Source organism: Aneurinibacillus sp. Ricciae_BoGa-3 (assembly GCF_028421645.1).
Classification (GTDB): Bacteria; Bacillota; Bacilli; order Aneurinibacillales; family Aneurinibacillaceae; genus Aneurinibacillus_B.
This window is the reverse complement of the sequence record NZ_CP116887.1, coordinates 2,636,176-3,097,548: the sequence shown is the minus strand read 5'-3', so window position 1 is coordinate 3,097,548 and position 461,373 is coordinate 2,636,176. Positions and strand designations below refer to the sequence as shown.

Genomic DNA, 461,373 nt, shown 5'->3' with positions numbered 1-461,373 from the left:
GTGAAAGCACGAGAAAGTGGAGAGTTCCTTTCCATCGAAGATCTTCAGCAGCGGGCGCGCGTCTCACGCTCTGTGGTTGAACTGCTGCAGCAACAGGGCAGCTTGAATAGCCTGCCAGAGACCAACCAGCTTTCCTTATTTTGAGAATATAAACCATTGATTGCCTACCAGAACAGGCTATGTTATAATATTTTTTGGTAATACTAAGGATAAGCGGAAGCAATTGACCGAAAGAGTGGGGAAACCCACTCTTTCGTTTTACACACATTTTTCCTGAGGAAAAATATTTTACCTCGCGAAATCCGAATTGATACTACAAGCCATTTAGGGGGTTTTTGCAGTTGAGCAATGACGTAATCGCCCTTACCGAACAGCTGGTTACACCTATTCTTGAAGAGGAACATCTTGAGCTTGTCGAAGTGGAATACAATAAGGAAGGCAACAACTGGTTCCTTCGCGTATACATTGACAAGGAAAATGGGGTAGACATCGAAGACTGCGGGCGTGTTAGCGAGAGGCTGAGCAAGAAGCTCGATGAGACGGATCCGATTCCGGGCGCTTATTTTTTGGAAGTGTCTTCGCCAGGTGCGGAGCGCCCTCTTAAAAAAGAAGCAGATTTTGAACGAGCACAGGGTAAACATGTGCATATTACCACATTTGAACCAATAGACGGCGAGAATGTTTTTGAAGGTGAACTTATCAGTTATGACGGTCAGCAGCTTCAGATTAAAGAATCCAGGAAAACTGTTACAGTACCAAGGAGCAATGTATCAACCGCCCGCTTGGCCGTTGTCTTTTAGGAACGAAAGGAGGACCATCAGTTATTATGAATGCAGAGTTTATCGAGGCATTGCAGGCACTGGAGAAAGAGAAAGGGATCAGCAAGGACATCCTGATAGATGCCATAGAGGCAGCTCTTGTCTCGGGTTACAAAAGAAATTTTAATTCCGCCCAGAATGTGCGCGTGGACGTCAACCGCGAACAGGGGAATGTACGCGTTTTTGCCAGAAAGACAATCGTGGAGGACGTTACCGACCCGCGCACCGAAATTTCTGTGGATGAGGCCCATGAGATCGACCCCAATTATCGGGTAGACGATATTATGGACATTGAGGTTACCCCCCGTGATTTTGGACGGATTGCAGCGCAGACCGCTAAGCAGGTCGTAACCCAGCGCATTCGCGAGGCAGAGCGCGGCATTATTTACAGTGAATTCATAGACCGGGAACAGGATATTGTCACAGGCATTGTCCAGCGCCAGGACAGCCGCTTTTACTACATTGATCTTGGGAAAATCGAAGCCTTGATGCCCATTAATGAAAAAATGCCGTCTGAGAATTTCAAACAGGGAGACCGCGTAAAGGCTTATATCACCAAAGTGGAAAAAACGACCAAAGGACCGCAGATATTTGTTTCCCGTACCCATCCCGGCCTGCTTAAACGGTTATTTGAGCTTGAGGTTCCTGAAATTTTTGATGGCGTTGTGGAAATTCGTTCTGTTGCCCGCGAAGCCGGAGATCGTTCTAAAATCGCTGTTTATTCTGCCGATTCGAATGTTGATCCGGTTGGTGCCTGCGTCGGGCCTAAGGGAATGCGTGTGCAGACCATTGTGCAGGAACTGAAAGGTGAAAAAATCGATATTGTAAAATGGTCTGAAGATACAGCGGAATATATCGCCAACGCGCTCAGCCCTTCAAAGGTTGTCCATGTGACCGTGTATGAAGGAGAGAAAGTAACACGCGTGATTGTTCCAGACTATCAGCTGTCGCTGGCAATCGGAAAAAAAGGGCAAAACGCCCGTCTTGCCGCGAAGCTGACTGGCTGGAAAATTGATATCAAAAGTGAAACACAGGCCGAACAGGAAGGGTTCTCCTTTACAGAACCTGTATCCATCGTCCAAAGCGGGGCCCAGGCAGTTGCAGCTAAAGCAGCCGATCCGGTCGAAGTACTCGCCGAGCAAACAAGTGACGCTGACGAAATGTTTGAAGAAAAGGAGTAGGGATTCGTGAAAGCGAAAAAAACTCCCTTGCGAAAATGTGTTGTAACGCAGGAAATGCTGAACAAACGCGAACTCATCCGGGTTGTCCGGACACCTGAAGGAGAAGTAAAGCTTGATCCAACAGGCAAGGCTTCAGGCAGAGGCGCGTATATTTCTCGCACAATGGAAGCTTTTGAAACGGCAAAGAAAAAAAAGCTGTTGAACCGTGCACTAAAAATGGATGTTACCGATGAAATGTATAATTTGCTAGAGGAAGAATTTAAGAGGATTGTGGCACAATGAATCCATCAGAGCAAATGCTAGGGCTTGCAATGCGTGCCCGCAAAATTGTTACGGGCGAAGACATCGTCGTCAAAGCTATCCGTCAGGGCCAGGTGAAGCTTGTTATCCTCTCAAATGATGCCTCTGAGAATACACGTAAAAAAGTCACTGATAAGTGTGCTTATTATAAAGTTCCCTGTATCCAGCATGGCAGCAGGGAAGTTCTGGGTTCGGCTCTCGGTAAAGGAACGCGGGTGGTCGTAGGCATTACAGATAGCGGCTTCGCAAAAAAGATAAGGGAGCTGATCGGCTAAAACTAACGGAGGTGGATGGATGAGTAAAATGCGAGTCTATGAATTTGCTAAAAAGGTAGGATTAAGCAGTAAAGAAATGACCAATCTCCTCGGTAAGTTGGATATATCGGTTAACAATCATATGAGCATGCTGGAAGAGGCGACCATGAACAGAATTGAGTCGCACCTCAGCCAGATAAAAGAACGTGCCAACGGGCAGCAGCGGAATACGGAAAAGAGTGGTAATATGGACGATAAAAAACAAGAACAAAGAAGCCAAAACAATAATGCACGTTCCAACACCCATGGACAGGGCCACACTAACGCAGGCCAGGAACAACGTCAAGGAGGGCAAGGACAGGGAGGTCAAAACCGCAGCCGTCCATCCCGTCCTCAGCAATCTTCTTCCGGGCAGGGCGGACGCGGAGCGGGCCCACAGCATGGTGGCGGAAGGCGCAGCGATACAGCGGGCCCTTCTTCGGCGGGGTCAACGAACCGTGGAGGCTCTAACCGAAACGGCAATCCAGGTCGTCCGAAACCTGCTGCAACAGCGGGCGCACCTGCCGGTAAACCTTCGCGTGATAATACAAGAAAAGATACGCGCGGCAAAGGCAAGCCAAACCAGGGCGGCAAGAAATTTGAAGATAAAGGGATAGATACCTTCAGTAAGTCACAGCCAAGGAAAAAGGCGCCACAGCCTGCACAGCCAAAGCCTGAAGTTAAGGTCGATAAAATTACGGTTTCCGGGCCGATGACCGTTGCTGAGCTTGGAAAGAAAATGAAGAAAGCACCATCCGAAATTATTAAGAAATTGTTCGGTTTGGGTGTAATGGCCACCATTAACCAGGAAGTGGACCTCGATACCATACACCTTATCGCTGCAGAATTCGGTATTGATGTAGAAGAAAAAATTGAGCTTGATTATAACGATTTTGAAAATATCGAAGAAGTAGACGATCCGGTAGATATGACGGAACGTCCGCCAGTGGTTACGATCATGGGGCACGTTGACCATGGTAAAACCACATTGCTGGATGCTATCCGCGAAACGAACGTTACGTCAACAGAGGCGGGCGGCATTACACAGCACATTGGCGCTTATCAGGTTGTCCAGCAGGGTAAGAAGATTACCTTCCTTGATACGCCGGGCCACGCTGCTTTCACTACGATGCGCGCACGCGGCGCGCAGGTAACGGATATCGCCATTATCGTCGTAGCGGCGGATGATGGTGTGATGCCGCAAACGGTGGAAGCGATCAACCATGCTAAAGCTGCCAATGTCCCGATTATTGTCGCGGTTAATAAAATGGATAAGCCAGCCGCAAATGCGGATCGCGTAAAACAGGAATTAACCGAATATGGCCTCGTTCCAGAGGATTGGGGCGGTGACACCATTTTCGTTCATGTGTCCGCATTAAAACGTGAAGGTCTGGATGATATTCTTGAAATGATCCTGTTAGTAGCAGAAGTGCAGGAGCTCAAAGCAAATCCAAACAAGCGGGCGAGAGGTACTGTTATTGAAGCCGAGCTTGACCGTGGACGCGGGCCGGTAGCCACCATTCTAGTGCAGACCGGGACCCTGAAAATCGGGGATCCGATCGTTGTCGGTACTGCGTTTGGCCGCATTCGTGCCATGGTTAATGATAAAGGGCGCCGGGTTAAAGAAGCAGGCCCATCCACCCCAATTGAAATAACCGGCTTGAATGATGTACCGCAGGCCGGGGATCAATTTATGGTATTCGATGATGAGAAGACGGCCAGACAGATTGGGGAATCCCGCTCCAGCAAGCGACGTGAAAGTGAATTGCGCGCCTCGGCACGCGTATCGCTCGATGATCTGTTTAATCAGATCAAAGAAGGCGAAATCAAAGACATTAACGTGGTCATTAAGGCGGACGTACAGGGTTCGGTTGAAGCGCTGCGCGGCTCCCTTGAAAAAATCGATGTGGAAGGCGTACGGGTAAAAATCATACACACAGGTGTAGGCGCAATTACGGAATCAGATGTTATTCTGGCGTCCGCATCCAACGCGATTGTGGTTGGGTTTAACGTCCGCCCGGATCCAAACGCCCGCGCTACGGCGGAAACGGAAAAAGTGGATATCCGTCTGCACCGCATCATTTATAAAGTAATCGAAGAAATTGAATCAGCGATGAAAGGCATGCTTGAGCCGGTTTATGAAGAAAAAGTAATCGGGCAAGCTGAAGTAAGGCAGACTTTTAAAGTTTCTAAAGTCGGCACCATCGCAGGCTGCTATGTAACAGACGGGAAAATTCAGCGGGATGCCGGCATCCGCGTCATCCGCGATGGCATCGTTATTTTCGAAGGCAAAGTCGATGCCTTGAAACGTTTCAAGGATGACACTAAGGAAGTGGCACAGGGCTACGAATGTGGTATTACAATAGAGAAATATAACGATATTAAAGAGGGCGATATCCTCGAAGCCTTTATCATGGAGGAAGTCGCGCAATAATAAAAGGATTAATGGCCGGGATTACACCCGGTCTTTCCAATACATTATTGCCTGCGCCCTGCTGGCCAGCCATGTCTAACAATCGAGGTGAAAGCAATGGGAAATGTACGTACCAACCGGGTTGGGGAACAAATAAAAAAAGAACTCAGCCAGATTATCCAGCGTGAAATAAAGGACCCGCGTGTCGGCTTTGTTACGGTCACGGGTGTTGAAGTGTCAGGAGACCTATCACAGGCTAAGGTGTTTATTAGCATATTCGGCGACGAAGAAAAGCAGGCTGATTCTTTAAAGGCCCTGGAGAAGGCGAAGGGATTCATGCGAACCGAAATTGGCCGCCGGGTACGGCTGCGCCATACTCCGGAGCTTATTTTTAAAGTTGATGAATCAGTGGAGTATGGCCATCGGATCGAAACATTGCTAACCCAGATCAAAAAAGAAGGAGAAGATTGATGAGTCAATTCGCTTCTTCTCTACGGGAAGCTGCCCGCTTTATTCAAGATCATGATCGTTTTCTGGTGGTGAACCATGTGAACCCCGATGGGGATGCGACTGGTTCCCTGCTTGCTATGGGCTGGCTTCTCCGCCAGCTTAGCAAACAGGCAGTCCTTGTGAATGAGGGAATGACACCTGAAAAATTTATGTTCCTCCCAGGGGCTTCGGAAATTCTTAATGCCTCTGAGGCCCTGCCTCAGAAGTATGATGCGGTTATTACGTGTGACTGCGGCGATAAATCACGCGTTGGCCGGGTTGAACATTGGTTTGCCGAGGGCTGCGAGCTGCTCAATATCGATCATCATCCGACCAATGATCATTTTGGCACTTCCAATTTAATTAGGACGGATGCAGCAGCCACATGTGAGATCCTTTACGATTTGGTCTGTTTTATGCAACTGACGGTTTCACCTGAAATGGCTACCTGCTTATACGCAGGACTGTTAACCGATACCGGCGGATTTCGCTATTCCAATACGACTCCCCATTTAATGCAAGCCGCATCTGCGCTTCTCTCCTATGGTGTTCAGCCCGGGATACTTGCGGAACGGCTATTGGAGACGATAACAGCGGGCCATTTGAAGCTGTTGCGAAAAGTGCTTCAAACCATGGAATTCTCGGAAAATAATCGTGTGGTTTCAATGGCGGTAACCCGTTGCGATATGGAAGAAGCGGGCGCGAATGATGAAGACACAGAGGGGCTCGTGAATTACGGGCGCAATGTGGAAGGTGTTGAAGTTGGGGTTCTTTATAAAGAAAAGAACGCCGGTGAGGTAAAAGTCAGCATGCGTTCCCGCTCCATTATCGACGTAGCGGCCATCGCTAAATCTCTTGACGGCGGGGGACATGTGCGGGCCTCAGGATGTACCATAAAAGGTGGCATTGAGGAGGCTCGCCAAATCATAAGTGATAAGCTTCGAGAGGCTTTCCAGGCAGCGGAGGAATCAAGCTATGACTGAGTGGTCCGGTATACTGCCGCTGTTTAAACCTGCTGGAATGACTTCACATGATTGTGTCATGAAAATACGCCGCCTGGCGCAGACAAAGAAAGTGGGCCATACGGGAACGCTTGACCCGGATGTGACAGGTGTGCTGCCGATCTGTATCGGGCAGGCGACCAAGGTGGCGGATTATTTACATGACGAACCCAAACGCTACCGGGCTCAAGTAACATTTGGAGTGTCCACGGATACTGAAGATGCATCAGGTACGCCAGTTGAAAAGGCAGCCATTCATGGTAAGCTGAATGAACAGCAGGTGCGGGATGTGTTTAAACAGTTCACCGGTGAAATTTTGCAGGTGCCGCCTATGTATTCTGCTGTACGAGTCAATGGCAAAAGACTGCATGAGCTGGCAAGAGAGGGAAAAGTGGTAGAGCGCAAGCCCCGATCTGCTATTATTTATTCCATGCAAATTGAAGAAATGAACCTGGACCAGTTAAGGCCGACGGTTCGTTTTACGGTAGACTGTTCAAAAGGAACGTACATACGTACGCTTTGCGTGGACATAGGTAAGGCATTAGGTGTTCCTGCGCATATGTCGTACCTGCAACGAATAAAAAGCGGGCCTTTTACGTTGGATCAATGTTACTTTTTTGATGAAGTTGAGCGCGCTTGTGCGGATCACGCGTTAGACAAACTGCTATTTCCACTTGATCAAGCGCTCCTGCAATATCCGCATGTCGAGGTGCCCGCTGGCCGCGTCCAGGCAATCCGCAACGGGCTGAGCCAACGGCATCTACGGCCTGGACACTGGAACATAGGAGATAAAATACGCATCTATGCACCAGATGGAACATTTCTGGCTTTACATGAGGTTATCGAAACAGATAGAGACATGGGAGTAGAATCAAAACCCGTTAAGGTGTTTTAGCCAAGTTTGCTTTAAAGGGGGAAGGAACATGGAAATTCAGCGCTTATATTATCCTCTGAATAATGATTTCCAGGGGACGTGTTGCGCGCTCGCTATGGGGTATTTTGACGGTGTGCATATTGGCCACAGGCGCGTGATTCAAAAGGCAATAGACATTGCCCGCTCGCTTGGTCTGCGGGCCGCCGTTATGACGTTTGATCCGCATCCGCGTGAGGTTCTGGGTCAGAGCGGCTATACACAGTACCTCACACCGCTGGATGAAAAACTCAAACAGTTTCAATCCATGGGGGTAGACATAACGTACGTCGTTGATTTCGATATTTCATTCGCCTCGGTCTATCCGGAGGACTTCATTGATGAATTTCTCGTGCGTCTTGAACCCAAACACATTATCGTAGGTTTTGATTACACGTTCGGGCACAGAGGTCTGGGCACCGCTTATACACTCCAGGCACATGCGCAGGAAAGATACCAGGTAGACGTTATTTCACCTATTAACCGCTATGGGGAAAAGGTGAGCAGTACGCTTATACGGGAATACTTATACAGCGGTAAAATAAAAGAAGCCACACAGTTTCTGGGGCGCCCGTATATGGTGAGCGGTGCCGTTGTGCATGGGGAGAAGCGAGGCAGAACCATCGGATTTCCTACTGCCAATATTCAACCCGGCGGACCTTATATTATCCCCAAAAATGGCGTATACGGTGTGCGGGTATGGATAGAAGGCGTCCAGTATTACGGCGTAATGAATGTAGGAATTAAACCAACGTTTGAAAATGAGCATAAACAGAAAACACTTGAAGTCCATATCCTCGATTTTAACGGCGATCTCTATGGCAAGCAAGTTTGCGTAGATTTCCTCTTCTTTATTCGCGAGGAGCAGAAGTTTGCCAGTGTGGAAGGGCTAATCGCCCGCATTAAGCAGGATGTGGAGATCGCTTCCGCTGAGTTTGCTGGGCATTCACGCACGTAACATACAAATACATATGCGGCTTTACTCGCGGCTATGTATATGCTATACTAATTTTGTAAGTTTCAAGCAACCACATCTTGGAACGCCGATTCACCAACGGCTTTCTCGGGTGCTGGCGATTATATGAGGAGGTGAACAGGATGGCTTTAACACAAGAACGCAAGAATCAGATCATCGGAGAGTATCGCACGCACGAATCCGATACGGGGTCTCCAGAAGTACAGATTGCTATCCTTACGGAGAAAATCAACTACTTAAACGACCACTTACGCACTCACAAGAAAGACCACCATTCCCGTCGCGGGCTTTTGAAAATGGTTGGTCAGCGTCGTAACCTGCTTGCTTATCTGAAAGATAAAGACGTAGCTCGTTACCGTGAATTAATTAACAAATTAGGCTTACGCCGATAAGAAAAAGCGGGGATTCCCCGCTTTTTTCATGCTTTTTTTCGGAATGCCCATAAATTCTCTTTTATTTCTGCTCTATGCAGGAAATACTAGAAGAATGACGAAATAACTTTTGTTAAGCTACGAGAGGAGGCACCACATTTAATGGATGTCAAAGTATTTGAATTTGAATTTGCCGGGCGTAAAATGTCGATTGAATACGGCAAATTGGCTAAACAGGCGAACGCTGCCGTTATGGTTCGATATGGCGAATCGGCTGTGCTAAGTGCCGTAACCGCATCAAAAAAACCGTCTCCCCTGGATTTTTTTCCGCTTACAGTTAATTATGAAGAAAAATTATATGCTGTAGGCAAAATTCCGGGTGGTTTTATTAAACGCGAAGGCAGGCCAAGTGAAAAGGCAATTCTGGCAAGCCGACTGATTGACCGTCCTATCCGCCCGCTATTTCCAGAAGGATTCCGCAATGAAGTCCAGGTTGTAAACACCGTTATGTCTGTGGATCAGGATTGCTCTACGGAAATTGCGGCTATGATCGGTACGTCTGCTGCACTCAGCATTTCCGATATCCCGTTTAACGGTCCAATTGCAGGCTGCATTGTTGGACGGGTGGATGGCAAAATCGTGGTAAATCCCACAGTCGAACAAATGGAAAAAAGCGATATCCATTTAATTGTTGCAGGTACATACGATGCCATCAACATGGTTGAAGCCGGTGCGAAAGAAGCAACGGAAGAAGCCATGCTCGAAGCGCTGATGGCCGGGCACGATGAAATCCGCAAAGTTGTAAAAGAAATTGAAAAAATTGCCCAGGAAGTGGGCAAAGAGAAAATGGAAGTTGACCTGCATAAAGTCGAAGAGGAAATTGACCGGGCCGTGCGGGATTATGCATTCAATCGTCTGGTTGAAGCCGTCCGCATTGAAGAGAAGCAGGCTCGCTATGATGCCATTGATGAGATCAATGAAGAAACACTCACTCATTTTGCGGAGATCTATCCAGAACAGGCAAGTGCAATTGATGAAGTGCTTCATATGATCGTCAAAGACGAAGTTCGCCGCCTTATCACAGTTGATAAAGTCCGTCCAGATGGGCGTGGCCTCGATGAAATCCGCCCCATCAGCTGTGAAGTTGGCCTATTGCCTCGCACGCATGGCTCCGGCCTTTTTACGCGTGGACAAACTCAGGTACTTAGCATTTGTACACTAGGTGCACTCGGCGACGTACAGATTCTCGACGGGCTTGGCCTTGAAGAATCGAAGCGCTTTATGCATCACTACAACTTTCCGCCGTATAGCGTAGGGGAAGCACGCCCGCTTCGCGCACCTGGACGCCGCGAAATCGGCCACGGGGCACTTGGTGAGCGCGCACTTGAGCCGGTGATTCCGGGTGAAGATGTCTTCCCTTACACAATTCGCCTTGTATCTGAAGTGCTTGAGTCAAACGGTTCGAGTTCACAGGCAAGTATTTGTGGCAGTACTATGGCGCTTATGCAGGCTGGTGTACCAATTAAAGCACCGGTTGCGGGTATCGCCATGGGACTTGTTAAAGAGGGCGATCACTACACCATTCTAACCGATATTCAGGGGATGGAAGATCACCTCGGCGATATGGACTTTAAAGTAGCAGGAACGAGAGAAGGTATTACGGCTCTACAAATGGATATTAAGATTGAAGGGATTAACCGTCAAATTCTCGAAGAAGCGTTGACCCAAGCACGCGCGGGACGCCTGTTTATTCTCGATAAAATGGCGGAAGCGATTGCTGAACCAAACAAAGATCTATCGGAATTTGCACCAAAAATCCTTACCATGCGCATTAATCCTGACAAAATTCGTGATGTGATTGGGCCAAGCGGCCGCATTATCAATAAAATCATTGAAGAAACCGGGGTTAAAATCGATATTGAACAGGATGGGCGCGTTTATATTGCTTCAGTCAGCAGCGAAATGAACCAAAAAGCCAAAAAAATCATCGAAGATCTTATTCGTGAGGTTGAAGTTGGACAAACATACCTGGGCACTGTGAAGCGCATTGAGAAATTCGGTGCTTTCGTTGAACTGTTCCCTGGTAAAGATGGCCTGGTCCACATCTCCCAACTTGCTGAAGAACGCGTTGGCAAAGTAGAAGATGTAGTCAATATCGGTGACCAGCTGATGGTACGCGTTACAGAAATCGACAATCAAGGGCGGGTTAATCTGTCCCACAAAGTCATTCTTAAAGAACAAAAAAAGCAAGAAGAAGCGAAAAGCGAATAAAAACCAACAGATAGCGATTGTTGACGAAAGTCAGTCGCTATTTTTTGTTATCTAAGTAAGAAAAAGGGGACCGATAGTTTCCTTTGTCTTTTGTAATATCGAAGGTTTATGTGCTTCACAGTGTTAAGGTGTCCTGAGTGATTTTTTTAAAGGGACCTCTGGTCCCAAACATCCGAGAAAAACATCGCGAGGCACATGTCCGCACCTTTCTTTCCCCCTGTGGAGCGTGTGGAACAGAGGGCGAAAAAGACCGGCAACTGTCTCCATCATTGGGTTACCCAAAAATTTTGCCGGTCCGACCGTCGTTCCACAAAGCGGCCGTAAAAACTTCTATGAGGGGAAAGGAGAGAGCGGCATGGCCCGCGATGTTTTTCTACATAGATGGAGACAGGCCTGCATAAGCTGATACAAACAGGATCAGGATGTGAGGTGTGGATCAAAGATGAAACGGTTGGGGATCATGCTGGCAGTTTGCATCATTCTTTATTTCGTAACTGTATCTGAACCGGTATCACAATTTATAAATTCACGGAGGCTGGCACCGGTCAGCGCAGGGAATGTAGGGCAATGGCAACAGCTATTGGAAAATGCCAAACGTTCCAGTATAGCTCCAATAAATGCACGCATGGATCCGATATGGAAGGCGATTCCCGGCTACAATGGTTTGACGGTTGATGAGGCTGCAACACTTGCTAATATGCGACAGGCAGGCAAATGGGATCAGAAAAAAATCGTGTACAAGGAGACGCCCCCCTCTATACAGCTTGAACAACTGGATATAGCGCCTGTTTATCGCGGTAATCCTGAAAAACCAATGGTCTCCTTCATGATTAACGTTGCCTGGGGAAATGAGTACCTGCCCAAAATTTTAAGGACGCTTGCGCAGGCGAATGTAAAAGCCACATTTTTTCTTGATGGCAGTTGGACCAAGAAGTATCCGGAGGAAGCGAACAAAATTGTGCAGGCAGGCCACGAAATTGGCAGTCACGCCTACTCGCATCCCAATATGAGCAAGATCTCCAACGCACGAATCGAAGACGAGATCACCCGAACGAACGCGGTGATCCAGGAAGCCACCGGTATAACCCCAACGCTGTTTGCTCCACCGTCAGGTGATTTTGATGATCGGGTGGTAGAAGCAGCTGCACGCTATCAGATGAAAACCATTCTCTGGACTGCGGATACCGTAGACTGGCGAAAACCATCATCTGAACAGTGGTTCCGCACGGTTGCACCAAAGATTGGCAACGGGGTGTTGATTTTAATGCACCCGACGGAATCCACAGCAGATACGCTACCCAGATTAATTGAATACATAAGAGCCAAGAAGCTATCGATTGGAATTGTGAGCGAAACGCTCTCTTCTAAGCGGGTCACTGTTGAGTGAGCCGCTTCTATTTGCTATAATTATTATTTGGTAGACAGGAAAGTAAACTTTCCTATCCACATAAGGGTAACCAAGGTATACAGCCTTTGCCTTCGGCTTGACGTTAACCAAGTTTTTTCATATGATTTTATTTTATGCGGAATATTGGAGGAGGAAGTTTACGTGATTGAAAAATACACCCTTGCTAATGGGGTGCGTGTTATCATTGAAAAAATCCCAACTGTTCGTTCTGTCGCTCTGGGCATCTGGGTTGGAACCGGATCGACGTTTGAAAGCCCCGCAATAAACGGCATATCCCATTTTATTGAACATATGCTTTTTAAGGGTACCGAGACACGTTCTGCCAAGGAAATAGCGGAAGCTTTTGACCAAATTGGCGGCCATGTAAACGCGTTTACATCTAAAGAATATACGTGCTACTATGCGCGTGTGCTGGATGAACATACCCCGGTTGCTCTCGACATACTTGCGGATATGTATTTTCATTCCACTTTCGATGAGCAGGAAATGGCCAAAGAAAAAAATGTGGTCATTGAAGAGATTAAGATGTACGATGACACGCCGGATGATCTGGTTCATGACTTGATTTCATCAGCTTCATATCCTAACCATCCGCTTGGATACAGCATTTTGGGTACAGAAGAAGTTTTAAACAACCTGAAGAGATCTGATCTTGAACGTTACATAGATTCCAGGTATACTCCCGAGAATACGGTTGTAACAGTAGCCGGGAACATCCCCAATGGGCTGCTTGATCAGATTAAACGTTATTTCGGCAGTTATTCGCGTGGAGGTTCAGCAACAGAGGACAAGCAAAGCCCTATTTTTGTTCCTGGAACGCTTAGCAAAACGAAGGAAACTGAGCAGGCCCATTTGTGCCTGTCCTTTCCAGGATACGAAGTTGGTCACCCCGATATTTATTCTTTAATTCTCATGAACAATATCCTGGGCGGAAGCATGAGTTCACGTTTATTTCAAGAAGTAAGGGAAGAAAGAGGACTTGCTTACTCTGTGTTCTCCTACCATTCCGCTTATAAAGACACTGGCACGTTTACCTTGTATACAGGAACAGCCACTAAGCAGCTGGAAGAAGTGTATGAAGTGATGCTAAACACGGTGGCGGCCCTGCGTGACAAAGGGATTTCGGAAGATGAATTAAAAAAGGGAAAAGAGCAGCTTAAAGGCAGCCTGATGCTGAGTCTGGAAAGCACGAGCAGCCGGATGAACAGGCTCGGTAAAAATGAGCTTCTGCTTGGACGGCATCTGGAATTGGATGAAGTGATCAAGCAAGTTGAGGCAGTATCGCTGCATACGGTTCGCCAGGTTGCGGATTATATTTTCCGCAAGCCTATGGCCATGGCTCTAGTCAGTCCGCTTGAAAGCATTCCGACCTATATGAGGAGCGATATACTTGTCTGATATTAACGTATTAATCCGGATTTTACCTGGAAACGAAGACATAGGATTGCCAGTTAAGATGACAGAACTTGCAAGCGGTTTTGATTTGTGCGCCGCCCTCACGGATCCGCTTATTCTTCAACCTGGGGAGAGGGCGCTGATTCCGGCGGGTTTCGCTCTGGCAATGCCTCCAAATCTCGAAGCCCAGGTTCGGCCTAGAAGTGGCCTCGCCTTCAAAAAAGGGATTACCACCCTGAATTCGCCCGGTACCATTGACGCAGATTATAGGGGGGAAGTTGGTGTCATTTTAATCAACCATGGCACTGAATCGTTCGAAGTAAGACGCGGGGACAGAATTGCACAGTTAGTTTTCCAGACTGTGCCACAAATTTCACTTAAGCAAGTGCCTTCACTTGATCACACGGAACGCGGCAGCGGGGGGTTCGGCCATACCGGGTTTTAGGAGGGGTGGACATGAAAGGCAATGAACGTGCGGAAGTTGAGGATAGGATGGAGCACATGCGGCAACGGCTTCATCTTCTCGTAAACAACAATACCTTTTCGTTAGATGAGCCCGAAATACTTTCGTTAAGCACAACGCTTGATTCAATCATTCTTGAATTCATGAATTTCGATAAGAAATGATCGTGGCCCGTCCGGGCGGCGGTCTTTTTTTATTTTACAGGGAATAAAGCTAGTTTATAGAATAAAGGAGGGGATTGTTCATGCGGTTTAGTGAATTTGGTGGAAAAGAAATTATCGACTTAAACAATGGCGAGCGAATTGGGAATGTTGGTCAGACGGATATGGTGATAGATTCTGATTCGGGGGAGATTCAAGCAATTGTTCTGCCTACGGGCAGCCTGCTTGGGCTGGGAAGAAAAAAGGAAGAGGTAATTGTCCCATGGGAGTCCATCCGAAAAATCGGCAGTGAGATGATTATCATTGAAACTACGCAAAAAACCAAGGTCCTGAAATAAACGGATCAAACAGTCAGTCCGCATCAGGCAACTGTCACCATAGGTATATGCAGCGAATACGATGGAGGTAGTAACGCAACGAATTCCGGGAAACAAGTAAAACAACAACCTTTTTAACACTTTAATTGACCACAGATTTGCAGTAAAATGGTTTGAAAGGGGTTATTAAATGCTAACGGGAATTCATGCTGCCTTCATCGGTGGGGATGCCCGCCAGCTCGAAGTCATAAAAAAATTTATTGAGCTTGACGCCAGCATAACGCTCATTGGGTTTGACAATTTAGAGAGTAATTTTACAGGAGCTATTAAACGTCTGCTCTCTTCTGAAGTTCTGCGCGATGTAGATGCGTTGATTTTGCCTGTTGTCGGCTCTGACGACCAGGGTTATGTAGAAAGTATTTTTTGTTCCAAACCGATTAAGCTGGCGGCGGAACATCTGGCGGCTTTACCCCCCACTGCTGTATATACACTGGAATTGCACGCAGTTTCCTGAAAAATATGGCGGCTAATCATCAATTAGGACTCGAAGAGCTGATGAACCGAGATGATGTCGCCATCTACAATTCAATTCCAACGGTGGAAGGCGCGCTGATGATGGCGATCCAGAACACCGAAATTACGATTCATAATTCAAATTGCGTGGTTCTCGGCCTTGGCCGGGTTGGCATGTCAATGGTCAGGGCTTTGTCCTCATTGGGCGCTAAAGTTAGTGCTGGTGCCCGTGCGTCCGCGGATCTGGCCAGGATCTATGAGATGGGCGTTAATCCATTTCCGATTCAGGAGTTGGGCCGCATAATTGTGGATGCGGATATTATCTTTAATACAATACCTGCTCCCGTTCTGACCGCAAACATACTAGCTAATATGAAACATAAAGCCCTTATTATTGATCTGGCTTCTAAACCCGGAGGAACAGATTTCCGTTACGCGGAAAAAAGAGGAATTAAAGCAATACTTGCTCCTAGCTTACCCGGAATCGTTGCGCCGAAAACGGCGGGACAGATTATGGCCAACACACTGTCTCGTCTCGTTTTCGAACAAACGGAAAGCAGGAGGAAACCGAAGTGAACTTAATAGGCAAAACTATTGGGATTGGATTGACGGGGTCGCATTGCACCTTTGCGGAGGTTATGCCCGAAATTAAAAGGCTGGTTGATGCCGGAGCAAATGTCATTCCGATTATAAGCCATACGGTGGCATCCACAGATACACGCTTCGGAAAGTCCGAGGATTGGCAGCAGCAGCTGTTAGACATAACGGGCAACGCTATTATTTCATCAATACCGGAGGCAGAACCACTCGGACCTTCTAAAAAACTGGATGTTATGGTCATTGCGCCTTGCACTGGAACGTCGCTTAGCAAGCTTGCGAATGCGATGACGGACAGCCCGGTTCTGATGGCGGCGAAAGCTACGATGCGAAATCTTCGCCCCGTTGTGCTCGCCATCTCCACGAATGATGGGCTGGGGCTTAACGCGGCCAATATCGCAAAAGTGGCAGCAGCCAAGAATATTTTCCTTGTCCCATATGGGCAGGATGCACCTGAGAAAAAACCGAACTCTCTAGTTGCCCGCATGGAATTGATTCAGGACACATGTGAAGCAGCGCTGGAAGGCAAACAGCTTCAGCCTATGCTGGTAGAAAAATTTCGATACATGCAGTAGACAGTTCTGTATAATAAAATAAAACATAGATTCAACGCAGGTCAATTTCTGCGCCATTGTTGAAGGAGTGTGGGAAAAATGGAGAAAAATACAGGTTACCATGTAGCAGTAGTTGGAGCCACAGGAGCAGTAGGGGAACAAATGCTTAAGATGCTGGAAGATAGGCAATTCCCACTTAAATCGTTGAAAGTTCTGGCATCCGCCCGATCTGCTGGCCAGAAAGTTACCTTCCGCGGTGAAGAATTGACAGTGGAAGAAGCGACGCCCGACGCTTTTGAAGGGGTACAGATAGCTCTCTTTAGTGCGGGCGGAAGCGTTAGTAAAAAACTAGCGCCTGAAGCTGCAAAGCGCGGTGCCGTATGCATTGACAATACAAGTGCTTTCCGGATGGATCCGGAAGTTCCGCTGGTTGTGCCAGAAGTAAACCCGGAAGCCATGAAGCAGCATAAAGGCATTATCGCCAATCCGAACTGTTCTACGATTCAAATGGTTGCAGCCCTGCAGCCCCTGCGTGAAAAATATGGTATGGAGCGGATTATTGTCTCCACCTACCAGGCTGTTTCAGGTGCGGGCGCCAAAGCGATTCAAGAACTGGAAGATCAGACTCGTGCTGTAATCAATGGAGAAGAAGTAAAAAAAGAAATAATGCCAGTTGGCTCGCTTCCTAAACACCACCAGATCGCTTTCAATGCGATTCCCCAAATCGATGTTTTCCTTGAGAACGGGTTCACGAATGAAGAAATGAAGATGACCCGGGAAACAAAGAAGATTTTTGGGGATGAGAACATCGCTGTCTCCGCAACCTGTGTCCGCATACCGGTTGTCAAAGGCCACTCTGAGGCGGTTTATGTTGAATTCCAAAATGATTTTGAGATAGATGAAGTGCGTTCTTTGCTGGAACAGGCGCCGGGAGTTGTCGTGGTCGACAATCCGCAGGAGCAGGAATACCCGCTCGCTCTGGATGCGGCGGATAAAATTGAAGTATTTGTGGGCCGTCTGCGCCGTGACCTAGATCACCCGCGAGGCCTGCATTTGTGGATTGTTTCTGATAACCTGCTTAAAGGTGCTGCATGGAATGCCGTACAAATTGCTGAGGAGCTAGTGAAGAGCGGTCTAATTGAGGAGAAATGAGAAGCAAAAATGAAAATATTAGTGCAAAAATTTGGTGGTTCGTCTTTAACTAACATAGAAAAGCGAGAACAAGCCATCTATCATATTGTACGTGCAATTGAGCAAGGTTATAGCGTCTGTGTCGTTGTATCCGCAATGGGCCGCAAAGGCGACCCTTATGCCACCGATACGCTGCTTGATTTAATAAAAGAGAATGGCAATGCGCTTGCAGCAAGGGAGACAGATATGCTGCTCTCCTGTGGCGAAATTATTTCTGCCGCAACCCTGTCCAGCATGCTCAATGCCCGCGGAATGAAAACGGCTGTGCTAACCGGGGGCCAGGCAGGCATCTTAACAAACGATGATCACATGAATGCCCAGATCGCTACCATTAATCCTAAGCGAATTATACGGGAGCTGGAGCGGGGGAAGATTGTTATCGTCACAGGTTTCCAGGGACGGACGACAGAATGGGATACGACAACGCTTGGCCGGGGGGGAAGCGATACATCTGCCACAGCCCTGGGCGTTGCTTTAAAAGCGGAAATGGTGGATATCTTCACCGATGTCAACGGAATCATGACCGCGGATCCGCGTATAGTGGAAGAGGCGCGTCCGCTATCCGCCATTACGTACTCTGAAATCTGTAACATGGCATACCAGGGCGCGAAGGTGCTTCATCCGCGCGCTGTAGAAATTGCCATGCAAACCAACATTCCGATACGCGTGCGCTCCACCTTCTCAGATGATGAAGGAACGCTCGTAACAAGCGTAACGGAAGCTGGCCGTGTTGCCGGAGAAGTGCATGATAGGCTTATTACTGCGATTGCCCATGTGTCTAACCTGACGCAAATTAAGGTACTGGCAAAAGAGGGGCAGTATGACCTGCAGATGCAGGTGTTTAAAGCGATGGCAGCCAACGGGATCAGTGTGGATTTTATAAACGTAAACCTTCTTGGCGTGGTCTACACCGTGCATGATGAGCTGGCGGATAAAGCTGTGGCGATTCTGCAGGACATGGGCTATAAGCCAATTCTTACTCGGCGCTGTGCCAAGGTTTCCACCATTGGGGCGGGTATGCAGGGTGTACCCGGCGTAATGGCGCGCATAGTAGAGGCTTTAACGAAAGATGACATTCAGATCCTTCAGTCAGCCGACTCGCATACTACAATATGGGTGCTGGTTAAAGAAGAGGATATGGTGCGGGCCGTGCGGGCCCTCCATAGAACGTTTGATCTGGATAAGGTTCAATATTGAGGAGGATAAACGTGGCTAGATTCGGAAGATTATTAACAGCGATGGTTACACCATTGGATGATGAATTAAAAGTGGATAGCGCAAAAACAGAGGCGCTTGTGGAGCATTTAATTTCAACTGGCACTACCGCCCTTGTTGTCGGGGGCACGACTGGGGAATCTCCAACCCTTACATCACAGGAGAAACTTGACCTGTTTAGTCATGTTGTAAACATCGTAAAGGGGCGGATTCCTGTCATTGCCGGAACAGGCAGCAATAATACGCAGGCCTCCATTGAACTCACGAGCAAGGCGGTGAAGACAGGCGTGGACGGTATCATGCTGGTCGTGCCTTACTACAACAAACCTTCACAGGAAGGCCTTTACCAGCATTTTAAAACGATTGCGGAGACCACGGATCTCCCGGTTATGCTGTATAATATTCCTGGACGCTCGGTTATCAACATGACAGCCGACACGGTTGTGCGGCTGGCCCAAGACGTGAAGAACATTGTCGCGATCAAGGAAGCGAGCAGTGACTTAAGCCAGATGTCTTTTATCATCGACCGAACACCGGATGACTTTGTGCTCTATTCAGGTGATGATAAAATGACGTTGCCGTGTATGTCCATCGGTGGAGCAGGTGTGGTGAGTGTGGCCAGCCATGTGATCGGCCGTGAAATGACAGCCATGATTGAAGCGTTTGTAAGCGGGGAAGTGGTGAAGGCAAGTGCACTGCACCGCCAGCTTCTGCCTGTATTCGAGGGGCTGTTTATTGCAGCCAATCCGACACCGGTGAAAGCAGCCCTTGCACTTAAGGGCATTGACACAGGCGGCGTTCGCCTTCCGTTAGTCAAGCTCACTGAAGCGGAGCAAGCATACGTAGAGGCGCTTTTTTAATAAAAAATTTCAGAGTGAAGAGACTTATCCCTAGTTATAATGGGTAAAAGAGTAGTGAGATGATCACTGCTCTTTTTTTTGGATTGCTTGTTGTAACAGGCAGCTATTTAACGAATAAATGGCTAGTGTTTTATACAGATGGGTACATAATGCGCCGAAAAATAGGAAACAGTATGAAGGATGCACTTGTTTTTCCATGAAATTATCATGTATAATACTAACAAGTGACTGGAGCGGTTTAATATAGTTTTGTTTGATGTATTGTAACTACAACTGAATAAACAGGAGGTATAAATTTGTCTAAACTCAACCAGAAAGCTTTGTCAATTTTCGCTCTGGGCGGCGTGGGCGAAATTGGCAAAAACATGTACGTAATTCAATATGCGGATGACATCGTGGTAGTCGATGCAGGGTTAAAGTTTCCGGAAGAGGAAATGCTCGGTATTGATATTGTTATTCCGGATATTACGTACTTAGAAGAGAACAGAGAGAAAGTCCGTGGTATTCTTATTACACACGGACATGAAGATCACATCGGTGGTCTCTCTTACGTACTGCGCAGGCTGAATGTCCCTGTCTACGCCACTAAACTCACGCTAGGCCTTATTGAAGGGAAGCTGAAAGAAGCCGGTATACTAGGCGATTCGAAGCTCAACCTTATCGATAACAAGTCGGAAGTACAATTAGGCTGCTTTACAGCGAGCTTCTTTAAAACCAACCATAGCATTCCGGATACGGTAGGTGTATCCATCGAGACTCCAGAAGGGACTGTGGTACACACCGGAGACTTTAAATTTGACCAGACGCCGGTAAATAACCAGGTAGCTGATTTTGCCAAAATGGCTAAAATCGGGGAAAATGGGGTACTCGCCCTTCTTTCAGATAGCACAAATGCAGAGCGCCCGGGTTATACCGGATCTGAACGCCAGGTCGGCGAAGCGATTGAAGAACGGTTCCACAAGGCTAAAGGCCGCATTATCGTTGCGACATTCGCCTCCAACATCCATCGCATTCAGCAGGTTATAGACGCTGCCGCACTCTATAACCGCAAAGTAACCGTTGTTGGACGGTCAATGGTAAATGTGGTTAACGTGAGCATGGAACTGGGCTATCTAAACGTTCCGGAGGGCATGTTAATTGAACCGGAAGAAATCAATAAACTTCCAGCCGAACGCGTGGTTATTCTTTCAACGGGAAGCCAGGGAGAACCGATGTCTGCTCTTACGCGAATGGCTCGTTCCGCGCACCGTAAAGTAGACATATTGCCTGGGGACACCGTGCTTATCGCTGCGACCGCTATTCCAGGAAATGAAAAGTATGTGGCGCGCACGGTAGATCAGCTGTACCGAATTGGCGCCGAAGTTTTTTATGGCAGCAACATCCACGTATCAGGACACGGAAGTGCAGAAGAATTAAAATTGATGCTGAACTTAATGAAACCGAAGTATTTCATTCCTATCCACGGGGAATTTAGAATGCTTCGCCAGCATGCTATACTCGCTGAACAATGCGGGGTTCAACCCGAAAATATCTTCTTACTTGACAACGGAGATACGGTTGAAATCATGAGTGGTAAAGCCCGTTACGGCCCGAAAGTCCACGCCGGTATTGTCCTCATCGACGGACTCGGTGTTGGCGATGTCGGAAACATTGTGCTGCGTGACCGCAAGCTGCTTTCCCAGGATGGCATTCTCGTAGTTGTAGTTACATTGAGCAAACAAAATGGCTCCATTCTTTCCGGACCGGATATCATATCCCGCGGATTTGTGTATGTACGTGAATCCGAGGCGCTTCTGGAAGAAGCCAACCGCATCGTTACCCAGACACTTAATAAATGCGTTGAGGAAAATGTGAATGAATGGTCTTCTCTCAAAACCAATGTACGCGACGCACTCGGCCGGTTCCTGTATGAACAGACACGCCGCCGCCCAATGATTCTTCCCATTATCATGGAAGTCTAAGTCAAAAGCTGAATACACGAGCCGAAAATCCTTGAGATCTCGAAGGGTTTTCGGCTCTTTTTAGGTAAATGAGTGGGAATCATCCGCATTTCAATGGGGAGATGAATCACCCCTCTTTTTTTCAGACGCAAGAAGGAGCAAAGCTATACCTCCAATGCGGTCAATGGGAATATTCGCTTCCATGGTGATTTTTCTTCGCTTCAGTTGCCCAAGCTCGGTGTAGTCGCATGCAAGGGGTCTATCCATCACCTGCGTCGCATTTTTAAAAAGGGAGCCGTGATCAAAGCCGCTACGGTTCGCAGAAAAGCCGGTCGGTTTTATGCGTCTGTCCGCTTACAGATGGAACCGAGATTCCTAACCCTCGGTATTTGATCACCGCTCAAAGGAATCTGCGCACCCAACAGAAACGGCTGTCCCGTATGAGAAAAGGATCAAACCAGTACGAGCGGCAGAAAAAGAAAATCGCAAGGCTGCATGCCAAAATGGCGAACCAGCGAAAAGACTTCCAGCACAAGTGGTCGAACATAAGACCTTGGAGCTGCGGCACCGTGGGAGTTCTATAGAGAACAAGAGACCACGCCGCTTTTTGGCGGTAAGGCACGCATCGTTGAAGCATGAAAAGTTCTGCTGGTTATCTGTAATCAGGCCATACGGTCTGCCCAGCAGAAGCTCTCCATTTTAATGGAGAGTAGTTCACTGACACCTCACCCGGGAATAGAATACGGTATTAAGTACTTTATAATGCATCTGAAATTGGGGGAAGCGATACCGTTATGCAACGATTAATGTGTAAAGGAAAAATTCACAGAGCGACTGTCACAGAAGCAGATTTAAATTACGTAGGCAGCATTACAATTGATCGGACGCTTATGGAAAAGGCCGACATACTCCCTTTTGAAATGGTGCAGGTGACAAGCCTGCGAAACGCAACCAGGTGGAAAACGTACGCCATTCCCGCTAAACCGAATTCGGGTAAAATTTGTCTGAATGGCCCGCCTGCACACCTTTTCCAGCCTGGTGATCTGGTTATTATTTTAAGCCAGGGGTTGTTTAACGAAGCAGAGGTGCAAACTTTGCGTCATAAAGTTGTTTTTGTTGATGAAAAAAATCAGATTACCTCCGTAGAACAATACTCAATGAAAGATACAGTTATCCATAATTAATGTGCCAACAGAACCATCGATCAATCGATGTTTTTTTTTGTTCTTTTTTCCACAAGCAAACTAATCGGAAATAGGATAAAGTGGTGAAAAAGGCCTATTTCATGATGTATAATGAATAATTAGACGGAATAAAAAAAGGTTAGCGATAAGACAATCGCCAACCCTCAACCAAAATCCAGCCTGCTTGAAAGCAGAACCGTTATACCAAATGTATCAGATTCTTAGGCTTATATATACAGGAAAGTAATGGGCTAACGTCCAGCGTAAGTACTTTCCGTTATTGTTTGTAGTAACCGGCTAAAGGCTGGCAACTTATATCTAAATATTATAAAAAAAATGACGATATAAAACTATATACATAGTATTAATCAATGATTTATTGATAAAAGTAGAATTAGGGGGAGAAATGATGAAGGGGAAAAGAGTTGGGTTTACCATGAGATCACTGCGTACCAAAATGATCATGTTTTGTTTGCTTTTATTGGCTATTCCAAGTCTTGTAATCGGTATCATTGGTTATCAGGAGGCTAAAACCTATCTTGATGAGTCAGGAAAGATCCAATTAAAGAATGATGTGCGTTATGTGATGGCTATGATAGACACATTAAACAAACAGGTACAAGCGGGAAACACTTCATTAGCTGACGCTCAGGAACAGATTAAAGAAGTCATGTTAGGGAAAAAAGATGCAAATGGTAAACGGCCGATTAACGAACGATTTGATCTCGGTAAATATGGTTATATGTTCGTTTATGACCAGAAAGGGGTGGAACTCGCGCATCCTAGCCTTGAAGGAAAGAGCATGATAGATACTGTGTCACCAGATGGAAAACAATTTGTTACCGATTCCTTAAATGCAGCGGCTAACGGTGGCGGATATGTAACATACGAATGGAAACTTCCTGACGATCCGTCAAAAACCGCTCCAAAAATCGTCTATGCAGAACTTGATCCGAATTGGAACTGGGTGGTATGTGCGGGTTCCTACATGTCGGATTTCAATAGCGGCGCAAATTCTGTCCTCTATGTTTTTCTGATCACGCTCGGTCTGTCTTTACTAATCGGTGCCTTTCTTGTGTACTTATTTGCCGCACGTATCTCCAAGCCCATCACCGCGATTGCTGAAGGTGCAAAGCAAATGTCAGGTGGCAATCTGGCTTTCGCGGATATCGATGTAAGAAGCCGCGATGAGGTGGGGGAACTTGCCAACGATTTTAATACAATGAAAAACAGCTTAAAAGAATTAATTGTACAAGTAGGCATAAGCTCCGACCAGGTAGCGGCAGCTGCTGAAGAATTACATGCAAGTGCAGGGGAAACAAGCAAAGCGAGCGAGCATATTACTTCGGTTATTCAGGAACTTGCTGCAGGCGCAGATAAACAGGTTGAGGGAATGGAGTACAGCTCAAATTCAATCTCTGAAATGTCGGCTAGTATTGAGCTCATAGCAAAGAACACCCAGCATGTCTCGGCGAATGCCGAAAAGGCATCAGAGCAAACAGCCGAAGGAAACCAGGCAATAAAGACGACGATGGAGCAAATGCATGCCATAAGTGATACGGTGGATCAATTGACGGAAGTTGTTAAGGGGCTCGGGGAGCGTTCGGTTGAAATAGGGAAAATAACTGAAGTCATTACAAGCATAGCAAGCCAAACCAATCTACTGGCTTTAAATGCGGCCATTGAAGCGGCACGAGCAGGTGAACAGGGGAAAGGGTTTTCTGTTGTTGCGGATGAAGTTCGCAAGCTAGCCGAGCAATCGCAAGATGCGGCCAAACAAATTGTTTCGTTGATTCATCTTATTCAAGAGGAAACAGGACAAGCTGTTCAGTCAACTGAGCTTGCCACCCATGCCGTAAGTGAAGGACTCAGTGTTGCCAGGGCAGCCGGAGAATCTTTTCATGTAATTAAAGAAACGATTGATAACGTGTCTGGCGAGATTCAAGGTGTATCGGCTGCTGCCCAGCAAATTACCATAAGTACAAATCATGTGGTGAACGCGATTGAGCACATGAGGGAGGTTGCTGTAGAGGCTTCTGCAGGAAGTCAAAACGTAAGTGCGGCTACGCAGGAACAGCTAGCTTCAATGGAAGAGATTTCAGCTTCATCTACCACGTTATCTAAAATGGCAGATGAATTGCAAACGGTGATTGGAAATTTTAAAGTGTAGCTTTTTACAAGTTTAAGGATAGAGCCGGTGTTTTCTGTAAAGGGAACCATCGGCTCGTTTTGATCCCGTATAGTAAAACGAGAAACAATGTATAAATATGGAAAAATAAGCAGATAAATGTTATATGGAATAAATCAATCCACCCAGTAGAAGAGCGTAGAGGTAAAACAACGACAGAAAAATCTAACAAAAAGGAAAATGTGACGATGGGGTGTGTCTAGTGAATATTATTGCGGCTTTGTTTTCTATATTAATGCCAGGTACAGGCCAGATGTTTAACAAACAATTTATTAAAGGGGTTACCTTTATGTTTATCGAGCATTGGGATAACGTATCTGGCCATATCAATCAGGCAATATACTTAGATTTAATCGGATTTCATAAAAAATCCTGGGAAGCAATTGATTATACTTATGCCCCCTTTTATCCAGGTTTTTATGTATATGTAGTTTGGGATGCCGCGTATCGCGCCTCATCACAAGGCAGCAAGCTGTCTGCCATTATTTTTGTAATTGCGGGATTTTTGGGAGAATTCGCTACACTTTATGCCGAATTTTTGCCGTTTCCCGCCCTTACAATTGGTTTAATTATGATCATTCCCATGTTAATTGGCCTATTGTTCTCGAGACTTGCTAAGGGCGACATAAAGGAAAAAAGCGTTTAGGCAGCGCACTCTGGGGCTATCCCTATCAACTTATCCCGTTAGCACCCGTTAACTACTCGTTGGAGGCATCGTTGATCCCGGTAACCTATATGCTTGCTTATCAATGGACCGTAAACCATGAAAAAAACACCTACCTGTATTTGACAGGCCTCAGTGTTGTGCTGGCCTTTATCTTCAAACCATTGCTTGCATCCATTGGCTTCTTCCAATTGAACAGAGTAAACTTTCTTCACATTTTCGTGGCATACATGGTAATCATGCTCTTATCAATCTGGATAACCAAAGGATTTCTCTACATGCAAAAAAGCCAAGGAAAATCCACTTCTTCACGTTTCTCGTTAAGTAAGGCAGGCGGTAAAAAAGAAAAAGCAAAATAGCTTAAAATTCATCTTTATTTTTTTTATAAAAAACCCAAATGGCACTGCCAAAAACAACAAAGCATATATGCACAATTAGAGCCATCATCCATCCACTCATTCTACTCACCACATTTCTCCGTAAAATGCTATTTCGATCCTTTCGCTTGTACAACAATTAAGTATACCTAAAAGAAATAAAGATGGTAACACAAAGTACACATATAAGTGCATTAAAACGTAAAAGTTCACTTTTCTTTCAAATATATCATTATCCATCTTTTCTTATAGGGTAGTGTATGGTGCAAGTTGCAGCGGATCCTAGTCGTTTTCAATGAGTTCCATGCGCGGACGCTGGCAGGGCTCCATCGAAAAACCTTCTTAATTAGGAAAGAGAGTACATATGTTTACGGCGATCGGCTGAATCGGTATACTGGAGGGGCACGGCCTAAGCATTTCTTGTTACAACTTCCAAATCATAGAGAGGCAGGTAGAACATGCAAAAGAGAAAATTGGGTAAATCAGATCTTGAAGTGTCAGCTCTGGGACTTGGCTGCATGGGGATGTCGGATTTCTACAGCGGACAGGATGATGAGGAATCCATTCGCACGATTCATTTGGCATTGGAGCTCGGCATCAACTTCCTCGATACTGCCGATATGTATGGAGTAGGCAGGAACGAAGAGTTGGTAGGCAAAGCGATTAAAGATCGCCGGGATCAGGTTATTCTGGCGACGAAGTTTGGCAATGTGCGTGGAGAGGACGGCTCCTTTCTTGGTGTAAATGGCCGGCCTGAATATGTAAAACAGGCTTGTGAGGCAAGCCTGCGAAGACTTGGCACCGATTATATTGATTTGTATTATCAGCATAGGGTCGATCCGAATACGCCGATTGAAGAAACGATTGGCGCCATGGCAGACCTTGTGAAAGAGGGAAAAGTGCGTTATCTCGGCATGTCTGAAGCGGCCCCCGATACGATTCGCCGCGCGTATGCAGTACATCCCATTACTGCCCTGCAGACTGAGTATTCCCTGTGGAGCCGGGATGTAGAGGATGAAATTCTGCCCACGGTGCGAGACCTCGGAATTGGCTTTGTGCCGTACAGCCCGCTTGGCAGAGGATTTCTAACAGGTCAGATTCAGAAATTCGAAGATTTGGCTGAGGATGATTACCGGCGATTCTCACCGCGGTTCCAAGGGGAAAATTTCCAGAAAAATCTCGATTTAGTGAGCCGCATTCGCGATATTGCGGCCGAAAAAGGATGCCAGCCTTCTCAATTAGCTTTGGCCTGGCTGCTGGCGCAAGGCGATGACATCGTACCGATCCCGGGTACAAAAAGAAGAAAATACTTAGAAGAAAACATCGGGGCTACCCGGGTTCAATTGTCTCAGGAGGAGCTTAATCGAATCGATGAGGTAGCTCCCCGGGATGCAGCCGCTGGCGGCCGCTACCCGGAGGCAGGCATGAAAAGCGTTAATCTATAGCCTTTGTAAGAGCATATTTGCGGTCAGGCTTTACGATCCCCACTTTACAAGTGGGGATTTTTCATCGATAAAGAAATTATATGTTACTTTAAAGTGTTAAGTTAATTGTTACATCTTAAATGGGGACCGTATGGTCCCCAAAACGCTAAAGAAAAACATCGCGGGGCAATGCCGGCTCCTTTCTTTCCCCCTGTGGAGCGTCTGGAACAGAGGGCGAAAAAGACTGGCAACCTGTCTCCATCATTGAGATACCCGGATGTTTTGCCGGTCCGCCTGTCGTGACAGAAAGCGGCCGAAAAAACTTCTGCGGGAAAGGACAGAGCGGCATGTCCGCGGTGTTTATTCTTATTATCCGGCACATAACTTCATCCTTTTATAGAAAAAATATTTCTGTTAGTAGTAGCGAAAAAATTTGTTGCGGGAGTGAATCGAGGTATGAAGCGTTTGCCTTATCTTATTGCTTTTATATTGATCGTTGCGTTAGTACCCCTTTATTCAGCAGGAGCCTATCCGAATCAAGCTTTTCACTTTGGCTTTAAGAAGAGTAAAAGCGGGCAGCTCCCATCCATTGATGAAGAGGGCTTTAAAGACATTTTAGCGAAACATGGAGCCATATTTTTAGGCAACACAGCGAAAAAGGAACTGTATTTGACTTTTGATAACGGATATGAGAATGGCTATACAGAAGGAATTCTTAATGTGCTAAAGGAGAAAAAAGTTCCGGCCACCTTTTTTGTTACCGGCCACTACATTGAAGATCAACCGGAACTGTTGAAACGCATGGTAAAGGAAGGCCATATCATTGGCAACCATTCCTGGAGCCACCCGGATATGAGCCAGGTGTCTAGTGAAAAAATTAAAGAGGAACTTGACAAGGTTAAGCAAGGAATTTTCAAAGTAACAGGACAGAAGGAAGTTCGTTTCCTGCGGCCGCCCAGGGGAATATTTAGCGAGCGTATGCTTAATGTAAGCAAGCAGCTGGGGTATACGAATGTATTCTGGTCTCTCGCTTACAAAGACTGGGATACGAAAGCGCAGAGAGGCTGGCAATATGCATACGAAAGCTTTATGTCACAGCTTCACCCGGGAGCGGTGATCCTGCTTCATTCGGTTTCGAAGGATAATGCAGAAGCCCTTGGGAAAATCATTGATGACGCCCGCAAAAAGGGGTATGAGTTTAAAAGCCTGACTCAGATGAGTGCAAAGCAGCCATAAATGCGAATGGATGCAGTGAAAAAGCTTAAAGCTCTGTGTAATATAACAGTTTCACCGTTTTCAACTGACATAAACAGGGTAAGATTAATAAGTATGAATTACACGATAAAAGCTAGGGAGGATAACACAAATGGCAGAAATATCTGACTCACTAAATAAGCAGATCGCCAATTGGACGGTACTGTATGTAAAAATACACAACTACCATTGGTATGTAAAAGGCGACCAGTTTTTCACGCTCCATACAAAATTTGAGGAATTCTATAATGAAGCGTCCCTACATATTGACGAGCTGGCAGAACGTCTGCTTGCTCTTAAAGGGTCGCCTGTTGCGACGATGAAAGGCTGTCTTGAATTGGCATCTATAGAGGAAGCGAACGGCCAGGAAGATGCGCAGCAAATGGTGCAAACCCTTGTTAAAGATTTTGAGAAAATCATTGGGGAAGTCAAAGAGGGGATGCAGCTGGCGAGCCAAAGCAATGATGAAACAACGGCAGATATGCTGTTAGCCATCCACTCTTCGCTTGAGAAACATGTATGGATGCTCACATCATTTCTTGGCTAAAAACTATAGGAAAAGGCAGCTGGTTGCAATAAGCTGCCTTTTTTACGATCCTTCTTACCGTTATTTAAGGTATGGCCTTTTTTGAATAACTAATAAAGCGAAGCACAGGACGGATCCCACGTCGCAGACGGCAATGATAATGCCCATCGGAAGGGCAGTATGGCTGCCGCCTATTCCTACAAGAGGCGCTGCAAGGGAGCCTAAAATAAGCGGCAGCAATCCAAGTAAAGCTGACGCGCTTCCCGCAGAGCGGCTTTGGCTCTGCATCGCTAAGGAGAAACTTGTTGTTCCAACAATACCAATGCAGGAGACGATGCCGAACAGAAAAATCAACAGAGGTACAATGCCAGATTCTGAATAGATGCAAATCAACAGCAGGATACCACACACCGAAGCTACCCCAAGACCACTGGCGAGCAACTTCCTTTCAGGTACCCTTCCCGCCAGCAGCCCCCCAATCTGGCTTGAAATAATAATGCCAAGCCCATTGGTCGCAAAGATCAAGCTGAACGTTTGGGGGGAAACGCCGAAGATGGTCTGCAAAACGAATGGTGATCCCGCTATATACGCAAACATCGCGGCAGTAACCAGCCCCTGTGACCAGGCATAACCCATGAAAGAGCGATCGCTGGCCAGTTTGCGAAACGTGAATAGCGTATCCCTCAAGCCTCCCTGTGAGCGGTTTTCACTGCGCAGCGTTTCTGGCAGGCCAAAGAAAACACTCACCAGCATGAGAAGGCCAACCGCACAAAGAACGATAAAAACACCGTGCCACGATATAACCCGCAGCAGCTGTCCGCCAATAATGGGTGCCAGTATTGGTGCCGCACCATTGATCAGCATCAACAGTGAGAAGAACCTCGTAAGCTCTGAACCTGAATATAAATCCCGCACAATGGCGCGGGATAGCACGATGCCAGCGGATCCTGCCAAACCCTGCAGGAAGCGCAGAATAATCAGCATCCATATCGATGAACTAAAGGCACAGAGGATGGACGAAATAGCATAAACAATTAGAGCGGCAAGCAATGGCTTCCGCCGGCCCCGCGCGTCGCTCAGCGGTCCAACAACTAATTGTCCAAGCGCCAAGCCTAAAAGACAAGCAGTCAGACTTAATTGTGCAAGTGAAGTGCTTGTATGAAGGCCACTTGCAAGTATAGGGAGGGAAGGCAGGTACATATCAATGGATAATGGCCCAAACGCACTTAACGCACCCAGTACAAACGCCATCCACAATCGCCTCGATGGCGTAAGGGCAGTAGAAGAAACTTGGGAGCCGCCCATCGTGATCACCCCTTCTTAAGTTTTCAAATAACAATCTAATTATAAAGAACGAATGTTTAATGTAAATAATAAAAGCTGCTCACAGGAGCAGCTTTTTGCCAAATTCAAAATCATCTGGATAGTTGCAGTACGTACATCTGACATGTGATATGAAGCCCCCGCAGGTCCGTTGCGAAAACCGGGCGCGCTGCAGGTTGGAATTTATCAACAGCTGATTTTGCATTTGTTCATCTAAGGAGTTGTCCAATCTGCCTATCCAATCGTATTTTTGCTTACAACTCGGGCATTTACGGCTTCCAAATATCTGCGGCATGGTGTTTCCGCCCCCTTAGGCAGGAACAAGTCCATTAACCGTCGATAAATAAACATGCGTTTTTTTAAACTATTGACACATATTTATTACGGAAGGATAACCAAAATGTTCCTTTTTTGTTTTTGTTCTCCTTTAATATAACATACCCATACTGGAAAGAGCGCTTTTAAAAGAAAAATTTCCAAAAATTGATACTAAAGTAGGAGTTTATTACATTCTTAGAACAGAGCAAGGATTTCTTTTGCTTTTGTCCGATTTTTGCTGTTGCAGCTAATATTGCGTTGAACTTCAAGGTAAGCTAGTTGAGCAGGTGTGTAAGCTTTGACAGTAAATTCGGTTTCGTGATTGGAGATAAGGACAGGAATGCCTCGCTGTGCTAATTCTTTAGCAAGTGTAGCCAGTAACATTTGCTGCTGCTGGTTAAATCCCCGGCTTTGATATGACGTGAAATTTGCCGTTGAAGACAGAGGAACGTACGGGGGGTCGCAGTAGATAACATCGCCTGGGATGGCTTGACGCATCGAATCCTGAAAATCAGCAATATAAAAACGGGCAGACCATGATTTTTCATAGAAATGGCGCAATTCTCTTAGTGGAAAATATGGCTTTTTGTAACGGCCAAAAGGGGCGTTAAAGAGTCCCTTGTTGTTATATCTGCACAAGCCGTTGTATCCATGTCGATTTAAGTAGAGGAATATCGCAGATTTTAAACGGAGATCCTTCGTCATGTTGAATAAGTTTCTCAGTTCATAAAAGCGCTCCGGCACATTATTCTCATCTGTAAAGAAGGAACGGCAGTAATCAATAAAGGAATGCCCTTCTTGCTGGAGGGTCTGATAAAGGGTAATTAAATCCTTATTGGCATCACAAAGCAAATACTCCTCGTATTGCGTGTTTAAAAAGAGGGCCCCGGAACCGACAAAAGGCTCGATTAATCTTTTGCCAGCGGGCAACAGATTTTTAATAGAAGGTACTAATCTGTATTTACCCCCAGCCCATTTAAGAAAAGGTTTCAAGAATAATCCCCCTTGTCTTTCAAAAAGAAGTGATTTTTCGATAAAGGATACTGTTTATAATAAATGATTTAGGATAAAGGTTCTAGTATAAAAGAGCGACAAATAGTGACAAAAATAGATCAAAAGATATACTTTTGTAGAATAATAGGTTGTGAGGGACAAAGGTGAATAGCCGTGAGACAAACCGGGCATTTTTTTGACATCTTTCTGACACATACAGTATGTATAGTTAAAGCAAGATTTAACCCCTTTTATTCTTATATTGAGAGTTTCGGCGCAGACGGATGTCTGCGTCCTTTTTTTTGAGTATGCAAGAATGTAATCTTGACCGCGGTCCTTGTTTTACCTTATTCAGCAATGAAGCAAATATCCTTTATTTTTCTTTAGGATTGAACCGACAAGTAAGCCGGTTTAAATGCCATATAAATTGGGAAGAGGAAGGGAAAACACGAGGAGGAAACCGTATGGAATATGTGTTTGGCGTAACCTTTTCATTCGTTATAATCGTGTCATTTTTATTAGCCCTTAAGTTCCGTAAGTCACGCCGTATTGCTTCCTTTGGGTTTATGGGAACAGGCTGCCTGGCACTTGCAATATCCGTAGGAACACTTGGCTATGTGGTTACGCACCCTAAACCAACTGGAGATTCTTCCGCCGTAGCAATCCCGTTTCCAACCGTAAACAGTTCATCTGAAGCACAATCCCCCTTAGCGGCTAGGGAACGGCAAGTTCTGTTGATGCCCCTTGAAGTGGATGCAGCAGTGCTCGTGAGCCCAGCAAAAAGTGAAAATAAACCCGTTATGCCGGGGAATGTTTCAACTCCAAACGAGGCAGGTGTGCCATTTGCTGTTCCTGCAGCAAGAAGTGTTAACAATAAACAGTCTATTCCATATACAAATGCGAAAACTATACCGGCAGTCATCGCGCAAAACCAAAGTGGTAAACAAGCTCAACTCAATCAGCAGCCTTCTCCCCATCATATAAAGGCCCCGCAAACAACAAAGCCAGCAAGTCCAGAATCAACTTTTAAACAAACGGAAACGGTTGATCAGACGCAGGCTGCGCAGGTTCAGCAAGGAGTGGATCACGCATCTCTTCAAGAAGCCCAACAAGTACAGCAGTCCGCTTCAACACAGCAGCTAGATGGTGCAAGCCAGCCGGCAGAACAGCAGCAGTCAACCCAAACAGCAAATCAGCCTCTATCAGATACATCAGTGAAAAGTACGAATGGGCCGCAAGGGAATGGTGAGTAACTGACTCATACCGGTTGAGTTAAGGTCACCCGCTTTGGGTGATTTTTCTATTTTTATATTGCTAAATTTGGTATGGATATTTAAAATATTAAAATAGTATAAAAGTATAAAAGTAACCAAAGTAGAGGAGGGTGATTTTTGTGGGGGTCATCGAGAGAATCAGCAATTTTGCCGGAAAAACATTTACCCTGTGGGTGTTGCTGTTTTCCGTCATTGCTTTTTTAGCACCGTCCCATTTTAAATGGATAGGCTCGTATGTGGTGCCTTTATTAGGAATCGTTATGTTTGGTATGGGGCTTACGCTTTCAACAGGAGATTTTAAAGAAGTGTTCCGGCGCCCAAAAGACGTGGCACTGGGTGTAATTGGCCACTTTGTTGTTATGCCGCTTCTGGCCTTCCTATTAGCCACCGGGCTGCATTTGCCCCCGGAAGTTGCGGTAGGCGTTATCCTTGTCGGGTGCTGTCCGAGCGGCACAGCTTCAAATGTGATGGTGTTTCTTGCGAAAGGGGATGTGCCGCTGGCCGTTGCGATTGCTTCTGTGTCTACCATTCTCGCACCAATTGTTACGCCGCTGCTTATTTTACTTCTCGCAAGTAAATGGATAAATATCGGCTTTTGGTCCTTATTTGTTTCAATTATTCAAGTTATCATCGTTCCATTGGTACTTGGCTTTCTTATTAAGAAATTGTTTGGTAAGCAGGTAGAGGCAAGTGTAAAAGCGCTGCCGCTAGTGTCGGTAGCGGCGATAGTTTTGATTGTATCCGGCGTCGTCGCCGGCAGTGCAGCGAAGTTAGCAACTACTGGGCTGATGATCTTTGCCGTTGTTGTTTTACATAATGTTCTTGGCTTCTTACTTGGTTTCATCTTCTCGCGTATATTCGGAATGGATTTAGCCAAACAAAAAGCCGTGGCACTTGAGGTCGGCATGCAGAATTCCGGTTTGGGTGTTGCGATTGCGACTGCGCACTTCTCGCCGCTTGCTGCGGTGCCCAGTGCCATTTTTAGTGTTTGGCACAACATATCAGGTTCCATTCTCGCTTCGATTTTCAGCCGGATGAAAGATCGAAAAGAACAGAAAACTGACGACAATATCGCCGGATAAGGTATAGGGCCTCCTTGTTTCATAGCAAGGAGGCTTTTACACTTTTGGTCAGGACGCTGCTTATTGATTGAAAATCAACTGCTTATTATTCGTAGTTATTCTTACCAGGATGATAGAAGATGTATAGAAGGCAAAGAAATTAGGCCAAAAAAAAGCGGGTGAACACCCGCTCCTGCTGTTTAGTATTTGTCCAGTACCTGCTCGATGCTTATATCTCTGTTAAAGACATTTTTCAATGTATAGATATGAATAAACCATTCTCCCGCCGTTGCTGCAACCGCAACAATTGTATAAACGAAGAAATGAACGTTGGTGCCGAACGCATATTCCAATAACCAGATACCCAGGAATAGCAACAGAAAATCTGCGAGCATGGCAGCTGAATTACCGAACTTAGGTAGGATTGCTAAATCTGCTATAGCATACGTAATAATAGCTAAAATCGCGCTGACTGCTAGGCTGGTGCTAAGCGGCTGATTATAGACAAGTCCGGTAAATCCGTAAATGTTGATCATAAACCAAACGAATTTCGCCACAAGTAGTTTGATATGCTCCATACCGTTTTTCCTCCCTTTTTAGTTATACTATTCTCATTCCCCTTTCTTATGCACTTCACACGTGTTATTCAACTTTTTTAACCTTATTATGTTAAATAAAATCACTACAGCCTATCGGTTAGCACACCCTATCGTATGATCATTCACCATGCCTGTCGCCTGCATAAAGGAATAGCAGATTGTACTGCCCACAAATCGAAAGCCTCTTTTCTTCAATTCTTTACTCATCCGATCCGATTCTTTTGTGGTAACAGGAACGTCTTCTTTCGTTGGCCAATGGTTAATGATGGGCTCTCCGTTCACAAAACTCCATATGTAGCGCTGAAAATCTCCGTATTGTTCCTGGAGGCTAAGAAATGCCTGGGCGTTCGTGACAGCTGAGTTGATTTTTAACCGGTTACGGATAATTCCTTCATTAAGTAGGAGCTGCGCTATTTTCGCAGAATCATACGACGCGATTTTGTGCGCATCAAATCCATCGAAAGCGGTTCGATAATTTTCTCTTTTCTTAAGGACCGTAAGCCAGCTTAGTCCAGCTTGCGCACCTTCCAAAAGCAGCATTTCAAACAGCTTATTATCGTCGAATACCGGCCTGCCCCATTCCTCGTCATGATACTGCATTAATAACGGATCATTTGCTGCCCATGCGCATCTTGTAATCATAACCGACCTCTTTCTTATTTAATTTAGGGGCAGCTAAAACTTGCTGGACCCCGAAAACCTGGTCAAAACCAGGGTTTGAATCACCCTGTACAAAATTTACCATACGGTTTAAATGGTTGGCAAATTCGGCGTCTTTTTCGGCAAAAAATGCTTCCAAATTCTTTTTGGAATAAAAGAAAATAGCCCCCTGTTTTAGGGGGCCATCCTGGCTTTACTCCATTAACTTTGGGAAGCCGAAGCTGGAGCAACGGAAATAGTGTCGCCTGTAGTAGGTGGCTGTTGAGTTGAGTCCACAGCTGGAGTGGTCGAAGGGGCAGGAGTTGGAGCAACCGAAATCGTGTCACTAGTAGTAACCGGTGCTGGCGGCGTCGTACCGGTAGCCGGAAGCGGAGCCGGTGCAGGGACAGATTTAACTGGGACGATACTTTGTTTGATTTTTAATAGATTTTGTTTGGTGTTGACAATCTGCTGCAGGGTTGCAATAGCTTCTCGAAGGGTTGTTTTGGCAACTGAGAAATCCTTAATGGCTGCTGCGCGGCGGAATAACGCCAAATTTTTGTTTTCCTGACTTTCTAATGCGGCTATCGTTTTTAAGTCTTTTACTACTTTTGCATTGTCGGTATTATAGAAAGATGTAACTTGTTTGTACTGCTTGCCTAGTGCGATCAGCTTGTTATTTTCTTGTTTTAACTGGCCCTCAATTTGTACGATGAGTTTTTTGTTGTTTCCTCTTTTGGCCGCATTCAGAAGAGATCCGATTCTTTTAATCTCAGCTCGTACAACGCTTCCTTCTTTAGCGATAAGATTTCGCTTCGATGCAAGGTAGGAATCTTTCTTCCAGGGAATTGAGGCGAGCTGGACATCTAAGGTGTGGTTTTGTTTGCGCAGATCCGTAATCTTTTGAATGAGCTGCTTAATGTCTGCTTGTAGCTGCGCTTTTGTTTCTTTTGCTGTAACGGACTTTGCCGGGTGAATAGGGGTGGCTGCAAACACTGAAACAGATGAAACAACGGTTAAGGTTGCAGCTGCTGCTAGAGCCATAGCTTTCTTTTTCAATTTTACTTCCCTCCGAAAATTTTATGTAAGTAAGGAAAAAGTTCCCTTACATACATGAAGTTTAATTGAACAACATGAATTTTTCATGAGTAAAACCTCATAATGGGATTAAATTTGAATAGTAAAATATGGATTCATTAATCTGTAAAAAAATATTCCATTTTAAAATTGGCAATCACGTAGTTGCGGCATCAAATTATTGTGGTAAATTAAATATTAGGGGAATGTAGCAGTAAAATCTCTCATCAATTTTTTAAGTTTGATGTATACAATAAAGAAGATAATTCTTTCACTGGAGGAATTTATTATGGTAAGAAGAATCCTATCCCTTTTAGTGGCAGGGCTGATGCTTTTGGCGCCAGCTTCTGTATACGCGAAAGGATTCAGCGGAGGACATTCGACTGGAAGCAGCAGTTCATATAGCAGAAGCTATCATGGAAGCCCTTCTGTAACAAAAGGTACGACTTCCGGAAGTACGTATCATTCCGGCTACCGCTCACCATCTCCCAACGTAAGAAGCGGCAGCTCGTATACGAATCCTAACACAGGTGCAAACCGTTCAAGAGGCGGATTTTTATCTCACGCCGCCGCATTTGGCGCGGGAACTCTCCTGGGCAGCATGCTGCATCCATTTGGTGGCGGATACGGCTACGGACCTGGAATGGGTGGCGGGTTTTCGATTTTTGGCATTTTGCTCGACATCCTGATCATCTGGATTGTTTACAAGGTAGTTAAAGGATTGTTTGCTAGACGCCGTTACTAAAATATTATATTATGGTACAAAAATGATCTCCTTCCAGCCTGGCAAGGGGGTCATTTTGTTTGACTAGGTTTAAAAGGGGTGCTTGCATGATTCAATATGATAATAGACAGGGATTCAAGCTGCTTTTCGCGCTTCGCGGGTCGATTACGAGAAGCGTCGCTCCCCAGGTGGCCCTGTGTACACTGCTGGCCTGTCTGGTTGTTGGTTTGAGTACAAAGTATATTAAAATTACGGTGAGTCCGACACCATGGGTAATTGTTGGGGGAGCTCTGGGTCTTCTGCTTGTTTTCCGGACGAATACCGCATATGACAGGTACTGGGAAGGAAGAAAATTGTTTGGTGGGTTGACAAGCGCAACGAGAAGCCTGGCTACAACCTTTCTCTCGAGTTTTCACGACAATGGCAACAACCATCTTGAAATGAAAATCAAGTTTATTCATCTACTGATTGCATTTCCCAAGCTAGCCAAACAGGCTTTACGGGATGAGCGCAATATCCCGGAATTAGATGAACTTCTTTATTATTTGACGGAAAAAGAGAAAGAGGAATTAATCCTGTCGGAGAACCCCTCATTAACTTTAATGCTGATTTTAAAGGGTGTTCTCTATGATTGTGTTCAGCATGGATATATAACGGATTTTCAGGTTGTTTCAATGGAAGAAAAGCTGGACAGCATGCTAATTTCGCTAGGAGGGTGCGAAAGAATTCGCAAAACACCCATTCCCTTTGCTTATGTGGTTCATTTAAAAGGCTTGCTGGGCGTTTTTTGTACGACCCTGCCGCTTGGGCTAATTGAGGGTATGGGCTGGGCATCCGTTTTTGCCACTCTTTTTGTAAGCTTTGCTTTCTTGGGCATAGAAGAGATAGGGGTTGAAATTGAAGATCCGTTTGGCGAGGACCCTAACGATCTGCCGCTTGATGATATATGCAATGGCATTGAACGAAACCTTCTGTATGTACTTGAACAGGCAAACAGGCTGGCATCAGAGGTAGAAGAGACCATTAAAGCGATATAAATAATTGTGCAGAAGGGCCGCTTGTCATAGCCGCCCTTTTTTCTGTGCCTCATTCTGATTGCTGCCGGCATATATGGCCAATTTAACTGTTCGGGTTATAGAAGCCTTCTTTCTAAATCACTCAAAATTTCTTTTCCCTGTTCCGCTGAAATAAGATCTAATCGAACAATGAAATCAATGATACGGGACAAACCATAGATTTGGGTATCTACAACGTCCATATAGACAGGACATTCGGGTAAATTTAAATGGTCTTTTTGAACCTGAATTAATTGTTCGATCTTATCTGACTCTTCTTTTAATAGATAAAGTGCATGTTCTGTACTGGTCATTTTGAAGTTTCTTCCTTTTCATTATAAAGTATTGTACATAATTAAATTACGCTGCTTGGTTATTCCGAAAGAAACTACGTTCAAGATGCAGCTTCAGGATGACTTTCACTATACTTTTATATAGTAACCCGGGCATGGGGATAAATCAAATACTAGATCGGTCCTATGTAATTGTGAAATTTTTGTTAAATAAGCCAAAAAAAGCTGTAGTAGTTAACTCACACATCCATCTAAAACCCAAATTCTGATAAACATATAAAATAGATAGGATTTAGGTTGATTTATGTTTGAGTTGCTTTTTTTGTAGTCAGGAAGGTATAACGATCATTTTCTAGCCACATTAAAGTAAGCTATTTTTTCCTGTTAACGATAGTTAGTAAGCATCTATTTTAGGAAACTGAAGTATATTTATGTTTTATATACAAGAGATTTACATAAGCTTGCTAGGATAAAAGAGAAGAGAAAATCGATTATAGCAATCTATTTTAGACTCGCAAGTTTAAACTCTTGGAGGAGAAACTGAATGAAGAAACGGAGAATCAGTAAAAAGCTAATGATTGCTGCACTGGCAGCTGTTAGTCTTGGATCGGGAACCGCGTATGGTGCATATAATATGACAGCGGGTCCGCAGTCGAATGGGACAGGGGTAACCCCGCATGGTTGGACACTTACACCAGCCGGTAAACAATTGTCCCTGGGTGATTTTCCGATGGGGGGAGCACTCAGTCCGGATCATCGCTTCCTGGTTGTTTCAAATGATGGACAAGGCACTCAATCTTTACAAGTAGTGGATGTAGACAAACAGCAAGTCATACAGACTATTCCTTACCAAAGCAGTGAAGGTTTGTATTTTGGTACAGTTTTTAGCCCGGATGGCAAGAAACTGTATGCATCTGCAGGGGGTAACAATAAAATTCGGGTGTTTGATTTCAATAACGGAACCTTAACCGAGCAATCCCCGATTCTTATGAAGGATCAGAATAAGACGAATTTTACCCCTATGGGAATCTCCGTATCCCCGGATGGAAAATTTCTTTATACGGCTAATAATGCAGCTAATTCTGTTTCAAAAATTGATCTGTCTACCGGGCAAATTATCGCATCGGCTACAGTGGGCAAAGATCCTTATACCGTTTTAATAGGCCATGATGGGCGTTCCTTATATGTGAGTAACTGGGGCGAAAGCAGTGTAACGGTCTTAAATCCAATTGATTTAACGGCCACGAAAACAATTTCCGTAGGATTGCACCCGAACGCCATTGCAGAAAATTCGGCTACAGGTTTGATTTATGTAGCGAATTCGGATAGCGATCAAATTTCGGTTATTGATCCCAAACAGCAACTAGTCGTACAAACGATATCGCTTGCTCCTTATAAAGGTGCAGCAGTTGGAACTCAACCTGTTGCACTCACGGTTAGCGAGGATGGAAAAACGCTGTATGCGGCGAATGCGGGTAATGATGATGTTGCTGTAATCGATCTTGCAGATAGCAAAAATGCCAAGACTAAAGTCAAAGGGCTCATACCCACTGCCTGGTATCCGTCAGGTGTTTACACGGTTGGCAATAAACTTATGGTTCTCAATGCGAAAGGGCTGGGCGCAGGCCCCAACACACAAAACCAATACATAGGAAACATGATGCAAGGAACCATGTCATTCATTGACACACCTGACAACAAGCAGTTAAAGCAATACACGGATCAGGTTAAGAACAATAACCAGCTGAATCAAGCGCAGGACGGAGGCTGGTTCAGTTCTTTAAAAGAAAAAAAGGATTTCCCAATCCCACGCTTCGCCTCTCAGCATTCGCCGATCAAACACGTGATTTATGTTATTAAAGAAAACAGGACCTATGACCAGGTGTTCGGAGATATGGGCAAAGGAAACGGTGATCCAAGTTTGACGCAGTTTGGGAAGAGCATTACACCTAACATTCATAAACTAGCGAACCAGTTTGTCTTGTTTGATAATTTCTATTGTAACGGCGAAGTAAGTGACCCGGGGCATCAATGGACCACCGCCGGCATCTCGAATGATTACTCTGAGAAAACGTGGCTGCCAGATTACTCAAACCGTAAGGCTTATGGAATTGATCAGGATGCGATTCGGCCAAAGAACGGTTACCTGTGGGACAACGCGATCAAGTCTGGCGTATCGTTTCGCGACTATGGCGAATATATCAACTATTGGGAGAGCCCAAAGAACAATCAATGGACACCTGATGATCCCGGTATTGGGAATTATTATGACGCTAACTATCCTGGATGGGATTTGTCCATCTCAGATATGACCCGGTATAACGAATGGGAGAAAGAGTTTAAGCAATTTGACCAAAACCAAAACCTTCCTTCTTTTCAAATGGTTTATCTGCCAAATGACCATACCAGCGGTACAAGCCCATCGTCTCTGACCCCTCAGGCTATGGTCGCACAAAATGACCTGGCGCTTGGGAAATTGGTGGATACCGTCAGCCACTCGAAGTACTGGAAAGACATCGCTATTTTTGTGGTTGAAGATGATCCGCAGGCAGGAACCGATCACGTAGATGCCCACCGGACGGAAGCGTTGGTGATTAGTCCGTATACGCAGAAAGGGACAGTGGATAGCACCATGTATGATCAAGATTCCATGGTTCGAACCATGGAGATGATTTTAGGCCTGAAACCTATGAATCAGTTCGATGCCTCTGCTGTTCCGATGCTTAACTCTTTTACTGATCACCCCAATTTTACACCGTTTGAATCAGAACAAGAATCGTATCCATTGGATTTAAAGAATGGACAGAAGGCTCCGGATGCTGCTGCTTCAGCGCAAATGAATTGGGCGAAACCAGATGCAAACTCGCCTAAGAAACTGAATCAGATAATCTGGAAAGCCACAAAAGGCAATGTGCCGTATCCAGATAAAAAAACGGAAACTACGCAAAAAAACCAGAACTAAGCAAAAAAACCAGTAACTCGGCAACTTAAAAAAGCCCCAACCTAACCATCTCTGGTAAGGTTGGGGCTTTTAATTATTGAGGCGATTTACTCATGAACTTTTATAACTGTAACTAACCCACCCATTTGTCCCATTTTGCTGCCGGCATTCATTGTATGATCGAGAATATGGCAATGGAACATCCACGATCCTACAGCATCCGCAGTAAACGCAATGTCATACGTTTCACCAGGACCGATCAATAACGTATTCATCTTTTGCGGGTTGCTGGATGGATGGCCATCTTTGGCAATGACCTGAAAATCCATACCATGAAGATGCATAGTGTGCGTTTCAGTGGGATCAATGTTGATTAGCCGCAGCCGCACTGTCTCTCCCTTTTTTACAACTAGAGGCTGTGTATAAGGATAGCTTCGGCCATTCATTGTGAAGTAGTCTTCTTCACCTTCCGTCGTATCCTGCATATGAAAGCCGCTTAAGAGCATGGTGTAGTCATGATCATATTTGGTTTCTGTTTTCGGGTCTTTCGGATCGATGATAAAAGCACCCCTAAGGCCCTTTCCAACTTGCTTCATATCATCGAAGTGCGAATGGTACATAAATGTGCCTGGATGACTCGCTGTAAACTCATATGTAAATGATTGTCCTGGCTGCACCGGTTTCTGGGTAATATCCGGCACTCCATCCATTGCATTTGGCAAATGAAGCCCATGCCAGTGGGTTATAGTAGGTTCCGGAAGCTTATTTACAAGTGTAATCCGAACATGATCTCCCTCTGTCACCCGGATTACAGGTCCCGGAACTTGCCCATTATACGTCCAAGCTTGTGTAACAGCACCTTTAACCGGCTCCCAAATGTGGGGTTCTGCCACCAGCGTGAATTCTTTTGTTCCATCGGCAGCAATGTGGGGAGTAAGGCCTGTTCCTTCTAAAACATCTTTAACTTTTGCTTCTTCGCTATTGAATTCATCCACTGCTTGTCTGCTCGTAATGTCCATAAGCTGAGCTTCTTGGTCCCACGATACCTCTGCATTTAAAGCTTCAGCGATTGATCGGGCAGGAGCGATTATCCGGTTCGTTTTCTGGATGGCCGTCCCATTGGTTTTAACCAATTGTCCATTTACGAGCACGGGAAAAGCAGTGTTCGAATGTAGATTGACTGGAAAAGAGGGCGTATTAATCAAAACAGCATGGTGTTTAGCATCCCATTTTACAGTAGCACCAAGCGATTCAGCTACAACCCGGACCGAAGCCATTAATCGATGATGCGAATCGAAATAAGGATGTGCATTGCTAGTGGCATCACTGCCATTTACCATAATAGAAACATTCGTATGATTATCCATTTCGTGAGCGGATGCACTGAGCGGATAAGCAGCAAGTAGACTAGCAGCAAGCCCGCCATAGCAAATTTTTTTTAACTTCATACCATTCTCCCCTTGTATTCCCATAGTCTGATAAAGTAAAAAAAATATGATAATGATTATCATTAATATCAGAATACAATAGTCTATGAAATCCATCAACAAAAATTATTAATGTGAATGAAAATCTTTATCATTGACAATGATTATCAATTTAAGTAACATATGAGTAACGAGGAGAGGAGTGGGGAAAAGAGCATGTTGAAAAAGGGGAAATGGCTTGTTTTAGGTGTTCTCTACATACTGTTTACATGGACAGTGGCCGCTCAGGCGAGTACCGGAACGGACAATATGGCAAGGGCCGAGCAATTTATCAATCAAGCTTTGCAAAACGCAAAGCAAGGAAAACTAGCAGAAGCGCAAAAAAACTTTGAAGCTTTCAATAAGTCATGGCTGCAAATCGAGGACTCTATCAAGGCAGATTCCGGAAAAACGTATGCGGACGTTGAAAGCAAGATGGGGGAAGTATCCTACGCTTTTATCCTAAACAAACCTGCTGATGTTACTCGGGCTCTTGAGCAGCTGAAAACGGTGAACGAGACTTACATACAGGGGCATTTTGAAAAAGGGGAGCTCAAAAAATCAGATGCAACGCTATCGGATTTCATTGGTGCTTTAATAGAAGCAAAACAGGATGTACAGAAGAAAGACCAGAAGGCAGCCCTGGAACAAATATCCAAAGTCAGACAGAACTGGTTGAGTGTTGAGGGAACTGTCGTTGCCCAGTCAGCAAGCATCTACAGCGATTCGGAACGCGATATGGTAACAGTAAATGCCATGCTGGCGCAAAACCCGCCGGATTATCAAGGCGCAGGTGTCTTGCTGGATCGCATGATTAATTATCTAACCCCACTTTCCAGCAAGTCCGGCTATACGATATGGGATGCTGCCATGATTCCCATTCGGGAAGGGCTGGAGGCTTTACTTGTCGTAACGGCTTTGCTTGCCTTTGTTTCCAAATCAAATAATCAAAAGGGAAAAGGTTGGATTTGGTCAGGTGTTTTAGCGGGCTTACTTGTCAGTGTCATCCTGGCGGTCATTGTTAAATTCATCTTTTCATCCGGGGCATTCGGCAATAATAACTTCCTCATTTCCGGATGGACAGGTGTCATAGCGGCAGCGATGCTTCTCTACATGAGTTACTGGCTTCACAGTCAATCCAGCATAAAAGATTGGCAAAAATATATTCGTACGAAGAGTGCGGGAGCTGTAGATACGGGAAAACTCGTTTCACTTGGTGTGCTATCCTTTCTGGCGATTTTTAGAGAAGGTACGGAAACCGTGTTGTTTCTCATCGGAATGGTCAATCAAATTAGCCTGCAGAATCTTCTAATTGGATTGCTCATCGGGCTTGTTATACTAGCCGTTGTAGCTTATCTGATGATTGTTATCGGCCTTAAGATGCCGATTAAACCATTCTTTATGGTATCGAGCGTGATTGTATTTTACTTATGCATTAAATTTACAGGAATGGGTATTCATGGATTACAATTGGGCGGCCTCCTGCCTTCGACAACCGCTTCACAGCTGCCGAGCTTTGATTTCCTTGCCATGTATCCTTCCTGGCTGAGCACTGTTCCGCAGTGGATCCTTATTCTAGCAGCTATTTTAGTGGTGATGTGGAGAAAAACGAAAAAAAATGCTGTCCCAAACAACGCGCAGTATAAATCTGTCTAGTATAAATCTTTCTATTATATAGAATAAATATTGGGGGAAATAACGATGAATAAATTGTATACGTTAGTATCTGCAGGTTTAGCAAGTGCCATTCTTCTGGCCGGATGTGGGTCGGCAAATAATGCTTCTTCCCAGCCGAATCCATCTTCAACATCGAGCACAACGGCTTCATCTGGTTCAGCATCATCGAATACTGCAGCGCAATCGAACAATTCAACTCAGGCTCCTGCCAAGGAACAAAATCCAACAGTTGATATTAAAACAGGCACAGTCAAGTTGTTAGCAGTCGCAGGTGAGTTGAAAAAACAGCTGGCTGCAGGCGAAGCTGACAAAGTGAAAGCAACAGGACCCCAGCTGGAGGAATCCTGGAAGACCTTTGAAGATGGAGTCAAACCAAAATATGCAGACCTGTACGGAAAAATTGAAGAGCATTTGAACCCGGCTGTTACAGCATCCCAGGCAAATCCGATGGACAAGAAAGTACTTGGAACACTGGTCGACCAGCTTTCCCAGGACTTAAAAGAACTTCAGGCGAAAGAAAAATAATTGCGGCAACACGATAAGTTCATCAGTTGCAGCCATATGAGCCACTCGTTTACTGGCTAAATTAAATCCTTCCTGGGGAGAGAAGATCGTAATTAAATTACATTAGAATAAATTTACAATTGATTATCCCTCTCTGAGGGTCTCTTCCAACGGGGTAATGAATAAATCCTTCACTATTTCCTGTTTGTCTTTTGGCGTTAGGATGTATAAATTGTCCCCCTCGTAAACCTCTGTGTCACCATTCGGGGTGAGAAGCTTCTCACCCCGGATAATCCCCGTGACCAGCACGTCAGCCGGAAATTCCAGATGCCCAATCTCTTTATTCGCTGCTTTCGAATGGGGAGGTACTTGTATCTCCAGCATTCCCAAATTGGTCTTACCGATGGAGAGCAGTTCGATACGGTGCGGCGGCTTTACCTTTTCCCCATATGAAAGTTTCAGCACTTTTCCCAGCCAACCAATCGTAGATCCTTGAATTAATGCGGAAGTTAGGACGATAAAAAATACAGTATTAAAAATAAATTGTGCATGTTCAGCCCCTGCCAGCAGCGGATAGGTGGCTAAAACAATCGGAACCGCCCCGCGCAGCCCGGCCCACGATACAAACAGCTTTTCCCGGATTGAAAACTTACTAAAAATAGTGCTTACAAACACACCAATAGGGCGGGCGACAAATATGAGAATAAAGGATAAGGTTAAACCAGTCCAGCTTATTTGGATAAGCTGACTGGGGAACACGAGAAGACCAAGAAGAATAAACATAAAAATCTGCATCATCCAGGCGAAACCCTGATTAAACCGGCTTACCGAAAAATGATACGTAAAATCAAAACTGCCCATGTATACCGCCATTATGTACACGGCCAAGAACCCGCTGCCCTGAAGTATGGAGGTTAAACTGTAGGTTAAGATGGCCAAAGAAAGCGCTAAAACAGGATACAGTCCAGAAGAATCAAGATTTATTTTATTGATCGTTTTAACGGAAATCCATCCCATCAACATCCCCATACATAAGCCAAATCCCATTTCCCAGAAAAATTCTAAAATCATCGGAAGCAGCGCGGCTTCACTGTTCTGTACCAAATGAAGAAAGGAAATCGTAAGAAATACCGCCATAGGATCATTCGTTCCAGATTCGGCCTCAAGGGTTGACGTAAGGCGCCCCTTAATATTTTTATTGCCTAACACAGAAAAAACGGCGGCTGCGTCAGTTGAACCGACGATGGCTCCAAGCAGACAGCTTTCCATCCAGGAAATACCCAGGGTATACTTAGCAAAAAAACCTACGATAAAAGTTGTGCATAGTACACCTACTGTAGCGAGTGAAACAGCGGGTTTTATTCCGGGTTTGATACTTTTCCAGCTCGTTTTCATACCGCCATCAAACAAGATGATGATAAGAGCCAGTATGCCAAATAGCTGGGTGATGAAGGCGTTTGAAAAATAAATAAAATGGTTTAATGCCATCCCTACCGCTATAAAAAGGACAAGCGAAGGAACCCCGAGACGTGATGAGAACTTTGTTGTAATGACTCCGATGATTAGAAGGATCGAAAATAAAAAGATAATATTATCCGAGTTAAAATCCAATGACATCACCTGTGTTGTTTAATATTAAGCTAACTTCCAAATTTACACTATATTAAGTCTTACCTATTTTATTGTTTGTTAAATCGTGATCAATCATCGTTAGATAAGCTTGTAACAAAACATGGTATAATTATCAATAAATATCCAGTGGTTGCTGGAAGGGAAGGATGAAACAAAAATGGAGCAGGGCTAGACCCGAAGAAGGGTATCCCCTTGCTCTGATCCAACTCTTTGAAAATGTGAACCCCAGGAGGAGAAACAAGGTGAATAGGAACAAATACAAAGTAGAGTTGATCACGGCTGAATCAGAAGCTTCGCAAGATAAAAGGCTTGCGACTTAGGCGTGGAAGTTTTCAAAGAGGATTTTAATCCGATGTGCCGAATTGAATTAATAGGAAAAAACAAACCATAATTATTTGGAGGCGGAAGCGATGGATACAGCAGCGCAATATCCAATTGGCAAATTTACAGCACCAGGAGAAATCAACGCTGAGCAAATAAAGGAATGGGGCCGGGTGATAGGACAAATTCCTGCACAGCTTCGTAAGGCCGTTCAGGGGCTTACACAAGAGCAACTTAACACACCATACAGGCACAAGGGATGGACAGTAAGGCAGGTGGTGCACCACATTGCAGACGGGCAGCTCAATGGATATGTCCGCTTCAGGCTTGCCTTGACTGAGGAACAACCCACGATTAAACCATTCCAAGAGGAAAAATGGGCTGAACTGCAGGATGCGCGAACTGCGCCCATTGATATCTCGCTAAACCTTGTGGATGCCATCCACGCTAGGTGGGAACTGCTGATTAATTCGTTAACAATGGAGGATTTTCAGCAAACCTATATTCATCCCGAAAATGGAAGCACCACTCTTTTTGAAGCATTAAGCTTATATGCCTATCATGGGCATCATCATATTGCCCAGATTAAATCATTAAGAGAGCGCATGGGCTGGATTTAATGCGCCTTTTGACATTACATAACTAGCAACTCCTGTCCCTATGATTTTTTTGCCTGTTCTGCGTTTTCACGAATTCGCTCGGCCTGTTCTTTTGTGATGTTTGGATAAGTTGTCGACATTTAATTTTGCTCCTTTTGGGTATAATTAGGGGTTTCCCCTCATAGTATGAGTAAAAAAAACGGATGGTGATCTGTTTGGAAAAACGAACGTTTACCATTGAGCTTACCGATACGGTAGCTGAGAAGTTAGAACTCTTAACCAATTTCACGAACTACATGCTCCGTGATAAATATCCAGAACCCATGACAGTTGAGGAGAACATTGCTGGTGCAGTTGCCTACTATCTGATGATGTATTTTCCGCATGTATCCGGTGAGACTACAAAAGACGTTATGAAGCTATTTCCGCTAGGAACTGATGCACCTTTAAAAAACAGAATCAAGGAGGAATTGGAAAAAAGGAAAGTATCCCAAAATGCAGTTGCAAGGGAATTAAATATTTCAAAAAGTACCTTGTCCGCAATACTAAATAATCGAAATCAACCATCCTTAGATGTGTTTTTGCGCATTTGGACGATGCTCGGCTGCCCATCCTTAGATAGTATTTTGTATCGCGAATCTCCAACAGTCGAGACTGGCCCTACTCCGTAGCGTTCTTTTTTTGCTCATCGTTTCGGATTTCCGAACGGTAAAGCGGATAAATTTTGTGGAACCTAAGACAATTAAGCTAAATATAAGTGATTAAACAATGAATTTTGTTTTATGTTAAGTATGGGCATGTTAGACGCCTTTTATTCAGCAACAACGGGGCATACAACCCATTTAAAGTAATCAACCTCCCAATAGAACTCCTCAAATGGCTATACTCAAACCAGCCATGCTTGGTCACCTACTCTCCACTATATTTTTCGATAACGATTGGGATAAATCCAAGACCCATTTGTTGTTCTTTTTTTCATTAAATTCCTTACAACATTTCTCAACGATTGAAAGAGTTCTTTTATTAAACAAGGGCCAAGAAGTTTGCCAAAAGGTGGTGAGATTCAATGGGCACGCTTACGATACTGCTTACCATCTTGAAAATTGTTGCTTGTATTTTTGGCATAATTCATAGTTGCATAAAAGTTTCAAGTTGGTTCCGGAGAAAAAACCGCAATCAAAAACCCACCAAACTGTAGGTTGGCAGTTTGATCCTTCACCGGAAATGAGAGCGGAGGCGATGCAGAAAATTCCTGAATTTATTGTATAAGACGGACATTTTCTGCGTCTTCCTGAAGCCTTATACAATTTAGATGGGATCGTAAGTACGTATGCTTTTCATCATTTAACGGATCAACAAAAAAATCGGGCCGTTTCTTTTCTAGCCCAAAGGCTTGCTCCAGCAGGAAAAATTATAATTGCGGATACCGCATATAAAGATGAGCATGCGAAAAACAGAGCTTATAAACCGATGACAGAGCAGGGGGCCTGGTCTTTATTACGGGATCTGCAGACAGAGTATTATCCAAGATCGCCACTGTAAAGACGGCTTTTGAAATTGCGGGGCTAAAGTTTTCTTGCCGTCAGTTGAATCGGTATGTATGGCTTATGATCGGGGAAAAACAGAATTTGACGGGTATGCAGGAACAGGTATAAAATACGACTGCACGAATGTTTTTGTGATGGGTTCGTGCAGGGTGGCAGAAGAAAGGAGAGTTGGCGGGTGAATGTGATTGCGCTCGCGGTTGGCGGTTTCGTGGGAACGATCCTGCGCTATGAAATTGGTCAGTGGATTCAGCCTTTATCTCATGTCTTTCCGTTAGCAACGTTGGTGATCAACCTGGCGGGAAGCTTTTTTTTAGGCTGGTTTTTTACAATCATATTGTTACTTTGGGACGTATCCTCAGCAATCCGGCTCGGAGTTGGAACAGGATTTACAGGGGCTTTTACTACTTTTTCGACTTTCAGTTTGGAGTCCGTCCATTTAGTCCAAAGTTATCCTGTCTCAGCAGTTCTTTATATTTTCATTAGTATTGCTGGCGGCATCGCTCTTTCTGGAGCTGGATATCTGATGGCCGGGCTGCAATCAAAAGTTTGTAAGCGGGGTGCTGTATGATATTGACGGGTATAGGCGGGGTTATAGGTACTCTGTGCCGCTATTACCTAGGCAGATGGGTTACTTCCAAGTCTTCTTGTTTTTTCCCTTGGGGAACATTCCTTATAAATATTACGGGTTCATTTTTACTTGGATTTCTTTATTCTTTACATATAGAAGGGCATATGCCGGTACGGTTATGGCTTTTCCTCGGAATCGGTTTTAGCGGCGGGTACACCACTTTTTCCACGTTCAGTTATGAAACGATTCAATTAATACTGAACCACCACCTACGTGCTGCTGTCTTTTATGTATTCTTTACCGCTGTAGCAGGATTATTATTTTGCTGGATAGGTACAACGATATGATTTATTCCGATATAGATACAGTAGGGGTAAAAGAAGAGAGGTGATATGAATGGATATAGCAGCCGTTTCGATGGGATTGAGCAACAACAAACTCCAGACATCCGTGGACATAGCCGTGGAAAAGAAAGCAATGGATGTCTCTAAGTCAAATAATGAATCCATGATTCAGATGATGGAGCAGAGCGTATCGCCTTATCTTGGGCGTAATTTGGATGTTCGAATTTAAGCTATCGACGTGTGACCGGCTGATTTGGCCGGTTTTTCACACTTGTAAAGCCTCCCGCAACGCCTTGATGTCGGTATAAAATTGCCGCTACAAAAGACAATAAACGTAGAAAGGAGGCAGATCATGGCGGAAAAAAACATATTGGCCTATTATAAAAGCCCTGAAGACGCAGAAAAGGCCGAAAAACAGCTGTCTAAGCTTGGCGTGATTGATATGAACACTGGAAGGTTTTCCCGCTTTCCTCAGGGTGGAATCAATCACCTTACTAACACGGCCACAGGTAATATACCGTCCATTTCCAGGTTAACGCTTGACGCCGACCCTAGTTCCAGGGATGCGGGTATCTTACTCGGTGCAGATATCGGGGCAAGCGGGTTAAGCGACGGAGGACAGGATGACATAACGGGGCGCGATATCTCGCTTACTGTAGTGGTAGACGAATCGAAGCATCACCAGGCATTAAAAATTATCGAACAAACAGGTGGCATCACCTAAGTAGCAAAGCTTTCCGGTTTTACATACGGAAAGCTTTTTTAACGCTTACTGTCTTATTTTATGTTAGAATATTGAGATAAATTGTAGAGTGAGGGAGCATCTAGTGGTATAATGAGATAATTTAAATATTTAGGAGGAGTCTTTTTATGCTTCAAGTCAAAATATTCAATCATACACAGCCTGAGAAACTTGAAAAAGAAATCAATCAATTTTTAAAGCGCCTTCCTGAAGAAGATTTTGTTGATATTAAACTTAGCAGCACAGGTGACCCGGAGAACGTAGAGTCGGGGAATGTATTTGACATGGTACTTCTTGTCTACCGCACAGAAGATTAACCGAGAGTGCATATACAAACCGGGTACTGGATAGTTCACTCTTATCACGCTACCTGTTATACTATAGGTAGATTGGAAGGGTCGAGAGGGACAATCGTCTTAAGTTAAGACCAACAGGGATCTGGTGTGTTGATCTTCGCACTGTTATATTTAGAAGAGGATAAGAAAGAGGGGAAGTTCCTTGGCTGATAGAAAGGATAGTCCGAAGCAAGTGGTTCCAGGCTATTCTGTTTCTCCCGAGATTCAGGAATCGATTCCTCAACCTTTACCGCTGCCAATGGGAAATGAGGGACTAAGCGACACAGTCTTTAACCTCCTTTTTAAAGACTTAATTGCATGTGAAAACATTCGTACATATATGGAGAATATCCAAAATGAGGTTTATGGCCAGGGGCTCACGCACGCCACTTTTGAGAGGAGAATGTGTCAGCTGGCAGACCAATACATCTCGGCGGTCGTTACCAGCGATGATAAGGCTGTAATCATTCGGTATATCACCGCATTCGCCAAGATCGAGAATAACGTAAAAGCCAACTTAAGCGCGCTGGCAGTGGCTGCTGAGCTTACAATTCCTGCAGATCTTCACGACCCAAACGGGTTAAACCCTTCACCGGAAATCATTGAAAAATATAAAGCTGTACAAGAAATGATAAATAAGTGGGCTCACGCTTATGGCGTTCGCCATAGCCTTGAGCCAAGTGTCATACACACCCCTAATCTAGACTTGGGAAAATGGGTCACGTATTAAATGAGATGACCAGGTACATAGGTTAACTGCTGTCTTCGTTGCCAGGGCGATGTGCGTTCATCACGTGTGAACGACAGCGCCTTGCTAACCTATATCCGAAGCAGCAGAGTATGGGCTTATTTACTTTTTACTGGTGAACCGAGCTGGGATGTTGATGCGGGTGGATGGGACACTGGATGCTGGGTGGATTTTTTTAAACGGTCACTCTCAGCATGGCCTGTAACCTGCATGTTTTGCTGCGTCTTCACCACTCCGAAGATAAATACAGCAAATAACACAGCGGATAGCAGCAGTGAAATTCCACCATTCTTCAAACTGCCTTTCCGCCTAATAGTAAAGAGAGACAGCAAGGTAAATCCCACTAAAACTAATGTGCAAAACAGTCCAATTAACGCCACAAAACTCCACATACAAACTCCTCCCACTTATTTGCCTAAGCAGAATGATCTTGAAACATTTTTACTATATAAAAAGTTCCGATGTAACTGAAATCTGCCAAATGGCCTTCTTTTTTGGTTTTATCCTAGTTTTATAGTATCACTTTGTACATGAAGAAAGAATGGGATATTATAAAAAATGATGAAAAAAACGAGCCTGTTGATATGAATCAACAGGCTCGTTTTTTTTGGCTTACTATAAAGCGTTTTGTTCTTTTTGATAACCATTTACTACGAGATCCAGCTTTCCGGTTTCCGGGTGGATAACCAGCCCATGAACAGGGATGTCAGCAGGGAGGAGAGGATGACTTTTTATTTGTTCGACGCTTTTCGCTACGCTTTCCTCTACACAGCTAAAACCTGTCAGCCATTCATCGAGATTGATGCCGGCATGTTTAAGCGTAGAAATTTTATCGTCAGAAATCCCTCTTTCTCCTGCCTCATTGAGGATATCTGCAGAATTTAAGCCTGTCATGCCGCAGTCGTGGTGGCCTACGACAAAAACTTCTTTAGCTCCTAATGAATAGATGGCGACGATTATGCTGCGCATAATACTGCCGAATGGATGGGATACCAAGGCACCTGCATTTTTGATAAGTTTTGCGTCGCCATTGCGAATGTTTAAGGCATGTGGCAGCAATTCAGTCAGCCGGGTATCCATGCAGCCCAGTATAACGATTTTTTTAGCCGGGAATTTCGTAGTCTGGAATGCTTCGTAGCTTTTTTGCTCAACAAACCCTTTGTTGAACTCCAGGATCTCAGAAAGAATGGACATATGTAACACCCCTTTTCAATCTAATTATAAAAGAAATTAAACAGGTATGAAACTTTTTATGGGTTGGGATGCTTATATTCAGTAAAAGTAGTGTATAAACAAAGTACAACCGATTCACCCTGTCGTACCGACAACGGAAGGAGTGAGAAGGGTGAAGAAAAGTATTACGCAAACCATTGTATCTTTTTATGATTCTATTTTAACATATGGCCTTGACAAGAATGATTTGGCCAATGTGAAGGAGATGAGCGAGCCTGAGAAGCTTTACATATGGGAGGCGGGCTGCTGGCAGGATATTATTGCTTTCCCTGCTTTTCTCCTCTTTATTGATCCGGTTGGTTTAAAAATAAGCGAGATTCAGAAGCTCTTTGATTTCTGGACGCTTAACAGGGAAGAAGATATCCTGATTGCTTTCACCCGAAAGCCACAGATTCCAGTTCCGCCGGAGATTAAAGAAAAAGTAATGGACTACTCCTTATACATAAGCTAAGCGGCTGTGCATGGTTTCTTCTCCCCTAACTCATACTATGGTTAGCAATGTTAGAGGAGGAAGGAAATTGGCTAATATATATCAATCAAACGAACCGGAATTTACACCGGAAAAACCATTAAACCCTGTTCAGCCTCAACCGCCGGGCCAGGTTCCACAGGGGGCCCCGGTCATGCCGCGCAATCCGGTAACAGAAGCGATTCAGCAGTTTGGCCAACCAAATGTGCCGGGCATGCCTGAGGGAAACAATGTATACTGCCTGCCCATCATTGGGCAAATTGAGGGCCACCTGCAGCTGCCGCCGCAGAATAAAACCACAAAATACGAACACATTATTCCCCAGCTAGTAGCGGCAGAACAAAATTCTGCCATTGAAGGTGTGCTCATTATTTTAAATACAGTAGGCGGGGATGTAGAAGCGGGGCTCGCCATCGCCGAGATGATAGCCTCTGTGTCTAAACCGACCGTAGCCCTCGTTCTGGGCGGCGGGCATTCTATTGGTGTTCCGATTGCTGTTTCAGCGGATTATACTTTCATTACAGAAACCGCAACCATGACGATTCATCCCGTCAGGTTAACGGGGCTGGTTATTGGCGTAGCAGAAAGCTTCGAGTACCTGGAAAAAATGCAAGATCGGGTGGTCAGATTTGTTACAAGTCACTCTAAAATAAGCGAACCAGACTTTCGTAAGCTAATGCTTAAAGTTGGGGAGTTAACCCGCGACGTGGGGACCAATGTGACCGGTGAAAAAGCCGTGGAATATGGCCTCATCGATGCGGTGGGTGGATTAGGTGATGCTATCCGTGAATTGAACAGGCGCATCGAAGAGAAGCGGCCGGAAGCTCAGCAGGTGATTCAATGATTATTTACTCTGCCATGCCGCTGGAGCTCATCTTCCAGAATGAAGATTCCCATTCGTATGACTGCCAGGAAGTACAGATTAATGGACTCACCATGGTGGTTCAGCCTGTTGGTATCAACGAAGCGAAAATCGTACGTCTGATAAGCCCCAACCCTCAGGATTATTTAAATCCTACATACGCGCCAGGACAGAAAATTTATTTTAGGCCTAAATTGGATGGCGGATATTGAAAACAATTGTAAAACGGTATAGATAACAGCCGTTCCTCTGTGAACGGCTTTTTCTGATGGTACGGGAATATGATATTGCTTGTTTTATATAAGGTTGATAAACAGGTAAATTTAATTATTGAATTATAGAAACCGTTATGTTAATATATTAATTTTTGTTAAATTTATTAACATGTGATATAATGAATAGGTTGGATTATTGGAGGTGGATATATTGTTTCAAATTGGTGACCGTATTTTATATCCAATGCATGGTGCTGGGATAATCGAAGCGATAGAAGAAAAAGAAATCCTGGGGGAAAAACAGGATTATTATGTGATAAAGATGCCGATTGGTGACATGCATATCATGGTTCCGATGGGTAAAGAAGATGACTTAGGCATTCGGCTTACGGTAGATATGGAAACACTGAATAAGGCAATGCTTATCTTTCACCGCGAAGATTCAGATTCAGCGCTTCCTTGGAACCAGAGAAATCGAATAAATATGGATAAAATGAAAACCGGCGATATACAGGATGGTGCTGAAGTCGTTCGTGATTTGTTGGGCAGAAGCAAAATAAAAGTGCTGAATACAAGCGAAAGAAGAATGTTGGATATCGCCAAGAAAATACTAGTAAGCGAAGTTGCGTTAGTCAAAGGATTTAGTGAAATTCAAGCAACGGATTTATTGAATAAAGAAGTTAATCATGCAGGATAGCCGTGGTCTATAGGTGTTAGCCATATCCCAGCCGCAAATCTATATATAGAAGAAAAGCCGCTAACATTTTGTTAACAGCCTATGCGACAGCTATATCCGATTGCGGGAAAACAGGCGCCGAAGGGCCTTGTATCCAAGAAACAGGATAACAATCCAAAAGATCGTGCCGAAAAGAGAAAAACCACCGCCATAGCCATACCCCCCGTACCCCCCGCCAAAAGGGTGTAAAATACTTCCAAGCAGCATACCTGCGCCAAACGTTCCAAGGTGAGACCATAATCCTCCACCTATACCGCCTGCTGCAGGCGCCCGATAAGGCGCACCGGCGGGTGGATTTGTAACGTTGGGAGAGGGTGTGCGGTAACCTGAATGATAGGTGCCGCCGATCGCTCCGGACGGGCTTCCGGGCCTGGCAATGGAACCTCCTCGAAAACGGGCTTCTGTGTGTACATTCGTATTGTTCGCGTTCTGTATCTGTGTCTGCCGTGTATCGATCCTGCCTGCATGATTGCTATAGCTGGAACAAGCCGTTAAAGCTAAAACAGTTGACGCAGCGATTGAGAATAAATAGAAGAATAAATTGTTCTTCATGTGTATCAGCTCCTGAGAAGAATCCTTTGCTACATATGTAGTAATCCCTAAATAGGCTTGTATCATGCTTCCTCTGCACCCATTGAATTTCGGCAAAAATGGAGATTTTTACTGGGATTGTTGAGTGGTGCAGGAATTTGTCGGCAATAATTCATTGATTAAAACCTAATAATATCGGTATGATTTTGATAAAAGCAGTAAATGAGGGATGCGTGGATGCTTAGCGAACTTCGCAACAGGGCAAATCTATATTATGGATACGCCACTGGCACCATCTGGGTGGAAGGAGAGACGGCTTACCTGCAAACTAAGGATGAACAAATTCAACTGGACAGCGACGAAAGCATCGAGATTTACCACAATGGTCAATACGAGTCTTATCCTATTTCCGCTGTTCTTAAACGAAAAACCGGGGACGGCTGGTCGTTGTTTACAGGTATGGAAGCCCGGTATAAGAAGATAGCCGCCGAATTTGGAAGCCGGAAATATTTTTATGAATATCTTAGCCAATTTCAGGCAGGAGAAGAGCGGGATGAAATATACACCGCGTCTATTGCAAGGATTGTAAAGGGCAGCGGAAGCGATCGAATCAAAATCCAGCACCTCCGGAACATCATTGATGCATACGAACAGAGCCGGTGATACCTTGAGGCTTCCGCACATGCTTTACCTTTCCTTTGCTCTTCTTGCTTTCCTTGTTTTCCATGCCCATATCATAAATCCGACCAAGAGCGCCGTGCCAATTACGAAAATAAGAACCTCCACTCCGATGCTGAAAGCAAATCTGTTCATTGAAAAGAACCTCCTCTCACTAAAAATTCCCGATAGGTTTATTGTTTGCATTACGAGGATGAGTCATGCTTTATTTTGTAGAGTACTTATGAATACACAATCCATTCCATGACCGCTCGTATGTTCTGTGTTATAATGATGCCCGGTGGTGATTATCGGTGGCAAATGTTAGAAAAGTTAAAAAGGGAAAACAAAAAGGGAAACCAAATACAAACTTGCGGGATACGCTGCGTTATGAGCTATACGGGCTTGTTATGATCGCGATCTCGCTGCTCGTCCTGCTGACTTTTTCAAATGCAACGTGGTTCGGCCGTTACTTTTCCTGGGTGTTTCGCATTGCTGCAGGATCATGGGATTTTCTGATTCCGCTTTTTGGCGTGGCAATTGGCCTTTATGTTATGGTACAGCGTAAGTGGCCTGCTCTGCTGTCCGCCAGGTGGGTTGGTCTTGGTCTATTGTTGTTCTCCATACTTGTATGGGACCATCGCCTTTTGTTTGAACAGCTTACAGTCAATGGAAAGTTCGCTGCCCGTTCGGTTGTATCTGTTTCCTGGGATTTGCTTTTAAAAGAGAAAATGCAGATCAATGCCGGCAAGCCTTCCACGACAGACGTGGGCGGAGGGATGATCGGGGCAATCGGGTACGGTTTCTTTTCGTATCTTGCCGGAAACGCTGGAGCTATGCTAATAGTGATTTTCATGGTGCTCATAGGCATTATGCTGGCCTTCCAACTTTCTTATGTACGCATGCTCTCTTCGATGCGGGTCGGCCTGTCCAAAATCGGTGCTGGAATAGCGGGAATGTCCCAGGACGCACTCGCCCTTCTGAGCGAGAAACGGGAAGAACGGCTGCGGGCGCGTGAAGAACAGAGTCAACAGGAAGCAGAAGCGGATACCGAATCAGATGCTCCATCGGCTGCGCTAGACTCTGCAAATGATACAAACAGTGAAAAGGCCGGATTTCTGAAACGTTTCGCGAAAAACGGCAAAAGAGAGAAAGTTGAGAAACCTATACATAGCGAAGAAAAGATACAGGCAAGCCAACAAGACATGTATCACCCGCATGATGAGGCAGGCCATGGCACAGAACTTATTATTGATGACTTTACAGATAATGATCCGGCGATAGAGGAACATACGGAGGAACCGTTGCCCATGCAAATGACAAGCGATGGCCCGCGCATTAAGGTCACGCTGCAGGAACGCAAGCATACGGAATTGAAGGAACCGCCAGCACCGGTTCCGGAAGTATCACTGCAATTTGAGGAACAGGAAGAGTCCAATTATTTGCTGCCGAGATTAGCGCTTCTGGACCGTCCAAAAATGAATAAACAAAATGCCTCGAACAGAAGCGCACAAAATAACGCGCATAAACTAGAGGCAACGCTGGAAAGTTTCGGTGTACAGGCCCGGGTGCTTCGCGTACAGCGCGGTCCAACTGTAACCCGTTATGAAGTGCAACCGGCCGTAGGAGTTAAGGTAAGCAAAATTGTCAATTTGACAGATGATATAGCGCTGGCACTGGCAGCACGCGGTATCAGGATTGAAGCTCCAATTCCCGGTAAATCCGCCATAGGGATTGAGGTGCCAAACGATGAAATTTCCCTGGTAACGCTTCGTGAGGTATTGGAGAGCGAAGAATATCAGCACGACGATAACCGCCTGAGCATTGCGCTGGGCCGTGACATCTCCGGCCAGCCCATTATCGGCAACCTGGCTAAAATGCCTCACCTTCTGGTTGCAGGTGCGACCGGAAGCGGAAAATCTGTTTGTATAAACGGCATCATCATGAGCATTTTGTTCAAGGCGAAGCCAAGTGAAGTTAAATTAATGATGATTGACCCCAAAATGGTAGAGTTGAATGTGTACAATGGTATTCCACACTTGTTATCGCCAGTGGTGACTGATCCTCGCCGGGCTTCTATCGCTTTGAAAAAAGTGCTGCAGGAGATGGAGCGTCGCTACGAATTGTTTGCCAAATCGGGAACAAGAGACCTGGAACGCTATAACCATATCATGGCCTTGCAGGGGCAGCCTGCTCTGCCTTTGATTGTAGTCATTGTGGACGAGCTTGCCGATCTCATGATGGTAGCCCCGGGTGATGTGGAAGATGCGATTTGCCGCCTGGCCCAGATGGCCCGTGCGGCCGGCATCCATTTAATTATTGCCACGCAGAGGCCGTCGGTAGACGTCATTACCGGCGTCATTAAGGCCAATATCCCTTCACGAATAGCGTTTGGCGTTTCTTCTATGGCAGATTCGCGCACCATTCTGGATATGGGCGGCGCTGAAAAATTATTAGGCCGGGGCGATATGTTATACCTTCCAGTTGGCGCTTCCAAACCAACGCGCGTGCAGGGTGCGTTCATTAGTGATCAGGAAGTAGAAAACATCGTTTCCTATGTAAAAAGCCAGCTCGAAGCGCGATATCATCCGGAAATGATACCGGACGAAGAGGCTGCAGCCGAACCGGATCACCCGGACGACGAATTGTATGACCAGGCTGTGCAGCTCGTTCGTGAGGCACAGACTGCTTCTGTTTCCCTTGTTCAGCGGAGGCTGCGGGTAGGTTACACGCGAGCCGCCCGGCTGATCGATATGATGGAAGCAAGAGGCATCGTTGGCCCTTATGAGGGAAGCAAACCTCGCGAAGTTTTAAGTCCGCGCACGGATACCCATATTTCATAATACAGTTTTACACAGAGGAAGCCGCTACCCCCGGCTTCCTTTTATGCATTCAGGAAGTGTCCGGGGGGGTAAGAATAGATAAAAGATAATGGGACCCTAAGGGAGGTGGCCAAGGGCCATATGAGAGTTGTAAGTGATTTTAAAAAATTTATTAGCAAAGGCAATATTATTGAGCTTGCAGTCGGGGTTGCAATGGGTACGGCATTTAATGCGATTGTTAATTCGCTTGTTAAAGACATTATCATGCCCCCGATAGGAAAGTTGTTAAACGGGGCTGATTTTTCCAGCCTGTATATTAACCTTTCCAGGCATGCTTACCCTTCGCTTGCCGCAGCACAAAGTGCTGGCGCCCCCACGATTAATTACGGGTTGTTTCTCAACAACGTGTTGCATTTTCTAATTATTGCGATTACACTATTTGTTGTCGTTCGAACGTACTCGCGTATAATAAAACTGAGAGCATTAAAAGAAGGGATAAAGGAACCTGCTGACAAAGAATGCCCGTACTGCCTGTCGCAAGTGCCGTATCTGGCTGTACGTTGTCAGTCTTGTACCTCATTCTTTGAACTAGCGGAACAGAAGAAATATGAATCTTTTCATGAAGGGGAAAGTGATCGATTATGACGAAACTGGAGAAGGAAGAGATTCTGGATCATGAAATTAGTGAGTTAATCATCCCATCCCAAAAAGTCGCGATCGTGCAGGAGGGCAACACGCTGGAGCATGCTCTGCTTGTCCTTATTAAATCTGGCTACTCAGCGATTCCCGTTTTGGACCGGGATTACAAACTTAAGGGACTAGTGAGCACGACACTGATTCTGGACAGCATCCTTGGCCTCGAGAAAATAGAATACGATAATTTATCCGCACACAAAGTGGAAGAAGTGATGGATACGAAGGTCGCCCGCATTATGGAGAATGGCATCTTTTTTAAAGCCCTAGAGCTCTCCATCAACCATCCTTTTCTTTGCGTCGTTAACGAAGAGGGAGTTTTTACAGGAATTTTGACACGCAAATCCATTTTGGCTATTATTCACAGGCATCTAAAACATTGACACAAAAAAACAGGGCGTGTGCCCTGTTTAATTCGTCACATAGCATAATTTAACGGATAACTGGCCGTTTTGTAAGCCGAGGTACTCAAGCTTGTTAAAAATAGCCTGCGGATAATGTCTGCCAATATTTTTCATGGTATTCACCATCTCATCAGCATTGCTTACTACAATTTCTACCTTCTTTGCATCTTCATTTAACATCGTGTTGTTCAATGTAATAAGTCACCTCCAGCACGTATTTATTACATGGATTCGTACAAGCCGTTCGTTTTATGGGGGTCTGTGGAAGTGAATCAGGATGTAAGACCGAAGACGATGGTTCTTATTACCACCTTTCGCCCGCAGTTAAACACCCAAATAAAGGCTGCCATCCGAGGATAGCAGCCGTGTTGTTTTTAAAAATGAATTCCAGCTCATAAAACAGGGCTGTGGCTGGAATTGACATAAACCTGAAAATCTAAGATTGAACAGTCGGCTTAAGCCGATTATAAATGGGATAAGCTATGAACGCCTCCACAATTCCCTTAATAATATTAAACGGCAAAACCGCATATAGTACAAGCGTCCAAAGACTGTTGATGCTTGCATTTGCTGTGTGAGACCAGCTTATAATATCTCCGACAGATTGTCCCATTACATAGGCGAAAGCCGGAATAAAGATGTAATAGTTGGCAACCATCATCACAACAGCCATCGCAATGGTGCCGAACGTAAGCCCGACCCAATAACCGGCTTTTTTACCTGCAGATTTGCGGATAAAGTAAGCGGAGCAAATCACAAAAGTGCTCCCGGCAATCAAGTTGGACAGCTCGCCCACACCCATGCCGCCGCGATTCGTAATGAGGAAATGCAACAGATTCTTAATGAGTTCTACGGCTACGCCTGCAGCCGGTCCGAACATAATGGCTCCAATAAGAGCCGGAATTTCACTGACACCAATTTGCAGAAAAGGCGGAATCATGGGCAGCGGAAATTCAACAAACATGAGTAAAAAACCAATTGTAGACAGCAGCGAAATAAAGGCTGTCTTTCTGACGTTGCCTTGCATCACTTACATTCTCCCTTCTCCCATCCAGACTATACTGTCGGTCCCGGACTTGCACCAGGTCCACCGCTTGCTTTTGCTCGCGGGTCACGGACTGAGGATCCAATGATCCATCACCGCCGGTAGGGAATTTCACCCTGCCCCGAAGGATTCAATATGAAATTTGTTTCACAATCCTATTAGAAATATGCCATGAAAAATAAAGTACGTCAATATATTATGAGGAAATAGTATATAATCAGTAGGAAAGCCATCTTGCAAGGAGTGAACCTGTTGCAGTTTTTTATACATAAACAGTGGTGGTTTGGCTTTGCCATTATACTTTTTATCATAATACTTCTTTTTTTTCGCCGTTATATAAAGAAGCTGCTAAAATTCTATCATCGTGATTTGCCGGGGATGCATATCCTGCCCGAAAACGTAATGCGGGCAGTGATATTCGGGGAACAGGCTGCAGAAACGCAGGCGGGCCAGCTGGTGCTGTGGTTAAACCAGTGTAAGCTTGTTGAGAAACTGCCTGTTCATGCGGTTTCTGGCGGCCCCGTGGCAGCGGAAATTTATCTTAAAGATGGGGAGGAAATTTCCCTCCGGCCATATAGAAACGATATCGTGATTGTGCGTGTCAGAAGCGTTTCATTCGAGCCTGAAGCTTATTGGGCGAAGCACGGGGAATTAAGGCGGCTAGTAGACCGGTTTCAAACGGAGTAGACCTTACACGAAAAACCGGGAAAGGCGCCTGTTTGCCCATCCTGGTTTTTTTTACTTATTCTTATCCTCCTTCGACTGCCTAGCTTCTATAGCTTCCTGCCGCACAACCATCAGATGCTTATTCTTCTCAAAATCGGTTTCATCTTCTCCATAGAAAGGAACCTGGTTGATACGCGGCTGCTGAGTGTTCCCACTTCCTTCACGATTTGGCTGCATGCCGCGCCCCTTCGTTTTATTCTCTTTTTCGTGATTCATGTTGTTGCTTTCTTCCTGTGACATTTTTATACCAGCCTCCTTTCCTGTGTGTTACCACTCAACTATGGCTGCTAACCTTCATTTCACCGAACACGGGAAAAGCACCCATGCACATTCCAATTTCAGAAAAGTTATAATATAATGAATGTGACGAGTTTGTCACTTTTAAATAAAGTATCGTATCAACCAATTATAATGCAAAGGAGATACCGTATGAGGCCAGTGAAACCATGGTTATCCCTGTATCCAGACAATATTGGTGAGTTTACAGATGTAGACGACGCATCGCTTCCCGAGATGCTCGAACAAGCAGTTGGCAAATATGGCGATAAAAAAGCGTTAACCTTCTACTGGAAAAGCTGGTCCTATAGGGAACTGGCGGGGGCTGCCGAGCTTCTGGCAGCTTCGCTGCATGCAGCAGGTTTCCAGAAGGGTGACAGAGTCGCACTTATGCTGCCCAATTCTCCCCACTACATCTTTTCATTCTTTGCTGCATTGCGGCTGGGGGGCATTGTGACGCAAGTAAATCCGATGTATGTGGAGCGGGAAATCGAACATATCTTAACGGATTCCGGTGCCCGGTATATGGTTGTGCTTGACATGATGTACGGGCGGGTCAAACAAGTTCAGCCTAAGACCCCGCTTGAGAAAGTCATCGTTGTCCAATTAACCGGACAGGGAATCCCGCTGCAGGATGGAGATATAGATTTCGAAGAATTTATGCGAGCGCATACAGCACCTGCTCCTCAGGTACCCATTGAGCCGCATGAGGATGTCGCTGTTCTCCAGTATACAGGTGGGACAACAGGTGTTTCCAAAGGGGTAATGCTGACCCACCGAAATATCATGGCAAATCTTAAGCAGAATTACGACTTTATATTTAGTCGGGGGGATTTTCCCGAGCATGCAAAAGCGATTAACGTGCTGCCTATGTTTCATATTTATGGTCTTACGTGTTTAACACTGCTGTGCATTTACGCAGGCAATCAACAAATTATCCTCCCCCGTTTTGACGCCCGGGAAGCGCTGGAGACCATTAAGAGCGAGCAGCCGCATATGTTCTCTGCTGTTCCAACCATGTTTATTGCCATGAACAGCCAGCCGGATCTGGAGGATTTTGGACTTGAGAACGTTAAGTATTTTAACAGCGGCGGTGCTGCTATGCCGGTGGAAGCTCTGCATATGTTTGAAAAACGGACAGGAAACAGAGCCCACCTCTATGAAGGATACGGGCTGTCAGAAGCGTCCCCCGTTACCCATATGAATCCGCCTTTCCACGAGCGCAGACCAGGCAGTATTGGGATTCCTCTGCCATCCACCGATGCAAAGGTTGTATGGGTAACGGATAAGGGTTTTGAAGAGGCCCCGATAGGAGAAGCAGGCGAACTGATCATAAAAGGCCCGCAGGTGATGAAGGGCTACTGGGGATTGCCTGAGGAGACGGCCGCCGTTTTAAAGGACGGGTGGCTTTTCACGGGAGATATCGCCCGAATGGAAGCAGATGGTTACTTTTATATTGTAGACCGCAAAAAGGATATGATTATCGCAAGCGGTTACAACGTATATCCGCGGGAGATAGAAGAGGTGCTGTACCAGCATCCAGATATACAGGAAGCTATGGTTCTTGGCGTGCCGGATGAATACCGCGGCGAAACCGTAAAAGCCTTTTTACGGAGGCGCGAAGGTGGTGAGATAACGGCAGAAGAAATTATTGCCTACTGCAAGGCCCAGCTGGCACCGTATAAGGTACCAAAACAGATTGAGTTTCGGGATGAACTGCCTAAGTCGGCTGTCGGTAAATTGCTAAAGCGCACGCTTCGTGACCAAGAAATACAGAAGTTAAAGAAGACGCCTTAACGGCAGGTTATGAATGCGCAAGCAAATGGCCTGTTGGAAAAAAGCAGAATATCAAAAGATTGGGGAGAGCCAGGTATGATGCATATAAACCAGCTATTTGATTTAAAAGGGAAAACAGCCATCGTTACAGGAGGGGGCAGAGGGCTTGGTGAGCAAATCGCCTCCGCCTTATCAGAAGCGGGCGCAAACGTTGTGGTTTGTTCAAGAAAAATTGACGCTTGTGTGGAAGTTAGTGAACGGTTGAAAGAAAACGGTGTGCGAACGATGGCGCTATCACTGGATGTATCCAACCCGGATGATATACAGCGGGTAGTGGACACCACCATGAATGAATTCGGCCGAATTGACATTCTGTTTAACAACAGCGGTACTTCTTGGGGAACGCCTTCCTTTGAAATGCCGCTTGATAAATGGAACATGGTAATGAATGTTAACGCCACAGGGACCTTTCTGATGTGCCAGGCGGTCGGGCGCATTATGAAAGAACAGGGCGGGGGTAAAATTATCAATATCGCTTCAGTAGCCGGACTTGGCGGTGTGGATGAACGTGTGATGGATGCGGTGGGCTATCATGCCAGCAAAGGCGCGGTAATCGCCCTTACCAAAGATCTCGCGGTAAAGTGGGCGAAACACAATATCCATGTAAACGCCATTGCTCCGGGGTTTTTCCCGACAAAGATGACCAAGGGCGTACTGGCAATGGGCCAAAATCATATCCTGGACCAAATCCCAATCGGCCGATACGGTTCCGATTCCGAATTGAAAGGGGCAGCGCTTTTCCTTGCTTCTCCTGCTTCAAATTTCGTAGTCGGCCATGTGCTGGTGGTAGATGGCGGAACAAACGCCATGTAAAGGCCTTATAATTAGGGGAGGATTTTATGAAGGATACCATCGCTGTTCGAACAGGTGAAGAACTGGATGCAACAAGCGTAGAGTTTTTTGTCAAGCAGCATATACCGGAGGCCGGGAATGGCCAGCTGGAAATCGAACAATTTTCCGCGGGAAAATCAAATTTGACTTATCTCTTGCGATGCGGCAACTGGGAAGGAGTGCTGCGCCGCCCGCCGTTCGGGCCGGTTGCCCCTAAAGCTCATGATATGGAGCGGGAATGCCGCATTTTACAGAAAATCCACCCTGTATTTCCGCTTGCACCGCGGCCGTATATCTTTACTGACGATGCCTCGATAATTGGCGCACCCTTTTACATTATGGAGCGGAGGAAAGGGATCGTGCTCGACAGCAGTTTCCCCCCAGGTTTTGACAACTTGGTGGATACGCTGCGGGACATTTCCTATGCGGTAGTCGATACGCTGGTCGATTTGCATGCCATCAATTATAAAGAAGCCGGCCTTGAAGATATAGGGCGGCCGGATGGTTTTATGCAAAGGCAGGTTCAGGGCTGGATACAACGGTATGAAAAGGCGAAAACAGAGGATGTACCGCAGGTTGAGACCCTGCAAAAATGGTTAATGCAAAGATTGCCACAATCGCAGGGCACAACGATTGTCCACAATGATTTTAAACTTAATAACATGATGCTTGCCGAAGAAGACCCGGTAAAAGTAGCCGGCGTTTTCGATTGGGAAATGTCAACCATCGGGGACCCGCTGCTTGACGTTGGAGTAGCCTTAAGCTACTGGTCTGGCAAGGAAGACCCGCCCGCGCTGCGAAATGGTTTTAAATCCGTAACAGAGTACCCTGGTTTCATAACAAAGGGCGAGTTCATCGAGCGTTATGCGGAAAAAAGCGGGCGCGATTTGTCAGAAATTAGGTATTACCAAATTTTTGCTTATTTTAAACTGGCTGTAATCTGCCAGCAAATTTACTATCGATGGAAAAAAGGCCAGACGCAGGATGAGCGATTCGCCCCGCTTGGGCAGGTTGCAGTAAGCTTAATCCGGCACGCAGTCTCGCTTATTTAAGGGCTATGCCTCTACTGCCTGCCCAAGAGGGCTTGTCGCAGCTGGCTTAATCGTACAGCTTATCTAGCTTGCCTTTTACTGTGGACTTCTTATTGAATATTTTATTTTGTACGTATACATGGTACACAAATTCTTCTACAGTGAGGAAGAGGGCAAGTAGAACATAAACAAAAATATGGACATTTACGCCATAAGCAAGCATACCAAGCCATATTCCTAGGGCGATAATAACAAAATCGGCGGCAGTTGCGCTATTAATGCCAAGCGTGGGAAGGAGAATAAGATCCCCGAGTATATAAGAAATGAGCGAAAGGACAAGGCTTAGTTCAAAAACGATGGAAAATGGCTGGTCGTAAACAAGCCCGATAAAAATGTAAATATCGAATAGAAACCGGAGAAATTTTATAATAAAGGCTTTTATGTGTTTCATCTGTACACTCCTTTCACAGTCGATTCTATATGAGAAGTATTGCCATCTTCCATCCGCGGCATGTTTTCCAATTTTCTCCCCTACGCGGTTAGGTTACCTGTTCGGGTTCAGAGACAGGTGAAGCTCTTGTCTGCCATCCGCAGGTGGAGAAGATTTATCCCAGGCTACTTTAGAATCGCTTCCGCCAGGAGTTCATAAGAGCGCTGCCTTGCCTCATAGCTGGGGGTGATCGTTACAATCATAAATTCTTCCGTCTGATATCGTTCTTCCAACACTAAAAGCTTTTCTCTTACCTGCCGGGGATTGCCGATGATCATACGTTCTCTTCTTTGGCGGACCATCGTCTTCTCAGCCGCGGTAAAAGGGTAATTTGCAGCTTCCTCTATTGTAGGGATTGTGCCCCTCCCCTGGCCGGCATCCATCCGAATCGACCAGACATCCTGGCTCACCGCCAGCTGTTCCGCTTGCTCGGATGTCTGCGCGCAGATGACTGACACGGCAATCAGCGATTTAGGGCTGCGCAGGGCGGATGAGGGTGTAAAAGATTGCCGATATTGCTTTATTATTTCAGGTCCGTCGCCATCACTCATAAAATGTCCAAAAGCAAACGCAGCGCCTAATTCTGAAGCGTACCCGGCACTTTTACTGCTCGTGCCAAGCATCCACAGCTCGGGTTGAACCGGTGGAATAGGGTAAGCCGCTGGCGACTCGCCTGCGTGGTCTACAGCCGCAGTATGGAGTAGAAAGTCCTGCAGCTCTTTAACCAATTCAGGCATACGGAAAACGTTCTGCAGATAATTCTCCCGCAGCGCAAGCGATGTGTGTGCGGAACCGCCTGGTGCGCGGCCTATGCCCAAATCAATCCTCCCTGGATAGAGCGTGGCAAGCAGATTGAAATTCTCAGCCACTTTAAGAGGACTATAGTAGGGAAGAAGGACGGCGCCGGCACCAATCCGGATGCTGGTGGTGCGTGCACCGAGGTGGGCAAGCAAAACTTCAGGGGATGAACCGGCCAGCGCATCCAGTTGATGGTGTTCGGACACCCAGAAGCGAGAATAGCCCAGCTCTTCCACGCTTTGCACAAGCTTGGCCGTTTCTTCGAGTGCTTGTCCCGGTGTGAAACCCGTGAGAACGGGAGACTGGTCTAATACACTTAACTTCATACATGCATTCTCCTTCCCTTTTTGCTAATTAGCATATTATCAGGCGCACGCCTGTAGTGCAATGAAGCTGGGTCAATGTTGCAGGAACAATCCTGCCAATAATCACATATCGTATAACTGGATAAGGCGCACCCTGCTTTAGCAAGACGTACGCCTTACATGGATATTTGTCAGGCTGGGGGGCGTACAATGAATGTTCCTTACGTGGGAGTGTTGTTAAATAGATCAATGTTCAAAGGAATACCGACCGGAAAAACCCAAACAGAGAAGCTCGCCTTTTACGATGAAGGAGCGAAGAAGTATGGAGTGAAGCCCTGTTACTTTTGCCTTGAGGATGTCTCTCCCAAGCGTGACAGGGTTAAAGCTTATGTTAAAACTGCACAAAGCTACCAACTAATTGAAATACCGCTTCCTCCTATTATCCATAATCGTGCTCTTTATTTCTCCCGCATTGCAAAGAACAAAATCACTCAGCTGGCGGAACGGGGCATTATCATTTTTAACCGCTGGAACCGCTATGGAAAGCTGTATATTCACTCCCTGCTCGTTGAAGATCCTGCGATTGCTGATCATCTTCCTGAAACGGTCAGTGGTTCTCTGGACAATTTGCGTTATATGATGGGCAAACACCGGGCGCTTTTTCTGAAGCCGGATAGTGGAAGCATTGGCGCGGGGATTATGCGGATTGAGAAAAAGAAAAACAAATGGGTGCTTCCATATCGTGAAATGATCAATAATAAGCGCGTGTGGCTGCGCAAAGAATTCCAGCAGCAAATACCCTTGCGGATTCAACAGGCTTTTGAAAAACGTGCTTATCTTATCCAGGAGGCCCTGCCGCTTGCCGAGTATAAGAAGCGGCCATTTGATTTCCGGGTTTCCGTTCAGAGGAACTTCACCGGCGAATGGTCAATTACCGGGATTGTCGGCAAGGTAGCAAAAGCGGGCCACTACTTGAGCAATGTAGGTCAGGGTGGAAAGGTCTACACCATTCAACAGCTCCTGCAGGAGTATCCAAATTTAAAGGAACGTGAAGTTGTCCAGTCCATCACACAGCTTTCGCTGGCCATTGTCGAGCGCCTGAGCATGGTTTTGCCTGATCTGGCTGATGTCGGACTCGATATTGGTATTTCTAATGAAGGCTTTCCATTCTTCATTGAATGCAACGGACGAGACCAGCGGTATAGTTTTCGTAACGGCGCACTGCTAAAGGAGTGGAAGAATACGTATTCAAATCCGATGGGGTATGCACGATATCTTATGGAGATACAAGGCAGGTTATGAAGCCAGCCTTGCGCATGTAAACTTCCTATTTCTGGTAAAAAAACAAAAAAGGCCGTCCTTCTTAAAAAGGGCGGCCTTTTGCCAATTAGGGTTATTTCATCTGTTTTACCTGTGTTAAATCAAGCGGCTGTGCAGGTGTAGTGGTGTCCACGTGGCCCAGCAGCGATTCAATTTTTTTGCCATCAATTTCAAACATGGTGTCCTTAAATCCAAGCTGGTTCATAATCGTTGCTACTTGTTTAACAAGCAAATCCTCTCCAGTTGAACCCATATTGGCTGCTTTTTTAATGTTGGAAGAAAAGCTAACGACTGCGTTGTCTCCGTCTCTTTTTACAGACTGAATTTCAACGCTCGGTGGAAGCAAGCAGATTAGTTTTTTGTTTTGTGGGCCTTTTTGCCATTCTTTCAGAGCAAGCAGCGGCAGTTCATCAACTGTCTTGTACTGAATGGTGTGCATTTCTTTATATTGGTCCATTAAATTATCGTCCGTATAAATAAATGCCACTTGCTTTTGCTTTAGCGCATCAGGTTTTTTGATAGCGGTCTGGTTATGTTGTGCAGGTGTTGCTTGTTCAGTTGCAGGTTTTTCAGGAGTATTATTCTGTTGGGTCTGACCGCCATTTGCCTGCGAGCCGGTTGGAGCACTCGAGCAGCCTGCGGCCACCAGTATAGTCAGAAGCATCAAAAATAGTATCCTCGGTACACGCATAAGTTGTCCTCCCCTTCACATAATCATTTCCTATTCTTGCACATTACGTTTCCATTATAAACCTTCGGAAGACCTAATCTCCCTCTTAATAAATTAGACGAAAACGAAAGTCCTTTTGTTTAGTAAGAGTAAAATAATTTTTCTTACCCGGCATGTACATGGTATTATAGTAAGTATAGGAGATTTTGTCGAAAAGGGGAGAGGGAGAAGTGGACAAATCATCCGTTCGTGAGATTGTTGAGGCGATCAGTCAGGTTTTTCCGCAGGAGGCTTCGATAGCGATAGCGGACACATCCCGGTTTATTTATTATCAGCCAAGTAAAAGTATCGACCTAAAAATTAAGCCCGGTGATTCTCTCAAAGAAGGCACCGTTAGCCTGAGGGCTGTTCTAAACAGGGCAAAGGTCGCGCAATTGGTAGACGAGAAGCTGTTCGGCATGCCCTATTATGGAATGGGAATGCCTATTTTTAACGGTACAGACGCAGAAGGGTGCATAACAGCCATATTCCCTCCGTTTGGCGGCCCAGACGTGGAGAAGCTTCCCAAACACAATTTCTTAATCGGGAGAACCGAGGACAAGTGGATTCCAATACAGCTTGCTAGAATCAACTTTATTGAATCAGACAAAGGAAAAACGCTGCTGTATACCGAGGATGGCGTATACGTGAATAAATATACCCTGGTTGAGCTCGAAAGGATACTCCCGCGAGATAAATTTATCCGCATTCATCGCGCCTACATTGTAAATGTGAATGCCATCCGTGAAATTCATCCCGATTTTCACTCCACCTTCCTGCTTGTTATAAGGGATGGAAAAAAAAGCAAAGTGCCTGTCAGCCAGAAGTACGCCAGCGTATTTCGCAGGATGATGGGATTCTAAAAGCCGCTCGGTGCATGCTCTGACGGCTATTATTAAATTCGAATGTAAAGGCTTACCTTTATTTTTTTCTATTTTATCGCCATTTTCGCTGCTTTGTCCTATTTTCAAGGCAAGTCAGCATTAGGCGTGCTACTGTATATATTAAGAATATTATACACGATTAGCCGGTTAGGACAGGAGGCGGTTTAAGGATGATAGAAAGTCGTTTGCGTAGTAGTGAATTAATGAATAGAATCGTCACAGCAGAAGAAGCTGCAACATGGATTCATCACGGCATGACGGTCGGCCTCAGTGGGTTTACCCAGGCTGGTGACGCAAAGGTTGTGCCGCGGGCGCTTGTGGACCGCGTTAAGAAGGAAAACTTGCACCCTTTTAAAATTAATGTGTATACAGGCGCATCAATAAATTCGGAAGTAGACGGCATTATGGCGGAAGCCGGGATTATCCATAAAAGGCTTCCTTTCCAATCTGAAAAAAGAATGCGAGCTAAGATAAATGAAGGTGAGGTTCTTTTTGTTGACCAGCATCTGTCCCATACCGCAGAACTAATCCGGTCGGATTTTCTGCCTATTGATATCGCAATTGTGGAAGCGGTTGCAATAACGGAGGAGGGGTATATTGTACCGAGCACTTCGGTAGGCAATTCGTACAGCTTCGTGCAAAAAGCAAAAGAAATTATTGTGGAGTTGAACTTATCACAGCCTGCTGAGCTGGAAGGTGTGCATGACTTATACGAACCAGGTAAGCAAGGCGAGCGCCAGCCAATCCCCCTCATCAATGTGGACCAGCGAATCGGCATTCCTTACCTGCCTGTCCCGCCGGAGAAAATAAAAGGGATTGTATTTACGGACCAGCGCGATATAACATCCAAAATTGTAAAGCCGGATGAAGAAACGGCTGTTATCGCCGACTATCTTATTGGGTTCCTGCGCGAGGAAGTAAAAGCGGGCCGGCTGGGTCCGAACCTGGCACCCATGCAGTCAGGCGTCGGCTCGGTTGCAAATGCGGTGTTCCATGGCTTTCTAAACTCAGAGTTTACGGATCTAGAGGTCTACTCAGAAGTTCTGCAAGATGCGGTGTTTGACTTATTGGATGCAGGGAAAGTGAGGTTTGCTTCCTGCTGCTCGATTACACTGTCGCCGGAGAAAATTGATAAAGTACTGAATAATTTCGGCCATTACAGCGATCGACTTATGCTAAGGCCCCAGGAAATCTCGAACCATCCGGAAATTGTCCGCCGTCTAGGACTTATCGCCATTAATACAGCCCTTGAAGCCGATATCTATGGAAATGTTAACTCTACGCATGTCAACGGGTCAAAAATGATGAACGGCATCGGAGGTTCGGGAGACTTTGCCCGCAATTCTCGGCTAGGCATTTTTGTAACCAAATCAACAGCGAAAAATGGGTTGATTTCGAGCATTGTGCCGTTTGCCTCTCACGTTGACCACACGGAACACGACGTAGATGTGATTGTGACAGAGCAGGGGATTGCAGACCTGCGCGGGCTGGCTCCAAGAGAACGAGCGGTGCGCATCATCGAAAATTGTGCACACCCAACTTACCGCCCCATGCTTATGGCGTACTTTGAAGAGGCGTGCAAGCGGGGCGGACAAACGCCGCATGTGCTTGAGAAGGCACTGTCCTGGCATATCCGCTATGCTGAGACCGGTTCGATGTTGGAGAGCAGCCACTTTGAAGCGGATAAGAATGACCCGGTAAATATATAGACAGAAAGCTAGACAAATAGAGATAAACAAAAAAACAGATAGATAGAAAATATAAACAGAGTGGAGAAACTTCGGATAGATTAGAATGGCCCGCTATATATCACCCTTTACCCTGGGTGGCATTGGCGGGCCTATTCCATGTGATTCAACAAAAGGTATATTTTATTTGATAAGAATGAAAGTTTTTTTCTACTTCTTTCTCTTTTGGATCATTTCCTGTATAGTGGAAGATAGCACTGTATATGGGAGTTTTTTTACATGATAGAGACTACACAATTACTGCAAAGCATGGACCGCATGCCGCCAGGGATTGCGCAAGGCGCTATTCCGCTGGCAGAACTGTCAAGTTCACTTACGTCGGAAGAACTTGTAGGGAATCATGAGGCCGATGCTTTTTTCTTTCGTTCACTGGAAGCAAGCAATATTCGGTTAAATAAGGCGCAAGTAGAAGCTGTCAGGGCTTGCGATGGATCTGTACTCATTAATGCGGGCGCCGGCAGTGGAAAAACAACCGTGCTTACATGCAGGACGGCCTACCTCATGCTTGTACGAAAAGTCCCCCCGCAGAATATTGTGTTAGTTACTTTTACGAGACAAGCAGCAGGCCAAATGAAGGACAGGCTGAAGAGTATTCCAGGCATAACCCCCGGCATGGTAAACAAAATTATCATTGGCACTTTTCATTCTTTGGCGCGTACCATTTATTTTCATAAGCTAACCAATAAACCGCGCATTATGAGTGAGAAGCAGAAAGAATTTCTGGTTGGGCAGATCACCCGCGAGCTTGCGGTGGGAGAGCAGTATGAATCAGAAACGCTGCTTGCTTTGTTTGCCCATATAAAAAACGGGATGTACTGGAGAAATAGGGAACTGAATGAGCAGGCCCAGGAGTTGGTGAAGCAGGATGTACGGGACGTCTTCCGCAGTTACGAATCGTACAAGCTGGAAAATGAACTCCTCGATTTTGAGGACTTAATCACCGGGTGTATTGATGTGCTTGAGCAGCACCAATCATACCTGCAAAGCCTGCGCAAGCGGATGGAATATATCATGGTAGATGAATACCAAGATACAAACTATGCACAATATGAAATGATTAGGCTGTTGGCGGAAGAATCCAATCTCTGTGTGGTTGGAGACCCGGACCAGGCGATTTATGGGTGGAGGGGGGCCGATCCTTCCATTATTCTAAAGTTCCCCGAGGTATATCCAGACTGCAGTCGCGTCACACTTGATATTAATTACCGCTCACCCGGTGGGGTAGTCGGGTTAGGGAATGAGATAATTCGCCACAATACACGGCGATTTGATAAGAAGTTAAAGGTTACACAAAGGGATTCCAGTATGCCGATGTACTGGCAGCCAAAATCAGTGGAGAGAGAAGCCGATGATGTTTTGCAGCTTATTCAACAGCTGGTGAAAGCGGATGGGTATCGCTACCATGACATCGCGGTGTTGTATCGGACCCACAGTACGGCGCGCACATTATATGAACGGCTCCTGATGAGCGGTCTTCCTTTTACCACACACCGGGACGAACCGACTTTCTATGAATTGTCCACCATTAGGCCGGTGCTTGATTTTCTGCGGCTTTCTCTGGACCCATACAATGAGAAAGCGCTCGAAGGAGTCCTCCCGTGCCTGTATATAAGTAAGGCTAAATTTATGAAAGAACTGCAGATTCTTTCTATTCAGAGGGGCATCTCTTACATAGATGCACTCGGCGAACTGGACTTGCCCGCATACCAGAAACGCAGGCTACGGGAAGAGAGAGTTCCATGGATCAAAAGCATTAGCCGCGTTACACCCCTGCAGGCAGTAAAGGAGATTCGCAATGAACCAGGCGGGGGTTACGATAAGTTCCTCGGCAGCCAGGAAGACGGGGCGGTTACGTATCATAAAGAAATCATGCGCGATGATCTCTCAGAGCTCGAAGATGCTGTGAAGGGATTTCAAACGGTGCCTGAATTTCTGTCGTATGTGGACCGTGTTATTCGCGAGAGGGAATCTCGAAAACAACAGAAGGATACGGATACCCGGCAGGGAATCACGCTCCAGACGATTCACAGCGCAAAAGGATTGGAGTACCCGGTTGTCATTCTCATTGGCATGATCGACGGCGTGCTGCCCCACAGTATTGCGGTAAGCCCTGAGGATAAACCAGATATCTGGCTTCAAGCTAAAGAGGGGGAACTGCTGCTGGAAGCAATGGAAGAAGAGCGGCGGCTGGCGTATGTTGCGGTTACAAGGGCGAAGAAAATGCTCTATATAAGCACGCCTGCTTATTTTCGGGGCAAGCCGTCCGCTGTATCTCCTTTTATAAAAGAAGCATTTCAGGCGGGAAAATCAGCAATTGCCGGGACATCACGCTGATCATAAGGAGGATGCAAGAAATATGTTAGAAGCAGGAACCAAAGTAACATTAAAAGTTGAACGTGAAGCGCCATTCGGGTATTTCCTGTCTGACGGAAAGACAGATGTACTCCTGCATGAAAGTGAAATAAAGGAAGAGGATATTGCGATTGGTGATGAAGTCGAAGTCTACCTTTATTATGATAATCAGGACCGCCTGGCAGCAACGCAGCTTACCCCTTTTATTGAGCTTGGTGAATTTGGTTGGCTTGAGGTTGTAGACATTCATCCGAGAATGGGAGCTTTTTTAAATATTGGATTTAAAAAAGACGTGCTTTTACCGGCCGACCAGCTGCCTGAAATGAAAGATAAGTGGCCCCAGGCAGGTGACCGGGTGTATGTACAGTTGGAGCATGATCGCCAGGGCCGGCTGCTCGCTGTACTCGGCAAAGAGGAAGATTTTGTTGAAATTAGCGAGCCGGCTGACCAGAGCCTGTTTAATAAAGATGTCTCCGGTTACATTTATAAAATTATCAAAATCGGGGCTTTCCTCATGACCGAGGGCCAACACCTCGCGTTCCTTCACAGGGATGAAACGAATGAACCGCTGCGGGTCGGACAGAAGATCACCGCCAGAGTTTCCCGCGTGCGGGACGAAGATGGCCGCCTAAACCTGACGATGCGCGAGCGTAAGGAAGTAAGTTACAGCCAGGATGCGGAAAAGATTTATCAGTACATCAAGAATCGTGGCACGCGCATGCCATACACGGATAAAACGGACCCGGAAATTATTAAAGAAAAGTTCGATATCAGCAAGGCCGCGTTTAAGAGAGCGATTGGCAAGCTTATGAAAGAGCGGCGCGTATACCAGGAGAATGGGTGGACCATTCTCAGCGAAGAAAAAAAGGAGTAGAAGGCAGTGAGAAAAACATCGCGGGCCATGCCGCTCTCTCCTTTCCCCACGTAGAAGCTTTTACGGCCGCTTTGTGGAACGAGGTCCCATTTAAAAAATTGCTCAACGCACTTCAATACGTTAAAGCAAAATATACTTTCCTATACGATAAGAAAGCCGGCAGCTGGTCGCTTCCCTGGAAGCAACAACTGCCGGCTTTTATCAGCTAACAGGCCGATGTATTTCCACCGTTTAATTGAAAACCGCCTCCGAAATGTGAGGAGGTATAATCGAGTTCAGCATCCTGAACGGTTGAATGGACCATCGGATCGATTGCAATCCGGATACCATCAATTTCTTCTATTATATCCTGGTCATATGGCTCTTCCAGAGCCATCGTTACTTTCGGGCCTCCTCAGCCATATCCGCCAAAAAATATGCGCAGGCAGCTGATGTTCTCCTCTTCAAAGAGGCGCAAAACTTCAGCTTTTGCCGGTTCGCTAATTCTCATTACTGTGTCATCTCCTTTTTCTGTTTATTATAATACCCTACAATGTGTGGAGATGTAACACTAAAACTGTCTCAAGGTATTGGAGCTGAGTCTGAAGTTACGTAGGCGGAAATAAAAGAGAGCGGAGATAAAAGGCAACAATTGTTGCGGTAGTCAGTACCGCGCTCCATTTAACCAGTCGTGAATGCAACTTCGGGTGAGCACCTGACAAGGGGGTCGAACCGTAAACAAGTAAAAGAATCGAAAACAGGGCTGAAACAGCCAGTAATAAATCTAGCAGGAATCCGGCCAACGGTGTGCCTCCCTTTAAATTTAATGGTTGTCTTTTAAGCATATGAATGTCAGCTCAGCACATGACCTATTAAAAAGGATATAAAAAAAGGGCTGGAAAATCTTGCACAAATATATTACAATAATAATCAGAAGATTACCGCTTAACTTTATTTAATGAATTTATGAATGAGTATTCATTCAAACTAATATGCCGCTGTTTAATCAGGGGTTTTTCATTCGACAACAATTGATTGAATGTTCATTCATTACATACTTGTCTCTGAGGAGGTAGTAAGATGGAGAGGCGTATACAAAAAGCCGCCGTACTCGGCTCGGGTGTTATGGGAGCTGCCATTGCAGCCCATCTGGCCAACGCTGGCATTCAAACACTGCTGTTGGACATCGTTCCTAACAAGCTAACTGAAAAGGAAGAGGCGAAGGGATTAACCCTAGAACATTCCGTTGTTCGAAACCGGATTGCAGCAGAAGCAAAGGAACGTTTGCTTAAAGTAAAGCCGGCACCGCTTTTCGTACAGAAGTACGCCGAACTAATCGCACCCGGTAATCTGGAAGATGATTTATCTCAGCTTAAAGAAGTCGATTGGATTATTGAAGCTATCGTTGAAAATCTTGGAATAAAACAACAGCTGTTTGCGCGGGTTGAGCAGAATTGGAGTGAAGGGACGATTGTTAGTTCCAACACGTCCGGTGTTTCGATCAACAGCATGGTAGAAGGACGAGGTGAAGCCTTCCGCAAGCACTTTCTTGGAACCCACTTCTTCAACCCGCCACGCTACATGAAACTGCTGGAGATTATCCCCGGGAGCGATACCGCTAAAAATGTTATCGCTTACATGAAAAAGTTTGGTGAACGCACGCTTGGCAAGGGTGTTGTACTAGCCAAGGATACCCCTAATTTCATCGGCAACCGGATTGGCGTTTACGGCCTCATGGTTACAGTCGCTGAAATGGTGCGGGGAGGCTGGACGATTGAACAGGTAGATGCAATGACGGGTGCGGCTGTTGGGCATCCCAAAAGCGCTACCTTCCGAACACTTGATATGGTTGGACTGGATACGTTTGTCCACGTGGCCAACAATGTACACAACCTTGTTCAAGACCAGGCGGAAAAACAAATTTTTGTCGTACCTGAAATGCTTACCAAGCTTGTGGAGAATGGCTGGCTTGGTGATAAACGCGGGCAAGGCTTCTACCAGAAGAAGAAAACCGCGAAAGGCAGAGAACTTAACGTTTTAGATTACCATACGTTTGAATATGTACCGGTTAAGAAAGAAAAGCTTGCTGCAGTTGAACAGGCGAAACAGGCCGGGGGGCTAAGAAAGAGAATCGCTGCCCTTGCTTACAGCCATTCAAGGGAAGGTGAGTTTACCTGGAACGTTTTGAAGAAGGTGCTTCTGTATTCTGCCAGTAAGGTACCGGAGATCGCAGATGATATCGTCAATGTCGACCGTGCGATGAAGTGGGGCTTTAACTGGGAACTTGGTCCGTTTGAAACATGGGACGCACTTGGCGTACGCAAATCCGTTGAGCGGATGAAGCAGGAAGGCGAAACAATCCCGCAGTGGGTCGAGGAAATGCTGGCTTCCGGCATGGAGTCCTTTTACGAGGAAGAAGGCGGAAAGAAATATTTCCACGCCCTTACAGGGGAGCGAGCCGAAGAAGAGGCTTCACGCCAGGTTATGAGCCTGAAAGCCTTCAAGAAGAGCGGGACCGTCTTATCGAATTCAGGTGCGAGCTTGATTGACATCGGAGACGGGGTAGCGTGTCTGGAATTTCATTCACCGAACAATGCGATCGGATTCGATATTATTGAGATGCTCTACAAGTCACTGGATGAAGTGGAACGAAACTACCGTGGGCTTGTTATCACGAATGAAGCAAAAAATTTCTGCGTTGGCGCGAATTTAATGATGATACTCATGGAAGCCCAAGATGATAACTGGGATGATATCAATCACCTTGTGAAGCGTTTCCAGCATGCCTCACTGGCTATTAAATATTCGAAAAAGCCTGTAGTTGCTGCTCCATTTGGCATGACGCTTGGCGGAGGCGCGGAGATTTGCCTGCCGGCGGCAAAGATTCAGGCGAATGCGGAGACTTACATGGGTCTTGTTGAAGTTGGGGTAGGCGTGATACCAGGTGGTGCGGGCACGAAAGAGGTTCTTTTACGCACTACACAGGAAGTGGATCGCATCGATAATAAAGCAGATTTAACGCCATTTGTGATTAAAGCATTTGAGAAGATTGCGATGGCGAAAGTATCGACAAGTGCAGAGGAGGCGCGTGAGCTTGGCTTTTTACGCAGAGGAGACCAGGTGACGATGAATCGCGATCACTTGTTATACGACGCCAAGCAGTCGGTGCTCGCACTTGATGCCACTGGTTACCAGCCCCCTCGCAAAGAGCGTGTGCGTGTGGTGGGGCGTGACGGGAAGGCCGTTCTGCAAATCGGCGCTTATACGATGCGCGAGAGTGGGTATATCAGTGAACATGACTTGAAAATTGCCAATAAACTGGCGCATGTTCTTGCAGGTGGCGATGTGAACCGGAATATGTATGTTACAGAGGAATACCTGCTTGATCTGGAGCGCGAAGCGTTCTTAAGCCTTTGCGGCGAGCCAAAAAGCCAGCAAAGAATGCAGTATATGTTAACGAAAGGCAAACCACTGCGCAATTAGGAGGGGATCGATCATGAGGGAAGCTGTCATTGTATCGGCGGTGCGAACCGCCGTTGGAAAAGCGCCTAAGGGTGCTCTGCGAAACACCCGGCCGGAAGACCTTGGCGCAGCTGTATTAAAGGATGTGATTAAGCGTGCTCCGGGTGTGGATCCAGGCATGATAGATGATGTTGTAATCGGCTGTGCGATGCCTGAGGGGGAACAGGGGTTAAACATGGCCCGGATTATCTCTGTGTATGCCGGGTATCCGACCACAGTGCCTGCTTTTACGATTAACCGGTTCTGTTCTTCCGGGCTGCAGTCCATTGCCATTGCTGCGGAAAAAATCATGTGCGGCTTTGCGGATGTCGTTGTCGCCGGCGGTGTAGAAAGCATGAGCCATGTGCCTATGACCGGCTATAAAATGGCGCCACACCCGGACATTGTGGAGCAATATCCTGAAATTTATATCAGCATGGGCCACACGGCAGAGAATGTTGCTGAACGCTTCCATGTTTCGCGTGCAGATATGGATGATTTCGCTACCCGGAGCCATGCAAAGGCAGAGCGCGCGATTCGCGATGGGAAATTTAAAGACGAAATTGTGCCGCTTACGCTGAAAGAGAGGTATTTCGACAGCCAGGGGCGCCTGCAAATAAGCAAAATGGTTTTCGATACGGATGAAGGGGTACGCCCTGGAACTAGTGTGGAATCGCTGGCGAATTTAAAATCACCGTTCCGCGGCGGCGGAAACGTAACAGCAGGCAACGCGTCGCAGATGAGTGACGGCGCAGCTGCAGTGCTCCTCATGTCCCGGGAAAAAGCAGATGAACTTGGCCTTAAGCCGCTTGCCATATTCCGGTCGTTCGCGGTAGGTGGTGTTGATCCTGTAATTATGGGTGTAGGCCCTGTTGTCGCCATCCCAAAGGCGTTGAAACTCGCTGGCATTACCCAGGATCAGGTTGACCTGTTTGAAATTAATGAAGCTTTTGCTTCGCAGGCGCTGCATGTTGTACGCCATCTGGAGATTGATCCGCATAAAGTGAATGTGAACGGCGGCGCAATCGCGCTCGGCCATCCGCTCGGCTGCACGGGCACGAAGTTAACCGTTTCCCTTTCTTATGAGGCAGCCCGCCGCGGCGCCAAGTATGGAGTTGTGTCCATGTGTATCGGCGGCGGTATGGGGGCTGCAGGCGTCTTTGAATTTGTAAATTGAGCATTTTGTTAACATACAAGGAGGAATTCAAATGAGCGAACAAAAAACTTTCCCCAAAGGCGGACAATTCCTGCTGGAAGAAATCGATTTTCAAAATGTATTTACACCGGAGGATTTTACGGAAGAACAAAAGATGATTGCCCGCACAACCCGCGACTTTGTTGCTGGAGAAGTGGAGCCGAAACACGAAGAGATTGAAAAGCTTGATTATGAACTGACCGTGAAACTGCTTCGCCAGGCAGGCGATCTTGGCCTGTTAAGCGCCGATATTCCAGAAGCTTTTGGCGGGCTTGCATTGGATAAGATTAGTTCCAGCCTTATCGGAGAAAATATGACGCGCGGCGGGTCTTTCGCGCTAAGCCATGGTGCCCACATCGGAATTGGTACCTTGCCGATTGTCTTCTTCGGTACAAAAGAACAGAAAGAGAATTATCTGCCGGCACTAGCAACCGGTGAAAAAATCGCGGCTTACTGCTTAACTGAGCCTTCGTCTGGTTCAGACGCACTGGGCGCGAAAACAACCGCTGTTCTAAACGCGGAGGGAACGCATTACATTCTCAACGGTTCCAAGCAGTTTATTACAAATGCTGGATTTGCTGATGTATTTATTGTCTATGCTAAAGTCGATGGAGAGAAATTTACAGCCTTCATTGTTGAGCGTGGATTCAATGGGGTAAGCACAGGACCGGAAGAAAAGAAAATGGGCATTAAAGGATCGTCCACTCGCCCGCTCATCCTTGAAGACGTGGCAGTGCCTGTAGAGAATTTGCTTGGAGAAATTGGTAAAGGCCATCAGATTGCCTTTAACATCCTAAATATTGGGCGTTATAAACTAGGCGTTGGCGGCGTTGGTTCCACTAAACTTGGCGTAGAGCTGGCAGTTAAATACGCGAAGGAGCGCAAGCAGTTCAATACACCTATCGCAAGCTTTCCGCTTATTCAGAATAAGCTTGCAAACATGGCGATTCGCACTTACGTAAACGAAAGCTTAACGTATCGTACCGGAGCCTATCTGGATGAGGCAGTAAAAGATCTTAATCTTGACGAATACGCCGGCAACGAGGCGGCAAAAGCGATTGAAGAGCATGCAGTGGAATATTCCATTTGTAAAGTATTTGGATCGGAGGCGCTTGATTTTGTGGCGGACGAAGCCGTACAAATCCATGGTGGTTACGGCTTCATTCAGGAATACGCAGTGGAACAAATGTACCGCGATTCCCGTATTAACCGTATCTTTGAAGGAACAAATGAAATTAATCGCCTGCTGATCCCGGGCACCATTCTAAAACGCGCGCTGAAAGGCCGCCTTGCTCTCATGCCCGCACTGGAGTCGCTGCAAAAAGAGTTAACAAGCTATGTGCCACCTGTTACACTTGAGGAAACAGGAGAAGTACTCTCAGCGGAAACGAAAATGCTTGAATTAGCCAAGAAAGTATTTTTGATGGCAGGCGGCGTAGCCGTTCAGAAATATATGCAAAACATCGAGCAGCAGCAGGAAATTCTTAGCAACCTGGCTGACCTTGTCATCACCATTTATGCAGCAGAGTCCGCACTTCTGCGGGCTAAGAAAACAGCTACAGCTAAAGGTGAAGAAGCAGCCCGCCTCCAAATTGAAATGACCCGTGCGTATTTCCACGATGTATGGGGCAATATCGAAAAATGGTCGAAAGAAGTCCTGGTTGCCGCAAGTGAAGGCGATATGCAGCGTACCCAGCTTTCTATTCTGAAAAAGCTTCTTCGTGTTCAGCCCATTGATACCATCTCGCTTAAGCGCAGCATTGCAGCTGCTGTTATCGAAGCAGAACAATACGTTACCTCGGCGAAATAATAAGAAGTGGGCAGGGTAACCTGCCTACTTTTCCATCCATAAAGAAATTATATGTTACTTTAAAGTGTTAAAAGTAATTGTTATTTCTTAAATGGGGACCGTATGGTCCCCAAAACGCTAAAGAAAAACACATCGCGAGGCAATGCCGGCTCCTTTCTTTCCCCTTGAGGAGCGTCTGGAACAGAAGGCGAAAAAGACCTTCAACCGTCTCCATCATTGAGATACTCAAATATTTTGCCGGTCCGCCCGTCGTCACAGAAAGCGGCCGAAAAACTTCCGCGGGGGGAAAGGAGAGAGCGGCATGTCCGCGGTGTTTATTCTTTTTCACTTGCTTCTCTGGCACGAAGGCTTTCATAATTAAAGTTGAGGTGAATGATATGGCGACATTAAATGCAAATCTCAAGCGTTCAGCTGCCTCTCATCCTGAGGCGGTTGCGTTTGAATTTTTAAATAAGCGTACAACGTACCGTGAGTTCTTGCAGGCCGCACAAAATGTGGCTGGCAATCTGATTAAAATGTGCATTCAGAAGGGTGACCGAGTGGCGTTGCTATCAGGAAATTCACCGGAATTCATCATTTCGTATTATGGAATTCTTCTAGCCGGAGCTGAGGTTGTGCCGATCAATCCGATTTATACCCCGCATGAAATCCAATTTATTCTGCAAAACAGCCAGGCAAAGTCAGCCATTATAGTTGCTCCGCTGCTGCCTGCTTTTCAAGCCCTAAAAGCAGGGCTGCCGGATTTACAGCAGGTTTTTGTTTTGGGCGAAACGCAAGAAACGGAGTGGATTCGGCCTTTTTCTAAGCTTCTCACACCAACAGATGGAATCGAAGGGGGCAACGTGGAAGTTACAGAGGATGATGTCGCGATCATTTTATATACGTCCGGTACAACAGGAGCGCCAAAAGGGGCGATGCTGACCCACAGGAATTTGACGTCCAACGCCAACAGCATTGCAGAGTATTTGGAGATGGGGCAGCAGGATAAGACGGTTGCTGTGCTTCCCATGTTCCATGTATTCTGTATGACAGTCTGCATGAATGCTCCGATAGCTCTGGCCTCCTGCATTGTCATTATTCCGCGGTTTAGCCTGGGGGACGTGATACGAACGATCCAGCAGACAAAGGCAACGATCTTTGCCGGTGTACCCACGATGTATAACTTTATGATGCTCTATCCTGAGGCAAAGCCAGAAGACCTCGAAACGCTGCGCATTTGTATTTCAGGGGGATCGGCTCTCCCGGTCGCACTTTTGCACAGTTTTGAAGCAAAATTCCATAAAACCATTTCAGAGGGGTACGGGCTCTCAGAAGCTTCGCCTGTTACCGCCTTCAATCCGGTTGACGGCGTTCGCAAGCCAGGATCGATCGGCTGCAGCATTCCTGGCGTGGAGAACCGGGTAGTAGATGAGAATGATAATGAACTTCCACGGGGAGAAGTAGGCGAGCTCGTCGTCCGCGGCCCGAATGTTATGAAAGGGTATCTGAATATGCTCGAAGATACCGCAATTACGCTGCGCAACGGATGGCTACATACCGGTGATATGGCGACAATGGATGAAGACGGCTATATTTATATTGTCGACCGCAAAAAAGATGTCATTATTGTCGGCGGTTACAATGTCTATCCGAGAGAGGTAGAGGAAGTGCTATACCAGCATCCTGAGATTATTGAGGCGGCAGTTATCGGTGTGCCGGATGAAAACTTCGGTGAGGCCGTGCATGCTTATGTAGTGCGCTGCAACAAATCGGTAACAGAGGAGGCACTCATTGAATATTGCCGTACCGAATTAGCCAAGTACAAAGTTCCGCACAAAATCGTTTTCCTGGAGGAGTTGCCAAAGAATACGACAGGCAAAATTCTCCGCCGCTCGCTCAAGAATTTTGTCATGAAAGGATAAGATAATTTCGGGGTAATTTTCATACAACAAATGTAAAACAGCCAATCCTTTGGGTAGGCTGTTTATTTTTATTGTCGATATGGAAAGTTTATGGGCTCCACGGTTTTGAAGTGCCTTGAGCGATTTTTTAAACGGGACCTCCGGTCCCGAAACACCGAAGAAAAACATCGTGAGGCGCATGTCCGCACCTTTCTTTACCCTTGTGGAGCGTGTGGAACAGAGGACGAAAAAGACAGGCAATTGTCTCCATCATTGAGATACCCAGATGTTTTGCCGGTCCGTCCGTCGTTCCACAAAGCGGCCGTAAAAACTTCTATGAGGGGAAAGGAGAGAGCGGCATGGCCTGCGATGTTTTTCTCATCTTATTCTCTCATGTTGACATTCTAATTCGTAATCATTATGATTAGATAGAAAACGTAATGATTACGAAAGTGCGGCATATATTTACATGCGAGATGACAATTTAAACAGGATGAAAAAAGTGCATTATTCGAAATTTTTTACTTATTTAGCAGAAAGGAGTTATTGCCATGGGGGCCATTGAGGTTGAAGATATTGGTATTTCGTTCGGCGGGGAATGGATTATAAGAAACTTATCCTTTTCTGTGAAACCAGGGGAATTTATGGGCATTATTGGTCCAAATGGCGCCGGTAAAACCACATTATTACGAATTTTATTAGGAATCATGCAACCTCAACAGGGGTTTGTGAAGGTGATGGGCAAAACGATTACTTCTACTGGCTCTCCGGCCATAGGATACGTTCCGCAGTCACGCCAAATCGATCCGGAAACGCCGCTCATCGCACGAGATTTTGTTAGTTTTGGACTGCCTCACAGGTTTAGACCGTGGTTAACGAAAAAAGATCGTTCGTTAGTGTCTGAAGCGCTGTCTTTAACTGATTCTGAAAAATATGCGGATAAACCCATTGGAAAACTATCAGGTGGGGAAAGACAAAGGCTTTTTTTAGCTCAGGCGCTACTTCGCAATCCAAAGATATTATTTCTGGATGAACCGACGTCCAACCTTGACCCCGGTGCGCAGGAAAAGATGGCCGCGGTCGTTCAAAAAGTGAATCGTGAGCGTGGAATCAGTGTGGTTTTTGTCAGTCATGATATCGATTTGATTGCCAGGTACGCACATGAAATCTTGTATTTAACCCGTGGAAATTATGTGAAGGGGACAGTAGAGGAAGTGATGCAGCCGGAAGTACTTTCCCAATTATATGGGGCTCCCGTGCAAATTACCAAATCCGGTTCGAAGATGCTGGTAACGTCGCCTAATTTAATCGAGCCAGCCACCCCAATTTGTGTACACCCAGGGGTACAGTAGGAGGTTTAAGATGTTTGAATTTGATTTTATGCAACATGCCTTCCTGGCAGGGACCATGGTTGCGATCATGTGTGGTGTTATTGGTGTTTACGTGATTACCCGCGGGTTATCGTTTATTGCCCACATGTTCTCGGAAATCGGTTTCTCAGGCGCTACTTTTGCGGTATTCATGGGCTGGAATCCGCTATATGGCTTGCTTTGCTTCACGACTATAAGTTCCCTCGCCATCGGCCAATTAGGCGTAAAAGTGTTTCGCAGAGATCTTTCCATAAATGTCATACTAAGTATTTTTCTTGGATTGGGATTATTGTTTTTATCCTTGTCTTCTCGTCAATCGTCCGCAGCGTTTTCTCTTCTCTTCGGCAGTGTGGTAGGAATCAGCGCTGAACAAGTTTGGCAGATTACAGGTTTGTCTATTGGCGTATTAGTCCTTCTATTACTTGGTTATAGAATGCTAACCTTTGATTCTTATGATCCGGTAGGAGCAGAAGCTGCCGGGTTACCTGTGAAATTCATTTCTATGGCATTTTTATTATTACTTTCTATTGCTGTGGTCGGTGCCGTGCAAATCGTAGGCTCCTTACTCGTCTTTACCCTGATGACCACACCGGCGGCCACGGCCCGTCATTTAACGAAATCTATCTCGCGAATGATTCTGTTTTCCGCGATCATAGCTATGCTTGGTGTGTGGGCAGGGTTGGTGCTTGGATACTATACCAATGCCCCTGTTAGCTTCTTTATTACAGCGACTGAAGGCATTTTTTATTTCGCAGCCCTCGGTTGGCGAAATTTCAGAGAAAGAATTCAGCCACAGACAGAAAATCGTTTATCCCTGGCAAAACGCTCCTAGAATCGCAGCCAATACCAAAATATAAAAGGAGAGCAAACAAAAATGAAAAAGGGTGTATGGACAACAACTTTCGCTTTAACCCTCGCTTCTGTATTTGTACTTGCAGGATGCTCAAGTTCACAAAATGCGCCGTCCACTTCAGCTTCATCCGCAAAGGACGAAAAGATAAAAATTGTAGCAGCCGAAAATTTCTATGGTGAAGTAGCTCAAGCTGTCGGTGGAGATCGCGTTGAGGTTACATCCATTCTCACTAATCCGGATACGGATCCGCATGGTTATGAATCGACTCCTGATAATTCGAAATCTGTGTACAGCGCAAATGTTGTGGTATACAATGGCGCAGGCTATGATTCCTGGATGGAAAAGATGATCAATGCCGGTTCTTCCAATGAACAAAAATCTGTCATTAAGGTAGCCGAAGATTTACAAGGAAAGAAAGAAGGAGACAATGAGCACGTGTGGTATGACCCCACTACGATGACGAAACTGGCAAATTCCCTTGCGGATCAATTATCCAAGATTGATGCTAAGCAGACTGATGCCTATCATCAGAGAGCGAAACAATATATTGCTTCCCTGGCTCCTTTAACAGAGAAAGTGCAGAAATTAAAACAAAGTTCACCAACGCCGATCGCTGTATCCGAACCTATTTTTGACTATATGGTACAGCCGTTAAATTTAACGATCGATGATACGAAATTTGCTAAAGCGATCGATGAAGGAACGGATCCTTCTCCAGTAGATGTGGGCACCCTACAAAACGATCTAAAAGGGAAAAAAGTAAAACTTTTTGTACACAACGTACAAAATTCTAGCCCGACCGTCGAAAATATGGTTAAACTTGCGCGCTCAAGCGGTGTTCCTATCGTGCAGGTAACGGAAACAGAGCCAAAGGGTAAAAATTATCTTCAATGGATGACCGACCAATTAGATCAGGTAGGTAAGGCATTAGGTTCAAAATAGGGTGACGAACATTACCATGAAAGGTTCAATGGTTCGTTTGAATTCCTTATTTTTAAACCTTTTCTAAAGGAGATGAAGAAATGGAAATAACGGATGCATTGGATTTGTTAAAAGAGAAGGGATACAAATACACAGGTAAAAGAGAAAAGATGGTTCGCTTGTTTTCGGAAAAGAGGCGATACCTGTCGGCCAAGGAAGTATTGCTCGACATGCAGGAAGAATATCCAAACCTCAGTTTTGATACGATATACCGAAATTTGACTTTATTTGAAGAGCTCGGTCTATTAGAAACAACCGAATTTAAAGGTGAAAAGCAATACCGTTTCAGTTGCGGCAGCACCCACCATCATCACCATCTCATCTGTACGAAATGTAGAAAAACGATTTCCTTTGAAATGTGCCCTATGAATGTGATATTCGGATCGCCAAAAGACTTTATGATTACGGGTCATAAATTCGAAATTTATGGTTACTGTTCAGACTGCATGGAAGCGGGCGTGTGAAAACCCTTGTTATATAAGGGTTTTTTCTTTTTTGAAGGGGTGATCGAATGTTGGAAATGAGCTTTTGACCACATTTTGACCACCTTTAGGATACTAAAGTGACTTTTTCACGTTTTTCATAGCCTCTTGAAATCAGTTTGATTGTCTCCGGCATGTTTTTAATGCCATTTTTGCACATGTTAAGCCCGATTGGTAAGGAACACTATGTAATTGCAACTCCAATTATAACAAAGGGGATAAAAATCACTCCCTATTCGCTAAACGGGCCTTAGAAGCGATTCTAGAAGGCTCGTTTTTTCTTTAATTAATTGCGTTTTCAAAAAAAGTATACTTTTGCAGTGCCCTTCAGTAGCTATCTTTTTTTGTAAATTAACAACAAATTAGTTCTTTCCCCTTAATTTAACTAATAGTATAGTCTTGTGCCAAAATTAACTATTAGGAAGGGGCAGGTTTATGCCAAACGATTTCGGAAAAGTAGGTTAATTTGAATGATTCAGAATGATATCATTGCCGATATCACTGACATTAGTACAATTATGAGAACTAGAAACAGTATCTATACCTCAGATAAATTTCACTTGGATGCTGTGGGTATAGGTCAGAATTACAAAGTAGAGATTCAGTATAAAGCCGGAACAAAACAGACGGTTGCAGTGATCGATGTAAGTAATGAAGCAACAAATGCTGGCGATGTACGGAATGCACTAACCAACAGTTTGAATGATGGACATAAGTGGATAGTGACATAACGAAAAGGCCGGGAGTTACTCTCGGCCTTTTGACCTTTTATCTTTTAGATAGTATCAGTGTTTTTCATTAATTTATGTAAAATCTCTAACTGTTCTTCCTTGCTTAACCCCGACTCGTTCAAAATGCGAAGCATTCTTTGCTTTACATACACAAATAAAAATTTATTCATTTTATGGACAAACGCCCATACACCTTCATAGGCCTCCGCATATGTATATTTTCGTAGGTAAGAAAAACATTGGGGAGGCAAGAGAATGGATAAATTAAGATATCACCTGAAAAAAGCTGAGTTATACGGGTTATTAATGAAAAAATACAAATACGAGAATCCACAATTGCATGATCATTTTTATAGAAAACATTATTATCACACACAATGTGTAGATCGCTTATATATGCAATCAAAACATGGAGGACCCGGTAAGGATCCAGCCTGGGAAAGCTCAGGAAGCGGTTCAGGTTGGTCAGGTGTAGGAACCCCTGGATCTTCCGGCACATCATGGCCAGGCAGCGGTTGGTCCGGAATGGGTACACCAGGTGGCGGTTGGCCAGGTATGAGTGGATCGGGCGGCGGTTGGCCGGGTATGGGATCAGCTGGAACTGGTTGGTCCGGAATGGGTTCGCCAGGAGCAGGTGGTCCAGGGATGGGTTGGTCCGGCGCAAGTAGGGAAGAGTAATCGCATCCCAGTTTGGCCTCTTACCTTATTAGTAGGAGGCTTTTTTTCGGCAAAAATAGAGGGATTTCGTAAAAGGATATGCCATCTTAAGGCAATCGAAATTAAAAACATAGAGGATAATGAATGATTCCGCCGCCAACGGAATTTTTTCTTTATGGACATGCATTTCTTTTTGAGGCGTAGCCATATCTTTTAACATTACATGAGATGACACAGCATCTTATTTCAAGCGGGGAGGCGTCGGAATGGCGGTTAGGAAGAACAAACCGGTAAGTTTCAATTTGGAGAACGAAGAGGACAGCAGAGGTTATTCGAACGCCAGCTGGTGGAAACCCTTGATATAGGGTTTTTCTTTTTTTAAGGGAAAGCCAAATGATGAATTTAGGATGTTGATCATATTTTGACCACATTTTAACATCTGCATAACATGGATTTAACACAAATTGGTTATATTAAAATAGATTACCGTCAGCTACACACCTTCAACTACTTGGCACAGAAAATCATCTGTGTCCTTTTTTTGTTCCATTATAATAGGTGGGAATTCTTTTAAAGTCAAGAAGGTGGCGGGCCCATATAAAGACTGTGGCTGAGAGATGCGGGATGCATAAGGGGATCAAAGATAGCGAGATTTATTATCACAATTGTGTTAAAATATAAAATATTTGGTTTTTAGTTAGCATACACTCACAAAGGGGGAGCAAGAGTATGGCTGAAACTATGAAAGCAGCTCGTTTTTATGGAGTTGGACAACCATTACGAATTGACAATGTGCCTATTCCATCTTTACGGGATGATGAGGTTCTCGTGCAAGTAAAGGCGGTTGGGCTATGCGGCTCAGACATTCATATTGTTTATGAAGGCGTGACACCAACCGCTTTCAAGCCCATTATTTTGGGTCATGAACCGGCCGGGGTCATTGCGAAAGTTGGCAAAGGGGTACAAGGGTGGGAGATAGGGTCCAGAGTTTCGGTTGTGCCGTTTTTGTTCTGTGGTAGCTGCCCAAACTGTATCACCGGACATATGGAAGTGTGTGTGAATCGCAAAGTAGTAGGCATTCAAGAAAACGGGGGTTTAGCGGAATACATAGCAATGCCGGCGAAAAATTTAGTGCGTTTACCGAAAAATGTTCCCTTTACGGTCGGTGCCATTCTTACGGATGCTGTCACTACCCCCTTTCACGCGTTAGTGGACCGGGCAGCCCTAAAACCGGGTGAATCGATTGCGATTTATGGTGCAGGCGGACTCGGATTACATGCGGTCCAAATTGCCAGAATAGCTGGGGCTAAACAAATTTTTGTCGTGGACACACGCGATGACCAATTGGCCCGCGCGAAAAAACTTGGCGCAGATATTACGATAAACCCAGCACAAGAGTCTCCGGTTGAAGCGATCATGCGCTACACGAACGGAGCCGGTGTCGATGCTGCGGCTGAATTTATCGGATTAGCTTCCACCATCTCTCAAGCTGTGGAGTGCTTAAGAATAGGAGGCCGGGCTGTGGTTGTTGGTCTAGGGCCAGAAGTGATCAACACGCTTCCTCCAACCATTTTTGTTCGCAAACAGCTATCGTTGCTGGGTTCCTATGGTGGAACAAAAAGAAATGTAGAGCAACTGATTGAATTGGTTTCAGCGGGTCGCCTTCAACTAGAAGAATCCATCACGCACCGATTTAGCCTGGAGGAAGTCAATACAGCTCTTCATGTACTGCATGAAAAGGTCGATAACCCTATCAGGGTTGTTGTCACGCTTTAAACAACCACACCATGGTTGGCGGCAAGAAAAAACGAGTCTGGTCAAGGACCAGGCTCGTTTTTTAATAACTACAGAGAAAATAAACCAATTCCAATTTTAATCTTTCGCTGTTTTTTTTCTGATTCAATCTCCATAGCTTTGAATCATGTTCGCGATATGGGTATAAGCTCCACCTGCCCGCAGCGCAGCTGCAACTAGAATCGCCTCTGAAAGTTCTTCTTTCGTAGATCCTGCTCTTTGAGCGGATTTGGTATGAACGTCAATGCAGTATGGACATTCTGTGGTATGGGCAACAGCAACAGCGATTAACTCTTTTAGTTTGGCACTCAATTTTCCTTCTTTGGTTGCTGAAGCGCTAAAACGGGTATAGGCACTATAGCCAGTAGGGGCCCATTCTTTCAAATTGGCTACTGTTTTAAGGTTGGAACGCCGATACAGGGTGTCATCTGCTTCTTCATTCAAAGCGTTCTGCATATGCGTGCTGTGCGCAACTGCCCCCCAGCTTCAATAGCAGCTGTTACAAAAGCCGCTTCTACCAGCTCTTCAAGGGATGCCCCCGCTGCTTTAGCTTTGCGGGTATGTACATCGATGCAATAGGGACATTCTGTTGCGTGCGCTACGGCGACTGCAATGATTTCTTTCTCTTTATTCGTAAGCGTACCTGCTGCCATTGCGGTCTCACTAAATGATTGAAAAGCTTGAAGTTGTTCTGGAGCCAATTGTCCCAATTTAGAAAGATGCCGTAAATTTTCCCGTTGATAAAGGCTGTTTTCCATGATTCATCTTCCTTTCTTTAATAAAATTAACGCAGCGTGCTGGCAGTGATAACAATGTAAAGCCCAGAACATTCTCAGTGGCAGCAATGTCCTAGGCTTTTTCTGTTTATATAAGGAAAGTTAGAGGTTATATGGACCTAAAAGTCTCCATAATCTGATTGTATTCCTCATCGCGCCCAATATAGTCCTGGGCCGCGAAATGCTGCCCCGCCCAGTTCATCATTTCGTGGCGGCTGTTGAATATATACGTATCCTCGCCCCATTCAGATGAGATTTCACGGATAATCACGCGTGCCCCGTCCGCTTCCGCTGTCATCATATTCCAGTTATCCCGTTTATAAATAATGTGCTTTTTTGCCATAGTGGTGATATTCAAACCTTTCCTCTAGGTGTTATATTTACCTTGTTTCCTATTAGTGTAGCCATTGACGGCTAAAATCGCAACTGTTACAGTCGATAGTATAACCAAAAAAATGAAGATAACAGGTGAATTCCATTGCTGACCAAAGATCAAATCCGCCGGGTGCTGGATACAATGGCCGAAATGTTTCCGGATGCGCATTGTGAGCTTAACCATAGCAATCCGTTTGAACTAACGATCGCCGTACTGTTGTCCGCACAGTGTACGGACGCCCTCGTAAACAAAGTTACACCCGCTCTTTTTGCTAAATATAAAACGCCTGAGGACTATCTCTCCGTTCCGCTGGAGGAGCTGGAGCAGGATATCCGCAGCATCGGCCTGTTCCGGAATAAAGCGAAAAACATTCAAAAGCTCTGCAGATTGTTAATCGATGAATATCACGGAAACATCCCTGAGGAGCACAGCGAACTGGTTAAGCTGCCCGGAGTGGGCCGAAAAACCGCAAACGTTGTGGTGTCCACCGCTTTTGGCGTGCCGGCCATCGCGGTCGATACGCATGTGGAGCGTGTTTCCAAAAGGCTCGCCATTGCCCGCTGGAAGGATACACCCATCCAGGTAGAGGAAACGCTGATGAAGAAAGTGCCGCGTGATGAATGGTCTATTACTCACCACCGCATGATTTTCTTTGGTCGCTACCACTGCAAAGCACAAAACCCCCAGTGTCCTGTATGCCCGCTGCTGGATATGTGCCGCGAAGGAAAAAAGCGGATGAAACAATAACGCACAACAGCCAAATAGATTAGCCCTGCCAACCTGAGATAGGAGGCAGGGCTTTTTGTATTCATAAAGCGGAGGACAAGCGAATAGAGTGTAATATCGCCAGGGAGCGAAATTACACAGAGGGGAACGATATCATGCCGCTGGTAAACAAAGTAGTCTGGTACCTGTTGACAGCCGTCCTATGTGCTTCGGCAATCCGCTTCGGCCTTTCGGCTGGTCATTCTACAAGCCCTGTGATGAAAGCACCTATTAAGGTGGAAAAAGGCGCTGGAAAAATGCTGTTCCAAATAAATGGACAACCTGTCGTACGTAAGGACAAATTAGAAGCAATGGACGACAGAGACAGCGAGAAAAGAATGATTATCAAACATTTAGCCTTGTTAGCTGAGCAGCAAAAACAGGAAAAGCAGATGGCATATCTGGCTGAGCAGCAAAAACAAAAACGAAAGGCGGCCTGGCAGAACGAGCAAATTAATCTGCTGGCACGAATTATTGAAGCCGAAGCGGGCGATCAATCATACAAGGGGCGTATCGCTGTTGGCAGTGTTGTGATGAACCGGGTCAAGCATCATGAATTTCCCAAGAACATAAAAGCGGTTATTTTTCAGCATCGCGGTGGTTTTTATCAGTTTGAACCCGTTGCAAACGGCCGAATATACAATGTCAGCGTATCGGCGTCCTCCAGAAGCGCAGCGCGGGAAGCATTTTTTGGACAGGATCCCACCAATGGGGCTTTGTATTTTTATGATCCCAAATTGACGGATGATGCCTGGATACGCACTCGCCCCGTTATAACGGTGATAGGCGATCATACTTTTGCACAGTAGCGTTGCAGCAACTGCAGCTTAAAAGAGGAATAAAACCTCACCAAGGCGAATTTTTCTAATGAAAACAGTTACGCTGTCACATAGTAAGGGTATGGAATAGAACCCTATGGCTGGAAGGAGGAAGCGGTGCAACATCAAACCGCACATAAAAACATGGAACATACAAAGCAGAAAACACTCCCGAAAAGAAGTGAAATTCCTGCAGAAATGAAGTGGAAGCTTGAGGAATTGTTTTCAACCGATCAGGCCTGGGAGGAACAATTCCAGCAGGTAAATAAGCTAGTTGATGAGATGAAGGAGTTTCAGGGCCGGTTGGCGCAGTCCCCGGAAGAACTCGCGTCCGCTCTAAAAATATATGAAAAGCTTGGGCTTGCGATGGAACGCGTGTATGTGTATGCCAGAATGCGCAGGGATGAAGATAACGCCAACACGACCTATCAGGCGTTAACCGACCGTGCAGCTTCGCTCAGCGTAGCCTTATCAAGTGCCATATCGTTTCTCGTGCCTGAGATTCTTGGCATGCCGGCGGACAAGCTTAACATTTTCATTAAAAGCGAGGAACTTAAAGATTACACATTTTTCCTGGAAGAAATTAAGCGCCAGAAGGAGCACGTCTTAAGCGCTGAAGAGGAGCGGATTATCGCGCAGGCAGGCGAGCTTGCCCAGGCGCCGCAAAATATATTTGGCATGATTAATAATGCGGATATCTCATTTCCAGTTATTAAGGATGAGAAGGGCGAGGAAGTCCAGATTTCACACGGCCGTTATCTTCAGTTGATGGAAAATCAGGACCGGGATGTTCGCAAAGCTGCATTCGAAGGGCTGTACGACACGTATAAAAAGCAGAAAAATACGCTTGCTGCCACCCTTAATGCCAGCGTTAAAAAGGATGTTTTCTATGCGCGTGTCCGCAAGTATCCTTCAGCTCTGGCTGCGGCTCTGGACAACGACAATATACCTGTAGACGTGTATACCAACTTAATTAAAGCCGTCAGGGATAATCTACCGGCTATGCACCGATATGTCGCGCTGCGCAAGAAACTTCTCGGTGTGGATGAACTCCATATGTATGATCTGTATGTGCCAATGGTGAAAGAAGTTGATTTTACCGTTGAATACAGCAAAGCGATGGAGCTTGTACAGAAAGGCCTCGCTCCCCTCGGCGAAGAATATATTGATGTTTTAAAGGAAGCTTTTGCCTCCGGCTGGATCGATGTGCATGAAAATGAGGGCAAAACAAGCGGGGCGTACTCCTGGGGCGCTTATGGAACACACCCGTACGTTCTGTTGAACTATCATAACAACGTAAACAACCTGTTTACCCTGGCGCATGAGATGGGCCATGCGATGCACAGCTATTACAGCGATAAAAACCAGCCTTACTTGTACGCCCAGTATAAAATTTTTGTGGCGGAAGTAGCGTCTACCTGCAACGAATCGCTGCTTATGGATTACATGCTTAAAGTGACAGAGGATCCCCGTAAAAAAATGTATCTGCTGAACTACTATCTTGAGCAGTTCAGGGGAACCATCTACAGGCAGACGATGTTTGCTGAATTCGAGAAGATCATTCATGAAAAAGTGGAAGCCGGGGAAGCTTTAACACCGGAAACTCTCTGCAGCATCTACCGCGGATTAAATGTGGATTACTATGGGCCAGATATGGTCATTGATCCGGATATTGACATGGAATGGTCCCGCATACCCCATTTCTATAATGAATTCTATGTCTACCAGTATGCAACAGGGTTCTCAGCTGCAACTGCCCTTTCCCAGCAAATACTAAAGGAAGGCCAGCCTGCTGTTGAGCGGTACTTGTCATTCCTGAAAAGCGGCGGATCCGATTATCCGATCGAGCTATTGCGCAAAGCTGGAGTCGATATGGCGAAGCCTGAACCCGTTGTGCAGGCGCTCCAGGTGTTCGCTGGCGTACTCGATGAAATGGAGAAACTGGCGGAACAACTGTAAACAGCATCAATTTAATACGATGACAAACTGCCGGTAAATCCGGCAATTTTTTTGTTTATTGTTTTAGATCTACATGAATGCGTCATTATCTTGCCGTCAATGAGTTTTTTTATCCATTCCAGAAAAATAGTACATATGTCGGGTAACAATTCCAGCACTCATAGCGTCTAATTAATAGTGTGCTTGTCGTCCGTGTACATACGGAAGTTGGTTTCAGAAGGGAGCAGTGGTTTCTGGCAACTTAGAAAAGCAAAAGGGGGCGAGATAATGAAAAGAATAGTTTTACTGCTGTGGCCGCTATTATTTGTGCTGGCATGGATAGGCGGCGGTGTCCAAACCGCCCAGGCTGCATCCACTACTTTGAAGGTAGTAGTGAATGGATCCGATCTGGTTTCAGATGTTCCGCCGCAAATCATCAACAGCCGCACCATGGTTCCGCTTTCCGCACTAGGAAATGCATATGGCGTCACAGTCGCCTGGGATCAAAATACAGGCATTGTTACCGTAACAGGCAGCAACGGAAAAGAGATTAAGCTGCAGAATGCTCAGCATACAGCTAATGTCAACGGACAAGCCCTCTGGATGGATGTAGCTCCAACTATTATTAATAACCGGATGTTTCTTCCTTTTAGACAAATGGGTGATTTTTTAGGGGCAACGGTTGGCTATGAGAACAGTACCCATACCGTTGTGGTCAACAAGCCTGTTCAAATGCAGGTCAATGGATCCAAGCCGAGCGGGGTGAATGTTTATCACCTGCCGGCAGGCAACTTCGCCAGTCTAAATCCACTTGCAAAGGTACTTGGTTATGATGTGAAGACGTGGAATGGGAAAGTTATTCTCCAGCAAGGTACAGAAAAATACACGCTAAGTCCGTGTCAGGGTTCGTATGAATCAACAGGTTTTCGCACTGTGGACGGACAGTTTGTCGTTTCACCAGAATACCTTTCCCAGCTCATTAACGCCAAGGCCACATGGGACCACACCAATACGGTATGTACATTGGACAACCTGCATAACATCACAGATATTGTTAAGACAGACACAGGCATCAGCATTAAGACCGATGGGAAAATGATGGAGCCTGCCAGCTCTACGATGGCGAATCCTTATCGAATTGTGCTGGATTTCAACAACACAAAACTAAACATCCAAAACAACAATGTAACTTCTTCCTTAATCGAGGCGATTCGTTACAGCCAGACATCTGAATCGCGACGTACAAAGCGCGAGTTGTACTGGACTTGTTTTCACCTGCAGCTTATCATGTAACGACACTGGATGGTGAAGTTAAAGTTGATTTAACAACCGCAACGCCGGCACCAGTTCCAACGCCAGCACCTGCTCCTGCGCCGAAGCCTGCTCCGTCAGGACAGGGAAAGTATAAGATTGTTATCGATGCGGGCCATGGGGGATCAGATTCAGGGGCCGTTGGTGCAGCGGGCAATTACGAAAAGACACTAACGCTTTCCGTTGCGTCTAAAGTGGCAGCTGACCTCCGCAATAATCCCAATTTCAATGTGATCATGACGAGAACGGGAGATACACTGCCGAGTCTTCAGGACCGCGTCGATATCGCCAATGGAGCGAAGGCTGATGTGTTCCTGTCCATTCACGCGAATTCCGCTGTGCCAAGTGCGCACGGAACGGAGACGTATTATCGCACGAGCCAGAGCAGTACGTTCGCTGCGATCATCCATAAACACCTGATTTCGGCAACGGGATTTTTCGACCGCGGTGTGAAAACGGCCAACTACTATGTCATTAAAAATACCAGTATGCCGTCGACGCTCGTGGAATTAGGGTTCCTTACGAATTCAGCTGAAAACCAAACCATGTTAACCCCTCAATTCCAGCAGCGTGTCGCCGATGCATTAGCAGCGGGCATTACAGAGTACTACAATAAATACCATTAATCGCATGAGGAAAGGTTCATGAAACGGTGAACCTTTCTTTTTTTTATAGAATGCAATAATATGGTGTAAGTACTTATAAGTGGAAGGGAGCCTAGTCAAGAATGGCTTGGAAAAACGTTCGGCCTTATTTGTTTATTACGATCGGCTGCTTTTTGTACTCCATTGCAGTCAATGCGTTTTTTGTTAACAACCGCCTGGCTCAAGGCGGTGTAACCGGGATTTCACTGCTGCTGCATTACATGTTCAATACCCCGGTGGGCCTGCTTATAATCGTGATGAACATCCCAATATTTATTCTTGGTTATCTGGTGCTCGGAAGAGGATTCCTCATTCTAAGCGCGTACGGGATGCTTATGACATCCATACTCATCGATGCCACGTCGTCCTGGCACGTTCCGCCGTTGCACAATGTGATTCTTGCGCCTATCTATGGGGGGATAATCGCGGGAGCTGGCATTGGCCTCATATTCCGGGTTGGCGGCACTACAGGCGGGGGGGATATTATTGCCCGGGTGCTCCAGCATAAATACCGCAATATCGAACTGGGGAAGTTTCTTTTCTTGATCGATTTTATCATTATCTCGCTTTCCTCGGCCATTATCGGCCTGGAAAAAGCGATGCTTACCATTGTTGCTGTATTTGTCAGCGCGCGAGTAGTGGATATGCTGCTGTCAGGCCAGACGAAACAGCGGGGTGCGATGATTATTTCTAGTAAATCAGACGATATCGCACAAAGTATTCAAACACGGTTGATTCGCGGTGTTACAATGCTCCATTCGATGGGCGGTTACTCGAAACAGGAAGGCAATATGCTGTTTGTTGTGGTCGCCGTGCATGAACTGGATAAGCTCAGACGCATTATCAAAGAAGTGGACGAACGGGCCTTTATTGTCATTTTTGACGCCAAAGAAGTATTAGGTGAAGGGTTCAGCATTCCTTCGGCTGTTCGAAAGCACCTTGAAAGCCAATAGTATAAGCGAACAACAAAACATAAAAACCCGCACACCTTGATTTCCCTAGGGGAATCGGTCTGCGGGCGTTTGTTTATCGTATAAGAAACCATATATTGCTTTAATTCGTTAAAGTTGTTTTGGATGGGGACCAATAGGTCCCTTTCTCTTTTAGGGAAGTTTATAGGCTTGACAGTTTCCCTTGAGATTTTTGAAAGGGAACTCCGGTCCCAAAACAGCGAAGAAAAACATCGTGAGGCGCATGTGCGCACCTTTCTTTCCCCTTGTGGAGCGTGTGGAACAGAGGGCGAAAAAGACCGGCAACTGTCTCCATCAATGAGATACCCAGATGATTTGCCGGTCCGTCCGTCGTTCCACAAAGCGGCCGTAATACTTCTATGAGGGGAAAGGAGAGAGCAGCATGGCCCGCGATGTTTTTCTCATCCCTAAACAAGCTTTCGAATTCTAAACATGTCTGAGAGCACAAGCCAATTCTGAGGAAATTCGTTGCCAAGCACCCAGTAGCTGGGACCCCGCAGCCCATACTTCTGGATAAGCTGGTAGCGGGCGCTGACGCTGCGCGCGTCCTCAAACCATACGATATGCTGTCTTCCCAGCTTGTCGTAATAAGAGAAGTGCGGAGCCTGCTGCTCATTGTCATACTCAATCTCCGCATTATTCTCCAAGGCAATCTGGATAGCACGCTGCGGGCTGATGCTGCGGGCAAATTTGCCGCCTGCAACATAAGGCAGCGTCCAGTCATACCCGTATAAATTCATGCCCATCATGACTTTCTGCGGCGGTATTTGGGAAGCGGCAAAGCGGATAACATCCTCCACGTTTTTAATCGGGGAAACAGGCAGTGGAGGACCTCCTCCCTTGACCATAGGCATACTAAGCAATGTTTAATTAAACTCAATCTCTTTAATGATCACTTTTTTATTTTTACGCTTTTTCCTTTGTTCATCTGGAAGGTCCAGAACGATCTTCTTGACGAGAATGTAGACCATTTGTTTTTTCTCTTTGGTACTGGCCTTCTCCCACACTTTTTTGGTATTTGTGATTATCTCAATGACTTCATTTTCCGAAAGAGTAGCCTGATAGGCTTCATACAATGTGAGCTCAGTTTTAATGCGTTCTTCCTTCTCCCTAAGCTCGTTCACACGTTCACGTAAATCCTCAATGTCTATTAATCCCTCGGAAAACAAAATCTGAAACCTTTTGCGCTGATCACCTATCTTTTTCAGCTCGGATTCCAGGTGCTTTTTATTCGTTGGAGACTTCTTATGTTTCTTCAACTCCGTTGTTTCTGCAATGCTCGAATAGGATTCAATGATGGAATCTAATTTGTCCACGAAAGACTCCTCCACAAAATAATCCGTCAGAGCCGGGGAGTCACATTTTTTAATCCGGGCATTTTGACAGATGTAACGACGGATAATATAATCCGAGTTCTTTTTTGTCATAGTGTGGCCAACCATTTTAGCGTTGCACCTGGCACAGTAGGCTACGCTAGAAAATATATAATTAGAACCGATTTGGCGAGGGTGTTTAGGTTTGTTATTTTCATGAATCCTTTTAGCGGCCTTAAACATTTCTTTATCGATTATGGCCGGGTGGGTACCTTCGAAGAGAATCCAATCATCAGGGTTGTTTACCGTATGCTTTCCTTCGCGATAATTCCACCGGAGCGTTCCAAAATACGCATGGTTCTGTAAGATATTATAAATTGCGATTCGGCTAAAATCTTTTCCTGATTTTGTTCGGTAACCGAGCTGATTGCATTCGATTGCAATGTTGTTCATGCCCACACCACTAAGATATCGGTTAAAAATGTACCGTACAACGGCGGCTTCATCCTCGTTAATGACCAGTTTTCGATCAACAAGATTATATCCGTAGGGGGGAGGCCCACCCGGTCGTTTTTCCTGAAGCACCATTTGCTCCATACCAAATCGTACACGCTCGGCAAGGTTTTCTCTTTCCCATTGCGCCAGGGCGGCTACAAGTGTCAAAAACAGGCGCCCTATAGCGCTTGTGGTGTCGTATACTTCGGTTGCGCTTTTGAACTTCACCTCATACTTTTCAAATTCCTGCAACAACCGGTATAAATCAAGGACCGATCGGGTCAGCCGGTCCAGGCGATAAACAAGAACAATATCAATTTCTTTCTTCCGTATATGGTCCATCATTCGTTGGAGTTCAGGTCTGTTTGTGTCTTTGGCTGAGAAGCCTTCCTCAATATAAAAGTCGTGTAAGTCCCAATCTTGGGATTGTGCATACTGGGTAAGCCGTTCTTTTTGAGCAGGGATGGAAAAGCCTTCCTTGGCCTGTTCATCGGTCGAAACGCGTATGTATAGAGCAACTCTCATGTGAGACCTCCCATAGATAAGAGAAAATATTTTTGCCTTGTTCAGAACAATGCTTTTGTTTGCTAAAAGGGATGACCTAAATTCAACTTTTTGTTGCATAATAGTTCAACTTTTGGGTATTTACTGGTAAAGGTTCGTTAAAAGAGGAACGGGGGGAGAGAATGGATATAACGAGCGAGCTTAGGGACAAGATTACATCGTATGTACATTCCTGTTTTAAACAATATGTAAGTGGAAAAGACGAATATGCAATAAATTATACGTCGCATTCCCTCGAAGAAATGGATAATGACGATAGTGGGTCTGATTTATTAGAATTTTGCATGACAGAGGGAGAACTGATCAGTTTGCACTGGGAGTATCCTTTTAAATCTACAAAAGTGATTTTTCTTTGTGAACCATTGATTTTCCTCCTTTTCATGTTGTATGTCTAGTTGGGCAAAGGGTAACAATAAAAACGGCATATATTGTTAATCAAAACTTATTTGACAATAATCGAAGAAGAAAACGAAAGTAGTTCTAATAGTGATAATTATTTGATTCCAGGGGCTTTTCAGCCCCATGGAAAGTCAAATTTATAATAAATAATTTAAACAAATATTAAAATAAGTAGCAAAGTCTAAACTTTGTATATTAATACTAGGAGGTAATTATCATGAATTGTCCGCTTTGCGGGTCTGTATTGAAGGAGGCGGCCGTCACAGTTAAACGAGTGGTTAATGGAAAAGATGTATATTTCATAAATGTACCTGGGGAAGTATGTTCAAATGATTTGTGTGGGCAAATTATTTTACATGGTTCAATAGTTAAAGAAATGAAAAAGATTATTAATAAAGCCAGAGAAGACAAAATTGATTTAAATAAAACATTTGATTTTTCCCGAAGTGAGGATTTCTATAACAATTTAGAACAGTATGCAGGAACAACAAATTGAGTTGATATCATATGACCGAAGACCAAATTATCTTATTAAAGGCTCTTCGCTAATTACCATGATTTAGAGATAATTTAAAAGATTAATAGGACAGGGAACTGTTATTGGTTAAACTCACGAAATCCGCTTGAATCCACCCGGTATATGTTTTTCTTATCCTGTTCATACTTGGAGTAGGACAGGGACTGTTATTGGTTGGACGAGCGAATGATGCTTGTTTTCATACCGGTAATTGTCCTTTTTTCTTTACTTGGCTATTTCTAACTTTCCAGCGATTAGGTAAATCATCGTCATAAGATTTTGTATCGTTCGATAGCCTCGTGCTTTACGTTTTGCTGCTTGAACAAGGCTATTGATGCCTTCCAAGAGACCATTGGTTATTTTCGACTGAAACCATTGTAAAATGCCTTGTTTGTGATGCTTAATGGTTTTCGCTACTTGAACCATCGGTTCAAGCCGGGAGCGAACAGCCCAGTTGTACCATTCTTGCAAATAAAGATCGGCTAGTAAGGCGGGCCTTGTCCAGAAATCTTGAAAAGCCAGCTTTAGATGATACGCTTTCGTCGTTTTCAGATTCATTTCTTTTAAGCGAATGAGCTGCTCTTTCTGTTTTACATTGAGATTCTTTTCATTTTTAAGCCAAACATACCGGCTTCTTTTTAGTTCCGGTATTTCTCTTTGTTCCTGTCGACGCACCTCATCGACCGCTTCATTAATCAGCTTCAAAATATGAAACTTATCAAAGGTATGATTTGCATTAGGAAAGTGGGTTTTCACTCCTTGAATAAAAGCGGGAGATAGATCACTGCAGAATTCTTCTATTTGTTCTGCTGCTCCATTTTTCGTCTCTAATTCAGCTTTAAATCGCTTCAGTGTAGAAGCGTCTTTTCCTTCTGTAGCAAAGATGACTTTTCGCTGTTGTATGTCAACAACTAAACTCACATATTGATGTCCTCTTTTAGAGGATGTTTCATCAATGGCCACTTTCGTTACCTTTGACAAATCTTGCTTTTCGAGTTCCTTATCGACATAGAAGCGAAGAGTACGCCATAAACGGGTGTCATGTTCGCGCATAATACGAGCAGCCGCATTCACCGGCATTTCTTTTACAAGTTCTAATACCCGAAACTCGAAGAGTTCCGTAAAGCCGCTGCCTGGGCGAGACCAAGAAACAGAAGCAGCTTTCACTTTATCGCATTGCTCGCAACGTACACGCGGAAGAGGAGCATGCAGAAAAGAGGTATACTGCCAGAAATCCAAGTGTCGCCAGACACGTTCCTTTACCACGATGTCATAGAAGGGCTGGTTCTTTGTACCACAAGTGGCACAGGGAAAGTTGCCCTTACGATCAAAATCTAAATAAATATCCAAACGACCATTGTTCAAATCAAATTCCTTGCGGATGACATACCAAGGATATTCAAGTTGTAAAGCTGCTTGATACATTTCTAAGTCTTGTTCATTAGTTTTCATTGAGCTATTCCCCTTGTAAAAAGTATGATAGCTCTATCATTAACATATATGTTTCACGCTAGACAGCGAGGAAGCTTATTAAATAATCTGCGTGACATTAGAAAAAAACTAAAAATATCACAAGAGGAGTTAGCTCAATCCCTACACAAAACTAAGTCTTATATAAGTAAGATTGAAAATGGAAAAGTGGATCCACCTTTCAAAATGGCATTTCTAATTACTGAGTCACTTAAACAGATTTATTTAGAAAATACGGGACCCTATCTCGAATTGCAAATCAATCAGGTATTTAAAATTGAGGAGAAGATGTAAAAGTTATTTATAAAAAGGCTGCGTCCCTTAAATGAGGGTGGCAGCCTTTTTTATATGCATTCAGACAATAGAGGGGGGTCCAATGGCAAGTTGCTCTCATATAATACATTGGGACCCTACCTCATTTGGCCGGGCAATGATTTCCAAAACTCCGGTTAACTTTTACCTTTCTGAACACCTCATCATTTTTAATGGGCTCAAAAGTTTTTAGGGTAGTCCGACCGTCCGAACGACATATAGTAACATGCAAGGGAGGGGGCGCCATGCAACAGGAATCGGTTGTGACAAAAATGCCCAGCGTTGAGAAGTTAAAGGAGTACTTCCAATTCATCGTTAACGCTGGAATTCCGGAACGTATTGCAGAAGAACAGAAAGAAAAAAAGCAACCTAAAAGGTGAATCTATTGCCGGGTAAATACTCGGCCTTGTTCGATGGTCAAGCCATAGCACTCTTCCAATATAAAAAAAGATGTTAAAACGGTATAGCGTGGCTTTGCTTGCACCTAAGCTCTTTAATTTCAGAGGTGGTATGATATGACCTTTACTGTCATCATGATATCTAAAATACCAGTATGAATTGTTTTGTAGCCTATTTGTTCTGCATAATTTCTATATTTTTCAATTATGGCAATATCATTAATATCCAGATACCATTTCCTCCTCACTTTGATAGACTATTAGTTGCTTATAATAGTCTTCACCATTTTAACATATCGCTACGATCTAAGCGGTTAACCCAAATACAAAGGGATCAATCGAGTCTGCTTATGAGTATTAAGAGTGAAAGCATGGAACGTTATAATGATATAATTAAAGGGAAATTTTAAAATTACAAAAACCGTAGTTTTATAAAAGTCGTTTTAGGAATGACAGCCACTCAAATCTAAATTCCTATTAAAGGGGTTATCCAAATTGAATGAAGACGTCCTGGGGTTAAATTTCTAAAGAGCAGTTATATGGTCTATGTTACAAAATATCTATTAGTATTCTTCTTGCCGCCGTTACTATGTGATTCGAACCAAAGGTGTGTTATTGTTCGATTCACACCAGAAACCATAGAGCCGGAACTGGATTCTATTATAAGAAAATAAATATCACAAGCCCTAACTTGCTCTAAGCAATATTCAATACTTGATTGACCATGAACCCCACCGCCAAACTTTATTATAACATCAAAAGAAAATAAGACACCTAGAATGCTTTACATTTCTGTGGGAATAGAGTAAAAATAAAAAAGAGGATGAGTTAACATAAGATTTACAGTTCTTGCTATTTCCGCGTTTGTCGTTAGCCTCAACAGAGATACCACTAAGAAGGGGAAATAGATTGAATGATAGATAAACTCAAGAGATATGCAGCCGGTATGCTGGCTGTGTCCACCGTGTTCACTGGATCCATCGCGACTGTTGCACAGGCCGCCACTCCAGGCACAGCTTCCAGCCTTCAGGAACTAGAAAACAGTCTGCTGGCTCACTTCACACAAAGAGACGCAGACTTTACCCTTATGTATGCCGGAAATCCTGCTTACGTTATCAATAAAATAAATGATATAACGAAAGATATAGAAACTTCCGATCCGTATTTAGCTTACTCGATGCAGAGCTGGCAGGTAAAGGCAGTCGGTTACAGCGGTCAGGCCTACTTGACCTTTTCTGCAAAATATTGGGACACTAAAGATCAAGAAAATTATGTGGCCAGCAAAGTCCGCGAGATCGTGGCGAGTCTCATTAACCCGCAGATGACTGAGGAACAAAAGGTAAAAGCGATTCATGACTACATTGTTAAACATGTTGCGTACGATCAGACCTATACAAAATATTCACCGTACAACGCGTTGGCCGAGGGTACAGCGGTTTGCCAGGGATATGCCATGCTCGCCTATAAAATGCTCAGTGAAGCTGGGATTGAGAATTTGATTATGACAGGGGATGCCGACGGTGAGCCGCATGGCTGGAATCTTGTAAAAATCAATGGGAATTGGTATCACATGGATACGACGTGGGATGATCCGGTTCCTGACGTACCGGGCCGGGTGAGCTATAAATATTATCTGCTGTCAGATGCACAAATGAAACAGGCCAAGCATACGTGGACAACGAACGCACCGGCCGCGCCGTCAGCTTTCCAGGAAAGCCAGATCGCAACGAGTGCACCGGCGGCACCTGCTGCTGCGGGTACATCGACGGCACCTGTAGGTACAGGGAAGACCGTTATGTTTAAACTGGGAAGCAACTCGTACCAGGTAAACGGCTTGAAGCAGATGATGGATACGGCGCCGCTTCTTAAGAATGACCGGGTTTACATTCCGATCCGATTTATTGCCTCCGCTTTTGGGGTGCGAGACCAGGATATCATGTGGGACGATAAATCGCAGACCGTAACCATTCAATTCAATGGAAGGATGATTCAGGCGGTCGCGGGGGCCAAGAGCATGCTGGTTAACGGTATAACTATTCCCATTCCTGTTCCGGTTCTGCGCAACCAGCGCGAAACGAACAACCGGCTGATGCTGCCTTACCGCTACATTTGTAACGCTATGGGGATAGATGTAACATGGAATGCTGCAGCCGGAGAAGTTGTAGCGAATCTGCCTGCTCAGAAATCTTAGCTTTCACAGCTGGTCAAAGTGGTAGACGAACCATGGATCATCGGTAAGCTGATAAACACCGCTCGCAATTACGTGCTCGGCCCCTTCTTCATCGAGGGTAACCCAATCGCTTTCGGAATCTTTATAAGCCGTGTAGAAATGCCCGCTCTTAAATAAGAGAATGCCCGGGCTTTTTTCTATGTAGTCATGCATAATTTTGGCATAAACGTCGCGTTTGCATCGAATCATTTCCATCCGGTTTCACTCCTGTTGTTTTTGTATATCCTTTTATTTAATCACTTCTGCCTTTTTGATGCCATCTCTTTCTTCGGATGCAAGGAGGAAAAAATAGGGCGGTCCACCTTCGTCTTATTCATAGGCTGGAATAAGAGGAGGGGATAAAATGGGGAATAAAAAAGAAGGAAGCATGCTTTCAACTGATGCTTTAAAAAGATACGCAGAATTCCTTATGCATACAGGGCTCACCGAACGGGTCATGCAGGGGCAGGCTTGTGATAAAAGTATGCCTGTGGAAAGGAGTGGTCCTCCACTCCAGCCCCACTCATAGGTCATCACCACGACAAAGTCGACGATTCTTCCGTGGGCGGCGTAATCATGGGCGCCATGCCATGCACCTGTCTTGATGTCATAGTTCTTCGGGGCAACAGCGGTTGATACAAGGATGTTCTGGTTGTGCATAAAAGCTGTGATGCGGGTTAAAAACTGGTTGTACAACTCCCGTTCACTTGGGTCTATGCGCTCGAAATCTATGTTGATCGCGCGGTAACCTTTTTCTCTGGCAACGGTTGCGATGTTGTTGAACAGCCGATTTTCCACATCTCTATTATGAAAAATTGTGCTTGCCAGCGATGAACTGAAATTGCCCTCGGCAAAGTTGGTGATACACATCATGGGGGCAACGCGGTTGGATCTCGTGATATTCACAGCAGCTGTATCATTTAGCGGTTCCAGCCCGCCGCTCGTGTTGACCCGGTAGCTAAACATAGAGATATACGTAAGATAGGGCGCGGTGCTTTCAATAATGGGAGTATCACGCCCGGGGTTTTGGGGCTCAAGATACGCGTTGGTCTCGATGGGCCCGTATTTGCTTTTTTGTTCGGGTATGAGGATTTCCTGTCCCACTCTGAGCATGTACGGGGGCCGCAGCATAGGATTGATCTGTAAAATTTCATCTATGCTAAGTCTATACTGCTGGGCGATGCCGGCCAGCGTATCCCCTGGCCTTACAATATGGCGCCTTACCCCCGTTGGAATGACAAAAGTCTGCCCAACAACGAGGCGCTCCGGTGTGCTCCAGCCGTTCAAGTTGGCGATTAAGGCTGGCGGCACCCCAAACCGCTGGCCGATTTTCCACAGCGTATCTCCTTTTTTAACCGTGTAGATTTCCAGAAGTCATCCCTCCTAATTTTTTTACATAGTATACTATTCAGCAGACGCCTAATGGCTACACCACAACAGGAGGCAGCTCATGAAAAATGGCACTGTTCTATCGAGCCGGCCGCTCCCTTCTTCGCGGCCGAATGTTCATTTATTCCATGTTACGTATGTATCGCAGGAAATGCCGGTGATGGGCTATCTGGCCTTCCCTGCCGCAATCCAAAAACGCCTTCCCTCCATCATCTACTGCCGAGGGGGCATTCACAGGGTCGGGATGGTTCAAATTTCTTGGATCGAACATTTGGCTTTGCAGGGGTTTGCTGTCTTTGCGCCTTCCTATAGAGGGAATGAGGGGGGCGAGGGACGGGATGATTTTGGCGGCGAAGACAGGCAGGACGTATATGCGGCGATTGATCTCATGTCCTCTCTTCCATTTACAGATGAGAAGAGAATGGCTACCATTGGTTTTTCTCGCGGAGGAATTGGGGCGCTGCTTGCACTTGCTGAACGGACAGAAATTAAGGCGGCAGTTTCCTGGGGGGGTGTTGCCGATTTGCATCAGACGTATCTCGAACGGGATGACTTGCGGCGCATGCTCAAACGTGTAGTAGGCCATCCGGCAAAAAATGCCGGCGATTATTTGTACCGTTCGCCTCTGCACTATGCCGGATCTTTTCATGGCCCCGTTCTCATCATTCACGGTAAACTGGACCATCAAGTGGGGGTAATCCAAGCAGAAAAACTGGCACAACGGCTGGAAAGCCTGGGAAAGCCGTTTGAATACTGGCTATACCCGCGCTATGACCACCATTTTCCTCATGCTGCGCATTACAGCTGTCTTTCTCTGGCCGCCCGCTGGATTGGACAGGCATTTTAGCGGATTTCATTTTTAATGTGTAATTTTTCTCTGTATGAGGTAAATACTAAGCATACCACAGCAGAAGAGGAGGCATATCTAAATGAGTTTTTTATGGTCTTTAATTGTTGGCGGAATTATCGGTTGGATTGCCGGTGCGATAATGGGAAGAGACATTCCAGGTGGAATAATTGGTAATATAATTGCCGGTTTTATCGGCGCATGGATAGGAACTGCGTTACTTGGCACCTGGGGACCTGTAATTGGTGGATTTGCCATTATTCCGGCCATTATCGGTGCTGTCGTTCTGGTATTCATTGCAAGCTTTATTCTAAGAAGTATGGGACGAGGGCGCCATTAAGTGTCCTTCATTACCGAGAAAAAAGTTCTACGAAAAAAGCCGTTTGGTCGACATAACAAGGCCATACGGTTTTTTTATGTAGGAAGGAAGCAAGATGTATTTCAGGGAAAGATCGGATACAATAAAAATAGCACAAGCATAGTGGCAATGATATAAATTATGGCATATAGATAGTTATGGACAGATTGAAAAATCAAGATTTCGGGAAATCATAAATGTACATACTACCAACGGGAGGGCGAATAAGATGGCCGAAGGAGAACGCCTCAAAAAGTGGGAACGCTTGCATAAACTTGATGAAGATCTGCAGGTTGCTCATGACACTCTTCTGCTTGAAGAGGAATGGGAATTGCTCAAGGAACATGAACCATCACGTCCTCTATTTTCGCAGGAACTGTTAAATAAAATGAACAGAGAAATTCTAAAACGGCGCGCATTTGATGCGTATCGAGTGAATTAAGGGCATTAACGCGGCATGCCTATCTTGCTAAATACAGGCGTGAGGTTGACCGGTGGGAGTCCTGCCGGTATTAGAAGGAGAGGTTTAGTTGAAACCTCTCCTTTTTTAGTGGAAAGGAAAAAAAGCATTTCACAATGTTCAAATATCACGTGTTTAAGTTGCTTTGCCCTAAGCTGCTCGTGATAACCCCAATTTCTCTGTCAGATGTTCCCATGTTGGATTCTTCCTGTAGGCTTGTTCCGCCAGCCTGCAGTATTCGTCCACCAGTTGTTGATTGGCTTCAATGATTCCCATGGCATTGGGGTGCTGGCCATAGTGGGTGACATACAGCTGCTCAGGGTGGAGAGAAGCGAAAAGAGCCAGCGTATCGGACATCGCTTGCGGATCAAACTGTGTTGGTGAGGAAGTGGGCACACTATATGTCACACCCAATTGTTCTTCTATAAGCGGAAAAGTGATCCCGCAAGCATCCCCTGTGAATATTCCGTTGCTTTGTGCATCGTGCACAGCAAAATGATGGTAGGCATGGCCCGGGCTGTTGTAGAAGGTGAGGATTCGGTCCTCGCCAATAGACAGTTCCATACCATCATACCCGATGATCACGCGATTTTCCGGAATGGGGGTAACGGGGGCAAAAAGGGTTTCAAAAGCCTCTCCATATACCTGGCGGGCGCTGCTGATTAATGTTGACGGATCAATCAAATGCCTGGCACCATTAGGGTGTACAATAATTTTAGCGTTTGGCAATTTTTCAAGCAAATAGCCTGCCCCGCCTGAATGGTCCAGGTGGATATGTGTTACAATGACATATGTAATTTCGTGGCAGGCAATTCCAAGCTTGTTCAATGCAGAGAGAATGCGGGAGACGGAACGGCTGGCCCCCGTTTCAATGATGACTTTGGTGTCAGCGTCGATAATGTAGCCCGTAGAACGGTCAGCAGAGACGGCACTGACCAGCTCCACTTGGTAAATGTCGTGGCCTAACGGTTTAATTTTTTGTTCCATCGATTTCAACTCCTCCCATTTACATAAGTACAAGAATGGCTGTGCCAGCCAGGTTTTCTAACATTAACTATAACACATGCAAGGAGAGCAAATATGCAGGAAATTGAGTTGATTGCGACATCAACGTTCGGGCTTGAATCCGTTGTGGCGCAGGAAGTTAAGCAACTGGGATATCCAAATACAACGGTTGAAAACGGTAAAGTGATGTTTAAGGGGGATAAGCTGGCCATTTGCCGGGCCAACTTATGGCTTCGTTCCGCTGACCGCGTCCGGTTGAAGATCGGCGAGTTCAAAGCGGTTACGTTCGATGAATTATTTGAGAAAACAAAGGCTTTGCCATGGGCGGATTGGATTCCGGAAAATGCGGAATTTCCTGTGGAAGGAAAATCCGTTAAATCGACCTTATTCAGCGTGTCTGACTGCCAGGCTATTGTAAAAAAAGCTGTGGTGGAAAGCCTTAAGCAAACGTACAAAAAATCGTGGTTCGACGAAAATGGCCCGCTCTTTAAGATCGAGGTGGCGCTGTTAAAAGACGTCGCCACCCTGACAATTGATACAACCGGACCAGGTTTGCATAAAAGGGGGTACCGCCGCTTGATTAGCGGTGCACCGTTAAAAGAAACAATGGCAGCTGCCATGATCCAGCTGGCGCGGTGGCGGCCCGACATCCCGCTGCACGACCCTTTCTGCGGTTCAGGAACGATTCCTATTGAAGCCGTCTTAATTGGACGAAATATTGCGCCGGGTATGAATCGGGAGTTCGTTGCGGAGGTTTGGCCGACCATTCCTAAGAAGCTGTGGCAGGAAGCCAGGCGCGAAACCCATGATTTAGCGGATTACGGCCGGCCGCTTGATATAATCGGGACGGACATTGACGGCGATATGATTGCCATCGCCCGGGAGAATGCAGAGGAAGCGATGGTCGAGGATGCTGTTTCATTTAAAAGGCTTCCGGTAGCCGCTCTGAAATCAGACAAAAGTTATGGCACGCTCGTTTGCAATCCCCCGTACGGTGAGCGGCTGCTGGAGAGAAAGGAAGTAGAGAAGCTATACCAAACCATGGGAGAGGTCTTTACCAACCTGGATAAATGGTCCTATTATATTTTGACCTCTTATGAACAATTCGAGCAGTTTTTCGGGAAGAAAGCGGACAAGAACCGCAAACTATACAACGGAAACATTAAAAGCTATTTCTACCAGTATTACGGTCCCCGCCCGCCAAAAGATAGGAGCTAAGGTTCTAACTGATATTTTTTCATTCTATTGTAAAGTGTAGCCCTGGATATGCCCAGCAACTGGGCTGCTGCTGACTTGTTGCCGTACGTAGTACGCAGGGCGTGGACTAATCGGTCGCATTCGCTGCTTGAAGCATGAACGGGGGGCGCCTCTGTCCATTTTTGTTCGAAATGGGCTGTACGTTTGCTAGCTGGCTCAGCGGGCATAAAGCCGTCAGGCAGGTGATGAGGCTCGATTAATTCCTGGTCATTTAGAATCACGAGCCTTTCAACCATATTCCGAAGCTGCCTGATATTTCCTGGCCACGGGTGGCGGTTAAACAGCGCCACAACATCCGGTGAAATTTCGGGTACCGGTTTTCCATACTTTATGGAAAAATCCTTCATGAACATATGAACAAGTTCTGCGATATCCTCGGTGCGCTCGCGAAGGGGAGGAATCGCAATCGAGACGACGTTCAGCCTGTAGAATAAATCCTGGCGAAAAGTCCCCGCATTGACCATTTCCTCCAGATCCCGGTTGGTCGCCGCGATAAAGCGGACATTTGCCGGTATCGCATCGTTGCCGCCCACGCGGTAGAATTGCCGTTCCTGCAGGACGCGCAGCAGCTTTACTTGCTGGTCCAGCGGCAGCTCGCCGATCTCATCCAGAAACAGCGTTCCCCCTTCTGCCATATCAATTTTGCCTTTTTTTCCTTCATTAATGGCACCTGTAAAGGCGCCTTTTTTGTATCCGAACAGTTCACTTTCAAAAAGCGGAGCGGGAATAGCGCCACAATTTAATGCGACAAACGGCTGATCTCCTCGATGGCTCGCTTTGTGAATAGCTTCTGCAAACAGTTCTTTTCCAACACCGCTCTCCCCTTGAATAAGGACAGTGGCCTCTGTCGCTGCCACCTTTTGTGACAAATGTACCGCCTTCATTATTGCTGGGCTGTGCCCCTTAATCTTATGGAATGGCTGCGTCAGCTGGTCTGAATAAAATTCCTTTTCGAGATCCTGCAAATAGGCATGGGTTGTCGTCAATTTCTCGTTGAGCCTGACCACATCGCTGATATCTTTTTCTGCTGACATACTGCCGATGATTCTCCCATCCAGCACGACAGGAGAGGTATTCACCAGCACATGGCTGCTTTCCCGGGGCTGATTGTAGTATCCGGACACGGATGAGCAATCTTCAATGCTTCGCAGCAGCATAACGGCTTCCTGTTTAAAATGCCGTGTAATGTGCCCACCTATAATATCACCGGGTGCAATATCATACATTTTGACAGCCTGCCTGTTCCAGCCGATTACTTCCCCGGATTCATTTACAATGGTGATCGAATCGTCAACGGTATCAAGCAGGCATTCATAAAAGGCATGAGATTCGCGCAGTGACTGAAATAGCGCACGCATAACTACTTCGCGGGTAACATAACCTGTGACCTGCCCGCCCTCTGTTACGAGAACCTGGTCGAAAAGCAAGTCTCCTGCAGCAAACAGGTCCACCAGGTGAACGGAAGCATCCGCGCGTATGGTTTGATCGCTCATTTTTTTCGAATCAAGCGGGATGGCCAGTTTTTTTAACGCCGGATTATAAAAAGGATAGGGAATCAAATCGGTCACCAACTTGTATAACGGTTTTGAACAGAAGTGTATACTGTCTAATTATTTAATACACTTTTGTATAATTGAAATCGCTTTAATTATACGGGCAAATCCATTTTCTTGCAATACAACAAGATGTTCAATTTTTTTGAAAGTTGGCACATAACTTGCAACTGTAATGGGGCAAACAGAATGCCAAGGAGGAACAAGGAAATGATTCCATTTAAAAATGAACCGTTTGTTGATTTTTCAGTTGCAGAGAATGCGCAGGCTATGCAGGATGCGTGGCATAAGGTGAACAAAGAGCTGGGACGGCATTATCCGCTTATTATCGGGGGGGAAAAAATTGAAACGGAACAAAAAATTACGTCCATCAACCCATCCGAAAAGAGCCAGATTGTAGGAACAACCGGCAAAGCGAGTCAAGCACTTGCAGAAGAAGCCATGCAGGCGGCTCTGGCGGCTTTTGAAACATGGAAGAAAGAGACGCCGGAAGTAAGGGCAAGGCTTTTATTTAAGGCAGCCGCTCTCTTGCGCCGCCGCAAATTCGAATTCAGCGCATGGCTGTCGTATGAAGCGGGCAAAACGCGGGCAGAAGCCGATGCAGATACAGCGGAAGCGATTGATTTCATGGAATATTACGGCAGACAGGCGCTTGAGCTTGCGGAGCGTGGAAAGAAAACCTTGATTTCTTTAACGGGAGAAGACAATCGCCTGGACTACATTCCGCTTGGGGTGGGCATTGTGATACCGCCGTGGAATTTTCCTCTGGCGATCATGGCTGGTATGACGACAGCCGCCATCGTTTCAGGCAATACCGTGGTTCTGAAACCGGCCAGCACCACGCCGGTTATCGCCGCTAAATTTGTCGAGCTTCTAGAGGACGCTGGCCTGCCAGCAGGCGTGGTAAACTTCCTTCCTGGAAGCGGGGCTGAAGTCGGCGATTACCTTGTTGACCACCCCAAAACGCGGTTTATTTCCTTTACGGGTTCGCGGGATATTGGCCTACGCATTTTTGAACGTTCATCCCGCACAAATAAAGGCCAAATCTGGATGAAGCGGCTTGTAGCCGAAATGGGCGGGAAAGACTCCATCATCGTGCATAAAGACGCAGACCTGGAACTAGCGGCTTTAAACATTGTGAACTCGGCCTTCGGCTTCTCCGGCCAGAAATGTTCGGCTTGCTCTCGTGCCATTATTCATCAGGACGTCTATGATGAAGTCGTAAACCGCGTAGTTAAACTGACCAGTAAGTTAACAGTCGGCAACGTCACCGACCCGGGCAATTACACGGGTCCTGTAATCGATGAGAATGCGTACAACAAAATTCTCGAGTACATCGAAATCGGCAAACAGGAAGGAAAATTGGCTGCAGGCGGTGAAAAGGCCCCTGGCAACGGATATTTTATCCAGCCAACTGTATTTGTTGATGTGGCTCCAGATGCACGCATTATGCAGGAAGAAATTTTTGGGCCGGTCGTGGGGATAACGAAAGCGAGTGACTTTGGCCACGCGCTTGAAATTGCGAATAATACGGAGTACGGCTTAACAGGATCCGTCTTCGCCAAAGACCGCGCTGTTATCGAGAAAGCTCGCGAACAATTTCACGTAGGCAACCTTTACTTTAACCGGAAATGCACAGGTGCTCTTGTAGGTGTTCATCCGTTTGGAGGGTTTAATATGTCGGGGACCGACTCTAAGGCAGGCGGTCCGGATTACCTGATGCTCTTCACGCAGCAAAAACTTTCGTCTGAAGTTTTGTAAGGGGATGTGAACAATGATTGAACCGGCGATGAAGAACTTCTTCCTATTTCTCTCCCAGAATAAGGCGATGAACCAGGCGGCTAAAAAATGGGGACTCCGTTTTGGGGCGAACCGGTTTGTAGCGGGTGAAACCATTAAAGACGCTATCCGAAAGGTGAGGGAGCTCAACCAGCAGGGTCTGGTATGCACGCTTGATCACCTGGGCGAATTTGTTTTCAGCGCGGAAGAGGCGAAGGAAAGCGCGGACTACTGTATCCGAACACTGGATGCCATCCATGAATCAGGAGTTGCGAGTCATCTTTCTCTGAAAATGACGCAGCTTGGGTTGGATATCGACCGCAGCCTGTGTATGGACAATATGCGCCGCATTCTTGATACGGCCCGCAAATACGGCAATTTCGTGCGCATAGATATGGAGGATTACGGACACTGCCAGATCACACTTGATATTCTCGCAGAGCTCCGTAAGGAATACGATAATGTTGGCACGGTTATCCAGGCCTACCTCTACCGATCTGAGCAGGATCTCGATAACTTGAAAGGTATTCCGCTGCGGCTCGTTAAAGGTGCTTATAAGGAACCGGCAGAAGTGGCTTATCCTGATAAAAAAGATGTGGATGAGAACTTTAAAAAATTAATTGCTAAACATCTCTCGGGGGGGAACTATACAGCGGTTGCTTCCCACGACAATGAGATTATTGCCTGGACAAAACAGTTTGTAAAGGTGAACAACATTCCGCGGGACCAATTTGAATTCCAGATGCTGTACGGAATCCGCACCCAATCGCAAATTGATATCGCAAAGGAAGGTTACAAGATGCGTGTATATGTGCCATACGGCAATGATTGGTATGGGTATTTTATGCGCCGCCTGGCCGAGCGACCAGCTAATGTAGCTTTCGTATTAAAAGGCATGGTGTCCAAATAGGACGCCATGCCTTTTCCCGTTTTATTCCATGACGTAGGCCGACTAAGTCCCCGCTTCGTAAGCCACATTAAGAATGCGAAAGGAGTGGAGGCAAATGTCGTCAGGAATGTTAGAATCTGTCTTTCTGTTTATGTGCGGCTGCTCAGTGGGGATAGTGGGAATCGGAGGTATCTGTTATCTGGCATTGCATCTCGCCTGCCGAAGAGATGAACTGCTCAAGCTTAATGAGATGGAGGAGATCACGCCTTCGTTTACATACGATCCGCACACACAGATGTTACGGTTTGATGCGGATGATTACCTGTTTTGACCAAAAGGGCACAAAGTTTACGAATAGGCTTAAAGCTAATTATCGCCCGGGGATACGCCTTGTTTTTGTAAACGTTTCCCGGGAAAGAATTCGGGGATTTTTCCACAAGGAGGTGTACATTCACACTCAATGCAGCATGCGCAGAAGGGTTAGGCCAGGATACAACATGGGTAAGGAAGGGAAAAGCGATACAGGGGGAAAACAACCAATGAAAATTCTCTTCTGGATATTTTCTTTATCCATTCCACTAACATTTGCTGCAGAATATATGGGTCTTTCCCCAATCCCTGTCTTTATCCTTGCAGCGGCCGCTATTGTTTTCCTGGCACGGCTGATTTCGCGCGCAACGGAAGAGCTTTCGCTGCATTACGGCGAAACAACCGGAGCTTTTTTATCGGCCACTTTCGGAAATGCCGTGGAGCTGATCATTGCGGTACTGGCAGTCGGGGGCAGTCGGAATGGCATCCGAGCTGTTCAGCGCGGTTAAAATGGCGCTGCGCAACAGGATGGATGCAAGCCTGGAGATAACGCCAGGGGCTAGCCTGCAAATTGCGATGTTCATTGTGCCCATTCTCGTATTTGTCGGTTTCTTTAGCGGACATCCGCTGACGCTGATGTTTACAGGTTATGAGGTGATTATTATTCTGCTTACAACACTCATAGTTAATCTTGTCTCTTATGACGGCCAATCCAACTGGTATGAAGGGTTTTTAATGATGGCCTCCTACTTCATTTTTGGGATCGTGCTGTTTTTTATATAAAATACGAACAAATATTCCTGTTTTGCTGTATAATAGAAAAGGATAAGAGGGAGCGGTATTGCTTTTCCTAAAAAAAACATTTAGAGTGAGAAAGATACAGGGGGGAAAGTGAATGAGTCAAAACACCATACCTGCATATACCGATGAAGATATTCGGGTATTAAAAGGGTTAACCGCGGTGCGGGTACGGCCTGGGATGTATATAGGTTCAACAGGGAGCCGCGGACTGCACCATTTGATTTGGGAAATTATTGACAACTGTAAGGATGAAGTGCTGGCTGGGTTCTGTGACACCATTAAAGTAACCTTGAATGCTAATGGAAGCATCACGGTTGAAGATAATGGGCGCGGGATACCGGTAGGGCTAAATAAAGATGAAGGCATACCCACACCCACGGTGGTTTTTACTGTGCTCCATGCCGGCGGCAAGTTCGGCGGCGGAGAGGGCTATAAGAAATCCGGCGGGCTGCATGGGGTGGGGGCGAGCGTAGTAAATGCGCTGTCCGAATGGCTTGAGGTTGAAATTTACCGCGATGGACATACGTACAAGCAGCGGTTTGAATATATTCCGGGACCGGATGGTGATGTCAACAGCGCGCAAGTTGGCTATCCGGTAACAAGTCTGGAGAACGTGGGAGAAACACGCAAACGCGGAACGCGCGTAACGTTTAAACCCGACAGCAGGGTATTTGCAGATACTACAGTTATGTACAATGTGCTGCGCGAACGGCTGCGTGACAACGCCTTTTTGCTGAAAGGCGTAACCATCGTGCTCGAAGATAACCGCCCGGGAACGAAGGTAGAGGAAACATTCCATTTTGAGGAAGGCATCAAGGCGTTTATTCAGTATTTGAATGACGGCAAGAACACCCTGCATGATATTGTTTACTTTGAAGGGGAGAAAGACGGTATCGATGTTGAACTGGCCTTCCAGTTCAATGATAATTCCTCTGAGAATCTTCTGTCTTATGTTAATACGATTCCAACGATTGATGAAGGCACGCATGTCTCTGGTTTTCGCAATGCCTTTACCAAAGTGCTCAACGATTATGCGCGCCGCAATACCATGCTCAAGAAGAACGATAAGAATCTAAGCGGCAACGATTATCGGGAAGGACTAATGGCCGTCTTAAGCATAAGAATGGACGATCCGCAGTTTGAAAGCCAGACGAAAGATAAACTGGGAAGTGAAGAAGCCCGTTCTGCTGTGGAAGGCTATATCAGTGAGCGGATGAGCTACTATTTAGAGGAAAATCCGGATTTTGCCCGGCTGCTCATTGAGCGTGCGATTGAAGCCCGCCGCATTAAGGAAGAGATTCGAAAAGCGGCAGAAGCGCTGCGCAACCCGAATAAGAAGGGGAAAAAGAAGGGCAAACGCTCAATTAGCGATAAATACACGCCGCCGAGCAAAAAGGATCCGGAAAATAATGAGCTGTTTATCGTGGAGGGGGACAGCGCCGGCGGGTCGGCGATCAACGGCCGCAACCGCAATTTTCAGGCTGTGTTGAGCCTTAGGGGCAAGCCTATCAACGTAGAAAAGAAGAAAATCTATGAAATCATTGGGCCGAATGGCAATGAAGAAATCAATACGATTGTGGAAGTTATCGGAACAGGAATAGGCGATGAGTTTAACGCCAACAACTGTACGTTTAATAAAATCATTATCATGACAGATGCTGACTATGATGGAGCCCACATTCAAATCCTCTTGCTTACTCTCTTCTACAGGTATTTCCCTGAACTGATTAAAAGGGGCAAGGTATTTATTGCCCAGCCTCCGCTGTACAAAGTGTATCGGCAATTAAAGAAAGGACAGGATATCGTCTATGCCTGGACCGAGGAAGAAAAGGACGCGGCACAGAAGGAATTTGGTAAGTCAGCAGAAATCCAGCGTTACAAAGGACTTGGCGAGATGAATGCGGAACAGCTGTGGGATACCACAATGAATCCACAGACGCGCAAGCTTATTCAGGTTGACCTGGAAGAAGCAGCGGAAGCCGAACGTATCGTGACAATTCTGATGGGCGATAAAGTTCCCCCACGGCGTGATTGGATAGAAACGAATGTAAAATTTGTAATGGAGGAGGAATAGACAGGTATGTCGCTGTCACACGAAGAGTTTTTGCAGATGAGTGTGCGTGATGTTTATCGTTCACGCTTTACCGATTATGCGCGATATATCATCCTATCTAGGGCCATCCCGGACGTTCGGGATGGTCTTAAACCGGTTCAGCGCAGGGTTCTGTATTCGATGTATAAGGAGAAGAATACCCCTGATCGCCCATACCGGAAATCGGCTAAAACAGTCGGGGATGTTATGGGGAATTACCACCCGCATGGTGATTCATCGATTTACGAGACGATGGTTAATCTGGCACAAGCGTTTAAAATGCGTGAGCCGTTAATTGATGGTCACGGCCACTGGGGAACGGTTGACGGGGACAATGCCGCAGCGATGCGGTACACTGAAGCAAGGCTTATGCCAATCGCAACCGAGATGCTGACGGATATTGAGAAAGACACGGTCGATTTTATTCCGAATTACGACAATACGACGAAAGAGCCTGTTGTTCTCCCGGCGCGTTACCCTAATCTGCTGGTCAATGGCGTTACCGGAATTTCCATCGGGTTTGCCACCGAAATTCCGACTCATAACTTGCGTGAAGTGATTGATGGAACGATCGCACTATTAAACAACCAGGACATCACGCTGGATGACCTGATGCAGTACATTCCTGGACCTGATCTGCCGGGCGGTGGGATTATACAAGGCAGGGATGAGCTGCGCAAAGCGTATGAGAAAGGTGCAGGCCGTATCATTATTCGCTCAAAAACGCATATTGAAACAGGGAAACAGGGCAGGCAGCATATTGTTGTGGATGAAATTCCGTATACTGTGAAAAAGAAAGCGCTTGTATCCCAGATTGAAGAAGAGATCATAGAGAAAAATGTGGATGGGCTTCTCGAGGTGCGCGATGAAACCGACAGAGAAGGACTGCGCATCGTCATGGAAGTTCGCAAGGAAGCGGATATAGAAGGGATTATGAACTACCTCTTCAAAAAGACGGACCTGCAGATTTCGTATAGTTTTAATATGCTCGTGATAGCCGACACGAGGCCACAGCAGCTTGGGCTGAAGGGAATATTGCAGGCCTACATTGCGCACAAGAGAGAGGTCGTTACCCGGCGCACACAATACGACCTGGACCGGGCGGAAAAACGCCTGCACATCGTGGAAGGGATTATTAAGGCCATTTCCATTCTGCGCCAGGTTATTGACACGATTATGGATTCAGAAGGCAGGGAGGATGCCCGTACCCGTTTGATGAACGAGTACGATTTTACATATGACCAGGCTGAAGCCATACTCGATATCAGGCTGCACCAGTTAACCCGCCTGGACATTATCAAGTATGAAAAAGAACAAAGCGACCTGGAGAAAAAAATCGACGCATGGAGAGGTATTTTGGCCAGCGAGAAGAAAATGAACCGGGTCATTGAGAAAGAGCTTGCCGAAGTGAGGGACAAGTACGGAAATGAGCGCCGCACGATTCTGCAGGACAAAATCGAAGAAATTGAGGTTGATATTTCGGTAACGGTCCCATCCGAGGAAGTGATTCTCACCATTTCTGAAGATCAATACGTTAAACGTGCGTCGATGCGGTCTTTTAACAGTTCCGGAGCCAGTGTTGAAACATGTGGACTGAAGGAAGGCGACCGGGTCCGCTTCCTGTTTAAAACGAATACGATACACAGACTGCTTATCATGACAAACGAAGGCAGTTTCTTTGATATTCCGATCTATGAAATTCCAGATGCCAGGTGGAAGGATATTGGGACGAGCCTGGTGAATGTGGTATCCCTCGGCAAAGACGAGCGAATTGTCTCTGTCTGGCCGATTGATTCCGTTGAGTCGATTAAAGATTCGTCTTTCGTCTTTGTAACCCGCGGCGGCATGGTGAAACAAACAAAAGTTGAAGAGTACAACACTAACCAGAAAAAACGGGGAATCACGGCTGTTAAACTTAAAAGTGATGACCACGTCGAATGCGTACACCTTTCGCAGGGAACCGAAGAGATGCTGCTTGTATCGCGAACAGGGCAGGCGATACGTTTTCCATTGCAGGAAGTGCCTGTTACTGGCCGCAACACGGCCGGGGTTAAAGCGATGAAGCTTGAGGAAGAAGACACGATTATTGGCTCATTCCTTCTTGGGCCTGACGAAGGCAATGTGCTGCAGATTATTACGCTGGATGGAATTTGCAAAAGAACACCGGTAAGCCAGTTTACTGTACAGGGGCGTGGGGGTAAAGGAATTGTAATCATCCGCCGGCGCAAAGTGCAGCCCCATGAAGTTGCCGTCGCCCTGATTGAGGAATCATTTGATCGCAACCTGATTGCGATTACCGATAAAGGAAATCAGGTTGCATTAGATTGGAAAGAGTATATGCATAAACAGTCTGTCAATGATCAGGGGTCGGTGGGCCGAAAAATCATTGATTTGGATGATAACGAGCATCTATCGTCTGTCCACCAAATTGCCAGTATCCATGAGGAAAACCAATCCTAAATCTAAAGGGGTGTGTACCTTTGAAGACTGGTGGGCATACTATATAATTATGAATTGTAAGAATACGTCATGTTAAAAATCTTTATTATTTACTTCTTTTCATGTATAGTTAGCTTATAGTAAAACTTTATAGGGGGAACATTTTTTGAGTAACATCGCTGTTGGCAATATTATTGAAGGTACCGTGGTAGGAGTCCAATCTTTTGGCGCTTTTGTTAATATCGGTGAAAACAAACAGGGTCTGGTACACATCTCGCAGGTTGCCTCCTCTTATGTAGAAGATATTAACCAATTTGTCAAAGTTGGTGACAAAGTAACAGTTAAAGTACTTGAAATTAAAGATGACGGTAAAATTTCTCTAACTATGCGGATTAATGAGGAAAAGAAGGAAGAACGCCGTCCCTTTAAGAAACGTGATGACCGCCGTGGTGGCCCTCGTGGTGGCGACCAGGGAGGAAAAGAAGACTTTGAATCCATGATGAAGAAGTGGATGAAAACAAGTGAAGATAAAATGGGCGATCTCGGCAAGCGCGAAAAAAGACGATAAGCCTCTTACCATGATAAAATAAACCACTCCATCATTTGGAGTGGTTTTCTACATACCCATTTGCCTACGGCTAAAATGTGATCCCCTGCCCACAGGCAGATATGTTATAGTAAATCCCGGAGTGTTTGTTTTTCCATTATGAGGAGGATCGGTTTATGGAGCTGTATCATGTGCTTGGAGCCAAGCAATTTAACCGCAAAATGCTGGACGAGATATTTGACATTACGCGGTCCATGGAAGACGTAGTTGAAGCGGGTGGCAGCGACCGGTATGCCAACAAGGTTCTGACAACCTTATTTTTTGAGCCAAGCACCCGCACGAGGCTTTCCTTTGAGTCGGCCATGTCGCGTCTGGGGGGTAAAGTCATAGGAACAGAGAATGCCGCCCAATTCTCCTCTACCATAAAAGGGGAGACCCTGGAGGACACGATTCGGGTGGTTTCAGCGTACAGCGACGTCATCGTTATTAGGCATACGGATATCGGTGCGGCTGAAAGGGCGGCTGCCGTAGCAACCGTACCGATTATTAACGCGGGAGACGGAGCAGGTGAGCACCCCTCACAGGCGCTGCTGGATCTGTATACCATACAGAAAGAAATCGGGCGCCTGGACGATTTGAACATTGTTATGATCGGCGACCTGGCCAACGGACGGACGGTTCACTCCCTTTGTTATTTGCTGACCAACTACCACAACATCCACATCTCGTTTACCGCCCCGGAAAATGTGCAAATTCCGAGTACGGTTAAAAAATACCTCGATGAAAAAGGCATTACATACGTGGAAGAATATGATTTAGCAAAGGTTGCCGCTAACGCGGACGTGCTTTACCAGACGCGCATTCAGAAAGAGCGCTTTATGTCACTGGACGAGTACGAAAAAGCCCGCGGACAATATATCATTGACCGCGACATTCTTGGTTTTATGAAGCAGGATAGCATTATTCTTCACCCGCTGCCGCGAGCTGGAGAAATTGCAGTCGAAGTGGACCAGGATCCGAGAGCGGCTTATTTTAGGCAGGCGCAGAATGGTCTGTATATTCGCATGGCGTTAATCCAAAAGTGTTTTAACCGGTAAAGACAAACGTAAACCATGAATGAAGCAGAAGAAGGTGTTAAAGGATGCCAATCGAGCGGGTACGCACCGTAGTTGATGCAACAAAAGAATAAAGCAAATGATCAAGGCCGCCAGTCTGACTAACAACACAGATTGGCGTTTTTTTTGCCGTCAGTCAAGTTTTCTAATATGAACAGAGACATTTACCCTGCCGAATTCATATCCTGTGTATGGAAAGGGAGGGGGTAAGAGTAATGCACGATATGGAACCTATGATAAATAACTCGCGAGTTGAAGGGATGCTTACCGGTATCTGGAGCTGCGACGATGGCGGAATCTACTATATAAGACACGTTGGTGATGAAATCTGGTGGGCTGGTCTTACAAATGCAGGGCCATCCAACGCATTTTATGGACGGTTCGGCGCGCAGTATGGCAGATTCTCAGGACGCTGGGCCGATCTTCCAAGGGGCGGCACAATTGAATATGGTGACTTAGTGATCAATGTAGTGAGCAGAACACGGCTGGATAAAGTCTATTATACAGGCAGGTTTCCCGGGTCCATTTGGCGAAAAATCCGGTAGTGGCTTGCGGCCATCTTTTCATAAATTCAGGGGAATAGATGGCCCGTTTTTTTGTGCCCGCTAATCAGATAAACATCTTGCATAAGCGTATGCGCATGCTTATGAACATATAAAAAAAAGAGACGCCCGCATGAGCGCCAAAAGAGGATGTTGTTGAAAGGAACATTGCAAGAGGAGAGTACCTGGGGGGGTAACAATCTCAAATACAACTATACCGCTTACAGAATAGAAATAACAGAATTTTTTCATCGACACTTTCTCTCAAGATGTCGAAAAAATTGTCGCATAGTGCACAGATGCTGTCCTTTTTCTGGCATAACAGGGGAATATGCCTAGGCCATGTCTTTTACTATCGCTGCACAGGCTGCGCCGGTGGCTACCAACAGATTTTCGGGCGTGAGAATCATCTGGCATCCCCGCACCCCCGCGCTTAAGGATACCCAGGCCAGGCCCTCTATTTCTTCTGCTATGTACACCGAATACTTCTTTTTCGTGCCAATGGGAGAGACGCCACCCCGAATGTAACCGGTTAGGGGCTGGACTTCTTTAAGAGGCACGACCTCTGCCTTTTTGTTTCCACTGGCAGAGGCCAGGGCCTTAAGGTTTAATTCTTTATCTCCGGGTATGCAGGCCAGCATAACGCCTGTTTTGTCGCCGCGGACAACAAGTGTTTTGTATACTTGCTCCAGCGGAATGCCGATTTTTTTCGCGACGCTCCCGGCTGACAGATCGGACTCGTCTACTTCATATTCTCTTATTTCGTACGGTATCTTTAATTGCTCCAGAATCCGGACCGCATTCGTTTTATGCGCCATGTGTAATCACGTCCTTGCTGCAAATAGGTCGCCCTTTTCCAACATTGTAGCAGAAGTGTCGATAGGTGAGTAGGTCTCCGCCTGAAGGCTGAGACGAAATCATAACAAAGCTAGTTCTATTTTTTCTACTAAATTTGTATAATGGAAATGGGACAACGGTGAACAGGAGGGCGCCTGAAGTGCACCAAGGTATTCCTCCCGAGGTCTGTCCGTTTGGTTCACTATTTTCATGATAAAGGTGTTAATGTAATACAAATAGGGTATGGAATAATACGATCCAAAAGCAAAGGGGCTAATGACACATGAAAGTTTATTCACCTAAGAAACTGTTTCCCACGTTTATCGCGGCAATGTTACTGGGGCTGACACTTCCCATACATAGTGTTATGGCGCAAACAACCGCCCTATCCAACCTGTATGTGTGCAAGAAATACAGCTTTACTTATCAGCTTCCAGCTTCATGGAAGAAAGATTATACCGTTAAAGACTTGCCTAAAAATGTCGACGGCTTTACTGGTGTTGCGTTTTATGAGAAGAAGTATAACTATCCACTTGCTGAGATCGTCCGCATCCCTGTATCCGTATGGGCCGATTACGAAGACTCTCTCTACCTCAAACTTGGTGAGAAAAACGGATATGTGTATGCCGCGCTAATGCCCTCTGAAACCCTTTTTGTAAAGAATAGCAAAGGACAATATATAGAAGTTAAATCGGTTTCTGCAATGCTTAATGACACTCTGCATTCTTTTCAAAACAAAGAATTTATGTTTATCAATTGACGAGATGAAAAAAGCAAAATCCCGGCTATGGCCGGGATTTTCTGTTGACGCAGTTTATTTGGCGGCTATCGCATAATAGCTTGGATAATTCGCTTCAAATTCAGCGATTTTATCTTCCTGCATAAGCGAAACACCGATATCATCCAGCCCTTTAAGCAGGCATTCTCTGCGGTAGGCATCAACTTGGAAAGGAATAGAGAGGCCGTGTGCATCAGAGATCGTGTTGTTCTCCAGGTCAACCGTTAACTGGTAGCGTTCTTCAGCCTCGGTGTTTTTGAACAACAGGTCAACCGTTTCCTCCGGAAGAACAATGGGAAGGATGCCGTTTTTGAAACAGTTGTTAAAGAAAATATCGGCAAAAGATGGGGCGATGACGACCCGGAATCCATAATCTAACAGAGCCCATGGAGCATGTTCCCGGGACGATCCGCAGCCGAAATTGTTGCGGCCAATTAAAATCTCTGAACCTTGATAGCGAGGCTTATTTAATTCAAAGGACGGATTAACGTTGCCTTCTTCATCAAATCGCCATTCATAGAACAGGAATTGGCCGAATCCTGTACGTTCGATTCGCTTTAAAAACTGCTTAGGAATGATAGCGTCTGTATCCACGTTGACCCTGTCAAGGGGTGCAGCTGTGCTCGTTACTGATTTAAACGGTTCCATGCGTCTTTTCCTCCGATCCTTTTACTTCCCACTGGCGTACATCTGTAAAATGTCCGGCAATTGCAGCAGCTGCAGCCATTTCAGGGCCAACAAGATGGGTGCGGCCGCCGCGTCCCTGCCGTCCTTCAAAATTGCGGTTGGATGTTGAAGCGCATCTTTCGCCAGGTGCCAGCACATCAGGATTCATAGCCAGGCACATGCTGCATCCCGGTTCGCGCCACTCAAAACCAGCCTCTATGAAAATTTTATGGAGCCCCTCGCGTTCAGCCTGCTCTTTAACTCTTCCGGAACCTGGCACCACCATGGCATTGACGGTAGGCGCTACTTTGTAACCTTCTGCAATTCGGGCGGCTGCACGCAGATCCTCAATTCGTCCATTCGTGCAGGAGCCGATAAAGACTCGATCGATTGCAATTTCCTGAATGCGCGTTCCTGGTGCAAGTCCCATATAGGCCAGTGCATTTTGGGCTGCCTTCTGCTCGTTAAGCGTGTTAAAGTCATTCGGCGCAGGTACAGATCCGGTAACGCCAGTGCCGAGTCCCGGGCTGGTTCCCCATGTAACCTGGGGTTCAATTTCAGCTGCTTCAATCACAACCCGGCTGTCATATTCTGCACCTTCATCGGTTGTAAGCTGCTTCCACGCTGCAACAGCTTTTTGCCATTCTTCATCTTTCGGCGCAAACTGGCGTCCTTCCAGATACGCAAAGGTCGTCTCATCTGGCGCAATCAGGCCGGCTCTTGCACCTGCTTCAATGGACATGTTGCAGACGGTCATCCGCTCTTCCATGCTTAATTTTTTAATAGCTTCGCCTGTGTACTCAATAACATATCCGGTTGCGAAATCTGTACCCCATTTTGCAATAATAGCAAGGATTAAGTCTTTGGCAGATACGCCGAGGGGCAGTTCGCCCGCTACATGCACTTCGAGCGTTTTGGGTTTCTTCTGCTGCAGGCACTGAGTCGCAAGCACGTGTTCCACTTCGCTTGTGCCGATACCGAAGGCGAGAGCGCCAAACGCGCCATGCGTCGACGTATGGCTGTCACCACACACAATGGTTTTCCCGGGGTGGGTCAGCCCGAGTTCTGGCCCCATTACGTGTACAACGCCCTGGTCGGGACTGTTTAAATCATACAGCGCAACATCAAATTCTTTACAGTTGGCGGCTAGAGTGTCCATTTGCTGTCTGGAGATTGGGTCTTCAATCGGTTTCGTCCGATCCGTTGTTGGAACATTGTGGTCCATCGTCGCAAATGTTAAATCAGGGCGGCGTACTTTCCTCCTAGCAAGGCGAAGTCCTTCAAAAGCCTGCGGGGAAGTCACCTCATGAACGAGGTGAAGGTCAATATATAGTAAGCTGGGTTTGTTTTCTTCTGCATGAATCACGTGATTATCCCAGATTTTCTCAAACATTGTACGAGGTTTCATCTGTTGTCCTCCTTTAAGCGGATAATTTATAAACCAGTTACGAATCTTTATATAATTTTTAACATGGGAAAAACAAAACATCAAAGATATAATTGTTATATAAACTATAGGCTGTACCTATAAGACAAAGGAGGGAGCTTCAATGGAGCTTCGCCAGCTGTTGTATGCTGTCACGATAACAGAGGAGAAAAGCTTTTCCAAAGCCGCTGAAAAGCTTCACTTGGCCCAGCCATCGCTGAGCCAGCAGATAGCAAAACTTGAGAAGGAAATAGGAGTCGTGCTGTTTGAGCGTTCCTCAAGCCCGATTCGCCTTACGTATGCGGGGGAGCGATTTTTTGAAAAGGCGGTTCGCATTCTTGATCAGATGGATCATCTAAAAAAGGAAATGGAAGATGTAGCGGATCTAACAAGGGGAGATCTGACAATAGGGTGTCTGCCGATAACCGGTGCCCATATTCTGCCGCTTGTTCTGCCGGTCTACAAAGAAAAATATCCCGGTATTCAAATTAAACTCGTAGAGGAAAAAACGGCGGAATTGGAACAAATGACAGCAAGAGGAGCGGCTGAACTGAGCCTGCTGTGGCTGCCTGTGCAGGATCCCAATCTGGAATGGATTGAAATGGTCAGGGAAGAGATATGTCTCGCTGTTCCGCCTGGCCATCCGCTCAGTGGCGCCGGGGAGGTAGAGGTGGGGGCACTAAAAGAGGAACCTTTCATTATGCTGAAGCAGGGACAGGGATTTAGACACCTCGCTTTAAACTGGTGCATGGAGGCAGGCTTCGCCCCCCGGATTGTTTTTGAATCAAGCAACATTGAAACGGTACAAGCACTGGTTGCAGCAGGGATGGGGGTAGCCTTCATTCCAAAAATGATTACCAGGCCAGCGGCCCAGGAATTTATTCCTAACTACCTTAGCCTGGTGAGTCCTCGCCCGTTCCGCACGCTCGTACTGGCCTATAAGAGAGGGCGCTACCTTTCCCGTGCTGCGCATGCCTTCCAGCAAACTGTAAAAGAAGTGCTTTTAACCGGGGAGAAGGTTTCTGGTTGGATTTAAGTCCTACGCCCGGTGTTTCTACTGAATAATTTGCCCGGAATCCTTAATCGAAAGGGAAGATGAAATCCGGTCGATGTAATGGAGGAAGGGCATTTTTTCCTTCTGCTGCATCGGCTTTGGCTGCCCGTTTGTAATGCGGACTGGAATCAGCGCAGCGGATAACTTACCCTGCTGAACATTTACTGAAAACAGAGCGGACTGGCTGCAGCGATCCAGGCTATTTCTGGTAAAGATAAAATTGCCGAGAGAATACGCGATAAGCTTATTTTTATACCGTTCAATCGGCTGAATCACGTGGGGATGGCTGCCTACTACGATATCTGCGCCTAAATCAATCAGTTTGTGAGCTGTATCCACCTGATAGCGTTCAGGCTTTTCACTTCTTTCCTTTCCCCAGTGCAGAAACACGATGACAACGCCCGCCTGTTTTCGGGCTTCTTTTACCTTGCTGTACATCAGTGCAGGGTCATAGGCGCTGGCTAAACCGGCTTTTTTACTTCCTGCGGCCCAACTGGCGCTTGGCATCACCCAGGTATAGTTAAGTACCGCGATTTTCTTGCCTTTTTTCACGGTATAAAAAACGTTCGTTGCATCTGCAAGATTTTTACCTGCACCAACGTGCGGCATTCCTTGCTTATCCAGCGCTGCAATCGTATCCGTCAGTGAAATTGGCCCGTAATCTAACGTGTGATTGTTGGCAAGCCCCACAATTGAAAGGCCTGCTTGCTTCATAGCCTGTGCCATGCGAGGATCGGAGCGGAAGGTGTATTGTTTTTCCTGAGCGGTTCCTCTTAATGTAAGCGTCGTTTCAAGGTTGGCGAGTGAGAGGTCCGCCTGCCGAAAGAAAGGGGATACGGCCGCAAACGGGTAGGAAGTGCCGTGTTTTTTTATTTGCTCCGCTACACTGCCAGTAAACTGCATGTCGCCAGCAAACAGCAGGCTGACGTCCCTGTCAGCGGGCTGAACCGTTGAGTTGGCGTTTCCAGTTGCCGGAGGAGCGACCAGCAGCACGTTGCTGAATAACAGGAAACAAGCAGACAGAAGACTCGTTATCATCGCAATTTTCGTTCTTTTCTCCCTAATCATCTTTTCTCCCCTTGTCAGTTAAAATAGCAGCATAATTATACCGCATTTTTCCTTTTGGTGAGGGAACAATCAGGAAAAAAATTAGCGTCTGGTGAGAAAATGGCCGCTATAGTAAAATGAAGGAAAGGGGGCGAACAATTGTTTAAATTTGTACTTTTCTTCCATCTATTGGCCGTTGCAAGCAAACTGGTTGTCCTGTTTCTGATTCCCCGCCTGAAAGATGTAGAGCAAACCAGGCATTTTCTTGTAAAATACAAAAAAATTGACCTTACTGCAGATATTGTACTTTGGACGACAGGTTTGGCCTTTTTCTTCGTTACATCATTTGCCTACTTGTTGCAGATGTGGATGCTTGTTTCGATGCTTCTTTATATGTTTGTTTTTTATTTGCTGAAGCGTTTTTTAATGAGGGGCCTTAAAGAAGTGGCCGAGAGCCAGAAAATTTATGCCGAGAAGGAGCTAAAATCTCTTCGCTTTCAAAATGTATGTGTAGGAATATTTTCTGTTTTTCTGATTGGGTGTATTGGTGTGTTAATGATGACTAAACCCTTCTAGCAAAGAAAAGACGCCGCGTCTGATGCTTTCTATAGCCTCGCGTCCGGCCTGAATCTTTTGTACTATATTGTAGTTGTGCACAGCATGCTGGTTCGCACATCTTTAGCTAACAAAGCTGCCTGATAATAGGAAAGGTGAGGGATTCAGCGTTTGTGCAGAAATTCCCTCACCTTTTTTCCATAGCCAAAAGCTCTGTCAGAAGGGAGAACAGCCAATTTTTAAAGCGGGCAGAACATTTTACTAGATGATTGCAATTAATTTACCCACTCTGCAACAATAGCTTTAGCCGACTCCAAATCACTCTGAAGAACATAGATGGCTTTGCCCTTCTCGACGTGAGTCTGAATGCTTTGCTCGGCCAAGCGCTTTTTCATTGCGCTTAATCGAAAATCATTCTTATCTAAAAAGACAACGACCCACTCATCTCGAGAAACCTGGGAACTTGTCATAAATTGCCGGAGTTTATTCAAGAACATTATGGTCACCACCTATACTAATCATCCACCTCAATCTGCTTGAGAGCAATAAGGGAAAAGACGCAATTAGCAAGCAGGACCTACTACCCCTTAAAAATACAATTTCATGAACATTTTCCAATTCCGTGCAATATTTGCACTGTTAAATATAGCGAAACTTGGTAGAATCAAAGGTAACAAACCAAAAACATAGAGATGAAGTTGGAGGTAAACTGCCATGACAATGAAAGCAACAGGGGTAGTTCGAAAGGTTGATGAACTTGGAAGAGTCGTTATTCCGATTGAACTTCGCCGCAATCTTGGAATCGCCGAGAAAGATGGTCTGGAGATTTTTGTAGATGATGAGAAAATTATTCTAAAACGGTACGCACCCGCGTGCATTTTTTGTGATTCAGCGGAAGACATCCGCAATTTTAAAGGCCGCAACGTATGTAGCCATTGCATTCAAGAAATCACAGCTGAATAATGGGAACCGAAACAGGGCTAACATATGTAAAAAAGCAGGCAATCCGATGGGCACGCCTGCTTTTACTTATTTAAAGGGAATTTTCACCCGTCCCGCCGCGGCAGTCTTTTTTCTTCCGGTCCTTTAGCATTTTATCGTACTCCTCAAGCATCTGCCGCAGAATTTCTTCCGGCACCTCTGCAAACTGTTCAAGTTCCCGCATCGTAACAAGGCACTGACTTTTACTATCGATGGTATAAAAGCGAAACATAATTCGCCCGCCGGGAAGAACATCCGCCACTTCCCAAATAAAACGGGTTCCAGCTTTATATTGGACCCCCCGGCCATATGTCGGTTGAAAAGGCCGAATATTTTCGACTACCCACATGCCCACACCTCCCAATGTATAACGATGGTATACTATATGCGATGAAGAGCTGGGAAGCAATAGGCAGACGCCGTTTAGGCTCGGTAAAGAAAGCGCCCGATATCGTCAAGGTTTGTAGAAAGGCGGGCTGGCGGCAGACTGTCGAGTACGTGCTGGCCGTATCGTTTGGTATGGATTCGGGTATCAAGGATAACAACCGTCCCCCGATCTTTCTTCGTCCGGATCAAACGGCCGAATCCCTGCTTTAAACGCAGAATCGAGAAAGGAAGCGTGTAATCCGTAAAGCTGTTTTGGCCTTTCCGCTCCAGCCTTTCCGTTCGCGCCCTGGTCAGCGGGTCGGATGGAACAGGGAAGGGGAGCTTGGCCATCACCACACATATTAAATCATCTCCTGGCACGTCCACCCCTTCCCAGAAGGAGTCACAGCCGAACAGAACGGCCTTTCCGCTTGCACGAAACGCCTGAAGCATTTGGTCGCGCGATACTCCAGGACCATGAAGAAGCCCGGTTAATCCAAGCCTCTCCAGCCACGATTTCATATCCTCGTAGATCCGGTTCATCTGGCTGTAGGAGGTAAAAAGCAGAAAAGTCCGCCCGCGGGTTGCCTCAACAATTTCCTTCATGGCTGCGGATAAGAAAGATTCAAATGCCGCTTCAGTAGGAGCCGGAACATTATCAGGCACAACTAGAACGGCCTGTTCTTCATAATTAAAGGGGCTCGGCGCCTGCATGCTTCCGTAGTCATCCATCCCGAGCCGGTTGGCTACAAAGGAAAAATCTCCCTGTGTGGTGAGTGTGGCCGATGTCATAATAACTGTTTTATCCTCGAACAAATCCCCCCGTAAAAGGCTGTTTATTTCAATGGGTGCGGAATACAGGTGCAGGCGTGAACCCCAGGTATAATCATCCTGTAGCATGTTGTTTTCTTTTTCATCCTCTGCAGCAAACGCAACCCATGTCGCCCACTCCTCTGCATTCTCATACAACAGAATATGCTTAAGCATGCCTTCCAACTGTTCGATCTGAGACAAATACCTGTCCATTCCCATTACCGTCTCATTTTCGCCTTTCTCAAGCTCCACCTGTTTTCTCTTATCGCGAATCAAATTTTTAAAATCCGCAAAGATAGGTTGAAAAGAATAGTCCCTAACAATAGGCTTTTTCAGCAGGTATTCATTCTGGGGGCGTTCGGCGAGACCCTTCGCAAGGGGAGCAAAAATTTCAGCCAACCGGGTCACCAGGCGGGCCCTGATTCCTTCTACATGCATCAACAAATCGTTGTCATCAAGCTCGCGAACCCAATGGGCCCTGCGCTTTGTCACCCGCAAAAATAGCTTATTTACTTCTTCCAGGCTGATGTGATACGTATACTGGTTTGTTACCTGGTCCTCAACCCTGTGCGCCTCATCCATAATGACCGCATCATAATGGGGCAGAATGCTAGCGCCTTGTTTGCGCAGCAGAAGATCCGTAAAAAACAACGCATGATTCACAACGATAATCTGCGCATTCTGAAGCTTGCGCCGGGCGTTCTGTATGAAGCATTCCTTATGGAAAGGGCTTTGTTTGCCCATGCAGTCATCCGCATCCCCTTGTATAAGGGAGAAAAGTCCCGGAGGCAGCGGAAAAGGTATTTCATCCCGGTCTCCTTTCTCGAGGGCGGATACATGTTTCGCCAGCCGGCTGATGACGGGTCCATGTTTTTGTTCACCTGCAAGCCTGTCGTCTGCGAGCTCCTGCAGCCGTCTTCTGCAAATATAATTACCGCGTCCCTTAGCCAGCTCAAAGTTAAACGTCTCTGCCCATTCTTCGGAAAGTTCGCTGATAACTTGCTTGACCATGGGAAGCTCCTTTTCCAGAAGCTGTTGCTGAAGGGTTATGGTATTCGTCGATATGATGACGCGTTTTTCCTCTTTTAACGCCCAGTACGCTGCCGGAAGGGCATAACCAAACGATTTGCCGGTTCCGGTGCCAGCCTCGATAAGCGCATGCCGTTCGGACGAAAGGCTTTCTAACACCAGATTGGCCATCTCGAACTGTGCCCTGCGCGGCTGATAATTCGCAACAAACTGCGAAAGGATTCCTTGTCTTTTAAAGATGGAATGCATGATATTGGTTGGTTTTTTACTCATGGTTGAATTCCCTGTTAAAATTTTGTTCCATCGGGACGCCGGGCTGCTTCGTGCATTCATCCGTCCATCCGCATTTAAAACCGAAGCTGAATATACCGAATATGTGGAACTGAACTACTTAAATATATCTCAGAACAATTTATTATCCTATTTTTGGATGTAAAGAAGGAGAAAAGTCTTTTTTTTGTATAAATATTCCATATAAAAGCCATCACCAACTGAATTTTCCGGTTCCCTTGGTGATGGCCTGGCGTGACCCTTGGAAAAAGGTCATAGATAATTTTACAACTAAAACTCTACGTTGTGAAGTTTAAGGGTTAGTTTGCCAAGTGGGGGAGGGGGAAGAAGCAAGTTCAGATTACCGTATTGAAAACATGGGAAAGACAGATTAGACGAAATTGTTGGGAATTATACAAACAACTTTTATTGTAACTAAGAGTTAAAAAAAGATGGGTGGGTAATTTCATGAAAAAGAGAGCCGTTTTTGCAACTTTGGCCACTGTAACACTTTTAAGCATGCCGTTAGATATTGTACTGGCGACTCCTAGATCCTCTCAAGTATCGTCCGTTGAACAAACGATTCCTAAAACAATGCCTCCAGGCACCATCATAACATACGCTTTATCCATAACGTTAACAGACAAAAATTTAATGATTCACTTTTTGATATATGACATTGCAACAGGTAATGTAAAAGAAGTAGCACAGGTTCCGATGACTGCACAGTACCCATTAGGTGCCCATCGATCGTAGGAACGATGTGTTATATTATTCAGAGCGTGACTCTAGTCGGTCGGACCAACTTTTTAAACTTGATTTGAAGACGAAACAAAAAACACAATTGACGACCAATCTATATGCGATTAATAGAATGATTCCGATCGACAATAAAATGATATTAGCGGCTTCTCTAAAGGGAAATAGAAACATTCCATTGGCTTCTTACGACTTGAAAGCGAATAAATTGACGATTTGGCAGAAGGATTTAGATACCTCTGTCCGTTCATTATCACTTAATCCGTTGACAAGCAAGCTTTACGCATCCTTATATTCCCAAAAGGAACAATTAGAGAAAACGCATAAAGCGGATTTGGAACAGGCTCCAGATGTAGTACCGCCTGTTCATCGGGTGGTTGAATATGATATTAATGGACAAATGTTGAAGGAGATTTATAAAACAGAAGAGATGATTACATTTTTCTCCCAAAATGAATACATGGCCTTAATTAGAACTGCTCCGACGATGTTTAAACAAAGAAAATTATATCTACTGAACCCAAACGGGTAAAAAAGAACAGCTCAAAACCGACAAATATAACGCTATCGAATATGCCTTCTTTTCCCCAAATAACGAGGGCTTTTTCTTTACGGCTAGAGAAAATACAAAGAATCAAGATGGAACGCCAAATGCATTGTATTACTATTATTTAAAAACCGGAGAAATCAAAAAAATTCTTGCAAGACCCAACAGCTATATCAATAATTTTCTGTTGCTTAATTGAATTTTAAATAATGCGCCTGAGTGCAGCTAAAAACAGGCAAGGCGCATGTCCGCACCTTTCTTTCCCCCTGTGGAGCGTGTGGAACAGAGGGCGAAAAAGACCGGCAAACTGTCTCCATCATTGAGATACCTAGATGTTTTTGCCGGTCCGTCCGTCGATCCACAAAGCGGCCGTAAAAACTTCTATGAGGGGAAAGGAGAGAGCGGCATGGCCCGCGATGTTTTTCTCAGTTTAAAGCCCCATTTCTTTTTGAATGATCGCGATGTTATCGGCGTGGCACTGCTTTACAAATTGGGAAGGAAAGGCGAAGTCCCGGATCAGCTGGTCTAAACTACCCTGCTTGCCCTCGGTAACGGCCTGACGGACGGTTTTAATATAATGTAAGCCCATTGTAATTCTGCGCTCCATTTCATCAATGGAAGCTGTGGTTTTACCGTGTCCGGGTACGAGCACACTTATGGTATGTTCACGCAGAATCGAACGGGCTGTTTCCAGCGTTTTCACATAGGAAGCTGCACTGTGGTAAATAAAGGGGAACTCAAAATCAGACAAATAGTCACCTGCGATGAAGACGCTGGCAGAGTCAATAACGGTAAAGAGACCATCGTGGGTATGTCCGGGAGCCTGGTAGAAGGTGATGTCGGTGTCTCCTATTGTAATGGTTTCTTTATCCTCTTTTATTACGATGTCTATTTCCGGGAACTCAATAGGGTAGTCCCGTTGTATGTAATAGTCCCAATCAAATTCATGGACCAGGCGGAGCTTTCGTGCTTTCTCGGGATGATCGACAATGCCGATACTGCCAATGGTTTTTGCCTCGGGGAAGGCCCGGTAGCCGATAATATGGTCAAAATCAGCATGGGTAAATAGAAGAAACAATTTGCGGTCTCCTCGGATCGTTTCCACGTAACTGCGAATGTCATGCACTTCATGCGGCAGCCAGCAAGGATCCACGATGAGTATAAAACTATTTGCCCGCACAACAGTGGAAGTGGTCTGGAAGAGTGAGCTTTCAAAGATCGTAAGGTGTTCATTCTTAAATTGAATCATGATGACCTCCATTGCATGGAACCGAAGTATATAGCGCAAACACCATCGATCATACCACAAATCATGGCATGCCTAAAATCCCGGCGCTGCTAGTCAAATGGAGAAAACGAATCTTGCACAGTGCCGCAGCTATCAGTGAAATTGTTATATCGAATATACGTTTGCTATTTTATCATGTAAAGGATAAACTAAGAAAAAAATGAACCATGTTACAGGTGAAAGCCATGATCTTATTATGCGACATGAACTCTTTTTTTGCTTCTGTACATCAGAGCAGAGATCCTTCCCTGCGTGGCAAGCCGGTAATCGTGGCGGGAGACCCGCGGAAAAGAAGGGGAATCGTTGTAGCTGCGAGCTATGAGGCTAAAGCGGCAGGAGTATATACGACCATGCACTACTTTGAGGCGAGGAAGAAGTGTCCGCAGGCTATTTTTGTACAGCCTGTCCACGGCATTTATCGCTCCTATTCAGAAGTTATCATGCGCTTTCTATCCCGCATTGGTCCTTGTGAAGTGGCATCAATTGACGAGGCGTACGTGGATATTACCGAGCTCACAGAAAGAGGATACAAAGCGGCTGAAATTGCTTCATACATCCAGCGAAAACTCCAGGCCGAACTGCACATTCCTTCAAGTGTTGGCGCAGGTCCAAATAAGTTAATAGCCAAAATGTGCGCAGATGTTAAAAAACCACGAGGGTTTGTGCAAATGGGGATTAAGCAGTTTCAGGCCTACTTCTGGCCCCAGCCTGTTGCAAAACTGCATGGGTGCGGCCAGAAAACAGCTGATAAACTCGGGATACAGGGTCTTCATACAATAGGCCAGCTTGCGGCTTATCCTCTTGTTAAGCTGACAGCAGCTTATGGTAAGAAGGGAGAATATCTACACCGCGCGGCAAACGGGATCTTGTATTCACCGGTAAATCCGGAAAGGCGAAAAGGGGAGAAAACGATTGGTTCATCCCGCACGTTTGCTTTTGATACAACAGATAAAAACATGATCGAGCAAACCGCTCGCCTTTTTAGCGAAAAATTGGCGGATAAACTCGGGAGCAAAGACAAAAAGGCTAAAACGATTTCGGTTGAAGTTAAATATGATTACAGGCAGACGATATCCCGCAGCATAACGCTTGAAGAGGCAACAAACAATGCGGGGGAAATATATAAGACAGCCCTTTATTTATATCACGAGCATTTTGCACACCAGCCGGTAAGGCTGTTTGGCATTCGCTTACACAACTTAATTGAACAAGAATTTGAACAGCTGCGCTTTGATTTTTAACCACAACTAGGATAGGAGGAAATAACATTGGTTATGCGAATTGGAGTGGTATCGGATACCCATATGCCTTCCAGGGCAAATGGGATACCAAAGGAGCTGGCCGAAGGGCTTAAGGGGGTGGATTTAATTGTGCATGCCGGAGATTGGGTCGCTCCAGATGTGGCGGATTTACTGGAGGAAATAGCCCCGGTAGAAGGGGTTTCCGGCAATAATGATGGAGAAGAAATCAGGGCGAGGTTTGGCCGTAAAAAGATCCTGCAGCTGGCAGGTTTTAAGATTGGGGTTGTTCACGGGGACGGCAGCAAGTGGACAACTGAAAAAAGAGCCAGAGAGGCTTTTCGGAATGAAACGGTAGATATTATTATATTTGGGCATTCTCATGCTCCTTATCGGGAAGAGGTAGAGGGCGCACTGCTGTTTAATCCAGGCTCACCGACCGATAAAAGAAGGCAGCCTTTGTTCTCATACGGAATTCTTGAACTGGGACAAACACTAGAAGCCCGTCACTTTTTTTATCCTGATAAATCGTGGAACTAAAAGAGCCCAGTCAAATCTCTAAAATAGGCAAATACAGTAGAAAACCTACAAAAAGAGATTTGAGGAGGCTATTTCAGTGCAAGATTATAATACGGATGAGCGAGCTATTCCTGTTAGGGGGACGGAAGAAAGGCAACAGCACAACCACCCACATAACCACCCACATAGCTCCTATCACCCGCCGCGCCCATACTACAATAACTATTATAATGTTTATTATCCGCCTTATTACCCGCCATCCCCGTACTATGCTTATTCGCCCAATTACAATGGGAATGGATAATGCAACGGCGGTGGCGACGGCTCCGGTTATACAGGATAAGGCCATTAGGCTCAGTTATACGAGTGCCGGAAAAATCTGTTCGTTCTGCTAGTCTAAAAAATTTAAAAAGAAATCAGCCGCTGTTAAAAGCTGGCTGTTTTCTTTTTATTATGATATAAATACTATGATAATGAATAAAATAGTAAAAATTACCCGTGATCTTTTTCTTGTTTTAAAAAATAGGATAAAGATGGAGGTGACAGATTTTGTATGAAGGATAATACAGAATTACGGGTTAAGCTGTTAAAAGAAATTTATGATTATTACGTTAAAACAAATGGGGAAGCTATGCGCATTCAATTGGATAAACAGCGAGGTAAACTTACGCTCGGGTATGAATATCTTCAGAAAAGAAATTTTATTAAGTTTGATATGACCGATGAAAACACCGGTCTGGCTGTTATATGTCCTGATGGCATTGATTTCCTCATGAATCAGGTTAAACGTTCCGGGTAGAACAGCTTGTTTACCTTATAAATCATTCGGGTAAAAAACAGTTTATATGCAAAAAAACTCGCCAAGAATTCAACGAAAAACGATTCGATAGGGTATGATAAGGCAGTAAATACTTTGCAATGGGGAGGTTTATACATATGCTCCAAAGCCTTTCGGACACAACAGTATTAAAAAATGGAGTTAAAATGCCGTGGTTTGGACTTGGCGTCTACAAAGCACAAGAAGGCTCAGAAGTTATCCAGGCTGTAAAGGCTGCCATTGAGGCCGGATACAAAAGCATCGATACGGCTGCGCTGTATCATAACGAAGAAGGTGTTGGCACCGCTATAAAGGAAAGCGGTGTCGCGCGGGAAGAACTCTTTATTACAACAAAGGTTTGGAATGCCGATCAGGGTTATGAGTCCACACTGCGCGCTTTTGAGGAAAGCCGAAAGAAACTTGGCCTTGAGTACATTGATTTGTATCTCATTCACTGGCCAGTAAAAGGGAAATACAGAGATACGTGGCGTGCATTGGAAAAGCTGTACAGCGACGGAGCAGTCCGGGCGATCGGGGTAAGCAATTTTCAGATTCACCACCTGCAGGATGTAATGGCAGATTGTAAGGTTGTCCCTATGCTGAACCAGGTGGAATACCATCCTTATTTGACGCAAAAGGAAGTTCTTCGTTTTTGTAAAGAAAACGAAATCCAGATGGAGGCATGGAGCCCGCTCGCAAGAGGAGAAGCCCTGCATGATCCGGTGCTTGTCGTACTTGGCGAGAAATACAAAAAAAACCCGGCACAGATTATTTTACGCTGGGATCTGCAAAATGGCGTAGTGACGATTCCTAAATCGGTTCATGAGAATCGCATCCGCCAGAATGCGGACATTTTTGACTTTGAACTGTCACCGGAAGACATGGACAAAATCACCGGGCTTAATAAAAATAAACGGACAGGCGCTGATCCGGATAATTTCAACTTCTAACTTAACAAACGGGGACCACCTTCAATTTGTGAAAAGTGGTCCCCGTTCACTTCTTTAGTTTCGATGATCAATTCTTGATTATATTATAAAATGGCCGGCTGTTCTTTTGCTTTAACGACGACTTCACTCTCCCGTTCACCGAATACCGGCCACCATTTCTTTCCGTCCCGTGCAAGCAGCTGGTGGGCTTCATCAGGACCCCAGGTGCCAGATGGATAATGCGGAATCTCTTCCTTCGTCTGATCCCAGGCTCGCCGAATTGGATCCACAAACTTCCACGCAATAGAAACTTCATCCCAGCGGGTAAAGAAAGTAGAATCGCCTGTTGCCGCATCATAGAGCAAGCTTTCATACGCTTCTGGCGATTGATCGGAACAATTGTTGCAGAACTCCATCGCAATCGGCACAACCTTATCGTCTGTTCCCTGCCTTTTTGCATTCAGGAGCAGGTACATGCCTTCCTCCGGGTTAATCCGGATAATAAGCAGGTTGGGCCCTAAATCATTATTTTTGTTAAAGTAAAGATTTTTAGGAAGCTCTTTGAATTGAATAATAATTTCTGTTGTTTTCTTCGGCATGCGTTTTCCTGTCCGAATATAGATGGGCACACCGGCCCAGCGGAAGTTATCCACAAATAATTTGGCTGCAACAAATGTTTCCGTAGAGGATTTCGGTGCAACACCATGTTCACTACGATACCCCGGCAGCTCTTCTCCATTGATTTCGCCTGAAGAATATTGGCCGCGGACAACATTAAAAGCAACTTCTTGTTCAGCGTACCGGCGCAGAGCGCGAAGGACTTTTACCTTCTCATCGCGAACCGCTTCTGTTTTCAGCCGGCTTGGCGGTTCCATACATACCATCATGACCATCTGCAGCATATGGTTCTGGACCATATCACGCAGCGCGCCAGAGTGCTCATAATAGGCAGCCCGTTCCTCAACGCCTACCGTTTCGCTTGCTGTGATCTGGATGTTGTCGATATAACGATTATTCCAGAGCGGCTCAAACATAGAATTGGCGAAGCGGATGACTTCGATGTTTTGTACCATTTCTTTGCCAAGATAATGGTCGATCCTATACACTTCTTCTTCGTTGAAAGATCGGCTAATCTCTTCGTTAAGGGTTTTGGCGGACTCAAGATCATGTCCGAATGGTTTTTCAATGATAAGCCGTTTCCAACCTTTTGCATCGGTAAGACCCGAATCTTTCAAGTTGTTTGAGACCACACCAAACAGTTCCGGGGCCAGTGCCAGATAGAACATCCTGTTGCCAGGAAGATTAAATTTCGCTTCGTATTCCTGTACCTTACTTGTGAGGGTACCGTATGCAGTGGCGTCTTTCACGTTAACTGCTGTGTAATCAAAATGAGAAATAAAGGCCTGCCATTCTTCTTCGCTGCACATTGGAATGCGGGCATAGGTTGAAATCGATTCTTTCAGCTCTGCTAGGAATTTTTCCCGCGATAATTCTGATCGTCCAACGCCTATGACAGCAAAGTCGTTATGAAGCTGGTTATTCTGATACAAGCTGTATAAGGCCGGGAAAAGTTTTCGTTTGGATAAATCGCCGGTTGCGCCGAAGAGAACTAACACAAATGGGTCGTATTGTTGGATTTCTGGGGACACTTGGCTGCACTCCTATTCACACATAGTTTCGTAAGGCACCATCTTAGCTTTCCGTGTTCATATAGAAGATGCCCAACATTTTTTCTTACGTAATGTTTCCCTTCTTTACCTCAAACATGTATAAACGAAAAATCCCGTTTGAAGTATAGCAGATATATCGGTTTTATCACAGGAATAATATGGATTTTTTGTGCTCTGGTTAAAATAAAAAGAAAGGAGTGGGTGATATGAAATGGATATACTGGATCCGGTTATTCGATTCGAAATTCCAGGCAGATTGCCTTGCAAAAAGGATGGAAGAAGACTGGTGGGTTTATGGATACAAAAGCCCCCGTTTCATTGAGGTTTTTCGTCTGAAGAAAGTGAAATACTGCGTACGTTTCGTCTGGTAAAAAGTACAAATCTGTACAGAACAAGGCCAACCCTTTAAGATTAAATAAAGGGGGGATCCCATTGATTTATGATAGCCATATTCATCTGGATGCTTATACAGCTTGTCCAGCTGATCTAGCCTATGCCATTGAACAGTGGATGGAAGCGGGCATAACGGGCGTCATTGCCGTATCCACAGATTTGGCATCCGCGTACCGAACGCTTGAACTTCAGCGGGCATTTCCTGATTTTGTACATGCTGCAGCAGGCTTTCATCCCGAACGGCAGCTACCCAGTGACCGGGAAATCAGCGAGATGCTGCAACTGATAGCAACGGAAAGAGATCGGCTTGCAGCCATCGGTGAAGTTGGCCTGCCCCATTACAGCGAGCACACGAAATCATTATCGCACTACACCGAGCTGCTGGAGATCTTTGCCGGGGAAGCGGTCAAACATAAACTTCCGCTTGTGCTTCATGCGGTACATGATAAAGCGGAGATTGCCTTATCCATTTTACAAAAACATAAGGTGCCCACTGCACATTTTCATTGGTTAAAAGCCCCGGAACCTGTACTTCAACGCATTATTGCAAGCCGGTATTACATATCAGTCACACCGGAAGTTTGCTACCGCACACGCGATCAGCTGCTGCTCAAGAAACTGCCAAATGATAGATTTATGCTGGAAACAGACGGTCCCTGGCCGTTTACCGGAGTTTTCTCTCACAATAAAACCACGCCTCTTTTTCTGCTGGAGACTGCCCGGCAGGCGGCTAGAGTGAGGGCGATGGATCTGGATACCTTATTGGTGCAAGCAAGCGCCAATACCAGGCGGTGCTATGGTATAAGTGAAGGCTAAACCAAATGAGAAAAACATCGTGGGCCATACCGCTCTCTCCTTTCCCCTCATAGAAGTTTTTACGGCCGCTTTGTGGAACGACGGACGGACCGGCAAAACATCTGGGTATCTCAATGATGGAGACAGTTGCCGGTCTTTTTCGTCCTCTGTTCCACACGCTCCACAGGGGGAAAGAAAGGTGCGGAAATGCGCCTCACGATGTTTTTCTTGAATGTTATGGGACCGCAGGTCCCATTAAAAAATCGCTCAAGGCACTTCAACAGTGTGAAGCACATAAACTCAATACTAACAAAGAGAAAGGGACCTATCGGTCCCAGCAAAAAATTACTTTAATACTTAAAGCGAAATATAATTTACGACAAAAAGGCCCGCGTTAGCACCCTGGCTTGGGGGCTGGCGGACCTTACAACCTTACAAGAACTTACTGTTTTGTTATCGTGTACACGGCACGGTTCGTTTTAAAAGAAATTTCGTTTTCCTGTACGTGTCTTTCCATAATATGCTCGAAAGGTATCTCGTATGTCTGGTAGGGAAGCCGGCTTTGTTCCTCATCGGCGATAACAATTCCCGGCCCTTTTAATCGCAGGCTAAAAGGGAGGATGTAATCGTCGATCGGATTGATCCTTTCAATCTCCGTGTCCTGTAAAAGCACGGCTGTACGGTCAATATCACCGTCCTCTTCCTTATAAATCGTAATTTCACTTCCAACCCAGTTGTTAAGCGCTTCTTGTACATGGTGCGCTTGTTCTTTTGGATGCTCCATTTTTTCACCCCATTGTCCATTTCAGTGTGCCTTCCCTGTGGAAGATAAGTAGTATGGTGGAAAGTTTATGCGATTCTTTTATTTATCCCACAAAGGTGAGGGGAATAAACCGGGGATGGCAAGTGAATGTTTTCTGGTTTGCTCCGCCTGCGCATTCGGGTAAGAAATGGGGGTATGAAAGGCAAAACAGAGCGAAAACCTATGGGGAATACTTATTCGATGTTACATTTGCTTCCATGGAAAATGTACGCTACTATAAAGCAAAGAACGAGAAAAAGAGGAGCTGGTAAACGATGCGTAAATTGCAGAAACAAATTATAGAAGAGCTGCATGTCCAGCCTGAGATTAACCCGAAGGAAGAAATACGCAGAAGAATTGACTTCTTAAAGCAATACGTTGTATCCGCTAAAGCTAAAGGATTTGTCCTGGGCATTTCCGGCGGACAAGACTCGACGCTTTCTGGAAGATTGGCACAGCTTGCAGTGGAAGAGCTTCGGGACGAAACGGGAGAAGAGTATACGTTTATCGCCGTACGCCTTCCCTATGGTGTGCAGAAGGACGAAGAGGATGCCCAGAAGGCGATGGCTTTTATTCAGGCCGATAAGGAATTTACGGTTAACATTAAGGCCGCTGTCGATGCTTCGGCTGCCACGTTTAAAGAGGCAACGGGTGAAACGTTGACTGATTTTCTCAAAGGAAATGAAAAGGCACGCGAACGGATGAAAGCACAGTATGATATTGGGGCTTACTTTAAACTGCTTGTCATTGGAACCGACCATGCAGCTGAAGCCGCTACCGGCTTCTTTACGAAGTATGGCGATGGCGGCGCTGACCTTACACCGCTTACAGGTTTAACGAAGCGTCAGGGAAAAGCGCTGCTGAGGGAATTAAACGCGCCTGAACATCTGTATACGAAAATCCCAACTGCTGATCTGGAGGATGATAAACCGCTGGTGCCTGATGAAGTTGCGCTTGGTTTTAGCTATGATGAGCTGGACGATTACCTGGAAGGCAAAGAGGTAAAAGAAGAAGTGGCGCAAAAAATAGAGCAGCGTTACGAGATTACCAAACATAAGCGCCATCTACCGGCCGATCCGTTTGATCAATGGTGGAAATAGGCGGACAGCCACAGGACGGAACGTTTTGCAGATGAGCTTACGGAACAACGCGTCCTGCGCTTTCATCTACGAAAAAAGAAGGATTTTTAACAGTAAGAAGCGTACTTTTAATATTGACAGTTGTCTTGTGTAACCAATTAGAGTAGTAATGGGGACCGGATTCGTTTCCGGTCTCTTTTCGGTAGGAAGTATGATGAGAAAGGGGACAAATTTGCATGGCAAGTCCTGAAGAGAAAATAGGCTATCGTTTCACTCCGTACACTGGGGAGATTGAACGGGGTAAAATCCGCGAGCTTGTACAGGCGATTGGTGACGAGAATCCAATTTACACGGATGTTGAGGCGGCCAAAGCAGAGGGGCTAAAAGATGTTACGGTGCCGCCCACCTTTGTAGAAACGATTGATATGTGGGCAGGCCCTAGTTTTGAACAACTGATGAAAGAACTGGACATTGACCCGGCTAAGCTGCTGCACGGCGAGCAAGAATACGAATATTTCGAACCGCTTTTTCCAGGAGACTCTTTAACGGCAGAAACGATTGTCACCGATGTAAAAACCAAACGAAACGGCATGGCCCTCTACACATTAGAAACCACATACAAGAACCAGCACGGCACAACGGCTTTGAAAGCCAAAATGGTGCTCGTGAAAATGCCGTAGGGGAGGAAGTAATATGGAGCCATATTTATTAACAAATGCAAGTTTTCAGGAGGGAGAGGAACTTCCTGCTCTCCGTAAACCGCCTGTAACCCACATACAGCTCGTCAAATTTGCCGGCGCTTCCGGTGATTTTAATCCGATACATACGGTTGAACATTTAGCACAAGAGGCTGGATTAGGAGGCGTTATCGCCCACGGCATGCTTATTATGGGTTTTGCGGGAGAAGCTCTTACAACATGGGTACCGCGCAGCGCCATCAAGAAGTTTTCCGTTCGCTTTTCGGCCATGACGCGCCCGGGTGATGAAATCGAGGTGCGCGGACAGATTACGGCTATTGAGCAAACGGAAGATGGCAGGCTTGTAAAAATAAAGCTGCAGGCTATAGACCAAAAAGGCGAGGTTAAAGTTAAAGGAACATGTGAAGCTCTGCTTCCGCAATAAATACTTGAGTTATGACCATCCAAACACAAAACATCGCGGGCATGCCCGCGATGTTTTGTTTTATTTCTCTGCCTGGATTAGATTTTGCAAGGCGCCGGCGCTGCCCATCAAACCAGCCGCTTCGTATGGAACAAATACTTTGTTGTCGCTCGCTGCCAGCTTTTCAAGTGCTTCCACATAGCGCAGTGCAATTACTTTATCGTTTGCCTCTACATCCTTAAGAGCCGTATACACTTCATGAATTTGTTTTCTTCTGGCGGCTGCTACCAGCTCAATGGCTTTGGCCTCACCCTCCGCCTGGCGAATCTGGGCTTCACTTGAAGCTTCCGCCTCTAAAATCTGGGCCCGTTTCTTTCCTTCCGCACGTTCAATAGCGGCCGCTCGTTCCCCTTCAGCTTCTAAAATTTGCGACCGTTTATTTCGTTCTGCACGCATCTGTTTTTCCATAGCGTCGCGAATGTCCTGCGGCGTTATGATTTCCTTTAACTCAACGCGTTCAACCTTAACGCCCCAGTTATTCGTAGCTTCGTCCATTTTTGTTTGGAGTGCTGCATTGATTGCATCTCGTGAATTCAGCGTTTCATCCAGGTACAGGTTGCCGATTTCGTTACGCAGAGCTGTGACAGCCAGATTTGCGATAGCATTTTGCAATCCGTTTATCTCATACGTTGCCGCTCTTGCATCGGTTACACGGTAATAAATAAGCGTATCGATATGCATCGTCACATTATCTTTTGTGATGACCGGTTGGGGATTCGAGTTAATGATCTGGGTGCGCATGTCCCAGTTGGCCACCACTCTGTCAAGAATGGGAACGATCACATAAAGCCCGGATCCGAGCTGCCGGTTAAATTTTCCGAGACGCTCTACGATTCTTGTTTCGGATTGACGAACAACCTTCACCGATGAGACACCAATCCCGATAATAAGTAGAAGAATGATAACGAAAACCGCTGTTCCTATCATATAAATCCCCCTTATTTTTGAAGTGAAATACGCTTCCGTTCTACATAAGCCGTAACGCCCCGTATCTCTCTGATAATTACCGGCTCTCCTTTATGAAGCGTTATTGCATTGACACTGGCCGCTGTCCAACGCTCCCCCCTACAGTGAATAGCTCCAGTCTGGCTGCCAATGATCTCCTCGGTAACAATGGCTTCGCGTCCAACCATGGCATCCACATTCGTGCGTAGAATGTCGCGATTAACATCGAAGCTAGAAATAAGAAACTGCCTGCCAAAAATAATGCCTAAAACAGAAACCACCGCCATGAACCCTGCCTGGTAGGGGAGGCTCAAACCTGCGAGAGCGCCCATTCCAGCGGCACTGGCACCAAACGCGATAAATACAGCGACAAACCCGGATAGGGTAAATTCCGCTACAAAAAGGGCGGCGGCCATAATAAACCACATGAGCCAGATAGAAACGCCTCCAAACAGATCCATAAATGCACCCCTTTCTATACACAATTTTATAGGAAAGATCTAGAAACTACTATTGTTTTTCGATTATTATGGAGATCATTCGGCGCAGCCCATTCGTTTCAAACCTATTTTCCTCTCCTGTGGCTGCCAAACAGCAAAGAGCAAAGTATTGACGAAATGGGAGAAAAGAGGAAAATAAAGGAGAGAAAGAGGAGACAGGCGAAAACGATTGGGGAAGAAGGATGTATGGTGCGACCATCTATCATTTCAGTAAATATTGGGATGCCCAAGGTAATACGTTATGCGGATCGAGAGGTGTCTACAGCCATTTTCAAAGAGCGGGTTGATACAGGGGCATTATTAACGCGCACAGGATTTCTCGGTGATAAGCAGGGTGATTTAAAAAATCATGGCGGCCTTGATAAAGCGGCTTGTGTTCACGCGTTTGAACATTATCCCTATTGGCAGGAGGAACTCAAGTTAAAACTTGCACCCGGGGCGTTTGGCGAAAACCTCACCATTGCCGGAATGCCTGAGGAGGCTGTCTGCATTGGTGACCTGTATCAAATAGGGGAAGCTGTCGTACAAGTGAGCCAGCCGCGGCAGCCGTGTTACAAGATTAATATTAGGCTGGATGCTCAAAATATGCCTGCCCGGATTGAAGAACACGGTTCAACAGGCTACTACCTGCGGGTTATCGAAGAAGGAAAAATTATGAATTCCGATGTTCCTGCACTGCTTAAAAGAGATCCGTTAGGGGTTTCGGTAGCTTATGTGAACCGAATCACCCATCATGAAAAGGATAACACACAAGGGATCGAGCGGATTCTGTCTGTTGAGGCTCTGTCAGACAGTTGGAGAGACCGGCTTGCCGCCCGGTTAAAAGACAGGCCGTTGTAATCATTATCCATTAGGAGAGGGCAGTATACGGATGGCAGAAAGAGCGGTCATGGGGAGGATCATCGTAAGTCCCCCGCATTTGTTCCGGCGTTATTCGGTTAATGGAAAACAAGAAAAGAGAAGGAGGGAGATTCCCTGCTTCTCTTTTTGTTCTCATTATACGTTAGTGAATAATCATCCTACAAGTTTTGCTGTGTTGGTTTATGCTCAATTGCTTGTTGGTCAGATGGATTTAGGTGTTTATGTGTGTGCCGATTATGCGTAGGCGCTGTCCCATTTTCTGCTTTTGGGTCTTCCACGAGGGTTTTAAATTGAGCCCACGTTGTATATGGATAAACAGCGTTTCGGTCTAACAAAAATTTATTGCTGCCCGGGTATACCCGGCCGGTTTTAGTCGTAAATGCCATGCGATATCCTTCGTTTTGGAGAATAGTAATCAGATTGTGGTTGTATTGGCCGTATGGATAAGCAAAGTAAGCTCCATGCATCAGCATATGCAGCGTGTGGATCTCGTTTTTAACCTCGGATACTGGTTTTACTACCATATAGCATTTTTTGCCAATCTCTTTGTGGAAATGGTTAGCGTGGCTCTCATACGCAAAGACATCCGCATATTTCGGAAGCTCCGGCCAGCTGATGTAGTTGAGCTTATCTGGATTAAACGTCTCCGGTTTATTTTTCATCTGCCCGGTAATACAGAAGATGGTAGCCTTCATATGATATTTCTTTAGTACCGGGTAAGCATATTTAAAGTTTGATAAATACCCATCGTCAAAGGTGAGGACGACAGAGCGGTCAGGCAGGCTCATTTTCTTGTCCACATACTTTTCGAGATCAGGAAGTGTTACGGTCATGTAGTGGTTAACATACAGATAATGCATTTGTTTAGCGAAAGTTTCCGGCGTGATCACATCCGCGTTATTGCGGAACTTCTTGTTTTCCCTATTTTCAAGCAGATGGTGGTACATGAGCACCGGCACCCCGGGAACCGATGTATTCATGTTTCCGGTGCTATCCTGGATAGGCTGGTTGTCTCCTGCATTGACGTACGATAAGGGGACAGTCCGGCTGGCTTTTTTCACCTCACTTGATTGTGCCCCCTGAAAAGAACTGCATCCTGCGAACAGATTGGCAAGCAGCAAAGTAAATAAAAGGACCGTTATCTTTTTCATCTATCTTCTCCCCATTTTCCTGGTGTTAAGAAATCTTTTCTTTATCTTATCGGGTCTTCATGTACCTGGCTTTAAAGCTGGATGAGAAAATGATAAAAAAAGATCTAATTTGGAAAAAAAGGTTGGGAATACTAAAGAAAAATTAGGATGCTTAAAGGAGTATTGCCATGAACCGAAAGACAATTAAAATGCTGGCGGCAGCTTTCTGTGCCACTTCACTGACGATTCAGCCAATGGGTTTGGGCCATGCCGCAGCAGCTGCAGCAAGTTCGCACGCGGAACAGCGGCCGGCCTATAAAAGCAGGCAGGAGATACCAGCCCAGTATAAATGGCGGCTCGACCAGATTTATAAGGACAAAGCTTCCTGGGAACAAGACAGGATGAAAGCAGAAAAGCTCGCTCGCGCATTTGCCGCTAATCAGGGTAAGCTAGCGGCTTCACCAAATGACATGAAAAAGGGAATAGACGAACTGGCCGCCCTTTCGCGCCTGCGGGATAAGCTTGCCCTATACGCCCATGCCGGGCTTGACGTCAACATTTCAAATGCACAACTTCAGGACTTGTACGATAAGGCATCCCGCCTGAGCACCCTGATTGGGGAAAAGACAGCGTGGTTTTCACCGGAAATTGTTGCCATCCCGGATGATAAGATGGCAAAGCTGCTCGAATCTAAGGAGCTGGCACCGTATAAACGTTTTCTCGAAGATGTTAGGCGGACAAAGCCTTATACCTTATCAAAAGAAATGGAACAGCTGCTTGCCGCGTCTGCTCCACTGGCTGATCTGCCGGATAACGCATATGGCATGCTTTCCAAAGATATTCCCCTGCCAAAAATTAAAGATGAAAAGGGGAAAGATGTGCAGCTTTCGCGGGCTAATTATGTTACCTATATTGAAAATAGGAACCAGGCGATGCGAAAAACCGCATTTACCGCTTATTACAACACCCTTGGGAACTTTCAGGACACATTCGCTCAGCTCCTTTCAGGAAAGGTAAAGGCCGACAATTATTACGCGAGGGTGCACCATTTTAAGACCGCTTTGGAAGCAAGCCTGTATCCAAACGAGATCCCTGTTCCGGTGTACGATAACCTTATCCGGACAGTTGATGATAATCTTGCTCTTTTGCACAGGTATATGGTAGACAAGAAAAAATTACTGGGTTTGAAGGACATGCACATGTATGACCTGTATGTTCCGGTTGGCGCCAATAAACAGAGGTATATCCCGTATGAAGAGGCGAAAGCCCGCGTGCTTGCCGGGTTGAAGGTCATGGGCAATGATTATGTGAAGGTATTAAAAGAAGCGTTCGATAATGGATGGATTGATGTGTATTCCACGAATGATAAGCGGACAGGCGCATACCAGACGGGCGCCTATGATACGCATCCGTACTTGTTGCTTAACTACCAGGGTACAGACGGAGATGTAAGCACGATTGCACACGAACTGGGCCATGCAATGCAGTCTTATTATTCCAATAAGAAACAGCCCTACCTGACCGCAGGCTACCCGATTTTTACAGCTGAGGTTGCTTCAACATTAAATGAGCACTTACTATTTAAGAGTGAATATGCTAAAGCGAAAACGAAAGAAGAAAAATTGTATTTTCTCAACCGTTACCTTGAGAACTTCCGCAATACCTTGTTTAGACAGACACAGTTCGCTGAGTTTGAGAAAATGATTCACGAGAAAGAGCTGGCTGGAGAATCGCTTAATGCCGAAACCTTAAAAAAAATGTACCTGGCGTTGAATAAAAAATATTACGGGCCTTCGGTTATTTCCGACCCGCAGATTGCCATGGAGTGGTCCCGGATTCCCCATCTCTATTACGATTATTATGTCTATCAATACGCGACCAGCTTTGCCGCTTCTGCCGCACTTGCGGATCAGATCGATAAACAGGGGGCGAACGCGGTCGAGAGAATCAAATCAAAATTTCTAGAAGCCGGCAGTTCTGCGCCGCCACTTACTATTTTAAAAGCAGCCGGGGTGGATATGTCGACGCCGCAGCCTATCGAGAACGCAATGAAACAGTTTAAGTCTGCACTTGCGGAATTTGAAAAGCTTTCAGCCGAAAAGTGAAATGCAGCAGTAATGTAAATGTTCGCGGCCAGCCTTCCATCAGGCTGGCCGTGTCCTTATGTCACATCTTCTGGCTTGCAAAACGAAACACAACATCGGAAAATTCAACAAAATCCTCTAAATGCTGTTCAATAATCGCCTGGAGTATGGGAAGATGGATAGATTGATAATCGTGGACTGCTATGTTTCGAAATCCAACCATTGCCTTTAATTTAACCGCCAATTCACTTTCAATGACGCCATTATGATGAAGGATTTCAAATGCATCCCGGCTAGTTTGAGGAATGCCCCACTGTTTTTCTGAAATAATATGCATGGCCAAATCCAGGCATGCTTCACATGCCCGCTGAATATTTAATATGATAGCATCTTGCTTAGTGAAATTCTCCAAATTAGTTGGTGTATTGTCATACTCATCTTTAATTCGCTGCAGGCATCTTTTAATGGTTTGTAATTTGTTAACAATCACGTCATTCACGATAGAGAGAACCCCTTTCCACCATGCGATCAAAAATGGGTTTGCGTTCTTCGTTCAACATCGCATATTCTTTCAATGCACGCATAAAGAATGTCATTCTTCGGGAGGGCTCCCGATCCAACAGAATTTTTCCCTTTCCAATAATTTGTGCCTGAAACACAGTGCTGGCCCGGTTTAAGTCAACTAAGTCTACTTCTGTACCCAGTTTATCAGCCAACGCCTGGGCAACCATGAAGATCTCATACTCTGTAGGCGCCTGGTGGGATAGAAAGGCAATATCAACATCGCTTTCTTTATGTAGGTTTCCTTTAGCCATTGAGCCAAACAGAATTATGGTATGGGGACAAATCGTTTCCGTTAGATGCTGAACAATAATTTGTTCCATTAGAATGCGCCTCTCATGTAATAATGTAATTGCTATATTATACCATGCAAACTCATGCGTTTAAAAGAAAAAGGCGGACCGGTTAGCGATCCGCATTTGCCTGTGCAAGTAGCCTTTATTATCGTATAGCAAGTATGTGTTGCTTTAACGCTTAGAAGTGCTTTGAGCGATTTTTTAAAATGGGACCTCCGGCATGGCCCGCGATGTTTTTCTCATTCAAAGCAGGCTTCATAAATTTTAAGGATGTCATCGGCGCTAAGCTTTCTCGTCGCGTTTAGGTATCCGTCAACTCCACTAACCCGAACTGTTTCTTCGGCCATCATTCGTAAGTCTTCTCTCTTAATGCCAAGTTCACTCAGCGTGCCATAAGAGCCAATTTCTTTATACCAGTGTATGAGGGCTTTGATCGTCTCATTAGCCGCTTTGTCATCGTTGTCTTCCTGAATGCGGAACACATTTCTGCCGAGGCGTGCCAGCCGGTGCGGCCTGTCTTGTTTCACCACGAGTTCGAAGTAGGCTGGGGTAAGAATGGCAAGTCCTCTTCCATGCGAAATATCATAATGCGCCGAAAGGGTATGCTCAATTGCATGTACCGGGAAGGTGCCACCGCGTCCTGCATTGGCAAGGCCAATGAGAGCCAGCGTACTGGTCCATAGCAGGTGCGCGCGCGCATCATAATTTTCTGGATTGGCTACAGCCTTAGGCGCATAAATGATGGCGTTGCGCATGAGGCCTTCTGTAATTTCATCCTGTACATTCGCGTTTTCGTCACCGGTCATATACCCCTCATAGAGGTGGGTAAACATGTCGGCTGCACCGTCAGCTGTATAATTGGCGGGGACAGTATACGTCAGTTCCGGATCCAGAATGGCCACTTTCGGGAATAGGGCCGGACCGCCTATACCGGATTTTTCTTTCGTCTCCCAGTTTGTAATTACCGCCCCTGAGTTGGCTTCAGACCCTGTGGCAGCAAGCGTTGGAACCGTAATAATCGGAAGGGCTTCTTTGATAGGGAGCAATTCTTTCCACTTCCCGGTTTTATTTCCTCTAATGTATTCATGAATAGGACGTCCGGAAAGGGCTACGGTCGCTATTGCTTTGGCCGCATCCATAGCGGATCCGCCTCCCAGGGCTAGAATAAGCTCGCAGTTTTCTTCCTTGGCGATACGGCCTGCTTCATCAATCGTAGTGGCGCGTGGGTTTGGTTCTATCCGGTCAAATAAAACATAAGCTACGCCTGCTTTGTCCAGCGAGGAGGTTACTTTATTTAGCGAACCTGTCTTCTTTGTTGAGGAACGACCGGTTACGAGCAGTACTTTCTTTGCATATTCGGCTACAATTTCACCAACCTGATTAACTTCGCCTTTGCCAAAACGGATGGCTGTCGGCATGCTCAACGAAAAATTAAGCAAAGATATCCCTCCTAAAGTTATGTAATTTTAGTATCCTAACTTATCTATTTTCTCATTCTTACTAAAGATAAGCAATAGGACAAGGTTTGCTGTGGTGTTACCTGATGAGTTAACACTTATATATCTTTCCCACTTATTTGACGATTGAAGAGGACATAAGAATTATTTTTTGCTTCAGCTTCTTACCGGTCGGTTATATTGAGGAAGACCCTTGAGAGTGCCCAATTTTTCACAATCCGTTTATTGAACATGATAAAAGTCTAACAATTATTTCTCTGCTACATAATATAGGATTAGATTTAATATAAAAGAGGTGGGGAAATGGGGCTTTTTAGTAGAAAGCGGCGCGAGCCAAGTGAACAACAGAATGAAACCCACAAATCAACTAAAGAACGGCGTGAAAAACGCGAGGAGTCACGTGAATCACGCAGATCAGCCAAGAATCGGCAGGAATCACTTGAAGAAAAACGTTCACCCCGTAAATCAGCTAAGGAACAACGTGAAACACGCCAGGAGCAACACGATTCTCGTAAATCAGGCAAAGAGCGGCCCAAATCGCGTTAATGGGTGAATGACAAGGATGAACGGGGGATAGCCAAAATAAATCCCCCTCTATTACCTATTTAAACCCTCCATTTAGCGGGGCGTTTTTCAATAAAGGCCCGAATGCCCTCCTTAGCGTCTGAATGCAGCGCATTCAACGAAATAACTTGGGAGGCATACGATAATGCCTCGAAATCTTCCATATTTAATTGTTTGTAAAATTCTCTTTTTCCGATTTCAAGCGTAGAAAGTGCATGGCGTGCGATCCTCCTAGCGAGTTCTTCTGCGGCAGAATCAAGCTGTTCGTGAGGAACTACATGATTGACAAGGCCGGCAACCAGCGCCTCTTGGGCTGTTATTGAATCGCCGGTAAACAACATTTCAGCGGCCTTTTTGCGCCCTACATTTCGGCTGATAAATACGGCCGGCGTACTGCAGAATAGGCCGATATGGACGCCTGGTGTGGCAAAAGTGGCCTGTTCGCTGGCTACTGCCAGATCACAAGCGGCGACCAGCTGGCAGCCTGCCGCCGTTGCCATGCTGTGGACTTTGGCAATTGTCACTTGAGGAATATCCCTTAGCAGTTGCATAAATTGTTGGCATTCGTCAAATAAACCGGCAATTGCCTCAGCTGGGGTCCCATCGATTTCACGCAGATTGTGTCCAGAACTGAATATTTTCCCGTCAGCTGCAATCACCAGGACATGCACTTCTCTATCCTTACCAATTTGGTGAAGAAGAGACTTGAACTCGCGAATTACCGGAAGGGAAAGAGCGTTTCGCTGTTTGTCATTATTTATTGTGATCATTCCAACTTTATCATTTGCCCGGTAAGAAAGGTATTCCATATTCGGCATTCCTCCATATTTGGCAGAATATAATAACAATTCCTAAGGTTTATTTTACATGATCAAGAAAGTGGAGGGAAAGTTTTCTTTGTTTTTTGATGTAAAAATGGTAATGTTAAATTTACAGAGAACCTTTTATGTTAGCAGAGAAAGAAGGAAATTTCATGTCACAATCAAACGCTGAACGCCTGGCGGAGGTTTTGGTCCGCTACTCTACAAGAATAAAACCGGGTGAAAAAGTGCTTATTGAAGCCATTGAAAGTGATAATAGCCTGGTAAAGGCCCTTATTAAGGAAATACATAATGCGGGTGGGCATCCATTCGTTAATTTACGCAATAACCAAATACTTCGCCAGCTGCTGCTGGGCGCTTCGGAGGAACAAATCCGTACCTGGGCAGCGTATGATGCGCATCAAATGGAGATGATGGACGCCTATATCGCTTTTCGCGGTACTGGAAATCTGTATGAGCTCTCGGATGTTCCGGCTGATAAACTAAAGCTGTACAATCAGATCTATAATAAACAGGTGCACACCAATATTCGGGTTAAGAAGACAAAGTGGGTTGTGCTTCGTTATCCCAATGGTTCAATGGCCCAGCTTGCCAATATGAGTACGGAGGCATTCGAGGAATTTTATTATGAAGTGTGCACCATGAATTATGAGAAAATGGATAAAGCGCTCGACAGTCTCGCTGAACTGATGAACAGTACGGACAGGGTACGCCTAGTGGCACCAGGAACCGACTTGAGCTTCTCCATTAAAGATATCCCGGCAGTTAAATGTGCGGGACATCTCAATGTTCCCGACGGTGAAGCCTATACGGCTCCCGTCCGTGATTCCGTTAACGGAGTCATTTCGTTTAACACACCTTCTCCATACAATGGATTTGTATTTGAAAACGTCAAGCTGACGTTTAAGGATGGTAAAATTATCGAAGCGACCGCCAACGACACGGAGCGTATCAATAAAATTTTAGATACCGACGAAGGCGCCCACTATATTGGGGAGTTCGCAATCGGTGTTAACCCGCTGATCCGCGAGCCGATGAAGGATATTTTGTTTGACGAAAAAATAGACGGTTCACTCCACTTTACGCCTGGCCAGTGCTATGATGATGCCTACAATGGGAACCAATCCGCGATTCACTGGGATATGGTTCTTATTCAACGGCCGGAATATGGCGGCGGTGAAATTTGGTTTGATGACACCCTTATCCGAAAAGACGGGAAGTTTGTATTGAAGGAATTGGAAATTCTGAATCCTGAGAATTTGAAGTAATGGATTAAAACAACATCGAAGAATCAACACGAACCCGCAAAATGGCACTCGTTGCTAAATGCGGGTTTTTTTGTCCCGATCACGGATTAGAAGGGCGGAAATAGGGGAAGAATAAAAGTAAAAAAATTCTAATATTATTTTTGAGGAGATAAAATCTTTATTTTGTATTCCTGTTTGCAGCGATTCCGGTTACAATATAAGGTGTGGATTTTTATCCTCTGTGTTTGGTCTCTTTAAAAAACAGGAGATGAGTAAACTTTGAGTATAACCAAACTGAGCGAGAAAAAGATTGAGAATTTCCAGCTGTTTAAATGGGGATTAATTCTTCTCTTTTTCCTGCCGCCAATAGGGATTGGCCTATTATTTATAGCCGGGTGGATCCATCTTTTTAAGGTGATTCGCGGAAGAGCAGCGTTTCATGCTACGGCTGGCACCTTTTTCTTTGTAAGCATTTTTGTAGCTTCAATTGGCGCAACACTTGCTTTTCACCAATTAAAATACCTCGGTGCACCCCTTATGACTGCGGCATATTTGGGGCTGTACCTGTATGCCAGGGAGAATTGTAAATTAACTTCTTTGGCCCAATATAAAAAACTTTTGATAATCGGCAGTTGTTATTTGGTGGTAATGGGTCAATTTCAGATTTTAGGAATTGCCTTGCCGGGGCAGGATTCAGTGTTTGGATTTCTCACTGGATATGAACTGCTTGGCTACTTTAAAGATGGGCGGCTGTTCGGCAGCGCCTATAATCCTAATTTTGCCGCTTTCCTGCTGCTGCTTACGAGTGCGGTGGTTCTGTCGGGGCTGCTAAAGCGGCCTGAATCGGACGGCAGGCGCCGTACAATCCTGCACATCACCGTTATGCTGCTGCTTGCGGCCGCGCTGTTTGAAACTGGATCACGGACTGGCCTTGCAGGCCTAATGGTGCTGCTTGTGATTTTTTGCTTCCGCATACGCCGGAAGTACGGCCTTGTATCGCTGGGGGCTTTTGCCGTCTTCGGCTATCAACTAATGAGTATTTTGCCCAGGACCCACGACATGGGGGAATCGGTGCAAACCCGAAAGTTCATTTGGGAAGCCAGTGTAAATATATGGCGCCAGCATCCGTTGTTTGGGGTAACGCCAATTGGGTTTAAAGATGCTTATGCAGGCATTGCCGGCGATGGCATTACCCATGCGCACAACGTGCTGCTTGGCTTCTTCTCCGAGTACGGCACGCTTGGCGGCTTAAGTTTTCTTGTTCTGCTCGTCAGCTGTGGTTATCGTATGATCCGCCTGTACACCGCAGTTAAAAATAGAAAACAAGTATTTGACTTATTTTTACTGGCACTCCCAGTGTTTCTAATTACGGGCATATTTGACCATCCGCTTGTATCTCCTCAGGCGGCGCTGCCTGCGATAATTCTGCTGGGCAGCTGGGATGCCTATTCTGAACGTGTAAAATTCCTTGCCAGAGCCGCTGTTCCTGTAAAACAGATAAGCGCCTGATTTTTATAACGATAATTTTTGTTGAAAGCCACCCGTGCAGGGTGGCTTTTTTGTTTGTCAAAAGCGGAGCTTTGACATACTGAGGACATATTTAATCAGTAAAATAGCTAAAGAAATTGTAGCGGGCAGTTAGCTCCTGAGGAATCGCAGTTAAAAGGGGGAGAGAAGAATGAATAAAATAAGTAGATTTTGCAGTTTTATTGTCATTGGAGGGATGGTGGCTGCAGCTCTTGCTGGTTGCAGTTCAAACACAAGCACAGCGGCAAATACAACTGCCAGCGCAGCCGCAGGTACATCTGGGAATGCTTCGAAAGTGCACAACGGACATAAGAATGGGACACTGCAAAAACTGGAAGATGCCGGCGCTTCACAAGCAGATGCTAAAGCGTTGATTAAACTCATCCGGGAAAAACATGTTCAGACCAAATGGGTCATAGACCGGCTGAAAAACAAACAATCAGTAAGCAGTATTGAAACAGCTATTAACGGGGGAAAAGCACCAGCCGCGGTAAAAAAGCAGACAAAAGATAGTACAGCACAAGGCAATTCATCAACAGCTGCAACCAAGGAGTGACGAGTAGAATGGCTGAGGTAGCAATAGATAGCAGTCTTCCCATAAAATCCCCTGTTAAAGGAAAATCCAGAAGGAGACGTATTCTTTTAATTATTGCACTTTTGCTTATTATTGGGATAGGCTTTACCTTGTACAAGGTGCTCGCGAATCAGGCTCCATCTACTTCTGGCATGCAGCTTTTTACGGTAAAGCGCGGGGACGTTACGGAAACGGTATCAGCGTCTGGAACCATCCAGGCTCAGAACCAAGTGTCGTTAAACTTCACATCTAGCGGTGAAAGATTAACAGCTGTCAATGTTAAAATTGGCGATCACGTAAAAGCCGGGCAAGTGTTAGCAGCCATCGATGATAGTGCGGCAGTTGCACAAGTGAATAGTCAAGTGGCCAACTTAGCCTCAGCCCAGGCTAAGCTAGTCCAGGCACAGCAGGGTGCGACTCCCCAGGATATTGCGGTTCAACAAGCGAATGTAAACAAGGCCAAAGTGGCGCTTGATGGGGCGAACAACTCCTTTGATAATCAAAAAGCGTATGCACAGCTGCAAAAAACAAAGTCACAAGTTAGTATTGCACAAAGTACATTCAACACAAACAAAGCGCTTTACAGTACCGGTGCCGTAGCTAAAAATGAGATGGACCAAGCGAAAAGCAATCTGGATCAGGCACAGGCAGACTATAATGCAGCTCTGGTTCAATACAATCAGGCGCAATCCCAAACCAGTAACGCGATCGCCCAAGATCAAGCTTCTTATAATGCCGCCGTTGCGCAGCTCCGTCAGACGCAAGCGCCTGCAAATGCGGGGGCGGTAGAAGAGGCAAAAGCCGGTGTTCAACAGGCGCAAACCCAACTGGAGGCACAGCAAAACGAGCTATCCAAGTATACGCTGCGAGCGCCGATGGATGGCGTCATTGTTCAGGTAAACGGAAACGTAGGAGAAATACCGGCCAATAACCAGCCGGTAATTGTGATGGATAACTCCATGAATAATCTTGATGTGAAAGCAGATGTAAGCCAAAGCGACATAGGGAAAATTAAAGAAGGCCAAGCGGCTACAGTTACCACAAGCGCTTTTCAGGGGATGGAGTTTAAAGCCCGTGTGTTAAAGGTTTATCCGGAGGCTACGACGCAATCCGGTGTCACGACGTACACCGTGCAGTTGTCAGTAGACAACACAAATGGGAATTTAAAACCTGGGATGACAGGAAATGTAACCATACAGGTGGGCACTCACAAAAACGTATTGATTGTTCCATCTGCGGCCTTAAAAGTTGTCAATGGCAAAGATGGGATTTATACGGTTGCAAGCAATCATTCTGTTGCATCTTCTGATTCTTCCCAAACGAAACAAAAAAGAAACGGTGCCAGGAAAGCAGGTAACAGCAATCTCCACTTTCAGCCAGTTACAGTGGGATATTTCAGTTTCAATCAGGTAGAGATTGTCTCAGGTTTAAAGGAAGGGGAAAAAGTCGTCGAAACGTTTGATGTGGCCTCCAATTCCTCCGCGCCATCAAACTCTTCCAATAAAAGGTCTACGAGTGGAATAGGCGGAATCGGTGGAATGGGCGGTATCCCTGGACTGCGATCGGGCAGGGGAGGGAATTAAGTGAAGGCCATTATTCAGATTGATAGGCTGCTCAAGACATACCTCATTGGAGATCAGGAAATACAGGCACTGCGAAGCGTCAGCCTGGAGATTTATGAAGGAGACTTTGTAGCGATAATGGGTCCTTCGGGTTCGGGAAAAACAACCATGATGAATGTGATAGGCTGCCTGGATAAGCCGGATGCAGGAGAATACATGTTGGATGGTTATGCTATTTCAGAAGCCCATGATGATGACTTGGCCTATATTCGAAACCAAAAAATTGGCTTTGTGTTTCAAAATTTTAACTTATTACCCCGAACCACAGCTGTCGAAAATGTTGAATTGCCTCTTCTTTATGCGGGTGTCTCCGCCAGGGAAAGGCGGGGGCGGGCCACTGAAAGCCTCAGTAAGGTTGGGCTTGCGAACCGGCTGTATAACAGGCCAAATGAGTTGTCGGGGGGCCAGCAGCAACGGGTGTCCATCGCCCGGGCTTTGGTGAACAACCCTGTCATTTTATTAGCGGACGAACCAACAGGCGCTCTCGATACGAAAACAAGTATTGAAATTATGGCGATTTTTCAACAGCTAAATGAGGAGGGCAAGACGATCGTCCTTGTGACGCACGAGCAGGATATCGCGGAATATGCCAAGCGCATCGTCCGTTTTCGGGACGGGGAGATTATTTCAAATGAACAGGTTGCTAATCGCAGGCAGGCAGTTGTGGAGTTGAGTGCGCTATGAACCTGATGGAAAGTGTTCGCATGTCAATGCGCAGCATTATCGCAAATAAAATGAGATCGTTTCTTACGATGCTCGGCATCATTATAGGTGTCTCCGCAGTCATTGCCATGGTAGCCATTGGTCAGGGCGCCTCCGCCAATGTAGCATCAAGCATTAACGGATTAGGAAGCAATCTTCTAATCGTGTCACCGGGTCAGGCGCAGCAGGGAGGTGTCAGGATGGGGGCGGGTTCTCTTGATACGCTCACGCTTGACGATGCGAACGCGCTGGCTTCCCTGCCTACAATTGCTGCGGTGGCACCAGACATGACCAAACAAGGCCAGGTTATCTGGCGAAACCAGAACTATGCAACGACGATCGAAGGCACGTCCGATAGCTATCCTGCCGTGCGCAATACGGATGTACAATCCGGACGGTTTATGAACCGGTTTGAGGTAGAGGGGGCAGCTAATGTAGCGGTATTGGGTCCTGCCGTCGTCTCAAATCTGTTTGGAGACGCAAACGCAAATCCTATAGGAGAAACGATAGAAATTAACCAGCTTCCTTTTACCGTTATTGGCGTCTTAAAGACCCAGGGCAGCCAGGGGGCAATGAATCAGGATGACCGGATACTTATTCCCATCACAACGGCGATGAACCGGCTGTATGATACGACGAAAGTCAGGACCATTTTTGCCTCGGCAAAAGATTCAGAGGGGATGGCCAAAGCCCAGTTTGATATTGAACAAGCGATACGGGCAAGCCATAATTTAAATCCCCGGGAGGATGATGATTTTCAGATCAGCTCACAGTCGGATATATTAAACGCGGCCCAAAGCGTTACCGGGGTGATGACCACCCTGCTATCGGGAATCGCAGCAATTTCATTGATTGTGGGCGGAATTGGGATCATGAACATCATGCTTGTATCCGTTACTGAACGCACGAGGGAGATAGGCATTCGAAAAGCAATCGGGGCCACACGCCGTACGATTCTTCAGCAATTCCTGATCGAATCCATAACCCTCAGCTTGATTGGAGGAATTACCGGTATTTTGATAGGGGTTGGGGCGGCTCTCCTCATTAATAGATTCACCAGCCTCACTACTGCGATTAGCCTGACGCCGATTCTCTATTCGTTCTTCTCATCTATGCTTGTCGGCATAATCTTCGGCGTTTATCCGGCTCAAAAAGCAGCCCGCCTTAAGCCGATAGATGCGCTGCGCTATGAATAGCGGCACAGAATGTACGTCTGTTAATGTAGAAGGTCTCTTAGTTTTCTAGGAGGCCTTTTCTTGTGTCTATCGTTTTCGCTTTACAATAGAGCCGGTTATATCTTGAATTCACTCACCATTTTTTACATTTTTACTTATTTAGACTTCGGATATTTAGAAGTTTGAATTGGATGAGAACGAAGGGGGGAGAGGTATGAAACTCGATCCTGTTCCGGTAACAAAATGTCACTAAAAAATCTGAAGGGCTTCAGCTGTCCGTGAGGCAAGGGAGATGAGCAATCAAAGGCCACAGGTTGGCATCCGTTATCGAGGACGATTACAGCCTAGCAGGGGATGGAAAGCTATACAGGAATGTTGGCTAGGTACCGTAATAAAAGAACCCTTGCAGCTGCTCGTTGCCATACATTTGATAATACGATTTCACTGCATCCGTTGTAGATAGTTCAAAGCAGCCTAGTGCTAGGAGCATAGTAACAGCAGTAATTACGGCTAGAATTACGACATTGGGAGAGAAAAGGATTTGTTTAACGCGATCTATTTTTCTTCTTATTTTGTAGTGATGTAAATTAATTACATGTGCAGACATTTAAAACACCTTCCAGTTGGTTATTTGTGGCATCTATACAGTAGCACTTGTTAGCGTTTTAAAATTTGTATATATTGTTACCATTTTTAAAGCGTTTTTTTCTTTTCTAATGCTACGCCAGGCTATTAACGAACTATGAGGGCTAGACAGCCACTGAGCGAAGCTACTTTTGCCGATATTTATTGGATATCAAATCCAGATTATAAGATAATGGAATGGAAGCAGTACAGCCTACCAATAAAGGAGAGATGAGAGAATGAAAGCTTTTGTACATGAGGGTGCACCAGGGTTAGCGGGCACCAAATATACGGACATGCCAGACGTGGCAGCCGGCCCGGGACAGGTGCGGATCCGTTTGAAAACAGCAGGCTTAAACCGCCGGGATCTTCGTGTAATAAGCCTTGGCAAAGAAAGTGACCCGGCGATCATTATAGGTTCCGATGGGGCAGGCGTGATCGAACAGGTTGGACTAGGTGTAGAAGGGTTCAAGGAAGGCGATGAAGTGATCATCTTCCCAACTCTGCACTGGCTGGAAAATACACCAGCTCCGCCCGAAAATTATGAAATCCTCGGATCGCCTACACATGGCACTTTTGCAGAGGCGATCGTGATTTCAGCTGGACAGGTTGAGTTAAAACCTTCCTATCTGAGCTGGGAAGAAGCGGGGGTTCTGCCACTGTCTGCAGTGACTGCGTATCGGGCTTTGTTTACCCGGGGCCAGGTTCAGCCGGGACAGCGGGTACTGATTACCGGTGCAGGCGGTGGGGTGGGTACATATCTTATCCAATTTGCTAAGGCTGCAGGGGCCACTGTGTGCGCAACTTCACGCAGTGCGCAAAAACGCGAACAACTGGTAAAATTAGGTGCAAATATTGTGGTTCCTACCGAAGAAGACTGGTTGGAGGTGTTAGAGGGAGAAAAGGTAGACCTTGTCATCGACAGTGTGGGGGCAGCTACTTTTCACAAATGTTTAAATGCGTTAAAACCGGGTGGTACCCTTGTCACATTTGGCGCTACAGCTGGTGATGAGATAAAGATAGACATTCGATCCTTCTTCTACGGCCAGTTGAATCTGCTAGGTTCCACAATGGGCAGCCGGGAAGAATTTCGGGGGATGCTCCAATTTATTACAAAACACGAGATTCGTCCTGTGATCGACCGCTATTATCCTTTATCCGAAGCCGGACAGGCGCTAAGCAGGCTGAAGGAAACGCAGAACATGGGGAATATTGGGCTTCACATTGGCTAAAACTGTACTCTTTAAGGTTACATTTATATTACGGGAAATCCCATGAAAATTAGAACGGCTCTGTGGCAGACGATGCAAACAGAGCCGTTTTTTTTTTTTTTTTTTGCTTTATTCTACTCAAGTAATATATGTAGACGCAGTGAGGCGAGCAGCGTTGGTAACAATAATTTATTGTTGTCCCTCTGTGTAAATTTGGAAGGTCACACCGAATTTGTCTGTTACAATACCATAAGCAGGGCTAAAAAAAGTTTCTTGCAGAGGTTTACGCCAGCATCAGCTCTTATGCGTTCTATTTCTCGAGAACGCATGCCCCGCATTCTATTACATGTTAGAATGGTATTAAAAAAGCCCCTGAGGTGAGTAAGTGTATAAAGTTATTATCGCGGAGAAACCTTCCGTTGCAAAAAATATAGCAGATGCATTAAAAATCAAAACAAGACTAGATGGCTTTTTCCAAGGCAACGATTATATTGTGACATGGGCTTTCGGCCATTTGCTGCAGCTTTACGATGCCAAAGATTATGATCCGAAAATGGCCAAATGGAAAATGGAAAACTTTCCCTTTATCCCAGCAACCTTCCGTTATAAGGTTAAAACCGATATGCGGGATAAGGACAAGGCAGACAGAGGCGCAGAAAAACAATTAAAAATTATATACAGCCTGCTGAAGCGGCCCGATGTCGAGATGGTGATTTCAGCATGTGACTTTGACCGGGAAGGGCAGATCATAGGAGACACGATCATCTACAACCTTAAAACGCAAAAGAAAGTTTACCGGCTGCTGCTTAATGAATGGACCCCGGATGAGGTGCTTAAGGGTTTGCAAAATATTCGCCCGAATGATGAAATGAGGCCTCTTCAGGACGCCGGAGTAAGCAGACAGTGGGCTGACTGGGTTATCGGCATCAATTTAACTTCCGTAGCCACCTTAAAATATCAAAAAGGCCGAGGCCATGCGTTAAACATTGGGCGCGTCATCCTGCCTACCCTTAAAATCATCTATGACAGAGACAAAGAAATCGAACAATTCGTTCCGGAAGCCTTCTATAAGCTTACGGCGACCTTTAAAACGAAAGATAACAAAGAATACGAGGGAACCTATTTCGAAGGGGAAGAAGAAAAGTTTAAAGATAAAAATAAACTTGAAGCGATAGAGCAAGCCCTGCATGATACAACAGCGGCTGCAATTATCGAAAAACAGGTAGAGCAGAAACGGGACTATCCGCCCTATTTATTTAATCTATCAAATCTGCAGGGGCATCTCACAAGCAAGTACAAAGGCTGGACGTCTGATAAAGTGTTAAAAGTGGCCCAATCGTTATACGAGAAGAAGTTTATTACATATCCCCGTACTGCCAGCAGTGTGCTGGAGGAGAGCCTGGTTGGGCGCGCGGCGAAGGTGTTGGAAGTTTTGAAAAAGGGACTTCCTTTTGAAGATGAAATTAAATTCGTCAAATTAAAGCGGGTATTTGACAATACGAAGGTAGAGAGCCACAGCGCGATCATCCCCACTTATCTGACCCCGAAGTCTTTGACCAAGGATGAAGAGATTGTGTACAGCGCAATTAAAAACCGTTTTATCATGCAATTTATGCCTGTAGCTGAATATGAAGAAACGAGAATCACCACGAAAATAGAAAGTCCCGCGGTAGAAGGGGCTTTTAGTTCCAAGGGTAAGGTGCAGCTTGTTGAGGGCTGGAAGAAAGTAGAACAAATCGAATCGAAGGATACCGTGCTGCCGCTTGTTGGGCTGCATGAAGCTGTAAAAAAAGTGGGCCAGCTTATGTCCTCTCATACGACCAAACCGCCAAAGTACCATACCGAAAAAACACTGCTGCGGGTGATGGAGACGTGTGGAAAAGGCAGGGATGAGGAAGAAAGCGAAGAGATGATGGCTGCTATTTTGAGCGGATTTAGCATCGGAACACCAGCAACAAGGGCAGAGACGATCAAGAAACTCAGGGATGTGGGCTATATTGCCATGCATAACAAAAACATACAATGCACGGAACTTGGCAGGAAGCTTGTTGAAACCTTCCCCATTAAACAGTTATTTGACCTGGATTTTACCGGCCGGCTGGAGAAGACGCTATCAGATATTGAAAAGCAGCGGTTCTCAAAAGAAGAGTTCTTAAACCTTATCTTTACGTTCACTTCTGATGCCGTGACAACCATTAGAAGTGAACAAGATGTAACGATAAACGAAGTGGCGGTCGAGCGAAAAGAGATGGAAGTGCTGGGGAAATGTCCCTTGTGCGGGCACGGAATTATCGAGGGGCAAAAAGGTTTCGGGTGCAGCAACTGGAAAAACGGCTGCAAGTTTGTCATCTGGAAAAATGACAAATTCCTATCCACCATGAAGAAAAAGCCGACGAAAACCATGGTGAAGACCCTGCTTAAAAACGGGGTAGTCACCGTAAAAGGGTTAACCAGCAAAAAAGGCAATAAATTTGATGCAAGCCTTCGCTATGAGAAAAACAGTGATAATGAGTACTTCAGTTGGAAAATGGAGTTTATGAAATCATGATAACCTTACCGTCTTCATTGAACGATGAACAGCGGCAGGCAGTCCTAACAACGGAAGGCCCGTTGCTTATTATTGCAGGGCCTGGATCAGGTAAGACTTTTACGCTGGTTGAGCGCATATGCTATTTGATAGCTGGCAAAAAGATACAGCCGGAGAGAATCATGGTTACAACCTTTACCGAAAAAGCCGCGCGTGAACTTATAACCCGCATTTCTGAGAGGCTAAACGAAGAAAAGATTGAAGTAAATGTGAATCATATGCATATTGGCACGCTTCATTCCATATGTTTAAGTTTGTTAGAGAAATACAGGGAGCATACAACACTTGAGCGGCACTTTACGGTGATGGAACAATTCGAGCAGCAATACTTTCTCTACCAGCGGCTGGATCAGTTTCGCCAGATTCCCGCGCATGAAAGCATCCTGATTAAAGCGCGCCAAATTGAACCGTCCCGTTGGAAGCAGGCCTATAATCTGATGGGTTGGCTCAACAAGGTTAGCGAAGAAGCGCTGGATTACGAGCAGATGAGGCAATCGGATGACGCGCGAGTGCAGGCGCTCGGGGAAATGTACGCTCTGTATCGGCGGCAGATGAAGGAAGAAAACAAACTGGATTTCTCCACCATCCAGGTAGAAACGCTGCACCTGCTAGAGAACAATCCAGAGGTGCTTTCACAACTGCAAGATACAATCGAGTATATTATGTTCGATGAATATCAGGATACGAACACCATCCAAGAAACGATCGTAAAAAAATTGGCTGAGAAACATGGCAATCTCTGTGTGGTAGGGGATGATGATCAGGGGCTTTACCGCTTTAGAGGTGCATCTGTGCGCAATATACTCGCCTTCTCTGAACTTTTGCCCAACAAGCCATGCAGTGTAGTCCGGCTTACGACAAACTACCGTTCCCACCCCGACATTATCGACTTCTATAACCGCTGGATGCGGGAGAAAGAATGGACGGTAGGCGGCCAATCGTACCGCCTGGATAAAAACATGCGCCCAAGCGGCGGGAATTTTCCACAAACAGCATCTGTTATTAAAGTTCCCGGCTTTAAAGGGCGCGGCAACTGGGAAGAAGAAGTGTATGCATTTTTGATCCATCTCAAAGAGAGCGGTGCGCTAACCGACTGGAATCAGGTGGCTTTTCTGTTTCGTTCTGTTCGTTATCCGGCGGTTGAGCGCCTCGCCAAACACCTTGAAAACAGGGGAATTCCCGTCTACGCGCCACGTGCCGGCCACTTCTTCTCACGGCAGGAAATCCGGTTTGCAATGGGCGCACTACTCACCATGTTCCCTCAGAATGCACACATACGCCGTCAAGATCCGCTGATGGATCTGGCGGTGTGGGACGAATATGACCGATTTATGGAGGAGTTTCAGCTTGAGGCTAACAAGGCTGAGCACGCTGAATTACGGGAATGGGTGAAGGTAAAGGCCCGCGAGCATGAGGCTATGCATGAAAGGACTGATTATGGTTTTTCCGGCCTGTTCTATCAATTAATCCAGTTTCCGATGTTTTCGCGCTACATTAATCCTGAGGGGACGGATGGGGTGATAGAAAGCAGGCCAGCGAGAAATTTGGCTCTCTTCTCCCAACTGCTAACGCGCTTTGAAGATCTGCAGAATATGAAGGTTTTTACACCAGCTATGCTTGAAACAAGGCTTGGGCAAATTTTTAATGAATACTTATTTTATCTGATGGAAGACGGTGTAGTAGAGTATGAAGACGAGTCTGACTATGCCCCGTCGGGCTGTGTGTCCTTCCTGACCATCCACCAGTCTAAAGGCATGGAATTTCCGGTAGTCTTCGTCTGTTCACTAGACTCAGCGCCCTACGGAAGGTATGAACCTTTGGAATTAGTGCTGCAAAAGCAATACAGCCGCCAAAGCATGCATGAACCCTTCGGCCTTACAGCATCGTTTGACTTCTGGCGGTTGTACTATACGGCATTCTCCCGGGCTCAGCATCTTCTCATCCTGAGCGGACAGGAGCGCGCTGGAAAACCCGGCACATGGCCCCTGCCTTCTGAAGAATTTTTGCCTTATTATCGTGAAATTCCTTCCTGGAAACATCCAGCTTTTCAGGCAGAATCACTCGAGCTGCCAACTGTGCGGGAAGTTAAGCTAAAAAAACAGTATGCTTTCTCCTCTCATCTATTTCTATATGAGAGTTGTCCGCGCCGCTATTTATTCTACCGACAGCTTCAATTCTCACCCGTTCGCACAGGTATAACCATGATTGGTACCCTTATCCATAATACGATCGAAGAAATTCATAAAGCTGTACTGCGCGGTGATGAACAGAGTATCACGGAACCCCGGGTACGAGAGTGGCTGGAAGACATCTATTATTGGCTTTCTCGAAAAGAACATATCAAGCTAAGGATGGAGACCAAGGAGTACGCTCTTGCGCAGGTAATGCGTTATGTGGAGGACCATAGAAACGAGTGGAGATTTATTGAAAGTGCCGAGACGGAAGTTGCCCATACGACCCAGCGGTACGTACTAAACGGCAGAATCGACCTTGTACGGCGTACAGGAGACGATTTAGAAATTGTGGATTTTAAATCCCAGCATAAGTTATCAGGATCTGACGGGCTGGAGATGTACAGAAAGCAGCTCGAATTATACGCATATTTGCTTGAAAAACAGGAGAAAAGAAAAATTCAGCGTCTCAGTCTTTATTTCACCCGTGAAGAGGGAAATCCGTATTATACCTTCGAGCGCACGGCTGAAGGAGCGGAACATGCACTCCATGACATTGAACGCATAATTGAAAACATCGAAAACAAATTTTTTTCGCTCACTCATCGTCCTGAGAAGGTTTGTGAATCCTGCGATTTTCGGTTTTATTGCGATAGCCTTGACAGAGTCGGAGGAGGGGCAGGCTAGCGCGTGTCTCTCCCTGCATTTTTTTGATGAACAGGTGTGGAAAATGCCGAAAAATGTTCAACGATTATTTATCACTCCCTCTCTCCTGTGGGGTATAATGGGAGAAGAAAAAATCCGTCAATCCTTTCAACATATGGGCATAGGCCCTGCGGTCCGTTTGCTGCCTCCGTTGTTAGATTGTTAATATTCCCAAAATAAACTATTTACAGAATTTTAATAATAGTTTAGGAGGAAGCGGCTTAGCCAGCAAGAAAGTTTTATTAACAAAGTTTTATCGTTTTATGAATGGGTTCACTTAAAAGACAGACCAAATAGCTAAAAGGGTGATGCACATGAATGGCCTGCTTCCCAGTGAACATGATATGTATTTGTTTCATGAAGGAAGTTTGTATGACGCTTATCAGATGCTGGGCGCTCATATAACTGAGGAAAATGATCAAACCGGCGTTCGTTTTTCTGTCTGGGCCCCTAACGCCAGGCAGGTCAATGTAGCGGGAGATTTTAACGGCTGGCAGGGAAAATCGAACAGGATGGAGAGAATTCCTGCCTCCGGAATCTGGACGCTGTTTATTGCCGGCCTAGAGGCTGGAACTGTTTATAAATACGAAATACATACTGCTGAAGGTAATGTTGTCCTTAAAGCAGACCCCTATGCTTTTTATTCAGAGATACGGCCCAACACCGCTTCGGTTGTCTATGATTTATCCGCTTACCGGTGGTCCGACACGAAATGGATGAGCCAGAAGAAGGTCCCTTATCAAGAACCCTTAAACATTTATGAAGTTCACGCCGGCACATGGAAGAAGAAGCCCGGCGGCTCCTTTTATTCCTACCGTGAATTAGCCGATTCTCTGGTACCTTATGTGTCAGATATGGGCTATACCCACATCGAGCTTCTCCCGCTCACTGAACATCCTTTTGATCGTTCATGGGGATATCAGCCAACTGGCTACTATTCAGTGACCAGCCGCTATGGCACACCTGAAGAATTCATGTACCTTGTTGACAAATGCCATCAAGCAGGAATTGGCGTAATACTTGACTGGGTGCCCGGGCACTTCTGCAAAGACGATCATGGGCTTCGCCTTTATGATGGCAAGCCGCTCTATGAGTATCACGACCTGCGAAAGGCGGATACAGGTGAATGGGGCACGCTGATGTTCGATTTTGGGCGCCCGGAAGTGAATTCTTTTCTTATCTCGAACGTTGTTTTCTGGATGGAGAAGTATCATATAGACGGGATACGGGTTGATGCGGTTGCCAGCATGCTGTATTTGGATTTCGGTAAAACCCCGGGGAATTGGGTCCCCAATATGCATGGCGGCAGAGAGAATCTGGAGGCCATTGCCTTTCTAAGGAAGCTCAATGAAGAAGTGTTCAGAAGATATCCCCATGCTCTCATGATTGCCGAAGAATCGACTGACTGGCCGCGTGTTAGTGCGCCTGCTTACCTGGGCGGCCTCGGATTCAACTTTAAATGGAATATGGGATGGATGAATGATGTGCTTCGTTACTTCGAAATGGACCCGGTACACCGCAAATGGCATCACCATCTTTTAACTTTTTCGCTATTTTATGCATTTTCAGAGAATTTCGTGCTTCCATTCTCCCATGATGAGGTCGTGTACGGAAAAAAATCGATTTTGAATAAAATGCCAGGAGATTACTGGCAGAAATTTGCCAGTACACGCTTGCTATATGGCTTTATGATGGCACACCCCGGCAAGAAACTTTTATTTATGGGCAGTGAATTCGGACAGTTTGATGAGTGGAAAGATGAAGGCGAACTGGACTGGAATCTGCTCGAATATGAAATGCATGACAAATTGAAGCACTATGTAAGTAACCTCAATCAATTCTACAAAAAAGAGCCGGCTCTATGGGAGCTTGACCATAGCCCCGATGGATTTTGCTGGATTGATCCGCATGATTACACGCAAAGCATTATTAGTTTTCTCCGTAAAACGGAAGACGGAAGCTTTATTATCGCGATATGCAATTTTACCCCTGAGGTGCGCCATGGCTACCGAATTGGTGTACCTGAACAGGGCGTTTATGAGGAAGTATACAGCAGCGATGATCCCAAGTATGGAGGTTCAGGTGTGCTTAATACGGGTGCAATAAAGGCGCAGCCGATTGAATGGCATGGCCGGCCTTGCAGCATATGCCTGACGGTTCCTCCGTTAGCGGTTTCATTTATCAAACTCGCCTAGAGAAGGAAGGGTAAAATAATGAAAAAGAAAGAATGCGTAGCGATGTTACTTGCAGGAGGAGAAGGTAGAAGGCTCGGTGTTTTAACAGCAAAGATGGCTAAACCAGCCGTTCCGTTTGGAGGAAAATACAGGATTATTGATTTTACGTTAAGCAACTGCACAAATTCCGGGATCGATACTGTAGGTGTGCTCACACAGTATCAGCCATTTGTTCTCAATTCTTATATTGGCATTGGAAGTGCATGGGATCTGGACCGCAACAATGGCGGCGTGTCGGTCCTTCCTCCGTTTATTGAACAGGAAGGAGGCCGCTGGTATCGCGGGACAGCGAATGCCATCTTCCAGAACATTGCCTTTATCGAGCGATATGATCCCAAATATGTGTTGATTATATCCGGGGATCACATTTATACAATGAATTACAACCGGATGCTCAAGTTTCATAAAGAAAAGAAGGCAGAGGCAACCATTGCGGTTATCGAAGTTCCATGGGAAGAAACCAGCAGATTCGGGATTATGAGCACCGGAGAAAATGATAAAATTACTGAATTTACTGAAAAACCTTCCGAAGCCCAAAGCAACCTTGCATCCATGGGCATCTACATCTTTAACTGGGACACTTTAAAGAAATATTTGCAGAAAGACGAAGAAAATCCAGAGTCAAACAACGATTTTGGCAAGGATATTATCCCTTCCATGCTGGCGGAAGAAAGAAAAATGTTTGCTTATCCGTTTGAAGGTTACTGGAAAGATGTCGGTACCATTGACAGCCTGTGGCAGGCGAATATGGACTTATTAAACAATGAGCCCAGTCTGGATCTCAATGACAATGAGTGGCGGATTTATTCTGTGAATCCCAATCAGCCGCCTCAGTACATCGCACCAGGTGCAACCATTACACAATCACTTATAAATGAAGGCTGCTCTGTTTTCGGCCATGTTGACCATTCGGTCCTTTTCTATGGGGTAGATATCGGTCAAGGAAGCTATATAAAGGATTCCGTTATCATGCCAAATGCCAAAATTGGAGCGAATGTTGTGATAGAACGGGCCATTATCGGGGAGGGTACCGTGGTCGAAGATGGCGTGCATATTGGGAATTCCTCAGAAAACAGCGGCATTGCTTTGATAGGAGAAAACCAGGTTATTCGCAATCAGCCGCAGTATGAAAATCGGGCAGCAAGTTCCAAGTAAGAAATCCAGAGAGGCGGGAAGACAGTGGATCAGGTAATGGGTGTGATTAATCTAGGCAACGAGTTTAATACCTTAAACGAATTAACGAAAAATCGCTGCTGTGCGTCTATTCCATTTGGAGGGCGCTACAGGCTAATTGACTTCGTTTTATCCAATATGGTGAACTCGGGCATTCAGGACGTAGCCGTGTTTGCCCTGGAAAACTACCGTTCTTTAATGGATCACCTGGGAACGGGGAAAGAATGGGATCTGGCACGCAAAAGAGGCGGATTGTTTATTCTGCCGCCTGCTCTTGATATAGCTGACGGAGGATTTAAAGGAGATCTGCAGAATTTTGTCAGCCACCTGGATTATTTCCACCGCGGGTCCCAGAAATATGTGTTGATAACCGGCAGCAATATTTTGTGCAATATCGACTACCGGCAGCCCTTTCTCTTTCATCAGAATGTTGGAGCGGATATTACGGTGCTTTATAAACAGGTGCAAAGTCAGGTGGGCTATACAAAGTGCAGGCAGATGGAAGTGCGGGACGATGGTTGGATTGAATCGATTGAGGAGTGTCCGGGCACCAAGGACACCGGATCCGTGTCAATGGAGATGTATATCATTGAAAAGTCATTGCTGATTGATATCATTCAATCGTGCGTCTCCCGAGGCAAGTATGAGTTTGTGACAGATGGGATTATAAAAAATCTGCCGAAACTCAAAGTTTATGGCTATGAACACCTGGGCTACACGGCGGCGGTACACACGGTTCGCGATTATTATGTGAATAGCATGAATTTGTTGAAGCCGGAAGTATGGAAGGATCTGTTTTTCCAGCGGAGCCTTATCTATACCAAAGTCAAGGATGAACCGCCAGCCAAGTATGCAGCGAGCTCAAAAGTAGAGAATTCGCTGGTGGCGAATGGATGCGTGATAGAAGGAACGGTGGAAAACAGCATTTTATTCAGAGGGGTCACCGTGAAGAAAGGTGCCTATATTAAAGACAGTATCGTGATGCAGCACAGTGTAATTAAGGAAAACGCCAGACTGGAAAATGTCATCATTGACAAAGATGTATCCCTTACAGGAGGCCGAACACTGTTTGGCGATACAGACACACCTCTGGTGATTCCAAAACGCAAAGTTATGTAGGAGAGGCAGGAGACTTGAATGAATGTTTTGTTTGTCGCTTCCGAATCGGTCCCTTTTATTAAAACAGGGGGATTGGCGGATGTAATAGGCTCATTGCCAAAGGAGCTGAATAAACACGGTGTACAGGCGCGGGTTATCCTACCCAAATACGGCGATATACCTGCAGAATGGAAAGATAGGATGAAACTTAGAGCCACTTGCATCGTTTGGGTAGGCTGGCGGCGCCAGTACTGCGGCATCGAGGAAGCGATCGTGGACGGCGTGCATTACTATTTTGTGGACAATGAATACTACTTCAAAAGAGATGGCCTATATGGCCACTATGACGATGGGGAAAGGTTTGCTTTCTTCTGTCGTGCTGTACTTGAAGCCCTTCCTCTGCTGGGATTTAATCCGGATGTTCTGCACTGCCATGACTGGCATGCCGGCATGGTGAATGTCATGCTTAAAGCTCATTACGGCCATCTTCCGTACTACCAGAGAATCCGGACTGTTTTTACCATACATAATTTGAAATATCAGGGTGTTTTTCCCTATGAAATCTTGTATGATCTACTGGGACTTGACGACAGCTGGTTTACGTCGGATAAGCTGGAGTTTTACGGTGGTGTCAGTTTTATGAAGGGCGCGCTTGCTTACTCCGATATCCTTACAACAGTAAGCGAAACTTATGCGCTTGAGATTCAGACCCCTTATTTTGGTGAGCGGCTTGATGGGCTGCTGCGTGCTCGCAGCGGGTCGCTAACGGGCATTGTAAATGGAATTGATTACGATGTATACAACCCGGAGACAGACCCGTATTTAATTAAGAATTACAGGGATGCAGCAGGAAAAAAAGAGAATAAAGCCGCATTACAGGCACAGCTTGGCTTGCCCATTCAGGAAGATGTTCCTATTATTTCGGTTGTATCACGGCTCGTACAACAGAAAGGTCTTGATCTGATCGCGCATGTGCTGGACGAGATACTCAGCCTGGGTGTCCAGTTTGTTGTGCTTGGCACCGGGGATTTCACGTACGAGGATTTATTCCGAAACGTTATGCATCGCTACCCCGATCAAGTATCCGCCCAGATTCTATTCAATGAAGGGTTGGCACGGCGAATTTATGCTGGATCGGATATGTTTCTTATGCCGTCCCAGTTTGAACCATGCGGCATTGGCCAGCTAATTTCACTCCGCTATGGAACATTGCCAATAGTCAGGGAAACAGGCGGTTTAAAGGATACGGTTCAACCCTACAATAAATACACAGGGGAGGGCAATGGTTTTAGTTTTGCGAATTATAATGCCCATGAAATGCTGGGTGCGATTGAACGTGCTGTTGATTTATACCGCCGCAAGCCGGTTTGGAACTCGCTAATCGAGAATGCTAATCTGAACGATAACAGCTGGAATGAATCGGCCAGACGATACACCCAACTCTATCAAACCTTATAAAATCGAAGGGAGCCGCGTATGTTCACGAATATAGAGAGTTTCAAGACAGCCTTCACAGAGCGCCTGGAAAGCCTCCAGGGTGAATTCGTGAAGGATGCCGCACCAATCGATCAATATAAAGCGCTTGGCAGTTTAATTCGTGAGCACATTACTAGGAATTGGATTGAAACGAATGCCTGCTATCAGGAAAACAAGCAGAAACAGGTTTATTATTTCTCAATGGAATTTCTGCCGGGCAAGTTTCTCTCCAGCAATCTCATTAATTTAGGCATACGTGATATGTGCCAACAAGGGCTGGCTGACTTAAGGATCGACCTGGATGAGCTGGAAGGGCTTGAACCCGATGCCGGACTGGGAAATGGCGGGCTTGGAAGGCTTGCAGCCTGTTTTATGGATTCTCTCGCTTCCACATCCCTGCCAGGGCATGGATGCGGGATCCGATATAAATACGGTCTGTTTGAACAAAAAATAGTGGATGGCTACCAGGTAGAGCTTCCGGAATATTGGCTAAAAGAAGGAAACGTATGGGAAATCCGGCGAAGTGATAGGGCGGTTGAGGTTCGTTTCGGCGGCAATGTGTTCTGCAGGGAGGTTAACGGCAAACTAACTTTTTTCCACGAGAATTATGAGCCTGTCCTTGCCGTTCCTTATGATATGCCGATGATAGGCTACGACAACAAAACAGTGAATACGCTCCGCTTATGGAGTGCCGAATCAACCGTCAAAGATTTTGACTTTCAGACCTTAAACCGGCGCGATTATCACAAGATGCTTGCATATAAGCGGTCGATCGAACAGATTTCCGAGTTTCTTTATCCGGATGATTCGTATCAGGAGGGCAAAGTGCTTCGCTTGAAGCAACAGTACTTTCTTGTGTCGGCTGGATTGCAGAGTGTTTTGCGCAGCTTTAAAAAGATGCAGGGAGAATCTCTCTATACCCTGCATCAAAAGGTGGCTGTCCACATTAACGATACCCACCCTGTGCTGGCCATACCAGAGTTAATGCGATTGTTAATGGATGAAGAAGGAATGGGATGGGATGAGGCTTGGCATATCACCACACAGGTCATCTCGTATACCAATCATACAACACTGGTGGAAGCACTGGAAAAATGGCCGATTGATATTTTTCAGCCACTGCTTCCGCGCATCTACATGATTGTTGAAGAAATTAACGAACGGTTTTGCCACGACCTGTGGAATCGTTACCCGGGTGACTGGGATCGCATCCACAGCATGGCGATACTCGCTGACGGGCAGGTCAAGATGGCGCACCTGGCCATTGTGGGAAGCCACAGTGTCAATGGGGTAGCCAAGCTGCATACAGAAATTTTAAAGCACCGGGAAATGAAGAATTTTTATGACCTGTCTGCTGAGAAATTCAACAATAAAACGAATGGCATCACACATAGAAGATGGTTGATTAAGGCGAACCCTGCTCTATCAAGACTTATCACCGATGCGATTGGCGAGGGATGGAAGTCGCAGCCCGCCCATTTAGTGGAGCTGATGTCATGTCGAAAGGACGCTTCGCTTCAGGAAAGCACCATGCGCATTAAGCAGGAGAACAAGGCGGCTCTCGCAAAAATTATACAGGAAAAAACGGGCATCCGGGTCGATGTGAACTCCATCTTTGATGTACAGGTCAAACGCCTGCATGCGTATAAAAGGCAGACATTGAATATTCTGCACATTATGGATTTGTACAACAGGCTGCGGGACAATCCGGATCTCGATCTATTTCCGCGCACATTCATTTTTGGCGCCAAAGCGGCCCCAGGCTACCAGCTTGCAAAAAGTGTCATTAAATTAATCAATACCGTTGCTTCTGTTATTAATGGCGACAAGCTAATTCAGGATAAATTAAAAGTCGTTTTTCTCGAGAATTACCGGGTTTCCCTTGCGGAGAAGATCATACCCGCTGCCGATATAAGTGAACAGATTTCCACAGCGAGCAAAGAAGCATCAGGGACAGGGAACATGAAATTTATGATGAATGGGGCAATCACGCTGGGAACGCTGGACGGTGCCAACATCGAAATCAGAGAAGAAGTTGGCGATGATAATATTTTTATTTTTGGGCTCAAAGCTGAAGAAGTATTGGATTACAATAGGCACGGAGGATACCGGGCGAAGGATTTATACAACAGCAACCCGCGGATTCGGAGGATTCTTGATCAGCTGGTCAATGGATTCTTTCAACAGGATCATGCTGCATTCAATGATATCTATTATTCTTTGCTAACCAGCAATGATGAATTTTTTGTATTAAAGGACTTTACAGCTTACGCAGATGCCCAACAACGCGTGGAGCAAGCGTACCGGGATAAGGCTGGCTGGGCTGAACGGGCCATCGTTAATATTGCCCGATCCGGCGTATTTTCCAGCGATCGGACGGTTGCCGAATATGCTTCTGACATTTGGAATGTCCACCCGGTAAGCATTCCATAATACAAACCTGGGGAAAGGCGGGTGCGGCGAGTGCCAAATCAATTAGACTGGATGTACCATAACTCACACCACTCTTTATTCAGAGAGCCATTTGGGAGCGTTCCCGCTGGAACACAGGTGACACTTCGGCTGCTGATTTTTGGCAGTGGAGTTGAATCTGTAGCGATCCTACTGCATAAAGACGGGGGCCACAGGCAGGAGATACCGATGCAGCTGCAGCAGAGAGATACAGAGCAGCTTCTCACCTATTTGCCTGAGCAATGTGAGATAAAGGAGCCACCCGAAGTTTTTCTTTTTACTGCTGCGATAACCCCAGCAGATCCGTTACTTTATTGGTACTCTTTTAAAGTACAAAAAGAAGGCCAGATCTATTACTACGGCAATGTCTCAGGCAAGGGAGGCGCAGGATCCATAACAGATGCGCCAACAACTGACTATCAGATAACGGTGCATCACCCAGGATCTAAGACACCGTCGTGGTTTAAAGATAGCATCATGTATCAGATTTTTGTTGATCGGTTCAACAACGGATACGAGGATGGAAAGATAAAGAATCCAAAGAAGAACAGCGTCATTCACGCCCACTGGGACGATGACCCGTTCTATATACGGGATCCGCAAACAAATGATGTGATTTGCTGGGATTTTTTTGGCGGGAATTTGCGCGGCGTTCTAAAAAAACTCGATTATTTAGAGGAATTGGGCGTTACGGTGATTTATTTGAATCCGATTTTTGAATCCCCTAGCAACCATAAATATGATACGGCAGACTATCATACGGTGGACCCCATGTTTGGCGATAATAGGCTGTTTGCTAAACTATGCAAGAAAGCGGCCAGTAAAGGCATGTCGATCATTCTGGATGGTGTTTTCAGCCATACAGGGAGCGATAGCCGCTACTTTAACAAATACGGAACCTACCCGGAACTCGGTGCTTACCAGTCCAAGGAATCGCCTTACTATTCCTGGTATAAATTTCGCGAATATCCCGACGACTACGAGTGCTGGTGGAATATTCCCGTGCTGCCTAACGTAAATGAGCTGGATCCGGGTTTTATCACGTTCAACATAACCGGGGAAAATAGTGTACTTAAGAAATGGCTCGGTGAAGGTGCCGCAGGCTGGCGGCTGGATGTGGCCGACGAACTGCCTGATGAATTTATTAAGCAATTCCGTCAAACATTAAAACAAACCGATCCAGAGTCAGTCTTAATTGGCGAGGTATGGGAAGATGCTTCGAATAAGATAAGCTACAACAAACGGCGGGAATACTTGCTGGGCGAAGAGCTCGACTCTGTCATGAATTATCCGCTGCGTACAAGCCTGCTGGCGTTTATTACCGGCCAGTGCACTGACAAGCAATTGTATGCCGAATTGATGTCGTTATATGAGAATTACCCGGCTCACCATTTTTACAGCTTGATGAATTTGCTTAGCAGCCACGATGTAATGAGGATAGCCACCGCTTTGAAAGACGCAGCCCCTGGTGAACTGGCCGCAGAAGACAAGGAAAAGCATGTATTTAAGCAATTACAACTGCTGGTCTTATGGCAGATGACTTTCCCGGGTGTTCCATGCATTTATTATGGGGATGAGGCCGGACTCGAAGGTGGGACTGATCCGTTAAATCGGCGGACATACCCATGGGGAAGAGAAAAAACGGAACTGCTGGACTGGCACCGGAAAATGACTTCGCTGCGTAAGACTTATGATGTATTCAGGACAGGAGAATGGGAACCGTTCATAGCGGACTCCGATGTTTTTGGCTATATCAGACGGATAAGCGGCGGTGCTGACCGTTTTGGACAGACAAAACAGGATAACACAGCGATCGTTGTAGCGAATCGGCACTTAACTGAGCCCAAAAAAGTTACGATTCAGACTGGCGTGGCGGAGCTTTCTGAGTTTATCGAAGTCGCGGGTACAGGAGAGGAGAGGGATGGAGGAAAAATCCATCAGGCGGTGAATGGGCTGATAACCATTGAGTTGCCACCGCTTTCTGGCCTTGTACTGATTGATAAAGACAAAGCGCGCGTGTGAGATCACACGGGTGCTTTTTTCCTTTAGGAATTCCTCGCATACTAAAAAAATGCTGATGAAAGCGGGTGGTTTTTATGAACGTATCGATTGAATGGACTTACCGGGCGCATAAATCCAAAAAAACGGTGGCCATGACTTCCGAGTGGATATCTGCTGAAGAAGCCCTTGTGCTGTCATTGGACATTGAGCGGACCGGAAGAGCAGCGGCCATAGTATTCCGGGATGAGACCGGGGGTGAATGGAACAAAAAGGAACTGCAAAAATATACAGAAGAAGTGGAGGAAGAGCCCCATAATGTGACGGTTTATTTTGACGGGGGGTATCGAAAAGAAGAACAAACGGCGGGTCTTGGCATTGTTTTATTCTTCGAAAGGAATGGCAAAACCTATCGAATGCGGAAAAACCGCTTCCTCGAGCATATCGAATCCAACAATGAGGCGGAATTCGCAGCGATCTGGATGGGGATCAGGGAGCTTGAAGAATTAGGAGTGCACCATCTTCCCGTTGTGTTTCGTGGCGATTCACAGGTGGTTATGAACCAGCTCGCGGGAGAATGGCCAAGCCTTGGCGCTGTGAATAACTGGCTGGACAGAGTGGAAAGTAAGTTAAATGAGATGGGTATCCGGCCCATCTATGAGGGTATATCCCGGCAGGATAACAAAGAGGCAGACAACCTTGCATCACAGGCATTGAAGGGTGAGATGATTTCAAGCCTACTCGAAATATAATTCGAGCGTATTCTGAAAAATACGAACAAAAATTTTTAATTTATGGTATGCTTCCATATAAAAAGGTAGCTTACGGCGTTTTTATATGAAGCCGGATTCGCGCAAAGATTCGAGTGGAACGGGTTGCCATGTTGGAGGTTTAAACAGATGAAAGTAGCGAAATTTGGGGGAACATCCCTTGCGAATGCGGAACAAATCCGTAAAGTATGTGACATTATACTGACTGATCCAAAGCGAAGGCTGATTGTCGTGTCCGCGCCGGGTAAGCGGTCAGCATCGGATATAAAAGTGACGGATCTGCTTATTAAGCTGGCAGAAGTGTCACTGGCAGGCGGCAGTGCGGAGCATGAGCTGGCTGCCGTAATCGATCGCTTTAAGGCCATTACAGATGAACTGCAGCTTGGCGGCGGGATTCTCCAGGTCATTGAACAAGACCTGCGCGTACGCCTTGCAATGGATAAAACAGAACCTGAACAATATACCGATGCGCTAAAAGCCAGCGGGGAAGACAATAATGCGAAAATCGTAGCCGCATACCTGCAGAGCAAGGGAATAGAAGCACACTATATCAATCCGAAAGAGGCCGGGCTTCTGTTAAACGAAAGCCATGGGAGGACACAGGTTATGCCTGAGTCTTATCAAAACCTGGTAGCACTGCGTGATCATACAGGCATTATGATTTTTCCGGGTTTCTTTGGCTATTCACCGGATGGTACGCTTGTTACCCTGCCACGCGGGGGATCGGATATAACCGGATCGATTCTGGCCGCTGCCGTCAAGGCTGAACTCTATGAGAATTTCACCGATGTTGATTCAGTCTTCGCAGCGAATCCAAACCTGGTTGACAAGCCGCAGGCCATTCAGGAACTCACCTACCGGGAAATGCGGGAGCTATCCTATGCGGGTTTTTCCGTTTTCCATGATGAAGCTCTGTTTCCGGCATTTCATGCAGCGATCCCTGTCTGTATAAAAAATACGAACAATCCTTCAGCTGCTGGCACACGGATTGTAGCCCAGCGTAAAAGCTTAAGCAATCCTGTGGTTGGCATTGCAAGTGACGGTGGTTTCTGCAGCGTATACGTCCACAAATACCTCATGAATCGTGAAATAGGATTTGGGCGGCGCCTGCTGCAAATCCTTGAGGATGAAGGAATTTCCTATGAACATATGCCTTCCGGAATCGATGATGTCACCATTATCCTCCGGGAAGAACTCCTTACCCCTCAAACAGAAGCGCAGATTCTTAAGCGAATTCGGGACGAGCTGGCTGCAGAGGATATTATCATCGAACACGATCTTGCCATGATCATGGTCGTAGGCGAAGGCATGCGCCATAACGTCGGGACCACGGCCCGTGCAACGGGAGCACTCGCCAGAGCCCATGTAAACATTGAAATGATTAACCAGGGTTCTTCCGAAGTCAGCATGATGTTTGGTGTCAAGGCGGTTGATACCGTTAAAGCGGTAGCAGCCCTCTATGGCGAATTTTTTGTCCCTGTTAACGTGTAACCGGGAATAAGAATGAAATGGAAACATCCGCTATTGTCTACTGACAGCGGATGTTTCCATTTTTAGGGGAGAATAGTTAAGAAAGTGCGATAGCCTGCGATGTTTTTTCTTTGACTTCGCTCCGTTTTATCTGTTCAATAGAAGGAGAACAAAAATGAGAGGGAGCAGGTTACAGCTATGGATTTTACGGTTGAGTATGTTTCATTTTATGTAATTTCTGGGGACCAGCAGGACAAATCGTTTAAACATTATCAAACGCTGGATGAGACGGACTATGAGAGCAGCGAGCTAAAGGAATTTTTGGACGGGGAATGGGCGCGGATTGCGAAAAGAAAAGTGGAAAGGCACCCGAAAAGCGAACAGGTTCCGACGAAAATTGGACGGTTTATCGTAGAACCCGGCTTTGGTTTGGAAAGCAATCCGAACTACAGTCTGTTCTCAAAAATTCTTCGTTCCGGTACAAAACAGGATTTTGAATCCAATAGCAATGCGCTTGTTCAGGCGTATACGGATACAGCAGCCATTAGAGGCGGGGCACTCATTGTCGCCCGGGCTAAACTAAATAAGTACTTTGATGATCCATTTCTATTCATTTTAAAGTGTGATTTTGAACAAAAAATTGCGTCCATATCCGATGAGAGAAGCCTAATACGCTCGGTAGAGATGGCCATTAGCGCAAAAAACATGAAATCGGTTCAATATCCCCATATGCCAGAAGAAGGCATGCTGGAGGAATGGGAGCTGAAAATTCATCAGGCGACGCACGCGCGCTATTTTGAAGACTTCTTGAAATACGTCACGTATGAAAAATCAGTGCCGGAAATCATGAACCAGCAGGTAATTGGCATGGTGCAGGAGCATATCGAGCAAACGATGCCGGAAAACACCGAACAACGAGAACGAGAAGAAAAAGAGATAGAAATCTGGGCAGCCAGCGAGCAGCGGGATCTGCAGGAGAAGTGGACCCCGGAGCAGGTCATGGAAGCAAACCGCTATCTTGTAGAGCAAAAACCGGACATTGAGATGAAGCTTAAGCTCGATCACATTTCCGTTAAAGCGCTGCTGGCAGACTTTGGGGAAAATATTCATATTGCTAAAATTGGAGAGCGGTATGTGTTAATTATTGAAGGTGACCAGTTCCAATTTGAAAAAGGAATGTCGCCCATCGAACTGCTTCGCCCGGAACAATTGCAGGTTGTTCTAGAGAAAATCGAAGAAAGGCAGCGGGCACTTGCGCTTGACGATGCACCGCCGTTTTGATCACCGGAAGGCAGACGCCGCATTCTATCACCGCACCCGCCTGTCATCTTGAACAGCATAGCAATGGGAATAGTTGTTTAATGGAAGGATGAACAAGAATGGACATATCCGCCTATAAAAATAACGTCTTGCACAGTAAACTTATTTTGCCATTGGAGGAATTAGCGAACCGGCTTACAGCGATTAAAGCTGAACTTGAGCGCGCCGGGGACGTGGAAAATACGAAGAAATGTGCCGAGTTGATCGATAAGGCACGTAAAGAAACGTATGTTTTTGCATGTTGTGGCCATTTCTCTGCCGGCAAATCATCCATGATTAATGAGTTGATTGGAGAAGATATCCTTCCGTCCAACCCTATACCTACAAGTGCAAACGTTGTAAAAATACGTGCAGGCGAGCCATATGTCGAAGTGCTCATGAAAGACAAAGGCCTGGTAAGCCTTGCCTATCCTTATAGCAAGCGTGAGCTTCAGTCGTACTGCAAGGATGGGGATCAGGTGAAACTGGTGGAAATCAGTCATCCGACCAATCAGCTTCCACCCGGTGTCATGATTTATGATACACCGGGAATTGACTCTACAGTAGAAGCCCATCGGGTTGCGGCTGAGTCTTCTTTGCATATGGCTGACCTGGTCCTGTACATGATGGATTATAACCACGTTGAATCCAGGATCAATTTCACCTTTACACGCATGCTTAACAAAAGGATGAAAAGGGTATGGCTGATTATCAATCAGGTTGATAAACACAGAGCGGAGGAACTGCCATTTGATTCCTATCGGGGAAAAATTAAGTGTTCGTTTCAAGAGCAGGGTATTGAAGTTGATGGAATGTTTTTTACTTCGGTTATGGACCACAGTCACCCTCATAATGATTTATCCGCGCTCAAAAGCAGGCTTTCCCGCGAAATCCGCGAAAAAAGCCACCATATTTCCCAAAGTGTGAAGAAAGAAACCTTTACTGTTATCGTGGACCACATACATTGGCGGGATGAATGGAACCGGCGCATACGGGAACAGCTTCAAGCAACGCTTTCCAGCACGGGTGCAAGTGACAGCAAGAAGCTAAAAGCAAGAATTGGCGAACTCCGCAGCGAGCTGGGTGCTTTAAGAGCGGATCCCCAGAGGTTTGAGAGAGAATTTGAAGAAAAGCTGGACAACCTCTTACGCAATGCAAATCTTATGCCTTATCAAACACGCGAGTTAGCCCGCGAATATTTGGAATCGCTGCAGATTGGCTTTCGGGTGGGCCGGCTTTTTCCGGGCAGAAGAACGAGAGAAGAGGCGGCTAGAAGGCGCGAACGCTTTGTTGAAAGTGTAAAAGCTAATGCGGTCACATACATAGACATTCATTTGAAAAAAATGTTTCTGGCGCATTTGGATATATTTAAGATAAGGGATGAAAGGCTCAGGCAAACGATTTATCATCTATCCGTTGCGATTGATGAACTCTTTCTTAAACGATTGGTGAATCGCGGCGCACTAATCAGCCGGGGTCATGGAGGCGCAACCGACAAAGCTGCATCCAGCAGCTTCCACACTGCGCGCAGCAGCTGAACATGTGAGAGACATTCCGGGCATTGGCGAATCCACAGCCCGGGACATGGTTCAGTTTGCAGGACAGGACATATACGATTGCCCTGTTTGGCGCATTTAGCGCGGGAAAGTCGTCGTTTGCGAATGCACTGCTTGGCGAAAGCGTGCTGCCTGTGTCACCAAACCCAACTACTGCTACGATCAACCGAATACTGCCACCGGACGTTGATCACCCGCATGGTACGGCAGTTGTCCGCTTTAAAAGCGAGGCCCAGCTACTTAAAGACATTAACCAGTCTCTTGAGCTGTCTGAGCAGTGCACGACAGAACAACAAAATGCCGAAGAGCAGCAGCAACTTTCGCATTCCCTTAAGTTGTTAACCACGGACAATAGGCGATTTTTATCCGCAGTTCAAAAAGGGCTGCCAGCTATATACAACTTTCTTGTGCAGCTGACCCGAAGTACAAATCAGATCATTCGTTTTGTTGCGTTTGATGTAGCTCAGGAACTGCGTTCCACATCGATTCGAATCGAGAGGTATATAAAACTTGTGTATGAGCGCATACACGGCAACCTAAGCGAACAAATTGGATCGATTGACCGCGGTTTTGTGCTTCCTAAGTTCAATACAGGTGATATAGTTGCCCCTGTTTTTAGCGAAGGTTTGCGAGAGGTCAGCGCCTCTAAAATGAAGGATATTCTTGCCAATTATAAGGATCGGGAATCTTTTTTCACAGCTGAAGGAGACCAGGTTCTCCGTGATGAATTAGATGCCAGATTGCGGGAGCCGGTGCAGCGCCTGCTCAGTGAAAGCCACAAAACCATAATCGAAGTATATGTAACAGCCTTTAAGAAAGAGTTATTGCAAATAAAAAAACAGGCAGCGGTTTATGCGGAGCAGTACTTTACAGGGCTGCTCGCCACACTTTCGAATAAGGCTGATGTGGCGGCGCTTGACAATATGTACAACCGACTGTTACATATTTCTAAAAACATCAAGTCGTAGTTTTAGCAGCTGGGGGGAAGATGCTTCCTCCCCCTTGCTGCCGTGATGGCGACGATCGGTATAAGTCTGATTTAGCTTTCCTGGTTTGTTTCCGGCTCATCGTTAGACAGGATTCGATTTTTGAACGTTTCTGAGATAACCGGTATCTCTCCGTCACGGCCAAACTGGTCCAGACGGGAAGGGTTGCTGCGCGGATGGCTTGCCTCGCTGGCCCGGCGTTTTAATTCATCTGTCATAGCTACCTCCTGATATATGCTTTCAGTTAGTAGTATGAGGCATTTAAATGCGTGTTATGCTGAGTTTATTCTTCTACATCTATGGAGATCCGTTTGGACTGCAGTTGTTCTTTTTTAGGAATGGTAAGCGTTAGGACACCATGTTTGCTTCTTGCCTGGATATTATCCAAATCGGCTCCATCCGGCAGAGTCAGTGAGCGATAAAAAGAGCCGTAGGAACGTTCCATGATGTGGTAATTTTTACTTTTTTCTTCAGCTTCGTTTGACTTTTCGCCTTTTATGGAGAGTGTTTGTCCCTGAATTTCCACCTGAATAGAGGAAGGATCAATTCCTGGAACTTCCGCGGATATCAGATATTCTTTGTCTGTCTCCTCTACGCTCAGCCGTGGAGCCCAGTCGTTACGGCCGAATGAAGGCAAGATGGTGTCTGGAAATAAAGAAGATTTGAAAATATTGTCAACCAGGCTGCCAAGTTCTTCGTTTATACGGAAAAGTGACGGACGCGAATTGTCATTTCGGCGAAACACATTACCCATATCATACTCCTCCTTTTTTAATGTTGCATCTCTATTATAGTTTACCTCACTGGAGGAGACAAAACGCATTCCGTCCCAAATTCTAATGACATTTCGGCGAAATTCAGGTAATTAGTCGATCTCATTTGACTTTGACTAAATTTGATATAATGATGCACATTTTCGCGGGTTAGCGCGCTTCCATTTCGTTTGGCACCTCTTCATCGAGGACCTTTTTCTCCAGATAGCGATGGAAGAACCACTCCCCGGTAGCTATCACGATGGCTGAGATGAGGGCGGGTACAATATACTGACCTGGTCCTCCAAGCCATCTGCCCATTGCCCAAACAGCGATAAAGGCAAGGATAAAATCGGATGCCGTAGCCATCATGTTGCCGGATTTAGGGAGTACAAACAAATCGCCTAGAAGATAAGCAACAACGGTTAAAATTACACCCATGGTCAGTACATTTCCAAAGGTATCGCCATAAATAAGTCCGTCAACAATGTAGAGCACAACGGTTGCCATAACAAACTTCATTAAAAGAGCCTGAATGTGTTTCATAGTTGTATTCCTCCTTTAATTTTTGTCGTTATGTTCTTTCCCAGTTTTAGGGAAGTTTAAGCTTATTCTGCTTTTTTTTCCCCTGTATTTTCTTTTCCCGTTTACACAGCATAGTGATAGTAAGCAAAGGAGGGATAGTTCATGGAAAACAATCAGAAAGATATACAAAACCCAGAGGTTGCTGTACTGGGCACACATGAAACCGGCATAACCAATCTTTTTGAGACACGCACGACTTCCGAAGTAAAGACAATTAATCCTCCGGTTTCAAACCCGGGAAGAGTCGATCCACGTCAGCTTCACTGACAGGCAAAGGAAAAGGGGGGGGAAGCATTCCCCCTGTATCCTGTTGAACATGTGTGGGAGAAAACCGGTGCGGACGTTGGAGATTGGTTTGAAAAGGGTAAATAGGAATAAGATGGTTATGAGCTAATCCAGCTGGGGAGGGGAGACAGATGCAGCAGCGGTATTATTCAAAAATTTACTGGCATTTTACAGGGTCGCCGAATGTAAACTGGCACCTGGTAAAAAATCCGGAAGACATTAACAAATACGGTCCGCCTAAAGCGGACCGTGCTTCATATGAGATTCTCCTTCGGATTCTTGACACAAAGAAGCTACTGGCAAAATCAACCGAAAAAATTGGAGAGGGCATTATCACAGACAAATTCTGTTCCACTACGGATATCCCGTTTAAGGATCTGGTTACACATGCCCCATATTATGGAAAAGTAGCGATTGGTTATAAAGCCCATGCGATCCAGAAATGTTTCATGCCGGTCCTGTATTTGCCGCTTCACCATCCGCCTTTTGTCAAAAGCGTACTTAATGAAGCGACAGTGAATTCCAGTGAGCTGACCCGTTACCTTTTAAACTTTCTCAAAATAACAAACTTTGAGCCGGAAGAAAAAGAATCTCTCTACAGGGAGAGAGAGTGGAGGCATATCGGAGATTTTAATTTTGATATGCACGATGTAGCAGCGATAGTCGTGCCGGAATGTTACATACCAAGCATCGTCGAATTTTTGGTTTCAAGACAGTGTGTCCATAACATCTCTGTTATCGCCTGGGAGTTCATTGAACAGGCTTAAATACTATTCAATTTCATGGCGCTGAACAGATGCTATGGGCTGCGCGTTATCTATTTCCTGCTGTGTTGGCATGGGTTCATTGGCTGAAGCGCGAACATGCCCAATCTCTTTCTTAAGCTTCTGAATTTCAGCTTCATTTTGTTTGTTTTTAGCGCCCATTACAATCCCTCCGTTTCTGGGGGCGGCCTGGGTATTTTATATTCACCCCCGTACTTAAAGCTTTTCCTTAAAGCAGCTAAATATGATTTCATCCACAAAAGAAAAGGCAGCCGGCTACTTTAACAGCAGCTCGGTTGCCTTCGTGTTTTTCGTGAAATATTGTAAACCAGTATAGACCGTTAGCAAAGCAGCGATAAGCATAATCACGTTGTCCAGACCATAAGGCGAAAGCAATTTGGAATAGGAGTCGGACATGACTATCAGGATTCCAATCACCTGGGCAACATACGTTGCTTTCTCAAGCCGGCCAGGTGAAAGTTTGACCTTTTCCGCTACTGCAATTCCCTGGTAAGCCGCGACAATAATTTCTCTTCCTACAATCATCATCGCAATCCAGGTGGACAGAGTTTGTTCCTGAACGAGCAGAATCAGAGCGGCAGAAATTAATATTTTGTCGGCGATTAAATTAAAAAAAGAGTGGAACGATGTGCGTTCTTTTTTATTGGCCAGGTACTTATAGCAAGCATTCACGGTGATGGCGAGTACAAAAAGCAGCGTTTCACTGTAATCCACCATATACTGAAAATGAAAATAAAGATTGCCTATCCATCGAATAACCGGTGTCATACATAAAATAAACAAGGATAAAAAAATAATTTGCAATAAGGTTAACCGCTTAGCAAGCTTCATAGATTTCTGCCTCCCTTTCGAGAAAGTCATCCCTCTTCTCTTTGAAAGAAAAGAACAATTACAAGAAGCCAGAATACTGCACTTTCGACAAAAAAACCATTAGCGCCTGTAAATCCGATAATGCCGCCTAGAAAAACACTAAGTAGCACTTTTTCGAAAATAGGTTTTAATTTAAACTTTTGCGTTTCGGCTGCATTCATTCTGTTCCCCTTCCTCCTTAGATTCATTAGGACAGTGGCGAATGTTTTAAACCCATTGTAACGCATTTTTATGTCGAAAATAAGTCAGCCAGCCAAACCTTTACAAAATATTTACACAAAGACTCCTTCAATTTTCTCGCAGTTAATCGTCTTTTTTCATCGTGCGGAGTGCTTGTCTGTACATCTCATCGGGGTTACGCTTCCCTTGATCGGCGCCATCCTCTTTCCTGTCTGCCTGGTGAAATTGCCGCAGGGCACGTCTATATTCATCGTCTTCCATGGAATGCCCCGGATTTGGCTCCTTTCGCCGCGCGGCGGGTTTTGCTACTCTGGTGCGCTCAGGCTTGCGCCCTGGGTCAGGTTGCCAATTGCGCTCAGTTCTATGCGCCGGCTCTGGCTCCCAGCTTCGCTCATGTCCGCGTGGGGGTTCCGGCTCCCATACGGGTTCCGACATGCTTCCGCGTTCTGCGTCCCACGCCTGCGCAGGTTTATGCCCGGGTTCCGGTTCCCAGACCCGCTCGTGTCTGTCTTCGGTTCCTGGCTGCCAGTCTGGCTCATAACCGCGTGCTGGTTCCCGCTCTGGTGGACGTTGTGGTCTGGGCGCCATTTCCGGCTTTGCAACAGGAGCAGCTTTGTAAGCCTCCGCTGGGCCGTTGTCTGGTTTATCCTTATCTGGTTTAGCAGCTGAACGTGCTGTATTTTTTGCCTTGTCTGATGAGGAGGCCGCTCGTACATTAAATACAATAAGAAAAACAACAACAAGAAGAACAATAATACCTATGATGTAGAGGGACATTTTGATTTCTCCTTACCTTTATTTACCTGTCGAAAAGTTTGCCTGCAACATCAGCTACACGCTTACCAAGAGCCCGACCAAGCGCAAGATCCGTTTTGCTGGGAAGGTTTAGCGGATCGCTGGCTGACATTTCTACTGGGCAGGTCACCCCCACACCGTAATAGGAACCATAGAGTGCATTTTCGGGAATATTGCCAGGCAGCCCGACCACAATCATACCTTGGTGAAGCAGCGGGGTAATCAAGTTAAGCATCGTAGCCTCTACTCCGCCATGCACCGTTGCGGTGGTACAGAACACAGCACCGACCTTTCCAATCAATTTGCCCTGCGCCCACAGGTACCCCAACTTGTCAATCCAGTTCTTTAACCCCGCGCTGATCGTTCCAAAATGGCCGGGGCATCCCCAAATAATCGCATCCATATCTGCAAGGTCGCGCACATTGGCGTCCCGCACATGGTTGATAAAAACCTCAGCGTACCTGTTTTCCCGGGCTCCATCAGCAATCGCTTTGGCCAGCGCTTCTGTATGTCCGTTATCACTGTCATATACCACATAAATTCTCATTATTATCCCTCCAAGTCTGCTTAAAATTTTTCTATGTACATTTTCTCCCCGGTTTTCCTAAACTATGCTTTGAAAAAGAATGGCAGGCTTGTTTACATATTCGCAAAAGTGCGGGTCTATACTACTCAACAAATGAAGAATTTAGGAGGAGCAAATCATGAACAGCCGTCGTGTTGTACTCATAAACACAATTGTTATTCTTCTTTTACTTATTGGCATTGCTGTAGGAGCCTATTATTATGTGCAATCGGTAAACTACGTTTCAACAGATAACGCAAGAATTGATGGCCAGCAAATTACGATCGCGGCTCCTGCCGCAGGGCAATTAACAGGTTGGAATGGAGAAGTGGGGAAAGCGTACAGCTCAGGAGATACTGTCGGAACCATTACGACCGTACCAGGTGGAACGCATATTTCCCTTACATTCCCTACGAACGGTACCATCGTACAGCAGACTGCCGTTCAGAACTCGTTCGTAGCGCCTGGTACGCCGCTGGCCCGTGCTTTTGATATGAACAATCTCTGGGTAACAGCCAATATTGATGAGACGGCGCTGAATGATATCAAAACGGGACAGGATGTGGATGTATACGTGGACGCTTATCCAGGGACGACGCTCACTGGAAAAGTGAGTAAAATCGGACTGACTACCGCGGCCACCTTTTCACTGCTTCCTCAATCCAACACGACTGCTAATTACACCAAAGTGACTCAGGTAATTCCGGTTACCATTACACTTGATTCTTATAAGGGCGTATCGCTAGCACCGGGTATGAGTACCACTGTTCGGATTCACAAGTAGGAAGTTGTGGGCTTGCCCCGTTTTGTTGGTATGGTAAAATACTAGACAGCATAATCGAAAGAGGGAGAACGTGTTGTCGTTAAGTAAAACCTGTATCAGGTTTTTTGTTATTTTAGCTGTTCTGTTTTTCTCGGTGCTTAATTCCACACCCCATGTGGATGCTTTTAGTCAAAAAGAAAGCTACCTTGCCCTCGGTGATTCACTTGCCGCTGGACAGACTCCATACGGACATATCGGCAGCGGATATGCGGATTACGTCGCAGCCAAACTAAAGGCAGCCGGCTATCTTAAATCGTTTACGAAAAAGTATGCCATTCCGGGTTATACCACGGATCGGGTTCTCCGGGATATTGAGGATAATAATAAGGGGATAAAGCAAAGCATTGCACAATCAACTCTCATTACCCTTGATGTAGGTGCAGATGACATTATTAACTCGGTTCATATTGACGCGAAAAACGGACAAATTGCCTATGATTTTAAACAGACGGCGATGACCTTTTTGACAATCGGGACAAATGTGCGCAGGGTCATCCAAGATATTCAACAGGTTAATCCAACTGCCCGTATCTATTTACTGGGCTACTACAACCCATTTCCAGGGCTGCCAGAGTCCGTTCAAAACGAAATTAGGCCGCTGCTTGATGGCTTAAATGGAGCACTGAAGGAAGCGGCCCAACAGTCCGGGGCAACGTATATCTCCACAGCTAATGCTTTAAGCCAAAATACAAAGAAATATCTGCCTAACCCCTATGACATTCACCCTAGTACAGCTGGGTACCAGGAGATAGCTGCCGCCATTTGGAATCATATGCAGACTGATCTGATGCAACAATCCACTCAACAGCCCTCCACAAGTCCTTCATCTCCGTTTTCCCTGGCTATTTCCAACTTTTTGCTGATGGTTCATTCGTTCATTCAGATGCTGCTTAGTTTAGTAGGGCTACGGTAAGTTTCCTAATTCAACCGGAACGAGGAGTAACGAATGGTTACAGAGCTAATAATTCCGCATAGAGCCGCGGGGCAGGGCCGCTATTTCACCCGCAAAATCCAAAACATCGTTACCGATCACTACGGGGTACAGTATCGCGCAACGTGCATCCCGTGTGATCTTTTTTCTATGTGCGAGACGGAAAAATTGTTAAACAGTGCGGAGGCTATTCTTTACTTTTCCCCTTATCTTAACACTGCAGGGCTTACGCAGGGCCGTGAAAGCGACCTGGAGCTCATCTGTGCAGATAACCTGTCCTACGCCGCGGAAAAAGCGGGGGTGAAACAAATTATTTATCTACGAGGGGCTGGAGACTACCAACATAGCCTTGAAATTAAGCAGACGCTGTGTTCGAGACAACTGAAAGTGCAAGAATTGCTCCTCGAAACCGACGTTGTGGCAGCCTTAAAAGATCACAAAAGTTTCGGTGGAAAGAATCGGACCGTGCGTTCGGTGCAGCGGTTTAGATTGCCCAATGGAAAAAGGGCAGCTTGGGCAGCCCGGGAATATGGAAACTGGCTCGCACGGTCACTTCATCCATTTGGTAGAGTTGACATAAGTCCGGAAGGCGATATGGGTTTTTATGCAAAAGGAATCCCCAGGCCGCTTCTTGTTCTTTCTTTCTCACCTGAGCGCAGTTGGAACGAGCGTATGCTGTATTATATAACAGGAGGGCTCTTGGCTAAGGCAGAGGGTGCCAGCACAGGGAGGCTCGAATTTCGTGAAGTGCTGGGCGGCAGTGCGCTTGTCGTGGCGATTCATGATTATATGCCCGCATTGCCCTGGCCGCTTTATTGCTCGACCCAGGCGCTTATCCATCTGTGGGTAATGACGGGTTTTGGCAGGTACCTTCAGAATCATGCCTAGGATGCATACGTACTACATAACTATAAACTTACGATGAGGTGAAATGGATGGGCAAACTGTTTTCAATAGGGAAAGTTCTCATTGATTTTATTCATACAGAAAGGAAAAGCACTAAAAGACGTGGTTTCTTTTGAACGGACACCTGGAGGTGCACCTGCAAACGTGGCGGCAGCGGTTGCCAAATATGGACAGCCGGCCGTTATGATTACAAAGGTAGGCGAGGATGGGTTCGGCCAATTCCTGTTGGAGGAGTTGGCAAAAGCAGGCATAGAAACGGACAAAATTGTTCGCACAAACGAGGCAAACACCGGGCTGGCCTTTGTGTCGTTACAGGAGGGCTTTCTATACAAGATGCTAGAAAAGCAGGCAAATCCACCCAACTTTTTATCCACTTTAGACAAGCATCATAAGGAAATACTGGCTTATGCCAACGCCAGCGGCGCGCTCACCACAACAGGCAAAGGTTCTATCAATTCCATTCCAACCCGTAAAGAAATAAGCGATTTCCTTAAAAAATAAATTTGTAAAAATCTTTTGTGTTAAGGTAATAAGGTAGCAAAAAGAGAGAGAAGGGTACTAGAGCGATGATAGGTAATGGAGCGATTTCGAATGCAAAATACCCCTGGTTCGTCTTAACCGTAACCAGCATCGGTGTTTTGCTTGTGCTGATCAACTACGGCATGATCAATGTCGTACTCCCATTAGTTGTGCAGCAATTGCATGCGGGGCCGGTTGAAGCCAGCTGGATTCTTTTATCGTATATGTTATTTAATACGATTTTTATTTTAGTGTTTGGCAGGCTTGCAGATATTTTTGGCAGGCGCAAGTTATATCTGATTGGCTTTGCCGTATTTACGATATCAAGTCTGCTGGCGGGCTTTTCGGAAAACGTATGGATGCTTATTGCCTTTAGGATTATTCAGGCAATCGGTGGTGCCATTGTCATAACGAATACGACGGCACTGTTGACCGATTCCTTCCCTATCCGTGAGCTTAGCAAAGGATTGGGCGTTAACGTACTCGTTAGTTCCGTGGCGCAGCTCATAGGGCCTGTCGTAGGAGGCTTATTGGCTGAAAGCCTTAGCTGGCGCTGGACGTTTTGGTTTAGTGTCCCTTTTGGCATTGCAGGCATTATATTTGGCCTCGCCATCATTCGGCCGGATCCAGACCGGAAACAAACGGAGCGAATGGACGTAATCGGAAGTGTACTGGTTCTGGTGTTATTGGGTAGTCTCGTTCTTTCCCTTTCGGAGGGTGGCGTAGTGGGGTGGAGCGATCCCTATGTCTTAATAGGATTTGTTCTATGTCTCCTTCTATTCCCAACGTTTATTTGGTTCGAAAAACATATCCCTTATCCACTGCTGGATTTGACCATGTTTCTTGAACGATCGTTTGCATCCGCCTTTCTGGCAGTATTTCTTAATGCGGTCGCGCGCTTTTCGGTTGTACTGCTGTTTGCTTTATATTTTCAGGCAGTGGCCCACGATTCAACCCTGTCGGCAGGTCTAAAAGTATTGCCAGAGACGATTGGGATGCTCATTGCCTCGCCCATTGCAGGCAGTTTGACCGGCAGATACAGTGCACGTTTGTTATCTTCTTTTGGGCTGGGCGTCACGCTGATTGGGCTGTTAATTTTAGCTATTTCAATTGGACCTGCCGCTAATTACTGGGTACTGGCAATTGGGATGCTCATGACCGGGGTGGGGTCAGGGCTGTTTATGACGCCGAACACAACGTATATTATGACGCATGTGCAACCCAATCGGAGGGGGATCGCCAACGGGATCCGCTCCATGTTGCAAAATATGGGCACAGTTGTGAGTACGGCAGCATCTTTGGCGATTATTACATCCAGCTTGTCACCATCTTTAAAACAAGCGGTATATGCAGGGACCACAGCGCAAATGTCGGAACATACAGTGGCCGAGTTTGTACTGGGCTATAAAGCAGCGCTTATTGTGATGTTGCTCGCGACTGTCTGCGGGCTGGTTGCATCATTGTTGCGGCCAGGCCCATTTGTAAAAGCAAAACCAACGGTTAAATCGGTACAATAACGCACAGCATCTCTATGATTCATAAATTATATTACATGCTAGCTTTTATTGATGGCCGCAGTTCCTCATGGAATGTGCGGCCATTTTTCTATCCATTTTTTTTTTTAGAAAACTGACTGTCGCCAAGCCGCAGGCGAAGTCAAACGCCTTAGTTGTGCTTATGTGGATAGGAAGCATGCACTTTCCTATCCACCAACAAAAAGGTTTCACATCCTGAAAGATTTGGTAAAAAGCATGATAGAAAGGTATATCCTTTGATCGCTAAACTGTTTTATCCGTTACTAATTTTGAATAAAAAATATTCCTTAGTAAAAATTTCTTATATTGACTTTTTGTCATCAAATATTTAGTATAGAAATTGTTTTTATGTAAAATGATTTTGTGAAAAACTATTTTTCATAGGAAATAGTGAGAGCCTTAAACAAGGCTTTCAACAATATTTACAAAACCAGAATTGGAAGTGAGGGATTTAAAACGTTATGAAGCGCACTCTTCTAAACGTCGTTATCTTTCTATGTCTGCTGGCTATCATTGCTGGGGGCGGCTATTACTTATATCAGCGTGCTTCCTATATATCCACAGACAACGCGAAAGTGGCAGCTGATATTGTTACGGTTGCGACTCCCGCAACAGGAAAATTGACCAAGTGGTCAGCCAAAAATGGAGATTCGGTCCAGCAGGGATCTGTGATTGGCCAGCAACAGTCACAAGCGGGTCAGGGAGCATCCGGCGGCAACGCCAATGCTGCCAAACAGGGAAAAGGCCAGGGAACGGCTGCAGGCCAGAACAACGTGGTTGATATCGTCTCGCCGATTGCCGGAACGGTACTACAGACAAATGCTGTTCCGCATGAAATCATCGCACAAGGCCAGCCTGTCGCCATGATCGCGGATTTATCCAAGTCCTACATTCTTGCCTACATTGATGAAGGGAGCGTAAAGGACGTTAAAATCGGAAAAGAGGCTGATGTATTTCTTGACTCCGATCCTGGAGTGAAATATACCGGCAACGTGTCAGAAATTGGCAACTGGGCTGGTACATTCCTAACCCCCAATTCGTCATCCGGTTCAGGCAATAACAACAAGAAGGTTGAACGAATTCCCGTTAAAATTACAGTAAATAATCTTCAGGCAAACGATGCGCCTCTTGGATCAAATGCCAGCGTCAAAATACAAAAGTAAATCTGAAAAAAGGAGATTGCATGCATGAACAGAACCCGTATTTTTCTGGTTAATCTTATCATGTTTCTAGCCATAATCGCTTTAGGCTTTGCCGGTTACTATTACTATTTCACGAAATCAAATTATATCGGAACAGACGACGCCAAGGTTACTGGCGATATTGTGTCGATTGCTTCACCTGCTGCAGGCAAGCTTACAAACTGGAAAGCAACCGAAGGCAGTTCGGTTGATCAGGATGCAACTGTCGGACAGGTAAGTGCCGGATCTCAAAATACCAATATTACGTCTCCAATTAGCGGGACTGTTATCCAAAACAAAGCAGCTAGTGGCCAGTTAGTTGCACCAGGTCAGCCGCTCGCTCAGGTCGTCGATCTAAAGAAACTATACGTTGAAGCGAATATAGAAGAAACCAATATTAAAGACGTCAAAGTTGGCCAGGATGTGGACGTCACACTTGATGCCGACACAGGCACGAAAGTTACCGGAAAAGTGGAGGAAATTGGGCATGCGGCGAATTCTGTCTTCTCGTTATTGCCGCAGTCAAACGCAAGCGGCGATTACACCAAAGTTACACAGAAGGTACCCGTAAAAATTTCGTTAGATAATCTGCCGGGTGGAATTGTTCCGGGGATGAACGCAACGGTTTCGATTCACAAATGATAAACAGCATTAAGCTGAAGCGAAAGGAGGAGGCTATATGGCGGAGATCCAGGCAAAAAATAAAAAGGAAAAAGGCATGGGCATGTCACAGCACATCCCTTTGTTAAGTGTCCTAATGCTTGGTTTGTTTCTGGCGATTCTAAACCAGACATTGCTTAATGTCGCACTGCCACATTTGATCACTGAGTTTAATACAACAACGACGACGGCTCAATGGCTATTGACCGGTTATATGCTGGTAAACGGGGTTTTAATTCCGTTGTCCGCTTTTCTTATTCGGCGTTTTGGCGTACGCATACTCTTTCTGGCGGCGATGTTGTTTTTTACGATTGGTTCACTCATATGTGGCTTGTCACCGACATTCTCGATTATGCTTATCGGCCGCCTCATTCAGGCGGTTGGCGGCGGTATTTTAATGCCGCTTGTCATGACCATTATTCTATCCGTTTTTCCGCCTGAGATTCGGGGAAGAGGGATGGGCATTCTCGGGCTTGCTATGATGTTTGCGCCAGCCGTGGGACCTACATTATCCGGTTGGGTCGTAGAAAATTATAGCTGGCGGCTGCTTTTTAATGGCATGGTGCCGCTGGGCATACTTGTCTTTGTTTTAGCTTTCTTTCTGCTCCGCAATAGAGTGAAACCGGAGAGGGTTTCTCTTGATGTGTGGGGAACCATTACTTCGATAGTGGGTTTTGGCGGGCTCCTGTATGGCTTTAGTGAAGCCGGTTCGAAAGGATGGGGCAGTGCAGAGGTAGTGATGAGCTTAATCGTGGGTCTCGTAGGCATTGTCGCTTTTGTCCTTCAGCAGTTAGGCAAAGACGATCCGATGCTGGACTTCCGGATATTCCGGTACGATATTTTTACGCTTTCCAATATTATAAGTGTCATTATCACCATTGCGATGTATGCGGGCATGTTCTTGCTCCCGATTTATCTGCAGAATTTACGGGGCTTCACCCCGCTTGAATCCGGTCTGCTTTTGCTGCCGGGGGCGATTGTTATGGGGGCCATGTCTCCGGTATCAGGTGCGCTCTTTGATAAAATCGGGCCGCGTCCGCTCGCGATCCTTGGTATGTTGATTACAACGGTCACAACGTATGAGTTTACGCATCTGTCGATTGAAACAAGTTTTACACAGGTATTAATTATTTATATGTTCCGTTCCTTCGGCATGTCCTTCCTCATGATGCCGATTATGACAGCCGGGTTGAACCAGCTGCCAGAACGAAAAAATAGCGATGGAACAGCGATGTCGAATACACTTCGCCAAATTTCCGGTTCAATAGGAATTAGCTTGGTTACAACGATTTTCAGCAACCGGACCACCATGCACCTGGGAGAGTTAAGCGATCAAACCAATATCATGAGCCCTTCCTTTATCAGCTCGTTTGGGTCGCTTGTCGATTCGGTAGCCAATGCATATGGAGTGCCGGCCGCACAGGCGAAACAGATGGCGGCCACTATGCTATATGGACAGGTCAACATGAATGCTGCTGTGCTTGGTATAAACGATGCTTTCTACTGGGCTGCGGGAATTTCCTTTGTGGGGCTCGTCCTCAGCTTTTTCCTGCGGGATGTCCGTAAAGACCATGTAAGAAAAGCGAAGAAAGAGCGGGCAGCAGGTATTGCGTCTGAAACCTCTATCTAAAGTAAAATTCCGAAAACACAGGGAGGAATATTCGAATGAAAATTTGTGTTGTATACGATAGTGAAGGCGGACATACTGAACAACTAGCTCGAGCAATTGCCGACGGTGCACGTTCAAACCTGCAGGCAGAAGTTTTTTTTAGCCATGTAAGTGAAGCAAATGTGAGGGATATGGCGGACATGGATGCCATTATTTGGGGATGCCCAGGTCATTTTGGTACAATCAGTTCAGGTTTGAAGAACTGGATTGATAAATTAGGTTATCTGTGGGCCCGCGGCACACTCGTTGGTAAAGTAGGTGCAGTATTTTGTACAACTGCGACCGTACACGGCGGGTGTGAGGCTACCCTGCTCAATCTGCTTACACCGTTGTATCATCAGGGTATGATTGTTGTGGGGCTTCCTGGAAATATCCCGGAAAACGCACTTTATGGTTCTTATTATGGTGTAGGCATCACATGCCCGGTTGAAGAGTCTTCTAACACCCCGGTCGCACCCCTCGGTGAACAAGAAACCGCATTGGGTATGGCTCTTGGGAAGAGAGTAGCGGAAGTTACGGCGAAACTGGCATCCCGATAAACCCATGAGATAAGGAGATATTGACTATGCTGTATGCTATTTTTGGCTTAATAGTTATACTAATTATAGTCCTGATTGTTTACAATGTCAGGGCAGGCACCAGAGAAACAGTGAACAATGAATCAAGTGCCAAGGCAACTAACGCTGAAGTCACGCAGCCAAATGAAGCGCAGCGAAATGAGGCGCAGCCAACTTATGTGTCACAATACAAACGGCCAGAGACACGTGATCATAACCTGGCAGCGCCACTGCATTCACCCCGGCAGGAGGGAATTCAGTCAGACGACGAATTCCGTAGAGCCCTTAGGCAGTTTCAAGCGGGTGAGCATCCGCCTGAGGAACAGATTGATGGCCATATCGATGACCAGGATTACAGGGATGCATTGCGCAGAATGAACAGACAATAAAGCAAAAGTTAAAAGCCGCTATCTTGTTGCATAGCGGCTTTTCCATAGAAGCTGACTGAAAGGAAGTTATAAGAGATGGACCGAGAAGCCCAAATTATTGAATTGGACAAGTCAAGCGCAAAAATCAGCCGGTATATTAACCGCTTTCTTAGCTGTGAAGAGGAATTGAATCCGCAGCAGTTCTTTCTCCTACGGTCCCTGCATGATAAAGGACACTGTACAGTAAGCGAACTGGCAAAAGATATCTTACTCTCTCCGAGCGCAACTACCATTTCGGTAAATAAATTAGTGAAAAAAGGGCTCATCAATCGCATCCGTGATGAAAAAGACAGGCGCCTGGTGTGGATAGACTTATCAAACAAAGGAGTACAACTGCTGGAGTCTGTGATAAAAGCACGCAATGCCATGCTCCAACAGCTGCTGAGCAATTTAGATAATGAGGATATCGAACAATTAATTCATATTACAAGAAAAATGATTGCTAAGCTTGATTAGCAAAAAATGAACATCTTGTTATTTTGGTCGCTTAAGAGAAAATAGCTCGCCAAGTTTTGCGTATGTATCTCCAGCCAGGCGGCTTACAGGTTTTACTTTTTCCGCGTGGACATAGCCTTTCTCAGGGTCGTATACCTCTTCAGCAAGATGGTAACAGACAATTCGGCCAATTAACAAATCGGTACTAATGATATTCTTTTCCCCGAGAAATGTAAGGTGCTTCTCGAGTTTGCACTCAAAACGAATAGGCGCCTCCTTAATGCCCGGTACAGAAATCTGTAAGCTGGGAGTCGAATGCAGACTAGTCAAAGCAAGTTCGCTTTCAGCCGGGTCCAACGTAGCGGCTGTTTTGTTGATTTCTTCAATTGTATGTTCGCTACATACGTGCACTACAAATTCTCCTCGATCCACTGCGTTACGGGCGGTATCTTTCATGTTGCCGCTCACCCGCTGGACAGAAATCGATAAAAGGGGCGGATTGCTGCTGATCATATTGAAATAACTAAAAGGAGCCGCATTGATGGTCTCATTCACGGTGGAAAGAGTGGTAACAAAGGCAATTGGACGGGGGATCACTGCCCCTGTCAACAGTTTATAATTCTCTTTAGCCGAGATCTCTTCTGGCCGGATACTTCTCATACGACTTCACCTTCCTATCGTAGCGTTACGGTTATTATATCGCATAAAACCTCTTCAAATATGGAAGAGGTTTTATAAACTATTGACCCTGCATAGATAAATTGTATTTACCTTCTTTATATTCCTTGACCCAGCGATAAATGATAAAGCTATTGAGCCTATACTGTCTGGCCACTGAACTTGGACTTTTTGTCTGCAAGGCTTTCTGTATGACTTCACATTTAAATTCAATAGAATACTGTTTTTTACTCAAAATAAATCCCCTTTCGGTAGTCCGGCCATCGTAGTTAAAAAACCTTAGACCCGTGACTTTGCGTCCACACCTTTCGATGAGTTTGCCTTTGTCGTTTGAAATTTCAACACCAAAAACTAATTAAACTATATTTACCTCTAATTAGCAATATTGATTTACATTTTAACAAAACTTTGATGCAGTTATTGAATTTTTGCTCTTCGCTTATAAAACCATTAAAATAATGAATGGAGAAGGGTAATCCATCCTATAAAGAAGAAAGGAATGAAAGAGAAAACATGAAGGAAATTGAACGACGCTTTTTTATTACTGAAATTCCTTCTTCACGGCGTGTACTGTCTGAGGTGACAATTTTTCAAAATTACCTCCTCGATGATGATTTGAAGTGTTCTGTGCAGCATAAGGACAACAAGTTACAGTTAACCAAAGGCGATCAGTGCCAAATTATAATGGTACCTGTCGAATATACATCCAGGCTGTTCTCTTTATTAGGAAATGGGGAAATTCAGCCGCTGTCAAAGGGAATCGAAGCGAGAATTAGAAGCATGGTGGATACGAAAGGAAAAGCGTCCTTTTTTATTACATTCAAAATGGGAAAAGGGATGGTTCGAGAGGAAATAGAATTTCCGATTACATCCGCCGATTACCAGCACATTACTGAAATGATTAAAACCATTCCGCTTGAGAAAGTAAGAAAATACATAGACTTTGGGTCTTATAAAATTGAAGTGGATCTCTACCGCCACTATCCATCATTTCGGGTAGCGGAAGTCGAGTTTCCCAGTGAAGCTGAAGCGATGGATTTTTCCAAGCCGTCCTGGTTTGACCGGGAAATTACAGATGTATCCTACTCAAACCGTACGCTCTGGCGAAATATTCAGCTTGGTGGCACTGTGGAACAGATCGAAAAGAGGTTTTTCGATGGGCTATCCAGAGAGAAATGAGCGGTCGATCAAGGTGCTTCCAGTGTCATAGGATAAAGATTTCCATTTAAGGCAAACGAGCATTTCCCTGTTTCCTCTGAGACCACGATGACGAGGGCGTCTGAGCGTTCTGTTAACCCAAGCGCAGATCGATGTCTGGTTCCTAATTTTTTCCCGCCAGAAGAGGAGGTGGAAAGAGGCAGCACGTTGGTAGCGGAAACAATCATGTTGTTCTTTATAAGGACTGCCCCATCATGCAGCGGATTCCCTGGATAAAATAAAGATTCAAGTAAAGAGTGTGTCAAAGTGGCGCCAATAGGTATCCCGCTATGAAGAATGGCGTCCAACGGGTCTTTCCGCTCCACCACAATAAGAGCCCCATGCCGCTTTTTGGATAAATGTTCAACGCAAATGGAAATGTCCATATACTTCTCGGTATATGAGGACAGGTAACAGTTTAGATAGAAGAAGGCAGCAAGTGCTTCAATTCGCAGAAATCTCTCTTTAATTTGTTCAAAGTGGCTTAGCAGACAATGATCTTCGTTATCGATTGAATTGATATTATGAATCAATTCATTAGAGATCTGCTGCAGACCTTCTTTTACCTTTAATTTTAAAGGCGAGAAGTCGCAATCCTGGCTTTCCATTTCAAAACCCCCATTGCTCCGATATATGTCTGCGTTTATTATTCCCCGCCGTGATTTTTTACATTCGACAGCTATAACAGATGAAGTAGTGCAGAAAAAAACCCCGTTCCGGTGACCGGGGGATTAAGCAGCCTCTTCAACTTGCTTCATGCGGGGCTTGGTTTTGCGGTTGACCAGGTAAATACTCACACCGATTAAAATAAGTCCGACTACAAGATAGACTGTGAATGGTTCATTCAAGAACAAGGTTCCACATAGCACAGAGATAAGCGGAACGAGAAATGTGTAGGACGCCACCTTGCTCGCATCGCCGGATCCCACCAGGATAAAATAAACAACCCAGGAAGCGGAAATGCCGAGCACGATTCCAAAAATCAGGCCAAATACATAAGGTGTGTTCCAAACGATGCTTGACCAGCTTTCGAAACCCGATCCCACACCGGTTAAAACGATTCCTCCGATGATGCATTGCATGGCTGACAGCCACATGGAATCTACTTTGAAGCTGTGTTTTTTTACGTATACGGTACCAATGGCCCAGCTAAAGGCAGTGATGAGAGCTAATAGGATGCCTAGCGTGGAAATATGGCCGGAGAAACCTTCCGCACTTACAGCGGCCACGCCGATAAATCCAATGACTAAGCCGATCACCTTTACTGCTGACATAGATTCTCCCAACCAAGCCCAGGCGAATATGCCGACAAGTACAGGCTGCAGATACACAATGACGGAAAACAAGCCGGCAGGCATATACCTGAGCCCGATAGTCTGCAGGCCATAAAATAACATCACATTAAAGATGGATGAAACCAAATAAATGGGCCAGTTTTCGTTCCATCGTATCTGATCTCGCTTTGGAATCAGGAGAGCAGCCAACAACAGGCCCCCAAATAATGTACGCATGCCTGCGAATAAAATAGGCGGGGTATAAGAGAGCGCAATTTTATAGATGGGCCAGCAAACGCCCCAAACAAGAACAAGAAATGTTATGAGGGTAACTGATTTTGTTCGTGATAGTTTTGACATATTTGAAATCTATCTCCTTTACTTGAACTAATTTTACTATGATACACTACTTATTAAAAGTAATCAAATAACTTATGGATAAGAGATGCGACCCAAAACACCATAAAAGCATATTTTTATCGTGCAAGGCCGAAACGTTTGGATTACAATGAATGAAGATTCATTTAAATATTCTGAATGGAGGGTGAACGATGCAAGGGAAGGTAGCGATTGTGACAGGCGGTTCAAGCGGTATGGGAAAAGCAATGGCGAAGAAATTCGCAGAAAAAGGTGCGAAGGTCGTCATAACCGGCAGGGACCAGGAGAAGCTGGACGCCACTGCTCAGGAAATTCAGCAAGAGCCGGGACAGATCCTTTGCGTACAAATGGATGTGCGCAATCCGGAAGATGCCCAGCGCATGGTTGAGAAGACCTTAGGAGCTTTCGGCAAAATTGATTTTCTTGTGAATAACGCAGCAGGAAATTTCATCTGCCGGGCTGAGGACCTCTCTGTAAACGGGTGGAATGCGGTTATTAATATTGTGCTGAATGGAACCTGGTATTGTTCGCAGGCCGTTGGCAAGCATTGGATTGAAACCGGATACAAAGGAAGCGTGGTTAATATGCTCGCTACTTATGCATGGCTGGCTGGGGAGGGCGTGATCCACTCGGCGTCAGCCAAAGCAGGGGTACTCGCGATGACACGGACACTTGCAGTGGAGTGGGGCAAAAGATACGGTATCCGAGTGAATGCAATTGCCCCAGGGCCCATAGATAATACGGGTGGAGCAGCAAAGCTTTGGGAATCAGAGGAAGCTGCGGAACGCACATTGAACAGTGTGCCACTGCATAGATTGGGGCAGCCGGAAGAAATTGCAAGTCTAGCTTACTTCCTGTTTACGCCGGAAGCTGCATACATAAATGGCGAATGCATCACGATGGACGGTGGGCAGTGGCTCAATCGTCAACCGTTTTAAAAAAATCACCCCACCTGCTATTAGGTGGGGTGATTTGTGATGAGTCAACAACATTCCTATGCTTATTTTTCTTCTAACTTGTGAATTTCGTCGATGAATAATTCGTTTAAAATTTTAATGTACGTTCCTTTCATCCCTAAAGAACGGGAGTCGAGCACGCCTGCACTCTCCAATTTACGCAAGGCATTGACAATCACTGAACGGGTTATGCCAGCATTGTCAGCAATCGTACTGGCAACTATCAGTCCTTCTTTTCCTTCCAAGTGGTGAAGAATCCCTTTCATAGCCTCAATCTCGCTATAGGACAACGTATCAATAGCTAAACGAACCATGGCCTGTTTTCTTGTTTGTTCGGCCATCTCTTCCACTTTTAGCTTCGTAATTTCTGAGCCCACAACGGTAGCGGAAAACTCAGCAAGCACCATATCTTCATCATCAAACTTGCGGTTAATCCGGCTCGTAATGAAGAGTCCCAGTTTCTCACCAGCTCCTACAATGGGAACAATGGTGGTCCAGCCTTCATTGAGCAAATCGTGCGATTCTGTTGGAAACGCGGTCAGATATTCGGTAAGGGGGATATTCGCTGTAGGTTCATCGAGTTTCGATGCCATTTGAATATATTCATCAGGGAATTGCCGATTTTCGATATAGTGTGCCATTCTTTCATTTTCTATTGTTCGTTCCGCTGAAACACCTAATAATTTACCCTTTTTGCTAACAATGAAGATGTTTGCGTCAATCACTTCTCCAAGTTCCTTCGCCATCTCAGAGAACTTGATGTCATGCCCGGTGGATAATTGCAGCAGCCGATTAATCTTTTTAATTTTTTTCAAAAGTGTCATAGTAAATGCCTTTCTATACCTGAGAGTAATTTATCTGTCAAATGTATTTTTTTTCACAAACCTAATTTACTTTACCACACTTTTTATTTTTTTCAAAATGAATAAGACACATTCCGGTTTTTGATTAGAATATTTTTTCACTGTCAGACCTGTCACGTAATTAATTTCAGTAAAGTTAAATAAATTAACTTTACTGAAAGTTTGAATTAATATAAAATATAGAAAAATCTTAACTGAAAAAATGTCACAGGAGGCGATAGAGGAATGGCGAAGGCTGCATGCAAGAAGGTACCGGATTATCGCCTGTTGCCCATCCAAGAATCAGGAGAAAGTCTTGTTTCCATTGAAAGCCTGTCAGCAAAAGTGAAAGTGTATCCTGCGTATTTTAGGCGGAACTTACCCGGAGCACTGTCCGCATGCTATTTACGAGAAGGAGCTGCGAATCGATTGACGCAGGCTGCGGAATATCTGCCAGATAATCATTTTTTACTTGTGCTAGATGGCTGGAGACCTTACGAAGTTCAATTAGCCTTGTACCAAGAAATTGAAGGCTACATACGCAAAAGGGGTGACTTTTCGGAAAAAGAACTCCAGGATCAGGTTCAAAAGTTTGTTGCGATACCCAGTAACAATACGGAGCAGCCTTCTCCACATTTAACCGGGGGAGCAGTTGACCTAACTATTGCAACAAAGGATGGCTGGCTTGATATGGGAACGAAATTTGATGAAATATCGGAGCGGTCACGTACGGATTGGTATGAAAAACAACACAGCCTGACCCGCTCTGAAACAGTTATTAAAAACAATAGGCGATTATTAGTAAGCATCATGCAAAAAGCGGGGTTTCTCAATTATGAAGAAGAATGGTGGCATTTCGATTACGGTAACCAGCGATGGTCGTTATCTACCGATCAACCCGCTATATATGGCGGAAAATTAAGATTGCCAAATCGCTAGAAGGTGAGGGATTTATATGAGGGTTAAGAGCGCGCTAGCAGCATTATGTCTTTTATTAGTTGCATTGATGACGGGATGTGCGAAGAATGCAAACGAAACGGCTGCACAGGGAGGCAATCAACAGGCTGCTTCCTCCCAAAACAACAGCAATCCAGCAGGTAAGGATACGTTGGTTGTGGCCATAACATCGGATCAGGGAACGCTGGATCCTGCTATTACAATGGATAACTCGGCATGGAAAATTACATACCCGGCGTATGAGAGACTTGTGGAATATGATGGAGCTTCCACAGAGGTTAAAGCGTCACTTGCAAAGCAGTGGAAAGTGAGCAAGGACGGTCTAACCTGGACATTCGTTTTGAATAAAGACCATAAATTTGCAGATGGTACGCCAGTTGATGCAAACGCAGTAAAATATTCATTTGACCGGACATTGAAAATAGCAAAAGGACCTGTGGACGTATATGGAGTGATTAAAGATGTTAAAGTAATCGACCCTACCACTGTGCAGTTTACGCTGAAAAAAAGCTTTCCTCCATTCCTATCAACATTGGCCGCCAACTATGGAAGCATCGTAAACCCTAAAGTTGAGTTACAGGCAAAAAACAATGATATGGGCCAAAATTATTTAGCTGACCACACGATGGGCAGTGGTCCCTATCAGCTTGCTGAGTGGAAAAAAGGGGAATACCTGAAGCTTGCAGTTAATCCCAACAGCCCGGAAAAACCTGCTTTAAAAACTGTATTCTTTAAAATCATCCCCGATTCATCAGCACAGCGGCTTCAATTAGAAAAAGGGGAGATCGATTTCGCCGAAGGGATTCCGGTTGAACAATTGCAGAGCATAGACAAAATGCCTAATGCTACACTCGTAAAAAAACCAAGCCTGTTTGTTGATTACATCTATATTAATACATCCAAAGGCAAAAAAGAGCTAATGAATCCAAAAGTGCGACAGGCTTTAAGTTATGCCATTGATTATCCTGCTCTCACTAAAGCGGTGCAGCAAGGCTACGCAACCCAAATGAGAGGCCCGATCCCAGAAGGCTTATGGGGCCATGACAGCTCAGCCAAACAATATACAAAAGATAATGCGAAAGCTAAAGCCCTTCTGCAACAAGCTGGGGTTAAAGACTTGACGCTGGATTTTGTATATTCCGATAACAAGCCATGGTGGGAAACGGAAGCGACAACCGTTCAGGCGTATATGGCAGAGATTGGTGTTAAGGTAAACCTCAAAAAAGTAGCCTATGCTACACAGCGAGAAATGATCGACAAAGGTGACTTTGATTTGTCGATTGGGGTATGGAGCCCAGACTTCGGTGATCCCTTTATGTTTATGAACTACTGGTTTGATTCCAATAACTTTGGCCTTGCAGGGAACCGAGCGTTTTATAAAAATCCGAAAGTAGACCAGCTTGTCCGAGAGGCGGCCACTACGAATGATAAAACAGTCCGCGAAAAGTTATATAAAGAAGCACAGGCTATTGTCATCGACGATGCACCTTACCTATTCCTTTACCAGAAGGATTTTCTCCTTCCTATGAACAAAGAGGTAAAAGGTTTCGTCTATAATCCAATGCTTGAAGGGATTTACAATCTCTCGCAGATGTCGAAATAAATCATTGTCGTAGGATAAGGAGGCAGACACACATGGGAAAAATCATTGCAAAACGCCTCGTAATGCTTGTCCTGGTTGTGTTCGGCGTAACGTTCATTACGTTTCTGCTTTCCCACATCATTCCGGGCGATCCTGCCCGGATGATGGTAGGGCAGCGAGCCAGTGAAGAGACGCTGAACGCCGTCCGCAGGCAGCTAGCACTGGACCAGCCGGTATGGGTACAGTATGAACTTTACTTGCGTGGGCTTTTACATGGAGACTTAGGCACTTCCATACGTACTCAACAGCCTGTGGCCCGCGATCTTATGACCTTTTTCCCTGCAACAGTTGAGCTGGCCATAGTTGCCTTTATTTTCGCTATTCTTCTCGGCATTCCGCTTGGTGTGCTGTCCGCTGTTAAAAAGGACAGGGCCTGGGATCATGGTGGACGTGTATTTGCTATTGCAGGTGTATCCATCCCGGTTTTCTGGAGCGGGCTGGTTGTGATTTTAATATTCTATGGCTACCTTGGATGGTTTCCCTCAACCGGAAGATTGGATATCAATCTTCACCCTCCTACACATATAACCGGCCTTTACTTGGTAGACAGCCTGCTATCAGGAGACTACGTTGCATTCAGGAACAGTCTCTGGCATTTATTGCTGCCGGCAGCCGTGCTATCCTATGCGCAACTTGCCATTGTTATGCGGCAGGTGAGGGCCAGTATGCTTGAGGTGCTGGGGCAGGAGTATATCCGAACAGCGAAAGCAAATGGAATCAGCGGCATTTCCCTGCTGTTTCGCTATGCGCTGCGCAACGCGCTCATACCTACTGTAACAGTTATCGGTTTGTCGTTTGGTTCTCTTCTTGGAGGGGCGGTCGTGACCGAAACCGTTTTCAGCTGGCCTGGGATGGGCAAGTATGTCGTTGATTCTATCTCCAATCTAGATTTTCCAGCAATTATGGGCTTTACCCTTGTCATTTCATTTGGATATGTCGTGATTAACTTGCTGGTCGATATAATGTATTACTACCTTGATCCACAGATTAAAGAATAGGGGGGTAACATATGCAGGTTGAAATAAACCCTGTCCTTCCCACCAACAAAGTGAACCCTGTGTGGTACAAAATCAAAAACAATCCAATGACAGTCGCGGGAGCAGGGATTTTGCTTTTTATTGTGATTTTGTCCATACTGGCACCACTTCTTACTCCATATACCCCATCGCAGATTAATATTGTGGATCGTTTTCAAGGACCTTCCGCTAAACATTGGATGGGTACGGATGAAGTGGGCAGAGACATCTTAACCCGTATTCTATATGGCGCCCGCCTGTCTCTAGGCGTTGGTGTACTTGCTGTGGCGGGTGCCGGCATTATTGGAACAGGTATTGGAGCTATCGCAGGTTATTTTAAAGGTGCAGTGGATCAAATCACCATGCGCATTATGGATATGGTTCTTGCCTTTCCATCCATGATTCTAGCTATGGCGCTAGCCGCAGCGCTGGGTCCAAACCTCCAAAACGCAATGCTTGCTATCGCCATTGTCAAGATTCCGGTCTATGTTCGGCTTGCACGTGGAGAAACGCTTTCTGTCAGAGAAAAGCTCTATGTCAAGGCAGCTCAGACATTTGGGATTAAGCCCTGGCGTATCATTTTTCGCCATATTATTCCAAATGTAGTGTCCCCTGTTATTATCCAGATTACATTAGATGTGGGCGATGCCATTCTGCTTGTGGCTACGCTAGGATTTCTGGGACTTGGAGCTCAACCGCCGACACCGGAATGGGGCGCGATGATAAGTGTAGGTTGGAAATACCTGATCGATTATTGGTGGTATCCTACCTTTCCCGGGCTTGCCTTGTTTCTTGCGTCGGGCGCATTTAATCTCATCGGTGACGGCGTGCGTGATATTCTGGATCCGAAAGCCAGTCGATGAAAGGAGAGGGGTTCATGCTTCTTGCTATTAAGAACGTGACGGTTGAATTTTCCGGAATGCGGGGAAAGGTTCAAGCGTTAAAGAATGTAAGCCTTGCCGTAAACCCAGGTGAAATCCTCGGGATAGTCGGAGAATCGGGTTCAGGAAAATCGGTCACTGCATTAACGGTTCTCGATTTGCTTGAAAGCAATGCGTCCATTACTAGCGGTGAAATTTTTTTTAAAGGACGTGACCTTCTTAAGTTAAAAAAAGCGGATGTACAGGCTATTCGTGGGCGTGAAATAGGTATGGTGTTCCAGGAACCAATGAGCGCACTGCATCCAACTATGCATGTTGGCCGCCAGCTTGCTGAAGTGATTAGACGCCATCGAGGGGTAAGGTTGAAGCAGGCACAAAAACTTGCGGTTGATGCATTGAGGGACGTGCATATTCATAACCCTGAGGCTGTGGCGCAGAAATATCCCTTTGAATTGAGCGGGGGTATGCGCCAGCGCGTAGTCATCGCGCTGGCTATGTCGTCACCTCCAGACTTGTTGATTGCTGATGAACCAACAACAGCTCTTGATGTCACCATTCAATACGAAATCTTAAAGTTGATGAAAGAGCTCTCGGAGAAAAGGAATACCTCCATACTTTTGATTACGCATGATATCGGCGTAGTTTCACAGTTATGCCACCGGGTAGCGGTGATGTATGGGGGGCAAATCATTGAAGAAGGCCCAACCCCGGCTGTTTTACGCGCTCCTCAACACCCTTATACCAGGGCACTTTTGCAGGCCTTACCGGATCTGGCACAGCCCGGCGATCTCCTGCAGGCCATTCCTGGAGAGGTGATTGATCTGCGCAACCGTCCGAGCGGCTGCAGTTTTTTTGAAAGATGCAGCCTGGCAACAAGCGCTTGCCAGTTAAAACCACCAGTTTTAGAACCCTCTACTTCAGATCATCGTGTGGCTTGTTGGGAAAGGAGGGAAGGCGCATGAAAGATTTGATACAAGTGCATGCGCTTAACAAGTCTTACGGAAATGGAAAGCGCAACATTCAGGCTGTGAGGGATGTAAATCTCACGATTCAGGAAGGAGAAGTTTTTGGGCTTGTAGGAGAATCCGGTTCGGGTAAAAGTACGCTGGGAAAGATGATGATCGGGCTGGAAACGCCATCAAATGGCGAAGTTCTATACAAGGGAACCTCTTTATGGCTGGGCAATCGCTATAAGGGTCCTCGCCCAGGTGAAATTCAGATCGTGTTTCAAGATCCACAATCTTCTTTAGATCCGCGTATGACAGTTAAAGACATTATTCTTGAACCGCTTTATGCTCTGCCAGCGCGGTTCCGAAAAGAAAAAGGCACCTTGGATAAGCTATACGAATTAGCGTCAAGGGTAGGCCTTAAAGAGGATCAGTTAAGCCGGTATCCACACGAGTTTAGCGGCGGTCAGCGCCAGCGCATTGCTATCGCCCGAGCCTTAATATCAGAGCCTTCATTTATTTTGCTGGATGAGCCTACATCTGCGCTGGATGTTTCGGTACAGGCCCAGGTACTTAATCTATTAAAGGAATTGAAAGAAGAACGCCATTTAACCTACCTGTTTATTTCGCACAACATGTCTGTCATTCGCTATATGTGTGATAGAATGGCCGTTATGTATAAAGGCGAGATAGTTGAAATAGGGGCATCTAAAGAGGTCTTTGAGAAGCCAAATCATCCGTATACCCGAATCTTACTGTCATCTCTGCCGAGTTTGAATGAATCTAAAGCGAGCGGAATGGGATTTGCGGAACTCGTTATTTCTACAAAAAATTCATGCATCTTCTACGAACGTTGTCCCGAACGGCAGGAAATATGCTATTTAAACTCTCCTGAGATGCAGAAAAAAGAGGGCACCTCTTCATGTGCATGCCATTTTGCAGGGGTGAAGGCCAGTGTTTAACGGCGAATTCGTACGGGTCATCCGCAAGCAAAAGAACTATACACTCAAACAGCTTGCTGAAAAAACGAGTTTAAGCACAAGCTTGCTCTCCCAGATTGAACGCGGTCTGATCGACCCAACGGTAAGTACATTTTGGAAAATATCAAATGCGTTGAACGTTCCGGTTAATGATTTTTTTCATCCTGAAGGCGAAAAGCATGTGATCATCAGAAAACAAGACAGACGCATAGTGGACATTCAAAACGAAAATGTTAGCTATCATTATCTGTCACCCGTCCAGGCAGGGAAAATGGAGCATATCCTTGTAGAAATTAAGCCGGGTGAATTGCTTCAACACGAACTTGTATCTCATGCGGGAGAGGAATGCGGGTATGTCCTAAAAGGCGAACTAATCGTAGTTCTTCATGATAAAGAAGTCTTTTTACACGAAGGAGATAGTATTTATTTTCCAAGCACGGTCCCGCATCGCTACATCAATCCTGGAACGGGTATCTCATTATCTGTGTGGGCTATGACAAACTAGAAAAGAATCCGGGGAGGGTTCTAATAGCGCCGAAAGAATGTGTATAACATTTTTCGGCGTTTTTTCATAGTCCATTTACCAAAAAGCCGAAATTCTAAGAGATTCGGTAGTAACGTTTGAGGAAGTTGCTGATTTCTACATTTACATAGTCCCAATACGCAGAATGTAAGTCGTCTGTAACGGTGAAATCCGCTCTATCAATGTTTACATTGTATCGGAAAGTCGCATCGTTTAGCATGGCTAGGGTTGCAGTTTGAAGCGCTTCATCTGACAGCGAGACACCTAGATTTTCAGTTATGATGATGTTTCGTACTTCCCCACACCAATTTTCTATTGCTATAGGGTCTAATTCTTCTAACATAATGGACCTCCAGATTGATTCGTCATCACTACTATCAATTTTATCACGACTAGTAAAATTCGTCCGGTTTCTTACCTATTCCATTTAAATAACCGTATTCAATTTCCACAATTCCGCAACAATGCATCCCCGGTGAGCATGCCGGCCATACCTGTGAATATACTGTGTGATAGCATGAAGTAAAGGGGTGTGCGGGGATGTGTCATCAAGACAATATGAATCAGGATTGGCTGGGTTTAATCAAGCAGATACAGTTAGAGGGTACGCCACGATCTGTGCAGTTTCACCCGGCTTCTATAAAAGAAGTGGGTGGTGAGGGATGGGGCTATATCAATAATCGCGGGCAGTTCGCTCTGGCACCCGTTTACACGTTTGCTTTACCGTTTCAGGCTAATGGGCTAGCCATAGTTGCAGTAGGGAATAAAAATGCCCTCATTGATGAAGCCGGCCACTTTGTTGTCCCGCCTATTTATGACAACATCAATCCATTCTCAGAAGGACTTTCCGCGGTTCACGACGATTCTGGCTATAAAATCATTAATGAGGAGGGCACTGTACTTACCACGAAGCCGTACGAATTTATTGGTTCATTTCATAACGGCAGAGCCCTCTTTTTAAATAAAGAGATGAAGTATGGCTACCTCGACAGGCAAGGCATGGAGGTGATTGCTGCCCAATATGAACAGGCTGGTGATTTCAATGCCGGGAAAGCTGTTGTCCAGGTCCATGCTGGCCTTTATGCGCTCATTGACTTAAATGGCAGTGTGTTTCGTCAGTATCAACATTATTTCGTCGGCATGCCTGGGGAGGGTATGCTGGCTTTTCAGGAAAAAATGCTTGGAAAGTATGGATATATTACTGAACAAGGCCGCGTTGTTATCCCCTTAACCTACAGTGGCGCAGAGCCTTTTGAAAACGGCACGGCAGTCGTCAATATCGCCGAGGACTACCGGAATCAATGGGGGCTGATTAATAAAACAGGTACCTTTATTATTCAGCCCTATTACAATGAAATACGCAGGCTTGGTGAAGATAAGCTCGCTGTCGGCAGAGCCCTTGATAAGCATAAACCATACCTCGGTTCCAAATTCGCTCTTTACGATCTGTCCGGACGCAAGCTCTCAGATTTTGTGTATGACAACATTTTACCCTTTACAGGCGGTCTGGCCTCCGTTTCAACGACTAGTGAAACGTTCTTCATTAATTCCAGCGGACAGCAAGCCCCGGGTTGGCCCATCCTGCATGCGACAGGCACATTGACCATCGAAGGGGGGCTGATCCGGGCAGATACAGATAAAAGAGTATACTACTATGATCACCAAGGGAATCTGATTTGGAAACAAAATAAGCGCATTGTGTTAAATCACGTATACAGCGTGCAAGAAGAAAAATTTAAGCCAAACAAAGATTATCTTGTTTATTATCCGCAGGTTGAAGGGTTTTTAAATAGAGAGATGCAACGATCCGTTAATAATCAGCTTAAAAAGTTAGCAAACCTTAAAGAAGTAAACGAATCACAACAGTTGGATTATGATTATTTTGGCGACTTTTCCATACCGTTTTTTCAAAAACGACTGCTCGTCCTTAAGCTATCTTCATATCTGTTTCATTTCGGGGCGGCACATGGCATGCCTTCGGAAATCTACCCGCATGTCGACTTGAACAGTGGCCAACTTTACGTACTGAAGGATTTGTTTAGACAAGGAAGCCGGTATGTTGAGGTGCTGAGTGGCATCATTGAAAGACAAATCCAGACCAATAGCGATTATTCATACGTATGGCCCGAACAGTATAAAGGAATTAAAGCGGATCAACCCTTTTATGTTACTGGCGACGCGCTTTATCTGTACTTCTTACCTTATGAGATTGCCCCTTTTGCAGCGGGGTTTCCAACGTTCACGATACCTTTTGGGCAGATCATGAATCTGATTGATACCCGGGGGGCGTTCTGGCAGTCGTTTCATTCGTAACGTTTATTTATTGGAACTCAGCACTAGAATAATATCCCCTATCCCCATGAGAAGAAAAAAGATAAGCATCCGAATGATGAGCTGGAAAAGTGGTTTAGCAGTAGTGAACTTTTTCATGTTTCCTCCTGGTTTATTCCTTGTTTCAATGTAAAGGACTGATTGTCTGGAAAAAAGTTCAGAGGCTCTTAAATTTTTTCTTCTACTGCAATGGGAACGATAACGAAAGGGTGTTTTCTCTGGGTAAAAAAAAGTGTGGAAAAACCTATTGGCTTTTCCACACTACCTTTTTCTATTTCAATACTTTAACTGTGACGTTCTGCATTCCGAAGTTGTCCACCTGGGAAGAAGTTCCTGGGACGTAAATGTCAATGCGGTTTCCTTTAATAGCGCCGCCAGTATCGGACGCTGTGGCTACCAGCCCGCCCTTTGGAAGAAGAGGGCAGTCATATCCGGAAACCAGCACTTTGCTCCCCAATGGAATGACGGAAGGGTCGACGGCAATGGTTCCTAATTTTAAGGAATTGCCCATACAATCTAGATTTGACCCAGCGCCACCGGAGTAGGCTGTCGCTGTCATGGAATAGGTTTTACTTGATTGGCCATCAGATGTTGGTTGGACGACACTGCCCTGAGCACTGTCGGACGCCTTCGCGATGTCGCTTACGACAGAATTGTCTTGTTCCTCGGACTGTACCCGTGGCATGCTGGCCTGCCCGCTATCCACTGTTAGCTTAACGATCATTCCGCCTGCCAGCTGGGTAGGTTCAATGTTAGGATTTGCTGCGAGAACAGTGGCTAGCGGAATGTTAAACTTTTTGGCAATTCCCCAGAAGGTGTCGTTATCGGATGCCTTGTATGTACGGGGAGCTGTTGGCGCTGCCTGGTCAGGCAGGTTGATGGTTTGACCGGCTTGCAGCGTTAACGGATTAACGCCTCTGTTTGCCGCGAGCACATCATTTAACGGTAAGTGATGGGCTTGAGAAATGGTCCAAAATGTATCGTTATCTTGAACCACGTAGTTTTGGGCGAACGCAGGCGCCGCAAAGCCCACCATTGGTGCACTGACGAGAGCCGCCGCTACTAATTTTTTGAACTGTTTTTTCATGCTGTTTCCTCCTTATTACGCTTACGAGGTTAGTTGACGGATTCGGATTAAGGAGAACCCTAACACTTTCGTGCTTCACCCCAAAAAATTACATCCCCCGCACCCTCCATTTTTCTGGAAGGTTTCAGCGTTGTTAACCATAACATAGTTTTTATGGTAATAAAACCATGCAAAAAAATTCGATTTCTTCTAAAATATTAGAAAAAATATGTCCGGCCTTGATCTGACAGGGGGTCTGAGAGATAAGTTCTATAACAAATTTGGGACCACAAACATCCTTTTAAATTGGCAAACACTTGCAACATAAGCAGTATTTTAATATATTTAAGTAGGGCATAATAGAATGTCCGATATTAGGTATAAGCCTAAACGTGAAAATAAGCACATATTACTTACCTGACAATTAGCAACATGAAAGCTGTGATTATACTTCCTGCCCCCTTGTGACAGGATATAATAAAATGGGTTTGTTCTATTGAAATCCCAACGAATCTTTAGTAAGATTCGCAAATTGTTAACTGACGAAAGGAAGAAAATAAATGGACACTGAGAAAAATCAGCAAGTTTCCGCAAATGTTTCAAACATTGTGGCAGAATTAGCGAACCCCGAGGTGCAAGAAGCGCTGGCGGGCCTTATTCAAAAACTCCCGCAAATCAAAGGAGCTGTTGATAAAGCCGAACAAGGAGTGGCGGTGGCCGCAGCTTTTGCGAATGATAACCAGTCGCTGAATTCGATTTTTGAAGGAATTAGCAGTATTTCCAAACTGGCTAGCAAGGAGAACCTGGAAGCATTGACCACCATTATCGACAGCCTGCCAAGAATCGCTTCCATGGTGACGCTTCTGGATAGCGCCGCAGCAAAACTTGAACCAATCCTTTCAAATAAGGATTACCTGTCCAATGTTATGGAAGCAGCCACTGTCATTGCTGCCCCTGTAACAGAAAAAGTGCAGGACAGTGTGTCTATGGTCAAAGAAGCAAAAGAAAGAGCGGAGCGCAATGATACAACGATCTCGCTATTCGGCATGCTTAAGCTGTTAAAAGAACCCGGCGTTCAAAAAGGATTAAAGTTTACCCAGGCTATGCTCGATGTTATGAATGAAAAGAAAGTCCTCGGTTAGTCCATGCGATTCACGATTGAATCCCATTCCCGGCCCATGTGTAAAGGGCACAGGAATGGGATTTGTTATGTAAATGCATAAAAAATAGGCTATAATAAATTAGTGTTTAACTTTTATACAGATGAGGGGATAGGATGGCTGTAAAAGTGCTTGCTGTTTTACCATATCCCGGTCTGCAGGATCTGATTCAGGACAAAACCCGGAACGTGCCAGGAATTGTTATTGAGTGCATTGTGGCAGACTTAAAGGAAGCGCTCCCATTTGTCGAAAATGCGGAACAGAACGGATATGATGTGATTCTAAGCCGCGGCGGAACTGCGGAGCTTATTAGAAAATCAGTTTCTTTGCCCGTCGTTGACATTCCTGTCTCCGGCTATGATATCCTTCGCGTGTTAACGTTAGTAAAGGATTCAAATGTTCCAACAGCTATCATTGGTTTTCAAAATATATGCAATGGTGCGTCAACGGTTTCAAATTTGCTAAACTTTACACTTCCCATTTATACGGTGGAAGCAGAGGAGCAAGTAGCCGAAACCCTAGAAACCGCATTTAATAAGGGAGCAAGAGTCGTTCTTGGAGATGTGGTAACCGTGAAAACCGCTGAAGCCTTTGGCTATCAGGGTGTACTCATTACCTCAGGGCCAGAATCTGTCGAGAAGGCGATTGAGGAAGTTCAACAGGTCTACGACATTTATAAGAAAGGCCAGGAAGAATCCGGATTTTTTGAAACGATATTAAACACGGTTCCACAAGCAGTTGTCGTCATAGGTTCTGATGATAAAGTTAAGTTTGCAAACGCGGCTGCAAACCGATTCATAAAAGGGCAGCATAAAAACATAAATAGCGGTATATTGGCGGCTCCGCCTGAACTCAGTGAATGTATTGCCGGTTTAAAGAAAAACGCGCTAGAATATTGGCAGGGACACCTACAACTGGGTAACGTTGTTGCATCCATTACGATCCAGACAATGGATTGGCGGGATCATTCCTATTTTCTCCTTTCTATGGAAGAGCTTCCTAAGGGAAAAGATGTACCCGTCTCCCGTCCGCCTCTTGTTATGGGAAGTTTCTCCCAAATTAGCGCATCAAGCCCTGCAATGCAGCAACTAATTAAACAAGCCAAAGCGTTTGCATTAGCAGATAAAAATATTTGGATATCCGGCGAGCCCGGTACAGAAAAAAACATATTGGCTGAGGCTATCCATATGGCGAGTAACCGAAAAGCGTATGCTTTCTATACGGTTAACTGCGGAATCATCAGTGAAAAACGTGTAATGAATTTACTGTTTGGTTCAGATGAACAGGATGGACTGCTTGAACAAGCCGCAAAGACCACCCTGTTTATGGATGAGATTGAGAAGTTATCCTGCGAATTACAGGAGAAGCTGTGGAAAAGGTTAAAGAGCACGGAGGCCGCAGTCCGAATTATCGCTTCCTCTGATTTACAAATGGGCCCGCTCTTAAAATCCGGGTTCCATAAACGTCTGGCTGAGGAAATTGCGAAGTTTCATATACATATACCCCCTCTTCGAACCCGGTTGGAAGATATAGAAGGCATTATTTTACTGATGATCTCCGCACATAATGCTAAGTATGGAAAGCAGATTGCAGGCATTCGGGAGAACGTGCTAAACCAAATAAAATCGTACGAGTGGCCAGGAAACACTGCCGAATTTAAAACGCTGATCGAAGAAATTCTGATTTTAACCGATGGTGACTTCGTGGAGATGGAGCAATTTCAACAGGTATGGAAGCGGTTTGAAAGGGTGGAAGAGAAACGCGTCCTGCCCTTTTTAGCAGGAACACTCAAAGAAATGGAAAAGGCCATGATTCAATATGTGCTTCATGAAGAGGGCATGAACCAGTCGAAAGCGGCAAAAAGATTAGGCATTACCCGCGCTACTTTGTGGCGGAAATTAAAGGAATGATTAAATTTTAAACAGTTTTACAAGCGCACATATCGAGTTGTGCGTTTTTTTAACGTATTTATTGATTTATGGCTGGTTGTTTAATATAATAATAAAAAAAGAAAGCGATAACAAGGAAAGTGTTTAATTTTTATACTGAATTTAACTGGTTGTGTTTTCTGGTGGGCAGCTTAACAGGTTCGCCAAAACTGCTGTAAATGAAAGAGCCAAACAGTAACCATAAGGGGTATGGAGGTGAGGGTTTGAGGGAAATCGCAATTATAGCCGATGATTTAACAGGAGCGTCTGATGCGGGTGTTCAATTTGCCCGAAAAGGACTCAAATCCATCATTTTATTCCAATGCGATAATTTGGTCGCGAGCACGGCAGACATCGAAGCCTTAATCGTGGACACAGATAGCAGGGCGCTCCCTGAAAACCAAGCGTATTTTTTAGCTGTGAATGCGGCGAAACGGGTGAAAGAAGCGGGTTTCTGTACTATTTATAAGAAGATCGATTCCACACTTAGAGGAAATCCAGGAGCAGAAATAGAAGCGGTAATGGATGTGTTCGCATTTAATCTTGCGGTAATAGCCCCCGCATTCCCTGGCATTAACCGAACGACAGTGCATGGTACGCATCTGGTTAATGGGATTCCGGTGCATCAGACAGAATTTGGCCGCGACCCCAAATGCCCGGTTACAGAAGCTAATTTACTGCATTTATTTAACAGACAGTGTAAGCGTCGGGCTGGGCTGGTTGATTTGTTTTCAATCCGCGCAGGCAAAGACTCCATCTTTAACAAAGTTGATGAACTGAAGAGCCAGGGAGTTTCGCTTTTGATTTTTGACGCTGAAACCGAAGACGATCTAAAACAGGCTGCTTTTGCCATGTCCGAATACGCAGATTCTGTTCTTTGGGCTGGATCTGCGGGCCTCGCGGATTTTTTGCCTGCAGCTTTAAAAATAGATAAGCTGCCTGTGAAATCCCCTGTTGTAAGCCAACACGGAGATAGCCAGGTAATGCTTGTCGCCGGCAGTGCATCCGAGATTACAAGAAAACAACTTGCCCATTTCATGCTGGAAACGGGTGTGGAAGCTGTTAAGATGGATCCTCTTCTCATCATCGGAGAAGAGACGCAGCCAGTTGAGCAAGCGCGCTGCATCCAAGCGTTACAGGATGTACTGGCAAAAGGTGACGATGTGGCTTTGTTTGTTGAATCGAGCGCTGAAGCCATACAAGCTGCCCAAAAGGCAGGGAGTAGAAAAGGGTGGTCAAACGCAGAGGTTTCCAACAAAATAGCTGAATCGCTTGGCGCCATAGCGGCAGAGGCGATCAAGACATGCGGCCTTAAGCTCGTGATTCTTACCGGCGGGGATACAGCTAAAGCGGTGTGCAGCCAACTGCATGCAACAGGCATTCAGCTCCTTGATGAAGTGGAACCCGGCATTCCGATAAGTAGGCTGGCAGGGGTCCATGACTTGCTCGTCGTTACAAAAGCGGGCGCTTTTGGTTCGCTTGATGCCTTTAACTATGCTACAAACAGACTGAAGGGAGAAATAAAGTATGTATAAACCAATTGTCGGCATTACAATGGGTGACAGCGCTGGCGTTGGCCCGGAAATCATTATGAAAGCGTTAAATGACCCGGATGTATACGAAAATTGCAGGCCGCTTGTAATTGGTGATGCCAAAATCCTCCGAAGAGCTGGAGATATTTTGAATAGCCGCTTAACGGTGTCTTCAATTAAAGAGACCAGTGAGGCAGCTTTCAAATATGGTTCGGTTGATTGTCTGGATCTCGATTTGCTGCCTGCAGATCTGCCGATTGGCAGGGTTTCTGCAGAGGCGGGCAACGCAGCTTTTCGTTTCCTGCAAAAAGCAATTGAACTGGCGAACCAAAATCAAATTGATGCCATTTGCACAGCCCCCCTTAATAAAGAAGCTTTACATAAAGGCGGCCATATTTATCCCGGGCACACCGAAATTCTTGCTGAGTTAACCGGGACGAAGGATTTCTCAATGATGCTGACTGCTCCAAAGTTAAAGGTGATCCACATTACAACGCATGTGGGGCTTATCGATGCCGTTAAGATGATAAATCCGGAACGGGTCTATAAAGTGATTCGCCTCGCTTATGATACGCTAAAAAAAGCAGGCTATAGTGATCCGAAAATTGCGGTCTGCGGCATTAACCCGCACGCCGGTGAAAACGGATTGTTCGGTTATGGCGAAGAAGAAGAAAAGGTAGTTCCAGGTGTGGAACGGGCGCAGCAGGAAGGCATAAATGTACAGGGCCCGCTGCCTGCTGATACGCTATTTTTCCGTGCGACAAGGGGAGATTTCGACATAGTTGTGGCGATGTATCATGACCAGGGACACGGTCCGATTAAAGTGCTAGGTTTAGAAGCAGGAGTGAATATCACGGTTGGCCTGCCGATCATCCGCACAAGCGTCGATCATGGCACAGCCTTTGATATTGCGGGAACCGGCCTTGCCGATGAAATGAGTATCAAGGAAGCCATTCGCCAGGCAATTGAACTTGCACCACAGCGCGCTGTATAAAAAGAATGAATACTTCTGCTTGGAATATAGATACATGTTTTAGGCTGCCAGCTTGGCAGCCGTCTTTTATTTGCTGGAGCTTTCAACTCTTCCAAGATCTAAGCGTGAGGTTACACTTGTCTGCACTTTATGACTGGTTTATCGCACTTCTATTGGCTAAAATAAAAGAATGAATGAAAAAAGATGGAGGAAAAGCCATTGAAACCGATTGAAGTTAAAGAGGTTCAAAAGCAGATAGAAGGTTTCTTTAACAAGGATGTGTACATACATCTGGAAACCACAAACGGCGCCTATGCAGTCCACACTGGGGAAAGGACATTTTCGGTTGGTGCGTATATCCGAAACACAAAGGTTCGTATCTCAACAGGTAAAATTACCGGAAATGGACCTTACCGGGTAGGTTTAAAAACCGAATTAGGTTGGATTTACGCCGAGGGAATCACAGATTGGGTAGTGGATGAAAAAGGCAGGCTGCTCATGGCTGGCCATGAAAAAGACGGCAAACTTGGTGTTGCTCTTCAATTGAGCAATGAACCTTTTTAAAGGAGACTCCTATGAAGGAACATTTGTTAGTTATATACCCGCATCCGGACGATGAAGCATTTAGCTGCTCCGGAACGATTGCCTCGTATACGAGTAAAGGACACCCTGTCACCTATGTTTGCATGACGCTTGGGCAAATGGGCCGAAACATGGGAAATCCCATGTTTGCCAATCGGGAAACCTTGCCCACTATCAGAAAAAAGGAGCTTGAAACAGCTTGCGAAAGCCTCGGGATAACAGATCTTCGCATGTGGGGCATGCATGATAAAATGGTGGAATTTGAAGATGATGAACAGCTTGCAGCACGAATTAAGGCTGTCATTGATGAGATTGACCCTTCTTTAATTATCACCTTTTATCCCGGCTACGGCGTTCATCCAGATCATGATGCCTGTGGAGCCGCTGTCGTGCAGGCGGTTGGCATGCTTCCGGAAGATAAGCGGCCGCCGGTGCACTGTGTGGCGGTAGCCAAAAACACGGTTGAGAAGCTTGGACAGCCCGATATAGTGGTGGATGTCTCTGAATTCTCCCAGCAAAAAATTGCGGCTATATCCGCGCACCAGTCTCAGTTTCATGCACAGATCAAGATGGCTGAAAAAGATAAACAGATGAGAGAAAGAATTATGACAGAAAGGTTCTGGATTTATAAGTTTTGAAGTGGCCAAACACCCAGTCACAACCATACAAGAGTGAATAAGATGGTTGTAAAAGCGATTGGGGTGGGCGACTGTGAAAAAAAATGAAATTTTGCAAACGTGCCAGACGAACATATACAAATTTGTCCGTGTACGAATGGCGGACGGTAAGGTTCATAAAGGATACATCGTAAACGTAGACAATGATCATGTGACGCTGGCGGTTCCTGGCAGCGCCGCAGATTGGCAGGCATACGCGCAAGGCCAGCGCTGGTTTCCATTTGGCTGGCTTGCACTGCCGCTTGCCTTCCTCGCCGGGGTTGCTGTAGCAAGGCCAAGGTACCCATATCCCCCTTATTACCCGGCTTATCCCCCTTATTACCCGGCTTATCCTTCTTATTACTCCCCGTATCCGGGCTACCGGGCTTATTGATTTTTACAGATTTCAGGGTCCATCACAAAATGGACTCTTTTTTTTGGCCAATTATGCTGTATAATTAGTTATAATGACGCATTTGATCGAAATTTTATGTAATTTGTACTATCTATTGTGAGCGCCTTTAGTATTCCTCTACTTATTTCACTATTGATCGAGGGGATTCGATGAGTGATTTTAACTTCAGTAAGCTCAAAATTGATACGCTATTAGGAAGCCTTAAGGGAAAGATGCAGCACAATGCCCAGGCAGAGGTTGACGTATTGTTTCAGCAAATCGATGATGAACTAAACGGTATTTTTCATGCCATATCTGACTTTAGGCACGCTCTCGATTCTTCGATAATTATGGCGGTAACAAATCCGAAGGGTATGATCGAATATGCAAATCGGAAATTCTGCGAGATCTCTCAGTATACGACAGAGGAGCTCATCGGCCAGGATCACCGCATTCTGAATTCGGGTTACCACGACAAAAGCTTTTTTAGGAAAATGTGGAAAACGATCAAAAGCGGAAAAACTTGGAATGAAGAGGTCAGGAACCGGGCGAAGGATGGTTCCTATTACTGGGTCAAAACGACTATTGTGCCAATAAAAGATGAGCAGGGGAAGGTTACACGCTACCTGTCTTTCCGGACGGATATCACAAAGGGAAAAGTAGCTGAAGAGAGGCTGCGCGAGGCATTGAAAAATGATTTCACCCGTACGGTTAGTGCCTTGCACAATTTTGTATTTAAACTGCGTAAAAGAGAGGACGGCGTTTTTCTTTATTCTCTATTTGAAGGCAAATTGGCTAAAGAAATTGGGCTCACTACCCGCAACACTTATGGCAAAAGCCCAAAAGATATTTTTCCCAGGGAAACAGGCGAACTGCTTGAGAAGAATTATCACAGGGCTTTTACAGGGGAAAAAGTTACGTACAGCTATTCCTTTAAAGACAGAGAATTCCTTACAACGCTTTCTCCTATTATACAACAGGGCAAAGTTGTTGAGATCATAGGATCCACGAGCGAAATTACAGAATTAAGAAATGCCGAAAGAACAATTCGGCACATGGCTTACCATGACCCGCTTACAGGGCTGCCAAACCGAAGGATGTTTATTGAGGAAATAACTGCAGCCATTAGCAGAGAGAAAAGGTCAAAAACGAAAACAGCCCTGTTGTTTCTCGATTTGGATCGTTTTAAACAAATCAATGATACGATTGGCCATACCATTGGCGATCAATTGCTTATTAGTATTGGACACAGGCTACAGCAGGTTGTTAAAGATGATGGAAAGGTTTACCGCCTGGGGGATGACGAATTTGTGATCCTGCTGCACAACATGGCCAGCAGGAGCCAAATCGATACAGCAGCCGAAAAAATTCTGGATATGTTTAAATCTCCCTTTTCTATTCAGCAATTCGAATTTTTCATTACATCCAGCATCGGCATCAGCTATTATCCGTGCGATGGATTAGATAGTGAAACGCTGATGAAAAACGCCGATACAGCGATGCATTATGCCAAAAAGAGCGGCCGAAATACGTATCGTTTTTATTCGCACAAAATGAACGAGAAATACAGGGAACAGTTAAAAATTGAAACAGAATTAAGAAAAGCGCTTAAAAATGATGAACTGGAGCTATACTACCAGCCCAAAATAGATATTACTACAGGGAAAATGGTTGGTGCAGAGGCTCTACTTCGCTGGAATCATCCTTCAGAGGGTTTTATTTCACCCGGCAGGTTTATACCGATAGCGGAGGAAACAGGCCTTGTTATCTCGATTGGTGAATGGGTTTTGCATAATGCTTGTCAGCAAAATAAAAAATGGTTAGATAAAGGGTATCAGCCCATTCTTGTTGCCGTAAACGTTTCTGCGCTGCAGTTTCAACAGCCAAATTTTATCGATATCGTAGATTCTGTTCTGGAACTCACCCAGTTGAATCCTGCTTACCTGGAGCTTGAAATCACAGAGAATAGTGTTATGGGTGATATCGAAGAAAGTATTCAGACCCTTCACCAGCTGAGGGACAGAGGGATATCTATCGCGATTGATGATTTTGGCACGGGCTACTCTTCGCTGAATTATTTGAAGCGATTTCCGATTACTTCATTAAAGATTGACCAATCGTTTGTGCGGGATATCATGACAGATAAAGGAGACGCCGCCATTGTTAGAGCGGTTATAAACCTTGCCCACAACATTAATCTAAAGGTAGTAGCAGAGGGAGTAGAAGAACAGAAAATTTTACAGTTCCTGCAGGAGCATAAGTGTGATGAAGTACAGGGATACTATTTCAGCAAGCCGTTGCCTGTCGAACAATTCGAACAAGTACTCGTCCGAAACGTTTGGCAGGGCTAAATCCTTTCCAACAACGTATTGGAGTTACTAATAAAAGAAGAAAAGAGGTTCACCTATTGAGTGAACCTTTCACAGTTTATTTCATGATAAGAACTGGGATTGAAGAACGCTGAACAACGCTATGGCTCACACTTCCCAGAAACACTTCTTTCAATCCTGTTAATCCTCTGCTTCCCATGATGATAAGTTCACATTCATGATTTTTAGCATAATCCAAAATAACATCCGCAGGAAGGCCTTCTATTACAGAAGCAGAGGATTTATTTGGAATTTTAGCTAATTCATTTTTAGCCTTTGATATAACCTCCTGGCCATATTCAAGGATGGATTCACGGATTTGGCCATACGTATTCGAAAGGGAATACGCGTCCGCGATTGGAAGATTGGCCACATGCAGCACGTCAATTTCAACTGAAGGGTCCGTTTTTGCGATTGAAATAGCTGCTTTTAGAGATTGGTTTGCTAGTTCTGAATCCTCATAGGGAACTAGAATTTTTGAATATAACATGATTTCACCATCCGTTCTTCGTATTGACCTGCAGTCTTCCTCCGCTGAAAGCTGTGACAACTCGTTGCGCTACATCTCCTATAGAACTTACCGGCATGAGGAAGGGAGCGTGCCGTGATGTTTAAAGCTATGCTCTTATTTTATAAAAATATATTTCATGAAGCTGTGCTAAAAATCACACAAGATAAGCATGAGGCTCATCAATTCCAATAGTGTGAAAAACATCACATAAATACAAATCTACTTTCCTTTTCCAGGGCTTTTTTGCATACTGGGGAAATGATACGCTTGCATCATAAGATAAAATCATCCGGATCAGACGTTATAGGAAAGGAAGATGGCAATGGGTTTGGTTAAGAAACTATTAATAAAAAAAGGATTCCGCTTACATATTGAAAATGCACCGGAAAATTTTACACTCCCTACTGAAGAACTGCCTGAAGAAGTGCAAACTTCAAACCAGTTGGATGGCGATTTGGATTTTGTCCTGCTTTTTGCTCACAATCAGGCGGAGCTTGTGCACCATGTGCCCTTTAAAGGACGATGCTATCTTTTGGGTTGCTTATCCAAAGAAAAGCTCCAAAATCAAAAGCGATATCAGCAGGGACCAGGGATGGGAGATTTTAAAAGAAGCGGGTTACCAGGGAGTCAGCCTCTTGTCCATCGATGACACGTGGTCAGCTTTCAGAGTCCGTCACCAGCGTTATAGTAAAACAGCCAAGTAAAGTTGGCCTTTCAAATGTTGCAGCCGCTCATGGATAAGTGAGCGGTAATTTGTGTCCTCTGTTAAAAATTTACCAGCCTTTTCCCCTTCGTTATATTCCGCTCCTGTGATAAAATAGAAACAAACGTTCTTATTAAAAAGGATGCGGTTCTCAATGAAAACCTATGAGGAAATTCAAACGAAAAATACGATGGGCCGTGTCACTGAGCCACGGATGCCTTTTGAGTGGTCCATTAATCCGTACCGCGGCTGTTACCACGGCTGTAGTTTTTGTTACGCCCGTTCCACCCATTCCTTTTTAGGAATGGGCGCAGATGATTCCTTCCAAAATCATATATTCATAAAAAAGAACGCAGCGGAGGCACTTGAAGAACAGCTGCGGCGCAAACTTCGTAAACATGCCGGCAGCAAAAAGAGCATGATTAAAGAGATTGGGCGTGTGGTTATTGGTACAGCAACAGATCCTTACCAGCCCATCGAGGCAAAAGCCTTAATAACCAGGGAGTGCCTCAAAGTTCTTTCGCGCTATAAGATTCCAACGATGATTACCACCCGGTCCCCACTTATTCTTCGCGACTTAGTCATTCTCCAAGAGATGAATCTTTTGACTATCAATATTAGCATAAATACCCTGGATTCTAATCTTAGCCGAGCGATTGAGCCTGCCGCGCCTTTTCCTATGAAAAGGCTTGAAACGGTCTGCGAACTCTCCGACCACGGCTTGCCGGCTGGCATCTTTATGGCCCCTATCCTCCCCAAGCTAACCGATTCAACCGAACAACTGGAGGGATTGATAAAAGAAGCGAAACGTCAACATGCCAAGTTCATCATTCCCTCCGTACTTCGGTTAAAACCTGAAGTGAAGGAGTGGTATTTCCAAACGTTAGAAGAATATGCACCACACTTGCTTGAGGCGTATCGAAGACAGTACAAATCCGCTTATCCTTCCGCTGCCTATTCCAATGCGCTACTGCTGCGCGTTCATAAACTTCTGGACAAGCATGGAATGCCGTACCAGTTGCCCGCTCACATCAATGTTTCTGAAACGGATGAAACCGGACAAGAGGAACAAATGTCTTTTTCGTTTTAAATGGGCTCTCATCAATAAGTGGAACTAATGCGTGTCCATGTTGACCATAAAAGAAAGCACCGCTCTATGAAAAAACGACGCAAAGTATGTTCATACAAGCGGTGCATTGCTGTTTTAATGAAAGGAAATCTAAATTTTAATGAAAGGAAATCTAAAAAGGAAGTGATTTATGGTTTACGGACGGTTAATTGGTCTAGCGCCCGTTTTGCCATCGTTCTAGCTTCTTCTACGGTGTTTGATGTAGATAAAGTAACGGCGATTCTCCGCCCAACTTTTGTAACAGGTTTAGCAAAGACGCGCACCTGCGTATTGGGAACACCTAAGGCTTGTTCGATCCCTTCAATACGGTAATCTTCTAATTCTTGATTGGCCTTAAGAGGGCGGCTGGCACCTGGTGCTAGCAATGTGATTTCCGGGATAGGAAAACCTAGAATAGCCCTGACGTGCAGCGCAAACTCAGAAAGATTCTGGGTTACCAGCGTTACTAAACCGGTGTCATGCGGGCGAGGCGACACTTCGCTAAAGTACACACCCTCTTTTGTGAGAAACAGCTCCACGCCAAACACCCCGTATCCGCCAAGCGCATCCGTAATGGTTTGCGCGATTTTCTTTGCTTTTCTTGTTTGCTCTTCTGTCATTTGATGCGGCTGCCAGGACTCGATATAGTCCCCATCCTTTTGCAGGTGGCCTATAGGCGGGCAAAAGAGCGTACCGTTTACGGTTCGAACGGTTAGAAGCGTAATTTCAGATTGAAAATGAATAAACTCCTCCACAATGATCCTGCCGTTTTGCGCGCGTCCACCTTCCCGCGCTGTATTCCAGCACTGTTCTATTTCCTGTACGTTTCGGCAAATGCTTTGCCCTTTTCCGGATGAGCTCATGATAGGCTTAACAACACAAGGGAATCCCATTGTATGAACAGCTTTTTGGAATTCCTCATACGTATCGGCAAACGCGTAGCGGGCTGTCGGAAGTTTCAACGTCTCTGAGGCCAGCCGTCGAATGCCCTCCCGATCCATCGTCAATTTAGCGGTTCGCGCTGTGGGAATGACGTGGTACCCCTCATTCTCTAACTTTTCCAATTCTGACGTGGCAATCGCCTCAATTTCTGGTACGATCAAATCCGGCTTTTCCCATTCAATAATCTTGCGAATCTCCTCGGGAATGAGCATATCGATCACATAACTGCGGTCAGCGACCTGCATAGCAGGTGCACTTGCATATCGATCTACCGCAATCGTTTCTAACCCGAGCCTTTGTGACTCTATTATGATTTCTTTTCCCAGCTCTCCTGAGCCGAGTAATAATAGTTTTTTAGAATAAAACATGATGTCCTCCCACTATTCGCTTGAACAATTTCTATCATATACGAATGATTCAGCAATTTCCACTAAAAATGTTCGTGTTTGAAAAATGCACCTAAGTCCTATGTCGGGTTCTGTTTTATGCCAGCTTCATTACCCTCCATTGGTTGCATTAGCAATTTCTTTAACCGTATAATTTAATTGATGCAAAACTACGTTTGAGAGTACGGAGGTTGTTACATGATAAAGTTCGGTGTAATCGGAACAAATTGGATAACAGAAAGTTTTATAAAGGCAGCAAGTGAGTTGGATGATTTTGCTCTTACAGCTGTGTACTCCAGAACGCAAGATAGGGCGAAAGAATTTGCGGCACAGTTTGGCGCCCCGTTTATCTTTACAGATTTGGAGACTATGGCAAGGAGCAACGAGATAGATGCCGTGTATATCGCCAGTCCGAACTCGCTGCATGCGAGGCAAGCCATACTATGTTTGACCAATGGGAAACACGTATTGTGTGAAAAGCCGCTTGCTTCAAATACTGCTGAGATAAAGGGAATGATCGCAGCAGCCAAAAATAACCATGTGCTTTTAATGGAAGCCTTGAAAACCACCCTGCTTCCGAATTTTAAAAGCATACAAGAAAATTTACATAAAATAGGTCCTATCCGCCGATATACAGCGAGCTACTGCCAGTACTCATCCCGCTACGACAAATATAAGGAAGGCATCGTCTTGAATGCATTTGACCCTGGCTTTTCGAATGGATCCTTAATGGACATCGGAATCTACTGTATTTATCCAGCGGTTGTGTTGTTTGGTAAACCTGAGGCAGTGAAAGCAACGGGCGTTATGCTTGATTCAGGAGTAGATGGGGAGGGTACCGTCCTTCTCCAATATAAAGATATGGATGCAGTTACGATGCATTCTAAAATAACGGATTCGTATATCCCTTCCGAAATTCAAGGAGAAGCCGGTAGTATTTTAATCGATAAAATTAGTACGGCTGAGGGCGTCAAAATTAACTACCGGGATGGCAGAACCGAAGATATTTCACAACCACAGATGAGCGAATCTATGTATTACGAGGCCGAAGAATTTATTCGATTAATCCAGAGCAAACAGTTTGAGTCATCGGTTAACTCCTATGCGAACTCCTTACTGGTCGCAGAGATTATGGAAGAAGCCCGGCACCAAATCGGCCTTGTCTTTCCCGCCGATAACAGGTAGGTTTCAAATTTGCAAAGATGAAAAAGCAGCTCTATCCCGGCTGGTACAAGGGTGAGCTGCTTTGTTTTTTTCGCTATTTTGCGCAGAACATGACAGTATGTTTCAAGATAATCTAACTTCATTCACCCGATAATTTACCCGCGAAAATCGGGATTTCTTTGTAAAAATCCTTCCCATGCCTGTTTTGTTAGTTGAGGAATCTCTGTCATGGATGCCTGCAGCCTTTTCTCGGTACCGCTATAACCGATCTCAAGCTCCCCTTTTTGCATATCGTTAAATACTGAGTCCGCGAAATCATCCAAAGGTGCGCCAAACGTATGCAGGCCTACACCTCCTAAATCCGTATTAACTGCGGGAGGAAGGATTTCAACCACTTGAATGTTCGTGTCCTCTAATTGAATTCTAAGGCTCATGGTGAACGAGTGTAAGGCCGCCTTCGTGGCGCTGTAAATAGGGACCCACACACCCGGTGTAATCGATAAACCAGAAGATACATTAATAATGGCCGCACGTTTTTGCTTCAGCAGATGCGGGATAAAAAGCAGGGAAAGATGGATAGGGGCATCAACGTTAATGGTAATCTCCTGACGATGGTGATTCCAATCATGCGTATCGTTTAGTAGGTTGACCCTTTGCTGGATACCCGCGTTGTTTACTAAAACATTGAGGTCAGGAAACTCTCCAGTGACCCAATCAAATAGTGACCGCCGATCCGACTCGTTCGATACGTCGCAAACCCGCGTATGTAGCTCAGGAAATTTCTCCTTCGCTTCTGCTAATTTTTCTTCCCGGCGTCCGCATACAATCACTCGATTTCCAGCCTGGAGAAAACGTTTGGCTAGTGCCAGGCCGATGCCTGAAGCACCCCCGGTAATTAAAACTGTGTTCCCTTTAAATTCCATTATACAACCTCCCGAATGAACTTTGATCGTATATATAGTTTACCCTAATTTCATTTGGGAGCAATATTTGGCACATCAACTGTAAAAATGCTAATAGTTATGAATTCCATAGAACTGAGAATACAATAATTTGATGCACTATAATGTCAAAAAATTATAAAAAGTGCTATCGAATATAAATAAAGTATAAAAAATGCTAGCGGATGTTAATTGTGTCTAGAGACAACTTCATTTTAGAAAATTATAATTAATTCTGAAAATAGGTAAAGTCAATGAGAAAGGAAGTGATAAGGATTGAAAGTTTTGGTACTAACTGAACTCCGCAAGCCATTAGAGGTCTTAAATATGCCTGATCCAACACTAGCTCCAGATGGTGTAATTATCCGCGTTGAGGCGAACGGCATTTGTAGGAATGACTGGCATGCATGGATGGGAGATTGGGACTGGTTTGGTCTAAATCTAGCGTTACCCCATGTTATGGGACACGAAATGCATTAGGTGTTACAGCAACTTGTCAAAATGCAGTTAACAGCTTGAGAAAAAGGGGACGTCATTTGCAAATTGGTCTTACAAGCCAAGAAGAGCAGGGCATGGTTCCACTTCCTATTGATATCATTGTTCAAAAAGAACTTTCTATTATAGGTTCACTTGGAATGCAGGCATCTCGCTATACAGCTATGCTTCAAATGCTAGAAAGCAATATTTTAAAACCTGGCTCCATAGTGGTCAATGGTTTTGTCCATTATAGAACATTATATATTTTTATTGAAAAATGTTTTGGAAAGGTTTTAGGGCCATCTATTGTGGCATCAATTTGTTATAGGCATCGTTAAATATTATTTATACCAAATGAAAAGGAGTTTTACTATGGAAAAAACATTACCAATCAGCGCTCGTGTAGAAGAATTTTTAAAGGGGACCAAGAAACTTTTGATCAATGGGGAATGGGTGGAAGCCGCTTCTGGCCAAACCTTTGAAACCCTTGACCCTTCTAACGGAAAAGTGTTGGCTGTGGTGAGCGAAGCAGGAGTAGAAGATGTCAATAAAGCGGTAAAAGCCGCTCGGCTAGCCTTTGAGAAGGGTCCATGGAAAAAAATGAGTGCTTCTGAACGTGGTCGTCTCATTTATAAATTAGCGGATTTAATGGAAGCCCATCAAGAAGAATTGGCACAGTTAGACACCTTAGATAATGGGAAGCCCATTCGTGAAACAAGTAATGCGGATGTGCCATTAGCTATCGATCACTTCCGTTATTATGCTGGATGGGCCACCAAAATTATTGGACAAACCATTCCAGTTGCAGGTAACTACTTTAACTATACTCGCCATGAACCGGTTGGTGTGGTAGGACAGATTATTCCATGGAATTTTCCTCTTCTCATGGCAGCATGGAAATTAGGAGCAGCCCTTGCTACGGGATGTACGGTTGTTTTAAAACCAGCAGAGCAAACCCCGCTCTCGGCTTTATATTTAGGTCAATTAGCACTTGAGGCAGGATTTCCAGCCGGGGTCATCAATGTTATACCGGGATTTGGAGAAACAGCTGGAGCACCGCTTGTAGACCATCCAGACGTGGATAAAATTGCCTTTACAGGTTCGACGCTTGTAGGAAAAATGATTATGCGTCAAGCAGCGGGTACAGTGAAAAAGATTTCCCTTGAGCTGGGTGGAAAATCACCTAATATTATTTTACCGGATGCCGATATGAATAAGGCGATTCCCGGAGCTTTAACGGGCATTATGTTTAACCAAGGACAGGTTTGTTGTGCTGGCTCTCGTCTTTTTATTCAGAAGAAATCCTATGATAATGTGGTCGCTGACTTAGCTGCCCATGCACAAAAGATTAAGCAGGGGGCTGGGATTGATCCCTCTACCCAAATCGGACCGTTGGTATCTGAGGAGCAATTAGAACGTGTAGGAAGCTATATTGAAAAAGGAAAGGCAGAAGGTGCAGAAGTGGTTACCGGTGGTGTTTACGGTCAAGGAGATGGCTATTTTGTGGCTCCCACGATCTTTGCCGATGTCAACGATGAGATGACGATTGCCAAAGAAGAAATCTTTGGTCCTGTTGTAGCTGCTATGCCGTTTGAAGATTTAGATGATGTGATTCGCCGGGCAAATAACTCCGAATATGGATTGGCAGCAGGTTTATGGACACAAGATGTGAAGAAAGCTCACTATGTAGCCAGTGAATTAAAGGCAGGAACGGTTTGGGTGAACTGCTATAATGCATTTGATGCGGCTTCTCCTTTTGGGGGATACAAACAAAGTGGGATTGGACGAGAGATGGGAAGCTATGCATTAGATAATTATACGGAAGTGAAGAGTGTGTGGATCAATCTAAATTAATTTTGCATGTTTTATCACTTGACCAAACAGGGATATAATTTGTCCCTGTTTTCGTTTCAATTCCAACATTTATTGGCCGATTTCACTTGTCACGCCTGGTCTCTGTATATACTTGCTTCGAGAAATGAAAATTTGTGGGATGCCTTATCCTCCTTTTTGGTAGCGGTGACCATGAATCTAAAACACTAGTGAGCGTAAAAAAGTATAAAAAATGCTAGCAAACGTAAATTATATCTAGAGACAACATTAAGTCAGAAAATTATAATAAGTGTGGAGGATACGGAACAAGGACAATTGATCTTTGGATAGATTTTTTGAAATAAATGAAAGGAGGTATTTCCAATGCACGGATTAAAAGGGGAATTAATTGCAGAATTTATTGGGAGCTTTATTTTAATTTTTATTGGTGCAGGTTGTGTTGCCGCTCTGATTTTAAACGGAGCTCAATACACGATGTGGGATATATCTATGATCTGGGGTTTGGCAGTTAGCATGGCTCTTTACATAACAGCTTCTAAATCTGGGGCACATATTAATCCGGCAGTCACGCTATCGCTTGCAATTTATCGTGGATTTGCTTGGTTTAAGGTGCTGCCTTATATCTTAGCTCAAATTGCGGGAACCTTTACCGCTTCAGCAGTGGTATATGGATTGTATCGTAATGGTTTTATCCATTATGAAGTAACAAAGGGGATTATCCGAGGGAGTTTAAAAAGTCAAACGTTGGCTAGTATTTTCTCTACCTATCCTGCCCCTTATCTAAGTGATTTTCAAGCTGTATGCATAGAAATGGCTATTACAGCTTGTCTGGTTGCTTCTATATTCGCCTTCATTGACGAGCGAAATTCCTTTGCTCCATCTAAGGCAATGTTTCCTCTGACAGTTGGAATGGTTGTAGCTCTGATGGGGGGTGCCTTCGGAACTTTAACAGGGTTTGCTATGAACCCAGCTCGTGATTTTGGTCCTAAATTATTTGCGGCTCTAGCCGGTTGGGGATCCGTTGCGTTACCTGGACCCCACGAATATTTCTGGGTTCCTATTATTGGACCATTTATTGGAGCCGTAATAGGTGGCGGACTTTATGATTATTTGATTGGTAGATCCCTTAACTTTGAAGATTCACAATTAACAAATATAGATAGAAACGAAGAGGAAGTAGTAACCTCAACAAAAGCGTTTTAGTTTCTAAAAAAATTCCAAAAAAGAGAGGTATCTTCTATGCAGCGTTCAAAAAGATTTGAGGTTTTAGAACAAAGACCCGTTAATCAAGATGGATTTGTAAAGGAATGGCCAGAAATGGGATTTGTGGCCATGTCGAGTCCTAATGATCCGAAGTCGTCTATTAAAGTGGAAAATGGAAAAATAATAGAGTTAGATGGAAAAAAGAGAGAAGATTTCGACATGTTAGATCAGTTCATTGCAGATTATATGATTGATGCAAGCGTCACCGAAAAAGTAATGAGTATTGACAGCATGGAGATTGCACGTAAATTGGTGGATATTAACGTGTCTCGTTCAGAAATCTTGTCGTTATCAAAAGGAATGACACCTGCAAAAGTTGTAGAAGTGCTAAATCAGATGAATGTCGTAGAAATGATGATGGCTCTTCAAAAGATGAGAGCACGAAAGACACCTTCCAACCAGTGTCATGTAACGAATGTACGTGATAACCCAGTGCTGATGGCTGCAGATGCTGCAGAAGCGGCTCTCCGAGGGTTCGATGAGCAAGAAACGACCGTGGGAGTTGTTCGCTATGCTCCCTTTAATGCTTTGGCGTTACTCGTAGGCTCTCAAACGGCAAGGGGTGGCGTTCTAACTCAAGATTCTTTAGAAGAAGCTACTGAGCTTCGTTTAGCTATGCTTGGACTAACTTCCTATGCTGAAACCATTTCCATTTATGGTACGGAACCTGTTTTTATAGACGGAGATGACACCCCTTGGTCAAAGACATTTTTGGCCTCTGCTTATGCTTCTCGTGGTGCCAAAATGCGCTTTACGTCAGGAACAGGTTCTGAAGTACAAATGGCTGGTGCAGAAGGAAAATCGATGCTTTATTTGGAGATTCGTTGCGTAATGATGGCCAAAGGTGCAGGCGTTCAAGGGTTACAAAATGGTTCGATAAGTTGTATTGGAATCCCTGCATCAGTCCCAAGCGGTATCCGCGCTGTATTAGCAGAGAATTTGGCCACAACATTATTTGATTTGGAAGTAGCCTCGGGAAATGACCAAACTTTCTCGCATTCGGAAATTCGCCGAAGTGCAAAAATGTTGTGCCAAATGCTTCCAGGTACAGATTTTATCTTTTCTGGATATAGTGCGATGCCGAACAGCGATGATATGTTTGCTGGCTCCAATATGGATTCTAGTGATTTGGACGATTACTTAATTATTCAACGAGATATGATGGTTGACGGTGGATTAAAACCAGTAGATGAAGAAAGCGTTATTAAAATTCGATATGAAGCAGCTAAGGCTTTACAAGCTGTTTTTGAAGAATTTGGGTTTCCTGCAATTACGAAAAGTGAAATCGAAGCGGCTACATATGCCAATAGCAGTGAGGATATGCCGTTACGAAACGTTGTGGAAGATTTAAAAGCAGCTGAGCGAATTTTACGAGATGGAATTGCTGGTTTTGATGTAGCTCTCGCCTTAGCCAAGCGTGGGTATCGACAAACAGCGGAAAGGATTTTCGATATGTTGAAGCAAAGGGTAGCTGGAGACTATCTGCATACATCCGCCATCATCAATAAAGATAATGTTGTCATTAGTGCGGTAAATGATGAGAACGATTACACAGGACCGGGAACAGGCTATCGTATCAGTCCTGAAAGATGGGAAGAAATCAAAAATATTCGTCAAGCTATTAGTCCGCAAGACTTCAATTAAGGGAGGAATTAGGCATGTCAACAGCCACTTTTTCAGTAGAAATGAAGTTAGTGGATATCGGAACAGCAACGAAGGGAACGAATCCAAGGGAAGTAGTAGTAGCAATCGCTGCGGCGTTTGGAAAGGAAATGAATAAAACCATTGTCAAAGTTGATCATGCAGCTGTATTGCGTGAAGTTATTTCCGGAATTGAGGAACAAGGAGCATTACCGCGTATCATTCGAAGCCTGCGTACGGCTGACCTGGCATTTATGGCACATGAAGCAGCTAAGCTAAGCGGTTCAGGTATCGGAATTGGAATACAGTCACGAGGTACAACAGTTATTCATCAGCGTGATTTAGACCCCTTAAGCAATCTTGAACTTTTTCCCCAATCTCCGCTAATTACTTTGGAGACCTATCGTGCGATTGGACGTAATGCAGCGATGTATGCTTTAGGTGATAGCCCTAATCCTGTTCCAGTGGTAAATGATCAAATGGCACGTCCTAAGTATCAGGCAGTTGCTGCACTTCTCTATTTAAAAGAGTGTCAGTCTCTTGTTCCGGGTGCGAAGTCTGTCGAGTTAGAAGCAGAATTTACAATAAGAGATTAGGAGGGCATTTACATGGAAAAATTAACGAAGGAACATTATCCGCTTGGTCTGAACCGTACTGATTTATTATTTACGCCGTCAGATATACCTTATAACGAACTGACGTTGGACGCTGCCTTAAATGGAGAAGTCACGAGTGCAGATTTGCGAATCAGTCCAAATACACTTCTGATGCATGCAGAAATTAGTGAGAGTTTAGGCAGAATTCAATTGGCTAATAACTTTCGCAGAGCGGCCGAGATGATCAATATCTCGGATTCACGTATCTTACAAATTTATAATGCTTTACGCCCTAATCGTTCTACAAAGGAAGAGTTATTGGCAATTGCCAGTGAATTAGAAGAACAGTATGGAGCAGTGGAAAATGCGAGACTCATTCGCGAAGCTGCGGATGTATATGAAAGGCGTGGCAGATTAAAGAAGATCGAGGACTAAACTATGATGAAACGAATTGTGGCTGGTGTTGATATAGGAAATTCATCGACCGAAGTGGCCGTAGCTTGTATTGAGGAGCAGCAGGTTCAATTTCTTTCACAGCATTTGGTGAAAACAACAGGCATAAAAGGGACAATTGAGAATATTAAGGGGATCCAAATTGCTTTACAAGAAGCTGCAAAAAAAGCTGGAATGAATGTAAATGAAATTGATCTTATACGATTAAATGATGCCGTACCGGTGATCGGTGATCTCGCAATGGATTTGATTAGCGAAACAATTATAACTGAATCTTCCATGATCGGCCATAATCCGGATACACCCGGAGGAGCAGGCCTAGGTGTTGGAACAACGGTTTTAATTGATCGGCTTTATGATTTGGCGGAAGAGGGACAAGACTACATTGTCGTTGTGCCGAAACCTTTTGATTATGATTGGGTATCACACCGTGTAAATCAAGCAAAAAGTAGGGGAATATCCATTACTGGAGCCATAGTTCAGAAAGATGATGGAGTATTGATCCACAACAGGTTAAATGAAAAAATGCCTATTGTGGACGAGGTGAATTTGATTGAAAAAGTTCCTTTATTTAAAATGGCTGCAGTTGAAGTTGCTTTACCCGGCCATGTGATTCGAACATTGAGTAATCCATATGGGCTCTCCACTGTTTTTCAACTGGATCCAGACCAAACGATACAGATTGCTCCGGTTGCCAAAGCCCTGGTAGGCAATCGTTCCGCAGTTGTCATCCGTACACCACAGGGAGAGGTGGTGGAACGAAAAATTGAAGCAGGAAGCATGATTTTGATAGGATCCAAGAACCAGACGGAAGTATCCATTAATGATGGTGCAGAAACCATTATGAATACGTATGAAAGACTTGGTACGTTGCATGACGTTCGGGGACAGACAGGCACGAATGTTGGAGGTATGTTTAATGGCTTGAGGCAGGACTTAGCTCAATTAACCGGACAATCCCCCAAAGATATCACCATTTCTGATTTTCTGGCGGTTGACGCAATTATTCCGACTTCAGTTAGTGGTTCAATGGCTGGTGAACTTTCCATGGAAAGCGGTGTTGCTTTGGCTTCAATGGTCAAAACAGATAAGGTACCTATTCAGAAGGTTGCATCTGTTCTGGAAGAAGAAATGGGGATCAACGTAGAGGTTGGCGGAATCGAAGCGGAGATGGCTATTCGAGGGGCCTTAACTACTCCTGGAACGAGGAAACCGATCGTGATTCTTGATATGGGAGGTGGTTCAACTGACGCTGCCATGATGGATGCATCAGAAAAAATCACTTCGATTCATTTGGCTGGAGCGGGGGATATGGTAACCATGCTGATTAACTCCGAGTTGGCTTTAGGTGATAAAGAATTAGCGGAAAAAGTCAAGAAGTATCCTTTGGGCAAAGTGTTAAGTTTATTTCATATGCAGTTGGAGGACGGGACGATATTATTTTCTGAAACGCCTTTCCCTCCCCAAACATTTGGAAAAGTAGTGATTCGGGAAGAAGAGGATCTTGTTCCGTTGTCTATCCGGAATTCAATGGAAAAAATCAGGGAAATTCGCCGAAGTGCCAAACAAAGGGTTTTTGTGACGAATGCGCTGCGTGCCTTAAAGCGAATTGTTCCTACAGGAAATTTAAAACACTTGTCCTTTGTTGTTATGGTCGGGGGATCAGCACTAGACTTTGAAATCCCGCAAATGCTGACAGATCAATTAGGCAAATTTGGAATTGTTGCAGGCTTCGCCAATATACGCGGTACGGAAGGACCCCGGAATGCGGTAGCCACCGGTTTAGTCCTTTCCTCTGTCAAATGCGGTGTAACAAAATGAGTAAAAGTGAAATATATATTGTGATTCTCTATGATAATGGTGTTCAATCCCAAATTTTAAAGGAAATCAGTGCGGGATTAGAAGAAGAGGGAGTCCCTTTTCGCCTTCAACAGTTGGATGAAACGCTAGATTGTGTTGTACTTGGTAAAATGGCAGCCGCCATTTCACCTTTGCAAGTTGGCATAGGAGTTGATCATCATGGCGATTTATGCCTTCATCACGAAAAATTAGAGGCAGGGAATCCTTATTTAAGGGAGAAGCTTGGAAATGGGCGCAATTTAGGAAAGAATGCAGCACGCTTAAGTAAAGGTTTACCACTATATTTGTGGTGAGAGGGGATGGAAACAATGAGTAAAATTACATTGGAATTGGCGAAAAAAATGATTGAAAGTGCAGAAAAGGAAGCAATTCAGATCGGAGTCCCTGTTGTGATTAGCATCGTGGATGACGGTGGAAATTTCATTGCCTGTCACAGGATGGATGATGCGTTATTAGTTAGTGTTGACCTTGCACAGAACAAGGCTTGGACTTCTGTAGCTATGAAAATGTCTACTTCTGACTTGGCACAATTAGCTGGTCCTGAAAAAGAACTTTATGGGATCAATACATCTAATAATGGGCGGGTTGTTGTATTTGGTGGAGGAATCCCATTACGTAAAGACGAGCAAATCGTAGGTGCGGTAGGTGTAAGTGGTGGTTCTGTAGAACAGGATATACGAGTCGCGCAGTCAGCTGTGCAAGTATTTAGTGAATCAGAATTTATGTTAAACGGTTAATCTATTTGAGGAATAGGGACCTATTTGTTTTTGATTGTCTCTTTTCATAATCAACGAATACTAAATTCTAACCAAAGTGACCCTTAGGACCATATCTGCTTACGGTTGTAAGGGTACCATCTATTTAAACGGAAAGGATGTATACATTGAAAGTTTATACAAAGTCTGGTGATAAGGGTGAAACGAGTCTTGTTTATGGAATAAGGGTTTCCAAGGCATCCGAGCGTGTGGAAGCTTATGGTACATGTGATGAGGCCAATTCAATGATTGGATTAGCTCTTTCATTTATACCGAAAGCCGATAAATGGGAGCCCTTTAAACAACAGTTACGTATTATCCAAACCAAACTGTTCCATGTTGGAGCAGAGTTAGCAACTCCTACAGGAAAAGATGTTGCATGGCCAATATTGGATTCGGACGTTGTTTTCTTGGAACAAGAAATAGATAAAATGGAGGAAAATTTACCATCTTTAACAAACTTTATTTTACCAGGAGGTTTCGAAGCGGGTGCAGCCCTCCATACCGCCAGAACTATCGTTCGAAGAGCCGAACGTTGTGCAGTGGCAATAAACCTAGGGGAAAAGGCAAACGTGGCAGCGATTAAGTATCTTAATCGTCTATCAGATTATTTATTCGTTGCAGCCCGCTATTTAAATCAGCATATGGGAAATCCAGAACCAACCTTACACCAAGATTAGAATATATTTGTTGAAAGTGGTCATTTTGCAAAAAATTGCTTATCTACTCGTAATTTGGTAGGATTAATTATGAGAGCGCTTTACTCAATTTTAGTATGGAATTATAGCGAAGGGATAAGTCGGAGGAATACAAGATGATTTTTACACTTAAAAATATCGTGGATTTAGAAACTCTCCAGGAAATTCAAGACCGCTTTGCCGACGCTACTGGTTTGGGAGTTGTTATTTCAGACGAAAATGGAACGCCTGTTACAAAACCTAGTAATTTCACTAATTTCTGTTCCTATATACGTTCATCATCGAGTGAAGGATTACGGGGATGTATGCTATCGGATGAACGTTTGGGAAGAATAGCAGCTAACCGCGGAAAGCCAACCATTCATCGATGTCATTCCGGTCTGGTTGATTTGGCGGCTCCAATCATTCTTAATGAAAAATACATGGGAGCAATCCTTTGTGGGCAAGTATTAATTCAAGGACAGGATAAAGAGCGACTTGATCAGATTCGTCGGAATACCAAACATCTTCAGGTTGATCACAACCTTCTCGATCAGTATTTTGAACAAATTGAATTCACCAATCAAAAGCGGGTAGAGGCAGCGGCAGATATGCTTTTTCTTGTTGCCAATTATATTGTTAAGATGGCTGCAACCTATCTTACCCAAGAAGAGCTAAATGAAAAAAATCAAAAATTGATGGAAGAATTGCAGCTTCGTGCACAATTGGAAAAAACATTACAAGAAACGCAACTAAAGGTTCTACAAGCTCAGATTAACCCTCATTTCTTATTTAATACCCTAAATACGATTTCGCGTCTTGCCTATCTTGAAAACGCTGCACAGACGCAGGATGTTACATACGCACTCGCTAAAATACTGCGGTATAGTTTGCGTAATATAGACCAACTTGTAAGTTTAAGTGAAGAATTAGAGTTTGTGCGAAATTACCTAAATATTCAGCAATCTAGGTTTCGAAACAAGATCCAGTATGAACAAAATTTTACTTTTGATGTTGGTTCAATAAAAATACCCATTCTTTGCGTCCAACCCATTATTGAAAACGCTCTTCTACATGGCTTTGAATCACAAGATAAAATGGTTATTAGACTATGTTGTTTTTCTATGAATGATAACGTGGTACTTGAGATTTCTGATAACGGTGCAGGTATTCCGGAAGAAAAGTTATCATCCATACTTTCGGACAAAAAAATCCAAAGTAATGGTCATACTACGGGAATTGGTCTAAAAAACGTACACAAACGAATTCAATATTATTTTGGAGAAGGTTATGGAATAACAGCAATTGATAGTAGACCTGGGGCAGGGGCCAAAGTTCAAATTACTATCCCCAAAGTTGGAGGTGATTTGGTTTGAAATTAATGATTGTGGATGATGAACCGTTAGAACGGGAAGTTTTAACATTGATGATCAAGAAACATAACCTTAAAGTAAATCAATTTTTCGAGGCTGAAAATGGTATTGATGCTGTAAAATTAGCCAAGGAAAAGCAGATGGATCTCGTGATTATGGATATTAAAATGCCTAAAATGGATGGTCTTATGGCTGCGGAGATTATCAAAAAGGAAGTTTCTAATTGTCGAATTATTTTCCTTACGGCTTATGATGAATTTGATTTTGCCTATCAAACCATTAAATTGGGAGCGGATGATTATTTATTGAAACCAGCTCATCCAGAGGATATTGGACGTGCCTTAGTAAAGTTTATACCAATGCTTGATACGAATCCAATACCTAAGGGTTTAGAGGAGGCCAAGCATTACGATATTATGAAAATAAGAAATTATATCGAGCATAATCTTCATACCCAGTTAAATTTAGAGATGTTATCCAAACTAGTCCATCTTAATTCACAATACATTAGTCGATTATTTAAACGGGAAACTGGGTTTACTATTACACAATATGTTACGATTCGTCGATTGGAAAAAGCAAAATTTTATCTTGATCATACGAAAGGTACTGTTGCAGAAATCAGCGAGAAATGTGGGTTTTTCGACCCTAATTATTTTACAAGGGTTTTCAAAAAATATGAAGGCAAGACACCAACACAATTTCAACAACAAACTGTTGTTGGAAGGAAGAAACGTTTAAATTCATTTAATAATTACTAATGTAAATTAATAATTTGTAATGTAAAGAAAAGCGGTCTATCATGCCTATTTAATAAGAAAAAGAGAACAAAAAGGAATGATTCTACTGAGTCTAGGCAACTTTTTCGCTATTCTTTCGATTGGAATAGCCTCCAATCTTGACAATGCCGGAGCTAGCATTGCATATGGAATAAGGAAGATTCGTATTCCTTGGTTTTCTAATTTTATCATTTCGTTAATGGGGTTTTTTTTGACGCTTGTAGGTGGGATTTTTGGAAAGTGGATGGCCCTTTGGCTTAAGCCTTCTATAGGTAATTTAATTGGGATGATTGTATTGGTGATAATTGGAATCTGTCTATTATATCCAACCCTATTAAATAGTAAGTCGGTACGATATGTATCTACGAGTAGCCCTATCCTAAAAATTCTACGTAATAAAGACGAACTGGACCTGGACGGATCGAAGACATTAGGTTTTGGTGAATCAATCTTACTTGGAATCTCCCTATCGGTTAATAATTTAGTAGGTGGGTTTGATGTTGGTGTCACACACCTTAGTATCTGGGGAATCTCATTTATTTCTGGCGTGTTGAGTTACGTTTGTGTTGGTCTATGTGCTTACCTTGGATCAAGGTTTGCTGCCGAAAAATTAGGTAAACAAGCAAGCTTCATGGCAGGTATTCTCCTCATCCTTGTAGGTTTGCATCAAATTTTTTGACCTTTTAACTTTACCGCGTTTTCTTCAGATTATACGTCATAATTTTGCCACTTCTGAAAATAGACAAGTTAGTAAGAAAGATAGACCAGTTAGTAAGATAAGTCTAAATGGTGTAACTATTGAGAGAGAATCAAATTTTAAATTAGCGAATCACGAAAATTTACTGCTTAGGAATGGCTTTTGATACGATTGGAAGCTGAAAGGAATGAACAAATGAACATTCAAATTTTAAAACAGCGAAATGGAACCCCCACTGTAATTCTAGTCGATGGTCGGCGTTATATACTGGACCCACATACAAAAGTTACGAAGAAACAGCTGGAAAAGACCCATAAATTTCAAAGCGCTGACGCTCAAACGGATAATTAAGAACTTCATCCGATAAGGGGATAATGATATGCTTGAAAATCATTTGTTAGCCATTCAAAAAGCATATGAAGACACCATGTATGCTCATATGGCACAGCGAGAAAGAGATATTAAGTTATCTAGCCTTATGACAAAGATGGAGGCTGAGTTTAAGATACCGCTCTTTTATAATAATAAATTTGAAGAAAATAACAAAATCGTAATGGTTTTGTATCGAAAGTTGTCTATGAGCAGGAAACTTTCAAAAGTTGAATGATGAAATATAATTTTTTAATTTTTGAACCCCCATCTGTTAGATTGGGGGCTTTTGTTTATTTTGGATGTTTATAGCCGTTTAGTAAAAAAATCACATCATAGATAGAGGATATAAGACCATTGTATCAATTCGTTTATTACTTTCTTTGTCATAAAAATGCTATAAATAAATCCTATTTTATGTAATTACATTCTAGTGACAAATCATATCTTCGGTTTTATAGTAATAGTGTTGTATCGCAGTGATTGCTCGACACAATTACGTTACCAAACAATGAAGTGTATTTCTATTTTTCAAGGTTCGTACCAAAAATAAGGAAGTAATAATAAGGAGGGAAAAAGAAGATAATCATGGAAATTTATAATAAATATCATTGCTGTGCTAGTTGTCAACACTTTATGGTTCTAAAGGATAACGGAAAAAAGGTAGATTATCAATGTTCAAGACTTAATTATCAAACAAAACCAAACTATAAATTTGATTGCTGGAGCCCAAAAGACATCGTTAAAAAGAAACTCAATAAAAACCGTTAGTTATCATCCAATTTTTTTGCATTTATTTGGTATCGCTTACATTATCAAATTCTCTTTCAAGGGCTGTTATTTAAATACATTTATAGAGGGGTTATCTTAATGAAGATAAGAATTAGAATGTCACCAGCAAGAAAATTGTTGCTTAAACTATTCAGAAAAATTATTTGTTAAATTAATCAATTTCTTAATTATTTTTGTTTAAATGCTAAAGCTCCCAGATTTCAACGTTTCGATTTTAACATGATTGGCGAGAAGTCCCCTTCTTCAAAGCTATTAGCCTAGGTGGGGGATGAATCTCCCGTATATACTTTGTTTGAGGTAATAATGATCGCCATTTGTTCATGCAACTCTGAAACCACTTGACAATACCTTGTGGTTAGGGAGATTCGCTTGTTTTAAACGTCTCTCCCTCGATTTATCTTCCCGATCTTTTACTTCCTTGTGGAGCAAAGAATCTGTGGCAGAAGAGTATTAAAACTAACACGGAAATAGTTGAATACAGGCTTCGTGAAAGATGATCATTTTTACAAGACTGAGATCGGAAGTCCACAAGGTGGTGTCCAATCCCCTTTGTTAGCCAACATTGATCCTAATTACCTGGATACGATTTGGGAGAAGAAATGGAAGAACACAAATCCATTTTAACTTTGTTTTTTACAACATAGATAATAAAAATCCTATTATCAATTAAGCAAGAAGGCTCAAACACTATGAAGAAGCTTCATCGCTTCCTGGTTTCTCTCCCTCTTGGTTGTAAGTCCCATGACAACAGCGATAAATCTACCGTTAAGGGTATGCATGCTAGCACATAAACAGTATTTTGCCTGGGGGGTATATCCCGTTTTCACGCCATCTACTCCAACGGCATTTCCCAGCAGAGAATTCGTATTCTTAAGCAGGCGGCGGTGCGATGTGTTTTTTCGAATAATAGCGCGCCGAACTGAAGTATAACGAAGAATTTTCCGATGCTGAAGAAGCGCACGCGCGATCATTGCCAGATCATAAGCGCAGGAGTAATGTCCTACTGCAGAGAGTCCATGCGGATTCGTAAAATGTGTGCCTTCTAGTTCTAATTCCACCGTCTTCCTATTCATTCTTTTTACAAACTCTGATTCAGTTCCCGCAAGACTCTCAGCTAGTGCAGTCGCGGCATCATTGCCTGATGCCATCATCAGCCCCTGCATAAGCTCATGTAATGTTATTCTTTCTCCCCTTCGAAGTTTCATTGTTGATCCCCGCCTGGAAGAAGCATACCGGCTTACCCTTACCTGTTTATCGAGCCTGATTGCTCCGCGTTTTACCTCCTCCATAACAATAAGCGCTGTCATCATCTTTGTGAGGCTTGCTGGCGGCAGCGCCTGTCGCGCATTTTTCTGGAATAGCACACGTCCAGTGTCTGCATGAATCAGACATGCACTGTTTGCCTTGAGCAAGGGAGGCATATATTCTTTTTCCCTTTTCATTTAATCAGTTTCCATCTTTTTTGGAACAAACGCTTCTTCAGATATTCCACTGTCTTTTCCAATTTAATCTTGTGAGACGCTTTTATAAGGATGGTAGTATCAGGTTTAAGCATGGCGTCGAGGCTTTTCTTAAGCATCTTTTCCGATTCAAATCTTTTCACTTTTTCTGCGGGAAACCCGGCTACGATGGCACTTTTTGCAATTAACTGAGCTTTCTTGCCATAGGTATACAAATAGTTGATACCGCACTTCGCTGCATACTTGCCAACTTCCTTATGTGCTTTTGCTGAATATTTTCCCATGGCAAGCATTGTACCGAGAACGGCAATTTTTCTTTTTCCGTCTACTTTTACAAGCACGTCCAGTGCTGCTTTCATTGAGTTGGGATTTGCGCTGCATGCATCATCAATTAATGTAACATTGTTAGAAAAACGAAAAACGTTCATACGGTGAGGTGTTCGCTTATAAAAACGCAAGCCCGCCCTCATTTCTTTTGGACTAAAACCAAGGTGATGGGACACCGCAATCGCATTCAGTGCATTATAAATATTGTGCGTCCCATAAATCGGGATATCGAAAAGATATTCCTTACTGTCTAATACTATTTGAAAGCTCATCCCGCCTGCTCGATACTGAATATTATAAGCACGATAATTAGCTTCCTGATTTATTCCCACTGTAGCTATTGTTCCACGAAAGGCTTGTGTTTCAAGTAACCTTGAATTGGGATCGTCCGCATTGATAACCAGAAACCCGGTTTGCTTCATGTGTTTAATCAACTCGGACTTCGCGTGGGCAATGCCCCGCACAGTTCCTCCGACATTTCCAATATGAGCTGTTCCGACATTAGTAATGACTCCGATGTTTGGCTGAATAAAATGGCAGTGTTTTTTTATCTGTCCTCTCGCACCCATGCCAAACTCTAAGACCGCGGCCTTGTGAAACGGACGAATTCGTATTGCGTTAGCGGCAGAGCATGTGTATTGATTAAAACTTCGATAGGAAGCGAAGATGCGCCATTTTCTGCGAAGGATGGAGGCTATCATTTCTTTGGTCGTGGTTTTACCCGCGCTTCCGGTTACCGCAATAACAGGCTTTTTCAAGATAAGAGTTTTTGTCATAAAAATCGCCTCCTTTTTCCTCAATAACGGCTAATCACAATTTATGTTAAAACATTCAAGTATGCTTGATTTGCGACAAAATTGGGCTGTTGTAACACCGGGTAATGGCATTGGCAAATTTCACTGCAACAATTCATGCATGAGCGAATACCAAAAAAGGTGATGTAAACTTAGGTTTATATGTGCATAGAGAAAAGAGTATCAGCTAGGACTATGCCATTACTCATACTCTTTTTTTGTTACACATTTCGTATCCCTTTCAAATAAAACCGGAACGAGCAATACCTTAAGACGTATACGCCTGTACTTTTTTAGCTTGCTTTTTTTAATTCAACACGTTTTTCTTTTGTGCCTGCATGATAAAACCATAGGCCCAAAACAGCAAACACTACAGGTCCTGCAACGAGGGGTGCATATTGGGCCATGGTTGTATGTGGGGCGGGAATCAACGTGAGAACAATCGTACCCACTACAGAAGCCAGCCCCACTAACGCTATGACATAAGCCAATAAATTACTTTTTAACTTGAACGGCCTTGTCGTTGCTTTATCTGTCAGCCGCAGTTTGATATAAGCGCTGATTAAGAATAGATATGGAATAAAAAATGCTAATGTTGCCATGAGGGTAAGCATATTTAGGGCTGTCGAAACTGTTGGAACGAACCCGGAAAACAGTAAAATGACTGTTACGCCAACAGCCTGCCAGACAATCAGCCGAACAGGCATATTTACACGGTTTACTTTGGTTAAGGAAGCAGGAAGTATCGTTTTTCCGCTTTCATAAATCATGACGCTAGGATTCAAAATTAAAAATGACAGCGAACCTATCACAGAGACGACAAAACATATTCCTAAAATCTGCGATAATCGGAACGGTAGATGAAATTCGCTTGTTACTTGGTCGGCAAATAAATAAAGAGCGGTGGCTGTTTGATCTGGCGTAATCTTAATAACAAATTGAAAAGCCATTGTGCCAAGAATGTAAACACCGGCAATAATCACCGAAGTGATAAAAATTGCTTTAGGAAAAGTTTTTCGCGGATTTCTCACATCCCCGGCAATCGTCCCAAGCATTTCTGTACCTGAAAAAGCAAACATCAGAGTTGATAGAAACATTACCGTATCCAGCGAAAGATTATTTGGTGCAATCGAATGGGCCGTAAATTGCGTTGCTGAAGGATGTCCATGAAATAGGCTCAGACAGCCAAACCCAAAAATTAAAACGGCCGGGACCATTACCCCCAGTGGAGCGCCAATAGCTGCGAGCTTCCCGCTCATTTGGGTTCCGCGTAATGTGAGTAAGGTGAGAACCCAAAAAATCGTAACAGAAATTACGGTCGTTAACCACGTGTTATGCACGATTTGAGGCTGGTTGATCGCATACGAAACATTCACCGTTATACCTATTAATAGCGAGGGGTAATACGTAAAATTGGCAACCCAGAAAAACCAGCTGCATAAAAAGCTTGCTTTTTTACCAAAGGCCCGGTTGACCCACGTACTCATTCCTCCCTGGTTTGGGTACGCCGTTGCCAGCTCAGCCACGATTAAACTGATGGGTACGAAATAGAAAAAAGCTGCTAACACCCAAAAAGTAATGGCAGATGGCCCAATCGTTGAAGCAAAAGGGATATTTTTTAACCCGAGAATTGCATTTATACTAATGAGAGATAAGCCTGCTACACCTAGCTTTTTGTTATTGTGAGTTGGATTCATTTATGCTTTCCTTCCAATCTGGTTGTTTATCTATTAAGGGACGCAGTTGTTTTATAAAGGACTGCATTAATGATAATACGCCAATAAGCATAAATATACAACGAACTGATTAAAAATGAATCTATTTACTTTATTAAGTTTTTTCTATAATTTTAGCATCTAAGAACTAAAGGGATTTAATGTGTGTGGAAGAATAAGAGGGTATAGCTGAAGTGGAAAGCAGTGAAAGGAGTACAAATGGACAAGATAGAATCATTGATAAATGAGAAAAAATGGTTGTTACAAGAAACCATCACACTTTTATCGTTGATTTCAACCCCTATTTTGGTTGTTGATCATCAAGGAAGTGTCGTTCATACCAATACGTTTGCGGAGAATGTATGGGGACGTTCACAAATGACTTTAATAAACAAACGTCTCCTAGAGCTTCTAGAGTCCACGGCAGCTTCGAAACTGATTCAGTTTGTCGAAAAAGGAAAGCCAATTATAGATTTTAGGGTTCAAATTAAGGATTCTACAGAGGTGCTGTACCCTTACTGTTGTCGTTTACATCCTCTGATTGTTAACAAACGAGCGGTGGGGGCAGTTTTGCAATTTACAAAAAGGGTTTTAGTACCTAGTGTAGATAAACAAAAGAAATATGCCACACGTTATTCTTTTACTGACATTCGCGGTAACAGTGAAGGTATTTCAGCTTTAAAAGCACAGGCGGAAAAGGTAGCGAAAAGTGATTCAACCATTTTGATCAGGGGAGAAAGTGGAACAGGAAAGGAAGTCCTTGCCCAGGCAATTCATGGAGCTAGCCACCGCCAAAAAGGTCCGTTTGTAGCCATCAATTGTGCTGCAATTCCGGAGTCTCTTTTGGAAAGTGAGCTCTTTGGTTATGAAGAAGGTTCATTTACCGGGGCAAAAAAAGGTGGTAAACCTGGTCGTTTTGAAATGGCCCATGGTGGAACGCTGTTTCTGGATGAAATAGGGGATATGCCACTTTTTCTACAAGCCAAGCTTTTGCGAGTTTTGCAGGAGAGGAGGACCGAGCGAGTCGGAGGTTCAGATAGTATTCCCATAGATGTTCGGGTGATTGCAGCTACCCATAAAGATTTAGAAACTATGATTGCCAATCAACAATTCCGGGAAGATTTATACTTTCGATTAAACGTGATTCCCTTTTCCATTCCTCCTTTACGTGAAAGAATGGAGGATCTATATGAGCTTATCCAGTACTTTATGAAGCGGCATGGAGAGCGTTTGGGGAAAGAACCCAAACGTATTTCATCACAAGCCTTGACACGGCTATATCAATACCACTGGCCGGGAAATATACGTGAACTTGAAAATGTTATTGAATATATTGTGAATCTGGAAATCGGAGACTTGGTTACGATAAGTAGCTTGCCATCATCCCATCGTTATCTTCAAGTCCGTGAAGATAACGATGGGGCTATTGAAAAGATAGACTTGTTATTAAAAAAAGGGGGCTTTTTAGATTCTTCCTTACTGAATACTGAAAAATCTGAAGCGTATTTGATAGAACAAGCCATTCTTCGCTATGGAAACAGTACCGAAGGAAAAAGAAAGGCTGCTGAGGCATTAGGAATGAGTATCGCGACTCTTTATCGACGCCTAAAAGCGATTACTCGTGAGAAAAAATTCTCAAAATGAAAATTATTGAGAAATAGTGCGAAAAAATGATAAAAAAAGAGAAATGGGAAGTTAGTTCGCATTTTTTATTTTTCTTCTCTGGATTTTATGTTGAGAATTCAAATTACTTTTTGTTTTTAGTCAAATTTTAGAGCTGTTTATTAACAAATCCTATAGAAATGGATTGGCATGCAATTTGCTTAATGAAAGGTGAGAGGATAAACCATGAAGAAGCAACTAACCGAGCAAGACATTCCATATTTGGCGTGTGGTGCCAGGTATCTCGGATCAGGTGGGGGAGGCGACAGCAGATTGCTTGAGTTATTAGCACTTCGATCCGTTCGTGAGGAGGGGCCGGTTACCCTATTGTCGCCTATGGCTGTATGTGATGAAGAGTGGGTTGTACCGGTGGCCATTATGGGTTCACCAACCATTTTGAACGAAAAACTTCTCACACAAACAGAAATACCTAGCGCTATTAACATGTTGGAAAAAGAAAAGGGAATTACTATCGGAGCGGTGATGGGTTTCGAAATAGGAGGAATGGAGGCTATGGTCCCCGTTCTGGCAGCTGCCTTATCTAAACTGCCCCTTCTTGATTGCGACGGGATGGGTCGAGCCTTTTCAGAATTGCAGATGACTACCTTCCACGCATTTGGTATACAGGCTACCCCATTGACCATGGTGAATGATCGCGGGGAGTGCCACCGGATTCACCAAGCAGCAAATGAACAGGTAGAACATGAGGCACGTGATAAGGTAATCGAATGGGGGGGCTCGGCAGCGATAGCCGGTTATCCCATGCAGGGAAGGGCGGTTCGGGAAGTCGCTATCCATCAAACGTTTTCTCTCGCTATGAGGTTAGGTGAAGCCGTAAAGGCAGCACAGGCAAATATTGATCACATACTTATTGCATTAAACCATACTTTTGGAAATTCCATTTATGGCAGGCCGTGCAAATTAATTGAAGGAAAAATTGTGGATCTGCAAAGAAACTTGGTTGGAGGTTTATTGAGTGGGGCTCTAATGGTAGAAGGAACCGGTTTTTTTGTCGGTGAGCAAATGGAGGTTATATTTAAAAATGAATATTTACTTGCCAAGAAGGGCGAACGAGCCCTTGCAATGGTCCCCGACCTGATTTGCATATTGGATGAGGCTACTGGAAGCCCCATCACGATTGAAGAGTTGGAAAATCATCGAAAAGTATGGATTATAGTCATTCCCAGTCCTTTGTTGCTAAGAGATCCAAAAATGCTTGAAATCGTGGGGCCAAAACGTTTTGGTTTGGCTACAGAGTTTTTTCCGACGGAACAACTTCAGATTCACGAAGGCGAGGAAGAATTGGATGATTCGTATCGGAATTGATGTCGGTAGAGAAAAAACCGACGGAGTCGTGATGGATCAGCGTTTTCATATTTTGACCTCTGCTAGTCAACGAACAACACCAGATGTGATGACAGGAATTCAATTAATAATTACTCAACTACTGAAACAGGCAAACGTTAGCCCGTATAACATTAAAGCAGTGATGGTAGGGACAAATCTTTTTCTTGACGCTTTGCAGGAGGAGAAAACTCTAGCTCAGGTGTGCACGGTTAGGGTTTCGCAAGCTAAAGGAAGCATTACCCCACTATATGAAGGGTCGGAACTTTTTCGTAAGGCGATTGGACTCGTTTATTGTGAGTTACAAGGTGGCCATGAAGTTGATGGGAGGGAATCGGAATCTTTACCTTCTCGCCCAGCGCTTGATACGTTCCTTCAATCCATTTCTTCGCACTGTTTCGACGCCTTTGCTATTACAAGTACTTTTTCACCGGTGAATGATAGTCATGAACGAATGGTTATGGGTTGGATCCAAGAAACACTGGGTAAAGAACATTCTTTTACCTTATCCCATGAACTAGGGAGCATTGGATTTCTTCAGCGGGAAAACACCGCCATTCTTAATGCCGCTTTATCCAGGATCATGAAGGAGGCTTTGCAAGGGCTCGATCAGCTTTTGCACAAACTTGGCATCGATGCTGGAATTTATCTTGTTCAAAATGATGGATCGTTAATGTCTTATGACTATGCCTTGCGATATCCAATCCGAGCACTTTATTCGGGAATGACCACGAGCCTTCGGGGAGCTTCGTTTTTAACGCAACTCAATGACTGTATTGTCATTGACATGACCACAGAAGCAACACGCATTGGTGTATTAGAGGATGGATTTCCGAAAGATAGATGGAAAAATGCGACTATTGCTGGTATTCATGTCAATATTCCGATGCCAGAACTTGTGACATTACCTTTTGGAGGTAAGCATTCCATTAGTGATGATCAATTGGATGCGGTTTTTGACGTGATGCAACGCTTTCAACCACAATATGACCCTCTTCCCATTGTGATTGTAGGAGAAGGAAGTGAAGAGTTGGCCAAAAAGTTTCGTTTCCCATGGGCTGATGTAGTTCAGCCTCCCAATTATATGCATGTTTCCGCAATTGGTGCCTGCATTGCCCCGATAAGCGGAAATGTGGACCGCATGTATTGGTTAAAAGGGATGGAGCGAGAAGATGCCGTGGAAATGGCTACACAGGAAGCTGTTCAAGAAGCGATTCGTTCGGGGGCTACCTTGGAATCAGTGACCGCCAAATCTATTAAAGCAACACCTTTGGCTTATATTCCGAGCCAAGCTTTGAGAGTTCAAGTTAAGGCTATTGCATCGCTTGTTTAGACTGCATCTTTCTTAAGAGGTATGTAGATAAATCAATTTCATAAGAACGTATTTCTATCAAACGAGTACATGCCTATAAAATTGATTCGTATACAGAAGATAAAAAACTTGTTAGATTTTATCACACAATACATTTTTATTGATTTCTTTCATTTATTATTTGATTAGTAATAAACCTATCCATACCCCTATAGCGGCGAAGGAGGCGATATAACCGAATTTTGAAAAACCTCAATTGAAAAAACCTCAAACTCCATTGTGGCTCAAATTAAGAGAAGCTTAATGGAAGGTAGATTAAAGCCGGGACATTTGTGGCCATCGACAAGCAAAATTTGGAAGAGATAAGAAGGGGGAAGCGGAAAATGGCAAGTTCACAGAACACGGCAGATGATTTTGCTTTGAGCAGGGTACCTGCTGGAGCTCGCTTGCCGATGTGGGAAGTTATGTTGGTTCGAGTGGGTGCTCTGACCAGTCTCGCCCAATTTATGATGGGAGCAGCAATCGGTTACGGGATGACTTTTTGGCAGGCATTTTGGGCTACGATGTTAGGCAGTGTGGTTTTAGAGATAGTAAGTTTTTTAGTTGGTGTTTCTGGAGCACGGGAAGGGCTGTCAACAAGTTTGCTTGCTCGCTGGACAGGGTTTGGAAAGTATGGGTCAGGCATCCTCGGTCTAGTCATTGCTGTTGGATCGATAGGTTGGTTTGGTATTCAAAACTCTGTGTTCGCAAAGGGATTGGATCAGGCGCTGGGTGGTCTGTTGGGTTTTCCGTTAGCCGCATCTTTAACAGGCATGTTTGTTACTCTAATCGTGATTTTTGGGTTTAAATGGTTAAGCTGGACTGCCAGGATTGCAGTACCTGGGTTTATGCTAGTTATTGTCTACGGCATTTACCAGGTTCTAAAAAATCATAATACTTGGAATTTAATTGCCTCAGCGCCTCCTGGTCCAACTCTTTCGATGGGAGTGGCCGCAACCATGGTTGCCGGCGGATATATGATCGGTGCGGTCATTACTCCAGACATGAGTCGTTATTGTCGAAACGGCAAAGATGTTTTATGGATGACCTTGATTGGTACGCTTGTTGGGGAATTTGGCGTGAATCTTGCTGCTGTATTAATGGCACACGCGGTAGGTACCAGCGATGTTGTCACCATAGTTATGAAAACGACTGGTTGGCTTGGAACAGCTATCGTGGTATTTGCCACCGTTAAAATTAATGATTTAAATCTATATGCTTCTTCCTTGGGAATTACAAACGCAATCGATTCAATGTTAAGCCGAAAGGTCAACAGGGGATTCGTGACGTTGATTATTGGAATTATTGGTACGGTTCTATCCGTATTCGGTATTCTAGACAAATTCATTAATTTTATGGTATTTCTCGGTGTTTTTGTTCCCCCAGTTGCTGGCATTATGGTAGTCGACTATTTTATTCTCAAACGCGACAGAAAGCTTCTTGCTGACAGTCGTGAAAAGAGTTTGTTGCCGGAAACGTGCGAGACTATCAATCCAGTTACTCTTATAGCCTGGGCACTTGGTGGTTTGGCAGGTTATTTAATTAATATTGGCATTCCTTCCTTAAATTCTTTAATTATAAGCGGAGTGGCCTATTATATTGGCATGAAAATCTTTGGAGCAATAATGAATCAAAAAAACGCGGAAATTGACCAAACAGCTTAGACACCAATTTGGAAACAATTGAAGGGAGAAAAAACATGAGACTTTTAGGGAAACAAGAAATTGAAGATATTGCAGTTGGAGCAGCATTACTTGGGACTGGTGGCGGGGGGGATCCGTATATTGGCAAGTTAATGGCACTTCAGGCCATTGAGGAATTTGGCCCAATCAAACTCTTATCGGTAGATGAAGTTCCAGATGATGCGTTTGTTGTATCGTCTGGCATGATGGGAGCACCAACAGTCTTATTCGAAAAAGCGCCAAGTGGGCATGAAGCCAAACTTGCATTTGAATCACTCGAAAAATACATGGAAAAAAAGATTTTTGCGACTTTTCCAATCGAAGCAGGAGGCGTAAATTCTTTGCTGCCACTGGCCCTGGCTGCACAATTGGGATTGCCTGTTGTGGATGCCGATGGAATGGGGCGAGCATTTCCCGAATTGCAAATGGTAACCTTTTATTTGGATGAACTTTCTGCAACACCTATGGTGATTGCCGATGAAAAAGGGAATGTTACTTTGTTAAATACAATAGACAATCATTGGGCAGAAAGGATTGCCCGAAACGCAACGATTCAAAAAGGCGGCGCCGTTATGTTCGCAATCTATCCAATGACAGGCAAAGATTTAAGGCAAAGTGGAATTCGTAATATTTTAAATCTTGAGGAAAAAATTGGCCGATCCATTCGCTTAGCGAAAGAAAATAATCTTGATCCTATTCAGGAAGTACTTAAACTAACCAAAGGTTTCGAATTATTCCGCGGAAAAATAGTCGATGTAAACCGCAAAACCGAAACCGGGTTCGCGCGGGGCACAGCCAAAATCGAAGGGTTGTTGAATTATTCTGCAGAAACCCTAGAACTTCGTTTCCAAAATGAGCATTTGATTGCAAAGACAGAGGATAGGCTTTTGTGTGTAACCCCTGATCTGATTGCGGTTCTTGATGCTGAAACTGGATTGCCCATTACAACAGAAGGCATGCGTTATGGGGCCCGCACTGTGATTATTGGCATTCCCTGTAACTCAAAATGGCGTACTCCTAAGGGGATAGAGACATGCGGACCTGCTTATTTTGGCTATGAAGTAGAGTATATTCCAGTGGAGGAACTTGCCACAAAAGGAGTTGTGACCAAATGAGTTACAGAATTGGAATTGATGTAGGTGGAACCCATACAGATGCTGTTCTATTAGACATGCATTATAAGGTGCTTGCAAAAACGAAGTCTCCTACAACAGAAGATGTAAGTTTGGGTATTTATGAGGCTATGCGCGAAGTCATTGCAAAATCTGGTGTACCGCGTGATCAAATCCATTATGCCATGCTAGGTACAACGCATTGTACGAATGCCATTGTCGAACGTAAACGTCTTAACGAAATTGCCATCATTCGAATTGGTGCCCCTGCAACGCTTGCGGTGAAACCTTTAATCGGGGTACCCGGTGACCTTCGTGAAAGGCTGGGGAAACATGTTTATATTGTACGTGGCGGACATGAGTTTGACGGAAGAGAGATTGCAAAATTAGATGAAGAGGAATTAGTTCGTATTGCACAGGAGATCAAAGGAAAAGTAAACTCAGTTGCTGTTACCTCCGTATTTTCTCCGGTGTCCAAAGAACATGAACTCCGCACGGCAGCAATTCTTCATGAGGTATTAGGCGAGGAGCTCCCGGTTTCCTTATCGCACGAGATTGGAAGTATCGGATTGTTGGAACGTGAAAATGCGACGATATTGAACTCCGCAGTTGTAAGTGTGGCAAAAGCTACAGCAGAAGGTTTCGTAGATGCCCTAAAGGCAGAGGGGATAAATGCACGAGTCTTCTTTGGACAAAACGACGGCACGCTTATGAATGTCGAATATGCCATGAAATACCCGATTCTTACCATTGCCTGTGGACCGACAAATAGTATCCGTGGAGCCTCCTATCTGTCGGGGTTGTCGGACGCACTTGTCGTGGATGTGGGAGGCACAACAACCGATATTGGTGTTCTTGTTAACTCTTTCCCTCGAGAGTCATCATTGGCTGTTGAAATTGGAGGAGCTCGAACCAATTTCCGGATGCCTGATTTGGTTTCGATTGGTTTAGGAGGCGGAACAATTGTCCGTATTCAAGAAGATCAGACGAACTTTACAGTAGGACCTGATAGCGTAGGTTATAGACTACCGGAAAAAGGGCTTGTATTTGGTGGAGATACCTTAACTGCCACCGATGTTGCAGTAGCATTGGGAAAGGCCGATCTTGGTGATCCGAACAAAGTTGCCCATTTGGATAAAGGCCTGCTAAAAAAAGTCTATACAAAGATCATCCAGATGGTCGAGGAAGCGATTGACAAGATGAAGACGAGCGCAGAACCGGTTCCAGTAATCCTAGTGGGAGGCGGAAGCATTCTGTTACCAGACCAACTTACAGGCGCTTCTCGGGTGATTCGTCCGGATGATTTCGGTGTAGCCAATGCGATTGGTGCTGCCATTGCCCAGGTAAGCGGTCAGATTGAGCGTGTCTTTACCCTGGATGAGCTTGGCCGAGAACAAACTTTAGAATTGGCTAAGAAGATAGCAGTCAATGAAGCCATCATTGCTGGTGCGGATCCTGACACCATTAAGATTGTTGATATAGAAGACGTGCCACTGGCCTACCTTCCAGGTAATGCCACTCGTGTCCGTGTAAAAGCCGCCGGTATTCTCGCTATGAATTTGGAAGAAGTCCATTAATAAAACAATTAAAATCTAAATTTTAAGATGGAGGAGCGAGTCAAATGAAGATCAAAGTCATTATGCCTATCATTTCGGACTTTTTTAATGAGGAGATTCAACAAGAAATTACCCATCATGCAGCTGAATCGACCCACGTCGGGGTGTGTAACTTAGATTATGGACCTGCATCGGTGGAATGTGAATACGATGAGGCGTTGTGCATCCCTAATTTTTTAGAAAAGGCCATTGAAGCTGAAAAGGAAGGTTATGACGGAATTATTAGCTTCTGTTTTGGAGATCCGGGAGTTAAACCGGCTCGGGAAGTACTGAATATTCCGGTTGTAGGTGCTGCCGAATCCTCTATGCTCTTTGCTAGTTTATTAGCTAAGACTTTTTCTGTAGTGACCGTCCTTCCCAATGTAGTTCCGATGATTGAAAACATTAGCAAATTGTTAGGAGTTAATGGAAACTTAGCTTCTGTAAGATATGTAAATATTCCCGTATTAGAAGTTCATGAGAAAGAGAAGTTGAAGAGTTCTCTGTTGGAAGAAATGACTAAAGCGATTGAAAACGATAACGCTCATGCACTCGTGTTAGGATGCACAGGAATGATGGGAGTTGCCGCGGATCTTCAGCAAAAGCTTAAGGAACGAGGCTATGATGTACCTGTCATCGACCCGGCATTTGCGGCGACTAAAATGCTGGAAAGCATAATTACAATGGGCGTAAAACAAAGCCGTTTAACGTATATGACTCCTCCTTCTAAAGTACGCGTATAAATCAAAGAATCTTATCGATCTAAGCCGCCGATCCTTTGGCGGCTTAGATCGATAAATAAGGAGGATGTAAAGCATGGCACACGTAATAGATGGCCATTTTGATCTGTTGATGGACGTTACTATCCAAAGAGATCGCGGCAAGAAAAAGGTGATTGAAACTGATTATCTACCTAATTTCAAAGAGGGAGGGATTGATTCGATTGTCTCTGCTATCTTTGTAGATGACAGTTTTTTACCAGAAATGGGCCTTCGAAAAGCTCTCCAGCAAATTAGTGCCCTGCATGCAGAAGCCGATGAATCATCTGAAAAAATTAAAGTTTGTAAAAACATAGAGGACCTGAATAAGGCAAAAAAAGAAGACAAAATCGGTTTTGTCCTCTCTTTGGAAGGGGCTGAGCCGCTTTACAACGATCTCAGTCTTCTTCGGAGCTTTTACGAGCTTGGGGTGCGATTAATTGGCCTAGTTTGGAGCAGGCGCAACTGGGTTGGAGACGGCAGCCACTTTTCTGCAGTGAGAGAGGGGAGAAAGGGCGGGATCACTGATTTTGGTGTCCAATTAATTGAAGAAGCTGAAAAACTAGGAATGGTTATTGATGTTAGCCATATCAATGATGAGGGTTTCACCGATGTGATGGAGTTTGCCAAAAACCCTGTGATTGCCTCCCATTCCAACTGTAGAACCTTAGCTAATACCATGCGAAACCTTACAGATGATCAGATTAAGGCCATTGCTTCAACTGGTGGGATGATTGGCATGAATGCCGTGAATTTTTTTGTTTCGGAACATGATAAGGATTCAGATATAGAACACCTCATCGACCACATGGATCACATCTCCAAGTTGGTTGGCGTGCAGCATGTTGGGTTGGGATTTGATTTTATGGATCCCTTTATGAAATACGTTTCACCGGAAAGCAGTTTGGCTACGATGCAACGCAAGCCATTTGATGTAATTAAAGGACATACCTCCGTACCTGAAATCACCCATTCTCTGATGAAACGCGGGTATAAAGATGGGGACATTGAGTTGATCCTGGGCCAAAACTTCATGAGAGTGCTTAGAGAAGTATGGAAATAAGCGTAAAAAGGAGGGATCCAGTTGCCTATTTGGATTGGAGAACAAGAAATCGAGGATTTAGCTGTTGGGGCCGCATTGCTGGGTACAGGGGGCGGAGGAGATCCATATTTAGGGAAATTGATGGTACAAAAATGCATTCGAAAAAACGGGCAAATTCAACTGCTTGATCCAACAGAAGTTCCTGATGATCAGATTGTCATCCCAACTGCAATGATGGGCGCACCCACCATTATGGTGGAAAAAATCCCGAATGGGGACGAAGCTTTAAAGTCGCTTCGTCTACTGGAGGAGAAGTTTGGCAGAACTGCATTTGCCACTATGCCAATAGAATGCGGCGGGCTCAATTCGACGATTCCTTTCGTGGTAGCTTCTGAAGCAGGAATTCCGATCGTTGACGCTGATGGGATGGGCCGGGCGTTCCCTGAACTGCAGATGGAGACATTCAATATTTATGGGGTTCAGGGCACCCCCATGGGTCTGTTCAACGAGCGCGGTGATTATTGTCTGCTGGATACGTTGGATAATGCCATGTTAGAACATATTTCTCGCGGGATTGCAGTGCGAATGGGCGGGGTGGCCCATATTGCCGAATATGTGATGACTGGCGCGGAAGTGAAACGCACAGCCATCCCCAATACGATCAGCTTGTGTATGAAGCTGGGAAAAGCCATTCGAGTTGCGAATGAGCGGAAAAACAATCCGATTGAAGCCATTCAACAGGTGACTCGAGAATCCATTTATGGAGAAGCTATGGTTCTATTTAAAGGCAAGGTCATTGATGTCGAGCGAAGATCAACGGATGGCTTTGTCCGGGGCAAGGCCGTGGTCGAAGGATTTGATGAATTCAATGGTGAAAAGCTGCATGTTGATTTCCAAAACGAAAATTTGATGGCCAAAATAGGGGATGAACTGGTGGCCATGGTACCGGACTTAATTACTTTTCTGGATGTGGAGACTGGTGTCCCAGTAACGACGGAGGGGTTGAAATACGGCTTCCGTGTAATTTGCCTAGGTATCCCGACTCCTGACATTATGAGAAGCCCGGCTGCCTTGAATGTGTGGGGACCGCGGTATTTTGGCTACGACTATGATTACGAACCAGTAGAAAACATCCATAAAAGGAGGGTGCGAATAGGATGATCTACAAAATTGGAATTGATGTAGGTGGCACGAATACAGATGCTGTTATACTGGACCAGCATAATCGGATCATAGAAGCAACGAAAGCACCAACGACGCAAGACGTGGAGACGGGTATTTTTAACGCCCTAGACCAAGTACTGAGAAAAGCTGCGATCGACTTTAGTAACATTAAATATGTCATGCTGGGTACGACCCATGCGACCAATGCCATTATTGAGAAAAAAAGATTAGCGAAAATTGCAGTGGTCCGGATTTGTTTGCCTGCCGGCCAATCCATTGAACCCATGTTTACCTGGGATGAAGAGTTAAAGCAATCAGTAGGCAATCACTATTATTTCATTCATGGCGGATGCGAGTTCGATGGAAGGCCCTTGAATCAATCTAGATTGATTGTCGATGAGTGTGAGAGCGTATTGGATCAGATGGAAGCTTCATGCATCGAATCCGTCGCAATCTGCTCCATCTTTTCTCCTGTGCTCGATAAGTATGAGAAGGAGTTTGGGCAGCTGGTCCGAAATCGTTTTGGAGAAGATTTCCCCGTGACACTTTCCTCTGAAATCGGCAACTTAGGGTTATTAGAAAGGGAAAACTCTGCCGCACTCAATGCTGCGTTGGTGAAAGTAGCCGATATGGTAGCCCAGGGATTAGAAAAAGCATTACATCGATACGGAATACAGGCGGATATCTATTTTGCACAAAATGATGGCACGCTTATGTCCTTGGAGTATGCCAAAAAATATCCCATTCTCACGATCGGGTCGGGCCCAACCAACAGTATCCGTGGGGCTGCGTTTTTAAGCGATTTTCCGGATTGCATTGTGTGTGATATAGGAGGAACCACCACGGATGTGGGAATTCTGATCAAGGGATTTCCCCGTGAGTCCTCGGTTGCTGTCAATATCGGTGGGGTACGGACAAATTTTCGTATGCCTGATATCATCTCAATTGGCATCGGCGGGGGAAGTATTGTGCGAGAAAAGGATGGGGAAGTTAGCGTAGGTCCGGATAGTGTAGGCTATAACATCGTGAAGGAGAGTATCGCGTTTGGAGGGGGCACGTTAACGGCCACGGATTGTATATTGGCCTCAGGTTTAGCTATAATTGACCATCCGGCCTGTGATGTATCCCGCCTCGAGTCAATTTCTCCAAATACCTGGAAAAAAGCTATGGCAGTGATCAATAGGGATATAGCTGCCGTGATCGATAAAATTAAAACTAGTAGTCAGGATGTCCCGGTGGTGTTAGTTGGGGGTGGGGCCATACTCATTCAAGGTCAGTTGGAGGGAGTTTCACAAGTCATTCAGCCTAACCATGCCGGTTGTGCAAATGCAATTGGTGCCGCAATTGCCCAGGTGAGCGGCGAGGTGGATAAAATGTTCTCCACAGCCGGCCGGACCCGGCAGGAAGTTATTGAAGAAGTGGAGGAACTTGTAAAACATAAGACCATAACAGCAGGAGCGGATCCTGCCACGGTTACATTAATTGATATGGAAGAAGTCCCGGTAGCCTATGTTCCCTCCAACGTTGTTCGAATCAAGGCTAAGGCGGCTGGGACTCTACTAGTGCCTGTTAATTCCTGATGAACCAAAAACTAATCTAAATCAGTAAAATGTATTGAAGGTGACTTGGGCTTAAGAAACAGGAATTTTTTAATTTTTGCTTTTAGATTCTGAATGGATACAGTGCGTTCATATTATGAAGTAATTGCGGTTTTTAAGGGGGGAGCGTCAAGGAGGGCAAAAAATGCGAAAAAGAAAGCGGAACTCCGTTAAAGGTGGATTAGTCTCTCCAGTCTTATCAGTCCCTAAACATGTTAACAAGCCTAAGCATGATGGCAAAAAACAAATAAAATCCATGAAAAATGCTATACACTGTCACATAAAGTTAACAGGCGGGTTATCTCCACAGCCCAATGATCGAATGGATGTTAACGAGGGAACAAACCATCCAGAGGAGGAGACCATGGGTATTTTTAAGATTAAAAGGTTCAATAAGGATTCTGGAAATTCCGTTGAACAGTTTATGGTTAATGGCTACTATTTTGAAATCGTAACAAACGTGGTAGAGCTTAGCGAGAAAGAAGCGCAGGCACATTTTACATCGCGGATCGATGAACCGAAGGATTTTTTGAAAAACATGCTGATTGCAACCGTTATGGATGGCCAGGAGCGATTCTTTTTAGTAGGGCAGGCTGCAGAGGAGCATCAATTGGCAAACAAGCATATTTCAAAGCTCCATAATAAAGCCGAATCAGAAATTGCTTACATTTGTTTCCTGGCGGGAGCGGCATATTATCACGTACTTCATGCAGATAGTGCGGATCAGACGAGTGTTGAAATTGATTATTTTTCGACCATGCTTCCGATTTGGCTTCTGAAAAAGGGTGAGAAATTCTCAGATATGCAGGAACAGATGGCTGCACGCTTTCGTGGCGAACACAATGTGACGATTATGACGCCGGGAGCTGAGCGGACGTTATCCATTAAAGTAGCAATCAGCAAATGTAGGATTGAAGGTGCAGATGCACGATGGGCGATTAAGAAAAACTTCAAACTGGAAGATAATGAACTGGCGAATGAATTTGATGAGTTTGATACGCTTATTCACGACATTGGTGGAGGTACCTGCGATTTGGCGCTTCTTCCCACGGGGCTGAAGGCGCCAAAGAATAGAGCTGCACTGGAGTCGCTTACAGATATATCTTACCTTAAACATATTGAGACGTTAAGAACCGAAAAGCTGCTTGAGTTCTTTGCGGATGTTCGTTCATTAGAAAAGTTCATTTATGAGCACATTAACGATTCGAAGATGGAGTTAGTTGATGGAAGCAGCGGTAAAACAACTGACCTCACCAAAGTAATCCATCATTCTTTGCGCAGCTACGCAAAAATCTACACAGCAAAAGTAGAAAATACTTTCCCTCTTCCGCAAGGGAAGATGTACAAGAATATCTACATCGGCGGCAACGGAACTGTGCTTAAGCAATTCATAGAGGAAGTAATAAGAGAAAAATTCGGAGAGGAAATTCAACAGCAGTATCATATTTTCCCGCCGGATGGAGGTAAATTGAATCTGTATGCTCTGGAAATACTCAGCCTAAATGAAACGGCTGTGGCCGCCCTCTAAGAGGATGAGAACATCTGTGAATGCTACTAAACCATCTATTATAACTATTGATACAACGGTTCTGAGTGAAGAAGTATATAAAAGGCTACATAGTCAATCACAAGACGTAAATGAGCTATCTGCTTATATAAATCGCGTAGTGGAATATGATTTAGCCAGAGAGCGCCACCAATGGCAGGAACAAACACTTGTCACTCTTATGCAGGAGTTGCTCGGCAAATTTGACATGCTGCAAAGAAACATCATGCTTCCCTCTGCGGTATCGGTTACTTATCGAGAAACCATGTCGCAAGATGATCCGGCCAATGGGGGAGGGAATTTTACTGAAGGCCAGCTCGTTTGGGAGGAAGAAGTAACTGGGAAGATTGAAGAGCAGATTGACCTCGATTTTTAACGCACTGGCACACAGGGGACACCGGTAGAAACATTTTGCATTTCTTCAGGCGGTTTGGATTGTAGCATAAAATGAATGAATAGGGATGAAAGTGGAGCTGACCGCTGGCGAATCGCCGAGCGGTCCTTTTTCTTAGCGGTCTTCACGGCGGCGTGGCAGTGAGAACCACAGCTGATCGAGCCACCGCAGTTCCTCTTCGACCAGACGAGGCTGCTCTGCCGCGGCTAAACTTGCATCTAGCTGTTCCGGCCGGCTCGCCCCAATTATAGCAGACGTAATTCCGGGTTGTTGCGTTACCCAGCGTACTGCGGTTATTGCCATATCATACCCATGCTCGGCGCACCACTTTTTGTATCTCTCTACCGCTTCGAAGATAGGCTCTTGCCAGTACCTGTCTTGATAAAGTTGCCCGGCCTTGCTCACACCGGCGAGGCCAAAACGGGTTCCTGCCTCGACTTGCTGCCCCCCCTGATAGCGACCTGTTAACATCCCCCCTGCCAGAGGATTATAGGTGATGAGTCCGATGCCCTCACTCGTGCACATTGGGACAAGATCATCTTCAATCATGCGGAATAACAAATTGTAGCGTGGCTGTACACTTTCAATCGGAACAAAATTCTTTCTTTCCGCGATGCCGAGAGCTTTTGCAATTTGCCAGCTCCTCCAATTCGATACCCCAATGTATCTTACCTTCCCCTGGGTGACAAGGTCATCAAATGCCCGCAGCGTTTCCTCCAGTGGTACTGTTTCATCAAATTGATGCGCTTGATACAGATCCAAATAATCGGTTTTCAATCTTCGCAAACTGTCCTCTATAGATTCGATGATATGCTTTCGGCTGAGGCCCCGTTCGTTCGCACCCGGGCCCATGGCTCCGAAACACTTGGAGGCTAATACGATTTTATCCCGCTTTCCTTTGAGCCAATCGCCTATGGTTTCCTCAGTAGAACCAAGCTGTTCAAAGGTTCCGCCTAAAGGGTATACATCGGCCGTGTCAAAGAAATTTATGCCTGCCTCATATGCTTTATCCATAATGGCGAAAGCAGTTTCCTTGTCGGACTGATTACCAAAGGTCATCGTTCCCAGGCAGAGATTTGTTACTTTTAAACCTGAACGGCCAAGTGATCGAATTTCCATAAAATCCACCTCCGAAATAGAATCAAGAAATAGGGATAGCTGGTTTACAAGAGTCGGGATCGAACCTTTACTACATTCAAGATTGCTAATGAGAATTCCTTCCAAACATTTTTTGTATGAACAGTTAAAGACTATCACAACTATTTTTGTGGCACCTGGTGAGATGTGGTCACGTGGTCCAAACTTCAGCGCGGGTTACTTTGAAAATCCGGAAGCAGCTTCTCGCCAGTGGGACGAAGATGGATGGTTCCATTCGGGTGATATTTTATACCAGGATGGCAAAGTTAAAAATAAAGATTTACGTGAAAGATTTCACCTGGAAGCTATGAAATAAAAAATTAAGAAGGCAAAAGTGACCGCCGTTACTGAACCAGTAACGGCGGTCACTTTTGCCTAATAGATAATTTAAAAAGGATTACCGAATTTATTCTTATAGTGGCTAAGCGCAAGTAAAGGCCATATATATTGATAGCTATGGTAATGAATATAGAAACCGCCTGGTAACCCAGCTCCTGTTGGGTAAGACACTTTCCAATCATGTAACTGACCTGATTCAATAAGATAACGAATCCCGTGTTCGATGGCGGGGGTTGATTTTGTCGATACAGCAATGAGTGCATCGACCATCCAAGCCGACTGGGAGGGGGTACTGGAACCTAAAGCCACATAATGTTTAACGATATCGCTTTTACAAGATTCACCCCAGCCTCCATCTTGATTTTGAATGCTTAAAATCCATTGTACAGCCTTTGGTATCGCAGCATGGTTTGCGGGCACCCCCACAGCGCGCATACCGGTTAAGGCTGCCCATGTTCCATATATATAAGAAATGCCCCACCGCCCGTACCACGATCCATCGGACTCCTGGTTTTTAAGAAGCCATTGAAGCGCTCGTTGAATTTGGCCATCACGAAGCGTGAATCCTGCATGATTGCCAAGAAACTCCAATGTCCTTCCGGTTAAATCAGCCGTAGAAGGGTCCGTACTGACGGAATCGGCCCCCTCAATTGGCAACATTGTAAGCACTTCCTTGTCTGTATTTTTTTCAAATGCCGGCCATCCTCCATCCGCGTTTTGCATAGAAAGAACCCATTGCATGCCGCGTTGCCAGGCCTGATGATAACCCGGATTTTTAGAGGTTATCGCTCTTAGTGCTCTTAAAGATGCGGTTGTATCATCCACATCGGGATTCATCGTATTGATATCTGAAAAACCCCATCCGCTTGGCGGGGCGGATGTATTATGAATGCTCCAATCTCCATACTTCATTTGCTGTCTCGAAAGTAAATATCCAGCAGCCTTTTGAATGACCGGGTTTTCAGGTGAAAGACCAGCTTCCTGCAGGGAATAACTGATTAAAGCTGTATCCCAAACTGTTGAAGTACAATTTTGCACATGGGCCATAAAATGAGAGCTGCACGTTAACCTTTTGAGACCTTTCACCGCTTGAATGATTAACGGATCCCGTACCGAATATCCTCGGGCTAAGAGGGCAAAAATCATGAGAAAAGTGGCACTGAAATAGCTGTATAGCGTGCCATCTGGTTCGATTCGTTCTCTCATAAATTGTTCCGTGCGCTGCAAAGCAAGATTGTGGACCTGATGAGGGAGATAGGAGAGGTTTTGGATCGCATCTGTTATCGATCGAAGAAATGAGTGAAAAGGATGATCTAGGTCCTGCCGGTTAAACACGGTTCTAAAGCTGTTCTGGGTGAAAAGCTCAGATAAATCGGGAGAAAGTTTTGTTTTTACAAAGAATTTCCGATCTGCGGCTAGCAATATTGGTGCCATATGCACTCTGGCATAACCCACAAAATCGAAGAAATTAACAGGGAATGTCCGCGGCAGTAAAATTATTTCAACCGGGACGAAAAAATTTGGCCAAGGATATTGACCTGTTAAGGCGAGCATGGTCTTGGTAAGCAATCCCGCTTGATGGATTCCGCCTTTAGAGAGAATGTAGGCTTTGGCTGCTTGCATATTTTTATCCATTGGCCGCCGAAGTCCAGAATATAGCAGGGCATAGTAAGCCTCTATTGTTGCGGATAAATTGCCATCTTCTTCATCGTGATATAATTTCCAGGCACCATTTACTTCCTGTCTATAGAGGATTCTTTCGCTCAATTTTTGGATCAACTGTTCATCATTTACTTTTAACGTCCTCAGCAGAATGATCATATAAGCATCAGTCATGATGCCGCCTTCAAAACAGTAACGCCATGAACCGTCCTGGGATTGTTCTTGTTTTAGTAGAGTGATCAGACGGTTCATTTCCCATTCTACATCATACAAAAAGATAGCTCCTTTCTCGTTATAATGAGAATCTTTGCAAAAGGACGAAGTGGAAAAGGGTTATTTACGTGAAATGGTTTCAAGTGCGGTGATGGCCATTTCAATTTTTTCAAGTGTATGACAATAGGCGCCCTTTATATCCCCTTTTATATCTTCATTTAGTGGACCCAGATAATGAATCACTCGCCAATCCTCATACCAGTCTCCAGGCTCTGCTGGGGGATGCTGCACGTCGTTCCACGCATAACGTAACACAGGACTGTACAATCGTTTTGAGCCAGGTTTTATATCACAATTTTCAATTCGTTGTACATATGGCATACCAGGATTTGACTGCATGACATCGGTAAACAACTGCGGCCAGAAATCTTTTCGAGAGCCTGTATGTTTATGTTTAGTAGCCCACTGTAGTATCTGTCTTAATGTTTCCTCATTATGAAACAACAGATGGTATAACCGTTTTCCAAGAGAAATGCGTTCGTGCAAAGAGGCAAAATGATGAAGGGTTTGGCCGATTAAAGGGGTAAGTACATTGTGTTCGTTTTCTAATTCACATGGAAAGAGAATCTGATTAAGGCTGAACAAATCCTGAATCTTAAATTCAATTGTGTTAAGAACTGATTTTTGGTAGGAGGGATTTTGAATCACTCTTTTTTCCAGATAACTTTGTTCGTTGATGACTAACCCTATCGCCAGGATATAGCAGTCTCTAAAGTTTAAAAAATAATTCCATAACGTTTGCATGAAAAAGGAGACATTAAAAAAAGGCAATAAATAAAAGAGGTTGACACCCCGCTTTAATGATTCTTCGTAGAGTAAAAGTTGTGGAAAGACATCCTGGAAGATCAACCAATTCCCTCGCTCTAAGAAATGAAAAAAATCTTTCTGTTCCTGCTCCGTGAGAAGTCTGGAATGAAGTTCTCCTCTTAGATCAGTCATGTTCCATCCGCCATTCCTAGAGACCATATGTCCAAGCAAAGCCCAGTGAATTTCAGGGTGTTTACAATAAAAATCATAATAACTCATCGTTCGTGTCATGTTGTTTTCATTGTTCATAACCGTTTGCTTTTGAATAGATTCGATTAAATTTTGATCATCAAGGGTTAATTTTTTTATATCAAACATAGGCATCTTTATTTTTTGTATCTGCACAAGTTCCTTTTTGATGAAAAGAAGAGAAGGACTCAGTTTATCATCTTTCCAACCTTTTATGAGATTTGTTATACCCATTCGGCAGCCTCCAATCGCAGAATGAGTGAACCAAAGAAGGGGTTTCTATATATACCATCCTATTTAACATTTATAAGAATCATGCAGGGATTCAACACAAAAAACTTCCCGGTACAAAAGTGAAGAGGCTTATCGCTTTAGGTGTACCTAAAACGATAAGCCTTCGAGTGGGTATTTCGGGAAGAATATTGCCTATTTCTATCTACTAATACCACCAATCGAAATATATTTGATATCCAAATATTCTTCGATGCCATATTTACTTCCTTCGCGGCCTAATCCGGATTCCTTTATGCCACCGAACGGAGCCTGAGCGGTTGAAGGCAGCCCGTCGTTTGCACCCAGGATTCCATATTCTAGCCGATCAGCAAGACGGAAAAGTCTGCCAACATCCCGTGTGAAGAAATAAGCGGCTAATCCATAGCGTGTATTGTTTGCCTTTTGGATGACTTCTTCTTCCGTGCTAAACGGAAGAATGGCAGCGACAGGTCCAAACGTTTCTTCAAAGGTTACTTTCATGTCCTCATTTACATTGGTTAAAAGGGTAGGCGGGTAATAGTAGCCTTTGTTCTGTCCAGAACGTTCTCCACCAAGGACCAATTTGGCGCCTTTCGCAACGGCATCCTGGACATGATCTTCCACTTTCTGAACAGCAGCAGGTTCAATAAGCGGTCCGACAGAGACGCCTTCCTGAAGTCCGTTTCCTACTTTCATGGCTTGTAAGCGGGAAGCTAACTTCTCAGTAAAGGATTCTAGGACTTCCTCCTGCACATAGAAACGGTTGGCAGCCACACAGGCTTCACCCATGCCTCTCATCTTAGCCAATACCGCATGAGACACGGCTTCATCCAGGTCTGCGTCCTGGAATACAATGAACGGAGCGTGTCCACCTAATTCAAATGAAACGCGTTTCATTGTGTCTGCCGCCTGTTTCATCAACAGCTTGCCCACTGGTGTAGAGCCGGTAAATGAAATTTTGCGCACGCGCACATCATCCATGAGAACGCGGGTTAACGCGGCTGGTTCTGTACCCGCCACGATGGATAACACGCCTTTTGGCAGGCCCACCTCTTCGAAGATCTTTGCGATTTCTAAAGCGGACAGGGGCGTTAACTCAGATGGTTTTACGATCATGGTGCACCCTGCAGCAAAAGCAGGGGCAATTTTGCGCGTAATCATGGCCGCTGGAAAGTTCCATGGTGTAATCGCTGCTGTGACGCCAACAGGGCGCTTAATGACTAAAATTCTTTTGTCTTTCGAGTTAGAAGGAATGGTATCGCCATAGATACGTTTCGCTTCTTCAGCGAACCACTCTAAAAATGAAGCGGCATAGCCAATTTCCCCACGGGATTCAGCAAGGGGCTTACCTTCTTCAATCGTCATAATTTCAGCCAGTTTTTCTATGCGTTCCCGCATTAACTTTGCTGCATCCGCAAGTATTCTAGCCCTCTCTGATGCGACGGTGTCCGCCCATTCAGGTTGTACACGAACAGCAGCTTCTATTGCTTGCTTCATCTCTTCGGGTCCGGCATTCGGGACTTGGACAATGACTTCTTCAGTAGCAGGGTTGATTACGTCGAATTTTTCTTTCTTATCGATCCAATCTCCACCGATAAATAATGGGTAATTCTCTGAAATTGCCATGCTTTTTCCCCTTTATTAGTAATTAGAATACAACGACAAGGCGCGAAGCTTCCCCTCGGGCCAGTCGATCAAATCCCTCATTAATTTTATCTAAAGGTAAGGTATCTGTCAGCAGTTTGTCGACAGGTAAACGGCCCTGTTTATATAATTCAATAAAGCGTGGTATATCCCTTGCCGGTACACAGCTTCCCACATAGGATCCCTTGAGAGTCCGTTCTTCCGCAGTTAAGGTGACTTGCGGGAAAGAAAAATGATGGTCCGGGTGAGGCAAGCCTGTTGTGACCGTTGTGCCGCCGCGCTTTGTAATTCCGTACGCGACATTCATCGCTGGAACGACGCCGGCAGTTTCAAACGCATAATCCACACCACCGCCTGTGGCGCTCCTGATTAAGTTAATTACCTCGGGATCTCTGGAGTTAAACGTATCGGTTGCACCTAATTCACGGGCTTGTGCTAATTTCGCGTCATTCACGTCTACCGCAACAATGCGGCTAGCTCCTGCCGTTACTGCCCCAAGCAGCGCGCTTAATCCTACACCCCCAAGCCCGATTATGGCAACTGTGCTTCCCATTTCGATTTGTGCGGTATTAACGATAGCGCCAACGCCTGTAATAACCGCACATCCGAAAACGGCGACTTTGTCAAAAGGTATCTCGGGATCTACCTTAATCAGGGAGTTTCTTGATACAACGGCATATTCAGCAAAAGCAGAGATGCCTAAATGGTGATTAACCGTTTCATCATGTAAATGAATCCGTCGTTCACCGCTTATCAGCGTTCCAGCTGTATTCGCCTCGGCTCCTGGTTCGCAGAGTGCGGGACGTCCTTCCTGGCATGGGAGGCAGTGACCGCAGCTGGGAACAAAGGCACATACAACGTGATCACCAGGCTTTAAATCTGTAACATCTTCACCAACTTCAATGACGACTCCGGCGGCTTCGTGGCCTAATGCCATGGGCATCGGGCGGGGGCGGCTCCCATTAATGACAGATAAATCGGAATGGCAAAGCCCTGCTGCCTTTATTTGAATGAGTAGTTCGCCACGCCCAGGTGGATCCAATTCCAGGGTTTCAATTTTGATAGGTTGGCTTTCAGCGTAGGGGGCAGGTAATCCTAATTCATGAAGTACGGCTGCTCGGATTTTCATGGTTTCATTCACTCCTTTTTTTATTCGTAGTATCCTTCGGTTGATTTTCTAAAGTTCGCAAACTGGTTCGCATCGTGGCCATACCAAACCTCCGAATTCGTCTCTTTAGCCAGACGGCGGATTCTCTCGACTGTTTTGGCATAGCCAACAGAATCATAGATGATTCCAGGCGGTTTAATAGGAGGGCCAAAGCTTTCCGCCGTATAGATGGCATCTGAGGCGAGGATGATCCCGCCTTTCTCAGGCAATTGAATTTGCAAACCGAGCATTCCCCAGGCATGTCCGCTGCCGAAATTTAGTACACGAATGCCGGAAGCAAGCTCTATGAAATCTTCATCCCGTTTGATGGTCTGCCACTGAAGCTGATTTTTAATCCAGGCATCGATATCGCCCCAAATGTATGCGCCTTCTTTTTGATGGCGGGCATAGGACTGAAGGGTGCCGTTAAATTCATCTTCATGTACAATGATGGTCGCATTCGTGAACATCTCCAAGCAACCCGCATGGTCTAAGTGAAGGTGGGAAGCCACCACAAATTTGATATCTTCCGGGCGAACCTTGAGCTGTTCAAGGCGGCTGTGCAGGTAGCATTCTTCACTTGCTACCCATGGAAAAGCCTTTTGGGTATTTTCCGTCCAGCGACCGTTTGCGCCCATCGATTCGGGGTTACAGGAAGTATCGAACAGGATTTTGCCTTCCGGATGGTCGATGAGTACCGTATAAATTGGGAACTCTACCATTTCGGACGGAGCAGTCGGATTTTCTGTTGTTGCCGGATTGTGCATCGCAATCATCCAATTTTTATCCATACGCATGCGTCCATTATCCATAACATATAGTTTCGGATGTGCTTTTATGATATTTGCCATGATATACCTCCTGAATTGGTTGGATGAATCGTTCATGATTAATTGATGCAAGATCGGTGCCAATGTTAAAACCTAATCATGGCATGGGTTCCACAGCTACCTGCCTAGCGCAATTGGTGAATCAATTCACCAAAATAAAGTGTAAGGGTTTACAAAAAGCAAATGCAGCATCATAATTAAAGGTGGTGAAAAAGTTCAGCATGTTGTGTCACAATTCACCACCTATATTAATAGAGTGGAGGCATCAAATGATCCATACGTTGAATAACGAACAAATGAAAGCTGCTCTCGAATTTTCTACGGATGGTATTTATGTAGTGGATCGGTACGGTGTTACACTTTTCGTGAATAGGGCGTATGAGCAAATTTCAGGTTTTACACGTGAACTCCTTGTAGGACGCCATATGCAAGATTTAATAGAAGAAGGCTATATTAACGAATCTGTGTCTCTTCAGGTGCTGCAGCAAAAGAGGAAAATCTCTCTCTTGCAAAATATTAATCAGACAAAAGAAGTCATCGTCACGGGCAATCCAGTTTTTGATGAGCAAGGAAACATTCAAATGATTGTAACGAGCGTACGGGATGTAACCAAGTTAAATGCGATTCAAAATGAATTAAGTAAAGCGAAGACATTTTCCCAGATGCAAAACTACCGGTTCTCTTTTACAACAAATCAAGAGGAGAATAAATTTTTATTTAAAAGTATGAGCATGAAGGCGATCTACGAGAAAATCCAGCAGGTTGCTTCTTTCCCTACAAGCATTTTGCTTACCGGCCCTTCTGGAGTGGGCAAGGAAGTACTGGCCAATCTTATTCACCATCTGAGCGATCGCAAAGATAAACCTTTTATAAAAGTCAATTGCGGTGCCATTCCTGAAAGTCTGCTGGAATCTGAGTTTTTTGGCTATGACCCGGGAGCTTTTACCGGAGCCAGCCGTGAAGGAAAAATTGGCTTGTTGGAGCTCGCCAACGAGGGAACCATTATGCTGGATGAAATTGGTGAGATGCCCGTGCAGCTCCAAGTAAAACTCCTGCGGGCCATCCAGGAAAAAAGCATTCGGAGAATTGGGGGGTCAGCGTCTATATCGCTGGATATTCGCATTATTAGCGCGACCAATCAAAATATTTCTGCATTGATTGACCAAAAGAAATTCAGAGAAGATCTCTACTACCGAATCTCCGTCATCGAAATTCCTATTCCTTCTTTAGCCCAGAGGCGGGAAGATATCGAGCTTCTTGTTGAACATTACTTTGAGTATTTCTGCCAGAAATTTAAAGTACAAAAAGAAATATCCCACGAGGCGAAAAAATGTCTGCTTGAGTATGACTGGCCAGGCAATGTCCGCGAATTAAAAAATGTAATGGAAAGCATGGTTGCAGCGATTCCACATGAACAGATTGAACTGTATCACTTACCAAATCGAATTCAATATTCGATACACAAACCGATGTCAAATTTAAAACAAAGAATGGAGCAGATTGAAAAGCAGATTGTACGCGAGGCAATCCTCCATCATTCATCGCTCCGACAGACCTCTAAGTATTTAGGTATTGACCATTCTACGTTAATTAAAAAGTTAAAAAGGTGGGAACAGCCATAGCCTTTGCCAGGGCTTCCCACCTTTTGTTTTGTTTATTTTACAGAGACCGCCATGCTCAGAGCATCAAGAGGTACTTTATTTGTTTCTAGTTTGTATATTTTATTTTTATTCTGCCAGTAGATGCCGACAGATACATCTTGGCCTCCCGGGCGATAAATGACCTTAATACGACCTTTGTCTTTAGGTGCCGGCAGTGCGTGAGTTTCTAAATAATCGACCATCTTTCTGGCAATACCCGGGTTGTTCATTTGATCTTGTAGAAGAGAATCGATCTGCAGGATCCAGTTGCCTTCGCGCCAGCTTAAATAAGAATGGCCCGCAGCGCCTTCTGCATTTCCCTTGATGCCGTGGCCCAGATCGACAACTTGAGCACCGCTATTAATATTGAGTGGAGCAAACATCTTATTCATCACGGTATTTGGATCATCGTATGTTGTAGCTGTAAAATAAGCGATAACAGGTAAAGTTCCATTTGCAGTCAGAGAATTGTCATTGATAGGAACAGGCGTCTTCGTTTGATAAAAACTGACTTCATAAGACTGCGCTCCATTTCTATCGATAGAAGCAGTCAAGTGATTGCCTTCACCGATTGGAAATGACGAGGGAAGGATAGCACCTTTCATTTCTAATTTGTTCTTAATTTGACTAACCACCTCAGCCATAGCTGGTGTTTGACCTTTTTCCTTACTGTTTGTTTGGCCGGTGTTAGCTGCCTGATTGTTCTGACTCGAGTTTAAATCGGCAGCTTGATTGCTATTCGCATTCTGAGAAGGTTGCATTTGGCCCGAAGATGCCGCTGGCTGTGAGTTGCCCGTTTCACTTTTGCTTCCTGCTCCGCAGCCACTCAAAGCAAGAGAAATCGCAAGTGTGGTTGGTAGTATAAGAGAATGATAGAATCTGTTTTCCACTTTTCGAACCTCCTTGTGCTAGTAGAATCTCCACTATGTATTCGATTAGAGTCTCTACTAGGATACTTTACTTTATTTTCTTCGCAAAGTCATCTTTACCTGTTCGTGCATAAAAAGGGATCAAATCCCTAGATAATCCATACTGTAACGTAAACGAGCCCACCGGAATCCAGATGGGCTTTTTTATCCTGTGATACTAGCCTTTTATCTCTATACATTCGTACCGAAATTGCAAATACTGATTGGGTATATTATAATAATGGCAGAGTACAATAACAAAGACCGCAGACGGGCATCTGCGGTCACGGACAACAGCTTGTGGTCATTGACCCACGGCGAATACGGATTTTTATAAAACCCACCGAGGCTAGGGACCTATTTGGTGGGTTTTTGCTTGCGATTTCTTCTGCTGAACCATCTTGATAATTTTCTGGTACTAAGAAGAATACTCAAAATACTAGCAATTATTTTTAAGATAGTAAGCATTATCGTAAGCATGGTCATGGACACAATCACCCCCTCCCAAGGGAGTGCTCGTACGTCAACCCACCATGACCGTTGTCCACCATAATTATAGCATTTTTAGCGAAAATAACAAACATATGTTCTGATCCGGTGTTAAAATTGATAGAGACGAAGTATATGTATGTTAATTATCAGGAATCATATACGAGCCATCATCCATGGCAATAACAGGTATATCCTCCGTTCCGCTATTTTTGTTGAGTAGGGTTTGGTAGTTTGTCTTTTGATTTTTTGCTGTATATTTTATTCCATTATAAGAGAAATAAACATCATTCCCAACAATGTGGCAACTACCTTTGTATACCGAGAGTTCTTGATACGGAGCACTGCAACCTGATACAACAAGAACAAGAAAAATTAGTAATCCCATTAGTTTTTTTGTTTGCATTTTGCCGTGTCCTTTCTACCATGTACAAAATCTACTATAGTAAAATTATATCAATAAATAACAAACAACTTTCATTAAAAAAACATGAAAAGCGTAAGATAAGCCCTTAGTTCTAATGCTGGTGAACTACTTTTTGTCCAATTTCTCCATGGTTCTCTCTTTTTGCATAAAAACATCCGGGACATAACGGAATTAATAAAATTTTTATTGTAGTAAATTTATATTATGAATTATCATATAATCAGTATCTTATGAATAGGATTGTTAAATAAAACATTGCAATAATAGTAAATTTGTAATGAGGTAAATTGACTATTCAATACCTCGTAAATAATAAAAGTGAGAGGGGGATAAAAGTGAATATAGTTTCATTTGTTTTAGACATCTTGCTTGCATTGATGTTTTTATTTTTGGGGATCTCAGCTATTGTTGGTGCAAAAAAGGCACGGGAGAATTTCCAGCATTTGAATTTACCAGATTGGTTCCGTCTCTTAACAGGTGTTTATCAAACCATTGGAGCTGTGGGGCTGGTAATCGGTTTTTGGCTTCCATGGTTTAAAGGGTTATCGGGTATTTGGATTGCAATCATGATGTTAGTTGCCATTGTATTGCATTTGAGAGTAAAAGAACCTTTTTTGCAAAGTGTACCAGCAATTGTGGTATTCCTATTATCCGTGCTTGTCATTATTGATAAATGATGAATGTTTCACACAGAAAAGAGGTTAACTCATTTACGGGTTAACCTCTTTCGGTGGTTTGTGTCCGCTATACAGATTGGTCAAGAACCATTAGAATTCTGAATAGCTTCGAACAAAATTTCAACGTATTTTGCTATACTTAAGTTGGGGGAAAAGGGATAAGGGGGGATACGTATGCAAGAGGATTTGCTTCAACAGCTAGTGAAAATGGTCGGCAAAAACAATGAAATCATGCAGGACGTTTTACTTAAAGTTGATAACCTGGATGTCAAGGTTAGCAGGCTGGATGCAAAGGTCAATGATTTAGATGCAAAGGTTGATCATTTGACGGCTGACATTACCGATCTAAAAGGACAAGTTAGCCGTTTAGAAAACCGCTTTGATAAACTAGAGGACCATATGCTTGCCTTAGACGCAAAGGTCCGTGTAGTCACCCGTTATGTTGGTGAATTAAACATTGAAGTCGACGTATTAAAAGAAAGTAAACAATAGGAAGGGCAGCTTAATTGCCAGGTGAAGGTTTCGATGATAAGGTTGATACTGGTTTAGGTACTGCGCTAACAGTAAAGTTAGCGCTATTTTTATATTTTTCGGAATGGATAATTATGGATATAATAAAATATCTGTAGAAATTGTTGGCAGAGCAAATCTTAAATACTGTTCTAGCTTTGAACATCTACCCTTCGTACAAGGAGATAAATCGTATGGATGAATGGGACCGAGTATCCGGCATAGCGGTCAACCGGACGAAATCGAAAGTTCATGCCAATATCGATGCATTCATGGAAGGCAGCAAACAACTTCCATCGCTAGCGGAATATTTGGCAGCCAATGAGGAGTACTTGCAGGACTTGTGGAAGCAGGAGTGGAAACATCATGTAAAAAATGGATTTTCAAACGTGTTTAAACGCTCCTACCTTGAGCAAAAAGGGATCGAAACCGGCGAGATGAATCGTAAGAAACTTAATCAAGAATTTATCCAAGTGATGGATGACATTTCCTCGTTTGATGTGATTGATTGGATCCATAGTGAATTTGATAACCAGGAAGAAAAATGGAAACGCAGGTACGATGCCATACAAAAGCGGTATCAACAAAAATTAGCGTTACAGGAAAAAGCACGCTTGGAACGGGAACATCAAAAGAAGATTCGACATCTGGAGGAGGGTATCTGGTCCGAAGTGTCCGACATGATAGAGGCAGAACGGGATTCACTGTATGTAAGGGTGCGGTCTGAAATCGCCCGAAAATTAGCGGATTCCGCATCGCCACCTGCCTCCTATAAGCCGTTCATCGGCAATGATGTGATGCGGATGATATCGGGTATACTTTTTGAGCGTATTACACCCAAGATGCAACTGGAGTATAAGCAGATATACGCTGAAGATATGACGATAAAGGCCTTGCAGGAAATAGCCGGTGACCAGCTAGCCGAGCTTAAATGGGACTTTGAAGAGGAAATTAGTGAAGAAAAACCGGTGGATCTCCTGCATCTTGCCTCTCTTGGTGCGTCATTAGAAGAACAGCAAGCTCTCTATGAACAGTTGAAAGCAGAAAAAGAACGCGAAAAAAGAGAAGCGCAAGCGGAACTTGAGCGAAAAAGGCAAGAGGAAAAACGCTTGATATCGGAAATATTTGAGCCGGAATACGATTTCTCCATTCGTCGCCACATACAATACCGGCTCCATATTGGTGATACCAACACCGGAAAAACTTACCAAGCATTAGAACGGATGAAACAGGCGGAATCCGGCCTATATCTGGCACCGCTCCGTCTGCTCGCTCTTGAAGTGTTTGAAAGGCTTAATTCAGAAGGGATTGCTTGCAATCTAAAAACTGGTGAAGAGGCAAAAAAAGTTGAGGGGGCATTAAAAAACTCCTGTACAGTTGAGATGTTTCATGAAAAGGATCATTATGAGGTAATTGTGATTGATGAAGCCCAGATGATCGCTGATAAAGACCGTGGATTTTCCTGGTTCAAAGCGATAACAACGGCCAACGCAAACGAAGTACATATCATTGGAAGCCAGAATATTAAGGGGATGCTGCATTATTTGCTGGAAGGGGCGGACATCAACATCCGGGAATACAGGCGGGATATTCCGCTGGAAGTAGAAGATAAGCCGTTTAAAATAAAAGATGTACGCCGGGGCGACGCGCTCATCTGTTTTTCCCGGAATAGAGTGCTGCAGACCGCCGCTAAACTTGAAAAAGACGGGCACAAAGTCAGCGTAATCTATGGGAGCATGCCGCCTGAAACCCGGCAAAAACAAATACAGTGGTTTATTGAAGGGCACAGCAAGGTGATTGTTGCGACGGATGCAATCGGAATGGGATTAAATTTGCCGGTCCGACGTGTTGTCTTTTTAGAAAACGATAAATTCGATGGCAGCCGCAGGCGGACTTTGACCTCCCAGGAAGTGAAACAGATTGCTGGCCGGGCTGGCCGTAAAGGCATATATGACGTGGGATTTGTTGCTTTTTCGCATGACTTGAAAAAAATGAAGCGATTGTTAGCGCAGAAAGATGAGCCTGTTCGCATGTTTACCATTGCTCCGACCAAAGGTGTTTTCGAGCGATTTCTGAGCCACCACCATAACCTGGGAACCTTCTTTGATTTATGGAATAAGTTCGAAAATCCCAGAGGAACACGGAAGGCTGCTCTTTTGCAAGAAAGGGAGCTGTATCACAGTATTAAGGGAACTGAAATTGAACAACGCTTATCTTTAATAGATTTGTATGGGTACCTGCACATGCCTTTTTCAGCCAATGAACCCGTACTTAAACAGCAGTGGCAGACCACGATGATGGCGATAGTCCGGCATGAAGAGCTGCCAGAGCCAAAAACCGAACATGGGTCGCTTGAAGAGCTCGAACTTTCCTATAAAGTAGTAGGTTTGCATCTCCTGTTCCTGTACAAACTCGATAAGCAAACGAAAGCTCACTATTGGGAGCGGGTGCGGGAACAAATCAGTGATGAAATACATGAGCTGCTAAGAAAAGATATGAAACGGTTTAAAAAGACATGTAAATACTGCGGTTGCGAACTTTCCTGGGATTATCCATATTCAATGTGCAATAAGTGCCACAATCAAAGGCAGAGGAGGCGCTACTTTGATGATCTAGATTGGTATTAATCAAATTGAAAACCACATCTCGGGATACAGGGTATAAGGTATACATTTCCATCGCGAGGTGCAAAATGGCAAGTGGACTCGACGAATAAAATTCGACTCATTTTTCATCAACGCGAGGGATAATCGTGAAACATTACCGGTTTATTACAGTGTTCACTATCATTTTACTAATTGGAATCGCGCTATACTTATATCTGCCTTACCGGCATGTTCAAGTAACAAATCCATCCAAATCTTCTCAAAGCGAAGAAGATGATGGGGAAGATTCGCCTATTAAAACAGTTGAAGCCATTAAACAGCTAGCTGGCGGGGTAAACGACGTGAGCGGTACCGTAGTTGATGTCACAGGCCAGCTTATCGCTGTGCAGGAGCCTGGCAACATGACAGTATGGACGGTTTATTCTTCAAATGCCATACCTCGGAACGTGCAACCTGGAAAAACAATCTCGGTCCATGGACAATTTCGCAATGGATTGATTTACGGAAATACCATACAGATTACCGGTGGGAAGGCATGGCCAGAACCTGTAAAACCCGCTGAAACGACAAATGGCATTCAACATATCCTGTTTTTGATTCAAGAGAACCATTCGTTTGATAATTATTTCGGTACCTATCCAGGTGCTGATGGATTTCCGGCGGGTATTGAAGTGCCGATGCGCCCGGGGGACCCACAATCGGTTGCGCCGTTTCATTTTACTTTTCCTATGAGCCATGATAACGATCACTCCTGGGATACCGCTCATTCGGCTTATAATGGCGGGAAAATGAATGGATTCATTTCTGCTGAACGCACATTAGATACGATGGGCTATTATGACGGAACCGATCTGCCAAACTACTGGTCCTATGCCAAGCATTTTACATTGGATGACCACTTTTTTTCATCACTCATGGGGCCATCTCTGCCAAACCATTTATACACGGTAGCAGCGCAGTCAGGCGGGGAAACGAGGAACAGATTGATCCCTCCTCAAGGAGAATACGATTTTCCAACTGTGGCTGAACTCCTTGAGAACGCCAAAATCCCATGGAAATATTATGAGGGCAAATCAAACCCGCATTCTTTTTGGCTTTGGAATCCCTTGCCTGGTTTCAAGTCGTTTAAAGAGAACAGCAATCTTATGTCCCACCTGGTGCCTAACACGGATTACTTTAAAGCTCTTCGAAATGGAACATTGCCTTCTGTTGCCTGGATTGTTCCCAATATACGGGAAAGCGAACATCCTCCATTCAATGTGCAGATCGGGATGTGGTATACGACTGATTTCGTTAACGCATTGATGAAAAGCCCTTATTGGAAAAACACACTGCTGGTCCTGACATGGGATGACTATGGCGGATTTTATGATCACGTCCCCCCTCCTAATGTGGACAAGTACGGTTACGGATTTAGGGTTCCCGCCATAGTCATATCACCGTATGCAAAGGCTGGCTATGTCGATCATACGCAATATGATTTTACGTCAGTGCTTCATACCATTGAGAATCGGTTCCATTTGAAATCGCTTACCACGCGAGATAGCGAGGCCAATGATCTCGGCCAGAGCCTAAATTTTGCACAACGTCCGTTGCCGCCATTTTTGATTACGAAACCGTAGCAAACATTCGATAACGCGCAAAACATGGGTATTCTGTTACTACAGTACTGTTGATTCTATTCTCTTGGGATGGGGAGAGAAAAGTATAGCTGACACTTTTTTGCGTATTCTATTCACCTAAAACCATTATCTTTCTAATGGACATAGGTTTAAAAGTTTTAAGCCGGTTCACTCTGTCTTATCGTAGAGAGATCCGGTTATTTGGCTATTTTTGAATGCTAATTTCAAATAGAAAGAATTCGGTTGGGTTTTCGTTATTTTTTTAAAATTAATCAAAATAGCAATACTAAAATCTAAATGTTCGAAATAGTATTGAATAACCACACAACAAAATGCATAAAACAAAATAAAACCACAATATAAAAGGCAAATAAAAGGGTGAAAATCATGCAACATTTAAATGAATACTCAGAAGAAGAACAAACTTCTTTAATGAACAGACTAGCTGAGCAAGCTTTAAAACTTTATGATCTATCTCCTGCTTCTTATTGTAGACTGCTTAATTATTCGGAGAATGCGACATATTTGGTTGAGGATCCAGTGACAAATGTATGCATGGTTCTGCGTCTTAATCGACCAGGTTATCATACAAAGAAAAATTTAGAAAGTGAACTGGTCTGGATGCAAGACATTGCTGAACAATCTTCATTAATCGTTCCGAAACCAATCAAAGGTAAAAATTATGAATTTGTCCAGACATTAAAAAGCCAAACAGATAGTGAAACACAACATTGTGTGATGTTTAATTTTTTAAGCGGAAAAGCTCCTGATGAGGAAGGTAAAGACAATTTAATCATACAATTTGAACAACTTGGAGAAGTAACGGCTCTATTACACGAACACGTCCAACAGTGGGAGGATTCCATTCACTTAAGCCGTTTCACATGGGATTTTGAGACGATGTTGGGGAAAAACCCCCGGTGGGGGAGATGGCAGGATGGACCAGAAGTTTCTATAGCCAGGGAAGAATTATTTCAAGAAGTTGCAGATATTATCAATTTAAGACTTCAACGGTTTGGTAAGACACGAGACCGTTTCGGCTTAATTCATGCTGATTTGCGATTAGCGAATTTGTTAATCGAAGATAACTTAATCAAGGTGATTGATTTTGATGATTGTGGCTATAGCTGGTTTTTATATGATTTAGCATCTGGATTAAGTTTTATTGAACACGAGGAATTTGTCCCAGAATTAGTGAAATCCTGGCTTATAGGCTATAGAAAGGTACGCAATCTATCTGAGGAAGAAGAAGCTGAGATTCCAACGTTTATTATGCTTCGCCGGCTGATGCTATTAGCTTGGTTAGGCAGCCATTCAGATAGTGACACAGCAAAGAATTTGGGGATGGGGTTTGCAGAGAAAACTGAGGAATTGGCAAGGAAATATACACAATTACACAGCTAGATGATCATAAAAATAGAGTTTTAATATTTATTCCATTTCAATTAAAAAACCAGATTTAGGGGGGAGACGTGACGAATACGTTCAAGGATAAATCAGTGTTAATCACCGGAGCTAGTAAAGGTATTGGAAAGGGTATCGCTCGAATATTCGCGAGTCATGGGGCGCAAGTAGCTGTCGTGGCACGTCATATGGAGTCTGCTGAAGAGTGTGCAGCAGAAATAAGAAATTCTGGATTTAACGCGAAAGCATTTGTTGGCGATGTGTCTAACCGAACCTCAATGGAGAACTTGGCACAAGAAGTAGCTGAAACTTATGGAGGAATCGATGTGTTGTGCGCCAACGCGGGAATTTTTCCAAGCGCTTCACTGGAGGAAATGACCGGAGATGATTGGGACCAAGTGATCAATACGAACGCGCGTGGTACATTATTCGCCTTGCAGGCTTCCCTACCGTACTTAAAGTCAGCTCAATATGGTCGTGTTATTATTACTTCTTCCATAACTGGTCCTGTATCTGGATATGCTGGATGGTCCCACTACGGCGCCAGTAAAGCAGCTCAGTTAGGCTTTATGCGTAGTGCAGCATTGGAACTAGCTCATAATAATATAACGATCAATGCAGTGATGCCCGGTAATATTCTGACTGAGGGATTACAAGGGTTGGGGAGTGATTACTTAGAGAGAATGGCGTCTTCCATTCCACTGAAGAGACTTGGTAGTATAGAGGACATTGCCCATGCGGCCCTATTCCTTGCATCCAAAGAAGCAGGCTACATCACGGGTCAAACACTTATCGTTGATGGCGGCCAAACGATCCCGGAGAATTTAGAGGCTATGGGTTAATTGACAACATGTTGATTTAAGAAAATCAGAGGTGTTTGTAGCTATGTCATTATCATTCGAGGAAAGAAAAAAACAATTTTAGAACGGTTAGTCAAAGAAGAAAAGTTGCATGTCCCGGTATTGGCCGAAGAGTTAAACGTATCACCGGAAACGATTCGCCGTGATTTGGATCGACTTGAAAAAGCGGGAAAATTGAAAAAAGTTTATGGTGGTGCGATTCTAGCAACATCTGATTCAGGGGAACCTCCTTTTGACCAAAAACAGATGATTAATGAAAAAGAGAAACGAGCAATTGGTAGATTAGCGGCTTTACTTGTAGAAGATAACGATATCTTAATGCTCGGAAATGGCACAACGGTGATTGAAATTATCCGTTATTTGAATGACAAGAATAATGTAACGATTATTACCCATTCAGCTCCTGTTATGCAACTAGCGATGGAGATATTTAAAGGGCGTATTATCTTTATCGGTGGAGAAGTTGATGTCAGACAGAAGTCAACAATTGGGCCTTTATCAGAATTAATGTTGCGAAATATGAAAGCTAGCAAAGCGTTTATTTCTGCTGGAGGGGTTTCGACTGTGGACGGAATAACGGATTATGATTTAAACCAAGCGCATATGTCGCGCATTTTAAAAGAACGTGCTGAACAGGTTATTGTTTTGGCGGATCATACCAAATTTGGAAAAACAACTTTCGCCCATATTTGTCATTTGGAGGATATTTCAATATTAATAAGTGACTGGCACTGTTCTGATGAATGGGAAAAAATGCTAGCTCATACAGAAATCCAATTATTATGTGCAGAAGAGGAAAAAGTATGATTCATACTTCCCCTACTCAGTCAGAGTTTAAGTAAAAATCCTTTAAAGTGGAGAGACGATAATGGATAAATTCATGACGAATAGCAAGGATACCGTTATTGAACAATCAATCAAATGGTGGAATCCTGGAAAAACAAGTCAATGGCAAAAAGACGGTATTGACCTCGTGATAGGAAAACGAGAAGGTTATTATTTTTATGATATGAGCGGAAAAAAATTAATGGATGTACATTTAAATGGAGGAACATATAATCTAGGCCACCGAAATCCTGAAATTATTTCTACGTTAAAAAGGGCTTTAGATGAATTTGATATTGGAAATCATCATTTTCCATCGATAACCCGTGCACAGCTCGCGGAAGCACTCTCAATATGCACACCTAGTAGTTTGACTTATTCCATCTTCTCAAGTGGAGGAAGTGAAGCAATCGATGTTGCCTTAAAATGTGCCAGGTATGCAACGAAACGAAAAAAAATAGTTTCAATTTTATATGGTTATCATGGACATACAGGTTTAGCTGTATCGTTGGGTAATGAGCGTTATTCTCGCCCGTTTCTATGTGAAGGCGACCCAAGTGAATTTATTCATGTACCATTTAATGATTTAGCGGCGATGGACAATGCGCTTTCTGCTGAAGATGTTGCGTGCGTCGTTATTGAAACGATTCCAGCAACATATGGATTTCCTCTTCCAGAAAAAGAATACCTCTCCTCGGTAAAAAAATTATGTGAAAAGTATGGTTCCTTATATATTGCTGATGAAGTGCAAACTGGTTTGATGCGTACAGGGAAACTATGGGGGATTGAACACTTTGGAGTGGAACCCGATATTTTAGTTACCTCAAAAGGATTTGGTGGGGGAATTTACCCAATTGCTGCTACGATTATAAGTAAAAAGGCCGGTCAATGGATGAATGACGATGGTTTTGCTCATATATCTACATTTGGGGGTTCGGAACTCGGCTGCATTGTTGCGATGAAAGTTTTAGAGGTAACCCAACGTAAGGAAGTAAGACAAAATGTTGAATTTGTCGCTCGCTATTTGCGTACAGGACTTGAGATCATTAAGAAGAATAACCCAGAATTTTTTACTGGTATACGTCAAATGGGTGTTGTTATGGGATTGGAATTTAGTCACCCAGAAGGTGCGAAATATGTGATGCGCTCTCTTTATAAAAATGGTGTATGGGCAATTTATTCGATGCTTGATCCTAAAGTACTTCAATTTAAACCAGGTCTGCTTTGTGATCAAAAATATTGTGATGAATTACTTTCACGATGTGAAATCAGTATTAAAGAAGCAGCACAAAGGGCATTGAAAATAACCATATAGGAGGTATTAAAATGGATCCGGCCTTAGTAGAAAAGATCACTAGATTAGTACTCTCAAAGTTAGAGGAGTACGTCGAATACGCTCCCCTGACGGAGGAAGAGATGAAAACTTGGAGAGATATAACTTCTTCTATGGAGGTAACAAAGATGTCAGCGCTTCCTTTAGAAGCGTACGCTGAATACCTTCCCCTTACTCAGGAAGATATAAAAATTTGGAAGGATATAACTTCATCTATAGAGGCAACAAAGCATACAAAGCACTCGTCTCCAGAAGGAGAGCGGGCAGACGGGCAGGTTAAATTTTATCAATACTATCAATAAAATATGTTGAACTGCTATGAACCATATCGCTATTAATGTTTTAAAGAAAGGGGTGATTCCATTTATGGACCTTGATTATGACCTTAAGTCCATACAAGAGATGAGAGAAGCAGTAAGACGATCAAAAGAAGCTCAATCCAAGTTTTTGGAGTTCTCACAGGAACAAGTCGATCGTATTGTTAAATATGTCGCAGATTCAGCCTATAGAGAATCTGAATCTTTAGCCCGATTGGCAGTTGAAGAGACTAGAATGGGAATTACGGAACATAAAAAGATCAAAAACGAATTATGCTCCAGGGATGTCTACCAGTCTATCAAGGATGAAAAAACAGTTGGAATTATTAGGGAAGATCATGAGAAGAAGGTAATGGAGATAGCCTATCCTTTTGGGGTAATTGCAGGTATTATTCCGACCACAAACCCCACTTCAACCGCAATTTTTAAAACACTGATTTCATTGAAATCAAGAAATGCCATCGTATTTAGTCCCCATCCTTCAGCGGTCAAGTGTACCGTGGAGGCATTGAAAATTTGCAGCAAAGCGGCTGCAGAGGCAGGAGCTCCAGAAGGATTGATTGGTTGGATTACCAAACCAACAATGGAAACAACCGTCGAATTAATGAAACATAAAGACGTTCATTTAATTTTGGCAACAGGGGGTGGGGGATTAGTACGAGCGGCTTACAGTTCCGGGAAACCAGCATACGGTGTAGGGCCTGGAAATGTACCGGTATATGTTGAGAAAACAACCGATGTGAAGCAGGCAGTGAAAATGATTGTGGACAGTAAAACGTTTGATAACGGTACAATTTGTGCTTCGGAACAAGCTATTGTGGTCGACCAGAATATCAAGACAATGGCGATTAGAGAGCTAAAAAATAACGGGGCATACTTTCTAAATGAAATTGAAAAAACAAGGTTGGAAAGTGTTATTTCCCCAATAAAAGGAAGGTTAAACCCGGCTATCGTTGGACGTTCGGCGAAGACAATCGCAGAAATGGCTGGCATTAATATTCCAGATGGGACACGATTATTAATAGCTGAAGAACACCGTATTGGTAAGGATGTTCCACTATCAATTGAAAAGCTCGCCCCTATTTTGGGATTGTATACAGCAAATAGTCTAGAGGAAGCAAAAAAAACCTGTATGGAATTACTGAATCTTGGGGGAAGAGGGCATAGTTTGTCGCTTCACACAAAGGATGAAAGAGTTGTCCTAACGTTTGGGATTGAAATGCCAGTTTCTCGTATATTGGTGAATACGCTTTCTTCCATAGGCGCGGCAGGAGCAACAACGGGCTTAACGCCATCCATGACTTTAGGATGCGGATCATACGGCGGGAATATAACCTCTGACAATATTACAGCTCGCCACTTGATAAATATAAAGCGAGTAGCTTATGGGGTTAGAAATGTTTCTATACCTAATTCATCGCAGCATGGCGATGATAGAGCAGTAAAGTATTCGAACTTCGATCGTGTTGAAACCATCATTGAACAAGTACTCAGAGGAGTAGAAATGAAATCTGGTACGATTCATCCTGACCTGGTATCTAACTTGGTCAAAAACGTAATTGAACAATACCAAAACAATAAGTAGGGGGAATATTAAATGGCTAGAGAAATAAACGGTGCACTTGGAATGATCGAAACTAAAGGATTAGTGGCTTCATTGGAAGCTGCTGATGCTATGGTAAAGGCGGCAAACGTTAACATAGTAGGAAAAGTTCATGTAGGTGGAGGGATTGTCACCGTGCTAGTAACGGGGGATGTTGGAGCTGTAAAAGCAGCTACTGAAGCAGGAAGTGCAGCCGCACAACGTGTGGGTGAAATTATCTCAGTTCATGTAATTCCACGTCCTCATCAAGAATTAGAGAGCATTTTACCGAAGTTAGAGGGGCAATAAGTGCGAATTAACAGAGTGATTGGAAAAATTTGGGTAACATGTGAAGGGAAGAGGTAAGGACCGGCGGTGAATAAAGCATTAGGGATGATTGAAACGTGGGGGTTAGCCATCTCCATTGAAGTAGCTGATGCTATGTTAAAATCAGCAAATGTTAGTCTTCTAATCCAGGAGAAAAAAGACATAGCACTCGTAACAATTATAGTGGAAGGTGGTGTTAGTGCTGTACAACTCGCAGTTGATGCTGGAACAAGAGTAGCGCAGCATGCCGGGGCACTTATATCCTTTTGTGTTATACCTAACCCGTATATAAGTACAAGAAAATTTTTAATAAGAAAAGAATGAACTATGGGGAGCGTCTTTTGGAACTTTGTAGTTAATCGGCATAAAATTAAGTGCCGGCGCTGAAAGGAGATTAGAGCGTGTCATTTAAACGAAAAAAAATTGCAGTGATTGGAGCTGGTTATACAGGCACAACGGCAGCCTTGATGATTGCGCAAAAAGAACTTGGGGATATTGTACTCGTTGATATCCCTTCTATGAGGGATCCTACAAAGGGGAAAGCATTAGATCTTCTAGAAGCTTGTAAGGTACAAGGATTTGATTCGAATATTATTGGAACCTGCAATTATGAATCTATACAAGGTGCGGATTTAATTATTATTACAGCTGGGATCGCTAGAAAGCCCGGAATGAGTAGGGACGATTTAGTAACAACAAACGTGAAAATATTGATAGAAGTATCGGAAACGATAGTCCGCTATGCTCCTAACAGCTATGTATTAGTATTGAGCAACCCGGTAGATGTGATGACTTATGTTTGTTATAAAACTACAGGCTTTTCAAAAAACCGTGTAATAGGGCAATCAGGTGTACTCGATACAGCTCGATTTAATACATTTGTAGCTCAAGAGTTAAATGTTTCGGTTGAAGATGTATCTGGATTTGTTTTAGGTGGACACGGGGATACAATGGTTCCCTTAATTCGCTTTTCGCATATAGGAGGTATTCCTTTAGAAAGAATTCTTTCAAAAGAAAAAATAGAAGCTATTGTCGAACGTACACGAAGAGGAGGAGGTGAAATCCTGAATCTTCTAGGCCAAGGCAGTGCTTATTATGCTCCTGCCGCTTCAATGGTTCAAATGGCAGAAGCTATTATGAATGACAAAAAAAGAATTCTTCCTGCCATCGCGTATTTAGATGGGGAATATCGCTACGAAAATATATGCCTAGGGGTACCTGCTATTCTTGGTGGAAACGGTATTGAAGCAATCATTGAATTGCCTTTAACGTCAGAAGAAAAACAAGCCTTAGACACGTCAGCGCAATCGGTAGAGAATATTTTAAGTCTCCTTCCTTATAGAACTACTCATAGATTCTAGATATAGAAACGTCTTACTAACCTCTTATATGTCTTTTCAACCTATAGTTTTTCACACTCCATCCTCCATAGGCTTTGATGACATGTAAAGTTCATCTTAATTAAGCCGCTCATTAGTTTCGTATACTCCTACACTTGTTGATATTACTATAAACTTCTCAACCAAAAATCAAAGTGGAAATTTAGGATAAAGTGAAAACGTAAGGAGCAAAAAGAAATGAACCAACAAGCGATTGAATCGATAGTTGAAAAGGTGGTCAATCAACTTATGAAAAACCATTCTTCTCAAAAGTCTATTCCGATAGCTGTTTCTGCAAGGCATTGTCATTTAAGTAAAACTGATTTGGAAGCGCTTTATGGAAAAGGATATGAATTAACGAAGAAAGCTGATTTATATCAACCAGGCCAATTCGCCGCAAATGAAACGGTGACTATCATAGGAACAAGGGGAAGTATCCAAAACGTACGGATTCTTGGGCCGATGAGAAATGTAACTCAAGTAGAGGTTAGCAAAACAGATTCAATCAAATTAGGATTAAATGTTCCAATTCGAGAATCTGGCGACATTAAAGGCACTTCTCCGATTACACTACTAGGTCCAAAAGGGGCTATTTATTTAAAAGAAGGATTAATCATTGCTCAAGCACATATTCATATGAGTCCCCATGATGCTGACTATTATAATGTGCAAAATGGCGAGTATGTTCGCATTTCTACGGACAATGAGAGACCCATTACTTTTGAAAAGATTCTTATTCGCGTTTCTCCTAAATATAGGTTGGAAATGCACATCGATACGGATGAAGCAAACGCCTGTGCCATTACAACTGGTCCAAAAGGAAATTTAATAAAATATGATGGTTCCTATGATTGATCGTGAAATCGTAGAGGAGATCGTTATACAAGTCCTTAAAAAAATGGGTAGACCATTTGACAAATGTGAAGTAGAAAGCAAACCTGATTTATTGGTTATTAATGCTTTAGAAGGTTTTAAAAATGATGAATTAGAAAAATGCTGGAATTTTATAAGGCTACCGGCGGCATCTGAAAACTTTCCGTCGAATGTTCGAGATATAATATTTTTAGACGCTACTCAAGATTTACTTGTAAAAGGGGCATTAGGAATTACTGATACTCCTGACAGCAAAACGTTAGCTAATGTCATGATGAAAGGATTAAACATAAGTTTAATTCCTTGTTCAGAATTCGAATGGATAATAAATTCCGATGTAAAAAAGGTACCGAATAAGGAATATTTCATTCATCTTTTAAAATACAAGGAAATGTTAGAGCGATTTGGTGTACGTATTCATTCATTAGCGAATCTTTCCTCATCTATTTCCAGGTTTGGGGATCAAATAATAGGTTCGTATGTGGGTGAGCAAGTCACATTCCAGGGGAAATTGTTAACACAAAGGGATGTACAAAGTATTAAAGAAAAGAAAATTATCATCCGTAAATCAACGATCGTTACTCCGTTGGCTCTTGATGCACTACGGGAATTGGGAAAAACCATCAGTGTAATTGACTCAAAAGGGGCGAATTTGTGATGCACTTAGGCACAGTTATTGGCAATGTCTGGGCAACAAAAAAAGAAGAGGAATTGCGAGGGTTGAAATTCTTAATCATTCAACCAAAACTCCCAAACGGATCAGATGTTGACTCGGCTTATATTGCAGTTGACCGTATTGGCGCAGGTGTTGGAGATAAAGTGATGGTTACGAAGGGAAGCTCAGCTGCCAGTATTGTATCCGATATTCGTTTACCAATTGACGCCTTAATTATTGGAATCATTGATTCGATCGATGTGGAAAGGGTTGATTAATTTGCCTATGGCGTTAGGGATGATTGAAACAAGGGGACTAGTCGGCTCCATCGAAGCAGCAGACGCGATGATTAAAGCCGCGAATGTTCGACTAGTTAAGCAAGAGAAAGTAGATGGAGCCATAGTAACAATGTTAGTGGAGGGCGACGTTAGTGCTGTGTACGCAGCAATTGAAGTCGGAAAAAATGCAGCAGCAAGAGTCGGAGAGCTTATTGCCTCTCATATCATCCCACATCCTGATAAAGAAATACAGGATATTTTGTAGAAGGAATAATAAATAGAAAATCAAACAAAAAATGAAAGCGCTTAAAAAATAAAATCAAAAAAATATTTTTAATAACTTAAGATTTATTTCGGGGAGGTAAAATGATGGCTGAAAATAATGTAAGTTTGGTTTCGAAAGAATCGAGCCTAATGAATTCCACTGTAGATATTTCCGAATTTGGCTATCAGCAGGAATTAAAGAGAACCATGAACGTTTGGCATCTGACCGCCTTTGGCTTAAACTACATGGTGCCCATCGCCCCAGCTATCATTTTTGGTTTTTTACTGCACACTTCGGGAGGAACAGTAGCACTTCCTTATTTATTGGCAGGGCTTGCTATGTTTCTTACAGCTTTGAGTTATGGTGTAATGGTAAGGAACTTTCCGTTAGCAGGCTCTGTTTATAACTATGTAGGGAGAGGATGGAGCCCACACCTTGGCTTTATTGCAGGCTGGACTTTAACCTTAGACTATATATTAATCCCGACAGTAACCGCTGCGAGTTCAGCTCTTTATGCCCAACAACTGTTTCCAAGTATCCCTTATTGGGTATTACTGGCCTTTTTCTCGATTGGTATGGGAATTTTAAACTTGTTTGGCGTGGAGCTTCTTTCTAAAATGGGACTTTGGCTATTAGTGATTGGGGAGTTTGTGGTTTGGTTTTCTTTTTTAGTGTGGGGGAAAGCTGTCTACAATGGAATGGGAACGGGTATGTTAATCAGCTCAGAGCCATTTCATTTTAAAGACCTTTCCAGCCTCGCTGCAGCAACATCATTAGCCGTTTTTAGCTATTTGGGGTTTGACGCCATCACCACTTTGGCAGAAGAAACGAAACATCCCAAGCGCGACATTCCAAGGACTATCTACTGGTCGATTGGTATAGGGACATTGACAATGTTTCTGAGCGGGTACATCGGCATGCTTGCCATTCCTGATTGGCAGAAGTATATCAGTGACACCAATTGGCTAAATACAACTCTTTTCCAAGTTTCTAAAAAAACTGGTGGAGATTGGTTCAGTGTGTTCTTCACGGCAGGATATTTAACGGAATTAGGAGTTTTTAATCTTGTTGCGACCGCTGCCGGTGCTCGTCTCTTATACGGAATGGGAAGAGATACATTGCTGCCGAAATCCATCTTCGCCAAAATTAATAAACGATGGCATACCCCTCATTGGAATATTATTATTATCGTTGCCATTGAATTTATCCTGGGATTTTCTCAAAGTATTGATACCTTGTCCAATCTTGTTAATTACGGGGCACTTTTTGGATTTGGCACGCTGAATTTGGCAGTTATATGGCTTTATTATATGAAAAAGAAAGGGCGCTCGCCTCTGAGCCATGGGGACCAGCCAAATTGGAAACCGACTGGATGGCGAAATGTCCGTTATTTGATTATCCCAATTCTTGGTTTTGTTTCGATTCTCTATGTGTGGTTAAGTATGGATCACCTAGCTTTGATTATCGGTACAATCTGGTTAGCACTTGGTATTGGATTTTTAGCAATAAAAACGAAGGGCTTTAGGAAGCTCCCACCACACCTTGATTTGTAATAATTTCTATTATTTTACTACGTATTCCCAATATGAATTAAAACCGTTATACACCATATCTAACAGTTAATAGCAAGGAATCTTCATGATAAACCGCCAGCCATAGGGCTGGCGGTGGTTCGCATTATATGCTTACTGCCATTTTCGATGAGTACGTTTTTTATGAAAATGGATACTCGCGAGGTTCTTTCTGAACGGAAATCCATTTTACGGTCGTAAATTCTTCTAGTGCCCACTCCCCGCAGTACCGGCCTTGACCGGAGAATTTTTCGCCGCCAAACGGGACATTTGGTTCCACATTGACAGTTTGATCGTTGACATGGATCATGCCTGTTTCGATTTGCTGAGCCACGTTAATCCCTCGCTCCAGAGATCCTGAATGGACAGCACCGCTTAAGCCGAAGTCACTAGCATTAGCGATGCGGATTGCCTCTTCTTCGCTGTCTACGGGAAGAATCGCAGCAACAGGGCCAAATATCTCATTTTTCGCGATCGCCATATCATTTGTTACATCCGAAAGAACATAAGGGGTCATCACATTTCCATCCAATTTTCCCTCAATGTCCAGTTTTGCACCTTCCGCAATGCTTTGTTCGATTAAATCCAGTATTCGTTGTGCCTGCTTTTTGTTAATAAGCGGACCGATAATTGTATCGGATTCAGCTGGATTTCCGGCTTTAATTTTTGAAGTGGTGGATTTAAATTTTTCAACGAATTCCGGATAGACTTTGCGATCCACAATAATGCGATTGGTGGCAATACAAATTTGCCCCTGGTGCATAAATTTACCAAATGCGGCGGCAGCCACTGCTTGATCCACATCCGCATCGTCAAGTACAATTAATACATTGTTTCCGCCAAGTTCTAATGCTGCCTTTTTTAGATTTTTACCGGCAATCCCGCTGATATGTTTTCCTGCTGCGGTTGAACCGGTAAAAGAAATGACTCTAGGGATCGGCTGCTCTACAAAATAATCACCGATTTCTTCAACATCATACACCACTACATTCAGTACACCTTTAGGGAGGCCGGCATCTTCAAAAATTTTGGCGATCATCAGTCCGCCGGTGATAGGAGTCTGGGAATCCGCTTTTAGGACAATCGCGTTTCCAGTCGCAATAGCGGGCGCCACAACCCGGATGCTTAAATAGAAAGGCCAATTCCAGGGAGTTATCGCGCCAATGACACCCACAGGGTTACGGTATACCCGGTTTTCCTTTCCTGGGATAACGGAGGGGAGGATAGTACCGTTCATCTGAAATGAATAGTTAATCGCTTCCTTAACATCGCCAATTGAAGCGTCTACTTCCACATTAGCCTTTAGTTGTGAACTGCCGCTTTCTTCCACTAACAGTTGTACGATATCATTTCTTCGCTCGGCTAAGATCTGGGCAGCTTTTTCTAAAACGGCCGCTTTTTGATGTGGTGAGGCATTTGCCCAGTCTGCCTGTGCTTTTTTTGCAGTTTCATAAGCGTCATCGATGTCCGATTTGTTCGCGAGCTTAATTTCCGCCAGCACTTCATCGTTGAATTTGTTTGTAACGGTGGCATATCGATCGCTGGATCCTTGTTTCCACTGGCCTCCGATAGATAACTGATTCCATGAAGGGTACTTTACGGTTGATGTCTTTGCCATTTGTATCACTCCTCATTAAATTTTAAATTATTCAAAAAATTCTACATGTGAACAAGGTTAATGAAAATATGATAAGCAAAAAATGCTAACTCAATGATAACGATAGTTAAAAAGGGAATGGACGTGGCTCCTTTTGCACAGAGGTCCACTTTATTGTTGTAAGTTCATCTAAGGTTAGCAAATCTCCATGATATCTTCCTAATCCTGAATCTTTCACGCCACCAGAAAATGGATGCGCTAACCTAACTTAATAACTGGTTTAATGGTTGTCCCGTTTTTGGAATCCTGAACAGCTTGATTAATTTCTTCTAGCGAGTAGTATTTAATTAATTTATCAAAAGGAAATTTGCCTTGCTTATATAAGGCAATCAACATCGGAATATACAACTGGGGAACACTTTCACCCATTAAAAACCCGTTAAGGTTTCTCTCAAAAAGAATCGTATTCATATCAAGGGTTACTTCCGTTCCTAATGCCGATCCTCCAATTTGCACCGCTGTACCTAATACAGCCAGGCTGTCAACAGCCTTACGGGTATTTTCAGGACGCCCGCTCGTCTCAATGGCGTAATGGACACCTTTTCCGGTAATGCCCATAATCGTTTCAACAACATTTTGTTCCTTGGCATTGATTGTATGGGTTGCCCCTAATTCTCTTGCTAGTTCCAGGCGATTTTCTTGAACATCAACAGCAAGAATCACGCCACAATGCGCCACATTGGCAGCCATAATTGCGCTTAAGCCAACAGTGCCGGTTCCGAAAATAACGATGCTTGATCCGGGGGCAGGCTTTAGCTTGTTAAGAACCGCACCGCTTCCTGTTTGAATACCGCAGCCAAGTGGCCCGAGCATTTCAAGGGGTACATCTTTGGGTACTTTTACAACGTTGCGGGCAGAAACGACCGCATGATGCGCAAAACTTGCTTGGCCGAAAAAGTTGGAAAGGTGCTGGTGGCCTTCATGTAATCGGCAAGTGCCATCTGCCATTTTGCCTTCGAAATTTAACGCGTAAAACTGTTCGCAAGCATATGCTTTTCCGCTTAGGCAATTCGCACATGCACCACATGAACTATAGGATAAGACAACATGGTCACCTGGTTGAATGCTCGTTACACCCAGGCCTATTTTCTCAACAACACCAGAACCTTCATGTCCCAGCACGGCGGGAAGCGGAACAGGGTAAGATTGGTCTTGAGCAAGAAGATCGGTATGGCAAATTCCTGATCCAACGAGGCGGACTAAAACCTCACCTGGATTGGGATCATCAACGGTTATCTCGGTGACCCGAAATGGTTCGGCCTTTCCATATGTAACGGCAGCCTTTGTTAACATTTGAATCCTCCATTCCTAAATAAAATGATAGCGCATTCATTGTCATTTAAGCAAACTTAATGCCAACCTTTTAGATATGCCGTTTTATGCCAAAATCTTATTCTTTGGATTGATGTTTTGGAACCATTTGGGTTCCAAACGGAAACTTTAATGGAAATTAAGTGTTTCCATTTTTACAAAATTCAATTAAAATGAGCGATGGATCTTATTCTTTGATATCGGCTGCGGTCATGAAGTAGGATAGCTTTGTTTTGGTACCGTGAAACCAAGATGGAAATCCCTCGGGTGCCGGAAATGGAATTCTGGTTGATATGGGGTCCGTTTGTGTAAATTTTTTTTGCGGGGCAAACCTTTTTGTAAACACATCGTTACCAAAAGGCGGAAACCAAATTTTCATGGATGGAACTATGGTATTTCCAAAATGGAACTCACTGACCAATAAAAAGGTTGGTATCAGTTTTGCATTACCATTAAATTAGTTACGATAGTACTCATTCCCGATCTAATAATTGTTCATTGTATAGCTTAGATGCATGTGTTTAGATAGAGAGAGTTATTGACATCACTGAGGTTTATAAAGGCCAGATTGCTAGACTGAATCAATCGGTCAGGGCAAGAAAAGGGGGAATTCCAATGCCTCTAAAAGCAATGATAAAAAAACCAGTGTATACAGTGAATCTAAACAACATGCACCTGAAGGATGAAATTTTCAGAGAAATGAAAGCCTTATCAATAACCGAGGCGCCAGTTTTGAATGAAGGTATATGGGCAGGAATCTATCGTATTGTATCAACTGAGCTAGGGGAAGTTGCCAAGCAAGGTTTGTTCATCAGCGATGCTCCTTTCGTTTATGACGACGCTGAGATTCATGAATTAAATATTCCAACAGGATATGCGGTGATTGGTGTGATGAATAAAAAAGAAGAATTTGTAGGAATCATTGAAGCCAATGATCTACAGCAGGAAGTACACAATTTGTATGTTGAAGCGGTCGATCGTAACCGACAAATGGATGCGATCATTGATAATGCTTACGATGGAATCTTTATTGCGGACAAAATAGGATATGTTACCAGAGTCAATCGAGCCATGTGCAGGCTTTCTGGCATGAACAAGGAATCCTTTCTGGGCGTTCACTTAACCGAGCTAGTCCGAAGGGGTACGTTTAAACATCAGTCGATTTCCTGGAGATCGCTTCAGGAACGAAGAGAAATATCAGGCATACAAAGATATCCTACAGGACAAGAGCATCTTGTAAGTGCATCACCGATATCGGATGAATTCGGAAACATACAAGGTGTCGTATCTACTGTGCGTGATATAACAGAACTCTCCCAACTTCGGGAACAATTGGCCGAAATACAGGATCAAAGTGAGCAATATAAGTCTGAATTATCGATTCTTCGAAAGCGTATTCAATCAGAAGAGATTGTAGCCGTTTCACCGCAAATGAAGAGTATCTTAGATCTTGTTGAAAGAGTGGCCAATTTTGATTCAACCGTTTTAATTTTAGGAGAATCCGGAGTGGGGAAGGAGGTTATCGCTTCCTTAATCCATAAAGCGAGTGCTCGCTCACAGGGTCCTTTTATTAAGATAAACTGTGGGGCGATTCCAACTGAATTGTTGGAATCCGAGTTATTTGGCTACGAATCAGGAGCCTTCACAGGTGCGAAGAAAGCGGGTAAAATCGGCTTGTTTGAAGCGGCAGAAGGCGGAGTTGTTTTCTTAGATGAGATTGGGGAAATGTCACCCGCCCTTCAAGTGAAAATTTTACGCGTTCTTCAGGAACAGGAATTCACACGGGTTGGTGGAATACAATCGATACAAGTCAATTGCCGTATTGTAGCCGCTACCCACAGAAACCTGCAAGAACATATTCAGAAGGGGCTATTTAGGGAGGATCTCTATTACCGCTTATACGTGGTGCCGATTCATATTCCGCCCCTGCGTGAGAGAAAAGAAGATATACCGGCTCTGCTCCAATACTTTTTAAATAAATATAATAAAAAATATGGAACCGAGCGAACATTCGATCCTGCTGTCGTGCAAATTCTTCAGAACCATTGCTGGCCAGGAAACGTGAGGCAGCTTTCCAATCTTGTTGAGAGAATGGTCGTTACCATCCCCGAAAATGCGATAGGGGAACACCATCTACCGGAAGACTATTTTCAATCCCACCAAAAAACCATGGCAACGTTTACGGAAGGGGTTCATCAATTAGCGGATCCGAATGCTATTTTGAATGATTCGACAGCATCAGAGATGGGACAGCCGGGATTCAATGCTTTCGATGAAATGGAGCGCAACCTGATTGTTGAATCCTTGTCCCGTTATGGATCCATAAGAAAAGTAGGACAAGCTTTAGGTGTATCACACACAACTGTCATTAAAAAAATGAGAAAATTCGGCATTGAGAGGAATCGTTAGCCCTCTCTTTGTTTGAGAACATAACACGAATCCATCAAGAAGCGAGGCTTTTGAATATGGCGATCAGAGATATTTTACAGAGAGTAAAGGATGGGAGTCTATCCGTTGAACAAGCAGAAGCAGAAATGCGAGGATTTGAGGATTTAGGCTTTGGTAAAGTAGATTACGCGCGCGAAGCTAGAACGGGATACCCTGAAGTTATTTTTGGCATGGGAAAGACACCGGAACAGGTACAAATCATTTTTTCCAAACTTTATGCTAAACATGGCAAGGTCATGGTTACGAGAGCGAATGAAACGATGTTTAATTTAGTAAAGCAAATCGTACCGGAGGCTGTATATGACCCGATGTCTCGTATCATCAGCGCTGGAGGCGGACGACAAAGATTTGCCGGGACTGTCGCTGTTCTATCAGCAGGTACAGCCGATCTTCCCGTAGCAGAAGAAGCGGCCCAGACAGCTGAATGGATGGGGAATCCAGTTGACCGCATTTATGATGTTGGAGTCGCTGGCATCGATCGTCTGTTTGCTCAACGCGAACGGATTGTTAGTGCGAGTGTAGTAATAGTAGTCGCGGGTATGGAAGGAGCTCTGGCAAGTGTGGTGGGCGGATTAGTTCGGCGTCCCGTAATTGCTGTGCCGACAAGCGTAGGCTATGGTGCGCATTTTGGAGGACTGACTCCGCTTTTATCCATGTTAACGGCATGCGCTTCCGGTATTATGGTCGTAAATATTGACAATGGTTTTGGTGCAGCTGTTTCCGCGTCAATCATACAACAGGCTGTATTGGAGGGAACAACGACATGAGAACGGTGTATCTAGATTGCGTATCAGGTATTAGCGGAGACATGCTTTTAGCAGCGTTAATCGATGCTGGCGCGGACATCGATTACATTAAGCATGCTCTTGGGCATCTTCCGATTGATCCGTTTGATATCTCCATTAAAACAGTGGATAAATGCGGGGTATCCTCCAAAAAATTGATCATTGAACTACATGAAGCGGTAAGCAGCACTCATGATGACCGCGAACACAACAATGACTACCATCATCATGACCATGACCACCATGACCATGGCCACGATCATTGTCATGAGCATGATCACCTTGAGCATCACCATCAACACGAGCATTGTCATGACCATGAACATCACCGCCATGATCATGATCACGACCACCATCACCGGAAGGCCGCTGACATCATCAAGATGATCCGCGCGAGCGATCTGCCGGCACGAGTGAAACAGCGAAGTTTGGCTATCTTTGATGTCATCGCAAAGGCTGAAGGGAAGATCCATGGTATTGATCCAGCTGAAGTTCATTTCCATGAAGTGGGTGCAATGGATTCCATTATCGACACGATTGGGATTTGCCTGGCACTTGAAAGTTTGGATGTAGCCGAGATCCTATCGTCAGCGGTACCTACTGGCTACGGAAAATTAAAAATGGCACATGGACTTTATCCAATCCCTGCACCGGCAACAGCCGAGTTGTTAAAGGGAATTCCCCTTGCCCATTCCCCTGTACAAGGGGAATTGACCACCCCTACAGGTGCTGGTGTGCTTAAAGGGTTGGTTAGCAAATATGGCCCGCTTGGTAACTTTATCATCGAGTCGATCGGTTATGGTGCCGGAACGAAAGACTTTGCTGAAGTTCCGAATGTCATGCGCGTTTTACTTGGCAAAACCACTCATTAGATTCCTGGAATTCCTGAGGTATGCACCTCCATAATTAAAAAGAGGATGGGAGAAGAGAGGTTATGAGATTTAGAGGAATCAAGGGTAAACCAACCTGGATGGGTTACGGGGTAAGTGTAGCCTTTCTCCATGCCGTAGGGATTGCCTGTTTGCTATTAGCTATTCAAAAGAATCCCGCTTTTCTCGGCTTGGGCTTTCTAGCTTACACATTAGGGATGCGGCATGCGTTTGATGTGGATCATATCGCGGCCATTGATAATACTGTGAGAAAATTGGTCCAACAGAAGAAGAACCCTACAGGGGTTGGTTTTCTCTTTTCCATGGGTCACTCTTCCGTGGTGTGTATAATGGCTTTTATTACGGCTTTTGCAGCCCATTGGGCCCAACTGCATATTCCTCAAATGAAAGCAATTGGTGGAATGATTGGGACGTATGTCTCCGGGTTCTTCCTTGTCATGATTGGCGTGGTTAATTTATATATTATGCTGAATATGATAAAGGTTTTTAAAGGAATGCGGAGTGGAGAATATGGCGAGCATAAAATGGATGAATTGCTGCACTCCCGGGGCCTGATTGCCCGTTTTATCACTCCGCTGTTGCGTTTTGTAAACAAGAGCTGGCACGTATATCCGATTGGATTTCTTTTTGGCCTTGGTTTTGATACCGCAAGTGAAGTAGCGCTTTTAGCCATTTCTGCAGGTGCTGCCCAAAGCGCCTACTCCCTTATGGGACTGCTTGCTCTCCCGATCCTTTTCGCAGCAGGGATGAGCTTACTCGATACGGCAGATGGAATTTTTATGACGACCGCTTATCGCTGGGCATTGACTACACCGCTGCGTAAAGTTTATTATAACCTAACTGTAACAGGTTTATCGGTAATCGCCGCGTTGATGATTGGTTTCATTGAACTATCCCAGGTTCTTTCCGAAAAGCTCGGTCTAAAAGGAACCTTCTGGAACTGGGTGCAGGAGTTAGACTTAGGTTCACTGGGTTATCTATTAGTAGGTTTGTTCGTTTTATCATGGGCGTGTTCATATGCTGCCTGGAGATTCCTTCGAATTGAAGAGAACTTTGGCTCATAATTAAAGTCAGTGAAGGCTTGTCACCAGTAGAGGGGCAAGCCTTTTTGATTTATCCAATGTTGGAAGCGCTTTATTTCCACTGCGTTGGAAACCAACAGAGCGAAATGAAACTCCATCGTTTCCAAAATATCGATATTTCTTTATTTTAAGACATGGCATTGAATTTGCTTTATTAAATGATGTACAAAACAAGAATACAGTGGTTTTTAGTAGAAGGGAGTGAAAGCGATTGCGTTTAATCAATACGACAGCGATCATTATTAACGACAAATGTACAGGGTGTAAGATTTGTGCACAGGTTTGTCCCACACTGGCGATAACAATGGAACCTGTGCCGGGTACCAAACACAAGAAATTAGCAATTGTTGAAGAAGAAGCCTGTACAGGCTGTACAGCCTGTGAGCAGCGATGCCCGTTTGATGCGATTGAAATGGCCCATTTATCAGAGCCACGCATGATTGGAGTAGATATCGAGCAATCGAACACCGAGCAAGTTCATCAGCTATGTTATGATGCTCATCTTCATCCGGAACAGGTGGTGTGCTATTGCACCGGGACTCGCGCAGATGAAGTAGCCGCCGCTATTCTACAGGGGGCAGATTCTCCTGATAAAATTTCCATGGCAACCGGACTGCGTACAGGTTGTACGGTTGAGTGCCTCCAACCTGCGATGCGTTTGCTTAAAAGTGCAGGCGTGGAATTGGAGTCACCAAGCGGCCGTTATCAGTGGTACGGTGCTACACCAACCATCTGGGATATTCCCGACAGTGTAAAAGAGAAGTATGCCAAGCGTGGATTTTACTTCGACGCAGATATCGAATTCTTCGAGACCATTCGGAACGCCCCATTATCAACAACCGCTTGTTCTGTGAAAAAGGAGGAAGCGTAAATGAAGCGCAATCCGATTCGACCTCTTGCACCAAGGCCTTCACGTTACGGGGTTGATCCCAGTCTTGTAAAGAAGCGTTTTGCTGATTTACCGGGAATGACTTCCCTGTCACTCGAAGAGCTTTTTCCGGATACGCCGGATGTCATTTATCCAAGTAGTGAAGGAATAGCAGCCATTCGAAATGCAGCAGAAAAGGCGCTAGAGAATGTTGATCTTTCCATGATAGAACCGCATCACACCGTGAACGTTCTAGCTTCTCATCACGGCTTTACGCTGCTTGGCGGCGAACCGTATGCTGAACTGCTGCGCACGGTCCATGATGTTATTAAAGAGCGGACCGGAGCTAAGGAAATACGTCTGCGCGCAGGTGTAGGCCTCAGGTTCCGGGAAACGGAAGAATACATTAAACGTTTTGATCTGAAAAGTCACTTTGGCCGTCTTGCTAGAGGGATGGCCCCGATTGATGAAGGCATTCCGATTGAGACTGAGATTGGTACGCTCTATGGTTTAAAGCGTACATATGATGCGGACTGGATCATCCATGTTCATAACAGTGATGTTCGTGAGGTTCATTTCCATCGTCAGGTTGACCGGGCGGTAAAGCCGTTCGGTATGTCGTACGCCCGTATCGAAACCCGATCAACTTATCATCAGAATTTAGGTCCTCGTGGTGCCAACTTTACGGCCCGGGCCATATTTGAATCTCCATTTGTACAAAGCAAATTTGTGGGGGCTGTGTTCCTGAATATGTCGCCGAGCGGAGTCATCAGCGTAGAGGCAGACAATGATCTGTATAAAATTAACGACACCATCACCTTAGATGGCTTGCGTTATTACGGAAAAATGTTCCAGCTACTCGGGAAAATTGAGGATTGTATCGTAGGTTTAGACTTCCCTTGTCCAGTCCCTTACGTGTTCTCAGCTGGGGTGATTTACTGTAACTTCGTTGGAGCGAATTGTGACTTATTCGATCTGGACGTAAAGCTAGCTCCTTATACCTGGTACACAGAAGCGCTTTATGGAAAAGACGGAAAGCCGCTTGTACCGGATATTAAGCCGGTGAATCCAGCAATTAAAATGGTCGTTCACAACTACGCCTGGATCGGGTATCCGAGTGCGTTCTTCTCACAACAATTACCAACTTTAGTTGTTGGCAAGGAACAGGCGGACTTGTTCGAGCACGATCCACAAAATATCGAGTACATGAAGTATGCGATGATTTCGGAAAATCTTGATGATTCGATGCGCTTTGCATACCGTACCACAGGAACCGATAAGGTGATTGTATTTGATGGAGCAGTCGGAGGAATCAACGTGAGCGAATCGTTGGCAAACTATTTGTTAGAAGTTGCACCACAGGTGAGTAAAGAAGTCGATGATGTGCTTCTTCCAAAATGGCTTAAGCAACGTGGTATTGGCGGTATTCTCGTGAATGCATAAGGGGAGATGATGTGCACATGGAAGCTCTTAAACAACAGGGAAATCAACAGATCGATCTTCGCGATACCCTCTTTTTGCCCCTCGGTGAACGTCTATTTACCGCTAGAGTAGAGGCGACCAGTTGCGGAGTGCTGGCGCATGGACAGCATGCGGCGGAACTATTGATAGAACACGGATGCGAGCTTTTGGAGAGGGCTGCTGACGGCACGCTGCTCGAACCGGGTGATGCCGTACTGTCCTACCTGGGCCAGGCAAAACAAGTAGCCATCGCAGAAGATCGTGTTTTAGGAGCGATGATGGCGCCATCCGGTTATGCTACACGGGCAAGGCAGCTTAAACTGCTGGCTGGACCAAATCTGAAGGTGGTTTGCGGGGGTTGGAAAAAGCTCCCGCAAGCAAGCAAACCAGGTCTGCACGCCGCTTTGGCGGCAGCGGGCATCGGAATGCGTATGGTAGAAGGTCCCTTTATCTACATGGATAAAAATTACGTTCGAATGTTTGGCAGTGTACGCCAAACACTGCAGGCAGCGAAGCAGTTTCCCCATCACAAAACCGTCATCCAGCTGCGCGGTGAAATCGAGCCGATTGAGCTTGAAGCGAGAGAAGCCGTACGCGGAAGCGCGGATGTGGTGATGGTCGATACAGGGGATTTGCGAGATCTGGATATTGTACTGCAAGTTCTGGAGGAGTTAGGCGCACGCGATCATACAAAAATAGCATTCGCCGGCGGAATAAAAGAAGAAACGATTCTTTTGCTGCGGGAGCGCCCTGTGGATTTAATCGACGTTGGTGCAGCGGTATTGGATGCTCCGCTACTTGATATGCGCGTGAATGTCGTCGAGTACTAAAACAAAATTTACAGAAATGGGGCGGCTGCCGTGGAATATAGTCTCTTAAATAAAACCGAACTGCGTTTAACAGATGTCTACTTAGATGATTGCGACCTTACCCTTGTGGCGGAAACGGTGGCAGAAGTACTGCAGTTGCCGCGGGAACGTGTTTTTGTCATTGATGTACGCGATGATCACCTTGCTTTAGACCTGCTGGTTAGCTCTATGAAAGCCGATCAATTTGTCGGAAAAAAAGAGCAGCTGCTTGACACGGTTGGATCGCTTCCAGGCGTTCGTCTCGGCGAAGATGCGGATATCCATTCCGAAGGTGTTTTAGGGATGATCGCCTTGACTCCGTTAACCGGTAAAGAGGTCGTGGAACAAAGCAACAAGATGGGAGAAGAAATCGTCAACCGCATCCGGCACCGGGTGAAGGTGTTCCCAACAGGGTTCGAAGTAGCCAGAGGCATGATCGAAGATACAAATACACCTTACCTTGTGGAACGTTTTACCGATGCTGGATGCAAAGTCCAAACAAGCCGCCCGCTTGCTGACGATGTCGATGAAATTGCGGGGGCGCTGCGTCAAGCGCTCGATGCAGGATTCGGCTGGATTTTGACAACCGGCGGAGTCGGTGCAGAGGATAAAGATTGTTCTGTAGAAGCTTTGCTTAAAGTTTGTCCTGAAGCGGCAACACCTTATATTGTAAAATTCACCCCTGGCCATGGACGGCATGTAAAAGAGGGGATCCGCATTGGTGTTGCTAAAGAAGGGCTCAGTTACATAGTTACGTTGCCCGGTCCAAACGATGAAGTGAGAATTTGCGCGGATATCATCATGCAAAGTGTAGCAGAGCAGCCTGTACCCGAGGTCCTTGCTGAGCGCATTGCATCAAAACTGCGTGACCGCTGGCTCCATACCGTAGGCAGTCATTCCCATGCTGATCATCATGGTCATCAGCATCATCATGGACATGGTGGACATCAACACTAAAGAGTATCAAACATAAGTTTGAAGAGTGTAAAGGGGCGCGAGAAGATGAGCACAATCATTGAACAAGCAGCGGCACAGCTTTTAGAGGCTGAAAAAAATAGACAGCCAGTAAGCCCATTGACCGAAACCTATCCTAACTTTTCCACTGAAGATGCCTATGCTGTTCAACAGCAGGTGAAAGCCTGGAAACTTGAGGCAAACGGACGGATCATCGGCCGTAAAATCGGTTTAACCTCACAGGCCATGCAAAATGCGTTAGGCGTTCATGAGCCCGATTTTGGATCGCTGTATGAAGAGATGTTATTGCCCGAAGGTTCAGCTGTTCCTTATGAGCAATTTCTGCAGCCGAAAGTGGAAGCAGAGCTCGCCTTTATCATGAAAAAGGATATAAAAGGACCTGGCGTGCATTTCCAGGATGTTCTTCAAGCCACATCGTATGTTGTTCCCGCTTTTGAAATCATTGACAGTCGCGTACGGGATTGGAAGATTCGTATTGAGGATACCATTGCCGATAATGCATCCAGTGGCGCATTGGTACTTGGAAGTCGCGGTATGTACGTAGATGAAGTGAATCTAAGATTAGTAGGTTTGGTTTTGGAACGAAATGGGCAAGTCGTAGACACTGCAGCGGGTGCAGCTGTATTAGGTCATCCGGCAGCAGCGGTTGCCTGGTTATGCAACAAGTTATCTCAATTTGGCGAAGGACTACAAGAAGGGGATATCATTCTCTCTGGTTCCTTCACGAAAGCTTATGAAGCCAAACCTGGTGACGTATATGCCGCTCACTTCAACCAAATTGGAACCGTGCAAGTCGGCTTTGAACCCAAATAAAACATCGAATTAGGGAGGGATCCACCATGAGAAGACTAAAAACAGCCATACTAGGCCCTGGAAATATCGGTACAGACCTCATGATGAAAGTTCTAGACGCTAAAGAATTAGAACTCTGCATGATGGTTGGTGTTATTGCAGAATCAGACGGACTCCGCAAGGCAAGGGAGAGAGGAATTGAAACATCGGCCGAAGGAATTTCTGCCATCATTGAGCGGGGTGACATTGAACTTGTATTTGATTGCACCGGGGCTAAGTATCATCTCGAGCATGCTCCTTTACTGAAAGAAGCCGGTATCCAGGCGATTGACTTGACACCTGCAGCAGTAGGTCCTTATGTTGTTCCTTCTGTGAACATGAATGTGAATCTTGATAGTCCGAACGTCAACCTCGTTACTTGCGGTGGCCAAGCAACGATTCCGATTGTCGCGAAAATCAATGAGGTTGCAGACGTGGAGTATGCGGAAATCGTAGCTACGATCTCCAGTAAATCCGCTGGACCTGGAACAAGACAAAATATCGATGAATTCACAGTAACTACTTCGCGAGCGATTGCCCAGGTAGGCGGGGCGGATGAAGCTAAAGCCTTAATTGTTTTAAATCCTGCTGATCCTCCGATTATGATGCGCAATACGATTTACACACGAGTGAAAAATCCGGATCAACAAGCGATTGAACAGGCCGTCGAAGCGATCGTGAAAGAGGTCCAAAGCTATGTTCCAGGTTATCGCTTAAAGGTACCACCTATCATTGATGGAGATAAAGTAACGACGATGATCGAAGTAGAAGGAGCCGGAGCGTATTTGCCTAAGTATTCTGGAAACCTCGACATCATCACGGCAGCCGCTGTTGGCGTTGCCCGCCGGATCGCGGCTCATAAGTTTCAAAAGGAGGCATCTGAAGTATGACACAGAGAATCGTAATAACAGACTCTACTCTTCGTGACGGGATGCATACCGTTAGCCATCAATTCACACCGGCTGATATCGCTGAGATCGCAACAGCTCTTGATAAGTCCGGTGTCGATCTCATTGAAGTCGGACATGGCGATGGATTAGCGGGTTCGTCCTACCAATATGGCTTTAGCGCAGCAAAAGATGCCGAATGTTTGAAAGCAGCCTGTGGCGCAGTAAAGAATGGGAAAGTAACCGTACTATTGCTTCCTGGAATTGGTACGAAGAAGGATCTAGAAGCCGCTGCCGATATCGGGGCGAAAGCCGTGCGTGTCGCTACTCACGTGACTGAGGCTGATATTTCCGAACAGCATATCAAAGTTGCCAAAGACATGGGCCTGTTTACCGTTGGATTTTTAATGATGGCGCATATGGAAGAACCAGAACGCATGGTTGAACAAGCGAAAAAAATGGAGAGTTATGGAGCGGATGTTGTCTATGTTACGGATTCCGCAGGCGCTTTATTGCCGGATGGAGTGAGGACTCGTGTTTCTGCCTTGCGTCAGGCCGTAAACATTCCAGTGGGATTCCATGCCCACAACAATCTAGGGGTAGCTGTTGGAAATACGTTAGCGGCCTTACAGGAAGGTGCAACATTCGTAGATGGAAGTTTAAGAGGAATGGGCGCGGGTGCAGGGAATGCCCAAACAGAAGTCATGGTTGCAGCACTGCACAAAGCGGGTTACCAAACGGGTTGTCATTTAAGAAAATTGATTGAAGCGGCGGAACAAAACGTAGCACCAAAAATGCTGCGCCCTCAAATTATTGATAGTGTGGCCCTAATTTTGGGCTTTGCCGGCGTATATAGCAGCTTTTTCTTGCATGCAAAACGCGCGGCAGAACGATTTAATGTTGATCCGCTTGAAATTCTAGAAGAGTTAGGCAGAAGAAGAATCGTAGGTGGTCAGGAAGATCAAATCATCGATGTTGCCTACGAATTAAGTCAAAGGCAAAAGACGCTGGTTCGCTAGTATCGCTTACGCAATTCTATTAAAAAATCGGAGGTTTGAGGGCATGGGAGAAGTACAGCTAGATTACTCAAAACAACTAAAGATGGAGCAGTCCCAGAAATATGAGAAGCTACTCGATCAGCTTCGTGGGTTAGGCCGTGCTGTTGTGGCGTTTTCGGGCGGAGTAGACAGTACCTTTCTGCTAAAAGCAGCTATCGAAGCGCTTGGATATGACCATGTTCTCGCTGTTACGGCGGACTCTGAGACCTATCCAGCTAGGGAACTTGAACAAGCCACTGAGTTAGCCAAGGAAATCGGGAGTTCACACCTCGTCATTGAAACGAGTGAGCTGAATATACCGGGATATGCGGAGAACCCTACGAATCGCTGTTACTTTTGCAAAAGGGAACTCTTTAGTCACCTTATCCCCATAGCGAAGGAACGCGGCTATCATCATGTCATTTTCGGTGCGATTGCCGATGATTTAGGGGAACACCGTCCTGGGATGCAGGCTGCCATTGAAAATGGCGTCAAAGCACCGCTTCAAGACGTAGGATTGACCAAAGCTGAGATTCGGGATCTATCGCGACAGTTGGGAGTAAGTACCTGGGATAAACCTTCCTTCGCATGCCTATCCTCTCGTATTCCTTATGGGGAAGCCATCACCTTAGAGAAACTAAATAGGGTAGATGCAGCAGAATCATTTTTGTTAAATCTAGGTTTCCGCCAGGTTCGCGTGCGTCAACATGAGCAATTAGCGAGAATCGAAGTGTCTCCTAATGAAATTGTGAAATTAGTAAGCTACTCGGAAATGATAGTCGAGAAGCTGAAGAGGATAGGGTATACGTACGTATGTATTGACCTTCAAGGATACCGATCTGGAAGTCTGAATGAGACATTAGAAACGTTGAGCGTTTAGTTTGCCAGTGGGGGCTGCCTGAGGGTAGCCCCCGGATTAAAAATAGTAGGGGGATGGGCAATGTCCTTAGCCACAAGTGTAAATCCAGAGAATTCAGGCACGGAAATAGGTTTTAACAACAAACGTCAAATGATGTCTGCTACAGTCGCGTCACTGTTAGGCTGGTCTTTGGATTTATTCGATTTGTTTGTACTGCTTTATGTAGCACCCATATTAGGTAAGCTATTTTTCCCGGCTAGCATGCCAACCCTCTCTTTGGCTGCGGTTTATGCTTCGTTTGCAGTAACATTACTCATGCGTCCAGTTGGATCTGCTATTTTCGGTTCTTATGCAGACCGAAAAGGCAGAAAACGGGCAATGATGGTAGCGGTTACAGGGGTTGGTATATCCACCGCTATTTTTGGTGCGCTTCCAACTGTTCACCAAATCGGCGCTTTTGCGGCTCTATTATTCCTTATTTTGCGGTTAGTTCAAGGTGTGTTTGTTGGGGGCGTGGTGGCTTCCACACATACGATTGGTACGGAGTCAGTACCCCTTAAGTGGCGCGGATTAATGTCTGGCCTTGTTGGAGGAGGCGGAGCCGGTTTTGGAGCGCTTATCGCTTCCATCGTTTATTTCATCGTTTCTGCTGCTTTTCCCGGGGCCGCGTTCAGTATTTGGGGTTGGCGTTTCATGTTTTTCGCAGGAATTCTTAGTTCTATTCTTTGCCTCTTTGTTTTCAGAACGTTAGAAGAATCACCTTTATGGATTGAACACAAAAAGAATGAAAACAAAACTTCCGAAGTTCAAGAGTCACCTGTACGAGTATTGTTCTCAAGCAAATATCGATCCATTTTGCTAGTGAATCTCATGGTTGTTATTGGCGGGGGAACTGCTTATTATCTGACCTCCGGATATCTTCCAACCTTCTTAAATGTTGTCAACAAAATTCCAGCGAGTTCTTCCTCCTTCATTTTGATGGGGGCAAGTGTGATGGCTATCCTATCGGCTCTTCTGTTTGGTCATTTGAGCGATCGCATTGGCCGTAAAAAGGTATTTATGATCATAGGTGTCATCGATTTAATTGGACTTCCGTACTTCTATCTAGCATTGGCCAAGGCAACCACAATTCCATCGATGACATTTTATGCTTTTGCCTTAGCCTTTTTAGGAAACGCGGCTTATGCACCTGTCTTAATCTTTTTAAATGAGCGTTTTCCAACCGCAATCCGATCAAGCGGAACAGGACTCTCATGGAATATAGGATTTGCCATTGGGGGCATGATGCCGACGTTCGTATCGCTAGCCAGCGGATCGACTCAGAACATCCCTTATTCCTTAATTTACTTCTCGATCGCGGTATTTGTACTCTATTTAATCGGAAGTCTGATTATTCCGGAAACAAAGGGTGAGTTTAAGTAACAAAGGGAAACTTAAGGAGGATATCAATGCCAACATTAACAGACCAAAAACCGCTATACTACTATAACTACGTTGGAGGAGAATGGACCGAATCCAGTTCAAAAGAATATTTGGAATCAATAAATCCCGCAACAGGCGAGTTTATTGGCTATTCTCAGAAATCAACGGTTGAAGATATTGAAATGGCCATTGACTCCGTGTATGACACCTTTCAAACAAGTGACTGGGGTTACAATCCGAAACGGCGTTATGAAGCGCTGCTCGGGTTGGCTCAAAAAATGGAAGAGAATATGCAACACCTGGCTCGCGTACTTACCATGGAACAAGGTAAAACGATCCGTGAGTCTCGCCTGGAATTGGCTGGATGTGTCGATACACTAAAATATTTTGCGGGAGCAGCAAGAACGGTGTTCGGACGCTCGATTCAATTAGAACCAAACAACTATGGTGTGATTGCGAAGGAACCATTAGGCGTTGTCGGCATCATCTCGCCCTGGAACTGGCCAGCCCTGTTAATGATCCGGGAACTAGCGCCAGCCTTAGCAGCCGGTAATGGCGTTATTGTGAAGCCGGCAAGCCTTACCCCTGCGATCTCGGTTGAAATTTTCAAATTGATTGCTGAAGTGCCGCAGTTCACTAAGGGTATCGTCAGCATCGTTACGGGACCCGGGCGCTCCATCGGCGCGGCGATGGGGACCAGCAAGAAAATTGAGATGATCAGCTTTACGGGAGACACGTCTACAGGAAAAACGATTATGGAAATGGCCACCAGCAATATTAAGAAATTAGCGTTAGAACTTGGCGGAAAATCGCCAAATGTGGTGTTTGCCGATGCCAATTTAGAAAAAGCCATTCCTCTGATCGGCCGTTCCATTTTCATCTCTGCAGGTCAGATTTGCATGGCTGGATCTAGGCTGCTCGTACATGAATCTATTAAGGATGAAGTGATCGTGAAGTTGAAGGATTATGCTGAAAATCTTATCGTTGGCAATGGCCTGCTGGAATCTTCCGATATGGGGCCGGTCATTTCCCAAAGCCAGTTAGACTTGATTGAAGAATATTGTCAAATCGGACGCCGTGAAGGGAAGGTCATTACCGGTGGCTACCGTTTAACAGGCGAGGATTATGATAAAGGGTACTTCTATGCTCCCACTATTATTGATGAGCTGCTAACAAACAGCCGTGTGGTACAAGAAGAAATCTTTGGACCAGTGCTTGCCGTACAGTCCTTTTCAACTGATGCGGAGGCGCTGGCTTTGGCTAATGCTACGGACTTTGGGTTATCCGCAGGTGTCTGGACAACCGACTTAAATCGGGCGATGAAGATGTCTAAGGGCATTAAAGCCGGCACGGTTTGGATTAATACGTATAATAAAAATTTCCCGGAAGCCGAATTTGGCGGTTACAAGCAAAGTGGTTTAGGACGCACCAGAGGTATCGACGGCTTAATGGAATACTGCGAAACGAAACACATCCACTTTGAAATTGACTAAGAAACACGGAACATCATACGGGAAAGGGGGATTCATCTAATGAATCATCATCACAGCGAACAAGTTGCTAATCTCGAATATTCCTTTCACCTGCCGACACGAATCGATTTCGGTTATGGAAAAGCCGCGCAGCTCGGTGAACGGTTAGCGAAACAGGGGATCAGCCATGTGTTTCTGGTGACTGATAAAGGGGTGCAATCTGCAGGGCTCCTCTCCAGCATACTAGAATCCTTACAATCCTCATCGGTGGAGGTACAAGTGTACACGGATGTGGAACCGGATCCCAGTTTAGACACCATTAACCAGGGCGCACACGTGTTTTTAAAGGGAGCATTCGATTGTATTGTGGCGGTGGGCGGCGGCAGTGCGATGGATACGGCAAAGGGAATTCGGGTGGTAGCCAAAAATGGAGGCAGTATCGGGGATTACGCAGGTGTGAATCGCATTCCCTTCACGCCCACGATCCCATTAATCACGATTCCTACTACTTCCGGGACGGGAAGCGAAGTCACCATCTTCGGGGTTTATTCGGATTGGCACCATAACGTAAAAGTAACCGTCACCAGTCCGCATATGGCTCCTACTCTGGCTCTGGTAGATCCGCAATTAACGTTGAGTTTACCAGCCAAAATGACGGCGGCTTCAGGAATTGATGCCTTAGCGCATGGGATTGAGACCTTCTTTTCGTTAGGTTCTTCACCTGCATCGGATTCGCTTGCCAAGGAAGCGATCATTACCGTAAACCGCCATCTCTATCGGGCTGTGACGGATGGTGGTGATGTAGAAGCGAGAATAGGCCTGTCACATGGAAGCTTGCTTGCTGGTATGGCTTTTAATAATGGATACTTGGGGCTTACGCATGCAATAGGAAGTGCGCTGTCTGGACATTGCCATGTACCGCATGGGGTGGCGATCGGCTTGTTGTTGCCGCACGTCGTGAAATTTAACACCGTAACCAACCCGCAAAAGGCAGCCATTATTGCGAATCTCATGGGGATCCAAGCCAATTCAATGGAAGAGTTAGCTGAGCAAGCTTCGGTTGCCGTCGCCGAACTGGTGAAGGAGATCGGGCTTCCCACCACACTTCAAGAAGTCGGTGTGCTTGGTGAGCAGCTTCCCTCGATTGCCAAAGATTCATTCAAAAGCGGAATGATGAAATTTAATCCGCGCCAGCCGTCCGAAAAGGAAGTTGAAACTCTATTGCAACAAGCGTTTTGGGATTCCACTACTATTGGGGTGATATAAATGAAGGAACATGTCAACCAACCTGATAACCAGGGGCTGATCACGGGATTAGACAAAACAACGGATGAAGTAGCCTGGGACCTGTACCGGAAGGCCGTCCGTTTTGGTACATGGGACCCTGCTGAGATTGACCTCACGCAGGATAAGAAGGATTTTGAAAATCTTGATGAAGATCTGAAAGGCTATCTCATTCACTTTTGTACAGGATTTCTTGATGCAGAGGAAAATGTCGCTCTTAAGTTTTGTCCCTGGATTATGCTTGGTTCCTCTACGGAGCAACAGGCCTTCTTAAGCACCCAATTGCTAGAAGAATTTAAGCACACTGAGTTTTTTATGCGCTACTTTAAAGAAGTCTTTCAAATAGACCGAATCCTGGGTGTAAAAAATATTGTGCAGCAAAAACTCGATGAGCGAGTGGAGCATATGCTTGATGCGCTGCACCTAGATGCAGAGGGTCGTGAAGCTGCTTTAGTAGAGGGCTTAGCCCATTACCAGGGAATCATTGAAGGAGTTCAAGCCATGTCTGGCTATGATGTGTATGAAGCGGTTTATGGAAGTAAAGGCTTATTGCCGGGATTGGCAGAGGGATTTGCGAGAATTAAAGAAGATGAAGGCAGACATGTTGGTTTCGGCCTCCGCATGCTCAAGCTCTATGCACGCAATCCAGAGCACGCGGCACGGATTCGAGCTGTATACGAAGAGTATTTGCCTTACATTATGATTCGCTATGATCAGCCTGTTATTGTAGATGGAAAAGAATATCCAACTCCATCTGAAGTAAGAGGCCGTGAACGCGTACAAAAGTTATTTGATCGCAGATTAAAAGATATTTTTGGAGAGAGAGTGAAAGTTTGAGGGGGACAACGCACATGAAAGCAAAAACATTTCGTACGTGGATGGAGCACCTTCAATCCTCTGGAAGATTGGCCGTGATAGGTAAGCCGGTTCGGTTAGATTATGAAATAGCGGCCATTGCCAAAAAGCTGGATGGAAAAAAGGCCGTCTATTTTACAGAGGTAGAAAACTATGGAATACCTGTAGTCTCCGGCATCTGCTCCACCCGGGAAGATTTTGCAGAGGCGTTGGAAACCGATACGTACGGTATTATCCCAAAGTTTACCGAAGCCGTGGCATCCCCGGCTCCTTGTAATGTTGTGCCTGACGTAGAAGCGCCAGTCAAGGAAAACGTGATTACCAAAAACATTGATTTGATGAAATTATTTCCCATCCCTGTTCACCATGAAAAGGATTCCGGAAATTATATTACAGCTGGGTTGTTTATCGTCCGTGATCCTGTAACCAGGAAGCAAAATGTATCGATTCACCGCTTGCAAATATCCGGAAAAGATAAGCTTGGCGCTCTGCTTCTACCCCGACATACGTTTCATTTGTATAAACAGGCGGAAGAAGCGGGCAGAGCGTTGGAATGTGCGATAGTCATCGGAGTTGATCCGGTGACACTGCTGGCCTCGCAAGCGAGTACCCCGTTTGGCGTGGATGAATTAGAAATCGCAAGCGCCCTTCGCGGCGAGCCGCTCGAGCTCGTTCGTTGTGAGACAGTAGATATTGATGTGCCAGCGTATGCTGAAATCGTATTAGAGGGCAAAATTCTGCCGCACGTTCGCGAGCCGGAAGGTCCCTTTGGCGAATTCCCGAAATATTATGGCCCGCGCAGTGACAAAGAAGTTGTGCAAATTACAGCTGTTACACACCGCAACGACCCTATGTTCTATACGATTGTTCCTGCTGGATACGAACATTTGCTGCTTGGTGGGCTTCCTCGTGAGGCTAGCTTGTTCCAAAGCGTGCGCCAGACGGTTCCCACCGTTAAAGCGGTTCATATGGGCCCGGGCGGTACGTGCCGTTATCATGCAGTCGTGTCGATCAAGAAAAGAAATGAGGGGGAAGCGAAGAATGCCATTTTCGCTGCTCTCGCCAATAGTTTTGATATTAAGCATGTCGTTGTAGTCGATGAGGAAGTGGATATCTTTAATATGGAAGAAGTAGAGTGGGCGATTGCCACCCGTTTCCAGGCGGATAAAGACTTAGTGGTTGTTCAGGGAGCACAGGGTTCCAAGCTCGACCCTTCCACAGCTGAAGGCGTAGGGGCAAAGATGGGCTTCGACTGCACCGTCCCGCTAAACAGCGAACCCATGAGGTATCTGCGCATCCAAATTCCAGGCTATGATGATCTTAAAATTGAAGAATATCTTGGCCAAAATAATGCGCTTAAATCTGTTCATATTGAAAAGAAATAAGGGTGCGAATAAAGAGGTCTCCTGGTCTAAACCACCAGGAAGCCTCTTTTGTGATGCATTTTGCTTGTTTTTGTTAACGAATGCTGGATGAAAGGAGTGAACCAGTTGTTCGAACAAACGTATACACCTTTCCAGCCCGTTATTCTTTCTCTATTACTAGCTATTTTGCCTCTTGCCGTACTTTGTATCTTTCTTTTATCCGGTTGGCTGAAACCTCCTAAAGCCTATGTGCTGACCTTGCTCCTGACAGCAATTTTGGCTGCTGGTGTATGGAAAATGCCACCCAGCATGATCGCAGGAGGGATTTTATACGGCTTTCTTTTTGCTCTTTTTCCTCTTTTTTATATGATCTGGAGCTCTATCTTTCTTTTTAAAGTGGCAGAGCAATGCGGCTATATCCAATCGATTCAGTCTACTCTTACAACAGAGGAAGAGGGGATTGAATGGAAAGTCCTGCTTGTTGGTTTTGGTTTAACTGCATTTATTGACAGTACGGCCGGTTTTTTAGCCCCTATTGTAATCGTCACCGCTTTGCTGACTCAGTTAGGCGTTCCTTCCGTGAAAAGCGCGATTGCAACATTAACATCCAGCGCGGTGCCAGCGGTATTTGGTGGAGTGGGGGTGCCTATTCTATTGCTATCACAGGTTACCGGCCAGCCGCTCGCGGATGTTGTGCTCCAGAATGTGCTATTTGACATCATTCCGGCGATGATCGCACCGTTTATCACCTGTATCGCCACATGTGGCTGGAAGTCCTCCGTAAAGCTAGTGTCACCCATCTTGTTAGGCGGTGCGAGTTATGCGGGCGTCACGTTACTGAGTGTCTTTTATATCTCTCCTTCTTTAGGGGCCATTATTGGCTCGGTGGCTTACATCGCTGTCATCTTATATCTGGCGAAGAGGAAAGGGGTATTTGTCCAGACCATCACCATCAAGGCATTTATGAAAAGCTGGTGGCCCTTTCTGTTACTGACGGCCTGTGTCGCAGTATGGAATGTTCCAGGTATTCAATCTATCCTGAAGAGTTTGGACAGAAATTGGCCAATTGCTTTATTAGATAAACAGGTGATCTCGCATGCGCCATTTGGAGATGGTGCGTTATCGGTTGTATGGAAAGGGCAAATCGTGGCCTCTTCCGGCACAGCGATCGTGTTAGCGGCCTTCATCACAGCTGTCACTTCACGCATGGCTATAAGGACCTGGTTTCGTCTGTTCGTTAGCTCTTTGTATTCCATGAAAATAGTAGCGCTTAATCTTGCCTTGATTACGTCCGTAGGCTTTTTGCTCGTATACAGCGGAATATCAGGAACGCTTGCTTCACCTTTTCAACAGCTTTCTTCAGGATATCTGCTTGTGGCTCCTCTGATGGGGTGGCTGGGAACCTTCTTAACAGGCAGTAATTCAGCATCCATTGCCCTTTTCGGAGGATTACAATCGTATGCAGCACAAATTACGCATCTGCCAACTTCCGGGATTGCCGCCAGTTTTGCTGTTGCTGCAGTCGGGGGAAAGATGGTTTCTCCTCAAGCCGTGGAAGCAGCTGTGAAAGCATCGGGTCTGCCTGCGGGATCGGAAGCCAAACTCCTTAGAAAAATCATGGGGTATAGCTTACTCATCCCCTTTTTATCGTTTATGGTGGCGCTCGTTTGGAAAATAACTGCACAATTTTAAGATTGTAGCCTGGCATAGGCTTGGAAATCCCGAGTGTGTTGCCGCCTGCATTCAGGTAGGTGCAGGGGTGCTTGTATCTGCCTCGGCTACCGTTAAATTGTTGAGGGGGTTTCCTATTCTATTTTTATTATTTGTGTTCGTCTATGTTATAGCTATATAGATACATTATAATAGCATTAACGACCACATAGTAAAAAGGGAGTTTAACATGCCTTATAAAAATAGTGTATTAAATAAGCAAAATTATATGGAGCTTGAAGAACGGTTTCGATCTTTACTTAGCTACAATCCAGACGCGATTTGCACAATTAGTAGGGAGGGAATTTTCGAGAGTGTTAATCCGGCTACAGTGGAGATCACAGGATATACCCCTGAAGAAATAAATAGCACGCTACTAAAAGAGATAACAGGAAAGAGAGATTTAAATAAAATTGGTTATCATTTTAAAAGAACGCTAGAAGGTTCATCACAAAATTACTATCTTAATATTAAACATAAAAATGGGACAATTATTAATTTATCTATAAAAAATGTTCCTATACAAGTTAATCGTAAAATAGTTGGCATATTTGTTATTGCAAAGGATATCACAAAGCAGAAAAATATCGAGAGAGAGTTAAAAGATAGTGAGAGTAAATATAGATTGATTACAGAAAATATGTCGGATGTTATTTGTGTTTTAGATCATGACGGAATTGTTGAATATGCTTCACCTTCACATAAATCAATGACAGGATTTTCAGCAGAAGAATATATAGGAGTTAGGCCTTTTCAATTTATCCATCCAGAAGATGTAATCGATATCCAAAATAGATTCGATGATATCATCACAAATAAACAAGAATTCCAGGTGGAACATCGATATAAACATGTTAATGGAGATTGGATTGTTGTTGAAGCGAATGTAAAACCGGTAGTGGATGAATTTGGACATGTTAAAAATGTGGTCATCATTGCAAGGGACATTACACAAAGAAAGAAAACGGAAGAAGAACTTCAGGAAAGTGAGAAACGCCTTCGTACCTTAATTAATGTCCTCCCAGATGGTATTTTCTTTAAAGATGGGGAAGGACGTTGGCTTGAAGTAAATTCCACGGCTCTCGATTTATTTGAATTAGGCGACGTACCCTACAGGGGTAAAACGGACGTGGAGCTTGCGGAATATACACCACGCAAAGAGGACCTGTTGAGTTGCTTTCAAACAGATGAACAAGCGTGGACAGCCAGTGAAATGGTACGGGTGGAAGAAGTTATTCAAACATCTGATGGGAATTCTCTTTTTTTGATACGATTAAGGTTCCCATTTTTCATTCGAATGGTGAACGTAAGGGTATGGTGGTAATTGGAAGGGACATCACTGGACGTAAGCAAATAGAGGAAGCTCTTATTGAAGCGGAAGCAAAATATAGAAATCTCGTGGAAAGAGCTCTTGTAGGTGTTTATATTTATCAAGAAAATACTTATCAATATGTTAATCCTCGTTATGCGGAAATTTTCGGATATACGGTAGATGAGTTATTAAAGTTAAGTCCCTTAGACCTCTTGCAAAACGGAGAAAAGAAACAATGGATCGAAAATTTCCACAAACGAATAAGTGGTGACAACAATAGTCTTCATTATCAAATAAAAGGTTTGAAGAAAGATGGGAGTATTATTGAATGTGAAGTGCATGGAACTGTCACCATATATAAAGGAAAGCCAGCCATTGTGGGGACGCTTTTAGATATTACAGAGCGGAAAAAAACAGAAGAAATTCTTCGCAAGACAGATAAACTTTCCATTGTTAGTGAATTAGCTGCGGGAATTGCTCATGAAATCAGAAATCCTTTAACTTCTTTAAAAGGTTTTGTTCAGTTATTAAAAGAAGAGTCCCACAAAAATAAATTCTATTATGAGATCATGTTATCTGAACTTGAACGAATCAATTCTATAGTGAGTGAGTTTTTAATCCTTTCCAAGCCCCAATATACAAACTATGAAGTAAAGGATCTCATTCAAATTATTACAAGTGTGGTTACCTTACTTGAAAGTGAAGCTCACAAAAACAATGTTCAAATCCTAACAGCGTTCGATTTAGATAACGTTCAAATTAACTGTGTAGAGAGTCAGTTAAAACAAGTTTTTATTAATGTTTTAAAAAATGCTATGGAGGCTATGCCATCAGGTGGCGATATTTCTGTTCATGTGGAATTGGACAAGGATGGATACGTCCGAATTAAATTTGTTGACCAGGGCTGTGGAATTCCAGCTAGCCGAATATCAAAATTAGGGGAGCCGTTTTATACAACAAAAGAAAAAGGAACGGGTTTAGGTTTAATGGTGAGTTATAAAATTATCGAAAATCATTTCGGAAAAATAAAAATTAAAAGCGAAGAAAATAAAGGGACGACGGTAGGAATTGAACTTCCCGTGGGACTCTTTAAGATATATTAATTGAAGATGTTAATAAGATTTTTGTTACTAGCCATAAGAGTATTTAACTATAAAAGGGACAGCGCGGATGCTGTCCTTAACATTTAACAATCCTTTCCCTTTTCATTCAAAAGATAACGCAAATTACGCGGACTAATATTGAGGAGCCGCGACGCTTCTTTGCGATTTCCAATTGTTTCACGAAGTGCCTTTTTTACAAATGCTGTTCCTACTACCTGTTCCAGTTTTTTTGTCTGTTCCATAATGGATGGCAAATCGATTGTTCCGCTGCTTTTCCATTGCGATAGGATACCCTCTTTCCATTTCTCAAGGTGCTGTTCAAGCGAAATGATATCTTTCGCTTCCTGGTTTCCTACCCATTCTTGCTGTTTAGCCTGAGGAAAGGGAGAGTGTTTTGATATTTCTAGATTGATGGATAAATACTCAGGTGTAATGATCGTTGTTTCCCCGTCAGCAAACGTAATCGCGCGTGTAATGACATTAGACAGTTCGCGCACGTTTCCTGGCCAGCCATATTGTTCCATTAAATGCACTGCATCAGATGAAAAAGAAAGCTGTTGTGCCGCATGGCGCTTTAGTAAATATTTTGCAAGAAAAGGGATATCTTCTTTACGTTCGCGAAGCGGTGGAATATGCAGCTTAACCACGTCCAGCCGATACAGCAAATCTTCACGAAACTTCCCTTGATTAACGGCTTCATTTAAATGAATATGTGAAGCGGCAATGATGCGGGTGTCTGTATGCAAATGCCTTTCGCTCCCTACACGCATGAATTCTCTTGTCTCCAGGATACGCAGCAATTTTACCTGAATGGATGGCGAAGCATCTCCGATTTCATCAAGAAACAGCGTACCCTTACTGGCAATTTCAAAAAAACCTTTTCGCAGCTGTGTCGCCCCTGTAAACGCTCCTTTTTCATGGCCGAACAGTTCACTTTCTAATAACGTTTCGGTTAATGCACCGCAATTGACACCGATAAAAGGATGGACTAAGCGGGAACTTGCCTCGTGAATGAAACGGGCTAGCACTTCTTTTCCTGTTCCGGTCTCTCCTTCGATCAGAAGGGTAACATTTTTTTGCGCGACCTTGTACGCAAGAGAAAGCAAATGGTGCATCTTCTGGCTCTCTCCAATGACAAATCCGATTTGCTCAGCGAGTTCCAGCGCTTTATCCTGATCGAGGCTTGTTTCAGATGTTAATAATTTGTCTATCAACAATTCTAATTCTGTTATGTCATCAAATGGTTTCTCGATATAGTCGTCAGCACCGAGGCGGATCGCTTCCAGTGCGGATTTAACTGTACTATATCCTGTCATAATCACCACTTTACAAGCTGGCATTCGCTGTTTAATGTCCTTAAGAATAGTAATTCCGTCTGTATCGGGTAATTTTAAATCAACCAGGGCTAATTGATAAGGTTTACACGCAAGACATCCATCTATCTCATCTTTGTTTGAAGCAAAAGACAGATCAAATCCCTTGTTACGAAGCAGAAAAGAGAAGAAGTTTTGCACTTCGAATTCATCATCAATGATTAAAATGCGTTTCATTACATTCCCTCCGATGTTCTTTATCCGCTGCTAGTAGATACAGGCAGCAACAGGGTAAAGCGGCTGCCCAATCCGGCTTCGCTTTCTACCTCTATCGTTCCACCGTGTGCTTTGGCGATCCCTAGACTTACAGAAAGACCGAGTCCTGTTCCTTTTCTTGCTTCTTTTGTTGTGAAAAAAGGATTGAAAATCTGCCCCTTCTCTTCTTCCTTAATTCCGCACCCATTATCATCTACACAAAAAAAAATGAATTTTTCTAGCGGCTGTGTTGTTTTGATCCCTGTACGAATGGTAATTCTTTTCACGTCCTGTGCACTTTCTTCTACGGCATCTTTGGCGTTTAATAGTAAGTTTAAAATAATTTGCTCTATTTGTTGCAGATTGCCTTCCACCTGCGGCAATCCCTCGTAAAATTCAGCATGAATATGAATATTATTGCGTTCAATCTGATAACCTACCAGGCTAAGCACTTGTTCCACGGCCTGATTTAATGAGCACTCATAGAAGATGTAATCATTCTGCCTGGAAAATGTAAGTAGATTTTGAATTATATTTTTACAGCGCTTGCCACAAGTAACCATATCGAGCAGAAGTTTGTTTTGCAGGCTGTCTGGGCTGCTTTCTCTAAGCAAAAGCTGGGTATTTCCCAGGACGGCTGTCAAAGGATTATTGAGTTCATGGGCTACCCCGGCCGCCATTTCACCAATGGCCGCAAGTTTTGCGGATTGAACGAGCTGTGCTTCAATATGTAATTTTTTAGTGACATCGTTATACAGTCGTGAATTTTCAATACAGACAGCCAGTTGATCAGCTAATTGCTGAAGAAAAACAAAATCAGAAGTTTCATAGTTAATCCGTGTTGTTCCACCCAGGCTGAGTATGCCGACAGCCCGCTTTTTACTGAATAAAGGAAGTAGCAAAACTTGGCTGAGACCCAGTTTATCAAGCGTTGTATCTTCCGCATAAATCCTATCTTTATCGGCGGTACCGATTGAATGAAGAATGGCCTTTTCTTCACGGATAGCTTTCCAGTACAGCGAATTTTGTTCGTCAAGGACGGTCCCTGGCGGCATCGCTGTAAGTTTTTGTGGATGGACATTGCTTACCAGTAGCCTTTCTTTTTCAAAAGTAGAGAGAGAAAGTCTGGTAAAAGGGAAGAGTTTTTCAAGCTTATTCATTACATTCTTTAGCATATCATCCATACACATGTCCACGTTAAAGCTTTTTACAACTTGATTAATGATTTCAATCTGCATATTTTTCTTTTGCAGGCTGAGCACGGTTTTTTTCAGCTCATTGTAATAATTGCGCTTAGAAGATTTGACACCCGTAAGAAGCTGGATGACCTCCCGTTTATCTTCAATCATTTCGCCGTCCTCCTAAAGTGCTCGATAAAATATCTCTTCTAAATCTTTAATCGCAATATCGCGAGGATTGGTAATGATACAAACATCCTTGCTGGCTGCATCACTCATTTGTTCGATATGCTCTTCTCGTAACCCAATATCGGAGAGCCGGGGTGGGATGCCGATATCCGCAGCCAGTTGTTTCACGTGGTGGATCGCTAATTTTCCTGCCTCACAGCTTGCCATTCCGCCAATATTTTGTCCCAGCAACTCAGCAATTTGCAAAAAACGTTCGGGCGCAGCAAGAAAATTATATTCCATCACATATGGCAGCAAGATAGCATTTAGTTTTCCATGCGGCATATCCAAATACCCTCCCACAGCATGAGACATCGCATGGACGGCACCAAGGATGGCATTGGAAAAGGCAAGTCCTGCCTGAAGGCTTGCCATAGCCATCGCTGTTTTGGCTTCTTCGTTTGTTCTGGAAGCGACAGAAGGACGCAAATACTTCGCCACAAGGATCATGGCGTTTTTTGCCTGGACGTCGGTCAGAGGAGTGGCAGCGGCACTGACAAAAGCTTCGATCGCGTGAGTCAGTACGTCCATTCCAGTTTCTGCGGTCAGATCCCTGTTTTTTGTTACGAGGGTATACGGATCGGTAATGGCGATATCAGGTATGAGAGATTTTGAGATAATGGTCATTTTCACATGACGCTTGGAATCAACAATCACAGAAAACTGGGAGACTTCAGACCCGGAACCTGCTGTTGTAGGGATCATTAGAAGAGGAGGAAGCGGGACTTCAATTTTGTCAACTCCCTCATAATCATGAATGGTTCCGCCATTGGTTGCTAAAATTGCAATGGCTTTGGCGGCGTCAATGGCACTGCCTCCTCCTACACCTATAATCGCATCACATTCACACGCTTGATAGATATCAACACCCCTGGTAATTTCATAATCCTTTGGGTTGGCGGTGATTTCATAAAAAATTTCATAGGGCAGATGCGATGTGCGGCATATGTCTGTTACTTTATCCACCCACCCGGCTTCCATGACACCGGGGTCACTGACGACAAGCACCTTTTTTGCTCCGAGACGTAAGCAGCACTCGCCAGCTTGCTGTAAGGAGTCTTTTCCAAAAATAATTTCTGGCATGACAAACTTAGAGATATTCATACAAAATTCCTCCTTGGCCAATTCGTTGTTTTATAAAGCCGAAAAATCGGCTCAATAAGACGTGAATTTGTCCTTATCCTTTTTTCTCTTGAACATACATAACAAGCGAATCATAGGGAAACAAGTAATAGTACGTATATTACAATTTATCAGATAAATTGGCACGCGGCTTGCAATTGTATATTAAACGTAAAGAGCAAGTTGAAAAAAGAAGAGAAAGGAAGTGAAAATGAGGTGTTTTCCTATTATTTAGGATAATAGTAGGGCAATTCTGCCACGTTCGCAACAAATAAATTAAATCTACATACAGCCTGGCAATAGGCGTGTGGATGTGGAAGTAAAGAGCGTTTGCGTGCATGTTAATTATCGAATACGAGAGGGAGGAATTATAATGGATACAAAAGCGTTAGAAGCAAATAAGAAAATGGGAACCCAGTCAATGAAGGCAGCGGTGGCATCAGATTTTAACGAGCCATTTAAAATTACAGTGGTGGACAAACCTGAAATCGGCCCGGGTGAAATTCTTGTACGCATCAAAGCTTGCGGCGTATGCCATACTGACCTGCATGCGGTGCAAGGGGACTGGCCTGTTAAAGCAAAAATGCCGCTTATCCCTGGCCACGAAGGCGTCGGTATTATTGAAGCAGTAGCCGATGATGTCACATCTCTAAAAGTAGGAGATCGTGTTGGAATTCCTTGGCTGTATTCAGCATGCGGCGAATGCGAATACTGTTTGTCCGGGTGGGAGACGCTTTGTAAACAACAGTTAAATGCGGGGTATTCGGTAGACGGTGGATTTGCACAATATTGCAAAGCACCAGCAGCTTATGTAGCAAAGGTGCCTGATAACTTAACGTTTGAGGAAGCAGCTCCTATCTTTTGTGCAGGCGTAACAACCTATAAAGCGCTTAAAGTGTCAGGTGCAAAAGCGGGAGATTGGGTTGCCATTTATGGCATTGGCGGCCTAGGGCATATCGCTCTGCAGTATGCGAAAGCCATGGGATTCAAGGTAGTAGCAGTTGATATTCAGGATGACAAATTGCATTTAGCCAAACAGCTGGGCGCTGATATCACAGTGAATGGAATGCAGGTCGATCCGGCACAAAAAATCCAGGAAGAGCTGGGTGGCGTGAAAGCGGCGATTAGTGTCGCCGTTACACAAAGAGCGTTTAGGCAGGCATATGATTCAGTAAAACGTGGAGGAAGCTGTGTTGTTGTAGGCTTGCCAAATGCTGACTTGCCGATTCCGATTTTTGATACCGTATTAAATGGCGTAAAAGTACTGGGTTCCATTGTGGGTACACGCATCGATTTAAAAGAGGCGTTGCAATTTGCAGCAGACGGTAAAGTAAAAGCCAATATTGAAGTTCAGCCTCTGGAAAATGTAAACGATGTATTTGAACGTCTGGAACATGGTGCGATCAACGGAAGGGTTGTTTTAAGCATCGATTAATCGTGAAAGTAAACGTTAAAACAAAAGGAAGCACTCCATTAATGGGTGCTTCCTTCGAATTTTAGTTGAAAGGCAATAATAAAGAGGATACCTAACATCGGCTGAGCTATTTCTCCAAATGGCGGAGAAGGTGAGATTCGAACTCACGCGGCAGTTGCCCGCCCTAACGCATTTCGAGTGCGTCCCCTTATAACCACTTGGGTACTTCTCCAATGGAGTTACGAGTGAAGTGCGCTACCAACTGTGCCACACCAGCATTGAACAACACCCGCATATTTAACTTGCGGAGAAAAAAACAATTCGGCTCATGAAATGGCTGTAAGCCAGGTTCTGTTCTTCTGTACTTAAGCGGCAGCCAGCCTCGTACAGGAAGCAGTAGTCATGTGACTATCGACCAACGGCCGATCCATCCCTTTGGTTGATTTCCCGCAGGATGATGCCCCTACCTAAATTTGGGTTGCTCGCTCGTGGGGTTTACCTCGTTCCACCTCCTCCGTTTCCAGAAGAGCTCCGTCTCTGTGGCACTTTCAGGCTAATCTCAGCATATCCAAAAGGAGTTAGCATGATTTCACCGCCGTCAGCCGATACGAATCGGCTGCCCACCCTTGCGGATGGCACGAACACTACAGGCGTCTCAGCACTGTGCGAGCCTGGACTTTCCTCACGGACTAAAATCCGCGCGACTACTCACCATTTCATGTTTGTCGTTTATCGAAGCGACAAAAATTAATATATCATACATTCAGGGTCAATTTCATTAGTAAATGCGATCCAATGAATCATTTAATTGGAAGCAGTTTTTGGTTTAAATGTACCCAACCAAATTGAATTCATACATAATCACTTTATTTTCTGGTCCGAAATGTTGCACTATTCTTTCAAAATAAGTTTTACACCGAACACAAACTCCCTTGGGATTATGCTGCCGAGGGAGCTTTTTGTGTCTTTAACGGCCAGGTGATGAACAACTTATATAACTTTTACGAGATATAACTTTTGGGTAATATAACTATATGGTCATATAAACGTATGGTAAGGAAATGAATAAACAGGACTGTGATGAGGATGCAAAATCAAAGGAAACCCTCTAACATATTCGAGATCATAGCTGAAACAAACAGGAGATACATAATCGACCTGCTACGAACCCGTCCCAGATCAGTTGGGGAAATAGTTGAACGATCTCAATTAAGTCAACCAGGCGTTTCAAAACATCTTCGAATATTACGAGAAGCTGGCTTAGTCACGACTAGCAAGGAATCACAGAGGCATATTTACCATTTACGTGTAGAGCCGCTGCAAGAAATTGATAATTGGCTGCAGCCTTACCGTCAAGACTGGTCGGACAGGCTTGATGCACTTGAACAATTTTTAGACGAGGAGGAATAAAAAATGTTAGCAGTGATTGAAAAAATTGAAGGTGGCTATCTCGCCCGGTATGATCGTCCCTTAAAACATTCCGTAGAAAAAGTGTGGGCTGCTTTAACGGAAAATGATAAGCTGGCAAGATGGATGCACAACCTTCACGTAGAGGACCTTCGAAAAGGGGGAACCATAAAATTCGATATGAAGGACGGTTCCGGCACGTTTATTGATATTGAGATTTTAGATTTTGAACCCTATTCGGTCCTGGAATACACATGGGGCAAAGATCGGGTTCGATTTGAATTATACCCAAAGCCTGATGGGTGTCTATTAGTACTGAAAGAATTTATCAGCACATTAACTGATCACACATCAAAAGATTTAGCGGGATGGCATGTATGCCTGGATGTTTTATCTGCTCTGCTGGAGGGCCGGTATATGGAATTTCCAAAAGGTGAATGGGAAAAATGGCATCAGAAGTATGTCATAGCAGTCAAACAGATGCAAAATTAAACATCAATTATTTCAAAACCACTCCACTTCCGAGAGTGGTTTTGTTTTAATTACATAACCCATTGTGGGTAAACTATATTATATAGGTAATAAGGAAACGGCACGAATCATCATGTCAGGCTGCATCGCTGTAATTTGGCCACAAGCTTCTTCCATGTTTGTCGCAGACACATTTCGGTAGAATACGGAACCATATAGCGGGCATTCATATTCCACAATAAATATTTGCTCTTGTTCCATGCCTAGGGGTCCTCCTCTGAAGTGTTTTACTTACCTATACACAGAAATATTATATTCAATCCATTAACGTTTGATTTTTTTGCCTGAAGCATGTTGGTGCTATTTGAACAAGTCGCATGTTGATGAAAAAAGGGAATCCATGTTTCCAATGTTTACTACCTTGCATATTTACCTTTAACATGTTACGATTTGGTCACGTTAAACATGTTACTTTTTTGTAACATAATTTGTGAAGGAATTGAGCGAAATCATTAAATGAGTAACGATATAACGCAAATGTTCAAAGCACTGGCTCACCCTGCAAGAGTTCAAATATTAGATTTTTTAAACGACGGACCGATGACCACGGGGGAACTTAGCGATAAATTTCAAGTGTCTCGTTATGCGATTATGAAACATCTGGCTATATTAGAACAAGTGAGCCTTGTCATTGTCAGACGACGAGGAAGAGAGCGTTTAAATTATTTAAATGCCGTGCCGCTGCAGCAGCTCTATAACCGGTGGGTAAGCAAATACGAATCAAAGTTGTCATCTTCACTTTTAAATTTAAAAGATAAGCTGGAAGCTAAAGAAAGGGGAACAGCGAACATGGATAGTAAGGACACTAAGCTTGCATTTGGTACCTTTCAAATCGAACAAGAGGTCATGATCGAGGCATCACCACAGCGTGTTTTCAACGGTTTAACGGAGGAAATTAACGATTGGTGGGAGTTCCGATTAGGGGGCAAGGAAACGAAATTGATTCTTGAACCAAAATTGAATGGACTTTTTTATGAAGACTGCGGAAACGAACAGGGAATCGTATGGGGAACGGTTATTTATTTCAAGAAGCCAGTAGAAATTAGACTTATAGGTCTATTAGGTATGACGGGTGCAGTAAACAGCCATTATTCCTACAAATTGGAAGAAAAAGGTTCTAGCACGCTGTTAAGATTATCCCATGATGCTGTTGGGCTTTTGGAGCCGCAATGGGAAGAAGAACATCGAAAAGGATGGGCATTCTTACTTGGTAAGTTAAAAGAATATACAGAATCAAAAAAATGAACTCAAAAACTTCATGATTGAGGTATGAAATATGGTAGACGTTTTAGCACAAATCAAGATAGCGTGTCCACGCAACAGAGTTGCAGAGTATGCAGCAAACCCTGACAATGCTCCTGAATGGTATGTAAATATCCAATCAGCAGAATGGCGAACACAAAAACCATTGGCAATTGGTTCTCAAATCGCATTTAAAGCACAATTCCTGGGGCGCGAACTTGCATATGTATACGAAATTGTGGAGCACCGCGTGAATTGAGGGCCCTACACCAACCGCTTAAACAGACCGTGTTCATACGCAAACGGTCTATTTTTAATGCGGGAACGTCAGAAAATTTACCGTAATCAATTACATGGTATACTTAAAAGTAGAAAAAAATAACACATACACTACAGTTGAGCTATCGATAAAGAAGGTGATCACGTTGATGAGTGAACGAATTTTAGTTGTAGAAGACGAAGAGAAAATAAGCCGATTGCTTGAACTGGAATTAGGCTATGAAGGTTATTATGTACAGAAGGCCGATACCGGAAGAAAAGGTTTGGATCTAGCGCTTGAGCAATCGTGGGATTTGATTTTACTCGATATCATGCTTCCGGAACTCAGCGGCACGGAAGTATTGAGAAGATTGCGTAAGACGGATTCCTTTACACCGGTTATCTTCTTAACAGCGAAAGATACCGTGCCCGATAAGGTAAGCGGTTTGGACCAGGGGGCAAATGATTATATAACGAAACCATTTGACATGGAAGAGCTATTAGCGAGAATTCGCGCCTGCATCCGAAATCGGCAAACCATGAATGAAGGAATTAAAGAAAATGTATATCCTTCTGTTATGCGAAATGGCGCGCTAATGGTGAATACGCTGACCAGGGAAGTCGAATGCGAAGGTGAAAAAATTGAACTTACGCCTAAAGAGTTTGATTTACTTATCTTTTTAATGAAGAACAAAAATATCGTCCTAAACCGTGAGCAAATCATCAATCATGTGTGGGGCTTCAACTTTATTGGTGAAACGAACGTTGTTGATGTGTACATCCGGTATTTGCGAAAGAAAATAGACTATGTTTTTAATACCCAATATATCCAGACAATCCGTGGTGTTGGCTACTGTATTCGGGAGAACGACCAATGAGTTTTAAAGTAAAGATATCCTTGTATACTTCCATCCTAGTCATCTGCATTTTAATCCTCGTTAATTTTATTATTTATTTCTTGTTCATTAAAATAACCACAGCAAATGAAAAGGAAATGTTAGTATCAAAGGCAGACAATGTGGTGGAGAATGTCCAGCCAAGTATTTTACTGACACAGCATAAAGAGAATCTGCTCCAAACCTTTTTACCGGACAACTCCATGATTCGGGTAGTGGACAAAGAAGGGGACATGGTAAACCAGCTGACAGATGATCTGGATGTGACCAAGATCGCGGGCAAATTCACTCCGGCATCGAGTTCTGATCTCTACTCGGTAAATGGACATCAAATCCTCATCGTACGTTCCCCGATTGTTGTTGAAGGAAGAGCCATAGGTACATTAGAAATGGGAGAAAAACTGGTGTCATTGGAAGGGAATATAAGCACGCTCATTTCTCTCTTGCTTTTCTCCTCACTGGGTGCTGTCCTTCTCACCATTATGAGCAGTATGCTGCTGTCCAAAATGATGCTGCGCCCGCTCTCTAATATGATTCTTACCATGAAGGAAATTGAAGAGAGTTTAACATTTAAAAAAATTCGCGTAGAGGAAAAGCCCCAGGACGAAATCTATCAACTTATCTCTACTTTCAATCACATGATTGAGCGGCTGCAGATGAGCTTTATGAAGCAACGCCAGTTTGTTTCCGATGCCTCTCATGAATTGAAAACGCCCCTGACCATTATTGAAAGCTATACGAATATGTTGTTGCGGTGGGGCATGAACGACGCAGAAGTTCAGAAAGAAGCCATTGGCTCCATACATGAAGAAGCGATTCATATGAAAAAACTCACAAAACAAATGCTCGATCTGACTTCCTCTGAACAAGAAAATAACCTTTCGTTTCATGAATTCGACCTGGTTGAGCTATGTAACAATGTTGGTAAATTACTCGCTGATTTATATAACCGTTCAATTAAGATAACGCCAGATTCTCCTTCGATAATGATTTTTGGAGACTCCCTAAAAATAAAACAGCTGCTTCTTATCTTAATAGATAATGCGCTTAAGTACAGTAAGAAAGCTGTGGAAATACACATAAGCCAGAATCAAAAACAAACCATCATACGTGTCATCGATTACGGCATCGGTATACCAAAAGATGAAATTGAGAATGTTTTCGAGAGATTTTACCGTGTGGATGCTTCCCGCGCTCGCAAGACGGGAGGAACCGGACTTGGCCTGCCTATCGCAAAATCCATAGTAAATCAGCACCAAGGCACGGTAGAAGTTTTATCAGAAGAAGGAATGGGTACCGAAGTGATCATCAAATTACCAAGAAGAGGACACGGATTAACACATTAAGCACAAAGCTGCCATTCGCCCTGTGCTTTCTTATTATGAAAATTTCTTGTTCTATTCTCATTCAATTCTAATATTGGTGCAACCCACCTATTATTTGGCAAAACCATAATGAACGGTGAAAACAAATAGCAGGAGGGATTCAAAAATGGGAAAGAAAATGGGAATCGGGGCAGTAACGATGCTTTTTTTCTTGCAGGGTGTGCCAGCGATCAGCCTTCGGCAACGTCTAGTCCAAACAGTACTACGGATAAAAATCAGGCGTCGGCCAATAAATCCAGCCAGTCAAACACCGCTGCGCATTTAGCAACGGCCAGCTCCACTAAATCAGGAAATACAGGAGCTGCGGAGAAGCCGGTGAAGAGTAATGAACAACCTCTAGCACCGGAAAAAAACCCTGTAGGAGATATTCCCGACTCGCAAGCCTTCGTTACGTATACATCAGCAAAAGGCGGTTATTCCTTTGCAACGCCTGAAGGCTGGTCCAGGACAGAGAACGGGACAGATGTGAGCTATACAGATAAGTTCGACGGCGTAAAAACAGTCGTTTCAGCCAGTAGCCACCCTTTCACATTAGACAATTTTAAGAAAAATGAAGTGCAGCATTTAGTCGCAAAAGGGCGTGCTGTTCAAATCGTGGAAACAAAAGAAGTGGCACTTCCCGGTGGCAGAGCGGTAGAAGTGAAGTTTAATGCCAACTCTGACCCCAATCCGGTCACCAACAAGCAAATTCGGTTAGAAAACGAAAGCTTCTATTTCTCCAGGAATGGCAAGGTTGCAGCTTTCACATTATGGGCACCGCTGGGAGCAGACAATGTGGATCAATGGAAGAAAATGTCCGAGAGCTGGAGGTGGAAATAGATGCCGGTCTTGGCCGCCCATGATATTTATAAATTTTATCATACAGAAGAAGATGAAACCCTGGCTCTAAAAGGAGTAAACATCTCGATCGAATCAGGGGAAATGGTCGCGCTGATGGGCCCCTCAGGCAGCGGTAAGTCAACGTTACTGTCATGCCTTGTCGGTTTGGATGAACCTGATGGCGGATACGTGGAACTGCAAGGAAATCGTCTAACCCGCCGGCCAGAAACCGTGCGTGCAGCCGTGCGAGCGAAGCACATCGGCATTTTAAAACAATCGGGTAATCTGTTCAACCACCTCACAGTTGAGGAGAATGTACAGTTGCAAATGAAACTAGCAAAGAAAGCAAATAGGGAATACTTAAACCAATTAATCGAAATGGTAGGCCTGAGCCATCGAAAAAAGGCTTATCCATCCCAATTGTCAGGCGGAGAAGCAGCGCGGGCAGGCCTGGCTGTTGCAATCTCGAAAGACCCTTCCATCTTGTTAGCGGACGAACCTACGGGAGAAGTCGATGCACAAACTGAGATGGCTATTCTTGAATTATTTGATCAGCATCGAAAAAAGGGCGGTGCTGTTCTAATTGCCACCCATAGTAAAATGCTTGGACGGCGTGCAGACCGAATTGTACATTTAAATGATGGAAGGGTAATCATGTGATGACAAAAAACGAGCAACTGCTATTGAAGCAACAGATATCGGCTGTTCCTACCGAAATGGACAAACAGAAGTCGTGGCGTTGGAATCTGCTACGTGTGAAATAAAACCAGGCGATCAAATTGCGTTAATGGGGCCCTCTGGCAGCGGTAAGTCAACCCTTCTTCAAGTGTTAGGCGGACTTGAATCACCTACGAAAGGAACGATTAGCTGGCCCATTTTAGGGGAAAAAGATTTTCTCCGCCCCTATCATATAAGCTTTATTTTTCAAATGCCGAGCCTCGTCGCCCCTCTCTCTGTTGTTGAAAATGTCGAACTTCCCCTTCTTCTCATGAATACAGACACAAAGTCGGCAAGAACGGAAGCGATGAACGCCTTGGAGCAGTTGAATATGCACTACCTCGCCCATAAATTGCCTGAGGAACTTTCAGGAGGGCAGGCCCAGAGAGTAGCTGTAGCAAGAGCGCTGGCAGGCAAACCGCAACTCATCTTAGCAGATGAACCGATAGGCCAATTGGACCATCCGACTGCAAATTTTATGATGGATACGCTGTTCGCGAGTCTGAATGAAACGGGGGCGGCGATTGTGGTTGCCACCCATGATCCGGAAATAGCGCAGCGGTTTGATATGAAGTGGCACATGTACCGGGGCAGACTGGAGGTGGAAGGCGCGTGAATTATGTAATTTGGGTTAAAGGGTTGTTCATGCGAAATAGCATACGAATGTGGGGTGCCATAGTAGGTGTTGCTTTAACGGTGGCTCTGTTGGTATCGCTTGGTGCCTTTATCACTTCTAGCGACTCTGTTATGACTGACAGAGCCGTTAAAGACGTACCGGTTGACTGGCAGATTCAGCTCTCCCATTCTTCCGACAAGGATAAAGTTATCAAAGCCGTTGAAGCGACAAATTCCTACCACTCGCTCTCACAGGTTTTTTATGCCAGTGCATCCGGTTTTTCAGCCGCAGCAGGCGGAACCACACAAACAACTGGAACAGGACAGGTGCTCGGCGTTTCTCCGGAGTACAGCCGCCTTTTTCCTTCACAAATCCGTTCTTTACTTGGCTCAACGGACGGCGTGCTGATCGCGCAGCAAACGGCTGCGAACCTCCATGTTTCCGTCGGTGATCACGTAACAATTAAGCGTGTAGGATTGCCCCCTGTAAAGGTAAAGATTGACGGGGTAATTGATTTGCCTAATGCCGATTCTTTATTTCAAGCGGTAGGTGTGCCATCAAACGCAGCACCGCAAGCGCCGCCGGATAATGTTTTGTTGTTGCCAACTTCACAGTGGCATCAAATTTTTGATCAACAGATGAATATACGGCCCGATTCTGTCAAAACTCAGCTTCACTTAACAATTCCACACAATCTTCCGCCGGATCCAACCGCGGCTTATGTTTACGTTCAACAGTTAGCGAACCATGTGGAAGCATTAATATCGGGTAGTGGAATAGTGGGCAACAATCTCGCAGCAAGATTAGATGGGGTAAGAGAAGATGCTTTATATGCGAGAATTCTCATTCTGTTCTTGGGTCTGCCCGGTGCTATCTTAGCCGCATTGCTGACGATTTATATTGCGGCTTCCGGATCACAGTTGAGGCGTGAACAGCAAGCTCTGCTCCGCACGCGTGGCGCATCGGTAGCGCAAGTGTTGAAATTTGCGATCGTTGAGGCTGTATGGGTTGGAATCGTCGGTGTGATAGCAGGATTGGTATTGTCTATTTTTACTTCAAAATCTATCACAGGTGCAGCCTGGATCTACAACACTGCAACGATTATTTGGATTGTGCTGGCAGCAGTAGCCGGATTCTTACTATCTATCTTCTCTATCTTATCCCCAGCATGGAAAGATGCGAAATATTCCACCGTCGTTTCCGCGAAAGCAATCGTCGGCAGAAAAACCAAACCTGTGTGGGGCCGTATCTATTTGGATCTGATCCTGCTTCTTATTTCTGCTCTATCTTTTGCGAATTCAGCCAACTCTGGATATCAACTTGTGCTTGCACCGGAAGGAGTCGCGCAAACTTCCGTGCATTATGAAGCCTTCATCGCACCGTTTTGTCTATGGCTGGGGGGCACGCTTCTCTTTATAAGGCTGCTTACTCTCGCATTAGATAAAGGAGGAAATATCCTTTCTAACATTTTCAAGCCGGTTGCCCATAATTTATCCCATGTTGTATCCAGCTCATTTAGCAGGCAAAGGAAGCTGCTCGTCCGAGGGATCATCCTCGTATCGTTGTCCTTTTCATTTGCTGCGTCTACCGCTGTCTTCAACACGACGTACAACGCACAAGCGTTAGTGGATGCACAGTTAACGAATGGGGCTGATGTGACAGTATCCGGCCCGACTGCCGCGAATCCAGCAAGCAAACTTAACGAGCTTAGCAAATTAAACGGAGCACTAAACATTCAACCTATGCAGCATCGTTTTGCCTATGTAGGGAATGATTTGCAGGATTTATTCGGCATTGACGCAAGGCATGTTAACGAAGCAACACACATCTCAAATGCTTATTTTGCAAACGGGGATGCGAAGGCATCGTTGGCTAAGTTAGCTCAGGAGAGGGATGGCATTTTTGTCTCGGCCGAAACGGCAACGGATTATCAACTGCAGCCGGGCGATCAATTAAACCTTCGTTTACAAGGCAGAGACCATCAGTACCATGTGATTCCTTTTCGCTTTGTTGGTGTTGTCCGAGAGTTTCCGACCGCTCCGAAAGATTCATTTTTAGTGGCGAATGCGGACTATGTCGCTGAGAAAACAGGAGTCGGCGCCTATGAGACGCTGTTAATTCATTGCAATACCGCTCCTGAACAGTTTGCCAGTCAGGCTCGCAAAGTAGTGGCTGGTTTACCAGGCGTGAAAGTTACCGAAATTAATTCAACGCAACGAACGATAAGTACAAGTCTTACTTCGATTAATTTACATGGGCTGACAAGCCTTGAACTTGCGTTCTCCATTCTGTTTATTGCAGGCGCCACAGGGTTAGTTTTTGCACTAGGCATGAACGAACGCAGGCGAATTTATTCTATTTTGACTGCCATTGGCGCCAAGCGTGATCAACTCGGTGCCTTTCTCTGGAGTGAGGGGCTGTTAGTTCTAATTGGCGGGGGCGTAATTGGCCTAAGTTTTGGAATGCTCATTGCTGAACTTTTGGTCAAAGTACTGAATGGTGTGTTTGATCCACCCCCTGAATTTTTACAGATTCCTTGGGGATACTTGCTGACGTTAATCGTTACAGGGTTCTTGTTTATGATTATCGTTGTACTTGGCATGATTAAGTATTCCAGGCAGGGGCTGTCCCAATCATTAAGAAGCTTGTAATGGGATGGGAAAAAATCTATACTTTAATGAACTTTAAAGACTGTTTAAAAGTCTTTTCTTTCCGTCATAACATAAAAAGAAAGGGAGAAATATGAATTATTCATTGTTCCATGCCATTAACCAAATGGCAGGACACCATCCCATCATAGATGGTATCATGAAGTTCTTTACGAATTATGCTCTTGTCTTGTTCGCTGTACTTTTGGTTGTCATGTGGGTAACGGGCAACGAAAGGAATAAACGAACCGTTTTATACGCAGGACTTTCAGGCATACTGGCATTGGTTATCAACGTGATCATCAGCCAGATTTATAAAGAACCCCGTCCATTTGTCACGCATCATGTAAATCTGCTTTTGCCACATGCAGCTGATTCAGGCTTTCCGAGTGATCACACATCCGGTGCGTTTGGCATTGCAATTGCCATGCTTATGCGCAATACAAGAATGGGAAGATGGATGATTGCCATTGCCATTGTAACTGGATTCTCACGCATTTACGTTGGCCACCATTACCCTGGAGATGTGCTAGGTTCCATCGTTGTCGCTTGTATTTCAAGCTTTTTGATTCTTCGTTTTAAACAACTTTTGGAACCACTTGTACAGGCTGTCATTTCTATTTATCACAAAATTATCCCAAACAAACCCACTGTAAAAAAACAAGCACCCTGAGGTACTTGTTTCACACTGAAGAGAACGCCTGGAAATTATGAACGGTAACCCGAATAAAGGACACTTAGCAAAAGTCCCTTGTTCGGGTTTTTTGTATGGGGTAACTACTCGTCTTTCTAGGAATTAAGAAAAATTTAAGAAAGAATAACGATTTATTTAATGAAAACAATTTATGATCAACAGGACTGAAACACAGGAGGAAATCATATGTCCACATCTGTTCTGGAGATTCGCAACTTGACTAAGCGAATCGGGAATAAGACAATAATTGACAATTTAAGTTTTGAAATACCAAAAGGTGAAGTGTTTGGTTTTTTAGGCCCTAATGGAGCGGGAAAAACGACTACCATAAGAATGATGGTAGGTTTAATGAGCATTACAGAAGGGGATGTGTTAATCGGTGGGCATAGTATCACAACCAATTTCGAAAGGGCGATCGTTAAGGTAGGAGCCATTGTAGAGAATCCTGAGATGTATAAATTCTTGAGCGGGTATGATAATTTGATTCATTTTGCACGGATGGTACCAGGCGTTACGAAGGAACGTATTGAAGCGGTTATTCAATTGGTAGGTTTAGAAAATCGCATCCGTGACAAAGTTAAAACCTATTCACTAGGCATGAGACAGCGGTTAGGGGTGGCGCAAGCTTTGTTACATCAACCGTCCCTTCTTATTTTAGATGAGCCAACAAACGGACTCGACCCAGCAGGTATTCGAGAACTGAGGGATTATTTGCATACATTAACGCGAGAGGAAGGGATTTCTGTCCTAGTATCAAGTCACTTGCTGTCTGAGATGCAACTGATGTGTGACCGGGTAGCGATTATCCAGGAAGGAAAACTCATTGATGTTCAATCCATTAGAGACATTATGAATGAGGAAACAAGTAGTTCTGTTCTATTTGAGCTTGATAATATTGAATTGGCTTTTAAAATACTAGCGTCACACCAGTCAGCTCAACCAAAGAAAGTAGAAGATGGCGTGGAATGCTTGTTAGACAAAGAACAAATTGCGGTAATTAATGAAACTTTGGTTAAATCTGGAATTAAGGTTTATGGAATTAAAAAGATTACTCCATCTTTGGAAGAAAAATTCTTGCAAGTTACGGGGAGTGATCAAATTGCTTAATCTATTGATGAATGAAAATATGAAAATTTATCGGCGTTTACGAACATGGATGCTGGTTGTAGCCTTAGTTCTCACGACGATAGGGTTTTTAACCGCTCAACACTTTACAGTAAAGCCTGCTCAAATAGCCAATGCAAATTGGAAAACAAACTTACAACAACAGATTAAAGACGACCAGCGGATGCTAACAGTTATGAATCGGGGAAATGACTGGAAAGCACGAGTGACATCACGAATCCATGTAAACCAATATCACTTAACGCATAATTTACCGCCTACGGATGAGACGTTGTGGGGCAACATGTTAAAGGCAGCTGATCTCGTTATCGTTGTTACCGTCTTTACGGTTGTGATTGCAGCAGATAGTGTGGCAGGTGAGTTTAGTTCGGGAACGATTAAATTGCTGCTAATTCGCCCGGTATCCCGTTCTAAAATTCTACTTTCTAAATATGTAGCAACTGTAGTGTTTTCGGTACTACTTTTACTGGTTTTATTTATTAGTGCGTTTATCGTATCAGGTGCATTACAAGGGTTCCATGATGTAGGTGTGCCTTATGTGTATGCATCTAATGATGGCATTGTTCATACTAAAAATATTGTTCAAGAAGCGATTAGCACCTATTTATATCAATGTGTACAGATGATTATAACGGTGACGATGGCTTTTATGATTTCTACCGTATTTCGTAGTAGTTCTATTGCGATTGCGTTATCTGTGGGCATTATGTTTGCTGGATCAAGCATTGTTAGTTTCTTATCTCAATTTAGCTGGGCAAAATACTATTTGTTTGAAAACACGGATTTGACCCAATACCTCAATGGTACACCTAATATTCCAGGCATGACGCTATCGTTTTCCGTTACAGTTATACTTGTTTATTTCTTAATTTTTAATGCGCTATCCTGGATTGTGTTTAAGAAAAGAGATGTCGCGGCGTAATATTTTAGTGAAAGAATTCAACATTGGAGGAAAAGAGTTAGCATATGAATAAGCCGTTATCAGCCACCACTTATCCTGCTCAGCAGATCGCTACTAAGGTTCCGGAAATTACGATGTACTTCTGGATTACCAAAGTGCTGACCACTGGAATGGGCGAGGTGTTCTCTGATTATCTAGTCAATCACATCAATCCAATAATTGCAGTAGCTCTCGGGGGAATTGGCCTAGTAGCATCGCTGGCTCTACAGTTCGCAGTACGCCGATTTGTGGCATGGATCTACTGGTTGGTTGTGGTCATGGTCAGTATATTTGGCACGATGGATGCCGATGTTATGCACGTTGTGCTGGGCATCCCCTACCTTGTATCAACCTTGTTCTTTGCTGTGGCGCTGACCGTTATTTTCGTAACTTGGCATAAGACTGAGAAGACTCTCTCTATACACAGTATCTACACCCGTAAGCGAGAGGTATATTACTGGTGCACCGTACTAGGCACGTTCGCACTTGGCACTGCTGCTGGAGATATGACCGCGTATACCATGCACTTAGGTTACTTCTCCTCGGGTGTGCTGTTTGCCATCTTGCTTGCTATCCCAGCTCTTGGCTATTGGTTGTTTGGTCTAAATGAGATTTTCGCCTTCTGGTTCGCCTATATCATGACGCGTCCGGTAGGGGCCTCGTTTTCGGACTGGATCTCGGTGCCTCATGGTCGCGGTGGTCTTGGGCTGGGCACAGGTCCGGTCAGCCTTTGCTTAACAATTATTATCCTTGTACTTGTCGGCTACCTGACGGTCACCCACAGAGATGTAAAGAACGAAGCCACAGTGTCATAGATTCGGTGGCAGATAGTATTTCTTAATTTGCAACTTAATAGAATTTTTTACTTTTAACACAAATAATAAAGATAAAACAAAAAAGACGAAAGTGTGTCGTCTTTTTTGTTTTATATGAGGGAGCAGATTTCATTGAATAAATATAAAAATTATGACGGGATAAAAAATAAACATACTTTTTCTGACTTTCTACGCTGGATAAAAGAGAAAAAGACAAAGAAAAAAGATTATTCCTATCGCGTTCAACAAGCTGAGAAAAAAGAAATCGATTTTCTCAAGAATAATCGCGAACAAACAACAATAACTTGGGTTGGCCATTCTACTTTTTTAATTCAAATTGGCGGATTGAATATATTAACTGACCCGATATGGGCAGATAGACTTGCCTTTTATAAACGTTCAACCGAACCAGGCCTTAAACTAGAAGAACTTCCACTGATTGATATTGTTTTGGTTTCTCATTCGCACTATGACCATCTGGATTTTTCTACGATATTAAAATTACCTCCCAATATAGTATTTTTAGTCCCGAGCGGGTTGAAAAAGCTATTTATTAGAAAGCACATCATCAAATCAGAAGAGCTGAAGTGGTGGACTACTTTTAAATGGGGAATCATCGAATTTACCTTCGTGCCAAGCCAACATTGGTCAAAGCGGACACTTTTTGATACGAATACTTCCCATTGGGGTGGTTGGGTAATGCGTAATACCCAAACAAACGAAACGATTTATTTTGCAGGGGATAGTGGCTATTTTAGAGGGTTTGAAGAAATTGGGGAAAGATTTAAATCAATTGATTACGCACTATTGCCCATCGGTGCATATGAACCGGAGTTTTTCTTGAAGATGGATCATATGAACCCTGAAGAAGCTATACAATCATTTTGTGATGTTAAAGCAAAAACGTTTATACCCATGCATTATGGGGCTTATAAGCTAGCCAATGAGACGACTAAGGAATGTTTGGACAGATTATATGCAGAATGGGAAAAACAAAAACTGGATTTATTAAAATTAAAAGTTTTGCTGTTAGGGGAAACGCTGCATAGTGAGGAAAATTTAAATGAAAACAATGGTGAATTCACTTGGAATAAACATTATAAACAACAAAATATCTGATTAAGTTGTTTGAAGATGCTGCGATGTGCTTAATAGGTGTTGTGGTGTTTGAGTTTTGGCATCTACTTCCGGGTTTTCCATAAGAAATCTCCGTTTTTTAACAAACTGCTAATATTTTTTTGGTAACATAATTTATCGAGAAATTTTCAATAAATGTGGGTACCTTTACTATTATCCTAGTTTTATCCTACATCACGGAAGGAGAAATTTGTGTTTAACAAACCGAATTTGAATTTGCTTAATAACAGGCTCAATCTCCTTTTGCTTATAATCTTTTCTCTTTTTGTCCTTGTTGTAATTCGCCTTGCTGATGTTCAAATCGTACAAGGAAACCAATATTCTCAAAAAGCGACGCAAAAGGCAAATGTTAAAGTGGTTATTCCAGCTATGCGAGGAAATATTTACGATAGCAAAGGAAATCTAATAGCTTATAGTAAAGGAACGTACACGGCTGTGTTTAAAGAGCCGGAATCGATGAAAAAGCAACAGTATGTGGATTTGGCTACTCAATTACAACCCGTATTAGGTTTGGATCGTAGTAAAATTCTCTCGCAAATGGATTGTGGCTGGAATTTAGACAAAAGCGGGAAAGTAGTTGCGGTTGCACGCCAGACATCTAAATTTTTAGAAAAAGATTTAAAATATGATTTGACGCCGCAACAAATTGCTTATCTTTCTGAACATCGTTTAGAACTTGCAGGCATCGATGTATCTGTTAAACCGGTCCGGGTGTATGACAACAAACAAGTGGCTGTACAAGCCATTGGATATGTTCGGAAATACGGAGTTGCCCAACAATCGAATATTGCTTACTACCAAAACAAACAGAATGTATACGATCTAAATCAAATGGTCGGGCTTGATGGTATTGAACTGTCATATGAACAGTACCTGCAAGGCAAAAATGGTTATCACGAATATGCTCTTGCTGCCAATCAACAAATATTAAAAGAGTTAAACCAGGTTCCGCCACAGTCAGGTGATAACTTATATTTAACGCTGGATGATCGGGTTCAACTCGATACTAGAGACTTTATTAAGGGATTTCTTCCAAAACTACAAAGTTCGGGTAAAACCAACGCAAAAACTGCTTATGTGGTTGCTATGGAAGTAAAGACAGGCAAGATCGTTGCGATGATTAGTTATCCAGAATACGATCCGAATATTTGGTCGAAAAATACACTCGACAGCAATGATTATAATCACATCGCCTATTCTTTGATAAACGGTACAATTCGAAGTGCACCTTATGATGTTTTTCCGCTTACGGGTAAGGCGGCTCAAGATGAAGTGGGCAAACACCCAAGTTCAATGGTGCCAACGGGTTCCGCTATCAAACCATCGACTCTTATGATGGGTATGGGTGAGCAAATCATTTCTCCTTATGACTCATGGGCTGATCCCGGTACTTATCGTTATGGTCGAGGTACAGACTCTGTCCATAATGATAACTATGATAACTACGGGATTTTGACTCCACAAAAGGCACTTGAAAAATCATCCAATACTTATATGGCTCGGATTGGAGATTTAACTGCCCAGAAATATGGTAAAAAAGCGATCTCGATTATGCAAAAATATCATGCAGCCTTTGGACTTGGCGTGAAAACACAAGTCGATTTACCGTATGAGGAAAAAGGAATTCAAGATTTCTTGACGATGAATAAAGTGTATGGGCCGCTTGCGGCTATGGTTCAGTCCGCTTTCGGTCAACAAACGCATTATACTGTTATGCAGCTTGCTCAGTATGCCACAACATTAGCGAATAACGGGGTAAGGATGAAACCCCAACTAGTGGATCGTATTACGGATCCTAATGGGAAAAAAATTCGTGCCTATCATCCAGTTGTATTGAGTAAATTGAACGAACCTGATATTTATTGGAATACGATTAGAGAAGGTATGGGATTGGTTACTCAAGGTAATGGTACGGCTGGAACCACATTTGCAGGATTCCCTTATCCTGTAGCTGCTAAAACGGGTACATCCGATCAAGACATTTATGTGAAATCTCCAACTTCGAATACTTGGTCGAAGTATGCTTCGGTGTCTAATGGTGTATTTATGTCTTACGCACCTCTGAATAATCCAAAATTAGCTGTAGCTGTCGTTGTTCCAGAAGGTGGATTTGGTGCTAGTTCTGCTGGTATCATTGCTCGCCATGTTTATGAAAGTTATGATAAATATGTCGGATTAGCTAAATGAAACGAATAAAAAAGGTCTGTTGAAATATTTCAGCAGACCTTTCAGACTGAGGAACAACTCCCCTGGAATTATGCTTTCGTTAGATAAAAAAGCCTCCAACCGGATTAACGGCGGAGGCTATTGGTATGCGGTGTATACCACTTTCCCCACGGCTTAAATATTGCAATTACCAACGTTGACAAATAAACAGTTTGTTGTTTACATATTTGTATAATTTTATCATATATATTTACTGTATCTGATTTTGCTCAGCTCTAGAAATAAAATATTCGTGAATATCATAGTGAGGGACTGGGTCTCCTTCGTGACCATGCGGATTCCAGTCAATATCAAAATGATCTACTTTATTTGGAATTGGAAGACCATCGGTACCTGGAATGTCATGTACTGTTTTATTTAACTCTTTATCAGGCATAACTTCCAGGAAAACAAGTTTGCCGTTATAGATACCGAAAATAGGACCAAGCGGCATATTTTTTGGATTTGCCCAATGTTCCCCCATTTGAGGAACGGCAGGTCCAAGTTTTACCACGCCTTTCGGGAGAATGGTAACATTGGATGTCATGCTCTGTTTATCCCATCCAGACGTAAAATTGCCTAAGGCTTCTGCCATGGCGATAACAGGAGCGATGATTACTTCATCATCCTTTTGAAATTCTCCATAGGCCTTCGATACAGTATTACCGTTTATTTTCAAAGTTTTCGTTGATGATTCCCACGTATATGTAGCTCCGTAAAACGAACTAAACGCTTTAACTGATGCATAAACCCGATTATTCTTCATGCGTGCAGACGAATCCAATACGTTCGTTCCATTATAATTCACATGGACTCCACTATGATTCCCAACATGAGACTCATCATCAGCTAACGCTGAAAAAGGGAATAAAGTGACACCCAATACAGCCGTTGCAAAAATTGCTCCTAATTTCCTATTCATTACCTCACTCCTTTAAAAGGTTCAATTTTTTGAAACACTACAAAAGATTATGAAGTGGGGATCAGGAGTATGATTTAAATTTATCTTAATCATTTGCTTAACAGACAAAGTCTACAAAAAAATAAAATGCATATACTTTCGTGTAAAAGGGGGAGGGAATTGGACTTGATTTTCTATAATGATGATTTATTAATCGAGATGGACCGTATCGAAAGACAACTTAAAAAGTCATATCTGTTAATCGACAGTTATCAACACATGTATCGCAATGGCGCACTTACCCAACCACATTATAATGGTTGCATTAATGTGGTGGAAACGGAAAAATACATTCAAGATTTAAGGGAAAAGCAAGAAGATATCATAAAGATATTAAATGTTGAATAAAAAGAGGCAAAGTTGCGACTTGTTACCCTCCGTAGGAGTAAATATGCGATGTTGGATTCCACGAACCAATCAGTAAATAAACCTTTGCACAATACATTTATTTCCTTAATTAACAACCGTAGTTAAAAGGACAATATAAAAAGCCAATCTTGGAAATGTTCCAGATTGGCTTTTTAAGTTAACTGTGAGCTACTATTTTTTTGATATTGAACTAATAAGATATACCAGTTAGTATCTTTTTTGATTCATCACCACTTTTTGTGGAGAGTTAAAGGAAACATGAAAACACCCGCGAGTTCCTGGCAAGAATGTTAGTGCTACCAAAACATTCCAAGGAGGAATCGCGGGTGTCTCAAATGCTTTCCATACCCTTAGAATTGCCAGAATTTCAGATTGTTAATCAGTGGTCAGAAAAGGAAGCACATTTTGCTTTGGTCAGAAAACAATGTGGCATCGAAAGATGCCCAGCTTGTGGTTTTTGTTCTTTGGGAATCCACGATCGCCGAACAAGAAAGGTAAGAGACCTTGCGGTCCTAAAGAAGCCTTTATTTTTACTGGTTGAAATCGTGCGTTTTCGTGTCAAAACTGTGAAGAGGTATTTTCTCAATCCTTTGATTCCATAAAACCTAACCAACATTTTACGAAACGTTATCAATCGTTGTTGATATGTGGGAGCCGTTCCATAAAGCATTACGCATGATATTTCCAGCGGCTACTATCGTTATCGATAAATATCATGTTGTACAGAAGGTAACACAAGCACTTGATCAAGTCCGTAAGGAACTTCAAAGCAGCACCAAAAAAGCAAAGAATCCGCTAAAGAGTCATCGATTTCTCCTTTTAAGAAGCTGGGAGAAGTTAAAAGAGAAACATCATCACAAACTTGATAATATGCAAGATGCTTCCCCACTGCTAGCTCAAGCCTATTTCTTAAAGGAATCATTTCGTAATATCTATAAAGCTTCTTCCTATGAAGAAGCAAGCAAACTGTTGTTAAGGTGGTTAACAGAGGCTGAAAATAGCGGTTTATCGTCTTTTAGAAAAGTCGCAAAGACAATTTGTCGTTGGCAAAATGAAATTCTAGGTTACTTTAATGTTTTCATCACGAATGCCCGCACTGAAGGCACAAATCATAAGATCAAAAACATTAAACGAAGGGCGTACGGATATCGAAACTTATCTCGTTTTCGTCTTCGTGTGATGTTAGAATGTACTGGATTAGAACGTGCAAGACCACTCATAGAGTTGGTCCATAAAATAAGCTAAAGACGGACAAGGGATGACCCTGATGTTCCTGAATAAGCCTCAAACCAACCTGGTATAGAAAACTTATCAGTTAGAGATACTTATTACTGGACAAGGGATGATCCTGGTGTGATAGAGTAACCTCTACCGATACTGGTGATCATCTTTTTTGATGCTAACATAGTTTACCGGTGCCTCGCGGCACCACAAAAAATGGTGAAGAGACTTCATATATAGTGCAGTGGTATTTTTCATTCTAGCAGTTTTATACGCCACATCGGGAACGAGTGTCTTACTAGCCTCGCTGATTGTATTTCTTTTACTGTTTAGATACACATATAACCATGCATAAGAGGGGTAGTCATTTTCAGACTTGCCCCTTTTTCTATTGGTAATGTTCTTAAGCAAACCTGCTAACGATATAGATCACACATAAGATTTGGATAATCGCAACGGTTGGGAAGCCGAATTTAAACATTGTGTGCTTCGTTTTATGACGGAATAATTCCATAGCTAAACTGCAAAAAGGCGCTCCTCCTAGCAGAGCCACTTGCCACAGTGTTTTCTCCCTTATTCGGTACTCGCCACGTTTCGCCTTTTGTTTATCAGCATACATAACATAAAAGCCAATCAAATTTATGATCAACAAATAAAGGGTTAAAAATTTCAACATGTTTTGGTTCCCTCTCCAATGATATCTTTTATTCTCATCATACATAAGAAATGATGATTAGAAAAACAAGAATTACAGACACGAATACCAGGGGAGGGGATAACCATCTCTTTCCGTCTATGTTGACATATTCTTCATCCTCCAAGGGAAATATAACAGGGAAGGAGGAATGGTTTTATGTCACAGGATAAAGCAAACATTGAACAATCATTAAAAAACGAGGTAAGAACCTTGTCTCTCTTTAGCCCCCTAGTGAAGTTGGACACTATGAGTGGTTCTTTATTATACTTATAGTGACAGAGGGGGAATACAACCATGACGAGAAAAAAGTATTCACTAGATTTTAAGAAACAAGTGGTGAAAGAAGTAAAGGAAACGGGCAGTATTACGGCGGTTGCTCGCCGCTATGAACTATCCGTGAACATGGTCGGACGCTGGAAAAAGGAAATCGAAACAGGGAAATACGGAGATGTGGATTTCGCTACCTTGCCATCTCTCGATGCCGAGACGTTGTCCCAGGAAAATGATCAGCTTAAACGACTGCTTGGTGAAAAAGATTTAGAGCTGGCCATTTTGCGTGATTTAATAAAAAAGAAAAACCCTCACTTGCTGAGAAGCTTGAAGTAGCTGAACACTACATACTACAAGGCTATCCGAAACGGTTAGTTCTACGTTTTGCCCAGATTCCACGCTCAACCTACTACTATCATAAGAAACAGGAAGGGCAGCCAGTGGAGCCAGTGAAAAGTGAGGGACGTGAAGCACCGGGCTATTCCGTTCAACAGGACGGAACGAAAGTTTCAGATGAACAAATCAAAGAATGGTTAATGGAAGCTGTTGCAGGCGATGGTTTTGCCTACGGGTATCGTAAGCTTACCGTGCTTTTACGCCGTCAATATGAGCTTATTATTAACAAGAAAAAAGTATATCGCCTATGTAAGGAGCTCGATATTTTAAGACCCCAGCGGAAAAAGAAAACCATTTATCCGCGAAAACTAGCTCGAAATCGAGTGATCACGGATTCCAATCAACTGTTTGAAACGGACATTAAATACGGCTATATTGAAGGAGAAGACCGCTTTTTCTTCATACAATCCGTGCTGGACATCTATGACCGCTCGGTCATTGCGTACCATATGGGACTTGCATGCGAAGCGAAAGACGTGGTACGAACGCTTCAACAAGCGTTGTTAAAACGGCAGCTGTTTGACAAAGACAACAAGCCTGCGATTCGTTCTGACAATGGGCCACAGTTTATTTCCCATGCATTTGAGGCGGCCTGCGAATCATTTGGGGTTATACATGAGAGAATTCCACCCAGAACACCAAATATGAACGCACATATTGAGTCTTTTCACCGGATTTTAGAAGATAACTGTTTGTCCCGTCACGAATTTCAAAGCTATAAACAGGCCTACGAAACAGTTGTTGACTTCATGACCTTCTATAACGAGAGACGGATTCATTCAAGCATAAAAGACTTGGCACCGAATGAGTTTTACAGATTGAACCAGGAATGGTCGATTAAAATTAAAGAAATACGTGTGTAATCAAGTAATTCTACGTAAAAGAGAGATTAAGAGTGTATGTGTCCAAAGTTCGGGGGTTAATCCGATTACAAATCTCATAAAGAGTTGGAAAGATGATAAACTGTGTCCTTCTCTTGTTTTCATCAAAAATGAACTCATACAAATACAAAAAATAAAGAAGCCTATGTTCGATATAAAAAAATTGTCCTTTCATGATCAAAATTTAATCCAGTATATCCAAAGGGAAACGGTTATGAAAAATGTAAACAATATAACAAGAACAATTAGTTACTATGATTTTTATTGTAGACACCCTGAAATTCACTGGGCATTTCTTGGACATATGGTATCTAGGAATGGAGGATGGAATATGACTGATTTAAAAGGAGAGCTTCTTTCCAGACTTCTAACTGAGCAAGAACAGAAGCATTTTTTTCATTTCTTAGAAAGAGGAAATTGGTTGATCTTCCAAGATGTTTTCCCACAGTTTTTACTTTACGAAGAGTCATTAAAAAGGGGGGGAATCTCTTTTATCTATTGCCTTTTTTTAACGTCTCCATTTTCATGCAAACTTTATGGAATTATTTTTTAAACTTTAGGGATAGCCATATGCTAGCCATCGGCTTAATAATCAACGAACAAAGTTATCTAGAAAAACGAGTAATTCAAAACTCCTCCTACAAAAAATCCGTTCTTAACACGATTGAATTTAAGATTCAGGATTTGTTAAGCCTTAATCAGATTCTCTTTCCTTGTGAACTAGAAAATCAATACATCCAACATACCCCTCTGATCGGTCAAACCCTTCATCATTTTGCCTCTTTGCACGAACGCATTTCTCTTGGAAAACGCTTATACTATCTTTTGTTTGATAATGAGCAAACTTTAAAACAGGTGCTGCGATGAGCTGCTAGACATAAACATACAGGCTCACGAAAAGATTACTGGCCGCAATTGTTTACCTATGTAATGCAGTCAAGTCCTGGTATGCCATATGAACGGCGAATTGAAAATTGTGAAATAAAACCTGGATCAAAACGATTGTACAGCCCTGCGTTATGCTATGCGTGGAAAGAAGTGGAGCAAACCGAAGCAGAGATTGGAGAATGGTATAAGGGGATTGGAGAGTCATTCATTATCTGGGTCCATTAAATGAAGAAATAAAGGGTGAAATAACACGTGTCTATTGTAAAACATTGGAAAAAATTGAAATGGCAATCACTGCACTTGAAACGATTTCACCTAAATAACAAAATGAGCTCTTTTGTCCCTGCTATGATTTTTTCCTCATTCTTAGGAACATGCGCAGACTTCATTTTGATTAAAAATGGGTTATATTCTTTTCCTGTTCGTCCTTTTCCAATGATTTTTACGGTGAACATTTTCTTCACATTATGCTTTTTGCCTGCTGCTACTTTGGGATTTCTTATGTACGCTCAACAAGTGACGCCGAAGATTTGTTGGCTGACCATCATCGCGGTTGCAGCCGTAATGCCTTTCGTAGAAGAAACCACAGAAAAATGGGGCTGGTTTATACATAGCAACGATTGGAAGCATATCTACTCTTTTTTTGGTTATATGGTTTATTTATCGTTCGTATGGATGTTTCACCGATGGTATAAACATCTCAATCGCTCTGATTGAATAGAACTGAAAAGGAGTGACTTTTTGAATGATGTAGAATGGGAAATTAAACGTCTGATTACTCTACTAAAAAAATGAATGATGTAGAGTCGATCCGAAAATTAAGCGAAAGAATCCTCTATAGACAGGCGGTCTAGATCACAAGGGATGGTAGAAGAGGAGGCTAATATTCGGGTGAGTGGGAGGAGTGACTCTTCAATGTATACCCGTCTGGTTTCTACGCACAACACAGATTGACCCATTAATAAGGTCAGTGTCCGATAAATGTTGGACCCGAAAAGTTTTTAAAATTTTTAATGAATACGAGAATGCGAAAGGCAATCCGGCTTCAGTCCGGAGTCAGAATGGCGATTGGGCAGTTTAGCGTAATAATTTATACATAATTTTATGTGTCGAAAGCTTAATTGAACTTATATAGTTATTCGTCCAGACATTCTGTAAAGGAATGAATACTATAGAAAAAGTTATGAATGCCCACTGGATCGCAGGGATCTGCCAGACCAACTAAGACAGGAGGGAAAAATAGATTGTCTTCAACCCCTTTTAATCTAGCTTCAACAACCATAGGTGAATGTGAGGCAACCGTTGTCACTCCCACCCCCATTGTTTCCGGACCCGCATTGGTAAAAGTGCCTGTTGTTTTAACTGAAATTTCTGTACAAATACCGATGCACGCACGAATTGATTTCCCAGTAGGGCAAAACGTTCTGGAAATTAAAACAATCAAAAAACGTGTAAAACTAACGCAGTGTCGTGTTATCCAACCTAGAGTCGGTACGACAAGTAAACTTTTTCTTTCTGGATTTGTACGTAAAAATATTCAATACGCCGCGAATCCAATCGTTGAAGTACCACCGACCCCGCTATTCCAAACGACTGAACTATTATCAACGATAAACTCTTTAACTGTTGATGTTCCTTTCGAGTGTGCTGTGCCGATTGCCAATTCAAGTTTCCTAAACCTACCACTCGGCCCTTTTTTAAATAAACGTGATGAGTTTGACTTCCTGGTTTCCAGACCTCTTGGTAACGGCTTTCCCGAAAAAGATCAATTGATGTCAACCGATCTTTCGGAATTTCATCAGCAAAGTACCGAATTTTTGAATGAACAGGTTTTCTGTGAACTGTTGAGAGCTGATATCACCGAGTGGGATGAAGCTTTGAATCGTGTGACGATACCAGGTACAACGGGCATAACTGCAATAGAGGAAGGCACGTTTACTCAGCTTTCAGAGAAATTGATTTTAGACCTCCGACTTAAAGTACTGCAAAATCAACAAACTACCGGTGGCGCAGGAGCAGCGGGAGCGACCGGAGCGACCGGAGCAACCGGAGCCACTGGAGTGACCGGATCAACAGGAGCCGCTGGAGTAACCGGAGCGACCGGAGCAACTGGAGCAACGGGAGCAACAGGTGCAGCGGGAGCAACAGGTGCAGCGGGAGCAACAGGTGCAGCGGGAGCAACAGGTGCAGCGGGAGCAACCGGAGCGACCGGATCAACTGGAGCAACGGGAGCAACAGGTGCAGCGGGAGCAACAGGCGCAACAGGTGCAGCGGGAGCAACAGGTGCAGCGGGAGCAGCGGGAGCAACCGGAGCAACCGGAGCAACTGGAGCAACGGGAGCAACAGGTGCAGCGGGAGCAACCGGAGCAACCGGAGCAACTGGAGCAACGGGAGCAACAGGTGCAGCGGGAGCAGCGGGAGCAACCGGAGCAACTGGAGCAACTGGAGCAACGGGAGTAACAGGAGTAACAGGATCAACAGGAGCCACTGGAGTGACTGGATCAACAGGAGCCACTGGAGCCACTGGAGCAACCGGAGCAACAGGAGCCACTGGAGTGACTGGAGCAACAGGAGCCACTGGAGCAACAGGAGCCACAGGGGGATTTCTAGAATTTCAGGTGGCTGAAAATAATCCCAACACCACTGGCAGTTCTTCAATCGTGTTAGGTGCTGCTCCGACAACATTAGAAACCATAACATTAACCGGAGTTGCACCAACAGACCGCGTGTGGTTAGGGGCAACAGTTGGCTGGACATCGACTGCTGGTAACACAGATGTACTTTTTCAAATCCTGAGAGGTAGTACAGTTATTTTTAGTACACTGGATTCTATAACAGGAAACACTAGAAAGGGAACATCAACCTTCACTCATGTAGATTTAACACCTGGAACCGGTACAGTTTCTTATTCATTAACAGCACAAGTCATGACTGGCGGGGCTACTGTCATCGGCCCATTGACGTTAACTGGTGCGCTGCTTGCACCCTAAAATATAAATTTGACGGTCAACCGATAACTGGTTGGCCGTTTTTGCGTTCATTGATTTTAGCGAGGTATTTGCTGTTATTAAGCTAACGATGATCCATAGGTTCAGTAACTAAAAGCAGATATTTCCATGGATAGTGGTTTTTGATTCGCAATGGTTCATGATGGAACTTTATACACCGTTATACAGTTTACTTTTTAAATATAGGGTTTCTCGACAACCTGAAAAAAAGTCACCGTTATGGTGGCTTTTTGATCATCTGGACCATCTTGATTAGCTGGCAGGTATTATTACGGAACACGTTTGACTTTCAACAATGTATGTGAACTGTGGTTGAAACTCGCACGTAGCCGACTATGTGCTCCAATGATTATCGACTCTGCTTTCTCTTAGAAACAGAGAATTTCGGACGAAATATTTCATTTAAATGCTATGTCCCTGGAGTTTTTTTCGTGCGTAAGTATACAAAGGATTTACAAAAGTTTCTATTCGATCTGGTTCAATTTCGTTTAAATTTTAAATTAAATAATAACATCGACGAATACATATCAATAAATGTATAGTCTGCAAAACTGACTACTATGGATTTGGAATTGTTGATGACAATTGTTAGGTATTTGATAATAGAAGAAATAAGTAATTTAGTATCGCATGATATATAACGATTTAAAATCTGTTGAACTAATTGATATGTTCACGTACCTTGGGATGAACATATTTCTCACCACGCATTCACTCGTACATTTATTGCACTATATTGGCATGTTCTCTTTATAGTTCGCCTTATTAACAAGCCCTCTTGTTATTCATGTTTCCACAATGAATGTAATCAAGTGGTTGCATCATTATATTGTTAATTTTACAAACTAGGCTGAATATTGGCTAACTGCTGGCTGGTATGTCAAGGCCAGTATGGATAAGGAACCGAATTCTCCTGCGAATATTACATGAAAGGTGGTTAACATATTGAGAACAAGTATCATTATTCTTACATATAATCAATTGTCTTTGACCAAACAATGCCTTGATAGTATTTATCAGAATACGAACGAAGAGGACATAGAAATTATAATTGTAGACAATGGCTCATCTGATGGTACAATCGATTATTTAAAGAAAAGTGCTGGTTTAAAAACGGTATTTAATGAGACAAATGCAGGATTTGCCAAAGGATGTAATCAAGGTCTCGATATAGCTACTGGTCAGGCTATTTTGTTTTTAAATAATGACACAATCGTGACGAAAAATTGGTTAGAATCAATGATTACATTACTTTACCGTGATGAAAAAATAGGTATGGTAGGTCCAGTGAGTAATTATGTTAATGGCCCACAACAAATTCCGGTTGATTATACAGACATTGATGCAATACAAGATTTTTCTTCCAAATACTGCAAAAGCCAACGCGGTAAATCAAAGCGAGTATTGCGGCTAGTTGGATTTTGTTTACTTGTAAGAAGAGAACTGTTAGATAAAATTGGTGGTTTCGATGAGCGTTTTGAATATGGTTCTTTTGAAGATGACGATTTATGCCTTCGCGCAGTGCAAGCAGGCTATCAATTGCGAATTGCCATGGATTCCTTTGTTCACCATCACGGGCATGCCACTTTCATTGGAAATGAGGATCTTAACATCCAGCATTTATACAGCATAAATCGTCAAAAATTTATTGATAAATGGAACATTAATTTGACCTATTTTACCCATCCTCGATCAGAAATTGTTAACCTAGTCCCTCAAGAAGCAAAAAAGATATTGGATATTGGATGTGGAGCAGGCGCTACTGGTTTGGAGTTACTAAACCGACAGACATGTGAGTTATATGGCATAGAACTAAATTCCTTTGTAGCTTCCATTGCCCGTACTTATTATGAACGTATCGATAACACAGATGTTGAAACAGTGGATTTTCCATATGTTCCTGGTTATTTTGATGCGATTATCGTCGCTGATGTGCTGGAACATCTAAAAGATCCCTGGAAGGTAGTTGAAAAATTATCTGTCTACTTAAGACCTTCCGGCTCGCTGATCTGCAGCATTCCAAACATTTCTCACGGTGAGGCTCTTCTGCCTTTATTACTCGGTCAGTGGAACTATGTTGATGCTGGAATTTTAGATCGCACACATTTACGCTTTTTCACTCCACAAACTTTGCAATCTTTATTTCCTATACATTTATTTGAAATTACATCGCAGACGTATAATTATATTGGGTTAGAAACAAAGGTTGAGCTTTTTTTTAACGAAGTAGGTTATCTTGCTGAAAACTTCGGTTTTTCCATGGAGCATCTATCAGACTATACAAAAATTTATCAAATGCTTATACACGCAAAAAAACGATAAATTCATAAGTAATGAGGCGATTGTGAATCAATTGCTTCTTTGTTACACCACTTCAGATCCAGTTAAATCATCTCCATAAAAAATCACTCCTCAGCCTCTATAATGGAAATAATTCATATACGTTCTACAATCCTGCTTCGTTAGCTCAAAAAGAAAAAGCTTTTCCCCCGCCCTGGACCGCCCTATTATTGCGAGGCTCGTTGTTGATTTCGCTAAAAATGTGAATAAAAATGAATGACTTACTGGGTATCAGTCAGTTGTACCAGAACCATAGCAAATTGCCTAATTAGCGAAGCCACCTTTCATGATGATTTTGCATATACATGAAAGAATTGGGAGGTGGCATGTTGATTACAATTAGTCTGTGTATGATTGTAAGAAATGAACAAGCTGTGATTGGTCGTTGTTTGGATTGTGTTAAAAACATAGTGGATGAAATTAACATTGTTGACACTGGTTCCACAGATAGTACCAAAGAAATTGTTGCGGAATATACGGATCGGGCTTTCGATTTTACCTGGATTGAAGATTTTGCTGCAGCACGAAATTTTGCATTTCTACAAGCAACAAAGGAATATATTTTATGGCTGGATGCAGATGACGTGTTTTTAGAACAAGACCAGGAAAAATTGATGCAGTTGAAAAAAACTCTTGACTTAAGTGTTGATGCTATTTCGATGAACTATAATCTAGCTTTTGATGAACAGAATAACGTCACGTCGAGTATAACGAGACATCGTTTAGCTAAACGGGAAAAAGGGTTTAAATGGATAGGTGCGGTACATGAATACTTGGAAGTATACGGAAACATACTTAATAGCGATGTGGCTGTATCTCACAAGCCTTTAAGCCACGATGCGGAGCGTAACTTGCGTATATATGAAAACTTAATTTCATCAGGAAGGGAGTTTACGCCACGAGATCTATTTTACTATGCAAATGAATTAGTGGATCATGGAAAATTTGAAAAAGCCATTGAATACTATCTACGGTTTTTAAAATCGAAAAAAGGATGGGTCGAAGATAATATTGCCGCTTGCAATAAATTGGCTGATTGCTATCATAATTTAAATCTTAAAGAACAGGAATTTAAATGGATTCTGCACACTCTTAGCTATGGCCCGCCAAGACCAGAAACTTGTTGTAGATTAGGATTTTCATTTCTGCAAAAAGATGATCTTTCCACCGGAGTATATTGGTATAAAAAAGCACTGGAAAATGTAGGGTTTCAGGGCTCAGCTTTTCAAAACCATTCTTACGCGACTTGGTTACCACATTTGCAATTAGCTGTCTGTTATGACAGGTTGGGTCAGTTTAAATTGGGTTATCAACACAACGAGAAAGCTCTGAAATATAGACCTAATGACTCTCGGATGTTAGCCAATAAAAAATATTTTGAGAAAGTACTTAACTTGTAGGCTGATATGTTATTAAATTGAAAATATTGTAGGATCATTTTAACTCTAGAGGAAGATAACAATCACCAGATCTCGGGGGGGATTTTGTAGAGTATATTTTTGTTGAAATAATCTATAAAAGCAAACACCTGTACCAACGAACGATTTTGGGCATTTTTTTCATTATCTTTTATGAATCAAAAACCGCTATCCGCCAAAAGAAGAGGTAATTCCTATTTTAATGAATATACCAAATATCATAAACTGAACGTCCGTACGGGAGAAAAGGTAACAAGAATAAGTAAGAATGGGGGATTTTGTAATTTTAACTGCCAAACGGAATTGCATTTTATGCGAAGACTGTCATATCAGCGACTGGGGCTTTTGCATACCCAAATATGCCCGTAATAACGGAAGTGCGATTTAAAGGTAAGATTATTCACTCCAGTCAATACAATAAATGTAGAAGAATATATAGAACAAAAAGTAGTTGTCGTTGGAGGTGGTAACTCTGCGATGCAAATTCGATACTGGTATCCAGCAGATAGTGGACTCGGTTATTAATCATGACAACTTCCTCTATAGAAAGTCCGTGCCCCATGGTAATCAGTGATACGGTTAATAAGAAATAATCGGTTATCAGCATAGGGTTTTATGTAGCTCGCAAGTTCACCTAATAAAGATGCTTGTTCTTCTATATATTTTTTATTCCAAACAATTAGTGATTCCCCTACTTTTTTATTATCCTCATTAGTAAGAGTTTCGCCTAAAAACTTTATGAATTCTGTATGGGTAACAATTGCTTGCTGTAATTGCTCGTTAGGTATTTCAAATTCCAGATTACCAACAGCATGCTCAATAATTTCTGTAGTTATCGTTTCTGCATTTTTGACCAAATAAGTAGCAACATTTGAAATCGGATTCATTTCTCCCCACACTCCCAATAACTTTTGTTTTCTTCGGCAAGGGAATAATGGCAATGCAAACAGGTAGGAAACCATCGCTGGATGGCGGTTTACTGCTGTTTATTGCTATGGGAACCGAGCTGTTGCTCCAGTTCTTTTACGCGTGCTTCAAGTTTTTCAATATGTACAAGAAGGGTAGTAATAAATTGATTCATGGCGGGCAAGCTTGCTAATGACTTCAATCGGTGTGGCGGCTATTGCAAGGTTCTTGCAGAATGAATGGCGGAGACGGTGCGGTGTGATATTCTCCATGCTTGCCAGTTCAGCGTATTTGTTTAGCATCAGCTGGATGCCGCGGACACTCATTTGTCCGGAGCGCTCAGAAACGAACAGGTAGGGAGATTCCACATACTTTTCATCAGTGAGGGCGCTGCGATACTTGATCCATTTGCGTATGTTCTTGCTGTATTTATCGATCAGGGTAACAATGGCGTATTTGCCCTTCTTACCTTCGCGGATGGTGATCGTCACATTGCCGTTTACCGTCAGGTCATCAATTTTCAGGGCTTCCACTTCCGCAACACGTAAGCCGGCATAAAGCAGGTAAAAAGCACCCATCTGCTTATTAAACAGAGAGGTGCTTTCTATTATTGCTTTGCTATACTCATAATCTCGTCTTTATTTTCCTCGAGCAATCTTAACATTCCTTTTTGTGTTGTCTTCACTTCGTTAACAAAGTTACTAACGAGGGATTTAATTTCATCCCGTGTTTTTTGTTGGTGTTCAATCAGACTCTTGAAGGAAGCTTCCATCTGCTCATGTGAGTTGTTTATGGCAGAAAACCCAGCTTTCTCAGGAGTTTCTGTAATTTTCTTAATACCATCTGAAATTTCATTAAGACGGTTATTCCATTCTTCAAATACTTTGCTGAATTGTTCCCCTCCTACACTTTTTAAATTATTCTGGTACTCACATCTTGCATCTTCAAGGAATCGTCGAACTTCTTGCTGGAACTTAATAGATTTTTCTATTGCAACATTCCAAAGTTCCTTTTGACGTTCCGCTATTGACATTGCAACATTTTCCACTTCACGTTGGCATGCATATACCGTTTTTATACCATTCAACCAGCTATCCCACATAAAATCTACAATATTTCCTGCGTTTTGGTTTTCTGTTTGCATTACTGTTTTCTCCGTAATTATTTCTTTGTTTGTCGCCATTTGTAAATTCCTCCTTAAAGTATTAAAAAAGTCCATATCATAATAAATTTCAGTATAATTTAATAAGAACAAATAGATAGAAAAAATAATCTATATGTGTAATTTACACCTATCGTTATTCTATGTCAATCATGTCCTGTATTAATTAAAAAAATTATTCCGGGGATTTTGTAGGAAACTTATCGGACGCCAATGTTTATATTGCATTATCGGGACATCATATTGGGCGAACATATATGTTTCTCAAGCATAAGATGTACGAACTGATAGGCCATCAACCAGAGAACAAGAGTGTCGTTAATGCAAAATGTTTTATATGATACACGACAAAATCTTACCGGTATATGGAGAGGTGACGATGTATTATATAAGACAAGCTGGAGACGAAATCTGGTGGGCTTCTCTGACTCAATTTGGAAGAATTTCAGGCCGGTGGGCTGATCTTCCGCGGGGTGGCACCATCGAATATGGGGATCTTACGTTAAATGTTGTGAACCCCTCACGATTGGATAAAGTTTATTATACCGGTAGATTCCCTGGATCACATTGGATAAGGATTGGATAAGAAACGGTAGCTGTCCGTGGTTTGGCACTTGCCACACACCTTCATTCTGACGGTTTGCTATTGGGTTTTGGCGTCCACGCATCTCTCGTATCACGTGCATATAAATTAACTATGATAGAGGTTGCAAACACACTTTGCACCTATTCCTCCAACAGCAAGTATCTGTATCTAACGGAAGCCCCGGTTCACCCAGCCTTTCCGGGCGCTTCCGTTAGGTGCTCAAACAAGCCTCCATAGCTTCCTAGTTTGCATATACATATTCGGTGCCTAGGTTTACTGGTGTGACTGTAGATAACATCCATCACTCGGCACAGTTGGTCTTTATCTTAGACCAGCTGTGCTTCTTTTTCGTCATATAGGACGTTAAGCTAAATTTACTAACCTAAAAATTGTAAGAATGGGGGAGTGTCTAACACTCCTTTACACCCTTCTACATAGTTTGTTATTATCCAACAAGCAGGATAAAGAGAACCAGAATAACCCCGAAAACTCATGCTGCCACAAAAAACCATGCCTCCGACCCAAAAAAACCTCTTTTTAGAGGTTTTTTTGTTTGGTACGTCCATTTGTAGGTTTCTCACCAATTTTACAAAATACAGGTATTCGTCTAACACTCGTCCATACATATCTGCGTAGTATACATTGTAGTTCAATAACTAAAAACCTGGGAGGTCATACTATGGGATTCTTTCGTGAAGAAGGATTTGCGTTCATTCTGGTTCTGTTTATCCTCTTAGTTATTATTGTGTGTGCATGTGAAAACTAATTGCGATAACAGGAGCCCACCTCGTTCAGGTGGGCTTTCTGACGTTAGCCTTAACCACGCTATCCATGTTTACATAGCCGAGACTTGCACCCAGAAAAAGGCGATAGCCTAGCACTTGTCCGTAGTCATGTGCGTAGCATGAAAGTGTAGTCTAATCCTTTAAAGTTTTACTATCCCATTTGGAGGTTATATTTATGTCTGATACTTTAACAAAACTCACAACTCTTATTGTTGACCGATTAAAGGTTGATGAATCACAAATAACACCCAACGCTTCTTTTAAAGACGATCTCGGTGCCGATTCATTAGATGTTGTTGAGTTGGTAATGGAGTTGGAAGACCAATTTCTAATTGAAATTTCTGATGAAGATGCAAAAAAGATTCGTACCGTTCAAGACGTAATTCTAACATCACACGAAGACGAAAACGAGATAAGTTTCGATATCCGTACGCCCTTCGTTTAATGTTTTTGATCTTATGATTTGTGCCTTCAGTGCGGGCATTCGTGATGAAAACATTAAAGTAACCTAGAATTTCATTTTGCCAACTACAAATTGTCTTTGCGACTTTTCTAAAAGACGATAAACCGCTATTTTCAGCCTCTGTTAACCACCTTAACAACAGTTTGCTTGCTTCTTCATAGGAAGAAGCTTTATAGATATTACGAAATGATTCCTTTAAGAAATAGGCTTGAGCTAGCAGTGCGGAAGCATCTTGCATATTATCAAGTTTGTGATGATGTTTCTCTTTTAACTTCTCCCAGCTTCTTAAAAGGAGAAATCGATGACTCTTTAGCGGATTCTTTGCTTTTTTGGTGCTGCTTTGAAGTTCCTTACGGACTTGATCAAGTGCTTGTGTTACCTTCTGTACAACATGATATTTATCGATAACGATAGTAGCCGCTGGAAATATCATGCGTAATGCTTTATGGAACGGCTCCCACATATCAACAACGATTGATAACGTTTCGTAAAATGTTGGTTAGGTTTTATGGAATCAAAGGATTGAGAAAATACCTCTTCACAGTTTTGACAGCGAAAACGCACGATTTCAACCAGTAAAAATAAAGGGTTCTTTAGGACCGCAAGGTCTCTTACCTTTCTTGTTAGGCGATCGTGGATTCCCAAAGAACAAAAAACACAAGCTGGGCATCTTTCGATGCCACATTGTTTTCTGACCAAAGCAAAATGTGCTTCCTTTTCTGACCACTGATTAACAATCTGAAATTCTGGCAATTCTAAGGGTATGGAAAGCATTTGAGACACCCGCGATTCCTCCTTGGAATGTTTTGGTAGCACTAACATTCTTGCCAGGAACTCGCGGGTGTTTTCATGTTTCCTTTAACTCTCCACAAAAAGTGGTGATGAATCTATTAAATAATGTAGGATCATTATTAATTTCAATGTAATTAACGCATTTTCCTTGCATTCTTTGTATCAGGGGGTCATAATCTTCTTTAATTTTCAGTTCAATTCCGACTAAAGCCGGACCGTTATCCTTATTATTCTTTTTAATATACTCAAAGCGCGTAATGTCATCATTCGGACCAAGAACTTCATCCAGAAATTCACGTAACGCACCCGCCCTTTGTGGGAAGTTAATTATAAAATAATGTTTTAGTCCTTCGTAAATCAATGAGCGCTCTTTTATTTCCTGCATTCTATCAATGTCATTATTCCCACCACTTATAATACAAATAACATTTTTGTCCTTTATTTCTTCATTGTACGCATCTAAAGCAGCAATGGAAAGGGCACCAGCAGGTTCGACCACAATTGCATTCTCATTATATAAATCTAATATGGCTGTACATACTTTTCCTTCAGGAACAGCCACAATACCATCTATTACTTTTTTGCAAATATCCATTGTAACTGTCCTACCTGCTTTACCGCAGCTCCGTCAACAAATTTATCAATATTTTTAAGTGCAACAACTTTATTTTGTTTAAGAGATAATGTCATTGAAGCTGCGCCGGCTGGTTCAACCCCAATTATCTTTGTCATAGGGCTTACACTTTTAATATAAGCACCAATACCAGAAACCAATCCCCCTCCACCAATGGGAGTGATTACATAATCAACATTCTCCTGCATATCATTCATTATTTCAACTCCTACCGTGCCCTGTCCCGCGATCACTTTAGGATCATCAAAAGGATGTATAAATGTCATTTTATTTTCATTGCAGAATTTTTTAGCTTCCGCAAATGAATCATCAAACGTATCCCCCGTGAGAATAACTTCAACATATCTACCTCCAAACAACTTAACCTGAGAAATTTTCTGCCGAGGTGTGGTAGTTGGCATAAAAATTTTCCCTGAATCTTTAAATAATTGAATCAATTCATAACTCATAGTCCTTGAACCGTAAGGTTCAATAAGGATGAAAAAAAGGAGTACCTCCCTAAATCTCGAATAGAGTAGTTGCTACCACAACTCAATGAGAAAGGTTGGTCTCCTCATGTACTCTATTCGTCAAGGACATTTGTTTTCCCTGCAAGATTTGTTACCTACCGAACGTTACACGGCGATTTTTGAAGGCATTAATATTATGCCGCTGCTTAAAATTACGTCTAAGAAAACATCTGCAGGTGCCCCTCAGTCACTTAATTATTCCGCGATGATTTATGCCATGTTGGCTCGTATTTTAGAGGGGGTCCCAACGATAGCACTTCTTGTTCGCCGTTTAAAACAGGATGTTCTTTTCCGTCTGGATTGTGGTTTTTCCTTTTCCGATCGGGTGCCATCTGAATCTTCTTTCTCACGTTTGATTCGAAAGATCAAAACCTCAAACGTGTTGGCTGAAATAAATGATCAACTTCTATCACAAGCGATGGAAGAAGGTTTTATTGATGGCAGCCATATTGCCATTGACGCAACGCACATCGAAGCGCGAGATCAAGCTCCACAAAAAGATGAAGTGGAAGAGGAACCCGCTGTCAAAGAACCGAAAAAACGAGGCCGCAAAAAGAAAGAAGACTATGAGGCCTGGAAAAAAGAACAGGAAGAAATCCAAAACAACCTGCCTATTTTTGAGCAGAAAATCGAAAAACAATTGGATTACACCTTCGGTGAGCTTCAAAAAGAAATGCCAAACGCTCCCAGGTGGGGAATTAAGAAGAACTCCGAAAATAAAAACCTTTTTTGGTATGGCTACAAACTTCACTTAGCTGTAGAAACGAAAAGTCAGTACATTTTAGGACATTTGCTTTCGTCAGGAAACATGAACGATGCCAAAGCTGCGATTCCGCTATTAAAAGGTATAGCTGAACGTTTTCCTATTCTGAACATCACGAAAGTGATGGCGGACGCCGGATATGATTACAAACCGATTTATGAGCAGATTTACCGTATGAAAGCAGATGGGATCATCGCTTATAATAAGCGGAATGAAGCGCCACCTATCGGTGTTGATAAGTATTTCGCACCGACCTGTGTCCGTGAGTATTCCTATCGTTATGATAGCTATGATAAAAAATACGAAACGCTCAAGTATACAAGACCGAAGGAATGTAAGGATTGTCCGCTCGCTCACGACACGCTCTGTCAAAGGAGCATGAAAATCAAAAAAACAGTGGATCTGCGCCGGTATCCAGCTCCCGCCCGTGGAAGCAAGTCGTGGAAAGAGCTTTATAAGGAACGTACTTCTGTTGAACGAGTGAACGCGTACTTAAAAGAATATTTCCAGTTGAACAATATCCGGTATCGTTCCGGAGAATTAGCGAAAGTCCATGTTGATTTACTGTGCCTATTGTTTAATGCTTCTAAATTAGCTGTTGATCGTATCAACACCAAATTGAGCGTTAAAGCCGCTTAACAGAACGCGACCTCCGGTCGTTTTTAAAATTGAATACAAAAATTCTGTAGGTATTGAGATTTTTAAAAAGCAATTATGAAATTGATTCAATTACAAGAAAATGCAACACCCTGAGAATGATTACCAGAACTAGCGCAAACCACTCCGTTTTTTGATTGTTCATCTGATAAACTCTGGATCGAATGATAAGCTCCTCGTAATTTAAATGAACGTACAACCTGTAGATCCTCTCTCTTTAAATAAATGTTACATCCGAATCGTTGAGATAAAATGTTGTTCCTTTGCAGGGGTGTTTTTGTAATTACATCCTTTAAAATATGATTAGCTACAATGATATCTTCAGCTACAACTTGATAAGCCAATTTATCCATTACTCGCTCCCTCCGTTATACGTGGTAACAGGTTTCCATTAATTACAAATTGATCACTGCCTTCATTAGTAAAGTCCGGGTAGATACAGTTATGACTGTAGAGAGAGTGGCATTGTACTGGCTAAATAAAATAACATTTCTTAGTCTATTTTATTGAATTTTTTATTTAATTGCGTTCAGCATTTTCATTAAAATTTAAGCAAGACAATGATACAAATCGCGTTCAGAAACTTTGGTATGGGGGCGGTTTTCTTTTTGTTTCCTAAACAAAGAATGGAGAAGATCATTTATTCAATTTTATCGGTATCCGTCAGACAAATCCGTGTTGTATTGCATTACGAAGTTTGCGGACGTTGCCAGGCAATCATAATACCGTTTAGTCTTTATTTTTTGGACATCAGCCATTTTTAATTTTCAACCCTGTTTATTCTCCGGTTAACTTGGTTTCCTTGGATAAGGATCATTTTCGGCTACGGCCAATAAAGTCAATACTTGAGGCAGGTAATCAAAGTATAGCTCCAAAAAGGCTTTCTCTTTTCATCGACATGATGAAAAATGGCGAGCTTTATTGTTAATTACGTCCGATAAAACGAGCTATGCATAAAAATGTAGTACCCCATTGATATTGAACAACCATGTTTTCGAATATCAGGGCAGAAATAAATAGGTATCATTTTGTATAATGGTGAATATTTTGTAAGTACCGATTCATCTGCCAGATTTACTTGGTGAGCAAAAGGTTGTTCTAAGAGAACGGCCTTTCCTGTAGGAGGGAGCTTTTCGGAGATAGCATCTGTCAGATTTACTTGGTAAGCAAAAGACCGTTCAAATTGAACGGCCTTTTCTTTAGGAGGGAGGTCTATGGGTTTTCAGAGATAGCATCTGTGAGATTTACGCAGTGCTATTTACACTAATTAATTTTCCTAACCTTCAGAAATAATCACGAGCAGAACGAAAATCACAAGAATGAAGCGGATACCCCAAAAATACTATCACCTCCTTTGTTTAAAGGAGTAAACTACACTTCATGCTATGACGATAAGGATGGACAAGATTGGATTATCGAAAAAAATGGAGCAATTGGTTTTTGCTATTTAAAATGTAGTTTCCATATCATATGACTGTCTCGGTATCTTTGTTGTGGACAAGTGCTCAGTAGACTCATTTTTGGATTTATATCCGATAACATAGCAAAAGCAGGATGGCGAGTAAGGTAAAGAGCACGAGGATGATAATAAATTCGCTGTTGTTAATACCGGAAGTCATGAAATCTCCCTCCCTTTTACATAAGGGATGTATGATTAAACGGGATTGAATAAATGTTACGGTGTTTACTGCAATACGAAGATACATAGAATTGGAAAGAAGTTACTCTGTAGCAAATTTATATGGAGTGAGGGGCATGATAGCTTTAGTTGATTAGCCAGCCCTTGATACAGCTGAGGTTTTGGCTCATTCATCATGCCATTGGAGGCTCCATGTCAAGTTGCAATACTTTGTACTCGTTCTTGCACAACTCTGTTTTTATCGCTTACAGAAAACAGGTAGGGTTAATACTAAGTTTCTAGGCTCCGCTCGATAGGGCACTAGAGGATGCATCATCATTGCCTGACTTTGAAATGTTCGTTTTGTTCGGAAGATTATTTAGGTCCCATTTTTTTCTTAATCTCATCTACTTGGCCCATGGTAATCCCGCTTTGTAAAAGCTTAGCTATCAATGAAAGACCCGATCCGTCGTTAGAAAAACCTTTAAATTGCTGAACGTATTTGTTAAGTTCAGCATCTGAAAACGTTTGTCCATTCGCTTTTCCGGCAGCTTGTATTACTTTCTTAATTGTTTTTTCATCGTTCAATTTGTCTATTGGAATCTCCTTAACAATTTTCATAATCGTATTTATATCCATTCGGCTATTCTCTCCTTTCCTGTAAGATACTACATTTAATTGTTAAATATTTTGATATGAAACGAGGTTAACGTATATATTCTGAAAGTCACTAGCCTAAAAAACGCTTAAACACAATAGGTTCAATTGGTAAAGCAAAAGGCCGCTCAAATAGAACGGCCTTTTCTAGGAGGGAGGTCTACGGGTTTTCAGAGATAGCATCTGTGAGACTTACGCATGCTCACTTATACCCATTAGTTTTCGCAACCTTCTGTAATAATTACCAGCAGTACGAAGATAACAAGAATGAATCGAATGCTTGTAAAGAACATACTATCACCTCCCATGTTCAATGGAGTGAACTACACTTCATACGAAGAGAAGGATATACAAATATTGGATTATCGAAAAAATGGAGTGGAGCAATTGGCTTTGGCTATTTAAAATGTAGTTTCCATATATACTATGTTTGCCTTTTAACTTTGTTGTGGACAAGTGCTCAGTAGACTCATTTTTGGGTTTATATCCGATAACATAACAAAAGCAGGAGGCGAGCAGGGTGAAGAGCACGAAGATGATATATTGTTGTTAATACCGGAAGCCATATCCTCTTCCTCTTTAAATAAGGGATGGATGATATTGCGTGCACGGAGCAGAAGCGTTAGGGTTTATCATCTAATTTTCTAATGGTTTCTGCTATTAATCGATGCCCATTATAGTTGGGATGTAACCCATCGATAAATAACAGTTTATTTTCGTGATGTAAAAAGGCAGCATACACAGGGGCAATCTTTGTATGGGAGTCGGCTGCTTTATGGAGAATTTGATTTAACTTTTTCACCAACTGCTGAGCTAGAGGAAATTCAGGCAGAGGGTTATAGAGTTCGATATAGCGGATACTATAAGGTGTTGAAGATTTTTTTATGTTTTTAATGGTTTGGTCGATGGATAAAAAATTTCGCTGAAAATTTTGAAGTGCAATCTTTCCTGCTTTTTTCATTTTTGCTTTTTCATAAACACGACCTACCTGAAGTAAATCGTTTCCACCTATGGAGCATGTGATGATATCTGCCGTTTGTATGGCTTTGAAAAAGGCAGGGTCATTTCTAAGCGCTTGTAATAATTCTTGACTCGTCCAGCCTGACTTTGCTAAATTACGAAAAGTGACACGCGTCTTTAAATCCTTTTCTATAAGATTACGATACTGGTGCGCATACCCATAGATATAAAAAGCTCCGGCCCCTGCTGTAATAGAGTCTCCTATGGCCGTGTAACGAAAGGGCGATAGAGGATGCATCATCATCACCTTTTACTCATTTAATCTTCTGTTATCCTTAACCCCACTCATTTAGTTCAATTTTCTAATTAGTTTTTTTGTAAAATAACAAATAATTAAACAACTTTATTTATATCCATTGACTGTTCTCTCCTTTCATGAAGATAGTATATTTTACTGTTGAAAATTTTTTGTGGAACGAGGTTACCGTATATATTCTGAAACAAACTGGCCTAATAAAACCTTGCAGCTTTTCTCATTGGTTTTAGATTTACATTTTTTGAATAAGGCGCAAATTTGGGTATCTTCCTGGTTGTATTAAATCTCCTTTCAGTTAACTTTTCATACACTGGAAACATAGACTGAGAAGGGGTTTGATTTATGGTGAAACGATATTTAATTCATGTAAAAACAGACATGAAGCGAGCGCGTGAAGCATGTATCAACCGTCGCGGCGTTCAGATTTTACACTGCCACAAACATTTCCCTTTTATTGTCGCCACTATCGAAAATGTTCAATTGTTGTCTAATCATCCGGCTTTTTCCCGTATTGAGGAGGATATACAAATCAGCGTACACAGGGCAATTCCCACTGTGCAAAACCAGCTAGCTTCCAATGTGCCCTGGAATATTCAGGCCGTTCATGCACCAGATGTTTGGGATAAATCGACAGGTAAAGGCATCCGAGTAGGTGTATTAGACACCGGCATTGCCCGTTCTCACCCCGCTTTTCGTAGTCAAATCGCAGGTGGATATAATATCATTTCGGATAACGGAAACTTTGAGGATGACAATGGACATGGCACCCATGTATCCGGAATCATAGCCGCTAGAAAATCCGGTAGCTTGTACGGCGTTTCCCCGGGTGTGGATTTATATGGCATTAAAGTAATGGACAGGAACGGAAGCGGACGCATCAGCGATATCATTAGGGGAATTGAGTGGGCCATTGATAATAATATACAGGTGCTTAATATGAGCCTTGGAAGCAGTAATCATACCACCGCTTTAGAGTACGCAACACGGAGAGCGCATCAAAAAGGAATGGTCCTAGTCGCTTCAGCAGGAAACAACGGTGAACGCGGTGGTAGTATCGACTACCCGGCTCGTTTTCCCTCGGTTATCTCGGTAGGAGCGGTTGACCGTGAGATGAAGCGGGCATCCTTTTCCAGTACGGGAAGTCGAATTGATATGATGGCGCCTGGGGTGGCGATAAAAAGTGCCTGGAAAGGTGGAGGGTATAAGGAGTTGAGTGGTACATCAATGGCAGCTCCTCATGTGAGCGGCGGTGCGGCACTCCTACTTGGCCTGAATAGCAATAGGAACGGCGCAAGAGCTCAGGGGTCTTTGGTGCAACTAAGTAAACGACTTGGCCCGCGACGTGAGTATGGCCATGGTGTTCTTGATCTTTCTCTCTTGAAATAATTGTTGAAAGTAATATCCAAGTTAGAACCCGAGTAGCCAAATTTACTCTCATATGTTGAAAATATGGACAAACGTCGTATATAGTGAAGAAGGGGAATGAATTTTTATTCTTCTGTTGGTCTTTTATATGTAGAAGCAAGCTTGCGAAAAGCATCACTTTTAAAAATTTATACCTGTAAAAAAACGCTATGAAATAATTCCATAGCGTTTTTTTTACTCCACATCACTGTATTTAGTTCTTTAGTTAAGACATTGGTTGCGAGCACTCCGTTTTTTATGCTCATTCAATTGGAATGTTACGAGGCTCCCAAATATGTGTTTTCATCTCTTCGGGACCTCTCAGCGGAGTTGTAACAGTTAGCACGTTATCGCGGTAGTGTGCTCTCGTCTTTTCTATATTCGCATTTGCTGGTAATTCGATATTTTTTACGATGTTTTCCGAATTATAGGTACCCATAATTGATAAAGAGTCGTTCGAGATTGTAAGCCTTATATCTTTGCGGTGGTATCCCAATAGTTTCATCTGGATCCTCATTTCATTTTCCAGTTGTTCGTTGCGTGCGGTTTCCGTATTTGAAAAATTTTTATCATTCTGGTTTGATTGGAGATTTTGACCTCATCGTACAACTCCTCTCTATTTATAGTTAATAATACAGAATATGTGCTGTGATTTTTTATGTGTAGGTTATTATCCTCGCTTATCAATTAATTGAACGCCTATGAAATAATAACGAACAGGAATAAAAGAAAATGGAGAGGACCCCTTTATGCTATAAATTGTATTCCTTCCTTTAACGTAAAACAGGCCATCAACTAGGACAAGTAATTTTCAATCTCCATAGTTTATAGTAATTGATGAAGAAAGGAGGAATTTCAGATGGCCAATGTTCGACAAGAGATGACTAAAAATATAGGGAAATGGACAATGATTCATACAAAGTCCGGTGGCTTCTATGGAAAAATTGAAAGCGTGGGTAGTAAAGGGGTTACAGTGTTACTTCCAGACCTTTATACGGTTACCGATCCTTCTGCTCAACTCGTTGAGAAGAACGTAAATGTTAAAGCAGAAGATGTTCAAGGGGAAGAGTTCTTTAGAGGTCCATTCAGACGTTTCAGACGTTTTAGACGATTTCGTCGGTGGTTATTTCCATTCTTTTTCTTCATTTAGCGGTTGCTGTTATTTCTTATTGGCCATGGATGGTTCTAAATCCATGGCTTTTTTTGATTTGAATTTAGAAAAAGATAACGCAATAAGTTTAAAATTTGAATAGCATAATAAGGAGATATCAGAGATAGTGCGAGAAAAAATTTCCATTAAATCGTTCCGCCTAGACAAAAAAGAGTAGTTTTCAATTTGTTCTCTTGACATTAAGTGTGTTGGAAAGTCAAGCTCCAACACAACCAGCAGACGGCTTTTTGTCCAATTATATAATGAATAGTGAGGTGGAATTAGTTGTGTTCTACGGGAGTAAAAGATGTAAGGCTTGTAAATGTCCGCAGTCAGGTTATTTGTCGAGAAAGAGCGAGAATTCGCCAGTTATTTTGCCGTAGAAGAAGGAAAGTAAAAGGAAAGAGCCATTTGCCTCCACCCTGCCAGGTTATCGCGAATGACTCTCACTAACTAATGATTATTTTACTAGAATGCGCGTATAGTATCAAGAAGTATATTCGAAATATTTACAGGTATGAGATAGAAGTGGTTTGTCCCTGTTGCGGAGATCGGATGAGAAAACATACAGGATACAAGCGGAATGTGATCTGTAAAACAAAGGTGTATGAGATTCCAGTTCTGAGAAGACGATGTCGGCACTGTAAGAAGGTGTACGCTTTGCTGCCTTCTTTCATCATTCCGTATGAACGATTCGCCAATCACATACGAGAATACATGGGGCTATGGGTACGAGAGGGTGTACCTATTGCGCACCTTCCGGTGCGCTTAACAACGGAAAACGTATCGATTGTATCTTTACGGACACTCTATCGTTGGCAAGCAAAAATAAAGGCGAAAGTTCACAATTGGATGCATAGACAAAGAGCCATAGTTGCGGCTAGATATGAGGAGGGAGAGGGATTACTTCCTCTCTATCGAGAGGGGATGAATAGCAAACAGGAGCAACGACTGCTTCTCTCTCTATTCTTCAACCAGGCAGGTAACCTCCCCCGAATGGGTACCCTTTTTTCCAAATTGAATCTCCGCCTGCCATATTTGGAAATGTGGTAAGGGTTTAGCCTATAGGATTGGTTGGCGAACAGACGCGATATGACTATATATCCAAATTATGTATCAACAAAATATGTCACTCTCTTCCCCTTTTTTCTGTATGAGAAACTAGTCATAGCTTTATTTTGCATATAGAGGAGGAGTAAAAGAGATGGATGACAATCTTCGAAATGAGATTGCTGCTTTTCGCTTTGGTTTAATTGCACCGGTGGTGCAAAGGAGACTGGCTCCAGGGGAAAGGTATGCCCTTTTGCGGGAAATCGCTGGCCAAACGTACACCATTCCATGTAGCGAAAAAACAAAAATTAGTATCCGCTCGCTAGAGCGATATCTTCAGGCTTATGAAAGTGGGGGATTTGATGCACTAAAGCCTCAGATTAGGGAAAAGAGAGGAAGCTTGCATCATCTCGAGCCGACCATTCTACAACGAGCTCTCGAACTCAGAAAAGAATTGCCCAGTCGCAGCGTTGATCAAATCATCCGAATTCTTGAATTAGAGGAGGTTATAGAACGCGGTGTGTTAAAATCCCGTACCCTGTGTCGTTATTTTCAAGAGCATGGCTGGAACAAACGAGACATGCATCGAGGGTTACAAAAGAATTTCGTATGTTTGAACATGATGCGCCAAATGATTGCTGGCAAGCAGATACGCAACATACTTTACATCTTCCTGACCCGGATAATCCGTCCAAACGGAAGAAGGCTTACTTAATTGCGATCCTTGATGACCATAGTCGTCGTATTATGCATGCTGAGTTCTTTTTTGAAGAGCGTTCTCCCAGGCTTGAAAGATGTATGCAAAAAGCTGTACTTAAACATGGTGTTCCCCACATCTTCTATTGCGATAATGGGTCTGTATACAGTGCCAAGCAATTTAAGATTATATGTGCCAAACTCGGAACAAAACTCATTCATGCCAAACCGTACTCACCGGAGTCAAAGGGTTATGGAAAGCTATACATTATGCAAAGTAACGGCTACAACCCATGGGTTTTTAGGGCATTTACAGTTCATTGACTTTACATAATATTTCTTGATCTATAATTGACATGGCATATAAAGGACGGAAATAAAGTGCATTTCACGTTGGAAAAGGCTGGTTCGAAATATTTTCATCGTTTGTTTAGTCTCCATGAAGAAAAAATTATGTAAAGTAAATTGGGGTATATATCTACTAACGACGCGAGTTTTCGGCTTCAATTTTACATAACGGCCAGCTTTACATAACCTTTTTTATGTGAAGCTTCGCATAAAAAGGGTAAAGTTGAACGATTTAATAGAATCGTAGATTCTTTCCTGGGCGAAGCGGCACTCGAGAAGCCAACTACATTGGATCGGTTGAATGAACTCTTCCAAGTATGGCTCGCCGAATGTTACCAAGGAAAGCCTCATTCCGCGCTTGGTGAAAAAACAAGTCCGGAATCCGCATTCCGAAGTGACAGAAAAGCTCTTCGTTTTATTAATCCGGATGAATTGGCAAATGCTTTCCTGCATTGTGAGACACGGAAGGTAGATAAATCCGGATGCATCAGCTTTATGGACCAAAAATATGAAGTTGGACTGCCATTTATTGGCCGTCAAGTGCACGTCGTATACGATCCTTCGGATCTAGAGCAACTTACCATTGAGTTTTAGGGGCATTCCCCTTGGAAAGCGCGGAAGCTAGCCATTGGTGAAAGGGCTGGTAAACGGCCTGCATTGCCACCTGTTCTTCAAAGACAAGCAGCGGATTCGTCACGGTTATTAAAAGCAGCGGAACAGAAACACCAAGAGTGTCACATGGAACAGGCGCCTGCCGTTGCCTTCCGTGCAATATGGAAGGAGGATGACCAGGATGTTTGAAACATTTTACGGAATGGAACATACCCCTTTTTCAAGGGATGTCCCTACGGAAAAGCTGTATGATTCGCCTCCGATGCGGGAAATTTTAGGTAGGCTTAAGTATGCTGCGGAACGCCAGTTATTTGCTGTATTGACTGGCGATTGCGGTACAGGAAAAACCACCACGATTCGAAGGTTTGCAGATCGGCTGGATCGTGGGAAATTTCAAGTGCTCTATTTGTCCGATTCTAAATTAACCCCTCGTCATTTTTATAAGGGAATGTTGGAACAGTTGGGCTCTGAAGCGAAGTTTTATAGAGGGGATGCTAAACGGCAACTGCATCGGGAGATTGAGCTGATGAGGGGAATTCATGATATTCAGCCAGTCGTAGTTGTTGATGAGGCTCACCTTTTGGATCGTGAGATGCTTGAGGAAGTAAGGTTCTTACTCAACTTCAAAATGGATGCCCAAAGTCCGATGGCCCTCGTTCTTGTAGGTCAGAGCGAATTGTGGGATCGCCTGCGTCTTCAATCATTTGCGGCTATACACCAGAGAATCGACCTTCAATGCAGACTGGGGCATTACGATCGTGCACAGGTTGGTGAGTATGTGGCACGGCATCTTGAATATGCGCAGGGGTAGACCAACAAATCTTTTCTGACGGTGCATTAGATGAAATCCACCGCTATTCAGGAGGGGCCGCAAGGCTCATCAACAAGGTATGTACGCACTGTTTACTTTATGGAGCACAGAACGGAAATCGAATTATTGACGATCACATGGTCAAACGGGTGATTGAGGGAGAATTATCATGATTCTCCCTTTTTTCAAATCCCACTTGGACAATCGTTTCGTCAATTTGCGGACAACTAACGTCGTCACCTTCGGGACGATATACCACGTCATTAACAATAGACGAGTATTGGATTATCGAGAAATGGAGCAATTGGTTTTTGTTACTTAAAATGTAGTTACCATACATACTATGATTGCCTTTTATCTTTGTCGTGGACAAGTGCTCAGTAGACTCATTTTTGGATTTATATCCGATAACATAGCAAAAGCAGGATAGCGAGTAGGGTGAAGAGCACGAGGATGATAATAAATTCGCTGTTGTTAATATCGGAAGTCATGAAATCTCCCTCCCTTTTACATAAGGGATGTATGATTAAACGGGATTGAATAAATGTTAGGGTGTTTTCTGCAATATGAAGATACATAGACTTGCAAAAAAATTGCTCTGTAGCAACTTTATATGGAGTGGGGGGCATGATAGTCTTAGTTGGTGAGCCAGCCCTTGATATAGCTGACGTTTTGGCTCATTCATCATGCCCGTGGAGGCTCCATCTCAATTGCAATACTTTGTACTCGTTCTTGCAAACTCTGTTTTTTCGCTTGCAGAAAACAGTTAGGGTTCTAGGCTCCGCTCGATAGGGCAATAGAGGATGCATCATCATTGCCTGACTTTGAAATGTTCGTTTTCTTCGGAAGATTATTTAGGTCCCATTTTTTTCTTAATTTCATCCACTTGGCCCATGGTAATCCCGCTTTGTAATAGCTTAGCTATCAATGAAAGCGGCGATCCGCCGCTAGAAAAACCTTTAAATTGCTGAACGTATTTGTTAAGTTCAGCATCTGAAAAAGTTTTTCCATTTGCTTTTCCAGCAGCTTGTATAGCTTTCTTAATTGTTTTTTCATCGTTCAATTTGTCTAGTGGTATTTCCTTAACAATTTGAATAATCGTATTTATATCCATTCGGCTATTCTCCCCTTTCCTGTAAGATACTACATTTTATTGTTAATTATTTTGATATGAAACGAGGTTATCGCATATATTCTGAAAGTCACTAGCCAAATAACCGGTTAAACACAATAGGTTCACTTGGTAAAGCAAAAGGCCGCTCAAATAGAACGGCCTTTTCTTTAGGAGGGAGGTCTATGGGTTTTCAGAGATGGCATCTGTGAGATTTACGCATTATGGGTCACAACGTCTTTCGCAACCTTCAGAAATTATTACGAGTAGAACAAAAATAACAAGAATGAAGCGAATGCTTGTAAAGAACATACTACCACCTCCCATGTTCAATGGAATGAACTACACTTCATGCGATGAAGAGAAGGATAGACAATTATTTGATTATCGAAAAAAATGGGGCAATTGGTTTTTACTACTTAAAATGTAGTTGCCATACATACTATGATTGCCTTTTATCTTTGTTGTGGACAAGTGCTCAGTAGACTCATTTTTGGATTTATATCCATTAACATAACAAAAGCAGGTTAGTAAAGGGGAAGAGTACGAGGATGATAATAAATTTGCTGTTGTTAATACCGGAAGCCATATCCACTTCCTCTTTAAATAAGGGATGGATGATATTACGTGCACGGAGCAGAAGCGTTAGGGTTTATAATCTAAGTTTCTAATGGTTTCTGCTATTAATCGATGTCCATTATAGTTGTGGGATGTACCCCATCGATAAATAACAGTTTATTTTCATGATGTAAAAAGGCAGTATACACAGGGACTATCTTTGTATGGGAGTCGGCTGCTTTATGGAGAATTTGATTTAAATTTTTCACCAACTGCCGAGCTAGAGGGAACGGCAGAGGGTTATAGATTTCGATATAGCGGATGCTATAAGGTGTATTGGATATATTTTTAATGCTTTGGTCGATGGAAAAAATTTCGCTGAAAATTTTGAAGTGCAATTTTTCCTGCTTTTTTCATTTGTCCTTTTTCGTAAACACGACCTACCTGAAGTAAATCGTTTCCACCTATGGAGCATGTGATGATATCTGCCGTTTGTATGGCTTTGAAAAAGGCAGGGTCATTTCTGAGTGCTTGTAACAATTCTTGACTCGTCCAGCCTGACTTTCCAAAATTATGAAAAATCACACGTGTTTTCAGATCTTTTTGTAAAAAATTTCGATACTGGTGCGCATATCCATAGATATAAAAAGCGCCAGCCCCTGCTGTAATAGAGTCTCCTATGGCCATGTAACGAAATGGCGATAGAGGATGCATCATCATCACCTTTTACTCATTTAATCTTCTGTTGTACTTAATCTCATTCATTTGGCATTTTCTAAACAACGTTTATTAAATTACTGAATAATCAAATAACTTCATTTGTATCCACTTACTGTTCTCTCCTTTCATGAAGATAGTATATTTTACTGTTGAAAATTTTAATATGGAACGAGGTTATCGTATATATTCTGAAACAAACTGTCCTAATAAAACCTTGCAGCTTTTCTCATTGGTTAATTCGTTTGGCATTTTGATAGGAGAACATTTCATCCTTTTACAGCTAGATTATTATCTTTTTTGAATAAGGTGCAAATTTAGGTATCTTCCTGGTTGTATTAAATCTCCTTTCAGTTAACTTTTCATATACTGGAAACATAAACCTTAGAAGGGGGTTGATTTATGGTGAAACGATATTTAATTCATGTAAAAACAGATATGAAGCTGGCGCGTGAAGCATGTATGAACCGTCGCGGCGTTCAGATTTTACACTGCCACAAACATTTCCCTTTTATTGTCGCCACTATCGGAAATGTTCAATTGTTGTCTAATCATCCGGCTTTTCCCGTATTGAGGAGGATATACAAATCAGCGTACACAGGGCAATTCCCTCTGTGCAAACAGCTTCCAATGTGCCCTGGAATATTCAGGCCATTCATGAACCAGATGTTTGGCATAAATCCAGAGGTAGAGGCATCCGTGTAGGTGTATTAGACACCGGCATTGCCCGTTCCCACCCCGCCTTGCGTAGTGAAATCGCAGGTGGATATAATATCATTTCGGATAACAGAAACATTGAGGATGACAATGGCCATGGTACCCATGTATCCGGTATTATAGCCGCTAGAAAATCCGGTAACTTGTACGGCGTTTCCCCGGGTGTGCATTTATATGGCATTAAAGTAATGGACCGGAACGGAACCGGACGTATCAGCGATATTATTAGGGGAATTGAATGGGCCATCGATAATAATATACAGGTGCTCAATATGAGCCTTCTGATTCACCTGTTAAAAACACAGGAAATTAGTCGAAGGAGCCAGAGCCGTATTAAAAGAATAGTATCCTCTGATTTAGTCATAATTGATGATGTGATGTTTATGGCCATGGATCGAAACGAAGGGAATCTATTTTTTCAGCTTATGAATAAAATGTACGAGCAAACCTCTCTTGTCATTACGTCTAATAAAGGGCCGGAGGACTGGGGGGAACTGCTTGGGGATCCTGCTATCGCAACGGCCATCTAGACCGCCTCGTTCACAAGAGTGAAGTGATTCATTTGCATGGTGAAAGCTATCGCATTAAGCATCGACAAACGATATTTAGCAACCGATAAAAGTGTTCAAAGTTATTTAGCGAAAACTGTTCAAATGTACGGGTCTTACGCTCATTTGGTGAAGGTGTTATTTAAAGATTTGCGGGTAAAGTATTTGTAAATCCTTCGAAGGCGGTGACTCCGTATGTTTTCATCAATAGAGGAAGATATTATCAGATTTGAGGATACGGTTAAAATCTTAAATGAAAGTCTAACGGAGAACGAATTATTCTTTGTGCTTGAGGTCAACTCTACTTCGGCAAGCTGCCCAACCTGTGGTTCTTCTTCAAATCGGGCGCATAGTCGCTATACCCGTCATATTGATGATTTGCCGATCTCCGATCGCCATATTCATTTTCAACTCATTGTCCATAAATGGTTCTGTGATTATCCGGATTGTCCGGTTAAAGTGTTTACAGAACGTTTATCCTGGATTAAGCCTTACAAAAGAAAAACAAAACGGCTAGAAGGAGTAATAAGAAAGATTGCTTTTTCTACCAATTGTCTAACAGCTGAAAAAGTATGCCACGCGCTTCACATTCCTGTCAGCCATGACACTCTTCTGAGGCATGTAAAGAGTGAAACGAATGAATCGGTACCGTCACTGTCTCCCTTTCGTAGGCATTGATGATTTTGCTTTTAAAAAAAGAGAATCTTATGGAACTATATTTATAGATTTACAGACTAAGACACCTTTAGATCTGATTCCGACACGCACTCAGCCGGAGGTAACAAAATGGTTGAAGAAGCATCCTGAGATTAAACTGATAAGCCGGGACGGCTCTAAAACCTATGCTAAAGCTGCTTCGAATGCCTCACCCCACATGTTACAGGTGGGAGACCGTTGGCATATTCTTCATCAACTTTTTGATGCTGTGAAAAAGGAGATCTTCGCTATTGTTCCTGAAAGATGGACAACCATTTTGTCTGATTCCTTACCAACTCCCAAGGAGACATTGAATCATTCATTTCGAAAAAACGAACGAATCCGCGAGGAGAATGAACAGAAGAGATGGACACGTATCCAAAAGGTCCACTCTTTAAAAGAACAAGGCTACAAGATTACAGCGATTGTTAACCATCTAAATATTTCTCGCGGCACAGTATATGCAGACTTGAAAGTGAAGCAGAAGCCTAACCATAAACGCTCTTCTCCTTTTGATCATTTTCGTCCGTTCATTCAGTCTTTAATCCAGAAAAATCAGACGGTTGAATAAATTGAAAAAGCTTGCCGTTGTGATGGGTATCAAGGCTCAAGATCTACATTGAATACAATCATAGCTGAAGAAAGGCGACGCAACGAAACGAGTCGAACAAAAACCCTGTTTCTTCGTCAAAAAATCATAAAGGTAATCTGGGATTTTAAAAATGAGAATCATGTAAGGTGCTTTAAAAATTTACACCCTCAATTGTTAGATACCTTTTCCGGTATACTGAAGCTCGATGAACTTGTAGGATCATTTCGAGATCTTTTTAGAAAGAGAAAAACGGATGGCTTGTGCCAATGGATAAAAAAATATGCAGATTACGATTCATCTTATATTCAGTCATTTATAAATGGGTTAAAACAAGATGAGAACGCAATCTCTTTGAGTATTCAGGAACCTTGGAGCAACGGGGTAGTTGAGGGGCATATCAATCGCTTGAAAATGATCAAAAGGATGATGTATGGAAGAGCTGGTTTTCAAGTATTGAAAAATAGAGTGCTTTTTCAGTGGTAACTATAATTGTTTATTGAAAAAACAAATTTACTTTCTGCAAGAATAGGTGGAGATAAATTCCCCAAAAAAGCGTAAGACCCAAATGTACTTGACGGCTACAATTGGGTCTATACAGTTCATAATACAAATAAGATAACAGGCTTTATAACAGAAATATATGATAAAAAAGCAACGATATTTGTTACAATTCCGATTAATTATGGAGAAATTAAAGTCAGTAAAAACATAATTTTAAAATCAAGTATCTTAATGCATCCAGATGACCTACCAACCCTAATCGATTTATCTCTTTCTATAAAGGATAAAGCCTGGTGTAATAGACTCATAAACGAACGTCAACTGTGGAATCGTCGAGAAAAAATAAGAGGAATGGTATAGTGTGATGATTTGTAATGGGATACATTAAAAAACTGGAGAGGTGACGATAGTGGAATATATTATATAAGACAAGCTGGAGACGAAATTTGGTGGGCTGCTCTGAGTCCTACAGGGCCAGCAAATGCTTTTTATGGACGTTTCAATGCTCAATTTGGAAGACTTTCAGGCCGCTGGGCTGATCTTCCATGAGTTGGAACCATGGAAGATGAGGATCTTACTGTACATGTTTTGAACCCCTCTCGATTGGATAAAGTTTACTATACCGGTAGATTCCCTGCATCACATTGGTTCAGGATTAGATAAACAACAGCAAAAAGACTTCAGGGAGAGTTGAAACCCTTTTGCAATTGTTTATGAATCCCGTACCTAGGTCTAATAAAATCCGATCTGAGTCACTGTTAGATCGGATTTTTACATAAGAGAAAGGTATGGGCCGCAAACAATAAATTTACTAAAAAATGGGGAAGTGTCTTAACACTTGCTTATACCCTTCTACATAGCTTGTTATTATCCTACAAGCAGGATAAAGAGAACCAGAATCTCCCCGAAAACTCATGCCGCCACAAAAAACTCATGCCTCTCACAAAAAACCTCTTTTTACGAGGTTTTTTTGTTTTAGTGGTATGTCCATTTTAGGTTTCTCCCCAATTTTACAAAGTACAGGCATTCGTCCAATCTCGCCCGTTGTATCTACATAGTATGAATTGTAGTTCAATCAATTATCTATGGGAGGTCATACTATGGGATTCTTTCGTGAAGCAGAATTTTCGTTTATCCTGGTTCTGTTTATTCTCTTAGTAATTATTGTGTGTGCATGTGAAAACTAATTGCAATAACTAGGAGTTAAGAAAGCCCACTCCGTTCAGGTGGGCTTTCTGACGTTATCTTTAACCTGATATCCACGTTTACATAGCCGAGACATGCACCCAGAAAAAGGCGATAGCCCAGCACTTGTCCCTAGTGCTTCTGCGTACTATGAAAGTGTAATTAAACATAGTAGGTCATGATATGGGTTTTGGTTGTGAGCGAGGGGAATTTACGATCATTCTGGTCCTTTTTATCCTCCCTCTATAAAATAAGTTTTTCTCTTGAATACTCTTATTTTCTCAGTATTTCTTGCAAGTCAGCAAACGTTATAAAACCAAAAATAATAAGAAGTGGTTTTATATGGATAGAAGAAAAGGGCAAAAACGGGGTGATCGAATTTTCTTATAAAAAATGAAAATTATGGTAGCACAATGGATCTCCACAATAGCCCAGGTGGTGTACCCTCCCATGTCTCACGGGGTCCTTACGGCCCTTACATTCCTTCGTTCTACCTATCCGTGGGGTGGAGGCTGAAAAAGCTCCTTTGCAGGGTCAAATGCCCGAATGGTAAAAAATAACGTTCAGCTTCTCCGTACTTACTTTTTTACAATGATGAATGAGAAAAACTAAGTATGTTCAAGAAAAAATAGATTACGCAACGTTTATTTTAAGTGCATGTTGAGATGGATTACTCACAAGCGTAGCGTCATATGGCTGTTGTTTGCGCCCTAATGCAAAGAAAATACGAATCAATTTACAACATAAAGCAATAAGCGACTGCTTCTTACGAAGCGGGTTCACAGCTCGGGTAGTAAACTCATGGTGTAGGGCTTTAAACTGCTGGTTTTTAGCGACAAGTGGCATCACACATTTAAACAGGAGGGCACGCAGTTTCGGACGACCTTTTTTCGTAATACGGGTTCTGCCTTTATGCTTGCCTGAACTGTTTTCTTTTAAATTAAAGCCAGCTAATTTTTGAATCTGACGAGGGTGAGAGTAACCCATAAGATCCCCGACTTCCGCAAGGAAGCCTGCCCCTGTAACCAGTCCTACACCAGGGATCGTCATCATCTGAGCGGATCCAGGAATCTCTTGAATCAGACACTCGATTTGTTCCATACACGCTTCAAGCTGTTCACAAAGCAACTTGTGTTGGCTACAGAGCTTGGAGTCCTTGTCTGGCCATTCTTACTCCGGACTGAAGCCCGATAGACTTCTGAGCCACTTCAATAAGCTGAGAGGCTTTTTTATCCCAACAGCACGTTTAACCTCAACTCTCCACACTTGGACAATACCTTCTGCATCTCGCTGTACAATATCCTCTGGTAAAGGAAAATGACGAAGTGTAGATTGCGCGTTTTTCCCTCCCAATCTTTAAAGACTGTTAAAAACTCAGGGAAATAGCGATCTAGCCAGTTGTGAATTCGCCCTTTAACTTGCAATAGGTCTTTAGATAGCTGTTCTCGTATGTTCATTCCGACACGAAGTTCGGCATAGATTCCTTGCGGAATCTGGGGTTCAGAGTAACGACCATCTTTCATAAGTTGTGCAATGACACGGGCATCTTTCATATCATTTTTCTGTGAAAATCACGAAGTGATAAAGTATGATTGCACATACACATTTTGAAAGAAGACAATGCGAAACTAAGGGTGATCTTTTTTAAATTCCCTTGATTAATCACTATCTTTTTTGGAAAAGATGATCCGTTATGCCGTGGGTAACATCTCCATGTACAATGCTTGATTAGAAAGCATGAAATAAAGAATCCGCAACATCTTATGAGCTAATGCAACTAGAGCTTTTTTCTTCCCACGTTTGGAAGCCAATCGCCAAAACATTGCAGAAAACTGTGTGTTCCTTGTCTTTGAAGCCGCCCAAGCAGATTCGCAGTGAGCCGCCTTTATATGCGGGTTCCCTTTTGTGGTCCGTGTGCTTTTTTTTACCCGCACTCTCATGGTTTCCAGGCGCCACTCCTGCCCAGGAAGCTAAGTGATGTGCGGTAGGAAACTGATTCATATCTACTCCGACTTCGGCAATAACGCAAGCAGCAGTAATTTTGTTCACACCCGGAAGACTTTGGATAATTTCTACTTCTTTACGGTAAGGTTCAAGGTGTTTATCGATTTCTACATCAAGCTGACGAATGGATTCCTCAAGGAATTCAATGTGGTTCCATGAATGGCGAATCATAAACATTTGATGGGTATCAATGGTTCCAAACAAGGAGTCGGAGATCGCGTCCACTTTCTTCTTTACCTGGCCCTTTACACAAGATTCGATCTCCTGTAATTCGAGAAATCCCTGTTCAACCAGTCAGGCTAAAAGATTGCGACCTGAAACACCGAAAATGTCAGAGATCACATTGGACAATTTAATATTGGAAGTCTCTAATACTTTTTGAATCCTATTTTTCTCCGCTGTCAGGTTACCGATCCATTTTTTGCGAAGTCTTGTTAAGTCGCGCAGTTCACGGATATCGGCCGAAGGAACAAAGCTTTTTTCGATTAAGCCATGACGTAACAATTTCGCAATCCATTCGGCATCGGAGACATCGGTCTTGCGACCGGGAACATTTTTGATACGCTGTGCATTCGCGAGTGTAATATCGAAGTATCCTTCAAGGATGTTATACACTGGTTTCCAATAGATACCTGTGCTTTCCATAGCGATATGCGTCACGCCTTTTTCTTCAAGCCAACGAAGCATCTCATAAAGATTTCTTGTCATTGTAGGAAAAGAACGGACTTCCGTTTCTGGGGTTTCATCTTCTTTTCCAGCCATGACAGCTACCACAATGTTTTTTTGGTGAACATCTAAGCCTGCACAATGAGTAACAATGGCTTCCATCTATTTTACTCCTATTAGAAAATTTCAGAGGTTGTTGGAGAGACGGAACGAATGATATTTTTCTGTCCGTAATCATCCCGAAGGGATGTTAACAAAGGGCTGTGCTCCACGTCTTTCCAAACAGTTTTGGTTCCAGGGTCAAGCCACCTTAAAAAACCACGTATTCGTCAACCTCTGAGTTACTACCAGTGTAGGTGAAAAGAAGAGCCGCTAAACCTGATTTTCATGTCAGGGTTGCGGCTAAAAAACCATGAGAGTTTTGGTTATAAAACTCAAATTGCCATGAGTGAAGAAAGGATTATTACTGCCGCAACAGTTACCACCGGTGAAAAAAATGATGGAAAACAATTAGAAACACTGATTGAAAAAAGTATTAAAGCGGGGATGCAGATTGAAACTATAATCGGTGATGCTGCTTACTCTGAAAAGGGAAATATCCAATATGCTAGTGAGAATGAAATAAAATTAGTAGCTAAATGGCGCATTAAAACACAGACACGGGTATGATGTGGCAAAATCCTCGGGTCTAATTGGTATGGAATTACAAGGTGCAATGGCAATATTTACGGTCAATCTAAAAAGAATATTGAAACTAATCGATGAAGAATAGTGGCGAAATAGCCCCTTTGAATATAAAAAGACGACTTAAAATTCACATTTAGAAATTTTAAAGTCGTCTTTTTTAATGTTGCTTTTTACCGTCTTTGAAAAACCTTGGGTTTTTCAGTGCCCTCGCTCTTATGCAGGGCTTTTTTGTGATTCAATGGAGAGTGAGAGAGAAGATTGCTGTTTGTTATATAATATACTGCTAGTATGGGCTCATCTGGAATGGATGATTAGTATAGGTAGATCCTATACTTCAAGCTTTAGCATCCCAATTCATTTGCCTTTTGCGTTAATAGTCTTAATTTTTCGGCATTACGAGTATCGTATGATACCAAACACTGAACTAATGTCAAACATGCTTGCAATCTAGGTGTTCTTGAAGAAATGGGAGGGTAGATATATCCCCTTTGTTTGTACCTCCCTATAATTTTACCAAGGCATTTTCATTTCTGTATGAGCTGAGCCCACACCCGGCTTTTGTTTATTGAGAACTTTTTCGGTATGAGTGTTTTCTTAATGTCATTGAGACCTCTTTGAAAGTAATTTGTCCTACAACAAGATTTACTGTTAAATCGGACGCTTTTTCTTCATTCATCACTAAAATATAACCATTTACGAATAAGAAATATGCCATACACGCAAAAGCAGTACGTTTATTAGCTGTGAAAGACATGATTTTTAGCAATCGACTCAAACAAAGCGGTAGCTTTGTCGAAGATTTCTTTGTAAAGTGACTGACCAAACATTGTCTGTAATGGCCGATGAATAGCACTTTCAAGCAGAGATTCATCTTTTACTCCTACGATTTCACCTTTACTATAGAGCTCAATCATTTGCCTGTTAATTTCGATTGCGGTTTCTTTTGTTATATAGATCATCTATCGACCAGTTCTCTGAAGGTTTTATCATACAATCGTTTAATAACGTCGAAGGCTTCAGGATTGAACTCTTTTTCAAATTTCTCTTCTTTAATTTGCTCTTCCCTTGATTCATGCTCTTGCATGAAATTCACCTTCCTTTTCGGTATTAAAGTCAAAACGCTGGACTAACATCTGTTTATTTATACCATTATAATTCCTGGATGTATCCTAAGCAATTCACTTTATAACATCTCAGGATAATATCTCTTCAAATGTTGTTCAGGATTTAAATAGCCCCCCTGGTAATGTAGTTTTGGCCTCTAACCCATTATAAAAAACGCTATGGCTTTTATAACAAGGAATAGGCGTTACAAGATTACCAACTAAAAAGGCATTACACATTGCTGGGGTATTACCTGAATTATCCATCTAATATCACGTTATGTCTTGTTCCTACGAAGCCATAAAAACTTATTCAATAAAAATTTATATTTGAATCAATTTCATAATTGCTTTTTAAAAATCTCAATACCTACAGAATTTTTGTATTCATTTAAAAAACGACCGGAGGTCGCGTTCTGTTAAGCGGCTTTGACGCTCAATTGGGTGTTGATACGATCAACAGCTAATTTAGAAGCATTAAACAATAGGCACAGTAAATCAACATGGACTTTCGCTAATTCTCCAGAACGATATCGGATATTGTTCAGCTGAAAATATTCCTTCAAGTACGCGTTCACTCGTTCTACAGAAGTACGTTCCTTATAAAGCTCTTTCCATGACTTACTTCCACGAGCGGGAGCTGGATACCGGCGCAAATCTGCTGTTTTTTTGATTTTCATGCTCTTTTGACATAGCGTGTCGTGAACGAGCGGGCAGTCCTTACATTCCTTCGGTCTTGTATACTTTAGTGTTTCGTATTTTTTATCATAGCTGTCATAACGGTAGGAATACTCGCGGACACAGGTCGGTGCAAAATACTTATCGACACCGATAGGTGGCGCTTCGTTCCGCTTATTATAGGCAATGATACCGTCCGCTTTCATGCGATAAACCTGCTCATAAATCGGGTTGTAATCATAACCAGCGTCTGCCATCACTTTCGTGATGTTCAGAATAGGAAAACGCTCAGCTATCCCTTTTAATAGTGGAATCGCAGCTTTGGCATCGTTCATGTTTCCTGAAGAAAGCAAATGCCCTAAAATGTACTGACTTTTCGTTTCTACAGCTAAGTGAAGTTTGTAGCCATACCAAAAAACGTTTTTATTTTCGGAGTTCTTCTTAATTCCCCACCTGGGAGCGTTTGGCATTTGTTTTTGAAGCTCATCGAAGGTGTAATCCAATTGTTTTTCGATTTTCTGCTCAAAAATAGGCAGGTTGTTTTGGATTTCTTCCTGCTCTTTTTTCCAGGCTTCATAGTCTTCTTTCTTTTTGCGGCCTCGTTTTTTCGGTTCTTTGACATCGGGTTTCTTTTCCACTTCATCCTTTTGTGGAGCTTGATCTCGGGCCTCTATATGCGTAGCATCAATGGCAATATGGCTACCATCAATAAAACCTTCTTCCATCGTTTGGGAAAGAAGTTGATGGTTCATCTCGGCCAACACGTTTGAGGTTTTAATTTTTCGAATCAAACGTGAGAAAGAAGATTCAGATGGCACCCGATCGGAAAGGGAAAAACCGCAATCCAGAAGGAAAAGAACATCTTGTTTTAAACGGCGAACAAGAAGTTTTATGGTTGGGATCCCTTCTAAAATACGAGCCAGCATAGAATAAACCATTGCTGGATAGTTAAGCGACTGAGGGGCACCTTCACATGTGTTCTTTGACGTGATTTTAAGCAGTGGCATAATATTAATGCCTTCAAAAATCGCTGTGTAACGTTCGGTGGGTTCTAAATCTAACAAATCTTGCAGGGAAAACAAATGACCTTGACGAATAGAGTACATGAGGAGACCACCTTTCTCATTGAGTTGTCTGAGCAACTACTCTATTCGAGATTTGGGGAGGTACTCCTTTTTTTCATGCCCATTGAACCTTACGGTTCAAAGGATTTGAGTTATGAAATTGATTCATTTGTAAAAATCCGATCTAGGAGTGAATTAGATCGGATTTTTATTAGATTAAAAACTACTACTATCACCTTTACCCTTTAGTGCATGCGGCGGTGCATACGCTGGTGATACAGCTGTTGGCGTATAGGGTGCCATCGGTACATTTGCTGACGGTGCGTACGCCGGTGACACAGCTGTTGGTGCATAGGGTGCCATCGGTACATTTGCTGACGGTGCGTACGCCGGTGACACAGCTGTTGGTGCATAAGGTGCCATCGGTACATTTGCTGACGGTGCGTACGCCGGTGATACAGCTGTTGGTACATAGGGTGCCATCGGTACATTTGCTGACGGTGCGTACGCCGGTGACACAGCTGTTGGTGCATAAGGTGCCATCGGTGCATTTACTGGCGGTGCGTACGCCGGTGATACAGCTGTTGGTGCATACATTGGGTACATATAACCAGATTCATAATACAAGCATTTTTCCAGGTGATACACAAATTTTTCATAGTGGTACATAGATTTTGCTAAATGATGCCTATATCTTCCTTCCATGTTCATCCTCCTACTTGGTGATCACATTAATTGCCACATGCACACACGATAATGATCAACAGAATAAAGAGCACAAGAATGATCGAAAATTCCTCTCTTTCACCAAAGAAACTCATACTATCTCCTTCCATGGACAAAGATTCAATTACAATTTCATACTACGCATCTGCCTATGGACTAGTGCTAGGCGAATGCCCATAGTTTAAAAATCAAATAGATCAGGGAATACCAAAAACCCCTTTTTATTAAAAAGAGGCTTTTGGGTGGGTGGCATATCAGGTTTTTCGGTGCAATTCTTGTACTCTTTATCCTGCTCGTAGGATACTAACAAGCTATGTAGAAGGATATAAACGAGTGCTAAGGCCATTCCCTATTTTACTATTGCGAATGAATGTCCGGTACGTTTTAATAATCACACTGAACGCAACAAACCCCTTTGGATAAAAGAGGTTTGTTGGAGAAGCATGAGTTTTTTTGGTGACATAACAAGTTATGTAGAAGTGTTTCAACTGGTGTCATGGCTATTTCATAAGATTCATGTTCGACATTTCTGTTTCAATTTCGTAATTACGTGACCAGAGAGAACGGGCGGTAGCCGAAGGCATTTTGGACGGAGATATGATATTCCAGATTGCTCAGGTTAGATGTGAGCCGCCAAACGATACACGAGAATGAAATAATCATTGAAAATGGAGAGTGGCCATCGTATGAGCAAATGGTTCAATTTAAAGCAGGTATAGGTAAAGCGAGTCGCGAGTTGCTTTAGGTGAAAAATTATTACAAATAATACAGAAATTCATTTTTACTTTTTATCTATCCGTTTTTACTTTACATTTTAGACTTTTACATTCTGGACGTTTTTTGCGGAATCAAATCAGGCCGTGTTATGCTGGACGCAAGGAAGTATAAGACAAGGGTCGCTTCTCAATAGAGGGGCGGCTTTTCTTTTACCCAGTTCATCTTCAAAACCATCCCTGAGTAGAGTTCCTGTAGGGGTAAATGCTAGAATTGAATGGACTCAACTCCTTTCGGCCGTTGACTGCAGGTGGTGAGGATCGTATCGCAGGGGCTTCGGCGCTACCTAAGTAAAACGTTATTAATGACGACCAAAATTGCTTGTAAAACGAACAAATTCACAAATAAAGGACAAGAACCTAACACTTGTCCCTTATTTATGCATATCATGTTATTAATCCTTATCTCCCCAAAACAATTATTACCTGATACCATTGTTTTAGGGGGTAAGCAATCATTATTACGCCACACCCAGATCATGACTGCAAGCGGTTGAGATATTAATCTCAGGGGTATAGTATGCAATTTTCCGTGTGAAAACAAAGTGAACGGATGATATAGGTGACTTCTTACTATCTTGAAACTTGGAGGTGAAAACCCTGATAAATCTGAGTTACGCAATAGAAGTGCTGTGTAGCGATGTCGATTTACTCAGAAAACGTATTGCTATGAACTATGACGACGAGGATCACGAAAAACTAACCGTACTTTTAGAGGCGATAAGAGTGTTGAGTAATACTAATATCCAAAAATAAGGAGATAACGATGGCTAAGGCTAGCTGGACGCAGCGAATATACAAACAGGATACCTACCTGTAACACTCAACACGCATCTTGAAAACCGTGACGAATGGACGAATTTTGCAGCAGCATACGGGCAATACAGACTGTGTAAGTCAACAGGTTTGAATACACAGATTCAGATACGTGAAGTGAAGTTTGGGGCGCTTAAAGAAAGCGAAATAGAACATTGGTGGAGGTCAAGTGGTGAAACCAACATACCGACGACTAGGCGTGGTTTAACCACACTATGTGAGATGGAAGATAGTGGGGGTTCACTCCACTAATTTCACTCTGAATAAGAGGCTATTCCATTTTAATGCTCATGATATTCGTCTAACACTCGTCCATAATCATGTGCGTACTATGAATTGTAATTTAATCATAGGTACTGGGAGGGGATAATATGGATGGATTTTTCAGAGAAGGGGAATTTGCGTTCATTCTTGTGCTTTTTATCCTGTTAGTTATTATTGCGTGTGCATGTAACTAATGGAAGCAAGTTATGGATAAAGAAGCCTAGCTCATTTGAGCTGGGCTTCTGTCCCAATACTGGTTCTCTTATTTATATAAGAGAAGTGTTCATCAAAGTTTTATGAGATACATAACTTAACACCATTAATACGTTTCTCCTAGCTTCTTATTATCCTACCAAATGGATAAACAGTACCATAATTATATCTGAATAGAAAAGTATCAAGGTGAATCGGTAAGTTTATTTTAACTTTGCTCTAGCTCCCTGAAGCCTCCACGTTTCCACCATGACTCTACAATTTGCCATGCTGTTACAAAGTTATATCCCTTCCCCATTAAATAGCTTATAGCTACTGCTTGTTGTAGCGCATGTTGATAGGAAATTACTTTTGCTTCTTTTAAGCCGTGGTGAACAACAGGTGCAGTTACTCCCAAGGTCTCTTGTTCTAAATATGGATGACTATGATACCCATGAGGATATGAATACGCAGTATAAGGATATTGATGCATAAAACACACTCCTTTTTTATAGTTTTGGCCCATCATTCCCTACAGAATATGCTTGGAAGACATGTATGTTCGCCCAAAAAATGTATTTCCGAGAACTAAACACTGTGAAGGTATGATAACATGCAGAATGTAAACAAGGCAGCTCTCCAATGAGTAGAGAACTGCCTTGTTTTTTGAATCGAGAAAATTGGGTTACTATTTAATTTAGATTTGAACCCTGAATTATAGCTAATCACTCTGTCTAAATTAAAAAAAGTCAAATTTTAAAACTGAATTACAAACTTCTGAGGGAATGTCATCATAGTATACAATTATTAAATCCAGTTAGAAAGGGTGATGTCTATGTCTACAATCATTGGAGGTATAAATATAGGAACCATCGATAACGGTTCATCAATTATTACGAAAAAAACTGTTCTTATTTCTCCCAAAGCCTCTTCAACTTCGAATTCGGGTTCAGGTTTCGGTAATACGGCTAATTTTATGAAGAACTTTAATGAAACCAGTTCAACAAATACTAAACGACCCCATATTGCTGATCAGAATATTGCAGAGGTACTGTAATAAAATTTAAGAAGTAAGATAACGCAATAACCTTATAAGGGGTGATGTCTATGTCTTTATTCGTTGGATTTCTAAATATATTAACCATGGACCATGGTTCATTCATAACATTGGAAGAATCCCTTATTATTTCTCCCAAAAGTAGTTCAAGAACAAATTCGGGTTCAGGTTCCGGTAATACGGCTAATTTTATGGAAAACTTTAATGGTGTTAGTTCAACAAATACTTTCGAGCCCCATGTTGTCGATCAAAATATTGCAAGTATAGTGTAACAAAAATAAGAAGTGGAAAATAACATCCGATAACATTTAGAATGTAAGTAAAGAAAGCCCACCGGTTTGATATTATCCCCTTTAGGTAGACAGTGAAAAGAAGACTTTTACTGTAGTACTTGGAGGGGATTTTTCTATGAGAGAAAAGCGCAAAACGTGTTCAGCTGATTTAAATAAAACGTAGTTCAAATGTATCTGGAGGGGGAGATGGGATACCATGCCATTTCGGATGAGCTACGGATCAGTTCTTCCGTCATTCGGCGTTGGGTTCGCCACTACAAAAATGAGGGGACAATGGGACTTGAAGAAAAACGAGGCAAAACGAAAGGTCTGCACAGAGGGCGTCCTCGAAAAAATCCATTAAGCTTAGAAGAGGAAAACCAACGTTTACGAGCAGAGGTGGAACACTTAAAAAAGCTATGGGAATTAAAAAGGTGAAATCAGTACGGAGTCAGGCACAGGCATACACCGTCATTGAGAAACTGTCCTTTCGCTATCCGATTTCCCTGTTGTGTTCCACTCTCGAGTGTCATGTGGTGGATATTATAAGTGGAAAAGAAGACAAACATCTTTAACCGCCTGGGCTATCGCTGTTCAGGATCCCAAAGAGAAAATCTTGCAGGGCTATCATCAAGTAAAAGGGGTTTACGGCTATCTACGTATGACTACATGGCTTCGAAAAACATATGGAATGAGACTGATGGTGAATTGAAAACGGGTATACCGTCTTATCAGAGAATTAGGCATTCAGGCGAAAATTCGCAAAAAATGGCGTTATTTCGGGAAGAAAGAGGTCTATAACGTATCCGAACCAATTTAATCGGGACTTTACAGCCTCGCAGTAAAACATCGCTCCAGCCAGGGGTCTTCCTCCACAGTGATCAAGGGTTTCAATATACCTCACGCCGTTACCATGACCGCCAAGTATGTCTCGTAAGGGAAACTGCTTAGACAATGCCTGTATTGAAAGCTTTATCGGACATCTAAAAGCGGAATTGTTTGACTTCAAAGAACTCTCCTCCTCTCATAAAGTAAAAGAAGCAATTGACAAGTACATACATTTTTCTAATCATGAACGTATTCAGACAAAATTAAACAGCCTCAGTCCTATCGAATTTCGACTCAGGCTGCATAAGCAGGCTTTTTTAAATACTGTCTACTTGACGGGAGTAAGATCAAGCAGACATGTCTGAGGTCTTTTTTTATGGTTTTTTAAAGGAGAAGAATGTGCAGTTCTGCTTAGGATATCGCATAAATTACGTTCATTTGGGACGCTTTAAAACAAATGTTCATAAGCTATGACTAAACCATTTATTCAACTTTAAAGGAAAGGAATCTTATATGGAAAAAACATCCAAATTAAAGAATTTAATTTATTCGTCAAGCTTAGATTTTTTGATGGAAGCCCACAATGGATTGGCTGCCAAAATTGTGGAAGAGACAGGTTTTAAAGGGATTTGGGCGAGCGGTTTATCCATATCCGCAGCCATGGGAGTACGAGATAACAATGAAGCTTCCTGGACACAAGTGCTGGACGTATTGGAATTCATGAGTGATGCCACATCCATTCCGATATTGCTTGATGGCGATACCGGTTACGGGAATTTCAACAATGCACGTCGATTGGTGAAGAAACTCGAACAAAGAAACATCGCAGGCGTCTGTATCGAAGATAAGCTGTTTCCGAAAACAAATTCATTTATTGCAGGCGATAAACAACCGCTTGCCGATATTGATGAGTTCTGCGGAAAAATTAAGGCCATGAAAGATACACAATGTGATGAAAATTTCATGGTGATTTCGAGGGTGGAAGCATTTATTACAGGTTGGGGGTTGAAAGAGGCGCTACGGCGGGCGGAAGCTTATCGGAAAGCGGGAACGGATGCCATTCTTATACACAGCAAAAGAACGGATATAGCCGAAATAGAGTCGTTTATGAAAGAATGGGCGGGAAGGCTCCCAATAGTAATCGTTCCTACAAAATATTATGCTACACCGACAGAAAAATTCCGCCAATTGGGGGCTAACGTTGTAATCTGGGCTAATCATAATTTAAGATCGTCAATCATAGCCATGCAAAAAATATCGAGACAAATTTTTAATGAACAAACTCTTAGTGGTGTGGAAAGTACTATCGCAACGATTAACGAAGTATTCAGACTTCAAGATGCTGCAGAGTTGAAAGAAGCGGAGAAAAGATATTTACCTCAGGGGAAAGATTCGGATGCAGCGTATGATTAATATCCAATTATTTGGAAATAATTTACAAAAAATCGGTTATACATTTTATACCGGGGTTCCGTGTTCCTTCTTGAAAAGCCTTATTAATTACGCCGTTAATAAGTGTGAATATGTGGGGGCTGCCAATGAAGGCGATGCGGTAGCGATTGCATCCGGAGCGATGATCGGGGGGAGGAAGTCCGTCGTTTTAATGCAAAACTCAGGTTTATCGAATGCAGTATCACCCTTAGTATCGCTAAACTACCCGTTTCAGATCCCTTTACTCGGTTTTGTCAGTCTAAGAGGAGAGCCGGGTTTGTCTGATGAGCCACAGCATGAATTAATGGGAAATATGACAACTAAGCTTTTGGATCTCATGCAGATTGAGTGGCGGTATCTGGCCAGTGACAATAATGAAGTCCAAAGCCAACTATTACTTGCCAATTCGTACATTGAACGAAATAAGCCATTTTTCTTCGTTGTACGAAAAGGAACATTTTCCGAAGAGCCCCTACGTACTGAACTAAGTTCTCCTAATTTCACTCCATTTAAAGTAAATAAAAATAAGCCTGATGAAAAGCCCTCCCGATATGAAGCATTGACCCTCATAAATGCGTTGAAGAATGAAAAAACTGTTCAAATCGCTACAACCGGAAAGACAGGCCGTGAATTGTATCAAATAGAAGATCATAACGCTAATTTATATATGGTAGGTTCAATGGGTTGTGCCAGTTCACTTGGCCTTGGAATGGCATTGACCCGAAAAAACATGGACTTCATCGTTATAGATGGAGACGGTTCTTTACTCATGCGCATGGGAAGTTTAGCTACAAATGGCTTTTACAAACCACCTAATATGCTTCATATTGTACTGGATAACAACACATATGATTCAACAGGCGGACAAAGCACCGTTTCAGACAATGTGAACTTTGTTCAGATTGCGGCGGCAAGCGGCTATACAAAATCAATTTATATTCATAACTTGGAAGAGCTAAAGGCTTCCATCCAAGAATGGAAAGAAGCGAAACAATTAACGCTTCTCTATATGAAGATATCACAAGGTTCTAAAAAAGGGATTGGACGCCCCCAAATAAAACCCTGTGAAGTAAAGGAACGGTTGCAGCGATATATTAACAATCCTACATCATCGATGTAGGATGGCTGGTCCTTATGCGGACGATAAAGTGAAATATTTTTGCTTATCCCTGACCGGAATTGCAAAAATGGGAGACATAACCTCTATAGATATTGAATCTTTGATGGATGAACGTTTTACCTATCACTCCGATAAATAGTGAGTAATGGTTGTGAGTGGAATTCCGTCTTTTTTTTGCACCTGAACTTGTCAATTTAAATATAAGGTATAGAAGCTTTAATTCGTTATTATTGTAATCTCGGAATTGATTGGGTGATTGATAAAACGATGAACAAATTGGAAAAATTTAATGTTTTGAAAGAAGATAAACGGGTGAATTCCTTTGTACCGGAGACCCGATTTATGGCAGAGGAACACCTGTGGGAGTTACTCAAAAAATATGGTGCAGTCATTCTTAAACCAATAGAAGGCAGTGGCGGTCGTGGTATCATTACCGTCTCTTCCGAAGCAAACGAAAACGAAGCTTTTAGGGTTCAAGTTAAATTGATAAAACAGGTCGTAACAAGTAAAGACCTTTATTCGTATTTAACCAGGGAAATTTTAGGGGATTTTGTTTCGTACTTTTCTCGTGGTCGAGTAAGTCAAATTCTATCCGAAACGTATATTGTTCAACATCAGATTCCTTTAGCAGAAATAGATAATCGCCCCTTTGACATCAGAGTCATGGTACAACGTAAAAACGATTCTCCATGGAAAGTGACAGGGAAGCTAGCAAAATTAGCAAGCTTAGGGTATGCATTAACCAATATAAACCTTGGCGCAACTATACTCGCGATTCAAACCGCTCTCCAACGTTCCTCCTTAAAGCATCTCTCACCTGAATCGATTCTATCCCAGTTAGACCAATTAGCATTATGGGCAGCAGATCAGCTTCATCGCCAAGATCCGAATATTAAAGTGATTGGGTTTGATATGTGTTTGGATACCAATGGGAAAGTGTGGATCCTTGAAGCCAATTTCACACCCCATGCTTATATATTTCTTGAATTAGAAGATAAAACAATGTACGAGACTATACAAGAATACAAATAAAGGTGCGGGTATCGTACCTGACCTTACATTAAAAGGAGAGAAAGTAAACATGGATATAGACATGATTATTAAACTAATTAATAGTGTGCCGGAAGAAAGCTTGAACGACGATGAAACCATAAAAACATTAATTAATCTTGTTGCAAAACAAACAGGCAAAACGTTTACGGATGACCAATTAAACCAGTTTGTGCAACAGTTCAGGGAATTTGCTCAAGAAGAATCTTCCGAATCAACGATTTCTAGGTTATTGTACCTCGGAGGAAGTCCAGATCAAATCGATGAAATCAAGAAAAAATTTGATGCTGATAATTGAATCTGATCTGTTTATTTACAGATCGAAGTTTTATTCCTTATCTACACATAAGCTTGGTAATTTGTGATCATCTAGCAATTTAGAACGTCTTTAATGACTTCTTAAAAATTTATAAATAAGTAGGTGCAATCATGAAAACAAGGAGTACGGTGAATGCTTTAATAGGTGTGTGGTTTATTATCGCACCTTGGATTGTGGGTTTTTCGGATAATTCCTGAGCAGTTTGGTCAAATGTGATTTTCGGGCTCATTCAGCTGGTTGTATCATTTTGGGGTTACGACAAACTTGGTTGGTGCGTCTGGCAAAACTGGGTTTCAGCCATTACTGGGGTTTTGTTTGTCATTTTCCCATTTGCATTTACATCAACAAATGGTGAGGTTTGGTCAAGTGTAATTCTCGGCTTGATCACTATTATATTTAGTTTTTGGAATTTGGGATCCAAATCAAAAACTGCAAATTAAGTTTTTACTTAGCTCGGCTAACATATTTTAATTGACTGGCCTTTTCGTTTAAGTTTTTAGCACGATTTATGTTTCGGCACCTCAAAACGTAATTCGTTATGCTATGTAATTTTACACTTTCCTTATTAAAAATAGCAGCTCTTATCAATTAATTTCCATAACCATATAAGATAATGCAAGGAGGATAAAGAAACTAGAATAATCCTTACTTCCTCTCTTTCATGAAAAAACCTCATTCTATCGTCTAGCCTTTATCCGCAAAATTATATTTTACACTTTTTCATCATGACTACATTCCTCATGTTCTCTCTTTTTTCTGCTTTTGTAAGTTAACAAATTAGCATTCCCTATCTATATCATTTTCGTTTCAACATAGAATGGGTATTAAAGACGTCAGTATAAAAGGGAAGGAGGTGTTTTATCATAAAACCAAAGTACAATCAAAACCGGAGAAGACAACAGCCTATCATCAACCAGCAATTATCAGAAATTAAGAATACGCTGCATAAGATAGAGAACCATGTTAGGGAGGAAAACGGTAATAGGGAAAAACTTGAAAAAATCCTACAGGAATTACAAACCCATTTTATTGAGATAAAGAATAATAGAGAAAAACTTGAAAAAATCCTGGAAGAATTAGCGGAGGTTAAACAGCATCTAACCGAAAAAAACAGTAGACAGTCCAGGAAGCGGCGTAATAAGGGGGATACAGACGGTGTTGAAAATCCCCCGGCTGCAGACCTGAAAAGGAAAAAAGCACCTGATATAAGCAGTAAGGGTTCCCTTTCAGACTTAATCCCAAGTAGCAATGGTAAGAAAAATGGATTTCTAGAAAATTTACTTGGCAATGTGGATCCGAGCCAAATCTTAAATATTTTGAAAAACCCAATGGTGCAATCTATGCTTAAAAACATATTCTAGAAACACAAAACATCATTTTAAAAAAGATAACTCATCCGAGAAGTTTTCAACAGAAATAGGCACACTCAGCGTTTAAAGTAACTGAGTGGGTCTAACAACTGCCTGGATATCCTGTAGTGCCCGGGTATTTGACGACAGACCATTTTTCCTTCCGCAGTGCATTTATCAGTTGTGGTCCTACATGCAAGTTGTCGTGTACGAGTTCTGGAGGAGTCAGCGCCATCCACTGGTTCAGGGACACATCCTCAAAGCGGTCACTCTTGAACATCTCTAGAAACCATAGGCTTTCATTACCGGTGTTCTGGATGTAGTGCCCGAAGGCGAAGGGTACATATCCTACATCACCGGCACGGTAATCGAAAGTGCGGGCAGTGCCATTGGCAGCAAAAACCGTCATGCGCCCCGTTCCTGAGATGTAATACTGCCATTCATCGTTATTTGGGTGCCAATGCATTTCTCTCATTGCACCCGGCTTCAGTTCCACCAGCGCTGCCGCAATTTTAGTTGAAATGGGGAAGTTGGTGGAATCGACTATGCGCACGGTTCCCCCCGGAGTTACAATCGGCTTCTGCTCAAGCAGCCGGTGTGTAAAGGCCTTTGGTACAGTACCGTAAGGATCAGGTACCTTCTGACTTTCTAGGGGTCCAGGCACCTTTGCTTGGAAAATGTATCGCTGTTTTTTCGGTATGTGGGCAAAGGCGCTTTTCGGTACACCGAAATTCGCCGTCAGCACGTCCTTTGGTGTATGTGCGAACCAATCGGAGATGGACAGAGTATTAAGGTCGGAGAAATGTCCATCGTCAAAGACGAGCAAAAACTCGCAGACTTCCTCCAGGCCTTGAATCGAGTGTGGAATTCCGGGGGGAAAGTACCACAAGTCTCCCGGTCCTACATCAGCCATGAAGTTTCGCCCGTCCTGGTCGACCGCGGTGATGCGTGCCCTGCCCACTAGCATGATAGCCCATTCTACTTGCTGATGCCAATGTAACTCTCGTACGCCGCCCGGCGTCAGACTCATGTTGACACCTGCAAGAGTGGTTGCTATCGGCAGTTGTCTAACCGTCACTTCCCTTGACCAGCCACCCTGATTTAACTGCATATAGGTGTCGGAGAATGAGAACTTTAAGTTGGGGATCGTTCCGGCATCGGTGACCGGCGGAACCAGCATATCGGGGTTCTCAAGGTCCCTCATGACGTCCCGCGGACCGAAATCGGGCGCGCCGGCACCATCATTCCTTATCGGCTGCGGCACATACCCGTACCCCGCTTGATTCCATGGTACGTTTTCCATCGAATACTCTCCTCTTTTTCGGATAAATCAGCAATATATGATCTTTAGTAACTTATGACGTAGGCTTCTTCTATGTGTCACTGTACCTGTAGATGACGAAGCAGCCCTGTTATTGCAAGTAAAGATCCTCAATAGTTCAAGAACTAAAACCAGATACTTCTATTTGGTTGATGTTGGAACTTTATACCCCGTTATACAAATTGCATTTTAAATTAAGGGTTTCTCGACAAACTGAAGGCGACCGTTATGGTCGCCTTATTATCTTTCATTAGTTGATAGAGCTTTATCATTTGCTCACATAGATATTGCCTCATTCATCCACCCATATCAGCCATTTGAGTAGCGGATCCATCACCATAAGGATCAGGGGCATAATGGGCAACACCCCCAAAAATCAAGGTTGTTTTTTGCCCTTTTGTAGATGATTCTGTCACCAAAACTGGAAAAAATGATTCAAAACACACAGATGTGAACAACAAGAATAAGTGAGAATTAAAATGATAAAGTCAACTACAAATGGGATAATGAGTTTAAATTAACATTTGAATCAATTTCATAATTACTTTTGCTCGGATGCTAAGACTCTCAGAATTTCAACATTTTCATTTTAAAACGACCGTAGGTCGTAATCTGTTACGCTGCTTTGCAATTTAATTTAGTGTTAATACGGTCAACAGCAATTTTACAAGCGTTGAATAGTAAGCATGTTAAATCTACTTGAACTCTTCCAAGCTCTCCTGAGCGGTATCGTAGGTTATTTAGCTGGAAATATTCTTTTAAATAGGCATTTACTCGTTCAACAGAAGTGCGTTCTTTATAAAGCTTTTTCCATGCTTTACTACCTCGTGATGGAGCAGGATAACGTCGTAAATCCGTTGTCTTTTTGATTTTAATAATTTTTTGACATAGCGTATCATGCGCAAGCGGACAATCTATACATTCGTTCGGTCTGGAATATTTCAGCGTCTCGTATTTCTTATCATAGCTGTCATACCGATAGGAATGTTCCCGTACACATGTAGGGGCAAAATGCTTGTCAACACCGATAGGTGGTGCTTCATTGCGTTTATTATACGCAATAATACTATCCGCCTTCATGCGATAAATTTGTTCATAAATTGGTTTGTAATCATAGCCAGCATCCGCCATCACTCTCGTGATGTTTAGGAGAGGAAATCGCTCAGCTAGTCCTTTCAGCAAGGGAATGGCGGCTTTAGCATCATTCATGTTCCCAGAAGAAAGCAGGTTAACAAGAATGTATTGGCTTTTGGTTTCTACAGCCAGGTGAAGCTTATATCCATACCAGTAAACATGTTTGTTCTCGGAATTCTTCTTAATTCCCCAACGAGGAGAACAGGGCATCTCTTTCTGGAGTTCACCGAACGTGTGGTTTAATTGTTTGTCAATTTTCTGTTCAAAAAGAGGAAGTGCGTTTTGAATTTGCTCTTGTTCTTTTTTCCATGATTCCACGTCTTCTTTTTTCTTGCGACCGCGTTTCTTCGGTTCTTTGACAGGTCCTTCCGCCTTACTTTCTTGCTTTTGTGGAGCCTGGTCTCTCGCTTCAATGTGGGTAGCATCGATTGCAATATGTTCACCATCTATGAAGCCTTCTTTAATTGCATGTAAAAGAAGTTCATGGTTCATTTCATTCAACACATTGGATGTTTTCATTTTTTGGACCAAACACGAAAAAGAGGCTTCAGACGGAACTCGATCCGAAAGAGCAAAACCGCAGTCTAAAAAGAACAGCATATCTTTTTTCAATCGACGAACAAGAAGTTTAATTGTTGGAATGCCTTCTAAAATACGGGCAAACAGTGAATAGATCATGGATGCATAATTAAGCGATTGTGGAGCACCATCTCTTACCTTCTTCGATACAATTTTGAGTAGCGGCATAATATTAATGCCTTCAAAAATTGCTTCAAAACGATGGGTAGGTTCTAAATCTAATAAATCTTGCAGGGAAAACAAACAGCCTTGACGAATTGAGTACATGAGGAGACCAACCTTTCTCATTGAGTTGTCTGGACAACTACTCTATTCGAGTTTTGAGGAGGTACTCCTTTTTTCTATGCTCGTTGAACCTTACGGTTCAAGAGCTGTGAATTATGAAATTGATTCATTTAGATAAAAAATGTGGTTATGTCATTCCGGAGGTGATTTGGGAATGAAGCCAACTAATTTTTCATACCATTTGACAGGGTACCTGGCAAAGTACCTTCCGGGAAGAGCAGGCATAAGCCGTAATATCATTCAGTCGTATCGCGATACATTTTCCCTTCTGCTGAGATTCTGCTTGGAGATTAAAGAAGTTCTAGTCGAAAAGATTGTGATAGATACTTTAACGAAAGACATTATTGATGAATTTTTAACATGGATTGAAATGGAGCGGCAATGTTCGATTTCCACCCGAAATCAAAGGTTGGCAGCCATTCACTCATTCTATAAGTATCTTCAGATGGAAGCTCCGGAACATATCTATCGTTGCCAACAAATATTGGCCATACCCGTCAAAAGAACCTCTACACGATCCATTGAATTTTTAACACTTGATGGGATAAAGGCTATACTTGATATCCCGGACACTACCACCATGGCAGGAAGAAGAAATCATGTTCTGTTAAGTTTAATGTATGATACAGGAGCAAGAGTACAAGAAATTGCCGATTTGGTCGTTTCGGATGTCCGCTTATCTAACCCGGCAACAGTTAAGTTAACCGGTAAAGGAAATAAAAGCAGAATTGTCCCTTTGATGACACCAACAGTCAAACTTCTGGAGCAATATCTTTCTGAAAATGACATGAAGAAAGCGTCTCATGGACAGAACCCGCTTTTCCAAAACCGATCACGTGGCAAACTCACACGTGCCGGGATCACTTATATTTTAAAAAGATGCGTAGATGAAGCTAGAGTACAGCATCCAGAGCTAATACCTAATTCAATTTCTCCTCACAGTTTCAGGCACAGTAAGGCCATGCATCTCCTGCAGTCTGGTGTGAATTTAGTTTATTTACTCGGCCATGTAAGCATTAAAACAACTGAGGTATACGCGAGAGCCGATAGCGAAATGAAACGCAGAGCTCTAGAAGATGCATATCAGGGTGTGACTTCCTCTGAAATGCCTATCTGGCAGCAGAATAATGATTTATTGAAGTGGTTAAAAGAATTGGGTAAATAAAATCAGGCCGTTATGTAAAGTGTTTTACGTATAAAGTTCAGCCCTGACGGGCCATTTACCGCTCAACTTAGCATAACGGCTTTCTTTCCATAACCCTTATTATGCGAAGCTTCACATAAAAAGGGTAAAGTTGAACGATTTAATAGAATCGTAGATTCTTTTCTGGGCGAAGCTGCACTCGAAAAGCCAAATACATTGGCTCGCTTGAATGAACTCTTCCAAGCATGGCTCGCCGAATGTTACCAAGGAAAGCCTCATTCCGCACTCGGTAAGAAAACAAGTCCAGAATCCGCATTCCGAAGTGACAGGAAAGCTCTTCGTTTTATCAGTCCGGATCAATTGGCAAATGCTTTCCTGCATTCTGAGACACGGAAGGTAGATAAATCCGGATGCATCAGCTTTATGGACCAAAAATATGAAGTCGGACTGTCATTCATCGACCGTCAAGTGGACGTCGTATACGATCCTTCGGATCTTAAGGAACTTACCATTGAGTTCGAGGGGCATTCCCCTTGGATAGCGCGGAAGCTAGCCATTGGTGAAAGGGCTGGTAAACGGCCTGCATTGCCTCCTCTTCTTCAAACACAAGCGGCTGATTCGTCATGGTTATTAAAAGCAGCGGAACAGAAACACCAAGCGTGTCAGATGGAACAGGCACCTACCGTTACCTTCCGTGCAATATGGAAGGAGGATGGCCAGGATGTTTGAGACTTTTTATGGCATGCAATACACCCCTTTTTCAAGAGATCTCCCTACAGAGAAGTTGTATGATTCTCCCCCGATGCAAGAAACTTTGGGTAGGCTTAAGTATGCGGCGGAACGTCAGCTATTTGCGGTTTTGACGGGAGATTGTGGTACGGGAAAAACCACCACGATTCGAAGGTTTGTGGATCGGCTAGATCGTGGGAAATTTCACGTGCTCTATTTGTTCGATTCTAAATTAACTCCTCGTCATTTTTATAAGGGTATGGGAACGGTTGGGCTCTGAAGCGAAGTTTTATAGGGGGAACGCCAAACGGCAGCTACATCGGGAGAATGAGCTGATGAAGGGAATTCATGATATTCAGCCCGTAGTAGTTGTAGATGAGGCTCACCTTTTAGATCGTGAGATGCTTGAGGAAGTTAGGTTCTTACTCAACTTTAAAATGGATGCCCAAAGTCCAATGGCCCTCATTGTAGTGGGGCAGAGTGAATTGTGGGACCGACTACGTCTTCAATCATTTGCGGCGATACGTCAGAGAATCGACCTTCAATGCAGGCTAGGTCATTATGATCGTGCACAGGTTGATGAGTATGTAGCACGGCATCTTCAGTATGCAGGAGTGGACCAACAAATCTTTTCAGACGGTGCCTTAGATGAAATTCACCGTTTTTCCGGAGGGGCCGCAAGGCTCGTCAACAAGGTATGTACGCACTGTTTACTTTATGGAGCACAGAACGGGCATCGAATTATTGATGATCACATGGTCAAACGGGTGATTGAGGGAGAATTATCATGATTCTCCCTTTTTCAAATCACACTTGGACAATCGATTCGTCAATTTGCGGACAACTAACGCCGTCAACTTCGGGACGATATACTACGTCATTAACAATAATATGAATCAGATTCGCCACTTCGCATTGTTCCATATATAAATAAATTCATATATTCGCCACCTCTTCCTCAAGTTTGGGTATTTCCTTTAGTTTTGTTGTTTTTTTATCACAATTAGGATAACTTTGTCAGAAAATTCAATAAAATAGTGATAAAGTATTTCTAACTAACTATCTTACTAGTGGTTAATTGTAAACGGTTTATTTTTCTTAATAATTTTTCTGGTTTAAAGTGCATTATTGGAGGCCAAACTTGAACTTGTGTTAGAATTTCAATATTAAAGGGTGAAAAAAATAAATGAAAACAGTACAAAGAACTTCTTTTCGTGTTTATGATGAAGTAACGCATAAAGTGTTTGGGCAAGGAATTATTGAAAGCATCGATGGAGATGTTTTAAAAATATCCTTTGCAGATTGCTTGAGAACGATGAGTTTAAAAGCCATGTTAAAAATAAAAGTTATTAAAAAGTAATAAGAAATATTTAACTATAATAAAGACCACTCCCTAAAGAGGGTACCGTCAAGAATTTTGTGTAAGTAAGCAGAGTATCCACCGGAAGGTGGATAGAAATCCGGAATCAACTACCTTGATGACCATGAAAAAAATACAGAAGGTTCAGTCAAGGGCGAGCTAAAAAGCGAGGGCTTGCCGAACTCTTGACGGGTTCTTCCATTTTTTTATAATCCAAACAGGGAGTTGATTCTACTCACCATATTTTTCTTTAAACATCTTTTGCAACGCCATATGCGCTTCGGCGATTCCTTTTAATTTTCGGGTAGACCATCGCTCCTGTAAATCCTGGAGCGAAAGGTAAACGATCTTCTCTGCCGCTTTGAGATTCGATAAGCTGTTCATCGGCTTTAGGCGTTTACGAATTTCTTTGTTTGTACGTTCAATCCAGTTGGTTGTATAAATGACACCTCGGATTGAAGAAGGGTACGACAAAAAGGTAAGAAGAACGGGTAAATCCTGCTCCCAGGAGGCCACCTCTCTTGGGTATTTACTTGCCCACTTCTTTTGGAAGGCTTCAAATTGTACAAGAGCGGCCTCTGTGGTGAACGAACGATAAATAGCTTTCATGTCTTCTGCGATTTCATACTGATCTTTCTTACGAACCTTATTAAGCGTGTTGCGCACTTTGTGAATCACACAACGCTGCACATCAGCTTTTGGATACACATCGTGAAAGGCATCTTCTAGGCCGCCTAATCCATCAAACACACCCAGCAGAACCTGATGAAGACCACGATTGTACAAATCAAGCAAAATATCACGCCAACCCGATGCACTTTCTTGTCCACCCACGTAGAAGCCCAGAATGTCCCGATAGCCATCTTCTGTGATGCCAAGGACAAAGTAAATAACTTCTTTTCCAACGGTGCCGCGGCGCAGGCGAATGCAAAGCCCATCCAGATATAAAACAGAATAGCGTTTGGCGAGTGGCCGATTCTGCCACTTCTCAATGTCCTCAACGGCTGCATCTGTAATATTGCTGATGGTAGTTGGGGAAAAGAGGAACCGACAATACGTTCAATAAACTTGCCAACCTCCCGTGTACTCATACCGCTCTGGTACATCTTAATAACGGCTTCTTCAAGCCATCCATCCCGGCGCTGATACGGAGCAAAAAGTGCGGTTTGAAACGCGCCCTCTCGGTCGCGGGGAACCGTAAGGTTCTCAATTTTTCCATAACGTGTTTCCAGTGAACGCTGATAATACCCATTTCGACTGTTTGAGGCATCTGGCTGTTCTACGTGAAGGAAGTTTGTTTCTTTCCGCATTATCAGTTCAAGCTTTTCTTTGACAAAGCTTCGTAAAACATCTTCTAATTGATTTGTAAGGTCGGAATTGTTTATACTAGATGGCATAAGTAGGGTAACTTCCTCTCTTTTATGGAATCTGGACAATTCCGAGGATACCCTACTTTTTCTTTGTCTAAAAGACCTTACACAAAATAATTTACGTCATCCTAAAGAGTGATCTTATTTGGTTTCACCTATTCTGGCGATTAAAAAACCCCGAATATGGATTTGGGGTTTTGCATTTTTTTCCAAGGATATTTTGTTCGTATATCAGCATCCCGGTCATTTAACCAGGATCTAATTTTAACGAGCAAGTTGGTTAATCTCTGCTAAACAACTTCCGCATATCCTCCAAATGAATTGCAGAACTGACAAGCGGGTTGATACTTTTACAGTATAATCTTTTCATTATCCTTAAAAATTTCCAATCCATCTTTTATTGCAATATCTAAATTTCTCCGGAGTTCAATAGGTAGCACAATGCGTCCTAATTCATCTACTCTTCTTAGAACACCTGTTGCCTTTACTGCCATCTTTATTTCCATCTCCAATAGTAAAAATAGTTATTTTAACTATAATTGTACATTAATTAAGAGATTTATCTAGTGCCAATTATGCCTTAAGTGAACCGTCTTAACATCAGTGAATGATGAATTTAGATAATTTAACTTTGGTCTTATATCATTCAGGCAACAGCTCGCCACTCCGTATAGGCTATTCAATAGGGGAATACATTCCGGAACTTCGTTGCGTGGCGAATTAACCAAATTAGAAATAGGTTAAGCCTACATTTCATTAGCAGGGTAGGGGAAGAGTAGGCTTTGAAGAAAATCCTTATCCTGCATAGATGGTTCTAACCATACATAATCTGCAGGGCTGAAGATTAACGGCATACGATCATAAATCTTTCTCATTAAATCATTCGGAGTCGAGGTGATGATACTACATGAATCTCCATCTGGGGATTTCCACCTCCCCCATAGGCCAGCAAACGCAAATGGCTGCTTAATTTTCAATTGAATTCGCATGGGAATTTTGTTTCCAAGCACCACTGTCTTTCAAAGGCGCTACGAAAACTAGTTCCTTTCTATAAATTAAGTTAATCAAGGTAAATGCATTTTAAGAAAACAAATTAGAGTTGAATCTTATATCAATTCATCCACTTTTATTATTTAAGAAAAGTTCTTTCATTCTTTGGAAAAATTCCTTTAAAGCTAAAGTTGCAGTGTTCATTCTATAATATTGGTGTTTAATTGTTTCCAGTATCCATGAGGATATAGGAACTCCATCAATTAAGGGATAAAAATGATCGTAAGCAAAACCAAATGTTCCCATCTTTGATCATTTCCAGTTTTAACATACTCTGATACATCAAGTACTTTACCTCGTCCATACTGTATTAAAACATTTTTTAAATGGATATCACGGGGATTTAAACCTTTATTACGTACAAATTCACGAGCATTTTCGACGTCTAAAATCACTTGTTTTGGGATATGAACTCCTTGCAAGAGACAATCATACAAAGTAGCCCCTGCTTCATAACTCAAAACCAAATAGTTTGTTCCTGATCCAAAATATTTTGGGAAATACAATGAGCCTTGTAACTTAGTATAAACATTCTCCTCTATTTCTTTTTTTGACAATGCTTTAGTACTGTAAAATTTAAATGCATAAGAGGGGACCTTATCAAATCTAAAAACTGCTGCGTCGGTGCCAATGCCGATACAATGTAAATTTTCTATATTCCCGAATACTGTAACAGTTTGATTATTTTCGTTTTCAATAACATCAATCCTACCCAAAGCTGTTTCTACTTCTTTCCATTCGGGAATCATTTAAACATCTCCTTAATATTTCATTTGAATGTAGCACTACGAGCCTACGCATTTCGAATTACGGGTTAATATGTTGTTCTGAAAAACTGATTATGTGTAGGGGGCCATAAGTTATAGAGGTTTGAGATGAGTGTATAATCAATAAATCATGCTGAATTTTTCGCTTGAATTAACTATTGTTTTTATTGTTTACAAGACAATTATAATATTACACTTTATGAGATATTAACCTATATTGTTTTAGCTAACTTAAAATATCCAAAAGTTGATGGTGTAGTGTGTCCATGTTTTGATAGAAACGTTGACCAATATATAAATAGTGGAGCGAGGCGTTCATTAAAATGAAAATACATTGTTTTGCAGAGATGTTACTCCGCATCAACTTTACATGTAGTGGCGGGCATGAAAGCCTTGTATGGTGAAGCCAGTCATGTTTCTGGCAATTAATTGATGTACGCTTTGGCAGCATCTTTATAAATCATTTATGAATCGATACTCAAGATAAAATGTATATAAGCTAATATTTATACATATTTGTGAAATTATGCTTGCTGCACTAATGTGGCAGTTTAGTGTGATAGCCTAGTTGAATCTTGAGCTATTGACGGCTTGAATATTTTGCTGCCGTATGTAAGGAGAAGATGCATTTTTCAAGGGCGGCCAGTACGTTTATTTGCTTTTCGTGAGTTGATTTCAATTGACTCTCCAATTCATGTCCCCGGCATCGAACCTCTTTCCACTACATCGAAATTAACTTTTCTACCAGTAAAATGAAAGATCCCCATTTTACTGGGGATCTCCTTGCCGTTATATTACTTTTTACCCGATTGGTCGTGAAGTACTGTTACTGTTGCCGATGCATTTGACTTATTTCCCACATTGTCAGTAACCGTGTACGTTGCACATATGCTCTGGTCGCCTCGAAGCACTAATAGGAGATTTTAGCCAATGTGTTGGTATATTTAGGGTAGCCTATACGGGAAAATGGCAATCAGTAAGAAATTACTTCTTATTCGACACTGTATAATAGAGAGGAAAATAAGCGATTTGTATTTGGAGAAATAAGGAGGAGTTTAACATGAGCACTGCAGGTCTTTCGAAGGCGCGGCTCTATCGTATGCATCAAGTATTGTCGGGATACGTCGAACGTAAAGAGATGCCTGGACTCGTTGCACTCGTTAGTCATCATGACGATGTTCATGTTGAGACGATCGGCACCATGTCATTCACCAATCCGGCGCCAATGACTCGCGACACGATCTTTCGCATTTCATCGCTCACAAAGCCCATAACTGCAGCTGCGGCAATGATTCTGGTGGAGGAATGCAAACTAAGGCTCGACGACTCGATAGAAGAGTGGCTGCCGGAACTAGCAAATCGTCGCGTGCTGAAGTCCATTTCTTCACAGCTTGATGATACTGTGCCTGCGTTGCGTCCGATTACGCTTCGTGATTTGCTCACGCTTCGATTGGGCTTCGGAAGTGTGATGGCGATGCCGGATACGTATCCGATACAAAAGTTCATTCGTGAATATCGGATTGGGGGCGATGGACATCCGATTCCTTCGCAATCACCTGTTACTGATGAATGGCTGAGAAGGCTCGGTTCGTTGCCTTTGTTGGCACAGCCGGGTGAGCGGTGGATGTATCACGTGGGTTCCGATGTGCTCGGGGCCTTGATCGCACGAGTTTCAGGAAAATCGCTTGGCACATTCATGCGAGAACGCATCTTCGATCCGCTTGGAATGATAGACACAGCCTTCCATGTGCCTTCCGGAAAAATGAAGCGCTTGTCCTCGTTGTACTACTTTAATCATAGGACGAACACATTGGATTTATTTGACGACGAGGTTAACAGCGCATGGGGAGCTGAGCCGTCGTTCGAATCGGGCGGAGGCGGACTCGTCTCAACGATCGATGACTACTTTACTTTCTGCCGAATGATGCTGAACAAAGGTCGGCATGGCCGAGAGCAAATTCTCTCACGCGCCACAGTGGAGTTAATGACATCAGATCAACTCACGCCTTGGCAACGAGAAGGAGCTGAAATCTTTTTCGGTGGGCATAGCAGTTGGGGCTTCGGAATGGCGGTGGATATTCATCGCAACGACATATTCCGAACACCTGGCCGTTTCGGTTGGGAAGGCAGTTTCGGTACATCAGCAAACACTGATCCTGCAGAGGGAATGATCGGCATCCTATTCACCCAGCGCATGATGGATTCGCCGGAACCACCGAGAGTAGTCACCGATTTCTGGACACTAACTTATGGAGCAATGGAATAAACCGCTTGCTGCAGCCGGAGAATAGGCAAATAGGAATGTAACACCCAAATTGAGGTTGACGGAGAACGATAGTATCAATCAACCGTCATGAGGCTGCCGCGGGTGATCGACCGGGCAGCCTCATTAAGCTATCGGGCAGTAATGTTACAAATAAAGGAATGCCTCTTTCAGTGACGAATATCATGAATGATTTTATGTAATATGGTGAAGATGATGGGAATTATTCAGGATGGCACCAAGAGATTGAACGTAAAACTCAAAAAAAGGGAGGTTTGTGAAGCGATGACAAATGCATCGAGCAAGAAGAGAACTGATTCTGCATCGAGAGTCATCAAGGCATCACCGCATAATATCTACAAGGCTTTCGTGGATCCGGAAGCTCTGGTTTCGTGGCTTCCGCCGAAGGGTATGAAAGGCCATATATTAGAGTTCGACGCTCGGACCGGTGGAGCTTATCGAATGTCTCTAACATATCTCGAAACGAGCCACTCAACACAAGGCAAGACCTCTGAACATACTGACGTCGTCAAAGGGAAGTTTTTAGAGCTCACTCCAGAAGAGCGAATTGTACAGATAGTAGAATTCCAGTCCGACGACCCTGCTTTCGCGGGAGAGATGATCATGACATGGACCTTAGCAGCCGTTCCGGAAGGCACCACGGTTACCATCGTTTGTGAGAACGTACCCGAAGGAATACGGAAGGAAGACCACGACGTTGGTTTGAGGTCTAGCCTGGAGAATCTCGCCGACTATATTGAGTGATCGACAAGTAGTTATAGTTTAAGCCTACTATGGGGTTAGGTTGCCTAGAACAGTTGTATCATTCCGCTAACGGGTATCTTTACCACAATAAGGAATAAAATTAAAAAGCCAAAATATGCAAGTTTTTATACACTTCTTGCGTATTTTGGCTTTTTTACGTTTATAAAAGATACTGCCTTTAACAGCATTTTGGAATTCGGATACAGCCAGTCTTTGTGACTTCTGGCTTCCTGGCTTGGGAATCATGCCCGCAGAGGCTTCATGTCAAGATGCTAATCTAATTACTCGATAATGCAAAACTATGTATTTTCTGTGCTTTTTAAAGGACGGAAGAACATGATGAAAGTCGATTATTTATGTCCAAATACGTGTGCTGAAACGCCTAATTTGGACAACTTAAATGTCAACGCTATTTTTTGAATATAAATGCTGAAAAACTGGACATTCTAACCCGTCAAAAAAGTTCTCCAAAATGATATGAAAACAGCAATTGGACATTTATACCGTCAAAAAGAGGACAACTTGTATCGTCAAATTTTGGACAGAATACCTTAGTAGTAACACTATATGTCTAGGAACAACGGAAATTGTGTTTTTTTCGGAAGAGATTTTTTAATATTCTTTCTTTTTTCATATGAGATTTGGACAAGAACCTTCTACTTTGCTTTTTGGGTTCGTTTCTGGCGCGCCTTAAATGCATTAGGTATGTATTATATTTAGCTATCCGTATGTATTGCTCATGAGTTACCGATCACAAAGAGGGTTAATGTAGTTGCTCAACTGGTTTCAGAGATGATGGCGTAAACGAAAACTTGGTGGCCATAATGTTTTTGAACTACCTTTGAACCAGGCTGCTGACCGGAAACAGTCATATCATTCGAATTTGCCAGCAGTGATGGCGTATACGCTCACTTTATGTTTACAGACGCACATCAATTATACTCACACATTCTATCACCGCCGTACTATTACTGTTTGGAGTCTTGATGGGAGATACAAGAATAAGAAAATTAATCTTAGCCTGTTCTTGGTGTTGCAACCGCAGGTGGTGGATACATAACAGGCGAACTATTGGATGATTTGCACTTGGACTATTCATTGGACTTGCACCGAACACAGCTCACCGGACGTAGACGCATACTGTATTGGGCTTTGGCGTGATGGGCCTTTATCGCAAATGGAGCGCAGTATCATGGATTTATGGGGGCATTTGTGGAAGGGTTCCCCGGTAATTTATCCCACTTAGTCGCTGATTCATTAACTAGTCGCGTGTAAAATGGTTGAATCCTTTAATTAAGCATCCAATTGGAATCGGATTTATGCGCACCGGAACACCACTGGACACCTTGTAGAACTAGGTACAATTGGAGTAGCAATGGTATGCATAAGATTATCTTATTTAAAGTAACCGGTGAAACTTGCGCACGTTATTTACCCTATATGACGGGCATATTTGATAAACACTAAATACGAGAACTTTATCGAAAAGGAGCTAAAGCTTAAATTGAAGTGACAGAGGTATGCTTATATTGAGGAACGCATCTTTTTTTGTTTGATAAATATCGTTTTTTTTTATTAAAAAGTTCATTGTTTATCCTTCTTACCTGTATTTGGGTTACTTCTAAAATAAAACAGGTCAATCAACTAGGACAGCAGTTATTTATTTCTCATATTCTAAAAGGAAATCATGTAGATTAGGAGGAATAGAAATGTCCAATCATCGACAAGAAATGACCAATAATATAGGGCAGACGATTAATACAAAGCACGGTTCTTATTATGGAAAAATTGAAAACGTTAATAACCAGGGAGTGACGATGCTAATTCCTTCTTTTTTTGATCTAAATCCATCGCTTCAGGTTATTGATAAAACTTTCATTTTAGAGTTTCTACTTTATTTTAATGGAGCGATGAGATGAATACACAGAACTGGAAACTCGTTAAGAAATTATCCAGTCGAAGGAAATTAGGAACGGTATGGTTGGTCCGTAGAAGCAAAGCTGAACAGATTGAAACAGGGTACTTCAAATTTTCAACCCCACAAAGTGAAAGGTATATTGGTCCCCTTTCAGGAAATGAACTGCTTGCTTATCAACTGGCTTCAAGGCTGAACCTACCGAGTGCGCGCGTGGAAGCGGCAAGGATTGAAGGGCAGCTTGGTGTTGTTTCACTGGCACGAGCTGAGCATCAACTATATAAATGGACTCAAATGAATAAACAGATTCACCACAATATTGAAAAGTTTGTTATTTGTCCTGATAGACTGGTCAAAATGTTTGTTTTTGATATCTGGATTTGCAACATCGACCGACATGGGAAAAATTTGATAGTCTATCCTGTAGGCAAAAAATATGATTTTTATCTTATTGATCATGGTTTGTCCTTGCTTGGAGCTATGCAGTGGCAGGGATTTTCCTGGGATCATCCACACTGGGACACGGTATTGGGTTACAATCTAAATTATGTGAGAGGATTAAGCAAATATATTCGTAATTATGAGCAGCTGGACCCGTACGTAAAAGAGATACAGCATATTCCTGACCATGAGTTGGAAGCATTAGTTGATTCGGTTCCACCGATTATTCTTTCCCATGAAAATAAAAAAACTGTAAAGTTGTTGCTGCTCTCACGCCAGAAGAAACTGCATACCATTGTGCAGCGGTGGGTGAAACATTACAAAAGAAACCCAGAAGTATAATTTCCGAGGCGCTCTGGAAGATATTAATTACATGACATCCAATTGTGACGAGCAGGATAAAGAGAACAAGCAACCCCAATTTTCTCCAATTTGCAATGAATTGAATATATAATACTGAAACCAAAGCGGACGATGTTAGACGGATATCCTTCATTTAAAAATGCACCTGTTTTAATATTAGAAACCTCTAGCACACCAGGAGGTGGATTCCAGGCATGGGCTCAGCAGAAACGGTTGGTCAGGCGCAAGCCCTAGCGCGGTAGATCGTTCCTACAGAATTCGAAACATCTTCTTTGTAACCGATCCAAATAGCCGTGGACCGTGGTAGAGGTGAGTCCGGGTACTGTTGCGTTCTCCCGAATAGTTGGAGGATAACCTTTTTCCTTTAGCAGTCGCTTCACAATGGCTAATATTTCTCTCATTTTATCCCTTTACATACCAAATTTACGTTCGTATATTTTGATTTATTAGGAGCGCATCAAAAAAACAAGCATGATAATTCTGATCTTTTTGTGGTAAAATAGAAACAAATGTTCTAATATGGAGGAAATGAGGTAGATGGGGACTACAAACACAGCAGGGGAATTTCTTTATCCTTCGGAATACGAAGAGTTTGCATAGCTGGTAAACAAACATGTGGTATATAACCTGGTTCTGCGCGTATTGCCGGTTGACATCACTACTATTGGACGAGCACAACTGAGATTAGGCAAGAGTTATCTATCAGTTCTCTTTGGCATCCAGGAATCAATTGCAAAAGAGCTTGGTTCAGTCCAAAAGCGCATGCGTCAAATCGGCGGCAAACTCATTGAAGAGAAGCAGGAGGTATTCGTGCGGCTTGTTACGTCCCCTTTCAAGGCAATACATATAAACATCGCTTTGGAGATTATGTGCTTTTGCATGAGTCTCAAAACGATTTTCTTATTCCTCAACTTCCTTTAACTGATGTTCTAATGAATTTTCAATGCCATAGTTTTCACTCATTGAATTAATTCCCCCAGTAACTAAGTAATAACGGTTTTTGTAAAGTAACTGACAGAGAACGCAGGATTAATAAAGTTCTTTTATGGATGGGTACATAACCATCATTTTTTTAAAATAAAGAATATTTTTAATTCAGAGAATTTCATGGTATAATATACCCTGGTATTTATTAACTATAGGGGATGATGTAATGAGTTATGAAGAAAGAAAACAGCTTAGACTTAACATTTTAGAAGAATTATATAGTGTTTATTTCGAAACTGGAAAAGGAAAAGTGCAGGAGAAAACAAGATTCACAGATGATTTAGAAACAAATCTAGCGTACCAGTATTTAATTGAAAAAAGATTAATAGTAGAGGCAAGTGCAGGTGGTAGAAATTATGAGTACAGAATTACTGATATGGGTATTGATGTAATCGAGGGAAGTGTTGAAATTCAAGAAGTTTAAAAGTTCTTTGTCACTCAGAAATGGGTGACTTTTATTTTTTTAAAGGCTCTGTTAAATTTAAATGTTGATTTTTATATAATAAATTAGGGGAACCTTCATTTGTAGAAGCTCCCCATTTTTTCCAGCTAATGCCCCCGTTTGTCCAACAAGGAGAAAGAACGACTGCCCCTAAAAAGACAGCCTTCCAGTCTGAAATATCAGCGTGTTTAGATAAGCGAAAGTGTTTCTCTATATATGTCAGCATATCGTCTGTTTATTTGATTTTCTCCGCCAACTCTAAAATAATCCCCTCTGGACCACGAACGAAGCATAACTTATAACTTTCTTCATATTGCTGTATCTCACTAAAGATTTCCGTGCCCTTCTTTTTCAATTTTGCAACAATAGCTTCAATATCTTCAACAGCAAATGCAATATGTCGGATACCCAGCGTATTTGCAAAAGGTTGCTGAATATCTTTTTCATCTGACGGCGTATAAAATTTAATTAGCTCTATCCATGCCTGACCGTCTGGCATCCCCAATCCTACACATGCTACTTTAACGTCATTAAGCCCAGCTACCTGGTCCAACTGATCTCCTTCCCATTCCCATTCCCCTTGCACTTCAAGTCCAAAATTAAGGAAAAACGCTTTAGCCTTTGAAAGATCATTTACGGTTATACCCACATGATCTAATCTATTGATCTTCATATCTCATACCTCCTTGAAATCAAGTGCTCTTTACATGCTGGTTCGCTTTAAAAACGGTTGGTAAACTCGTTAGTTTTACGAGAGTCACCCCGAAAAACAAACATTTGTTCAGTATCTAATTTAGCACATGTTCCCACTTTGACATACACGACTTACGACAATTGATAAGTAGGTAAAGAATTATTCAACAAACTTATTGCAGATTCCTCCACGATAGTTAAATAAGCACTATACAGCGAATTTTGATAAGCGTAAACTATCGTAAGTATCTGTCATTTCAAAGACAAATGATGATAATAGAAAATCTTTAATATTGTGCTTTGGTTTTCGTTACTGCGGCTATCGACAAACAAAAACCAGGCTAGGTAGTTATCAAGGTACTTCGTTGCGACACCTTTAAATCGGTTTATGAATTGTTTCAATCGGGAATGGAGACCATTAACTAACGGTTGTAGTACCTCATCCACCAAGCGAAGATGCAATAAAGAGATTTGCAAGAACTTATAACCAGATACAAAAGGAACGTTTGTTGAGGGAGGTATATGGAGACAAGGATGAATAATCCTTCATTTGTAACTAATGATTAGGCTATGTAGAAAAAATACTCGAACTACAGTTTAAAGTGAGAAACAGTGTAAAACTGATAATCATTGTGTATATACTAAGGGAAGATAATCCTGGTAGGAGGTACATAATGAGCACAAACCACGGGAACGCAAAAGCCAACCGTTTAGCGAATCAAAAATCACCTTACTTATTACAGCATGCCTACAACCCAGTAAACTGGTATCCGTGGGGAGAAGAGGCATTCCAAAAAGCACATGCGGAAAACAAGCCGATTTTCCTTTCAATCGGCTATTCAACATGCCATTGGTGCCATGTGATGGAGCGGGAAAGCTTCGAGGATGAAGAAGTAGCTGCACTGCTTAATGATAAATACGTTGCCATTAAAGTTGACCGCGAAGAGCGGCCAGATATTGACCATATTTACATGGAGGTGTGCCAGGCGCTCACAGGACAGGGAGGCTGGCCGCTTACGATCGTGATGACACCGGACAAAGAACCGTTTTTTGCAGGTACATACTTTCCGAAAGAAGACAGGTACGGCCGCGCAGGCCTTATGAATATCCTAAACCAGCTCCACAGCAAATGGGAGGAAGACCACGAGCGCGTCGTCAACACGGGAAGACAAATCACGAATGCGATTCAGGAGCACAGGAGCCAGAAGAGAGGAACTGGGGAACTATCAAAAGAGACGCTCACCAGAGCCTATGAGCAGTATAAAAGCACATTTGACCCCGAGTATGGCGGGTTTGGCACAGCTCCCAAGTTTCCATCGCCACACAACCTGGCCTTTTTACTGCGGCACTGGAAGCTGACAGGTGAGGCGCATGCGTTAGAGATGGTGGAAAAGACACTCGATGCGATGTACCTGGGCGGTATGTATGACCATGTCGGCGGGGGCTTCTCCAGATACTCGGTGGATGAGAAATGGCTTGTCCCGCACTTCGAGAAAATGCTGTACGACAACGGACTGCTTGCGATGGTTTATCTGGATGCCTATCAGGCAACAGGCAAAGAGGAATACGCTGAAGTAGCGGATGAGATTTTTACGTATGTGCTGCGCGATATGACCAACCCTGAAGGCGGATTCTATTCTGCAGAGGATGCCGATTCAGAAGGGGAAGAGGGAAAGTTTTACGTATGGCGTCCTGAAGAAGTGCTTAAGGTACTCGGTGATGAAGATGCAACCCGGTTCTGCCGGGTGTACGATATTACCGACTATGGCAATTTTGAACACCGCACAAGCATTCCCAACCTCGTCGGGAAATCATTAGAGGAGGCTGCACGGGAAGAAAATATGGAGCTGGGTGAGCTGCTGCAATTCCTGGAAAGATGCCGGGAAAAGCTTTTCGAGGTGAGAGAGAAGCGTGTGCACCCGCATAAAGATGATAAAATCCTTACCGCATGGAATGGCTTAATGATAGCAGCACTGGCGAGAGGTTCCGTTGTCCTTAAGGATCATACGTATTTAGAAGCCGCAGCAAAGGCGGTTCATTTTATCGGCAGCAAACTGCAGCGCGAAGACGGCCGCCTGCTTGCCCGGTACCGGGACGGGGAAGCCGCGTTTTTGGGTTATCTGGACGACTATGCTTTTATGATCTGGGGGCTGCTTGAACTGTATGAGGCAACATTTGAAGCCGACTATTTGATGCACGCCATGGAACTCCAGGAGCAGCAGTTTGAATTGTTCTGGGACAGACAAAACGGCGGTTTTTATTTCTACGGCAGTGACGCTGAGCAGCTGCTCTCCCGTCCGAAAGAGATGTACGATGGGGCCATGCCTTCTGGTAACTCGGTATCCGCCATGAATCTTGTAAGGCTGTCCCGTTTAACCGGCAATGAGGGCATTGCGCGGCTTGCCAATGAGCACATTGATTCTCTCGCCGGGGATGTATCCTTGTATCCGCAAGGGCACGCTCATTTCATGATGGCGGTCCAGTTCCTGTTTGGCCCGGCACAGGAAATCGTACTGGCTACTTCTTCAAATGAAGCTGCACAGGAAATGATTGAAGAAGTACGCGCGCATTTCCTGCCAAATACAGTAGTGACGCTGGTGTCAGGTGAGTCGAGGGAGAAGATCCTACTGCTTGCGCCAATGCTGGAAGATAAAACGGCCCGGGAAGATAAGGCAACCGCTTATGTATGTGAGAACTTTGCCTGCCAGGCCCCTGTAACGACAACAGAAGAATTGAGACAGCAGCTAAAAGTGCACGCCGATTAGCTGAGAAATAACAAAAATTAATAAAGAAGACCGCACTGTGCTTAATAAATCAGCACTATGCGGTCTTTTCTTTTGTTCTATTCGAGGTTAGCATGCCTGCCAAACATCGTCTCCGAGTTCATGCCCTTTTTCTCCATTAGCCGCAGGATTACCGCGTCGTAGAATAGCAGAAGAGTCTGCTCAAACAATGCGCCCATCGGCTGGATGGTTTTGTAATCACTTGCCGATTGGTCTTTCGGAGAGCCCGGAAGTTTAATGGCGATATCGGCTATTGCACCGATAGTCGATTCTGGGAAAATGGTAACCACAGCTACAATTCCGCCCAGGTTTTTTGCCTTTTGCGCCATCGGCACAAGGGTTTTCGTCTCACCTGAACCGGATCCGATGATCAGAACGTTACCTTTTTCAAGGTTGGGGGTAACGGTTTCGCCCACTACATACGCATCGAAGCCCATCTGCATCATGCGCATGGCGAACGCCCTGGACATCAAACCCGAACGGCCAGCGCCGGCCACAAAAATTTTGTTTGCTTCCAGAATGCGGCCGGCTAATTTTTCGGCTCCTTCATCCAGCATCAAATCCACTGTCCGGTTTAATTCTTTTACGATTTCAGCAAAATATTGAACTGTCTGCATAACAGGGATTAACCTTGCCTAATCATTTTTTGCATTTGAGCAGCAGTAGCTTGTTTGTCTTCCTTACCGGTGATGCCGCCGCCGACAATAACAAGATCCGGCTTGGCTTTAACGACTTCCGGCAGTGTTTCTAACTTAATGCCGCCAGCTACGGCAGTTTTTGCGTTTTTCACGACGCTCTTGATTTTTTTCAGATCTTCAAACGAATTTTGGCCCACCGCCTGCAGATCGTAACCTGTGTGCACACAGATGTAGTCAACGCCCATGGCATCCAGCTCTTTTGCTCTTCCTTCGATGTCTTTGATGCCAATCATGTCAACGAGGATTTTCTTCCCTTGCTTTTTCGCTTCATCCACAGCGCCCTTAATGGACATATCTTCAGCGGCTCCGAGTATGGTGATAATATCGGCGCCGGCTTCGGAAGCCTTCATAACCTCATATCCGGCCGCGTCCATAATTTTCAGGTCGGCGAGCACTTTTAAAGAGGGAAATTCTTGCTTGATTTCTTTAACAGCTTTAAGACCTTCATTAATAACAACCGGCGTACCGATTTCAACGATATCAATATAGTCCTCGACTTCTTTGACCAGTTTTTTTGCTTCTGGAATGTTTACAAGATCTAACGCTAATTGAAGTTCCATGAATGCTTCACTCCTCATGTTGTAATTGTTGATGTATCCCCGCCTGGCCTGACGCGAATGGACTCTTTGTCCAGGCAAGATTAACAAATCCGCCAAACAACGTTGCAGTACGTTGAGTTTTGTTAACCCACGTTTGATTTTAGGTCCAAGCGCTATAAAAGGGAAGTACGCACTTATAAGTGACGTAGTAACCAACAGGATACCGTGCAGCTATTAGCGAGGAATCGGCACAATGGATGCAAACAGCGCCTCATGTATAGGATTCCACCATGGGCGGCCAAAAAAACAGCGTGCAGCTCCTTTCCAGAAGGTTGCTGCACGCTGTATTCACCGCATATTCATTTATTTTACTTGACTGGATTTAATCCCTTGTCCATCATCCTGCATCACGGTTTCCATGTAATTTTTACCCCATTCATACATCGCATCAAGCACTGGCATTAAACTCTGTCCGTGTTCGGTCAGTGAATATTCCACTTTAGGAGGGACAACAGGGTACACTTCCCGGTGAACAATTTGATCTTCCTCCAGTTCCCGCAGATGATTGACCAGCATTTTCTGGGTAATATCGGGGATAAGTTTTTTCAGTTCATTAAACCGCTTTGTACCTGTTTTGCCTAGATGCCACAGAATAATCATTTTCCACTTCCCGCCGATAACGGAAAGAGTCAACTCTTTTTCACAATTAAACGTTTTATTCTGGAGACGTCCCATTCTTTTCACCTCTTTTTAACGTCCATAGTATATTTTTTTATACTATAGCATAATTACATCCGTAATGACTATTGAACATCATATGTAGCATATGGTCTTCTTTACAAAGTATAGAGAAGCCGGCAAGACACAGCCCATCTGCCGGCGGCAACCCTCACACATTGATAATGGCTTGGGAAATATATCCGGTCTAGAGGAGGAGGTCAAACGGTTTCCGGTGTGCTATAATCGGAATGGATTAAACCTAACTAGAAGAAATTGGAGGAGGAGAAACAAAATGCGCAAGCTGCTTGTAGCGGTGCTTTTCGTTTTTCTGTCAACGAGCGTTGGCGTGGTGTACGCTGACGCGGTACCGGGGGATACGGTGATTACCCTGGGGAATGACTTAAATTCAGCACAAAAAGAACAATTGGTAAATAAATTTAATGCACCTAATGCAAAGACGATTACGGTGACCAATCAGGAGGAGCATAAATATCTCGATGGTTTGTTGAGCCCGAGCGTCATCGGTTCCCGTTCCATTTCCTCTGCCATGATTACGATTGCCGATGCGGGAAATGGCATTAAAGTGGACACGAATAATATAACGTGGGTGAGTAAGGCCATGTATGAGAACGCCTTGGCCACTGCAGGGGTAAAGGATGCCAATGTTAAAGTCGATGCACCGTTCCAAGTATCCGGAACGGCTGCACTGACGGGAATCATGAAGGCCTTTGAGGTGGCAACAGGCCAGAAGCTGGACGAGAACCGCAAACAGGTTGCCAGCGATGAGCTCGTAACGACCGCACAAATTGGGCAGGATATTGGAGATAAGCAAAAAGCGGCTGAACTGCTCACGCGCCTTAAGGCCGAGCTTTCCAAACAGTCTGCAAAGCTGTCCGATGACCAGCTTCGTGCCATGATTAAAAATGTCGCTAACCAGATGGGGCTTCAGCTTACCGATCAGGAAGTTGATTCACTTGTGAGCATCCTGCGCAAGATCCAGAACCTTAATATTGACTGGGGAAAAGTGCTTGATCAGGTGTCCAGCTACAAAGGGCAAATACAAGATTATTTAAATAACAACCCGGAAACGAAATCCATGGTGCAACAACTGCTGACCATGCTGAAAAATTTTATCGACCAGGTTCTTGGCTGGTTTAATAAGTAACTGCAAAACCCCCACCGCATTCAGGTGGGGGTTTTAGTATACCCTACATCATAAAAATGGTCATTTCATTGGAGGCTCCCTGGCACGTTTGTTGCTTTCATTTATACAAGAGCGGCAGACGCATAACTTTCAGCTTCTACAAGGGACTCATCCAATACCTCGCGGATGCTGACCTCTGCATGGAGGCGGGCAGCTTCCATCTGGATGGCATCCATCTCAGGTGAACTTATGATGGCGCCGACATACCCATGTCGCTCACCTGCATGGGTGTCCACTGCATGCAAGTACCCGGCCTGGGTGGACAAGAATGATAAAAGCTGCGTTTTACTATGTTCGTAATTTTCACTACTTAGACGGAATACTGCAGCAATGGATTCCTCGTTATCCGGCGAAGAAGAAACCAATTGGCCTTCTCCCTCAGGATGGGGCTCGAAGCGCAGCCCTCTTACCACATTCAGCAAATCTTCTACAATGGCGCTTCCTGTTGGCAGTGCGCCTGCTCCTTTACCGGTAAAAAATAAATCTCCCACAATATCCCCTGATACAAATACGCCATTAAATTCATCGCGGACAGCCGCAAGCGGGTGTGCAAATGGGATGAGAGCGGGGCGGACCCGGTTGTACAGGCCTTGCGGTGTCTTTTCCCCGGTGGCAATAAGTTTTGCGCGATAGCCAAGTTTTCCGTACAGCTGGATTTCCTCTTGTGTGATGGACGTGATGCCCTCGCAGCTAACATCTTTTTCTGCTGTCTCCACACCAAAACAGAGGCGGGAGATAATGCGGATTTTATTCAGTGCATCCAGGCCCTCAACATCGGAAGAAGGATTGGCCTCAGCGAAACCAAGCTCTTGGGCCCTTTTTAAAACAGCCTCATAGGACAGATTTTCTTCTTCCATCTTGGTCAGGATATAATTCGTGGTACCATTGAGAATCCCGTGTACACGGGTAACGTGATTGGCCTGCAAGAGGTGGTTGAGCGTGTTTAGAATCGGGATGCCGCCTCCGACACTTGCTTCATATAGTAACGAGACGCCTTTTTGTTCAGCCAATTTATGTAGGAAGTGACCTTCTTTCGCCAACAGATCTTTATTGGCTGAGATGAGATGACAGCCGTGTTCCAGAGCTTGTTTGCAGTAAGAAAATGCGGGATCCAGCCCGCCCATCGCATCGATCACAATGTCGGCATCATGTGAGAGGATTTCGTTAAAATCGGCTGTTAAAAGTGCTGGATTGACTTGTACACTTCGTACTTTGTGGAGGCTTTGGACAAGAATCCCTACCACTTCAAATTCGGCATTTACCTGACTGGCGATGCGTCTTTTATGGCTTTCCAGCACCCGGATGACACCGGATCCCACCGTTCCCAGACCTAATAAAGCTACTTTGTATTTCTTCATTATAAGAGCCTCCCATCGAAAATAATCAAAATACAAGCATATACAAAAAGCCCTTCTTCATAAGAAGAAGGGCCCGGCGTCCGTTTCCTTCTTCTTATCTGTACGATTATAAAAACCGTCAGGAATTAGCACCTTCCCACTAATGGGGGGTTGCCGGGCGTCATCGGGCCAGTCCCTCAGCCTCTCTCGATAAGAAGAGTCCTTTATTTAATTATTTAAAGTATACCGAATGAATGGAGGGGCTGTCAAATTTTTGGTATACTTGATGGGTATTCTAGGATATATGCTTGTCGTTTCAGATGGAAAAGTTAATTTTTTATAATATAACGTTCCCGTTTAAGATTCAATTGCCATTTTTAAAGTTTAAATTCAGATTGCTCCGTTTTTCTCTGTCTTTCAATGGCGTAAACCATTGGATATTGTTTATGGATTTTCGTTATAATAGAGTCAGCAGTAAAAAAATTATGGGAGAGATTTGTATGGCTCAACGAGTAGCCACCGAATACAAAAAAATGGTTCTTAAGCTGAACCCAGCGGAACTGCAGTCGTTTATCGATCTGTTTCAAGCGGCGGAATTTCAGACGGAGATAAGGATTTATGAGAACGGAGAAACAGAGATTGTCCTTACGGATAAAGAGACAAAAGTTCCTCTCTCTTTTAAACGAATGGGAAATCTCTATACGTTTGATGGAACCTGCACAATTTCGGATATGAAGCTTGCCAACCAGATGAGGATGGCGGTGAAGAAATTTAAAGGGACCGGGGTTGCGCATCGTTTTTACCCTACATACACCATGATTTATTATTATGGCGCGGGTAATGTTATGAAGATTGTGGAACGCAGAGGAACCGAGGACAAGGTTGTGTATCAATTTAAAGACACAGCCGGTGAACTTCAGCGCCTGTTTGAAAGATGCGGCGTCGAAGATGAAATCTCCTGGGTGCGTTTCTACATTGATCAGCTTCTCGATATGCGCAATGAAAGATACCATATGTCTCTGCCTACCGAAGAAATTGACCGCCAATTAAATAAACTCTCTCATCAACTTTTTGTATTAGAAGCATAAGATAAAATTGTGGAATGAACCCTGCACAAAAAAAGATTGCATCTTGTGTTTAAACATGTTATTTTCTTTTTTGTGATATAAATTAGGAACCAGGATTCACTCAAGGAAGTTTCTCCTCGAAATAAGTGAATGACGTAGGTCCTAGCGATAATCTTTACCAAAAATTTGCTAGGAGGGGGGCCGAAAGAATGGAATATTCAACTTTCGGAAGACATGTAGCAATTGATACTTGGGGTGTAGATTTTGAAAAACTCAACAATGCCGAATTACTTCAGCATCACATGGTAGAAGCTGCGGAAGCTTGCGGAGCAACGGTTTTATCTGTTCAGGCGAAACAGTTTGAGCCGCAGGGGGCAACCGTGCTTATAATGCTTTCGGAGAGTCATATTTCGATTCATACGTACCCTGAGAAAGGTTTTGCCGCCCTTGATTGCTACACATGCGGTGAGACAGTGGATCCTGAAGCTGCGATCGATTATATGGTAGGTATTCTTCAACCAAAGACTGTTTATGCACGGAAATTAATCCGCGGGGTCGGCGAGATGCAGGTTGTCGAATCAGAAGTGACCAGAGCGAAACAAAAAGCGTAAATATTGCGGAAAACCAATCCATCTTCCTGTACAGGAGGATGGATTTTTTGACGTTTTCTTCATAATATACTTATTGTGTTTGCGTCGTTCCGAAATTATGATGGAAACGAGAACCATCTGTGTTTGCATGGGATGGGATAGTTTGAGTAAAGATAACTCAAAGATAGGTGGAGGCCAGAATGAATCAGATTGTAAAATATGAGAACAAAAGAAAAACAGTGGAAGAGGTGCTTGATTTTATTCGGGATGGGGATGATTTAATTGTCCCGCTGGCCAACGGTGAACCTGTCGTGCTGCTTGATACGATTGAGGCGAACGCTGCCCGGTTGAATGGCGTGCGGATTCACCAGATGCATGCACTGAAAGAGCGCCGTTATATCTGGGGGGAGTACGGCGATCACCTTCGGCATGTTGCCTATTTTCTTAGTACAGCTTCCCGTAAAGCCTATCTTGCAGGAAAATGCGAGCTGGTACCCAATCACTTTCATGAAGTGCCGCGAATTCTAAGGGAAACGACCAAGACTTCGTTAATCCTGGCAAGCGCATCGCCTATCGATGAACATGGCTATTTCTCGCTGGGCACCGAAGCTGATTACGTTGCTTCGTTCATCGGCAAAGTGCCGTTTTTTCTGGAAATAAATAAAAATATGCCGCGCACGTTTGGCGCCAATCAAGTTCATATCAGTCAAGTCGCAGGCTATATAGAAGTGGATTACCCACTCCATGAGCAGAGGGAGCCGATCATCACGGAAACTGACCGGAAAATTGCGAGTTATGTGGCGGAACGCATTACAAACGGGGCAACCTTGCAGTGCGGAATTGGGGCCATCCCGAACGCCATCATCGGGTTTCTCGGCAACCATACAAATCTAGGCATTCACACAGAGCTTCTCACAGATGGAGTGGTTGAACTGGTTGAGCAAGGCGTGGTCAACGGTGTGGAGAAAGTGCTACACCCTGGAAAAATTGTGGCAACATTTGCTCTTGGGTCAAAAAAGCTGTATGACTTTTTGGATGAAAATACCGGTGTTGAAATGCAGCCGGTTGATTATGTGAATGATCCGCGCATCATCGGACAGGAAGACAATATGGTTTCGATTAATGCCACGACTGAAGTGGACTTTCTTGGCCAGTGCGCATCCGAAACGATTGCGGGCCGCTACTATAGCTCCACCGGCGGGCAAGCTGATTTCGCCCGCGGAGCCCGATTCGCGAAAAATGGCAAGGGATTCATCTGTCTGCATTCGACGACGAAAGATGAACAAATTTCGCGAATCCGTCCACAGCTTACACTCGGATCGGCCGTAACGACGTCCAAAAATGATGTGGACCATATCGTAACCGAGCATGGGGTGGCCTGCATGCGCGGCAAGAGTATTTCACAGCGTACGCGTGAGCTCCTTAACATCGCTCATCCCAAATTTAGGGGAGAGCTGGCGTTTGAAGCACGAAAGTTTGGCTTGATCTAACGAAGCAATTTTGAAAGGGTAAAAAAGCAGCCGCTGCGGGCTGCTTTTTTTGTCTTTAAGGGTATAGTAATCATGTGGGCTAAATTAAGCTTTTCATTTCAATATGGGCGTGATAGTAGCCATCTGAAGTAGGCTCGATCACAAGCCGCATTTCTCGGCTGTCCTTCATCATACGAATGGCTGTGAGGAGCTCTTCCTCAGAGAGACGCGAATTTTTCTCATGAGCAAGCCGCTCCAGCAGGTTGTCCTCTCGGTTATGCGCGGACGGCAGGCAATTACAATAGTACGTATAGACACCGCAGTCTTCACAATAGAAATGTTTATTCATCGTTTTTACCCCTTCCTATGGTTCTGCTTGCAGTCTACTTAAGCTTTTTCTATTATATCACCAAGCCCTGGGGCTATCATCAATTATGTAAGAACATTTTGTAAATTATTGTACAAGCGGAGGGATCCTATGAACAAGGCCTTTTTTCTTGACCGGGACGGGGTGATCAATGAAAATCCCCACCCCATAAACCATGTAGGCCAGTTTGTCTTTATGGAAGGTGCTTTGGACGCCATCCGGCGACTAGGTGAGCTCGGGTATGAAGTTTTTGTTGTAACGAATCAGGGAGGCGTGGGTCTTGGCTTCATGTCGCACCAGGCACTAGACGAAATTCACGCCTATATGCAAGAGCAGATAGAGCAAGCAGGGGGACGATTGACAGAAATTTGTGCATGCACCCACAAGCCTAAGGAGAAATGCAGGTGCCGAAAACCGGAAGCGGGCATGATCCTCGATTTGGCAAAGCGACACCGGATTGATTTGCGGAAAAGTTATATGGTCGGTGACTTTTACACGGACATCCAGGCGGGGCATAAAGCTGGTTTGAAAACCATTTATATTGGTAAAGAAGACTTGAAAGGAAAGAAGCCCCAGCCAGACTTCTTCGCCCGTTCACTTGCGGAAGCCATTGTATACGCGGACCACTAAATGAATAAACATACTGTATGCGGTGGAAAGGTAGGACTCACATTTTAAAGCTCGATCAACTAAAATAGAAAGAGCAGGGAAAATAGAAAAAATTGTGAATGGGGAGATGGAACGATGGCAGAAATGGAAGCTTTGTACGCACGCTATAACGATTTGCCGACCCAGGAGCTAGAGGATATTTTATATGATATTGAAGTATCCGCCGCGCTGACGCTTGGCATGAATACGTTTCTTGAAAGCCAGCATAAACAAGTACTGCGCAAAATTCTAACCGAGCGGGGAGTGGATGTAAATAAACTGCTCAGCGAATGAGCACCCGCACAATTGGAGGAGGACAAATGGGAAAATATCGCATTACACACGATACATTAGGAGAAGTAAATGTTCCGGAACAGGCGTATTACAGTGCACAGACACAGCGTGCAGTCGAGAATTTTCCAATAAGTGGCCTCCATTTGCCGTCGGCTTTTATTCGGGCACAGGGGATCATTAAATGGGCAGCCGCCAAAGCGAATACAGAGCTTGGTGAGCTTAAGGCGGATGTAGGAAAGGCGATTATGCAGGCAGCCGAAGAAGTAATGGAAGGCAGGCTGAACGGTGAGTTTGTGGTGGATGCTTTTCAGGCCGGGGCAGGCACCTCACAGAATATGAATGCCAACGAAGTAATTGCCAGCAGAGCCGCTGAATTGCTGGGGCTGCCAAGAGGTGACTACAGCAGGGTCCATCCGAATGACCACGTTAATATGGCACAATCAACAAACGATACGATTCATGTCGCAATCAATATTGCTGCCGCAGAAACGATCGAACGCCACTTGCTGCCGATCTATGACCGACTGTGCACGACGTTTGAGCAAAAAGCCGAAGAATTCCATGATGTCATTAAATCAGGGCGTACCCATCTGCAGGATGCTGTGCCCATGCGGCTCGGACAGGAATTTGGCGGATACGCAGCCACCTTGCGCGATAAATATAACAATCTGCTTCACGCCAAAGACACCTTGCTTGAGATTGGCCTCGGTGGCAACGCCGTTGGAACTGGCATTAATGCGCATCCCGAGTATGCAGAAAAGGCGATCGCCTACATAGCTGAACGGACAGGCTTAGCGTTTAAACCGGCCACACATCGCTTTATGTTTATGCAAAATACCCAGGCTGCCATACGCGTCAATGAAGCGCTCAAGGAAATTGCGCTCCATTTTATTAAGATAACCAGCGATCTGCGTCTGTTAAGCTCAGGGCCGCGCACGGGGCTCGCCGAGATTATTCTGCCTGCAGTGCAGCCGGGTTCGTCGATTATGCCGGGCAAAGTGAATCCTGTAATGCTAGAGATGATGTATATGATCTGCTCTCAGGTTATCGGAAACGCGGAGGCGATTACAGTGGCCGGTCTCGGCAGCCAGCTTGAAATTAACGTGATGATGCCTGTGGTTGCCCATAATCTCCTCCAGTCTATCACGATATTAGCAAATGGAATGAAGGTGCTGGATGAGCGCTGCATTGGCGGCATTACAGCTGACAAACAACGCTGCCGTGAATTAATGGAGAGGAGCCTGGCGCTGGCGACTTCACTGAATCCGCTGATTGGCTATGAAAAGGCGGCAGCCATTGCCAAAGAAGCCTTCAAAACCCATGAATCCATTGGGGAAGTCGCGCGAAGGACGAGCGATATTTCGGAAGAAGAGTTGCGTAATGCGCTAAATCCTGAGCGCCTTGTGTAGGATTGAGCCCACATAATCTCCAATCTGTGATAATATATAAATCGTAATAAATCTTGATGTTCCTTAAAAAAAGGAGATTATAACTATGTATCATCGCAAACAAACCCGGCCGGTTAAAGTTGGCAATCTCACAATTGGCGGAAGCGACACGGTCATTGTACAGAGCATGACAACGACGAAAACAGCAGACGTGAAGGCAACCGTGGAGCAGATCCACCGACTGGAAGAGGCTGGCTGCCAGATCGTTCGTGTCACCGTAAATAATATGGAGGCAGCCGAGGCGATTAAGGAAATTAAGAAGCAGATTTCCATTCCGCTCGTATCGGATATTCATTTTGACTATAAACTCGCGTTAAAGGCGATTGAAAATGGCATTGATAAAGTCCGCATTAATCCGGGGAATATCGGCCGCCGTGAAAAAGTAGAAGAAGTTGTAAAAGCTTGCAAAGCAAACGGCGTTCCGATCCGGATCGGCGTAAATGCCGGTTCGTTAGAAAAGCACCTGTTAGATAAGTATGGATATCCCACCGCAGATGCGATGGTGGAGAGCGCTCTGCACCATATCAGCATACTTGAAGACCTCGATTTCCACGATATCATTGTTTCGCTCAAAGCGTCGAATGTGCCGCTGGCCATCGAAGCCTACCAAAAAGCCGCTGAAGCATTCTCTTATCCGCTGCACCTTGGCATCACAGAAGCAGGCACGATTTTCTCCGGTACCATTAAGAGTGCGGCTGGACTGGGGACTCTGCTGGCGCAAGGAATCGGTTCTACCATGCGTGTCTCGCTGAGTGCGGATCCGGTTGAAGAGATTAAGGTGGCCCGCGAACTTCTTAAGACGTTTGGGCTGGCATCAGACGCGGCTACACTCATCTCGTGCCCGACATGTGGACGGATCGAAATTGACCTCATCTCGATTGCCAATGAGATTGAAGACTATCTCACCACCGTTAAGGCACCGATAAAGGTAGCTGTTCTGGGCTGCGCTGTAAACGGACCGGGTGAAGCGAGGGAAGCGGATATTGGAATCGCCGGTGCCCGTGGTGAAGGACTGCTGTTTAAACATGGCGAAATTGCCCGTAAAATCCCGGAAGCGGAGCTCGTAACCGAACTTAAAAAGGAAATTGACGAGCTGGCAGAAATCTACCGGCAAACCGGCGCCCTTCCTGGCCGACATGCTCATGTGTAGTAGGTATAGGTTCCATTTACGATAAGAAACAGAAGGAATCCCCTTCGTTAACAGTGATAAAGAAACCATTTGAATCAATGGTTGTTTACACTGCCAACGGAGGGGATTTTTTATTGCGGGGCCGGCATACTGGGGAATTATTTTGCTTTCAAAAGGAAATGTTGAATCCGTTCAGCTGCTTCGGCAAGCCGTTCTGGTGGTTGAACGAGAGCCATTCGTACATATCCTTCGCCTTGTTTTCCGAAAGCATCGCCTGGAACAACCGCCACCCCTGCTTGTTCAATCAATTCAAACGCAAATTCCCTGGACACCCAACCATCCGGTATTTTTGCCCAAACAAACATCGTCGCAGGAGATTTCGGTATATGCCAGCCGCTTTGTTCAAGTCCCGCAATTAGCGTATTCCGGCGAAACTCGTATTCCTTAACTTGTTTTTGTAGATGGGCGAAATCTGAAGTCAGCGCCACTTCAGCAGCTTTTTGAATCGGATAAAAAATGCCATAGTCAATGTGCGATTTCAAAGAAGCTAAGATGTTTAAGGCTTGTGCATTGCCCACCACATAACCAATGCGGCAGCCTGCCATATTAAAGGTCTTTGAAAGTGAATTGAATTCGATCCCGATATCTTTCGCACCCGGGATCGACATAAAGCTGCTCTGGGGGTTTTCATCAAAAATCAGTTCAGAGTACGCAAAATCATGGACGACCAGGATATTATGCAGTTTGGCGAACTCGACAACCTCTTGAAAGAATTTTTGGTCCGCTAATGCCGTCACCGGATTACCTGGATAGCTAATGATCATCATTCTTGTTTTCTTTAAAATTTCTGATGGAATTTGATCAAGTTTTGGCAGAAATTTATTTTCAGCCAGCAAAGGCATTGGATAAATGATTCCACCGGCAAGCGTAACACTTGCTTCATAAATGGGATAGCCCGGATCCGGAACCAGGACGTACTCGCCGGGGTCAATAATTGCGGTTGCTAAGTGGGCAAGTCCATCCTGCGACCCCATTAACTGGAGTACTTCCCCATCAGGATCGAGGTGGACGGCATAACGGTGCTTGTAAAAATAAGAAACGGCCTCATGAAATTCTTTCGATCCTTTTAATGTATAGCCATACTTGGATGTGTCTTTCGCATACTTAACAAGCGTTTCAACGACAAAAGAAGGCGGGGGCAAATCCGGGCTGCCCACGCTTAAATCGATTACATCCATCCCTTTGTTAAGCACATCCTGTTTTCGATTGGCTAGCTCTGTGAAAATGCCTGTCGTTAAATTTAGCGCTTTTTTGGATGCAGTAAGACTCATAATGCATTCTCCTTCGTTTTTATTTTCTGGATATTTTAATGTTTCATAGATTCATGATGTACGTCATTGTAAAAATCGGTTGCTTGTACTATAAAGTCGCCCAAATTGCGCCAAGGATCGTTAGAGCGCCCCCGATTAACGATGTTGCGGATATTTGTTCGCCCAAAAGGAGAACGCCAAAGACAACCGTCCAAACCGGAAGCAAGTTAATGTAGGGTGCTGCTCGGCCAGCTCCAACCACTTTAACACCCGCATTCCATGCCAGGTAGGCGCCTACAGACGCAAAGGTGCTTACATAGATAATACAGGCCCATGCGTTAGCGGTCATGTGGATCATGCTGGACTGTACGGTACCGATGCAGCTTATCGCACTGAAAATGGTTCCGTAGAAGGAGGCTCCGGCAGTCATCGTCAATGGATCGAGGTCTTTTCCGTATTTTTTACCAAGGACTGTATAAAGTCCCCATGCCAAACAGGACAAAAGGATTTCGATGTCCCCAATGAGAGAACCTTGGCTGGGAGCTGCGTGCTTGCCCTGGACTAAAAGAATGACGCCGACGATCGATACAGCGGCACCCGTCCAGGCCTTCAATTTGATAGGTTCCTTGAGAACAAAGGGCGTAAATGCAAGGATGGCGATTGGAATCCCAGCAGAAATCATTCCGGCTTGGGATGCGCTTATGGACCGTAACCCTAAATAATTTAATTCTGAAAAGGCGAACACACCAAAAAAACCGAGGATCGAGAATTCCTTCCATTTTCTAATAATGGGAAAATTCTTTTTTTGCGAAGAAAGTAAACCGAAAAGGATGATTGTAGAGATCGCCCACCGAATGGTGTTAAGCAAGGCTGCCGGCAGCGAGGGTGCTAAAAAACGTCCGCAAATGTAATTGCCGCCCCAAAGAATCGTTGCAAGAGTTAAGAGGAAAAAGCCGCGTTTCATTTTCATAAGTCCTTTCTGTTTTGTACCAATAATGGACACGTATATATCAAAATAAAATTATGATAGAATTGAAACTAACGTTTGTCAAGGGAGAAGAATCAATAGAGAAATTAAGAATGAACTGTAGTTTTTTGTCACTTTGCGTAGTGTTTTGTTATGGGTTAATACAATGTAAACATAGTTAACATGAAATCCTAACTCTAAAAACACAAAAATGAAAGCGGTGACGGTATGAAGAAATTTGGTCTTGTTGGACAAATTCTTCTCGGTCTTGTGCTTGGGATCCTTGTAGGAGCGATCTTCTACGGGAATTCTAATGTCGGGAAGATACTGCAGCCGGTCGGCGACATCTTTATTCACCTGATTAAGATGATTGTTGTACCGATTGTCATTTCAACACTTGTAGTGGGTGTAGCCGGTGTAGGCGATGTTAAAAAACTCGGCAAGCTCGGCGGAAAAACGATTATTTACTTCGAAATCATAACCACGGTGGCGATTATTCTTGGCCTTCTGGTTGCGAATGTAGTAAAACCTGGCGTTGGCGTTGATATGAGCCATCTGACGAAGACGGATATCAGCAAATATGTGGCAACCACAGCCCAAACAGAAAAGCATAGTTTCTCTGACACGCTTGTCAACATTGTACCAACCAATATTATAGATTCCATGGCAAAAGGCGATATGCTGGCTGTCATCTTCTTCTCGGTTATTTTTGGGCTTGGGTTGGCCAAGCTCGGGAAGAAAAGTGAACCGCTTTTAAATTTCTTCCAGCTGGTGGCGGAAACCATGTTTAATGTGACGAATATGGTCATGCGTTTTGCTCCATTTGGGGTATTCGCTCTCATCGGTGTAACGGTATCCAAATTTGGCATTACTTCGTTAATTCCACTCGGAAAACTTGTGATCACTGTTTATGTCACGATGGCATTTTTCATTATTGTCGTCCTTGGCATCATCTCCAAGTTCTTTGGTGGAATCAGTGTTTTCCAGATCATTAAAGTAATGAGAACGGAGCTTCTGCTTGCGTATTCCACGGCAAGCAGTGAATCGGTGCTCCCGAAGATTATGGAAAAACTGGAGAAGATGGGCTGTCCGAAAGCCATTACGTCTTTCGTTGTCCCTACCGGGTATTCTTTTAACCTGGATGGAAGTACACTGTACCAGGCCTTAGCTGCTATTTTTATCGCGCAGATGTACGGGATTCATCTTCCGATCGGCCAGCAGATTACGCTTATGCTCGTGTTGATGCTTACTTCCAAGGGCATCGCCGGGGTTCCTGGTGTATCTTTTGTCGTTCTTCTTGCAACGCTCGGATCGGTACACATCCCGCTTGAAGGCCTCGCATTTATCGCAGGAATTGATAGGCTTCTGGATATGGCGCGTACGGTAGTAAACGTAATAGGAAACAGCGTTGCTGCGGTGGTTATGTCAAGAAGCGAAGGGAAGTTCAACAAGAAACAAGCAGAAGCTTATATCAGTTCTGCGGAAGTAACCGGCAAAGCTGTATAACAGCAACAAAAACCCCCGCAGCAGATGATGCTCCGGGGGTTTTGCTAATCCAGCGGGGGTAAGTTGTCGATGTCAGGCGTATGATAATCTCGGGTTGAATCGCGAATCACCAAAACATATTTGCCGTTTCGCAGTTCTTTTTCGTATGATCGCGCTTCTTCCTCAGAGATGCCAAGGTGTTCCAGCTCATTTTGTGTAGCGTTTTGTTCGGAGCGAAACACATTTAACAAGGAGTCTGTAATGCCAACCTCTTCCCAGTCCGCATTATTTGTTTGTCCCAGCAGATTCAGCCAATCCTGTTTGCTATCATCACCCGCGACAATATAAATATCCTCTGCTTTATACCCGTTCGTTTTAAGTTTGCGCACATCGGCCAGAAGCTTTGTTTCATCATTGTATGATCGGGAGAAAATTTGGGGTACTCTCATTTTTATGCCTCCTACAAGAGAATTGAAGTGGGAACACTGACGGACCTGTATGATTTACCTCCGTATATGGTTACAATGCATAAGGACTCTTCATTTATTTACCTCTTCCGATTCTCCATAAAACACCTGCTCTTGCGCCGAAACTCGTCAATAAGATGTCAAAAACAATGGACTTGAAAGCATTGGCATAACTATTGGGCGATGATAGGCTTAAGGCAAACAATCTGTAAGAAACGGGTATGCCGTTACAAATGGACGCATACATGTTAGATATGAGCCGTCGGGGGGAAGAAAGTATTGAACACGGTTTTTTTTGCCATTTATCTTATTATTATTCTCCTTATTATCGAAATTTCTACCATTCTGCTGGAGTCAACCGGGCTTAGGAGGGAGGTTGCAAGGTTTCAGGCGATTTCGTTATTAACCAACACAGGGTATACAACAACAGAATCGGAAATGATCATTAACCATCCGGTGCGAAGAAAAATTGCTTCCTTTTTAATTGTATTTGGGACCATTTCTTTTGCTGTTATTTTATCGTTTGTGATCAGTTTTTTTGTCAGCAACGTGGTTCACCTTTCTGATTTAGGAGTAGGAATTCTGATACTAGCCGTTTCCTGGTTATTTCTTCGCAGCAAGGGCATTAAGCTTTTTTTATCCCGTAACGTAGGGAACACGTTTGATAAATATTACGTCCACCATAAATCGGTTGAAGAGGTTTTCCATGTAGACAGTGACTATGTGATGCGGCAATTTCGGTTGACCGAGTCGCATGTCAAGGTTATTAACTTTCCATTAAAAGAGTTGAAACTGGCAGATGAGGATATAAAAATACTTAATATCAAGCGAAACAGCCATATTATCAAAAATCCGACAGGGAGTACCCTTCTTCTGCCTGGTGATGTTATACTGGTGTATGGGAACGCGGAGAACATACGTAAGTATTTCATTATCCGCAATAACAAATAACAAGCCTTACTCTCTCTCAGAGATACAAACCTAAGGGGTTCGATAAAGATGATTAAAAAGGGCTTATATGAACGCTATATACCGGATGCCCTTCTAACGGAAACGTCAAAGGGATGTCTGTTCAGCGGGCATGATGCCATTTTAAAACGAGATGTTCTGTTATATACCTGGCAACGTAAAGAAATTAAATCCTATATTCACGCGCCTTCTATCCTGCAAATACTGGACAGTGGCGAAACGAATGAAGAGCAGTATGTGGTGCTGGAACATGTTCGCGGCGTAACGCTGACACAGGCTGTTTCTGACAGGCCGCTTACGTTAAAAGAAGCGCTCGCCATGGCTATAGAAATGGTGAAGATTACACGCGCCCTTTTGGAAGAGTACAGTAGGCTGATTGAAATCAGCACGGATAATTTTTGGATTACAGAACAGGGTGAACTTAAGGCGATCAACTCCTGGGATACAGACTCGGCCGGGGAAAGCCTGCTAAGTTCTCTATTTACAGCTATGCATCGAATGATGTTTGGCCCCCCTACACTGGAACTTCCGGTTGCTCATATGATAGAGGAAATGTCGCTGTCACAGACAATTGATCCGTTTTTCATCCGTAAGTCTCTCACTTCAATCTGGAAAAGGGAGAAAAAGAGCGGACCCGGCCAGAGTGCGGTTCAGTTAGCAAGAACACTTGAAGATTTAACTGCGCTTTATACCTACATTAAGAAGGCTAAGGTGCAAACACAGGTTGGGTTTGACAGTTTAGATGAAAGGGCCCGTGAAGAAGCGGAGGTACCGCTCAGCCGGAGCACCGGACCCACCAATAAACGAAAAACGGGGGGCAGACAGGTCCGTAGGCTTGCAATAGTCGGTGTTCTGATTATCGCCTGTATCGCCGGTATCGTCACATTGAAGAATGATTCAGTCGAGTCAGCAAAATCCCAGCAGCCGGTGAGCCAGACAGGCAGGCTGCAAGCTGCAAACGGGCAGACAGCGGCCTCAATTGTCCCAGATGTAACGGGCATGACGCTTGATCAGGCCAAGCAGCAGCTTGATAAACAAAATATACGTTATAGTTATTATTTACAGAGTTCCCTTCGCTCAAAAGGAACGGTTTTCAAACAGGATCCGCCGGCCGGATCGCCCATCAAGCGGACAGAAGAGCTTTCCCTGTGGGTAAGCGAGTAAGCCAGCCAAATAAATTTTTTTAAAAAATAGCATGCCCTATGCTATTTTTTTCTTAGTGGCTAGGAAAGTATATGTTTCCTAGCCACGTAAGAGCAACTAAGGCTGTCGACCTTCGCCTGCTGCTTGGCGTCAGCCAAGTTTTCTAATAATATAAAAGCAGTTACATATATTTTGTGTGGAGAGGCAGGGAAGCAGATGGAGGCATTGCGGGGAATAAAAGTATTGGACTTGACCAGGCTTCTGCCAGGTCCCTTGTGTTCGATGTATTTGGCTGATTTTGGCGCCGACATTATTAAAGTAGAAGATCCCTTTATCGGAGACTACGCGCGAACAATGGAGCCTTATATTGAAGGAGTCGGAGCTCTATACCAATTGGCAAACCGTGGGAAGAAAAGTTTGTGTCTGAATCTTCAGTCTGATGAAGGTAAGGCGATATTTCTCCGCCTGGCCCGCGATGCAGATGTTCTAGTAGAGAGTTTCCGTCCCGATGTGATGAAAAGGCTAGGAATTGACTATGAACAGGTAAGGGCTTTAAACCCTGGCATCGTTTACTGCTCAATAACCGGATACGGACAGACCGGCCCGCATGCCAACAAGGCTGGCCATGATTTGAATTACATTGGGTTTACGGGCCTTCTGCATGAAATGATCCGCAATAATGATAACAAACCGATACTCCCGCCTGTGCAGCTGGCCGACATCGGCGGCGGAACGCTGGCTTGTGTGAACGCGATTTTATTAGGGTTATTAAACAGAACGGTAACAGGCGAGGGGCAGTATTTCGATGTTTCCATGACAGATGGTATTCTTCCTTTTATGGTGCCGGTGCTGGCCTATCATATGGCAGAAAAAGAGAGCGGACGCAGCGGCTATAACCCGCTTACAGGTTCATTGGCCTGCTACAACGTATACGAGACAAAGGATGGCCGCTGGTTTGCGCTGGGTGCGCTTGAAGATAAGTTTTGGAAACGGTTTTGTGAAGTCGCCAATTTGCCAAAACTGCCTGCTGACTATATTAATCCAGAAAAACAACTGCTTATCAGAAAGGCGCTTAAGGACTATTTTGGCTCAGTTACCTCTGAGGAATTGGTTGCGTTGTTTGCGGCAGAAGATGTTTGCCTCACTCCTGTGTTAACTGTGGAGGAAGCCATTGCCAGCCCACATGCCAAGGAGCGTAAGTTGTATCCCCCATTCCCGGGTAAACCCGGAGTTCTGACGAGCAAAAATCCGCTGTTGATGGATGAGCATGTTGCCATACATTCAGCACCACCGGCCAGAGGGCAGCATACAGAAGAAATCCTCCGAACCCTTGGATACACGGAGGACGAGATCGAGCGGTTAAAAAAGAATCGGGTTGTATAATAATGCCCTAGGGTGACCCTTCCTAGACAGGGGGCGGTGAGGAAGATGATGACGATGACTCGGACAGCGCCTGGTTTTCCGGGCCCGGCGGCAGATGGATGACATGGTCGCATGCATCAAGAAATGTAAGGCAGTAGTCCGCTTCTCGCGCCATCTGTGCCGCAAACGCAGGGTGCAGGTTGCCGCGGATTCTTCCTTTATGCGCAAGCTCGCGGACGGTTTGCTTATACTCCTTAAACGAAATAACCGCATTTCGGTTTTCCGCAATGAACCGCTCCAGAATGGACGTTTTCTGCGAATATGGCCTCATGGACTCCAGATCCACCGCAGACAGCAACAGCTGGTCAAACTGAAAACTAAAATCGGAAGCCTGCGAGGTCAGTTCTCGCTCAGACGGGTCAATCATGTGGCCAAAGAATTTGGCGTGATCCGCCATCAAGCGCAGGTAGAAGATATTTTCGGTTATCACGGTCTCTCGTAGAATTTCAAAAGTTCCCTTGTTTAGCAGTTCGATGCGATTCATGAAATAGGCGGTTTCACGGCTCATATGGTCGATGAACAGCGGGTAATGGTGGGTGATCAACTTGCGGGACAAGGAGTAGGAAAGCACTTTCCGAGTGAAACCCCACAAGTTTGATGCAGCCTGGTAAATTTCCATATTGAAGCGCACCATCATTTCCGGTTCGGCCCGCTCGTTAAACTGGTACAGCCTTTCTTCAATTTCCTCAAAAACATAGAAACAGCGATCGGCTTCTTGTATTTGCTGCCTTTGGTCACCTGTGAATCCATACCGAATAAGTAAAGCATGCTCTTTCATCATACGGCACCAGAAACGGACTTCTTCCAGGGAACGTGTGACAAAAACATGGGACATTTCTTTTCTCCTCCCGTTGTGCTTCTTCTCTATACGTATGTAGGGTATTTGCCGAATAGAAGTAGGCTTGCTACAATAAAGATGAGAAGTATACTGAGTGTGAAATTGCACAATACAGACAGGGGTGACAATAGATGAAGGAAATCACAACGAGGGAAGCGTTTGATGAAGAGATAGGTCGGGACAGCCTGGTAGTTGCGAAGTTCTATGCAGACTGGTGCCCTGACTGTCGCCGCATTGATCCGTTTATGCCGGAGGTTGAGGAAGCATACAAAGATCGCCTTTCGTTTATAGGCTTAGACCGTGATAAGTTTAGTGAACTTGCACAGGAGTTAAATGTATTTGGTATTCCAAGCTTTATTGCTTTCAAGGGGGGAATCGAACTTGCCCGCTTCGTCAGCCGGCTGGGGAAAACACGAGAGGAAATTGAGGATTTTCTCGACCGGGCCGTTCAGGTAGCAGGCGCAGTTGACCAGGCGTGATCGAGCGAATAAACGGTTAACTCGTCGCAACGATGTTCAAGCCAGGAAGCAATAATGAGCATTTCATCGATTTCTTCTGCGCTAGGCGCGGCCATTGTGCCGCGCATTTTTATATACAGTTCTTTCGCCGCACACTGCATGTTTTTCATGCCTGCCGGTGTATTGGCAGCATGCATCGTCTTGACCAGCCTGCCGTGAATAATAACAAGGCCGGTAAGTCCACCTTCTTCATCCAATGCGGTGACAAGTGCATGGTGGCTTGTGACGTAGTTCTTGATTTTTCCATTGTGGCGTGCCAATGCGAGCAGCATTTGAAATTTTTGTGCTTCTTCAAATTGGAGGTTTTCCGCGGCTTTTTCGCGGCGGTTCTCCAGATCTTTGTACATTGTTTCGTTATCGCCGGAAAGGATAGCTGAAGCCCGCTCTACATTTACCATGTAGGAAGCAGAAATTTCCGGGCGGATGCACGGTGCGCAACATTGGTGTAGATCTGCATACAGACAGGCATGCGGCGGCAGAGGGCCTGTACACTTGCGCAGCCCTAGCCAGCTGTTTAAGGCATCGACCGCCTCATATAGCCAGCCGGTCCCCCAGATTCAGTAATAATGGATATTTTACCATAAAAATATTATGTAGAGTAGAAAATATTGGAGGTTTTCTTCATGTCTGTTTCGGAACATAAAAGGGAGGCGCCGCGATCCATCTCCTGCATGGTTATTACGGTTAGCGATACGCGGGATGAATCCACTGATAAAAGCGGACAGCTGATACGCAGCCTGCTCTCCCAAGCCGGCCATAAAGTAACCCGCTACGAAATCGTAAAAGATGAGAAGGAGGCTATCACGCAGTCAATAGCGTCAGGACTCGATCACGCTGAAGTGGAGGCGATTCTGCTTAATGGCGGTACAGGCATTGCCCGGCGTGATGTAACGTATGAAGTGGTGCAGTCAATGCTCGACAAAGAGCTGCCTGGTTTTGGCGAAATTTTTAGGATGCTCAGCTACACGGAAGACATTGGTTCCGCGGCTATTCTCAGCAGGGCTATCGCAGGAGTGTGCAAAGACAGGGCGGTTTTCTCCATGCCTGGTTCATCCGGTGCGGTCCGGCTGGCTATGAATAAACTAATCCTGCCAGAGATTGCGCACATTATGCGCGAGATTTATAAGTGAAACTACATAGGCTTATAGAAATGAGATCGATAAACTCTCGTGTTTCAGTGAAATGCGGGAGTTTTTATATATACGCGTAAAAAACTTTGAAAAAGGGGATTGCCTTAGAGCGCGCTCTAAGGTGTACATTTTGACTATGAATAAGGAACTTACGATTCAAAAAATGGCAGAAATAGCGGGTATGAGCGCCCACACGTTGCGCTATTACGAGAAAGTCGGTTTAATCGTCTCTGTGAAGAGGCTGCCAAACGGCTATCGGCTGTATTCTGAAAAAGATATCGCCTGGGTTGAGTTCCTGCACCGGCTGCGCGCAACCGGAATGTCCATTAGACAGATGCAGGCGTTTGCTGAGCTGCGGTATAGGGGAGACGAGACAGTATCAGAAAGAACTGAGCTGTTGGAGGCCCATTATGAAGAAGTGTTAAAGAGTATCAAACAGCTGAAAGAAAATGCAAAAATTATTGAAGCAAAAATTGAGCATTACAGACAAATGAAGGAGGAGTTAAGCGATGGAAAACAGAAGCCGATTTGAAATGGGATTGCAAAAACTCGCCGAGGTGGATGGTAAAGCCGGGGAGGAAGTAGTGGCCCCACTCGGAGACCTTGGGCGTTATATTGTTGAATTTGCGTTTGGGGATATATACAGCCGGGATGGACTGAGTCTGCGGGAAAGGGAAATTGCGACCGTAGCCATGCTCACCGTAATGGGAGGAAGAGATCCACAGCTGCGGGTCCACATCGGCGCTGCATTGAACGTAGGCTTAACTGCAGAGGAAATTGAAGAGGTCATTATTCAAACCGTTCCATACGGCGGTTTTCCAACTGCCATCAATGCGCTTTGTGCTTTGAAGGAGATCACCGCTGAAACAGTCTGAGAGCGATCACACGTATAATCTACTTTTTAAAGGAGAATTAGCTAATCCAACGAGCCAACCTGGGTATATGCCACGGTGGCTTTTTTTTGTGGAAATGAGTAATTCGGCAAGAAAAAATTAACAGCAGTGTGATATATTAATCGTATAGTTATTGGCATGGGGAAGGATTTGATATGAAAACGGTAAAGAGGATTCGTGAATGAAGCGGATAGAAAAAGAATGTCCAATAAATACCTTGGTACATTTGCCTATTATTTTTATATCATGCGAATATTGTCAAAAACAGTTATACTAGTGTTTGTATTGTAATTTCTATTAGAAACGAAAAGGTAGGTTCTTTCAAGTATGAAATTCAAGGTTATTAAAGTCGCCCTTGCATCGGCGATCGCGTTAAGCACGACTTCGGCCGTTTCAGCTGCTAGTTTACTAGATAACAATCTGCCCTGGGCGAAAGATTCGATAGATAAAATGATGGCGCTAGGTGCCGTTACAGGTTATGAGGATCACACCTTTAAGCCAGACAATCAAATCACCCGTGCGGAGTTTGTTACGATCGTCAATAAAGCCTATAACAAATTTGATCAGAAAGCTGTGGCTAATTTTTCCGATGTGCATGCAAATCAGTGGTTTTACAGCCAGGTAGCTTCTGCAAAATCGGCAGGTTACATAGCTGGCTATCCTGACAATACGTTTGCCCCAGATCAGCCGATCACGCGGGCGGAAGCTGCAGTAATGGTCGCAAAACTATTAAATCTCGATACGTCTTCCACAGCAGGAAAGAAGTTTACGGATGAGTCCGATCTTCCTCAATGGGCGCTGAACAGCATCACAGCACTTGCTCAAAAGCAAGTCCTTAATGGGTACACAGAAGACGGCACATTCCGGCCAAATCAGGATATTACCCGGGCTGAAGCGGTGGTCATGCTGGATAAAGGATTGTCCGTCAATGGCGATACAACCCCGGCACCGGCATCGCAGGATACGGTGGGCCAGGGAATAGGACAAGCGGTTGATACAAACGCATCAGCCATAACCCCAACTCCGGACACAGTGACCGTTGATCCCAGCCAGACAGGTACAACTGGAACCCCGGCACAACCGGATGCAGCCTCTCAAACAAGCAGCCAGCCAGGTGCGGTTGCTGATCCTTCGTTAAACAAGGATCCCGTTGGGAGTGCCGCCACACCACCGGTTGCGGATACCGCAGGTGCTGGTGCACAACAAACCCAAACAGCATCACAGCCTCCGAAGCCTGTACTCAGTTCACCGGGTACCAACCCGAGTGGAGATCCGATTACAACTGGGGGCCAATCTTATGATGTACAGCCGGTTGTATCCACTTCAGACAATTCAGGCAGCGTGGCGCCGGCCTCTTCCCGCCCAACGGCCGTGTTTAATGGGACATTTATGTTTATATGGAACGCGAAAAACTTGGACAACGGTGATGTCAATGCCATGATCGCCCAGGCCAAAAAGCTAGGGGTCACAGGCGTCATCATTAAATTCGCGAATGGAAGCCTTAAGGGAGATCCCGTGAGCCAGGGCTACATGGCCCAATTTAAAAAGTATGCTGCTCCGTTTAAAGCAGCCGGCTTCCAAGTGGGAGGCTGGATTTACCAGTATTTAACGGATGTACCGGGTGAAGTTGATGCGTGTTCGCAGGCCATCCAGGCAGGAGCGGATTTTATCGTGTTAGATGCTGAAGTGGAGCTGAAAGGAAAAGGCGCACAGGTGGCAGAATTTGGGCAGCTACTGCGCTCTAAGTATCCCGATACCCTTCTTGCCCTTTCATCTTTTGCTATAGCCGACTATCATCCAGAAGTTCCATTTGCTCAGTACAATAATTTCGTTAACGCTATGATGCCGCAAATCTATTGGGATGATATGGGCTGGACGGTGGACAAAGCTTTTAAAGCTTCCATTGCATCTTACCAAAAATTTGGCAAACCAATTGCGCCTACCGGGCAATCCTACTCAACAGCACAGCCTGAGGATATTGCGAGATTCGTTCAATTAAGCCAGGCTGCTAAATTTACGAACATTAGCTGGTGGGATTGGGAAGAAGCGAATCAAGGGCAGCTGGGTGCCATCCAAAACAACCTGCTAACCGTTCCTCCTAATGCTTAAAATACCCATTTTTTAACGCGCGAAACACGACTCCTTTATTACAAGTTATCAAGAGCTAACTAAAAAGAAATTCAAGAAAATAACGGGTGATGACATATTAGCCATATCTAATATGTCATCACCCTGTTTTTTATTGTTTTATTGAATTATCGATCTCCGTTACTTCATGACTACTAAAAAACTTACGAAAAGCCCTTTCAAATTTTAACGAATACACAGAGATATAAAGACTGATTAATTGCTATTATACATTTGACGTTAACGTTAAATGTATATATAATTTTGGATGAACATGGTAGGAGGTCGGTTCTTTGATGGATGGCTTATTGAAAATAGATGATGTAGCAAAACAGAGTGGTTTGAGTAAACGGACTATTAGGTACTACGAAGAGATTGGTATTTTACCTTCCCCCGGACGCAGTGAAGGGGGGACTAGGCTTTATAGACAAGAACATGTTGAGTTTTTGAAGAGAATTACTGTCGCCAAAGAGGTATTAGGGTTTACGTTACAAGAACTACAGCAATTCCTATCACTCACGGACACGTTAGAAAGTCAGAAAGCAGAATATAAAAAGGTATCCGATCCAAGAGAACAAAAGGCAAATTTGACTGAAATCATAAAAATCCTCGATGACCAACTCGAGATAATTGAACAAAAGATTGGGAAAATATTTCGTGTCCAAACGGAGCTAGTTACTCTTAGAGAACGTGCGCGCGTAGCGATCGGGAGAATCGACGAGGAAATGATGAAGAAATAGAAAATATCGCTCTATCACAACAATCCTTTAATATCCATAACTAAAAAACGTCCGTGAATATCAAAGGAGGAGGAACCTGAATGTCAACTCCACAAGATTCTGTGGTATCAAAACAAACGCAAACAACTCCATCAACTAAAGAAACGGAAAGCCTCTTAAAACAACCGAGAGCTGTTTGGGCTGTTTTTTTTGCCTCTATTATCGCTTTTATGGGGCTTGGCCTTGTTGACCCCATTTTGCCGGCTATTGCCAAAAGTATGAGTGCCTCACCAAGTGAGGTGACCTTATTGTTCACCAGTTATAATGCAGTCATGGCAGTGGCTATGCTCATTACCGGCTCGATTACAGCCAGGTTTGGTATCAAGTCAACACTTCTGATGGGTATCGTTATTATTGCCATATTTTCAGGTCTTGGAGGGGTCTCCAATGGGATCTGGACACTTGTTGGATTACGGGGAGGTTGGGGACTTGGCAATTCACTGTTTGTTGCCACAGCCTTAACCGCAATTGTTACCCTTTCGAACAGTGGCACCGCAAAAGCTATCATATTATATGAAGCTGCAATTGGACTTGGCATCTCGGTAGGACCACTACTAGGTGGGTGGTTGGGTGCCATTTCCTGGAGGGGACCTTTCCTTGGAGTTGCAACGTTGATGATCATTGCCTTTATAAGCCTTAGTACAACGATGCCAAAATCCAACACGCACAAGGTTGTAAAAAAAAATAGTTCTCTGCTTGAACCGTTTCGTGCCATGAAACACCGTTCGCTCGTTATTTTTGGCGTCGCTGCATGCTTTTACAACTTTGGATTCTTTACCTTGCTTGCTTACGCACCTTTCGTAATGGGGTTAGATGAGCATGGATTAGGTTACGTATTCCTTGGATGGGGTATTTTGCTGGCCATAACCTCTGTGTTCATGGCACCGAAACTTCAGCAATGGCTGGGGACGATTAAAGCCATGTGTTTGATGTTGGGCTTGTTTGCCCTTGTCCTGTTGGTGATGGGTATCTGGACATCCACGCAATGGGTAGTTATCGCTGCGGTTATTTTTGCAGGTGCATTATTAGGGAATAACAATACACTCATAACAACCGCGGTAATGAACTCTGCCCCCGTTGAACGAGCAACTGCATCTGCTGCATACAGTTTCTTACGCTTCATCGGCGGAGCCATTGCCCCCTTCCTTGCAGGGAAATTAGCAGAATTGTTTAACCCACATATTCCGTTTATTGTCGGAGCAGGATTTGTTGTCGTTTCCGTCCTGTTTATCTGGTTTAACAGCACACATATAAAGCATGTTGACGATGTTGGGGCTGCTCACTGATTTCTTTGAGGCGTTCTACCTTTTTCCATTCCAACCTCTTTAACAGGCGCTCTCATGAGCAGCCTGTTATTTTCATCTAAAAATGTATTTTTACTTGTACGCGAACACATTTCCTGAAAAGGTGACAGGTCCTGTCCTGTTTTGTTAAGATAAAGATAAATAGTGCAAGAAAAGTGAAAAAATACAGAAAACCATCAGGTGCACAGGTACGATTTCTTCTGTGGAACAAAAGGAGCAGGGAAATGATAACAATACAAATAGAATGGATTGATAGCCTTCCTTTTCCGGCTGTTGTAACGGATGAGCAAGGCGTGATGCTGACGGCTAATCATTCTTTCTTAAGTTTAGTAGGATCAGCCTTTAGTGGACCGGGTGCTGCGCTTCGTTCTCTATTTGAAGGGTGGAGTGCATTGTCTGCTAACATCGCGCTGGCTGTCTATCAGGACCGGCACTTTCTCCTGTTAAATAAAAAATTCACATGGGATTCACAAGCTTTTCTTCTGCATCTACTGGCGGACGATTCGCAAATTTTTCAGCTGAACCAGCAGATTAGCGCGCTTCATCAAACCAATAAAGAGCTGGATGCCATCATTGAGAGCTCCTATGACGGCATTTACATTACGGACGTATATGGAAAAACCCTCCGGACCAATTCGGCGATTGAGCGGATTACAGGCATACCGAAAAACTATTACATAGGGAAAAACATAGCCTATCTGGTCAACAGGGGCATCGCAAACGAATCCGTGACTTTTAAAGTGCTGAGACAAAAAGAGCCGGCAAGTGTTATTTATAAGAGTGCTGCAGGTAAGGAAACGTTGATTACAGGCAGTCCGGTTTTTAATGACGACGGCGAGGTTGAAAAAGTAGTCACGAACATCCGGGATTTATCTGAACTCAACAATTTGCGCAATGAGCTCGATAAGGTGCGGGAATTAAACACGAAGTACAAAGAAGAACTCGATAAACTGAAAGCCAAAGCACCCAAAAACGGCGATTTTATTGTTGAAAGCGCTACGATGAAAGAAATTTATGAGATGAGTGAACGCATTGCCAATGTGGATGCGACTGTCCTGATACTTGGGGAAACCGGAGTTGGCAAAGATGTACTCGCCAGGCATATTTACCGGGTAGGAAACCGAAGTCAAACCGGTGAATTTATCAAAATTAATTGCGGGGCTATCCCCCATGAACTGTTGGAAACTGAATTGTTCGGTTACGAAGCCGGAGCTTTTACCGGAGCTAGCAAAACAGGAAAGGCGGGCATGTTTGAACTCGCACATAGGGGTGTCCTTTTTCTGGATGAAGTAGGGGAACTGCCGGCTGCGTTGCAGGTAAAACTGCTGCGGGTGATACAGGAGAAACAAATTCAGCGCGTCGGTGGTACTAAACTGAAAAACGTGGATGTACGCGTGATTGCGGCTACCAACCGGAATTTGCGGGAAATGGTCAGCCAGGGCACCTTTAGGGAAGATTTGTTTTATCGGCTAAATGTTCTTCCGATTTCAATACCCCCTTTAAGACAGCGGAGGGATGAGATCCTCCCGCTCATTCATTACTTTTTAGAAAGATTAAACAAAAAGTATGATATATCCAAGCAATTTGACAGCAGTTTGAAAGATTTCTTTTACCATTATTCCTGGCCCGGAAACGTACGAGAGCTGGCCAATCTTGTTGAAAGGCTTATTCTGACCGTAATAGCTAAAATCATTACGGTACAAGACCTGCCAATAGAGTATCAGAATACAGAACCAACAAAGGTGCGCCATTCAACTGAAGTTGTTACGCTAAAAGAAGCGGTAGAAAAAGCGGAACGCGAGTTGTTGGCGCTAGCTATGGAGAAACTGCCCAGTACGTACCGTATTGCTGAGGTGCTGGGAACGAGCCAGCCAACCATCGTACGAAAACTTAAGAAGTATAATCTTTAAAGCACCTTACACGTGCTTTTTTTTGCATTTACATGCCTATTTTTTGTTTGTGCTGAAAACACAGCAAAAGCGATACATTGATGAATCAATGATACAAAATTAATTTACAGGAAAAGGCAGAAATCCTTATCAGAATGATACATTTATGTATCACTCCCCCCGCTAAGCATAGACAACCACTGGAGTGAAGGCTAAGTAAAAGTTGGCACAGCTCTTGCTTAATTAACCAAGTAAAACGAATTGCAGAGGGGACTGACAGAATGATTGCCTTAAACGAAGAGTTGGAACAAATGAGAATAATGATTCGAGATTTTGTGGAATACGAAGTTGAGCCGTATGCCCAACAAATCGAAGAAGAAGATGCGATCCCTGAGCACTTAGTAGAAAAAGCGAAAGAGCTGGGAATGTTTGGGTTAAGCATTCCAGAAGAATACGGTGGAATTGGGTTAAATACATATGGAAAAGCTGTCGTACTGGAGCAGCTGGGCCGTACCCATAACGGATTTGTTTCCCTTATAAGCGCGCACACCGGAATTGGCAGTACAGGTCTGGTAAAGCTTGCTTCGGATTACCTGAAGGAAAAATACTTACCTGAGATGGCAGCAGGCAGAAAAATCGCAGCATTTGCCCTGTCTGAACCGGGAGCCGGCTCCGATGCGACCAATTTGGCAACGAAAGCTGTGAAGAAAGGCGATAAATGGATTCTTAATGGGATGAAGCACTTCATAACGAATGGTCCGATTGCCGATGTTTTCACTGTTTTTGCCGTAACCGATAAAGAAAAAGGAGCGAAGGGCGGCATCACAGCGTTTCTCGTCGAAAAGGAATTTCCAGGTTTGATAGTGGGAAAAGTAGACAAAAAAATGGGTCTTCGCGGTTCGTTTACCTCCCAGATTATTTTTGAAGACTGCGAGGTCCCAGAAGAAAATGTGATTGGGGAAGTTGGGCACGGTTATTCTTCCGCCCTGCGCATTCTTGGGGAGGGGCGGACCACACTTGCCGCCCGTTCAGTTGGCTCATGCGATAAACTTATCGAACTATCCGCCCGCTATGCCCAGGAACGCATACAATTTGGCAGGGCCATTGCCAAGAATCAGGGGATCCAATGGATCATCGCTGAAATGGCGACTGAAACGGAAGCGGCGCGGGCCCTGACATACCGGGCTGCCTCACTGATTGATTCCGGCAATAAAGCGATTAAAGAGGCGTCCATGGCAAAACTATTTGCTACTGAAGTGTTTAACAAGGTAGCGGATAAAGCTGTACAGATCCACGGCGGAATGGGGTATATGGCGGAGTATCCAGTTGAACGTTTCTACCGGGACGCACGCATAACAAAGATATACGAAGGAACGAATGAAATACAGAAGATTATTATTTCACAGCGGGTTCTTGAAGAGTATGCCAAATAGGGAGTGAGAAGGGAGAAATAGCATGAGAGAAGCTGTAATTGTCTCAGCGGTTCGCACGCCAATTGCTAGAATGAGAGGAAGTTTACAGCATGTACCCCCGGCTGAGTATGGGGGAGTGGTGATCAGGGAGGCTCTGGAGCGGGTGCAGGTGTCTGGCGAAGAAGTAGAAGATGTGATTTTTGGAAATTGCCTTGGGGGTGGGGGAAACATTGCCCGGCTATCCCTGCTTGAAGCCGGGCTGCCTCTGTCGACACCGGGCATTACGATCGACCGGCAGTGCGGCTCAGGAATGAACGCAGTTGCGCTTGCTGCCGAAGCGATTCTGGCAGGCAGTGGATCGATTTTTGTTGCGGGTGGTACAGAAAGTATGACACGTGCCCCCTATTTAATGGCACCGCCACAGCAGGCGTTTGATAGAACGCCGCCTGCCTTTGTCCGCCGGCAGCTGTCAACGGATTCTATTGGAGATCCGCCTATGGGGATTACAGCTGAAAATCTTGCTGAACAGTACAGCATTAGCCGGGAAGAACAGGACAGGTTTGCCCTGGCCAGCCAGCAAAAAATGAAAGCTGCCGTGGAGAATGGTATTTTTAAGGAGCAAATTGTCCCCATCTCCCTTAAAGGAAAAAAAGGGGAGACCGTTCTATTTGAGCGGGACGAACACCCGAGACCGGAAACAACCCGTGAAGGACTGGCGAAGTTAAAACCTGTGTTTAAACCAGAAGGAACCGTCACAGCTGGGAACTCATCCGGCGTAAACGATGGCGCCTCAGCGCTGGTGTTGATGGCGGGTGATGAAGCAGTGCGCAGGGGGCTTGAGCCGTTAGCCCGCATCACGTACTGGGCAGTAGCGGGTGTAGATCCGAACATTATGGGCATTGGACCCGTTCCGGCTACCCGCAAAGTATTGCAGAAAGCGGGATTAACACTAAACGATATGGACTTGATAGAAATAAATGAAGCGTTTGCTGCCCAGGTACTTGCCTGTGATAGGGAGTTTCATTTTGACTGGGATAAGGTGAACGTATTAGGCGGCGCCATTGCACATGGCCATCCGATTGCGGCAACCGGCGGAATGCTTGTGACTAAGCTCGCATATGAGATGAAGCGCAGGGATGTAAAGCGGGGGCTTGTAACTGCATGCATTGGTGGTGGCCAGGGCATCGCCTTAATCCTGGAAAGATAGTTTTCAATACAAATAACTAATAGAGGGTGATATAAGATGAATGTGGAGCAAATCCAGCAAATTGCTGTTATCGGCTCAGGTGCGATGGGCTCGCAAATTGCCATGGTATGCGCGCTGGCAGGCTATTCTGTGTATTTACAGGATACTAGCAGGGAAAGTCTCGATAAAGCAAAGAGTTCCTTGGAGTTTCATATGAAACGGCGGATTGACAAAGGCAAATTGTCAGCGAGAGAAGTAGATGAAGCATTTTCCAGACTAAATTTTGTTATGTCTCTGGAGGAAGCAGTGCGGGATACGGATTTTGTCATCGAGGCTATCGTAGAGAAGCTGGAAGCAAAGCGTGAATTATTTGCTGCGGTTGACCGGCTAGCGCCTGCCCATGCCATTATAGCCACCAACAGTTCCACCATTGTAAGTTCGAAAATTGCTGATGCCACGAACCGGCCGGAGCAAGTATGCAATATGCACTTCTTCAACCCTGTGCTTGTGATGGAATTGGTGGAGGTTGTGCAGGGGCCGCACACATCAGAACAAACAGCCCAAACCACGGTAGAACTGACGCGAAGGATTCACAAAACGCCTATTTTATTAACAACAGAAATCTCCGGCTTTGTCGCAAACCGCATTCTCGGTAAGCTGATGGATGAAGCCCTCTACTTATTGGAAAACGGAATTGCTACTGCTGAAGAGATCGACTTGGCATGCACGAAGGCGCTAAATCATCCAATTGGACCTTTCGCCCTTATCGATTTAACTGGAATTGATGTGCACTACCTGATACGCATGCAGCGTTATGAAGAAACAGGAGACGAAAGGGCAAAACCTTCCAGTATTGTAACGGAGAAATATCTTAAGGGAGAGCTGGGCCGAAAAACAGGAAAGGGTTTTTATACGTATTCATAACGAGTCTGTCACAGTAAGTTCGATAACGATTAGTTTTGAAAGCGCTGTCTATCATGGGCGGCTCCCGTATACTCGAAAAAAACGGCTAATAGAATGGAGTGCAAAGTATGGAGAAAAGACCCTGGCATTCTTTTTATCCATCAAGTGTTCCGAATAAAATAGAAATACCAGATATTTCTATTTACCACTTTTTGGAGCGTTCCGCAGAAGATTATCCCGATTATGAAGCCGTTGTGGACGGAGACCGGACTCTTACCTACCGCGAGCTTAAGACCTATACCCGTCGAGCAGCTGCGCATCTTCATCAGCTTGGTTTTCGCAAGGAAGATCGGATTGCCCTTATCCTGCCAAATTCAATGGAGTACGTGATTGCCTACTATACGGCCCAGCTCTTAGGTGGAGTGGTTGTGCAGGTAAATCCGATGTACCAAAAAAGTGAATTGGCGTTTATGTTTGAAGATTCTCAGGCGCGTTGGTTAATCGGCCATTATGATGTAAAACAACGGATAGATTCCATTCCTTACTGTAAGAATATGGCGAAGATTTACGTTGAAGGCGGATCGTTTATTGGGGAAGATGGATTGGGTTTTTCCCAACTGTTGGCCCCTATTGATAGAGAACTGACTCCGACCCTGGTTCATCCAAAAAAAGATATCGCTGTTTTGCAGTATACAGGAGGTACAACCGGGCGATCGAAAGGAGCTATGTTAACCCACTTTAATATCGTTGCAAATGTTTACCAGAGTTACACCACCTTTAATGGAGTGTTCAAACGGCCTGGTGAACGAGTGCTAAGCATCTCTCCCTTTTTTCATGTGTACGGCATGAATAATTGTATGAATCTATCGATCTTCGGGGCCTCAACTATTATTTGTATGCGCAGGTTTGAAGTTAACCATGCCATCGATTTAATTAAAAAATACCAGCCTACCTTTTTCCCGGGTGTACCCACCATGTATATTGGACTACTGCACCATCCGGAGGCGGCCCAGGCAGGACTGGAATCGATTAAAGTGTGCAACAGCGGTTCGGCTCCTATGCCGGTAGAGTTAATGAAAGAATTTGAAGCCAAAACTGGAGCCGTTATTATGGAAGGATACGGTTTATCCGAAGCTTCACCTGTTACACACCGCAATCCTATAGGAGGCGTGCGAAAACCCGGAACGATTGGAATTCCGCTGCCGAACACAGATAGCAAAATCGTTGATCTGGATACAGGAACAATTGAACTTGAGAAGGGTGAACCAGGTGAACTCATTGTAAAAGGACCCCAAGTAATGAAAGGGTACTGGAGGCGCCCTGAAGAAACGGCATCAGCGCTTAGGGATGGCTGGCTTTACACAGGTGATATTGCAACAATGGACGAAGACGGGTATTTCACCATAGTTGGCAGGAAGAAAGAGCTCATTATATCAGGTGGTTATAATATTTATCCCAACGAAGTTGAGGAGATTCTTTATCAGCATCCGGATGTCAAGGAAGTCTGTGCCTTTGGTGTGCCGGATACATACAGAGGTGAAGCTGTTAAAGCGGCAGTTGTGCTCCGGGAAGGTGCTTTTCTGCAAGAAGACCAGTTGATCAGCTGGTGCACGGCAATGATGGCCAAATATAAAGTGCCTAAATCGATAGAATTTCTGCAGCAACTTCCGAAAACAGCGGTCGGCAAGCTGTTGCGGCGAAAACTGGTGGAAGCTGAAAAACCAAAATAAAGGACAAGTAGGTGGCAAAATGGACAAAGATGTTGTAATTGTATCGGCAGTTCGAACAGCAGTTGGCAAATTCGGAGGAACCCTGAAGGATTTAAATTCCGGCCAACTAGGGGCAGTTGTGATCGAAGAAGCGGTTCGCCGCGCCGGTATCTCACCTGATATGGTGAATGAAGTCATCATGGGTGAGGTTCGCCAATCGTCCGAGTCATCTAATATGGCACGGGTGGCGGCGCTGCGTGCCGGTATCTCTGAATCGGCTTCAGCGTACACGGTGAATCGGTTATGTGCTTCCGGCATGCAGGCGGTTGCGTCCGCCGTACAGCAAATCGTGTTTGGGCAAGCGGATATTGCTGTAGCTGGCGGGGCAGAAAGTTTAAGCTGTTCCCCAATTTATTTACGCAATTCCCGTTTTGGCGAAGGAAACCCATTTATTATCGATTCTAACCTGGAAAATGGTCAGCAGCCTATCGAAACATACGGGAACCAGCTCGGGATGGGAATTACGGCAGAAAATGTAGCGGAAAGATATAGCGTTACAAGAGAGGATCAGGATGCTTTCGCCCTGCACAGTCAGGAGAAAGCGGCTGCCGCTATTCAGGATGGAAGGTTCAAGGATGAAATCGTACCGGTCGAAGTCAAGCAAAAAAAGAAAACGGTTTTATTTGATACCGACGAATTTCCCCGGCAAACTTCGTTACAGCAGCTCGCGGCATTAAAGCCTGCCTTTAAGCAGGGTGGCACTGTTACCGCAGGAAATGCCTGCGGCAGAAATGATGGCGCAGCAGCAATGGTGCTCATTCAGCGTGACAAAGCTCGGGCTCTTGGGCTTACGCCTCTCGTACGCATTGTCGACTGGGCGGTTTCAGGTGTTTCACCTGAAGTGATGGGAATTGGGCCGGTGTCTGCTATCCAAAAGCTGCTGCAGAGAACGGGTATGCGCTTATCTGATTTTCCATTAATTGAATTAAATGAAGCTTTTGCCGCCCAATCCCTTGCCGTCATCAGGGAAGCTCAGTTGGATATGGATACCGTAAACGTGAACGGCGGAGCGATCGCCCTGGGGCATCCGCTGGGAGCAACTGGCGCAAAAATCATGACAACCCTGCTATATGAAATGAAGCGGCGCAAGGAACAGTTCGGCATGGCTACACTTTGTGTCGGTGGTGGACAGGGAATGGCAATTGCCATCGAACAGCTTTAAAAAATTCTGTAGGAACGAATGGCAGGAAAGGGGAAAGCGGAGATGCCGGTAAAGTTCATGACAGCAAATGAGGCCGTTTCTTTAATATCAGATGGGTGCTCGATTATGGTTGGAGGGTTTGGATTATCGGGTCAACCGCTTTACCTGGTGGATGCTTTACTTGAGACGAATGTGCGTGACCTCACCATCATTAGCAACAATGTCGGACAACAAGCGCAGGGCATTGGTAAATTGCTGCTGGAAAACCGCATTAGAAAAGCGATCGGAACGTATTTCACAAGCAATCCGGACGTCTCGCGCTTTAAGCGGGAAGGCATGCTTGAGGTGGAATTGATTCCGCAGGGCACATTTAGTGAAGCGATACGCCTGGGAGGTAGCGGGATTCGCGCTTTTTACACCCGGACTGCAGCGGGGACATTACTGGCAGAGAACAAAGAGACAAAGACTTTTGACGGGGTAGAGTATGTGCTGGAGGAAAGTTTGCGCGCTGATGTCGCGTTGATCAAAGCTCATAAGGCAGATCGGCATGGAAATCTGATTTATTATAAGACAGCCCGCAACTTTAATCCAATTATGGCGATGGCAGCTGCGCTCACCATTGTAGAGGTGGATGAAATTGTTGAGGCAGGCGAGCTGGATCCGGAAGCAGTAATTACTCCGCATATTTTTGTGGATGTGGTTGTTAAGAGGGAGGCGCCTCATGAACGATTATAAACATTATATAGCCTGGCGTGCTGCTCAGGAGTTTGAAGATGGGGATATCGTAAACTTAGGGATTGGCATACCCGTTCTTGTCGCCGACTATCTTCCACAGGGTCGCGACATTATTCTTCACTCAGAAAACGGGATTCTCGGTGTAGGACCTACCCCGGCTCCAGCCGAGCACGATCCCGATCTCATTAATGCGAGCAAGCTTCCTATATCAGAAAATTGCGGAGCCTCTTATTTTGATTCCGCTTTATCGTTTGCTATGATGCGGGGCGGCCATATCGATAAAACGGTCATCGGGGCTCTGCAAATCAGTGAAAGAGGAGACATTGCAAACTGGGCTATCCCCGGAAAGGATGTGCTGGGGGTAGGGGGAGCCATGGATCTAATTGTCGGCGCAAAAACCGTTATTGTCGCCTCCACCCACCTATCGCCACAGGGAGAACCAAAAATTTTGCCGTTGTGTACATACCCGCTTACGGCAAAGGAAGAAGTGGATATCTTGATAACTGAATTCTCCGTTTTTTCTTTCCGAGGAGGGCAGATGGTTTTAGAAGAGTTAGTAGACGATCTTACGCTTAGCGAGCTTAAAGAAATTACACCTGCGCATTATGTTTTATCCGACACTTTCCGAGTCGTGAAGCGGCCTGAAATCTTTCATAATGTACACACATGATAACGTGCCGGGTGTGCTTAAGCTAACTGATTAGATAATACCGCGCTATTGCACATAAAAGCCTGCTATTTGTTAATGAATCAATGAAAGGGGGTGACCGTTATGCGCTAATAAAACCGGTGTTGTGCTTCTGAAGCATCTGTAATGCGAATGGCCAATCGTGAAACAGGAGTATTTCTTAATTAAGAAGGAGTGACCGATATGATCGAACAAAAAAAATTAGCGGATCCCAGCACTTTGGGCCTCGCTGCGTTTGTAGTTTCCCAGTCGCTATTAAACATTCCGAATGCCCACCTTGTTCCCGTATCTGCCACTCCATTATTTCTTACCGTCGCCCTGATTTGCGGCGGCTGTATTCAACTACTGTGTGCGATTTTCGAATACGCGCGCGGCCATCGATTTGGGATGACTACGTTTGGGATATATGGCGGGTTCTTTATTTCACTTGGCTTATTCGTATATTTTGAGCTCAACGGTATTTTAAAATTTGGCCATGCTTCCGGAACGGCCCTTGGCACATTCCTCCTGGTGTGGGCGATCCTTACAATACCGTTTACGATGGCTTCATTCCGGGAAAGCAAACCGTTTGGCTGGATGTTTTTATTTGTCGAGTTAGCTTTTATTGGCGGAACACTTAGTGAATTAGCAGGTGTCAACTCGGCCTTTGGCGGGTGGGCAGGCATTATTTCTTCTGCCATTGGCTTGTACCTGGTGTACAGGGGCTTAATGGAAGCGACAGAGCAAAGTAAGGTACACGTCGTACAACCGCTTAATTCGTACGCCGATAGCTTGAACTAACCCTTCATACATCGGGATACGGTGTGTAGGGGGTATGTCTACTATCCCCTAAAAAACAGCCGGGCATATGCCCGGTCCTTCTCTTGAACGGGTCTATGATTTAATACGTGAGAATGACATAGACCTTTTTTTTAAAGGAAAAGTGGTTGAAAAGGATGATGAATTATGAAGAAACTATGGCATGATTTCTATCCCGAAAAATGAATACGCTGCGCGGGACGGTGGAGTAGAATGGGACGTTTAAACGGAAGAGTGGCGGTGGTAACAGGTGCAGGCAGAGGAATTGGCAAAGCGATTGCATTATGTTTAGGTAACGAAGGCGCCGCTGTTTGTTTGCTAGATAACAATGAGGAAATGCTCATGCAGGCGCAGGATGAAATCAAACAGGCAGGGTGCAAATCGCTTGCCATAAAGGCGGATGTTACCAATTGGCCTGAATTGGAACAAGCGTTTCTTGCGGTGCATCAGTTCTTTGGTTCCGTTGATATTCTTGTCAATAACGCCGGTGTTATCCGGGATAACTTGTTTTATAAAATGAGTGAAAATGATTGGGACGTGGTGATGGAGGTCCATCTCAAGGGTGCTTTCTACTGCAGTCAAATCGCCCAGAAATATATGGTAGAACAGGGGTATGGCCGGATCATTAATATTTCTTCTACGTCTGCTTTAGGCAATCGCGGGCAGGCCAACTATTCCACTGCAAAAGCAGGCCTCCAGGGTCTAACGAAAACACTGGCCATTGAGCTTGGGAAATATGGCATAACAGTTAACGCCATTGCCCCGGGATTTATCGAATCGGAGATGACCCGCGCAACAGCTGCACGCCTGGGTGTGGATTTTGACGATATGATAAAAAGCCGCATCGCAGAAATTGCCGTAAGACGCAGCGGCAAGCCGGAAGATATTGCGAATGCGGCTCTGTTTTTTGCGCAGGACACATCTTCATTCGTAAGCGGCCAGGTACTGTATGTAGCCGGTGGGCCCAAAGCTTGAATGAGAGGATGATACAAAAACGCATCATAATTCAAAATTGAATCGGTTTTTCAATAAAGAATCCGATTCCGCTGCTGGAACCCCATATTTTAAAGCTGGCATCATTTTTGCATTACATAAGTTTCATAGAGACCACTATCCAAATCTGTGAGACGATGTAATGATGACCCTAAAGGAGGAAAGCGGATGGCGTATCAGAATATTTTGCTGCAGAAAGAAGGGGCAATTGGAATCATCAAAATCAACCGTCCGGATGTCCGCAACGCGCTGGATGGCACAACCGTGCAGGAAATGAGAGCGGCGCTGCAAACGCTTGAAGGCGACAAAGACACGAGTGTGATCGTGTTTACTGGAGAAGGGGAGAAGTCGTTTGCGGCAGGCGCAGATATACGGCAACTGAGGGAAAAAAACGCCCTGGATGCCCTGGCTCCAGGCATGTCCGCCTTTTATAGGGAAGTGGAAAACAGCAGCAAAGCTACGATTGCAGCGATTAACGGATTTGCGCTCGGCGGTGGGTGTGAGCTCGCCATGGCATGTGACATTCGCATTGCAGCTGAACATGCAAAAATCGGCTTGCCCGAATTAAATCTGTCGATTATTCCGGGTGCGGGCGGCACGCAGCGGCTTGCACGCCTTGTCGGAAAGGGCCGGGCGCTGGATATGATTTTAACCGGTGAAATGATTTCAGCCGCTCAGGCAGAGCAAATAGGCCTCGTATCGCAGTGCGTTCCAGCTGGGCAATTGTGGGAAGCAGTCAAGGCAAAAGCAGAAAAAATAATGAGTAAAGGTCCACTGGCTATTCGCCTGGCTAAGATCGTAGTGAATCAAGGTTTTGATCTGGACATGGGTTCAGCCTTAATGGTGGAGAAACTAGCGCAGGCGGTGTTATTTAACTCAGAGGACAAAGATAAAGGTACGCAGGCTTTTCTGGATAAGCGACAGGCACATTTCCAGGGCCGGTAGAAAAATTGTTGCTGCGAGCGGAGGAGGAGTGATATGAAGACACCAGCTATCAACCGTATTGTTGTGGTGGGCAGCGGCACCATGGGAAGGGGTATCGCCTATGCCGCTGCGGTTGCGGGCTATATGGTTACGCTGCAGGATGTGTCGGCACAGGCCATCGAACAAGCCAGGCGGTATATCGAGAAAGAAGCGGCCAAAAGTGCCGCAAAAGGCTTTATAACAGATAAACAAAAAGACCAGGCACTTGAGCAATTGTTGTATACTACTGACCTGGCAGCCGCGGCCCGCGAGGCAGACCTCGCCATCGAAGCAATCATTGAGGTGATGGAGGCAAAAATCGAAGTGTTTCGGACACTCGATGAATACGCCCCCCGCCATGCAATATTAGCCACCAACACATCCACCATGAGCCCAACAGAAATTGCGGCTTCTACGTCCAGACCGGAACAGTGTATCGCCATGCACTTCTTCAATCCGGTACATAAAATGAAACTTGTTGAGCTGATTCGGGGACTGGATACATCGGATGCCACTGTAGCCGTGGTAAGAGACGTTGCAGAAAGAATGGGAAAAGAAACGGTGGAAGTCAATGAGTTTCCGGGGTTCGTCACCAGCCGAATGAATTGTCTCATTGGCAATGAAGCGATGAATATGTTGATGGAAGGCGTTGCTTCTGCCATGGATATTGATAAAGCGCTAAAACTGGGCCTCAACCATCCGATGGGACCGCTTGAACTGGCTGATCTTGTCGGACTAGATGCCCGTTTACGCAACATGGAGTATTTATACAAGCATCTTGGCGAGAAATACCGTCCATCTCCCATTCTTGTCAAATACGTAAAAGCAGGGCGGCTTGGCCGTAAATCAGGAAAAGGTTTTTATACGTACAGCGATGAATCCAAATAACAGAGGGGGTCTTCCCATGGTTGTACAGGTATCAGAAGACATTGAACTCATTAGGCAGAACGTCCGGGATTTTATTGAACATGAAGTGGAACCGGTAGCGATGGAGATCGAAGAACAGGATGAAATTCCGCAGCGAATTCTCGAGATGTCAAAAGAAATGGGCCTTTTCGGGCTAAGTATTCCAGAAGAATACGGCGGCCTTGGAATCGGCATGGTTGGCAAGTGCGCGGTCTACGAGGAACTGGGAAAAACGCACAACGGGTATACAACAGTTATCGGTGCGCATACCGGTATCGGCTCGGTTGGAATCGTCGAAATGGGGAATGAAGCCCAAAAACGCAAGTACCTGCCTGCCATGGCGAGGGGAGAAAAAATCGGCGCTTTTGCTTTAACAGAACCAAGCGCCGGATCGCATGCGACCAATTTGAAGACAACAGCTGTTAAAAAGGGCGATAGATATATTTTAAATGGCAGTAAGCATTACATTACAAATGCGCCGATTGCGGATGTGTTTACGGTTATGGCGGTAACCGATCCTGCCAAAGGAGCAAAAGGGATTACATCCTTTATTGTGGAAAAGGATTTTCCTGGCTTTCATGTCGGGAAAATCGAGAAAAAGATGGGCCTGCGCGGTTCTCATTCGGCGGAGTTATTCTTTGAAGAATGTGAGGTGCCTGCTGAAAATGTATTGGGTTTGGAAGGGGAGGGCTATGTTAATGCGCTCAAAATTTTGGCAAATGGCCGGGCGGGTTTAGCCGCAAGAAACCTCGGCTCCTGCCAAAAACTGCTCGATATGTGTATGAAGCACACACAGGAACGCATTCAGTTTGGAAAGCCTATTTTTGAACAGCAGATTATCCAGCATTATCTTGCTGAGATGGCACTTGATATTGAAACACTGCGCTGCATGACGTATAAAGTAGCGTGGATGGTGGACGAGCAGATGAAAGTGATAAAGGAAGCCGCTATGGTGAAGCTGCTGGGATCCGAGGTATACAATCGGGTAGCCGATAAGGCGGTGCAAATCCACGGGGGAATTGGCTATGTTTCTGAATTCCCGGTTGAACGTTTTTACCGCGATGCGCGAATCACAAAAATTTATGAAGGAACATCAGAGATTCAAAAAAACATCATTGCGGCTCAGTTAAAGAAGGAATATCAATAATTCCTTCACTAAAAGATGAGAGAAAAGGGACGGTGCCGAGCCGTCCATTTTTCATTTACAAGGGTGCATGTTCCAGGGCAAGATATTGCGTGTGCAAATCCCGCAGCGCAGCGACCAGGGCGTTGGTTGCCTTCCCTCGGTAGTAGCACAGCACCGCTTGTATCGGTTCTTCAATTCCGTCCTTTAGGCTGTAACCTCTAAGCAGCCTCTGTACAAAATCGCGTCCATGTTGCGTGGCCAGCGTACAGGAGGCGTCAACGATCACCCCGTATCTTTTATCTACCTCCGCTGTTATCGTCAGTGAATCAAAAACAACCTTAGCGGCCATTCCCTGTGGCAGCCGTGCATGTCCGGCAATAAAGTATGTATTCAAACGGATCACCTCCAGAATTTGTATAGGCTGTAACAATCGTATAAAAAAAAGGATCCCCTCGCAAGGGGATCCACTAGAACAAGTTAATCTGTTAAACTCCATGCAGGCAACATCTGTCTGAGTGGCTTATCCTGCCGGTAGCCAAGTGCGTATTCAGCCTGCATAATCGTATGGATCTCCCGCGTGCCTTCATAGATAACGGGCGCTTTTGCATTACGTAAAAAGCGTTCTACCGGATATTCATTGGAATATCCGTAAGCCCCATGGACTTGTACAGCGTCGTTTGCTGCTTCGAATGCTGCATCACACGCAATCCATTTGGCTAAGGATGTTTCTTTTGTACTGCGCTTGCCTTGATTCTTGAGCCAGCCGGCACGGTATACGAGAAGCCGGGAGATTTCCAGGTTAGCGGACATCTTGGCAATCATTTGCTGAACCAGTTGATGCCTGCCGATTTCTTTGCCAAATGTTTTTCGTTCATGGCAGTATTTAAGGCTCGCTTCTAAGCTCGCTTCAATTAATCCGCAGGCACCAGCCGCTACGGTGAAGCGCCCATTATCAAGCGCAGACATGGCAATTTTAAATCCTTCTCCCTCTTGCCCAACCAGGTTTTCTGCAGGTACACGAACTTCCTCCAGAAAGACTTCGCCTGTATTGCCGGCACGAATGCCCAGCTTTCCTTTGAAACCCCTGGTTGTAACGCCAGGGAAGGTGCGCTCCACGATAAAGCAGCTTATTCCATGATGTCCTTTGTCTTTGTCTGTTTTGGCAAAAATCAGAAAATGGTCTGCCACATCGCATAATGAAATCCAGGTCTTGGAACCATTGATAATGTAGTCGTTGCCAACCCGCCTGGCCGTCGTTTGCATAGCGGCCACATCAGAACCCGCATTTGGTTCTGTTAAGCCAAAGGCTCCAATCTTTTCGCCGCGGGCCTGTGGAATGAGATACTTCTGTTTGTGAAATTCGTCGCCCCATTGAAGCAGGGTCATACTGTTTAAGCCGGTATGGACGGAAACAGCCGTGCGAAATGCCGTATCGCCGCGTTCCAGTTCATCACAGACAATCGCTAAGGTGTTATAGTCCATTCCCGATCCGCCGTATTCCTCAGGTATACACACCCCCATCAGCTGTAGATCCGCCAGCCTCTTCATAATTTCAACTTCAAAGTGCCCCGTTGCATCCCATTCCTGGATAAAGGGAATGATCTCGCGGTCAACAAAGGTGCGCACAAGTTTTTTTACAGCTTCCTGCTCTTCAGTTAAAGCAAAGTTCATCATCGGTTTCTGCCTCCTAAATGTCTTGTTTTTCCCGCATCGAGCGGATATCTTCCGCTGAGTATCCCAGCTTTTTTAAAACCTGATCGGTATGCTCGCCGTACAGCGGCGGATGTCTTTGGATCTCCACTGGAGTTCTGGAGAGTTTAAGCGGACTTCCGATGAGCCTGATCGTTTCGGCAGTGGGGTGCGCCATCTCAACGACCATTTGTCTGGCGTGAACTTGTGGATCTTCAAACAATGCTTTCATATCGTTGATTGGCCCGTTTGGAACACCAGCTTCTTTAAATAATGTTGTCCACTCCCTGGCGGGCCTTTTTTTCAAGGCAGCAGCAATCCGGTTTACCAATTCATCTTTATGCTCTACGCGCCTGGCATTCGTGCTGAACTTATCATCATCAGCCAGCTCCGCCAAACCAATGATATGGGTGAACTTTCTAAACTGGGCGTCGTTTCCTACGGCGACCACCATTTCTTGATCAGCGGTCGGGAATACTTGATAGGGGACTATGTTAGGGTGCTGATTTCCCAGCCGCTTCGGCACAACACCCGTTATCAGGTAGTTGCTTGCTACGTTAACCAGGGCGGAGATTTGCGAATCAAATAAGGAAATATCGATGCATTGGCCCCGTCCTGAATGATTTCTTTCGTGCAGAGCCGCTAAAATGCCGATCGTTGTATACAAGCCAGTTAACACATCGGCGATGGCAACCCCCACTTTAAGAGGCCCCGAAGAGTCACCGCCAGTAATGCTCATCAGTCCGCCCATGGCTTGAATGATATAGTCGTAGCCAGCATCGTCCTTGTAAGGGCCGTTACTGCCGAATCCAGTGATTGAAGCTAAGATAATTTGCGGGTTGATCTCCTTTAGCACGTCATAGCCCAGGCCAAGCTTATCCAGTGTACCGGTCTTGAAGTTTTGGACGACAACATCTGCATCGCGCACCAGCTGTTTAACGATCTCTTTTCCCTTTGCCGATTTAAGGTTCAGGGTGATGGCTCTTTTGTTGCGATTCGCAGACAGATAATAGGCGCTCTCGCCACCCACAAACGGCGGCCCCCATTCGCGTGTATCGTCTTTATTGTGGGAACCCTCGACCTTAATGACTTCCGCGCCCAGATCGCCCAGCGTCATCGTGCAGAAAGGCCCGGCAAGTACGCGAGTCAGATCGAGGATGGTGATTCCATCCAAAGCCCCCATGGTATCACGCCTCCTTTCTAGTGACGGCAAAAATAAAAGCCAGTCAAACCGCATCAAAAAATAAACGCAGTTTAACTGGCTATAGTTCGTGAAAAGTCTTCGGGAAGAAGATCGTACGAAACTAGGCAGTTTATAAAAGAAGATAGGCTCAGGTTCAGCTTGTTAGGGGGAAGAGCCCCTTATCTTTGAACTGCTTTGATTATCTCACAAAATGAAACGACAGTAAAGACTAACAATTTAAAATATTGAAGATTATCCTCATCCTTTCTTAATTTTTTACTGCGCGAATACACTAAAGAGGATAGCTTTCTTTTCGCCATAGAAGAACGATAGAAAGGGGGAAGACGGTGATACCTCCGAAAATCATCATTCTGGGAGCGGGATACGCCGGTCTAACGGCTGCCCTTACTTTTCAAAAAAAACTGCGAACCAAAGAAGCTGAGGTTACATTGGTCAATAAAAATGAATACCATTATTTCACCACAAGATTGCATGAGCCAGCTGCTGGAACATTCCCTCATGATAAAACACGGGTGGATATTAAAAGGCTGATTAATCGAAAGAAAGTACAGCTTATTCAGGACAATGTTGTGGAAATTCGGACATCTGATCGAGTGGTAGTCCTTGAAAACCACACGTTAGCATACGACTACCTCATTGTCGGTCTCGGTGCAGAACCTGAGACATTTGGCATTCCGGGGCTGATGGAGTATACCTTTAACAGATGGAATATTAATGGGGTCAGACAACTAAGAGAATACATTGAGTACCAATTCGCTACATATAAAAATGATCCAAAGCGCACCGAACTCTTAACGTTTGTCGTAGGAGGGGCTGGACTCACAGGGATCGAATTCGTAAGTGAATTAGCAGACAGAGTGCCTAAGCTGTGCAAGGAGTACGATGTCGATACAAGTCTGGTCCGTTTGATTACCGTAGAGTCAGCCCCGGTGGCTCTTCCTGGATTTGACCCGGGCCTGCGCAATTATGCCACTTCTGCCTTAGAAGCAAAAGGAGTTGAGTTTATTTTAGGTACGCCAATTAAAGCATGCAACAAGCACGGCGTCGTGCTCGCGAGCGGAAAAGAGATCCGGGCAGGCACAGTGGTATGGGCAGCGGGAGTGCGGGGAAATTCCATCATTGAGAAATCAGGCTTCACAACCACCCGCGGCAGAGTGCCAGTTGATGGATACCTGCGTGCGCCGGGGCATGAGAATGTTTTTATCATTGGTGATTGTGCACTATTTACGGATCAAAGAACGAAGCGGCCCTATCCGCCTACAGCGCAAATTGCGGTGCAGATGGGGAAGCTGCTGGCGGAAAACATTGTGGTTACGATTCGGGGAACTAAACATAAGCGGAAACCGTTCAAACCGGTGATCTATGGAACCGTTGCCTCTCTCGGGCGTGAAGATGCGATTGGACAGTTTGGCAAGAAAAGGGTAACAGGTTATCCTGCTGTTATCATAAAGAAAGCGGTGGACTTACGCTACTTGTTTGCCATAGGCGGTATTCGGCTCGTCTTAAAAAAGGGAAGATTTTAGAATCGGCATGGCAGAGCGAATCCCCCTTTTTCTATGCATGGTAGTAGCGTTACAATGAAGAGATAACCGGCAGCGTATTCATGGATTGGAGATAATCGTTAGCAGAAGGGAGTAATGCGTTTAAACTTTTGAGGTATAAGAGAAGCAAGCAAAAGTATAAGGCGAAGACAACCCAAAAACATAGAGAATAGAGAAAAAGCAGCCATACAGGTAATCTGTCTGCTGCTTTTTCTTTTATCAATATGAGGATATGAATCTCTTACGTTTAGCGAATAAAATCTCACATAGGGCAGCTTTTAATTCAGCTTCCGAGCATTCATATAACTGTCGCTCGTTAATTTTAAACACGCCCATATCGAGCAATTGGTTAATATATTTCTCCATCTATACTACTTCCTTTTCTATCTGTTTGCTTAAATCCGGGGCGGGAAATCATTATAGCATACTTGAAGAAGGTATACTAAATTCTAAAAGAGTTTCGTTACAATAGTATGTCAACGAGTTTAAAAAACGGTTAAAATTATATTGGGTTTGTAAAGCTCGGCATATATTTTTT

At 44.1% G+C, this 461,373-nt stretch carries 445 protein-coding genes, 1 tRNA gene, 1 other RNA gene, 22 pseudogenes and 4 riboswitches (1 of these 473 only partly in view); of the genes and pseudogenes, 338 read left to right on the top strand and 131 right to left on the bottom strand.

Translation table 11 applies throughout. The annotated features are described in order from the left end of the window. From PP175_RS15670 to PP175_RS15525, 31 genes and pseudogenes are all read left to right on the top strand, one after another. Positions 1-144: the 3' portion of a PolC-type DNA polymerase III gene (locus tag PP175_RS15670; RefSeq protein ID WP_272439264.1), read on the top strand. Its footprint begins 4,158 nt before the window's first position; 144 of the gene's 4,302 nt are visible here — the last part of the coding sequence; the start codon falls outside the window, past its left edge; its stop codon occupies positions 142-144. A 197-nt stretch (positions 145-341) separates the two neighbouring features. Further along, positions 342-800, top strand: coding sequence for a ribosome maturation factor RimP (gene rimP / locus PP175_RS15665; protein WP_272439263.1), 459 nt, complete (start codon positions 342-344; stop codon positions 798-800). A 26-nt stretch (positions 801-826) separates the two neighbouring features. Beyond that, the gene (gene nusA, locus PP175_RS15660; RefSeq protein WP_272439262.1) at positions 827-1,999 is read left to right on the top strand and encodes a transcription termination factor NusA; all 1,173 of its coding nucleotides are present in this window, start codon (positions 827-829) and stop codon (positions 1,997-1,999) included. A gap of 6 nt (positions 2,000-2,005) precedes the next feature. Continuing rightward, positions 2,006-2,281: an RNase P modulator RnpM gene (rnpM, locus tag PP175_RS15655; RefSeq protein ID WP_272439261.1), complete on the top strand. Its 276-nt coding sequence runs from the start codon at positions 2,006-2,008 to the stop codon at positions 2,279-2,281. Next, entirely contained in the window at positions 2,278-2,574 is a 297-nt protein-coding gene (locus PP175_RS15650) for a YlxQ family RNA-binding protein (RefSeq protein WP_272439260.1), read from the top strand. The genes rnpM and PP175_RS15650 overlap by 4 nt, the downstream gene beginning before the upstream one ends. 19 nt (positions 2,575-2,593) lie before the next feature. Further along, complete coding sequence (gene infB, locus PP175_RS15645) at positions 2,594-5,026, top strand: translation initiation factor IF-2 (protein WP_272439259.1); 2,433 nt, start codon at positions 2,594-2,596, stop codon at positions 5,024-5,026. Between the two features lie 96 nt (positions 5,027-5,122). Further along, complete coding sequence (gene rbfA, locus PP175_RS15640) at positions 5,123-5,476, top strand: 30S ribosome-binding factor RbfA (RefSeq protein ID WP_272439258.1); 354 nt, start codon at positions 5,123-5,125, stop codon at positions 5,474-5,476. Further along, positions 5,476-6,477, top strand: coding sequence for a DHH family phosphoesterase (locus PP175_RS15635; RefSeq protein ID WP_272439257.1), 1,002 nt, complete (start codon positions 5,476-5,478; stop codon positions 6,475-6,477). Before rbfA ends, PP175_RS15635 begins: the two co-directional genes overlap by 1 nt. Continuing rightward, positions 6,470-7,390, top strand: a complete 921-nt coding sequence (gene truB, locus PP175_RS15630) for a tRNA pseudouridine(55) synthase TruB (RefSeq protein WP_272439256.1) — start codon at positions 6,470-6,472, stop codon at positions 7,388-7,390. Before PP175_RS15635 ends, truB begins: the two co-directional genes overlap by 8 nt. A gap of 28 nt (positions 7,391-7,418) precedes the next feature. Beyond that, positions 7,419-8,363, top strand: a complete 945-nt coding sequence (locus PP175_RS15625; RefSeq protein ID WP_272439255.1) for a bifunctional riboflavin kinase/FAD synthetase — start codon at positions 7,419-7,421, stop codon at positions 8,361-8,363. A 140-nt stretch (positions 8,364-8,503) separates the two neighbouring features. Then, positions 8,504-8,773, top strand: a complete 270-nt coding sequence (gene rpsO, locus PP175_RS15620) for a 30S ribosomal protein S15 (RefSeq protein WP_272439254.1) — start codon at positions 8,504-8,506, stop codon at positions 8,771-8,773. A 141-nt stretch (positions 8,774-8,914) separates the two neighbouring features. Next, complete coding sequence (locus PP175_RS15615; RefSeq protein ID WP_272439253.1) at positions 8,915-11,023, top strand: polyribonucleotide nucleotidyltransferase; 2,109 nt, start codon at positions 8,915-8,917, stop codon at positions 11,021-11,023. A 442-nt stretch (positions 11,024-11,465) separates the two neighbouring features. Continuing rightward, positions 11,466-12,410: a polysaccharide deacetylase family protein gene (locus PP175_RS15610; RefSeq protein WP_272439252.1), complete on the top strand. Its 945-nt coding sequence runs from the start codon at positions 11,466-11,468 to the stop codon at positions 12,408-12,410. 162 nt (positions 12,411-12,572) lie between these two features. After that, positions 12,573-13,829 carry a M16 family metallopeptidase gene (locus tag PP175_RS15605; protein WP_272439251.1) on the top strand — a complete coding sequence of 419 codons (1,257 nt, stop codon included), beginning with the start codon at positions 12,573-12,575 and terminating at the stop codon, positions 13,827-13,829. Beyond that, positions 13,822-14,271 carry a dUTP diphosphatase gene (dut, locus tag PP175_RS15600; protein ID WP_272439250.1) on the top strand — a complete coding sequence of 150 codons (450 nt, stop codon included), beginning with the start codon at positions 13,822-13,824 and terminating at the stop codon, positions 14,269-14,271. The genes PP175_RS15605 and dut overlap by 8 nt, the downstream gene beginning before the upstream one ends. An 11-nt stretch (positions 14,272-14,282) precedes the next feature. Beyond that, the gene (locus tag PP175_RS15595; RefSeq protein ID WP_272439249.1) at positions 14,283-14,453 is read left to right on the top strand and encodes an aspartyl-phosphate phosphatase Spo0E family protein; all 171 of its coding nucleotides are present in this window, start codon (positions 14,283-14,285) and stop codon (positions 14,451-14,453) included. Between the two features lie 80 nt (positions 14,454-14,533). Beyond that, on the top strand, positions 14,534-14,788 hold the full coding sequence (locus tag PP175_RS15590) for a YlmC/YmxH family sporulation protein (RefSeq protein WP_272439248.1): 255 nt from the start codon (positions 14,534-14,536) through the stop codon (positions 14,786-14,788). 169 nt (positions 14,789-14,957) lie between these two features. After that, positions 14,958-15,856, top strand: a pseudogene (gene dpsA / locus PP175_RS15585) (dipicolinate synthase subunit DpsA). Beyond that, positions 15,853-16,452 carry a dipicolinate synthase subunit B gene (locus tag PP175_RS15580; RefSeq protein WP_272439247.1) on the top strand — a complete coding sequence of 200 codons (600 nt, stop codon included), beginning with the start codon at positions 15,853-15,855 and terminating at the stop codon, positions 16,450-16,452. The pseudogene dpsA and the gene PP175_RS15580 overlap by 4 nt, the downstream one beginning before the upstream one ends. A gap of 78 nt (positions 16,453-16,530) precedes the next feature. After that, positions 16,531-17,583, top strand: coding sequence for an aspartate-semialdehyde dehydrogenase (locus PP175_RS15575; RefSeq protein ID WP_272439246.1), 1,053 nt, complete (start codon positions 16,531-16,533; stop codon positions 17,581-17,583). A gap of 9 nt (positions 17,584-17,592) precedes the next feature. Next, on the top strand, positions 17,593-18,819 hold the full coding sequence (dapG, locus tag PP175_RS15570; RefSeq protein ID WP_272439245.1) for an aspartate kinase: 1,227 nt from the start codon (positions 17,593-17,595) through the stop codon (positions 18,817-18,819). A gap of 11 nt (positions 18,820-18,830) precedes the next feature. After that, positions 18,831-19,697 (top strand): 4-hydroxy-tetrahydrodipicolinate synthase, encoded by an 867-nt coding sequence (gene dapA / locus PP175_RS15565; RefSeq protein WP_272439244.1) that lies wholly within the window; start codon positions 18,831-18,833, stop codon positions 19,695-19,697. A 296-nt stretch (positions 19,698-19,993) separates the two neighbouring features. Continuing rightward, positions 19,994-21,658 (top strand): ribonuclease J, encoded by a 1,665-nt coding sequence (locus tag PP175_RS15560; protein ID WP_272439243.1) that lies wholly within the window; start codon positions 19,994-19,996, stop codon positions 21,656-21,658. 344 nt (positions 21,659-22,002) lie between these two features. After that, a pseudogene (locus tag PP175_RS30035) lies at positions 22,003-22,221 on the top strand (transposase); the annotation flags it as partial. A gap of 210 nt (positions 22,222-22,431) precedes the next feature. Continuing rightward, positions 22,432-22,821: an aspartate 1-decarboxylase gene (gene panD / locus PP175_RS15555; protein ID WP_272439242.1), complete on the top strand. Its 390-nt coding sequence runs from the start codon at positions 22,432-22,434 to the stop codon at positions 22,819-22,821. Between the two features lie 406 nt (positions 22,822-23,227). Further along, the gene (locus PP175_RS15550; RefSeq protein WP_272439241.1) at positions 23,228-24,991 is read left to right on the top strand and encodes a methyl-accepting chemotaxis protein; all 1,764 of its coding nucleotides are present in this window, start codon (positions 23,228-23,230) and stop codon (positions 24,989-24,991) included. Between the two features lie 220 nt (positions 24,992-25,211). Beyond that, entirely contained in the window at positions 25,212-25,655 is a 444-nt protein-coding gene (locus tag PP175_RS15545; protein ID WP_272439240.1) for a hypothetical protein, read from the top strand. A 71-nt stretch (positions 25,656-25,726) separates the two neighbouring features. Then, complete coding sequence (locus PP175_RS15540; RefSeq protein WP_272439239.1) at positions 25,727-26,032, top strand: hypothetical protein; 306 nt, start codon at positions 25,727-25,729, stop codon at positions 26,030-26,032. 476 nt (positions 26,033-26,508) lie between these two features. Beyond that, entirely contained in the window at positions 26,509-27,495 is a 987-nt protein-coding gene (locus PP175_RS15535) for an aldo/keto reductase (RefSeq protein WP_272439238.1), read from the top strand. Between the two features lie 435 nt (positions 27,496-27,930). Further along, the gene (gene pdaA / locus PP175_RS15530; protein WP_272439237.1) at positions 27,931-28,710 is read left to right on the top strand and encodes a delta-lactam-biosynthetic de-N-acetylase; all 780 of its coding nucleotides are present in this window, start codon (positions 27,931-27,933) and stop codon (positions 28,708-28,710) included. Between the two features lie 130 nt (positions 28,711-28,840). Beyond that, positions 28,841-29,275 (top strand): Dps family protein, encoded by a 435-nt coding sequence (locus PP175_RS15525; RefSeq protein ID WP_272439236.1) that lies wholly within the window; start codon positions 28,841-28,843, stop codon positions 29,273-29,275. Between the two features lie 60 nt (positions 29,276-29,335). Here the strand turns inward: PP175_RS15525 and PP175_RS15520 are convergent, their stop codons facing one another. The 3 genes from PP175_RS15520 to PP175_RS15510 all read right to left on the bottom strand — a co-directional run bounded on the left by PP175_RS15520 (position 29,336) and on the right by PP175_RS15510 (position 31,888). After that, positions 29,336-30,559 carry a multidrug effflux MFS transporter gene (locus PP175_RS15520; protein WP_272439235.1) on the bottom strand — a complete coding sequence of 408 codons (1,224 nt, stop codon included), beginning with the start codon at positions 30,557-30,559 and terminating at the stop codon, positions 29,336-29,338. Between the two features lie 79 nt (positions 30,560-30,638). Continuing rightward, entirely contained in the window at positions 30,639-30,872 is a 234-nt protein-coding gene (locus PP175_RS15515) for a hypothetical protein (protein ID WP_272439234.1), read from the bottom strand. Between the two features lie 218 nt (positions 30,873-31,090). Then, on the bottom strand, positions 31,091-31,888 hold the full coding sequence (locus PP175_RS15510; protein WP_272439233.1) for a Dam family site-specific DNA-(adenine-N6)-methyltransferase: 798 nt from the start codon (positions 31,886-31,888) through the stop codon (positions 31,091-31,093). Positions 31,889-32,352: 464 nt separating this feature from the next. On the opposite strand from PP175_RS15510, the gene PP175_RS15505 reads away from it, so the two are divergent. Then, complete coding sequence (locus tag PP175_RS15505; protein ID WP_272439232.1) at positions 32,353-33,141, top strand: hypothetical protein; 789 nt, start codon at positions 32,353-32,355, stop codon at positions 33,139-33,141. 140 nt (positions 33,142-33,281) lie between these two features. Then, a complete protein-coding gene (locus PP175_RS15500; RefSeq protein ID WP_272439231.1) occupies positions 33,282-34,244 on the top strand; it encodes a bile acid:sodium symporter family protein in 963 nt (320 codons plus the stop codon). 179 nt (positions 34,245-34,423) lie between these two features. On the opposite strand, the gene PP175_RS15495 is transcribed toward PP175_RS15500, so the two are convergent. The 3 genes from PP175_RS15495 to PP175_RS15485 form a co-directional block, all read right to left on the bottom strand. After that, entirely contained in the window at positions 34,424-34,801 is a 378-nt protein-coding gene (locus tag PP175_RS15495; RefSeq protein ID WP_272439230.1) for a DUF2512 family protein, read from the bottom strand. A gap of 111 nt (positions 34,802-34,912) precedes the next feature. Then, positions 34,913-35,464: a DNA-3-methyladenine glycosylase I gene (locus PP175_RS15490; RefSeq protein ID WP_272439229.1), complete on the bottom strand. Its 552-nt coding sequence runs from the start codon at positions 35,462-35,464 to the stop codon at positions 34,913-34,915. A gap of 219 nt (positions 35,465-35,683) precedes the next feature. Continuing rightward, positions 35,684-36,520, bottom strand: a complete 837-nt coding sequence (locus tag PP175_RS15485) for a hypothetical protein (protein ID WP_272439228.1) — start codon at positions 36,518-36,520, stop codon at positions 35,684-35,686. Between the two features lie 307 nt (positions 36,521-36,827). Here PP175_RS15485 and PP175_RS15480 point away from each other — a divergent pair, with 307 nt between their 5' ends. Further along, positions 36,828-37,283, top strand: a complete 456-nt coding sequence (locus PP175_RS15480) for a hypothetical protein (protein WP_272439227.1) — start codon at positions 36,828-36,830, stop codon at positions 37,281-37,283. Positions 37,284-37,369: 86 nt separating this feature from the next. Beyond that, complete coding sequence (locus tag PP175_RS15475; RefSeq protein WP_272439226.1) at positions 37,370-38,299, top strand: bestrophin family protein; 930 nt, start codon at positions 37,370-37,372, stop codon at positions 38,297-38,299. A 95-nt stretch (positions 38,300-38,394) separates the two neighbouring features. Here the strand turns inward: PP175_RS15475 and PP175_RS15470 are convergent, their stop codons facing one another. Then, the gene (locus PP175_RS15470; protein ID WP_272439225.1) at positions 38,395-38,631 is read right to left on the bottom strand and encodes a DUF1507 family protein; all 237 of its coding nucleotides are present in this window, start codon (positions 38,629-38,631) and stop codon (positions 38,395-38,397) included. 523 nt (positions 38,632-39,154) lie between these two features. On the opposite strand from PP175_RS15470, the gene PP175_RS15465 reads away from it, so the two are divergent. After that, a complete protein-coding gene (locus PP175_RS15465; RefSeq protein ID WP_272439224.1) occupies positions 39,155-41,572 on the top strand; it encodes a bifunctional YncE family protein/alkaline phosphatase family protein in 2,418 nt (805 codons plus the stop codon). A gap of 86 nt (positions 41,573-41,658) precedes the next feature. Here the strand turns inward: PP175_RS15465 and PP175_RS15460 are convergent, their stop codons facing one another. Next, positions 41,659-42,999, bottom strand: a complete 1,341-nt coding sequence (locus PP175_RS15460; protein ID WP_272439223.1) for a multicopper oxidase domain-containing protein — start codon at positions 42,997-42,999, stop codon at positions 41,659-41,661. Positions 43,000-43,194: 195 nt separating this feature from the next. On the opposite strand from PP175_RS15460, the gene PP175_RS15455 reads away from it, so the two are divergent. Then, positions 43,195-44,673, top strand: a complete 1,479-nt coding sequence (locus tag PP175_RS15455) for an FTR1 family iron permease (RefSeq protein WP_272439222.1) — start codon at positions 43,195-43,197, stop codon at positions 44,671-44,673. 45 nt (positions 44,674-44,718) lie between these two features. Then, positions 44,719-45,219, top strand: a complete 501-nt coding sequence (locus PP175_RS15450; RefSeq protein WP_272439221.1) for a hypothetical protein — start codon at positions 44,719-44,721, stop codon at positions 45,217-45,219. A 123-nt stretch (positions 45,220-45,342) separates the two neighbouring features. Here the strand turns inward: PP175_RS15450 and PP175_RS15445 are convergent, their stop codons facing one another. Continuing rightward, positions 45,343-46,809: a potassium/proton antiporter gene (locus PP175_RS15445; RefSeq protein WP_272439220.1), complete on the bottom strand. Its 1,467-nt coding sequence runs from the start codon at positions 46,807-46,809 to the stop codon at positions 45,343-45,345. Positions 46,810-47,240: 431 nt separating this feature from the next. On the opposite strand from PP175_RS15445, the gene PP175_RS15440 reads away from it, so the two are divergent. The 8 genes from PP175_RS15440 to PP175_RS15405 all read left to right on the top strand — a co-directional run bounded on the left by PP175_RS15440 (position 47,241) and on the right by PP175_RS15405 (position 52,016). Further along, positions 47,241-47,771, top strand: coding sequence for a YfiT family bacillithiol transferase (locus PP175_RS15440; protein WP_272439219.1), 531 nt, complete (start codon positions 47,241-47,243; stop codon positions 47,769-47,771). 194 nt (positions 47,772-47,965) lie between these two features. Further along, positions 47,966-48,421 (top strand): helix-turn-helix domain-containing protein, encoded by a 456-nt coding sequence (locus tag PP175_RS15435; protein WP_272439218.1) that lies wholly within the window; start codon positions 47,966-47,968, stop codon positions 48,419-48,421. A 1,051-nt stretch (positions 48,422-49,472) separates the two neighbouring features. After that, a complete protein-coding gene (locus tag PP175_RS15430) occupies positions 49,473-49,865 on the top strand; it encodes a fluoride efflux transporter FluC (protein WP_272439217.1) in 393 nt (130 codons plus the stop codon). Continuing rightward, positions 49,862-50,212: a fluoride efflux transporter CrcB gene (crcB, locus tag PP175_RS15425; RefSeq protein WP_272439216.1), complete on the top strand. Its 351-nt coding sequence runs from the start codon at positions 49,862-49,864 to the stop codon at positions 50,210-50,212. Before PP175_RS15430 ends, crcB begins: the two co-directional genes overlap by 4 nt. A 49-nt stretch (positions 50,213-50,261) precedes the next feature. Next, entirely contained in the window at positions 50,262-50,438 is a 177-nt protein-coding gene (locus PP175_RS15420) for a YjfB family protein (protein ID WP_272439215.1), read from the top strand. A gap of 123 nt (positions 50,439-50,561) precedes the next feature. Continuing rightward, on the top strand, positions 50,562-50,933 hold the full coding sequence (locus PP175_RS15415) for a hypothetical protein (protein ID WP_272439214.1): 372 nt from the start codon (positions 50,562-50,564) through the stop codon (positions 50,931-50,933). 146 nt (positions 50,934-51,079) lie between these two features. Then, complete coding sequence (locus tag PP175_RS15410) at positions 51,080-51,268, top strand: sporulation protein Cse60 (protein WP_272439213.1); 189 nt, start codon at positions 51,080-51,082, stop codon at positions 51,266-51,268. A gap of 181 nt (positions 51,269-51,449) precedes the next feature. After that, positions 51,450-52,016: a hypothetical protein gene (locus PP175_RS15405; RefSeq protein WP_272439212.1), complete on the top strand. Its 567-nt coding sequence runs from the start codon at positions 51,450-51,452 to the stop codon at positions 52,014-52,016. 116 nt (positions 52,017-52,132) lie between these two features. Here PP175_RS15405 and PP175_RS15400 read toward each other — a convergent pair whose 3' ends face one another. Both PP175_RS15400 and PP175_RS15395 read right to left on the bottom strand, forming a co-directional pair. Beyond that, positions 52,133-52,426, bottom strand: a complete 294-nt coding sequence (locus PP175_RS15400; RefSeq protein ID WP_272439211.1) for a hypothetical protein — start codon at positions 52,424-52,426, stop codon at positions 52,133-52,135. A 223-nt stretch (positions 52,427-52,649) separates the two neighbouring features. Next, positions 52,650-53,228 carry a beta-class carbonic anhydrase gene (locus tag PP175_RS15395; protein ID WP_272439210.1) on the bottom strand — a complete coding sequence of 193 codons (579 nt, stop codon included), beginning with the start codon at positions 53,226-53,228 and terminating at the stop codon, positions 52,650-52,652. Between the two features lie 151 nt (positions 53,229-53,379). Here PP175_RS15395 and PP175_RS15390 point away from each other — a divergent pair, with 151 nt between their 5' ends. The 4 genes from PP175_RS15390 to PP175_RS15375 all read left to right on the top strand — a co-directional run bounded on the left by PP175_RS15390 (position 53,380) and on the right by PP175_RS15375 (position 55,510). Next, on the top strand, positions 53,380-53,718 hold the full coding sequence (locus PP175_RS15390; RefSeq protein ID WP_272439209.1) for a hypothetical protein: 339 nt from the start codon (positions 53,380-53,382) through the stop codon (positions 53,716-53,718). 172 nt (positions 53,719-53,890) lie between these two features. Beyond that, a complete protein-coding gene (locus PP175_RS15385) occupies positions 53,891-54,580 on the top strand; it encodes a ClpP family protease (protein WP_272443288.1) in 690 nt (229 codons plus the stop codon). Beyond that, positions 54,577-54,810 carry a YlzJ-like family protein gene (locus tag PP175_RS15380; protein ID WP_272439208.1) on the top strand — a complete coding sequence of 78 codons (234 nt, stop codon included), beginning with the start codon at positions 54,577-54,579 and terminating at the stop codon, positions 54,808-54,810. The genes PP175_RS15385 and PP175_RS15380 overlap by 4 nt, the downstream gene beginning before the upstream one ends. A gap of 199 nt (positions 54,811-55,009) precedes the next feature. Further along, the gene (locus PP175_RS15375; protein WP_272439207.1) at positions 55,010-55,510 is read left to right on the top strand and encodes a CarD family transcriptional regulator; all 501 of its coding nucleotides are present in this window, start codon (positions 55,010-55,012) and stop codon (positions 55,508-55,510) included. 90 nt (positions 55,511-55,600) lie between these two features. Here PP175_RS15375 and PP175_RS15370 read toward each other — a convergent pair whose 3' ends face one another. Next, complete coding sequence (locus PP175_RS15370; RefSeq protein ID WP_272439206.1) at positions 55,601-56,101, bottom strand: hypothetical protein; 501 nt, start codon at positions 56,099-56,101, stop codon at positions 55,601-55,603. A gap of 216 nt (positions 56,102-56,317) precedes the next feature. On the opposite strand from PP175_RS15370, the gene PP175_RS15365 reads away from it, so the two are divergent. After that, positions 56,318-56,743, top strand: a complete 426-nt coding sequence (locus PP175_RS15365) for a hypothetical protein (protein ID WP_272439205.1) — start codon at positions 56,318-56,320, stop codon at positions 56,741-56,743. Between the two features lie 24 nt (positions 56,744-56,767). Here PP175_RS15365 and PP175_RS15360 read toward each other — a convergent pair whose 3' ends face one another. Continuing rightward, complete coding sequence (locus PP175_RS15360) at positions 56,768-56,893, bottom strand: hypothetical protein (RefSeq protein WP_272439204.1); 126 nt, start codon at positions 56,891-56,893, stop codon at positions 56,768-56,770. Positions 56,894-57,051: 158 nt separating this feature from the next. Between PP175_RS15360 and PP175_RS15355 the strand changes: the two genes are divergently transcribed. From PP175_RS15355 to cbpB, 3 genes are all read left to right on the top strand, one after another. Beyond that, positions 57,052-59,580 (top strand): FtsK/SpoIIIE family DNA translocase, encoded by a 2,529-nt coding sequence (locus PP175_RS15355; RefSeq protein ID WP_442870383.1) that lies wholly within the window; start codon positions 57,052-57,054, stop codon positions 59,578-59,580. Between the two features lie 120 nt (positions 59,581-59,700). Continuing rightward, positions 59,701-60,204, top strand: coding sequence for a large conductance mechanosensitive channel protein MscL (gene mscL / locus PP175_RS15350; protein ID WP_272439203.1), 504 nt, complete (start codon positions 59,701-59,703; stop codon positions 60,202-60,204). Next, positions 60,201-60,635, top strand: coding sequence for a cyclic-di-AMP-binding protein CbpB (gene cbpB / locus PP175_RS15345; RefSeq protein ID WP_272439202.1), 435 nt, complete (start codon positions 60,201-60,203; stop codon positions 60,633-60,635). Before mscL ends, cbpB begins: the two co-directional genes overlap by 4 nt. Before the next feature lie 27 nt (positions 60,636-60,662). On the opposite strand, the gene PP175_RS15340 is transcribed toward cbpB, so the two are convergent. Next, a complete protein-coding gene (locus PP175_RS15340; RefSeq protein ID WP_272439201.1) occupies positions 60,663-60,848 on the bottom strand; it encodes a hypothetical protein in 186 nt (61 codons plus the stop codon). Between the two features lie 244 nt (positions 60,849-61,092). Beyond that, positions 61,093-61,683 (bottom strand): ECF transporter S component, encoded by a 591-nt coding sequence (locus PP175_RS15335; RefSeq protein ID WP_272443286.1) that lies wholly within the window; start codon positions 61,681-61,683, stop codon positions 61,093-61,095. An 8-nt stretch (positions 61,684-61,691) separates the two neighbouring features. Beyond that, positions 61,692-61,834: riboswitch (FMN riboswitch) on the bottom strand. A gap of 119 nt (positions 61,835-61,953) precedes the next feature. On the opposite strand from PP175_RS15335, the gene PP175_RS15330 reads away from it, so the two are divergent. Further along, a complete protein-coding gene (locus PP175_RS15330) occupies positions 61,954-62,388 on the top strand; it encodes a hypothetical protein (protein WP_272439200.1) in 435 nt (144 codons plus the stop codon). A gap of 51 nt (positions 62,389-62,439) precedes the next feature. Here the strand turns inward: PP175_RS15330 and PP175_RS15325 are convergent, their stop codons facing one another. Beyond that, positions 62,440-62,667, bottom strand: a complete 228-nt coding sequence (locus tag PP175_RS15325) for a hypothetical protein (protein ID WP_272439199.1) — start codon at positions 62,665-62,667, stop codon at positions 62,440-62,442. A gap of 189 nt (positions 62,668-62,856) precedes the next feature. Here PP175_RS15325 and PP175_RS15320 point away from each other — a divergent pair, with 189 nt between their 5' ends. The 3 genes from PP175_RS15320 to PP175_RS15310 all read left to right on the top strand — a co-directional run bounded on the left by PP175_RS15320 (position 62,857) and on the right by PP175_RS15310 (position 66,422). Then, entirely contained in the window at positions 62,857-64,500 is a 1,644-nt protein-coding gene (locus PP175_RS15320) for a long-chain-fatty-acid--CoA ligase (protein WP_272439198.1), read from the top strand. Between the two features lie 78 nt (positions 64,501-64,578). Then, positions 64,579-65,352: an SDR family oxidoreductase gene (locus tag PP175_RS15315; RefSeq protein WP_272443285.1), complete on the top strand. Its 774-nt coding sequence runs from the start codon at positions 64,579-64,581 to the stop codon at positions 65,350-65,352. A 26-nt stretch (positions 65,353-65,378) separates the two neighbouring features. Further along, positions 65,379-66,422: a phosphotransferase family protein gene (locus tag PP175_RS15310; RefSeq protein ID WP_272439197.1), complete on the top strand. Its 1,044-nt coding sequence runs from the start codon at positions 65,379-65,381 to the stop codon at positions 66,420-66,422. A gap of 46 nt (positions 66,423-66,468) precedes the next feature. Here the strand turns inward: PP175_RS15310 and PP175_RS15305 are convergent, their stop codons facing one another. Both PP175_RS15305 and PP175_RS15300 read right to left on the bottom strand, forming a co-directional pair. Beyond that, a complete protein-coding gene (locus tag PP175_RS15305; RefSeq protein WP_272439196.1) occupies positions 66,469-66,852 on the bottom strand; it encodes a DUF2512 family protein in 384 nt (127 codons plus the stop codon). A 164-nt stretch (positions 66,853-67,016) separates the two neighbouring features. Then, positions 67,017-68,015: an LLM class flavin-dependent oxidoreductase gene (locus PP175_RS15300; protein ID WP_272439195.1), complete on the bottom strand. Its 999-nt coding sequence runs from the start codon at positions 68,013-68,015 to the stop codon at positions 67,017-67,019. 189 nt (positions 68,016-68,204) lie between these two features. Here PP175_RS15300 and PP175_RS15295 point away from each other — a divergent pair, with 189 nt between their 5' ends. Then, positions 68,205-69,296: a YheC/YheD family endospore coat-associated protein gene (locus tag PP175_RS15295; RefSeq protein ID WP_272439194.1), complete on the top strand. Its 1,092-nt coding sequence runs from the start codon at positions 68,205-68,207 to the stop codon at positions 69,294-69,296. A 91-nt stretch (positions 69,297-69,387) separates the two neighbouring features. Here the strand turns inward: PP175_RS15295 and PP175_RS15290 are convergent, their stop codons facing one another. Continuing rightward, positions 69,388-70,005 carry a GerMN domain-containing protein gene (locus tag PP175_RS15290; protein ID WP_272439193.1) on the bottom strand — a complete coding sequence of 206 codons (618 nt, stop codon included), beginning with the start codon at positions 70,003-70,005 and terminating at the stop codon, positions 69,388-69,390. A 209-nt stretch (positions 70,006-70,214) separates the two neighbouring features. Here PP175_RS15290 and PP175_RS15285 point away from each other — a divergent pair, with 209 nt between their 5' ends. From PP175_RS15285 to PP175_RS15265, 5 genes are all read left to right on the top strand, one after another. Then, positions 70,215-70,886 carry a LytTR family DNA-binding domain-containing protein gene (locus PP175_RS15285; RefSeq protein ID WP_272439192.1) on the top strand — a complete coding sequence of 224 codons (672 nt, stop codon included), beginning with the start codon at positions 70,215-70,217 and terminating at the stop codon, positions 70,884-70,886. 191 nt (positions 70,887-71,077) lie between these two features. Then, entirely contained in the window at positions 71,078-72,616 is a 1,539-nt protein-coding gene (locus tag PP175_RS15280; protein ID WP_272439191.1) for a succinyl-CoA:acetate CoA-transferase ScpC, read from the top strand. Positions 72,617-72,874: 258 nt separating this feature from the next. Further along, positions 72,875-74,989, top strand: a complete 2,115-nt coding sequence (locus PP175_RS15275; RefSeq protein ID WP_272439190.1) for an ATP-dependent helicase — start codon at positions 72,875-72,877, stop codon at positions 74,987-74,989. Positions 74,990-75,011: 22 nt separating this feature from the next. Next, positions 75,012-75,881: a CvfB family protein gene (locus tag PP175_RS15270; RefSeq protein WP_272439189.1), complete on the top strand. Its 870-nt coding sequence runs from the start codon at positions 75,012-75,014 to the stop codon at positions 75,879-75,881. Beyond that, the gene (locus tag PP175_RS15265) at positions 75,848-76,090 is read left to right on the top strand and encodes a hypothetical protein (RefSeq protein ID WP_272439188.1); all 243 of its coding nucleotides are present in this window, start codon (positions 75,848-75,850) and stop codon (positions 76,088-76,090) included. The genes PP175_RS15270 and PP175_RS15265 overlap by 34 nt, the downstream gene beginning before the upstream one ends. Here the strand turns inward: PP175_RS15265 and PP175_RS15260 are convergent. After that, a complete protein-coding gene (locus PP175_RS15260) occupies positions 76,087-76,257 on the bottom strand; it encodes a hypothetical protein (RefSeq protein WP_272439187.1) in 171 nt (56 codons plus the stop codon). The genes PP175_RS15265 and PP175_RS15260 overlap by 4 nt on opposite strands. Before the next feature lie 683 nt (positions 76,258-76,940). Here PP175_RS15260 and PP175_RS15255 point away from each other — a divergent pair. From PP175_RS15255 to PP175_RS15205, 11 genes are all read left to right on the top strand, one after another. Beyond that, complete coding sequence (locus tag PP175_RS15255) at positions 76,941-79,343, top strand: 3-hydroxyacyl-CoA dehydrogenase/enoyl-CoA hydratase family protein (protein WP_272439186.1); 2,403 nt, start codon at positions 76,941-76,943, stop codon at positions 79,341-79,343. Positions 79,344-79,356: 13 nt separating this feature from the next. Further along, on the top strand, positions 79,357-80,538 hold the full coding sequence (locus PP175_RS15250) for an acetyl-CoA C-acyltransferase (RefSeq protein WP_272439185.1): 1,182 nt from the start codon (positions 79,357-79,359) through the stop codon (positions 80,536-80,538). Between the two features lie 31 nt (positions 80,539-80,569). Beyond that, complete coding sequence (locus tag PP175_RS15245; RefSeq protein WP_272439184.1) at positions 80,570-82,366, top strand: acyl-CoA dehydrogenase family protein; 1,797 nt, start codon at positions 80,570-80,572, stop codon at positions 82,364-82,366. Positions 82,367-82,743: 377 nt separating this feature from the next. After that, positions 82,744-84,267, top strand: coding sequence for a long-chain-fatty-acid--CoA ligase (locus PP175_RS15240; protein WP_272439183.1), 1,524 nt, complete (start codon positions 82,744-82,746; stop codon positions 84,265-84,267). 530 nt (positions 84,268-84,797) lie between these two features. Next, the gene (locus PP175_RS15235) at positions 84,798-85,598 is read left to right on the top strand and encodes a metal ABC transporter ATP-binding protein (protein WP_272439182.1); all 801 of its coding nucleotides are present in this window, start codon (positions 84,798-84,800) and stop codon (positions 85,596-85,598) included. Between the two features lie 10 nt (positions 85,599-85,608). Further along, positions 85,609-86,448, top strand: coding sequence for a metal ABC transporter permease (locus tag PP175_RS15230; RefSeq protein ID WP_272439181.1), 840 nt, complete (start codon positions 85,609-85,611; stop codon positions 86,446-86,448). A 42-nt stretch (positions 86,449-86,490) separates the two neighbouring features. Further along, on the top strand, positions 86,491-87,411 hold the full coding sequence (locus tag PP175_RS15225; protein WP_272439180.1) for a metal ABC transporter solute-binding protein, Zn/Mn family: 921 nt from the start codon (positions 86,491-86,493) through the stop codon (positions 87,409-87,411). Positions 87,412-87,491: 80 nt separating this feature from the next. Next, positions 87,492-87,914 carry a Fur family transcriptional regulator gene (locus PP175_RS15220; protein ID WP_272439179.1) on the top strand — a complete coding sequence of 141 codons (423 nt, stop codon included), beginning with the start codon at positions 87,492-87,494 and terminating at the stop codon, positions 87,912-87,914. Positions 87,915-88,402: 488 nt separating this feature from the next. Further along, positions 88,403-88,663 carry a hypothetical protein gene (locus tag PP175_RS15215; protein ID WP_272439178.1) on the top strand — a complete coding sequence of 87 codons (261 nt, stop codon included), beginning with the start codon at positions 88,403-88,405 and terminating at the stop codon, positions 88,661-88,663. Between the two features lie 255 nt (positions 88,664-88,918). Then, positions 88,919-89,341 carry a hypothetical protein gene (locus PP175_RS15210; protein WP_272439177.1) on the top strand — a complete coding sequence of 141 codons (423 nt, stop codon included), beginning with the start codon at positions 88,919-88,921 and terminating at the stop codon, positions 89,339-89,341. A gap of 708 nt (positions 89,342-90,049) precedes the next feature. Continuing rightward, positions 90,050-91,096: a zinc-dependent alcohol dehydrogenase gene (locus PP175_RS15205; RefSeq protein WP_272439176.1), complete on the top strand. Its 1,047-nt coding sequence runs from the start codon at positions 90,050-90,052 to the stop codon at positions 91,094-91,096. A 123-nt stretch (positions 91,097-91,219) separates the two neighbouring features. Here PP175_RS15205 and PP175_RS15200 read toward each other — a convergent pair whose 3' ends face one another. The 3 genes from PP175_RS15200 to PP175_RS15190 form a co-directional block, all read right to left on the bottom strand. Beyond that, positions 91,220-91,558, bottom strand: coding sequence for a carboxymuconolactone decarboxylase family protein (locus PP175_RS15200; RefSeq protein WP_272439175.1), 339 nt, complete (start codon positions 91,556-91,558; stop codon positions 91,220-91,222). Further along, entirely contained in the window at positions 91,555-91,872 is a 318-nt protein-coding gene (locus tag PP175_RS15195) for a carboxymuconolactone decarboxylase family protein (RefSeq protein ID WP_272439174.1), read from the bottom strand. Before PP175_RS15195 ends, PP175_RS15200 begins: the two co-directional genes overlap by 4 nt. A gap of 127 nt (positions 91,873-91,999) precedes the next feature. After that, positions 92,000-92,248, bottom strand: coding sequence for a hypothetical protein (locus tag PP175_RS15190; RefSeq protein ID WP_272439173.1), 249 nt, complete (start codon positions 92,246-92,248; stop codon positions 92,000-92,002). A 120-nt stretch (positions 92,249-92,368) separates the two neighbouring features. Between PP175_RS15190 and nth the strand changes: the two genes are divergently transcribed. The 6 genes from nth (at position 92,369) to PP175_RS15160 (ending at position 98,695) form a co-directional block, all read left to right on the top strand. Continuing rightward, entirely contained in the window at positions 92,369-93,013 is a 645-nt protein-coding gene (gene nth, locus PP175_RS15185) for an endonuclease III (protein WP_272439172.1), read from the top strand. Positions 93,014-93,147: 134 nt separating this feature from the next. Beyond that, the gene (locus tag PP175_RS15180; protein ID WP_272439171.1) at positions 93,148-93,840 is read left to right on the top strand and encodes a cell wall hydrolase; all 693 of its coding nucleotides are present in this window, start codon (positions 93,148-93,150) and stop codon (positions 93,838-93,840) included. Positions 93,841-93,993: 153 nt separating this feature from the next. Continuing rightward, the gene (gene pepF, locus PP175_RS15175) at positions 93,994-95,808 is read left to right on the top strand and encodes an oligoendopeptidase F (RefSeq protein ID WP_272443284.1); all 1,815 of its coding nucleotides are present in this window, start codon (positions 93,994-93,996) and stop codon (positions 95,806-95,808) included. Between the two features lie 267 nt (positions 95,809-96,075). Next, positions 96,076-97,080, top strand: a complete 1,005-nt coding sequence (locus tag PP175_RS15170) for a stalk domain-containing protein (RefSeq protein ID WP_272439170.1) — start codon at positions 96,076-96,078, stop codon at positions 97,078-97,080. Further along, a complete protein-coding gene (locus tag PP175_RS15165) occupies positions 97,053-97,724 on the top strand; it encodes an N-acetylmuramoyl-L-alanine amidase family protein (protein WP_272439169.1) in 672 nt (223 codons plus the stop codon). Before PP175_RS15170 ends, PP175_RS15165 begins: the two co-directional genes overlap by 28 nt. Positions 97,725-97,825: 101 nt before the next feature. Further along, entirely contained in the window at positions 97,826-98,695 is an 870-nt protein-coding gene (locus tag PP175_RS15160) for a YitT family protein (RefSeq protein WP_272439168.1), read from the top strand. A gap of 425 nt (positions 98,696-99,120) precedes the next feature. Here the strand turns inward: PP175_RS15160 and PP175_RS15155 are convergent, their stop codons facing one another. Then, positions 99,121-99,567, bottom strand: a complete 447-nt coding sequence (locus PP175_RS15155) for a glycosyl hydrolase family 18 protein (RefSeq protein ID WP_272443283.1) — start codon at positions 99,565-99,567, stop codon at positions 99,121-99,123. A 12-nt stretch (positions 99,568-99,579) separates the two neighbouring features. Beyond that, complete coding sequence (locus tag PP175_RS15150) at positions 99,580-101,046, bottom strand: recombinase family protein (protein WP_272439167.1); 1,467 nt, start codon at positions 101,044-101,046, stop codon at positions 99,580-99,582. A gap of 655 nt (positions 101,047-101,701) precedes the next feature. Between PP175_RS15150 and PP175_RS15145 the strand changes: the two genes are divergently transcribed. Continuing rightward, positions 101,702-101,980, top strand: a complete 279-nt coding sequence (locus PP175_RS15145; RefSeq protein ID WP_272439166.1) for a YgiT-type zinc finger protein — start codon at positions 101,702-101,704, stop codon at positions 101,978-101,980. A 246-nt stretch (positions 101,981-102,226) separates the two neighbouring features. Here the strand turns inward: PP175_RS15145 and PP175_RS15140 are convergent, their stop codons facing one another. Beyond that, complete coding sequence (locus PP175_RS15140; RefSeq protein WP_272439165.1) at positions 102,227-103,453, bottom strand: ISL3 family transposase; 1,227 nt, start codon at positions 103,451-103,453, stop codon at positions 102,227-102,229. Between the two features lie 24 nt (positions 103,454-103,477). Between PP175_RS15140 and PP175_RS15135 the strand changes: the two genes are divergently transcribed. Both PP175_RS15135 and PP175_RS15130 read left to right on the top strand, forming a co-directional pair. Further along, a complete protein-coding gene (locus tag PP175_RS15135) occupies positions 103,478-103,765 on the top strand; it encodes a helix-turn-helix transcriptional regulator (RefSeq protein WP_334314161.1) in 288 nt (95 codons plus the stop codon). 263 nt (positions 103,766-104,028) lie between these two features. Beyond that, positions 104,029-104,163, top strand: a complete 135-nt coding sequence (locus PP175_RS15130) for a hypothetical protein (RefSeq protein ID WP_272439164.1) — start codon at positions 104,029-104,031, stop codon at positions 104,161-104,163. A gap of 562 nt (positions 104,164-104,725) precedes the next feature. On the opposite strand, the gene PP175_RS30030 is transcribed toward PP175_RS15130, so the two are convergent. Next, complete coding sequence (locus PP175_RS30030) at positions 104,726-104,929, bottom strand: DUF4062 domain-containing protein (RefSeq protein WP_442870472.1); 204 nt, start codon at positions 104,927-104,929, stop codon at positions 104,726-104,728. 165 nt (positions 104,930-105,094) lie between these two features. On the opposite strand from PP175_RS30030, the gene PP175_RS15125 reads away from it, so the two are divergent. After that, the gene (locus PP175_RS15125; RefSeq protein ID WP_272439163.1) at positions 105,095-106,372 is read left to right on the top strand and encodes a stalk domain-containing protein; all 1,278 of its coding nucleotides are present in this window, start codon (positions 105,095-105,097) and stop codon (positions 106,370-106,372) included. A 3-nt stretch (positions 106,373-106,375) separates the two neighbouring features. Here the strand turns inward: PP175_RS15125 and PP175_RS15120 are convergent, their stop codons facing one another. Together PP175_RS15120 and PP175_RS15115 are read right to left on the bottom strand one after the other, a co-directional pair. Beyond that, on the bottom strand, positions 106,376-106,606 hold the full coding sequence (locus PP175_RS15120) for a hypothetical protein (protein WP_272439162.1): 231 nt from the start codon (positions 106,604-106,606) through the stop codon (positions 106,376-106,378). Between the two features lie 114 nt (positions 106,607-106,720). Beyond that, positions 106,721-107,701 carry a LysM peptidoglycan-binding domain-containing protein gene (locus tag PP175_RS15115; RefSeq protein ID WP_442870382.1) on the bottom strand — a complete coding sequence of 327 codons (981 nt, stop codon included), beginning with the start codon at positions 107,699-107,701 and terminating at the stop codon, positions 106,721-106,723. Positions 107,702-107,840: 139 nt separating this feature from the next. Here PP175_RS15115 and PP175_RS15110 point away from each other — a divergent pair, with 139 nt between their 5' ends. The 3 genes from PP175_RS15110 to PP175_RS15100 all read left to right on the top strand — a co-directional run bounded on the left by PP175_RS15110 (position 107,841) and on the right by PP175_RS15100 (position 109,426). Then, a complete protein-coding gene (locus PP175_RS15110) occupies positions 107,841-108,626 on the top strand; it encodes an alpha/beta hydrolase family protein (protein ID WP_272439161.1) in 786 nt (261 codons plus the stop codon). Between the two features lie 82 nt (positions 108,627-108,708). Then, complete coding sequence (locus PP175_RS15105; protein ID WP_272439160.1) at positions 108,709-108,966, top strand: GlsB/YeaQ/YmgE family stress response membrane protein; 258 nt, start codon at positions 108,709-108,711, stop codon at positions 108,964-108,966. Between the two features lie 247 nt (positions 108,967-109,213). Then, on the top strand, positions 109,214-109,426 hold the full coding sequence (locus PP175_RS15100) for a hypothetical protein (protein WP_272439159.1): 213 nt from the start codon (positions 109,214-109,216) through the stop codon (positions 109,424-109,426). A 168-nt stretch (positions 109,427-109,594) separates the two neighbouring features. Here the strand turns inward: PP175_RS15100 and PP175_RS15095 are convergent, their stop codons facing one another. Then, entirely contained in the window at positions 109,595-110,431 is an 837-nt protein-coding gene (locus tag PP175_RS15095; RefSeq protein ID WP_272439158.1) for an MBL fold metallo-hydrolase, read from the bottom strand. A 93-nt stretch (positions 110,432-110,524) separates the two neighbouring features. On the opposite strand from PP175_RS15095, the gene PP175_RS15090 reads away from it, so the two are divergent. After that, positions 110,525-111,667, top strand: a complete 1,143-nt coding sequence (locus tag PP175_RS15090) for a THUMP domain-containing class I SAM-dependent RNA methyltransferase (protein ID WP_272439157.1) — start codon at positions 110,525-110,527, stop codon at positions 111,665-111,667. On the opposite strand, the gene PP175_RS15085 is transcribed toward PP175_RS15090, so the two are convergent. After that, positions 111,664-113,265, bottom strand: a complete 1,602-nt coding sequence (locus PP175_RS15085; RefSeq protein WP_272439156.1) for a sigma-54 interaction domain-containing protein — start codon at positions 113,263-113,265, stop codon at positions 111,664-111,666. The two genes, PP175_RS15090 and PP175_RS15085, sit on opposite strands and share 4 nt — an antisense overlap. A gap of 204 nt (positions 113,266-113,469) precedes the next feature. On the opposite strand from PP175_RS15085, the gene pruA reads away from it, so the two are divergent. The 10 genes from pruA to PP175_RS15035 all read left to right on the top strand — a co-directional run bounded on the left by pruA (position 113,470) and on the right by PP175_RS15035 (position 123,775). Then, positions 113,470-115,020 (top strand): L-glutamate gamma-semialdehyde dehydrogenase, encoded by a 1,551-nt coding sequence (gene pruA / locus PP175_RS15080; RefSeq protein WP_272439155.1) that lies wholly within the window; start codon positions 113,470-113,472, stop codon positions 115,018-115,020. A gap of 13 nt (positions 115,021-115,033) precedes the next feature. Next, positions 115,034-115,948 (top strand): proline dehydrogenase family protein, encoded by a 915-nt coding sequence (locus PP175_RS15075; RefSeq protein ID WP_442870381.1) that lies wholly within the window; start codon positions 115,034-115,036, stop codon positions 115,946-115,948. Between the two features lie 94 nt (positions 115,949-116,042). Beyond that, positions 116,043-116,258 carry a hypothetical protein gene (locus tag PP175_RS15070; RefSeq protein WP_272439154.1) on the top strand — a complete coding sequence of 72 codons (216 nt, stop codon included), beginning with the start codon at positions 116,043-116,045 and terminating at the stop codon, positions 116,256-116,258. Positions 116,259-116,466: 208 nt separating this feature from the next. Further along, a complete protein-coding gene (locus tag PP175_RS15065) occupies positions 116,467-116,745 on the top strand; it encodes a calcium:cation antiporter (RefSeq protein ID WP_272439153.1) in 279 nt (92 codons plus the stop codon). Next, entirely contained in the window at positions 116,717-117,019 is a 303-nt protein-coding gene (locus PP175_RS15060) for a calcium/proton exchanger (protein WP_272439152.1), read from the top strand. Before PP175_RS15065 ends, PP175_RS15060 begins: the two co-directional genes overlap by 29 nt. 112 nt (positions 117,020-117,131) lie before the next feature. After that, positions 117,132-119,111: a DNA gyrase/topoisomerase IV subunit B gene (locus PP175_RS15055; RefSeq protein ID WP_272439151.1), complete on the top strand. Its 1,980-nt coding sequence runs from the start codon at positions 117,132-117,134 to the stop codon at positions 119,109-119,111. Between the two features lie 6 nt (positions 119,112-119,117). Beyond that, on the top strand, positions 119,118-121,589 hold the full coding sequence (gene parC / locus PP175_RS15050; RefSeq protein ID WP_272439150.1) for a DNA topoisomerase IV subunit A: 2,472 nt from the start codon (positions 119,118-119,120) through the stop codon (positions 121,587-121,589). Between the two features lie 145 nt (positions 121,590-121,734). Next, entirely contained in the window at positions 121,735-122,136 is a 402-nt protein-coding gene (locus PP175_RS15045) for a S1 RNA-binding domain-containing protein (protein ID WP_272439149.1), read from the top strand. A gap of 155 nt (positions 122,137-122,291) precedes the next feature. Beyond that, positions 122,292-123,212: an aspartate carbamoyltransferase gene (gene pyrB, locus PP175_RS15040; RefSeq protein ID WP_272439148.1), complete on the top strand. Its 921-nt coding sequence runs from the start codon at positions 122,292-122,294 to the stop codon at positions 123,210-123,212. A 233-nt stretch (positions 123,213-123,445) separates the two neighbouring features. Next, a complete protein-coding gene (locus PP175_RS15035; protein ID WP_272439147.1) occupies positions 123,446-123,775 on the top strand; it encodes a hypothetical protein in 330 nt (109 codons plus the stop codon). A gap of 332 nt (positions 123,776-124,107) precedes the next feature. Here PP175_RS15035 and ybaK read toward each other — a convergent pair whose 3' ends face one another. Continuing rightward, complete coding sequence (ybaK, locus tag PP175_RS15030) at positions 124,108-124,590, bottom strand: Cys-tRNA(Pro) deacylase (RefSeq protein ID WP_272439146.1); 483 nt, start codon at positions 124,588-124,590, stop codon at positions 124,108-124,110. Between the two features lie 302 nt (positions 124,591-124,892). Here ybaK and PP175_RS15025 point away from each other — a divergent pair, with 302 nt between their 5' ends. Next, positions 124,893-125,369, top strand: coding sequence for a hypothetical protein (locus tag PP175_RS15025; RefSeq protein WP_272439145.1), 477 nt, complete (start codon positions 124,893-124,895; stop codon positions 125,367-125,369). A 54-nt stretch (positions 125,370-125,423) separates the two neighbouring features. Here PP175_RS15025 and leuD read toward each other — a convergent pair whose 3' ends face one another. Together leuD and leuC are read right to left on the bottom strand one after the other, a co-directional pair. Continuing rightward, a complete protein-coding gene (gene leuD, locus PP175_RS15020) occupies positions 125,424-126,035 on the bottom strand; it encodes a 3-isopropylmalate dehydratase small subunit (RefSeq protein ID WP_272439144.1) in 612 nt (203 codons plus the stop codon). Further along, a complete protein-coding gene (leuC, locus tag PP175_RS15015) occupies positions 126,022-127,461 on the bottom strand; it encodes a 3-isopropylmalate dehydratase large subunit (protein WP_272439143.1) in 1,440 nt (479 codons plus the stop codon). Before leuC ends, leuD begins: the two co-directional genes overlap by 14 nt. Positions 127,462-127,603: 142 nt before the next feature. Here leuC and PP175_RS15010 point away from each other — a divergent pair, with 142 nt between their 5' ends. Beyond that, the gene (locus PP175_RS15010; protein WP_272439142.1) at positions 127,604-128,515 is read left to right on the top strand and encodes a LysR family transcriptional regulator; all 912 of its coding nucleotides are present in this window, start codon (positions 127,604-127,606) and stop codon (positions 128,513-128,515) included. 18 nt (positions 128,516-128,533) lie between these two features. On the opposite strand, the gene PP175_RS15005 is transcribed toward PP175_RS15010, so the two are convergent. Continuing rightward, complete coding sequence (locus PP175_RS15005; protein WP_272439141.1) at positions 128,534-129,601, bottom strand: CapA family protein; 1,068 nt, start codon at positions 129,599-129,601, stop codon at positions 128,534-128,536. Positions 129,602-129,739: 138 nt separating this feature from the next. Between PP175_RS15005 and PP175_RS15000 the strand changes: the two genes are divergently transcribed. Beyond that, positions 129,740-130,156, top strand: a complete 417-nt coding sequence (locus PP175_RS15000; RefSeq protein WP_272439140.1) for a hypothetical protein — start codon at positions 129,740-129,742, stop codon at positions 130,154-130,156. A gap of 254 nt (positions 130,157-130,410) precedes the next feature. Here the strand turns inward: PP175_RS15000 and PP175_RS14995 are convergent, their stop codons facing one another. Then, positions 130,411-130,626, bottom strand: coding sequence for a hypothetical protein (locus tag PP175_RS14995; protein ID WP_272439139.1), 216 nt, complete (start codon positions 130,624-130,626; stop codon positions 130,411-130,413). 223 nt (positions 130,627-130,849) lie between these two features. On the opposite strand from PP175_RS14995, the gene PP175_RS14990 reads away from it, so the two are divergent. Then, entirely contained in the window at positions 130,850-131,098 is a 249-nt protein-coding gene (locus tag PP175_RS14990; RefSeq protein WP_272439138.1) for an AbrB/MazE/SpoVT family DNA-binding domain-containing protein, read from the top strand. Between the two features lie 70 nt (positions 131,099-131,168). Here PP175_RS14990 and PP175_RS14985 read toward each other — a convergent pair whose 3' ends face one another. Together PP175_RS14985 and PP175_RS14980 are read right to left on the bottom strand one after the other, a co-directional pair. Then, a complete protein-coding gene (locus PP175_RS14985; protein WP_272439137.1) occupies positions 131,169-131,465 on the bottom strand; it encodes a hypothetical protein in 297 nt (98 codons plus the stop codon). A 74-nt stretch (positions 131,466-131,539) separates the two neighbouring features. Further along, entirely contained in the window at positions 131,540-133,597 is a 2,058-nt protein-coding gene (locus PP175_RS14980) for an ATP-dependent DNA helicase (RefSeq protein WP_272439136.1), read from the bottom strand. A gap of 465 nt (positions 133,598-134,062) precedes the next feature. Here PP175_RS14980 and PP175_RS14975 point away from each other — a divergent pair, with 465 nt between their 5' ends. After that, complete coding sequence (locus tag PP175_RS14975) at positions 134,063-134,350, top strand: hypothetical protein (RefSeq protein WP_272439135.1); 288 nt, start codon at positions 134,063-134,065, stop codon at positions 134,348-134,350. 7 nt (positions 134,351-134,357) lie between these two features. Further along, positions 134,358-134,885 (top strand): hypothetical protein, encoded by a 528-nt coding sequence (locus tag PP175_RS14970; protein ID WP_272439134.1) that lies wholly within the window; start codon positions 134,358-134,360, stop codon positions 134,883-134,885. A gap of 445 nt (positions 134,886-135,330) precedes the next feature. Here PP175_RS14970 and PP175_RS14965 read toward each other — a convergent pair whose 3' ends face one another. Further along, a complete protein-coding gene (locus PP175_RS14965) occupies positions 135,331-136,149 on the bottom strand; it encodes an MBL fold metallo-hydrolase (RefSeq protein WP_272439133.1) in 819 nt (272 codons plus the stop codon). Between the two features lie 224 nt (positions 136,150-136,373). Between PP175_RS14965 and PP175_RS14960 the strand changes: the two genes are divergently transcribed. The 5 genes from PP175_RS14960 (at position 136,374) to PP175_RS14940 (ending at position 139,712) form a co-directional block, all read left to right on the top strand. After that, positions 136,374-137,429, top strand: coding sequence for a Y-family DNA polymerase (locus tag PP175_RS14960; RefSeq protein ID WP_272439132.1), 1,056 nt, complete (start codon positions 136,374-136,376; stop codon positions 137,427-137,429). Positions 137,430-137,462: 33 nt separating this feature from the next. After that, positions 137,463-137,966, top strand: coding sequence for a metallophosphoesterase family protein (locus PP175_RS14955; RefSeq protein ID WP_272443279.1), 504 nt, complete (start codon positions 137,463-137,465; stop codon positions 137,964-137,966). A gap of 95 nt (positions 137,967-138,061) precedes the next feature. After that, the gene (locus PP175_RS14950) at positions 138,062-138,340 is read left to right on the top strand and encodes a hypothetical protein (RefSeq protein WP_272439131.1); all 279 of its coding nucleotides are present in this window, start codon (positions 138,062-138,064) and stop codon (positions 138,338-138,340) included. Positions 138,341-138,498: 158 nt separating this feature from the next. Then, positions 138,499-138,744 (top strand): hypothetical protein, encoded by a 246-nt coding sequence (locus PP175_RS14945; protein ID WP_272439130.1) that lies wholly within the window; start codon positions 138,499-138,501, stop codon positions 138,742-138,744. A 137-nt stretch (positions 138,745-138,881) separates the two neighbouring features. Next, positions 138,882-139,712 carry an aldo/keto reductase gene (locus tag PP175_RS14940; RefSeq protein WP_272439129.1) on the top strand — a complete coding sequence of 277 codons (831 nt, stop codon included), beginning with the start codon at positions 138,882-138,884 and terminating at the stop codon, positions 139,710-139,712. A gap of 83 nt (positions 139,713-139,795) precedes the next feature. Here PP175_RS14940 and zwf read toward each other — a convergent pair whose 3' ends face one another. After that, positions 139,796-141,340 (bottom strand): glucose-6-phosphate dehydrogenase, encoded by a 1,545-nt coding sequence (gene zwf / locus PP175_RS14935; RefSeq protein WP_272439128.1) that lies wholly within the window; start codon positions 141,338-141,340, stop codon positions 139,796-139,798. Positions 141,341-141,567: 227 nt separating this feature from the next. On the opposite strand from zwf, the gene PP175_RS14930 reads away from it, so the two are divergent. Both PP175_RS14930 and PP175_RS14925 read left to right on the top strand, forming a co-directional pair. Next, positions 141,568-141,732, top strand: a complete 165-nt coding sequence (locus tag PP175_RS14930; protein WP_272439127.1) for a hypothetical protein — start codon at positions 141,568-141,570, stop codon at positions 141,730-141,732. Positions 141,733-141,793: 61 nt separating this feature from the next. Further along, a complete protein-coding gene (locus PP175_RS14925; RefSeq protein WP_272439126.1) occupies positions 141,794-142,570 on the top strand; it encodes a TatD family hydrolase in 777 nt (258 codons plus the stop codon). Between the two features lie 421 nt (positions 142,571-142,991). On the opposite strand, the gene PP175_RS14920 is transcribed toward PP175_RS14925, so the two are convergent. Further along, positions 142,992-143,333 (bottom strand): protein YmzB, encoded by a 342-nt coding sequence (locus tag PP175_RS14920; protein WP_272439125.1) that lies wholly within the window; start codon positions 143,331-143,333, stop codon positions 142,992-142,994. Positions 143,334-143,386: 53 nt separating this feature from the next. On the opposite strand from PP175_RS14920, the gene PP175_RS14915 reads away from it, so the two are divergent. The 4 genes from PP175_RS14915 (at position 143,387) to PP175_RS14900 (ending at position 145,552) form a co-directional block, all read left to right on the top strand. Further along, positions 143,387-143,623: a hypothetical protein gene (locus tag PP175_RS14915; protein ID WP_272439124.1), complete on the top strand. Its 237-nt coding sequence runs from the start codon at positions 143,387-143,389 to the stop codon at positions 143,621-143,623. Positions 143,624-143,635: 12 nt separating this feature from the next. Further along, positions 143,636-144,451: an NAD(+) synthase gene (gene nadE, locus PP175_RS14910; protein ID WP_272443278.1), complete on the top strand. Its 816-nt coding sequence runs from the start codon at positions 143,636-143,638 to the stop codon at positions 144,449-144,451. Between the two features lie 215 nt (positions 144,452-144,666). Then, entirely contained in the window at positions 144,667-145,110 is a 444-nt protein-coding gene (locus tag PP175_RS14905) for a MaoC family dehydratase N-terminal domain-containing protein (RefSeq protein ID WP_272439123.1), read from the top strand. Between the two features lie 13 nt (positions 145,111-145,123). Beyond that, positions 145,124-145,552 carry a MaoC/PaaZ C-terminal domain-containing protein gene (locus PP175_RS14900; protein ID WP_272439122.1) on the top strand — a complete coding sequence of 143 codons (429 nt, stop codon included), beginning with the start codon at positions 145,124-145,126 and terminating at the stop codon, positions 145,550-145,552. Positions 145,553-145,612: 60 nt separating this feature from the next. On the opposite strand, the gene PP175_RS14895 is transcribed toward PP175_RS14900, so the two are convergent. Beyond that, positions 145,613-146,518, bottom strand: coding sequence for an SPFH domain-containing protein (locus PP175_RS14895; protein ID WP_272439121.1), 906 nt, complete (start codon positions 146,516-146,518; stop codon positions 145,613-145,615). 11 nt (positions 146,519-146,529) lie between these two features. Further along, positions 146,530-146,997: an NfeD family protein gene (locus tag PP175_RS14890; protein WP_272439120.1), complete on the bottom strand. Its 468-nt coding sequence runs from the start codon at positions 146,995-146,997 to the stop codon at positions 146,530-146,532. Between the two features lie 225 nt (positions 146,998-147,222). On the opposite strand from PP175_RS14890, the gene PP175_RS14885 reads away from it, so the two are divergent. Further along, positions 147,223-147,876, top strand: a complete 654-nt coding sequence (locus PP175_RS14885; protein WP_272439119.1) for an MOSC domain-containing protein — start codon at positions 147,223-147,225, stop codon at positions 147,874-147,876. A 179-nt stretch (positions 147,877-148,055) separates the two neighbouring features. Here the strand turns inward: PP175_RS14885 and PP175_RS14880 are convergent, their stop codons facing one another. Continuing rightward, positions 148,056-149,048 (bottom strand): polysaccharide deacetylase family protein, encoded by a 993-nt coding sequence (locus tag PP175_RS14880; protein WP_272439118.1) that lies wholly within the window; start codon positions 149,046-149,048, stop codon positions 148,056-148,058. Between the two features lie 167 nt (positions 149,049-149,215). Here PP175_RS14880 and pepF (PP175_RS14875) point away from each other — a divergent pair, with 167 nt between their 5' ends. Then, the gene (pepF, locus tag PP175_RS14875; RefSeq protein WP_272439117.1) at positions 149,216-151,132 is read left to right on the top strand and encodes an oligoendopeptidase F; all 1,917 of its coding nucleotides are present in this window, start codon (positions 149,216-149,218) and stop codon (positions 151,130-151,132) included. A 61-nt stretch (positions 151,133-151,193) separates the two neighbouring features. On the opposite strand, the gene hepT is transcribed toward pepF (PP175_RS14875), so the two are convergent. The 3 genes from hepT to PP175_RS14860 form a co-directional block, all read right to left on the bottom strand. Then, positions 151,194-151,613, bottom strand: a complete 420-nt coding sequence (gene hepT / locus PP175_RS14870; protein ID WP_272443277.1) for a type VII toxin-antitoxin system HepT family RNase toxin — start codon at positions 151,611-151,613, stop codon at positions 151,194-151,196. Beyond that, positions 151,603-151,995 (bottom strand): type VII toxin-antitoxin system MntA family adenylyltransferase antitoxin, encoded by a 393-nt coding sequence (mntA, locus tag PP175_RS14865; protein WP_272439116.1) that lies wholly within the window; start codon positions 151,993-151,995, stop codon positions 151,603-151,605. Before mntA ends, hepT begins: the two co-directional genes overlap by 11 nt. Before the next feature lie 212 nt (positions 151,996-152,207). After that, positions 152,208-153,407 carry an iron-containing alcohol dehydrogenase gene (locus PP175_RS14860; RefSeq protein WP_272439115.1) on the bottom strand — a complete coding sequence of 400 codons (1,200 nt, stop codon included), beginning with the start codon at positions 153,405-153,407 and terminating at the stop codon, positions 152,208-152,210. Between the two features lie 321 nt (positions 153,408-153,728). On the opposite strand from PP175_RS14860, the gene PP175_RS14855 reads away from it, so the two are divergent. After that, complete coding sequence (locus PP175_RS14855) at positions 153,729-153,971, top strand: hypothetical protein (RefSeq protein WP_272439114.1); 243 nt, start codon at positions 153,729-153,731, stop codon at positions 153,969-153,971. A 59-nt stretch (positions 153,972-154,030) separates the two neighbouring features. Here the strand turns inward: PP175_RS14855 and PP175_RS14850 are convergent, their stop codons facing one another. Next, positions 154,031-154,798, bottom strand: a complete 768-nt coding sequence (locus PP175_RS14850) for an enoyl-CoA hydratase (protein ID WP_272439113.1) — start codon at positions 154,796-154,798, stop codon at positions 154,031-154,033. 164 nt (positions 154,799-154,962) lie between these two features. Here PP175_RS14850 and PP175_RS14845 point away from each other — a divergent pair, with 164 nt between their 5' ends. The 7 genes from PP175_RS14845 to PP175_RS14815 all read left to right on the top strand — a co-directional run bounded on the left by PP175_RS14845 (position 154,963) and on the right by PP175_RS14815 (position 163,513). Continuing rightward, on the top strand, positions 154,963-156,078 hold the full coding sequence (locus PP175_RS14845; RefSeq protein WP_272439112.1) for an aminopeptidase: 1,116 nt from the start codon (positions 154,963-154,965) through the stop codon (positions 156,076-156,078). Between the two features lie 258 nt (positions 156,079-156,336). Further along, positions 156,337-157,566: an O-antigen ligase family protein gene (locus tag PP175_RS14840; protein ID WP_272439111.1), complete on the top strand. Its 1,230-nt coding sequence runs from the start codon at positions 156,337-156,339 to the stop codon at positions 157,564-157,566. Between the two features lie 169 nt (positions 157,567-157,735). After that, positions 157,736-158,140 carry a hypothetical protein gene (locus PP175_RS14835; RefSeq protein ID WP_272439110.1) on the top strand — a complete coding sequence of 135 codons (405 nt, stop codon included), beginning with the start codon at positions 157,736-157,738 and terminating at the stop codon, positions 158,138-158,140. Positions 158,141-158,148: 8 nt separating this feature from the next. Next, positions 158,149-159,741, top strand: a complete 1,593-nt coding sequence (locus PP175_RS14830) for an efflux RND transporter periplasmic adaptor subunit (protein WP_272439109.1) — start codon at positions 158,149-158,151, stop codon at positions 159,739-159,741. Then, positions 159,742-160,464 (top strand): ABC transporter ATP-binding protein, encoded by a 723-nt coding sequence (locus PP175_RS14825; RefSeq protein WP_272439108.1) that lies wholly within the window; start codon positions 159,742-159,744, stop codon positions 160,462-160,464. Further along, entirely contained in the window at positions 160,461-161,678 is a 1,218-nt protein-coding gene (locus PP175_RS14820) for an ABC transporter permease (protein WP_272439107.1), read from the top strand. Before PP175_RS14825 ends, PP175_RS14820 begins: the two co-directional genes overlap by 4 nt. An 842-nt stretch (positions 161,679-162,520) precedes the next feature. Beyond that, positions 162,521-163,513 (top strand): zinc-binding dehydrogenase, encoded by a 993-nt coding sequence (locus tag PP175_RS14815; RefSeq protein WP_272439106.1) that lies wholly within the window; start codon positions 162,521-162,523, stop codon positions 163,511-163,513. A gap of 168 nt (positions 163,514-163,681) precedes the next feature. Here the strand turns inward: PP175_RS14815 and PP175_RS14810 are convergent. Continuing rightward, positions 163,682-163,774: pseudogene (locus tag PP175_RS14810) on the bottom strand (VOC family protein); the annotation flags it as partial. Positions 163,775-163,877: 103 nt separating this feature from the next. Here PP175_RS14810 and PP175_RS14805 point away from each other — a divergent pair. The 13 genes and pseudogenes from PP175_RS14805 to PP175_RS30025 form a co-directional block, all read left to right on the top strand. Next, positions 163,878-166,040: a type IA DNA topoisomerase gene (locus PP175_RS14805; protein WP_272439105.1), complete on the top strand. Its 2,163-nt coding sequence runs from the start codon at positions 163,878-163,880 to the stop codon at positions 166,038-166,040. Beyond that, positions 166,037-168,937 (top strand): ATP-dependent DNA helicase, encoded by a 2,901-nt coding sequence (locus tag PP175_RS14800; protein ID WP_272439104.1) that lies wholly within the window; start codon positions 166,037-166,039, stop codon positions 168,935-168,937. The genes PP175_RS14805 and PP175_RS14800 overlap by 4 nt, the downstream gene beginning before the upstream one ends. A 332-nt stretch (positions 168,938-169,269) precedes the next feature. After that, complete coding sequence (gene glgB / locus PP175_RS14795; RefSeq protein ID WP_272439103.1) at positions 169,270-171,150, top strand: 1,4-alpha-glucan branching protein GlgB; 1,881 nt, start codon at positions 169,270-169,272, stop codon at positions 171,148-171,150. 18 nt (positions 171,151-171,168) lie between these two features. Then, on the top strand, positions 171,169-172,344 hold the full coding sequence (locus PP175_RS14790) for a glucose-1-phosphate adenylyltransferase (RefSeq protein ID WP_272439102.1): 1,176 nt from the start codon (positions 171,169-171,171) through the stop codon (positions 172,342-172,344). 24 nt (positions 172,345-172,368) lie between these two features. After that, positions 172,369-173,481 carry a glucose-1-phosphate adenylyltransferase subunit GlgD gene (gene glgD, locus PP175_RS14785; protein ID WP_272439101.1) on the top strand — a complete coding sequence of 371 codons (1,113 nt, stop codon included), beginning with the start codon at positions 172,369-172,371 and terminating at the stop codon, positions 173,479-173,481. An 18-nt stretch (positions 173,482-173,499) separates the two neighbouring features. After that, positions 173,500-174,918, top strand: a complete 1,419-nt coding sequence (gene glgA / locus PP175_RS14780) for a glycogen synthase GlgA (RefSeq protein ID WP_272439100.1) — start codon at positions 173,500-173,502, stop codon at positions 174,916-174,918. Positions 174,919-174,936: 18 nt separating this feature from the next. Further along, entirely contained in the window at positions 174,937-177,369 is a 2,433-nt protein-coding gene (locus PP175_RS14775) for a glycogen/starch/alpha-glucan phosphorylase (RefSeq protein ID WP_272439099.1), read from the top strand. Positions 177,370-177,399: 30 nt separating this feature from the next. Further along, positions 177,400-179,409: an alpha-glycosidase gene (locus PP175_RS14770; protein ID WP_272439098.1), complete on the top strand. Its 2,010-nt coding sequence runs from the start codon at positions 177,400-177,402 to the stop codon at positions 179,407-179,409. A 74-nt stretch (positions 179,410-179,483) separates the two neighbouring features. Then, the gene (locus PP175_RS14765) at positions 179,484-180,137 is read left to right on the top strand and encodes a reverse transcriptase-like protein (RefSeq protein WP_272439097.1); all 654 of its coding nucleotides are present in this window, start codon (positions 179,484-179,486) and stop codon (positions 180,135-180,137) included. Positions 180,138-180,284: 147 nt separating this feature from the next. Further along, on the top strand, positions 180,285-181,646 hold the full coding sequence (locus PP175_RS14760; RefSeq protein ID WP_272439096.1) for an aspartate kinase: 1,362 nt from the start codon (positions 180,285-180,287) through the stop codon (positions 181,644-181,646). Between the two features lie 177 nt (positions 181,647-181,823). Beyond that, entirely contained in the window at positions 181,824-182,906 is a 1,083-nt protein-coding gene (locus PP175_RS14755) for a DUF3900 domain-containing protein (RefSeq protein ID WP_272439095.1), read from the top strand. Between the two features lie 98 nt (positions 182,907-183,004). After that, complete coding sequence (locus PP175_RS14750) at positions 183,005-184,462, top strand: dynamin family protein (protein WP_272439094.1); 1,458 nt, start codon at positions 183,005-183,007, stop codon at positions 184,460-184,462. Between the two features lie 56 nt (positions 184,463-184,518). After that, positions 184,519-184,743 (top strand): annotated as a pseudogene (locus tag PP175_RS30025) (dynamin family protein); the annotation flags it as partial. A gap of 776 nt (positions 184,744-185,519) precedes the next feature. On the opposite strand, the gene PP175_RS14740 reads toward PP175_RS30025, so the two are convergent. From PP175_RS14740 to PP175_RS14730, 3 genes are all read right to left on the bottom strand, one after another. Next, positions 185,520-185,684 (bottom strand): hypothetical protein, encoded by a 165-nt coding sequence (locus PP175_RS14740; protein ID WP_272439092.1) that lies wholly within the window; start codon positions 185,682-185,684, stop codon positions 185,520-185,522. Between the two features lie 65 nt (positions 185,685-185,749). Further along, the gene (locus tag PP175_RS14735; RefSeq protein ID WP_272439091.1) at positions 185,750-186,220 is read right to left on the bottom strand and encodes an Hsp20/alpha crystallin family protein; all 471 of its coding nucleotides are present in this window, start codon (positions 186,218-186,220) and stop codon (positions 185,750-185,752) included. 169 nt (positions 186,221-186,389) lie between these two features. Continuing rightward, the gene (locus PP175_RS14730) at positions 186,390-186,764 is read right to left on the bottom strand and encodes a YndM family protein (RefSeq protein WP_272439090.1); all 375 of its coding nucleotides are present in this window, start codon (positions 186,762-186,764) and stop codon (positions 186,390-186,392) included. A 141-nt stretch (positions 186,765-186,905) separates the two neighbouring features. Here PP175_RS14730 and PP175_RS14725 point away from each other — a divergent pair, with 141 nt between their 5' ends. Then, the gene (locus PP175_RS14725) at positions 186,906-187,070 is read left to right on the top strand and encodes a hypothetical protein (protein WP_272439089.1); all 165 of its coding nucleotides are present in this window, start codon (positions 186,906-186,908) and stop codon (positions 187,068-187,070) included. A 149-nt stretch (positions 187,071-187,219) separates the two neighbouring features. Then, positions 187,220-187,855 (top strand): abortive infection system antitoxin AbiGi family protein, encoded by a 636-nt coding sequence (locus PP175_RS14720; RefSeq protein ID WP_272439088.1) that lies wholly within the window; start codon positions 187,220-187,222, stop codon positions 187,853-187,855. A 3-nt stretch (positions 187,856-187,858) separates the two neighbouring features. Here the strand turns inward: PP175_RS14720 and PP175_RS14715 are convergent, their stop codons facing one another. The 5 genes from PP175_RS14715 to PP175_RS14695 all read right to left on the bottom strand — a co-directional run bounded on the left by PP175_RS14715 (position 187,859) and on the right by PP175_RS14695 (position 190,265). After that, the gene (locus PP175_RS14715; protein WP_272439087.1) at positions 187,859-188,014 is read right to left on the bottom strand and encodes a hypothetical protein; all 156 of its coding nucleotides are present in this window, start codon (positions 188,012-188,014) and stop codon (positions 187,859-187,861) included. 114 nt (positions 188,015-188,128) lie between these two features. Then, the gene (locus tag PP175_RS14710; protein ID WP_272439086.1) at positions 188,129-188,704 is read right to left on the bottom strand and encodes a CDP-alcohol phosphatidyltransferase family protein; all 576 of its coding nucleotides are present in this window, start codon (positions 188,702-188,704) and stop codon (positions 188,129-188,131) included. A 26-nt stretch (positions 188,705-188,730) separates the two neighbouring features. Further along, positions 188,731-188,904, bottom strand: coding sequence for a hypothetical protein (locus PP175_RS14705; protein WP_272439085.1), 174 nt, complete (start codon positions 188,902-188,904; stop codon positions 188,731-188,733). Positions 188,905-189,046: 142 nt separating this feature from the next. Continuing rightward, on the bottom strand, positions 189,047-189,700 hold the full coding sequence (locus tag PP175_RS14700; protein ID WP_272439084.1) for a hypothetical protein: 654 nt from the start codon (positions 189,698-189,700) through the stop codon (positions 189,047-189,049). A 22-nt stretch (positions 189,701-189,722) separates the two neighbouring features. Then, complete coding sequence (locus PP175_RS14695; RefSeq protein WP_272439083.1) at positions 189,723-190,265, bottom strand: NAD(P)H-dependent oxidoreductase; 543 nt, start codon at positions 190,263-190,265, stop codon at positions 189,723-189,725. Positions 190,266-190,422: 157 nt separating this feature from the next. On the opposite strand from PP175_RS14695, the gene PP175_RS14690 reads away from it, so the two are divergent. The 11 genes and pseudogenes from PP175_RS14690 (at position 190,423) to PP175_RS14640 (ending at position 199,948) form a co-directional block, all read left to right on the top strand. Next, positions 190,423-191,067 carry an HlyD family secretion protein gene (locus PP175_RS14690; protein ID WP_272439082.1) on the top strand — a complete coding sequence of 215 codons (645 nt, stop codon included), beginning with the start codon at positions 190,423-190,425 and terminating at the stop codon, positions 191,065-191,067. 73 nt (positions 191,068-191,140) lie between these two features. Next, complete coding sequence (locus PP175_RS14685) at positions 191,141-192,019, top strand: GDSL-type esterase/lipase family protein (protein ID WP_272439081.1); 879 nt, start codon at positions 191,141-191,143, stop codon at positions 192,017-192,019. A gap of 33 nt (positions 192,020-192,052) precedes the next feature. Next, positions 192,053-192,925, top strand: coding sequence for a Rossmann-fold NAD(P)-binding domain-containing protein (locus PP175_RS14680; protein ID WP_272439080.1), 873 nt, complete (start codon positions 192,053-192,055; stop codon positions 192,923-192,925). A gap of 47 nt (positions 192,926-192,972) precedes the next feature. Beyond that, positions 192,973-193,261 (top strand): annotated as a pseudogene (locus PP175_RS30020) (PfkB family carbohydrate kinase); the annotation flags it as partial. Positions 193,262-193,509: 248 nt separating this feature from the next. Beyond that, positions 193,510-194,979 carry an MFS transporter gene (locus tag PP175_RS14670; protein ID WP_272439079.1) on the top strand — a complete coding sequence of 490 codons (1,470 nt, stop codon included), beginning with the start codon at positions 193,510-193,512 and terminating at the stop codon, positions 194,977-194,979. A 479-nt stretch (positions 194,980-195,458) separates the two neighbouring features. Further along, complete coding sequence (locus PP175_RS14665) at positions 195,459-196,160, top strand: HlyD family secretion protein (protein ID WP_272439078.1); 702 nt, start codon at positions 195,459-195,461, stop codon at positions 196,158-196,160. Between the two features lie 24 nt (positions 196,161-196,184). Then, a complete protein-coding gene (locus PP175_RS14660; protein WP_272439077.1) occupies positions 196,185-196,820 on the top strand; it encodes an HlyD family secretion protein in 636 nt (211 codons plus the stop codon). A 76-nt stretch (positions 196,821-196,896) separates the two neighbouring features. Continuing rightward, positions 196,897-198,468: a DHA2 family efflux MFS transporter permease subunit gene (locus tag PP175_RS14655; protein WP_272443276.1), complete on the top strand. Its 1,572-nt coding sequence runs from the start codon at positions 196,897-196,899 to the stop codon at positions 198,466-198,468. Between the two features lie 35 nt (positions 198,469-198,503). After that, positions 198,504-199,046, top strand: a complete 543-nt coding sequence (locus PP175_RS14650; protein WP_272439076.1) for an NAD(P)H-dependent oxidoreductase — start codon at positions 198,504-198,506, stop codon at positions 199,044-199,046. Positions 199,047-199,072: 26 nt separating this feature from the next. Next, positions 199,073-199,453 carry a hypothetical protein gene (locus PP175_RS14645; RefSeq protein ID WP_272439075.1) on the top strand — a complete coding sequence of 127 codons (381 nt, stop codon included), beginning with the start codon at positions 199,073-199,075 and terminating at the stop codon, positions 199,451-199,453. Between the two features lie 75 nt (positions 199,454-199,528). Next, positions 199,529-199,948: a MarR family winged helix-turn-helix transcriptional regulator gene (locus tag PP175_RS14640; RefSeq protein WP_272439074.1), complete on the top strand. Its 420-nt coding sequence runs from the start codon at positions 199,529-199,531 to the stop codon at positions 199,946-199,948. Between the two features lie 18 nt (positions 199,949-199,966). Here the strand turns inward: PP175_RS14640 and PP175_RS14635 are convergent, their stop codons facing one another. Next, on the bottom strand, positions 199,967-200,587 hold the full coding sequence (locus tag PP175_RS14635; protein ID WP_272439073.1) for a flavin reductase family protein: 621 nt from the start codon (positions 200,585-200,587) through the stop codon (positions 199,967-199,969). 79 nt (positions 200,588-200,666) lie between these two features. Further along, positions 200,667-200,840 carry a transposase gene (locus tag PP175_RS30015; protein ID WP_442870380.1) on the bottom strand — a complete coding sequence of 58 codons (174 nt, stop codon included), beginning with the start codon at positions 200,838-200,840 and terminating at the stop codon, positions 200,667-200,669. Between the two features lie 12 nt (positions 200,841-200,852). Then, positions 200,853-200,937: riboswitch (cyclic di-GMP riboswitch) on the bottom strand. 181 nt (positions 200,938-201,118) lie between these two features. On the opposite strand from PP175_RS30015, the gene PP175_RS14630 reads away from it, so the two are divergent. Then, on the top strand, positions 201,119-201,784 hold the full coding sequence (locus PP175_RS14630) for a CYTH domain-containing protein (RefSeq protein WP_272439072.1): 666 nt from the start codon (positions 201,119-201,121) through the stop codon (positions 201,782-201,784). A gap of 8 nt (positions 201,785-201,792) precedes the next feature. Here the strand turns inward: PP175_RS14630 and cdaS are convergent, their stop codons facing one another. Together cdaS and PP175_RS14620 are read right to left on the bottom strand one after the other, a co-directional pair. Further along, positions 201,793-202,410 carry a sporulation-specific diadenylate cyclase CdaS gene (cdaS, locus tag PP175_RS14625; protein ID WP_272439071.1) on the bottom strand — a complete coding sequence of 206 codons (618 nt, stop codon included), beginning with the start codon at positions 202,408-202,410 and terminating at the stop codon, positions 201,793-201,795. 123 nt (positions 202,411-202,533) lie between these two features. Next, a complete protein-coding gene (locus PP175_RS14620; RefSeq protein WP_272439070.1) occupies positions 202,534-203,436 on the bottom strand; it encodes a DMT family transporter in 903 nt (300 codons plus the stop codon). 191 nt (positions 203,437-203,627) lie between these two features. Between PP175_RS14620 and fadH the strand changes: the two genes are divergently transcribed. Continuing rightward, positions 203,628-204,392, top strand: coding sequence for a 2,4-dienoyl-CoA reductase (gene fadH / locus PP175_RS14615; RefSeq protein ID WP_272439069.1), 765 nt, complete (start codon positions 203,628-203,630; stop codon positions 204,390-204,392). 62 nt (positions 204,393-204,454) lie between these two features. Here fadH and codY read toward each other — a convergent pair whose 3' ends face one another. After that, positions 204,455-205,234, bottom strand: a complete 780-nt coding sequence (gene codY / locus PP175_RS14610) for a GTP-sensing pleiotropic transcriptional regulator CodY (protein ID WP_272439068.1) — start codon at positions 205,232-205,234, stop codon at positions 204,455-204,457. Positions 205,235-205,498: 264 nt separating this feature from the next. On the opposite strand from codY, the gene PP175_RS14605 reads away from it, so the two are divergent. The 7 genes from PP175_RS14605 to PP175_RS14575 are packed head-to-tail and all read left to right on the top strand — an operon-like array spanning position 205,499 to position 212,180. Further along, the gene (locus tag PP175_RS14605; protein ID WP_272439067.1) at positions 205,499-206,191 is read left to right on the top strand and encodes a M15 family metallopeptidase; all 693 of its coding nucleotides are present in this window, start codon (positions 205,499-205,501) and stop codon (positions 206,189-206,191) included. Between the two features lie 16 nt (positions 206,192-206,207). After that, positions 206,208-207,812: an ABC transporter substrate-binding protein gene (locus PP175_RS14600; RefSeq protein ID WP_272439066.1), complete on the top strand. Its 1,605-nt coding sequence runs from the start codon at positions 206,208-206,210 to the stop codon at positions 207,810-207,812. A gap of 32 nt (positions 207,813-207,844) precedes the next feature. After that, positions 207,845-208,849, top strand: a complete 1,005-nt coding sequence (locus PP175_RS14595; RefSeq protein WP_272439065.1) for an ABC transporter permease — start codon at positions 207,845-207,847, stop codon at positions 208,847-208,849. Positions 208,850-208,860: 11 nt separating this feature from the next. Further along, entirely contained in the window at positions 208,861-209,730 is an 870-nt protein-coding gene (locus PP175_RS14590; protein WP_272439064.1) for an ABC transporter permease, read from the top strand. 14 nt (positions 209,731-209,744) lie between these two features. Beyond that, a complete protein-coding gene (locus PP175_RS14585) occupies positions 209,745-210,710 on the top strand; it encodes an ABC transporter ATP-binding protein (protein ID WP_272439063.1) in 966 nt (321 codons plus the stop codon). Next, positions 210,707-211,657 (top strand): oligopeptide/dipeptide ABC transporter ATP-binding protein, encoded by a 951-nt coding sequence (locus PP175_RS14580; protein ID WP_272439062.1) that lies wholly within the window; start codon positions 210,707-210,709, stop codon positions 211,655-211,657. The genes PP175_RS14585 and PP175_RS14580 overlap by 4 nt, the downstream gene beginning before the upstream one ends. Continuing rightward, positions 211,650-212,180, top strand: coding sequence for a helix-turn-helix domain-containing protein (locus tag PP175_RS14575; protein WP_272439061.1), 531 nt, complete (start codon positions 211,650-211,652; stop codon positions 212,178-212,180). Before PP175_RS14580 ends, PP175_RS14575 begins: the two co-directional genes overlap by 8 nt. A gap of 94 nt (positions 212,181-212,274) precedes the next feature. On the opposite strand, the gene PP175_RS14570 is transcribed toward PP175_RS14575, so the two are convergent. Continuing rightward, positions 212,275-212,541, bottom strand: coding sequence for a hypothetical protein (locus PP175_RS14570; RefSeq protein WP_272439060.1), 267 nt, complete (start codon positions 212,539-212,541; stop codon positions 212,275-212,277). A 197-nt stretch (positions 212,542-212,738) separates the two neighbouring features. Between PP175_RS14570 and PP175_RS14565 the strand changes: the two genes are divergently transcribed. Further along, positions 212,739-214,511: a WG repeat-containing protein gene (locus PP175_RS14565; protein WP_272439059.1), complete on the top strand. Its 1,773-nt coding sequence runs from the start codon at positions 212,739-212,741 to the stop codon at positions 214,509-214,511. Between the two features lie 289 nt (positions 214,512-214,800). Here PP175_RS14565 and PP175_RS14560 read toward each other — a convergent pair whose 3' ends face one another. Then, positions 214,801-215,616 (bottom strand): 3D domain-containing protein, encoded by an 816-nt coding sequence (locus PP175_RS14560; protein ID WP_272439058.1) that lies wholly within the window; start codon positions 215,614-215,616, stop codon positions 214,801-214,803. 3 nt (positions 215,617-215,619) lie between these two features. Beyond that, a riboswitch (cyclic di-AMP (ydaO/yuaA leader) is annotated at positions 215,620-215,756 on the bottom strand. A 399-nt stretch (positions 215,757-216,155) separates the two neighbouring features. Here PP175_RS14560 and PP175_RS14555 point away from each other — a divergent pair. The 8 genes from PP175_RS14555 to PP175_RS14520 all read left to right on the top strand — a co-directional run bounded on the left by PP175_RS14555 (position 216,156) and on the right by PP175_RS14520 (position 225,171). Beyond that, entirely contained in the window at positions 216,156-216,737 is a 582-nt protein-coding gene (locus PP175_RS14555; protein ID WP_272439057.1) for a helical membrane plugin domain-containing protein, read from the top strand. A 134-nt stretch (positions 216,738-216,871) separates the two neighbouring features. Continuing rightward, on the top strand, positions 216,872-218,665 hold the full coding sequence (locus PP175_RS14550) for a sigma-54-dependent Fis family transcriptional regulator (RefSeq protein ID WP_272439056.1): 1,794 nt from the start codon (positions 216,872-216,874) through the stop codon (positions 218,663-218,665). A gap of 242 nt (positions 218,666-218,907) precedes the next feature. Continuing rightward, on the top strand, positions 218,908-220,218 hold the full coding sequence (locus tag PP175_RS14545) for a four-carbon acid sugar kinase family protein (protein WP_272439055.1): 1,311 nt from the start codon (positions 218,908-218,910) through the stop codon (positions 220,216-220,218). Continuing rightward, complete coding sequence (pdxA, locus tag PP175_RS14540) at positions 220,211-221,209, top strand: 4-hydroxythreonine-4-phosphate dehydrogenase PdxA (RefSeq protein ID WP_272439054.1); 999 nt, start codon at positions 220,211-220,213, stop codon at positions 221,207-221,209. The genes PP175_RS14545 and pdxA overlap by 8 nt, the downstream gene beginning before the upstream one ends. Before the next feature lie 198 nt (positions 221,210-221,407). Then, the gene (locus PP175_RS14535; RefSeq protein ID WP_272439053.1) at positions 221,408-221,752 is read left to right on the top strand and encodes a YojF family protein; all 345 of its coding nucleotides are present in this window, start codon (positions 221,408-221,410) and stop codon (positions 221,750-221,752) included. A gap of 11 nt (positions 221,753-221,763) precedes the next feature. Continuing rightward, positions 221,764-222,408, top strand: a complete 645-nt coding sequence (gene bshB2 / locus PP175_RS14530) for a bacillithiol biosynthesis deacetylase BshB2 (protein ID WP_272439052.1) — start codon at positions 221,764-221,766, stop codon at positions 222,406-222,408. 73 nt (positions 222,409-222,481) lie between these two features. Then, a complete protein-coding gene (locus PP175_RS14525) occupies positions 222,482-222,820 on the top strand; it encodes an LSm family protein (RefSeq protein ID WP_272439051.1) in 339 nt (112 codons plus the stop codon). Between the two features lie 170 nt (positions 222,821-222,990). Then, positions 222,991-225,171 carry a sensor domain-containing protein gene (locus PP175_RS14520; protein ID WP_272439050.1) on the top strand — a complete coding sequence of 727 codons (2,181 nt, stop codon included), beginning with the start codon at positions 222,991-222,993 and terminating at the stop codon, positions 225,169-225,171. A 76-nt stretch (positions 225,172-225,247) separates the two neighbouring features. Here the strand turns inward: PP175_RS14520 and PP175_RS14515 are convergent, their stop codons facing one another. Then, a complete protein-coding gene (locus PP175_RS14515) occupies positions 225,248-225,679 on the bottom strand; it encodes a universal stress protein (protein WP_272439049.1) in 432 nt (143 codons plus the stop codon). A 337-nt stretch (positions 225,680-226,016) separates the two neighbouring features. On the opposite strand from PP175_RS14515, the gene PP175_RS14510 reads away from it, so the two are divergent. Both PP175_RS14510 and PP175_RS14505 read left to right on the top strand, forming a co-directional pair. Further along, positions 226,017-226,349 (top strand): hypothetical protein, encoded by a 333-nt coding sequence (locus PP175_RS14510; RefSeq protein WP_272439048.1) that lies wholly within the window; start codon positions 226,017-226,019, stop codon positions 226,347-226,349. A gap of 208 nt (positions 226,350-226,557) precedes the next feature. Further along, a complete protein-coding gene (locus PP175_RS14505; protein WP_272439047.1) occupies positions 226,558-227,493 on the top strand; it encodes an SPL family radical SAM protein in 936 nt (311 codons plus the stop codon). 167 nt (positions 227,494-227,660) lie between these two features. Here PP175_RS14505 and purT read toward each other — a convergent pair whose 3' ends face one another. Continuing rightward, entirely contained in the window at positions 227,661-228,821 is a 1,161-nt protein-coding gene (purT, locus tag PP175_RS14500) for a phosphoribosylglycinamide formyltransferase 2 (RefSeq protein WP_272439046.1), read from the bottom strand. A 216-nt stretch (positions 228,822-229,037) separates the two neighbouring features. Here purT and PP175_RS14495 point away from each other — a divergent pair, with 216 nt between their 5' ends. Then, entirely contained in the window at positions 229,038-230,024 is a 987-nt protein-coding gene (locus PP175_RS14495; protein ID WP_272439045.1) for a Gfo/Idh/MocA family protein, read from the top strand. A 134-nt stretch (positions 230,025-230,158) separates the two neighbouring features. Here PP175_RS14495 and PP175_RS14490 read toward each other — a convergent pair whose 3' ends face one another. Continuing rightward, complete coding sequence (locus PP175_RS14490; protein WP_272439044.1) at positions 230,159-230,926, bottom strand: SDR family oxidoreductase; 768 nt, start codon at positions 230,924-230,926, stop codon at positions 230,159-230,161. 294 nt (positions 230,927-231,220) lie between these two features. On the opposite strand from PP175_RS14490, the gene PP175_RS14485 reads away from it, so the two are divergent. The 16 genes from PP175_RS14485 (at position 231,221) to PP175_RS14410 (ending at position 243,955) form a co-directional block, all read left to right on the top strand. Continuing rightward, the gene (locus PP175_RS14485; protein WP_272439043.1) at positions 231,221-231,424 is read left to right on the top strand and encodes an alcohol dehydrogenase catalytic domain-containing protein; all 204 of its coding nucleotides are present in this window, start codon (positions 231,221-231,223) and stop codon (positions 231,422-231,424) included. A gap of 56 nt (positions 231,425-231,480) precedes the next feature. Further along, a complete protein-coding gene (locus PP175_RS14480) occupies positions 231,481-231,759 on the top strand; it encodes a hypothetical protein (protein WP_272439042.1) in 279 nt (92 codons plus the stop codon). 34 nt (positions 231,760-231,793) lie between these two features. Next, entirely contained in the window at positions 231,794-233,275 is a 1,482-nt protein-coding gene (locus tag PP175_RS14475) for an aldehyde dehydrogenase family protein (RefSeq protein WP_272439041.1), read from the top strand. A gap of 342 nt (positions 233,276-233,617) precedes the next feature. After that, complete coding sequence (locus PP175_RS14470; RefSeq protein ID WP_272439040.1) at positions 233,618-234,457, top strand: MIP/aquaporin family protein; 840 nt, start codon at positions 233,618-233,620, stop codon at positions 234,455-234,457. A 36-nt stretch (positions 234,458-234,493) separates the two neighbouring features. Next, positions 234,494-236,161: a propanediol/glycerol family dehydratase large subunit gene (locus tag PP175_RS14465; RefSeq protein ID WP_272439039.1), complete on the top strand. Its 1,668-nt coding sequence runs from the start codon at positions 234,494-234,496 to the stop codon at positions 236,159-236,161. Positions 236,162-236,175: 14 nt separating this feature from the next. Then, positions 236,176-236,754 carry a propanediol/glycerol family dehydratase medium subunit gene (locus tag PP175_RS14460; RefSeq protein ID WP_334314160.1) on the top strand — a complete coding sequence of 193 codons (579 nt, stop codon included), beginning with the start codon at positions 236,176-236,178 and terminating at the stop codon, positions 236,752-236,754. A gap of 12 nt (positions 236,755-236,766) precedes the next feature. Beyond that, positions 236,767-237,189: a diol dehydratase small subunit gene (locus PP175_RS14455; protein ID WP_272439038.1), complete on the top strand. Its 423-nt coding sequence runs from the start codon at positions 236,767-236,769 to the stop codon at positions 237,187-237,189. A 3-nt stretch (positions 237,190-237,192) separates the two neighbouring features. Then, positions 237,193-239,028 carry a diol dehydratase reactivase subunit alpha gene (locus PP175_RS14450; RefSeq protein WP_272439037.1) on the top strand — a complete coding sequence of 612 codons (1,836 nt, stop codon included), beginning with the start codon at positions 237,193-237,195 and terminating at the stop codon, positions 239,026-239,028. Then, positions 239,025-239,360 carry a glycerol dehydratase reactivase beta/small subunit family protein gene (locus tag PP175_RS14445; RefSeq protein ID WP_272439036.1) on the top strand — a complete coding sequence of 112 codons (336 nt, stop codon included), beginning with the start codon at positions 239,025-239,027 and terminating at the stop codon, positions 239,358-239,360. The genes PP175_RS14450 and PP175_RS14445 overlap by 4 nt, the downstream gene beginning before the upstream one ends. A 15-nt stretch (positions 239,361-239,375) precedes the next feature. Continuing rightward, positions 239,376-239,804, top strand: coding sequence for a GlcG/HbpS family heme-binding protein (locus PP175_RS14440; RefSeq protein WP_272439035.1), 429 nt, complete (start codon positions 239,376-239,378; stop codon positions 239,802-239,804). Between the two features lie 146 nt (positions 239,805-239,950). Next, positions 239,951-240,502, top strand: coding sequence for a cob(I)yrinic acid a,c-diamide adenosyltransferase (locus tag PP175_RS14435; protein ID WP_272439034.1), 552 nt, complete (start codon positions 239,951-239,953; stop codon positions 240,500-240,502). A 134-nt stretch (positions 240,503-240,636) separates the two neighbouring features. Next, positions 240,637-241,875 carry a sensor histidine kinase gene (locus PP175_RS14430; protein ID WP_272439033.1) on the top strand — a complete coding sequence of 413 codons (1,239 nt, stop codon included), beginning with the start codon at positions 240,637-240,639 and terminating at the stop codon, positions 241,873-241,875. Positions 241,876-241,880: 5 nt separating this feature from the next. After that, positions 241,881-242,633, top strand: coding sequence for a response regulator transcription factor (locus tag PP175_RS14425; RefSeq protein WP_272443274.1), 753 nt, complete (start codon positions 241,881-241,883; stop codon positions 242,631-242,633). Between the two features lie 85 nt (positions 242,634-242,718). After that, positions 242,719-243,330 (top strand): manganese efflux pump, encoded by a 612-nt coding sequence (locus PP175_RS14420; protein WP_442870471.1) that lies wholly within the window; start codon positions 242,719-242,721, stop codon positions 243,328-243,330. 213 nt (positions 243,331-243,543) lie between these two features. After that, positions 243,544-243,699, top strand: a complete 156-nt coding sequence (locus PP175_RS14415) for a hypothetical protein (RefSeq protein WP_272439031.1) — start codon at positions 243,544-243,546, stop codon at positions 243,697-243,699. Between the two features lie 28 nt (positions 243,700-243,727). Then, positions 243,728-243,955, top strand: coding sequence for a hypothetical protein (locus tag PP175_RS14410; RefSeq protein WP_272439030.1), 228 nt, complete (start codon positions 243,728-243,730; stop codon positions 243,953-243,955). Positions 243,956-245,189: 1,234 nt separating this feature from the next. Here PP175_RS14410 and PP175_RS14400 read toward each other — a convergent pair. From PP175_RS14400 to PP175_RS14390, 3 genes are all read right to left on the bottom strand, one after another. Then, positions 245,190-245,951, bottom strand: a complete 762-nt coding sequence (locus tag PP175_RS14400) for a D-alanyl-D-alanine carboxypeptidase family protein (RefSeq protein WP_272439028.1) — start codon at positions 245,949-245,951, stop codon at positions 245,190-245,192. Then, positions 245,948-247,072 (bottom strand): UDP-N-acetylmuramoyl-tripeptide--D-alanyl-D-alanine ligase, encoded by a 1,125-nt coding sequence (locus tag PP175_RS14395; protein WP_272439027.1) that lies wholly within the window; start codon positions 247,070-247,072, stop codon positions 245,948-245,950. Before PP175_RS14395 ends, PP175_RS14400 begins: the two co-directional genes overlap by 4 nt. A gap of 311 nt (positions 247,073-247,383) precedes the next feature. Then, positions 247,384-248,787: an APC family permease gene (locus PP175_RS14390; RefSeq protein WP_272439026.1), complete on the bottom strand. Its 1,404-nt coding sequence runs from the start codon at positions 248,785-248,787 to the stop codon at positions 247,384-247,386. 237 nt (positions 248,788-249,024) lie between these two features. On the opposite strand from PP175_RS14390, the gene PP175_RS14385 reads away from it, so the two are divergent. The 12 genes from PP175_RS14385 (at position 249,025) to PP175_RS14330 (ending at position 264,035) form a co-directional block, all read left to right on the top strand. Continuing rightward, on the top strand, positions 249,025-250,449 hold the full coding sequence (locus PP175_RS14385) for a sigma-54 interaction domain-containing protein (RefSeq protein ID WP_272439025.1): 1,425 nt from the start codon (positions 249,025-249,027) through the stop codon (positions 250,447-250,449). Positions 250,450-250,653: 204 nt separating this feature from the next. Then, positions 250,654-251,793 carry an S-methyl thiohydantoin desulfurase family protein gene (locus tag PP175_RS14380; protein ID WP_272439024.1) on the top strand — a complete coding sequence of 380 codons (1,140 nt, stop codon included), beginning with the start codon at positions 250,654-250,656 and terminating at the stop codon, positions 251,791-251,793. After that, entirely contained in the window at positions 251,774-253,144 is a 1,371-nt protein-coding gene (locus PP175_RS14375) for a hydantoinase/oxoprolinase N-terminal domain-containing protein (protein ID WP_272439023.1), read from the top strand. The genes PP175_RS14380 and PP175_RS14375 overlap by 20 nt, the downstream gene beginning before the upstream one ends. 362 nt (positions 253,145-253,506) lie before the next feature. Next, complete coding sequence (locus PP175_RS14370; protein WP_272439022.1) at positions 253,507-254,826, top strand: purine-cytosine permease family protein; 1,320 nt, start codon at positions 253,507-253,509, stop codon at positions 254,824-254,826. A gap of 35 nt (positions 254,827-254,861) precedes the next feature. Beyond that, the gene (locus tag PP175_RS14365) at positions 254,862-255,959 is read left to right on the top strand and encodes an S-methyl thiohydantoin desulfurase family protein (protein ID WP_272439021.1); all 1,098 of its coding nucleotides are present in this window, start codon (positions 254,862-254,864) and stop codon (positions 255,957-255,959) included. Then, complete coding sequence (locus PP175_RS14360; protein WP_272439020.1) at positions 255,956-257,533, top strand: hydantoinase/oxoprolinase family protein; 1,578 nt, start codon at positions 255,956-255,958, stop codon at positions 257,531-257,533. The genes PP175_RS14365 and PP175_RS14360 overlap by 4 nt, the downstream gene beginning before the upstream one ends. Positions 257,534-257,577: 44 nt before the next feature. After that, positions 257,578-258,294: an aspartate/glutamate racemase family protein gene (locus PP175_RS14355; RefSeq protein ID WP_272439019.1), complete on the top strand. Its 717-nt coding sequence runs from the start codon at positions 257,578-257,580 to the stop codon at positions 258,292-258,294. 73 nt (positions 258,295-258,367) lie between these two features. After that, positions 258,368-259,372, top strand: a complete 1,005-nt coding sequence (locus PP175_RS14350; protein WP_272439018.1) for a dipeptidase — start codon at positions 258,368-258,370, stop codon at positions 259,370-259,372. Between the two features lie 21 nt (positions 259,373-259,393). After that, on the top strand, positions 259,394-260,512 hold the full coding sequence (locus tag PP175_RS14345) for an S-methyl thiohydantoin desulfurase family protein (protein ID WP_272439017.1): 1,119 nt from the start codon (positions 259,394-259,396) through the stop codon (positions 260,510-260,512). Continuing rightward, positions 260,509-262,095 (top strand): hydantoinase/oxoprolinase family protein, encoded by a 1,587-nt coding sequence (locus PP175_RS14340; RefSeq protein WP_272439016.1) that lies wholly within the window; start codon positions 260,509-260,511, stop codon positions 262,093-262,095. Before PP175_RS14345 ends, PP175_RS14340 begins: the two co-directional genes overlap by 4 nt. Positions 262,096-262,477: 382 nt before the next feature. Further along, a complete protein-coding gene (locus PP175_RS14335; protein WP_272443273.1) occupies positions 262,478-263,641 on the top strand; it encodes an Alp7A family actin-like protein in 1,164 nt (387 codons plus the stop codon). A 16-nt stretch (positions 263,642-263,657) separates the two neighbouring features. After that, positions 263,658-264,035, top strand: a complete 378-nt coding sequence (locus PP175_RS14330) for a hypothetical protein (protein ID WP_272439015.1) — start codon at positions 263,658-263,660, stop codon at positions 264,033-264,035. A gap of 132 nt (positions 264,036-264,167) precedes the next feature. Here the strand turns inward: PP175_RS14330 and PP175_RS14325 are convergent, their stop codons facing one another. Next, positions 264,168-265,172, bottom strand: coding sequence for an aldo/keto reductase (locus PP175_RS14325; protein WP_272439014.1), 1,005 nt, complete (start codon positions 265,170-265,172; stop codon positions 264,168-264,170). 163 nt (positions 265,173-265,335) lie between these two features. Here PP175_RS14325 and PP175_RS14320 point away from each other — a divergent pair, with 163 nt between their 5' ends. Next, positions 265,336-265,506 (top strand): AMP-binding protein, encoded by a 171-nt coding sequence (locus tag PP175_RS14320; protein ID WP_272439013.1) that lies wholly within the window; start codon positions 265,336-265,338, stop codon positions 265,504-265,506. Positions 265,507-265,577: 71 nt separating this feature from the next. On the opposite strand, the gene shc is transcribed toward PP175_RS14320, so the two are convergent. The 5 genes from shc to ahlS form a co-directional block, all read right to left on the bottom strand. Further along, the gene (gene shc / locus PP175_RS14315; RefSeq protein ID WP_272443272.1) at positions 265,578-267,443 is read right to left on the bottom strand and encodes a squalene--hopene cyclase; all 1,866 of its coding nucleotides are present in this window, start codon (positions 267,441-267,443) and stop codon (positions 265,578-265,580) included. An 81-nt stretch (positions 267,444-267,524) separates the two neighbouring features. Next, positions 267,525-268,694, bottom strand: a complete 1,170-nt coding sequence (locus tag PP175_RS14310; RefSeq protein WP_272439012.1) for a DUF2515 family protein — start codon at positions 268,692-268,694, stop codon at positions 267,525-267,527. Between the two features lie 198 nt (positions 268,695-268,892). Beyond that, positions 268,893-270,338, bottom strand: a complete 1,446-nt coding sequence (locus PP175_RS14305) for an NAD-dependent succinate-semialdehyde dehydrogenase (RefSeq protein WP_272439011.1) — start codon at positions 270,336-270,338, stop codon at positions 268,893-268,895. A gap of 22 nt (positions 270,339-270,360) precedes the next feature. Continuing rightward, a complete protein-coding gene (locus PP175_RS14300; RefSeq protein WP_272439010.1) occupies positions 270,361-271,485 on the bottom strand; it encodes a zinc-dependent alcohol dehydrogenase family protein in 1,125 nt (374 codons plus the stop codon). A gap of 20 nt (positions 271,486-271,505) precedes the next feature. Next, positions 271,506-272,354 carry an AhlS family quorum-quenching N-acyl homoserine lactonase gene (ahlS, locus tag PP175_RS14295; RefSeq protein ID WP_272439009.1) on the bottom strand — a complete coding sequence of 283 codons (849 nt, stop codon included), beginning with the start codon at positions 272,352-272,354 and terminating at the stop codon, positions 271,506-271,508. A 248-nt stretch (positions 272,355-272,602) separates the two neighbouring features. On the opposite strand from ahlS, the gene PP175_RS14290 reads away from it, so the two are divergent. Then, positions 272,603-273,955, top strand: a complete 1,353-nt coding sequence (locus PP175_RS14290) for a sigma-54 interaction domain-containing protein (protein ID WP_272439008.1) — start codon at positions 272,603-272,605, stop codon at positions 273,953-273,955. Between the two features lie 32 nt (positions 273,956-273,987). Here PP175_RS14290 and PP175_RS14285 read toward each other — a convergent pair whose 3' ends face one another. Next, positions 273,988-274,863: a hypothetical protein gene (locus tag PP175_RS14285; RefSeq protein ID WP_272439007.1), complete on the bottom strand. Its 876-nt coding sequence runs from the start codon at positions 274,861-274,863 to the stop codon at positions 273,988-273,990. Positions 274,864-275,512: 649 nt separating this feature from the next. Next, on the bottom strand, positions 275,513-275,776 hold the full coding sequence (locus PP175_RS14280) for a hypothetical protein (RefSeq protein ID WP_272439006.1): 264 nt from the start codon (positions 275,774-275,776) through the stop codon (positions 275,513-275,515). Between the two features lie 356 nt (positions 275,777-276,132). Here PP175_RS14280 and PP175_RS14275 point away from each other — a divergent pair, with 356 nt between their 5' ends. From PP175_RS14275 to PP175_RS14190, 18 genes and pseudogenes are all read left to right on the top strand, one after another. Next, on the top strand, positions 276,133-276,474 hold the full coding sequence (locus tag PP175_RS14275) for a DoxX family protein (RefSeq protein ID WP_272439005.1): 342 nt from the start codon (positions 276,133-276,135) through the stop codon (positions 276,472-276,474). 174 nt (positions 276,475-276,648) lie between these two features. Next, the gene (locus PP175_RS14270) at positions 276,649-276,966 is read left to right on the top strand and encodes a hypothetical protein (protein ID WP_272439004.1); all 318 of its coding nucleotides are present in this window, start codon (positions 276,649-276,651) and stop codon (positions 276,964-276,966) included. Positions 276,967-277,178: 212 nt separating this feature from the next. Continuing rightward, complete coding sequence (locus tag PP175_RS14265; RefSeq protein WP_272439003.1) at positions 277,179-279,611, top strand: DEAD/DEAH box helicase; 2,433 nt, start codon at positions 277,179-277,181, stop codon at positions 279,609-279,611. 125 nt (positions 279,612-279,736) lie between these two features. Then, the gene (locus tag PP175_RS14260) at positions 279,737-281,212 is read left to right on the top strand and encodes a phospholipase C (protein WP_272439002.1); all 1,476 of its coding nucleotides are present in this window, start codon (positions 279,737-279,739) and stop codon (positions 281,210-281,212) included. A gap of 387 nt (positions 281,213-281,599) precedes the next feature. Beyond that, the gene (locus tag PP175_RS14255) at positions 281,600-282,616 is read left to right on the top strand and encodes a phosphotransferase enzyme family protein (RefSeq protein WP_272439001.1); all 1,017 of its coding nucleotides are present in this window, start codon (positions 281,600-281,602) and stop codon (positions 282,614-282,616) included. A gap of 68 nt (positions 282,617-282,684) precedes the next feature. Continuing rightward, entirely contained in the window at positions 282,685-283,458 is a 774-nt protein-coding gene (gene fabG, locus PP175_RS14250) for a 3-oxoacyl-ACP reductase FabG (RefSeq protein WP_272439000.1), read from the top strand. A gap of 120 nt (positions 283,459-283,578) precedes the next feature. Further along, entirely contained in the window at positions 283,579-284,283 is a 705-nt protein-coding gene (locus PP175_RS14245; protein ID WP_272438999.1) for a DeoR/GlpR family DNA-binding transcription regulator, read from the top strand. 61 nt (positions 284,284-284,344) lie between these two features. Next, positions 284,345-285,616: a class-III pyridoxal-phosphate-dependent aminotransferase gene (locus PP175_RS14240; RefSeq protein WP_272438998.1), complete on the top strand. Its 1,272-nt coding sequence runs from the start codon at positions 284,345-284,347 to the stop codon at positions 285,614-285,616. 11 nt (positions 285,617-285,627) lie between these two features. After that, a complete protein-coding gene (locus tag PP175_RS14235; protein WP_272438997.1) occupies positions 285,628-285,936 on the top strand; it encodes a hypothetical protein in 309 nt (102 codons plus the stop codon). A gap of 64 nt (positions 285,937-286,000) precedes the next feature. Next, the gene (locus PP175_RS14230) at positions 286,001-287,536 is read left to right on the top strand and encodes an acetaldehyde dehydrogenase (acetylating) (RefSeq protein WP_272443271.1); all 1,536 of its coding nucleotides are present in this window, start codon (positions 286,001-286,003) and stop codon (positions 287,534-287,536) included. A gap of 12 nt (positions 287,537-287,548) precedes the next feature. Next, complete coding sequence (locus PP175_RS14225) at positions 287,549-287,842, top strand: BMC domain-containing protein (RefSeq protein WP_272438996.1); 294 nt, start codon at positions 287,549-287,551, stop codon at positions 287,840-287,842. A gap of 66 nt (positions 287,843-287,908) precedes the next feature. Continuing rightward, entirely contained in the window at positions 287,909-288,184 is a 276-nt protein-coding gene (locus tag PP175_RS14220; RefSeq protein ID WP_334314159.1) for a BMC domain-containing protein, read from the top strand. A gap of 77 nt (positions 288,185-288,261) precedes the next feature. Next, positions 288,262-289,221: a malate dehydrogenase gene (mdh, locus tag PP175_RS14215; protein WP_272438995.1), complete on the top strand. Its 960-nt coding sequence runs from the start codon at positions 288,262-288,264 to the stop codon at positions 289,219-289,221. A 216-nt stretch (positions 289,222-289,437) separates the two neighbouring features. Then, complete coding sequence (gene pduL, locus PP175_RS14210) at positions 289,438-290,094, top strand: phosphate propanoyltransferase (RefSeq protein ID WP_272438994.1); 657 nt, start codon at positions 289,438-289,440, stop codon at positions 290,092-290,094. Continuing rightward, positions 290,087-290,770: a hypothetical protein gene (locus tag PP175_RS14205; RefSeq protein WP_272438993.1), complete on the top strand. Its 684-nt coding sequence runs from the start codon at positions 290,087-290,089 to the stop codon at positions 290,768-290,770. Before pduL ends, PP175_RS14205 begins: the two co-directional genes overlap by 8 nt. Beyond that, positions 290,770-291,045, top strand: coding sequence for a EutN/CcmL family microcompartment protein (locus PP175_RS14200; RefSeq protein ID WP_272438992.1), 276 nt, complete (start codon positions 290,770-290,772; stop codon positions 291,043-291,045). The genes PP175_RS14205 and PP175_RS14200 overlap by 1 nt, the downstream gene beginning before the upstream one ends. A gap of 1 nt (position 291,046) precedes the next feature. Next, positions 291,047-291,307, top strand: a pseudogene (locus PP175_RS14195) (BMC domain-containing protein); the annotation flags it as partial. Between the two features lie 104 nt (positions 291,308-291,411). Beyond that, positions 291,412-292,863, top strand: coding sequence for an APC family permease (locus PP175_RS14190; RefSeq protein WP_272438991.1), 1,452 nt, complete (start codon positions 291,412-291,414; stop codon positions 292,861-292,863). A gap of 160 nt (positions 292,864-293,023) precedes the next feature. Here the strand turns inward: PP175_RS14190 and PP175_RS14185 are convergent, their stop codons facing one another. Both PP175_RS14185 and PP175_RS14180 read right to left on the bottom strand, forming a co-directional pair. Next, on the bottom strand, positions 293,024-294,499 hold the full coding sequence (locus PP175_RS14185; RefSeq protein ID WP_272438990.1) for an aldehyde dehydrogenase family protein: 1,476 nt from the start codon (positions 294,497-294,499) through the stop codon (positions 293,024-293,026). 237 nt (positions 294,500-294,736) lie between these two features. Next, complete coding sequence (locus PP175_RS14180; RefSeq protein WP_272438989.1) at positions 294,737-295,831, bottom strand: NAD(P)-dependent alcohol dehydrogenase; 1,095 nt, start codon at positions 295,829-295,831, stop codon at positions 294,737-294,739. Between the two features lie 633 nt (positions 295,832-296,464). Here PP175_RS14180 and PP175_RS14175 point away from each other — a divergent pair. From PP175_RS14175 to PP175_RS14080, 20 genes are all read left to right on the top strand, one after another. Further along, positions 296,465-298,258, top strand: coding sequence for a sigma-54 interaction domain-containing protein (locus PP175_RS14175; protein ID WP_272438988.1), 1,794 nt, complete (start codon positions 296,465-296,467; stop codon positions 298,256-298,258). A 56-nt stretch (positions 298,259-298,314) separates the two neighbouring features. Then, positions 298,315-299,064, top strand: coding sequence for a nickel pincer cofactor biosynthesis protein LarB (gene larB, locus PP175_RS14170; RefSeq protein WP_272438987.1), 750 nt, complete (start codon positions 298,315-298,317; stop codon positions 299,062-299,064). Next, positions 299,061-299,954 carry a nickel pincer cofactor biosynthesis protein LarC gene (locus tag PP175_RS14165; protein WP_272438986.1) on the top strand — a complete coding sequence of 298 codons (894 nt, stop codon included), beginning with the start codon at positions 299,061-299,063 and terminating at the stop codon, positions 299,952-299,954. The genes larB and PP175_RS14165 overlap by 4 nt, the downstream gene beginning before the upstream one ends. A 62-nt stretch (positions 299,955-300,016) precedes the next feature. Further along, a complete protein-coding gene (locus PP175_RS14160; RefSeq protein ID WP_272438985.1) occupies positions 300,017-301,036 on the top strand; it encodes a HoxN/HupN/NixA family nickel/cobalt transporter in 1,020 nt (339 codons plus the stop codon). 229 nt (positions 301,037-301,265) lie between these two features. After that, entirely contained in the window at positions 301,266-301,925 is a 660-nt protein-coding gene (locus PP175_RS14155; protein ID WP_272438984.1) for a 4Fe-4S binding protein, read from the top strand. Continuing rightward, positions 301,926-303,365 (top strand): hypothetical protein, encoded by a 1,440-nt coding sequence (locus tag PP175_RS14150; RefSeq protein ID WP_272438983.1) that lies wholly within the window; start codon positions 301,926-301,928, stop codon positions 303,363-303,365. A 17-nt stretch (positions 303,366-303,382) separates the two neighbouring features. Further along, on the top strand, positions 303,383-304,213 hold the full coding sequence (locus PP175_RS14145; protein WP_272438982.1) for a beta/alpha barrel domain-containing protein: 831 nt from the start codon (positions 303,383-303,385) through the stop codon (positions 304,211-304,213). A gap of 30 nt (positions 304,214-304,243) precedes the next feature. Continuing rightward, positions 304,244-305,188, top strand: a complete 945-nt coding sequence (locus PP175_RS14140; protein WP_272438981.1) for a molybdopterin-binding protein — start codon at positions 304,244-304,246, stop codon at positions 305,186-305,188. 45 nt (positions 305,189-305,233) lie between these two features. After that, entirely contained in the window at positions 305,234-306,019 is a 786-nt protein-coding gene (locus PP175_RS14135) for a 2-keto-4-pentenoate hydratase (protein ID WP_272438980.1), read from the top strand. Between the two features lie 26 nt (positions 306,020-306,045). Next, complete coding sequence (locus tag PP175_RS14130) at positions 306,046-306,927, top strand: acetaldehyde dehydrogenase (acetylating) (RefSeq protein ID WP_272438979.1); 882 nt, start codon at positions 306,046-306,048, stop codon at positions 306,925-306,927. Next, on the top strand, positions 306,924-307,943 hold the full coding sequence (gene dmpG / locus PP175_RS14125) for a 4-hydroxy-2-oxovalerate aldolase (protein ID WP_272438978.1): 1,020 nt from the start codon (positions 306,924-306,926) through the stop codon (positions 307,941-307,943). The genes PP175_RS14130 and dmpG overlap by 4 nt, the downstream gene beginning before the upstream one ends. A 43-nt stretch (positions 307,944-307,986) precedes the next feature. Beyond that, complete coding sequence (gene larE, locus PP175_RS14120) at positions 307,987-308,841, top strand: ATP-dependent sacrificial sulfur transferase LarE (protein WP_272438977.1); 855 nt, start codon at positions 307,987-307,989, stop codon at positions 308,839-308,841. Between the two features lie 60 nt (positions 308,842-308,901). Beyond that, positions 308,902-310,242, top strand: a complete 1,341-nt coding sequence (locus PP175_RS14115) for an MFS transporter (protein ID WP_272438976.1) — start codon at positions 308,902-308,904, stop codon at positions 310,240-310,242. 26 nt (positions 310,243-310,268) lie between these two features. Next, a complete protein-coding gene (locus PP175_RS14110; protein ID WP_272438975.1) occupies positions 310,269-311,735 on the top strand; it encodes an aldehyde dehydrogenase family protein in 1,467 nt (488 codons plus the stop codon). Positions 311,736-311,774: 39 nt separating this feature from the next. After that, positions 311,775-312,980, top strand: coding sequence for an iron-containing alcohol dehydrogenase family protein (locus tag PP175_RS14105; RefSeq protein WP_272438974.1), 1,206 nt, complete (start codon positions 311,775-311,777; stop codon positions 312,978-312,980). Continuing rightward, the gene (locus PP175_RS14100) at positions 312,981-313,835 is read left to right on the top strand and encodes a R2-like ligand-binding oxidase (RefSeq protein WP_272438973.1); all 855 of its coding nucleotides are present in this window, start codon (positions 312,981-312,983) and stop codon (positions 313,833-313,835) included. Between the two features lie 14 nt (positions 313,836-313,849). After that, positions 313,850-315,238: a UbiD family decarboxylase gene (locus PP175_RS14095; protein ID WP_272438972.1), complete on the top strand. Its 1,389-nt coding sequence runs from the start codon at positions 313,850-313,852 to the stop codon at positions 315,236-315,238. 105 nt (positions 315,239-315,343) lie between these two features. Next, the gene (locus tag PP175_RS14090) at positions 315,344-316,909 is read left to right on the top strand and encodes an L-lactate permease (protein WP_272438971.1); all 1,566 of its coding nucleotides are present in this window, start codon (positions 315,344-315,346) and stop codon (positions 316,907-316,909) included. A 208-nt stretch (positions 316,910-317,117) separates the two neighbouring features. After that, complete coding sequence (locus PP175_RS14085) at positions 317,118-318,251, top strand: bifunctional diguanylate cyclase/phosphodiesterase (protein ID WP_272438970.1); 1,134 nt, start codon at positions 317,118-317,120, stop codon at positions 318,249-318,251. Next, on the top strand, positions 318,242-319,342 hold the full coding sequence (locus tag PP175_RS14080; protein ID WP_272438969.1) for an ATP-binding protein: 1,101 nt from the start codon (positions 318,242-318,244) through the stop codon (positions 319,340-319,342). The genes PP175_RS14085 and PP175_RS14080 overlap by 10 nt, the downstream gene beginning before the upstream one ends. 83 nt (positions 319,343-319,425) lie before the next feature. Here the strand turns inward: PP175_RS14080 and PP175_RS14075 are convergent, their stop codons facing one another. The 3 genes from PP175_RS14075 to PP175_RS14065 are packed head-to-tail and all read right to left on the bottom strand — an operon-like array spanning position 319,426 to position 323,420. Further along, positions 319,426-320,892: a sigma-54-dependent transcriptional regulator gene (locus PP175_RS14075; protein ID WP_272438968.1), complete on the bottom strand. Its 1,467-nt coding sequence runs from the start codon at positions 320,890-320,892 to the stop codon at positions 319,426-319,428. A gap of 20 nt (positions 320,893-320,912) precedes the next feature. Beyond that, a complete protein-coding gene (locus tag PP175_RS14070) occupies positions 320,913-322,259 on the bottom strand; it encodes an ATP-binding protein (protein ID WP_272438967.1) in 1,347 nt (448 codons plus the stop codon). Between the two features lie 12 nt (positions 322,260-322,271). Then, positions 322,272-323,420, bottom strand: a complete 1,149-nt coding sequence (locus tag PP175_RS14065; protein ID WP_272438966.1) for an iron-containing alcohol dehydrogenase — start codon at positions 323,418-323,420, stop codon at positions 322,272-322,274. Between the two features lie 439 nt (positions 323,421-323,859). Here PP175_RS14065 and adhP point away from each other — a divergent pair, with 439 nt between their 5' ends. Beyond that, positions 323,860-324,873 carry an alcohol dehydrogenase AdhP gene (gene adhP, locus PP175_RS14060; RefSeq protein ID WP_272443270.1) on the top strand — a complete coding sequence of 338 codons (1,014 nt, stop codon included), beginning with the start codon at positions 323,860-323,862 and terminating at the stop codon, positions 324,871-324,873. Positions 324,874-324,992: 119 nt separating this feature from the next. On the opposite strand, the gene PP175_RS14055 is transcribed toward adhP, so the two are convergent. Together PP175_RS14055 and rnpB are read right to left on the bottom strand one after the other, a co-directional pair. Beyond that, positions 324,993-325,084 (bottom strand) — tRNA-Ser (locus tag PP175_RS14055). 103 nt (positions 325,085-325,187) lie between these two features. Next, positions 325,188-325,568, bottom strand: an RNA gene (gene rnpB, locus PP175_RS14050) — RNase P RNA component class B. 370 nt (positions 325,569-325,938) lie between these two features. On the opposite strand from rnpB, the gene PP175_RS14045 reads away from it, so the two are divergent. Together PP175_RS14045 and PP175_RS14040 are read left to right on the top strand one after the other, a co-directional pair. Further along, the gene (locus PP175_RS14045; RefSeq protein WP_272438965.1) at positions 325,939-326,262 is read left to right on the top strand and encodes an ArsR/SmtB family transcription factor; all 324 of its coding nucleotides are present in this window, start codon (positions 325,939-325,941) and stop codon (positions 326,260-326,262) included. Positions 326,263-326,265: 3 nt separating this feature from the next. Beyond that, positions 326,266-326,751, top strand: a complete 486-nt coding sequence (locus PP175_RS14040; protein ID WP_272438964.1) for an SRPBCC family protein — start codon at positions 326,266-326,268, stop codon at positions 326,749-326,751. Between the two features lie 78 nt (positions 326,752-326,829). Here PP175_RS14040 and PP175_RS14035 read toward each other — a convergent pair whose 3' ends face one another. After that, positions 326,830-326,991, bottom strand: coding sequence for a hypothetical protein (locus PP175_RS14035; RefSeq protein ID WP_272438963.1), 162 nt, complete (start codon positions 326,989-326,991; stop codon positions 326,830-326,832). Between the two features lie 255 nt (positions 326,992-327,246). On the opposite strand from PP175_RS14035, the gene PP175_RS14030 reads away from it, so the two are divergent. The 15 genes from PP175_RS14030 (at position 327,247) to PP175_RS13960 (ending at position 342,269) form a co-directional block, all read left to right on the top strand. After that, positions 327,247-328,035 (top strand): ArsR/SmtB family transcription factor, encoded by a 789-nt coding sequence (locus PP175_RS14030; protein ID WP_272438962.1) that lies wholly within the window; start codon positions 327,247-327,249, stop codon positions 328,033-328,035. A gap of 31 nt (positions 328,036-328,066) precedes the next feature. Continuing rightward, positions 328,067-328,291 (top strand): SRPBCC family protein, encoded by a 225-nt coding sequence (locus PP175_RS14025; protein ID WP_272438961.1) that lies wholly within the window; start codon positions 328,067-328,069, stop codon positions 328,289-328,291. A gap of 169 nt (positions 328,292-328,460) precedes the next feature. Further along, entirely contained in the window at positions 328,461-329,168 is a 708-nt protein-coding gene (locus tag PP175_RS14020) for a response regulator transcription factor (RefSeq protein WP_272438960.1), read from the top strand. Then, entirely contained in the window at positions 329,165-330,532 is a 1,368-nt protein-coding gene (locus PP175_RS14015; RefSeq protein ID WP_272438959.1) for a HAMP domain-containing sensor histidine kinase, read from the top strand. The genes PP175_RS14020 and PP175_RS14015 overlap by 4 nt, the downstream gene beginning before the upstream one ends. A gap of 145 nt (positions 330,533-330,677) precedes the next feature. Further along, positions 330,678-330,836, top strand: a complete 159-nt coding sequence (locus PP175_RS14010) for a hypothetical protein (RefSeq protein WP_272438958.1) — start codon at positions 330,678-330,680, stop codon at positions 330,834-330,836. Between the two features lie 50 nt (positions 330,837-330,886). Next, positions 330,887-331,390, top strand: a complete 504-nt coding sequence (locus PP175_RS14005) for a PsbP-related protein (RefSeq protein ID WP_272438957.1) — start codon at positions 330,887-330,889, stop codon at positions 331,388-331,390. Beyond that, positions 331,391-332,050: an ABC transporter ATP-binding protein gene (locus PP175_RS14000; protein ID WP_272438956.1), complete on the top strand. Its 660-nt coding sequence runs from the start codon at positions 331,391-331,393 to the stop codon at positions 332,048-332,050. A gap of 79 nt (positions 332,051-332,129) precedes the next feature. Continuing rightward, a complete protein-coding gene (locus PP175_RS13995) occupies positions 332,130-332,723 on the top strand; it encodes an ABC transporter ATP-binding protein (RefSeq protein ID WP_272438955.1) in 594 nt (197 codons plus the stop codon). Beyond that, complete coding sequence (locus PP175_RS13990; protein ID WP_272438954.1) at positions 332,720-335,374, top strand: ABC transporter permease; 2,655 nt, start codon at positions 332,720-332,722, stop codon at positions 335,372-335,374. Before PP175_RS13995 ends, PP175_RS13990 begins: the two co-directional genes overlap by 4 nt. 91 nt (positions 335,375-335,465) lie before the next feature. Beyond that, entirely contained in the window at positions 335,466-336,044 is a 579-nt protein-coding gene (locus PP175_RS13985) for an undecaprenyl-diphosphatase (RefSeq protein WP_272438953.1), read from the top strand. Positions 336,045-336,251: 207 nt separating this feature from the next. Continuing rightward, positions 336,252-337,172: an ABC transporter ATP-binding protein gene (locus PP175_RS13980; protein ID WP_272438952.1), complete on the top strand. Its 921-nt coding sequence runs from the start codon at positions 336,252-336,254 to the stop codon at positions 337,170-337,172. Further along, positions 337,165-338,112 (top strand): ABC transporter permease, encoded by a 948-nt coding sequence (locus PP175_RS13975; protein WP_272438951.1) that lies wholly within the window; start codon positions 337,165-337,167, stop codon positions 338,110-338,112. Before PP175_RS13980 ends, PP175_RS13975 begins: the two co-directional genes overlap by 8 nt. Before the next feature lie 44 nt (positions 338,113-338,156). Continuing rightward, positions 338,157-338,945: a COG4705 family protein gene (locus tag PP175_RS13970; RefSeq protein ID WP_272438950.1), complete on the top strand. Its 789-nt coding sequence runs from the start codon at positions 338,157-338,159 to the stop codon at positions 338,943-338,945. A 114-nt stretch (positions 338,946-339,059) separates the two neighbouring features. Next, complete coding sequence (locus PP175_RS13965; RefSeq protein ID WP_442870470.1) at positions 339,060-340,064, top strand: MBL fold metallo-hydrolase; 1,005 nt, start codon at positions 339,060-339,062, stop codon at positions 340,062-340,064. Between the two features lie 210 nt (positions 340,065-340,274). Next, positions 340,275-342,269, top strand: coding sequence for a peptidoglycan D,D-transpeptidase FtsI family protein (locus PP175_RS13960; protein WP_272438948.1), 1,995 nt, complete (start codon positions 340,275-340,277; stop codon positions 342,267-342,269). Positions 342,270-342,498: 229 nt separating this feature from the next. Here the strand turns inward: PP175_RS13960 and PP175_RS13955 are convergent, their stop codons facing one another. Then, on the bottom strand, positions 342,499-343,209 hold the full coding sequence (locus tag PP175_RS13955) for a hypothetical protein (RefSeq protein ID WP_272438947.1): 711 nt from the start codon (positions 343,207-343,209) through the stop codon (positions 342,499-342,501). A 159-nt stretch (positions 343,210-343,368) separates the two neighbouring features. Between PP175_RS13955 and PP175_RS13950 the strand changes: the two genes are divergently transcribed. Continuing rightward, entirely contained in the window at positions 343,369-343,596 is a 228-nt protein-coding gene (locus PP175_RS13950; RefSeq protein ID WP_272438946.1) for a hypothetical protein, read from the top strand. A gap of 356 nt (positions 343,597-343,952) precedes the next feature. Continuing rightward, a pseudogene (locus PP175_RS30010) lies at positions 343,953-344,862 on the top strand (ISL3 family transposase). Positions 344,863-345,241: 379 nt separating this feature from the next. Here the strand turns inward: PP175_RS30010 and PP175_RS13935 are convergent. Beyond that, positions 345,242-345,514, bottom strand: a complete 273-nt coding sequence (locus PP175_RS13935) for a DUF1294 domain-containing protein (protein ID WP_272438944.1) — start codon at positions 345,512-345,514, stop codon at positions 345,242-345,244. Positions 345,515-345,829: 315 nt separating this feature from the next. Here PP175_RS13935 and PP175_RS13930 point away from each other — a divergent pair. The 6 genes and pseudogenes from PP175_RS13930 (at position 345,830) to PP175_RS13900 (ending at position 354,718) form a co-directional block, all read left to right on the top strand. After that, a protein-coding gene (locus PP175_RS13930; RefSeq protein WP_272438943.1) for an IS3 family transposase occupies positions 345,830-347,064 on the top strand; the annotation gives its coding sequence in 2 pieces (ribosomal slippage) (positions 345,830-346,118 and positions 346,118-347,064; 1,236 coding nt in all). Positions 347,065-347,227: 163 nt separating this feature from the next. Then, positions 347,228-348,293 (top strand): annotated as a pseudogene (locus PP175_RS30005) (DUF2515 family protein). Next, positions 348,223-348,687 (top strand): CBO0543 family protein, encoded by a 465-nt coding sequence (locus PP175_RS13915; protein WP_272438941.1) that lies wholly within the window; start codon positions 348,223-348,225, stop codon positions 348,685-348,687. The pseudogene PP175_RS30005 and the gene PP175_RS13915 overlap by 71 nt, the downstream one beginning before the upstream one ends. A gap of 527 nt (positions 348,688-349,214) precedes the next feature. Further along, positions 349,215-350,960 carry a CsxC family protein gene (locus PP175_RS13910; protein ID WP_272438940.1) on the top strand — a complete coding sequence of 582 codons (1,746 nt, stop codon included), beginning with the start codon at positions 349,215-349,217 and terminating at the stop codon, positions 350,958-350,960. 963 nt (positions 350,961-351,923) lie between these two features. After that, positions 351,924-353,300: a glycosyltransferase gene (locus PP175_RS13905; protein WP_272438939.1), complete on the top strand. Its 1,377-nt coding sequence runs from the start codon at positions 351,924-351,926 to the stop codon at positions 353,298-353,300. A gap of 347 nt (positions 353,301-353,647) precedes the next feature. Next, the gene (locus PP175_RS13900) at positions 353,648-354,718 is read left to right on the top strand and encodes a tetratricopeptide repeat-containing glycosyltransferase family 2 protein (RefSeq protein ID WP_272443268.1); all 1,071 of its coding nucleotides are present in this window, start codon (positions 353,648-353,650) and stop codon (positions 354,716-354,718) included. A gap of 539 nt (positions 354,719-355,257) precedes the next feature. On the opposite strand, the gene PP175_RS13895 is transcribed toward PP175_RS13900, so the two are convergent. From PP175_RS13895 to PP175_RS13885, 3 genes are all read right to left on the bottom strand, one after another. Next, positions 355,258-355,623 (bottom strand): hypothetical protein, encoded by a 366-nt coding sequence (locus PP175_RS13895; protein ID WP_272438938.1) that lies wholly within the window; start codon positions 355,621-355,623, stop codon positions 355,258-355,260. Positions 355,624-355,779: 156 nt separating this feature from the next. After that, positions 355,780-356,220 (bottom strand): tyrosine-type recombinase/integrase, encoded by a 441-nt coding sequence (locus PP175_RS13890; RefSeq protein ID WP_272438937.1) that lies wholly within the window; start codon positions 356,218-356,220, stop codon positions 355,780-355,782. A gap of 29 nt (positions 356,221-356,249) precedes the next feature. Beyond that, positions 356,250-356,825, bottom strand: coding sequence for a hypothetical protein (locus PP175_RS13885; protein WP_272438936.1), 576 nt, complete (start codon positions 356,823-356,825; stop codon positions 356,250-356,252). A 358-nt stretch (positions 356,826-357,183) separates the two neighbouring features. On the opposite strand from PP175_RS13885, the gene PP175_RS13880 reads away from it, so the two are divergent. The 3 genes from PP175_RS13880 to acpP all read left to right on the top strand — a co-directional run bounded on the left by PP175_RS13880 (position 357,184) and on the right by acpP (position 358,620). Then, positions 357,184-357,390, top strand: coding sequence for a hypothetical protein (locus tag PP175_RS13880; RefSeq protein ID WP_272438935.1), 207 nt, complete (start codon positions 357,184-357,186; stop codon positions 357,388-357,390). A 679-nt stretch (positions 357,391-358,069) separates the two neighbouring features. Next, a complete protein-coding gene (locus PP175_RS13875; RefSeq protein ID WP_272443267.1) occupies positions 358,070-358,156 on the top strand; it encodes a YjcZ family sporulation protein in 87 nt (28 codons plus the stop codon). 194 nt (positions 358,157-358,350) lie between these two features. Beyond that, complete coding sequence (gene acpP / locus PP175_RS13870) at positions 358,351-358,620, top strand: acyl carrier protein (RefSeq protein WP_272438934.1); 270 nt, start codon at positions 358,351-358,353, stop codon at positions 358,618-358,620. On the opposite strand, the pseudogene PP175_RS30000 reads toward acpP, so the two are convergent. Both PP175_RS30000 and ilvA read right to left on the bottom strand, forming a co-directional pair. After that, positions 358,559-359,412: pseudogene (locus tag PP175_RS30000) on the bottom strand (ISL3 family transposase); the annotation flags it as partial. The gene acpP and the pseudogene PP175_RS30000 overlap by 62 nt on opposite strands. Before the next feature lie 73 nt (positions 359,413-359,485). Then, positions 359,486-360,477: pseudogene (ilvA, locus tag PP175_RS13855) on the bottom strand (threonine ammonia-lyase IlvA); the annotation flags it as partial. A 142-nt stretch (positions 360,478-360,619) separates the two neighbouring features. Here ilvA and PP175_RS13850 point away from each other — a divergent pair. Beyond that, entirely contained in the window at positions 360,620-361,975 is a 1,356-nt protein-coding gene (locus PP175_RS13850; protein ID WP_272438933.1) for an IS1182 family transposase, read from the top strand. 89 nt (positions 361,976-362,064) lie between these two features. Here PP175_RS13850 and PP175_RS13845 read toward each other — a convergent pair. The 3 genes and pseudogenes from PP175_RS13845 to PP175_RS13835 all read right to left on the bottom strand — a co-directional run. Then, positions 362,065-362,346 (bottom strand): annotated as a pseudogene (locus PP175_RS13845) (pyridoxal-phosphate dependent enzyme); the annotation flags it as partial. A gap of 1,640 nt (positions 362,347-363,986) precedes the next feature. Next, a complete protein-coding gene (locus PP175_RS13840; RefSeq protein WP_272438932.1) occupies positions 363,987-364,250 on the bottom strand; it encodes a hypothetical protein in 264 nt (87 codons plus the stop codon). A 640-nt stretch (positions 364,251-364,890) separates the two neighbouring features. Continuing rightward, the gene (locus PP175_RS13835) at positions 364,891-365,532 is read right to left on the bottom strand and encodes a GDSL-type esterase/lipase family protein (RefSeq protein ID WP_272438931.1); all 642 of its coding nucleotides are present in this window, start codon (positions 365,530-365,532) and stop codon (positions 364,891-364,893) included. 354 nt (positions 365,533-365,886) lie between these two features. On the opposite strand from PP175_RS13835, the gene PP175_RS13830 reads away from it, so the two are divergent. Beyond that, on the top strand, positions 365,887-366,930 hold the full coding sequence (locus PP175_RS13830; protein WP_272438930.1) for a S8 family peptidase: 1,044 nt from the start codon (positions 365,887-365,889) through the stop codon (positions 366,928-366,930). A 280-nt stretch (positions 366,931-367,210) separates the two neighbouring features. Here PP175_RS13830 and PP175_RS29995 read toward each other — a convergent pair whose 3' ends face one another. Further along, positions 367,211-367,465, bottom strand: coding sequence for an Hsp20 family protein (locus tag PP175_RS29995; protein WP_442870379.1), 255 nt, complete (start codon positions 367,463-367,465; stop codon positions 367,211-367,213). A gap of 342 nt (positions 367,466-367,807) precedes the next feature. Here PP175_RS29995 and PP175_RS13825 point away from each other — a divergent pair, with 342 nt between their 5' ends. The 5 genes and pseudogenes from PP175_RS13825 to PP175_RS13800 all read left to right on the top strand — a co-directional run bounded on the left by PP175_RS13825 (position 367,808) and on the right by PP175_RS13800 (position 371,615). Continuing rightward, positions 367,808-368,098, top strand: a complete 291-nt coding sequence (locus PP175_RS13825; protein WP_272438929.1) for a hypothetical protein — start codon at positions 367,808-367,810, stop codon at positions 368,096-368,098. A gap of 456 nt (positions 368,099-368,554) precedes the next feature. Beyond that, the gene (locus tag PP175_RS13820) at positions 368,555-369,151 is read left to right on the top strand and encodes a DUF6431 domain-containing protein (RefSeq protein WP_272438928.1); all 597 of its coding nucleotides are present in this window, start codon (positions 368,555-368,557) and stop codon (positions 369,149-369,151) included. 151 nt (positions 369,152-369,302) lie between these two features. Then, positions 369,303-370,096: pseudogene (locus PP175_RS13815) on the top strand (DDE-type integrase/transposase/recombinase); the annotation flags it as partial. A 309-nt stretch (positions 370,097-370,405) separates the two neighbouring features. Beyond that, positions 370,406-370,993, top strand: a pseudogene (locus PP175_RS29990) (Mu transposase C-terminal domain-containing protein); the annotation flags it as partial. After that, the gene (locus PP175_RS13800; protein ID WP_272438925.1) at positions 370,986-371,615 is read left to right on the top strand and encodes an ExeA family protein; all 630 of its coding nucleotides are present in this window, start codon (positions 370,986-370,988) and stop codon (positions 371,613-371,615) included. The pseudogene PP175_RS29990 and the gene PP175_RS13800, both read left to right, overlap by 8 nt. A gap of 850 nt (positions 371,616-372,465) precedes the next feature. Here the strand turns inward: PP175_RS13800 and PP175_RS13795 are convergent. Next, positions 372,466-372,729, bottom strand: coding sequence for a hypothetical protein (locus tag PP175_RS13795; protein WP_272438924.1), 264 nt, complete (start codon positions 372,727-372,729; stop codon positions 372,466-372,468). Positions 372,730-373,632: 903 nt separating this feature from the next. Further along, positions 373,633-374,004 carry an SGNH/GDSL hydrolase family protein gene (locus PP175_RS13790; RefSeq protein ID WP_272438923.1) on the bottom strand — a complete coding sequence of 124 codons (372 nt, stop codon included), beginning with the start codon at positions 374,002-374,004 and terminating at the stop codon, positions 373,633-373,635. A 611-nt stretch (positions 374,005-374,615) separates the two neighbouring features. Here PP175_RS13790 and PP175_RS29985 point away from each other — a divergent pair. The 5 genes and pseudogenes from PP175_RS29985 (at position 374,616) to yjcZ (PP175_RS29980) (ending at position 378,242) form a co-directional block, all read left to right on the top strand. Continuing rightward, positions 374,616-375,337: pseudogene (locus tag PP175_RS29985) on the top strand (ATP-binding protein). 124 nt (positions 375,338-375,461) lie between these two features. Next, complete coding sequence (locus PP175_RS13780; protein WP_272438922.1) at positions 375,462-375,944, top strand: transposase family protein; 483 nt, start codon at positions 375,462-375,464, stop codon at positions 375,942-375,944. Further along, entirely contained in the window at positions 375,904-376,533 is a 630-nt protein-coding gene (locus PP175_RS13775) for a transposase (protein ID WP_272438921.1), read from the top strand. The genes PP175_RS13780 and PP175_RS13775 overlap by 41 nt, the downstream gene beginning before the upstream one ends. Before the next feature lie 48 nt (positions 376,534-376,581). Further along, positions 376,582-377,037: a transposase gene (locus PP175_RS13770; protein ID WP_272438920.1), complete on the top strand. Its 456-nt coding sequence runs from the start codon at positions 376,582-376,584 to the stop codon at positions 377,035-377,037. 1,103 nt (positions 377,038-378,140) lie between these two features. Then, positions 378,141-378,242, top strand: a complete 102-nt coding sequence (yjcZ, locus tag PP175_RS29980; RefSeq protein ID WP_442870378.1) for a sporulation protein YjcZ — start codon at positions 378,141-378,143, stop codon at positions 378,240-378,242. A gap of 631 nt (positions 378,243-378,873) precedes the next feature. On the opposite strand, the gene PP175_RS13765 is transcribed toward yjcZ (PP175_RS29980), so the two are convergent. The 3 genes and pseudogenes from PP175_RS13765 to PP175_RS13755 form a co-directional block, all read right to left on the bottom strand. Next, entirely contained in the window at positions 378,874-379,341 is a 468-nt protein-coding gene (locus tag PP175_RS13765; protein WP_272438919.1) for a transposase, read from the bottom strand. A 230-nt stretch (positions 379,342-379,571) separates the two neighbouring features. Beyond that, positions 379,572-379,802, bottom strand: a pseudogene (locus PP175_RS13760) (IS110 family transposase); the annotation flags it as partial. A gap of 129 nt (positions 379,803-379,931) precedes the next feature. After that, positions 379,932-381,072: pseudogene (locus tag PP175_RS13755) on the bottom strand (IS110 family transposase). Positions 381,073-381,303: 231 nt separating this feature from the next. Here PP175_RS13755 and PP175_RS13750 point away from each other — a divergent pair. Beyond that, positions 381,304-381,682, top strand: a pseudogene (locus tag PP175_RS13750) (transposase); the annotation flags it as partial. A 652-nt stretch (positions 381,683-382,334) separates the two neighbouring features. Here PP175_RS13750 and PP175_RS13745 read toward each other — a convergent pair. From PP175_RS13745 to yjcZ (PP175_RS13725), 5 genes are all read right to left on the bottom strand, one after another. Next, positions 382,335-382,556: a type II toxin-antitoxin system death-on-curing family toxin gene (locus PP175_RS13745; protein ID WP_272438917.1), complete on the bottom strand. Its 222-nt coding sequence runs from the start codon at positions 382,554-382,556 to the stop codon at positions 382,335-382,337. After that, positions 382,553-382,681, bottom strand: a complete 129-nt coding sequence (locus PP175_RS13740; protein ID WP_272438916.1) for a hypothetical protein — start codon at positions 382,679-382,681, stop codon at positions 382,553-382,555. The genes PP175_RS13745 and PP175_RS13740 overlap by 4 nt, the downstream gene beginning before the upstream one ends. Before the next feature lie 438 nt (positions 382,682-383,119). Continuing rightward, a complete protein-coding gene (locus PP175_RS13735; protein WP_272438915.1) occupies positions 383,120-384,484 on the bottom strand; it encodes a transposase in 1,365 nt (454 codons plus the stop codon). 174 nt (positions 384,485-384,658) lie between these two features. Further along, on the bottom strand, positions 384,659-385,147 hold the full coding sequence (locus PP175_RS13730) for a hypothetical protein (protein WP_272438914.1): 489 nt from the start codon (positions 385,145-385,147) through the stop codon (positions 384,659-384,661). 26 nt (positions 385,148-385,173) lie between these two features. Beyond that, positions 385,174-385,263 (bottom strand): sporulation protein YjcZ, encoded by a 90-nt coding sequence (gene yjcZ, locus PP175_RS13725; protein WP_272438913.1) that lies wholly within the window; start codon positions 385,261-385,263, stop codon positions 385,174-385,176. A gap of 1,865 nt (positions 385,264-387,128) precedes the next feature. On the opposite strand from yjcZ (PP175_RS13725), the gene PP175_RS13720 reads away from it, so the two are divergent. After that, complete coding sequence (locus PP175_RS13720) at positions 387,129-387,215, top strand: YjcZ family sporulation protein (protein WP_272443265.1); 87 nt, start codon at positions 387,129-387,131, stop codon at positions 387,213-387,215. A gap of 227 nt (positions 387,216-387,442) precedes the next feature. On the opposite strand, the gene PP175_RS13715 is transcribed toward PP175_RS13720, so the two are convergent. Beyond that, the gene (locus PP175_RS13715; RefSeq protein ID WP_272438912.1) at positions 387,443-387,706 is read right to left on the bottom strand and encodes a hypothetical protein; all 264 of its coding nucleotides are present in this window, start codon (positions 387,704-387,706) and stop codon (positions 387,443-387,445) included. Positions 387,707-388,048: 342 nt separating this feature from the next. Here PP175_RS13715 and PP175_RS13710 point away from each other — a divergent pair, with 342 nt between their 5' ends. From PP175_RS13710 to PP175_RS29970, 9 genes and pseudogenes are all read left to right on the top strand, one after another. Beyond that, positions 388,049-388,270: a spore germination protein gene (locus PP175_RS13710; RefSeq protein WP_272438911.1), complete on the top strand. Its 222-nt coding sequence runs from the start codon at positions 388,049-388,051 to the stop codon at positions 388,268-388,270. A gap of 50 nt (positions 388,271-388,320) precedes the next feature. Next, positions 388,321-388,542, top strand: coding sequence for a spore germination protein (locus PP175_RS13705; protein ID WP_272438910.1), 222 nt, complete (start codon positions 388,321-388,323; stop codon positions 388,540-388,542). Positions 388,543-388,731: 189 nt separating this feature from the next. Then, entirely contained in the window at positions 388,732-388,980 is a 249-nt protein-coding gene (locus PP175_RS13700; protein WP_272438909.1) for a transposase, read from the top strand. 488 nt (positions 388,981-389,468) lie between these two features. Further along, entirely contained in the window at positions 389,469-389,735 is a 267-nt protein-coding gene (locus PP175_RS29975) for an IS3 family transposase (RefSeq protein WP_442870377.1), read from the top strand. Positions 389,736-389,883: 148 nt separating this feature from the next. Then, positions 389,884-390,783: a phosphoenolpyruvate mutase gene (aepX, locus tag PP175_RS13695; RefSeq protein WP_272438908.1), complete on the top strand. Its 900-nt coding sequence runs from the start codon at positions 389,884-389,886 to the stop codon at positions 390,781-390,783. Next, positions 390,776-391,921 (top strand): phosphonopyruvate decarboxylase, encoded by a 1,146-nt coding sequence (gene aepY / locus PP175_RS13690; protein WP_272443264.1) that lies wholly within the window; start codon positions 390,776-390,778, stop codon positions 391,919-391,921. The genes aepX and aepY overlap by 8 nt, the downstream gene beginning before the upstream one ends. Positions 391,922-392,173: 252 nt before the next feature. Then, complete coding sequence (locus PP175_RS13685; RefSeq protein ID WP_272438907.1) at positions 392,174-392,953, top strand: YheC/YheD family protein; 780 nt, start codon at positions 392,174-392,176, stop codon at positions 392,951-392,953. Positions 392,954-393,002: 49 nt separating this feature from the next. Then, positions 393,003-393,269 (top strand): stage VI sporulation protein F, encoded by a 267-nt coding sequence (locus PP175_RS13680; RefSeq protein ID WP_272438906.1) that lies wholly within the window; start codon positions 393,003-393,005, stop codon positions 393,267-393,269. Positions 393,270-393,499: 230 nt separating this feature from the next. Continuing rightward, a pseudogene (locus PP175_RS29970) lies at positions 393,500-393,730 on the top strand (SPW repeat domain-containing protein); the annotation flags it as partial. 1,012 nt (positions 393,731-394,742) lie between these two features. On the opposite strand, the gene PP175_RS13675 reads toward PP175_RS29970, so the two are convergent. Both PP175_RS13675 and PP175_RS13670 read right to left on the bottom strand, forming a co-directional pair. Then, complete coding sequence (locus tag PP175_RS13675; protein WP_272438905.1) at positions 394,743-395,942, bottom strand: oxalate decarboxylase family bicupin; 1,200 nt, start codon at positions 395,940-395,942, stop codon at positions 394,743-394,745. A gap of 633 nt (positions 395,943-396,575) precedes the next feature. After that, positions 396,576-397,940, bottom strand: coding sequence for a transposase (locus tag PP175_RS13670; RefSeq protein ID WP_272438904.1), 1,365 nt, complete (start codon positions 397,938-397,940; stop codon positions 396,576-396,578). A gap of 172 nt (positions 397,941-398,112) precedes the next feature. Between PP175_RS13670 and PP175_RS13665 the strand changes: the two genes are divergently transcribed. From PP175_RS13665 to PP175_RS13645, 5 genes and pseudogenes are all read left to right on the top strand, one after another. Further along, on the top strand, positions 398,113-399,123 hold the full coding sequence (locus tag PP175_RS13665) for a site-specific integrase (protein WP_272438903.1): 1,011 nt from the start codon (positions 398,113-398,115) through the stop codon (positions 399,121-399,123). Between the two features lie 108 nt (positions 399,124-399,231). Further along, positions 399,232-399,831 (top strand): annotated as a pseudogene (locus PP175_RS13660) (Mu transposase C-terminal domain-containing protein); the annotation flags it as partial. Beyond that, positions 399,824-400,111 carry an AAA family ATPase gene (locus PP175_RS13655; protein ID WP_272438902.1) on the top strand — a complete coding sequence of 96 codons (288 nt, stop codon included), beginning with the start codon at positions 399,824-399,826 and terminating at the stop codon, positions 400,109-400,111. The pseudogene PP175_RS13660 and the gene PP175_RS13655, both read left to right, overlap by 8 nt. Next, the gene (locus PP175_RS13650; protein ID WP_272438901.1) at positions 400,101-400,622 is read left to right on the top strand and encodes an ExeA family protein; all 522 of its coding nucleotides are present in this window, start codon (positions 400,101-400,103) and stop codon (positions 400,620-400,622) included. Before PP175_RS13655 ends, PP175_RS13650 begins: the two co-directional genes overlap by 11 nt. Positions 400,623-401,017: 395 nt before the next feature. Beyond that, positions 401,018-401,191, top strand: a complete 174-nt coding sequence (locus tag PP175_RS13645; protein ID WP_272438900.1) for a hypothetical protein — start codon at positions 401,018-401,020, stop codon at positions 401,189-401,191. A gap of 231 nt (positions 401,192-401,422) precedes the next feature. Here the strand turns inward: PP175_RS13645 and PP175_RS13640 are convergent. From PP175_RS13640 to PP175_RS13630, 4 genes and pseudogenes are all read right to left on the bottom strand, one after another. Further along, positions 401,423-402,588: pseudogene (locus tag PP175_RS13640) on the bottom strand (IS256 family transposase). 326 nt (positions 402,589-402,914) lie between these two features. Continuing rightward, positions 402,915-403,055 (bottom strand): annotated as a pseudogene (locus PP175_RS13635) (AbrB/MazE/SpoVT family DNA-binding domain-containing protein); the annotation flags it as partial. A gap of 252 nt (positions 403,056-403,307) precedes the next feature. Next, positions 403,308-403,550, bottom strand: a complete 243-nt coding sequence (locus tag PP175_RS29965) for an SOS response-associated peptidase family protein (protein WP_442870376.1) — start codon at positions 403,548-403,550, stop codon at positions 403,308-403,310. Between the two features lie 264 nt (positions 403,551-403,814). Then, positions 403,815-404,360 carry a serine/threonine protein kinase gene (locus PP175_RS13630; protein ID WP_334314157.1) on the bottom strand — a complete coding sequence of 182 codons (546 nt, stop codon included), beginning with the start codon at positions 404,358-404,360 and terminating at the stop codon, positions 403,815-403,817. Positions 404,361-405,438: 1,078 nt separating this feature from the next. Here PP175_RS13630 and PP175_RS13625 point away from each other — a divergent pair. The 4 genes from PP175_RS13625 (at position 405,439) to PP175_RS13610 (ending at position 410,104) form a co-directional block, all read left to right on the top strand. Next, positions 405,439-406,644, top strand: coding sequence for a serine hydrolase domain-containing protein (locus PP175_RS13625; protein ID WP_272438899.1), 1,206 nt, complete (start codon positions 405,439-405,441; stop codon positions 406,642-406,644). Positions 406,645-406,845: 201 nt separating this feature from the next. Further along, entirely contained in the window at positions 406,846-407,406 is a 561-nt protein-coding gene (locus PP175_RS13620) for an SRPBCC family protein (protein WP_442870375.1), read from the top strand. 1,709 nt (positions 407,407-409,115) lie between these two features. Continuing rightward, a complete protein-coding gene (locus PP175_RS13615; RefSeq protein ID WP_272438898.1) occupies positions 409,116-409,325 on the top strand; it encodes a hypothetical protein in 210 nt (69 codons plus the stop codon). Continuing rightward, positions 409,322-410,104, top strand: a complete 783-nt coding sequence (locus PP175_RS13610) for a HipA family kinase (protein ID WP_272438897.1) — start codon at positions 409,322-409,324, stop codon at positions 410,102-410,104. The genes PP175_RS13615 and PP175_RS13610 overlap by 4 nt, the downstream gene beginning before the upstream one ends. 251 nt (positions 410,105-410,355) lie before the next feature. Here the strand turns inward: PP175_RS13610 and PP175_RS29960 are convergent, their stop codons facing one another. Further along, a complete protein-coding gene (locus PP175_RS29960) occupies positions 410,356-410,526 on the bottom strand; it encodes a LexA family protein (RefSeq protein WP_442870374.1) in 171 nt (56 codons plus the stop codon). Between the two features lie 214 nt (positions 410,527-410,740). On the opposite strand from PP175_RS29960, the gene PP175_RS13605 reads away from it, so the two are divergent. Then, the gene (locus PP175_RS13605) at positions 410,741-411,046 is read left to right on the top strand and encodes a YhjD family protein (protein ID WP_272438896.1); all 306 of its coding nucleotides are present in this window, start codon (positions 410,741-410,743) and stop codon (positions 411,044-411,046) included. 232 nt (positions 411,047-411,278) lie between these two features. Continuing rightward, the gene (locus PP175_RS13600; RefSeq protein WP_272438895.1) at positions 411,279-411,536 is read left to right on the top strand and encodes a hypothetical protein; all 258 of its coding nucleotides are present in this window, start codon (positions 411,279-411,281) and stop codon (positions 411,534-411,536) included. A gap of 253 nt (positions 411,537-411,789) precedes the next feature. Here the strand turns inward: PP175_RS13600 and PP175_RS13595 are convergent, their stop codons facing one another. Beyond that, positions 411,790-412,227, bottom strand: coding sequence for a VOC family protein (locus PP175_RS13595; RefSeq protein ID WP_272438894.1), 438 nt, complete (start codon positions 412,225-412,227; stop codon positions 411,790-411,792). 228 nt (positions 412,228-412,455) lie between these two features. Further along, positions 412,456-412,670: pseudogene (locus tag PP175_RS13590) on the bottom strand (IS1595 family transposase); the annotation flags it as partial. 251 nt (positions 412,671-412,921) lie between these two features. Here PP175_RS13590 and PP175_RS13585 point away from each other — a divergent pair. Beyond that, entirely contained in the window at positions 412,922-415,012 is a 2,091-nt protein-coding gene (locus PP175_RS13585) for a thioredoxin domain-containing protein (RefSeq protein ID WP_272438893.1), read from the top strand. 77 nt (positions 415,013-415,089) lie between these two features. Here PP175_RS13585 and hxlB read toward each other — a convergent pair whose 3' ends face one another. The 3 genes from hxlB to PP175_RS13570 form a co-directional block, all read right to left on the bottom strand. Continuing rightward, entirely contained in the window at positions 415,090-415,647 is a 558-nt protein-coding gene (hxlB, locus tag PP175_RS13580; RefSeq protein WP_272438892.1) for a 6-phospho-3-hexuloisomerase, read from the bottom strand. Between the two features lie 8 nt (positions 415,648-415,655). Continuing rightward, on the bottom strand, positions 415,656-416,288 hold the full coding sequence (hxlA, locus tag PP175_RS13575; RefSeq protein ID WP_272438891.1) for a 3-hexulose-6-phosphate synthase: 633 nt from the start codon (positions 416,286-416,288) through the stop codon (positions 415,656-415,658). A gap of 342 nt (positions 416,289-416,630) precedes the next feature. Continuing rightward, positions 416,631-417,002, bottom strand: a complete 372-nt coding sequence (locus PP175_RS13570; RefSeq protein WP_272438890.1) for a winged helix-turn-helix transcriptional regulator — start codon at positions 417,000-417,002, stop codon at positions 416,631-416,633. Between the two features lie 277 nt (positions 417,003-417,279). Here PP175_RS13570 and PP175_RS13565 point away from each other — a divergent pair, with 277 nt between their 5' ends. Beyond that, a complete protein-coding gene (locus tag PP175_RS13565) occupies positions 417,280-418,152 on the top strand; it encodes a DUF1002 domain-containing protein (RefSeq protein ID WP_272438889.1) in 873 nt (290 codons plus the stop codon). 101 nt (positions 418,153-418,253) lie between these two features. Here the strand turns inward: PP175_RS13565 and PP175_RS13560 are convergent, their stop codons facing one another. After that, complete coding sequence (locus tag PP175_RS13560) at positions 418,254-419,549, bottom strand: homoserine dehydrogenase (protein ID WP_272438888.1); 1,296 nt, start codon at positions 419,547-419,549, stop codon at positions 418,254-418,256. A 91-nt stretch (positions 419,550-419,640) separates the two neighbouring features. Further along, positions 419,641-419,745: riboswitch (SAM riboswitch) on the bottom strand. Between the two features lie 283 nt (positions 419,746-420,028). On the opposite strand from PP175_RS13560, the gene PP175_RS13555 reads away from it, so the two are divergent. From PP175_RS13555 to PP175_RS13545, 3 genes are all read left to right on the top strand, one after another. Continuing rightward, a complete protein-coding gene (locus PP175_RS13555) occupies positions 420,029-420,616 on the top strand; it encodes a non-ribosomal peptide synthetase module (RefSeq protein ID WP_272438887.1) in 588 nt (195 codons plus the stop codon). A 188-nt stretch (positions 420,617-420,804) separates the two neighbouring features. After that, entirely contained in the window at positions 420,805-421,206 is a 402-nt protein-coding gene (gene speD / locus PP175_RS13550; protein WP_272438886.1) for an adenosylmethionine decarboxylase, read from the top strand. Between the two features lie 179 nt (positions 421,207-421,385). Beyond that, positions 421,386-422,675 carry an acetyl-CoA hydrolase/transferase family protein gene (locus tag PP175_RS13545; RefSeq protein WP_272438885.1) on the top strand — a complete coding sequence of 430 codons (1,290 nt, stop codon included), beginning with the start codon at positions 421,386-421,388 and terminating at the stop codon, positions 422,673-422,675. Positions 422,676-422,754: 79 nt separating this feature from the next. Here PP175_RS13545 and PP175_RS13540 read toward each other — a convergent pair whose 3' ends face one another. Continuing rightward, positions 422,755-423,003, bottom strand: a complete 249-nt coding sequence (locus tag PP175_RS13540; RefSeq protein WP_272438884.1) for a hypothetical protein — start codon at positions 423,001-423,003, stop codon at positions 422,755-422,757. 129 nt (positions 423,004-423,132) lie between these two features. Here PP175_RS13540 and PP175_RS13535 point away from each other — a divergent pair, with 129 nt between their 5' ends. The 4 genes from PP175_RS13535 (at position 423,133) to ispG (ending at position 426,561) form a co-directional block, all read left to right on the top strand. Continuing rightward, on the top strand, positions 423,133-423,651 hold the full coding sequence (locus PP175_RS13535) for a D-glycero-alpha-D-manno-heptose-1,7-bisphosphate 7-phosphatase (protein ID WP_272438883.1): 519 nt from the start codon (positions 423,133-423,135) through the stop codon (positions 423,649-423,651). Positions 423,652-423,765: 114 nt separating this feature from the next. Beyond that, positions 423,766-423,963, top strand: a complete 198-nt coding sequence (locus PP175_RS13530) for a hypothetical protein (RefSeq protein WP_272438882.1) — start codon at positions 423,766-423,768, stop codon at positions 423,961-423,963. Between the two features lie 26 nt (positions 423,964-423,989). Beyond that, complete coding sequence (locus PP175_RS13525; RefSeq protein ID WP_272438881.1) at positions 423,990-425,372, top strand: class II fumarate hydratase; 1,383 nt, start codon at positions 423,990-423,992, stop codon at positions 425,370-425,372. 85 nt (positions 425,373-425,457) lie between these two features. After that, the gene (gene ispG, locus PP175_RS13520; protein ID WP_272438880.1) at positions 425,458-426,561 is read left to right on the top strand and encodes a flavodoxin-dependent (E)-4-hydroxy-3-methylbut-2-enyl-diphosphate synthase; all 1,104 of its coding nucleotides are present in this window, start codon (positions 425,458-425,460) and stop codon (positions 426,559-426,561) included. Between the two features lie 137 nt (positions 426,562-426,698). Here ispG and PP175_RS13515 read toward each other — a convergent pair whose 3' ends face one another. After that, positions 426,699-427,871, bottom strand: a complete 1,173-nt coding sequence (locus PP175_RS13515) for an LL-diaminopimelate aminotransferase (RefSeq protein ID WP_272438879.1) — start codon at positions 427,869-427,871, stop codon at positions 426,699-426,701. Positions 427,872-427,959: 88 nt separating this feature from the next. Beyond that, positions 427,960-428,814 carry a DMT family transporter gene (locus tag PP175_RS13510; protein ID WP_272438878.1) on the bottom strand — a complete coding sequence of 285 codons (855 nt, stop codon included), beginning with the start codon at positions 428,812-428,814 and terminating at the stop codon, positions 427,960-427,962. Positions 428,815-429,045: 231 nt separating this feature from the next. On the opposite strand from PP175_RS13510, the gene PP175_RS13505 reads away from it, so the two are divergent. After that, positions 429,046-430,323, top strand: a complete 1,278-nt coding sequence (locus PP175_RS13505) for a cation:dicarboxylate symporter family transporter (RefSeq protein WP_272438877.1) — start codon at positions 429,046-429,048, stop codon at positions 430,321-430,323. 44 nt (positions 430,324-430,367) lie between these two features. Here PP175_RS13505 and PP175_RS13500 read toward each other — a convergent pair whose 3' ends face one another. Continuing rightward, complete coding sequence (locus PP175_RS13500; RefSeq protein ID WP_272438876.1) at positions 430,368-430,751, bottom strand: YflT domain-containing protein; 384 nt, start codon at positions 430,749-430,751, stop codon at positions 430,368-430,370. 297 nt (positions 430,752-431,048) lie between these two features. On the opposite strand from PP175_RS13500, the gene PP175_RS13495 reads away from it, so the two are divergent. The 3 genes from PP175_RS13495 to PP175_RS13485 all read left to right on the top strand — a co-directional run bounded on the left by PP175_RS13495 (position 431,049) and on the right by PP175_RS13485 (position 434,264). Next, positions 431,049-431,720: a TrkA C-terminal domain-containing protein gene (locus PP175_RS13495; RefSeq protein ID WP_272438875.1), complete on the top strand. Its 672-nt coding sequence runs from the start codon at positions 431,049-431,051 to the stop codon at positions 431,718-431,720. 48 nt (positions 431,721-431,768) lie between these two features. Next, positions 431,769-432,902: a Stk1 family PASTA domain-containing Ser/Thr kinase gene (locus PP175_RS13490; protein ID WP_272438874.1), complete on the top strand. Its 1,134-nt coding sequence runs from the start codon at positions 431,769-431,771 to the stop codon at positions 432,900-432,902. Between the two features lie 195 nt (positions 432,903-433,097). Beyond that, the gene (locus PP175_RS13485; RefSeq protein ID WP_272438873.1) at positions 433,098-434,264 is read left to right on the top strand and encodes a CaiB/BaiF CoA transferase family protein; all 1,167 of its coding nucleotides are present in this window, start codon (positions 433,098-433,100) and stop codon (positions 434,262-434,264) included. 22 nt (positions 434,265-434,286) lie between these two features. On the opposite strand, the gene PP175_RS13480 is transcribed toward PP175_RS13485, so the two are convergent. Continuing rightward, the gene (locus PP175_RS13480; protein ID WP_272438872.1) at positions 434,287-435,138 is read right to left on the bottom strand and encodes a DUF2935 domain-containing protein; all 852 of its coding nucleotides are present in this window, start codon (positions 435,136-435,138) and stop codon (positions 434,287-434,289) included. A gap of 134 nt (positions 435,139-435,272) precedes the next feature. Between PP175_RS13480 and PP175_RS13475 the strand changes: the two genes are divergently transcribed. Further along, positions 435,273-435,620 carry a thioredoxin family protein gene (locus PP175_RS13475; RefSeq protein ID WP_272438871.1) on the top strand — a complete coding sequence of 116 codons (348 nt, stop codon included), beginning with the start codon at positions 435,273-435,275 and terminating at the stop codon, positions 435,618-435,620. Here PP175_RS13475 and PP175_RS13470 read toward each other — a convergent pair. After that, on the bottom strand, positions 435,590-436,057 hold the full coding sequence (locus PP175_RS13470; protein ID WP_272438870.1) for a hypothetical protein: 468 nt from the start codon (positions 436,055-436,057) through the stop codon (positions 435,590-435,592). The genes PP175_RS13475 and PP175_RS13470 overlap by 31 nt on opposite strands. Positions 436,058-436,282: 225 nt before the next feature. Here PP175_RS13470 and PP175_RS13465 point away from each other — a divergent pair, with 225 nt between their 5' ends. From PP175_RS13465 to PP175_RS13375, 19 genes are all read left to right on the top strand, one after another. Next, a complete protein-coding gene (locus PP175_RS13465) occupies positions 436,283-436,789 on the top strand; it encodes a MogA/MoaB family molybdenum cofactor biosynthesis protein (RefSeq protein ID WP_272438869.1) in 507 nt (168 codons plus the stop codon). Between the two features lie 136 nt (positions 436,790-436,925). Beyond that, complete coding sequence (locus tag PP175_RS13460; RefSeq protein WP_272438868.1) at positions 436,926-437,321, top strand: MerR family transcriptional regulator; 396 nt, start codon at positions 436,926-436,928, stop codon at positions 437,319-437,321. Beyond that, positions 437,299-437,664 (top strand): carboxymuconolactone decarboxylase family protein, encoded by a 366-nt coding sequence (locus PP175_RS13455; RefSeq protein WP_272438867.1) that lies wholly within the window; start codon positions 437,299-437,301, stop codon positions 437,662-437,664. Before PP175_RS13460 ends, PP175_RS13455 begins: the two co-directional genes overlap by 23 nt. A gap of 345 nt (positions 437,665-438,009) precedes the next feature. Further along, the gene (locus PP175_RS13450; protein ID WP_272438866.1) at positions 438,010-439,791 is read left to right on the top strand and encodes an S-layer homology domain-containing protein; all 1,782 of its coding nucleotides are present in this window, start codon (positions 438,010-438,012) and stop codon (positions 439,789-439,791) included. 314 nt (positions 439,792-440,105) lie between these two features. Beyond that, the gene (locus tag PP175_RS13445; protein WP_272443261.1) at positions 440,106-440,549 is read left to right on the top strand and encodes a MerR family transcriptional regulator; all 444 of its coding nucleotides are present in this window, start codon (positions 440,106-440,108) and stop codon (positions 440,547-440,549) included. 80 nt (positions 440,550-440,629) lie between these two features. Next, the gene (locus PP175_RS13440) at positions 440,630-441,874 is read left to right on the top strand and encodes an MFS transporter (protein ID WP_272438865.1); all 1,245 of its coding nucleotides are present in this window, start codon (positions 440,630-440,632) and stop codon (positions 441,872-441,874) included. A gap of 242 nt (positions 441,875-442,116) precedes the next feature. Next, positions 442,117-443,802 (top strand): sigma-54 interaction domain-containing protein, encoded by a 1,686-nt coding sequence (locus PP175_RS13435; protein WP_272438864.1) that lies wholly within the window; start codon positions 442,117-442,119, stop codon positions 443,800-443,802. A 260-nt stretch (positions 443,803-444,062) separates the two neighbouring features. Then, the gene (locus PP175_RS13430) at positions 444,063-445,214 is read left to right on the top strand and encodes an acyl-CoA dehydrogenase family protein (protein WP_272438863.1); all 1,152 of its coding nucleotides are present in this window, start codon (positions 444,063-444,065) and stop codon (positions 445,212-445,214) included. Between the two features lie 22 nt (positions 445,215-445,236). Next, complete coding sequence (locus tag PP175_RS13425) at positions 445,237-446,400, top strand: thiolase family protein (RefSeq protein ID WP_272438862.1); 1,164 nt, start codon at positions 445,237-445,239, stop codon at positions 446,398-446,400. Positions 446,401-446,436: 36 nt separating this feature from the next. Then, a complete protein-coding gene (locus tag PP175_RS13420; protein ID WP_272438861.1) occupies positions 446,437-447,303 on the top strand; it encodes a 3-hydroxyacyl-CoA dehydrogenase family protein in 867 nt (288 codons plus the stop codon). Between the two features lie 107 nt (positions 447,304-447,410). Next, positions 447,411-449,012, top strand: a complete 1,602-nt coding sequence (locus PP175_RS13415; RefSeq protein WP_272438860.1) for a long-chain-fatty-acid--CoA ligase — start codon at positions 447,411-447,413, stop codon at positions 449,010-449,012. A 19-nt stretch (positions 449,013-449,031) separates the two neighbouring features. Then, positions 449,032-450,213: a thiolase family protein gene (locus tag PP175_RS13410; RefSeq protein WP_272438859.1), complete on the top strand. Its 1,182-nt coding sequence runs from the start codon at positions 449,032-449,034 to the stop codon at positions 450,211-450,213. A 42-nt stretch (positions 450,214-450,255) separates the two neighbouring features. Then, positions 450,256-450,927 (top strand): CoA transferase subunit A, encoded by a 672-nt coding sequence (locus tag PP175_RS13405; RefSeq protein ID WP_272438858.1) that lies wholly within the window; start codon positions 450,256-450,258, stop codon positions 450,925-450,927. Further along, positions 450,914-451,597 carry a 3-oxoacid CoA-transferase subunit B gene (locus PP175_RS13400; RefSeq protein ID WP_272438857.1) on the top strand — a complete coding sequence of 228 codons (684 nt, stop codon included), beginning with the start codon at positions 450,914-450,916 and terminating at the stop codon, positions 451,595-451,597. The genes PP175_RS13405 and PP175_RS13400 overlap by 14 nt, the downstream gene beginning before the upstream one ends. A gap of 201 nt (positions 451,598-451,798) precedes the next feature. Next, positions 451,799-452,395 (top strand): acetate uptake transporter, encoded by a 597-nt coding sequence (locus PP175_RS13395; protein WP_272438856.1) that lies wholly within the window; start codon positions 451,799-451,801, stop codon positions 452,393-452,395. Positions 452,396-452,626: 231 nt separating this feature from the next. Beyond that, positions 452,627-453,388, top strand: coding sequence for a 3-oxoacyl-ACP reductase FabG (gene fabG / locus PP175_RS13390; RefSeq protein WP_272438855.1), 762 nt, complete (start codon positions 452,627-452,629; stop codon positions 453,386-453,388). 186 nt (positions 453,389-453,574) lie between these two features. After that, positions 453,575-454,351 (top strand): enoyl-CoA hydratase/isomerase family protein, encoded by a 777-nt coding sequence (locus PP175_RS13385; RefSeq protein WP_272438854.1) that lies wholly within the window; start codon positions 453,575-453,577, stop codon positions 454,349-454,351. A 48-nt stretch (positions 454,352-454,399) separates the two neighbouring features. Continuing rightward, positions 454,400-455,257, top strand: a complete 858-nt coding sequence (locus tag PP175_RS13380) for a 3-hydroxyacyl-CoA dehydrogenase (protein ID WP_272443260.1) — start codon at positions 454,400-454,402, stop codon at positions 455,255-455,257. 16 nt (positions 455,258-455,273) lie between these two features. Next, positions 455,274-456,422 (top strand): acyl-CoA dehydrogenase family protein, encoded by a 1,149-nt coding sequence (locus tag PP175_RS13375; protein ID WP_272438853.1) that lies wholly within the window; start codon positions 455,274-455,276, stop codon positions 456,420-456,422. A 55-nt stretch (positions 456,423-456,477) separates the two neighbouring features. On the opposite strand, the gene PP175_RS13370 is transcribed toward PP175_RS13375, so the two are convergent. From PP175_RS13370 to PP175_RS13360, 3 genes are all read right to left on the bottom strand, one after another. Beyond that, positions 456,478-456,795 (bottom strand): DUF3870 domain-containing protein, encoded by a 318-nt coding sequence (locus PP175_RS13370; RefSeq protein WP_272438852.1) that lies wholly within the window; start codon positions 456,793-456,795, stop codon positions 456,478-456,480. An 83-nt stretch (positions 456,796-456,878) separates the two neighbouring features. Further along, positions 456,879-458,072, bottom strand: a complete 1,194-nt coding sequence (locus tag PP175_RS13365; protein WP_272443259.1) for an acyl-CoA dehydrogenase family protein — start codon at positions 458,070-458,072, stop codon at positions 456,879-456,881. A gap of 16 nt (positions 458,073-458,088) precedes the next feature. Further along, positions 458,089-459,273, bottom strand: coding sequence for a CaiB/BaiF CoA transferase family protein (locus PP175_RS13360; protein ID WP_272438851.1), 1,185 nt, complete (start codon positions 459,271-459,273; stop codon positions 458,089-458,091). Between the two features lie 347 nt (positions 459,274-459,620). Between PP175_RS13360 and PP175_RS13355 the strand changes: the two genes are divergently transcribed. After that, positions 459,621-460,817: an NAD(P)/FAD-dependent oxidoreductase gene (locus PP175_RS13355; RefSeq protein WP_272438850.1), complete on the top strand. Its 1,197-nt coding sequence runs from the start codon at positions 459,621-459,623 to the stop codon at positions 460,815-460,817. A gap of 237 nt (positions 460,818-461,054) precedes the next feature. On the opposite strand, the gene PP175_RS29955 is transcribed toward PP175_RS13355, so the two are convergent. After that, positions 461,055-461,201, bottom strand: coding sequence for a Fur-regulated basic protein FbpA (locus PP175_RS29955; RefSeq protein WP_442870373.1), 147 nt, complete (start codon positions 461,199-461,201; stop codon positions 461,055-461,057). Between the last annotated feature and the right edge of the window lie 172 nt (positions 461,202-461,373).

Excerpts from the sequence above, each read along its gene's own strand:
- PP175_RS15065 (WP_272439153.1), top strand. The coding sequence starts at position 116,467 with ATGAAAATTCTCTTCTGGATATTTTCTTTATCCATTCCACTAACATTT.
- PP175_RS14950 (WP_272439131.1), top strand. The coding sequence starts at position 138,062 with ATGAGCGAGCTATTCCTGTTAGGGGGACGGAAGAAAGGCAACAGCACA.
- PP175_RS13535 (WP_272438883.1), top strand. The coding sequence starts at position 423,133 with ATGAACAAGGCCTTTTTTCTTGACCGGGACGGGGTGATCAATGAAAAT.
- PP175_RS13885 (WP_272438936.1), bottom strand. The coding sequence starts at position 356,825 with ATGGCGACAAACAAAGAAATAATTACGGAGAAAACAGTAATGCAAACA.
- PP175_RS13485 (WP_272438873.1), top strand. The coding sequence starts at position 433,098 with ATGGAGGCATTGCGGGGAATAAAAGTATTGGACTTGACCAGGCTTCTG.
- PP175_RS14440 (WP_272439035.1), top strand. The coding sequence starts at position 239,376 with ATGAGTAAAATTACATTGGAATTGGCGAAAAAAATGATTGAAAGTGCA.
- PP175_RS14835 (WP_272439110.1), top strand. The coding sequence starts at position 157,736 with ATGAATAAAATAAGTAGATTTTGCAGTTTTATTGTCATTGGAGGGATG.
- PP175_RS14425 (WP_272443274.1), top strand. The coding sequence starts at position 241,881 with ATGATTGTGGATGATGAACCGTTAGAACGGGAAGTTTTAACATTGATG.
- PP175_RS15410 (WP_272439213.1), top strand. The coding sequence starts at position 51,080 with ATGCTTCAAGTCAAAATATTCAATCATACACAGCCTGAGAAACTTGAA.
- PP175_RS13405 (WP_272438858.1), top strand. The coding sequence starts at position 450,256 with ATGCCGGTAAAGTTCATGACAGCAAATGAGGCCGTTTCTTTAATATCA.
- PP175_RS13595 (WP_272438894.1), bottom strand. The coding sequence starts at position 412,227 with ATGAAGATCAATAGATTAGATCATGTGGGTATAACCGTAAATGATCTT.
- crcB (WP_272439216.1), top strand. The coding sequence starts at position 49,862 with ATGATATTGACGGGTATAGGCGGGGTTATAGGTACTCTGTGCCGCTAT.
- PP175_RS13800 (WP_272438925.1), top strand. The coding sequence starts at position 370,986 with ATGTTTGAAACATTTTACGGAATGGAACATACCCCTTTTTCAAGGGAT.
- PP175_RS13420 (WP_272438861.1), top strand. The coding sequence starts at position 446,437 with ATGAATGTGGAGCAAATCCAGCAAATTGCTGTTATCGGCTCAGGTGCG.
- PP175_RS14820 (WP_272439107.1), top strand. The coding sequence starts at position 160,461 with ATGAACCTGATGGAAAGTGTTCGCATGTCAATGCGCAGCATTATCGCA.
- PP175_RS15365 (WP_272439205.1), top strand. The coding sequence starts at position 56,318 with ATGCTTAGCGAACTTCGCAACAGGGCAAATCTATATTATGGATACGCC.
- PP175_RS13620 (WP_442870375.1), top strand. The coding sequence starts at position 406,846 with ATGGTGAAGATGATGGGAATTATTCAGGATGGCACCAAGAGATTGAAC.
- PP175_RS14660 (WP_272439077.1), top strand. The coding sequence starts at position 196,185 with ATGAACAGAACCCGTATTTTTCTGGTTAATCTTATCATGTTTCTAGCC.
- rbfA (WP_272439258.1), top strand. The coding sequence starts at position 5,123 with ATGGGAAATGTACGTACCAACCGGGTTGGGGAACAAATAAAAAAAGAA.
- PP175_RS14365 (WP_272439021.1), top strand. The coding sequence starts at position 254,862 with ATGAGACTTTTAGGGAAACAAGAAATTGAAGATATTGCAGTTGGAGCA.
- PP175_RS13450 (WP_272438866.1), top strand. The coding sequence starts at position 438,010 with ATGAAATTCAAGGTTATTAAAGTCGCCCTTGCATCGGCGATCGCGTTA.
- PP175_RS14965 (WP_272439133.1), bottom strand. The coding sequence starts at position 136,149 with ATGATTCAATTTAAGAATGAACACCTTACGATCTTTGAAAGCTCACTC.
- PP175_RS14380 (WP_272439024.1), top strand. The coding sequence starts at position 250,654 with ATGAAGAAGCAACTAACCGAGCAAGACATTCCATATTTGGCGTGTGGT.
- larB (WP_272438987.1), top strand. The coding sequence starts at position 298,315 with ATGGCGATCAGAGATATTTTACAGAGAGTAAAGGATGGGAGTCTATCC.
- PP175_RS14105 (WP_272438974.1), top strand. The coding sequence starts at position 311,775 with ATGAATCATCATCACAGCGAACAAGTTGCTAATCTCGAATATTCCTTT.
- PP175_RS15320 (WP_272439198.1), top strand. The coding sequence starts at position 62,857 with ATGAGGCCAGTGAAACCATGGTTATCCCTGTATCCAGACAATATTGGT.
- PP175_RS15505 (WP_272439232.1), top strand. The coding sequence starts at position 32,353 with ATGGAATATGTGTTTGGCGTAACCTTTTCATTCGTTATAATCGTGTCA.
- truB (WP_272439256.1), top strand. The coding sequence starts at position 6,470 with ATGACTGAGTGGTCCGGTATACTGCCGCTGTTTAAACCTGCTGGAATG.
- PP175_RS15290 (WP_272439193.1), bottom strand. The coding sequence starts at position 70,005 with ATGCGTGTACCGAGGATACTATTTTTGATGCTTCTGACTATACTGGTG.
- nusA (WP_272439262.1), top strand. The coding sequence starts at position 827 with ATGAATGCAGAGTTTATCGAGGCATTGCAGGCACTGGAGAAAGAGAAA.
- PP175_RS14760 (WP_272439096.1), top strand. The coding sequence starts at position 180,285 with ATGAAAGTAGCGAAATTTGGGGGAACATCCCTTGCGAATGCGGAACAA.
- PP175_RS15210 (WP_272439177.1), top strand. The coding sequence starts at position 88,919 with ATGGATAAATTAAGATATCACCTGAAAAAAGCTGAGTTATACGGGTTA.
- PP175_RS13665 (WP_272438903.1), top strand. The coding sequence starts at position 398,113 with ATGAAGCCAACTAATTTTTCATACCATTTGACAGGGTACCTGGCAAAG.
- PP175_RS13730 (WP_272438914.1), bottom strand. The coding sequence starts at position 385,147 with ATGGAAGGAAGATATAGGCATCATTTAGCAAAATCTATGTACCACTAT.
- PP175_RS14880 (WP_272439118.1), bottom strand. The coding sequence starts at position 149,048 with ATGAAAAAGATAACGGTCCTTTTATTTACTTTGCTGCTTGCCAATCTG.
- PP175_RS15595 (WP_272439249.1), top strand. The coding sequence starts at position 14,283 with ATGAAAGGCAATGAACGTGCGGAAGTTGAGGATAGGATGGAGCACATG.
- PP175_RS15235 (WP_272439182.1), top strand. The coding sequence starts at position 84,798 with ATGGGGGCCATTGAGGTTGAAGATATTGGTATTTCGTTCGGCGGGGAA.
- PP175_RS14655 (WP_272443276.1), top strand. The coding sequence starts at position 196,897 with ATGGGCATGTCACAGCACATCCCTTTGTTAAGTGTCCTAATGCTTGGT.
- PP175_RS14265 (WP_272439003.1), top strand. The coding sequence starts at position 277,179 with ATGGATGAATGGGACCGAGTATCCGGCATAGCGGTCAACCGGACGAAA.
- PP175_RS14945 (WP_272439130.1), top strand. The coding sequence starts at position 138,499 with ATGAAGGATAATACAGAATTACGGGTTAAGCTGTTAAAAGAAATTTAT.
- PP175_RS15160 (WP_272439168.1), top strand. The coding sequence starts at position 97,826 with ATGGCTTGGAAAAACGTTCGGCCTTATTTGTTTATTACGATCGGCTGC.
- PP175_RS13820 (WP_272438928.1), top strand. The coding sequence starts at position 368,555 with ATGATTATTTTACTAGAATGCGCGTATAGTATCAAGAAGTATATTCGA.
- PP175_RS14360 (WP_272439020.1), top strand. The coding sequence starts at position 255,956 with ATGAGTTACAGAATTGGAATTGATGTAGGTGGAACCCATACAGATGCT.
- PP175_RS13425 (WP_272438862.1), top strand. The coding sequence starts at position 445,237 with ATGAGAGAAGCTGTAATTGTCTCAGCGGTTCGCACGCCAATTGCTAGA.
- PP175_RS15245 (WP_272439184.1), top strand. The coding sequence starts at position 80,570 with ATGAGCGAACAAAAAACTTTCCCCAAAGGCGGACAATTCCTGCTGGAA.
- PP175_RS15130 (WP_272439164.1), top strand. The coding sequence starts at position 104,029 with ATGCAACAGGAATCGGTTGTGACAAAAATGCCCAGCGTTGAGAAGTTA.
- PP175_RS29975 (WP_442870377.1), top strand. The coding sequence starts at position 389,469 with ATGTCTCGTAAGGGAAACTGCTTAGACAATGCCTGTATTGAAAGCTTT.
- PP175_RS15205 (WP_272439176.1), top strand. The coding sequence starts at position 90,050 with ATGGCTGAAACTATGAAAGCAGCTCGTTTTTATGGAGTTGGACAACCA.
- speD (WP_272438886.1), top strand. The coding sequence starts at position 420,805 with ATGGAATATTCAACTTTCGGAAGACATGTAGCAATTGATACTTGGGGT.
- PP175_RS14765 (WP_272439097.1), top strand. The coding sequence starts at position 179,484 with ATGAACGTATCGATTGAATGGACTTACCGGGCGCATAAATCCAAAAAA.
- PP175_RS29965 (WP_442870376.1), bottom strand. The coding sequence starts at position 403,550 with ATGCGAATTCAATTGAAAATTAAGCAGCCATTTGCGTTTGCTGGCCTA.
- PP175_RS13955 (WP_272438947.1), bottom strand. The coding sequence starts at position 343,209 with ATGAATAGGAAATTAGGAGCAATTTTTGCAACGGCTGTATTGGGTGTC.
- PP175_RS14735 (WP_272439091.1), bottom strand. The coding sequence starts at position 186,220 with ATGGGTAATGTGTTTCGCCGAAATGACAATTCGCGTCCGTCACTTTTC.
- PP175_RS15225 (WP_272439180.1), top strand. The coding sequence starts at position 86,491 with ATGAAAAAGGGTGTATGGACAACAACTTTCGCTTTAACCCTCGCTTCT.
- PP175_RS14290 (WP_272439008.1), top strand. The coding sequence starts at position 272,603 with ATGATCCATACGTTGAATAACGAACAAATGAAAGCTGCTCTCGAATTT.
- mscL (WP_272439203.1), top strand. The coding sequence starts at position 59,701 with ATGAGAGTTGTAAGTGATTTTAAAAAATTTATTAGCAAAGGCAATATT.
- PP175_RS14940 (WP_272439129.1), top strand. The coding sequence starts at position 138,882 with ATGCTCCAAAGCCTTTCGGACACAACAGTATTAAAAAATGGAGTTAAA.
- PP175_RS15525 (WP_272439236.1), top strand. The coding sequence starts at position 28,841 with ATGGCAGAAATATCTGACTCACTAAATAAGCAGATCGCCAATTGGACG.
- PP175_RS13385 (WP_272438854.1), top strand. The coding sequence starts at position 453,575 with ATGGCGTATCAGAATATTTTGCTGCAGAAAGAAGGGGCAATTGGAATC.
- fadH (WP_272439069.1), top strand. The coding sequence starts at position 203,628 with ATGCAAGGGAAGGTAGCGATTGTGACAGGCGGTTCAAGCGGTATGGGA.
- PP175_RS13735 (WP_272438915.1), bottom strand. The coding sequence starts at position 384,484 with ATGTACTCTATTCGTCAAGGTCATTTGTTTTCCCTGCAAGATTTGTTA.
- PP175_RS15145 (WP_272439166.1), top strand. The coding sequence starts at position 101,702 with ATGAATTGTCCGCTTTGCGGGTCTGTATTGAAGGAGGCGGCCGTCACA.
- PP175_RS13415 (WP_272438860.1), top strand. The coding sequence starts at position 447,411 with ATGGAGAAAAGACCCTGGCATTCTTTTTATCCATCAAGTGTTCCGAAT.
- PP175_RS15230 (WP_272439181.1), top strand. The coding sequence starts at position 85,609 with ATGTTTGAATTTGATTTTATGCAACATGCCTTCCTGGCAGGGACCATG.
- PP175_RS13375 (WP_272438853.1), top strand. The coding sequence starts at position 455,274 with ATGGTTGTACAGGTATCAGAAGACATTGAACTCATTAGGCAGAACGTC.
- PP175_RS14505 (WP_272439047.1), top strand. The coding sequence starts at position 226,558 with ATGAAAACCTATGAGGAAATTCAAACGAAAAATACGATGGGCCGTGTC.
- PP175_RS29960 (WP_442870374.1), bottom strand. The coding sequence starts at position 410,526 with ATGAGAGAAATATTAGCCATTGTGAAGCGACTGCTAAAGGAAAAAGGT.
- PP175_RS14695 (WP_272439083.1), bottom strand. The coding sequence starts at position 190,265 with ATGAGAATTTATGTGGTATATGACAGTGATAACGGACATACAGAAGCG.
- PP175_RS15305 (WP_272439196.1), bottom strand. The coding sequence starts at position 66,852 with ATGAAACACATAAAAGCCTTTATTATAAAATTTCTCCGGTTTCTATTC.
- PP175_RS14160 (WP_272438985.1), top strand. The coding sequence starts at position 300,017 with ATGAGATTTAGAGGAATCAAGGGTAAACCAACCTGGATGGGTTACGGG.
- PP175_RS14400 (WP_272439028.1), bottom strand. The coding sequence starts at position 245,951 with ATGAAAAGGGAAAAAGAATATATGCCTCCCTTGCTCAAGGCAAACAGT.
- PP175_RS13475 (WP_272438871.1), top strand. The coding sequence starts at position 435,273 with ATGAAGGAAATCACAACGAGGGAAGCGTTTGATGAAGAGATAGGTCGG.
- PP175_RS13875 (WP_272443267.1), top strand. The coding sequence starts at position 358,070 with ATGGGATTCTTTCGTGAAGAAGGATTTGCGTTCATTCTGGTTCTGTTT.
- PP175_RS14710 (WP_272439086.1), bottom strand. The coding sequence starts at position 188,704 with ATGAAGCTTGCTAAGCGGTTAACCTTATTGCAAATTATTTTTTTATCC.
- PP175_RS14205 (WP_272438993.1), top strand. The coding sequence starts at position 290,087 with ATGATTGATCGTGAAATCGTAGAGGAGATCGTTATACAAGTCCTTAAA.
- PP175_RS14890 (WP_272439120.1), bottom strand. The coding sequence starts at position 146,997 with ATGGATCTGTTTGGAGGCGTTTCTATCTGGCTCATGTGGTTTATTATG.
- PP175_RS14070 (WP_272438967.1), bottom strand. The coding sequence starts at position 322,259 with ATGATTGAAGATAAACGGGAGGTCATCCAGCTTCTTACGGGTGTCAAA.
- PP175_RS14645 (WP_272439075.1), top strand. The coding sequence starts at position 199,073 with ATGCTGTATGCTATTTTTGGCTTAATAGTTATACTAATTATAGTCCTG.
- PP175_RS13795 (WP_272438924.1), bottom strand. The coding sequence starts at position 372,729 with ATGGATATAAATACGATTATTCAAATTGTTAAGGAAATACCACTAGAC.
- PP175_RS14350 (WP_272439018.1), top strand. The coding sequence starts at position 258,368 with ATGGCACACGTAATAGATGGCCATTTTGATCTGTTGATGGACGTTACT.
- PP175_RS14590 (WP_272439064.1), top strand. The coding sequence starts at position 208,861 with ATGCAGGTTGAAATAAACCCTGTCCTTCCCACCAACAAAGTGAACCCT.
- PP175_RS14040 (WP_272438964.1), top strand. The coding sequence starts at position 326,266 with ATGTTAGCAGTGATTGAAAAAATTGAAGGTGGCTATCTCGCCCGGTAT.
- PP175_RS15005 (WP_272439141.1), bottom strand. The coding sequence starts at position 129,601 with ATGATTAGGGAGAAAAGAACGAAAATTGCGATGATAACGAGTCTTCTG.
- PP175_RS15610 (WP_272439252.1), top strand. The coding sequence starts at position 11,466 with ATGAAACGGTTGGGGATCATGCTGGCAGTTTGCATCATTCTTTATTTC.
- PP175_RS14135 (WP_272438980.1), top strand. The coding sequence starts at position 305,234 with ATGAGCACAATCATTGAACAAGCAGCGGCACAGCTTTTAGAGGCTGAA.
- PP175_RS15270 (WP_272439189.1), top strand. The coding sequence starts at position 75,012 with ATGTTAGAAGCAGGAACCAAAGTAACATTAAAAGTTGAACGTGAAGCG.
- PP175_RS15395 (WP_272439210.1), bottom strand. The coding sequence starts at position 53,228 with ATGTCCATTCTTTCTGAGATCCTGGAGTTCAACAAAGGGTTTGTTGAG.
- PP175_RS15360 (WP_272439204.1), bottom strand. The coding sequence starts at position 56,893 with ATGAACAGATTTGCTTTCAGCATCGGAGTGGAGGTTCTTATTTTCGTA.
- PP175_RS15490 (WP_272439229.1), bottom strand. The coding sequence starts at position 35,464 with ATGATTACAAGATGCGCATGGGCAGCAAATGATCCGTTATTAATGCAG.
- PP175_RS15460 (WP_272439223.1), bottom strand. The coding sequence starts at position 42,999 with ATGAAGTTAAAAAAAATTTGCTATGGCGGGCTTGCTGCTAGTCTACTT.
- PP175_RS14665 (WP_272439078.1), top strand. The coding sequence starts at position 195,459 with ATGAAGCGCACTCTTCTAAACGTCGTTATCTTTCTATGTCTGCTGGCT.
- PP175_RS13530 (WP_272438882.1), top strand. The coding sequence starts at position 423,766 with ATGGCAGAAATGGAAGCTTTGTACGCACGCTATAACGATTTGCCGACC.
- PP175_RS14930 (WP_272439127.1), top strand. The coding sequence starts at position 141,568 with ATGAAATGGATATACTGGATCCGGTTATTCGATTCGAAATTCCAGGCA.
- PP175_RS13970 (WP_272438950.1), top strand. The coding sequence starts at position 338,157 with ATGAATAAGCCGTTATCAGCCACCACTTATCCTGCTCAGCAGATCGCT.
- PP175_RS13850 (WP_272438933.1), top strand. The coding sequence starts at position 360,620 with ATGTACTCTATTCGTCAAGGACATTTGTTTTCCCTGCAAGATTTGTTA.
- PP175_RS29955 (WP_442870373.1), bottom strand. The coding sequence starts at position 461,201 with ATGGAGAAATATATTAACCAATTGCTCGATATGGGCGTGTTTAAAATT.
- parC (WP_272439150.1), top strand. The coding sequence starts at position 119,118 with ATGTCGCTGTCACACGAAGAGTTTTTGCAGATGAGTGTGCGTGATGTT.
- PP175_RS14580 (WP_272439062.1), top strand. The coding sequence starts at position 210,707 with ATGAAAGATTTGATACAAGTGCATGCGCTTAACAAGTCTTACGGAAAT.
- PP175_RS15455 (WP_272439222.1), top strand. The coding sequence starts at position 43,195 with ATGTTGAAAAAGGGGAAATGGCTTGTTTTAGGTGTTCTCTACATACTG.
- PP175_RS13895 (WP_272438938.1), bottom strand. The coding sequence starts at position 355,623 with ATGAATCCGATTTCAAATGTTGCTACTTATTTGGTCAAAAATGCAGAA.
- fabG (WP_272438855.1), top strand. The coding sequence starts at position 452,627 with ATGGGACGTTTAAACGGAAGAGTGGCGGTGGTAACAGGTGCAGGCAGA.
- PP175_RS14235 (WP_272438997.1), top strand. The coding sequence starts at position 285,628 with ATGGATCCGGCCTTAGTAGAAAAGATCACTAGATTAGTACTCTCAAAG.
- PP175_RS13655 (WP_272438902.1), top strand. The coding sequence starts at position 399,824 with ATGTTTGAGACTTTTTATGGCATGCAATACACCCCTTTTTCAAGAGAT.
- PP175_RS14510 (WP_272439048.1), top strand. The coding sequence starts at position 226,017 with ATGGCAATGGGTTTGGTTAAGAAACTATTAATAAAAAAAGGATTCCGC.
- PP175_RS15370 (WP_272439206.1), bottom strand. The coding sequence starts at position 56,101 with ATGAAGAACAATTTATTCTTCTATTTATTCTCAATCGCTGCGTCAACT.
- PP175_RS15335 (WP_272443286.1), bottom strand. The coding sequence starts at position 61,683 with ATGCAAGGCAACGTCAGAAAGACAGCCTTTATTTCGCTGCTGTCTACA.
- PP175_RS14470 (WP_272439040.1), top strand. The coding sequence starts at position 233,618 with ATGCACGGATTAAAAGGGGAATTAATTGCAGAATTTATTGGGAGCTTT.
- PP175_RS14110 (WP_272438975.1), top strand. The coding sequence starts at position 310,269 with ATGCCAACATTAACAGACCAAAAACCGCTATACTACTATAACTACGTT.
- PP175_RS14410 (WP_272439030.1), top strand. The coding sequence starts at position 243,728 with ATGCTTGAAAATCATTTGTTAGCCATTCAAAAAGCATATGAAGACACC.
- PP175_RS15110 (WP_272439161.1), top strand. The coding sequence starts at position 107,841 with ATGAAAAATGGCACTGTTCTATCGAGCCGGCCGCTCCCTTCTTCGCGG.
- PP175_RS15090 (WP_272439157.1), top strand. The coding sequence starts at position 110,525 with ATGCAGGAAATTGAGTTGATTGCGACATCAACGTTCGGGCTTGAATCC.
- leuD (WP_272439144.1), bottom strand. The coding sequence starts at position 126,035 with ATGGAACCGTTTAAATCAGTAACGAGCACAGCTGCACCCCTTGACAGG.
- PP175_RS14185 (WP_272438990.1), bottom strand. The coding sequence starts at position 294,499 with ATGGCAAAGACATCAACCGTAAAGTACCCTTCATGGAATCAGTTATCT.
- PP175_RS13935 (WP_272438944.1), bottom strand. The coding sequence starts at position 345,514 with ATGTTGAAATTTTTAACCCTTTATTTGTTGATCATAAATTTGATTGGC.
- PP175_RS14775 (WP_272439099.1), top strand. The coding sequence starts at position 174,937 with ATGTTCACGAATATAGAGAGTTTCAAGACAGCCTTCACAGAGCGCCTG.
- glgB (WP_272439103.1), top strand. The coding sequence starts at position 169,270 with ATGAATGGCCTGCTTCCCAGTGAACATGATATGTATTTGTTTCATGAA.
- PP175_RS13510 (WP_272438878.1), bottom strand. The coding sequence starts at position 428,814 with ATGAAACGCGGCTTTTTCCTCTTAACTCTTGCAACGATTCTTTGGGGC.
- PP175_RS13625 (WP_272438899.1), top strand. The coding sequence starts at position 405,439 with ATGAGCACTGCAGGTCTTTCGAAGGCGCGGCTCTATCGTATGCATCAA.
- PP175_RS13600 (WP_272438895.1), top strand. The coding sequence starts at position 411,279 with ATGAGTTATGAAGAAAGAAAACAGCTTAGACTTAACATTTTAGAAGAA.
- PP175_RS14690 (WP_272439082.1), top strand. The coding sequence starts at position 190,423 with ATGAACAGCCGTCGTGTTGTACTCATAAACACAATTGTTATTCTTCTT.
- PP175_RS13465 (WP_272438869.1), top strand. The coding sequence starts at position 436,283 with ATGTCTGTTTCGGAACATAAAAGGGAGGCGCCGCGATCCATCTCCTGC.
- PP175_RS15275 (WP_272439190.1), top strand. The coding sequence starts at position 72,875 with ATGATAGAGACTACACAATTACTGCAAAGCATGGACCGCATGCCGCCA.
- PP175_RS14255 (WP_272439001.1), top strand. The coding sequence starts at position 281,600 with ATGCAACATTTAAATGAATACTCAGAAGAAGAACAAACTTCTTTAATG.
- PP175_RS14985 (WP_272439137.1), bottom strand. The coding sequence starts at position 131,465 with ATGTGGGTAGTCGAAAATATTCGGCCTTTTCAACCGACATATGGCCGG.
- PP175_RS15260 (WP_272439187.1), bottom strand. The coding sequence starts at position 76,257 with ATGGCTCTGGAAGAGCCATATGACCAGGATATAATAGAAGAAATTGAT.
- mntA (WP_272439116.1), bottom strand. The coding sequence starts at position 151,995 with ATGGAACAAATTATTGTTCAGCATCTAACGGAAACGATTTGTCCCCAT.
- PP175_RS15095 (WP_272439158.1), bottom strand. The coding sequence starts at position 110,431 with ATGGAACAAAAAATTAAACCGTTAGGCCACGACATTTACCAAGTGGAG.
- PP175_RS13825 (WP_272438929.1), top strand. The coding sequence starts at position 367,808 with ATGGCCAATGTTCGACAAGAGATGACTAAAAATATAGGGAAATGGACA.
- PP175_RS14145 (WP_272438982.1), top strand. The coding sequence starts at position 303,383 with ATGGAAGCTCTTAAACAACAGGGAAATCAACAGATCGATCTTCGCGAT.
- PP175_RS13880 (WP_272438935.1), top strand. The coding sequence starts at position 357,184 with ATGTATTATATAAGACAAGCTGGAGACGAAATCTGGTGGGCTTCTCTG.
- PP175_RS14310 (WP_272439012.1), bottom strand. The coding sequence starts at position 268,694 with ATGGGTATAACAAATCTCATAAAAGGTTGGAAAGATGATAAACTGAGT.
- PP175_RS15255 (WP_272439186.1), top strand. The coding sequence starts at position 76,941 with ATGGAGAGGCGTATACAAAAAGCCGCCGTACTCGGCTCGGGTGTTATG.
- PP175_RS14320 (WP_272439013.1), top strand. The coding sequence starts at position 265,336 with ATGTGGTCACGTGGTCCAAACTTCAGCGCGGGTTACTTTGAAAATCCG.
- PP175_RS14085 (WP_272438970.1), top strand. The coding sequence starts at position 317,118 with ATGCCTTATAAAAATAGTGTATTAAATAAGCAAAATTATATGGAGCTT.
- PP175_RS14080 (WP_272438969.1), top strand. The coding sequence starts at position 318,242 with ATGGTGGTAATTGGAAGGGACATCACTGGACGTAAGCAAATAGAGGAA.
- PP175_RS14955 (WP_272443279.1), top strand. The coding sequence starts at position 137,463 with ATGCGAATTGGAGTGGTATCGGATACCCATATGCCTTCCAGGGCAAAT.
- PP175_RS13830 (WP_272438930.1), top strand. The coding sequence starts at position 365,887 with ATGGTGAAACGATATTTAATTCATGTAAAAACAGACATGAAGCGAGCG.
- PP175_RS14385 (WP_272439025.1), top strand. The coding sequence starts at position 249,025 with ATGGACAAGATAGAATCATTGATAAATGAGAAAAAATGGTTGTTACAA.
- PP175_RS15060 (WP_272439152.1), top strand. The coding sequence starts at position 116,717 with ATGGCATCCGAGCTGTTCAGCGCGGTTAAAATGGCGCTGCGCAACAGG.
- hxlB (WP_272438892.1), bottom strand. The coding sequence starts at position 415,647 with ATGCAGACAGTTCAATATTTTGCTGAAATCGTAAAAGAATTAAACCGG.
- pruA (WP_272439155.1), top strand. The coding sequence starts at position 113,470 with ATGATTCCATTTAAAAATGAACCGTTTGTTGATTTTTCAGTTGCAGAG.
- PP175_RS14900 (WP_272439122.1), top strand. The coding sequence starts at position 145,124 with ATGGAGCCATATTTATTAACAAATGCAAGTTTTCAGGAGGGAGAGGAA.
- PP175_RS14570 (WP_272439060.1), bottom strand. The coding sequence starts at position 212,541 with ATGTTAGAAGAATTAGACCCTATAGCAATAGAAAATTGGTGTGGGGAA.
- PP175_RS14650 (WP_272439076.1), top strand. The coding sequence starts at position 198,504 with ATGAAAATTTGTGTTGTATACGATAGTGAAGGCGGACATACTGAACAA.
- PP175_RS13720 (WP_272443265.1), top strand. The coding sequence starts at position 387,129 with ATGGATGGATTTTTCAGAGAAGGGGAATTTGCGTTCATTCTTGTGCTT.
- purT (WP_272439046.1), bottom strand. The coding sequence starts at position 228,821 with ATGTTTTATTCTAAAAAACTATTATTACTCGGCTCAGGAGAGCTGGGA.
- PP175_RS14065 (WP_272438966.1), bottom strand. The coding sequence starts at position 323,420 with ATGAATATCTCTAAGTTTGTCATGCCAGAAATTATTTTTGGAAAAGAC.
- PP175_RS13835 (WP_272438931.1), bottom strand. The coding sequence starts at position 365,532 with ATGATGATGCATCCTCTATCGCCCTTTCGTTACACGGCCATAGGAGAC.
- PP175_RS13470 (WP_272438870.1), bottom strand. The coding sequence starts at position 436,057 with ATGGTAAATGTAGAGCGGGCTTCAGCTATCCTTTCCGGCGATAACGAA.
- PP175_RS15465 (WP_272439224.1), top strand. The coding sequence starts at position 39,155 with ATGAAGAAACGGAGAATCAGTAAAAAGCTAATGATTGCTGCACTGGCA.
- PP175_RS14280 (WP_272439006.1), bottom strand. The coding sequence starts at position 275,776 with ATGCAAACAAAAAAACTAATGGGATTACTAATTTTTCTTGTTCTTGTT.
- PP175_RS13775 (WP_272438921.1), top strand. The coding sequence starts at position 375,904 with ATGAATCGGTACCGTCACTGTCTCCCTTTCGTAGGCATTGATGATTTT.
- PP175_RS13715 (WP_272438912.1), bottom strand. The coding sequence starts at position 387,706 with ATGCATCAATATCCTTATACTGCGTATTCATATCCTCATGGGTATCAT.
- rpsO (WP_272439254.1), top strand. The coding sequence starts at position 8,504 with ATGGCTTTAACACAAGAACGCAAGAATCAGATCATCGGAGAGTATCGC.
- glgA (WP_272439100.1), top strand. The coding sequence starts at position 173,500 with ATGAATGTTTTGTTTGTCGCTTCCGAATCGGTCCCTTTTATTAAAACA.
- PP175_RS15415 (WP_272439214.1), top strand. The coding sequence starts at position 50,562 with ATGGCGGAAAAAAACATATTGGCCTATTATAAAAGCCCTGAAGACGCA.
- PP175_RS15240 (WP_272439183.1), top strand. The coding sequence starts at position 82,744 with ATGGCGACATTAAATGCAAATCTCAAGCGTTCAGCTGCCTCTCATCCT.
- PP175_RS15310 (WP_272439197.1), top strand. The coding sequence starts at position 65,379 with ATGAAGGATACCATCGCTGTTCGAACAGGTGAAGAACTGGATGCAACA.
- PP175_RS14565 (WP_272439059.1), top strand. The coding sequence starts at position 212,739 with ATGTGTCATCAAGACAATATGAATCAGGATTGGCTGGGTTTAATCAAG.
- PP175_RS14630 (WP_272439072.1), top strand. The coding sequence starts at position 201,119 with ATGAAGGAAATTGAACGACGCTTTTTTATTACTGAAATTCCTTCTTCA.
- PP175_RS15170 (WP_272439170.1), top strand. The coding sequence starts at position 96,076 with ATGAAAAGAATAGTTTTACTGCTGTGGCCGCTATTATTTGTGCTGGCA.
- PP175_RS15180 (WP_272439171.1), top strand. The coding sequence starts at position 93,148 with ATGCCGCTGGTAAACAAAGTAGTCTGGTACCTGTTGACAGCCGTCCTA.
- PP175_RS15105 (WP_272439160.1), top strand. The coding sequence starts at position 108,709 with ATGAGTTTTTTATGGTCTTTAATTGTTGGCGGAATTATCGGTTGGATT.
- PP175_RS14885 (WP_272439119.1), top strand. The coding sequence starts at position 147,223 with ATGGTGCGACCATCTATCATTTCAGTAAATATTGGGATGCCCAAGGTA.
- PP175_RS15120 (WP_272439162.1), bottom strand. The coding sequence starts at position 106,606 with ATGGAAATGATTCGATGCAAACGCGACGTTTATGCCAAAATTATGCAT.
- PP175_RS14025 (WP_272438961.1), top strand. The coding sequence starts at position 328,067 with ATGGTAGACGTTTTAGCACAAATCAAGATAGCGTGTCCACGCAACAGA.
- PP175_RS14815 (WP_272439106.1), top strand. The coding sequence starts at position 162,521 with ATGAAAGCTTTTGTACATGAGGGTGCACCAGGGTTAGCGGGCACCAAA.
- PP175_RS14550 (WP_272439056.1), top strand. The coding sequence starts at position 216,872 with ATGGCTGTAAAAGTGCTTGCTGTTTTACCATATCCCGGTCTGCAGGAT.
- PP175_RS15010 (WP_272439142.1), top strand. The coding sequence starts at position 127,604 with ATGGAGCTTCGCCAGCTGTTGTATGCTGTCACGATAACAGAGGAGAAA.
- PP175_RS13765 (WP_272438919.1), bottom strand. The coding sequence starts at position 379,341 with ATGGAACAAATCGAGTGTCTGATTCAAGAGATTCCTGGATCCGCTCAG.
- PP175_RS13435 (WP_272438864.1), top strand. The coding sequence starts at position 442,117 with ATGATAACAATACAAATAGAATGGATTGATAGCCTTCCTTTTCCGGCT.
- dmpG (WP_272438978.1), top strand. The coding sequence starts at position 306,924 with ATGACACAGAGAATCGTAATAACAGACTCTACTCTTCGTGACGGGATG.
- PP175_RS13985 (WP_272438953.1), top strand. The coding sequence starts at position 335,466 with ATGAATTATTCATTGTTCCATGCCATTAACCAAATGGCAGGACACCAT.
- PP175_RS13455 (WP_272438867.1), top strand. The coding sequence starts at position 437,299 with ATGGAAAACAGAAGCCGATTTGAAATGGGATTGCAAAAACTCGCCGAG.
- PP175_RS14845 (WP_272439112.1), top strand. The coding sequence starts at position 154,963 with ATGTCACAATCAAACGCTGAACGCCTGGCGGAGGTTTTGGTCCGCTAC.
- aepY (WP_272443264.1), top strand. The coding sequence starts at position 390,776 with ATGATTAATATCCAATTATTTGGAAATAATTTACAAAAAATCGGTTAT.
- yjcZ (WP_442870378.1), top strand. The coding sequence starts at position 378,141 with ATGGGAGGTCATACTATGGGATTCTTTCGTGAAGCAGAATTTTCGTTT.
- PP175_RS15155 (WP_272443283.1), bottom strand. The coding sequence starts at position 99,567 with ATGCCTATGGTCAAGGGAGGAGGTCCTCCACTGCCTGTTTCCCCGATT.
- PP175_RS14455 (WP_272439038.1), top strand. The coding sequence starts at position 236,767 with ATGGAAAAATTAACGAAGGAACATTATCCGCTTGGTCTGAACCGTACT.
- aepX (WP_272438908.1), top strand. The coding sequence starts at position 389,884 with ATGGAAAAAACATCCAAATTAAAGAATTTAATTTATTCGTCAAGCTTA.
- pdxA (WP_272439054.1), top strand. The coding sequence starts at position 220,211 with ATGTATAAACCAATTGTCGGCATTACAATGGGTGACAGCGCTGGCGTT.
- PP175_RS14300 (WP_272439010.1), bottom strand. The coding sequence starts at position 271,485 with ATGAAAATCCGAGCAGCCGTACTTCATGAATTAGGATTACCTGCCCCC.
- PP175_RS29995 (WP_442870379.1), bottom strand. The coding sequence starts at position 367,465 with ATGAGGATCCAGATGAAACTATTGGGATACCACCGCAAAGATATAAGG.
- PP175_RS15470 (WP_272439225.1), bottom strand. The coding sequence starts at position 38,631 with ATGACCAGTACAGAACATGCACTTTATCTATTAAAAGAAGAGTCAGAT.
- PP175_RS15025 (WP_272439145.1), top strand. The coding sequence starts at position 124,893 with ATGAAAGTTTATTCACCTAAGAAACTGTTTCCCACGTTTATCGCGGCA.
- PP175_RS15615 (WP_272439253.1), top strand. The coding sequence starts at position 8,915 with ATGGATGTCAAAGTATTTGAATTTGAATTTGCCGGGCGTAAAATGTCG.
- PP175_RS15125 (WP_272439163.1), top strand. The coding sequence starts at position 105,095 with ATGATAGATAAACTCAAGAGATATGCAGCCGGTATGCTGGCTGTGTCC.
- PP175_RS15215 (WP_272439178.1), top strand. The coding sequence starts at position 88,403 with ATGATTCAGAATGATATCATTGCCGATATCACTGACATTAGTACAATT.
- PP175_RS14495 (WP_272439045.1), top strand. The coding sequence starts at position 229,038 with ATGATAAAGTTCGGTGTAATCGGAACAAATTGGATAACAGAAAGTTTT.
- leuC (WP_272439143.1), bottom strand. The coding sequence starts at position 127,461 with ATGAAACCTCGTACAATGTTTGAGAAAATCTGGGATAATCACGTGATT.
- PP175_RS14790 (WP_272439102.1), top strand. The coding sequence starts at position 171,169 with ATGAAAAAGAAAGAATGCGTAGCGATGTTACTTGCAGGAGGAGAAGGT.
- PP175_RS14720 (WP_272439088.1), top strand. The coding sequence starts at position 187,220 with ATGCAGCAGCGGTATTATTCAAAAATTTACTGGCATTTTACAGGGTCG.
- PP175_RS14700 (WP_272439084.1), bottom strand. The coding sequence starts at position 189,700 with ATGTCCCTCTACATCATAGGTATTATTGTTCTTCTTGTTGTTGTTTTT.
- PP175_RS15440 (WP_272439219.1), top strand. The coding sequence starts at position 47,241 with ATGGATACAGCAGCGCAATATCCAATTGGCAAATTTACAGCACCAGGA.
- PP175_RS13445 (WP_272443261.1), top strand. The coding sequence starts at position 440,106 with ATGGATGGCTTATTGAAAATAGATGATGTAGCAAAACAGAGTGGTTTG.
- PP175_RS14115 (WP_272438976.1), top strand. The coding sequence starts at position 308,902 with ATGTCCTTAGCCACAAGTGTAAATCCAGAGAATTCAGGCACGGAAATA.
- PP175_RS14595 (WP_272439065.1), top strand. The coding sequence starts at position 207,845 with ATGGGAAAAATCATTGCAAAACGCCTCGTAATGCTTGTCCTGGTTGTG.
- PP175_RS14600 (WP_272439066.1), top strand. The coding sequence starts at position 206,208 with ATGAGGGTTAAGAGCGCGCTAGCAGCATTATGTCTTTTATTAGTTGCA.
- cdaS (WP_272439071.1), bottom strand. The coding sequence starts at position 202,410 with ATGGAAAGCCAGGATTGCGACTTCTCGCCTTTAAAATTAAAGGTAAAA.
- PP175_RS15075 (WP_442870381.1), top strand. The coding sequence starts at position 115,034 with ATGATTGAACCGGCGATGAAGAACTTCTTCCTATTTCTCTCCCAGAAT.
- PP175_RS13980 (WP_272438952.1), top strand. The coding sequence starts at position 336,252 with ATGTCCACATCTGTTCTGGAGATTCGCAACTTGACTAAGCGAATCGGG.
- PP175_RS13515 (WP_272438879.1), bottom strand. The coding sequence starts at position 427,871 with ATGAGTCTTACTGCATCCAAAAAAGCGCTAAATTTAACGACAGGCATT.
- PP175_RS13430 (WP_272438863.1), top strand. The coding sequence starts at position 444,063 with ATGATTGCCTTAAACGAAGAGTTGGAACAAATGAGAATAATGATTCGA.
- PP175_RS14730 (WP_272439090.1), bottom strand. The coding sequence starts at position 186,764 with ATGAAACACATTCAGGCTCTTTTAATGAAGTTTGTTATGGCAACCGTT.
- PP175_RS14800 (WP_272439104.1), top strand. The coding sequence starts at position 166,037 with ATGATAACCTTACCGTCTTCATTGAACGATGAACAGCGGCAGGCAGTC.
- PP175_RS15590 (WP_272439248.1), top strand. The coding sequence starts at position 14,534 with ATGCGGTTTAGTGAATTTGGTGGAAAAGAAATTATCGACTTAAACAAT.
- PP175_RS14430 (WP_272439033.1), top strand. The coding sequence starts at position 240,637 with ATGATTTTTACACTTAAAAATATCGTGGATTTAGAAACTCTCCAGGAA.
- PP175_RS15070 (WP_272439154.1), top strand. The coding sequence starts at position 116,043 with ATGTCGTCAGGAATGTTAGAATCTGTCTTTCTGTTTATGTGCGGCTGC.
- PP175_RS15480 (WP_272439227.1), top strand. The coding sequence starts at position 36,828 with ATGGTAAGAAGAATCCTATCCCTTTTAGTGGCAGGGCTGATGCTTTTG.
- PP175_RS15420 (WP_272439215.1), top strand. The coding sequence starts at position 50,262 with ATGGATATAGCAGCCGTTTCGATGGGATTGAGCAACAACAAACTCCAG.
- PP175_RS14415 (WP_272439031.1), top strand. The coding sequence starts at position 243,544 with ATGAACATTCAAATTTTAAAACAGCGAAATGGAACCCCCACTGTAATT.
- dapG (WP_272439245.1), top strand. The coding sequence starts at position 17,593 with ATGAAAATATTAGTGCAAAAATTTGGTGGTTCGTCTTTAACTAACATA.
- PP175_RS15295 (WP_272439194.1), top strand. The coding sequence starts at position 68,205 with ATGAATGTTCCTTACGTGGGAGTGTTGTTAAATAGATCAATGTTCAAA.
- PP175_RS14605 (WP_272439067.1), top strand. The coding sequence starts at position 205,499 with ATGGCGAAGGCTGCATGCAAGAAGGTACCGGATTATCGCCTGTTGCCC.
- PP175_RS14325 (WP_272439014.1), bottom strand. The coding sequence starts at position 265,172 with ATGGAAATTCGATCACTTGGCCGTTCAGGTTTAAAAGTAACAAATCTC.
- PP175_RS13780 (WP_272438922.1), top strand. The coding sequence starts at position 375,462 with ATGTTTTCATCAATAGAGGAAGATATTATCAGATTTGAGGATACGGTT.
- PP175_RS14240 (WP_272438998.1), top strand. The coding sequence starts at position 284,345 with ATGGATAAATTCATGACGAATAGCAAGGATACCGTTATTGAACAATCA.
- PP175_RS13555 (WP_272438887.1), top strand. The coding sequence starts at position 420,029 with ATGGCTCAACGAGTAGCCACCGAATACAAAAAAATGGTTCTTAAGCTG.
- PP175_RS14335 (WP_272443273.1), top strand. The coding sequence starts at position 262,478 with ATGGGTATTTTTAAGATTAAAAGGTTCAATAAGGATTCTGGAAATTCC.
- bshB2 (WP_272439052.1), top strand. The coding sequence starts at position 221,764 with ATGAAGGAACATTTGTTAGTTATATACCCGCATCCGGACGATGAAGCA.
- pepF (WP_272439117.1), top strand. The coding sequence starts at position 149,216 with ATGAACCGAAAGACAATTAAAATGCTGGCGGCAGCTTTCTGTGCCACT.
- PP175_RS15100 (WP_272439159.1), top strand. The coding sequence starts at position 109,214 with ATGGCCGAAGGAGAACGCCTCAAAAAGTGGGAACGCTTGCATAAACTT.
- PP175_RS14490 (WP_272439044.1), bottom strand. The coding sequence starts at position 230,926 with ATGGAATTTAAAGGGAACACAGTTTTAATTACCGGGGGTGCTTCAGGC.
- PP175_RS13615 (WP_272438898.1), top strand. The coding sequence starts at position 409,116 with ATGTCCAATCATCGACAAGAAATGACCAATAATATAGGGCAGACGATT.
- PP175_RS14095 (WP_272438972.1), top strand. The coding sequence starts at position 313,850 with ATGAAAGCAAAAACATTTCGTACGTGGATGGAGCACCTTCAATCCTCT.
- PP175_RS13670 (WP_272438904.1), bottom strand. The coding sequence starts at position 397,940 with ATGTACTCAATTCGTCAAGGCTGTTTGTTTTCCCTGCAAGATTTATTA.
- PP175_RS14270 (WP_272439004.1), top strand. The coding sequence starts at position 276,649 with ATGCAAGAGGATTTGCTTCAACAGCTAGTGAAAATGGTCGGCAAAAAC.
- codY (WP_272439068.1), bottom strand. The coding sequence starts at position 205,234 with ATGACACTTTTGAAAAAAATTAAAAAGATTAATCGGCTGCTGCAATTA.
- PP175_RS14375 (WP_272439023.1), top strand. The coding sequence starts at position 251,774 with ATGATTCGTATCGGAATTGATGTCGGTAGAGAAAAAACCGACGGAGTC.
- PP175_RS14180 (WP_272438989.1), bottom strand. The coding sequence starts at position 295,831 with ATGTTAACAAAGGCTGCCGTTACATATGGAAAGGCCGAACCATTTCGG.
- PP175_RS15650 (WP_272439260.1), top strand. The coding sequence starts at position 2,278 with ATGAATCCATCAGAGCAAATGCTAGGGCTTGCAATGCGTGCCCGCAAA.
- pyrB (WP_272439148.1), top strand. The coding sequence starts at position 122,292 with ATGGAGCTGTATCATGTGCTTGGAGCCAAGCAATTTAACCGCAAAATG.
- PP175_RS13525 (WP_272438881.1), top strand. The coding sequence starts at position 423,990 with ATGGGAAAATATCGCATTACACACGATACATTAGGAGAAGTAAATGTT.
- PP175_RS14755 (WP_272439095.1), top strand. The coding sequence starts at position 181,824 with ATGGATTTTACGGTTGAGTATGTTTCATTTTATGTAATTTCTGGGGAC.
- cbpB (WP_272439202.1), top strand. The coding sequence starts at position 60,201 with ATGACGAAACTGGAGAAGGAAGAGATTCTGGATCATGAAATTAGTGAG.
- PP175_RS14725 (WP_272439089.1), top strand. The coding sequence starts at position 186,906 with ATGGAAAACAATCAGAAAGATATACAAAACCCAGAGGTTGCTGTACTG.
- PP175_RS15515 (WP_272439234.1), bottom strand. The coding sequence starts at position 30,872 with ATGCCGCAGATATTTGGAAGCCGTAAATGCCCGAGTTGTAAGCAAAAA.
- PP175_RS14620 (WP_272439070.1), bottom strand. The coding sequence starts at position 203,436 with ATGTCAAAACTATCACGAACAAAATCAGTTACCCTCATAACATTTCTT.
- PP175_RS15140 (WP_272439165.1), bottom strand. The coding sequence starts at position 103,453 with ATGAAAACTAATGAACAAGACTTAGAAATGTATCAAGCAGCTTTACAA.
- PP175_RS15550 (WP_272439241.1), top strand. The coding sequence starts at position 23,228 with ATGATGAAGGGGAAAAGAGTTGGGTTTACCATGAGATCACTGCGTACC.
- PP175_RS15400 (WP_272439211.1), bottom strand. The coding sequence starts at position 52,426 with ATGTGGAGTTTTGTGGCGTTAATTGGACTGTTTTGCACATTAGTTTTA.
- PP175_RS14465 (WP_272439039.1), top strand. The coding sequence starts at position 234,494 with ATGCAGCGTTCAAAAAGATTTGAGGTTTTAGAACAAAGACCCGTTAAT.
- PP175_RS13680 (WP_272438906.1), top strand. The coding sequence starts at position 393,003 with ATGGATATAGACATGATTATTAAACTAATTAATAGTGTGCCGGAAGAA.
- PP175_RS14850 (WP_272439113.1), bottom strand. The coding sequence starts at position 154,798 with ATGGAATACCTTTCTTACCGGGCAAATGATAAAGTTGGAATGATCACA.
- PP175_RS14975 (WP_272439135.1), top strand. The coding sequence starts at position 134,063 with ATGAAAAAGAGAGCCGTTTTTGCAACTTTGGCCACTGTAACACTTTTA.
- PP175_RS15475 (WP_272439226.1), top strand. The coding sequence starts at position 37,370 with ATGATTCAATATGATAATAGACAGGGATTCAAGCTGCTTTTCGCGCTT.
- PP175_RS13965 (WP_442870470.1), top strand. The coding sequence starts at position 339,060 with ATGAGGGAGCAGATTTCATTGAATAAATATAAAAATTATGACGGGATA.
- PP175_RS15195 (WP_272439174.1), bottom strand. The coding sequence starts at position 91,872 with ATGGAAAACAGCCTTTATCAACGGGAAAATTTACGGCATCTTTCTAAA.
- PP175_RS13460 (WP_272438868.1), top strand. The coding sequence starts at position 436,926 with ATGAATAAGGAACTTACGATTCAAAAAATGGCAGAAATAGCGGGTATG.
- PP175_RS13560 (WP_272438888.1), bottom strand. The coding sequence starts at position 419,549 with ATGAAGAAATACAAAGTAGCTTTATTAGGTCTGGGAACGGTGGGATCC.
- PP175_RS13480 (WP_272438872.1), bottom strand. The coding sequence starts at position 435,138 with ATGTCCCATGTTTTTGTCACACGTTCCCTGGAAGAAGTCCGTTTCTGG.
- PP175_RS15450 (WP_272439221.1), top strand. The coding sequence starts at position 44,719 with ATGAATAAATTGTATACGTTAGTATCTGCAGGTTTAGCAAGTGCCATT.
- PP175_RS13490 (WP_272438874.1), top strand. The coding sequence starts at position 431,769 with ATGATTAAAAAGGGCTTATATGAACGCTATATACCGGATGCCCTTCTA.
- PP175_RS14855 (WP_272439114.1), top strand. The coding sequence starts at position 153,729 with ATGGGGCTTTTTAGTAGAAAGCGGCGCGAGCCAAGTGAACAACAGAAT.
- PP175_RS14390 (WP_272439026.1), bottom strand. The coding sequence starts at position 248,787 with ATGAATCCAACTCACAATAACAAAAAGCTAGGTGTAGCAGGCTTATCT.
- PP175_RS14980 (WP_272439136.1), bottom strand. The coding sequence starts at position 133,597 with ATGAGTAAAAAACCAACCAATATCATGCATTCCATCTTTAAAAGACAA.
- PP175_RS13645 (WP_272438900.1), top strand. The coding sequence starts at position 401,018 with ATGAAAACAGTACAAAGAACTTCTTTTCGTGTTTATGATGAAGTAACG.
- infB (WP_272439259.1), top strand. The coding sequence starts at position 2,594 with ATGAGTAAAATGCGAGTCTATGAATTTGCTAAAAAGGTAGGATTAAGC.
- PP175_RS13360 (WP_272438851.1), bottom strand. The coding sequence starts at position 459,273 with ATGGGGGCTTTGGATGGAATCACCATCCTCGATCTGACTCGCGTACTT.
- PP175_RS14370 (WP_272439022.1), top strand. The coding sequence starts at position 253,507 with ATGGCAAGTTCACAGAACACGGCAGATGATTTTGCTTTGAGCAGGGTA.
- PP175_RS14200 (WP_272438992.1), top strand. The coding sequence starts at position 290,770 with ATGCACTTAGGCACAGTTATTGGCAATGTCTGGGCAACAAAAAAAGAA.
- PP175_RS14705 (WP_272439085.1), bottom strand. The coding sequence starts at position 188,904 with ATGAATGCAGCCGAAACGCAAAAGTTTAAATTAAAACCTATTTTCGAA.
- PP175_RS13440 (WP_272438865.1), top strand. The coding sequence starts at position 440,630 with ATGTCAACTCCACAAGATTCTGTGGTATCAAAACAAACGCAAACAACT.
- PP175_RS13675 (WP_272438905.1), bottom strand. The coding sequence starts at position 395,942 with ATGGAAAACGTACCATGGAATCAAGCGGGGTACGGGTATGTGCCGCAG.
- PP175_RS14670 (WP_272439079.1), top strand. The coding sequence starts at position 193,510 with ATGATAGGTAATGGAGCGATTTCGAATGCAAAATACCCCTGGTTCGTC.
- PP175_RS13505 (WP_272438877.1), top strand. The coding sequence starts at position 429,046 with ATGAAGAAATTTGGTCTTGTTGGACAAATTCTTCTCGGTCTTGTGCTT.
- PP175_RS14640 (WP_272439074.1), top strand. The coding sequence starts at position 199,529 with ATGGACCGAGAAGCCCAAATTATTGAATTGGACAAGTCAAGCGCAAAA.
- PP175_RS14750 (WP_272439094.1), top strand. The coding sequence starts at position 183,005 with ATGGACATATCCGCCTATAAAAATAACGTCTTGCACAGTAAACTTATT.
- PP175_RS15250 (WP_272439185.1), top strand. The coding sequence starts at position 79,357 with ATGAGGGAAGCTGTCATTGTATCGGCGGTGCGAACCGCCGTTGGAAAA.
- PP175_RS13745 (WP_272438917.1), bottom strand. The coding sequence starts at position 382,556 with ATGATCTATATAACAAAAGAAACCGCAATCGAAATTAACAGGCAAATG.
- ispG (WP_272438880.1), top strand. The coding sequence starts at position 425,458 with ATGTATCATCGCAAACAAACCCGGCCGGTTAAAGTTGGCAATCTCACA.
- PP175_RS14520 (WP_272439050.1), top strand. The coding sequence starts at position 222,991 with ATGAGTGATTTTAACTTCAGTAAGCTCAAAATTGATACGCTATTAGGA.
- pdaA (WP_272439237.1), top strand. The coding sequence starts at position 27,931 with ATGAAGCGTTTGCCTTATCTTATTGCTTTTATATTGATCGTTGCGTTA.
- shc (WP_272443272.1), bottom strand. The coding sequence starts at position 267,443 with ATGAACCGTCTGATCACTCTACTAAAACAAGAACAATCCCAGGACGGT.
- PP175_RS14130 (WP_272438979.1), top strand. The coding sequence starts at position 306,046 with ATGAGAAGACTAAAAACAGCCATACTAGGCCCTGGAAATATCGGTACA.
- PP175_RS14460 (WP_334314160.1), top strand. The coding sequence starts at position 236,176 with ATGTCAACAGCCACTTTTTCAGTAGAAATGAAGTTAGTGGATATCGGA.
- PP175_RS13840 (WP_272438932.1), bottom strand. The coding sequence starts at position 364,250 with ATGGATATAAATACGATTATGAAAATTGTTAAGGAGATTCCAATAGAC.
- PP175_RS15220 (WP_272439179.1), top strand. The coding sequence starts at position 87,492 with ATGGAAATAACGGATGCATTGGATTTGTTAAAAGAGAAGGGATACAAA.
- pepF (WP_272443284.1), top strand. The coding sequence starts at position 93,994 with ATGGAACATACAAAGCAGAAAACACTCCCGAAAAGAAGTGAAATTCCT.
- PP175_RS13565 (WP_272438889.1), top strand. The coding sequence starts at position 417,280 with ATGCGCAAGCTGCTTGTAGCGGTGCTTTTCGTTTTTCTGTCAACGAGC.
- PP175_RS14560 (WP_272439058.1), bottom strand. The coding sequence starts at position 215,616 with ATGAAAAAACAGTTCAAAAAATTAGTAGCGGCGGCTCTCGTCAGTGCA.
- PP175_RS14165 (WP_272438986.1), top strand. The coding sequence starts at position 299,061 with ATGAGAACGGTGTATCTAGATTGCGTATCAGGTATTAGCGGAGACATG.
- PP175_RS14920 (WP_272439125.1), bottom strand. The coding sequence starts at position 143,333 with ATGGAGCATCCAAAAGAACAAGCGCACCATGTACAAGAAGCGCTTAAC.
- PP175_RS14340 (WP_272439016.1), top strand. The coding sequence starts at position 260,509 with ATGATCTACAAAATTGGAATTGATGTAGGTGGCACGAATACAGATGCT.
- PP175_RS15300 (WP_272439195.1), bottom strand. The coding sequence starts at position 68,015 with ATGAAGTTAAGTGTATTAGACCAGTCTCCCGTTCTCACGGGTTTCACA.
- PP175_RS14100 (WP_272438973.1), top strand. The coding sequence starts at position 312,981 with ATGAAGGAACATGTCAACCAACCTGATAACCAGGGGCTGATCACGGGA.
- PP175_RS15535 (WP_272439238.1), top strand. The coding sequence starts at position 26,509 with ATGCAAAAGAGAAAATTGGGTAAATCAGATCTTGAAGTGTCAGCTCTG.
- PP175_RS13500 (WP_272438876.1), bottom strand. The coding sequence starts at position 430,751 with ATGAGAGTACCCCAAATTTTCTCCCGATCATACAATGATGAAACAAAG.
- PP175_RS13890 (WP_272438937.1), bottom strand. The coding sequence starts at position 356,220 with ATGGGTGCTTTTTACCTGCTTTATGCCGGCTTACGTGTTGCGGAAGTG.
- PP175_RS14915 (WP_272439124.1), top strand. The coding sequence starts at position 143,387 with ATGGTGGAAAGTTTATGCGATTCTTTTATTTATCCCACAAAGGTGAGG.
- PP175_RS14715 (WP_272439087.1), bottom strand. The coding sequence starts at position 188,014 with ATGGGCGCTAAAAACAAACAAAATGAAGCTGAAATTCAGAAGCTTAAG.
- acpP (WP_272438934.1), top strand. The coding sequence starts at position 358,351 with ATGTCTGATACTTTAACAAAACTCACAACTCTTATTGTTGACCGATTA.
- PP175_RS15035 (WP_272439147.1), top strand. The coding sequence starts at position 123,446 with ATGCACGATATGGAACCTATGATAAATAACTCGCGAGTTGAAGGGATG.
- PP175_RS14585 (WP_272439063.1), top strand. The coding sequence starts at position 209,745 with ATGCTTCTTGCTATTAAGAACGTGACGGTTGAATTTTCCGGAATGCGG.
- PP175_RS14740 (WP_272439092.1), bottom strand. The coding sequence starts at position 185,684 with ATGACAGATGAATTAAAACGCCGGGCCAGCGAGGCAAGCCATCCGCGC.
- PP175_RS13740 (WP_272438916.1), bottom strand. The coding sequence starts at position 382,681 with ATGCAAGAGCATGAATCAAGGGAAGAGCAAATTAAAGAAGAGAAATTT.
- PP175_RS13395 (WP_272438856.1), top strand. The coding sequence starts at position 451,799 with ATGATCGAACAAAAAAAATTAGCGGATCCCAGCACTTTGGGCCTCGCT.
- PP175_RS14355 (WP_272439019.1), top strand. The coding sequence starts at position 257,578 with ATGAAGATCAAAGTCATTATGCCTATCATTTCGGACTTTTTTAATGAG.
- PP175_RS14015 (WP_272438959.1), top strand. The coding sequence starts at position 329,165 with ATGAGTTTTAAAGTAAAGATATCCTTGTATACTTCCATCCTAGTCATC.
- PP175_RS15380 (WP_272439208.1), top strand. The coding sequence starts at position 54,577 with ATGATTATTTACTCTGCCATGCCGCTGGAGCTCATCTTCCAGAATGAA.
- PP175_RS14175 (WP_272438988.1), top strand. The coding sequence starts at position 296,465 with ATGCCTCTAAAAGCAATGATAAAAAAACCAGTGTATACAGTGAATCTA.
- PP175_RS14555 (WP_272439057.1), top strand. The coding sequence starts at position 216,156 with ATGGACACTGAGAAAAATCAGCAAGTTTCCGCAAATGTTTCAAACATT.
- PP175_RS14830 (WP_272439109.1), top strand. The coding sequence starts at position 158,149 with ATGGCTGAGGTAGCAATAGATAGCAGTCTTCCCATAAAATCCCCTGTT.
- PP175_RS14035 (WP_272438963.1), bottom strand. The coding sequence starts at position 326,991 with ATGGAACAAGAGCAAATATTTATTGTGGAATATGAATGCCCGCTATAT.
- PP175_RS15325 (WP_272439199.1), bottom strand. The coding sequence starts at position 62,667 with ATGTCACAGGAAGAAAGCAACAACATGAATCACGAAAAAGAGAATAAA.
- PP175_RS14895 (WP_272439121.1), bottom strand. The coding sequence starts at position 146,518 with ATGATAGGAACAGCGGTTTTCGTTATCATTCTTCTACTTATTATCGGG.
- PP175_RS13570 (WP_272438890.1), bottom strand. The coding sequence starts at position 417,002 with ATGGGACGTCTCCAGAATAAAACGTTTAATTGTGAAAAAGAGTTGACT.
- PP175_RS13585 (WP_272438893.1), top strand. The coding sequence starts at position 412,922 with ATGAGCACAAACCACGGGAACGCAAAAGCCAACCGTTTAGCGAATCAA.
- PP175_RS14680 (WP_272439080.1), top strand. The coding sequence starts at position 192,053 with ATGGTTACAGAGCTAATAATTCCGCATAGAGCCGCGGGGCAGGGCCGC.
- PP175_RS15520 (WP_272439235.1), bottom strand. The coding sequence starts at position 30,559 with ATGGGCGGCTCCCAAGTTTCTTCTACTGCCCTTACGCCATCGAGGCGA.
- PP175_RS15150 (WP_272439167.1), bottom strand. The coding sequence starts at position 101,046 with ATGAGAGTTGCTCTATACATACGCGTTTCGACCGATGAACAGGCCAAG.
- PP175_RS13700 (WP_272438909.1), top strand. The coding sequence starts at position 388,732 with ATGTATCTGGAGGGGGAGATGGGATACCATGCCATTTCGGATGAGCTA.
- PP175_RS15635 (WP_272439257.1), top strand. The coding sequence starts at position 5,476 with ATGAGTCAATTCGCTTCTTCTCTACGGGAAGCTGCCCGCTTTATTCAA.
- PP175_RS14010 (WP_272438958.1), top strand. The coding sequence starts at position 330,678 with ATGGGAAAGAAAATGGGAATCGGGGCAGTAACGATGCTTTTTTTCTTG.
- PP175_RS13410 (WP_272438859.1), top strand. The coding sequence starts at position 449,032 with ATGGACAAAGATGTTGTAATTGTATCGGCAGTTCGAACAGCAGTTGGC.
- PP175_RS14635 (WP_272439073.1), bottom strand. The coding sequence starts at position 200,587 with ATGAGAAGTATCCGGCCAGAAGAGATCTCGGCTAAAGAGAATTATAAA.
- adhP (WP_272443270.1), top strand. The coding sequence starts at position 323,860 with ATGAAGGCAGCGGTGGCATCAGATTTTAACGAGCCATTTAAAATTACA.
- PP175_RS13610 (WP_272438897.1), top strand. The coding sequence starts at position 409,322 with ATGAATACACAGAACTGGAAACTCGTTAAGAAATTATCCAGTCGAAGG.
- hxlA (WP_272438891.1), bottom strand. The coding sequence starts at position 416,288 with ATGGAACTTCAATTAGCGTTAGATCTTGTAAACATTCCAGAAGCAAAA.
- PP175_RS14150 (WP_272438983.1), top strand. The coding sequence starts at position 301,926 with ATGAAGCGCAATCCGATTCGACCTCTTGCACCAAGGCCTTCACGTTAC.
- PP175_RS14395 (WP_272439027.1), bottom strand. The coding sequence starts at position 247,072 with ATGACAAAAACTCTTATCTTGAAAAAGCCTGTTATTGCGGTAACCGGA.
- ybaK (WP_272439146.1), bottom strand. The coding sequence starts at position 124,590 with ATGGCGCATAAAACGAATGCGGTCCGGATTCTGGAGCAATTAAAGATA.
- PP175_RS14445 (WP_272439036.1), top strand. The coding sequence starts at position 239,025 with ATGAGTAAAAGTGAAATATATATTGTGATTCTCTATGATAATGGTGTT.
- PP175_RS15055 (WP_272439151.1), top strand. The coding sequence starts at position 117,132 with ATGAGTCAAAACACCATACCTGCATATACCGATGAAGATATTCGGGTA.
- PP175_RS14305 (WP_272439011.1), bottom strand. The coding sequence starts at position 270,338 with ATGGCAATTTCAGAGAATTACCCATTATTTATCGGTGGAGATTGGATC.
- PP175_RS13400 (WP_272438857.1), top strand. The coding sequence starts at position 450,914 with ATGAACGATTATAAACATTATATAGCCTGGCGTGCTGCTCAGGAGTTT.
- PP175_RS14515 (WP_272439049.1), bottom strand. The coding sequence starts at position 225,679 with ATGTTATATTCAAAAATTCTAGTTCCCTATGAGGATTCAGAACTAGCA.
- yjcZ (WP_272438913.1), bottom strand. The coding sequence starts at position 385,263 with ATGAGTTTCTTTGGTGAAAGAGAGGAATTTTCGATCATTCTTGTGCTC.
- PP175_RS14190 (WP_272438991.1), top strand. The coding sequence starts at position 291,412 with ATGATGGCTGAAAATAATGTAAGTTTGGTTTCGAAAGAATCGAGCCTA.
- PP175_RS14020 (WP_272438960.1), top strand. The coding sequence starts at position 328,461 with ATGAGTGAACGAATTTTAGTTGTAGAAGACGAAGAGAAAATAAGCCGA.
- PP175_RS14030 (WP_272438962.1), top strand. The coding sequence starts at position 327,247 with ATGAGTAACGATATAACGCAAATGTTCAAAGCACTGGCTCACCCTGCA.
- PP175_RS15135 (WP_334314161.1), top strand. The coding sequence starts at position 103,478 with ATGATAGCTCTATCATTAACATATATGTTTCACGCTAGACAGCGAGGA.
- PP175_RS14225 (WP_272438996.1), top strand. The coding sequence starts at position 287,549 with ATGGCTAGAGAAATAAACGGTGCACTTGGAATGATCGAAACTAAAGGA.
- PP175_RS14075 (WP_272438968.1), bottom strand. The coding sequence starts at position 320,892 with ATGAAACGCATTTTAATCATTGATGATGAATTCGAAGTGCAAAACTTC.
- PP175_RS13630 (WP_334314157.1), bottom strand. The coding sequence starts at position 404,360 with ATGATTCCCGAATGGAAAGAAGTAGAAACAGCTTTGGGTAGGATTGAT.
- PP175_RS14475 (WP_272439041.1), top strand. The coding sequence starts at position 231,794 with ATGGAAAAAACATTACCAATCAGCGCTCGTGTAGAAGAATTTTTAAAG.
- panD (WP_272439242.1), top strand. The coding sequence starts at position 22,432 with ATGCAACGATTAATGTGTAAAGGAAAAATTCACAGAGCGACTGTCACA.
- PP175_RS15495 (WP_272439230.1), bottom strand. The coding sequence starts at position 34,801 with ATGGAGCATATCAAACTACTTGTGGCGAAATTCGTTTGGTTTATGATC.
- pduL (WP_272438994.1), top strand. The coding sequence starts at position 289,438 with ATGAACCAACAAGCGATTGAATCGATAGTTGAAAAGGTGGTCAATCAA.
- PP175_RS13705 (WP_272438910.1), top strand. The coding sequence starts at position 388,321 with ATGTCTTTATTCGTTGGATTTCTAAATATATTAACCATGGACCATGGT.
- PP175_RS13710 (WP_272438911.1), top strand. The coding sequence starts at position 388,049 with ATGTCTACAATCATTGGAGGTATAAATATAGGAACCATCGATAACGGT.
- PP175_RS14230 (WP_272443271.1), top strand. The coding sequence starts at position 286,001 with ATGGACCTTGATTATGACCTTAAGTCCATACAAGAGATGAGAGAAGCA.
- PP175_RS14045 (WP_272438965.1), top strand. The coding sequence starts at position 325,939 with ATGCAAAATCAAAGGAAACCCTCTAACATATTCGAGATCATAGCTGAA.
- PP175_RS14960 (WP_272439132.1), top strand. The coding sequence starts at position 136,374 with ATGATCTTATTATGCGACATGAACTCTTTTTTTGCTTCTGTACATCAG.
- PP175_RS13790 (WP_272438923.1), bottom strand. The coding sequence starts at position 374,004 with ATGATGATGCATCCTCTATCGCCATTTCGTTACATGGCCATAGGAGAC.
- larE (WP_272438977.1), top strand. The coding sequence starts at position 307,987 with ATGGGAGAAGTACAGCTAGATTACTCAAAACAACTAAAGATGGAGCAG.
- PP175_RS13545 (WP_272438885.1), top strand. The coding sequence starts at position 421,386 with ATGAATCAGATTGTAAAATATGAGAACAAAAGAAAAACAGTGGAAGAG.
- ahlS (WP_272439009.1), bottom strand. The coding sequence starts at position 272,354 with ATGGCAAATATCATAAAAGCACATCCGAAACTATATGTTATGGATAAT.
- PP175_RS14990 (WP_272439138.1), top strand. The coding sequence starts at position 130,850 with ATGACAATGAAAGCAACAGGGGTAGTTCGAAAGGTTGATGAACTTGGA.
- PP175_RS13540 (WP_272438884.1), bottom strand. The coding sequence starts at position 423,003 with ATGAATAAACATTTCTATTGTGAAGACTGCGGTGTCTATACGTACTAT.
- PP175_RS15280 (WP_272439191.1), top strand. The coding sequence starts at position 71,078 with ATGATAGAAAGTCGTTTGCGTAGTAGTGAATTAATGAATAGAATCGTC.
- PP175_RS14000 (WP_272438956.1), top strand. The coding sequence starts at position 331,391 with ATGCCGGTCTTGGCCGCCCATGATATTTATAAATTTTATCATACAGAA.
- PP175_RS15385 (WP_272443288.1), top strand. The coding sequence starts at position 53,891 with ATGCCGCGCAATCCGGTAACAGAAGCGATTCAGCAGTTTGGCCAACCA.
- PP175_RS15625 (WP_272439255.1), top strand. The coding sequence starts at position 7,419 with ATGGAAATTCAGCGCTTATATTATCCTCTGAATAATGATTTCCAGGGG.
- PP175_RS13365 (WP_272443259.1), bottom strand. The coding sequence starts at position 458,072 with ATGAACTTTGCTTTAACTGAAGAGCAGGAAGCTGTAAAAAAACTTGTG.
- PP175_RS14450 (WP_272439037.1), top strand. The coding sequence starts at position 237,193 with ATGATGAAACGAATTGTGGCTGGTGTTGATATAGGAAATTCATCGACC.
- PP175_RS15575 (WP_272439246.1), top strand. The coding sequence starts at position 16,531 with ATGGAGAAAAATACAGGTTACCATGTAGCAGTAGTTGGAGCCACAGGA.
- PP175_RS14905 (WP_272439123.1), top strand. The coding sequence starts at position 144,667 with ATGGCAAGTCCTGAAGAGAAAATAGGCTATCGTTTCACTCCGTACACT.
- PP175_RS15315 (WP_272443285.1), top strand. The coding sequence starts at position 64,579 with ATGCATATAAACCAGCTATTTGATTTAAAAGGGAAAACAGCCATCGTT.